The 352,771-nt window shown below is 66.0% G+C and carries 323 protein-coding genes (1 of these 323 running past the window's edge); 174 read left to right on the forward strand and 149 right to left on the reverse strand.

Annotation, left to right across the window (positions count from 1 at the left end; translation table 11 throughout):
• The 4 genes in view from ASE39_RS11855 to ASE39_RS11870 are tightly spaced (each overlapping or abutting the next) and all read left to right on the forward strand, a layout consistent with a single transcriptional unit that may run on beyond the window.
• Positions 1-1,026, forward strand: the 3' portion of a protein-coding gene (locus ASE39_RS11855) for an ABC transporter ATP-binding protein (protein ID WP_057271250.1). The gene continues 684 nt to the left of window position 1, outside the view; the window shows 1,026 of its 1,710 coding nt (coding positions 685-1,710); its start codon lies beyond the left edge, outside the window; the stop codon is at positions 1,024-1,026.
• On the forward strand, positions 968-2,071 hold the full coding sequence (locus tag ASE39_RS11860) for a putative FMN-dependent luciferase-like monooxygenase (RefSeq protein ID WP_057271251.1): 1,104 nt from the start codon (positions 968-970) through the stop codon (positions 2,069-2,071). The genes ASE39_RS11855 and ASE39_RS11860 overlap by 59 nt, the downstream gene beginning before the upstream one ends.
• On the forward strand, positions 2,068-2,751 hold the full coding sequence (locus ASE39_RS11865) for a CMD domain protein (RefSeq protein WP_057271252.1): 684 nt from the start codon (positions 2,068-2,070) through the stop codon (positions 2,749-2,751). The genes ASE39_RS11860 and ASE39_RS11865 overlap by 4 nt, the downstream gene beginning before the upstream one ends.
• Positions 2,748-3,359, forward strand: coding sequence for an alkylhydroperoxidase domain protein (locus tag ASE39_RS11870; protein WP_057271253.1), 612 nt, complete (start codon positions 2,748-2,750; stop codon positions 3,357-3,359). The genes ASE39_RS11865 and ASE39_RS11870 overlap by 4 nt, the downstream gene beginning before the upstream one ends.
• A 409-nt stretch (positions 3,360-3,768) precedes the next feature.
• Here the strand turns inward: ASE39_RS11870 and ASE39_RS25820 are convergent, their stop codons facing one another.
• From ASE39_RS25820 to ASE39_RS11880, 3 genes are all read right to left on the reverse strand, one after another.
• Positions 3,769-4,785: an acyltransferase gene (locus tag ASE39_RS25820; RefSeq protein ID WP_082615405.1), complete on the reverse strand. Its 1,017-nt coding sequence runs from the start codon at positions 4,783-4,785 to the stop codon at positions 3,769-3,771.
• Positions 4,786-5,165: 380 nt separating this feature from the next.
• Positions 5,166-5,933, reverse strand: a complete 768-nt coding sequence (locus ASE39_RS25825; RefSeq protein ID WP_082615406.1) for a hypothetical protein — start codon at positions 5,931-5,933, stop codon at positions 5,166-5,168.
• Positions 5,934-6,157: 224 nt separating this feature from the next.
• Positions 6,158-6,928, reverse strand: coding sequence for an SOS response-associated peptidase family protein (locus ASE39_RS11880; RefSeq protein ID WP_057271255.1), 771 nt, complete (start codon positions 6,926-6,928; stop codon positions 6,158-6,160).
• A 198-nt stretch (positions 6,929-7,126) separates the two neighbouring features.
• On the opposite strand from ASE39_RS11880, the gene ASE39_RS11885 reads away from it, so the two are divergent.
• Positions 7,127-8,419, forward strand: coding sequence for an acyl-CoA dehydrogenase family protein (locus ASE39_RS11885; protein WP_057271256.1), 1,293 nt, complete (start codon positions 7,127-7,129; stop codon positions 8,417-8,419).
• A 31-nt stretch (positions 8,420-8,450) separates the two neighbouring features.
• Here ASE39_RS11885 and ASE39_RS11890 read toward each other — a convergent pair whose 3' ends face one another.
• The 3 genes from ASE39_RS11890 to ASE39_RS11900 form a co-directional block, all read right to left on the reverse strand.
• Positions 8,451-9,596, reverse strand: a complete 1,146-nt coding sequence (locus ASE39_RS11890) for a diguanylate cyclase (RefSeq protein WP_057271257.1) — start codon at positions 9,594-9,596, stop codon at positions 8,451-8,453.
• Positions 9,597-9,778: 182 nt separating this feature from the next.
• The gene (locus ASE39_RS11895) at positions 9,779-10,510 is read right to left on the reverse strand and encodes a 16S rRNA (uracil(1498)-N(3))-methyltransferase (protein ID WP_057271258.1); all 732 of its coding nucleotides are present in this window, start codon (positions 10,508-10,510) and stop codon (positions 9,779-9,781) included.
• Positions 10,511-10,601: 91 nt separating this feature from the next.
• Positions 10,602-11,744: a phosphotransferase gene (locus ASE39_RS11900; RefSeq protein WP_057271259.1), complete on the reverse strand. Its 1,143-nt coding sequence runs from the start codon at positions 11,742-11,744 to the stop codon at positions 10,602-10,604.
• Positions 11,745-11,905: 161 nt separating this feature from the next.
• Here ASE39_RS11900 and ASE39_RS11905 point away from each other — a divergent pair, with 161 nt between their 5' ends.
• Genes ASE39_RS11905 through rsmA form a run of 3 tightly spaced genes read left to right on the forward strand, consistent with a single transcriptional unit; the run spans position 11,906 to position 16,509 of the window.
• A complete protein-coding gene (locus ASE39_RS11905; protein ID WP_057271463.1) occupies positions 11,906-14,275 on the forward strand; it encodes an LPS-assembly protein LptD in 2,370 nt (789 codons plus the stop codon).
• Between the two features lie 11 nt (positions 14,276-14,286).
• Positions 14,287-15,699: a peptidylprolyl isomerase gene (locus ASE39_RS11910; RefSeq protein ID WP_057271260.1), complete on the forward strand. Its 1,413-nt coding sequence runs from the start codon at positions 14,287-14,289 to the stop codon at positions 15,697-15,699.
• A 30-nt stretch (positions 15,700-15,729) separates the two neighbouring features.
• The gene (gene rsmA, locus ASE39_RS11915) at positions 15,730-16,509 is read left to right on the forward strand and encodes a 16S rRNA (adenine(1518)-N(6)/adenine(1519)-N(6))-dimethyltransferase RsmA (RefSeq protein WP_010464778.1); all 780 of its coding nucleotides are present in this window, start codon (positions 15,730-15,732) and stop codon (positions 16,507-16,509) included.
• Positions 16,510-16,690: 181 nt separating this feature from the next.
• Here rsmA and ASE39_RS26385 read toward each other — a convergent pair whose 3' ends face one another.
• The 4 genes from ASE39_RS26385 to ASE39_RS11925 all read right to left on the reverse strand — a co-directional run bounded on the left by ASE39_RS26385 (position 16,691) and on the right by ASE39_RS11925 (position 20,352).
• On the reverse strand, positions 16,691-16,900 hold the full coding sequence (locus tag ASE39_RS26385) for a hypothetical protein (RefSeq protein WP_140426755.1): 210 nt from the start codon (positions 16,898-16,900) through the stop codon (positions 16,691-16,693).
• On the reverse strand, positions 16,879-17,304 hold the full coding sequence (locus tag ASE39_RS11920) for a barstar family protein (protein WP_010464776.1): 426 nt from the start codon (positions 17,302-17,304) through the stop codon (positions 16,879-16,881). Before ASE39_RS11920 ends, ASE39_RS26385 begins: the two co-directional genes overlap by 22 nt.
• A 140-nt stretch (positions 17,305-17,444) precedes the next feature.
• Positions 17,445-17,852, reverse strand: a complete 408-nt coding sequence (locus ASE39_RS25830; protein ID WP_010464775.1) for a ribonuclease — start codon at positions 17,850-17,852, stop codon at positions 17,445-17,447.
• A 154-nt stretch (positions 17,853-18,006) separates the two neighbouring features.
• On the reverse strand, positions 18,007-20,352 hold the full coding sequence (locus ASE39_RS11925; RefSeq protein ID WP_057271261.1) for an NADP-dependent malic enzyme: 2,346 nt from the start codon (positions 20,350-20,352) through the stop codon (positions 18,007-18,009).
• Between the two features lie 228 nt (positions 20,353-20,580).
• On the opposite strand from ASE39_RS11925, the gene ASE39_RS11930 reads away from it, so the two are divergent.
• The gene (locus tag ASE39_RS11930) at positions 20,581-21,099 is read left to right on the forward strand and encodes an ureidoglycolate lyase (RefSeq protein ID WP_057271262.1); all 519 of its coding nucleotides are present in this window, start codon (positions 20,581-20,583) and stop codon (positions 21,097-21,099) included.
• Positions 21,100-21,119: 20 nt separating this feature from the next.
• Here ASE39_RS11930 and ASE39_RS11935 read toward each other — a convergent pair whose 3' ends face one another.
• The 8 genes from ASE39_RS11935 to ASE39_RS11970 all read right to left on the reverse strand — a co-directional run bounded on the left by ASE39_RS11935 (position 21,120) and on the right by ASE39_RS11970 (position 31,329).
• Positions 21,120-22,304, reverse strand: coding sequence for an amidase (locus ASE39_RS11935; protein ID WP_057271263.1), 1,185 nt, complete (start codon positions 22,302-22,304; stop codon positions 21,120-21,122).
• The gene (locus tag ASE39_RS11940; protein ID WP_057271464.1) at positions 22,301-23,308 is read right to left on the reverse strand and encodes an ABC transporter ATP-binding protein; all 1,008 of its coding nucleotides are present in this window, start codon (positions 23,306-23,308) and stop codon (positions 22,301-22,303) included. The genes ASE39_RS11935 and ASE39_RS11940 overlap by 4 nt, the downstream gene beginning before the upstream one ends.
• 55 nt (positions 23,309-23,363) lie before the next feature.
• A complete protein-coding gene (locus tag ASE39_RS11945; protein ID WP_057227662.1) occupies positions 23,364-24,404 on the reverse strand; it encodes an ABC transporter ATP-binding protein in 1,041 nt (346 codons plus the stop codon).
• A gap of 21 nt (positions 24,405-24,425) precedes the next feature.
• Positions 24,426-25,334 carry an ABC transporter permease gene (locus ASE39_RS11950; protein ID WP_057271264.1) on the reverse strand — a complete coding sequence of 303 codons (909 nt, stop codon included), beginning with the start codon at positions 25,332-25,334 and terminating at the stop codon, positions 24,426-24,428.
• A 24-nt stretch (positions 25,335-25,358) separates the two neighbouring features.
• Positions 25,359-26,312: an ABC transporter permease gene (locus ASE39_RS11955; RefSeq protein ID WP_057271265.1), complete on the reverse strand. Its 954-nt coding sequence runs from the start codon at positions 26,310-26,312 to the stop codon at positions 25,359-25,361.
• Between the two features lie 35 nt (positions 26,313-26,347).
• Positions 26,348-27,940: an ABC transporter substrate-binding protein gene (locus tag ASE39_RS11960; protein WP_242421429.1), complete on the reverse strand. Its 1,593-nt coding sequence runs from the start codon at positions 27,938-27,940 to the stop codon at positions 26,348-26,350.
• A gap of 319 nt (positions 27,941-28,259) precedes the next feature.
• A complete protein-coding gene (locus ASE39_RS11965) occupies positions 28,260-29,777 on the reverse strand; it encodes a CoA-acylating methylmalonate-semialdehyde dehydrogenase (RefSeq protein ID WP_010464761.1) in 1,518 nt (505 codons plus the stop codon).
• 190 nt (positions 29,778-29,967) lie between these two features.
• The gene (locus ASE39_RS11970) at positions 29,968-31,329 is read right to left on the reverse strand and encodes an aspartate aminotransferase family protein (protein ID WP_057227650.1); all 1,362 of its coding nucleotides are present in this window, start codon (positions 31,327-31,329) and stop codon (positions 29,968-29,970) included.
• Between the two features lie 130 nt (positions 31,330-31,459).
• Here ASE39_RS11970 and ASE39_RS11975 point away from each other — a divergent pair, with 130 nt between their 5' ends.
• Both ASE39_RS11975 and ASE39_RS11980 read left to right on the forward strand, forming a co-directional pair.
• Complete coding sequence (locus tag ASE39_RS11975; RefSeq protein ID WP_199864270.1) at positions 31,460-32,434, forward strand: LysR family transcriptional regulator; 975 nt, start codon at positions 31,460-31,462, stop codon at positions 32,432-32,434.
• 74 nt (positions 32,435-32,508) lie between these two features.
• Positions 32,509-32,814, forward strand: a complete 306-nt coding sequence (locus tag ASE39_RS11980) for a flagellar basal body protein (protein ID WP_057271267.1) — start codon at positions 32,509-32,511, stop codon at positions 32,812-32,814.
• A 210-nt stretch (positions 32,815-33,024) separates the two neighbouring features.
• Here ASE39_RS11980 and ASE39_RS11985 read toward each other — a convergent pair whose 3' ends face one another.
• A complete protein-coding gene (locus ASE39_RS11985; RefSeq protein ID WP_057271268.1) occupies positions 33,025-33,294 on the reverse strand; it encodes a DUF2061 domain-containing protein in 270 nt (89 codons plus the stop codon).
• Between the two features lie 283 nt (positions 33,295-33,577).
• On the opposite strand from ASE39_RS11985, the gene ASE39_RS11990 reads away from it, so the two are divergent.
• The 5 genes from ASE39_RS11990 to ASE39_RS12010 all read left to right on the forward strand — a co-directional run bounded on the left by ASE39_RS11990 (position 33,578) and on the right by ASE39_RS12010 (position 40,025).
• Positions 33,578-34,630 carry an SPFH domain-containing protein gene (locus tag ASE39_RS11990; RefSeq protein ID WP_010464747.1) on the forward strand — a complete coding sequence of 351 codons (1,053 nt, stop codon included), beginning with the start codon at positions 33,578-33,580 and terminating at the stop codon, positions 34,628-34,630.
• A gap of 104 nt (positions 34,631-34,734) precedes the next feature.
• Entirely contained in the window at positions 34,735-36,225 is a 1,491-nt protein-coding gene (locus tag ASE39_RS11995) for a DUF4178 domain-containing protein (RefSeq protein ID WP_057227646.1), read from the forward strand.
• 99 nt (positions 36,226-36,324) lie between these two features.
• Entirely contained in the window at positions 36,325-36,546 is a 222-nt protein-coding gene (locus ASE39_RS12000; RefSeq protein ID WP_010464743.1) for a DUF350 domain-containing protein, read from the forward strand.
• Positions 36,547-36,596: 50 nt separating this feature from the next.
• Positions 36,597-38,159, forward strand: coding sequence for a polyamine aminopropyltransferase (locus tag ASE39_RS12005; RefSeq protein WP_057227644.1), 1,563 nt, complete (start codon positions 36,597-36,599; stop codon positions 38,157-38,159).
• A 171-nt stretch (positions 38,160-38,330) separates the two neighbouring features.
• Positions 38,331-40,025, forward strand: a complete 1,695-nt coding sequence (locus tag ASE39_RS12010; protein ID WP_057271269.1) for an NAD(P)-binding protein — start codon at positions 38,331-38,333, stop codon at positions 40,023-40,025.
• 37 nt (positions 40,026-40,062) lie between these two features.
• Here ASE39_RS12010 and ASE39_RS12015 read toward each other — a convergent pair whose 3' ends face one another.
• Entirely contained in the window at positions 40,063-40,314 is a 252-nt protein-coding gene (locus tag ASE39_RS12015) for a hypothetical protein (RefSeq protein WP_057271270.1), read from the reverse strand.
• Between the two features lie 394 nt (positions 40,315-40,708).
• Between ASE39_RS12015 and ASE39_RS26890 the strand changes: the two genes are divergently transcribed.
• The 6 genes from ASE39_RS26890 to ASE39_RS12040 all read left to right on the forward strand — a co-directional run bounded on the left by ASE39_RS26890 (position 40,709) and on the right by ASE39_RS12040 (position 47,050).
• Complete coding sequence (locus ASE39_RS26890; RefSeq protein WP_199864271.1) at positions 40,709-41,398, forward strand: L,D-transpeptidase; 690 nt, start codon at positions 40,709-40,711, stop codon at positions 41,396-41,398.
• On the forward strand, positions 41,362-41,502 hold the full coding sequence (locus tag ASE39_RS25835) for a L,D-transpeptidase (RefSeq protein WP_082615407.1): 141 nt from the start codon (positions 41,362-41,364) through the stop codon (positions 41,500-41,502). The genes ASE39_RS26890 and ASE39_RS25835 overlap by 37 nt, the downstream gene beginning before the upstream one ends.
• Entirely contained in the window at positions 41,445-42,905 is a 1,461-nt protein-coding gene (locus ASE39_RS12025) for an MATE family efflux transporter (RefSeq protein ID WP_242421418.1), read from the forward strand. Before ASE39_RS25835 ends, ASE39_RS12025 begins: the two co-directional genes overlap by 58 nt.
• Before the next feature lie 252 nt (positions 42,906-43,157).
• Positions 43,158-44,609, forward strand: coding sequence for a diguanylate cyclase (locus ASE39_RS12030; RefSeq protein ID WP_057271271.1), 1,452 nt, complete (start codon positions 43,158-43,160; stop codon positions 44,607-44,609).
• Between the two features lie 128 nt (positions 44,610-44,737).
• The gene (locus tag ASE39_RS12035; RefSeq protein ID WP_057271272.1) at positions 44,738-46,093 is read left to right on the forward strand and encodes an esterase-like activity of phytase family protein; all 1,356 of its coding nucleotides are present in this window, start codon (positions 44,738-44,740) and stop codon (positions 46,091-46,093) included.
• Positions 46,094-46,348: 255 nt separating this feature from the next.
• Positions 46,349-47,050 carry a riboflavin synthase gene (locus tag ASE39_RS12040; protein WP_057271273.1) on the forward strand — a complete coding sequence of 234 codons (702 nt, stop codon included), beginning with the start codon at positions 46,349-46,351 and terminating at the stop codon, positions 47,048-47,050.
• A gap of 60 nt (positions 47,051-47,110) precedes the next feature.
• On the opposite strand, the gene ASE39_RS12045 is transcribed toward ASE39_RS12040, so the two are convergent.
• Entirely contained in the window at positions 47,111-47,524 is a 414-nt protein-coding gene (locus ASE39_RS12045) for a nuclear transport factor 2 family protein (RefSeq protein ID WP_140426756.1), read from the reverse strand.
• 152 nt (positions 47,525-47,676) lie between these two features.
• Here ASE39_RS12045 and ASE39_RS12050 point away from each other — a divergent pair, with 152 nt between their 5' ends.
• Positions 47,677-48,192, forward strand: a complete 516-nt coding sequence (locus ASE39_RS12050) for a GNAT family N-acetyltransferase (RefSeq protein WP_057271274.1) — start codon at positions 47,677-47,679, stop codon at positions 48,190-48,192.
• Here ASE39_RS12050 and gcvA read toward each other — a convergent pair.
• Positions 48,165-49,064, reverse strand: a complete 900-nt coding sequence (gcvA, locus tag ASE39_RS12055) for a transcriptional regulator GcvA (RefSeq protein WP_057271275.1) — start codon at positions 49,062-49,064, stop codon at positions 48,165-48,167. The two genes, ASE39_RS12050 and gcvA, sit on opposite strands and share 28 nt — an antisense overlap.
• Before the next feature lie 83 nt (positions 49,065-49,147).
• On the opposite strand from gcvA, the gene ASE39_RS12060 reads away from it, so the two are divergent.
• Positions 49,148-50,080: a DMT family transporter gene (locus ASE39_RS12060; RefSeq protein ID WP_057271276.1), complete on the forward strand. Its 933-nt coding sequence runs from the start codon at positions 49,148-49,150 to the stop codon at positions 50,078-50,080.
• Positions 50,081-50,154: 74 nt separating this feature from the next.
• The gene (locus ASE39_RS12065; protein WP_057271467.1) at positions 50,155-50,643 is read left to right on the forward strand and encodes an NUDIX hydrolase; all 489 of its coding nucleotides are present in this window, start codon (positions 50,155-50,157) and stop codon (positions 50,641-50,643) included.
• Positions 50,644-50,667: 24 nt separating this feature from the next.
• On the opposite strand, the gene ASE39_RS12070 is transcribed toward ASE39_RS12065, so the two are convergent.
• Both ASE39_RS12070 and ASE39_RS12075 read right to left on the reverse strand, forming a co-directional pair.
• Positions 50,668-51,666, reverse strand: coding sequence for a tripartite tricarboxylate transporter substrate binding protein (locus ASE39_RS12070; RefSeq protein WP_057271277.1), 999 nt, complete (start codon positions 51,664-51,666; stop codon positions 50,668-50,670).
• 21 nt (positions 51,667-51,687) lie between these two features.
• The gene (locus tag ASE39_RS12075; RefSeq protein ID WP_057271278.1) at positions 51,688-52,572 is read right to left on the reverse strand and encodes an N-formylglutamate amidohydrolase; all 885 of its coding nucleotides are present in this window, start codon (positions 52,570-52,572) and stop codon (positions 51,688-51,690) included.
• A gap of 106 nt (positions 52,573-52,678) precedes the next feature.
• Here ASE39_RS12075 and ASE39_RS12080 point away from each other — a divergent pair, with 106 nt between their 5' ends.
• The gene (locus ASE39_RS12080; RefSeq protein WP_057271279.1) at positions 52,679-53,623 is read left to right on the forward strand and encodes a LysR substrate-binding domain-containing protein; all 945 of its coding nucleotides are present in this window, start codon (positions 52,679-52,681) and stop codon (positions 53,621-53,623) included.
• 44 nt (positions 53,624-53,667) lie between these two features.
• Here the strand turns inward: ASE39_RS12080 and ASE39_RS12085 are convergent, their stop codons facing one another.
• The 8 genes from ASE39_RS12085 to ASE39_RS26400 form a co-directional block, all read right to left on the reverse strand.
• Positions 53,668-54,642 carry a tripartite tricarboxylate transporter substrate binding protein gene (locus ASE39_RS12085; protein WP_057271468.1) on the reverse strand — a complete coding sequence of 325 codons (975 nt, stop codon included), beginning with the start codon at positions 54,640-54,642 and terminating at the stop codon, positions 53,668-53,670.
• 55 nt (positions 54,643-54,697) lie between these two features.
• Positions 54,698-55,879 carry a tricarballylate utilization 4Fe-4S protein TcuB gene (gene tcuB, locus ASE39_RS12090; RefSeq protein ID WP_057271280.1) on the reverse strand — a complete coding sequence of 394 codons (1,182 nt, stop codon included), beginning with the start codon at positions 55,877-55,879 and terminating at the stop codon, positions 54,698-54,700.
• Positions 55,866-57,350, reverse strand: a complete 1,485-nt coding sequence (tcuA, locus tag ASE39_RS12095; RefSeq protein ID WP_082615410.1) for an FAD-dependent tricarballylate dehydrogenase TcuA — start codon at positions 57,348-57,350, stop codon at positions 55,866-55,868. The genes tcuB and tcuA overlap by 14 nt, the downstream gene beginning before the upstream one ends.
• 125 nt (positions 57,351-57,475) lie before the next feature.
• Positions 57,476-58,414, reverse strand: a complete 939-nt coding sequence (locus ASE39_RS12100; RefSeq protein WP_057271281.1) for a LysR substrate-binding domain-containing protein — start codon at positions 58,412-58,414, stop codon at positions 57,476-57,478.
• A gap of 76 nt (positions 58,415-58,490) precedes the next feature.
• Entirely contained in the window at positions 58,491-59,555 is a 1,065-nt protein-coding gene (locus tag ASE39_RS12105) for a porin (protein WP_057271282.1), read from the reverse strand.
• A gap of 55 nt (positions 59,556-59,610) precedes the next feature.
• Positions 59,611-60,531, reverse strand: coding sequence for a tripartite tricarboxylate transporter substrate binding protein (locus ASE39_RS27090; protein ID WP_140426767.1), 921 nt, complete (start codon positions 60,529-60,531; stop codon positions 59,611-59,613).
• Between the two features lie 114 nt (positions 60,532-60,645).
• Positions 60,646-61,737: a 4-oxalomesaconate tautomerase gene (locus ASE39_RS27095; RefSeq protein WP_057271284.1), complete on the reverse strand. Its 1,092-nt coding sequence runs from the start codon at positions 61,735-61,737 to the stop codon at positions 60,646-60,648.
• On the reverse strand, positions 61,734-61,919 hold the full coding sequence (locus tag ASE39_RS26400) for a hypothetical protein (protein WP_139019210.1): 186 nt from the start codon (positions 61,917-61,919) through the stop codon (positions 61,734-61,736). The genes ASE39_RS27095 and ASE39_RS26400 overlap by 4 nt, the downstream gene beginning before the upstream one ends.
• On the opposite strand from ASE39_RS26400, the gene ASE39_RS12120 reads away from it, so the two are divergent.
• From ASE39_RS12120 to ASE39_RS12155, 8 genes are all read left to right on the forward strand, one after another.
• Positions 61,918-62,859, forward strand: coding sequence for a LysR family transcriptional regulator (locus ASE39_RS12120; protein ID WP_057271285.1), 942 nt, complete (start codon positions 61,918-61,920; stop codon positions 62,857-62,859). The two genes, ASE39_RS26400 and ASE39_RS12120, sit on opposite strands and share 2 nt — an antisense overlap.
• Positions 62,856-63,986 carry a tRNA 2-thiouridine(34) synthase MnmA gene (gene mnmA / locus ASE39_RS12125; RefSeq protein ID WP_010464691.1) on the forward strand — a complete coding sequence of 377 codons (1,131 nt, stop codon included), beginning with the start codon at positions 62,856-62,858 and terminating at the stop codon, positions 63,984-63,986. The genes ASE39_RS12120 and mnmA overlap by 4 nt, the downstream gene beginning before the upstream one ends.
• Positions 63,987-64,335: 349 nt before the next feature.
• The gene (bcsD, locus tag ASE39_RS12130; protein WP_241777029.1) at positions 64,336-64,794 is read left to right on the forward strand and encodes a cellulose biosynthesis protein BcsD; all 459 of its coding nucleotides are present in this window, start codon (positions 64,336-64,338) and stop codon (positions 64,792-64,794) included.
• Positions 64,795-64,842: 48 nt separating this feature from the next.
• Positions 64,843-65,397 carry a cellulose biosynthesis protein BcsP gene (bcsP, locus tag ASE39_RS12135; RefSeq protein WP_057227607.1) on the forward strand — a complete coding sequence of 185 codons (555 nt, stop codon included), beginning with the start codon at positions 64,843-64,845 and terminating at the stop codon, positions 65,395-65,397.
• On the forward strand, positions 65,394-66,176 hold the full coding sequence (gene bcsQ, locus ASE39_RS12140) for a cellulose biosynthesis protein BcsQ (RefSeq protein WP_057271287.1): 783 nt from the start codon (positions 65,394-65,396) through the stop codon (positions 66,174-66,176). The genes bcsP and bcsQ overlap by 4 nt, the downstream gene beginning before the upstream one ends.
• Positions 66,173-68,359: a UDP-forming cellulose synthase catalytic subunit gene (gene bcsA, locus ASE39_RS12145; protein ID WP_010464684.1), complete on the forward strand. Its 2,187-nt coding sequence runs from the start codon at positions 66,173-66,175 to the stop codon at positions 68,357-68,359. The genes bcsQ and bcsA overlap by 4 nt, the downstream gene beginning before the upstream one ends.
• 29 nt (positions 68,360-68,388) lie before the next feature.
• Positions 68,389-70,710 (forward strand): cellulose biosynthesis cyclic di-GMP-binding regulatory protein BcsB, encoded by a 2,322-nt coding sequence (gene bcsB, locus ASE39_RS12150; protein ID WP_057271288.1) that lies wholly within the window; start codon positions 68,389-68,391, stop codon positions 70,708-70,710.
• Between the two features lie 90 nt (positions 70,711-70,800).
• Complete coding sequence (locus ASE39_RS12155; protein WP_242421419.1) at positions 70,801-75,117, forward strand: cellulose biosynthesis protein BcsC; 4,317 nt, start codon at positions 70,801-70,803, stop codon at positions 75,115-75,117.
• 237 nt (positions 75,118-75,354) lie between these two features.
• Here ASE39_RS12155 and ASE39_RS12160 read toward each other — a convergent pair whose 3' ends face one another.
• The 6 genes from ASE39_RS12160 to cysC form a co-directional block, all read right to left on the reverse strand.
• Entirely contained in the window at positions 75,355-76,995 is a 1,641-nt protein-coding gene (locus ASE39_RS12160; RefSeq protein ID WP_225584892.1) for a hypothetical protein, read from the reverse strand.
• A gap of 422 nt (positions 76,996-77,417) precedes the next feature.
• A complete protein-coding gene (locus ASE39_RS12165) occupies positions 77,418-78,131 on the reverse strand; it encodes a Bax inhibitor-1 family protein (RefSeq protein WP_010464675.1) in 714 nt (237 codons plus the stop codon).
• Between the two features lie 83 nt (positions 78,132-78,214).
• Entirely contained in the window at positions 78,215-78,790 is a 576-nt protein-coding gene (locus ASE39_RS12170) for a hypothetical protein (RefSeq protein ID WP_010464673.1), read from the reverse strand.
• A 302-nt stretch (positions 78,791-79,092) separates the two neighbouring features.
• Positions 79,093-79,656, reverse strand: a complete 564-nt coding sequence (ssb, locus tag ASE39_RS12175) for a single-stranded DNA-binding protein (RefSeq protein WP_010464671.1) — start codon at positions 79,654-79,656, stop codon at positions 79,093-79,095.
• A gap of 127 nt (positions 79,657-79,783) precedes the next feature.
• Positions 79,784-80,962 carry an MFS transporter gene (locus tag ASE39_RS12180; RefSeq protein WP_057271290.1) on the reverse strand — a complete coding sequence of 393 codons (1,179 nt, stop codon included), beginning with the start codon at positions 80,960-80,962 and terminating at the stop codon, positions 79,784-79,786.
• Between the two features lie 194 nt (positions 80,963-81,156).
• Positions 81,157-81,753 carry an adenylyl-sulfate kinase gene (gene cysC / locus ASE39_RS12185; RefSeq protein ID WP_057271291.1) on the reverse strand — a complete coding sequence of 199 codons (597 nt, stop codon included), beginning with the start codon at positions 81,751-81,753 and terminating at the stop codon, positions 81,157-81,159.
• A 134-nt stretch (positions 81,754-81,887) separates the two neighbouring features.
• Between cysC and uvrA the strand changes: the two genes are divergently transcribed.
• Positions 81,888-84,944: an excinuclease ABC subunit UvrA gene (uvrA, locus tag ASE39_RS12190; RefSeq protein ID WP_057271292.1), complete on the forward strand. Its 3,057-nt coding sequence runs from the start codon at positions 81,888-81,890 to the stop codon at positions 84,942-84,944.
• Positions 84,945-85,011: 67 nt separating this feature from the next.
• On the opposite strand, the gene ASE39_RS12195 is transcribed toward uvrA, so the two are convergent.
• Positions 85,012-85,983, reverse strand: coding sequence for an alpha/beta hydrolase (locus ASE39_RS12195; protein WP_010464664.1), 972 nt, complete (start codon positions 85,981-85,983; stop codon positions 85,012-85,014).
• A 53-nt stretch (positions 85,984-86,036) separates the two neighbouring features.
• On the reverse strand, positions 86,037-86,633 hold the full coding sequence (locus ASE39_RS12200) for a hypothetical protein (protein WP_010464662.1): 597 nt from the start codon (positions 86,631-86,633) through the stop codon (positions 86,037-86,039).
• A 227-nt stretch (positions 86,634-86,860) separates the two neighbouring features.
• Here ASE39_RS12200 and ASE39_RS12205 point away from each other — a divergent pair, with 227 nt between their 5' ends.
• Together ASE39_RS12205 and ASE39_RS12210 are read left to right on the forward strand one after the other, a co-directional pair.
• Positions 86,861-87,625: a response regulator gene (locus ASE39_RS12205; protein ID WP_057271293.1), complete on the forward strand. Its 765-nt coding sequence runs from the start codon at positions 86,861-86,863 to the stop codon at positions 87,623-87,625.
• On the forward strand, positions 87,622-89,022 hold the full coding sequence (locus tag ASE39_RS12210) for an ATP-binding protein (protein ID WP_010464658.1): 1,401 nt from the start codon (positions 87,622-87,624) through the stop codon (positions 89,020-89,022). The genes ASE39_RS12205 and ASE39_RS12210 overlap by 4 nt, the downstream gene beginning before the upstream one ends.
• A gap of 130 nt (positions 89,023-89,152) precedes the next feature.
• On the opposite strand, the gene ASE39_RS12215 is transcribed toward ASE39_RS12210, so the two are convergent.
• On the reverse strand, positions 89,153-91,135 hold the full coding sequence (locus ASE39_RS12215) for a methyl-accepting chemotaxis protein (protein WP_010464657.1): 1,983 nt from the start codon (positions 91,133-91,135) through the stop codon (positions 89,153-89,155).
• A 279-nt stretch (positions 91,136-91,414) separates the two neighbouring features.
• Between ASE39_RS12215 and ASE39_RS12220 the strand changes: the two genes are divergently transcribed.
• Positions 91,415-91,855 (forward strand): hotdog domain-containing protein, encoded by a 441-nt coding sequence (locus tag ASE39_RS12220; RefSeq protein ID WP_010464655.1) that lies wholly within the window; start codon positions 91,415-91,417, stop codon positions 91,853-91,855.
• Between the two features lie 103 nt (positions 91,856-91,958).
• Here ASE39_RS12220 and ASE39_RS12225 read toward each other — a convergent pair whose 3' ends face one another.
• The 5 genes from ASE39_RS12225 to ASE39_RS12245 all read right to left on the reverse strand — a co-directional run bounded on the left by ASE39_RS12225 (position 91,959) and on the right by ASE39_RS12245 (position 95,214).
• The gene (locus ASE39_RS12225) at positions 91,959-92,888 is read right to left on the reverse strand and encodes a DKNYY domain-containing protein (protein ID WP_057271294.1); all 930 of its coding nucleotides are present in this window, start codon (positions 92,886-92,888) and stop codon (positions 91,959-91,961) included.
• Between the two features lie 26 nt (positions 92,889-92,914).
• Complete coding sequence (locus ASE39_RS12230; RefSeq protein ID WP_081474681.1) at positions 92,915-93,280, reverse strand: hypothetical protein; 366 nt, start codon at positions 93,278-93,280, stop codon at positions 92,915-92,917.
• 25 nt (positions 93,281-93,305) lie between these two features.
• Positions 93,306-93,722 carry a globin domain-containing protein gene (locus ASE39_RS12235; RefSeq protein WP_010464648.1) on the reverse strand — a complete coding sequence of 139 codons (417 nt, stop codon included), beginning with the start codon at positions 93,720-93,722 and terminating at the stop codon, positions 93,306-93,308.
• Positions 93,723-93,819: 97 nt separating this feature from the next.
• Positions 93,820-94,488 (reverse strand): IPTL-CTERM sorting domain-containing protein, encoded by a 669-nt coding sequence (locus tag ASE39_RS12240; protein ID WP_010464646.1) that lies wholly within the window; start codon positions 94,486-94,488, stop codon positions 93,820-93,822.
• Positions 94,489-94,545: 57 nt separating this feature from the next.
• Positions 94,546-95,214 (reverse strand): hypothetical protein, encoded by a 669-nt coding sequence (locus ASE39_RS12245; RefSeq protein WP_139019209.1) that lies wholly within the window; start codon positions 95,212-95,214, stop codon positions 94,546-94,548.
• 319 nt (positions 95,215-95,533) lie between these two features.
• Here ASE39_RS12245 and ASE39_RS12250 point away from each other — a divergent pair, with 319 nt between their 5' ends.
• The gene (locus tag ASE39_RS12250; protein ID WP_081474668.1) at positions 95,534-98,140 is read left to right on the forward strand and encodes an FG-GAP-like repeat-containing protein; all 2,607 of its coding nucleotides are present in this window, start codon (positions 95,534-95,536) and stop codon (positions 98,138-98,140) included.
• Positions 98,141-98,386: 246 nt separating this feature from the next.
• Positions 98,387-99,505, forward strand: a complete 1,119-nt coding sequence (locus tag ASE39_RS12255) for a LuxR C-terminal-related transcriptional regulator (RefSeq protein WP_029414158.1) — start codon at positions 98,387-98,389, stop codon at positions 99,503-99,505.
• Positions 99,506-99,548: 43 nt separating this feature from the next.
• Here the strand turns inward: ASE39_RS12255 and ASE39_RS12260 are convergent, their stop codons facing one another.
• From ASE39_RS12260 to def, 12 genes are all read right to left on the reverse strand, one after another.
• Entirely contained in the window at positions 99,549-100,550 is a 1,002-nt protein-coding gene (locus ASE39_RS12260; RefSeq protein WP_199864272.1) for a succinylglutamate desuccinylase/aspartoacylase family protein, read from the reverse strand.
• Complete coding sequence (locus ASE39_RS12265) at positions 100,547-101,530, reverse strand: tripartite tricarboxylate transporter substrate-binding protein (RefSeq protein ID WP_057271296.1); 984 nt, start codon at positions 101,528-101,530, stop codon at positions 100,547-100,549. The genes ASE39_RS12260 and ASE39_RS12265 overlap by 4 nt, the downstream gene beginning before the upstream one ends.
• A gap of 123 nt (positions 101,531-101,653) precedes the next feature.
• Positions 101,654-102,550 carry a LysR family transcriptional regulator gene (locus ASE39_RS12270; protein ID WP_010464635.1) on the reverse strand — a complete coding sequence of 299 codons (897 nt, stop codon included), beginning with the start codon at positions 102,548-102,550 and terminating at the stop codon, positions 101,654-101,656.
• 53 nt (positions 102,551-102,603) lie between these two features.
• Positions 102,604-103,431 carry an orotidine-5'-phosphate decarboxylase gene (gene pyrF, locus ASE39_RS12275; RefSeq protein ID WP_010464634.1) on the reverse strand — a complete coding sequence of 276 codons (828 nt, stop codon included), beginning with the start codon at positions 103,429-103,431 and terminating at the stop codon, positions 102,604-102,606.
• Between the two features lie 178 nt (positions 103,432-103,609).
• The gene (locus ASE39_RS12280) at positions 103,610-104,167 is read right to left on the reverse strand and encodes a FlgO family outer membrane protein (protein WP_010464633.1); all 558 of its coding nucleotides are present in this window, start codon (positions 104,165-104,167) and stop codon (positions 103,610-103,612) included.
• The gene (locus tag ASE39_RS12285) at positions 104,164-104,850 is read right to left on the reverse strand and encodes a hypothetical protein (protein ID WP_010464632.1); all 687 of its coding nucleotides are present in this window, start codon (positions 104,848-104,850) and stop codon (positions 104,164-104,166) included. The genes ASE39_RS12280 and ASE39_RS12285 overlap by 4 nt, the downstream gene beginning before the upstream one ends.
• A 209-nt stretch (positions 104,851-105,059) precedes the next feature.
• Positions 105,060-106,259, reverse strand: a complete 1,200-nt coding sequence (locus ASE39_RS12290) for a phosphoglycerate kinase (RefSeq protein WP_010464631.1) — start codon at positions 106,257-106,259, stop codon at positions 105,060-105,062.
• A 173-nt stretch (positions 106,260-106,432) separates the two neighbouring features.
• Complete coding sequence (locus tag ASE39_RS12295; protein WP_010464630.1) at positions 106,433-106,771, reverse strand: AzlD domain-containing protein; 339 nt, start codon at positions 106,769-106,771, stop codon at positions 106,433-106,435.
• Positions 106,768-107,592: an AzlC family ABC transporter permease gene (locus tag ASE39_RS12300; RefSeq protein ID WP_010464629.1), complete on the reverse strand. Its 825-nt coding sequence runs from the start codon at positions 107,590-107,592 to the stop codon at positions 106,768-106,770. Before ASE39_RS12300 ends, ASE39_RS12295 begins: the two co-directional genes overlap by 4 nt.
• Complete coding sequence (fmt, locus tag ASE39_RS12305) at positions 107,589-108,578, reverse strand: methionyl-tRNA formyltransferase (protein WP_057271297.1); 990 nt, start codon at positions 108,576-108,578, stop codon at positions 107,589-107,591. Before fmt ends, ASE39_RS12300 begins: the two co-directional genes overlap by 4 nt.
• Positions 108,579-108,607: 29 nt before the next feature.
• A complete protein-coding gene (locus tag ASE39_RS12310) occupies positions 108,608-109,114 on the reverse strand; it encodes a hypothetical protein (RefSeq protein ID WP_057271298.1) in 507 nt (168 codons plus the stop codon).
• The gene (def, locus tag ASE39_RS12315) at positions 109,114-109,623 is read right to left on the reverse strand and encodes a peptide deformylase (protein WP_010464622.1); all 510 of its coding nucleotides are present in this window, start codon (positions 109,621-109,623) and stop codon (positions 109,114-109,116) included. The genes ASE39_RS12310 and def overlap by 1 nt, the downstream gene beginning before the upstream one ends.
• A 199-nt stretch (positions 109,624-109,822) precedes the next feature.
• Here def and ASE39_RS12320 point away from each other — a divergent pair, with 199 nt between their 5' ends.
• Positions 109,823-111,040 (forward strand): LysM peptidoglycan-binding domain-containing protein, encoded by a 1,218-nt coding sequence (locus ASE39_RS12320; protein ID WP_010464621.1) that lies wholly within the window; start codon positions 109,823-109,825, stop codon positions 111,038-111,040.
• 90 nt (positions 111,041-111,130) lie between these two features.
• Positions 111,131-112,315 carry a DNA-processing protein DprA gene (gene dprA, locus ASE39_RS12325; protein ID WP_057227563.1) on the forward strand — a complete coding sequence of 395 codons (1,185 nt, stop codon included), beginning with the start codon at positions 111,131-111,133 and terminating at the stop codon, positions 112,313-112,315.
• An 87-nt stretch (positions 112,316-112,402) separates the two neighbouring features.
• Here dprA and ASE39_RS12330 read toward each other — a convergent pair whose 3' ends face one another.
• The 5 genes from ASE39_RS12330 to ASE39_RS12355 all read right to left on the reverse strand — a co-directional run bounded on the left by ASE39_RS12330 (position 112,403) and on the right by ASE39_RS12355 (position 122,012).
• The gene (locus ASE39_RS12330) at positions 112,403-114,772 is read right to left on the reverse strand and encodes a DUF1631 domain-containing protein (RefSeq protein WP_057271299.1); all 2,370 of its coding nucleotides are present in this window, start codon (positions 114,770-114,772) and stop codon (positions 112,403-112,405) included.
• Positions 114,773-114,789: 17 nt separating this feature from the next.
• Positions 114,790-115,740, reverse strand: coding sequence for a protein translocase subunit SecF (gene secF / locus ASE39_RS12335; protein WP_010464615.1), 951 nt, complete (start codon positions 115,738-115,740; stop codon positions 114,790-114,792).
• 12 nt (positions 115,741-115,752) lie between these two features.
• Positions 115,753-117,636, reverse strand: coding sequence for a protein translocase subunit SecD (gene secD, locus ASE39_RS12340; protein ID WP_010464613.1), 1,884 nt, complete (start codon positions 117,634-117,636; stop codon positions 115,753-115,755).
• Positions 117,637-117,797: 161 nt separating this feature from the next.
• Positions 117,798-118,133 (reverse strand): preprotein translocase subunit YajC, encoded by a 336-nt coding sequence (yajC, locus tag ASE39_RS12350; RefSeq protein ID WP_010464611.1) that lies wholly within the window; start codon positions 118,131-118,133, stop codon positions 117,798-117,800.
• A gap of 303 nt (positions 118,134-118,436) precedes the next feature.
• Positions 118,437-122,012, reverse strand: a complete 3,576-nt coding sequence (locus tag ASE39_RS12355; RefSeq protein ID WP_057271301.1) for an indolepyruvate ferredoxin oxidoreductase family protein — start codon at positions 122,010-122,012, stop codon at positions 118,437-118,439.
• Positions 122,013-122,200: 188 nt separating this feature from the next.
• Here ASE39_RS12355 and ASE39_RS12360 point away from each other — a divergent pair, with 188 nt between their 5' ends.
• From ASE39_RS12360 to ASE39_RS12375, 4 genes are all read left to right on the forward strand, one after another.
• Entirely contained in the window at positions 122,201-122,683 is a 483-nt protein-coding gene (locus ASE39_RS12360) for an Lrp/AsnC family transcriptional regulator (RefSeq protein ID WP_010464607.1), read from the forward strand.
• Positions 122,684-123,074: 391 nt separating this feature from the next.
• Complete coding sequence (locus tag ASE39_RS12365; protein WP_057271302.1) at positions 123,075-126,113, forward strand: DUF2339 domain-containing protein; 3,039 nt, start codon at positions 123,075-123,077, stop codon at positions 126,111-126,113.
• On the forward strand, positions 126,110-127,642 hold the full coding sequence (locus ASE39_RS12370) for a DUF3999 domain-containing protein (RefSeq protein WP_057271303.1): 1,533 nt from the start codon (positions 126,110-126,112) through the stop codon (positions 127,640-127,642). Before ASE39_RS12365 ends, ASE39_RS12370 begins: the two co-directional genes overlap by 4 nt.
• Before the next feature lie 94 nt (positions 127,643-127,736).
• Positions 127,737-129,500 (forward strand): MFS transporter, encoded by a 1,764-nt coding sequence (locus ASE39_RS12375; RefSeq protein ID WP_057271304.1) that lies wholly within the window; start codon positions 127,737-127,739, stop codon positions 129,498-129,500.
• 148 nt (positions 129,501-129,648) lie between these two features.
• On the opposite strand, the gene ASE39_RS12380 is transcribed toward ASE39_RS12375, so the two are convergent.
• Positions 129,649-130,203: a hypothetical protein gene (locus ASE39_RS12380; RefSeq protein WP_140426757.1), complete on the reverse strand. Its 555-nt coding sequence runs from the start codon at positions 130,201-130,203 to the stop codon at positions 129,649-129,651.
• Positions 130,204-131,041: 838 nt separating this feature from the next.
• Here ASE39_RS12380 and ASE39_RS12385 point away from each other — a divergent pair.
• Entirely contained in the window at positions 131,042-131,287 is a 246-nt protein-coding gene (locus tag ASE39_RS12385; protein ID WP_140426758.1) for a hypothetical protein, read from the forward strand.
• 31 nt (positions 131,288-131,318) lie between these two features.
• Positions 131,319-131,738, forward strand: coding sequence for a hypothetical protein (locus tag ASE39_RS12390; RefSeq protein ID WP_242421421.1), 420 nt, complete (start codon positions 131,319-131,321; stop codon positions 131,736-131,738).
• A 115-nt stretch (positions 131,739-131,853) separates the two neighbouring features.
• Here ASE39_RS12390 and ASE39_RS12395 read toward each other — a convergent pair whose 3' ends face one another.
• Complete coding sequence (locus tag ASE39_RS12395) at positions 131,854-133,080, reverse strand: MltA domain-containing protein (protein ID WP_082615424.1); 1,227 nt, start codon at positions 133,078-133,080, stop codon at positions 131,854-131,856.
• Here ASE39_RS12395 and ASE39_RS26900 point away from each other — a divergent pair.
• Both ASE39_RS26900 and ASE39_RS12400 read left to right on the forward strand, forming a co-directional pair.
• Entirely contained in the window at positions 133,013-133,183 is a 171-nt protein-coding gene (locus ASE39_RS26900; protein ID WP_167539798.1) for a hypothetical protein, read from the forward strand. The genes ASE39_RS12395 and ASE39_RS26900 overlap by 68 nt on opposite strands.
• 204 nt (positions 133,184-133,387) lie before the next feature.
• A complete protein-coding gene (locus ASE39_RS12400; protein WP_010464596.1) occupies positions 133,388-134,035 on the forward strand; it encodes an OmpA family protein in 648 nt (215 codons plus the stop codon).
• 87 nt (positions 134,036-134,122) lie between these two features.
• Here the strand turns inward: ASE39_RS12400 and ASE39_RS12405 are convergent, their stop codons facing one another.
• The 4 genes from ASE39_RS12405 to ASE39_RS12420 all read right to left on the reverse strand — a co-directional run bounded on the left by ASE39_RS12405 (position 134,123) and on the right by ASE39_RS12420 (position 141,852).
• Positions 134,123-134,752 (reverse strand): response regulator, encoded by a 630-nt coding sequence (locus tag ASE39_RS12405; protein ID WP_010464595.1) that lies wholly within the window; start codon positions 134,750-134,752, stop codon positions 134,123-134,125.
• 6 nt (positions 134,753-134,758) lie between these two features.
• Entirely contained in the window at positions 134,759-136,813 is a 2,055-nt protein-coding gene (locus tag ASE39_RS12410; protein ID WP_082615411.1) for a PAS domain S-box protein, read from the reverse strand.
• Between the two features lie 72 nt (positions 136,814-136,885).
• Complete coding sequence (locus ASE39_RS12415) at positions 136,886-137,701, reverse strand: carbon-nitrogen hydrolase family protein (RefSeq protein ID WP_057271310.1); 816 nt, start codon at positions 137,699-137,701, stop codon at positions 136,886-136,888.
• A complete protein-coding gene (locus tag ASE39_RS12420) occupies positions 137,701-141,852 on the reverse strand; it encodes a YhdP family protein (protein WP_057271311.1) in 4,152 nt (1,383 codons plus the stop codon). The genes ASE39_RS12415 and ASE39_RS12420 overlap by 1 nt, the downstream gene beginning before the upstream one ends.
• Before the next feature lie 98 nt (positions 141,853-141,950).
• Here ASE39_RS12420 and glnE point away from each other — a divergent pair, with 98 nt between their 5' ends.
• From glnE to ASE39_RS12495, 15 genes are all read left to right on the forward strand, one after another.
• Positions 141,951-144,698, forward strand: coding sequence for a bifunctional [glutamate--ammonia ligase]-adenylyl-L-tyrosine phosphorylase/[glutamate--ammonia-ligase] adenylyltransferase (gene glnE, locus ASE39_RS12425; protein WP_057271472.1), 2,748 nt, complete (start codon positions 141,951-141,953; stop codon positions 144,696-144,698).
• Positions 144,699-144,803: 105 nt separating this feature from the next.
• Complete coding sequence (locus ASE39_RS12430) at positions 144,804-145,529, forward strand: CerR family C-terminal domain-containing protein (protein ID WP_057271312.1); 726 nt, start codon at positions 144,804-144,806, stop codon at positions 145,527-145,529.
• On the forward strand, positions 145,526-146,911 hold the full coding sequence (locus ASE39_RS12435; RefSeq protein WP_057271313.1) for an efflux transporter outer membrane subunit: 1,386 nt from the start codon (positions 145,526-145,528) through the stop codon (positions 146,909-146,911). The genes ASE39_RS12430 and ASE39_RS12435 overlap by 4 nt, the downstream gene beginning before the upstream one ends.
• A gap of 189 nt (positions 146,912-147,100) precedes the next feature.
• The gene (locus ASE39_RS12440; RefSeq protein ID WP_057271314.1) at positions 147,101-148,315 is read left to right on the forward strand and encodes an efflux RND transporter periplasmic adaptor subunit; all 1,215 of its coding nucleotides are present in this window, start codon (positions 147,101-147,103) and stop codon (positions 148,313-148,315) included.
• Positions 148,316-148,327: 12 nt separating this feature from the next.
• Entirely contained in the window at positions 148,328-151,438 is a 3,111-nt protein-coding gene (locus ASE39_RS12445; protein WP_057271315.1) for an efflux RND transporter permease subunit, read from the forward strand.
• 137 nt (positions 151,439-151,575) lie between these two features.
• Positions 151,576-152,781 (forward strand): hypothetical protein, encoded by a 1,206-nt coding sequence (locus ASE39_RS12450; protein ID WP_057271316.1) that lies wholly within the window; start codon positions 151,576-151,578, stop codon positions 152,779-152,781.
• Between the two features lie 299 nt (positions 152,782-153,080).
• Positions 153,081-153,668: a glutathione peroxidase gene (locus ASE39_RS12455; protein ID WP_057271317.1), complete on the forward strand. Its 588-nt coding sequence runs from the start codon at positions 153,081-153,083 to the stop codon at positions 153,666-153,668.
• A gap of 244 nt (positions 153,669-153,912) precedes the next feature.
• Positions 153,913-155,232 (forward strand): FAD-dependent oxidoreductase, encoded by a 1,320-nt coding sequence (locus ASE39_RS12460; RefSeq protein WP_057271318.1) that lies wholly within the window; start codon positions 153,913-153,915, stop codon positions 155,230-155,232.
• Entirely contained in the window at positions 155,229-156,017 is a 789-nt protein-coding gene (locus tag ASE39_RS12465; RefSeq protein WP_057271319.1) for a DUF1365 domain-containing protein, read from the forward strand. Before ASE39_RS12460 ends, ASE39_RS12465 begins: the two co-directional genes overlap by 4 nt.
• A 26-nt stretch (positions 156,018-156,043) precedes the next feature.
• Positions 156,044-157,267, forward strand: coding sequence for a cyclopropane-fatty-acyl-phospholipid synthase family protein (locus ASE39_RS12470; protein ID WP_057271473.1), 1,224 nt, complete (start codon positions 156,044-156,046; stop codon positions 157,265-157,267).
• Positions 157,268-157,356: 89 nt separating this feature from the next.
• Positions 157,357-157,854 carry a chalcone isomerase family protein gene (locus tag ASE39_RS12475; RefSeq protein WP_010464575.1) on the forward strand — a complete coding sequence of 166 codons (498 nt, stop codon included), beginning with the start codon at positions 157,357-157,359 and terminating at the stop codon, positions 157,852-157,854.
• Positions 157,851-159,140, forward strand: a complete 1,290-nt coding sequence (locus ASE39_RS12480) for an MFS transporter (protein ID WP_057271320.1) — start codon at positions 157,851-157,853, stop codon at positions 159,138-159,140. Before ASE39_RS12475 ends, ASE39_RS12480 begins: the two co-directional genes overlap by 4 nt.
• 25 nt (positions 159,141-159,165) lie before the next feature.
• Positions 159,166-159,708: a DUF3833 domain-containing protein gene (locus ASE39_RS12485; RefSeq protein ID WP_057271321.1), complete on the forward strand. Its 543-nt coding sequence runs from the start codon at positions 159,166-159,168 to the stop codon at positions 159,706-159,708.
• Positions 159,705-160,487: an SDR family NAD(P)-dependent oxidoreductase gene (locus ASE39_RS12490; protein ID WP_057271322.1), complete on the forward strand. Its 783-nt coding sequence runs from the start codon at positions 159,705-159,707 to the stop codon at positions 160,485-160,487. The genes ASE39_RS12485 and ASE39_RS12490 overlap by 4 nt, the downstream gene beginning before the upstream one ends.
• A gap of 6 nt (positions 160,488-160,493) precedes the next feature.
• A complete protein-coding gene (locus ASE39_RS12495) occupies positions 160,494-160,949 on the forward strand; it encodes a nuclear transport factor 2 family protein (RefSeq protein ID WP_057227522.1) in 456 nt (151 codons plus the stop codon).
• 22 nt (positions 160,950-160,971) lie between these two features.
• Here ASE39_RS12495 and ASE39_RS12500 read toward each other — a convergent pair whose 3' ends face one another.
• From ASE39_RS12500 to ASE39_RS12535, 8 genes are all read right to left on the reverse strand, one after another.
• Positions 160,972-161,877: a sugar phosphate isomerase/epimerase family protein gene (locus tag ASE39_RS12500; RefSeq protein WP_057271323.1), complete on the reverse strand. Its 906-nt coding sequence runs from the start codon at positions 161,875-161,877 to the stop codon at positions 160,972-160,974.
• 22 nt (positions 161,878-161,899) lie between these two features.
• Positions 161,900-162,799 carry a VOC family protein gene (locus ASE39_RS12505; protein WP_057271324.1) on the reverse strand — a complete coding sequence of 300 codons (900 nt, stop codon included), beginning with the start codon at positions 162,797-162,799 and terminating at the stop codon, positions 161,900-161,902.
• A 38-nt stretch (positions 162,800-162,837) separates the two neighbouring features.
• Positions 162,838-163,698: a shikimate dehydrogenase gene (locus ASE39_RS12510; RefSeq protein WP_057271325.1), complete on the reverse strand. Its 861-nt coding sequence runs from the start codon at positions 163,696-163,698 to the stop codon at positions 162,838-162,840.
• A 121-nt stretch (positions 163,699-163,819) separates the two neighbouring features.
• Positions 163,820-164,824, reverse strand: coding sequence for a TRAP transporter substrate-binding protein (locus ASE39_RS12515; RefSeq protein ID WP_057271326.1), 1,005 nt, complete (start codon positions 164,822-164,824; stop codon positions 163,820-163,822).
• A 68-nt stretch (positions 164,825-164,892) separates the two neighbouring features.
• Positions 164,893-166,173, reverse strand: a complete 1,281-nt coding sequence (locus ASE39_RS12520) for a TRAP transporter large permease subunit (protein ID WP_010464558.1) — start codon at positions 166,171-166,173, stop codon at positions 164,893-164,895.
• Positions 166,174-166,198: 25 nt separating this feature from the next.
• Positions 166,199-166,786, reverse strand: coding sequence for a TRAP transporter small permease (locus ASE39_RS12525; protein WP_010464556.1), 588 nt, complete (start codon positions 166,784-166,786; stop codon positions 166,199-166,201).
• Between the two features lie 192 nt (positions 166,787-166,978).
• On the reverse strand, positions 166,979-167,695 hold the full coding sequence (locus ASE39_RS12530; protein WP_010464554.1) for a TetR/AcrR family transcriptional regulator: 717 nt from the start codon (positions 167,693-167,695) through the stop codon (positions 166,979-166,981).
• 82 nt (positions 167,696-167,777) lie between these two features.
• On the reverse strand, positions 167,778-168,392 hold the full coding sequence (locus ASE39_RS12535; RefSeq protein ID WP_057271327.1) for a glutathione S-transferase N-terminal domain-containing protein: 615 nt from the start codon (positions 168,390-168,392) through the stop codon (positions 167,778-167,780).
• A 105-nt stretch (positions 168,393-168,497) separates the two neighbouring features.
• Here ASE39_RS12535 and purB point away from each other — a divergent pair, with 105 nt between their 5' ends.
• Together purB and ASE39_RS12545 are read left to right on the forward strand one after the other, a co-directional pair.
• A complete protein-coding gene (gene purB / locus ASE39_RS12540; protein ID WP_057271328.1) occupies positions 168,498-169,877 on the forward strand; it encodes an adenylosuccinate lyase in 1,380 nt (459 codons plus the stop codon).
• A gap of 79 nt (positions 169,878-169,956) precedes the next feature.
• Positions 169,957-170,517: a YaeQ family protein gene (locus ASE39_RS12545; RefSeq protein ID WP_010464548.1), complete on the forward strand. Its 561-nt coding sequence runs from the start codon at positions 169,957-169,959 to the stop codon at positions 170,515-170,517.
• Positions 170,518-170,592: 75 nt separating this feature from the next.
• Here ASE39_RS12545 and ASE39_RS12550 read toward each other — a convergent pair whose 3' ends face one another.
• Together ASE39_RS12550 and ASE39_RS12555 are read right to left on the reverse strand one after the other, a co-directional pair.
• A complete protein-coding gene (locus tag ASE39_RS12550) occupies positions 170,593-170,898 on the reverse strand; it encodes a DUF2007 domain-containing protein (protein WP_010464546.1) in 306 nt (101 codons plus the stop codon).
• Positions 170,899-170,989: 91 nt separating this feature from the next.
• Positions 170,990-171,433, reverse strand: coding sequence for a DUF3717 domain-containing protein (locus tag ASE39_RS12555; protein WP_010464543.1), 444 nt, complete (start codon positions 171,431-171,433; stop codon positions 170,990-170,992).
• 567 nt (positions 171,434-172,000) lie between these two features.
• On the opposite strand from ASE39_RS12555, the gene ASE39_RS12565 reads away from it, so the two are divergent.
• The 3 genes from ASE39_RS12565 (at position 172,001) to ASE39_RS12575 (ending at position 173,710) form a co-directional block, all read left to right on the forward strand.
• On the forward strand, positions 172,001-172,735 hold the full coding sequence (locus tag ASE39_RS12565) for a TerC family protein (RefSeq protein ID WP_010464541.1): 735 nt from the start codon (positions 172,001-172,003) through the stop codon (positions 172,733-172,735).
• Between the two features lie 77 nt (positions 172,736-172,812).
• Positions 172,813-173,268, forward strand: coding sequence for a hypothetical protein (locus ASE39_RS12570; protein WP_057271330.1), 456 nt, complete (start codon positions 172,813-172,815; stop codon positions 173,266-173,268).
• Positions 173,269-173,356: 88 nt separating this feature from the next.
• Positions 173,357-173,710 carry a phage holin family protein gene (locus tag ASE39_RS12575; protein ID WP_010464537.1) on the forward strand — a complete coding sequence of 118 codons (354 nt, stop codon included), beginning with the start codon at positions 173,357-173,359 and terminating at the stop codon, positions 173,708-173,710.
• Here ASE39_RS12575 and ASE39_RS12580 read toward each other — a convergent pair.
• Positions 173,678-175,144: a M48 family metalloprotease gene (locus ASE39_RS12580; protein ID WP_242421430.1), complete on the reverse strand. Its 1,467-nt coding sequence runs from the start codon at positions 175,142-175,144 to the stop codon at positions 173,678-173,680. The genes ASE39_RS12575 and ASE39_RS12580 overlap by 33 nt on opposite strands.
• A 180-nt stretch (positions 175,145-175,324) precedes the next feature.
• Between ASE39_RS12580 and moaC the strand changes: the two genes are divergently transcribed.
• Positions 175,325-175,852 carry a cyclic pyranopterin monophosphate synthase MoaC gene (moaC, locus tag ASE39_RS12585; protein ID WP_057271475.1) on the forward strand — a complete coding sequence of 176 codons (528 nt, stop codon included), beginning with the start codon at positions 175,325-175,327 and terminating at the stop codon, positions 175,850-175,852.
• A gap of 44 nt (positions 175,853-175,896) precedes the next feature.
• Here the strand turns inward: moaC and ASE39_RS25840 are convergent, their stop codons facing one another.
• The 10 genes from ASE39_RS25840 to sucC form a co-directional block, all read right to left on the reverse strand.
• Positions 175,897-176,427 carry a pilin gene (locus ASE39_RS25840; protein WP_082615425.1) on the reverse strand — a complete coding sequence of 177 codons (531 nt, stop codon included), beginning with the start codon at positions 176,425-176,427 and terminating at the stop codon, positions 175,897-175,899.
• A gap of 146 nt (positions 176,428-176,573) precedes the next feature.
• The gene (tfpZ, locus tag ASE39_RS25845; RefSeq protein ID WP_082615412.1) at positions 176,574-177,341 is read right to left on the reverse strand and encodes a TfpX/TfpZ family type IV pilin accessory protein; all 768 of its coding nucleotides are present in this window, start codon (positions 177,339-177,341) and stop codon (positions 176,574-176,576) included.
• A gap of 58 nt (positions 177,342-177,399) precedes the next feature.
• The gene (locus ASE39_RS25850) at positions 177,400-177,975 is read right to left on the reverse strand and encodes a prepilin-type N-terminal cleavage/methylation domain-containing protein (RefSeq protein WP_082615426.1); all 576 of its coding nucleotides are present in this window, start codon (positions 177,973-177,975) and stop codon (positions 177,400-177,402) included.
• A gap of 206 nt (positions 177,976-178,181) precedes the next feature.
• On the reverse strand, positions 178,182-178,973 hold the full coding sequence (locus tag ASE39_RS12590; RefSeq protein ID WP_057271331.1) for a 3',5'-cyclic-nucleotide phosphodiesterase: 792 nt from the start codon (positions 178,971-178,973) through the stop codon (positions 178,182-178,184).
• A gap of 12 nt (positions 178,974-178,985) precedes the next feature.
• Positions 178,986-181,247 carry an adenylate/guanylate cyclase domain-containing protein gene (locus ASE39_RS12595; RefSeq protein ID WP_057271332.1) on the reverse strand — a complete coding sequence of 754 codons (2,262 nt, stop codon included), beginning with the start codon at positions 181,245-181,247 and terminating at the stop codon, positions 178,986-178,988.
• 62 nt (positions 181,248-181,309) lie between these two features.
• Complete coding sequence (locus ASE39_RS12600; RefSeq protein ID WP_057271333.1) at positions 181,310-181,963, reverse strand: FHA domain-containing protein; 654 nt, start codon at positions 181,961-181,963, stop codon at positions 181,310-181,312.
• A gap of 44 nt (positions 181,964-182,007) precedes the next feature.
• Positions 182,008-182,796, reverse strand: a complete 789-nt coding sequence (locus ASE39_RS12605; RefSeq protein ID WP_082615413.1) for a Stp1/IreP family PP2C-type Ser/Thr phosphatase — start codon at positions 182,794-182,796, stop codon at positions 182,008-182,010.
• A 17-nt stretch (positions 182,797-182,813) separates the two neighbouring features.
• The gene (locus ASE39_RS12610) at positions 182,814-185,444 is read right to left on the reverse strand and encodes a serine/threonine-protein kinase (protein ID WP_057271335.1); all 2,631 of its coding nucleotides are present in this window, start codon (positions 185,442-185,444) and stop codon (positions 182,814-182,816) included.
• Between the two features lie 383 nt (positions 185,445-185,827).
• Positions 185,828-186,724, reverse strand: a complete 897-nt coding sequence (gene sucD / locus ASE39_RS12615) for a succinate--CoA ligase subunit alpha (RefSeq protein ID WP_010464520.1) — start codon at positions 186,722-186,724, stop codon at positions 185,828-185,830.
• Between the two features lie 15 nt (positions 186,725-186,739).
• Positions 186,740-187,900 (reverse strand): ADP-forming succinate--CoA ligase subunit beta, encoded by a 1,161-nt coding sequence (sucC, locus tag ASE39_RS12620; protein WP_057271336.1) that lies wholly within the window; start codon positions 187,898-187,900, stop codon positions 186,740-186,742.
• A 220-nt stretch (positions 187,901-188,120) separates the two neighbouring features.
• Between sucC and argC the strand changes: the two genes are divergently transcribed.
• Positions 188,121-189,053 carry an N-acetyl-gamma-glutamyl-phosphate reductase gene (gene argC, locus ASE39_RS12625; protein ID WP_057271337.1) on the forward strand — a complete coding sequence of 311 codons (933 nt, stop codon included), beginning with the start codon at positions 188,121-188,123 and terminating at the stop codon, positions 189,051-189,053.
• A gap of 167 nt (positions 189,054-189,220) precedes the next feature.
• Positions 189,221-191,941 (forward strand): chemotaxis protein CheW, encoded by a 2,721-nt coding sequence (locus ASE39_RS12630; RefSeq protein ID WP_057271338.1) that lies wholly within the window; start codon positions 189,221-189,223, stop codon positions 191,939-191,941.
• Between the two features lie 39 nt (positions 191,942-191,980).
• On the opposite strand, the gene recX is transcribed toward ASE39_RS12630, so the two are convergent.
• Positions 191,981-192,448 (reverse strand): recombination regulator RecX, encoded by a 468-nt coding sequence (recX, locus tag ASE39_RS12635; protein ID WP_010464513.1) that lies wholly within the window; start codon positions 192,446-192,448, stop codon positions 191,981-191,983.
• A gap of 82 nt (positions 192,449-192,530) precedes the next feature.
• Positions 192,531-193,607: a recombinase RecA gene (gene recA, locus ASE39_RS12640; protein WP_057271339.1), complete on the reverse strand. Its 1,077-nt coding sequence runs from the start codon at positions 193,605-193,607 to the stop codon at positions 192,531-192,533.
• Positions 193,608-193,749: 142 nt separating this feature from the next.
• Here recA and ASE39_RS12645 point away from each other — a divergent pair, with 142 nt between their 5' ends.
• The gene (locus tag ASE39_RS12645) at positions 193,750-194,262 is read left to right on the forward strand and encodes a MarR family winged helix-turn-helix transcriptional regulator (RefSeq protein WP_029414146.1); all 513 of its coding nucleotides are present in this window, start codon (positions 193,750-193,752) and stop codon (positions 194,260-194,262) included.
• Positions 194,263-194,269: 7 nt separating this feature from the next.
• On the opposite strand, the gene ASE39_RS12650 is transcribed toward ASE39_RS12645, so the two are convergent.
• The 3 genes from ASE39_RS12650 to ASE39_RS12660 form a co-directional block, all read right to left on the reverse strand.
• On the reverse strand, positions 194,270-194,785 hold the full coding sequence (locus ASE39_RS12650) for a Clp protease N-terminal domain-containing protein (protein ID WP_010464508.1): 516 nt from the start codon (positions 194,783-194,785) through the stop codon (positions 194,270-194,272).
• Between the two features lie 15 nt (positions 194,786-194,800).
• A complete protein-coding gene (locus tag ASE39_RS12655; RefSeq protein WP_010464506.1) occupies positions 194,801-195,031 on the reverse strand; it encodes a helix-turn-helix domain-containing protein in 231 nt (76 codons plus the stop codon).
• 67 nt (positions 195,032-195,098) lie between these two features.
• Positions 195,099-196,076 (reverse strand): LysR substrate-binding domain-containing protein, encoded by a 978-nt coding sequence (locus ASE39_RS12660; RefSeq protein ID WP_035197544.1) that lies wholly within the window; start codon positions 196,074-196,076, stop codon positions 195,099-195,101.
• A 108-nt stretch (positions 196,077-196,184) separates the two neighbouring features.
• Between ASE39_RS12660 and ASE39_RS12665 the strand changes: the two genes are divergently transcribed.
• Entirely contained in the window at positions 196,185-197,150 is a 966-nt protein-coding gene (locus ASE39_RS12665; RefSeq protein WP_029414145.1) for a tripartite tricarboxylate transporter substrate binding protein BugE, read from the forward strand.
• A 123-nt stretch (positions 197,151-197,273) separates the two neighbouring features.
• Positions 197,274-198,209, forward strand: a complete 936-nt coding sequence (locus tag ASE39_RS12670; RefSeq protein ID WP_057271340.1) for an N-formylglutamate amidohydrolase — start codon at positions 197,274-197,276, stop codon at positions 198,207-198,209.
• A 29-nt stretch (positions 198,210-198,238) separates the two neighbouring features.
• Here the strand turns inward: ASE39_RS12670 and ASE39_RS12675 are convergent, their stop codons facing one another.
• The 3 genes from ASE39_RS12675 to ASE39_RS12685 all read right to left on the reverse strand — a co-directional run bounded on the left by ASE39_RS12675 (position 198,239) and on the right by ASE39_RS12685 (position 201,563).
• Complete coding sequence (locus ASE39_RS12675; protein WP_057271341.1) at positions 198,239-199,432, reverse strand: serine hydrolase; 1,194 nt, start codon at positions 199,430-199,432, stop codon at positions 198,239-198,241.
• A gap of 62 nt (positions 199,433-199,494) precedes the next feature.
• Positions 199,495-200,910 carry a HAMP domain-containing sensor histidine kinase gene (locus ASE39_RS12680; protein ID WP_242421422.1) on the reverse strand — a complete coding sequence of 472 codons (1,416 nt, stop codon included), beginning with the start codon at positions 200,908-200,910 and terminating at the stop codon, positions 199,495-199,497.
• Positions 200,907-201,563 carry a response regulator gene (locus tag ASE39_RS12685; protein ID WP_057271343.1) on the reverse strand — a complete coding sequence of 219 codons (657 nt, stop codon included), beginning with the start codon at positions 201,561-201,563 and terminating at the stop codon, positions 200,907-200,909. Before ASE39_RS12685 ends, ASE39_RS12680 begins: the two co-directional genes overlap by 4 nt.
• Positions 201,564-201,692: 129 nt before the next feature.
• On the opposite strand from ASE39_RS12685, the gene ASE39_RS12690 reads away from it, so the two are divergent.
• The 3 genes from ASE39_RS12690 (at position 201,693) to ASE39_RS12700 (ending at position 205,095) form a co-directional block, all read left to right on the forward strand.
• Positions 201,693-202,367: a response regulator transcription factor gene (locus ASE39_RS12690; protein WP_010464491.1), complete on the forward strand. Its 675-nt coding sequence runs from the start codon at positions 201,693-201,695 to the stop codon at positions 202,365-202,367.
• 203 nt (positions 202,368-202,570) lie between these two features.
• Entirely contained in the window at positions 202,571-204,022 is a 1,452-nt protein-coding gene (locus ASE39_RS12695; RefSeq protein ID WP_057227473.1) for a sensor histidine kinase, read from the forward strand.
• Between the two features lie 71 nt (positions 204,023-204,093).
• Positions 204,094-205,095, forward strand: coding sequence for an MBL fold metallo-hydrolase (locus ASE39_RS12700; protein ID WP_057271344.1), 1,002 nt, complete (start codon positions 204,094-204,096; stop codon positions 205,093-205,095).
• Between the two features lie 58 nt (positions 205,096-205,153).
• Here ASE39_RS12700 and ASE39_RS12705 read toward each other — a convergent pair whose 3' ends face one another.
• The 4 genes from ASE39_RS12705 to ASE39_RS12720 all read right to left on the reverse strand — a co-directional run bounded on the left by ASE39_RS12705 (position 205,154) and on the right by ASE39_RS12720 (position 208,163).
• Positions 205,154-205,786, reverse strand: a complete 633-nt coding sequence (locus ASE39_RS12705) for a DUF6882 domain-containing protein (RefSeq protein ID WP_010464486.1) — start codon at positions 205,784-205,786, stop codon at positions 205,154-205,156.
• Between the two features lie 187 nt (positions 205,787-205,973).
• Entirely contained in the window at positions 205,974-206,690 is a 717-nt protein-coding gene (locus tag ASE39_RS12710; RefSeq protein ID WP_010464484.1) for an SPOR domain-containing protein, read from the reverse strand.
• Between the two features lie 28 nt (positions 206,691-206,718).
• Positions 206,719-207,585, reverse strand: a complete 867-nt coding sequence (locus ASE39_RS12715; RefSeq protein WP_057271345.1) for a biotin--[acetyl-CoA-carboxylase] ligase — start codon at positions 207,583-207,585, stop codon at positions 206,719-206,721.
• Complete coding sequence (locus tag ASE39_RS12720; RefSeq protein ID WP_057271346.1) at positions 207,582-208,163, reverse strand: SET domain-containing protein-lysine N-methyltransferase; 582 nt, start codon at positions 208,161-208,163, stop codon at positions 207,582-207,584. Before ASE39_RS12720 ends, ASE39_RS12715 begins: the two co-directional genes overlap by 4 nt.
• Positions 208,164-208,294: 131 nt before the next feature.
• Between ASE39_RS12720 and ASE39_RS12725 the strand changes: the two genes are divergently transcribed.
• The 6 genes from ASE39_RS12725 (at position 208,295) to ASE39_RS12750 (ending at position 213,959) form a co-directional block, all read left to right on the forward strand.
• Positions 208,295-211,222, forward strand: coding sequence for a DNA topoisomerase III (locus tag ASE39_RS12725; protein WP_057271476.1), 2,928 nt, complete (start codon positions 208,295-208,297; stop codon positions 211,220-211,222).
• Positions 211,219-211,440, forward strand: coding sequence for a hypothetical protein (locus ASE39_RS12730; protein ID WP_057271347.1), 222 nt, complete (start codon positions 211,219-211,221; stop codon positions 211,438-211,440). Before ASE39_RS12725 ends, ASE39_RS12730 begins: the two co-directional genes overlap by 4 nt.
• Before the next feature lie 113 nt (positions 211,441-211,553).
• Positions 211,554-212,330: a helix-turn-helix transcriptional regulator gene (locus ASE39_RS12735; RefSeq protein WP_242421423.1), complete on the forward strand. Its 777-nt coding sequence runs from the start codon at positions 211,554-211,556 to the stop codon at positions 212,328-212,330.
• 115 nt (positions 212,331-212,445) lie between these two features.
• Positions 212,446-213,048, forward strand: a complete 603-nt coding sequence (locus ASE39_RS12740) for a YbhB/YbcL family Raf kinase inhibitor-like protein (RefSeq protein WP_242421424.1) — start codon at positions 212,446-212,448, stop codon at positions 213,046-213,048.
• 73 nt (positions 213,049-213,121) lie between these two features.
• The gene (locus ASE39_RS12745; RefSeq protein WP_057271349.1) at positions 213,122-213,472 is read left to right on the forward strand and encodes a DUF4124 domain-containing protein; all 351 of its coding nucleotides are present in this window, start codon (positions 213,122-213,124) and stop codon (positions 213,470-213,472) included.
• Positions 213,473-213,620: 148 nt separating this feature from the next.
• Positions 213,621-213,959: a DUF2834 domain-containing protein gene (locus ASE39_RS12750; RefSeq protein ID WP_057271350.1), complete on the forward strand. Its 339-nt coding sequence runs from the start codon at positions 213,621-213,623 to the stop codon at positions 213,957-213,959.
• Here ASE39_RS12750 and ASE39_RS12755 read toward each other — a convergent pair.
• Complete coding sequence (locus ASE39_RS12755) at positions 213,920-214,819, reverse strand: helix-turn-helix domain-containing protein (RefSeq protein WP_057271351.1); 900 nt, start codon at positions 214,817-214,819, stop codon at positions 213,920-213,922. The two genes, ASE39_RS12750 and ASE39_RS12755, sit on opposite strands and share 40 nt — an antisense overlap.
• 72 nt (positions 214,820-214,891) lie before the next feature.
• On the opposite strand from ASE39_RS12755, the gene ASE39_RS12760 reads away from it, so the two are divergent.
• Complete coding sequence (locus ASE39_RS12760) at positions 214,892-215,650, forward strand: tyrosine-protein phosphatase (RefSeq protein WP_057271478.1); 759 nt, start codon at positions 214,892-214,894, stop codon at positions 215,648-215,650.
• 621 nt (positions 215,651-216,271) lie between these two features.
• Here the strand turns inward: ASE39_RS12760 and ASE39_RS12765 are convergent.
• The 3 genes from ASE39_RS12765 to ASE39_RS12775 all read right to left on the reverse strand — a co-directional run bounded on the left by ASE39_RS12765 (position 216,272) and on the right by ASE39_RS12775 (position 219,490).
• On the reverse strand, positions 216,272-217,633 hold the full coding sequence (locus ASE39_RS12765; RefSeq protein WP_057271479.1) for an MFS transporter: 1,362 nt from the start codon (positions 217,631-217,633) through the stop codon (positions 216,272-216,274).
• 317 nt (positions 217,634-217,950) lie between these two features.
• Positions 217,951-218,595, reverse strand: coding sequence for an NAD(P)-binding domain-containing protein (locus ASE39_RS12770; protein ID WP_057271352.1), 645 nt, complete (start codon positions 218,593-218,595; stop codon positions 217,951-217,953).
• Between the two features lie 58 nt (positions 218,596-218,653).
• Positions 218,654-219,490: a pirin family protein gene (locus ASE39_RS12775; protein ID WP_057271353.1), complete on the reverse strand. Its 837-nt coding sequence runs from the start codon at positions 219,488-219,490 to the stop codon at positions 218,654-218,656.
• Between the two features lie 128 nt (positions 219,491-219,618).
• On the opposite strand from ASE39_RS12775, the gene ASE39_RS12780 reads away from it, so the two are divergent.
• Positions 219,619-220,539 carry a LysR family transcriptional regulator gene (locus ASE39_RS12780; RefSeq protein WP_057271354.1) on the forward strand — a complete coding sequence of 307 codons (921 nt, stop codon included), beginning with the start codon at positions 219,619-219,621 and terminating at the stop codon, positions 220,537-220,539.
• 140 nt (positions 220,540-220,679) lie between these two features.
• Positions 220,680-222,089, forward strand: coding sequence for a DUF2130 domain-containing protein (locus ASE39_RS12785; RefSeq protein ID WP_057271480.1), 1,410 nt, complete (start codon positions 220,680-220,682; stop codon positions 222,087-222,089).
• 145 nt (positions 222,090-222,234) lie between these two features.
• Here the strand turns inward: ASE39_RS12785 and ASE39_RS12790 are convergent, their stop codons facing one another.
• Positions 222,235-222,822, reverse strand: coding sequence for a flavin reductase family protein (locus tag ASE39_RS12790; protein WP_057271355.1), 588 nt, complete (start codon positions 222,820-222,822; stop codon positions 222,235-222,237).
• Positions 222,823-223,185: 363 nt separating this feature from the next.
• Here ASE39_RS12790 and ASE39_RS12795 point away from each other — a divergent pair, with 363 nt between their 5' ends.
• Entirely contained in the window at positions 223,186-223,578 is a 393-nt protein-coding gene (locus ASE39_RS12795; protein WP_057271356.1) for a VOC family protein, read from the forward strand.
• Positions 223,579-223,713: 135 nt separating this feature from the next.
• On the opposite strand, the gene ASE39_RS12800 is transcribed toward ASE39_RS12795, so the two are convergent.
• Both ASE39_RS12800 and ASE39_RS12805 read right to left on the reverse strand, forming a co-directional pair.
• Positions 223,714-224,451, reverse strand: a complete 738-nt coding sequence (locus tag ASE39_RS12800) for a hypothetical protein (RefSeq protein ID WP_140426760.1) — start codon at positions 224,449-224,451, stop codon at positions 223,714-223,716.
• A gap of 65 nt (positions 224,452-224,516) precedes the next feature.
• Positions 224,517-225,761, reverse strand: a complete 1,245-nt coding sequence (locus ASE39_RS12805; protein WP_057271357.1) for a hypothetical protein — start codon at positions 225,759-225,761, stop codon at positions 224,517-224,519.
• A gap of 114 nt (positions 225,762-225,875) precedes the next feature.
• Between ASE39_RS12805 and ASE39_RS12810 the strand changes: the two genes are divergently transcribed.
• From ASE39_RS12810 to ASE39_RS12820, 3 genes are all read left to right on the forward strand, one after another.
• Positions 225,876-226,496: a class I SAM-dependent methyltransferase gene (locus tag ASE39_RS12810; RefSeq protein ID WP_199864273.1), complete on the forward strand. Its 621-nt coding sequence runs from the start codon at positions 225,876-225,878 to the stop codon at positions 226,494-226,496.
• The gene (locus tag ASE39_RS12815) at positions 226,493-227,290 is read left to right on the forward strand and encodes a tRNA-uridine aminocarboxypropyltransferase (RefSeq protein ID WP_057271359.1); all 798 of its coding nucleotides are present in this window, start codon (positions 226,493-226,495) and stop codon (positions 227,288-227,290) included. Before ASE39_RS12810 ends, ASE39_RS12815 begins: the two co-directional genes overlap by 4 nt.
• Positions 227,291-227,472: 182 nt before the next feature.
• Positions 227,473-227,889: a hypothetical protein gene (locus ASE39_RS12820; RefSeq protein WP_010464447.1), complete on the forward strand. Its 417-nt coding sequence runs from the start codon at positions 227,473-227,475 to the stop codon at positions 227,887-227,889.
• 129 nt (positions 227,890-228,018) lie between these two features.
• Here ASE39_RS12820 and ASE39_RS12825 read toward each other — a convergent pair whose 3' ends face one another.
• The gene (locus ASE39_RS12825; RefSeq protein ID WP_057271360.1) at positions 228,019-228,873 is read right to left on the reverse strand and encodes a hypothetical protein; all 855 of its coding nucleotides are present in this window, start codon (positions 228,871-228,873) and stop codon (positions 228,019-228,021) included.
• Between the two features lie 535 nt (positions 228,874-229,408).
• Between ASE39_RS12825 and ASE39_RS12830 the strand changes: the two genes are divergently transcribed.
• The 3 genes from ASE39_RS12830 to ASE39_RS12840 all read left to right on the forward strand — a co-directional run bounded on the left by ASE39_RS12830 (position 229,409) and on the right by ASE39_RS12840 (position 231,385).
• Positions 229,409-230,284 carry a PA4780 family RIO1-like protein kinase gene (locus tag ASE39_RS12830; protein ID WP_057227442.1) on the forward strand — a complete coding sequence of 292 codons (876 nt, stop codon included), beginning with the start codon at positions 229,409-229,411 and terminating at the stop codon, positions 230,282-230,284.
• 104 nt (positions 230,285-230,388) lie between these two features.
• Complete coding sequence (locus ASE39_RS12835; protein ID WP_057271361.1) at positions 230,389-230,874, forward strand: GNAT family N-acetyltransferase; 486 nt, start codon at positions 230,389-230,391, stop codon at positions 230,872-230,874.
• A gap of 259 nt (positions 230,875-231,133) precedes the next feature.
• Complete coding sequence (locus tag ASE39_RS12840) at positions 231,134-231,385, forward strand: hypothetical protein (RefSeq protein WP_010464440.1); 252 nt, start codon at positions 231,134-231,136, stop codon at positions 231,383-231,385.
• Positions 231,386-231,459: 74 nt separating this feature from the next.
• Here ASE39_RS12840 and ASE39_RS12845 read toward each other — a convergent pair whose 3' ends face one another.
• Together ASE39_RS12845 and ASE39_RS12850 are read right to left on the reverse strand one after the other, a co-directional pair.
• Positions 231,460-232,365: a DMT family transporter gene (locus ASE39_RS12845; RefSeq protein ID WP_057271362.1), complete on the reverse strand. Its 906-nt coding sequence runs from the start codon at positions 232,363-232,365 to the stop codon at positions 231,460-231,462.
• A gap of 70 nt (positions 232,366-232,435) precedes the next feature.
• Positions 232,436-233,326 (reverse strand): AraC family transcriptional regulator, encoded by an 891-nt coding sequence (locus ASE39_RS12850; RefSeq protein WP_057271363.1) that lies wholly within the window; start codon positions 233,324-233,326, stop codon positions 232,436-232,438.
• Positions 233,327-233,474: 148 nt separating this feature from the next.
• Between ASE39_RS12850 and ASE39_RS12855 the strand changes: the two genes are divergently transcribed.
• Positions 233,475-234,050, forward strand: coding sequence for a hypothetical protein (locus ASE39_RS12855; protein ID WP_057271364.1), 576 nt, complete (start codon positions 233,475-233,477; stop codon positions 234,048-234,050).
• Between the two features lie 106 nt (positions 234,051-234,156).
• Here ASE39_RS12855 and ASE39_RS12860 read toward each other — a convergent pair whose 3' ends face one another.
• Both ASE39_RS12860 and ASE39_RS12865 read right to left on the reverse strand, forming a co-directional pair.
• Positions 234,157-235,218 carry a serine hydrolase gene (locus tag ASE39_RS12860; protein WP_057271365.1) on the reverse strand — a complete coding sequence of 354 codons (1,062 nt, stop codon included), beginning with the start codon at positions 235,216-235,218 and terminating at the stop codon, positions 234,157-234,159.
• A gap of 124 nt (positions 235,219-235,342) precedes the next feature.
• Complete coding sequence (locus ASE39_RS12865) at positions 235,343-236,269, reverse strand: LysR family transcriptional regulator (protein ID WP_029414139.1); 927 nt, start codon at positions 236,267-236,269, stop codon at positions 235,343-235,345.
• 137 nt (positions 236,270-236,406) lie between these two features.
• Here ASE39_RS12865 and ASE39_RS12870 point away from each other — a divergent pair, with 137 nt between their 5' ends.
• Complete coding sequence (locus ASE39_RS12870; RefSeq protein ID WP_057271366.1) at positions 236,407-237,207, forward strand: SDR family oxidoreductase; 801 nt, start codon at positions 236,407-236,409, stop codon at positions 237,205-237,207.
• Between the two features lie 200 nt (positions 237,208-237,407).
• Positions 237,408-238,283, forward strand: a complete 876-nt coding sequence (locus ASE39_RS12875) for a hypothetical protein (RefSeq protein ID WP_057271367.1) — start codon at positions 237,408-237,410, stop codon at positions 238,281-238,283.
• A gap of 38 nt (positions 238,284-238,321) precedes the next feature.
• Here ASE39_RS12875 and ASE39_RS12880 read toward each other — a convergent pair whose 3' ends face one another.
• Positions 238,322-238,834 carry an SRPBCC family protein gene (locus ASE39_RS12880; protein ID WP_057227425.1) on the reverse strand — a complete coding sequence of 171 codons (513 nt, stop codon included), beginning with the start codon at positions 238,832-238,834 and terminating at the stop codon, positions 238,322-238,324.
• Positions 238,835-239,038: 204 nt separating this feature from the next.
• Positions 239,039-240,013, reverse strand: coding sequence for a LysR family transcriptional regulator (locus ASE39_RS12885; protein ID WP_057271368.1), 975 nt, complete (start codon positions 240,011-240,013; stop codon positions 239,039-239,041).
• 171 nt (positions 240,014-240,184) lie between these two features.
• Here ASE39_RS12885 and ASE39_RS12890 point away from each other — a divergent pair, with 171 nt between their 5' ends.
• Complete coding sequence (locus ASE39_RS12890; RefSeq protein ID WP_057271369.1) at positions 240,185-241,078, forward strand: oxidoreductase; 894 nt, start codon at positions 240,185-240,187, stop codon at positions 241,076-241,078.
• An 84-nt stretch (positions 241,079-241,162) separates the two neighbouring features.
• Here the strand turns inward: ASE39_RS12890 and ASE39_RS12895 are convergent, their stop codons facing one another.
• Positions 241,163-241,942, reverse strand: a complete 780-nt coding sequence (locus ASE39_RS12895) for an SDR family oxidoreductase (RefSeq protein WP_057271370.1) — start codon at positions 241,940-241,942, stop codon at positions 241,163-241,165.
• A 153-nt stretch (positions 241,943-242,095) separates the two neighbouring features.
• Here ASE39_RS12895 and ASE39_RS12900 point away from each other — a divergent pair, with 153 nt between their 5' ends.
• On the forward strand, positions 242,096-242,992 hold the full coding sequence (locus ASE39_RS12900; protein WP_010464416.1) for a LysR family transcriptional regulator: 897 nt from the start codon (positions 242,096-242,098) through the stop codon (positions 242,990-242,992).
• A gap of 25 nt (positions 242,993-243,017) precedes the next feature.
• On the opposite strand, the gene ASE39_RS12905 is transcribed toward ASE39_RS12900, so the two are convergent.
• Positions 243,018-243,593, reverse strand: a complete 576-nt coding sequence (locus tag ASE39_RS12905) for a hypothetical protein (RefSeq protein ID WP_242421425.1) — start codon at positions 243,591-243,593, stop codon at positions 243,018-243,020.
• On the reverse strand, positions 243,586-244,368 hold the full coding sequence (locus ASE39_RS12910) for an NIPSNAP family protein (protein WP_057271371.1): 783 nt from the start codon (positions 244,366-244,368) through the stop codon (positions 243,586-243,588). Before ASE39_RS12910 ends, ASE39_RS12905 begins: the two co-directional genes overlap by 8 nt.
• 145 nt (positions 244,369-244,513) lie before the next feature.
• Between ASE39_RS12910 and ASE39_RS12915 the strand changes: the two genes are divergently transcribed.
• From ASE39_RS12915 to ASE39_RS12925, 3 genes are all read left to right on the forward strand, one after another.
• Positions 244,514-245,503, forward strand: coding sequence for a WYL domain-containing protein (locus ASE39_RS12915; RefSeq protein ID WP_057271372.1), 990 nt, complete (start codon positions 244,514-244,516; stop codon positions 245,501-245,503).
• A 214-nt stretch (positions 245,504-245,717) separates the two neighbouring features.
• Positions 245,718-247,175, forward strand: a complete 1,458-nt coding sequence (locus ASE39_RS25855) for a metal-dependent hydrolase (protein WP_158004249.1) — start codon at positions 245,718-245,720, stop codon at positions 247,173-247,175.
• Positions 247,175-247,987, forward strand: a complete 813-nt coding sequence (locus ASE39_RS12925) for a cupin-like domain-containing protein (RefSeq protein ID WP_057271373.1) — start codon at positions 247,175-247,177, stop codon at positions 247,985-247,987. The genes ASE39_RS25855 and ASE39_RS12925 overlap by 1 nt, the downstream gene beginning before the upstream one ends.
• On the opposite strand, the gene ASE39_RS12930 is transcribed toward ASE39_RS12925, so the two are convergent.
• On the reverse strand, positions 247,984-248,631 hold the full coding sequence (locus tag ASE39_RS12930) for a TetR/AcrR family transcriptional regulator (RefSeq protein WP_057227412.1): 648 nt from the start codon (positions 248,629-248,631) through the stop codon (positions 247,984-247,986). The two genes, ASE39_RS12925 and ASE39_RS12930, sit on opposite strands and share 4 nt — an antisense overlap.
• A 147-nt stretch (positions 248,632-248,778) precedes the next feature.
• Between ASE39_RS12930 and ASE39_RS12935 the strand changes: the two genes are divergently transcribed.
• The 6 genes from ASE39_RS12935 to ASE39_RS12960 all read left to right on the forward strand — a co-directional run bounded on the left by ASE39_RS12935 (position 248,779) and on the right by ASE39_RS12960 (position 253,619).
• Positions 248,779-249,207, forward strand: coding sequence for a VOC family protein (locus tag ASE39_RS12935; RefSeq protein WP_010464407.1), 429 nt, complete (start codon positions 248,779-248,781; stop codon positions 249,205-249,207).
• Positions 249,204-249,560, forward strand: coding sequence for a GFA family protein (locus ASE39_RS12940; RefSeq protein WP_057271374.1), 357 nt, complete (start codon positions 249,204-249,206; stop codon positions 249,558-249,560). Before ASE39_RS12935 ends, ASE39_RS12940 begins: the two co-directional genes overlap by 4 nt.
• Before the next feature lie 54 nt (positions 249,561-249,614).
• Entirely contained in the window at positions 249,615-250,100 is a 486-nt protein-coding gene (locus ASE39_RS12945; RefSeq protein ID WP_010464403.1) for a DUF1579 domain-containing protein, read from the forward strand.
• A gap of 157 nt (positions 250,101-250,257) precedes the next feature.
• Positions 250,258-251,697, forward strand: a complete 1,440-nt coding sequence (locus tag ASE39_RS12950) for an MFS transporter (RefSeq protein WP_057271375.1) — start codon at positions 250,258-250,260, stop codon at positions 251,695-251,697.
• Positions 251,698-251,922: 225 nt separating this feature from the next.
• Positions 251,923-252,999, forward strand: a complete 1,077-nt coding sequence (locus ASE39_RS12955; protein ID WP_057271376.1) for a pirin family protein — start codon at positions 251,923-251,925, stop codon at positions 252,997-252,999.
• 146 nt (positions 253,000-253,145) lie between these two features.
• Complete coding sequence (locus ASE39_RS12960; protein ID WP_010464397.1) at positions 253,146-253,619, forward strand: peptidylprolyl isomerase; 474 nt, start codon at positions 253,146-253,148, stop codon at positions 253,617-253,619.
• A 190-nt stretch (positions 253,620-253,809) separates the two neighbouring features.
• Here the strand turns inward: ASE39_RS12960 and ASE39_RS12965 are convergent, their stop codons facing one another.
• Both ASE39_RS12965 and ASE39_RS12970 read right to left on the reverse strand, forming a co-directional pair.
• A complete protein-coding gene (locus ASE39_RS12965; RefSeq protein ID WP_057271377.1) occupies positions 253,810-254,139 on the reverse strand; it encodes a hypothetical protein in 330 nt (109 codons plus the stop codon).
• A gap of 85 nt (positions 254,140-254,224) precedes the next feature.
• Complete coding sequence (locus ASE39_RS12970) at positions 254,225-255,163, reverse strand: LysR family transcriptional regulator (RefSeq protein ID WP_057271378.1); 939 nt, start codon at positions 255,161-255,163, stop codon at positions 254,225-254,227.
• A gap of 108 nt (positions 255,164-255,271) precedes the next feature.
• Between ASE39_RS12970 and ASE39_RS12975 the strand changes: the two genes are divergently transcribed.
• Together ASE39_RS12975 and ASE39_RS12980 are read left to right on the forward strand one after the other, a co-directional pair.
• Positions 255,272-255,922 (forward strand): glutathione S-transferase family protein, encoded by a 651-nt coding sequence (locus ASE39_RS12975; RefSeq protein WP_057271379.1) that lies wholly within the window; start codon positions 255,272-255,274, stop codon positions 255,920-255,922.
• Positions 255,919-256,899, forward strand: coding sequence for a pyridoxamine 5'-phosphate oxidase family protein (locus ASE39_RS12980; protein ID WP_057271380.1), 981 nt, complete (start codon positions 255,919-255,921; stop codon positions 256,897-256,899). Before ASE39_RS12975 ends, ASE39_RS12980 begins: the two co-directional genes overlap by 4 nt.
• On the opposite strand, the gene ASE39_RS12985 is transcribed toward ASE39_RS12980, so the two are convergent.
• Together ASE39_RS12985 and ASE39_RS12990 are read right to left on the reverse strand one after the other, a co-directional pair.
• The gene (locus ASE39_RS12985) at positions 256,856-257,734 is read right to left on the reverse strand and encodes a TIGR03915 family putative DNA repair protein (protein WP_057271381.1); all 879 of its coding nucleotides are present in this window, start codon (positions 257,732-257,734) and stop codon (positions 256,856-256,858) included. The two genes, ASE39_RS12980 and ASE39_RS12985, sit on opposite strands and share 44 nt — an antisense overlap.
• A gap of 15 nt (positions 257,735-257,749) precedes the next feature.
• Positions 257,750-259,042: a putative DNA modification/repair radical SAM protein gene (locus ASE39_RS12990; RefSeq protein WP_057271382.1), complete on the reverse strand. Its 1,293-nt coding sequence runs from the start codon at positions 259,040-259,042 to the stop codon at positions 257,750-257,752.
• Positions 259,043-259,263: 221 nt separating this feature from the next.
• Here ASE39_RS12990 and ASE39_RS12995 point away from each other — a divergent pair, with 221 nt between their 5' ends.
• Together ASE39_RS12995 and ASE39_RS13000 are read left to right on the forward strand one after the other, a co-directional pair.
• Positions 259,264-260,133 (forward strand): helix-turn-helix domain-containing protein, encoded by an 870-nt coding sequence (locus ASE39_RS12995; protein WP_057271383.1) that lies wholly within the window; start codon positions 259,264-259,266, stop codon positions 260,131-260,133.
• Between the two features lie 103 nt (positions 260,134-260,236).
• A complete protein-coding gene (locus ASE39_RS13000; RefSeq protein WP_057227392.1) occupies positions 260,237-260,581 on the forward strand; it encodes a VOC family protein in 345 nt (114 codons plus the stop codon).
• Positions 260,582-260,606: 25 nt separating this feature from the next.
• On the opposite strand, the gene ASE39_RS13005 is transcribed toward ASE39_RS13000, so the two are convergent.
• Both ASE39_RS13005 and ASE39_RS13010 read right to left on the reverse strand, forming a co-directional pair.
• On the reverse strand, positions 260,607-261,452 hold the full coding sequence (locus ASE39_RS13005; RefSeq protein ID WP_057271384.1) for a class III extradiol dioxygenase family protein: 846 nt from the start codon (positions 261,450-261,452) through the stop codon (positions 260,607-260,609).
• A gap of 120 nt (positions 261,453-261,572) precedes the next feature.
• Positions 261,573-261,923, reverse strand: a complete 351-nt coding sequence (locus ASE39_RS13010; protein WP_057227388.1) for a protocatechuate 4,5-dioxygenase subunit alpha — start codon at positions 261,921-261,923, stop codon at positions 261,573-261,575.
• Between the two features lie 76 nt (positions 261,924-261,999).
• Between ASE39_RS13010 and ASE39_RS13015 the strand changes: the two genes are divergently transcribed.
• Positions 262,000-262,920 carry a LysR family transcriptional regulator gene (locus ASE39_RS13015; RefSeq protein ID WP_057271483.1) on the forward strand — a complete coding sequence of 307 codons (921 nt, stop codon included), beginning with the start codon at positions 262,000-262,002 and terminating at the stop codon, positions 262,918-262,920.
• Here the strand turns inward: ASE39_RS13015 and ASE39_RS13020 are convergent.
• Positions 262,917-263,789 carry a type 1 glutamine amidotransferase gene (locus ASE39_RS13020; RefSeq protein ID WP_010464372.1) on the reverse strand — a complete coding sequence of 291 codons (873 nt, stop codon included), beginning with the start codon at positions 263,787-263,789 and terminating at the stop codon, positions 262,917-262,919. The genes ASE39_RS13015 and ASE39_RS13020 overlap by 4 nt on opposite strands.
• Positions 263,790-264,082: 293 nt before the next feature.
• Between ASE39_RS13020 and ASE39_RS13025 the strand changes: the two genes are divergently transcribed.
• The 3 genes from ASE39_RS13025 to ASE39_RS13035 all read left to right on the forward strand — a co-directional run bounded on the left by ASE39_RS13025 (position 264,083) and on the right by ASE39_RS13035 (position 270,314).
• Entirely contained in the window at positions 264,083-267,652 is a 3,570-nt protein-coding gene (locus ASE39_RS13025) for a TonB-dependent receptor (RefSeq protein WP_057271385.1), read from the forward strand.
• Positions 267,624-269,633, forward strand: a complete 2,010-nt coding sequence (locus tag ASE39_RS13030) for an adenylate/guanylate cyclase domain-containing protein (RefSeq protein ID WP_057227385.1) — start codon at positions 267,624-267,626, stop codon at positions 269,631-269,633. Before ASE39_RS13025 ends, ASE39_RS13030 begins: the two co-directional genes overlap by 29 nt.
• Positions 269,634-269,963: 330 nt before the next feature.
• Positions 269,964-270,314 (forward strand): HPF/RaiA family ribosome-associated protein, encoded by a 351-nt coding sequence (locus ASE39_RS13035; protein ID WP_057271386.1) that lies wholly within the window; start codon positions 269,964-269,966, stop codon positions 270,312-270,314.
• Positions 270,315-270,595: 281 nt separating this feature from the next.
• On the opposite strand, the gene ASE39_RS13040 is transcribed toward ASE39_RS13035, so the two are convergent.
• Both ASE39_RS13040 and ASE39_RS13045 read right to left on the reverse strand, forming a co-directional pair.
• Entirely contained in the window at positions 270,596-271,561 is a 966-nt protein-coding gene (locus ASE39_RS13040; RefSeq protein WP_010464368.1) for a PDR/VanB family oxidoreductase, read from the reverse strand.
• The gene (locus ASE39_RS13045) at positions 271,558-272,613 is read right to left on the reverse strand and encodes an aromatic ring-hydroxylating dioxygenase subunit alpha (protein ID WP_010464367.1); all 1,056 of its coding nucleotides are present in this window, start codon (positions 272,611-272,613) and stop codon (positions 271,558-271,560) included. Before ASE39_RS13045 ends, ASE39_RS13040 begins: the two co-directional genes overlap by 4 nt.
• A gap of 291 nt (positions 272,614-272,904) precedes the next feature.
• Between ASE39_RS13045 and ASE39_RS13050 the strand changes: the two genes are divergently transcribed.
• From ASE39_RS13050 to ASE39_RS13085, 8 genes are all read left to right on the forward strand, one after another.
• Entirely contained in the window at positions 272,905-273,672 is a 768-nt protein-coding gene (locus ASE39_RS13050; RefSeq protein WP_057227382.1) for a GntR family transcriptional regulator, read from the forward strand.
• A 315-nt stretch (positions 273,673-273,987) separates the two neighbouring features.
• A complete protein-coding gene (locus ASE39_RS13055) occupies positions 273,988-275,175 on the forward strand; it encodes an ABC transporter substrate-binding protein (RefSeq protein WP_057227380.1) in 1,188 nt (395 codons plus the stop codon).
• A gap of 243 nt (positions 275,176-275,418) precedes the next feature.
• Positions 275,419-276,291, forward strand: a complete 873-nt coding sequence (locus tag ASE39_RS13060; RefSeq protein WP_010464364.1) for a branched-chain amino acid ABC transporter permease — start codon at positions 275,419-275,421, stop codon at positions 276,289-276,291.
• Complete coding sequence (locus ASE39_RS13065) at positions 276,291-277,253, forward strand: branched-chain amino acid ABC transporter permease (protein ID WP_057271484.1); 963 nt, start codon at positions 276,291-276,293, stop codon at positions 277,251-277,253. Before ASE39_RS13060 ends, ASE39_RS13065 begins: the two co-directional genes overlap by 1 nt.
• Positions 277,250-278,020, forward strand: a complete 771-nt coding sequence (locus ASE39_RS13070; RefSeq protein WP_057227378.1) for an ABC transporter ATP-binding protein — start codon at positions 277,250-277,252, stop codon at positions 278,018-278,020. The genes ASE39_RS13065 and ASE39_RS13070 overlap by 4 nt, the downstream gene beginning before the upstream one ends.
• Positions 278,013-278,738: an ABC transporter ATP-binding protein gene (locus tag ASE39_RS13075; protein ID WP_010464360.1), complete on the forward strand. Its 726-nt coding sequence runs from the start codon at positions 278,013-278,015 to the stop codon at positions 278,736-278,738. The genes ASE39_RS13070 and ASE39_RS13075 overlap by 8 nt, the downstream gene beginning before the upstream one ends.
• Before the next feature lie 8 nt (positions 278,739-278,746).
• A complete protein-coding gene (locus tag ASE39_RS13080; protein WP_010464358.1) occupies positions 278,747-279,733 on the forward strand; it encodes a tripartite tricarboxylate transporter substrate binding protein in 987 nt (328 codons plus the stop codon).
• A gap of 59 nt (positions 279,734-279,792) precedes the next feature.
• Positions 279,793-280,707, forward strand: coding sequence for a DUF1932 domain-containing protein (locus ASE39_RS13085; protein WP_057271387.1), 915 nt, complete (start codon positions 279,793-279,795; stop codon positions 280,705-280,707).
• 79 nt (positions 280,708-280,786) lie between these two features.
• Here the strand turns inward: ASE39_RS13085 and ASE39_RS13090 are convergent, their stop codons facing one another.
• Entirely contained in the window at positions 280,787-281,743 is a 957-nt protein-coding gene (locus tag ASE39_RS13090) for a LysR substrate-binding domain-containing protein (RefSeq protein WP_010464354.1), read from the reverse strand.
• A gap of 163 nt (positions 281,744-281,906) precedes the next feature.
• Here ASE39_RS13090 and ASE39_RS13095 point away from each other — a divergent pair, with 163 nt between their 5' ends.
• From ASE39_RS13095 to ASE39_RS13150, 12 genes are all read left to right on the forward strand, one after another.
• Positions 281,907-282,599 (forward strand): substrate-binding domain-containing protein, encoded by a 693-nt coding sequence (locus ASE39_RS13095; RefSeq protein ID WP_082615416.1) that lies wholly within the window; start codon positions 281,907-281,909, stop codon positions 282,597-282,599.
• Between the two features lie 35 nt (positions 282,600-282,634).
• On the forward strand, positions 282,635-283,669 hold the full coding sequence (locus tag ASE39_RS13100; RefSeq protein ID WP_057271389.1) for an amidohydrolase family protein: 1,035 nt from the start codon (positions 282,635-282,637) through the stop codon (positions 283,667-283,669).
• Between the two features lies 1 nt (position 283,670).
• Positions 283,671-284,354 (forward strand): 4-carboxy-4-hydroxy-2-oxoadipate aldolase/oxaloacetate decarboxylase, encoded by a 684-nt coding sequence (gene ligK, locus ASE39_RS13105; protein WP_010464349.1) that lies wholly within the window; start codon positions 283,671-283,673, stop codon positions 284,352-284,354.
• An 83-nt stretch (positions 284,355-284,437) separates the two neighbouring features.
• Entirely contained in the window at positions 284,438-285,367 is a 930-nt protein-coding gene (locus ASE39_RS13110) for an amidohydrolase family protein (RefSeq protein ID WP_057271390.1), read from the forward strand.
• A gap of 4 nt (positions 285,368-285,371) precedes the next feature.
• Positions 285,372-285,812, forward strand: coding sequence for a protocatechuate 4,5-dioxygenase subunit alpha (gene ligA, locus ASE39_RS13115; RefSeq protein WP_010464344.1), 441 nt, complete (start codon positions 285,372-285,374; stop codon positions 285,810-285,812).
• A gap of 2 nt (positions 285,813-285,814) precedes the next feature.
• Entirely contained in the window at positions 285,815-286,681 is an 867-nt protein-coding gene (locus tag ASE39_RS13120) for a class III extradiol dioxygenase subunit beta (protein ID WP_057271391.1), read from the forward strand.
• A gap of 13 nt (positions 286,682-286,694) precedes the next feature.
• Positions 286,695-287,648: a Gfo/Idh/MocA family oxidoreductase gene (locus tag ASE39_RS13125; RefSeq protein WP_057271392.1), complete on the forward strand. Its 954-nt coding sequence runs from the start codon at positions 286,695-286,697 to the stop codon at positions 287,646-287,648.
• 190 nt (positions 287,649-287,838) lie between these two features.
• Positions 287,839-288,204, forward strand: a complete 366-nt coding sequence (locus ASE39_RS13130) for a hypothetical protein (protein ID WP_242421426.1) — start codon at positions 287,839-287,841, stop codon at positions 288,202-288,204.
• Between the two features lie 160 nt (positions 288,205-288,364).
• Entirely contained in the window at positions 288,365-288,964 is a 600-nt protein-coding gene (locus ASE39_RS13135) for a YdeI/OmpD-associated family protein (protein WP_057271393.1), read from the forward strand.
• A 15-nt stretch (positions 288,965-288,979) separates the two neighbouring features.
• Positions 288,980-289,372, forward strand: coding sequence for a DUF1801 domain-containing protein (locus ASE39_RS13140; protein WP_082615417.1), 393 nt, complete (start codon positions 288,980-288,982; stop codon positions 289,370-289,372).
• A 45-nt stretch (positions 289,373-289,417) separates the two neighbouring features.
• Complete coding sequence (locus ASE39_RS13145; protein WP_057271395.1) at positions 289,418-290,437, forward strand: aldo/keto reductase; 1,020 nt, start codon at positions 289,418-289,420, stop codon at positions 290,435-290,437.
• 102 nt (positions 290,438-290,539) lie between these two features.
• The gene (locus ASE39_RS13150) at positions 290,540-291,310 is read left to right on the forward strand and encodes a hypothetical protein (protein ID WP_057271396.1); all 771 of its coding nucleotides are present in this window, start codon (positions 290,540-290,542) and stop codon (positions 291,308-291,310) included.
• 745 nt (positions 291,311-292,055) lie between these two features.
• Here ASE39_RS13150 and ASE39_RS13155 read toward each other — a convergent pair.
• Both ASE39_RS13155 and ASE39_RS13160 read right to left on the reverse strand, forming a co-directional pair.
• Positions 292,056-292,976: an OmpA family protein gene (locus ASE39_RS13155; protein WP_057227362.1), complete on the reverse strand. Its 921-nt coding sequence runs from the start codon at positions 292,974-292,976 to the stop codon at positions 292,056-292,058.
• A 97-nt stretch (positions 292,977-293,073) separates the two neighbouring features.
• On the reverse strand, positions 293,074-293,451 hold the full coding sequence (locus ASE39_RS13160) for a DUF4398 domain-containing protein (protein ID WP_057271397.1): 378 nt from the start codon (positions 293,449-293,451) through the stop codon (positions 293,074-293,076).
• 365 nt (positions 293,452-293,816) lie between these two features.
• Between ASE39_RS13160 and ASE39_RS13165 the strand changes: the two genes are divergently transcribed.
• Complete coding sequence (locus ASE39_RS13165; protein WP_057227360.1) at positions 293,817-294,959, forward strand: mechanosensitive ion channel family protein; 1,143 nt, start codon at positions 293,817-293,819, stop codon at positions 294,957-294,959.
• 211 nt (positions 294,960-295,170) lie between these two features.
• Here ASE39_RS13165 and gap read toward each other — a convergent pair whose 3' ends face one another.
• Positions 295,171-296,169: a type I glyceraldehyde-3-phosphate dehydrogenase gene (gene gap / locus ASE39_RS13170; RefSeq protein WP_057271398.1), complete on the reverse strand. Its 999-nt coding sequence runs from the start codon at positions 296,167-296,169 to the stop codon at positions 295,171-295,173.
• Between the two features lie 94 nt (positions 296,170-296,263).
• Positions 296,264-298,360 carry a transketolase gene (gene tkt / locus ASE39_RS13175; protein ID WP_057271399.1) on the reverse strand — a complete coding sequence of 699 codons (2,097 nt, stop codon included), beginning with the start codon at positions 298,358-298,360 and terminating at the stop codon, positions 296,264-296,266.
• A gap of 123 nt (positions 298,361-298,483) precedes the next feature.
• Here tkt and ASE39_RS13180 point away from each other — a divergent pair, with 123 nt between their 5' ends.
• The 5 genes from ASE39_RS13180 to pyk all read left to right on the forward strand — a co-directional run bounded on the left by ASE39_RS13180 (position 298,484) and on the right by pyk (position 303,399).
• Complete coding sequence (locus tag ASE39_RS13180; RefSeq protein WP_057271400.1) at positions 298,484-298,873, forward strand: S-adenosylmethionine decarboxylase; 390 nt, start codon at positions 298,484-298,486, stop codon at positions 298,871-298,873.
• Complete coding sequence (locus ASE39_RS13185) at positions 298,870-299,655, forward strand: nucleotidyltransferase family protein (RefSeq protein ID WP_057271401.1); 786 nt, start codon at positions 298,870-298,872, stop codon at positions 299,653-299,655. Before ASE39_RS13180 ends, ASE39_RS13185 begins: the two co-directional genes overlap by 4 nt.
• A complete protein-coding gene (locus ASE39_RS13190) occupies positions 299,652-301,049 on the forward strand; it encodes an aminopeptidase P N-terminal domain-containing protein (protein WP_057271402.1) in 1,398 nt (465 codons plus the stop codon). Before ASE39_RS13185 ends, ASE39_RS13190 begins: the two co-directional genes overlap by 4 nt.
• A gap of 14 nt (positions 301,050-301,063) precedes the next feature.
• A complete protein-coding gene (locus ASE39_RS13195; RefSeq protein WP_057271486.1) occupies positions 301,064-301,849 on the forward strand; it encodes a CPBP family intramembrane glutamic endopeptidase in 786 nt (261 codons plus the stop codon).
• A 113-nt stretch (positions 301,850-301,962) separates the two neighbouring features.
• Positions 301,963-303,399 carry a pyruvate kinase gene (gene pyk, locus ASE39_RS13200; protein ID WP_010464296.1) on the forward strand — a complete coding sequence of 479 codons (1,437 nt, stop codon included), beginning with the start codon at positions 301,963-301,965 and terminating at the stop codon, positions 303,397-303,399.
• 19 nt (positions 303,400-303,418) lie between these two features.
• On the opposite strand, the gene ASE39_RS13205 is transcribed toward pyk, so the two are convergent.
• Complete coding sequence (locus ASE39_RS13205; protein WP_057271403.1) at positions 303,419-304,171, reverse strand: phosphatase PAP2 family protein; 753 nt, start codon at positions 304,169-304,171, stop codon at positions 303,419-303,421.
• Positions 304,172-304,250: 79 nt separating this feature from the next.
• Here ASE39_RS13205 and ASE39_RS13210 point away from each other — a divergent pair, with 79 nt between their 5' ends.
• The 9 genes from ASE39_RS13210 (at position 304,251) to ASE39_RS13250 (ending at position 314,941) form a co-directional block, all read left to right on the forward strand.
• The gene (locus tag ASE39_RS13210) at positions 304,251-304,955 is read left to right on the forward strand and encodes a response regulator transcription factor (protein ID WP_029414129.1); all 705 of its coding nucleotides are present in this window, start codon (positions 304,251-304,253) and stop codon (positions 304,953-304,955) included.
• Positions 304,952-306,343 carry a two-component sensor histidine kinase gene (locus ASE39_RS13215; protein WP_010464289.1) on the forward strand — a complete coding sequence of 464 codons (1,392 nt, stop codon included), beginning with the start codon at positions 304,952-304,954 and terminating at the stop codon, positions 306,341-306,343. The genes ASE39_RS13210 and ASE39_RS13215 overlap by 4 nt, the downstream gene beginning before the upstream one ends.
• 79 nt (positions 306,344-306,422) lie before the next feature.
• Entirely contained in the window at positions 306,423-307,487 is a 1,065-nt protein-coding gene (gene fba, locus ASE39_RS13220) for a class II fructose-bisphosphate aldolase (RefSeq protein ID WP_057227339.1), read from the forward strand.
• Positions 307,488-307,804: 317 nt separating this feature from the next.
• A complete protein-coding gene (locus tag ASE39_RS13225; RefSeq protein WP_057271404.1) occupies positions 307,805-308,530 on the forward strand; it encodes a hypothetical protein in 726 nt (241 codons plus the stop codon).
• A gap of 62 nt (positions 308,531-308,592) precedes the next feature.
• Positions 308,593-309,132, forward strand: coding sequence for a hypothetical protein (locus ASE39_RS13230; RefSeq protein ID WP_057227335.1), 540 nt, complete (start codon positions 308,593-308,595; stop codon positions 309,130-309,132).
• Between the two features lie 54 nt (positions 309,133-309,186).
• Positions 309,187-310,788 (forward strand): Re/Si-specific NAD(P)(+) transhydrogenase subunit alpha, encoded by a 1,602-nt coding sequence (locus ASE39_RS13235; RefSeq protein ID WP_057227333.1) that lies wholly within the window; start codon positions 309,187-309,189, stop codon positions 310,786-310,788.
• Positions 310,789-310,822: 34 nt separating this feature from the next.
• Entirely contained in the window at positions 310,823-312,235 is a 1,413-nt protein-coding gene (gene pntB / locus ASE39_RS13240; protein ID WP_010464279.1) for a Re/Si-specific NAD(P)(+) transhydrogenase subunit beta, read from the forward strand.
• A 91-nt stretch (positions 312,236-312,326) separates the two neighbouring features.
• On the forward strand, positions 312,327-314,006 hold the full coding sequence (locus ASE39_RS13245; protein WP_057227331.1) for a long-chain-fatty-acid--CoA ligase: 1,680 nt from the start codon (positions 312,327-312,329) through the stop codon (positions 314,004-314,006).
• 167 nt (positions 314,007-314,173) lie between these two features.
• The gene (locus ASE39_RS13250) at positions 314,174-314,941 is read left to right on the forward strand and encodes a 5'-methylthioadenosine/adenosylhomocysteine nucleosidase (RefSeq protein WP_057271405.1); all 768 of its coding nucleotides are present in this window, start codon (positions 314,174-314,176) and stop codon (positions 314,939-314,941) included.
• Between the two features lie 198 nt (positions 314,942-315,139).
• Here ASE39_RS13250 and corA read toward each other — a convergent pair whose 3' ends face one another.
• The 5 genes from corA to ASE39_RS13275 form a co-directional block, all read right to left on the reverse strand.
• Positions 315,140-316,126 carry a magnesium/cobalt transporter CorA gene (corA, locus tag ASE39_RS13255; protein WP_010464274.1) on the reverse strand — a complete coding sequence of 329 codons (987 nt, stop codon included), beginning with the start codon at positions 316,124-316,126 and terminating at the stop codon, positions 315,140-315,142.
• 288 nt (positions 316,127-316,414) lie between these two features.
• Complete coding sequence (locus ASE39_RS13260; protein WP_057271406.1) at positions 316,415-317,191, reverse strand: uracil-DNA glycosylase family protein; 777 nt, start codon at positions 317,189-317,191, stop codon at positions 316,415-316,417.
• Positions 317,192-317,219: 28 nt separating this feature from the next.
• Positions 317,220-317,699 (reverse strand): ribosomal protein S18-alanine N-acetyltransferase, encoded by a 480-nt coding sequence (gene rimI / locus ASE39_RS13265; protein WP_057271407.1) that lies wholly within the window; start codon positions 317,697-317,699, stop codon positions 317,220-317,222.
• 19 nt (positions 317,700-317,718) lie between these two features.
• Positions 317,719-318,444: a tRNA (adenosine(37)-N6)-threonylcarbamoyltransferase complex dimerization subunit type 1 TsaB gene (tsaB, locus tag ASE39_RS13270; RefSeq protein WP_057271408.1), complete on the reverse strand. Its 726-nt coding sequence runs from the start codon at positions 318,442-318,444 to the stop codon at positions 317,719-317,721.
• A 30-nt stretch (positions 318,445-318,474) separates the two neighbouring features.
• A complete protein-coding gene (locus tag ASE39_RS13275) occupies positions 318,475-319,473 on the reverse strand; it encodes a DMT family transporter (RefSeq protein ID WP_057271409.1) in 999 nt (332 codons plus the stop codon).
• Positions 319,474-319,572: 99 nt separating this feature from the next.
• Between ASE39_RS13275 and dacB the strand changes: the two genes are divergently transcribed.
• The 3 genes from dacB (at position 319,573) to ASE39_RS13290 (ending at position 322,914) form a co-directional block, all read left to right on the forward strand.
• Positions 319,573-321,042 (forward strand): D-alanyl-D-alanine carboxypeptidase/D-alanyl-D-alanine-endopeptidase, encoded by a 1,470-nt coding sequence (gene dacB / locus ASE39_RS13280; protein ID WP_057271410.1) that lies wholly within the window; start codon positions 319,573-319,575, stop codon positions 321,040-321,042.
• 57 nt (positions 321,043-321,099) lie between these two features.
• Positions 321,100-321,369 (forward strand): SemiSWEET transporter, encoded by a 270-nt coding sequence (locus tag ASE39_RS13285; RefSeq protein ID WP_010464262.1) that lies wholly within the window; start codon positions 321,100-321,102, stop codon positions 321,367-321,369.
• Positions 321,370-321,615: 246 nt separating this feature from the next.
• A complete protein-coding gene (locus ASE39_RS13290; protein WP_010464261.1) occupies positions 321,616-322,914 on the forward strand; it encodes a lipase family protein in 1,299 nt (432 codons plus the stop codon).
• A gap of 118 nt (positions 322,915-323,032) precedes the next feature.
• Here the strand turns inward: ASE39_RS13290 and ASE39_RS13295 are convergent, their stop codons facing one another.
• The 4 genes from ASE39_RS13295 to purE all read right to left on the reverse strand — a co-directional run bounded on the left by ASE39_RS13295 (position 323,033) and on the right by purE (position 326,742).
• A complete protein-coding gene (locus tag ASE39_RS13295) occupies positions 323,033-323,986 on the reverse strand; it encodes an SGNH/GDSL hydrolase family protein (protein ID WP_057271411.1) in 954 nt (317 codons plus the stop codon).
• A 76-nt stretch (positions 323,987-324,062) separates the two neighbouring features.
• Positions 324,063-325,079, reverse strand: a complete 1,017-nt coding sequence (locus tag ASE39_RS13300) for an L-threonylcarbamoyladenylate synthase (RefSeq protein ID WP_057271412.1) — start codon at positions 325,077-325,079, stop codon at positions 324,063-324,065.
• 2 nt (positions 325,080-325,081) lie between these two features.
• Positions 325,082-326,251 (reverse strand): 5-(carboxyamino)imidazole ribonucleotide synthase, encoded by a 1,170-nt coding sequence (locus tag ASE39_RS13305; RefSeq protein WP_057271413.1) that lies wholly within the window; start codon positions 326,249-326,251, stop codon positions 325,082-325,084.
• The gene (gene purE / locus ASE39_RS13310; RefSeq protein ID WP_057227318.1) at positions 326,248-326,742 is read right to left on the reverse strand and encodes a 5-(carboxyamino)imidazole ribonucleotide mutase; all 495 of its coding nucleotides are present in this window, start codon (positions 326,740-326,742) and stop codon (positions 326,248-326,250) included. The genes ASE39_RS13305 and purE overlap by 4 nt, the downstream gene beginning before the upstream one ends.
• Positions 326,743-326,898: 156 nt before the next feature.
• Between purE and trxA the strand changes: the two genes are divergently transcribed.
• Positions 326,899-327,807 (forward strand): thioredoxin, encoded by a 909-nt coding sequence (gene trxA / locus ASE39_RS13315; protein ID WP_057271487.1) that lies wholly within the window; start codon positions 326,899-326,901, stop codon positions 327,805-327,807.
• Between the two features lie 73 nt (positions 327,808-327,880).
• On the opposite strand, the gene ASE39_RS13320 is transcribed toward trxA, so the two are convergent.
• Positions 327,881-328,801, reverse strand: a complete 921-nt coding sequence (locus ASE39_RS13320) for a phosphoribosylaminoimidazolesuccinocarboxamide synthase (RefSeq protein ID WP_010464249.1) — start codon at positions 328,799-328,801, stop codon at positions 327,881-327,883.
• Positions 328,802-329,047: 246 nt separating this feature from the next.
• Here ASE39_RS13320 and ASE39_RS13325 point away from each other — a divergent pair, with 246 nt between their 5' ends.
• The 4 genes from ASE39_RS13325 (at position 329,048) to hprK (ending at position 332,422) form a co-directional block, all read left to right on the forward strand.
• Positions 329,048-330,274 (forward strand): MFS transporter, encoded by a 1,227-nt coding sequence (locus tag ASE39_RS13325; protein ID WP_010464247.1) that lies wholly within the window; start codon positions 329,048-329,050, stop codon positions 330,272-330,274.
• 239 nt (positions 330,275-330,513) lie between these two features.
• Positions 330,514-330,849, forward strand: coding sequence for a ribosome-associated translation inhibitor RaiA (gene raiA / locus ASE39_RS13330; RefSeq protein WP_010464246.1), 336 nt, complete (start codon positions 330,514-330,516; stop codon positions 330,847-330,849).
• A 113-nt stretch (positions 330,850-330,962) separates the two neighbouring features.
• Entirely contained in the window at positions 330,963-331,430 is a 468-nt protein-coding gene (locus ASE39_RS13335) for a PTS sugar transporter subunit IIA (RefSeq protein ID WP_055395439.1), read from the forward strand.
• Between the two features lie 35 nt (positions 331,431-331,465).
• Positions 331,466-332,422: an HPr(Ser) kinase/phosphatase gene (gene hprK, locus ASE39_RS13340; RefSeq protein WP_010464242.1), complete on the forward strand. Its 957-nt coding sequence runs from the start codon at positions 331,466-331,468 to the stop codon at positions 332,420-332,422.
• 107 nt (positions 332,423-332,529) lie between these two features.
• Here the strand turns inward: hprK and fur are convergent, their stop codons facing one another.
• Positions 332,530-332,946, reverse strand: coding sequence for a ferric iron uptake transcriptional regulator (gene fur, locus ASE39_RS13345; protein WP_010464241.1), 417 nt, complete (start codon positions 332,944-332,946; stop codon positions 332,530-332,532).
• An 89-nt stretch (positions 332,947-333,035) separates the two neighbouring features.
• Between fur and ASE39_RS13350 the strand changes: the two genes are divergently transcribed.
• From ASE39_RS13350 to lptE, 6 genes are all read left to right on the forward strand, one after another.
• Positions 333,036-333,596 (forward strand): outer membrane protein assembly factor BamE, encoded by a 561-nt coding sequence (locus ASE39_RS13350; RefSeq protein ID WP_057271414.1) that lies wholly within the window; start codon positions 333,036-333,038, stop codon positions 333,594-333,596.
• A gap of 66 nt (positions 333,597-333,662) precedes the next feature.
• On the forward strand, positions 333,663-334,508 hold the full coding sequence (dapB, locus tag ASE39_RS13355; RefSeq protein WP_029414124.1) for a 4-hydroxy-tetrahydrodipicolinate reductase: 846 nt from the start codon (positions 333,663-333,665) through the stop codon (positions 334,506-334,508).
• Positions 334,509-334,522: 14 nt separating this feature from the next.
• A complete protein-coding gene (locus ASE39_RS13360) occupies positions 334,523-335,206 on the forward strand; it encodes a MotA/TolQ/ExbB proton channel family protein (protein ID WP_057271415.1) in 684 nt (227 codons plus the stop codon).
• 23 nt (positions 335,207-335,229) lie between these two features.
• Entirely contained in the window at positions 335,230-335,679 is a 450-nt protein-coding gene (locus tag ASE39_RS13365; RefSeq protein ID WP_010464232.1) for a biopolymer transporter ExbD, read from the forward strand.
• A gap of 135 nt (positions 335,680-335,814) precedes the next feature.
• Positions 335,815-338,526: a leucine--tRNA ligase gene (gene leuS / locus ASE39_RS13370; protein WP_057271416.1), complete on the forward strand. Its 2,712-nt coding sequence runs from the start codon at positions 335,815-335,817 to the stop codon at positions 338,524-338,526.
• A gap of 5 nt (positions 338,527-338,531) precedes the next feature.
• On the forward strand, positions 338,532-339,029 hold the full coding sequence (gene lptE, locus ASE39_RS13375) for an LPS assembly lipoprotein LptE (protein ID WP_010464229.1): 498 nt from the start codon (positions 338,532-338,534) through the stop codon (positions 339,027-339,029).
• Between the two features lie 187 nt (positions 339,030-339,216).
• On the opposite strand, the gene rocF is transcribed toward lptE, so the two are convergent.
• On the reverse strand, positions 339,217-340,167 hold the full coding sequence (gene rocF, locus ASE39_RS13380; RefSeq protein ID WP_057271417.1) for an arginase: 951 nt from the start codon (positions 340,165-340,167) through the stop codon (positions 339,217-339,219).
• Between the two features lie 198 nt (positions 340,168-340,365).
• On the opposite strand from rocF, the gene holA reads away from it, so the two are divergent.
• Complete coding sequence (gene holA / locus ASE39_RS13385) at positions 340,366-341,421, forward strand: DNA polymerase III subunit delta (RefSeq protein ID WP_057271418.1); 1,056 nt, start codon at positions 340,366-340,368, stop codon at positions 341,419-341,421.
• A 110-nt stretch (positions 341,422-341,531) separates the two neighbouring features.
• On the opposite strand, the gene ASE39_RS13390 is transcribed toward holA, so the two are convergent.
• Both ASE39_RS13390 and ASE39_RS13395 read right to left on the reverse strand, forming a co-directional pair.
• Positions 341,532-341,813, reverse strand: a complete 282-nt coding sequence (locus ASE39_RS13390; RefSeq protein ID WP_057227303.1) for a hypothetical protein — start codon at positions 341,811-341,813, stop codon at positions 341,532-341,534.
• A gap of 84 nt (positions 341,814-341,897) precedes the next feature.
• The gene (locus ASE39_RS13395; RefSeq protein ID WP_057227300.1) at positions 341,898-342,104 is read right to left on the reverse strand and encodes a dodecin family protein; all 207 of its coding nucleotides are present in this window, start codon (positions 342,102-342,104) and stop codon (positions 341,898-341,900) included.
• A 174-nt stretch (positions 342,105-342,278) separates the two neighbouring features.
• Here ASE39_RS13395 and ASE39_RS13400 point away from each other — a divergent pair, with 174 nt between their 5' ends.
• From ASE39_RS13400 to gshB, 7 genes are all read left to right on the forward strand, one after another.
• The gene (locus ASE39_RS13400) at positions 342,279-343,559 is read left to right on the forward strand and encodes a glutamate-5-semialdehyde dehydrogenase (protein WP_057271419.1); all 1,281 of its coding nucleotides are present in this window, start codon (positions 342,279-342,281) and stop codon (positions 343,557-343,559) included.
• 60 nt (positions 343,560-343,619) lie between these two features.
• Positions 343,620-345,083 carry a Trk system potassium transporter TrkA gene (trkA, locus tag ASE39_RS13405; RefSeq protein WP_057271420.1) on the forward strand — a complete coding sequence of 488 codons (1,464 nt, stop codon included), beginning with the start codon at positions 343,620-343,622 and terminating at the stop codon, positions 345,081-345,083.
• Positions 345,084-345,258: 175 nt separating this feature from the next.
• Entirely contained in the window at positions 345,259-346,725 is a 1,467-nt protein-coding gene (locus ASE39_RS13410) for a potassium transporter TrkG (protein ID WP_057271421.1), read from the forward strand.
• Between the two features lie 104 nt (positions 346,726-346,829).
• On the forward strand, positions 346,830-348,125 hold the full coding sequence (gshA, locus tag ASE39_RS13415; RefSeq protein ID WP_010464212.1) for a glutamate--cysteine ligase: 1,296 nt from the start codon (positions 346,830-346,832) through the stop codon (positions 348,123-348,125).
• Positions 348,126-348,408: 283 nt separating this feature from the next.
• On the forward strand, positions 348,409-350,277 hold the full coding sequence (locus ASE39_RS13420; protein WP_010464210.1) for a potassium transporter Kup: 1,869 nt from the start codon (positions 348,409-348,411) through the stop codon (positions 350,275-350,277).
• Positions 350,278-350,413: 136 nt separating this feature from the next.
• Positions 350,414-351,592, forward strand: coding sequence for a benzoate/H(+) symporter BenE family transporter (locus ASE39_RS13425; protein WP_057271422.1), 1,179 nt, complete (start codon positions 350,414-350,416; stop codon positions 351,590-351,592).
• A 98-nt stretch (positions 351,593-351,690) separates the two neighbouring features.
• Positions 351,691-352,647 carry a glutathione synthase gene (gene gshB / locus ASE39_RS13430; protein ID WP_057271423.1) on the forward strand — a complete coding sequence of 319 codons (957 nt, stop codon included), beginning with the start codon at positions 351,691-351,693 and terminating at the stop codon, positions 352,645-352,647.
• Positions 352,648-352,771: the final 124 nt, after the last annotated feature.

The following is a 352,771-nucleotide window of genomic DNA, read 5'->3' on the forward strand; positions in this document are numbered from 1 at the left end:
GACCGCGCCAACCGGCTGGTGGTGCTGCAGGGCGGGCGCATCCAGGAGCAGGGCGACACGGCCAGCGTGCTGCGCAACCCGCACAGCGCCTACACGCGCAAGCTGCTGGCCGATGCGCCGTCGCTTGCGCAGGGGGCGTTTCGCCCGGCCCGTGCCGCCGCCGCCAACGACACGCCCGAGCGGCCCGAGGACTTCGCCATCGTGGTGGATGGCCTGGTGCACGACTTCGACGTGGCCGGGCGCAAGGAGCCGTTCCGTGCGGTGGATGGCGTGTCGTTCCGCGTGCGGCGCGGCACCACGCACGCCATCGTGGGCGAGTCGGGTTCGGGCAAGACCACCACCATCCGCGACGTGGTGGGCTTTCGCCAGCCCACGGCGGGCCGCATCGTCATCGAGGGCACGGACCTCACCACCCTGCGCGGAGAGGCGCTGCGGCAGTTCCGCCGCACGGTGCAACTGGTCTACCAGAACCCGTTCAGCTCGCTGGACCCGCGCCAGACCATCTTCCAGATCATCGAAGAGCCCCTGCTCAATTTCGACCCGCTGCCCGCCGCCGAGCGCGCGCGCCGCGTGCACGACATCCTGGCGCGCGTGGGCCTGCCGCCCGCTGTGCTGGAGCGCCGCCCGCGCGCTCTGTCGGGCGGCCAGCGCCAGCGCGTGGCCATTGCGCGCGCCATGGTGCTGCAGCCGCGCGTGCTGGTGCTCGACGAGGCCGTATCGGCCCTGGACGTGACCGTGCAGGCGCAGATCCTGGCGCTGCTGGAGACGCTGCAGCGCGACCTGGGCCTGACCTACCTTTTTATCTCGCACGACCTCGCCGTGGTGCGCCAGATCGCAGACACCGTCTCGGTACTGCAGGCCGGCCGCCAGGTGGACGCGGGCCGCGTGGAAGACGTGTTCTTGCGCCCCGGCAGCGACTACACGCGTGAACTCATTGCAGCCATCCCCGGAAAGAAGAAACATCACCATGACCCTATCGACCCCTTCTCCCACCAAGCGCCTGGGCTTTTTCAGCAGGCTGCTTGACGACGTTCCAGCCGGTGAACGCTACCGGCTGGTGACCGAGCAGATCGCCCATGCCGAGGCCTTCGGCTTCGACTCTGCCTGGGTGGCGCAGCACCACTTTCACGAGCACGAAGGCGGCCTGCCCTCTCCCTTCGTCTTCCTGGCCCACGTGGCGGCGCGCACGCGGCGCATCCGCCTGGGCACCGGCATCGTGACCCTGCCCATGGAAAACGCAGTGCGCGTGGCCGAGGACGCCATCGTGCTCGACCTGCTTTCGGGCGGGCGCCTGGAGCTGGGCGTGGGCACGGGCGGCACGCCCGAGTCGTTCGCGGCCTTCGGCATCACCAGCGATGACCGCAGCGCGGTGTATGCGCGCCACCTGGCCCTGGTGCGTGAGGCCTGGGCTGGTCGTCCCCTGCCCGGTGGCGACCGGCTGTACCCGGCGGCCGAGCAGCTGCTGGGCCGCATTTGGCAGGCCACGTTCTCGGTGGCGGGCGGCGAGCGCGCGGGGCAGGCGGGCGACGGGCTCATGCTGTCGCGCACCCAGCCGCGCACGGTCGAGGCGCCCGGCGCCTCGCTGTCCGACCTGCAGCACCCCATCATCGATGCCTACCTGGCCGCACTGCCCGGCGGCGCCACGCCGCGCATCGTCGGCTCGCGCAGCCTGTTCGTGGCCGACGACCGCAAGGAAGCCTTGAGGCTGGCCGAGGTGGGCCTGCGTCGCTCTGTGGCACGTTTTGCGGCAGCTACGCAGCCTGGGCAGGCCAATCGCCCGGGGCCCGATGCGCCGCTGGAGACCCTGATCGCCGCCTACGACGTGCACGTGGGCACGCCTGACGACGTGATCGCCTCGCTGCAGGCCGACACGGCGCTGGCGCGCACCACCGACATCGTGTTCCAGGTGCACTCGGTGGACCCGCCACATGCGCACATCCTGCGCTCCATCGAACTCACGGCCACCCACGTCGCACCGGCGCTGGGCTGGGTGCGCAAACAGCCCGGCAACGCCACTGCCGCATCCGTGGCCCTTCCTTCTTCCGCAACCCGTACCGAGGCCTTTGCATGAGCCAAGCCAACCCATCCCCCCCGCCGAGCCACACATTGCCCGATGTGATCGACCTGCTCGTCGGCATTGAGCCCGGCGACCCCCTGGACACCATCCGCCGCCATCGCCTACAGGCGCGCACCCACGCGCAGGAGAGCTACCGCGCGTTGTTCGCGCCCACCGCTCCGGCGCCGGGCACCGTCACACTGGCCGAGCGCCTGGCGGTTGCGGCCTTTGTCGCGGGCCTGCACCAGCAGCCGGACGCAGCGGCGTTCTATGCCGCCGCGCTGGTCGCGCAGGACGCGGGTGCGGGGCAGGCCTCCGCCATCGCAGCCGAGGTCAGCCGGGGCGCAGCGCAGGGCCCGTACGGCCACTACCCCGCCGGCCCGCTGAGCCGCGAGAACACCGACGGCCCCGCCTACGCCGTGGGCGAGGCGCAGCGCGCCGTGCTGGGCGCGCGGCTGTCGGCGGGCCTGGCGCATGCGCACCTGCTGACCTTCCACCCGCGCGACGCGAGCCCCGAGGCCCTGCAGGTGCTGCTGGACACAGGCTGGTCGGCCACCGACATCGTGATCCTGTCGCAGCTGGTGGCGTTCCTGTCGTTCCAGATCCGCGTGGTGGTGGGCCTGCGCCTGCTCGCAGCGCATCCGGCACCTGCTGCGTCGTCGTCCACCCCCCACACCGCAGAGGCCCAGCCATGAGCGATACCGCCGTCATCACCCACCCCGGCAACCATGAGCCCACGGCCTTCACGCAGGCGCAGCTCGAATGGCTGCCCTGGCTGCCGCCGCTGCCCGAGGACGGGTTGACCGAGCGCCACTACGCCGGCCTGGTGGACGCGGCACGTGCCAAGTCGCCGTACTTTCGCCTGCTGGCGCGCGACCCGGACACGCTGGGCGCGCGCACCCGCACCGACAAGGACATCTTCTACAACCCCGACGCAGGGCTGCCCCGGGCGGAGCGCGAGCTGTCGGCCACGGCCACGTCGCGGGCCAACGGCTGCATCTACTGCGCGTCGGTCCATGCGCGTTTTGCCTCGCACTTCTCGCACCGCCAGGCCGATGTGCAGCGCCTGCTGGACGAGGGTGTCGGGGCGGATCTGGACCCGCGCTGGAACGCCATCGTCGGGGCGTCGGTGGCGCTCACCACCACACCCGCGGCGCTGGACGGCACGCACATCGACAACCTGCGCGCTGCAGGGCTGGATGACTTCGCGATCTCCGACGCACTGCACGGCGCGGCGTTCTTCAACTGGGCGAACCGTCTGATGCTGTCGCTGGGGGAGCCGCAGTTGCAGGTGGGCGGCTAGGCGGACTCATTGCGCAGGGCACTGTCTGCAATGAAGTCCTGGCGGTCGGATGCCAAGGGGCTTGCTGGGCCGGCCCCGCAAGCCCTCGGAACCTTGTCGTCCATTCTCGGAGGGCATAGAGGTTTGTCCGTGTCACCAGCTCCATGGCATCGAGATTGCAATAGTCACAGCTGTTGCCCTGCTTTGCGCCCTGCCGCCTTTCCCGATCCGCAGCGCGCACGGACTTCTCAGTTCGTGCAGAAGATCCCAAGGCCGTAGCAGCCAGTTCGCACGGTGCGGTCATTGGCTGGAGGCGTCTCTAGCCAATGACCAATGTTTGCTTTCCGAGGAGAGAAGCAATCCCTGGTCGTTAACGCTCGACCTTTACGTCAGGGACTGTGATGAAACGCCTGCTGCCGGGAAGGCTCTTTCAGGACTTGAGTCCGCTTCTCACCTTGGTTCGCAACGGCTCAATCATTCGGTCTGCAATTTCGGACAATGCATAAGAAATTGCAATGATTGGAAGTAGGGAAACTGTGAACAAGAGTAATCCTCGGTGCTGTCCATCCAGGAACACTTGGCCCACTACGAAGCCAACGACCCAATGTGTAAGGAATACCGGATACGCGAGATCGCCGAGCCGTTTATCCCATAGGCTGATTGGAGCATCGCTTGATGGTGGGCGAATATTGGTGCAGAGAAAAATGGCGAGCGAGCAGAGGTTGATATAGGAAAATAACTCAAAAAATCGACTGTTCAAGCCTCCCATGAAGCCACAGAGTACCAGATTGCCTAGCCAGATAGTGCATGAAAATCTGCTCAAATAGATTATTTGCTGTCGGCGTAGGATAATTATAGAATTCTGGGAAAAATAGATGATTGCCCCCACGGAAAATGGCAAAAGAGCAGCATAAAAAGGTGAATAGCGTTGTCCCCAGCCTGCCCCACTCAGAAAGCTTGCAAGATGGTACGTGAAAGCGACCAAAAATAATAAAATTGCCAGCGCTCTGCTTCTGGCCCCAATCGCCCAGAGTATAAAATAATTAATTAATTCGACCGCAACGGACCAAGTGGGAGGTACCAGGCGGAAAGATGAGTTATAGAATTCAAACGGGATGATCAGACTATTTCCGAGGATATCTATCCATCTCGTTTGAAGCTTCCATGCGGGGTGAAATTCGCTTGCGTTATTCGAGAAAGCAATGATGAACGCAGTGACTATCGCCACAATATAGTAGATGGGGAAGAGGCGTAAAAATCTGTTGAGAGCGAAGGCGGAGAGGTGGAAATGGTATGTCTCATTTAAAATCAAAGTAATGAGATAACCCGATATCATGTAAAAGCCAAAAACGGCGAAGCCACCCCAATGCGAGAAAAATGGCATGCCACCGGTTAAATGGGCTATGACAACAAACAGAGCAAGCAAAAAACGCAGCGATCCAAGCATGGGGGAATTTAGATGAAGTGACCTCGAGAGGTTTGGATCGGATCAGACCACGGGACAACCAGTGGGGACCTTGCCAAGTCAAGAAACTCTTGTGCAGCGCGAGAATGGAAGGATCAACATGCTCCACAAGCTTGACCACAGTTGCTGCGAGCATTCACAGTGCAGCGGGGCACCCCACGGTCTCAATGCGCACGGCGCGGTGATTCTGGATAGATGTCTCACCTACCCAGCTTTATGCGACCAATGTGCCTTGCCCGCAAACTGCGCACCGCGTTGATCAAGAAGAGGGCGCGGTTATAGCCATTTTTTGGCAAAAAGATTGAGCAGGGATTCCCCATCCGGAGTGAAGATGGGAAATGCCCTGGACAAACTCAACATTTTTAGAAATGCGGGATGCTTCCTGTGGGCGTGCCGTTCACCACATTGCCACTTACCATATTGTCACCAAAAGACAAAAGACTACCACCCATATTGTTATAGCCAGCGTTGTTGGCAACTATTGTGGAGCCGCGCAAGTAAGTCACGCCACCGCGGGTGGTGATACCATCTGTGTAGCCTCGAACAGATACATCGCTGATGGTGGCAATGGAGTTGGCGGCCCCAACGTGGATACCGGTGGTGCCAACGAGGGTGGTTCCGTTGGTCATTTGCACATTACGGATATCCATTCGGCCATTCACAACCGTAGTGAGCATGTTGATACCGTTGGTGAAGCCTGAAATCGAGCTGTCTTCTACAACGACATACCGGGCAGCCATGTATCTGACTGCGTTAAGAGCGCCTGATGTGCCCGTGAACGTAAGCCCACGCAATATAACCACATCGGTGGTGGCAGCATTAATTACAACACCATTCGTGCCAGCTACCAAGATACCCGCAATATGGCCTCCGCCATTGATGGTGATGGATTTTGTGATGGTGACTCCCCCAAACCCGCCGTCATCCAACACGTCGATTTCGCCGCCCGCCGCCGTTTTGCTGATGGCCCCGGCAAATGTCTTGCAGGGTGCGGTTCGGCTGCAGGGGTTGGCGTCGTCGCCGACGCCTGATACCCAGGTTCGTGTTGCTTGCGCGTACACCGAGGAACTCAATCCCATCAAGAGCGCGACCGACAGCAATGCTCCCCATCTTGAGAAAGACTTTTTCATGTTGATCTCTTTCGTTTAGTCTGAACATGAACCAACCGCTGATAGATCGTGCTGATTGACTGGCACCACGTTCCTGCGCGGGGGTTGGCAAACCCGCGCAGAAACGAGTGTATTGATTTGTATCCCTCAGTACAACGAAATATCAGAGGGCTCGGCCTCACAAGCCAATGGCCCAGTGGGTGCCTCGCGTCCTTGCGGCGGCGGCCTGCGCAACTTTGTTCAGCTCAGCCCAACAATGCTTTGGGCACCTTGTCCGACTTCTTTTCGACGGGGTTGGCCAGCAGCCAGTTGGCCGCGTACTGGCGCATGAACTCCTTGGCCTTTTCGGGGCGGGCTGTCAGCCACGCGTCGTAGGCGCCTTCGTTCAGGATGGCGGGCATGCTTTTCTCGCTGCCTGGCTGGCCGTAGCGGTGCAGCAGCGCGTGGTTGTTGGCGTTCACCGTGAGCAGGCAGTAGCTGATGATTACCTCGCCGTCGCTGCCTTGCCAGCGTGCCCACAGGCCCGCCACGCCCATGGGTTTGCCGTCCACGCGGGCGATGCGGGTGGGCACGGCCTTGCCGCTGCGCAGGTCGTCTTCATAGAACGCCGCCATGGGCACGATGCAGCGCTGGCCGCCCAGCCACGCGTCGCGGAACGCTGTGCCGGTGGAAGCGGTATCGGACTTGGCGTTGACGAGTTTGGGCGCACGGAGCTTGGCGTCCGACGCCGACTTGACCCAGTGCGGCACCAGGCCCCACTGGGCGGGTATGAGCACGCGCTCGGTGTTGGATTCGGGCGCTTCTGTGGGGGCATCTGCCAGGGCATGGGTTTCGACATCGGTTGTCGCCTTGGCCACTGTCGGCGGGGAGATGGCCGCAGCCGTGGTTGCGTGCACGATGAAAAAGCCCGGCTTTCGGGGCCACAGGTGGCGTTCACCCAGGGCCTCGGGGGGGTCGACCGCAAACGCCTCGCGGTAGGTCTCAGCGTGGGGCAGGGTTTCGTAGTGGGTGCTCATGGGGCGATGGTAGCGCTTGGTGCCCGGGTTTTTGGGATGAAATATGGCTCTGGCGCTTGTTTTATAAGCGCTATCAGCTATAAAAATAGAAGCAACTACAGGTCCATGCATTGCCCGCCCAGTGCGACCCATGACATGCATCAAGCCGGTTGTCGCCTGCGTTGTGACGCGCCTTGGCGGTGTTTTCACAATGCCCCCATGGACTTCGCACCCTCGCCCCTGGCCCGTGAAATGCACGAACGCCTCACCGCGTTCATCGACCGCTATCTGCTGCCGTACAACGCCGCCTGGCATGCGGCGGTGTTGGCGGGCGACTACCCGCCCCCGTTTCTGGAAGACCTCAAGGCCCTGGCCCGCGAGGAAGGCCTGTGGAACCTGTTCCTGCCCACGCTGCGGAGCGACGAGCCGGGCACGCGCCTGTCCAACCTCGACTACGCGCCGCTGGCCGAGGCCATGGGCCGCCTGCCCTGGGCGGCCGAGGTGTTCAACTGCCATGCGCCGGACACCGGCAACATCGAGCTGCTGCACCGCTTTGCCACACCCGCGCAGCGCGCACAGTGGCTGCAACCGCTGCTACTGGGGGGCATGCGCTCGGCCTTCGCGATGAGCGAGCCCGATGTGGCGTCGTCCGACCCCACCAACCTGCAGACCACGGTGCGGCGCGAAGGCGATGATCTGGTGCTCAGCGGCCGCAAGTGGTTTGTCACCGGCGCAGCACACCCGCACTGCAGGCTGCTCATCGTGCTGTGCCGCAATGCCGATGGTGATGCGGCGATCAGCAGCCACGCCCGCCACAGCATGGTGCTGGTGCCTGCCGACGCGCCGGGCGTGCAGATCGTGCGCAACATCAGCGTGTTGCACCACCATGCGCCCGAGGGGCATTGCGAGATCCTGCTGCAGGGCGTGCGCGTGCCGGCCGAGCACCTGCTGGGCGACTGGGGGGCGGGTTTTGCCATGGCGCAGGCGCGCCTGGGGCCGGGGCGGGTGCACCACTGCATGCGCACCATCGGCCAGTGCGAGCTGGCCTTGCGCCTGGCCGCTGAGCGTGCGCTGGAGCGCACGGCGTTTGGCAAGCCGCTGGCAGAGCAGGCCAATGTGCAGGAATGGCTGGCGGAATCGCGCATCGAGATCGACCAGGCACGGTTGCTGGTGCTGCACGCGGCCTGGTTGCTGGACCGGGGCAACGCCGTGGATGCCCGGCAGGTGCGTGCTCAGGTCGCTGCCATCAAAGTAGTGGCCGCGCGGCTGCAGCAGCGCGTGGTGGACCGGGCCATGCAGATCTTTGGCGCCATGGGCCTTTCGCCCGACACGCCGCTGGCGGCGTTCTGGACCTGGGGCCGCGCGCTGCGGCTGATGGACGGCCCGGACGAGGTGCACCTGCGCACCGTGGCGCGCCAGGAGCTGCGCCAGGCGCGCGGGCAGCTCGGTGACTTGGCGGCCTACTTCACCACCCCGGAGCAGATGTGCGCGCCGCCACGCCTGAGTGCTTGAGCGCCTGAACCGGCCTGGGCGCGAGAGGAGATCAGGCCGAGGCCCGGGCGGCGCGCGGGCCGGAGGGCGCCACCACCACGCGGTTGCGCCCCAGCGACTTGGCGGTGTACAGCGCCTGGTCGGCGCGCTCCAGCGTCAGCTCCACCGTATCGCCGGGCAGGTGCAGTGCCAGGCCGGCCGAGACGGTCATGCGCAGCACACCCGAGGCATGCGGAATCTCCATCGCCGCCACGGCCTGGCGCACGCGCTCCAGCAGTTCACGGGCATCGTCCACCTGGGTGTCGGACAGCAGCAGCACAAACTCCTCGCCGCCCCAGCGTGCCAGCACATCGGTGTCGCGCACGCTGGCCCGCACGACGCCTGCAAAGGCCTGCAGCGCGCGGTCCCCCGTGGCGTGGCCGTGGGTGTCGTTCACGCGCTTGAAGTGGTCGATGTCCAGTTCCGCCAGCAGCATGAGGCGGCCACTGCGCAGGCTGCGGCGGCGCTCCAGGTCCATCAGATCCTGCATGGCGCGGCGGTTGGGCAGGCCCGTGAGCTCGTCCCGGGTGGCCAGATCGCGGTTGACCGCGAGTGCCTGGGCCAGTGCCTCACGCTGTTCCTGCAGCCGTGCACGGATGCGCTGAATGCGCAGGTTGAGCGCGATGCTGCCGCCCAGCACGATGAGCACCATGAGCGCGTAGGCGGTATCCAGGTAGCCCAGCGGGCTGGCATTGAAGCGTGTGGTGGCCACCACGGCGCAGGCAAAGGCCAGCAGCGCATACACACCGATGCCGATCACCTCGGCCACGGTGAGGCCAAAAGTGCCGAAGAACAGGATCATGGCCAGCACGCTGGGCACCACGCCCCGCGCATCGCCCGCCAGCACATAGGCCACGGCGCCGCTGGTGATGGTCCAGACCATCTGGGGCACGGTGAGCGAGGGGTCGCTGAGCCGGGCGGTTTCGCCCGAGCGGATGAACGCGGTCATCACCACCAGCCCGCCGACCGAGATGGCTGCCCACCACTGCACGGCGACGGCGTTCACTGCGCTGCTCGCCGTCGCCACCATCAGCATGACGCCCGCGCTGCTGGCCATGAGCAACAGGGCGAGCAAGGCCATGCCCACAAGCGTGCGTCGCCGTCGGTCGGTGGAGAGGATCACATCCCGGATGCGTTGCCAGCGGGAAGGTGTGCGCAAGGTGGGGGCTCCTGCCAGGACGGTGGGGTCGAGTGGAACGGAGGGGGACGGCGGCGTGCGGTCGGGGGTACCCCGTGCGCCGTTTCATTCTAGGGGGGTGGCCGTCCTGCGTACAGCCCTGCCCAGGCTGGGTCTGGGGTTGACAAGGCCCATGCGCGGCCCCGCAGAGCGTAGGCGGCGATCTAAACGAGGGTGAGTGCCGCCAGGGCCGCGAGTGGCGCCGTCTCGGCGCGCAGCACGCGGGGCCCCAGCGTGATCGGGGTGAAGCCGTGTTGCAGCGCCAGGTCTTCCTCGGCACTGGAGAGGCCGCCCTCGGGGCCAGAGAGGAACACCACGGGCCCGGATGGGGCCGCCGCCGTGCGCAGCGGTGCCGTGCCCGCGCGCAGCGACAGCAGCAGGCGTTGTGAAGCCGCAGTCTGGGCGCGCACCCAGGCTGCCAGGTCCACGGCGCCGTGGACCACGGGCACGCGGTTGCGGCCGCATTGTTCGCAGGCGGCCACGGCCACGGCCTGCCAGTGGGCGATTTTTTTCTCGGCGCGCTCGCCCTTGAGCTTGAGGACGCTGCGCTCGGCCACCAGGGGTGTGATGCTGGCGACGCCCAGCTCGGTAGCTTTTTCGACAAGCCAGTCCATGCGTTCGTTGGCGGTGATGCCGGCCAGCAGGTGCACGGCGCGCGGGGCTTCGCGTTCGGTGGCATGGTGGGCACCCACCACCACGCGCACGTCGCTGCGGCCCATGCGCAGCACGGTGGCGTCAAACTCCCCGCCCGGATCGCCCTCGCCCTGGCCGCCATGGAACAGCGTGATGGCGTCGCCCGGCTGCAGGCGCAGCACCTGCACGTGGCGCGCAGCGCCGGGGGGCAAATCCAGCTCGGCGCCGGTGGCCAGAAGGGCCGGGCAATGGAAACGGGGCATTTGCTACTTAATTTATAGCTGTTTGCGCTTGATGGATAAGCGCTAGAGCCTGATTTGATTCAATTTTTACTGCGTGCGCCCAGTCGCGCCACTACATCCGGCCGTAGGCAAAGCCCGTGACCGGCTCGGTGCCTTCGATCTGGTCGAGCATCTTGAGCAGGGGCCCCAGCTGCCGGTAGCGGTTGGCCGTGGCGCGGATGTAGGCCATGAAGCGGGGCGCGTCGGCCAGGTACTTGGGCTTGCCGTCGCGCAAGGTCAGGCGTGCAAAGATGCCGGCGACCTTGAGGTGGCGCTGCAGGCCCATCCACTCGACGCTGCGGTAGAACTCGCCAAAGTCGTTGCCCCAGCCGCTGGCACTGGTGGCACCCAGCAGCCCTGCCTTGCGGGCCTTCTCCCAGTAACGCACGGTAATGTCGATGACAAATTCCTCTTCCCAGCTGATGAACGCGTCGCGCAGCAGGCTGGCAATGTCATAGGTGATGGGGCCATAGACTGCGTCCTGGAAGTCCAGGACCCCGAGCGACGCGCCGTCTTCGATGGGCGCCATCAGATTGCGTGTCATGAAGTCGCGGTGGACGTACACGCTGGGCGCGGCCAGGTTGTGCGCCACGATGGCGTCGAAGGCGCTGCCCAGGGTGGCCTGCTGCTGGTCGTCCAGCGTGACGCCCCGGTGCTGGCCCAGGTACCAGTCGGGATACAGGGCCAGTTCGCGGCGCAGCAGCGCTTCGTCATAGGCCGGCAGCACGCCGGGCTGGGAGGCCTTTTGCCAGTCCAGCAGCACGTCCGTGGCTTGCTGGTACCAGGCGTAGGCGGCCTGGGGCTTCTCGGGGTTCAGCAGCTCGATCAGCGTCTGGTGGCCCAGGTCGGACAACAGCATGAAGCCGCCAGCTTCATCCCAGGCCAGGATCTGCGGCACGTTCAGGCCCGCAGCGGCCATGAGGCCCTGCACCTGCACGAAGGGGCGGCAGTTTTCCTTGTCCGGCGGTGCGTCCATCACGATGCGGCTGCTGCCCGTGGCGCTGTCGATGCGCAGGTAGCGCCGAAAGCTTGCGTCGGCCGAGGCCGGACGCAGTGTGGCGGGCAACAACTGGTGGGACCCCACGAGCGGCGCAAGCCAGGCCTCGAAGGCCGCCTGGCGGGCCGCGTCGGGCCAGGCCACGGTGGAAGTTGCGGGGGTTGCCACGGCTGTGCCCGGGGGCGGGCAGGCGGGAGAAGGGGAAGATGGGTGGCTCATGGATAATCCGATTTTACAAACCCGCTCCCCCAGACTCTGAGGTGGGCGGGTTCCTCCTTTTTATCTGCCCCTGCCCACCGCCCCACGTGCCACGCTGCAAGCCCCCCACCGTGCAGACCTCCTCCCCCCGTTCCCGGTCCGTCAAGGCGAAGCCCGAGCGGTTGCGCGCCCCCGTGCCCCGGGCCCTGGCCTATGGCGTGGCGCTGGCCTGGTGCGGTCTGCCGCTCTCCGTGTGGGCGCAGGCGCCTGACGCCCCGCCTGCCAGCGCCTGGGATGCCCCCACTGCGTTGCGCAGCTCCCCGCTGCTGCAGGAAAAGATCCCGGATGCTGTGCGCCCCCAGCTGCCGGTGTTCGTGACCGGTGACCACATCAGCGGCCAGACCGACCTGAACGCCGTCATCGAAGGCAATGCCGAATTGCGCCGTGGCGATACCGTGATCCGTGCCGACCGGCTGGACTACAACGTGCCCGAAGACCTCGCCAAGGCCAATGGCAAGGTGCGCATCAACCGCGCGGGCAACGTGTACGAAGGCACGGCGCTGGAGCTGCGGGTGGATGCCTTCGAGGGCTTCTTCAGCGACGCGCGCTACAAGTTTCTGGCCACCCAGGCCCATGGCGATGCCACGCGCGTGGATTTCATCGACCGCGACCGGGCCGTGGTGCACAACGCCACGTACACCACCTGCGAGCGCGGCAATGAAGAAAGCTGGCGGCCCGACTGGGTGCTGCGCGCCGCCACCATCCGCATTGACAACGAGGAAGAGGTCGGCACGGCCGAAGATGCGGTGCTGGAGTTCAAGGGCGTGTCCCTGCTGCCCATTCCGTACATCACCTTCCCGCTGTCGGACAAGCGCAAGTCCGGCCTGCTGCCGCCCACCATCGGGCTGGACAGCCGCGACGGGGTGGCGTACATGCAGCCCTATTACTGGAACATTGCCCCCAACCGGGATGCCACGCTGCGTGCCGCCCTCATGACCAAGCGCGGCGCCAACCTGGGGGGCGAGTTCCGCTACCTGGAGCCCAGCTACGTTGGCCAGATCAGCGCCGATGTCATGCCCTCCGACCGCCTGCGCGACCGCATGCGCTGGAGCTTTTCAGGCCAGCACCAGGGCGCTTTTGATACGCCGATGGGCGGGCTGGGGCTCAACCTCAATGTCAACCGCGTCAGCGACGACAACTACTGGCGCGACTTTGGCCGAGCCTCGGACCTGCTGCGCCAGCGCCTGCTGCCCGGCGACGCCATGCTGTCGTGGGCCGGCACGGACATGTCGGCCCGGGTGCGCACCCTCAAGTGGCAGACGCTGCAGGATGTGACCTCGCCCATCGTGCCGCCTTACGACCGTCTGCCTCAGCTGCAATGGCGCTACGCACCGTCGCAGCTGGGCGGTGGGCTGGATGCCAGTGTGGAGCTGGACACCACGCGGTTCCAGGCGGCCCGCGACCTGACAGGCCAGCCCAATGCCAACCGCAGCTATGCGATGGCGCAGATCAGCCGGCCGTTCCTGTCGCCCGGGGGCTTCATCACCCCGCGCCTGCAGCTGCATGCCACGCAGTACCAGTTTGACTCGGCGCTGTCCAACGGGCAGCGCTCGGCCAATCGCACCCTGCCCACCTTCAGCCTGGACAGCGGCCTGGTGTTCGAACGCGATGCCGCCTACTTTGGGCGCGCCTTTTTGCAGACGCTGGAGCCGCGCGCGTTCTACACCTACACGCCCTACCGCGACCAGAGCATGCTGCCGGTGTACGACACGGCGGCCAACGATTTCAACTTCGCCACGATCTATACCGAGAACGCCTTCGGAGGCAACGACCGGCTGGCCGACAACAACCTGCTCACCCTGGGCGTGACGACGCGGCTGCTGGACCCGAACACGGGCGCCGAGGCCGCGCGCTTCGGCATTGCCCAGCGGCTGCGGTTCTCGGACCAGAAGGTCACCCTGCCGGGCGGCACCCCCGTGAGCGAGCGCCTGTCGGACTTGCTGCTGGGTGCGGGCGTCACCTGGACGCCGCAGTGGGGCTTTGACTCCACCGTGCAGTACAACCCCAAGACGGGCCGCTCCATCCGCTCGACCATTGGCGCGCGCTACAGCCCCGGCAACTACCGCACCGTGAGCGCGGCCTACCGCCTGCAGCGCGGCACGAGCGAGCAGATCGATATCGGCTGGCAATGGCCGCTCAACGACCTGTGGGGCGACAAGGGCAAGGACCTGGGTGCGGGCCGGGGCCAGGGCGGCGGGCGCTGGTACAGCGTGGGCCGCCTGAACTACAGCCTGCAGGATCGCAAGCTGGTGGATACCGTGGTGGGCCTTGAATACGACAGCTGCTGCTGGATCGGCCGCGTGGTGCTGGAGCGCCTGCAAAGCAGCGTGACTACGTCCAACACCCGCCTGTTGTTCCAGATCGAGTTCGTCGGCTTCTCGCGCCTGAGCCTGGGCTCCAGTCCGCTGGACACCTTCAAGCAAAATGTGCCGCGTTACCAGAACCTGCGCGAGCAGGTCACGACGCCCAGCCGCTTCAGCAACTATGACTAACGCTTAACGCCATGAATCACCGTGTCATCGCACTGGCCATTGCCACCCTGGCTTCCCTGATGTCTCAGGGTGCCCTGGCCCAGGGCCTGCGCCCTTCCGGCACGCCGGCGGGCAAGGGGCTGACGGCGCGCCCGGCGGCCGCACCGTCGATCACGCTGCCTCCCGAGACGAGCGGCAGCAGCAGCTCTGCGCCCCGGCAAGCGGACTTCATCGTCGCCGTGGTCAATTCCGAGCCAGTGACCAACAACGAAGTGCGTTCGCGGCTTGCACGTGCCGAGGTCCAGCTGGCCCAGCAGGGGGGGGCCATGCCGGCCCGCGATCTGTTGGCCCGCGAGGTGCTCGAGCGGATCATTCTGGAGCGCGCGCAGCTGCAGCAGGCGCGCGAATCCGGCATCAAGGTGGATGACTTCGCCGTGTCGCAGGCCGAACAAGGCGTGGCCCGCCAGAACAACATGTCGGTCGATGACCTCTACCGCCGCCTGGCCCGGGACGGCATGGGCAAGGAGCGCTTCCGCGAGGAGCTGCGCAACCAGCTGCTGCTGCAGCGCCTGCGAGAGCGGGAGGTGGAAGCGCGTGTGAAAGTCTCGGACCTGGACATCGACCAGTACCTGCGCGAACAGCAAAAGGGCAACGATGTCGCCGCGATGGAGATCAACCTGGGCCACGTGCTGGTCCTGGTGCCTGAGAACGCGAGCCCCGTGCAGGTGGCCGAGCGCCAGGCACGCGCCCAGCGCGCGGCCGACAAGGTGCGCGCGGGGGAAGACTTTGCGGCCGTGGCCCGGGAGTTTTCCGACGCACCCGAGGGGCAGCGCGCCAACGGCCAGCTGGGCCTGCGCCCGGCCGACCGTTATCCCGAGCTGTTTGTGAACTCCACGCTGGGCCTGCCCGTGGGCGGCATCGTCGGGCCCGTCCGCTCGCCAGCAGGTTTCCACGTGCTCAAGGTGATTGAGCGTGTCACGGCGGGCGTGCCCACCACGGTGGTGCAAAGCCACGCCCGCCACATCCTGCTGCGCACGGGGCCACAGCTTTCCGAGAGCGCAGCCGCCACGCGCCTGGCCGATTACCGCCGCCGCGTGCAGATGGGGCAGGCCGATTTTGCCGCGCTGGCCCGCGAACATTCGCAGGATGGCAGCTCCAAGGAAGGTGGCGATCTGGGCTGGGCCACCCCGGGCCGTTATGTGCCCGAGTTCGAGCAGGCCCTGAACGCCCTCAAGCCCGGTGACATCAGCGAACCCGTGGTGTCGCGTTTTGGCGTGCACCTGATTCAGCTGCTGGAGCGCCGCGAGGCCAAGCTCACCCAGCGCGAGCAGCGCGACATGGCGCGCGATACCGTGCGCGAGAAGAAGCTGGACGAGGCCTACGCCACCTGGGCGCAGGAACTGCGCGGGCGCGCGTACGTGGAATACCGCGACCCGCCGCAATGACCGACCGATGAACAGACAGGTAAGCACGCGTTGAAACACATCCCCCGCAAGCGCTTCGGGCAGCATTTTCTGTCCGACAAGGGCATCATCGAAGACATCGTGCAGGCCATTGCGCCCCAGCCGGGCCAGCCCATGGTCGAGATCGGGCCGGGGCTTGCAGCGCTGACGCAGCCCCTGGTGGAGCGCCTGGGGCGCCTCACGGTCATCGAGCTGGACCGCGACCTGGCCTTGCGCCTGCGGCTGCACGGCCAGCTGGAGGTGATCGAGTCCGATGTGCTCAAGGTGGATTTCACTGCGCTGGCGCTCGCGATGCGCGAAAAAGCCGAACAGCCTGACCTGCGGCTGCGCGTGGTGGGCAACCTGCCCTACAACATCTCCACGCCCATCCTGTTCCATTTGCTGGACCATGTGCAGGTCATCGAAGACCAGCACTTCATGCTGCAAAAAGAAGTGATCGACCGCATGGTGGCCAAGCCTGCCACCAGTGACTACGGGCGCCTGTCAGTCATGCTGCAATGGCGCTACGCGATGGAAAACGTGTTGTTCGTACCGCCCGAGAGCTTTGACCCGCCCCCGCGCGTGGACAGCGCCGTGGTGCGCATGGTGCCGCGCGCGGAGCCAGCGCCTTTGTCTGTGCCCTTGCTGGAAGAACTCGTGCAGGTCGCCTTCAGCCAGCGCCGTAAGCTGCTGCGCCACACGCTGGGCCGCTGGTTGGAGTCACGCCAGTTTGCCGGCCACTTCGACACCCAGCGCCGTGCCGAGGAGGTGCCGGTGAGCGAGTTTGTGGCTCTGGCGCAGGAGTGCTCTTAAAATAATAGCTGCTAGCGCTTTATAGATAAGCGCTAGCGCCTGATTTGACTAAAAACGCGCAGCAACTGACGCGGCCCCGACCAGCAACCGCCGCGCCCCGCTGCGCTGGTGGTGTCCCCCTTCCCGGCGAAGCCGAGAGAAGGGGGGAAGCGGCGCAGCCGCTCAGGGGGATTTGCCGAATTCAGGCGGCGCTGAGCCAGTAGCCCGCGTTGAAGGGGCTGCTCATGCGCAGCGCCATGGGTGAGACATCGACCAGCTTGTCGGTCGGCATTTTTTCGCCGGAGTCCGTGCCGATCTCAATGCCCTCGACACCTGGGGTGCCGGTAGCCTCGTTCGCCCGTTCTGCTTGGCTGGTGGATGCAGAACGGGCTACAGAAAAGAATAGAAACACCGGAACGGTATCTTGCGGTCGCCCCAGTAGTCGGCGGCGTCGCGGAAGATATCGAGCAGCTGTTCACGCGCTTCCTTGTCGAACTTGCCCGTGGCGGGGATCTGCTCCAGCACCACGATAAAGCCGGGCTGTGGGCCCGATTTGTGCAAGGGGTCCGTCATGCAGTCGTACAACGCATCAAAGTTCTTGCCGAAGTGCGACGGGAAGGTGAATTGCCCGGCAATCAGGTCCAGCACATCCTGCTTGGACTGCGCGTGGGCCAGGTTGGCGTACAAGAAATGGTGACCCATGGAAGTGGCCGCATCCTGCAAGTCCTGCACGCGGAAAGCGCGAATGGACTGCACGATGTTGGTGCGCACGCCACGCAGTGGCGTTTCCAGGTCCTTACGAAGTGGCGTCTGCATCTCCGCTACTCTTTCTTTTTAAAGTCCACAAACTTCTGGCATTTCGCAAGGCTGCGGGATGCAGCCTGCGGGTGGGGGATTCAAGGGGGCGCACTGACCGCCGCCAGCGTATCTCTGGCCTGCATGCAGCGCAACGGGGGTCACTCAACGATCTCGCGAAAACTGGCGTAGTGATCGCTGGTGTAGTAGCAGGCGTCCGGAACCCGGGGCTTGCCGCCACACACGATGCGCCGGGCTCCCCGGTTACGCGATCCTGGTGTTCTGACGGTGTACTCACGGTAGTAACCCCGCTGGTGGGCGGGCAACAGCCGCTCGCGATTACCAAAAACCGTTCCGTCCTTGTCATACGGAAAGGGCCCTCCTTCACGGATCAGCGCATACGTCGCCCGCCCTTGGGGCGGCAACTCGGCCAATGCGATAGGGGATATGGAGCCGTCGGTGGACGGGGAGTTCCGGGCATGCCCCGCAACCGGGGACAACACGAACGCAACACCCAAAACACACAAAAACCCTGCTTTGCGCGCCCGGGTGGCTACAGCCTTCAGCATCAACGAACCTTTCAGAAACTACGGGTTAACCCGAAATTTCGAGCCGCTAGTGTCGCTCAACGGCCCCCAAAAAGCAAGCGTCTGCACAAAGATTGGGCAGGCGCTGAAGGGAGAAGCAAGCGCTTTAAGTTAGCGCTTGCTATCAATTTTTGGCTTATCTTGACACGTTGGCATCGGCCACAGTCAAGGCGGTCATGTTCACGATGCGGCGCACGGTGGCGCTGGGCGTCAGGATGTGAACCGGCTTGGCAGCGCCCAGCAGCACCGGGCCGATGGCGATGCCGCCGCCTGCGGCGGTCTTGAGCAGGTTGTAGGCGATGTTGGCCGCGTCGATGTTGGGGAACACCAGCAGGTTGGCGTCACCCGTCAGCTCGCTGCTGGGCATGAGGGCTGCTCGGGCCTTGCCATCCAGTGCCACATCACCGTGCATTTCGCCGTCCACCTCCAGCCAGGGGGCCTGTTGGCGCAGCAGTTCCAGCGTTTGGCGCATCTTCACGGCGCTGGGGTGGTTGCTGGTGCCGAAATTGGAGTGCGACAGCAGCGCGGCCTTAGGCTTGATGCCGAAGCGCATCATTTCTTCGGCAGCGAGGGCGGTGATTTCCGCCAGTTCGGTCGGCGTGGGGTCGTAGTTGACGTGCGTGTCCACCAGGAACACCTGGCGCCCCGGCAACATTAGGCCGTTCATGCAGGCATACACCGGTACATCCTGCGCCGTGCTGTCGGCGCCGCCTGCGTGGTTGCCGATCACCTGGTCGATGTAGAGCAGGTGATTGGCGGTGGTGCCCCAGGTACCGCAGATCAGGCCGTCCACCTCGCCCTTGTGCAGCATCATGCAGCCGATGAGGGTCAGGCGCCGGCGCATCTCGATCTTGGCGACCTGCTGGGTGATGCCTTTGCGCTCGGTCATGCGGTGGTAGGTTTGCCAGAAGTCGCGGTAGCGGTGGTCAAAATCGGTGTTGACCACGTCGTAGTCCACGCCTTCCTTCAGGCGCAGGCCGAATTGCTCGATGCGCTGGGCGATGATGGCCGGGCGGCCAATCAGTGTGGGGCGGGCGACCTTCTCGTCCACCACGATCTGCGCGGCGCGCAGCACGCGTTCTTCTTCACCCTCGGCGTAGGCCACGCGCTTCTTGGCGGCGGTGCGCGCGGCGTCGAAGATGGGCTTCATCGTCGTGCCCGAGGCGTAGACAAAGGTCTGCAGCCGGTCGCGGTAGGCGTCCATATCGGCGATGGGGCGCTGCGCCACACCGCTGTCGGCCGCCGCCTGGGCCACGGCCGGGGCGATCTTCATCATCAGGCGCGGATCGAACGGTTTGGGGATCAGGTACTCGGGGCCGAAGGACAGCTTCTCGCCGACGTACGCTGCGGCCACCACCTCGCTCTGCTCGGCCTGGGCCAGTTCGGCAATGGCGTGCACGGCCGCGATTTCCATCTCATCGGTGATGGTGGTGGCGCCGCAGTCCAGTGCGCCGCGGAAGATGTAGGGGAAGCACAGGACGTTGTTGACCTGGTTCGGGTAGTCCGAGCGGCCCGTGGCCATGATGATGTCGCTGCGCACGCTGTGGGCCAGTTCGGGCAGGATCTCGGGGTTGGGGTTGGCCAGCGCGAAGATCACCGGGCGCTCGGCCATCGAGGCGACCATTTCGGGCTTGAGTACATTGCCTGCCGACAGGCCCAGGAACACATCCGCGCCCACCATCACCTCGGCCAGCTTGCGGGCATCGGTCTTCTGCATGAACTGGCGCTTGTCGTCGTCCATCAGCTCTTCGCGGCCTTCATAGACCACACCGGCCAGGTCGGTGACGAACACATTCTTGCGCTGCACGCCCACCTTGAGCAGCAGGTTCAGGCAAGCCAGCGCTGCTGCGCCTGCGCCGCTGGTCACGAGCTTCACGTCTTCGATCTTCTTGCCCGCCACCTTCAGCGCGTTCACGATCGCTGCGGCCACCGTGATGGCCGTGCCATGCTGGTCGTCGTGGAAAACCGGGATCTTCATGCGCTTGCGCAGCTCGCGCTCCACATAGAAGCAGTCGGGTGCCTTGATGTCTTCGAGGTTGATGGCGCCGAACGTCGGCTCCAGCGCGGCAATCACTTCCACCAGCTTTTGTGGGTCCTTCTCGTCGATCTCGATGTCGAACACGTCCACGCCGGCAAACTTCTTGAACAGTACGGCTTTGCCCTCCATCACGGGCTTGGAGGCCAGGGCGCCAATGTCACCCAGGCCCAGCACGGCGGTGCCGTTGGTGATGACGGCGACCAGGTTGCCCCGCGAGGTGTAGCGGAAGGCATTGGCCGGGTCCTTCACGATTTCTTCGCAAGGTGCTGCCACGCCAGGCGAGTAGGCCAGCGCCAGGTCATGCTGGTTCACCATCTGCTTGGTGGCGGCAATCGCGATCTTGCCGGGCTTGGGAAACTCGTGGTACTCGAGGGCGGCACGGCGCAATTGGGCGCGCTTGTCGGAATCGTTGTTGTTGTTCTGGGCCGTGGTGTTCTCGGGCATTCAGTGTCTCCAACTCAGTCAGGATGGGTGCAAAAAAACATGCCGCAGGGGCTCCGCAGCGGTTGTCAGCTTTGTAAGGGTCTGCGATTGTAGGGCGGAGACGGTAAAAACCCTAGTAAGCGAATCTGCTTATATGGGTGGGTCAATTGTGATCCCGATGCAGCCAATGATCCCTGGCGATCCCTACATCGCCGATGGTCGGGTTCAGTTCTTGCTGGGGTGGAAGGCATGAATGCTCCTGCATGCCTTGCCGACCTTGCAATACTGGTGCCGGTCCCCCTGACCCCCCAGGCGTTTCTCCCTTTTGGGGCGGTGCTGCAGGCGCCTGCGGGCCCGGGCCGCCCCATCAATGCGGGCAGCTCAGAACGATTTGATCTGGTAGACGACCTGCAATTGGGGGCAGAGGGTGGTCGGGCGCAACTGGCGCTTTTTCGCGCGCAGGCACGCCAATTTCCGCTGCAAGTGCACGAGATGGAATGCCATCGGTGGGGCAGCCAGACCTTTGTGCCCTGGGGCGTGGTGCGCTTTGTGGTGGTGGTGGCCCCGGCAGGCGAAATGCCCAGCGGCGGAGAGATCCGGGCCTTTGTCACCGACGGTCGGCAGGGCGTTGTGCTGGCACCGGGCACCTGGCACCACGCCTTGCTGGCAGTCGATGCGGGCGATTTTCTGGTGATAGAGCGCGCAGCCGCTGTGGTGGACTGCGAACTCCACCGGCTGGACCTGCCCCTGCGGCTGGAGCGGCGATAGCGCGCTGCAGGGGAGCCCGCTCACTCCTTCGTCGCAATGCGCTCGGCCAGCGCAGTCAATGAGCGGTCGCTGCCTGCTGGGCCCAGAAGCGACAGCCCCAAGGGCGCACCGTCGCGCCGCGCCAGCGGCATGGACAGTTGTGGAAACCCGGACAGCCCGGCGATACACAACATCTGGATGGCCCGGTTGCGGTAGTCCTCCAGGCTGCTTTCGGGGGCCGTGCGCAGCGGTGCGATGTCGGGCATCGTGGGCAGAAGCAGGACGCCATCCCGGCCCAGCAGCGCCGCCAGATGGGCGCGATAGCGATCCCGAAAGGCGCGTGCGCTGGCCACCTGCCCATCGGTCACGTCACGGGACCAGGCAAAACGTTCGGCCACACCCGGCCCAAGGGAGGGCGCGTAGCGCTCGATCAGTGGCCCGTCGGTCATCCAGGCTTCTCGCCCCTGCACGTACCGAAAGTTCCAGTACATCGTGTCGAAGGACTCCAGCACCGCGTTGGCGGGCTGCGAGGGGCCGAGCAAGTCCGTCACCTGCTGCGTGGCACCCTGCAGAGCGCCCACCACCATGGGGTCGAGCAGCGCCCACACATCCGTGGGGAGCAGCAGGCGCACCCGGAGTGGCAGCGGGGCCGCATCGTCGCCCAGCAATACGTCGGCGACCCGGGCAAAGGTCTGCACATCGCGCGCAAACCAGCCGCAGGTGTCCAGGCTCGGTGCCAGGTCCATCGCCCCTTCCAGGCTCACGCGTCCATGCGTGGGGCGCAGCCCGTACAGGCCGCAATGGTTGGCAGGCGCCCGTACCGACCCGCCGGTATCGGTGCCCAGCGCAAAGTCGCACAGCCCGGACGATACGGCCGCTGCGGAGCCTGACGATGAACCCCCCGTGATCCGTTCGGGCGCAGCCCCATTGAGGGGCGCGCCAAAGTGCGCGTTGTTCCCGTTCATCGAAAACGCCAGCTCATCGGTCACGGTCTTGCCCACAAACCGAGCTCCCGCGTCGAGCAGCTTCTGCACGGTGGGTGCGGTACGCGTCTTGGTGCCCGACAGGGCCAGCACCACGGGGTTGCCGCCTCCGGTGGGGTAGCCCGCCACATCAAACAGGTCCTTCGCTGCAAAACACAGCCCGCTCAGGGGGCCCGTGCTGGCGTTCACTACCGGTACGGGGGGATAGGGAACAAAGGCGTGGGCTGGGTTGTGCGCAGTCATGGAGTGGTGTCAACAACGGGAAGAAGCTCGGGGGCGATGGCTGCTGCGGCCTCAGTGCGCAGGCACAGCGCACGGTGGCCGGGCGCTATCTGAACGGCCGGAGGTTGTTGTGTGCGGCATGCTGGCGTTGCCAGCGTACAGCGCTCGGCAAAGGCGCAGCCGGGGGGCAGGTTTGACAGGTCTGGGGGGGCACCGGCAATGGTCTCCAGCGGCGTGCCGCGTGCCATGGCGCCATGCGCCCGGCTTTTGAGCAGCGCAATGGTGTACGGGTGTCGCGGGTTGCGAATGAGGTCCCGCGCGGTGCCCTCTTCCACAATGCGCCCTGCGTACATCACGGCAATGCGGTCGGCCACTTCGACGGCGGCGCCAATGTCGTGCGTGACAAAGATCACCGACAGGCCCAGGTCACGCTGCAGTTCGCGCAGCAGCAGCAGGATCTGGATCTGCACGGTCGCATCGAGCGCGGTGGTGGGTTCGTCGGCCAGCAGCAGTTGGGGGCGGCAGGCCAGCGCCAGGGCAATCATGGCGCGCTGGCGCATGCCGCCCGACATTTCGTGCGGATAGGCCTGAAGCCGCCGCTCCGGGCTGGGTATGCGCACGCGCTCGAACAAGGCCAGCGCACGTTCCTGGGCCTGTGCGGCGGTCACCTTCTCGTGGCGGCGGATCGACTCCACGATCTGTGCCCCCACCGTGTACACCGGGTCCAGCGCCAGCAAAGGCTCCTGAAAAATCATCGCCGCCACCTTGCCCCGGTAGTCCGCCAAGTCGCGGCCCGACAAGGTCAGCAGGTTCTGGCCGGCCACCCGTACCTTGCCTGCAATGCGGGTGCGCCGCTCGGGGTGCAGGCGCAGCAAGGTGCGCAGCGTCACGCTTTTGCCAGACCCGGATTCTCCAATCAGCGCAACCACCTCGCCACGCTGCACCTGCAGGCTCACACCGCTGACGGCTTGTACCGGCCTGCGGCCACCGGTAAAGGTGACGCTGAGGTCATGAAGCTCCACCATGGGTTCGGTGGCCCCCGACGAAGGAGGAAGGGTGTCCAGGGTCATGGTGTTGCTTTCAGGCCGCCTGGGCCATCGGCTGGGGCGCTTGGGGGTGGCCGCTGCCGGGTTCATGCACCAAGCAGGCTGCGACATGGTGCGGGCCGGTGGTGGTGCGCACGGGTACCCGTTGCGCGCACACCGCCGCAGCCATGCTGCAGCGCGGATGAAACCGGCAGCCCGACGGCGGGTTGATGGGGTTGGGCGGGTCGCCCGCCAGCGGCGCCTCCAGCGTGCGGTGGTCGGGGTCCATGGACGGCATGGACGACAGCAGGGCGCCGGTGTAGGGGTGCGCGGGCTTTTTGAACAGGGCATCGGACGGCCCGATCTCTGCCACCTGGCCCAGGTACATCACCATCACCCGGTCGCTCATGTAGTGCACCACGTTCAGGTCGTGGCTGATGAACACATAGGTCAGGCCGAATTCCGCCTTGAGGTCGGTCAGCAGGTTCAGCACCTGCGCTTCCACCGATTTGTCGAGCGCTGACACCGCCTCGTCCAGGATCACCATGCGGGGTTGCAATGCCAGTGCACGCGCAATGTTGACCCGCTGGCGTTGCCCGCCCGACAGCTCGTGCGGATAGCGCTCGGCAAACCGCGCCGGGGCCAGGCCCACACGGTCCAGCAGACTGCGTGCACGGGCGATGGCCTCGCGCTGCGGCACGCCGTGCACCTGTGGTCCGAAGGCGATGGAATCTTCGATGGTCAGGCGCGGGTTCAGGGACGCATAGCTGTCCTGGAACACCATCTGCACCTGGCGCCGGAACTCCTTGAGGGGCAGATCGCGGCTGCCCACGGTGCGGCCGTCAAACACGATCTCCCCGGCCGTGGGTGCGATGAGCTGCATCAGCAAGCGCGCCGTCGTCGACTTGCCGCAGCCCGATTCCCCGACCACCCCCAGCGTTTCCCCCTTGAGGACTTCGAAGTTCACGCCATCCACCGCATGCACCACGCCCCCGCCGCGCCCCAGCGCATCCTTCTTGAGCGGGAAGTGCTTGACCAGCCCCCTGATGGTGAGCAGAGGCTGCGCGGGTCCGCCGACATCGGTGATCGTGTGCATGGTCAGAAGACTTTCGGCCTCTCAGCCCTTGTTGTCCATGGCCGAGCGCAGGCCGTCGGAGAGGATGTTGAACGAGATCGAAGTGACGAAAATCATCAGTCCCGGCAGCGCCGCCACCCACGGTTGCACATAGATGGCCGTGCGCAGCGTGTTGAGCATCAGGCCCCACTCGGGCTCGGGCGGCTTGACCCCCAGGCCCAGGAACGACAGGCCCGAAGCCAGGATCATCGACACCGCGATCAGGCTGGTGGCGTAGACAAAGATGGGCCCCAGCACATTGCCCAGCACATGCACGCGCACGATGGTGAACGGGTTTGCGCCAGAAGCGCGCGCGGCCTCCACGTAGTCGCGGTTGCGCACCTGGGTGGTCACGCTTTCCGCCACCCGCGCAATCTGCGGAATGAACACGATGGTGAGCGAAATCAGCGAGTTGACGACGCCCGCGCCCAGCACGCCCGACAGCGCAATCGCCAGCAGCACCGACGGAAAGGCGTAGAACACGTCGATGGTGCGCATGATGGCCGTATTGGTGATGCCCCCGGCGTAGCCCGCCACGATGCCGATTACCGAGCCCAGCACAAAAGCGCACACCACGGGCGTGATGCCAATGAACAGCGACAGGCGCGCGCCCACGATGAGCCGCGACAGCATGTCGCGACCCAGCTCGTCGCTGCCCAGCGGCAGCCCTTCGGTGCCGATGGGCTTGAGCCGCTTGAGCATGGACGCTGCATACGGGTCTGCCGGCGCAATCCACGGGCCCAGCACCGCCAGACCGATGAGCAGCAACACCACCAGCGCCGCCCCCATGGCCACCGGGTCGCGGGTGAACCGCACCAGCGCGGCTGTCCAGTAGCCGCGCGAGCGCAGCGCGGGCGCAGGGCTGTCTGCAATGGCAGACGCCGAAGAGGAGGGTGCAGTCGTGGAGGCCATGGTGGGTGGTCTTGTTCTGCCGCTTCAGGCGCGGGCGATGCGCGGGTCCAGCAGCGTCTGCAGCACGTCCACGAGCAGATTGAGGAGCACAAAAAACAGGGCCAGCACCAGGATGGTTCCCTGCAGCAGCGGCAGGTCGCGCTGGAAGATCGCAGAGTTCAGCAGGAAGCCCGTGCCGGGCCAGGAAAACACCGTTTCGATCAGGATCGAGCCACCCAGCAGATAACCCAGCTGCAGGCCCATCACGGCCAGGGCCGTAGGGGCTGCGTTCTTCACCATGTGCCGGAACACTCCCCGGTGCGTAAGCCCCTTGGCGCGCAGGCCCAGGATGAACTCCTGGTCCAGGATGTCGGCCACCAGCGCGCGCACCGTGCGCGCGATGATGCCCATCGGGATCACCGACATGGTGACGGCAGGCAGCACCAGGAACTGCAGGTGTTCCCAGTCCCACGACCAGTCGCTGGAGCCGCCTGGCCCCGCGCCGGTGGCGGGCAGCAGCGCCCACTGCGAGCTGAACACGATCACCATCACCATGCCCAGCCAGTAGTGCGGCACGCTCACGCCCAGCACCGACAGCATGGACGCCAGCCGGTCCACCCACGAGTTGCGAAAGTACCCAGCGACAAAGCCAAACAGGCTGCCCAGCACAAAGCCGATGAAGGTGGCCACCACGGCCAGCCGCAGAGTGTTGCCCACGGCCGTCATCACCTCACCCGCCACGGCCCGGTTGCTGGCGATCGACACCCCCAGGTCGCCGTGCAGTGCGCGCCACACCCACATCACAAACTGCTCAGGCAGCGACCGGTTGAAGCCATACAGCTCGCGCAGCTGCGCCTGCAGCTCTGCCGAGGCGTCGGGCGGCAGGATGGACACCAGTGGGTCGCCGGGTGCCAGGTGCACCAGCAGGAAACACACCAGTGCCACACCCAGCATGATGGGCAGGGCATAGAGGAAGCGGCGCAGCAGGTAGGCAAGCATGGAAGAGGCGGTGTGCAGAGGTCGGCGGCGTGGGCTCAGTCCATCGTCATCGTGGCGATGTCGATGAACCAGCTGCGCGGCTGCACCACGTTCTTGACCTTGGCCGACATGGCGCGTGGGCCCACGTCGTGGGCAATCCAGACAAACGGCGCGTCTTCCACGATGTGGGCATGCAGCTTGGCCAGTGCCGCGTCGCGGGCCTTTTCGTCAAAGCTGGTGCGGGCATCGGCCACCAGCTTGTCCACCTCGGCATTGCCGTAGTAGCCCCAGTTGTTGGACACCGGCGGGAAAGCCTTGGTGCTCACAAAACGCACCATCGCAAAAAACGGGTCCATGGCGGCAAAGCTGATGTTCACCGCGTTGGCGCCGTTGGCCGATGCATCCTTGGCACCCTTGCGCCAGTTGGTGAACAGGGTGTTCCACTCGATCACGTCAAACTGCACGTCAAAGAAACACGCTTTGAGTGACTGCTGCGCAAACTCGTTCATCGGCAGCGGCTGCATCTGGCCCGAGCCCGAGGCCGAGATCTGCACCTTGACCTTGATGGGCTTGGCCGCCGAGTAGCCCGCCTGCGCCATCAGCGCCTGCGCGGCCTTCACGTCGTACTTGATGTCGAACTTGGGGTTGCCCCACCACGGGTGGCCTGGGGGCACCGTCCCCTTGGGCTCGGCCATCATGCCGCCCAGCAGCTGCTTCATGCCGCCACGGTCAATGCACAGGTTGGCGGCCTGGCGCACGCGCTTGTCCAGCCAGGGCGAGCCCTCGGCAAACGACAGCTGCCACGGCCACACATGGGGTTGGGCGTTGGAATAGATCTTGAACCCGCGCTGCGTGATCTGCGGCATGGCATCGGGTGCGGGTGCCTCGATCCAGTCCACCTGGCCGCCCAGCAGCGCGGCCGTGCGGGCATTGGCCTCGGGCATGGGCAGCATCACCACCTTGTCGATCTTGGGTGTGCGCTTGGCGTCCCAATAGGCCTTGTTGGCGGCCAGCTCCAGGCGTTCGCGCGCCACAAACCGCGTGACCTTGAAGGGGCCCGAGCCTGCGGGATCGGCCGCAAAGGCGGTCCATGCCGCCTTGGACTTGTCGGCGGGCGTGGCCCCTGCCGCCGCGTCAAATTTCTTTTGCCAGTGCGCGGGCGACGCCATGAACAGGTTGGTCAGGTTGATGGGCAGGAACGCGTCGGGCTCGCTGGTGGTCAGCTCCACCGTCATGTCGTCGATCTTGCGGGCCGAGCGCAGCGTGGGCATGCGCGAGGCCGTCACGCCCACCTGGCTGGGGTCGAAATGCACGGCATCCTTGTCCAGCACTTTGGCCACGTTCCACACCACCGCATCGGCGTTGAGCGCGGAGCCGTCATGGAACTTCACGCCAGGGCGCAACTTGAACACCCACTTCGTCTTGTCCTTGTCATCCACCGTCCACGACGTGGCCAGCGCAGGGATCAGCACACTGGCTGCATCGGCCTTGGACAGGTCCCACTGCGTGAGCGAGTCATAGATCGGAATGCCCGTGAAGCGGTTGCCTTCAAAGCCCTGGTCGGGCTGGCCCAGCGTGCGGGGGATGTCTGCCGCCGTCATCGCGATGCGCAGCACCTTCTCTTGCGCCAGCGCGGCAGAGCCACCCATCAACGAGAAAGCCATCGCCAGGGCCAGCGCCAGTGGCGCGGGGCGCTGGCGTGGAGGGGTACGGGTGTGCGACGGCGGCAGGGCATGGCTCATGGGATCACCTTCCAGAGAGGGGTTGAGGTCAACCTCTCAAAGCAAGTGACATGCCATCATTTCAGCGTTCACTAAACTTCCCCGTGCACCATGAACGAGGTGCTGCGGCGGGGTTTCCCCACCGTGGTGCGCCCTGTGCGTGCGCCACCCACAAGACGGCCCAAAGAAAACGGCCCGCGAGGGGCCGTTGGAATTTTGGGGAGGCGCCTGTCGCGCCCCTGATGGATCAGCGGCTGCTCGGAAAACTGAACACCGCGCCCTCGCGCACACCGGCCGACGGCCAGCGCTGCGTGATGGTCTTGCGCTTGGTATAGAAGCGCACGGCGTCGGGTCCGTAGGCGTGCAGGTCGCCGAACAGGCTGCGCTTCCAGCCGCCGAACGAGTGGTAGGCCACGGGCACCGGCAGGGGCACGTTCACGCCCACCATGCCGACCTGGATGTGGTCGGTGAAGTAGCGGGCGGCCTCGCCGTCGCGCGTGAAGATGCAGGTGCCGTTGCCGTATTCGTGGTCGTTGATGAGCTGCATGGCTTCCTGCAGCGTCTTCACGCGCACCACGCCGAGCACGGGGCCGAAGATCTCTTCCTGGTAGATCTTCATGCCGGGCTTGACGTTGTCGAACAGGCAGGCGCCCAGGAAGTAGCCTTCCGCATGGCCTGCCACCTGCACGCCCCGGCCATCCACCACCAGCGTGGCGCCTTCGGCCACGCCCTGGTCCACATAGCCCTTCACCTTCTCGAAGTGCTGCTTCGTGACCAGCGGGCCCATGTCGTTGCTGTTGTCGGTGCCCGGGCCGACCTTCATCTTGGCAATCTCGGTCTTGAGGCCCGCAATGACGGCGTCACCCACCGCGTCGCCCACGGCCACCAGCAGCGGGATGGCCATGCAGCGCTCGCCGCACGAGCCGTAGGCCGCGCCCATCAGGGCGCTCACGGCGTTGCCCACGTCCGCGTCGGGCATCAGCACGGCGTGGTTCTTGGCGCCGCCCAGGGCCTGCACGCGCTTGCCGTGCTTGCAGCCTTCGGCGTAGATGTACTCGGCAATCGGGGTGGAGCCGACAAAGCTCACGGCCTTGACGCGCGGGTCCTGCAGCAGCGTGTCCACGGCCGTCTTGTCCCCGTTGACGACATTGAGCACACCCGGCGGCAGGCCGGCTTCCAGGGCCAGCTGGGCGATGAACAACGTGGAAGAAGGATCACGCTCGGAGGGCTTGAGCACAAAGGTGTTACCGCAAGCGACGGCCATGGGCCACATCCACAGCGGTACCATGGCCGGGAAGTTGAAGGGGGTGATGCCAGCGGTGACGCCCAGCGCCTGGAACTCGCTCCACGAGTCGATGTTGGGGCCCACATTGCGGCTGTGCTCGCCCTTGAGCAGCTCGGGCGCGTAGCTCGCGTATTCCACGTTCTCGATGCCGCGCTGCAGCTCGCCGTGCGCATCGGCCAGCACCTTGCCGTGTTCGGCCGTGATCAGGGCGGCGATCTTGTCGGCGTTGTCTTCGAGCAGGACTTTCAGCTTGCTCATCACCCGTGCGCGCTTGAGCGGTGGCGTGTTGCGCCAGGCCGGGAAGGCGGCCTCGGCCGAGGCAATGGCAGCCTCGACGGTGGCCTTGCTCGCCAGCGCCACGCTGGTGGTCGATTGGCCGGTGGCGGGGTTGAACACCGGCTGCGTGCGCGCGGTGTCCGCAACGATCTTGCCGTCGATCAGGTGGCCGACGGTGGTGGTGACGTTCTTGTCGTGGTTCATGGCAAAAATATGAATAAAAAGTGCTGCTAGCGCTTATGTAGAAAGCGCGAGCAGCTATTGAATCAGGAGTGTTCCCGCAGGCGGATGAAACGGGCGCGCGCCAAGCCAGCGGCCGCCGCGCAAGGGCCGCCCCGCCGCGCTGGCGGCGTCCCCTTGGGGGAAGGCGGGTAGCGCCTCAGGGGGTGTGTCATCACGCCGTTTCAGCCAGGGCGTCGCCCAGCGCGTTGACCAACCGGTCGATCTCGGCGCGCTCGCTGATGAATGGTGGCGCCAGCTGGATGGTGTCGCCGCCGTAGCGCACGTAAAAACCCTTCTTCCAGCAGTTCATCGCGATCTCGTAGGGGCGCTTGGCGGGTTCGCCGGGCAGCGGCGCAATCGTCAGGCCTGCTGCCAGGCCGAAGTTGCGGATGTCCAGCACATGTTTGGCGCCCTTGAGGCTGTGCACCGCTTCTTCAAAATACGGCGCCAGCGCTTTCACGCGGCCGATCATGTCTTCGTTTTGCAGGATGTCGAGTGCCGCAATGCCCGCTGCGCAGGCCACCGGGTGGGCCGAGTAGGTGTAGCCGTGCGGGAACTCCAGCATGTACTCCGGTCCGCCTGCGGCCATGAAGGTGTCGTAGATTTCCTTGGTCGCCACCACACCGCCCAGCGGCTGCGCGCCGTTGGTGACCTGCTTGGCAAAGTTCAGGATGTCGGGCGTCACGCCAAAGGCCTCGGCCCCGGTCCAGGCGCCGCTGCGGCCAAAGCCGCTGATCACTTCGTCAAAAATCAGCAGGATGTTGTTCTGTGTGCAGATCTCGCGCAGGCGCTGCAGGTAGCCCACGGGGGGGATCACCACGCCGGCCGAGCCCGAGAAGGGTTCCACGATCACGGCGGCGATGTTCGATGCGTCGTGCAGCGCGATCACGTCCAGCAGCTTGTCGGCCAACTCTTTGCCCGTGGGCGGCATGCCCTTGTGGAACGAGCCCGCAGCTGGCTGGGTGTGGGGCAGGTGGTCGGCCTCCACGCCCTGGCCGAACAGCTTGCGGTTGGCCACGATGCCGCCCACCGAGATGCCGCCAAAATTCACGCCGTGGTAGCCCTTTTCGCGGCCAATCAGGCGCGTCTTGGTGCCCTGGCCCTTGGCGCGCCAGTAGGCGCGGGCCATCTTGAGGGAGGTGTCGGCGGACTCGGAGCCCGAACCGGTGAAGAACACATAGTCGAGCCCGGCGGGCGTGAGTTCCTTGACGCGGTTGGCCAGCTCAAAACCCAGCGGGTGGCCAAACTGGAAGGCCGGCGCGTAGTCCAGCTTCATCGCCTGCTTGCCGATGGCTTCGGCAATCTCGCGGCGACCGTGGCCCAGGCCCGCACACCACAGGCCCGAGAGCCCGTCAAAAATCTTGCGGCCGTCTGAGTCGGTGTAGTACGCGCCGCTGCCCTCCACGATCATGCGCGGGTTGGCCTTGAACTGGCGGTTGGCCGTGTAGGGCATCCAGTGCGCGTCCAGCCATTCGGCGTCCATGCGGGGGCCTTCGGCGCCAGCGGCGGGTTTTTCGATGTTGACGAAGCTCATGGGGGTTCTCCAGTGCAAAGGCGGCGACAAAAGGCGGGCAACCCCAGCGGCCTGGGGCTTGACGTAGGGCATTGTTGCGCCGCCTGTTAATCTCTCAAATAATCCAATATCAATGTTTACTTGACGATTTATGCAAGTAAAAGCACCTGCACCACTCCCTGCACCACTCCCTGCAACCCCATCGCCCACCAAACACCGCGCCGTGCTGGGCCAGCTCAGCGACATGGACCTGCGCCTGCTGCAGGTATTCAAGAGCGTGGTCGAGTGCGGCGGCATGTCGGCGGCCGAGCTGGAGCTGAACATCGGCACCAGCACCGTCAGCCGCCACATGAAGGACCTGGAAACCCGCCTGGGCCTCACACTGTGCCGGCGCGGGCGGGCGGGTTTTGCGCTCACGGCCGAAGGGCAACGGGTGTACGACGAAACTCTGCGCCTGCTGTCGGCCGTGGATGCCTTTCGCAGCAGCATTGACGACATCCACCGGCGCATGGGCGGGCGGCTGGAGGTGGCCGTGTTCGACAAGACGGCCAGCAACCCGGCCGCGCACATTGGCGACGCGATTGCGCTGTTTGCCAGCCAAGCGCCCGAAGTCAGCCTGCAGATGCATGTGGCGTCGATCCCGGCCATCGAGCGCGGGCTGATCGACGGCAGCTTCCATGTGGGCATCATCCCGGCGCACCGCACGTCGCAAAGCCTGGTCTATGCCGACCTGTTTGCCGAAACCATGCTGCTGTACTGCGGTGCTCGCCACCCGCTGTACGGCACCGACCATGCCGCGCTCACCTGGGAATCCCTGCGCGCCTACCAGTTCGCGGGCCTGGGCTACCACTCGCCCAACATGGAACTGAGCCACAGCACGCGCCTGCCGCGCAAAGCCACGGGGTTTGACCAGGAGTCGATCGCCACGCTGGTCCTGTCCGGCCGCTACCTGGGTTTTTTGCCCGACCACTACGCCGAAGGCTTCGAGCGCCAGGGGCTCATGCAGGCGGTGTCGCCCGCGCAGTTCCACTACCGCTGCCAGTTTGTGAGCGTGTTGCGCAAGTCGCCCCACCCGCCGCGCGCGGCCCAGGCGTTTGCGCAATGCCTGATCCAGGCGCATGGTTGATGGACCTGGGTTGCCCCAGGCGCGGCGCAGGCAGACAATGCCAGTTCTTTGGCGCTTTTTTACCGGGGCACACGATGGCAAGCATTTCTTCAATTGGCAGTTCTGGCCTGCAGGCCGCGCAGTTGCGGCTGGATGCCTCGGCCAACAACGTGGCCAACATGAACACCCCCAATTACCGCCGCCAGGTGGTGGCGCAGGAAGAAGCGGCTGACAGCGTTGGCGTGCGCGCCACGGTGCAGCGCCAGCAAGAGGCTGAAGGGGTGGCGCTGGAAAAAGAGGCGGTGGAGCAGATGTCGGCCACCTACGCGTTCAAGGCCAACCTGCAGACCATCAAGACACAAGACGAAATGATGGGTTCGCTGCTGGATGTGAAGGCCTGAGTCATTTCTCCCGCGCTCCCCACAATGCCCCGCCAGCCGGGGCATTGTTGTTTTCAGCGCCAGCGCCAGCGCTGGAGCCGCCTCGGTTGGTCTCAGCCGGCTGAAACCAGCCCCGCCAACCGGTGAACGAGCCAGCGCTGAAAGGCCAGTCCGGTGGCGGTGCGGCTGCGCAAGGGAATGCTGTACATGGCGGGCTCCTTGGGGTGGCGTTCAGGCGGATTGCAAGGCGGGGCTGGGCGATTGCGCCGGGGCACCATGGCTGGCGGTGCGCCGTGCCGCGCGGTCCCAGGCCTTTTCGTGGAAAAAGAAGGCCACGGCCTGCACGGTCGGCTCCAGCAGGCTCAGCGTGAGCGACGCCCACAGGTTGCCCGTGACGGCATAGGCCACCAAGGCGGCCACACAGATATGGATCAGGTAGTAGCTGCCCGTTTTCATCAGCATGGTTTGGTTCTGGCGGGCGGCACGGCGGATGCGGGACATGGCGAGCTCCTTCTCTCTCTTTTTTCAACAGGGCCTGCGGTGGTGGCAGGGATGTTGAAATGGTAGTTATTCGCAATAGTGCTGACCAATTGATCATCGCTAAGCTGGAGATAGCCACTATCAAGCGGTGGCTCATCTGCATGGGGTGGCCCCTACTCCAAGCAGACTGGTTCTGCGCGTGAACTAGTTCACACCATGGGGTTAAAAAAAGCCGGTGCGCGCCATGCCCCCGTTGCTATGATGGCCGCTCTTTTCAACCCCCTCTTTTGCTTTGGGAGCACACATGGCCCTCATGGACTTCATCAAGAAACAGTTCATTGACATCATTCAATGGACCGAAGAGGGGGACGGCACCCTGGCCTGGCGCTTCCCCATGCGCGACATGGAAATCCAGAACGGTGGCACGCTGGTGGTGCGCGAGTCGCAGATGGCCATCTTCGTGAACGAAGGCCAGGTGGCCGACGTGTTCACGCCCGGCACCTACAAGCTCACCACGCAGACGTTGCCGGTGCTGACCTACCTCAAGAACTGGGACAAGCTCTTCGAGTCCCCCTTCAAGAGTGACGTCTACTTCTTCAGCACGCGCCAGCAGATCGACCAGAAGTGGGGCACGCCCCAGCCCATCACGATCCGCGACAAGGACTTTGGCGCCGTGCGCCTGCGCGCGTTCGGCAACTACGCGTTCCGCATCGCCGACCCCAAGCTGTTCCACACCGAGATCTCGGGCACGCGGGAGATGTATCCCGTGGCCGACCTCGAAGGCCAGCTGCGTGGCCTGGTGCTGCAGAACATCAGCAACGCCATTGCGGGCAGCGGCCTGCCGTTCCTCGACCTGGCGGCCAACCAGGTCATGTTTGCCGATGCGCTGACCAAGGAACTGGCGCCCATCTTTGCCAAGCTGGGTATCCTGATCGAATCTCTCACGGTGCAGAACGTCTCGCTGCCCGAAGAGCTGCAAAAGATCCTCGACCAGAAAATCGGCATGGGCATGGTCGGCAACGACATGGGCAAGTTCATGCAGTACCAGACGGCGCAGGCCATCCCCAAGTTCGCCGAAGCCAGCGGCGGCGGTGGCGGCATTGCGGGCGATGCGATGGGCTTGGGCGCAGGTGTGGCACTGGGCCAAGTGCTGGCGCAGAACCTGCAGCAGGGCCTGCAGACCCCGGTGGCCCCTGCGGCGGCCGCAGCGGCACAGGCAGCTGCCGCACCTCTGGGCGTCAAGCCCGAGGACGTGATGGCCACGCTGGAGAAGCTGGGCGACCTCAAATCCAAGGGCATCCTGACCCAGGAAGAGTTCGACGCCAAGAAGGCCGAGCTGCTCAAGAAGCTGGTCTGAATCCGGTTGCTATCATAAAAATAGCTGTTTGCGCTGGAGGGATAAGCGCTAGGGGCCAAAAAGGCCTCAAAGCCGTGTAGCGCGGCGCAGGCAGCAGCCCCACGATGGCCACCGACCCCACACAGCGTTATTACCGCGCGCCCTGCCCGGGCTGCGGCGCGCCGGTTGAATTCCGCAGCGCGCAGTCCACGCACGCCGTCTGCGGCTACTGCCAGAGCACCGTCGTGCGCAGCGGCGATGTGCTCACGCGCCTGGGCAAGATGGCCGAGCTGTTCGACGACCACAGCCCGCTGCAGCTCATGGCCAGTGGGCGCATCCAGCTCGATGGCAAGGACGTGCCCTTCACCCTGGTGGGCCGCCTGCAATACAAGGGCGATGCGGGTGTCTGGACCGAATGGGCCGCCTTCCTCAACGACGGCACCCTGGCCACCCTGGGCGAGGACAACGGCGCCTACGTCTTCACGCGCACGATCGACCCCGGCCGCGAGATGCCCGAGGCCGCGCGTTTTCGCATCGGCAGCACCACGGCCATCAATGGCAAGCCGTACAGCGTGGCCTACACGGGCCAGGCATCGCTGATCTCGGCCCAGGGCGAGCTGCCCAAGCTGCCGCCCCTGGGCGAGCCCTTCGGCATGGTCGAGCTGCGCAGCGCCGACGGTGAAGTGGTCAGCATCGACTACGGCCACACGCCGCCCAACGTCGAGCGCGGCAAGTCTGTGCTGCTGGAAGATCTGCAGCTCCAGGGCCTCAAGGACGAATCCGCCAAGGACGAAAAAGGCCGCCAGTTCAACTGCCCGCACTGCGGCGCGCCGGTGCAGGTGCAGCTGGCGGGCACCAAGAGCATCACCTGCGGCTCGTGCGCCAGCATCATCAGCCTCGATAGCGGCGTGGGCGGTGAGCTGCGCTCGGCCGAGCAGGACGAGCCGGTGCAGCCGCTCATCCCGCTGGGCAGCAAGGGCCAGCTGCAGGGCGTGCATTGGCAGGTGGTGGGCTTTCAGCACCGCATGGGTGTGGAGCCCGGCGACGACGAGCACTTCGGCTGGAGCGAATACCTGCTCTACAACCAGAAGCGCGGCTTTGCCTTCCTGGTGGATTCGGAAGAGGGCTGGAGCATGGTGCGCCCCACCACGGGCGCGCCGCAGATGGCGGCCACCGGGCGCTCGGCCACCTACATGGGCACCAAGTACGAGCTCAAGTACACCTACGAGGCCGAAACCACCTACGTGCTGGGCGAGTTTTACTGGCAGGTCACGCGCGGCCAGAAGACCACCAACCGCGACTTTGCCAGTGCCAAAGGCCTGCTCTCGATGGAGCAAAGCCCGAACGAGATCACCTGGTCGGCCGGGGACAAGCTCGCCAGCGATACGGTGGCCAAGGCCTTCAAGCTCGAAGACAAGGCGGACGCGCTGCAGCGCGACGACCCCGGCCCCTTCGCGGCCAAGTCGGGCCTGGGCTGCGGCACCATCATCCTGATTGCGATCATCATCATCATCCTGCTGATCATCCTGAGCAATTGTTCAGGATCGTCGGGCAGCGGCTACCGCAGTTCAGGCGGATCGTTCGGTGGATACTCGTCCGGCGGAAGCCACAAGTAAGCGACTGGACGGACCCCGCCGCCCGCTTTCAGACCGATCCACGCCCCCTGGCCCGACCGACAACCCACCCACAAACACCCGTTTCAAGGAGATCCCATCATGATCGGCATCGAATGGCTCAAGCCCGCAGCGTTCCTCGGGTCCATCCTCTACGCCATCATCGGCGTGGTCATTTTCTGGCTGTGTTTTGTCATCGTGGACAAGATCACCCCCTACGACCTGTGGCGCGAAATCGTCGAAAAGCAGAACCAGGCCCTGGGGCTGGTGGTGGCGGCGATGTGCCTGGGCATCAGCATCATCGTGGCGGCAGCCATTCACTGACGCACCTTGCCTGAAGCGGCGCGCGCCCCTGCGGCGCGCCGGTACCTGCCTTGCAATCCGACCTGACTTCTCCTGCCTCGCCGTCCGAGGCCCCGGGCGCCCACTCCGGCCCCCGCCCCATCGAAATCGCCCTGCTCATCAGCGTGTTCGTCGTGGCCGCCTGCGGGCTGCTGTACGAGCTGGCTGCGGGTGCGCTCGCGTCCTATGTGCTGGGCGATTCGGTGCTGCAGTTCAGCACCATCATCGGCACCTACCTGTTCGCCATGGGCGTGGGCTCGTGGCTGTCGCGGTACTTCGAGCGGCAGCTGCCAGCGCACTTTTTGCGCATCGAATTGCTGGTGGCGCTGATTGGCGGCGCCTTGCCTGCCACGCTGTTCCTGGCCAACGCGTACGCGCCGGGCGCGTTTCGCTTTCTGCTGTACGGCATGGTGCTGATGGTGGGCACGCTGGTGGGGCTGGAGATCCCCTTGGTGATGCGCATCCTCAAGCGCAATGTGGCCCTCAAGGACCTGGTCTCCCAGGTGCTCACGTTCGACTACCTGGGCGCGCTGGCGGTGTCGCTGGCGTTCCCGCTGCTGCTGGTGCCGCACCTGGGGCTCATCCGCACGGGGCTGCTGTTCGGGGTGATGAACGCGGCCGTGGCGCTGTGGGCGGTGTGGCTGTTTAGGCACGAGCTGCGGCGCCTGAAGGCGCACCTGGTGGCCTGCGTGATGGTGCTGGGCATCCTGCTGGCCGCTCTGGCGGGGGCTGAGCACATCACCAGCGTGGCCGAAGACAAGTTCTACCAGGACCGCATCGTCTTCAGCACCGCGTCGCCTTACCAGCGTATCGTGGTCACGCAGGGGCGCGTGGGGCACCGGCTGTACCTCAACGGCAACCTGCAGTTTGCGCAGGCCGACGAGTACCGCTACCACGAAGCCCTGGTGCACCCCGCCATGTCGGCACACGGTGCGCCCAAACGAGTGGCGGTGCTGGGCGGTGGCGACGGCATGGCCGTGCGCGAGATCCTCAAGTACCCCTCGGTCGAGTCCGTGACGCTGGTCGAACTGGACCCGGCCATGACAAAAATCTTCAGCGAGAACCCCACGCTCGCACGCCTGAACGGCAACGCCTTGCAGAACCCCAAGGTGAAGATCGTCAACACAGATGCCTTTGGCTGGCTGCAGGAGGGGGCGGACACTTTTGACGTCATCGTGGTGGACTTTCCCGACCCCACCAACTTCTCGATCGGCAAGCTCTACACCAACAGCTTTTATGCGCTGCTGGACAAACGCCTGGCGGCCAGTGGCTACGCGGTGGTGCAGACCACGTCCCCGCTGGTGGCGCGCAAAAGTTACTGGACGGTGGTGCAGACCATCGAGTCCGTGGGCTTGCACACTGCGCCTTACCACGCGCACGTGCCCAGCTTTGGCGAATGGGGCTTCATCATCGCGAGCCGCAGGCCCTGGCGCCTGCCCGAGGCCTTGCCCGACGGCCTGCGTTTTCTGGGCACCGACTCGCTGCCCCTGCTGTTCGATTTTCCGCGCGACATGGCGCGGGTGCCTGCCGAAGTGAATCGGCTGTCGAACCAGGCGCTGGTGCACACGTACGAGCGCGAGTGGGGAAAACATTGAGAAGCCCCCCTGAGCCGCTTCGCGTCTTCCCCCCGCTCTCGCAGCGCTGCGCGCAGCGGGCAGGGGGACGCCCCCAGCGCGGCGGGGCGGCCCTTGCGCGGGGGCCGCTGGTCTGGGCCGCGCCGGTCGCAAGCGGCGCAGGCGTTGCGTACACCCGGAGACACTGACGCCATGCAACGTCGCCATTTCCTAGCCACCGCCGCCGCCTCGACTGCCGCCGCGGTGCTCCTGCCGGGTTGCGACAAGGCCCCTCGCGTCTTGGAAGGCGGCTTCACCGGCATCGACATGGCGCGGGGCCACCAGCTGCGCGATCGGCTCAAGGCCGGCACCTGGCCCGCACCGGCCGTGGTGCGGCGCGCGCAGGTCATCATCGCGGGCGGCGGTGTGGCGGGGCTGGCGGCGGCGCGGTCGCTGCGGCTGGCCGGGGTGGAGGACTTCGCGCTGCTGGAGCTGGAAGACAGTGCGGGCGGCAACAGCCGGGGCGGGGCCGTGCAGGGCATTGCCTGCCCGCTTGGCGCGCACTACCTGCCGGTGCCCGGCGACGATGCGCGCGAAGTGCAGGATCTGCTGGAAGAGCTGGGCTTGCGCCAGCGCGTGGCGGGCCGTTGGCGCTATGACGAACGCCACCTGTGCCACAGCCCGCAGGAGCGGCTTTTCTTTGAGGGCGAGTGGCAGGAAGGCCTACTGCCCGCGCACGGGGTGCCGGACACCACGCTGGCCCAGTACCGCCGCTTTGCGCAGGCGGTGGACGACGCAGCCAAAGCCGCGCGTTTCACCATGCCCGTGCTGCGGTCGCTGGGCCCGGGCAAGCCGCTGGCCAAGCCCCACCAGGCGCTGGATGCACTGACGTTTGCCGCCTGGCTGGCGCAAGAGGGCTTTGACGACGAGCACCTGCTCTGGTACCTGAACTACTGCTGCCGCGACGACTACGGCGCGGGCGCGGCGCGGGTTTCGGCCTGGGCGGGCATCCACTACTTTGCCAGCCGCCACGGTTTTCACGCCCCCGGCGAGGCGGCGGACGAGGCCCGTGAAAGCGTGCTGACCTGGCCCGAAGGCAATGGCTGGATCACCCAGCGCCTGGCCGAGCCCCTGCGCGCCGGAGGCCAGCTGCGCACCGCCACCAGCGTGCTGCGCATTACCGAAACCCGCCACGGCGTGGAGGTGGATGCCTTCAACCACGCCACCGACAGCGTGGAGCGGTGGCAGGCGCCGCGCTGCATCGTGGCGCTGCCGGTGTTCGTGGCGGCGCGTGTGGTGCAAAGCCCGCCCGCCTTCCTGACCGGCGCGGCGCAGCGCCTGCAGTCGGCCCCCTGGCTGGTGGCCAATATCCACATCGACAGCCCCCTCACCGACCGCCCCGGCGCCGCGCCCGCGTGGGACAACGTGCTCTACGCCGACCCCACCGCCGGCGGCCTGGGGTATGTGAACGCCGGGCACCAGCGGCTGGACACCCGCGCCGCTCTGGCCGGGCCCACGGTGCTCACCTACTACCAGGCGCTGGGCGACGTGCCCGACGGCCGCCAGCAACTGGCCACCCAGCCCTGGCAACCGTGGGCCGAGGCTGTGCTGGCCACCCTGGCCGTACCCCATCCCGACCTGCGACAGCGCGCCACGCGCGTGGACATCACCCGCTACGGCCACGCCATGGCCATCCCTACGCCGGGAATGCTCGGGTTTTTAAGCAAAATTGGCCTCCAGCGCTTATCTGGTAAGCGCAAACAGCTATCAAATGGGGAGCAAGTGCCCTGGATTCCCACCCCCGCCACGGCGCGGCTGTCGTTTGCGCACAGCGACTGGTCCGGCTACTCGGTGCTGGAAGAGGCCTTCACGCGCGGGCATGGGGCCGGGCTGGTGGCGGCGGGGTGAGTGGGTGAAGGGGGGCGACGACGGGCAAGGCGCACCGCTACGCGCGCTGCACATCCCACCACAGGCCCAGGCACAACGCCACGCCCACGGCATACAGCATCCACGTGAGCGAGATGGCGTAGGGGTAGAACATGAGCGCCACGCCCCACCAGCGCGTGCGCCGCTGCGGTGTTTTTTTGCCGTGCCAGTACGCGGCCATGCCGATAAGGCCGAACACGACGGCGCCCGCGATGTAGGCCGGGCTGGGCAGTTCCAGTCCGAGGGATTGCAATGTGGAAAGGGTGTCCATGCGGGTGGGTTCGGCGGTGGGGTGGCGGGGTGCGTGTGGGCAGCGGGACCGGTGTGATTCCCCGGCGCGGCAAAAGGTCCATGAAATCAAGCCGGTGGGGGACCGCCTGAGTATCGGCATCGAACGCAGTAACCCGGTGGCAGTGGACATCATGTCCTGTGGGCATGCCATGTCCATTCCGGTGTCGGGCAGGCAGCAATTTTCATGAAAAATTGGCCTGTAGCGCTTGACAGTAAAGCGCAAGTAGCTATCAAATGGTGAGCAAATGCTCTGGATACTGACACTTGCAACAAGCCTGTTTGTGCACCGCGATGGGGCCGGCGATTCGGTGTTGGCAGAGGCCTTCACGCGTGGCCATGGGGCCTGGCGGATGGCAGCGGGTTGAACGAACACGATGGCGGGCACCGAACTGCACATCCACGTGGCGCGGCAGCAGCTGGACGTGGTGGTGGACGGCGCCATCGAGCGCAGCTACCCGGTATCGACCGCCCTGAACGGCGTGGGCGAACGCAGCGGCAGCGGCTGCACCCCGCGCGGCGCACACCGCGTGCGGGCCAAGGTGGGCGCGGGCTGCGCGCCGGGCACGGTGTTTGTGGGGCGCCGCGCCACGGGCGAAATCTATTCACCCGCGCTGGCCGCCCAGCACCCGGGGCGCGACTGGATCCTGAGCCGCATTCTGTGGCTCACCGGCTGCACGCCCGGCGTCAACCGGGGCGGTGCGGTGGACACGCTGCGCCGTGAGAACCTGTTCAAGGTCTTTTCGGGGATCGCATTGGAGTGCAATCGGGATGAGTGGATGCTTCGGATGCGCCGCATGGGCTCGTGCCCATGCAAGCAGACGAGGCTTCCAATCGCCCGATTTCACTCCAACCCTTCGGGCAAGTGCCTTGCCGGGCGGTCTGCGGCGTTGCGGTGCTTGCCAATAGCACGGGCTATTGGCTGCGCCCCGCGCCTTGCATCCCATCCCGGCAAGGCACTTGTGCGACCCCGAAAAGACCTTGAACAGGTTCTTACATCTACCTCCACGGCTGTCCTGAAGGGCTCCCCATGGGCGTGCCCGCCTCGCACGGCTGCGTGCGCATGACCAATGCCGATGTGATCGACCTGTTTGACCGGGTCCCGGTGGGCACGTGGGTGCACATCGATGGAACACCGGCCACTTCGCCGCCAGCCGGTACAGCGCCATGACGGACAAGGCTCCTCCCCACAGCCCGGCGCCTGTACCGCCCGCGGTGGCCGCACCGCTTTCACTCGACCGCCGCTTCCTCGTTTTTCTCGGCCCCTTGGTGCTCACCAACATCCTGCAGGCGCTTACCGGCACGGTGAACCACATCTACGTGGGGCGGCTGCTGGGCGCGGGCTCGCTGGCGGCCGTGGCGTCGTTCATGCCGCTGTTCCTGCTGCTCAGCGCCTTCATCTTTGGCCTGGGCAATGGGGCATCCATCCTCGTTGGCCAGGCCTTTGGCGCGCGCAACCCTGCGCGGCTGCGCGCCGTGGCGGGGACCACGCTGTGCGCTGGCATGGTGCTGGGCCTCGTGCTGGGCACCGTGGGTATGGTGGTGGCGCGCCCCGTGATGGTGGCGCTGGGCACGCCCGCCGATGTGCTGCCCCAGGCGGTGGTGTATGCGCGGGCCATGATGGCGCTGTTTCCAGTGCTGTTCACCTCCATGCTCACGGCGGCGCTGCTGCGCGGCACGGGCGACACCGTGACACCGCTGCGCGCGCTGGTGGTGTCGCTGTCGGCCACGGTGGTGCTGGCGCCGCTGTTCATCCGGGGCGTGCCCGCCATCGGGTTGCCTGCGCTGGGCATTCTGGGCGGGGTGGCCGCGCTGTTGCTGGCCACGCTGGCGTCGCTGGGCTGGACGGCCTGGCACCTGCGGCGCCGCGCGCATGTGCTGGCCCCCACGCGGGCGCTGGCGGGGCAGATGCGGCTGGACGCGGCCTTGCTGCGCACCCTCCTTCGTCTGGGCGTGCCCACGGGGTTGTTTTTCATCACAGGTTCTCTGGCGGACCTGGGCCTGCTGAGTCTGGTCAACGCGCATGGCTCAGCGGCCACGGCGGCCTGGGGCGCGGCCAGCCAGGTCATGTCGTATGTGCTGTTCCCGGCGATGGCGGTGGCCATTGCGTCGTCGGTGTTCGCGGCGCAGGCCATTGGTGCGGGCCAGGGCCACGAGGTGGTGGCTGTCACGCGCACCGGCATGCGCATGAACCTGTTGCTCACGGGCGGCCTGGCGGTGCTGATGTTCGGCGCCGCGCCCTGGGTGGTGGGCCTGTTTGTGGCCGACGCCCGCGTGACCGACATCGCTGCACGTGTGCTGCATCTCACGGTGTGGGGCGCGGTGTTCTTTGGGTGGGCCAGCGTGTATTCCAGCGTGATGCGCGCCAGTGGCACCGTGCTGGCGCCCACGCTCATTTCGCTCGGTTGTCTGGCATGCCTGCTCGTGCCGCTGGGCTGGCTGCTGGGGCGCCAGTTTGGCCTGGTGGCCACCTGGGCGGCCTATCCGGCCACCTACCTGTGTGCCCTGGTGCTGCAGGGGCTGTACTTCCATGGCGTGTGGCGGCGCAAGGGCTTGCCGCATCGCCTGGTCTGATACTGAACTGAAATTTGATGAAAATGAGGCTGTGACGCTGATTGAATAAGCGCCAGCAGCTATCAAATGAAGAGCGTTCTGGAAAAAGGCGTGGCAGACGCCACCTTGCTGTTCGGGCCGTGCCCGGAGTGCTCGCGCCGGGTGCGCGCCCTCCGCAGAAAAATGAGGCGTTTGCGCGGTCTGACCCCCATGGCTATTCCTGGTACACCGGCGTAGACTGGCAGCGGAATTGCCCGTCAGTTGGAGTGGTCCATGCCAGCCAACTATGTCCCCGTGCAGCACCCCTGGTCGCCTTCGGCGTACCTCTCCAACGAGCCCGCAGGCTCCCGGGAGACGGGGTTCGCTTTTGCCACCATTTTTGTATCGGCGGCGCTGTTTGTGGTGGCAGTGGGGTTCGCCAGAATTCCACTGGGCCCGTTTCCTTCCTTCATCCCGATCTATGTCACCGCCCTGGTGATCTGCGATCTCATCACCGCCGTCCTGCTGTTCGGCCAGTACCGGGTGTTGCGGTCGGCGGCGCTGCTGGTGCTGGCGGGGGGCTACCTGTTCACGGCGACTTCCACCACCGCCTATGCCCTGATTTTCCCAGGCCTCTTTGCGCCGTCGGGGCTGCTCGGTTCTGGCCCGCAGACCTCGTCGGCCTTGTACATGTTGTGGCACACGGGGTTTCCGCTGGCCGTGATGGCGTATGCATCCGCCAGGAAGGGGCCGCTGCGGCTGCCCGCACTGGTGCGGGTGGCGCGGGCCAAGCCCTGGCAAGGCATTGCGGGCGTGGTGGCGCTGGTGGTGTTGGTGGTGGTGCTGTTCACCGCCTTTGCCACATCGGGGCATGCCTTTTTGCCCATGTTCATGGCGGGCGACCGCACCACGGTCGTGGGCAAGGTGTTCCTGGTGGGCATCTGGCTGTTGAGCCTGGCCGCCCTGGGGAGGCTGTGGCGCGGCAAGCCCCACACGGTGCTGGATGTATGGCTCCACGTCGTGATGAGCGTGTGGGTCTTCGACATCGCCTTGGCGGCCGTGCTCAATACCGGCCGCTACGACCTGGGCTGGTATGTGGGGCGCATCTATGGCTTGCTGGCGGCAGGCTTCCTGCTGATCGTGCTGCTCAGCGAAACGGCGCGCCAGCATGCGCGGCTGATGCAGGTCACCGCCGAGCTGCGGGTCGCCAACGACACCCTGTGGCAGATCTCGATGAAGGATGGGCTGACCCGGCTTGCCAACCGGCGTTCTTTTGACACGCACCTGGCAGAGCATCTGGCCGTTGCCGTGCGCCACCATCGGCACCTTGCGCTGGTCCTGGTGGATGTGGACCATTTCAAGGACTTCAACGACGCGTATGGACACCAGGCCGGAGACGAGTGCCTGAAATCGATTGCCCGCGCACTGGACACTTGCTGCCAGCGTCCGGCCGACCTGGCCGCGCGCTATGGGGGCGAAGAATTTGCGATGGTGTTGCCCGATACGGACCGCGAAGGCGCCGTGCACATTGCCCACGCCGCCCAGAAGGCGGTGGCCGCGCTGCAGATTGCGCACCAGCACAGCTCCACAGGCGTGTGGGTCAGCATCAGCAGCGGCGTGGCCAGCATCCGGCCTGGCGACGGGCTGAGCGCCCAGGCGCTGATTGGCGAGGCAGACAAGGCCCTGTACCGTGCCAAGAACAGCGGGCGCAACCAGGTGGCCGTGGGAGAGGCTTCGCAGGCATAGCCGCCGCGCGCCCCGCCGCGCTTGTGGTGGGCCGCGCCATGGGCGTCATGGGCACGTCACGGTGCGTTCACCACCACGTCACATCGGCGCGGCATGGTTGCGGGTTTCCTCTTCGCCCCACAGTGACCATGTTCCGACCCTCTTCCCTCGCCGTTTGTGCCGCGCTGCTGTGCGTTGCCTCCTCCACCGCGTTTGCCCAGCAGGCGTATCCGGCCACGCTGGCAGGCCACGCCGTGCTGCCTGCCTTCACCGTGATCGCCGCGCCCAAGGACGCGCCTCAGGACCTGCAGGTCAGTGGCAAGTTCACCACGCCGCGCCGCGTGGAGGCCGTGGGTTCGGTGCCCGGCCTGTCCGGCGGCCGCAACACAGGGGTTGCGCTGCCCTTTCAGGGCCAGCCGGTGCAGGGCCACTCGGGCATCAAGCGCATGGCCGATGGATCGTTCTGGATCCTCACCGACAACGGCGCGGGTGCCAAGGCCAACTCGCCCGATTTCATGCTGTATCTGAACCACTACACCGTGGATTTCAAGACAGGTCACTTCAACCGCAAGAACACGGTGTTCCTGCATGACCCCGACAAAAAGGTGCCGTTTCGCATCACCCACGAGGGCACCGACAAGCGCTACCTGACCGGCGCAGACTTCGACCCCGAAAGCTTCCAGTTCGCCGGTGGCGCACTGTGGATCGGCGAAGAGTTTGGCCCCTTCCTCATCAAGGCCGACCTGAACGGCAAGGTGCTGGCCGTGTTCGAGACGCAGGTGGATGGCAAGGTTGTGCGCTCGCCCGACGCGCCCGGCGTGCTGATGCCCGGTGCGCCCGATGCCAAGCCCACGCCGTTTGAAGTCAAGCGCTCCAAGGGTTACGAAGGCATGGCCTCGTCCAAGGACGGCAGCAAGCTCTATGCATTGCTCGAAGGCGCCCTGTGGAGCGACGAAGCCAAGGGCTATGAGAACGTGGGCGGCAAGCAGTACCTGCGTGTGCTGGAGTTTGACGTGAAGTCCGAGCAATGGACGGGCCGCCACTGGAAGTACGTGCTGGAGGCCAACCACCACGCCATTGGCGACTTCAACATGATCGACGGCACCACGGGCCTCATCATCGAGCGCGACAACGGCGAAGGCACGGCCGACAAGGCCTGCCCCGCAGACCAGAAGCGCACCGACTGCTTCCACGATCTCGCCAAGTTCAAGCGCGTCTACAAGGTCGAGATGAGCGACGCGAACGTGGGCGGCGAGATGCGCAAGATCGGCTACATCGACCTCATGAACATCCAGGACCCGCAGCGCCTGGCCAGGAAGCCCCTGAACAATGGCGTGTTGACCTTCCCGTTCTTCACCATCGAGAACGTGGACGTGGTGGACGCCACGCACATCGTGGTGGGCAACGACAACAACCTGCCCTTCAGCAGCAGCCGCGAGCCCAACAAGGCCGACGACAACGAGCTGGTGCTGCTGGAAGTGGGCGAGCTGCTGCGCGCAAGGTAAGGGGCACCCCCCCTGAGACGCTTCGCGTCTTCCCCCGCTCTCGCGCTGCGCGCGGGCAGGGGGACGCAGCCCTCGCTGCGGGGCGGCCCTTGCTCGGCTGCCCTGGCCTGGGTCGCGCCAGTTTTGAGCGCTGCAGACGGGTGCGATGCCCCGGAAAGACCGGTGTGTGGGGGCTCCAACCCTTGGGGCACCTTTGAATGCTGCGGGTGGCAAAATTCCCGGTTCCCGTTCCAACGCTCCACAAGCCGCGCCACCATGTTCACAGGCATCGTCCAAGCCACGGCAGGTATTGCCGCCATCCACGACCGCGCAGGGCTGCGCACCTTCACGCTCGATTTCCCCGAGGGCTTTTGCCAGGACCTGGCCATTGGCGCCAGTGTGGCCACCGACGGTGTGTGCCTCACGGTCACCGAAATCCTGTCGCCCACGCAGGCCAACTTCGATGTGATGCTGCAGAGCCTGAACATCACCACGCTGGGCAGCTACGGCCAAGGTGACCGCGTGAACGTGGAGCGCGCGGCCAAGGACGGCGCCGAGATCGGCGGCCACCCGCTGTCGGGCCATGTGGACTTCACCGGCACGCTCATCGAGCGCCGCGAGTTCGACAACAACCTGGTGTGGCGCGTGGCCGTGCCCGAGGCGTTTCGCCGCTATGTCTTCGCCAAGGGCTACATCGCCATCCACGGCGCCAGCCTCACGGTGGCCGAGGTGAACCGGCAGGAGGGCTGGTTCGAGATCTGGATGATTCCTGAAACACGCCGCGCGACGGTGTTTGAACACAAGCAGGTCGGCGACCGCCTGAACATCGAGATCGAGCGCAGCACCCAGGTGGTGGTGGACACCGTGCGCGAAGCCGTGCAGGAGAGCCTGGGCCGGCTGCAGCCGGTGCTGGAGGCCCTGCTCAAGGAAAAGGGCCTGTCGCTCGAAGACTTCGTGCAGCCGCCGGTGCTGAAGTGAGGGCTTGAAATCGTCAACGCGTTCTGTTGGCGCTTGCGTTGGCCGAAAAAACGGGCGCGTTCAGGCCCCGGCCACGTAGTCCAGAAAACCGGTCACCCGGCGCATACGGCCATGTGCGTCGATCTCCGCCACATCGGTGCCGCGCGCCACGGGTTCTGCACCCTCGGCCGCCAGCGCCCACGAAAAACGCACCACATCATGGTGCCCCTCGGGTGTGCCCAGCAGCGTGAAGCGGTGGCCGGCAAACCGCTGCTGGGCACCCGCAATCAGTGCGGTCAGGCCGTCGTGGCCCTGGCCTTCCATCATGGGGTCCTGGTACTGCACGTCGCTGCTGAAGGTGCTGCGCACCAGGTGGTCGCGCTGTGCTCCTTCGGTAGCGTTCCAGGCCGCGATGTAGCGCGCGGCCAGATCGGGTGCGGCCGTGGCGGCGGTGGGGGTGGTTGTGGGGTGCTCCAGGGTTTCGACGGTGTTCATGGCAAGCTCCTTGTAGGGGTGGGACGGGCCGTGCGCGGAGTGCCTGCGGCCTGGGGTCATTGTTCGAAGGAGCCTGAACGGCGTCGATAGCCCCGCAGGTCATGCGCGTCCCTATCATCCAGGTCCCGGCATTTTCTGAACACCGTGCCCCGATGCTTTCTTCCACACCTCTCGTCCGCCCCCTGGCAGTGCAGGACCTGCCAGGCCTGCTCGCCGTGCAACTGGCCTGCTATGGCGCGGGCTTCGTGGAGAGCCGCGAGGTTTTTGCAGCCCGCCTGGCCAGTCCGGCCAATTGTTCGCTGGTGCTCGAGCGCGCGGGCGTGGTCTGCGCGTACCTGGCGGCCTACCGGTCGTTGCGGGGCAAGGTGACGCCCCTGCATGGCGGCTTCGAGGCCGTACCGCAGCCCGATACGCTCTACCTGCACGACATGGCCGTGCTGCCCGGATGCGCGGGCCAGGGCCTGGCCCGCGCGCTGCTGCAGCCGATGTGGAAAGAGGCCAAGGCCCGGGGCCTGCGGCATACGGCGCTGGTGTCGGTGCAGGGCTCGCAGGCATACTGGGAGCGGCAAGGCTATGCCGTGCAAGCACTGGCCGATGCCGCGCAGCGCGAACGGCTGGCGAGCTATGGAGGCGGCGCGGTCTACATGGTGCGTGAACTCACCCCTTGATCAGCGCTTCCTTGCGCCATGATCCAGTCGCGGAAACGCCGCAGCGCGGGGTCGATCAAGGCTTCGGGACGGTACACCAGGTGGTAGGCCAACGGCGTGGCCAGGGGCTTGCAGTGCACGCAGACCAGCTCGCGCGCGGCCAGTTCCTGTTGCACCAGCGCGCGCCGCACCAGTGCAAAACCCCGGCCAGCCACGGCGGCCTCGATGGCGGCGTTGTGCGCGAAGACGATGCCGCCCTCGCAATCCAGGCCCGTGACGCCATGCGCCTCGCGCCACAGCCGCCAATCGCCTCGGTGCTCGTCGTGCAGCAGCCGGGCGCTGGTGATGTCGGCCACGCGCGCTGTCTTGCGCGGCGCCAGCAGGCGCGGGCTGCACACGGGCACCAGGTCGTCGGCCACCAGCACCTCGGACTGCAGGCCGGGATAGATGCCCTGCCCATGGCGCACGGCAAAGTGCACGCCCTCGGCCGCCAGGTCCACCGCGCGGTTGGTGCTGCCCACGTGCACGTCCACGTCCGGGTGCAGCTGCAAAAAACCGTGCAGGCGCGGCACCAGCCATTGCACCGCAAAGCCCGGCGTGCAGCTCACCAGCACCGCATGCCGGCGGTTCGTCGATGCAATGCGTGAGGTGGCATGCCCGATCACGGCCAGACCCTCGGCGCAGGCGGCCTGGTAGTCGCGCCCGGCAGCCGTGAGCGCCAGCCCACGCGGCTGGCGCTCGAACAGCGCGCAGCCCAGGAAGGCTTCGAGCTTGCGCACCTGCTGCGAGACGGCGCCGGGCGTGACGTGCAGCTCTTCGGCCGCACGCCGCACGCTCGCGTGGCGCGCCGTGGCCTCGAAGAAGCGGACAGCGATCAGGGGAGGCAGGCGCATGGTGGTGACTGGATAGTTTGGCTAAACAGGTGTAGAGAATAAATGGTTTGCTCTGGCTCTTCCCTGCGTCGAAGATCTACGGCATGGACCTCCCCAGCCTGCTCCGTTTTGTCGCCCTGGCCGCCCTGTGGGGCGGCAGCTTTTTGTTCATGCGCATCGCTGCCCCGGTGTGGGGCGCGGTGCCCACCGCCTTCGGCCGCGTGGTGCTCGGCGCCGCCGGGCTGCTGGCGTTGCTGGCCCTGGTGCGGCTGCGGCCTGCGTTCCAGGGCAAGCTCGGTGCCGCGCTGATGCTGGGCGTCTTCAATTCGGGCATACCTTTTCTGATGTTTGCACTGGCCGCACGCGTGCTGCCGGCGGGCTACAGCGCCATCCTCAACGCCACCACGCCGCTCATGGCCGTGGTGATCGGAGCGCTGGCCTTTGGTGAGCGCATTACCCTGGCCCGCGTGGGCGGGGTAGTGCTGGGCATGGGAGGGGTCGCGGTGCTCGCGCAGGCAGGGCCGGTCGTGCTCACCATGCCGGTGCTCGGCGGCATTGCTGCTTGCCTGGTAGCCACGGCCTGCTATGGCCTCTCCGGCTTCCTGACGCGGCGCTGGATCACCCAGCGCGGCGGACTGGACAGTCGCCTGGTGGCGCTGGGCAGCCAATGGGGTGCAGTGTTGGCGCTGGCTCCTTTCGCACTGTGGCAGACCGCGCAGCAGCCGGTGGCGACCTGGCTCTCGGCCGGCCCCGCCGTCTGGGGCGCCATGCTGGCGCTGGGCCTGCTGTGTACCTCATTCGCCTATGTGCTGTACTTCCGTCTTGTCGCGGATGTGGGCCCGGTCAAGGCGCTCACCGTGACTTTCCTGATCCCGCTGTTCGGGGTGGGCTGGGGCTGGCTGGTGCTGGGCGAAGCGGCTACCTTGGCCCATGCGGCGGGTGGCGTGCTGATCGCGGTGGCGCTGTGGCTGGTGCTTCGGCCCGCGCCGGCAGCCGCAGTGCCCGCGTCCACCCCTGCAGCCGCCGTGCGGCGCTGAGCAAGGGTTAGCGAGGGTTAGCGAGGGTAGGCCGTGGCAGCCACGCGTCATGGCGGCTGGTCATAATGCGCGCCATGCCCCACCGCTGGAAACCCAACGTCACCGTGGCCGCCCTCATTGAGCGCGATGGCCGTTTTTTGCTGGTCGAGGAAGAGACCACGGATGGCCTCAAGCTCAACAACCCTGCCGGCCACCTGGACCCGGGCGAGTCGCCCATCCAGGCCTGCGCGCGCGAGGTGCTGGAGGAGACGGCCCACGATTTTGTGCCCACGGCGTTGATCGGCGTGTACCTCAACCGCTTCACCAAAACCCGCACGGGCGACGACATCACCTACATGCGGTTTGCGTTTGCCGGCACACTCGGCACCCACCACGATTGGCGCGCGCTCGACACTGGCATCGTGCGCACCCTGTGGCTCACGGCGGACGAGATCCGTGCATGCCCCGAGCGCCACCGCAGCCCGCTGCTGCTGCGCGGCCTGGAGGACTATCTGGCGGGCCAGCGGTTTCCACTGACGCTGGTGCATACCGACATCTCGGTGACCGAACCTGCAGCCGAGTGACCGGCCCTGCCAGTGCGACAGTGGCTACTGGTCCACGGCGATCTTGTGGGTCTTCACGATGTTTTTGTAAAACTGGATGCGCTGCTGGATCTCCTTGCGGAAATCGACGGGCTTCACCGCTTCAGGGAGCATGGCGCCACGATCGTTCCACGCCTTGAGCGTTTGTGGGTCGCGAAGCACCGTGCGCATCGCTTCGTAGAGTTGCGCAACGATCGGTTCGGGCGTTTTTGCGGGCGCCGCCAGCCCCGTCCACGATGTGAGGTTCAACTCCGGCAACTTCAGCTCGTCGAAGGTCGGCACATCGGGCAGCTGGGGGGTGCGGATCGGTGACGCCACCGCCAGCGCGCGCAGGCGGCCGTTCTGAACCATGCTGAGGTTGGAGGACAGGTTGTTCCAGGTCATGTGTACTTGGCCCGCCTGCAGGTCGGTCAGCGCCGGGCCGGCGCCCCGGTATGGGATGTGGGTGATGGACAGCCCCAGCTTGGCCTTGAGCAGCTCCATGCTCAGATAGGCCAGCGAGCCGTTCCCAGACGAGGCGTAGTTCAGCTTGCCCGGGTTCTCCTTCACGTATTTCACGAACTCGGCGAAGTTCTTCACGGGCAGGCCGGGGGTGATCAAGAGCACATTGGCCAGGCGATCAATCAGCGTGATGGGGGTGAAGTCATTGACCGCGTCGTAGGGCAGGCTGGGCGACAGGGCGGGGTTGATCACATGCGTGGTCTGCGAGGTGACGATCAGCGTGTAGCCATCGGGCTGGGCCTTGGCCACCTGCGTGGTGCCGATGGTGCCGCCAGCGCCCCCTTTGTTTTCCACAATCACGGGCTGCCCCAGCACTCGGCCCAACCTGTCGGCTATCGCCCGGCCGGAGTTGTCTACGGCGCCTCCGGGCGGAAACGGCACCACCAGCGTGATCGGACGTGTGGGATAGCGGTCGGGCGCCTGGGCCAGGGCCGGCAGGGCAATGGCGCTCGTCACGGCGCTGGTCGATGCGATAAAGCGGCGGCGGTTCATGGGGGTGGGCATGGTGGGTCCTCTTGGTTGAAATCAGGCGTTGTCCAGGCAAGCGCTGCGGATATGGGCGGCCATCTCGTGCAGCAGGTCGGTGATGTCAGCGCGCACGTGGTTAGCGTGTGGCAGCGGCTCCCGCGTCTGCTCGTCCAGGTAGATGGCCCGGTTGATCTCGATCTGCAGGCTTTCATGACCCCGCGAAGGCGCCCCGAACCGGCGCAGCAGCTCCTGGCCTGCATAGGGGTCGTTGATGGCCACGCAGTAGCCGCGGCGGCGGAAAGCTTCGGCCACGCGCTGGGTGAATGCGCTGCTGCAGCTGCGACCGTTCAGGTCGCCCAGCACCACGTCGGCCAGCGGGCCGGGCGCCACGCGGCCCAGCCGCTCGTAGGCATTGCTGGGCATGGAATGCAAGTTCAAGTGCCAACGCGGGCCACGCTGGGCGGCGGCCTCCAGTGCCTGCGCCAGCGCATGCTGGTATGGGCGCCAGTAGTGGGTTATGCGGTGCGCCACCTCCTGGGCCGACAGGCGGCGCGCGTAGATGGGCTGGTGCGTGGGGGTGTGGCTGGGAACCAGCCCCATGCCCAGCTCCAGGGTGCGGGCGGTGGGGGCGGTGTTGCCGGGCCAGGCATCGGCCAGCATGGTGGGGTCGATGTCGTGCTCATGGCGGTTCGGGTCGATGTAGCTGCGCGCAAAGGTGGCGTGCACCAGCGTGCCGCCCACACGCGGCACGGCGTCCCACAGCCAGTGCACATGGGTGTCTTCGCACTTGCGCAGATCTGCGGTGGAGACGGCATAGCCAAAGTCGGGCGGATAGTCGGTGCCGCTGTGCGGAGAGTCGCAGACCAAAGGGATAGCGGCATCGGTGGCGGGCAGGAGCACCTGGACGGGCGCGGCGGGGAGAAGGGCTTCGGGTAGCTGCATGGTTCTCGGGAATCAAGGTGGGACAGATGGGCGAAGCGTAGGGAGCCAAGTGCCTGCGGGCAAACGACAATTTGATCTGCGCTGATAACCGGATGTAATCACCACCATGCAGTTCAAGTCCCCCTCGCTGCCCGAGTTGCACGCCTTTCTTGCGGTCTGCCAGCTTGGTAGTTTTCGACAGGCGGCGGGTGTGCTGTTCGTGACCCAGGCGGCTGTCAGCCGGGCAGTGCAACGGCTGGAGCAGCGGCTGGAATGCACGCTGCTGGACCGCTCCGGCCCCCGGGTGCTACCCACGGCGCGGGGCCGCGAATTCCAGCAATTGGTGGAGGCCCATGTGGCAGGCCTGGAGACCGCCGTGAGCCGGTTCGGGGTGCGCGCTTCAAAGCGTCGGCTGCGGGTCAGCGTAGTACCCACCCTGGCCACCCGCTGGCTTGTCCCACGGCTGGGCCAGTTCCACACGCTGCACCCGGACATCGAGATCGAGCTGCGGCCGTTCCACCACGATGAGAGTTTCACGCGCGACGACGTGGACCTGTGGGTCAATGTGAAGCGCCCCGGGCGCGCTTGGCCGCGCGGCATCCGTGCACGCTACCTGACGGGGCGAGAGATCGTGCCCGCTTGCACCCCGGCGCTGGCGGCCAAGCTGCGCCAACCGCGTGATCTGCTCAAGGCAACGCTGCTGTTGCACATCAACTTTCCCGGCAATTGGGCGCTGTGGCTGCAAAAGGCCGCAGGGATAGACGTAGCCCCCGTGCTGGGCCCGGGCTTTGATTTGGGCAACAACCTGATCGTTGCAGCCTGTGCTGGCATGGGGGTCACGGTGATCCAGCCCATGCTGATCGAAGCCGAACTGGCGTCGGGCCAGCTGGTGTTGCCCTTCAGCCCGGCCGTGAACACGGACCGGGGCTATTACCTGTGCAGCCGTGCAGCACTGGCCGAGAACGAAGCGGTCGCGCGGTTCACACGCTGGCTGCTGGGTGAGGCTCAGGCCAGCAGCGAACGGGCCGGCTTTTCAGCACGCGGCAGCGTGGCGCGCAAGAAGATGGCCTGACCTGCATGGTGCGGCGGGGGCACCGCTTTGCCGCCGAGGCCAGCTCAATCCGCCGTGAGCTTGCGCTCCTTGATGATCGCGGCCCACTGCGTGGATTCCTTCTGCATGAAGGCCGTGAGTTCAGCGCGGGTCGTGGGTTGGGGTGTCAGGCCATGCTTGTTCAACGCCTCCTTCACACCTGGGTCGTTCAGCACCTTGACGATCTCCTGGTTCCAGCGCTCCAGCAGCGGCACCGGTGTTTTGCCTGGGGCCACAAAGGCATACCAGTTCAGCGCCTCAAACCCCGGAAAGCCCGATTCCGCCACGGTGGGAATGTTGGGCAGATAGGCCGGACGCGTGAGGCCTGTGGTGGCCAGGGGGATCAGCTTGCCCGTCTCGATATGTGGCAAGGCCGTGGGTGGGGCTGCAAAGTAGGACGTGATGCGCTCGCCCAGCAGGTCCTGCAAGGCTGGCGCGCCGCCCTTGTAAGGCACGTGGGTCATGTCGATGCCCGCGCGCTGGTTGAACAGCTCACCCGCCAGGTGCGATGCGGAGCCCGCGCCCGTGGACGCAAAGTCCACGCTGCCAGGTTTCTTCTTGGAGAGCTGCACGAACTCTGTCAGCGTCTTTGCGCCCGCAGCCTTGTGCACCACCAGCACGTTCGGAAAGTTCACGCCCCCTGAAATTGCCGCCAGGTCCTTGAACGGGTCGTAGCTCAGCTTCATGAGGTGCGGCGCGATGGTCAGCGGTCCCACCGAGCCGAACAGCAGCACCGTGCCATCGGGCGCCGCATTGGCCACGAACTGGTGCGCGATGTTGCCACCCGCGCCGCCCTTGTTGTCCACCACCACCGACTGGCCGATGTTCTCGCCCAGCTTCTTGGCGATCAGGCGCGCGGCGGCATCGGCCGCACCCCCGGCCGCAAAGCCCACGACCAAGGTAACGGGCTTCTTGGGCGGAAAGTCCTGCGCGGCAGCGCCGAGGGCCAGTGGGAGGGCGGCCAGCGCCAGGGCGCAATGCAGCAAAGTGCGTTTTTTCATGGATGTCTCCTTCATCGTGGGTTGCTTGTGTGTGGGGTGGTGATGGCCTGGGCACTTAGTCGGCGCCCAGGCCAACCGGGTTGGGCTGGCGCTTTTCGACCGCATGGCGCAGCAGCGCAGCGGTGCGGAAGATGCCGTGCGCAAACTTGCCGTAGGGCAGCGTGGCGAATAGCGCCATCACGGCGCCCAGGTGCAGACACAGCAGCAGCGGCAATGCGGTTGTGCCGCGTGAGGCCCACAGCGCCAGGCCACTGGTGGCGGTGAGGAACAGCAGCGCGATGAAGGCGCGGTCCATGGGCTTTTGCGCGGCGTCGCCGTGCTCGGGGTGGCGGCGCAGGTTCAGCCGCCACAGGCCCGCAGTGCCGATGGCCAGGCTGATGCCGCCCACGCCGCCCAGCAGCTTGGGCAGGCTGGGCAGGTCGTAGGGCGCGGGCGCACCCAGCAGGTAGTGGTACAGCGTGGCCACGCTGGTGGCCGCAAAACACAGCAGGAAGCCGTAGAACGTGAGGTGGTGCATGCGCCTGCGCGACAGGGTGTAGGCGTCGTCCTCGTTGTGGCAGCCGTCGCCGTGGCCGCCGTCCAGGTATTTGAGGCGCAGTACGGCGTCGGTGGCCTCGGCAGCCGCTGGAGGCGACAGGCGCGCGCCGCTGGTGGCAGGTGTCACATCGCGCCAGAAGCGGCGCACGCCCAGCGCCAGCGCCAGCACGGCAAACAGGAACACCGGTGCGAACAGGCCCACCAGCAGGTTGTGCGGAAAGATGCCGTAGAAGCCGCCCACCGGCGCGTGCCACAGCGCAGCGAACCCTTGCCCGTTCAGCGCCACGGCCAGCAGCAGGAACAGCGTGAGTCCCGCCACCAGCGCCAGCGCCAGCGTGAGGCCGTTGCGCTGGTACAGCTGGCCCAGCGCCGGCGGCCAGGCGTAGTCGGCATAGGTCTGGCCGCGCACCTGGGCCATGGCCTGCGGAATGTTCACTGCAAATTCGTGCGGCGGCGCGTACTGGCAGGCGTGCAGGCAGGCGCCGCAGTTGTGGCACAGGTTGGCGATGAAGTGGATGTCGGCCTTGCCAAACTCCAGCCGCCGCGTCATGGCGGGGAAGACGGCGCAAAAACCTTCGCAGTAGCGGCAGGCGTTGCAGATCTGCAGCTGGCGAGCTACCTCGGCCTCGGGCGCCGACAGCACGATCTCGCCATGCGCCAGCGCCCGGGCGTCGCGCGTCAAGGCTTCAAGCGTGCGCATGATTTGCTCCTGATTTTGTAGCTAATTGCGCATGATGAATAAGCGCTGGAGCCTGTTTTGATGCCAAAGCGGCCCGCGCACCCGCGATGCGACCAAACGCGGTGCCAATCGACATGCCGACACCGGCCGTGTAGCCCTTGCCCAGCACATTGCCAGCCATCATTTCGCCGGCCACAAACAGGTTGGGGCTGGGCTGGTTGTTGAACCGCACGGCAGCGGTGTCGTCGGTGTGCAGGCCCAGGTAGGTGAAAGTGACGCCGGGCTTGAGTGCGTAGCCGTAGAACGGGCCTGTGTCGATGGGTCGGGCCCAGTGCGTCTTGGCGGGCGCGACGCCTTCGGTGTGGCAGTCGTCCAGTGCGGTGTGGTCGAAGGTGCCCACGCGGCAAGCGGCGTTGTAGCCGTTGAGCGTGCGCATGAAGGTGTCCACGGGGAGGCCGAGCTTTTCCGCCAGCTCGGGCAATGTGTTCGCCTTCGCGCCCGGGAACACGGGCGGCATGAAGCGGCCAATGGCCTTGCTGTCGATGACCGAATAGCCAATCTGCCCCGGCTGCTGCGCTACCAGGCGGCCCCAGATGGCATAGCGCTTGGGCCAGAAGTCCTCGCCCTCGTCGTAGAAGCGCTCGCCGTTGCGATTCACCACCACGCCCAGCGATACGCAGTCGATGCGTGTGCAGATGCCGCCGTCGTACAGCGGTGCGCGTGCGTCGATGGCCACCATGTGCGCCTGCGTGGGGTCGCCAATGCGGTCGGCTCCATGGGCGTCAAGCAAATGCTTGAGCAACACGCCCTTGTTGTAGGCCGTGCCGCGGATCAGGAAGTTGTCGGCTGGCCACTCGCCCCGTTCGTTCTGGCCCCAGGCCTCGCGCAGCCATTCGCGGTTCGATTCAAACCCGCCTGCGGCCAGCACGCAGCTTTTGGCGGCGATGCGCTCGCCATTCGCCAGGTGCGCGGCGATGAAGCGGCTGCCCTCCATCTCGATGCGCTCTACCGGCGCTTCGTAGCGGACCTGCACGCCCAGTTGTTCGGCGCTGCGGTAGTAGGCGTTGACCAACGCCTTGCCGCCGCCCATGAAAAACGCGTTGGTGCGCGCCACATGCAGCGTGCCTGCCAGCGCGGGCTGGAAGTGCACGCCATGGCGGCGCATCCAGGGCCGACAGGTACCCGATGCCCGGATCACCAGGCGCGCCAGGTGTTCGTTGGTCAGCCCGCCGGTCACCTTGAGCAGGTCCTGCCAGAACTCTTCTTCAGGGTAGGCATCGACCAGCACGTCCTGCGGCGCATCATGCATGCAGCGCAGGTTGCGCGTGTGGGCCGAGTTGCCGCCGCGCCAGGCGCGCGGGGCCGATTCGAGCAGCAGCACGCTGGCGCCCGCTTCGCGCGCCATGAGGGCGGCGCACAGGGCGGCGTTGCCGCCGCCGATGACGAGCACATCGACCGCAGTGGGTTCTGCGGAGTGGGGGGTATTTGGCACCGTGGTTTTCCATTCGTGGGGTGTAGCGCCACTGTAGAAATTTCGCCCCGGTGTGGGCAGGCCCGAAAGGGCAAGGGGCCATCACGTTTGGTGATGGCTTGATAACCTGGTGGTCGTTGGGGTGACTACGCCAGCGTGGCGCCCACCCAGGTGCCCGATTGCACCAGCGCCCGCGTACAGTCCGCCAGCACCACGCGCGTGGCCAGGGCGGCGGGCGAGAGTTCGTCGTCTGACAGGCTGCACAGCGCTGCGGGGCGGCTGGCCGGGGCGTCTGACAGCTCGGCCAGGCCAAAGCGTTCATTGGCGTCGGGGTAACGCCCCACGGCGGCCCAGGGTTGCAGGGTGCTGCCCAGGCCCGCGTTCACGGCGTCCATCAACATCGCCAGCGAGTCGATCTCCATAGCCACATGGGGTGTCACCTGCGCTGCGGCAAACGCAGCATCGATGCGGCTGCGCAGCCCGTGGGGGCCTGTGGGCAGGATCAGCGGCTCGGCCTTCAGTTGTGCCAGGCGCAGCCGCTTGGGCAGCCTGGCGGGCAAGGTGCTGGCGCCGCCGTGGGCGCTGCGGATGAGGAACAGCCGCTCGTCCAGCAGGGGCAGCACGCTCCAGCGGCGCGCGGGCTGGGTGTCAAACAGCACGGCCAGGTCCAGCTGGCGCGCGTTGAGCATGTTGGAGAGGTGGCCCGACAGGCTCTCGACCATGTGCAAGCGCACATCGGGGTAACGCTCGCGCATGGCTCGCATCAGCGGCACGCCCAGCACCGACGCCGTCGTGGGCGCCAAGCCCACGCTCACGGTGCCCGACAGGCGCGCCTGCTGCGCCACGCGCGCCGCCTGCTCGGCATGGCGCAGGGTGAGCTGCGCCTCACGAAAAAAAGCCAGCCCGGCTTCGGTGGGCACGGTGCCCTTGCTGGTGCGTTGCAGCAGCCGCGTGCTGAGCTCGCCCTCCAGCCGGCTGATCTGCTGGCTCAATGCCGACTGCACCATGTTCAGATCCAGCGCGGCGCGGCCCATGGAGCCGAGTTCGACGATGCGGACGAAGTAGCGAAGCTGGCGCAGTTCCATGGGGCGATGGTCGCACAGTCCCACCAGTGCCCGTGCGGCCGCCCACAGCCCTGTCGCCACGCCAGGACGCCGTGCGTCAGAACGAGTGCACCACCCCGGCCGATACGCCCGTGGCGTTCGCCTTGTTGGCCGCGCCCTGGAAGCCATTGCGCCAGCGGGTGTTGTCCAGCTCGGCGTAGAGCTTGGTGCGGCGCGAGAGCTTGTATTCGGCAAAAGCCACCAGGCGGCCATAGCCGTCGTCGGCGGCACCCGTGCGGGTGCGGTCCACCTTGTAGTAGGCCGCTGTCAGGTCGAAAAGGGGTGTCACGGACCAGGTGGCGCCTGCCGAGAGCACGCGCTGCACGGTGTGTTTGCCGGCCGCTGTTTCTGCCTCGCTGCGTGCGGCATTGGCGGCAAGGCGCACGGTGCCCCATTGGTAGGCAGCGCCCAGGGTGGTGCCATCCAGCGTGCGCTGGTTCGTGTCCTTCAAGTTTTGGTACGCGCCCGAGGCCACGAACCCGTCGGCGGCCCAGGCCAGGCCCACGCCGCGCGACGACAAGGCCGATTGCTGCGAGGCCACTTCGCCCAGGCCCCACATCGCACGGGCGGTGAAGCCACCGAAACGGCCGGTGTACTTGAGGGCATTGTCCAGCCGGTACGAGCCCGATGTGCTCCCAGCGCTGCCGAACTCGATGCCCAGGCCATGCTGGCTGAGCGCGGCCACGCCGATGCTGGGGTTGAAGCTGGCAAAGCGCATGCCCAACGGGTCCACGGGCGAGACGGCATCGGCCAGCGTGGTGGTCTGGCGCCCCAGGGCCAGTGTGCCCCAGCCCCCTTGCAGGCCCACCCAGGACGCGCGGTCAAAATATTTGCTGGCGTTGGCCGAGGTGCCGGTGTCGGCGTTCAGGCCACTCTCGAACTGGAACAGCGCCTTGGCACCATCCCCCAGGTCTTCGCTTCCGCGAAGGCCCCAGCGGCTGGTGGTGTGGATGCCGCTGCCCAGGCTGTGTGACGACCCGGGGACAGCTGCATGCGAGGCCGTGAGGCCGCTGCCATGGCGCAGGCCCAGGTCGATGGTGCCGTACAGCGTCACGCCGCTGGTTTGCGCTGCCACGCAGCTGCTGGCCAGCGCGGCGCAAAGCGCTCCTATTCCTTTTCTCATGGGTGTCTCCTGTTTTTGTGGAAATCTGAAAGGGGGCAAGGGCCTTTCCCGTGCCTCAATCGGGTGTGAGCTGCGCCTTCTGCACCACGCCCTTCCACTTGGCGATCTCCTGGCGCACGGTCAAAGCCAGCTGCTCGGGTGTGCTGGTGTCCACCACGGCACCCTGCTCTTCAATGCGCCGTGCCACGTCCTTGTCGGCCAGGGCGGTGTTCAGGGCCTTGTTGAGCTGATCAATCACGGGCCGGGGCGTTTTGCCGGGGGCAAACAGGGCGTACCACTGCGTGATCTCGACCCCCTTCACGCCCGCCTCTTCAAGCGTGGGCACATCGGGCAGCAGCGATGAACGCTTCGGGCCTGCCAGCGCCAGGGCGCGCAGCTTGCCGTTCTTGATGTGGGGGTAGGCCGAGAACAGGCTGGGGAACATGACCTGGGTTTGCCCGGCCATGGTGTCGTTCATTGCGGGTGCGGCGCCCCGGTAGGGCACATGGGCCATCTGCGCACCGCTTTCCAGCTTGAACATTTCTGCCGAAAAGTGGGGGGCTGTCCCGTTGCCTGCAGAGGCGTAGTTGAAGTCCTGGGGCTTGGCCTTGGTCAGCGCCACCAGTTCGCTCACGGTCTTGGCCGGTACCTTGGGGTGCACCACCATGAGCGTAGGCGAGTAGCTCACCATGCCGATGGGCTCGAACTGCGCAATGGGGTCGTAGCGCAGCTTTTGCAGCGCAGGGCTCATGCCGTGCGTGCCGATGTAGCCAAAAAGAATCGTGTGGCCGTCGGGAGCCGCCCGTGCCACAAACTCTGCCGCAATGGCACCGTTGGCGCCCGCCTTGTTTTCCACAATGACCTGCTGTCCCAGCAAGCTGGACAGCTTGAGCGCCACCACGCGCGCCATGCCGTCATTGCCACCGCCGGCTGCGGTCGGCACCACGAGTGTGATGGGCTTGTCGGGATAAGCCGCATACGCCAGGGTGGGGATCATTTGCACAGCGGTAGCGAGGGCCGCTGCGGTTAATAGGGTGCGGCGTGTGCGCGGTGGCGCACTGTGTTGGTCAATCATTTTTTGTCTCCTGTCATCCAAGGGTGGGGTTTGAAATCAATGGGTGAATGCGTTTTCTGAAACGAACAGCGTGCCCTCCAGAATCTTTCGCGCGGTGCGGACCAGCGCGGCCTGCACCAGCTTGAATTGGCCGTCCACGTCGGTGAGTTCCACGTCCACATGAATGCGGCCAGCGGGGTGCAGCACTTCCACACGGCGCGTACCTGCCGTGGCGTGTTGGAGGCTGTCGGTGATCACCGTGCCTGGCAGCACGTGGGCGGCAGCCACGCCAATGGCGCCGGTCACGGCGTGTGAGCGGTGGCAGCGGTGGGGTGTGAAATAGCGCGAGACGACGCTGCCCGGTTGATCGCCCGCAGACACGATCACGGGCTTGGGCAGCACGCTGTTCGACACATCGCCCATGCCCATGCGCAGGCCGGCTTCGCACCGCAGGGCTTCCAGCCTGCGCAGCAGGCCACTGTTGGCATCCAGCTCCGCGGGGCTCTCGTTGCCGCGCAGACCCAAGTCTGCAGCGCGCACCAGCACCATCACCTGTGCAGCATCGATGCAGGTGACCTGCAGGCCGTGGAGGGTGTCGATACGCTGGCCGGTGGGGAAGATCTGGCCCGTGACGGCGCCCCAGGCATCCAGGAAGTTCATCAGCACGGGTGCAGCAGTGCCCTGCACACCGTCGATGTGCACGTCGCCTTCGTAGTGCACCCGGCCTCCGGCGGTGCACACCTGCACATCAATGCGCGAACGGGTATTGACGTTGTAGACCCGCACCGTGGTGGTGTTTCCATGGCCGGATGCGGGCACCAGCCCCTGCTCGATGGCAAAGGGCCCCACGCCCGCCAGCATGTTGCCGCAGTTGGGCCGTGTGTCTACGCGGGCCTCTTCCACGCTGACCTGGGCGAAGAGGTAGTCCACATCGCAGTCGGCATGCGCCGACCGCGAAACGATCGCCACCTTGCTGGTCAGCGAATTGCCGCCGCCTAGGCCGTCAATCTGCAATTCATGCGGCGAGCCCAGCGCCGCGATCAGGGTGCGGTCACGCGCCGCAGGGTCTTGCGGCAGCCAGTCGGCAAGGAAGAACGGCCCCCGGGAGGTGCCGCCACGCATCAGAACGCAAGGAAGGTTGTAGCTCATGGGTCGGCATGGTGCGGCGCTTCGTCTGTTCTGTGAATTGCATTGTTGGCAATGATTAATGCATGTGGCGCAATAGGCAGATAGGCCTTGTACATGTTGAAATCACGTTCGTGAATTGCAATGTTTTGATCGTTTGATGCGTGCTGCGCAACAGCGAAACGTCTTGAAAGCCCGTGCGTCATGAACAACAAATTCGATCTTGCTGACATCCAGGCCTTCGCCGCCGTGGCCGAGTTGCACAGCTTTCGCGCGGCGGCCGAATCCATCCATCTTTCGCAGCCCGCCTTCAGCCGCCGCATCGATAAGCTGGAAGAGGCGCTGGGCGTGCGCCTGCTGGACCGCACCACGCGCCGTGTCACCCTCACAGCCGTGGGGCGTGACTTCGCACGAAAGACGCGCGCGTGGCTCGATGACCTGGACGGCATGCTCATGGGCCTGGGCGACGTGGCGGCGCGCCGCATGGGCGAGGTGACGATTGCCTGCGTGCCCTCGGCCGTGTACTACTTTCTGCCGCAAGTGGTCAAGCGCTACCACGAGCGTTTTCCGAAGATCCGCGTCAAGGTGCACGACGCCAGCGCCAACGAGGTGCTGGTGGCTGTGGCGCAGGGCGATGCCGACTTTGGTCTCAATTTCATCGGCAGCCAGGAGGCCGAGATCGAGTTCAAACCGGTGCTGGCCGAGCGCTTCGTGGCCGCCTGCCGCCGCGACCATGTGCTGGCGCGGCGCAAGAAGGTCACCTGGGCGGAGCTGGGCCAGCACGACTTTATGTCGGTGGGAAAAACCTCGGGCAACCGCCTGCTGATGGACCTGGCGCTGGCCAACGTGCCCGACCGCCCGCAGTGCCTGTACGAGGCCAAGCACGTGACCACGCTGCTCGGGCTGGTCGAGGCAGGCCTGGGCGTGGCGGCCGTGCCCAGCCTGGCCATGCCGGGCAAGGACCACCCTACGCTGGTGAGTATTCCGCTGGTGGAGCCTGTGGTGACGCGCCAGATGGGCCTCATCAAGCGCAGGGGAAAATCGTTGTCGCCCGCTGCGCAGCAGCTCTATGACCTGCTGGTGGCTACGCGTTCTGTGCGTCCACGCAGTGCTGCTACGGCGCAAAAAATACAATCGGGGCAATGACTGCCAATACCAAACAGCCCAAACAACGTGTTGTCGTGGGCCTCTCGGGCGGAGTGGACTCGGCCGTGACCGCCCACCTGCTCAAACAACAGGGCCATGAAGTGGTCGGCATCTTCATGAAGAATTGGGAAGATGACGACGACAGCGAATATTGCTCGTCCAACATCGACTTCGTGGATGCCGCCGCCGTGGCCGATGTGATCGGCATCGAGATCGAGCACGTCAACTTTGCGGCCGACTACAAGGACCGTGTGTTTGCCGAGTTCCTGCGCGAATACCAGGCGGGCCGCACGCCGAACCCGGACGTGTTGTGCAACGCAGAGATCAAGTTCAAGGCCTTCCTCGACCATGCCATGCGCCTGGGCGCGGAGAAGATCGCCACCGGGCACTACGCCCGCGTGCGCCAGAACGCGACCTCGGGCCTGTTCGAGTTGCTCAAAGGGCTGGACCCCTCCAAGGACCAGAGCTACTTCCTGCACCGCCTGAACCAGGCGCAGCTCTCCAAGACGCTGTTCCCGGTGGGCGAACTGCACAAGACCGAAGTGCGCCGCATCGCCGAGGAGATCGGCCTGCCCAATGCCAAGAAGAAGGACTCCACGGGCATCTGCTTCATTGGCGAGCGGCCGTTCCGCGAGTTCCTGAACCGCTATATCAGCCACGCCCCCGGCCCTATCCAGGACGACCGGGGACGCACCGTGGGCAAGCATGTGGGCCTGAGCTTCTACACGCTGGGCCAGCGCCAGGGGCTGGGTATCGGCGGCATCAAGGAGAAAGGCGCCCAGCGCGGCGGCGGCGAGCATGCGCCCTGGTTTGTGGCCCGCAAGGACCTGGCCAGGAACACGCTGCGCGTGGTGCAGGGGCACGACCATCCCTGGCTGTTGTCTTCGGCCCTGGAGGCGCAAGACGCCAGTTGGACCTCTGGCCGCCCCCCGGCGCCCGGGGACTATGCCGCCAAGACCCGCTACCGGCAGCAGGATGCTGCGTGCTCTGTCGTCAGCGCGGAGGGCGCTGGCTTTGCGCTGCGGTTCCCGCAGGCGCAGTGGGCGGTTACGCCCGGGCAAAGCGCCGTCTTGTACGACGGCGATGTCTGCCTCGGGGGCGGGGTCATTTTTGGTGCGACAGACTGAAACATGTGAGGCGCGCGTGCCAGTCGGCAGGTCACCAGCTGCAAGAAAAATCCGTCTTTCTAATTAAATAAGACTATGGATTTAGTAATTCAAATAGTAAATAATGAATTCTTGTGGCGCGACACCCACAAACTTCTACGTAGATACCGCCAGTTGAACTAAGTTGACCTTTGGTTCGCCACCAGAAGCGTCACTTGCGAGGGCTGGCCTTCTAGAATTCTCCAAAAAGCTGTTTGAAACCATATGTATCAATCGATGCACATGGTTAACCCTTAGTCCTTCCTGCTGGTGGCCGTCACAAGCGGGCCCGATGCTTGCTCTTGTGTGCACCATGTCTCAAATTGTTTCCATGCCCTCCAGCCCAGACGTCACCAACCATCTGGCCCTGCAGCGGTGTTCAATGCAGTGGCGGGGATTTTTCCAGGCCTTGGCGGCGGAATTCGCCGCGGCACTGCCACCGGAAGACCTGCGTGCGCTGATGTTCCGTGTGGGTGTACGGTTTGCCGCAGACCACCCTTTGCCAGCGTGTGCCACGGTGGAGGATCTGCAGCGCGGCATGACGGCCGTCTGGGAGCGCATCGACTGGGGCTGGGTTGATTTGACGCAGGAAGTTGGACAGTTGAACATCCACCACAGCCTGTCGCCCGTATCTGCTGCACTCGGGCCGGACCACGTGCAGTGGTCGGGTGGTTTCCTGGAAGGGGTCTACCAAAGCTGGTTCGAGCAGGCGGGTGCTGGTCCGCTCAAGGTGGCCCAGTGTGCGCCTGCGGATGCCTGGGGGTGTGTGCACCTTCAGCTAGCGCGCTGAGCCTCCGGGCTTCGGATTTTTGGATATGTTCCGGCATTGGCGGTGACCATGAAACACTCAGACGACATCGTGAACCTCTTTCAGCAGTTTGGGGCCAAGGCGGACCCTTACCATGAGCTGGCCCGCAAGCAGGAGCACAAGCTTTCCAACGAACGCTGGCCCCTCGTCTCGGCAGTTCGAGACGCCGTGGCCCATGACGTACCTTCGGTAGACCGCCGCGCCGGTGCCGCCATGGCGCCAGCCCCCCAGCAGGTACAGGCGCCGGTTGCGGTGCGGCCTGAACCCGCAGTGGAGCTGCCACGCGCCGCGCCCTTGGTCGCCGAGGCTCCCCGCCCGGTGGCTGCGCCCGTCACGGTATTGGCGGCGGCAGCAGACCGTCTGCCGCCCGTGGCCACCACGATGGCCTCCCGGTCCCCCTTGGCAGGTCTTGCTGGCCTGCGGGCCCCGGCTGCGCCGGCTTCTTTGGAGGAGCAGGCCGTGCCCCAGGAGTCCTTGCCCGTGGACCTTTCATCGGTTTTTGCGCGTCTGGCGGGTGCTCCCGTGGCAGGCAGCGCTGCACCGGCACCAGCACCGGCCTGGCAGCCTCGCAAGGGCCATGCATGAAAGTGATTGCTATTGTTTCTGCCAAAGGCGGCGTAGGCAAGACGACCCTGACTGCGAATCTGGCCACCGCCTTGCAGCGTGAGGGTGTTGGCACACTGCTGGTTGTGGACATGGACCCCCAGAATGCTCTGGGCTTGCACTTTGGTGCCGATCCCCGGTCGCTTGCAGGCGTATCCCGCGCCAGTCTGGCAGGCCAGGAGTGGGGCTCGGTCTGCGTGCAAAGTCCGTCAGGGGTGCATGTGCTGCCCTATGGGGTAGTGAACGAATCCGACCGCATGGCCTTCGAGCGGCATCTGGACGCGCATCCGAACTGGCTGACGCAGCAACTCCAGGGTCTGGAGCTGCCGCCGGACGCGGTGGTGGTGGTGGATACGCCGCCCGGCCCGTCTGTCTACATGCAGCAGGCGCTGTCGGCGGCCCAGGTGGTGGTGGTGGTCAGTCTGCCCGACGCGGCGTCCTATGCTTCGCTGGCCCTCATGCAGCGCCTGGTGCATACCTACTGCACGCCGCGCCCCGATTTTTCCGAAACGCTGTACGTGCTCAACCAGGCCGACGGTGCGCGCCAGTTGTCCAAGGACATCACGCGTGTGATGCAGGACAACCTTGGCGAGCGTCTGGTGGGTGTGATCCACGAAGACCAGGCGGTGCGCGAGGCGCTGGCCTATGACCAGAGTGTGCTGGAGTACGACCCCCAGGGTCAGGCGGCCGACGACCTGCTCAAATGCGCCCGTGTCCTTGCGCAGCGCCTGCGCCTGCCACGGGCTGGAGCCACGCGATGAGCATGGACCAACGCCCCAAGGCTGACGAGGTCGCCGACGCCGATTCCCACAGCCCCCAGGCGCACTGGCGCACCGTGGTGCATGCCATCACCGGGTGGGATCTGTGGCAACACCCCGTGGCGCGTGTTGCGGCGGTGGTGTTCAGCGCCTTGCTGATGGGGCTGGTCATCAGCGTGCCGCTGGATCTGCAGGGGCAAATTCTTTTTTCCTTGGGCTCGTTTGGTGCTGCACTCCTGCTGAGCAGAACCCCAGGGCGACTGTCCACGCTGGCGATGATCGTGCTGTCGATCTCGGCGTCATCGCGCTACATCTACTGGCGCTTTACCGACACCATCGGTTTTACCAACTGGCTGGACGCGGCATTCGGGTATGGCCTGGTGCTGGCAGAGCTGTATGCATTCGCGGTGCTGCTGATCGGCTACTTCCAGACGGCGTGGCCCCTGCAGCGCCGCCCGGTTCCCATGCCTGAGGACATCAGTACCTGGCCCAGCGTGGACGTGTTCATCCCCTCGTACAACGAACCGCTCGAAGTGGTGCGCCAGACCGTGTTCTCGGCCATGAGCCTGGACTGGCCGGCCGATCGCCTGCACGTGTATGTGCTCGACGACGGCCGTCGCCCCGAGTTCCGCGAATTCTGCGAAGAGCTGGGCGTGGGCTACCTGATCCGCGACAACAACCACCACGCCAAGGCGGGCAACATCAACGCGGCGCTCAAGGTCACGCACTCCGAATACATCGCCATCTTCGATTGCGACCACATTCCCACGCGTTCTTTCCTGCAGGTGTGCATGGGCTGGTTCTTCAAGGACACCAACCTGGTGATGCTGCAGACGCCCCACGTGTTCTTCTCGCCGGACCCGTTCGAACGCAACCTGGACACGTTCCACCGGATGCCCAACGAGGGCGAACTGTTCTACGGCATCGTGCAGGACGGCAATGACCTCTGGAACGCGTCGTTTTTCTGTGGTTCCTGCGCCATCATCCGCCGCAAGGAGCTGCTGGAAGTGGGCGGCATTGCGGTAGAAACCGTGACCGAGGACGCACACACCGCGCTCAAGCTCAGCCGTCTGGGCTACAACACGGCCTACCTCGAAGTGCCCCAGGCAGCAGGCCTGGCCACCGAAAGCCTGTCCGGCCACGTGGGCCAGCGCATCCGCTGGGCGCGGGGCATGGCGCAGATCGCGCGTACCGACAATCCGTTGTTCGGCAAGGGCCTCAAGTTCGGCCAGCGCCTGTGTTACCTGAACGCAATGCTGCACTTCTTCTATGGCCTGCCGCGCCTGGTTTTTCTGACTGCGCCGCTGGCGTACCTGTTCTTCGGTGCGCACGTGTTCCAGGCCACGGCGCTGATGATCACCGCCTATGCCTTGCCCCACCTGGCCCATGCCAGCGTGACCAACTCCCGCATCCAGGGGCGCTTTCGGCATTCGTTCTGGAACGAGGTGTACGAATCGGTGCTGGCCTGGTACATCATGCGCCCGGTGATCGTGGCCTTCATCAACCCCAAGCTGGGCAAGTTCAACGTGACGGCCAAGGGGGGAGTGATCGAGAAGGCCTATTTCGACTGGACCATCGCCCGGCCCTATGTGGTGCTGCTGTTGATCAATCTGGTGGGTTTCTCGGTCGGGATCTGGAAGCTGTTCTCTTCCGCAGGCGATGAAACCACCACTCTGGTCATCAACATGGTCTGGACGACCTACAACGTCATCCTGCTGGGCGCCAGCGTGGCGGTGGCCAGCGAGACGCGCCAGATCCGTGGCACGCCGCGCGTGGCGGCGGCCTTGCCTGCCGTCATCCGCTTTGACAACGGGCGCACTTTGGTGTGCAAGACCGAAGATTTCTCCCAGCACGGGCTGGGCTTGTCCGTACCGCCAGACAGCGATATTCCCATGGGAAGCCGTCTTTCCGTGTCGCTGTTCCGGTCGGACGAAGAAGGCGTTTTCCCGGCGGTTGTCACGTTCAGCGGCAAGGGGCGCCTGGGCGTGAAGTTCGACAACCTCAGCCTGCGACAGCAGGCCGAACTGGCATCGCTGACGTTTGCACGGGCCGATGCGTGGATTGCCACCTGGGGCACTGGCCAGCGCGACAAGCCACTGAGTTCGCTCCGCAGCGTGATCGTGATCGGGCTGCGTGGCGTGGGGCAATTGACCGTCTCCGCCGTCAAGTCCCTGAAGCCCCGTTAAGCCTTTCCCTGTTTCCAAAGATTCCAACCATGATTTCCAAAAGACATCCGACAGCGCGGCTGCCGCGCAAGCGCATGCTGCCTGCCATGCTGGCCTTGGTACTGGCAGGGACCGCCGTGCCTGTGTCCCAACTCTCTGCAGCCCCCGCACCCGCGGCTGCTGGAACGGAGATGGCGCCTGCGGCGCAGCCCTCGGAAAGTGGGGTGCGTGTGCACCGCACCAGTTTCAAGGACCTGGGAGCCCTGTTTCCGCTGCAGTTGCGTGGCGTCGATGGCACCAGCGGCGTGGCATTCAGCGTGCGCAACGACGAAGTGGTCACGGGCGCCCGACTGAAGCTGAACTATTCCTACTCCCCCGCCCTGCTCCCCAACCTGTCCCACATCAAGGTGCTGGTGAACGAGCAGGTAGCGGCCACCATCCCCGTCACCACACAGCAAGGGGGCGAAAACCTGCAGCGCGAGATCGTCATCCCGCCGCGCCTCATTACCGAGTTCAACCGGCTGAACCTGCAGCTCATCGGCCACTACACGATGGAGTGCGAAGACCCGCTGCACTCCAGCCTGTGGGCCAACGTCGGCAACGACAGCGTGCTGGAACTTACGGTGGCACCCGTGGCCCAGACGAACGATCTGGCGCTGCTGCCGCAGCCTTTCTTTGATCGCCGGGATGTACGGCCGTTGGAACTGCCCATGGTGTTCGGCGCAGCGCCCAATACGGGCACCTTGCAGGCCGCTGGCACGATGTCGTCGTGGTTTGGTGCGCTGGCAGGTTTCCGGGGCGCCAGGTTCCCATCGCTCGTGGGCGAGCTTCCGGCGCGTGGCAACGCCGTGGTGATGATTGCGGGCAAGGCGCAGGCCCCTGCCGGCTTGACCCTGCCAGACATCCAGGGCCCCACCGTGGCCGTGGTGAGCCACCCTGCAGACCGCAACGGCAAGCTGTTGCTGGTCATGGGGCGGGACGAGGCCGAGCTTGGCGTCGCTGCCAAGGCGCTGGCCATTGGCTCCTCGGCCCTGTCCGGTCCGCTTGCGCGGATCACCGAGGTCACGGAACTCAAGCCCCGCAAGCCCTACGACGCGCCCAACTGGCTGGCCAACGACCGGCCCGTGAAGTTTGGGGAGCTGGTAGAGGCCGAGGCGCTCAATGTGTCTGGATACTCGCCGGATCTGATCCGCCTGAACTTCTTCTTGCCGCCCGATCTTTTCGCATGGCGCCAGAAGGGCATTCCGGTGGACCTGCGCTATCGCTACACACCGCGTCCCAACGCCGACAAATCCACCCTCAACATCAATGTGAACCAGCAGTTCCTGCGTTCGCTGCCCTTGCACGCGGTGAACCATGAAGAGCCCGGTGCGCTGGACCGTCTGCTGACGACGGTGATGCCCAAGGGCGAGATGGCGCCGGAGCGCGAGACCTTCCACATCCCGCTGTTCAAGCTGCCAGCCCAGTCGCAGCTGCAGATGCATTACTACTACGACGTGGTCAAGCAGGGCGCCTGCAAGGACGTGCCGCTCGACAACGTCCGAGGTTCGGTGGAGGCCGATTCGACCATCGACATCTCCGGCTTCCCGCATTTCATTGCCATGCCGGACCTGGCGGCCTTTGGCAATGCCGGGTTCCCGTTCACCCGCATGGCGGACCTTTCAGAATCTGCCGTGGTGATGCCGGACAAGCCGGGCGCGCAGGAGTACGCGGCTTATCTGGGTTTGATGGGTGTCATGGGGCGCGTCACGGGTTACCCGGCCCTGGGCGTGACCGTCGCGCAGGCCCAGCAGGTGGATCGCCTCGCCGACAAGGACCTGCTGGTCATCGCCTCCGGTGGCAACCAGCCCCTGCTCAAGCAATGGGCCAGTTCCATTCCCGCCGCCTTGCAGGGCGATGCGAAGAGTTTCCAGATGTCGGATTTCGCCAACCGCCTGATGCGCTGGTGGGGTTTTGGCCAGGAATCTGGCGTGCATGCCCGGCGCAGCCAGGTCGCGTTCTCCAGCACCAGCACCGACGCGCTGGTGGCGGGTTTTGAATCGCCGTTGCGCAGTGGCCGCAGCGTGGTGCTCGTGGCCAGCAACCAGCCGGCGGGCCTTTCGCAGGTGATGGACGCACTGCTGGATGCCGAACTTCTCAAGCATGTGCAGGGCAGCACCACGGTGATCCGTGGCAAACAGGTCGACAGCCTGGTCGCCGAGAAAAACTACCATGTGGGTCAGTTGGGCCCCTTCCTCTACTCGCAATGGTTTCTTTCGCGCAACCCGTTGCTGCTGATTGTGCTGGGCGTGTCGGCGGCGGTGCTGATTGCGATCATCATGTACCTGTCGCTGAGAGCGCGCGCACGGGCCCGACTGAAGCAAAAAGGCTGAGGCAGTGCAGAGCACGCCCCGCCGTTTCTGAATCACGCAACACATTCCTGGCACTTTGGTGGCCGGGAGCCTCGCAGGGAGAAGGAAGGCATGTCCTCCAAACGTCGTCATCACACACTCGCCATGGGGCTGCTGGCCTCGCTGATGGCGCCTGCTGCCGCCTGGGCGCAGACCGGGGCCGAGCAGACCCTGTTGGACCAGGGGCAGTACTGGCAAGAGCGCGGTGACACCGAGCGCGCGGGAGAGGCATGGCAGAAGCTGCTGCGCATCAACCCCCAGAACGCCCAGGCCCTATACGGGATGGCGCTGGTGGAGCTCAATGCCCAGCGTCCCGAAGGCGCCCAGCGCTACCTGAACCAGTTGCAGGCGGCCCACCCGCGCAGTCCGCTGGTGAGTCGCCTGCAGGAATCCATCCGCACAGGCCGCAGCGCGCCCCAGATCGAAACCGCGCGCCAGCAGGCCCGCAGCGGGCAGGCCAACGAAGCCTTGAGTACCTACCAGGCCGCGCTGGGAGACCGCCCGCCCACTGGTCCGCTGGCGCTGGAGTATTACCAGACCCTGGGCGCCACGGCGGGCGGCTGGGACGAGGCCCGCCGGGGCCTGAGCCGCCTGGCGCAGGAATCCCCTGAAGACCCGCAAATCGCGCTGGCCCTGGCGCAGCACCTGACCTACCGCGACGCCACGCGCCGTGAGGGTGTAACCCAGCTGGCGCGGCTGGCGGGGCGCCCTGACGTGGGCAAGGCCGCGACGGAGAGCTGGCGCAAGGCGCTCGCCTGGACGGGAAATCGCTCGGCCGACATTCCGCTGTACCAGGAATTTCTGCGTGCCAACCCCGGGGACACGGCGGTGCAAACGCGCCTGGCGCAGGCCCAGAACCTGCAAAAGCAAACCCAGGCCGCCCCCGTCCGGACCGCCGACCCACTGCGCCAGCGGACCACGGCGGGTTTCCAGTCACTGGACGACGGCGAACTGGATGCCGCGGAGGCTGCATTTCTGAACGTGCTGGAGTCGCGCCCCGCCGATGGCGATGCACTGGGTGGTCTCGGCATCCTGCGGCTGCGCCAGGAGCGGTTTTCCGAAGCACGGGGGCTGCTGGAGCGTGCCTCGCGCGCGGGCTCGGCCAGTCGCTGGAAGCAGGCGCTGGACAGTGCCGCCTACTGGAGCCTGGTGGAGCAGGCCACCACCGAACGTGACCGTGGCGAGACAGCGGCGGCGCGGCGTTCGCTGGAGCAGGCCGTGCGGCTGAATCCGGCGGAAGTCACGGCCGAAACCGATCTGGCAGACCTGTTGGTCGAAGATGGCCAGTACGACGCGGCAGAGGCCGCCTACCGGCGCGTGCTGGCGCGCCAGGCCGACAACCCCGATGCAGTGCGGGGCCTGGTGGGTGTACTGGCGCAGAACAACAAGGCGGCCGAAGCCCTGGCGCTGGTCGAGAAGCTGTCGCCCTCGCAACAGGAAAAGGTGGGGGCCCTGGGGCGCCTGCGTGCCTCGCAGGCCCTGGGCCGGGCACGCGCCGCGACAGAGCGTGGCGACACCGCGGCCGCCCGTGCTGCGCTGGAAGATGCCCTGCTGAACGACCCGGCCAGCCCCTGGGTGCGGCTGGACCTCGCCCGCCTGTACCTGCGCATGGGGGCGGTGGCGGAGGCGCGGGGCGTGATGGACGGGCTGCTGCTGTCCAACCCCAACATGCCCGAAGCCCTGTATGCCAGCGCCTTGCTGGCCTCGGAGGCGGGTGACTGGCCTAGCGCACTGGCCTTGCTGGACCGCGTTCCAGAAAAGCACCGCACGCGTGACATCGCCGCGCTGCAAAAACGGGTGTGGGTGCATGTGCAGACTTCGGCGGCTTCGGCGCTGGCAGCGGAAGGCCGCCAGACGGAAGCCCTGGCCACCCTGGCCCAGGCCGAGTCCTTTGCCACGCAAGACCCCGAGCTGCTGGGCGCCCTGGCCCTGGCCTATGCGGATGCCGGCGATCCGCAGCGCGCGCTGGGCATGGTGCGCCAGGTGCTGGCCCGCACCCCCCGGCCCGATGTCGGCCTGCGCCTGCAGTACGCGGCCACCTTGCTCAAGACCCAGCAGGACGTGGAACTGGCGGGCATCCTGCGGCAGCTGCAGACGGCCCCCATGAATGATCGCGAGCGCAAGAGCTTCAGCGACATCCGCCGCGCCTACATCGTGCGCCAGGCCGACGGCCTGCGTGAGGCCGGTGATCTGGTCACGGCGTACGACACGCTCGTCCCCCTGCTGGCCGAACAGCCCGATGAGCCCTTGGCGATGGCGGCTCTGGCCCGCATGTATGCGGCCAACAATGACTACGCCCAGGCGCAGGCGCTGTATGCACGGCTGCTGGAAAAGTCTCCCAATGATGTGCCTCTGATCCTGCAGACCGCCGCCATGGCCACTGGCGCCAAGGACTACGGCTATGCGGAGTCGCTGTTGTCTGTGGCGCTCGCGCGCGCGCCCCGTGATCCCGAAGTGCTGACGGCCGCCGGGCGGCTGTACCGGGTGCAGGGCAAAAATTCGAAGGCCACTGAATTCTTCACGGCCGCCGTTGCCGCCGAGAACGCGCAGCGCGATGCCGTGCTGGCCGCCAGTGGTATGGCGGCGGGGCCTGCACGCATGGGCAATCCGTTTGCCCAGCGCGCAGCGCTGCAGCAGCGTACCGGTGGCGGCCTCTCGGTGCCGGGCGTCGCTGCAGTGGCACGTTCCCCGGTGGGCTACACCCCCCAGCAGTACGCGCCCCAGCCGGTGGCGCGCAGCAACGCACCTGCAGGCCTTTACATACCGGACCCGGCGGGAGCGAGCCGCTTTGGCACGGCACCGCAGGCCTATGCGCAGGCCGCTCCCATGACGCCCGCCAGCTACTACCCCGAGGCGTCCAGCCCGGTGGCTGCAGCCGACACGGCGGCTTCGGCCAATGCGGCACGGCGCAACGCAGCGGCGCTGCCCTCCTCCGCCCCACGGTCGGCGATGGCCCCTGCGGCGACATCGGCCATGGCGCCTGCCTATGTGCCGTCCGCACAGCCAATGCAACCGATGGGTGCGCAGCCAGCGGCTGCGGCGGGCTACTTCACCCCGGCCCAGGCTTACGGTGCTGGGTATGCGGGCGGTGCGCAGTCCTTGCCCCCACAGCGCGCAATGCCTGCCCCGGCAGCCCCTTCCGCCTGGGCCACGGCGGGCCTGGGCAACGTGCCCGACCCCACACGGCCTCGGACGGCCCGCGACGAACTGCGCGAAGTGCAGCAAAGCCAGATTTCTTCGTTCTCGGTGGGCGCGGTCGCGCGCGCTCGGCAGGGCGAGGCGGGCATGAGCCAGCTCTCGGAGATCGAAGCACCGGTGCAGTTGAAGATGAGCGTGGGTGATGGGCACCTGTTGCTGGGGGTCACCCCCACGGGCGCCAGCGCAGGTTCGCCCGGCTCGCCCTACGGCACCATCAGCCGTTTTGGCGGCGGCCCGGTCACAGCCCTCGCAATGCCCGAACGTGGCGCGGGCTCGCAGAGCGACAGCGGCATCGGGCTGAGCGTGGGCTATGAAAGCGGAGGCTTCCGGGCAGACATCGGTAGCACGCCGCTCGGCTTCGGACAGTCCGATGTGACGGCCGGTGTGAGATACCGCACCGCCATCACCGACGACCTGACTGTGGCCGTGGACCTCTCGCGCCGCCCGGTGACCGACAGCCTGCTGTCATTTGCCGGTGTCCGCGACGCCCGCACGGGCGACCGCTGGGGCGGTGTGTCTGCCTCTGGCGGACGTGCCGACCTGACCTGGGACGACGGCGAACTGGGGATCTATGGTTATGGTTCCCTGCATGGCCTGACCGGCACCCGCGTGCGCAGCAATGCGCGGGCCGAGCTGGGTGGCGGGATGTACTGGCACGTGCACCGCACATCGAACGCCGATCTCACGGCCGGCCTGAGTTTCACGGGGCTGTCGTACCAGCGCAACCTGCGCTACTTCACGGTGGGCCACGGCGGCTACTTCAGCCCGCAGCAGTTTGTGTCCTTTGGCATTCCTGTCGAATGGGCCCAGCGCAATGGCCGTTTGTCCTACCAGCTCAAGGGCTCGGTGGGCGTGCAGTATTTCAAGGAAGATGCGGCCCCGTATTTCCCCAACAGCCCTTCGCGGCAGGTGTCGGCCGTCCAGGCCGCCGCCGACGCGCTGGCCTTTGGCGAAACGGGCGCCACGGCCATCTACCCCGGCCAGTCCCGCACGGGCCTGGGCTACAACCTGGGCGCGGCCATGGAGTACCAGATGCATCCACAGGTGTTCGTGGGCGGGCACCTTGCGCTCAACAATGCGCGCAACTACCGCGAATTTGCGGGCGGCCTGTATGTGCGCTATGCCTTCCAGCCCTACAACGGCCTGCAGGCGTTCCCGGTGAACCCGTTGCGGTCACCGTATAGCTACTGAACTTTTCCAGGGCGTTCACCCGCTCTCTGCAAGTCACAAAAAGGCCCGTCGCACTTCCTGTGCGACGGGCCTTTTTTTGTTGGCAACCGCGTGTGGCGGAGGGCTGTCTGCATGCCTGACGGCACATGCGCGGGGCGAAGGCACTGAAAGCCAAGACCCGCGAGCCACTCACAGTGGTACCGCAGCAATTGCACCGGTTGGCACACCCCCGCATAGCGCGAGGGGTGCCCCCTGCAGTTACGGCGTGGTCTGCTTGGCGCCCACAAACACCGTGTGGGCACGCGTGCCCGCCACAGACAATCCGGCGGTCAGGATGCGCAGGCCGATCACCTTGCCATTCGCGTCAAATTGCGCCGATGCCGAGCCGGACTGCGGTGGGCCGGAGGACAGGCCGCAGGTGATGGGCGCGTTGGGGCTGTTGAGATAGCCAAACGCTTCGACGCGGTACAGGTTCAGGCCACTGCCCAGCTCGCCCAGGAGCTTGCCCGCCACTTCGCAGCCGCTGGTGGTCAGGCCGGTGATGGCGCCGTCGGCAAACACCGTCAGCGTCGTGGTGTCGCCCCCAAAACCCGTGCCTGCCATCTTGTAGGTGCCGATGATCAAGGCCGCGTTGGGCACCTTGCCCGAGGGCAGGGCGTACAGCGGGTCGGGCGTGACGCTGAAGCGGGTGGGGAAGCCGCCCGGTTGCGTGGGATAGCTGAAGCTGCCGCTGAACAGGCCAGCAGTGCTGGTGCCATTGCCGCTTTGCAGCGTGCCATCGATCAGCACGGACTCGTTGTACGCGCCCGTGTTGGCCAGCAGGCGGTTGAAGAACACCCCGTCGTTGGCTGTCACAAACCGGTTGTTCGTGGCGTTGTTCTCGTACCGGATGAGCCGGCCGTACAGCGCGTTGTGGTCCAGGCTGCTGTTGGTGTAGAAGAACAGGCCGCCGTCCGGCAGCACGCTGCCCCAGACGGTCGTATCGCCAATCACGCCTGCAGGCAGCGTGAACGAGCCCTGCCAGTTGCCTGCCACCGACAACGGCGTGGTGGAAGGCGGTACCGTGGTGCGGGGGTCGGCGATGCCGTTGAGGGTGAAGGTGTTGTTCGGGCCCGTCGCATTGCGCGTGAACACCCAGATGCCGTTCGGGACGCCCGCTGCGTCAAACCGCAGCACGGCGATGCCGGACTGCTGGGTGCCGCTGGCCTCGCAGGAGGTGGTATCGCCCGAGAGATTCAGTGTCATCGAGTACAGCGGGGAGTCTGCGGCGCGTGGTGTGGCCGAGCCGGTCACCAGGCAGCCACCGACGCGGCCCGAGAGCTGGCCCTGGGGGGTGACCGTGAGCACCCATCCGCCACCAAACAGGCCTGTGCCCCGGTACGTGCCCTCGACCAGGCTCGCGCGGGCTGGATGAAAATTGAGGCTGCTGTACGCGAGCTTGATCGGCACCACGGCGCCCGATGCGGCGGCTGTCTGCACCGGGTCGCTGTAGTTGCCGCTGATGCCGTCCGTGCGGCCGATCTTGCCGCTGTTCGATGCCGTGCCACGGAGGGTCAGGCCCGAGGCAAATTTGCCGTCCTGGACCGAGTAGTAGGTGACGCCGGTGGCCAGCACTGCGGTCACGTTGACATTCAGGCGTCCGTAAAACGCGTCAAAACCGGCCGCACCCGGGGCCTCGCGTGCCATGTAGAACTCGCCCCCGGTGCCCAGTGGGCCGGGATCGATGTAACCGACCACCTGCCGCTGCGCCACGCCGGTGCCCACCGTGCCCTCCCATACGCCGCCAGGGAATTGCTGCACGCCCGGGGCTGGGCCCACGTCTTCGCCGTCGGACGAGCCGCCGCCGCAACTGGCGAGCAGCGCCGCACAGGTCAAGGATAGCCAGAAGTATTTGCGCATGATGGACAGAAAGAGGAACAGTGGGTGATGGAGATTCTTCGAGAAGCCGCCGTGGCGCGCCAGGCGCTATCGATGGGCCAGCGAGCGCGCGCGGGCGCATGCTGGCTGTCTTGCTGTATCCAATTGTGCCAGCAGCGGGCGCCAGGGACGACAGGAAAATGGCATGCAAGTGTTGCGCTGCAGGCGGTGTGGCTGCAGCGCGCCCGCGCGAAATGCGGCCCCTGAGGGTGGCATGGCCGAGGCCACTCAGTGCACCAGGATGCATAAATCCTCATTTGCTATCAATTAAGTAGCATTTGCCGTATATCCATCAAGCGCTGGGGCCTATTTTTGATGAAATTTCAGCCCGTGGCACAGAAAAAGGGCCGGCCCCTTTGCAGGAACCGGCCCTTGTCACCGCGCTGGGCGTGGTGGACAGCGGCTCAGTCGTCGTTGGTCGCCAGGCTGATCAGGATGCGCAGCACGTACCAGAGCATCAGCGCGATCGAGGCAAACAGGTGCAGCGCAGCGCCCGCGGGACGGTCAGCGGGGTAGTCGTGGATGATGCGCGAGGTGTCGTACAGCACGCAGGCACCGGCAAACAGCACCATGATCCCCGAGAACCAGATGCCCAGCTTGAAGCCGAAGATGGCGCCGGCAATGATGGTGCCCAGGGCCACCAGGCCACCCACCTTCAGGATGCCGCCCAGGAACGAGAAGTCGGTCTTGGTGGTGAATGCCGTCCAGGTGAGCGCGCCCACGAGCAGCAGCGTGATGAAGGCCGCAGCGCCAATGGCACCAGGGGCCACGATCTGTGCGATGCCGAACATCGGCGCGAAGATCAGGCCTTCTGCCAGCACGTACAGGCCCAGGCCCATCAGCTGTGTTTGCGGGTTTTCAGAGTTGTCGGCCATGTACGAGGCCAGCCAGCCCACCAGCATGAACGCGCCCATGACGCCCAGCCAGATGAATTTGTTGCCGCTGCCCAGCAGCATCTTGGCGGTGGTGCCCGAGAATCCGGACACCATCAGGACAGCGGACAGCACCACAAAGGCCAGCATGGCCGCGCCAAGGTGCTTGTAGGTAGAGACGATGAAATCGCGCCGTTCAAACGGTGCGCCTTCCGGCGTCGAAGGGGTCAGGGCATTGGGGTTCATGGCACATTCCTCTATGGGTTCGTTGTGTAATCAGAGGAAAGGCGCGGCAGGCGCACTCCTCCCTCCCTCTCGGTGAAAAATCGTCAGGCGGCGCTGAGCTGCTGTTCCTGGTCCGCAGCGCGCAGCCTGCGGTTGGACCACACACCTGCAGCGCCGATGAGGGTCAGCAAGATCGCGAAGATCCAGGTGCCAGCTCCGCTGAAGGACTGGGCCGAGGACGCGGCCTCGGCCTGCAGGCGCTGCTTGGTCGCCTCATAGCTGATCACGGGCTTTCCATCGACCGCCACTTCGTACACCAGGTCGTTGTCGCTCTTGTCCACCAGCGCGGTGATTTTTTCGTCGATCAGGTTGCCCACCAGTTCCTGGGGCGTGCTGTAGTCGATGCGCAGCTTGCGCGCCTCGGCAACTGCGCCATCGGGCTTGACGCTGATTTCGTAGAACTTCTTGGTCGTGCGGCGCTTGCGCTTGACCGTGACCTCGGAGGCCTGGGTCACCGTGCCCGCCACGGTTTCCAGGCTTTCCCGCGCTGCATAGGCATGGTCGCCATCGGCCTTCCAGCCGCTGTATACCGACAGGGCGATTAGGCCCGGCCCGGCCAGCAGCAGCAGCCAAGCGTAACCGGTGACGAAAATCAGAATCTTGCGAACGAAGCCTGGCATGGCTATCCCTCTCTTGTGTTGTTGAATGTTGTTGGTACAGGCCAGAAATTGCCGGCTGCGCTGGGTGCCAGGCGCCGGCAAGGGCACGATGATCTTCGAGTTGGGCGCAACGGGTGTAAGAAAGTGTTGGCGCCGTTGCACCCGTGCCGCACTGGACAAACTGAGGGGGTGGCGGTGGCGCGGGTCGTTGTAAAAGCGCTGCGCGCGCGGTCGCCACGGCATCTTGAGGGCGCTGGCGGATAAAAAAAGGCCCGCAGCGTCTGCGCTGCGGGCCTTGTGTCTGAAGTGCAGTCGTTCGGTGTTTAGAACGGGATGTCGTCATCCATGTCGTCAAAACCCGAGGCTGCGCGGGGTGCCTGTGCCACGGGCGCGGGTGCTGGGCGCTGTGCAGGGGCCGCCATGGGGCGTGGCGGGGGCGCGGCGCGGCGGGGGGCCTGGTCGTAGCCGCCGCCCTGGTCACCACCACCGTAGCCGCCATCGTCATAACCGCCGCCTTGCTGGCCACCACCACCCTGGCCACCGCCCATGCCCTGGCGGCTGCCCAGCATCTGCATCTGGTCAGCGCGGATCTCGGTGCTGTACTTTTCCACGCCGCTCTGGTCGGTCCACTTGCGGGTGCGCAGGCTGCCTTCCACATACACCTGCGAGCCCTTGCGCAGGTACTGGCCTGCGATCTCGGCGAGGCGGCCGTTGAAGACCACGCGGTGCCACTCGGTGGCTTCCTTCATTTCGCCAGACTGCTTGTCTTTCCACTTGTCGGTGGTGGCAATCGTCACGTTGGCCACCTGGTCGCCACTGGGGAAAGTGCGCATTTCAGGGTCGCGGCCCAGGTTGCCGACGATGATGACTTTGTTTACGGATGCCATGGTGCTGTCTTTGCCTTAAAGGGGTAACGAAGCGCCGGATTTGGAGAGGGTTTCCGGGCGCCAAACGCGCCATTGTGCCGCAACCGGCCCGCAATGGAAGCCCTGGCGGCGTGGCGTGGTTCGCCGCTCAGTGCCCGCCGCGCCCCACGGGCCGCAGGGGCCAGGTCAGCACCAGCCACAGCGCCGTGAGGACCGTGGTGACGGCAAACAGGCTCGGAGCGCCGGCCCATTTCACCAGGGCGCCGCCCAGTGCGCCGCCCGCAAACAGGCCCAGCGACTGCAGCGTGTTGTAGCTCCCCAGCGCTGCGCCTCGCAGCTGTGGTGGCGCCATGCGCGACACCAGGCTGGGCTGGCTGGCCTCCAGGGCGTTGAATCCGCAGAAAAACACAAACAGCAAAGGCCCCAGCGCCCACAGTGTCGGCGTGTTGCCACCGGCCGCCAGCAGGCCCAGGCCCGCCTGCACCAGCAGCACCAGCGCGATGGCACCCAGCAGCGCGGCGCGCAGCCTGCCAGCGCGCTCCAGCGCAAAGAGCCCGCCCATGGCCACAAACGACAGCACCACCGCGGGCAGGTAGACCTGCCAGTGGTGGTCCTTGGCGAGGCCTGCCTGCACCAGCATGGCCGGCACGGCCACCCACATCGACAGTTGCACGGTATGCAGCACGAACACACCCAGGTTCAGGCGCAGCAGGTCGGGGTGGCCCCACACATCGGCCAGGCGGCCCCGGGGGGCGTTCTGGTGCTGCACGGGTTCTGCGGGCACCCACCAGACCACTACCGCCACGCCCGCCAGCGCCAGTGCGCAGGTCAGGCCAAACAGGCCCGCCAGGCCGATGTGGGCGGCCAGCACGGGGGCGGCCACCAGCGCCACGGCAAACATCAGGCCAATGCTGCCGCCCACCAGCGCCATGGCCTTGGTGCGCACGGCGTCGCGGGTCTGGTCGGCCAGCAGGGCGGTCACGGCGGCCGACACGGCACCGGCGCCCTGCATCGCGCGGCCCACCAGCAGCCCCGTGAGCGAATCGGCGAGTGCGGCCAGCAGGCTACCCGCTGCAAACACCAAAAGACCCAGCACGATCACGCGCTTGCGCCCAAACCGGTCGGAGGCCATGCCCAGCGGCAACTGCAGTACCGCCTGTGTCAGGCCGTAGATGCCCATGGCAAGACCGACCAGGGCGGGGTCATCCCCACCGGGGTACTTGCGGGCCTCCAGCGCAAACACGGGCAGAACCAGGAACAGGCCCAGCATGCGCAGCGCAAAGATCAGCGCCAGACTGAGGCTGGAGCGGCGCTCCAGCGGGGTCATGGCGTTGCCGGAAGGCGATGGCGACAGGGGCGGCGGGGCAGCGCCCGCAAGTGAAGAAGGAGATTCCGGCACGGTGGTGCCCTATGGGGCAGGTAAAGCAGGGATTTTCGCCCATTGCGCAAGCGCCGCGATCCGCGCGGGCATGCGCGGGGCCGTGCCACGCCCCGCAAGGCAGGGCTGACCGGCCCAAAGGCTCACAGCAAACCGCAGATCCGCTGCACGCATTCCTGGGGCGTGAGCTCGGCTGTGTGCAGCACCAGCTCGGCGGCCAGCGGTGGCTCGTAGGGCGAATCAATACCGGTGAACTGGCGCAGCTCGCCTGTGCGGGCCTTGCGGTACAGGCCCTTGGGGTCGCGCTCTTCGGCGAGTGCCAGGGGCACATCGACAAACACTTCCAGAAAATCCCCGGGGGCGAACAGTTCCCGGGCCGCCTGGCGCTCTGCGCGGAAGGGCGAAATGAAGGCCACCACCACGATCACGCCCGCATCCACAAAAAGGCGGGCCACCTGCGCGACGCGCCGGATGTTCTCTGCCCGGTCCGCGTCCGAAAAGCCCAGATCCCGGTTCAGCCCCTGGCGGATGTTGTCCCCGTCCAGGATGTAGGTGCGTTTGCCCTGGCGATTCAGTTCCCCCTCCAGCGCATTGGCAATGGTCGATTTGCCCGCACCCGACAGACCGGTGAGCCAGACCACCCGGCCGGCGTGGCCGCCCAGTTTCTCGCGTTCCACGCGGGTCACGGTGAGTGCCTGAGCATGAACATGGGGTGTGTGGGGTGTTGTGGAGTCTTTCACTTTGGCGCTAGCAAATGGATATGGCGTGCCATGGTAACGGCATGGCGGTACGCGCAGCACCGGGGATGGGTGCGGTGGGCAAGGTCACGGGGCTTGACCTATCATGATCGGTTTCCCTGCTGTTTCCCCACTCCGTGACCGACTCCCATTCCCCCACCGATGCCCAAGCTGCTGACAGCAGCGGCCTTTACCTCGCCCGCGCCCTGCGTGAGCAGCGCATCAGCATCCGGGGGGCGCGCACGCACAACCTCAAGAACATCGACCTCGACATCCCGCGCAACCAGCTGGTGGTGATCACGGGGCTGTCGGGGTCGGGCAAGTCGAGCCTGGCGTTCGACACACTCTATGCAGAAGGCCAGCGGCGCTATGTGGAGAGCCTGTCGGCCTATGCACGGCAGTTCCTCGGGCGGCTGGACAAGCCCGATGTCGACCTGATCGAGGGCCTGTCGCCCGCCATCAGCATCGAGCAGAAGGCCACCAGCCACAACCCGCGCTCCACCGTGGGCACGGTGACCGAGATCCACGACTACCTGCGGCTGCTGTATGCCCGCGCTGGCACGCCCTACTGCCCCGACCACGGCCTGCCGCTGGCTGCGCAGACCGTGAGCCAGATGGTGGATGCCGTGCTGGCCCTGCCGGAAGACACCAAGCTCATGCTGCTCGCACCCGTGGCGCGCGAGAAGAAAGGCGAGTTCACCGAGCTGTTCGCGCAGATGCAGGCGCTGGGCTATGTCCGCTTTCGGGTGGACGGCCAGATCTACGAGCACGAGAACCTGCCCGCGCTCAAAAAAACCGAGAAGCACAACATCGACGTGGTGATCGACCGCATCAAGGTGCGGGCCGACCTGCAGCAGCGCCTGGCCGAGAGCATCGAGTCGGTGCTGCGCGTGGGCGGGCACGAGGGCAACGGCCGCGTGCTGGCGCTGGAGATGGACACGGGGCAAGAGCATCTGTTCAGCAGCAAGTTCGCCTGCCCTGTCTGCAGCTATTCGCTGCCGGAGCTGGAGCCGCGCCTGTTCTCGTTCAACTCGCCCATGGGCGCGTGCCCGGCGTGCGACGGCATCGGTCAGCGCGACGTGTTCGACCCCGCGCGCGTGGTGGCCTTCCCCACGCTGAGCCTGGCCAGCGGCGCCATCAAGGGCTGGGACCGGCGCAACGGCTACTACTTTGCGATGCTCGAGAGCCTGGCCAAGCACTACGCCTTCAGCATCGAGGCGCCTTTCGAGTCGCTGCCTGCGCCGGTGCAGCACGCCATCCTGCACGGCTCGGGCGACGAAGAAATCGCCTTCAGCTACATCATGGACAGCGGTGCCTCCAAGGGCAAGGTGTATGCCAAGAAGCACCCGTTCGAAGGCATCATCCCCAACATGGCGCGGCGCTACCGCGAGACCGATTCGGTGGTGGTGCGCGAGGACCTGGCGCGCTTTCGCAGCACGCAGCCCTGCCCCGAATGCCACGGCACCCGCTTGCGCCGCGAAGCCCGCCACGTGAGGCTGGGCGAGGGCGAACAGGCCCGCGCCATCTTTGAAGTGAGCCACGCCACGCTGAACACCGCCCATGCCTGGTTCAACGACCTGAGGCTCACCGGCGCCAAGGCAGAGATCGCCGACAAGGTGGTGCGCGAGATCGCCACGCGCCTGCAGTTCCTGAACGACGTGGGGCTGAGCTACCTGAGCCTGGACCGCAGCGCCGAGACCCTCTCCGGCGGCGAGGCGCAGCGCATCCGCCTCGCGTCCCAGATCGGCTCGGGCCTCACGGGCGTGATGTACGTGCTGGACGAGCCCAGCATCGGCCTGCACCAGCGCGACAACGACCGCCTGATCGCCACGCTCAAACACCTGCGCGACATCGGCAACAGCGTGATCGTGGTCGAGCACGACGAAGACATGATGCGCGCCGCCGACCACGTGATCGACATGGGCCCGGGTGCGGGCGTGCACGGAGGCCGCGTGATGGCGCAGGGCACGTATGACGAAGTGCGTGGCAACACGCAGTCGCTCACCGGCCAGTACCTGTCGGGCGTGCGCTCGATTGCCGTGCCCCCGCGCCGCACGCCCTGGCTGCCGGTGCTTGAGCAGGCCGCACCTGTGGTGGCGGCCAAAGCCAAGTCGCGCTTTCCGCAGACCGAAGCCAGCAAACGCCGCGCCGAGCGCATGGCCGAGCACCACGCGCGCCAGGGAGCCCTGCAGGCGCTGCGGGTGGCAGGCGCCACGGGCAACAACTTGAAGAACGTGACGGTGGATTTTCCGGTAGGGCTGCTCACCTGCGTGACCGGCGTGTCGGGCTCCGGCAAGAGCACGCTGGTCAACGACACGCTGTACGCCGCCGTGGCCCGCCAGCTGTACCGCGCGCACGAAGAGCCCGCCGCGCACGACGAGATCGTGGGCATCGAGTACTTCGACAAGGTCATCAACGTCGACCAGAGCCCCATCGGCCGCACGCCGCGCAGCAACCCGGCCACCTACACCGGCCTGTTCACCCCCATCCGCGAGCTGATGGCCGAGGTCAACACCGCCAAGGAGCGTGGCTACGGCCCCGGGCGTTTCAGCTTCAACGTGGCCGGGGGCCGCTGCGAGGCCTGCCAGGGCGACGGCGTGGTGAAGGTGGAGATGCACTTTTTGCCCGACGTGTACGTGCCCTGCGACATCTGCCACGGCCAGCGCTACAACCGCGAGACGCTGGAAGTGCTGTGGAAGGGCAAGAACATCGCGCAGATCCTGGAGCTGACGGTGGAAGACGCCGCCGCCTTCTTCAAGGACGTGCCGACCATCGCGCGCAAGCTGCAGACGCTGCTGGATGTAGGCCTGTCATACATCCGCCTGGGCCAGGCGGCCACCACGCTGTCGGGCGGCGAGGCGCAGCGGGTGAAGCTGGCGCAGGAGCTCAGCAAACGCGACACCGGCCGCACGCTGTACATCCTGGACGAGCCCACCACCGGCCTGCATTTTGCGGACATCGACCTGCTGCTCAAGGTGCTGCACCAGCTGCGCGACGCGGGCAACACCATCGTCATCATCGAGCACAACCTGGACGTGATCAAAACGGCCGATTGGCTCATCGACATGGGCCCCGAGGGCGGCGCGGGTGGCGGCACCGTGGTGGGGGTGGGCACGCCCGAGGAGCTGGCGGCCAACCCGGCCAGCCATACGGGGCGGTATCTGGCGCCCTACCTGCGGGCGAAATCTGAATGAAAATGGCTGCTAGCGCTTATCTATAAAGCGCTAAAAGCTATTAATTCAGTAGCAATTTGCCGCTGCATCACTGCAGGCGACGGGCCACCTCCGCATCCAGCGATCCCATGAAGGCCTCCACCGCCCGGGTGTAGTCGCTCTCCAGGCCCAATTGGGCGTTGATTTCGCCGTGGTCCAGGTCCTGTGGCAGCACCTCGGCGCGGCCGCCCTGGTTGCGCACGTGGCGGGCCATGGCATCGGATTGCTGACAAGGGTCGTCAGCCCGCTGGGCCGAGCACACCATTTGCATGGGCGGGGCGCCCACCGTCCACTGGTGGAAGGGCGACATGGCCACCCAATAAGCCGGGTCAGTGCCAAATGCGTCGTCGTACAGCGGCAAGTGCGGGGCGCGCATGCGCGCCGGCACGTTCGTCATGGCGCTGTCCAGCGAGACGGTGCCCAGCCACGGCCAGGCGCCTTCGCGCAGCGCCTGCGGGGCGCGCGCATTGAGCAGGGCCACCAGGTGGGCACCGGCCGAGTGGCCCATGAGGATGAAGCGGCTCGGGTCCCCGCCCCAGGTGCCAGCGCGCTGCTGCGCGGCCATGAGGGCGGCCTGCACATCGCGCTCCTGCACGGCCACGGGGGCGTCGGGCAGCATGCGGTAATTGATGGAGATGAGGATGAAGCCCTTGGGCACCCAGCGGTTCACCTTCTCCTGCACCACGCGGCCCATGGCCTTGTCGCCATGCCGCCAGCCGCCGCCGTGCACCATGAAGATGACCGGCGCGCGCACCGCGCTGGCCACCAGGCTGTTGGTGCCCGTCGTGGGGCTGGTGGGTACATACACGTCCATGCGCTGTGCCGGGTCGGTGCCGTAGGGCACATCGGCGATGCGCTGCACGCCTGCAGACAGGGCTGCTGGTGCTGCGGCTGCCTGTTTTTGCGCGATGAGAGCGCGCAGGCGGCCACCGTTGTGCGCGGTGGTTTGGGCCTGCGCACTGGCAGTGGCCAGCGTGAGCGCGGCGAGGGTGGTGAAGGTGAGGGTGCGGCGCAGGGACATGGCAAAGCTCCTGAGTTCAGAGGGTGGCAATCGATGGCTGGGTCTAGACGGTGTTAAGGCCGCGTCGGACAAGCCATGGCCGTGCCGCTCGCGTCGTAGCAGGTGGCGCTGCGGCTCAAGCCGCTGTCCTTGCTGTAGCTGCTCTGCGTCTGCACGCTGTTGCCGGTGGCCGCACTGGTGGCGGTGGTGCTGCGGGCCTGCTCCACGCTGCCGTCGGCATTGCGGCTCGCCCCGCCGCTGCTGTGCAGGCTGCCCTGGGCATTCTGGGCGGACACCGTGCCGCTGTGGCTGGCGCTGCCGTCAACACTGCGGGTGGTGCTGCCCTGGCGTGCGGCTACCCCGCCCTGCGCGCCCACGGTGGCGCCGCGGCGGGTCACGCTGCCGTTGCCCTGCCCATCGGTGGTGGCGGTGCGGCCGCGCAGCATCGCGCCGTTCGGGCCGCTGCGGGCCACGCCGGTGTGGGTGGTGGTACTGCCATCGGCGTTGTGTTCCACGCTCCGGCGGGTGCGGGCCTGCGCTTCGGTGGGGGCAGCCAGCGCCAGCACGGCGCTCAGCCCCAGGGTGGCGAGGGCGGGTAACACAAGCACACCCGCTGCCAGCGCGGGGCGGTGCAGCAGGTCGTTGTCAGCGGGGTGGGGCAGCAAAGGCATGGTGGTCAACTCCTTGGGGTTTGCCTTGGGGTGTGGCATGGCTGTACTGTGGGTCCCGGGTGTGAGCCATTGATGGCAAAAATCCGCCGATGTATGACAAACCATGACAAACGACTGCGGCTCCGTCATGCCTTGTCATGGCTGGGGGTGCATGGCCCGCCGTACCGTCCAAGTAGCGCCTACCATTGCCACCACGCCGCCTTCACTTGCCACGTTGCTCCCTGCCCATGACCGACCCCCTGGCCAAAATCCTGGTCGCTGATGACGAGCCCGACCTGCGTGCCCTGCTGCAGCGCTACCTCAGCGACCAGGGCTACACCGTGCGCACGGTCGATGGCGCGGGCCCGCTCGATGTGCTGCTGCAGCGCGAGCGGTTTGATGTGCTGGTGCTCGACGTGATGATGCCGGGCGAGGACGGCCTGGCCATCTGCCGCCGCCTGCGGGCGCAGGGCGAGACCATTCCCCTCCTGATGCTCACCGCGCGCGGCGACCCGGTGGACCGCATCGTGGGCCTGGAGATGGGCGCTGACGACTACCTGCCCAAGCCCTTCAACCCGCGCGAGCTGCTGGCCCGCATCCAGGCCATGGTGCGGCGCCAGCGTGTGCTGGGCGCCCATACCGGGCCGCGCCAGACGGGTGGGCGCATTGCGTTTGGTGCCTTCACGCTGTGGCTGGACGAGCGCCGTCTGGAGCGCAACGATGGGAACGACGACCACGGTGCGCAGGACGTGCCCCTGACCACCGGCGAATTCGCGCTGCTGCAGGCGCTGGCGCAACAACCGCACCGGCCCCTGGGACGCGACCGGCTTATCGCGCTGGCCTATGGGCCCGACCACACCGCCACCGACCGCAGCATCGACGTGCAGGTGATGCGCCTGCGCAAGCTCATCGAGGCCGACCCGGCCCAGCCGCGCCACATCCGCACGGTGTGGGGCGTGGGCTATGTGTTCTTGCCCGATGGCTCTTCCCCCGGTGGGGGGCGCCAGCCATGACGGCCTCCGCAACCACCCGCCGCTGGGGGCTCTGGCCGCGCAGCCTGCTGGGGCGCAACCTGCTGCTGATGGCCGTGCTCATCGTGCTGGGGCAGCTGGTGGCGGCGGTGCTGGTGCGGCAGATGATCTTCAAGCCCCGCGTGGTGCAGGTGGCCGATGGCGTGGCGCGCAACGTGGCTGCGCTGCGGGCCGGGCTGCAGGCGCTGCCCCCGGCGCAGCGTGGGGCGTTTGTCGAGGCGTTCAACCGGCAGGCCGCGTTGGCCATACCGCCTGTGGCGCCGGAGAGCGCAGCGCGGCGTGCGCTGCTGTCGCCCATGGAGCGGCAATTTGTGTTGGCCGTGTCGCGCCGTCTTGGTGCGGACGGTGCGGCAACACAAAGCCCGCAGCCGCCGCAACCGTTATGGCGCCGCGACAGCACCGGCGTGTTGGCCCTGCGTGTGGTGCACCAGGGCGCGGATGGGCCGGAGAGTTATTGGCTGAACCTGCCCAGCGTGTTCCCCACGCGCGAGTTCACCGGCGCCTGGCTCATGGCCACGCTGGTCAGCATGCTGCTGGCGCTGCTCGGCGCATGGTGGCTGCAGCGGCACATCCACCGGCCGCTGGCCCAGGTGGTGGTGGCAGCGCGGCAGCTCGCGCGGGGCCAGACCCCCGCGGTGCTGCCCGAGGCTGGCCCCGAAGAAATCGCCACCGTGGGCCGCAGCTTCAACCAGATGGCACAGAGCCTGGCCGCCGCCGACCACGAGCGCGCGCTGATGCTGGCGGGCGTGTCGCACGACCTGCGGACGCCGCTGACCAAGCTGCGCCTGGGCGTGGAGATTGCCGGGGCGCAGGTCGATGCGCCGCTGGCGGCCAGCATGGCGCGCAGCATCGACGAGATGGACGGCATCGTGGGCCAGTTCCTGCAATTCGCACGCAGTGGTGAGGCAGAAGCGCCCATCGCTGCATCGCTCAACGACCTGGCCCAGACCGTGGTCGAAGCACAGGCCGACCATGGCCGTGCGCTGGTGCTGGAACTGGGTGCCTTGCCCGACGTGCCCGTACGCCCCCAGGCCCTGCGCCGCGCGCTGGACAACCTTGTGGAAAACGCCTGGCGACATGGCGCCGTCCCGGTGGTGCTGCGCACGGGCGGTGGTGCGCAGCAGGTGTGGATCGAAGTGGCCGACCACGGCATCGGCATGGACGCCAACGAGCTGGACCACATGCGCCAGCCTTTTGTGCGCGGCGGTGGTGCGGCGCGTGCGGGCGCCCCCGGGGCCGGGCTGGGGCTGGCGATTGCCGAGCGCGTGGCGCGTGCCCATGGGGGTGCGCTGGAGTTGCACAGCGCGCCCGGCCAGGGGCTGCGTGCGCGGCTGGTGTTGCCGCTGGCGGGGCCGGGCGGTGAGCCCGCGACGGCGTGAACGGATGCGCAACGGAGGAGCGAGCGGTTTGCCCGGCTCATCCGCCGCTCCGCGCGGCGCCGAGGCGCCACGGGGCGCGCAGAATTTGAATAAAAATGGCCGCTAGCGCTTGATGGGTAAGCGCCAATAGCTATTGAATTCGTAGCGAATTCGTGGGGCGTGGTGCCCTGTGCTGGCCCTGGCCTTCGTCCCCCAGCCGGAACACCGACACCACATGCACCAGGTCTTCGGCCTGGTTTTGCAGGCTGCTGGCGGCGGCGGCCATTTCCTCGACCAGGGCGGCGTTTTGCTGCGTGACCTGGTCCATCTGCGTCACGGCCTCGCCCACCTGGGCCACACCCAGCGATTGTTCGTGGCTGGCCGCGCTGATCTCGCCCACGATGTCGGTCACGCGGCGGATGGACGCCACCACCTCGGTCATGGTGCTGCCCGCGCGGTCCACCAGGGCCGTGCCTTGCTCCACGCGCTCCACGCTGGCGCTGATGAGGGCCTTGATCTCGCGCGCGGCCTCCGCACTGCGCCCGGCCAGGCTGCGCACCTCACTGGCCACCACGGCAAAACCCCGGCCTTGTTCGCCCGCGCGAGCGGCTTCCACGGCCGCGTTGAGCGCGAGGATGTTGGTCTGGAATGCGATGGAGTCGATCACGCCGATGATGTCCGAGATCTTCTGCGACGAGGCGTTGATGCCCTGCATGGTGTCCACCACCTGGGCCACCACCTCGCCGCCCTGCACGGCCACGGTGCTGGCGCTCGCGGCCAACTGGCTGGCCTGCTGGGCACTGTCGGCGTTCTGGCGCACGGTGGCGTTGAGCTGCTCCATCGAGGCGGCGGTTTCTTCGAGCGCGCTGGCCTGGCTTTCGGTGCGTGCCGACAGGTCGGTGTTGCCCTGGGCAATCTGCACGCTGGCCGTGGCCACATTTTCAGACCCGTTGCGCACCTGGCGCACCACCTGCGTGAGCTGGGTGCGCATCTGCATCAGGGCTTCCAGCAGCTGGCCAACTTCGTTGGTGCCGTGGGGCAGCACGCCGCCGCTCAGGTCACCCTGCGCCACGGCACGCGACAGCGCCACGGCCTGCGTCAGCGGCCCGGTCATCGAGCGCACAAACACCAGCGCCATGCCGCTGGTGGTCGACAGCGTGACCACCAGGGCCAGCGCCACCCACAGCAGCCCCCGCTGCAGGTCGGACACCCGGGCCTGCAGGGCCTGGTCCAGGCTGGCCATGGACAGGTTGTTGAGTGCGTTCAGCGCTTCGATGGTGCGGGTGAACGCGTCGAAATAGTCCTTGGAGGGCAGCTGGAGTTCGCTGGCGTTGATCACGTCGCGCTCGGCCATCTGCAGCGATTGCTGGATCTGGCCCTGCACCGCCCGTGCGCTGCTGCCCAGGGCGCGCTGCAGATCGGGGTTGCCCTGCAGGGCGCGGTCCAGCCCGCGGAAGGTGTCGGCCTGCAGCTCGGCCACACGCTGCTGCAGCACCAGCAGCTGGCCCTTGCCCTGGGGCGTCAGCTCGTGCTTGCCCAGTGCGCTGGCGCCTTGGGCGCGCAGCATGCCCAGCTTTTCGCCCAGCATGGGCGCCTGCACCAGCGAGGCCTGGATCAGCGCGTGGGTGTCGGCGTCAGGGTCGATCTGCAGGCCATAGGCATGCAGCAAGGATTCGTTGAGCTGCAGCAGCGACGCGATGAGCTGCGTGTGCTGCGCCGTGCTCTGGGCCTGCTCGATGCTGCGTGCGGCCACGGCCTGCTCCAGCGTGCGCCAGGTCTGCTGGGCCTGGGTCCAGGTGGCCATCTGGGGGGCGGGCACCTTGGCGGCCGCAAAGCGGGTGGTGACATCGTCCAGGGCCGTGTTGACGGCATCGCGCGCGGCGGGGCGGCGCGCTGCCAGGGTTTCGTCGCCACCGAGCATGCCCACCGACAGGCCCCGGTGCACCTGCATCTGCTGCACCAGCCGGGTCAGCGCCTGTGCGGGGACCACGCCCTGCGCCTCGTGGTGCGCGTGGCCAATGGCGTGCAGCGAATCGCGCACCGTCAGGTAGGTGGGCAGCGCGCTCATCATGAGCCCGAGGGTTCCCAGGATGAGGAATTTTTCGAGCAGGTTTAACCGGTGCAGAAGTGACATGGCAGTAGGCGCACGGTCAATGTGTGCGCAAAAAGATAGACCTCAGGGGCGGGGTGTCGGCACCCGCCGACTGGGATGCGGCCCTCCATCAGACCGCGCGGAATGTAACGCAATGTAGGGGTCTGTCTTCAGTAGGGTTTTGACTCAGGTCAATTTTTTGCAGCACCGCGTGTGTGCCCGCTGGGCGTCCCGCACCGCCCCTCGGTCGGCTCGGGCAGCGCCGCGGCAAATGGTGCGCTGGAGAATAATGAACCCATCCCGTCCTTTGGAGCACCCCGCATGCAATCGATCACCCTGCGTTTCCTGGCGTCTCAAAGCACCCTGCCGCAGGCTGGCCGCGTGCCCGGCGGCACCGTGCTGCGCTGGGTGGACGAAGCGGGCTTTGCCTGCGCGAGTGCCTGGGCCCAGGGGCCGTGTATCACCGAGTTTGTCGGTGGCGCGAATTTCACGCGCCCCATCCGGCCGGGGGACCTGGTGGAGGTGCATGCCCGCCTGGCCTTTACCACCGACACCTCGATGCACCTGGCGGTGGAGGTGCGCAGCGGCAGCGTCCACAGCGCACAGCAGCAAGAGGTGCTGCACTGCGTGGCGGTCTACACGGCGGTGGACGCCGACGAGCAGCCCCGCACCATTGACAAATGGAGCCCCGAAACCCCGGGTGACATGGCCCTGGCGCAGCGGGTGAAGGCGCATGTGGACGCCGCGCGGGCGGCGCAATGAGGGCGCGCAGGCGGAGTTAAAACACTGCGGTTGTCCCCAGGCCTTCACAACGCAGGGCAAGCCCCTGCCGCTGGAGAGCCGCTGGTGTGGGCACGGCAGTGCCTCACCTTGCGGCCGGGCCAGGGTCCTTGCCAGCCACGATACGCCCCCGCTGCCATGCCTGCGTGCGGTCGCGCGCATCCACGTCCACGTCCGCAGTCGCAGTCGCAGTCGCATTGGACAGCACGGTGAAACTGGCCGCATCCGCCCGCGCCAGCGGCTCGCCCTGGTACCAAACCCGCCGCGCATCGGCCGCGTAGCCACGCCCCAGGGCGCGCAGCGTGGCCAGGTCAGCGCCGCGCAGGAGACGCAACACGGGGTGCGGCCCCCGGTCGGGCTGATTGACCTCGATGTGGCCGTGCCAGGCGTGGGTGCGGTCGCGTGCGTAGCCGGGGTCGTCTTCGTCCATCAGCGCAAAGCTTGGGCCGTGGCTGGCGGGAATCTCGGCATGCTCGAAGTAGCCGCGCTGCGCATCGCGCGCAAAGCGGGGGCTGAGCGGCTCGAAGCTGGCCGCATCGCGCACGGCGAAAGGCTGGCCCCGGTCGTAGGCGCGATGCCGGTCGTGGGCATGGCCGTGGGCCAGCACGCGGTAGCTGGCCGCATCGGCGCCGGGGATGGTGGTGGTGCGCAGGTGCTGGTAGGCCCAATACTCCTGCGCCTTGCGGTAGGTTTTGCAGTAGTAGACCGCACGGCTGTCGCGTGCCTCGTGTTCCGACAGGGCTTCGAACGTGGCGCCCTCGCTGCCCTCCACTGCGCTGCCCCGGCAGTAGCCTTGCTGCGCGTCGCGCCCAAAGTGTGGCGAGAGCGGCTGGAACGTTGTGGGGTCGCCCGGGGTGAAGGCCGCGCCGCCGTAGGTCCAGCCCCCCGCCCAGCCTCGCTGGTAACCCGCGCCACCGTCGCAGCCGCACAGTGCGGCCAGCGCCCCGAGCGCCAGCGCACACACGCGGGCGAACCCGGTGGGGGCCTGCTGAAGCGTGCCATTCTCGTTCTGCATGGGAGGCGCAACGGCGCGCGGCGGGCTTACTGCACCGGAACGACCCGCACCGCTGCGGTGTACGGCTCCACGCGCAGGCTGTCGTGCGCCAGCACGCTGATCTTGGCGCGGGGCGCCATCTCCAGCGCGCCGTCGGCCCCTTTGCGCGGTGCGTATTGCCAGAGGGTGAGCGCGCCCTTGGCGGCCAGGGCCTGGCCGATGGCGGCGGCCTCGGGGCGCAGGGCACCGGCCTCGTCCGGCGGCACGGCGACGATGACCTCGTCGCGCACGGTGACGATCTTGAACAGCAAGGGGGTTGAGGCTTGGGCCATGGCAGTGACTGCAGAAGTGGCCAGTGCGACCGCCACCCAGGCGGCGGCGCTGGCGCGAAGACGGGGCGTTGTGCGGGGCATGGTGGTGCTCATGCGGTTCATTGTGCTAGTTCGGCGGCGTGGCACCCGCTTGCATGGTGCGTGCCACGTGGGAATACATCGCGGTCCAGGCTTCTCGGGTCGCGGGGGTGAAGGTACCGCCCAGCGCATCGGACAGCGTCTCCAGCAGGGCTGCGCCCACCGTGTCGTAGTGCGCGGCCTGCACGCCATAGCCCGTGTGGCGCTGGCCCAGCGAACGCAGCGCGGGGTCTAGCCGCTCGGGATGGTCGAGCAGCCGCACGGCGTTGCCGATCATGTCCAGCAGCTTGCGTGCCTGCATGTGCATGTCGGACGACTCGAACAACCCCTGGATGGCGGGGTCGCGTGCGAACAGCTTGGCATAGAACAGCACGCCTGCCTGCGCGGCGACGGGCGCAACCTGCGCAAAGCTCTGGCGCACCAGATGGATTTGTTCGGGGGACACGGGGAAACTCCTGAAGGAAAAAGAACGCGGGTTGTTGTCCTGCACGACACGGGACACAAGCCGTTGCCCGCAGCGACGAATGAATCAGAAAGAAAAATCAAGCCTCGCGGCGCTGGCGCAGGCCCAGTGCGGCCAATAGCCCGGCCAGCAGCACCAGGCCCCATTCGCCGAGCGTGGGCACTGCCGTGGGCGCCGCGGGCGGCGTGGCGGCAAGCGTCCAGACGCCGCCCGTGTTGGTGTCGTGCCAACTGGAGTACACGTCGCCCACATAGGTCGTGCCACACATGATGGCGCCTTGCGTTGTGGACACGGGCACGGTCTGGCACTCCGCGTTGTGGCTACCGCCAAGATGGATGTTCATCTGGTCGAGATGATCGCCCACTGCGTGAGGGGCAGATGCTTGCCAGCGCTGAACGATCACGCCGAACTCAAGGATTCCTCCGGTGGTGGTGGCCATGACGCTCACCAGCGTCACCTGCGGGTCGCTGCTGGAGTAGGTGGTCAATCCGTCGGAGAACGAGAACGAAGTGACCTGCGCTGTGATGTCGGTGAAATTGAGATTGCCTGGCAGAGGCGCCGCTGTGGTGAACGAGCCTGCCTGCGCCATGGCAGTGGTGTAGGTACCGCAGTTGCCAAAGCCTGGAATGCAGTTGGTGTAGTTGTGCAGATTGGTGGCGCTGTAGGGCGGGCCTGCATAGGTATAGGTGGCCGCCCAGGCGCTGGCCTGGACGAAAAGCGCGGCCAGCAGGAGAAGAGTTTTTTTCATTGTGTTGGAGTTTTTGTATAAAAAAGTCTTAAAGCAACGTGTACCAAGCGCGGGCAGCTATCTTTTGAGGAGTAACTCTCGCCGCCCGCGCAAGGCGATGCCGAGCAGGCCGGCGGCCGTCAGCAACAAGGCAAAAGGGTTGTCCACCGGCACGGCCTGTACAGCGCCCGCAGGCAACGCGCCTACGTTTGCCCAACTGGTGTTGCCGTCGATGCTGCCGAACCCCTCCCAGGCGGTGCATCGGTCTTCGACATCGACCGCCAGGCATATCACGTTGTGGTACGCGCCGGAGTTGGTGTTGACCGCGTCCAGCCGCATGTTGGCGCCGCCGTGCGGGCCGGGGGCCTGCCAGCGCATGACGATCATCGACAGCGCCGTCAATTGGCCTGTGGCATCGGTGGAGGCCCTTACCTGGTACCCCGTCACCTGCGGGTCACCCAGGGTATAGGTGGTAACCCCGTCGAACACCGTGTACGCAAGGATGTTGCCGCCCGGAAGAAGAACATCGCTATTGACCAAGTTGGGCGCCAGCGGCACGGCCGTGGTGAAGGTGGCCGTCGGGGCCATGGCAGCGGTGAAGTTGGCGCAGCTGCCTCCGCCGCAGGGCGCCGTGTAGTTGTGCAGGCTGGCGGGGGCGTAGCCGTTGTTGGTGTAGCTGTAGGTGGCGGCCCAGACACCTGCGTGGGCAAAGGTGGCCAGGGCCAGGAGGGCAAGGTGTTTTCGCATGGGGCGGTGAGTGGATGTGTTGGGAAAAATGGCAGAAAAACCGCCCCCGCGCTTGTCCATCAAGCACAAAAAGCTATGTTTTTAGGAGCAATTTAGCGTCTGCCGTCCAGTCTATGGATTCCCCCGGCGCGGCGCCCCACCCCTGAGGGTGGGATGGCGGGGGGCTGGTTTTGCGCGCTGGCGCAACTGTTCGCTGGCTTGCTACCTCGGGGGATGCTGAGTACAGGAAGATTTGTGGCTGCACCCATCCCTAGGGGTGGGGCGCTGGGGGACTGGGCTTCCTAAACTGATTCGAGTGAAACAGTCGGATTCAAGAGCCATGAAAACTCCCCAAATAGCCAGCAGATGGATGCAAAAGGCGAAACGTGCTGCCGCTGGCATCGCTGCAGCCGCCGCTTTCTGCGCAATAGCGTTGCCAGCGCAAGCGGCCAATATCTATGGCCCGCCCGATTTGCAGGCCAATAGCGCCAGCAATGCCCCCAACGTTTCGACTGCCGCAGTGAGCGCGGACTTCAACAACGATGGCTACCCCGACCTAGCGGTTCTCAACAGCGAAACCGACCAGCTTCTCATTTACCTAGGCACCCCCATTGGCGGCCTGGCGTTGAAGCATGATTTCAATAATCTGGTGTTCGGTCTGCAAAAAGCCAACGGTATCTCCGCTGGCGACATCGATGGAGATGGCAAGATTGATTTGGTGATTACCGACAATCTGGGCGTATCCGTATTGAAGGGCTCAGGCAACAGCAATGGGGACTTCAGCGCTTTTGTTCCGCAGCGGCCAGGGCTTGCGGATGCGAGTGATTATGGTGCTTCAAACCCCATGCTCGCCGACTTGAACCATGACGGAAGATTGGACATCGTTGTCGCTGTGTACGATCCCGGAAATTTCGGTGGAACCTCTTATTTTGAGGTTTTGCAGAATATCGGTTTCGGTAATTTCCTTCTGGTGGGGCAGCACGAGGTGACCTACAGCGGACTGTCCATGAATAAATCTGTGCGAGAAGCACAGGTGGCCGATATTGACGGGGATGGGGAGCCCGACCTGGTTTTTTCAGACGCCGTCAGCGGGGGAACGGTTTCATGGCTGAAAGGGGCGGGCAACGGATCGTTTGCGCCCCAAGCGCAGATTCTTGGCGCGGGAGGTAGTGTCGGCAATATTGGCGATATTGAAGTCGCTGATATCGATGGAGATGGCAAACTCGATTTGCTCATGCAGAACATTTACGGCCAGGGGGTGTGGCTGGCCAAAGGCGTTGGCAACGGCATATTCTTGCCTTCCACCAAGCTTTTCACCACGGGGGTTTCCAACGGTGGTGGCCGTGACATGGGGCGAGTCATCGTGGCCGATGTGAATGGTGACGGCCGGCTGGACGTAATCTCGGATGGTTATGTGGGGTTGCAGCAAGCCAACCACAGCTTTGTATTGAATGAGCATATTGGCTATTCGGTCACGCGCATGCTCGCTGCCATTGATCTCAACCGCGATGGCCGCGCCGATCTCGTGACCTCAGGCCCGGGGGCCGGGAAAATTGCTGTTTTCGAGACCATTGCCCTCGCTGCTTCGTCCATCGCGACGACCGGCACGCCGCAGAGCACGGTGTTCAACACCCCTTTTGCGCAACCCCTGTCGATCAAGGTGCTCGACAGCAATGGCGTGGGCGTGCCGGGCTTGGCGGTGAGTATTACCCCGGTGAACCCCGGCCCCAGCCTGCCCATCGCGTCCACTGGCTCGGGCACCACCAATGCGCAAGGTGTCTTTAGCTATACCCCGGTTGCCAATGGCGTGATGGGTTGTTATCAGATGAAGGGATTCATCACCAGCCTGGGCAATGTGCCACTCTTCAATTTGTGCAATACCAACACGGACAGTCTGGCGGTCACGGCAGGCAACAACCAGATCACCCTGGTCAACACGGCCTTTGGCACACCGCTGCAAGTGCGGGTGACCGATGCGTCGAACAATCCGAAGGCCGGTGTCACGGTAACGTTCGGCGGCCCCAGCGTACCGTCGCGCGTGGTGCTGTCGTCGTCCACCGCAGTGACGGATGCGAACGGGTTCGCGGCGGTCTCGGCCACCGCCACGGGCAAGTCTGGCGCCTACAGTGTCAGTGCCACGGCGCCTGGCACCACCGGCGTCTCGATCAAGCTGTCGAACTCCGCGCCGGCCGGCGCCGCCGCCGCCATTGCCTTTGACGTGTCCACGCCGCAATGGACGTACGTCACCAAGCCGTTCTCGGCACCTGTCACGGCGCACGTGCAGGACTTTTTTGGCAACCCGGTGCAAGGCGCAACGGTTGTTTTTGCCATCACGACCGATCCGGTATCGGGTGCCACGGCGAGCTTCTCCACACTGACGGCGGTGACCAATGCTGCGGGCAACGCACAGGTGAGCGGGACGGCCAACGGGTTTGTCGGCACCTACTCGGTGAAGGCCAGCGTGCAAGGCAGTTCGTTGGTCAGCCCCCAAAACCGCGTGCTGAGAAACGTGGCGGATCTGCCCAAGTTCATGACCACGGTGAGCGGTACCCCCCAAAGCACGCCGATCAATACCACCTTTGCCCAGAAACTGCGCGTGAAAGTCACTGGCTGGGACGGCAGCAGCACGCCGCAAGTGCGTGTCTATTTCACGACCGCTGGCGGGGTGGTGCTGTCTGCCGAAAGCGCGCTGGCCGATGCCAATGGTTTCGCGGAAGTCACGGCCACCGCTAGCGCCGCGGTGGGCTTGCACCAGGTCAGCGCCGTGGTGTACGACACCGTGCTGGAGCAACCTGTCACGCAGACGTTTGACTTGACGAACACCGCGGGAGCCATCCCGCCTGGCGGGGGCGGCGACCCTGTGTCGGTGCCCATGAACAGTCCGCTGGCACTGATGGGCCTGTCGTTGGCCATGCTGGCCTTCGTCCGGCGCCGCATGCGGCGATAACCCGTCCAGGGGGCCACCACTGAGGGCCGCAGGCGTCCACAGTGGTGTCCGCCTTGCTGTTCTTCAACGTGCGCAGGCGCTCGCGCCAGTGTGGGTGCCGGTGGCCAGGGCGAGGAGTGCGAGAAGTTTGTTCACGGCGTGTCTGGGCGGGTGCCTGCGATTCACACCGTTGAAATTTCCATCGTCCTTGCGTTACGCTGCTGCCAGGTGCTGCATGGATGCGCGCACCTGCCACGCCCTACCTCCATGTCTCTTTCTCGCACGCAGCAGCACGCCCTCGCCCGCCTGCAGCACATGGCCTGCCTGGATTTCACCGGCCCCCAGCTCATCGAGCTCGTGCTGCACGAACTGCACCAGCTGATCGGCTTCGATACGGGCGTGTACTTTCACCCCGATGCCGACGGAGTGCTGGATGCGTACATCGAGCCGTCGCCCGCGCGCGAGTGGATGCACCGCTATTTCGATCCCCAAATGATGGTGCAAGAGCTCAAGCTGGTGCGCTACAGCCTGCACGACTTCGCCGCCGCCGTGCGCCATGAGCATGGGGTGCTGGCGATGGAGCAGATCCTCCAAGTCTCCCGCCATGAATTCATTCGCAGCGATTTCTACAACGAGCTGGCGCGGCCTTCGGAGTGGCAGGATTTTCTGAGCCTGGTGCTGCGCACGCCGCAGGGTCGCGGCTTGGGCTCGCTCAAGCTGTGCCGCAAGCCCGGCGCGCCGCGCTTTGTGTCCGGGGAGATCGCCCTGCTGGAACAGCTCGCACCGTGGCTGGCGCGTGCGTTGCAGCCCGGTGAGATGGATGCGCAGGGCAGTGTGGTGCAAGACAGCGCCATGCTGGTCGCCACGGCGGAGGGCAGGCTACTGTGGACGTCGCCCCAGGCGGATCGGCTGATGGCGTTGGCCTTTGGCCTGCGCTGGTACCGCCGCAGTGAGCTGCCGCCTGCGCTGCGCTTTTTATTGGAACGCATGCGATCGGTGGGGGAGGGCAACACGGACTGGGGCCAGGCGCCCGAGCTGCCGCAACTGGACCTGAACAATGCCAGCGGTTGGTTTTCTCTGCGCGCCACGCAGATGGCCGCTGCGGCGGGATCCGGGGAAGGTGGCAGCCACAACGACCGGGTGGTGGGCATCCACATCACACAGCGTGTGGCGCGTGTAGCGCACCTTCTGCCCACGCTGCGCGCGCTGGGCTTGCCGCAGCGCCAGCATGAGCTGGCCTACTGGCTGGTGCGTGGCGTACCCGAGGACCAGATCGCCAAGCGCATGGGCATCAGCGCCAACACGGCCACCTACCACCGGCGACAGATCTATACGCGGCTGGGCGTGCAGAGCCGCAAGGAGCTGCAGGCGTATTTGCAGACGTAGCAGCGACAAAACCCCTCGTCATTTGGCAAGGGCTTGCCGCTTGCTACAGTGGCCGCCGCCGGGCAAAGCGCACTACCGTCACGCCCGCGCGGGCCTGCCGCACCGAGGGCATCACGAGCACGCAGTTGTCATAGGGCGTGGCCACGGGCACACCATCGTTGTCTCCGATCACCGTGCCGGCCTTCTCGAAGACCTCCAGCCCGGTGTATGGCGCCACGAAGCGGAAGGCGCTGCTGGTGGCGACCACGGGGCCGGTCACTTCCAGCGCCCACTGGCGGGGCGCATCGGGCAGGCACCAGTCGGGCAACTGCTGCGCCAAGGCCTCGGCGCTGAGCACGCCGGACTGCGCGAGGAAACGCACACACTGGTCCTGCGCCACCGCGCGGCTTGCGGGGTCACCGTGGAAGCCGCATTCGATGAGCAGGGAGCGGGTGTCCCCACCCTCGGCGTCCAGCCAACCGAAGCGGCCGTAGTCGCGCATGCGAACGCCGTCCTTGTGGCCTGCGTCCACCACGACGTGTTCGGGCGAGCGCATGGCACGCGCCAGCTCCAGGTTGCGCGGCTGAGTGCCGGTGAGCAGCAGCGGTGCCGAGGGCTCGTGCATGGAGTGGATGTCGAGCAGCCAGTCTGCGCGGGCCACAAAAGGGCGCAACGCGGCGGCCCGGCGGCGCTCAGCCGTGTCGGCCGCGTCGATGCGCTCGTCCAGCCACTGGCGGTTGAGGTCTTCGTCGGTGAAGCGCGAGGCGTCGTGGCTGCTGGCGTCGAAGCGGTCAAACGCTTCAAGGTTGCAGAACGCGAGGGTGAGCGTGCCCTGCTGCGGGCGCACGCCGGCCTCCAGCAGGCCTTTGAGCGCCCAGGCGCCGCACAGCTCGTTGCCGTGCACCAGCGCGCTGATCATCGCGTGGCGCCCGGGCAGGCCCGAGTCGAAGTGCCACACGCCTTCGGTGCCGGTGTTGCCGGCACGCCAGGCGCTGATGTCGGGCGCAGGCAGTTTGAAGGTGAGCGGTGGCACCATGCTGCGGTGAAGGTCGTCGTTGCGGTTCATTCTTCGATCTTGGCGAATTCGACGATCTTCTTGTACTTGGCCACTTCGGCAGCCAGGTACTGGTCGATGTTCACGTTGGTGGCCGCGACGGTGGAGCCGGTGGCTTCCATCTTCTTGCGGACGTCGGGCGACTGCAGGCTGTCGTTCAGGGCCTTCTTCACCTTGTCGAACACCGGCTTGGGCAGATTCGCAGGCGCCATGAGGGCAAACCACACGCCGATGTCCACGTTCTTGTACTGCGCGGTTTCGGCCAGGGCGGGGATGTCAGGGGTGGCGGCCGAGCGTTTGGCTTCGGTGGTGCCCAGGGCGATCACCTTGCCGCTCTTGATGTGCGGCAGGCCGCTGGAGAGCACGAACACGCCGTATTCCAGGTTGTTGCCCATGAGGTCGTTGGTCAGCGGCGCTATGCCGCGGTAGGGGATGTGGGTCATGAACAGCTTGCCCTGTTCCTTGACCATCTCGCCCGCGAGATGCAGCGAGGTGCCCACGCCCGAGCTGCCATAGCTGAACTTGCCGGGGTTCTTGGAGACCTTCTGCGTGAACTCGGCAAGGTTCTTCACGCCCGCGCCGGTGGACGCCACCAGCACCAGCGGCTGCGAGGCGATCAGGCCGATGGCGGTGAAGTCCTTCACGTCGTACTTCACCTTCTTGGTCACCAGCTTGTTGATGGCGATCTCGTTGCTGGCACCCACGAGCAGGGTGTAGCCGTCCGGCGCGCTGCTGGCCACCTTCTGCGCGCCGATGGCGCCACCGGCGCCGCCGATGTTCTCGATCACCACCGGTACGCCCAGTTTGTTGCCCAGCTCGGTCGCCACGGTGCGCGCGGTCAGGTCGGTGCTGCCGCCCGGGGGGTAGCCCACAACGATGGTGATGGGCTTGGAGGGATAGGCGGCATCTTGCGCCATGGCCGCAGGGGCAACCAGGGCGGCCAGACCGCACAACAGGGCGGCGCGGCGTGGCAAGGGGTGGGTGGTTCGCATGGGGGCTCCGGGTGGGGGTTCTTGTGGTGGAACCATTGTGAAAAGGCGGGCCGGTGTCTGTGGTGCTGAACTGGCACCAGTTTGTGCCAAAGTGGTTCGTCCCCTTCGGGCAAACCCGGGGTGTCAGCGCTGGGCCAGGGCTTTCCACAGTGCCTCGGCCAGCGGGCCCAGGCGGCGCTTGGGGCGGTACAGGCGTACGTCAAAACGCACTTCCATGCGCGCATCACCCGCCGGCGCGAGGCGCTTGGCCAGGCAGTCCGCATGCACCATGGACCAGGGCAACCAGGCCACGCCCAGGCCCTTTTGCACGTATTCGTAGTGTGCGTCTGCCGAATCGCACTCCACCACGCGCTGAAGCCGGGGCGCATTCGGGTTGTGTGCCAGATGGTCTTCCACCAGCCGCCCCAGAGCGAGCTGGGGCGCATAGGCCAGGTAAGGCACCGGCAGGTGGTCCTGCCCGAAGCGGTGCAGCGCCTGACCCTGTGCCGTCGCCCGCGAGATGGGCACCAGCCGGTCGGACGCCACGGTTACATGCATGAACTGGCGCGCATCCAGCCGCACCGCCAGTGCCGGGTGGTGGTAGACCAGCGAGAAGTCGGCCTCATTGCGTTCCAGCAGTGCGACGGTGTCGGCCAGTGCCCGGGTGCGGATGCACAGTTCGCCGCCCTGCAAAATGGGCTGCAGGCGCACCAGCCAGTCGGCCACCACGGTGCGTGCCAGCGTGCGGCCGGTGGCGAGCGTCACCGTGCGGGCCTGCCGGCCGGCCAGGCTTTGCAGCTCCTCGTGCGACTGCGCCAAATTGCGCGCCAGCTGTCCCGCCGTCTCCAGAAAGCTCAGTCCTGCGGGTGTGAGGGTGACCGGGCCACCGGCGCGTTCGACCAGCGGCGTGCCTGCCCAGGCTTCCAGCGCGCGGATGCGGCGGCCGAAGGCCGGGTGCGTGACATGCCGCAGTTCGGCGGCGCGGGTGAAGCTGCGCTCCTGCGCCAACACGATGAAATCTTCTAGCCACTTGAGCTGCATGGTGGCGATCCAGGTGCCGCAGCGTTGGGGGCTGAAGGTGCCGTCGGCGAGGGTCAGCGCACGCGGGCTGCTTCGAGCACGGCGCGGGTGCGCTGCGCCTCGGTGCGCGCTGCCGTAGCAAAGTCGTCGCCCTTCGAGGCGTAAAGGATGGAGCGCGAGGAGTTCACGATGATCGGACCGCCATCGCGCAGCCCGGCGCGCACGGTGGCTGCGGCGTCGCCGCCCTGAGCGCCCACACCCGGGATCAGCAGCGGCAGCGTGGGCGCAATGGCGCGCACGCGCTCGATTTCCTGCGGGTAGGTGGCGCCCACCACCAGGCCGAGCTGGCCGTTTTTGTTCCAGGGCCCTTGCGCCAGGCGTGCCACGTGTTCGTACATCAGCGGCTGGCCTTCGACGCTGGCCAGGCGCTGGGTCTGCAGGTCGTCGCCGCCCGGGTTGGAGGTGCGGCACAGCAGGAAGGCGCCCTTACCGTGGTAGGCCAGGTAGGGCTCGATGGAGTCGAAGCCCATGAACGGCGACAGCGTGACGGCATCGGCACCGTAGCGCTCGAAGGCCTCCTTGGCGTACTGCTCGGCCGTGGAGCCGATGTCGCCGCGCTTGGCGTCCAGGATCACCGGTACGTGTGGCGCATTGGCACGTATGTGCTGCATCAGGCGCTCGAGCTGGTCTTCGGCGCTGTGCGCGGCGAAGTAGGCGATCTGGGGCTTGAAGGCACACACCAGGTCGGCCGTGGCGTCCACGATGGCGGCGCAAAAGTCATAGATCTTGTGCGGGTCGCCCTGCATCCCGGCAGGAAACCGCGTCGGTTCCGGGTCCAGGCCCACGCACAGCAGGGAGTTGTTTTGCGCCGTGGCGTCGCGCAGCATGTCGGTGAAGGTCATGGGCGTGATTTTAGGTGGGGTGGCATGCACCGCCGCGTGGTTCTGCGGCTGTCGAGGCGGTTGAGAACGCGTGAGCGTACGTCCCCCGGCATTCCGCAGGCAACAAAAAAGGCCGTCGAAACGGCCTTTTTGGGGTTTTGCTCGGGGGTGGGCCAGCGTCCAGCCTATTCCCTCAGTCTCAGCGCGGTACCGCCAGCAGGCGTTGCACGTCACGGTCGTTGGGCAGTGCGTAGTCGTAGCCACGGATGATGCGGCTGTCTTCGGTGCGCACAAGCTTCAGGCTTACGTAGGTGTAGTTGGCTGCAGCCGAGTACGTGCCCACGAGCACCAGCGAGGCGTTGTGGCTGCGTGCAATGTCTTTGATTTCACGCGACAGCAACAACTCGCCAGCACCTTCGCGCACGAACACGTCGCCGCGCAGCTTGATTTCCTTGACGTTGAAGCCACCACTGGCCATGTGCGAGGCATATTGCTCGGACAGGGTGCGGCCCAGAGGGGCCGAGCGGCTCAGGTCGTTCACGTTGACCACCGTGGCAACCAGGACAGGGCCGCTGCCGATGGTGCTCATGTCGAAGCCAGCGGTCAGCTTGGCCACGGCATCCTGGCTGCTGGTCAGGAACTGGTTGCTGGCAGCTTCCTGGTACGTGGGTTCCGTGCGCACGGGCGCGCCGTTGTTGGCGCAGCCAGCCAGCAGGGCCGCTGCGGCCAGCGCGGTCAGAAGTGCTGTGGATTTCATTGCGAAACTACCTTCATGTTGACGTTCCTATAGGACGGACGCATGAACAGGGGCGTGTCCGCATTTTCCAGGTAGTACACGTCGGTCTTGCGCACCACGTACTGGCCGCCACGCGTCACGGTGGTGGTCAGGATCATTTCGGTGTTGGTCGGGCCGCCCGAGTTGATGCTGGCGCCGTAGTCGGCCAGCGAGGTCAGGCCCAGCGTGGCCAGCAGCTGCAGGTCCAGGTGTTCATGGCGCAGGCCATAGCCGGCCATCAGGCCCGCTGCAATCATGGTGAACTGGCCGGGAATGAAGTGGGGGCGTGGGCTGTTGTGGCGGACGATCTGCGTGTTGTAGGTCACGTTGAGCGTTTGGCCGGGGTCTTGCAGCACAGGGGCGCCGCTTTGGACCAGCTTGGTGATCAGGAAATCGCGGAACGCGAGGTCAAACGAGCTGGGGTTGGGTGGCAGCGCCACATGCAGCTGCGTACCTGGTGCCACACCGGACTTGTCGAGCGTGCTGAGGGTTTGCGCCACCACATCGTTCGAGACCAGCTCCCAGTGGCCCGCAGAGCGGACCTTGGGTTGTACGGTCAGCTCAAAGTTCTCCGCCAGGGGAATGGGCGAACGATAAGCACATCCCGCCAAAGTAGCCACAGCGCCAGCGAGTACCGCCAAGCTGACTGCCTTTGAAAATTTCATGATTCCCTCCTACGGACTTTGAGAGGCGGGGACATGAACAGATACATCCCACGCGATTGAAAAATAATTCTGGGCGCGATACTCAACAAAAACAAGAAAAAAATGAGGTAACTGCGCCCAGACACACGCAATTCGTTGTTTTTGGTCACAGATTGGCGTGCTTGCTTACGCGCGGCTGCATTTGCTTGTGTTCGCGTGTGTAACAGATTTCAAGCGATGGTAACGAAGCGTTTTTCGAGAATCTCGAACGCAGGAAGTGTTCTGCCTTCCAGCACTTCCAGAAACGCGCCGCCGCCCGTGGAGATGTAGCCCACCTGTTTCTCGATGCCATATTTGGCGATGGCCGCCAGGGTGTCGCCACCGCCCGCGATGCTGAAGGCGGGCGATTCGGCAATGGCTTTCGCAATTTCGCGGGTGCCGTTTTCGAAGGCCGCGAATTCAAATACGCCCACTGGGCCGTTCCAAACAATGGTGCCGGCGGATTTGAGTTGGGTGGCCAGGCGTGCGGCGGTTTCGGGGCCGATGTCGAGGATCAGGTCGTCCTCGGCCACTTCGGTGGCGGCCTTGACGGTGGCCGGGGCGTCGGCCGCAAAGGCCTTGGCGGTGACCACGTCGGTCGGGATCGGCACTTCGGCGCCGCGCGCCTTCATCGCGGCGATCACGGCACGCGCCTCGTCCAGCAGGTCGGGTTCGGCCAGGCTTTTGCCGATGGGCAGGCCCGCCGCCAGCATGAAGGTGTTGGCAATGCCGCCGCCCACGATGAGCTGGTCCACCTTGTCGGCCAGGCTCTTGAGGATGGTGAGCTTGGTCGAGACCTTGGAGCCCGCCACGATGGCTGCCAGTGGGCGCTGAGGATGGGCCAGGGCCTTGGTCAGGGCGTCGATCTCGGCCGACAGCAGCGGGCCGGCGCAGGCGATGGGGGCAAACTGCGCGATGCCATAGGTCGTGCCTTCGGCGCGGTGGGCGGTGCCAAAGGCATCGTTCACGAAGATGTCGCACAGCGCGGCCAGCTTGCGGGCCAGGTCTTCCTTGTTCTTCTTTTCGCCCACATTCAGGCGGCAGTTCTCCAGCAGCACGACCTGGCCGGGGGCGACGGTGACGCCATCCACCCAGTTCGAGACCAGCGGCACCTCGCGGCCCAGAAGCTCTGCCAGGCGCTTGGCCACGGGGGCCAGCGAGTCTTCGGGCTTGAATTCACCTTCGGTTGGGCGACCGAGGTGGCTGGTCACCATGACGGCAGCCCCTGCGTCCAGAGCCAGGCGGATGCAGGGAATCGATGCGCGGATGCGGGTGTCTTCGGTGATGCGGCCAGCATCGTCCTGGGGTACGTTCAGGTCGGCGCGGATGAAGACGCGCTGGCCTTGGGCCTTGCCTTGGGCGCACAGATCGGAAAAGCGGAGGATGTTCATGGAGTGGTTAGCTTGGTGAGGGCACGTGGATCAGCGCCGCCATTTTAGTGATCGAAGCCCATGCCGCTCCCGTGCCCATGCCAGTGCACCCGTGGAACTGGCTTTGCCAGGCCACCGGGTGCGTCCCCCTCCGGGGGGAAGGCGCCAAAGGCGACTCAGGGGGGCTTCACCGCCTACCAGCCCCAGCCGATGTGCAGTGGCAGGTACACCACCATGCCGACGACGATGGTGCCCAGGATGCCGCGCTGCCAGAAGTAGTAGGCGGCTGCGCACACCACCGCAGGGAGTCGGGCATCCATGAAGGTGTCAATCAGTTCGCCCTTCGTCATGAGCATCTCGGGCGCAATGACTGCAGCCAGTGCTGCCAGCGGTGCGTACTTGAGCCCACGCTTGAGCCAGTCGGGCAGCGGCAATTCGCGTTCGGGAATCATGAAGAACGAGCGCGACACCACGGTGATCACGGCCAGGCCGAAGATGGCGATGGCGGGTTCGATCCAGGACCAGTGGTTCATGGATGACGCTCCTCGCGCAGTGGCACGACATCGCCCGCCTCGACCTGCTCGCGCTCTTCGGGCGGCAGCACACTGTCCGCAGGCAGCAGGACCAGTTCGGGTTTGTGGCGGCGGCGGTCCACCGCCTCCATCAGCAGGCCGGCGGCGACAGCGGCGGCAATGGCCACCAGGATGTTGAGCTTGAGCGGCAATGCAAAGGCGGCAATCGCGGCCGTGGCGGCGACACCGGTGGCCAGCCAGGTGGCCCGGTCGAACAGCAGCGACAGCAGCACACCCAGCAGTGCCAGCACGCCCGCAAACCCCAGGCCCCACGACAGCGGCACGGCGTTGGCCAGCAGGATGCCTGCGATGGAAGGCACCTGCCAGGCCAGCCAGTTGGTGGTGGCCGCGCCCCAGAAATAGGGCACCTGCTCGGGCTGGGGACGTGGCTCGGGGAAGCGCTTCATGAAGGCCACGTAGATCACGTCGCCGCTGAAATAGCCCACGGCCAGGCGCTGGCGCAGCGGCAGATGCACGAAGTAGCTGCGCCACATGCTGCTGAAGATCACGAAGCGCAGGTTCACGCAGCTGGCCGTCAGCCAGACCACCCACAGCGGTGCACCCACGGCCATCAGGGGGATGACGGCCAGCTGCGCGCTGCCGGCATACACCACCAGCGACATGAAGATGGCGATGCCGACCGGCAGGCCACTTTTGACCATGACGACCCCGGTCACCAGGCCCCACGCCCCGATGCCCACGGCCGTGCCCGCCATGTCGATGGCGGCCACTCGAAAGGAAGGGTGGCGCAGCGTGCTGCCTATCGCGGCCCTGCGGCTCATGCCGGTGTCGCCGTCGTGGGGGGCGGGGCGCCCAGCACCATGCCGGGTCGGAGGTCGAAGCCCCGCAGGAAGTCCGCCGCCGCCAGCCGCTTGCCGCCCGCGCGCTGCAAGGTGGTCAGTCGCAACGCGCCCTCGCCGCAGGCGACCACTACTCCCTCGCTGTCTACAGATAAAATTTGGCCGTAGCGCTTATCTGTATTTGATTTATTGCTATCAATTTCGTAGTTCCATATCTTGATCGTTTCCCCGGCGCACTCGGTGCTGGCCCCGGGGAAGGGATCGAACGCCCGGATGCGCTGGCCGATCACCCTGGCGGGCAGCGACCAGTCGATGGTGCTCTCTGCCTTCTCGATCTTGTGGGCATAGGCGATGCCCTCGGTGGGCTGGGGTACAGCCTTCAGCCCTCCACAAGCCGCCAGCTCCAGCGCCTCCACGATCATGCGGCCCCCGAGGAGGGCCAGCCGGTCGTGCAGGGCGGCGGTCGTGTCTGTGGGGGCGATGGCCAGCCGTTCCATCAGCAGCATGGCGCCGGTGTCCAGGCCGGCGTCCATCTGCATGATGGTGACGCCGGTTTCGGCATCCCCGGACTCAATGGCACGGTGGATGGGGGCGGCGCCGCGCCAGCGCGGCAGCAGGCTGGCGTGGATGTTGAGACATCCCTGGGCCGGGAGATCCAGCACCCACTGCGGCAGGATGAGCCCATAGGCAGCCACCACCATCACATCGGCCTGCGCGGACCGCAGCGCATCGCGCGCGGCGGTTGCGTCATCGGGATACTTGCCATCCAGGCGCAGGCTGCGCGGCTGCGCGACGGGGATGCCGTGCTCCAGCGCGCATTGCTTGACGGGGGATGCCTGAAGCTTCATGCCGCGCCCGGCGGGGCGGTCGGGCTGGGTCAGAACCAGGGGCACCGTGAATCCTGCGGCCAGCAGCCGCTCCAGCGCCACACGGGCAAATTCAGGCGTACCGGCAAAAATGACTCTCATGAAACAGATGTTGGGAGGTAAGTGCGCATTCAGTCGCGCGTGTTGTCAAAGTTGGGAAGCTCGTCCGTGAACATCACCAGCCGCACCACCCCCTGGGGGTCCAGGTGAACGTGGGCAAGGCGCGGGTCGGAGTTCTGGCGGAAGCGGTAGGTCCAGATGTCGCCCTCAAAACGTGCCACGCGCTCCACGCGCAAGGGGGGGCCGAAGGTGCGTTGCACATCGGCGGCAGTCCATACACCCACGGGAATGTTCTCAAAGCGCGTCTGCGTCAGCACCTGCTCGTTGCGCACCAGCCTGCCGCTGGCGTCGAAATCGAGGGTGTAGGCCGCAAACCCTGCGGGGAGTTCGGAGTACAGCAGACGCTCGCCGCTTGACAGGGGGACGGTGGCGGTGGGCGGCCCCAGCCGGGCAACCACCTCGGCGCGCAGGGCGCCGGGCTCTTCGCGGGCAGGCAGCGCACAGCCCGCCAGTTGAACGACCAGCGCCAGAAGCGCCAGCACTCCGCCACCCCTCAGGGTGCAGAGCGCCGGGCGCATCACTCGCGGGCCCCCCGCTGCTGCTTGATCATCTTGGTCTTGATGCGGTTGCGCTTGAGCGGAGAGAGGTACTCCACAAACACCTTGCCCATCAGGTGGTCCATCTCGTGCTGAATGCACACCGCCAGCAGCCCATCGGCCTCGATGACGCGGGACTGGCCCTGCGCGTCCAATGCCCGCACGTGCACGGCATCGAAACGCTCGACACCGTCGTAGATGCCGGGCACTGAGAGGCAGCCTTCGTCATTGAGGTGCTTTTCGGCACTGGTCCAGACAAGTTCGGGATTGATCAGCACCAGCGGTTGGTCGCGCTCTTCAGAGACATCGATGACCACAAGCCGCTCGTGCACATCCACCTGGGTGGCAGCCAGGCCAATGCCATGGGCGTCGTACATGGTGGCCAGCATGTCGGAGACCAACGTCCGGATGCGGTCGTCCACTGCCTGGATGGGGTGTGCAACCTTATGAAGCCGGGGGTCCGGGTAACAGAGAATGGGGAGGATTGCCATGAAAGCTGCCAAGAGATGTCGCTATTTTCGCCACTTTTAAGGCCTGCTGCAGCGCTCCAGGCCAATAATCGTTGCCGAATCAAGGGCTTGAGCAGAGAATCTAAGAAGCTTTGTAACGTATTTGCCCGGCCGCGCGGTTGCTCCGTGCACCGAGGTGCCAGCGAGGGGGCGTTTCCCAATGCATGAGAAAAGGAACAACATGACAGCATTCACCAGCGTGCGGCGGACCGCCCTGGGCGCGCTCACCATCATCGCTGGCGCTTTGCTGGTCGCACCGGCTCAGGCCCAGAACCATTCCGTCTCCAGTGGCCAGCGCGCCACGGCGCAGCAGGTTTCTGAGCGCGGTATCCCCCTTTCAGAGCTGGCGCCCAATGCGCCCGACACCTACACGGTTCAGCGTGGCGACACGCTGTGGGGTATTGCGGGCCTGTACCTCAAGCGTCCCTGGCGCTGGCCTGAACTGTGGGGCATGAACCTCAAGGCCATTGCGAACCCCCACCTGATTTATCCCGGTCAGACGCTCTATCTGGACAAGGATGGCGGTTATGCCCGCCTGCGGACCACGCCACCCGGCGTTTCCGAGTCCGAGCCACAGACGGTGCGCGTGTCTCCCCGCACCCGCAGCGACAGCCTGGCCAGTACCGCGCTTCCCACGCTCAAGTCTCACCTGATCGAGCCCTTCCTTGTGGAGCCCCTGGTGGTGGATGCCCAAGTGCTCCAGCGGGCACCCCGCATCGTGGCCACTACCGAGGACCGCGTGCTGATGGCCAGTGGTGACCGCGCCTATGTGCGCGGTGACGCTTCGGCACCCGTCCGCGCCGAGCCAGGCGAACCACGCTTCTTCCGTGTCTTCCGCGATGCGGTAGCCATGAAGGATCCGGTGACGGGCGAAATCCTCGGGTACGAAGCGCAGTACCTGGGCAAGGCAGAGCTGGTGCGGGGCGAGTCTTTTGAAGACATTCCCAATGGCAAGGGCGGCTATGTTTCCGAATATGTGCCTGCCACCGTGGATCTGTCCGGCACCAAGGAGGAGATTCGCGCAGGGGACCGCATCCTGCCCGCGCCTGCCCGGGTCTTTACCAGCTACACCCCCCGTGCGCCCCATATCGATGTGGATGCGCGGGTCGTCTCCATCTATGGCAGCTTCTCGGCGGCTTATGCCGCACAGAACCAGGTGGTTGCGATCAACATGGGTGCGCAGGACGGCATCGAGCCAGGCCACGTCCTGTCGTTGCTGACCAAGGGTGACCGCATCAAGGATGTGACCGGCGATGCGAAGACCACGATCAAGCTGCCCAGCGAGAGCAACGGTACCGCCATGGTGTTCCGCACCTTCGACCGCGTCTCGTATGCACTGATTCTGGAAATCCGCAGTGGCGTGCGCGTGGGCGATCGCCTGATCAATCCTCAGGAATAACTGCGAGGGCCTGCCTTGGCCGCGCAGCCGCCTGCGGGCGGCTGGGTGGCTTGGCTGGCGCTGCCGCTGTTTCCTCCAAGAACCGCCACCATGGACCGCGAAGAGTTGGGTGCTTGGCTGCGCCTCACCCTTTCCCCGGGTGTGGGAAATGGCGCGGCGCGGCGTCTGCTGACACGCTTTGGCCTGCCCCAGGAAATTTTCCGGCAGCCCGAATCGGCCTTGCAGCACTGTGTGACATTGGCCCAAGCCAAGGCGCTGTGCACCGTGCCCAGCACCTGGGAAGCGTTGCTGGAGGCCACCTGGCAATGGCTGGAGGGTGCAGATTTGCAGGGGCCTGCCCGTGCGGTGGTCACTCTGGGTGATGCTCGGTATCCGCCGTCGCTTCTCGACACCGAAGACCCGCCGCTGCTCATGTACCTGATGGGGCCAGCCCAGTTGCTTGCGCAAAACCCGTTTCCCACGGACCGGTGCCTTGCGGTCGTCGGAAGCCGCAACCCGACCGCGCAAGGCGCGGAAAACGCGCGGCTCTTCTCCCGAACCTTGCGCGGGGCGGGCTTCACCATTGTCTCGGGGCTCGCACTGGGGGTGGATGCTGCCGCCCATGAGGGCGCGCTGGACGTGCCCACTGGCCCGACGGTGGAGGTTGCACCTGCCACCATTGCTGTGGTGGGCACAGGGCTGGACCGTGTCTACCCTCGCAAGAACCTGGACCTCGCCCACCGCATCGCTGCCCATGGGCTGCTGGTCAGCGAGTACCCCTTGGGCACACCACCGCTGGCGGCCAATTTTCCCAAGCGCAACCGCATCATCTCCGGCCTCTCTCAAGGCACCCTCGTGGTAGAGGCGGCATTGGCATCGGGGTCGCTGATCACCGCCCGAATGGCGGCTGAGCAGGGCCGTGAGGTCTTCGCCATCCCCGGCTCCATTCACGCGCCGCAATCGCGGGGTTGCCATGCGCTCATACGCCAGGGCGCCAAGCTGGTGGAATCCGCGCAGGATGTGCTGGAGGAATTGCGCATGCCTCCCGCTCCGATGGGCGACAGGCGCTCGGCAGATTCTGGGGCTGCCGCGCCTGTCGGCGAACCCATGGCCACCCGAGAGGCCGAAAGCCCCCTACTGCAGGCGTTGGGCTTTGACCCCATGGGTGTCGATGCGCTGGTGGCCCGCACGGGCCTGGACGCCGCGTCGCTGCAGGTGGAATTGCTGGAGCTGGAACTGGATGGCCAAGTGGCGCGTTTGCCCGGTGGCCTGTACCAGCGGCTGGGAAGCGCCTGACGCTTGCTCAGGATCTTGCGTCTGTGGCGTGCCTTGGTGTCACCGCGGGCGGTAGCACTGCGTTGACGCCCTCGCCTGAAAACAGCCTCAGTCCAGCAACCGCTCGGGGTTGGCGTCCAGCTTGGCCAATGCGTCGCGTGTGGCGCGCAAGGTCAGGCCTTCTTCGTCCTGCGCAACGAGCAAGCCGGCCTGCAGGTACGCAGCCAGCCTGCGCAGCTGGATCAGGTAGCTGCTGCCATCCACGGCCGCGAACAGGTGCAACTGTTTGCGCTGGCTCTGCCACGCGTACTGCACCTGGGCCGAGGCGCCGTTGTGGTCCAGCGTGTACCAGGTACCGGGTTGCAGTTCCTGGGCCCAGGCCACCATGGCGTCCTCCACCGGGGCGCCGTTGTCGGCAACCACATGGATCGAAGAGGCATCAATGCCCAGCATCATCTCGATGTTGTCCGCATTGAGTGGCATATCGCCCAGCGTTGCGTCGCTAATGAAGTCCTCCAGATTGGCAAGGCGTTTGGCCATGGCGTCGATGTGTGCCTGGGGAATGGAAGCCGTCTTGGACAGGAAGGCATCGGCCAGGGTGTCGGTCAGGACCTTGATCTGGGTGTCCTGTATCGCTCCGTTGATGCCCATGAGGGCCAATCCCTGGCGCAGGCGCTGCAGCAGGCCTGGAAGATTCTGGATGACCTGTGCGCGGTCGCTGCGGTTGGGCTTGGCGCTGGCGGCCCAGACGAGGTCGGCGGCGGTGCGCTTGAGCGAGATGGTGTCTGCGTGTTGGGGGCCGTCGCGCACAGCCGAGAGGGCCAGGACCTCGGCCCAGGTCTTGAAGAGAAACTCGCGGATCTCGTCGCGTACCGGCATGTCGCGCAGCATGGTGCGCAGCTCGATGGTGTACTGGATCGCCAGCGTTTCCTTCTGTTCGACCTGCTGGGCCACCGTCACCAGGCGCGAGGTGGCCTGCTTTTCGGTGAGGAACTTGGACAGGAACTTCTCGAACTCGTCGTAGACCAGCTGGAACACCCGGCGGCCGGTTTCGGGGTACTGCTCGATCACCTGAACCACGCGGCGGATCTCTGCCTCCAGCGCGCTGCCATTGATGCTGGTGGCGTCAAAGCCCATCACACAGGCGCCCATGCGGTCGATCAACTGGCGCGCGGGGTGATTGAGATTGCTGAAAAACTCCGGCTCCGCCAGGGCCACGCGCAGCACAGGCACCTGCAGCCGTGCAAACCAGACGCGCACGGCTGGCGGAATGCGGTCTTCGGCCAGGATGCTCTGGAACATGAGGGCCACCACTTCGATGATGGCTTTTTCCCCTGCCGTGGAGGCTTTTTTCTTGAGTTCGGTCGAGCGTTCGCGCACGGCCCCTGCCAACTGCACCACGGCCGCAGGGCTGTAGTCCTCCATCAGCGTGGCAACGCCGCTGTAGTAAGTGTCCGCGTGCACGCGGTGGGCGGTGAGGGCATGGGCCAGCGCCGCAGACGCCGGTGGGGCATTGACCATGTCAAACCCGGTGGCGGGCTGGGTCAGCAGCCTGCGCAATTGCCCCATCACGCCATGGGCGCGCTGGCGAGCGCGTGCCAGGGGAGTCATGCCTGTAGCAAACGCGGTGGGCATGCCGTGCTGTGGGTAGCCCGGTGGGGGCATGCGGGGCGGATGCTGCTGCGGGGTGCGGCCGCCCTGGGGGGGCATGCCTCCACGCGCTGCCGCCATGGCGTCCCGGGTCTGGGCCAGCGCCTGGGACGCCAGGCCTCCCGCGCCGGAGTCGTTGTTGGTACCGCCGCCGGTGACTGCGCCACCTGCCGTGCGCCGCACACGCGACTTCAGGTCGGTCTGGGGCGTCACACCCTGTTCCACATAGAACACGTTGACGGCCTGGTATTGCTTCTGGAGCAGGTTGGCCAGTTCGCGCTGCAGCGGGTCGACCACGGTCTGCAGATCAGTGCGTGGCAGGCCGGCCTCCACCCACTGTTCGACCAGCAGCAGGCACACGGCCTCAGGACGGAGGATGTCGCTGTTGTCGAGCTCCTGGCCTTCCAGCGACTGGGTGCGCTGGCGCAGCGTGTCGAATTGTTGGCTGACCTGCTCGCTGACCGTGAGGGCCATGCGCGAAGCCAGGATCTTGTTTTCCACCACGTCGTCGCTCAGCAGCTCAAACTGTGGGCCCGCGCCGTTGGTGGCCAGCGCGCCGCGGGTGGTGCTGCTGTGGGGTGCCAGTGCATCGCGCCATGCCTTGCCGGTGCGATCGGTCCAGACGGCATGCCGCTGCTGGTAGAGCATCCAGGCATCACGGTGCGACTGCATTTCGCGCGCCGTGCCTGTCTGGGTCATCAGCGTCGTCAGAAAATCCAGGACGGTCTTGTCCAGGTCGGGAAGTCCGGCGCAAAGCCCCTCGACCAACCGCTGGCGTGCCTGGCGGGCTAGCCGGCGCTGCGGAACGGAAGAGGGTGTGGGCTGCATGGGCCGATATTAGCGGGTCAGACGGTAGCTCCGGCATGGGGATCGTTCGGATCCCCATCTTTTCTGATGGGCTTGACAAGGTCCTCGCGCTTTACGCCAAGCCACATGGCAATGGCTGCGGCGACGAACACGGATGAGTAGATGCCGAACAAGATGCCGATCGTGAGCGCCAGTGCAAAGTAGTGCAGGCTGGGGCCGCCAAAGAAGAACATCGACAGCACCATGGCCTCGGTCGAGGCGTGGGTGATGATCGTGCGGCTCATCGTGCTCGTGATGGCGTGGTCGATCACCTCGTGGGTGGTCATCTTGCGGTACTTGCGGAAGGCCTCGCGAATCCGGTCGAAGATCACGACCGACTCGTTCACCGAATACCCCAGCACGGCCAGCACGGCGGCCAGCACCGACAGCGAGAACTCCCACTGGAAGAACGCGAAGAAGCCCAGGATGATCACCACATCGTGCAGATTGGCGATGATGGCCGCGACACCAAACTTCCACTCAAAGCGGAAGGCCAGGTAGATCACGATGCCCACGACCACCATGGCCAGCGCCATCAGGCCGCCATGCACCAGTTCCTCGCCCACCTGCGGGCCGACAAATTCGGTGCGGCGCAGCGTGACCTCTGGGTTGGCTGCCTTGAGCGCGCCCAAAACCTGCTCGCTTTGCTGTGCCGACGTCACACCCTTTTGTACGGGCAGCCGGATCATCACGTCGCGGGCGGTGCCGAAGTTCTGCACTTGCACGTCGGGGTAACCCAGGCCGGAGACGGTCTCCCGAACCTTGGCCAGTTCAGCGGGCTGGCTGTAGGCCACTTCCATGACCGTACCGCCGGTGAACTCCACCGACAGGTGCAGGCCACGGGTCAGCAGGAAGAACACCGCGAGCGCGAAGGTGATGAAGGAGATCGCGTTGAAGATCAACGCGTGCTTCATGAAGGGGATGTCTTTTTTGATGCGAAAGAATTCCATGGCCGCTGTCCTTTAGTTCGTCTTGGCCACAGCGGTGTCGGCTGCTGGCTTCCAGACCGTACCGATCGACACACTCTTGAGCTTCTTCTGGCGGCCGTACCACAGGTTCACCAGACCGCGCGAGAAGAACACGGCCGAGAACATGCTGGTCAGGATGCCGATGCAGTGCACCACGGCAAAGCCGCGCACGGGGCCAGAGCCGAAGGCCAGCAGGGCCAGGCCTGCGATCAGGGTCGTGACATTGGAGTCGAGAATCGTTGCCCAGGCACGTTCGTAGCCCGTGTGGATGGCAGCCTGCGGAGAGACGCCTTCGCGCAGTTCCTCGCGAATGCGTTCGTTGATCAGCACGTTCGAGTCGATGGCCACACCAATCGCCAGTGCCATGGCGGCAATGCCCGGCAAGGTCAAGGTGGCCTGCAGCATCGACAGCACCGCCACCAGCAGCAGCACGTTCACGCCCAGCGCGATGCTGGAGAACACGCCAAACAGCATGTAATAAGCGCACATGAAGACGGCAATGGCCGCCAAGCCCCAGACCACGCTGTGGATACCGCGTTCGATGTTGTCGGCGCCCAGGCTGGGGCCAATGGTGTATTCCTCGATGATTTCCATGGGCGCGGCCAGCGAGCCGGCGCGCAGCAGCAGCGCGGTGTCGTTGGCTTCGGCCGTGGTCATGCGGCCGGAGATCTGCACGCGGCCGCCACCGATTTCGCTGCGGATTACGGGGGCTGTGACCACTTCGCCCTTGCCCTTTTCAAACAGCACGATGGCCATGCGCTTGCCGATGCTTTCCGATGTGACCTGCTTGAAGATCTTCGCACCCTTCGCATCGAGGGACAGGTTGACGGTAGGCTCCTGCGTCTGTCCGTCAAAGCCAGGCTGGGCATCGGTCAGGTTCTCGCCGGTCAGAATGACCTGCTTCTTCACGATCACGGGCTGGCCGCTGCGTTCCAGATAGCGTTCCGAGCCAAACGGCACGGGGCCACGGCCGGTTTCGGCGGCCCGCGCTTCGGTGCCTTCGTCCACCATGCGTACCTCCAGGGTGGCGGTACGGCCCAGGATGTCCTTGGCCTTGGCCGTGTCCTGCACGCCGGGCAATTGCACCACGATGCGGTCCAGGCCCTGTTGCTGGATCACCGGCTCGGCCACGCCGAGTTCGTTGATCCGGTTGTGCAGCGTGACCATGTTCTGCTTGAGCGCCTGCTCCTGCACGCGGCGCGTGGCTTCCGGCTTGATGGAAGCGCGCAGCTTGAATTCGGTGCCCTCGGGCGTGCTGGCGACCTGCAGGTCCGTGAACTGGTCCGCAATCAGGTTGCGGGCGGCGGTCATCGTGGCTTCGTCGCGCACCTTGATGTCAATGTTCTGGCCTTCGCGGCTGATGCCGCCGTGGCGGATGCTCTTGTCGCGCAGTGCGGTGCGGATGTCACCTGCGTACGACTCGGCCTTCTTGGTCAGCGCAGCCTGCATGTCCACCTGCAGCATGAAGTGCACGCCACCGCGCAAGTCCAGGCCCAGGTACATGGGATTCGCGTGCAGGGCTTTGAGCCAGACGGGCGAACGGGACACCAGGTTGAGCGCCACGATGTACGACGGATCGCTGGCGTCAGGCACCAGGGCCTTCTGAATCGCGTCCTTGGCCTTGAGCTGCGTGTCGGACGCGTCAAAGCGCGCGCGCACCGAGTTGCCCTCCAGCGCCACAAAGTCGGGCGTCAGGCCTGCGGCCTTGAGGGCCTCTTCCACCCGCTGCTGCACGGCGGTGTCCACCTTGATGGTGGCCTTGGCCGACGAGACCTGCACGGCAGGTGCCTCGCCGAAGAAATTGGGCAGGGTGTACAAGGCCCCCACCAGCAGCACGATCACCAGGATCGCGTACTTCCAGACCGGATAACGGTTCATGATCGCGCTCTTATGTCAGTTGTGCAGGCGCAGCGCGCCAACCCCCTGCCAGGGACGCCGTGGATCGGGCTTGGCCAGTCCAGTGGCGTCGTCCCCCTTCCCGCGCTGGAGCAGCGAGAGGCGGGGGAAGCGGCGCAGCCGCTCAGGGGGGTATTCATTAATTACTTGACCGAGCCCTTGGGCAGCACCTGAACCACGGCACTGCGCTGCATTTGCACTTCCACGCCGTTGGCGATCTCGATGTGCAGGAAGCCTTCGGACAGGCGCGTGACCTTGCCGACGATGCCGCCGGAGGTGGCCACTTCATCGCCCTTTGCGATGGCCTCGATCATGGCGCGGTGTTCCTTCTGGCGCTTCATCTGGGGGCGGATCATGACGAAGTACAGCACCACAAACATCAGCACCAGGGGCAGCATGCCCGTGAGGGTGGACATCATGTCACCGCCGCCAGCGGCTGCGGCGGGTGCGGTTTGGGCAAAAGCGGAAGAAATAAACACGGACTGGACTCCACAACGGATGTTCAAAATTCACAAAACCCGCCAGGGGCAAGCGCCAAGGCGCCTGTCAGGGCGGAACAGGACATTGTATGCGGCGCCCCGTGCGCGCCCCAAGGGGGAAGACCCAAGGCGACGGCGGGTGTTTGCCGCTCCAGCCGCACGCAGGGAGCGGCATGCAGGACTTTTCAATAAAAAGTGCCGCCAGCGCTTATTGAGTATGGGTTTAAAGCTCACCAATTGATAGTAAAAAGCCCGCACCAGGCGCGGGCCCTTCCATCCTCAGTGGGCAGTACAGGTCCGGCGTCAGGCCGCCTGGCGTTCGGGCTGAACCACTTTGCCGCTGCGCCACTGGGCCATCAGGCCATCCCACTTGGGGCGCGCGGCCAACAGGTGTCGCTCCTTCACATGGCCGTAGCCCCGGATCTCTTCGGGGATGCGGGCGATCTCCACGGCCAGGGCCAGGTTGTCGGCGTTCAGGCGGGCCAGCAGTTCGTCGATACAGGCGCGGTATTCGACGATTAGCGCGCGCTCCATGCGGCGTTCCTCGGTCTTGCCGAACACATCCAGCGCCGTGCCGCGCAGGCCTTTCATCTTGGCCAACACACCGAAGGCACTGCGCATCCAGGGGCCAAACGGCTGCTTCACCAGCTCGCCCTTGTCATTCTTCTTGGCCGTCATCGGGGGGGCCAGGTGGTGCACCAGCTTGTAGTCGCCCTCGAACATGTTCGCGATCTTGTCCGTGAAGGCCTTGTCGGTGTGCAGGCGCGCCACCTCGTACTCGTCCTTGTAGGCCATCAGCTTGAACAGGTAGCGGGCCACGGCCTCGGACAGGCGGGTGCCGCTGCCCAGCTTGGCTTCTGCGGCCTTCACCTTTTCGACAAAGGCCTGGTAGTCGGAGGCATAGGCCGCGTTTTGGTAGCCGGTGAGGAATTCCACACGCTTGCCAACCATTTCGGCCAGCGAGGGCTTCTTGACGAACTGGATCACCTGCGCGGCGGCAAACAGCGCCTGCACCGACGCCAAGTCGTGCGCGCAGCGGCGGCCCCATTCGAAGGCGGCCTTGTTGTTGTCCACCTGCACGCCGTTGAGTTCCATGGCGCGCATCAGCGAGGCAAACGTCAGCGGCACACGGCCCTTCTGCCATGCGTAGCCCAGCATCAACGGGTTGGTATAGATGCTGTCGCCCAGCAGCTGGGTGGCCACCTGCTCGGCATCGAAGCTGCCCACGCCGCCCGCGCCCACGGCGGCAGCGATGGCGCTGTCGCAGTTGGCACCGGGGAACTGCCAGTTGGGATTGGTCACGAACGCCGCGGTGGGCGTGCCGTGGGTGTTGAGTGCCACGAAGGTGCGGCCGGGCTGCATCACGGCCAGCGTGTACTTGTGCGCCGCGACGATGGAATCGCAGCCGATCACCAGGTCGGCCTTGGCGGTGTCGACCTTGGTGGTGTAGATGGCCTCGGGGCGGTTGGCGATCTGGATGTGGCTCCAGGTGGCGCCACCCTTCTGGGCCAGGCCGCCGGCGTCCTGGGTGATGACGCCCTTGCCGTCCAGGTGCGCGGCCATGCCCAGCAGCGAGCCGATGGTGATCACGCCCGTGCCACCCACGCCGCCGACCACGATGCCCCAGGCCGTCTCGGCCACGGGCAGCACGGGATCGGGGATGGGCGGCAGGCTGGCCAGGTCGCCCTTCTTTTCCTTCTTGGGCTTCTTGAGCTTGCCGCCTTCCACGGTGACGAAGCTTGGGCAGAAGCCGTTCACGCAGGAGTAGTCCTTGTTGCAGGTGCTCTGGTTGATGCGGCGCTTGCGGCCGAATTCCGTCTCCACTGGCTCGACGCTCAGGCAGTTGGACTTGGTCGAGCAGTCGCCGCAGCCCTCGCACACCAGGTCGTTGATGACCACGGTCTTGTCGGGCGTGGCCAGGGTGCCGCGCTTGCGGCGGCGGCGCTTTTCGGTGGCGCAGGTCTGGTCGTAGATGATGACCGTGCAGCCCTTGATCTCGCGGAACTGGCGCTGCAACGTGTCGAGCTCGTCACGGTGGTGCACCGTCACGCCCTCGGCCAGCGCCACGCCGTCGTACTTCTGCGGCTCGTCCGTGACGATGATGAGCTTGACCACGCCTTCGGATTTGAGGCTGTTCATGATCTGCAGCACCGAATGGCCTTCGGGCCGCTCGCCCACCTGCTGGCCGCCGGTCATGGCAACGGCGTCGTTGTAGAGCACCTTGTAGGTGATGGTGGTGCCCGCCGCAATGCTCTGGCGAATGGCCAAGAGCCCGCTGTGAAAGTACGTGCCGTCGCCCAGGTTGGCAAACACATGCTGGTCGGTGGTGAACGGTGCCTGGCCCACCCAGGTCACGCCCTCGCCGCCCATCTGCGTGAAGGTGGACGTGTTGCGGTCGGGCATCCAGTTGGCCATGTAGTGGCAGCCAATGCCGGCCACGGCGCGCGAGCCCTCGGGCACGCGGGTGCTGGTGTTGTGCGGGCAGCCGCTGCAGAACCACGGGGCGCGCTCGCCCGTGTCCACCTTTAGCTCGGTCATCGCGCGCTCGCTGGCTTCGATGACGGCGATGCGCGAATCCATGCGCGCAATGATGTCACTCGACACGCCCAGCTTCTTCAGGCGCTTGGCGATCGCCTTGGCGATGATGGCGGGCGTCAGGTCGGCCTTGGCGCGCAGCAGCCAGTTCTGGCTGGGGTTGGGCATGCTCCATTCGCCGCCCGTGGCATCGCCCTCGGGCTCGTCGAACTTGCCCAGCACATTGGGGCGCACGTCGGCGCGCCAGTTGTACAACTCTTCTTTCAGTTGGTATTCGATGACCTGGCGCTTTTCCTCCACCACCAGAATCTCCTGCAGGCCCTGGGCGAAGTCACGCGTGATGGTGGCTTCGAGCGGCCACACCACGTTGACCTTGTGCACGCGGATGCCCAGCTGGTGGCAGGTGTCGTCGTCCAGGCCCAAGTCCACCAGGGCCTGGCGCGTGTCGTTGTAGGCCTTGCCACTGGCGATGATGCCGAAGCGGTCGTTCTTGCCTTCGATCACGTTGTAGTTGAGCTTGTTGGCGCGGACATAGGCCAGGGCCGCGTACCACTTGTAGTCCATCAGGCGCGCTTCCTGCTCCAGCGGCGCATCGGGCCAGCGGATGTGCAGGCCGCCAGGTGGCATCACGAAGTCCTCGGGCATCACGATCTTCACGCGGTCCGGGTCGATGTTGATGCTGCTCGACGACTCCACCACCTCCTGGATGGTCTTCATGCCCGACCACACGCCCGAAAAACGGCTCATGGCAAAGGCGTGCAGGCCCATGTCCAGGATTTCCTGCACGCTGCTCGGAAAGAACACCGGCGTGCCGCAGGCCTTGAAGATGTGATCGCTCTGGTGCGCGGCCGTGCTGCTCTTGCTGATGTGGTCGTCGCCCGCAATGGCGATCACGCCGCCATGCTTGGCGGTGCCGGCCATGTTGGCGTGCTTGAACACGTCAGAGCACCGGTCCACGCCCGGGCCCTTGCCGTACCAGATGCCGAAGACGCCGTCGAACTTCTTGCTTTGCGGGTACAGGTCCAGCTGCTGCGTGCCCCACACGGCCGTGGCGCCGAGTTCTTCGTTCACGCCGGGCTGGAAGACGATGTTGTTGGCCGCCAGGTGCTTCTTGGCCGCCCACAGGGACTGGTCGTAAGTACCGAGCGGCGAGCCACGGTAGCCGCTGATGAAGCCGGCCGTATTGAGACCCGCCATCGCATCACGCTGGCGCTGCAGCATGGGCAGCCGCACGAGGGCCTGGACCCCGCTCATGAACGCCCGGCCGTGGTCCAAAGAGTATTTGTCGTCGAGGGTGACGGTTTCGAGGGCCTTGCGGATGTGCTCGGGCAGCGGTGCATTCATGGCTATGTCTCCAATGGCTTTTTTTGGGGGCCGCGCCTTGTGGGCTCGGTGGGGCAGCACAACGCGGCCCGTTTAGGGCTGCGGCACTAGTGTGGGAGAAGTGTATGTCTGCATCGCTGATATGTCTTTGCGTTCTGTGCCGTCTTTAGGCTATTCTGAGAAAGGATCTTTCTCGGCACGGCTGTTTTGTGAATACTCTCGACAAATTCGATATCGCCATCCTCAATGAGCTGCAGGCTGACGCCCGGCTGACGAACGCCGAACTGGCCCAGCGCGTAGGCCTGTCGGCCGCGCCCTGCTGGCGGCGTGTGCGGGCGTTGGAGGAGCAAGGCTTCATCAAGGGCTACCGTGCCGAGATCGACCGGCACAAGATCGGCCTCGGGGTGCTGGCCTTTGTGCGGCTGGACGCCGACCGCAGCACCGGCAACCTCACCCGCGCCATGGAGGAAGCCATCCGCCAGATCCCCGAGGTGGTTTCCTGCCACTACATCAGCGGCACCGGCACCTTCGAGCTGCAAGTGGTGGCGCGTGACCTCGACAGCTTTTCGCAGTTTGCGCGCGACGTGCTACTGAACCTGCCCAATGTGAAGGACATGCACACGAGCTTCTCGCTGGGCGAGGTGAAGGCCAGTGGGGCGCTGCCGCTCACGCACTTGGTGCGTGCCAAGTGATAAATGCTATGTTTTTTATAGCCTTTTACGCTTTCTAGATAAGCGTTAGAGGTCGATCAAGACAGCCATTGGTGCGGCGGCCCATGCCCCCGCGCACGCGCTCAGCGCGCCGAGTCGTGCCATCGAACGTAACAAGGCGTTAGGGCGCCGATCCACGGCATGGTGTGCTGTATAAGCCTGCTGAACCACGGGCGGAGCTATCGAGGCTTCGCGCGCGCCGCATCCACCACCACGCCCCGCAGGCTGTCTGCCCCGTGCCCACGGCCGGGGCTCTCGGCCGTGGTGCACGTGATGCCGGCGGTTTTCTGGTGGGTCCATCAAATAACTACGGTCCCCTTCGAGCACAGGCAGCCAGCCTGTCCACAGGGGCTCCAACGAGGGAGCGGTCGGCATGATCTTCTGGGGCATTTTTTGGGGCGCGGTACTGGGCTCGTGGTTTGGCGGCTACGGCGATTTCGGGCCGTACGTCGGCGGCATCCTGGGCTTTTTTGCCGGGTTGTCTCTGCGCTGGGCCGTCCGCTCTGCGATCCGCAGCGAGTTGCAGGCGCAGGCCGCGAAACCCGTGGCCGGCGCTGCGCCGCCCGCCACAGCGCCGGCGGCGGCTGTGGCCGAGCTCGAGCGGGCGCCGGCGGCCACGGTGAAGGTGCCGGTCCCTGCGCCGGTTCCTGCGCCCATCCCCGTCCAGGTCGCGGCCGCGCCCACCGCGGACCACGAACTGCTGGATGTGGACGATGCGCCCCGCATGGGCGGGCTCACGCCGCAAGGCTTGCCCGCCAATCCGCCGCCTCTCGCGCAGCCTCCTTCCCCTTCACCTTCCTCCACCCGCCCCCGTCCTCCTGCGCCGCCCGCCCAGCCCAACCCGATCGAGCTGGCGGTGCTGGCCGCGAAGAACTGGTTCCTCGGCGGCAACACCATCGTGCGCGTCGGGCTGGTGATCCTGTTCATCGGCCTGTCCTTCCTGGCGCGGTACGCAGCCTCGGCGGGCCTGTTCCCGGTCGAATTCCGCCTGGCCGCGATTGCCGGCGTGGCCATCGCGCTGCTGGTGGTGGGTTTCCGCAAGCGCACCGACAAGCCCGCGTTCGCGCTGGCCTTGCAGGGTGGCGGCGTGGCGGTGATGTACCTCACGGTGTTCGCCGCGTTCCGGCTCTACGGGCTGCTGCCGCCCACGCTGGCATTCGCGCTGATGATCGCGGTCTGCGCCACCAGCTGCGCGCTGGCACTGCTGCAGGACTCGCGCTCGCTGGCGGTGGCTGCGTTCGCCGGTGGCTTTGCGGCGCCCATTTTGCTGTCCACGGGCCAAGGCAGCCACGTGGGCCTGTTCAGCTACTACACCCTGCTCAATCTGGCGATTCTGTTCATCGCCTACAAGCGCTCGTGGCGCGTGCTGAACGTGGTGGGCTTTGTGGCGACCTTCGGCGTGGCCTCGGCCTGGGGCGTGCTCAAGTACGTGCCCGACCAGTACGCCAGCACCCAGCCCTTCCTCGCGGTCTTCGTACTCATCTACCTCTTCGCGGCCATCCTGTATGCCCGCAACACGCCGACCAAGCTGGGCAACGCGGTCGACACCATGCTGGTGTTCGGCACGCCGCTGGTGGGCTTTGGCCTGCAGGCCGGGCTGGCACAGCCCTTCGAGCTGGGCGCCGCCTTCTCGGCGCTGGCCTTTGCCGCGCTGTACCTGATCACGGCGATGGTGCTGGTGCGCCGCGCGCAGAGCAGCTACCGCCTGCTGATCGAATGCTTCATCGCCATCGGCGTGGGCTTTGCCACGCTGGCCGTGCCGCTGGCGCTGGACGCGCAATGGACGTCGGCGGTGTGGGCGCTCGAGGGCGCCGGCGCCTTCTGGGTCGGCATGCGCCAGGCCCGCTGGATGCCGCGCGCCTTCGGCATTGTGCTGCAGGGTGTGGCGATGCTGGCCTTCATGGACGGCGTCTCCAGCATCTCGGCGCTGCCGCTGGTCAACCCGGCCTTCCTGGGCGCCTTGCTGATCGCGCTGCCGGCACTGCTGCTGGCCTGGTGGCTGCGCAAGCCGCTGCCGCACAGCGGCTCGACCTGGGCCAAGGGCTACGCGGGGGTGGAGGCGCGGCTGTCCAGCCCCGCGTATCTCTACGGCTTTGCCTTCTGGTGCCTGGCCTGGTTGCTCGAAATCACGCGGCGCGTGCCCGGCCTGGAGGCGGGCCAGTGGCCCGTGCCGGTGTTCTCCGAACGCGTCATCGAACTGCTGGCCATGCTGGCCATCGTGCTCAGCGCCGCGCTGTCGATGGTGCTGGGCCTGCGCACGCGCTGGGCCGTGGCCACCTGGCCGGCGCGCGGCACCATTGCCGTGCTGGCGCTGGGTTTTGTCGCGCAGGTGGGCGACGGCTACCGCGTACTGGCCACGCCCGCCTGGGCCGTGTGGCCGGTGGTGCTGGCTCTGCATGTGTGGATGCTGCGCCAGACAGACCGCCTGCAGGCGGCGGCTGCTGGGGACGGCAAGCCCGCTGCGCGCATGTCGGCCTTCGGCTGGTTCCATGCCGCCACCGCGTGGCTGGTGACCTTTCTGCTGGCCGACTGCCTGTGGTCCGGCATCGGCAAGGCCGACCTGTGGCGCACCTCGTGGGCCGGCGTGGTCATGCTGGTCAGCGCCATTGCGGTGCTGATGGCGCTGGCGCTGTGGGCCGGCCGCGGCAACCGGCCTGCGGCGCGCGCAGCGCTGCCCTGGCCGCTGAACCCGCATGCCGAGGCCTACTACTGGCTGGCGGCCCTGCCGCTGGCGGTGCTGGTGTTCTGGGGCTCGCTGCTGGCCGCGGTGCATTCGTCGGGCCACACCGCGCCGCTGCCCTACATTCCGCTGCTCAACCCCACCGACCTGACCCTGGCGCTGGCGCTGGGCGGGCTGGTGTTCTGGCGGCGGGTGCTGGTGTCGGCGCAGCCGCAGCCTGCCCACGCGGGCTGGGTGACCGGCCGGCATGCGCTGGTGGCGCTGGCCCTGCTGGTGTTCATCGCGATCAACACGGTGTGGCTGCGCGTGGCCCACCACTTCTTCGGCGTGCGCTGGGATGCCTCGGCGCTGTTCGACAGCTTCGTCGTGCAGACCGGCTACGCCATCCTGTGGACGCTGCTGGCGCTCAGCATGATGGTGCTGGCACACCGCCGCGTGCAGCGGCCGCTGTGGCTGGTGGGCGCAGGCCTGCTGGGCGTGGTGGTGGTCAAGCTGCTGCTGATCGATCTGTCCAACGCGGGTGGTGCCGAACGCATCATTGCGTTCATCGCAGTGGGTGTGCTGATGCTGGTGGTGGGCTACTTCGCGCCGCTGCCGCCCAAGGCCGCGCCCCGTGCGGCGCCGGACGATCCGCCGGTCGCGCCGGTTACCCCGGTCGCACCTGTGGCGCCCGTGGCAACTGTGGCGCCCGTGGCAACTGTGGCCCCGGCGCAAGAGGAATCACTGTCATGAAGTCTCCCCGTCACCACCTGCCGCGGCCCGTAGCCGCATGGCTGGCCGCTGCCGCACTGTCCCTGTCCGCGGGCGCGACCCAGGCGGCGGCCGATGCCAACAGCCCGGCCGCCTACGCCATCCGCATCCCTGTCACGCTGGCGGCCGATGCGCCGCTGCAGCGCGTCATGCTGCCCGCCGAGGTGCTGGTGCGCCTGCAGAACCCGGGCTATGCCGACGTGCGTCTCTTCAACAGCGCAGGCCAGCCGGTGCCCATGGCGCTGGCCGGCGTGGCGGCCGCCAGCGCGCCGGAGGAATCGGTGGTGTTGCCGGCCTATCCCATCCTGGGCGGGCCCGGCACGCCAGGGCAGGCCGGGCTGGAAGGCCTGTCGCTGCGCATCGAGGAGCAGCAGGGCCGACGCGTGGTGCAGATCGACGCGGCGGGAACGGCGGCCCCTGTCGGCGCGCAAACCGTGCGCGGCGCGCTGCTGGACGCGCGCAGCGTCCAACTGCCCGTGGCCCGCATGGCGCTGGACGCTGATCTGCCCGCTGGCCAACCGGTGACCTTCACGGTGCAGGCCAGCCGCGACCTGAAGAACTGGCGACCGCTGGCCGAGACGGTGCTGTACCGCGCTGACGCGGCGGGCACGCCCACGACCACGACAGCGCCCTCAGCGGCACCGGGCCGCCTGGGCAGCGAGCACATCGACCTGCAACGGACCGGCCTGCAGGACCACTACCTGCGCGTGACCTGGGGCGATGCCGCGGTGACATTTCGCGGTGCCACGCTGGTCACCTCGCGCGGCGCAGGCCCGCGCGAGCGCATCAGCGCCAGCATGGCGGTGCCGCCACTGGGCAACAACCCGCGGGAGCTGGTGTTCGCCCTGCCGTTCGCCACACCGGTCGCCGCGCTCAAGATCACGCCGCAAGGCAGCAACGTGCTGATTCCGGTGCGCGTGCTGGGCCGCAACGACCGCGAACGGCCCTGGTCACACCTGGCCAGCGCCACGGTGTACCGCATGTCCACGGGCGGCAAGGAGCAGACCAACGCACCGGTCGAGCTGGGCGGCGCCTCGGTGCGCGAGGTCAAGATCGAGGCCGACGCCAAATCGGCCGGCTTTGCCGCCGCGCCCGAGCTGGCACTGCAGTTCGAGCCGGCCCAGCTGGTGTTCCTGGCCAGCGGGCAGGGCCCCTTCACCCTGGCGGCCGGCTTGCCCGGCGCCAGTGCGGCAGCGAGCGCGTTCCTGCCCCTGGCGAGCCTGGTACCGGGCTACCAGCCCCAGCAGGAGAACACCCTGCCCCTGGCGATGGCCGATGTGGCCCGCGCCGACATCACCGGCGGCAAGCCCGCGGACGGCCCTTTGGTGGCGGCTGCCACAGCCAGCGACGGCCTGTCCACGCGCAGCTGGGTGCTCTGGGGTGTGCTGCTGGCCGGCGTCGGCGCGCTGGGGCTCATGGCCTGGCTGCTGATGCGGCAGACGAAACCGGCGAGCCAACCAGCGATTCAACCAGCGAGCAGTGCGCCGGATTCGCCGCACGATCCGGTGTGATGGTGCGATGTTGTGACCTTGTGGCGCACCGGCAAGGTGGCTATTCGGCGCGGTACGCACCATGGCCGCGCCAACCGTCGCACAATGCGAGGACATGCCACCTTTGCCGTCCCACGAAAGCACGCGCAGCGTTGCGCCCCCACCCGCTCCTGACCTGACCCCCGCTGCCGATGCCGCAGCGCGCGGGCCGACCGACGACGCGGCCGCCGCAGACCGCGCCGCGATGGCCCAGGGCACCGAAGAATCCGTTGCCGCGCAGCTCGACCAGAGCGCGGCGCAGTTGAAGCAGGCCGCATCCCTCTCACCGTTCGCGCCGCTGTCGGTGCCGGTGTTCCGCATGCTGTGGCTCACCTGGGTGGCGGCCAACACCTGCATGTGGATGAACGACGTGGCGGCCGCCTGGCTTATGACCACGCTCACCACCTCGCCCATCCTCGTGGCGCTGGTGCAGTCGGCCTCCACCCTGCCCGTGTTCCTGCTGGGCCTGCCCAGCGGCGCGCTGGCCGACATCCTGGACCGGCGGCGCTACTTCATCGCCACGCAGTTCTGGGTGGCGGCCGTGGCGCTGGTGCTGTGCGTGTTCGTCATGGCCGGCGGCATGACTGCGCCGCTGCTGCTGATGCTCACTTTTGCCAACGGCATCGGCCTGGCCATGCGCTGGCCGGTGTTCGCGGCCATCGTGCCCGAGCTGGTCAGCCGCCCGCAGCTGCCGGCCGCGCTGGCGCTCAACGGCGTGGCGATGAACGCATCGCGCATCATCGGGCCGCTCTTGGCCGGCGCCATCATTGCCAGTGCGGGTAGCGCCTGGGTGTTCGTGCTCAACGCCGTGCTGTCGGTCATCTCGGGCCTGGTCATCATGCGCTGGAAGCGCACCCACGTGCCCAGCCCGCTGGGCCGCGAAAGGCTGCCCAGTGCCATGCGGGTGGGGCTGCAGTTCGTGCGGCAGTCGCCGCGCATGCGCGCCGTGCTGTGGCGCATCTCCATCTTCTTCTTGCACGCGACCGCGCTGCTGGCCCTGCTGCCGCTGCTGGCGCGCGGCCTGGAGGGCGGCGGTGCGGGCACCTTCACGCTGCTGCTGGCCAGCATGGGCGCGGGGGCCATCACCGCCGCGATGTTCCTGCCGCGCCTGCGCCAGGCCATGGCGCGCGATGTGCTGGTGATGCGCGGCACCATGCTGCAGGCCGCGGCCACCGGCGTGATGGCCGTGGCGCCCAACGTGTACGTGGCCGTGCCCGCGATGTTCGTGGCCGGCATGGCGTGGATCACCACAGCCAACTCGCTGTCCGTGTCCGCGCAGCTTGCACTGCCCAACTGGGTGCGTGCACGCGGCATGTCGATCTACCAGATGGCCATCATGGGCGCCACCGCCCTCGGTGCCGCCGTGTGGGGCCAGGTGGCCACCATCAGCGACGTGCACGTGAGCCTGGGCATTGCCGCCGGCACGGGCGTGGTGGCCATGCTGCTGGTGCAGCGCCTGGTGGCCGACCGCAGCATGGAGGAGGACCTGAGCCCCTCCCGCGCCTTCAAGGCCCCGGTGGCCGATGCACCGCCGGGCACGGGGCACGTGGTGGTCACGATCGAATACTTCATCGACCCCACGCGTGCCACCGAATTCCGCGCCGTGATGCAGGAAAGCCGCCGCAGCCGCCTGCGCCAGGGCGCGCTGGCCTGGCAGCTGCTGCACGACATCAGCCAGCCCGCGCGGTATGTGGAGCGCATCGAGGACGAGTCGTGGACGGAGCACCTGCGGCGCTTCGACCGGGTGACGGCGTCCGACGTGGCGCTGCGCGACCGCAAGCTCGCGTTCCATGTGGGTGACGCACCGCCGCGGGTGACGCGGTGGGCGGTGGAGCAATAAGCGGCCGCCCCGGGAAGCTCGAACCGCCCCCGCTTGCCCCTTGCCATTGGTGCAGACCATGCGGCAGTCCAAAAAAAAGGGAACATACGGTGGCGTTCCCTTTCAATGGGGGCGTTCAGCGCCCCGAAGCCAATAAGCGACTGCTGGATCAGTAGGGCGAACCGGCCCAGATATCGGAACGCAAGCCCGTATCTGCACCCACGGTAGCAGACTTCGCGCTCGCCGCCCTTTCCGTAACGTCGGTCACGGAGACTGCCACCGGACGAAGCGCATCGCCGCCGGAAACTTCACGCGACGTCACACAAAACCATTCGCCAGGCATCGCCGCGACCACTGTGCCAGCATCGCTTTCACGCCCTGGATTGCGGCCCAGCCACCCTGCAGTATTCGTCCGGATGGGTTTGCCGCTAGCGTCGATAGATGTGGAATTCCAGTCGTCGTTACTCCCGGTGGAGTTGTCGCTGAATCGGATCACCAGCGTGGGGTTGGAATCCACAGCCTTGCCTTCAGCCAGGACGACGAACACTTTGCTGCCGTCCGGCAACGTCTTCCCACCTGCGCCCACAATCGTGCACGCCTCTGTTGGCGTGTTCTGCGATTGCACGGCGTTCGTGCTGATATTGAGCAGCTCAGCATGCACACCCGTGGCCATCGCCAAGCCCAGGCCCATTCCCAAAACACTCTTCAAAATAACTTGTCGCATGGTGCGATCCTCTTTATGTGAACAACAAACACGATCTGCGCCAGCGCACAGACCTTCCTCCCTGTCTTCGGCGCCGGAACAGAACATCTGCGCTCGCAATGACGCCACAATGGCACCGCAATGAAGCCCATGCCGACGCAGGCCCGGCAGGTTCGGCGCCCCTGCACTCCGCTGTCAAAAGCGGCGGCTTTGTGCCATCCGTGCGCTTCTTGGCCGGCTGAAGGGTTACGGCGGCGATCGGCTCTTGGTTGACCCACAGAGCCACTACCTGCCGAAGACGAGCGCAGATTCTCAAGGGCCAATCTGGCATTGGTGCAGTTGACTTTGTAGTCATCTGTAAATGCACTTGGCCCGCAGGGATGGCCGTTCACAGGAGGGTTTGCAACCTCCGCACGCGCGTCGATGCGGGGGCGGCGTTGCTTCGCTCCGAGAGTGCCTCTTACAACGCGTCACAAAAACCCCATCGGTTTCACCGTCCTCCTCCGGGGCACGGGGGGCTGGCCATTGCTGCATGCATCAGCCAGTCCGCGCGATTTGTGGAACGCATCCGGGGCGGAGCCTGGACGGAACACCTGCTGCGCTTTATCGGGTGATGGCTGTTTGATGTGGCGCAGCGGTGCCGTACGCTGGGGCTTTATGGGGGATGCGCCGCCGAGGGGGACAAGGTGGGCGTTGGCGCCGTGGGCTGGGTTTTCGTGCGGTTTGAGATGTTTTTGTTCGCTAGCGCTTGTGGAGTAAGTGCTCTAAGCTATAAAATTTGTAGCATCGTGGCTCGCCTCACCCCGCCCCTCGGGCTGAACGCTCCCGGCCAGTGCGACTCGGTTGAAAATCCCTGCCCATGACTTTTATTTTTCAGATGCTCTACCAAGTGCATCCGCTGTTTCCACTCGCGTATCTGATCGTGCTGGGGAACGGGGTTCTTGCCCCCGCTATCTATTGCGCCGTGCGCGGTATCCCGTATGACATCACGAAAATTTGGTCGTTGGCCAAGCGCGGCCAGATCGGCGCGAGATATGTCGTGATTTCGTGGGCCGCATTTGCCGCAGCGTCGGTTTTGGTTCTCGTTCTTGGTGCGGCGAGGTGAACCCATGAAGTGCCTCGCACATTCCCTCTTGTTGCTTTCTTTCCTCTGGGTCGCCCCCTGTGTCCACGCCGCCACCCCCGACCCTGCCCTGCTCGGCTGCTGGCGCGCCGCCAAGATCGTGCTGACCACCCCGGATGGCGAAAAGGCCGAAGACACCTCGGGCCGCTGCACCCTGCAGTTCAAGGAGGACCAGTTCGAATCGACCTGCAAGACCACCAGCGGAGCGGCCACCACCACGTACCGGTACCAGGTCGTCCGCCCCCAGGTGTATGCGGCCACCATGGCGGGCAGCACCTTCAGGACGGAGATGGTGGGCACCACGCGCGAGTACGAGTACCGCATCGAAGGCGATCAATTGCGCACCGTGACCGTGCCCCCGGCGATGGCTTTCGCCGCAGCGGCTGCGGCCCAGCGGGTGGAGACCGAAGCGATGAGGGTGCCGTGCCCGTGAACGTGGAAGCCAGCCGCTGAACGCCGGTGCGTGGGGGCTGTTGGAGAGTTTGCTCTTTATTTAATAGCTGCTAGCGCTTGTCCAATAAGCGCTAGCAGCCAAAATCTCTTAAAAATCACCGGGGCCACAGCGCCCACAGCCGCAGGTTCTGCTTCAGGCGCCCGGCAATGTCCCCCGCCTCCGGGCCCCAGCCCGTGAAGAAGTCGGCCCGCACCGCGCCCAGGATGGCGCTGCCGGTGTCCTGCGCCAGCACCATGCGGGCGAGTTGCACCTGCGGGCCGCTCGATGCCAGCCACACCGGTGTGCCGTACGGGATGCTCTGGCGGTCCACGGCGATGGAGCGGCCGGGCGTGAGCGGCACGCCCTGCGCGCCGCGTGGGCCGAAGCCGGCGTCCAGCGGGTTCAAAGGCTCCTCGCGAAAGAACACATACCGTGGGTTGGTCCACATCAGCTCGTTGGTGCGCTGCGGGTTGGCCGCCAGCCAGGCGCGGATGCCGGGCCAGGTCGCGTCGCGCGTGTAGCCCTGGTCCAGCAGCCAGCGGCCGATGCTCTGGTAAGGCTGGTCGTTGGTGCCCGCGTAGGCCACGCGCACCAGCGACACCGACCCGTCGGCCTCGGTGATGCGCAGGCGGCCCGAGCCCTGGATGTGCAGCACCATCGATTCGACCGGGTCGCGCAGCCAGGCGATGGCCCGGCCGGCCAGCGCGGCCTGCGCCTCGGGCATCGACTCGATCTGCTGGCGCGTGTACCAGGGCTTGCGGGCGCCCAGCCCGGCGGGCGTGCGGTAGATGGGGACGTTGAAGCCGTTGCCCGGCTGGCGCGCGCCGTCCATCATCGGCTCGTAGTAGGCCGTGAGCAGGCCGTCGGGGTTGCCGTCGGTCGCCTCCACGCGGTAGGGCTGCAGCCGCGCGATGAGCCAGGCGCGCTGCTCTTCGGCGGTGGCGATGCTCAACTGGCGCACTTCGCTGCACAGCGCGGTGAAGGGCGGCGCGGGCCGTTCGCAGCTTTTGATCCAGGCGTTCCAGGCCTCGTGCAGCGCATCGTCGGCAAAGCCCGGCAGCTCGGCCCAGCGCACGGGCACCCAGCGGCTTTTGGGCTGGGACATGGGCGGTGGCAGCGGGCCGGTGTCGCCGGGCAACACCACCGCCGCACCGGGTGGCAGCGGCGCAGGGAAGGCCGGGGGGCGGGAGGGACTTGCGGGCGGCGGGCTGGAGCAGGCGACCAGCGTTCCTACAATCAGCGCCGTCGATACAAGGCGCAGGAGTGTCAATGTCATGGGGCTGATTTTGCTTGAAGCGCTGCTCGCGCTGGTGCTGCTGGTGGCGATTGTCTGGTGGACGATGTTTTCCGGTCGCAAGGGTGGTGAACTGCAACCGCCCCCGAAAGATTCCCCGTCGGCGGCGTCGCCCCCCGTTCCTCCTCCTCCACCGCCCCCGGCGCAATGACTAGGCGCGCGTGTGGGGCGTGGGCCCCAGGCGGCTTCGTCCTACAGCCAGGGTGCCGCTGTGCCGATGGTGCCCCAGCCTGGCTGCGGCCACGATCGCGTTGAGCTGGGCGCACCCGAGGCCGGGGCCAAGGACAGGCCACACGGCACGCGAACGGAACTCCCGAAGCGCCCAGCTCCATTGAATCTTTCAAGGAGCACCACCATGCGCAAACACATTCTTCTCGGCGCGACCGCCGTCCTCGTTCTGGCCACCGGCTGTGCCAACATGGACGACACCCAGCGCCGCACTGCCACAGGGGCCGGCGTGGGCGCGCTGGCTGGCGCCGTGATCGGCTCGGCCACCGGCGGCAATGCCGGTACCGGCGCCGTGGTGGGCGCGGGCGTGGGGGCCCTGGGCACCTACATCTGGTCGCAGAACATGGAGCGGCAAAAGCGCGAGATGGAGCGTGCGACCCAGGGCACCGGCATTGCCGTGACCCAGACCGCCGACAACCAGCTCATGCTCAACATCCCGAGCGACATCTCGTTCGCCGTGGGCCGCTCGGACATCCAGCCCAACTTCGCGCCCGTGCTTGATCAGTTTGCCGCCGGGCTGCGCAACAACCCCAACACGGACGTGCGCATCGTGGGCCACACGGACAACACCGGCAGCGACGCCATCAACAACCCGCTGTCGGTGGACCGCGCCGCCAGCACGCGCAGCTACCTGGCTGCGCGGGGCGTGGATGGCCGCCGCATCGCCATCGATGGCATGGGCGAGCGTTACCCCATCGCCGCCAACGAGTCGGCTGATGGCCGGGCGCGCAATCGGCGTGTAGAAATCTTCGTCGGAGAACGTCCGAGGGGGTAAGCCTGGCGCCTGGAACGCGAAAGAGCGGTGAAACAGGCGGGGCGCAAGCCAGCGGAAAACGCGTAGGGGCTCCGGGGGTTGTCTACTTCATTGTCCGGTGCGCAGCAGGTTGGCCAGCTCCACGGCCGACTTGACCTGCATCTTGTCGAACACGCGTGATCGGTGAACCTCCACCGTGCGCACGCTGATATCGAGCTGGTCCGCGATCAGCTTGTTGGGCAGGCCCGCCACCACCAGGTCCATCACATCGCGTTCTCGGTCCGTCAGGTCGCGCAGGCGCACCTGCAGGTCGCTGCGTTCGCGCAGTTGCGCCAGGCGCTCCGCCGATTGGGCCAGCGCTTGCTCGACACGGTCCACCAGGGCATTGTCGGAAAACGGCTTCTCGCAGAAATCGAACGCTCCCCGCTTGACCGTGTCCACGGCGGTGGGCACGTCCGCATGCCCGGTCAGGAAGATCACCGGCATGGTGGCCAGGTCGCCGCGCACCGCCAGCAGGTCAAACAGCGCCAGGCCACTCATGCCGGGCATGCGCACGTCCAGCAGCAGGCAGCAAGGCTGGCGCTGGGCAGGGCGGCCAGACAGCATGGCGTCAAAGGCCTCGGCACTCTCGAAGGATTCGCTGAGCAGCCTGCGCGAGCGCAGCAACCACGCCAGCGCTTCGCGCACGCTGGCGTCGTCGTCCACGATGTACACGGTGGCGTTGGATACGGGTTCCATCAGGGATCAGGTTTCAGGCGAAGGTTGGGAAACGGGCAGCGTGAAGGTAAATACCGTACCACGCGGCCCATGGGGCGCAAATCCGAGGAAACCACCGTGCTGCTCGATCACCGTGCGGCACATGCTCAGGCCCAGGCCCATGCCTTCCGGACGGGTGGTGAAGAACGGTGTGAAGAGCTTCGCGGCCACTTCGGGCGCAATGCCGGTCCCCAGGTCGGTCACGGCAAACTCGATCCAGCCGCTGTGCTGGTTCGACGCTGCACGCCGCACCCGGATGTCGAGCACACGGGTGGGGATGGCGGGGTCGTCCATCGCCTGCATGGCATTGCGCGCCAGGTTGAGCAGCACCTGTTCGACCATGGTGCGGTCGCACAACACGGGGGGCAACTGGGGTTCCACCGTGGTGTTCACGCGCACCCCCAGCTTGCGTGCCTGCAGGCTCACCAGCGGCAGGATGGCGTCAAGCAACTGCTGTGCGTACACGGCCTCGCGTGCCTGGTCGCGGCGGCGCACAAAGTCGTGCACGCTCTTGATCACCTTGCCAGCGCGTTCGGCTTGCCGCGCAATGTGTTGCATGGCCATGCGCACATCCTGCAACTGCTCGGCATGGGCGGCGGCGCCCGCGCCTTGGTCCTGTGGTGGGGGCGCCTCCAGCAGGTTGATGGAGCCCGTGGCGTAGCTGGAAATGGCGGCCAGGGGCTGATTGAGCTCGTGGCTCAGCAGCGAGGCCATTTCGCCCACGGTGGCCAGCCGGGCGGTGGCTTGCAGCCGCTCTTGCGACGCGCGCGACAGCTCTTCCACCCGCCGCTGCTCGCTGATGTCGAGGAACGCGCTCATCCATCCCGTGTGCAGGCCCTGGGCGTTGATGAGCGGGGCCTCAATGATCAGCACCGGAAAACGGGTGCCGTCCTTGCGCATGAATTCGGACTCGAAACCCTCGCGCGGCGGCATGGTGCCCGCGAAGCGGATGGCCTGGCGCTGGCGGTACTCCTCTACCCGTTCGGGTGGCCAGTAGGGCGCGGTGACGCTCTGGCCGAGCAACTCCTGCGCGCTGAACCCCACCATGGCGCAGAACGCCGGGTTGACATAGGTGATGCGACCTTCCAGATCGCGTGCGCGCAGGCCCGTGACCAGCGAGTCTTCCATGGCCTTGCGGAACGCCAGCGCGTCCGCCAGGTCGCGCTCGGCGCGCAGGCGCCTGCGGTTGTCGCGCACCAGCACCACCATCACGGTGACCAGCGCAATTGACATGGCGGTGACCAGCGCGGTCAATACATTGGGGAACAGGCTGGGCGCGCTGTGCCAGGTGTCCATGCGCAGCACCAGCGTGCTGCCGGGCAGATCCAGCAGGTGCGTGGCCGTGAACATGCGCGAGCCTCGGCGTGCGGCGCCCAGCACGGCCAGCCGGGTGCCATCGGCCTCGGTGAAGGAGGCTTCCTGGCTGCGCGTGAGGTTGTGCGCCACCAGGTTGATCAGCACGTCCTGCAGCGAATACGTGACCACCAGGAAACCCGTGCTGCGCCCCCCCGAGGTGAGGGGCAGGCACAGCTCCATCATTTCCGAGCCCAGCCCGTCGCCATGGGGTTGGAAGTAGCTGCTCGAATAGGCCGGGCTGCTCAGGCGGCGCGCATTGGCACAGGCGATGGCGGCATCAGACTGATTGCCCTCGCGCAGCCGGGCGTCCCACGCCACGGGGCGGTAGGGCGACTGGGCGTGGGTGCGCACCCGCAGGTTGGCATCGCGCCACTCGATGCGCACCAGTTCGCGCCGGCTGCGCAGCAATTCGGCGGCATCGACCTCCCACGCCAGCTGGCCTGGGTCGCCCGCGTGCAGTGCCTGCAGGCTTTGCAGGTTGCGCGTGAGCGCCACGCGGATGTCGGACACCGCGTCGGCCGTGTCACGCTCGAGCCGCGACTGCACCTGGCTGGCCTCATAGCGCCCCGCAAGCCACACCATGGTGGCGAGCATGGAGATCACCAGGGCTACCAGCAGGGTCCACAGCGACCAGCGCCGCCAGGCGCCCCGCCAGCGCCTGGCAAGGATGTTCAGACTGACCTTCATCCCTTCCATCCCCCGCGTGCTGTGCGAGAGAAGTGGGAAGCGGCGCAGCCGCTCAGGGGGTTGTGCTTCATTTCACAGGACGCGGTGCGACAAGGCAGGCAATTGCAGGCGCAGGTCGCGCAGGCGCTGCGGGTCCACCACACCCGACACCACGCCCGCGAGCTGGTCCTGCTGCGCGAGCACGGTGCCCCAGGGGTCCACCAGCATGCTGTGGCCCCAGGTGTGCCGACCATTCTCGTGCACGCCGCCCTGGGCTGGCGCCAGCACGTAGGCCAGGTTCTCCACGGCACGGGCGCGCAACAGCACCTCCCAGTGCGCCTGGCCGGTGGTGTGGGTGAACGCGCTGGGTACGAGCAGCAGGTCTGCACCGGCACTGGCGTGGGCGCGGTACAGCTCGGGAAAACGCAGGTCGTAGCACACCGAGAGGCCCACGCGCCAGCGGTGGCCATCGCGCGATGGCAGCTCGAACTGCACAGGGGTGTTGCCCGCTTCGATGACCCGGCCTTCGTGGAACTGCTCGCGCCCGTTGTCGAAGTAGAAGAGGTGGATCTTGTCGTAGCGTGCCACGCAGTCACCGCTAGGGTTGAACACCAGGGTGGTGTTGCGCACGCGCTCGGGTGTGGTGGCCAACAGGGGCAAGGTGCCACCCACTATCCACATCTGCAGCTCGCGCGCTGCACTGGCCAGAAAGTGCTGAATGCGACCTTCGCCCGGGGCTTCGCGCAGGGCGAGCTTGTCGGTGTCCTTGTGGCCCATCACGCAGAAGTATTCGGGCAGAACCGCCAGCTCGGCCCCTTCGCTGGCCGCCTGCTCCAGCAGGGCGCGTGCGGCGCGCAGGTTGTCGTCAAGCCGGGTGCACGACACCATCTGGATCGCGGCAACTTTCATCATGAGGGTTCTCCGGTTCGGGGCGTGCTGGGGCGTGCTGGGGTGCCGGTGGCGGGGGTTGACTCGCGGTTGCGGCGCGCCACGCGCACCACGCGCGGGTCTGCCCAGGTGCCATCGACGCGGAATTCCTGCGTGGCCGCCTCGATCAGCGGGCCGCGCAGGAACACCTGGGCCAGGAAGCTGCCCAGTCCAATGACCGGGTTGATGGCCGTGGCCACCAGGGACGCGGTCATCGCGTTGATCTCGGGCACCACCACCACGCGCAGGTCCTGGGTTTCGTGGTCGATGTTGGCGCTGCCCTCCATCAGCACAGCGGCATTGACGCCCTTCATCTGCAGGTTGTTCGTGGTGGCCACGCCCTGCTCGATGCGCACGTCGCCGCGCACAAAGTCGAACGCGAACCCCTCGCTGAACACGTCGCGGAAGTCGAGCGTCAGGCGGCGCGGCAGCGATTGCAGGCTCAGCACGCCCAGCAGCTTGGCCAGGCCTGGGTCGGCCTTGAGAAACTGGCCCGACTCGATGTTCAGGTTGATCTGACCGGTCATGGTCCGGTAGTCGGGGCTGAACGGAGCACCGATCCAGGCCACCTGCCCTTCCATGCGGCCCTTGCCACGCCGGACCACATTGGCCATGCCCATGCGGCCCAGCAGATCGCCCGAGTCGCGGATGTCCAGCTTGAAGTTGAGCACGGTACGCCGGTCGGGTGTGCGGGGACCCACCCCCGCGGTGTTCAGCACTGCCCAGTTGCCGTTGGCCGTGAAGTTCGCTTCGGGCGCCGTGATGTTGAACTTGGAGAGGCGCCATTCGCGCTGTGCGCCTTCGCCACCCCGGTTCTGGGCCTCCATCTCCACACGCCCGAGGCGCTTGCCGCGCAATTCAAAGTCGTCCACGACGATGTCCAGCGCGGGCAGGGCGCCGGGCTGTTCGTCCAGCAGCGCCTCGACCTGATTCACATCGCTCTGGGGCATGTTCACGCGCGAGAGCCTTGCAAACAGGCGCCCGTTGGGGTGGTCGGCGCCACCTGGCTGGCGGTATTCCAGGTAGCCATTGAGTTCCGTGGCGTCGAGGTTGGCGCGCCAGGTGGCGCCTTCACGCAGCGCGCCAGCCACGATGTTGTGCAGGGTGCGGCCCTGCAGGGTGAGTTCGCGGGCGCGCAAGGCCAGCGTGGTCGGCAGGTAATCCTGTGCCACGCTGTGGGTTCCCGGCGATGCCGGCGCCGTGGCGGGACGTGCTGCGGGCTCGCTGCCCGTCGCTTGCGTCAGCACATCTTCCCAGGCATCCACATCCAGCTTGCCTTGGCTGATGTTGGCTGCCACCCCCTGTGCAGGCACCGGGGCCGATTCACCACCCGAGAGACCGATGCCAATGGCGCCGCGCAGCACGCGGGCCTGGGGCCCGCTCAGGTCCCGCAGGTAGGTGGCTGAGCCCAGCGCTCCCAGGTCCAGCGTGATCTGATCGCGCAGTGGCGGGGCTTCCCCGCCGTTTCCTGTGTGTGTGAGGCCGACCAGCGATTCGCGGGCCACCTGGGTTTCAAAACGCAGGGGCAGGCTGCTCTCGGCCGTCTTGCCCAGCGGGGCCGGCAGCGCCAGCGCCAGCCCCTGCAGGCTGGTGGTGACTTGTATTTCTGGCACCCCACGGCGAAAAGCGAGCGCCATGGAATACGCGGTGCTGCCCGTGGCGCGGCGCGCCAGCTGCGAGAGCATGCCCAGCTGCGTTGCCTGCTGCAGCCCCTCGGCCGTGGCGGTGCCCTGTGCACGAAGCTGCACGGCCGATTCGGTGGCCGGAGCATTGGCTGGCAGCGCGCGCATCCCGCCCTCCAGCCGCACCGGCCCTCCCAACGCCTGGGCCTGCATGGCGTTGAGTGAAAAACCGGCTTCGGTGAACTGCACCACACCCCGCACCCGGCTCAGCGTAGGGGTGTCGGGCGTGATGCGCAGTTCGTTGCCTGCCAGCGTGACACTGCCCTGGACCTTGGACTTGTTGATATCGCTGATGGGCAGGGCCAGGCGCAGCTGAAAATCCGCGTTGCCGTTGCCGGTGGCCTGCTCCAGCGCGTTGCCTGTCATCCGGCCCAGTGGCGATGTGTTCATGAGCGTGAGCAGTTCGGTCAGCGGCCCCCGGGCATCGGCACTGACACCCACCACGGTGTGGGCGAGGTCCGGAATCTTGGCATCTACCTTTGACAGGCGCAGGCCTGGGCGTCCCGCAAAGCCGCCGCTGGCACCCCGGACCTGCATGGAGGAGCGCTCGAAGATCAGCTCGCCCGCAAGCTCGGTCAGCGCTGGCCACGGCAATGTGTTGGCCGGCTGCAACTGCGTGGGCACATAGGCGTAGGTGACATCCTTCACGCGGGCTGCAATGCGGAATTCACCCAGCTTCGGGTCGTTGAACGGCAGGTGGTGCAGATCCCCTTTGACCCGGAACTGGACGTTGCTCGCGCTGCCCGCCACCACGGCGTCGCGCACGTAATGGCGCGACTCGGCAGGGATGGACAGGGGCAGGTAGCGGTGCACGCGCGTCCCGTCCGCCCGGTTCAGCGTGCCCGTGAGGTCCAGCACCCCCGGAAAGCGCGAGCGGTGCGCCACCTTGCCCGCATCGCTGGTATGCCAGGTGGCCCGGGCTTCGCCCTGGGCATCGGCATTGGCGAACTGCACGTCGTTGGCCTGCACGGCGATGCGGTCGCCATCGAGTTGCCAGCGCACGTCGGCGCTGAGCCGGTCCAGCGGCAGCACAGGATCTTCGAACACGCCGGGCAGCACCAGGGCGCCGGAGGCAATGGTCAGTGCCGCCTTGCCACCCGCCTGCGTCATGTCGATGTCCACCGTGGCACCGCGCAGGCCCAGTTGGGTGGAGGCGCTGCCCGGCGCGTCCCCCGCCAGGGCCAAGCCCCGGATGCGTCCGCGCACCTGGTACTGCTGCAGGTTTTCGAGCGGCCCTCTCCAGGTCGCCTGGATCTCGTCCACGAGCCCGTGGGGTGAATAGGTGCGCACGGCTTCGTGTGCCGTCGCACCCAGGGGCAGGCGGCTGGCGACCTGAGCCAGGGCGGCCAGGTCCAGGCGGTCGGCGCGGAATTCGCCTTGGGCGGGGGCCTTGCCGGCCGCCGCCGTGTGCACAAGCCGTACGTTGCCGCCGGGCCAGGTGATCCCGTCGTCGGTCTTGAATTGCAGCGCCTGGGTCGAGAACTCGAACCCCCCGTTCAGCCGGCGCCCACCCAGCCGCCCCTGGATGGACGGCAGCACCAGCGCCTGCAGATCCGCGCCCAGCGTGGCATTGACATCGGCGAGCGCCAGGTCGGCCGTGCCGCCCACGATCTGTCCGCGCTGCACATCGGCCCAGGCGCGCAATGCGCCCCGGCCCTGGGCGATCTCCATGCCCACATCGGCGTGGTGGCGAAGCCGGGAGACGTCCACCCGGGAAAAGTCGGCGAAGACCTGCCCGTTCCAGTGCTTCCAGTTGCCATCGCGTGCGCGCAGCAGGGGCGCGCGGAACAGCCCGACCACCGTGAAGCGGTCTCCCCAAGCCGCAGGCGGCGTGGCATCCAGGCGCATGTGGTGGTGCCAGTTGCCGTTGCGCAGCAGAAGGTCCACCTTCTCCAGCGCAAGCTCCGGGGCGCCCCGCTGCTCGTCGGTCCAGCGCACCGTGCCGCCCCGGATGAAGACCTCGCCCTGGGAAAACAGCCAGTCGGCTGCGGCGTTGTCTTCGCCCTGCTGTTGGGAAAAATCCAGTCCCGCCACCTGGATGCGGCCGTCTGCAGTGCGGCGTACATCCAGCTCAGGCTCTTCGATGTAGAGCTGTTCGAAACCGCCCTTGAGCAGTGAGCGCGGCGACAACGCCACCACCACCCGAGGAAGGCGCAGCGCAGAGCGGCCAGCAGCGTCCAGCAGGGTGACATCGGAGAGTTCGATGGAAGGGATCAGGCCTTCGGTGTGCGCCGCGATGGCGCCAATCTGGACCGGAACCCCCAGGGCCCGTGCGGCATGCGCCTCAAGCTGTGGGCGGAAATCACCGATTCGCGGCACAATCCAGCCATGAAGGGCCCCCCACGCGATGGACAGCAGCAGCCAGAATGCCAGCAGCAAACCCAGCGACCACCGCGCGAGACCTGCCACAATTTTCAGCAGGCGGGTGGGGTGCGTGGTGGGATCGATCATGTTGGGATTGAATGTGGCAGGAATTATGACCCGCAGGCTTAGCGCGGGTTCACTACAAACCAGTGTCCTTATGTATGTGGCCCCTTGCCATGTCTGCCATGTCTTCGTCCCCCGCTGATCCCCGTTGTCACCAGCCCCGGCCCGAGGGCCCGCTGGCGGAGCATTCGCGTTTCTACCAGCGTCTGCACCGCCGCTATGCCGGCGATCTGGCCCTGTTGCCGCCCGGGGCTCCCGTGATGGCCACGATGGAGCAGGCCTATGACGCGCTGCGCTCGCGCGGTTGCGACACGGGTACGGCCTTGCGTGTGCTGCGCCAGCTTGTCATGGAACGGCTCATCCAGATGGACTGCGACGCGCAGGCGCCGCTCGCCGACATCACCCGCGCCGTCACCGAACTGGCCGAGCTGGCGCTGGACCGCGCCAGCCGCCAGGCGCGGCAGGAGCTGGACGAACGCCACGGCGCGGCGCGCGGGCCCGATGGCCAGCCCGTGCAGCTGTGGATCATTGGCATGGGCAAGCTGGGCGCGCGTGAGCTCAATGTCTCCAGCGACATCGATTTGATTTACGTGTATGAACACGATGGCGAGACTGTCGGCACAGCCGATGGCCGCGGTCGCATTTCCAACCACGAATACTTCGCGCGGGCGGTCAAATCCATTTACAGCCTGGTGGGGGACACCACCGAGCACGGATTTGTGTTCCGTGTGGACCTGGCGCTGCGCCCCAATGGCAACTCTGGCCCGCCTTCCGTCTCGTTGTCGGCGCTGGAGGAATACCTGCAGCTGCATGGCCGCGAGTGGGAACGTTTTGCCTGGCTCAAGAGCCGGGTGGTGGCACCGCGTGATTGCATTGCCAGCCCCGAGGTGCAGGCACTGCGGGGCGTCGTGCTGCCCTTTGTGTTCCGCCGCTATCTGGACTACAGCGTGTTTGATGCGCTGCGTTCCCTGCACCGCCAGATCCGGGACCATGCCGCCAAGCGCAGCGCGGGCCACCCCGAGCGCGCCAACGACGTCAAGCTATCGCGCGGCGGCATTCGCGAGATCGAATTCACGGTGCAGCTGCTGCAGGTGGTGCGGGGCGGTCAGTTCCCCGAGCTGCGTCGCCGGCCCACGCTGGACGCGCTCACGCGCCTGGCCCAGGCAGGCCTCATGCCGCAGGAAACGGCAGATGCCCTTGCGCGCGCCTATGTCTTTTTGCGCCGGGTGGAGCACCGCATCCAGTACCTGGACGACCAGCAGACCCACGTGCTGCCCACGCGCGACGACGACCTCGCCTGGATCGCCTACACCCTGGGCTATCCCGACTGCTGCGCCTTTCTGCACGAGCTGGACGCGCACCGCGAATTGGTAGCCCAGGAGTTCGACACGCTGCTGGGCGGAGCTGGCAAAAAGCAGTGCAATGGCGGAGGCTGTGGCGGCCCGCGCGCTGTGGCTGCCGCGCCCCCGGAATTCGACACCCTGCTGGAGCTTTTGCCGCCCGGATTCCGCGAACGCGTGGCCGAATGGCGCAACCACCCGCGCGTGGCGGGGCTGCGCGACGAAGCCCGCGCCCGCCTGTTCCGGTTGGTGCAACGCACCGCGCAGTGGCTCAAGGAAGGCCGTGTCACCGAAGAGGCTGCCCTGCGCCTGGCCAACTGGCTGGAGCCGCTGCTGCGCCGCGAGAGCTATCTGGCACTGCTGCTGGAGCGCCCCTCTGTGCACGAGCAATTGCTGCACCTGCTGGGTGCGGCCAAATGGCCCGCCCGCTACCTGCTGCAGCACCCCGGTGTCATCGATGAACTGGTGGGAGATTCGCTGCTCGCCGAGCGCTTTGTGGTGGCGGACTTTGAGCGCGAATTGGCCGTGCGGCTCGCGTCGCTGCAGTCCACGGGCGAGGACGATGACGAAACCTTGCTCAACCTGCTGCGCCGCGCCCAGCACGCGGAAACCTTCCGCACCCTCGCGCGCGACGTGGAGCGGCGCATCACCGTCGAGCAGGTGGCGGATGACCTGTCCGCCCTGGCCGACAGCGTGCTGCGCATCACGGCCCAGTGGTGCTGGAGCCGGCTCAAGACGCGCCACCGCGAGAGTCCACAGTTCGCCATCATTGGCTACGGCAAGCTGGGCGGCAAGGAGCTGGGCTACGGCAGCGACCTGGACATCGTCTTTGTGTTCGACGACGACGATGAGCGCGCCCCCGAGGTCTACGCGGCTTTTGTGCGCAAGCTCATCAACTGGCTCACCGTGAAGACGGGCGAGGGCGACCTGTACGAGATCGACACTGCGCTGCGGCCCAATGGCAGTTCGGGCCTGCTGGTCACGAGCTTTGAGGCCTATGCCAACTACCAGCAACGCCGGGGCAGCAACACGGCCTGGACCTGGGAACACCAGGCCATGACACGCGCGCGTTTCGTGATGGGCAGCGAAGCCTTGCAGGCGCGCTTTGATGCCGTGCGCGAGGCCGTGATCACCTCCGAGCGCGATCCGGCCGCCCTGCGCGAGGAGATCGTGGCCATGCGTGAGCGTGTGCGCGCAGCGCACCCTACGCGCGCCGGGCAGTTCGATGTGAAACACAGCCCGGGCGGCATGGTGGATGCGGAGTTTGCCGTGCAATACCTGGTGCTCTCGGAGTCAGCGAACCACCCGGAGCTGGTGGGCAATGTGGGCAACATCGCGCTGCTGCAGCGCGCCGAGCAGGTGGGGCTGTTGCCACAGGGTGTGGGCGTAGCCGCTGCGGATGCCTACCGCGAGCTGCGGCGCGTGCAGCACGTGGCGCGCCTGGACGAGGCGCCCACCCAGGTCACGCCCCCGGCCCTGCAGGCCGAGCGCGATGCGGTGCTGGCCTTGTGGAGGTCGGTGTTCGTTTGATCTGCATCCGGGCGTGACGTTTCGTTGCATTTTTGCGGGCTGATTTTTCGGCATTGCTTTGCTAATTCAAACAACTGTTTGAATTCTGGTGTTTAATCCGGTGCCATGAGTTTTGGCGCCCCTTTCATTCCCGCAGCCCAGCGCACCGCCCGCAGTGATGGCGAGGATACGCGTGTGCGTTTGCTGCACGCCGCACTGCAGCTGTTTTCCGAGCGGGGCTTTGCGCAGACCTCGGTGCGTGCCATTGCGGAAGCGGCAGGCACCAACGTGGCGGCGATCGCCTACCACTTTGGCGACAAGGCACGCCTCTACACGGCCACGTTCTACGAGCCTTTTGGCAGCGGCAGCGATCTCATCCCGGTGTTTGCTGACCCTGCGCTGACCCTGCAGCAGGCGCTGGCCTCCTACTTCGGTGGGTTTCTGGAGCCGCTCAAGCACGATGACCTCGTGACCCAGTCGCTGCGCCTGCATGTGCGCGAGCTGCTGGACCCGACCCATGTGTGGCCCGAGCTCATTGAGCGCGAGTGCCGGGCCCCCCATCTGGCGCTGGTCCAGGTGCTGTGCCGCCACATGGGCGTGGCCGCAGCGGACGACGACATGCACCGCCTCGCCTTCTCACTGGCCGGGCTGGTCATGCAGATGTGGACCCAGCGCGACCCGCTGCAAGTTATTGCACCGCAGCTGGCGGGGTCTGGGGCTGTGGATGCGTGGGTGGACCGACTGACGGGTTACGCCCTGAGCATGGTGCAGGGTGAGATCGCCCGGCGGCAGGCTGCACAACAGCCCTCGCGCCGCACTTCACGGAATTCGCACAAGGAATCCAACGCATGACTTTGAGCAAGACCCGATTCTTCTGGGCCGCCTGCCTGCCCCTGGCCCTGGGCGCCTGTGCCGTCACGGCGCCCCCCGCCCAGGTGCCCACAACGCCGCCTGTGGCGTGGCAGGCGCCCTTGCCGCACCAGGGTTCGCTGGGGGATCTGACCCGGTGGTGGATGCAGCTGGGCGATCCGCTGCTCGTCGAGCTCATCGATGCCGCGCAAGCCATCAGCCCCGGCGTGGCGCAGGCCCAGTCCCGCATTGCGCAGGCGCGTGCCACGCAAGTGGCCAGCCGTGCCGCGCTGCTGCCGTCGCTCGATGCACAGGCCAGCGCCAGCCGGGGTTTCAACGAGCAGCTCGCGGGCATCGCCACCACCGCGCAGGCCGGGCTGCAGGCGAGCTGGGAGATCGACCTCTTCGGCGCCAACCGGGCCACCAAGACGGCGGCCGACCAGCGCCTGGCGGGCGCCCAGGCGCTGTGGCATGAGGCCCGCGTGAGTGTGGCCGCCGAGGTGGCGCAGCAGACGAGCAGCCTGCGCACCTGTCTGGAGCAGCTGCGTGTGGCCGAGCGCGATGCGCAGTCGCGCGGAGAAACCTCGCGGCTGTCCGACCTCAGCGAACGTGTCGGTTTCACGGCGCCCGCCACCGCCGCCCTGGCGCGCGCCAGCGCCGCCGAAGCGCAGGCGCGCGCATCGCAGCAGCGCATGCAATGCGATGTCGAAGTCAAGACCATGGTGGCGCTGACCGGGTGGGAAGAGCCTGCGTTGCGCGCACGCCTGTCCACACCGGCATCCGCCGCGCCCGACACCCTGTTCACCATTGCCGCCCTGCCCGCCCAAGTGCTGGCCCAGCGCCCCGATGTGTATAACGCCGAGCGCGAAGTCGCCGCTGCCAGCGCCGAAGTGGGCAGTGCACAGGCCCAGCGTTACCCACGCCTGTCGCTCAGCGGCTCGGTGGGCACGGCCTGGGTGCGCAGTGGTGGCGTGACGACCGACCTGAACACCTGGACCATCGGTCCGCTGGCGTTGAGTGTGCCGCTGTTCGACGGCGGCCGCCGCGGCGCCCAGGTGGATGCGGCGCAGGCACGCTACGACGAGGCCGCTGCGCTCTACCGCGCCAAGGTGCGCCAGGCCGTGAGCGAGGTCGAGCAGGCGCTGGTGCGGCTGCAGAGCACGGCCGAGCGCAATACCAGTGCGCGGGTGGCGGCGGCAGGCTACCGCACCTCGTTCGATGCCACAGAGGCGCGCTGGCGCGGCGGGCTGGCGAGCCTGGTGGAGCTGGAAGACGCCCGGCGCACGTCCTTGGCGGCCGAGAACGCGCTGATCGCGCTGCAGCACGAACGCCAGGCCGCCTGGGTTTCGCTGTACCGCGCTGCAGGCGGTGGCTGGAAAGAATGAAACACCCCCTGAGTCGCTTCGCGCCTTCCCCCTCTCTCGACCCGCTGCGCGAGTCGGGAGGGGGACGCCCCCGGTGCGGCGGGGCGGCCCTTGCACGGGGGCACGGGCCTGGGCCGCGCCAGTTTCATCCCGTGCGGGTGGCGCGTAGCGCTGTGGAAAGCTGATATGAATTCTTCAGGACGAAAGTAAATGCAAAATTTCTCTTCCTTCAAGTTCTCTCCCACGGCCTTCGCCGTGATCGCCGCCTGTGTGCTGGCCGCGGGAGGTGCCCTGGTTTTCTCGGGCGCGTCGCGCGCGGCCGATGAACCCAAGGCGAACCAATCGCGCCCCGCACTCACGGTAAGCACGGCCCAGCCGCAGCGCACCTCCGTGCCCCTGCGCCTGGCGGCCAACGGCAACGTCGCTGCCTGGCAGGAAGCCAGCATCGGCGCCGAAAGCAATGGACTGCGCCTGACCGATGTGCGGGTGAATGTGGGTGACGTGGTCAAGGCCGGCCAGGTGCTCGCCACCTTCTCGGCCGAAACGGTGCAGGCCGACGTGGCGCAGATGCGCGCCAGCCTGCTCGAAGCCCAGGCCAATGCGGCCGAAGCCGCCGCCAATGCCGACCGGGCCCGCTCGCTGCAGGCCACGGGCGCCTTGAGCCAGCAGCAGATCCAGCAGTACACCACGGCCGAGAAGACCGCACAGGCCCGGGTGGAGGCCGCCAAGGCCACGCTGAACGCACAGCAGTTGCGCCTGAAGTACACGCAGGTGCTGGCGCCCGACAGCGGCGTGATCTCGGCCCGCACGGCCACCGTGGGCGCGGTGGTGGGTGCAGGCACCGAGCTCTTCCGCATGGTGCGCAAAGGGCGCCTCGAATGGCGCGCCGAAGTCACGTCCACCGAGCTGCGCCGCATTGCGCCGGGCGCCAAGGTCAGCGTGACGGCGGCCAGCGGCGCCACGGCCGAAGGCACGGTGCGCATGGTGGCACCCACGGTGGACCCGCAGACGCGCAATGTGCTGGTGTATGTCGATCTGCCACTCAACGGTGATTTCCGTGCGGGCATGTTCGCGCGGGGTGACTTTGCGTTGGGTGCCAGCGAGGCGCTTACCGTGCCGCAAGAGGCGCTGGTGGTGCGCGATGGTTTCTCGTACGTGTTTGTGGTGGGCGCCGAGCAGCGCGTGCAGCAGCGCAAGGTGCAGACCGGCCGGCGCGTGGCCGACCGGGTCGAGGTGTTGTCGGGCCTGGACGCCAACGCTTCGGTAGCGGTTCGTGGCGCGGGCTTCTTGAACGACGGCGATCTGGTGCGTGTGGCGAACACGCCGGCGCCAGTTCCAGCGCCCAGCAGCACGTCCGAGGCGCCAGGTTTCAAGCAAAAAATGGCTCTAGCGCTTGTTGATAAATCTTTTGCAGCTATCAATTGAGGAGCATTCCACATGAATGTATCCACCTGGTCTATCAAGAACCCGATACCGGCCTTGATGCTGTTTGTGCTGCTGACCTTCGGCGGCCTGCTGTCCTTCAACGCCATGAAGGTGCAGAACTTCCCGGACATCGACCTGCCCACGATCTCCGTGACCGTGGCGCTGCCGGGCGCCTCGCCCGCGCAGCTTGAAAACGATGTGGCGCGCAAGATCGAGAACAGCATCGCCACGCTGCAGGACTTGAAGCACATCTACACCAAGGTGCAGGACGGCGGCGCCACCATCACGGCCGAGTTCCGGCTCGAAAAACCCACACAGGAGGCGCTGGATGACGTGCGCTCCGCCGTGGCACGCGTGCGCGGCGATCTGCCGGGCGACGTGCGCGACCCCATCGTGACCAAGATGGACCTGGCTGCGCAGCCTGTGCTGGCCTTCACGATCGCCTCGACCCGCATGGACAACGAGGCGTTGTCCTGGTTTGTGGACGACGCCGTGGCCAAGAAGTTACTCACGGTGCGGGGTGTGGGCGCGGTCAACCGCGTGGGCGGCGTGGACCGGCAGGTGCATGTGTCGCTGGACCCGGTCAAACTGCAGGCCCTCAACGCCTCGGCGGCCGATGTGTCGCGCCAGCTGCGCCTGGTGCAGACCGAGAGCGCGGGCGGTCGCACCGACCTGGGCGGGAGCGAACAGCCCGTGCGCACGCTGGCCACGGTGCAGTCGGCGCAGGAGCTGGCCAGCCTCACGCTGTCGCTGTCGGACGGCCGCCATGTGCGGCTCGATCAAGTGGCCACGGTGTCGGACACGATTGCCGAGCCGCGCGCGCTGGCCCTGCTCAACGGCAAGCCCGTGGTGGGCTTCGAGGTGGCGCGCAGCAAGGGTGCGAGCGAGATCGAGGTGGGCGGTGCCGTGCAGGCGGCGCTCAAGGAGATGCGTGCGCAGCATCCGGACCTGGAAATCACCGAGGCCTTCAATTTCGTGCAGCCGGTGCAGGAGGAATACGACGGCTCCATGCACCTGCTGTATGAAGGCGCCCTGCTGGCCGTGCTGGTGGTGTGGCTCTTTTTGCGCGACTGGCGTGCCACGTTCGTGTCGGCCGTGGCGCTGCCCCTGTCGGTGATCCCGGCGTTCATCGGCATGCACCTGCTGGGCTTTTCCATCAACGTGATCACGCTGCTGGCGATGTCGCTGGTGGTGGGCATCCTGGTGGACGATGCCATCGTGGAGGTCGAGAACATCGTGCGCCACCTGCGCATGGGGAAGACGCCTTACCAGGCGGCCATGGAAGCGGCCGACGAAATTGGCCTGGCCGTGGTGGCCACCACGTTCACGCTGATCGCGGTGTTTTTGCCCACGGCCTTCATGAGCGGCATCGCCGGCAAGTTCTTCAAGCAGTTCGGCTGGACGGCGTCGCTCGCGGTGTTTGCCAGCCTGGTGGTGGCGCGCGTGCTCACGCCCATGATGGCTGCTTACATCCTCAAACCCATCGTGGACGATCACAAAGACCCGCGATGGATGACGGTTTACCTGCGCTGGGCGGCATGGTGCGTCAAGCACCGCTGGATCACCTTCATCGCCACCGGCGCGTTCTTCATCGGCTCGCTGGCGCTGATCCCTCTGCTGCCCACGGGCTTCATCCCGCCGGATGACAACTCGCAGACCCAGGTGTACCTGGAGCTGCCGCCCGGCGCCACGCTGGCGCAGACCCGCGCCGTGTCCGAAGACGCGCGCGCGCGCATCGCCAAGGTCGAGCATGTGAAGAGCGTGTACACCACCATCGGCGGCGGTTCGGCGGGGGCCGACCCCTTCATGGGCGGCGCCGGGGCCGAGACGCGCAAGGCCACGCTCACTATCTTGCTGGCCGAGCGCGGCGACAGGCCGCGCAAGCAGGGCATCGAGAACCACATCCGCGCCGCGCTGGAGACCCTGCCGGGCGTGCGCAGCAAGGTGGGCCTGGGCGGCTCGGGCGAGAAGTACGTGCTGGTGCTCTCGGGCGACGACCCGCAGGCGCTGACCACGGCGGCCCTCGCGGTCGAAAAAGACCTGCGCACCATCCCCGGCCTGGGCAGCATCTCGTCCACCGCCAGCCTGGTGCGTTCCGAGATTGCGGTGCGACCGGACTTCGCGCGTGCTGCCGACCTGGGCGTGACCAGCAGCGCCATCGCCGAGACCCTGCGCATCGCCACCGTGGGCGACTACGACGTGTCGCTGCCCAAGCTCAACCTGGCCTCGCGCCAGGTGCCCATCGTGGTCAAGCTGCGGGACGACGCGCGCCAGGACCTGTCGCTGCTCGAGCGCCTGGCCGTGCCCGGCAGCAAGGGCCCGGTGATGCTCGGCCAGGTGGCCACGCTGGAGTTCAGCGGCGGCCCGGCCGTGGTCGACCGCTACGACCGCGCGCGCAACGTGAACTTCGAGATCGAGCTGTCGGGCCAGCCACTGGGCGACGTGACCAAGGCCGTGGAGGCGCTGCCCTCCATCAAGAACCTGCCGCCCGGCGTGCGCCAGATCACCATCGGCGACGCCGAGATGATGGGCGAGCTGTTCGCCAGCTTTGGCCTGGCCATGCTCACCGGCGTGCTGTGCATCTACATCGTGCTGGTGCTGCTGTTCAAGGACTTCCTGCACCCGGTGACCATCCTGGCGGCGCTGCCGCTGTCGCTGGGCGGCGCGTTCGTGGGCCTCTTGATCGCGCAAAAGAGCTTCTCGATGCCCTCGCTCATCGGGCTGATCATGCTCATGGGCATCGCCACCAAGAACTCCATCCTGCTGGTCGAGTACGCCATCCTGGCGCGGCGCGAGCACGGCATGACGCGCTTCGAGGCGCTGATCGACGCGTGCCACAAGCGCGCGCGGCCCATCATCATGACCACGCTGGCCATGGGTGCGGGCATGCTGCCCATTGCGTTGGGCATCGGCGCGGCCGACGCTAGCTTCCGTTCGCCGATGGCGGTGGCAGTGATCGGTGGCCTGATCACCTCGACACTGCTGAGCCTGCTGGTCATTCCGGCCGTGTTCACCGGGGTGGACGACTTGGGGCAGTGGTTCGGCCGGACCCTCCGGCGGCTGCGTGGGGCGCACCATGCTCCGGCAGCCGAGTTGCCTGCGACACCGCCGCCAGCGGGATGACGTGGACGGGGCGCCGGCGTGGCAGAAAGCGGCATCCGCTTCGCCCGGGCTCCCCTATTCGTCTGAAAAAGCGGGCAATCCCCAGGGTTGCCCCGGCTTAGCCGGGCGTGTGGCCGTTAGATAATGTAACGAGCACCATGAACCTCGTCAGCCTGAACATCGAATCCATCCAGCTCGGCCATCCCCTGCCTTTTGTGCTGCGGGGTGCCGATGGCGTGTTGCTGGCGCAAAAGGGGTATGTCATCCGCACCCGGGAAGAGCTGGCCACGATGGTGGGCCGAGGCCGGCAACTGTGCGTGGATACCGATGAGTCCGGCGACAGCCACCGGGCCTACCTGGCGCAGTTGCAGCGCATGCTGATCGCAGACACCAATCTGGGTGAAATTGCGGCGATGAAGATGACGGCGGCCGACGACGCGGGTGGGCGGGGACGCGGTGGCAAGACCCTGCCTGACTGGCCCGAGCTGCAGCTGCGTGCCACACAATTGCTGCGCGCGCCCTCGCCCCATGATTTTGGCGGGCGCTTCCAGATGCTGCATGACGAGCTGGTCCGCCACTGCGAGCAAACTCCCGACGCCACGCTGCTGGCCCTGATCTACCTGTCGGTGCAGGAAACCCGCATGTACAGCGCCACGCATTCGATGCTGGTGTGCTGCGTGTGCATGGTGGTGGCGCGCGAAATGCTGCGCTGGCCCGAGGCCCGCGTGCAGCAGTTGGGCCACGCGGCGCTCTCCATGAACATTGCCATGACCGAGCTGCAGGACCAACTGGCCCAGCAGACCCATCCGCTCACGGCTGTGCAGATTGCCGCGGTGGAGAGCCATGCAGAGCGTTCCGAGGCGTTGCTGCGCACGCTCGGCGTGGCCGACCCTGTGTGGCTGGAGGCGGTGCGCTGCCACCACCACCGCACCCCTGGCCCGCTGGCCAAGAAGACGGAACCCCAGCAAATGGCCCGCCTTTTGCAGCGCGCCGACATATTTGGTGCGCGGATGGCACCCCGCGCGGCCCGCTGGCCCATGCCGGTCACGGCGGCCATGCAGGCGAGCTACTACGATGAAGAGCACCAGGTGGACGAGGCCGGTGCCGCGCTCGTCAAGACGCTTGGCGTGTATCCGCCAGGGGCCTTTGTGCGGTTGGCCAGCCAGGAGGTGGGTGTCGTCATCCGCCGGGGTACGACGGCCACCACGCCCAAGGTGGCGGTGGTGACCAACCGCGACGGCATGCCGACAGGGGAGCCCATTCCCCGCGACACCGGCATGCCCCCCTGGAAAGTCACGGGTGTGGTAGCTTTCAAGGACGTGCGGGTCAAGCTCTCGCTGGACCGTTTGCTCAACCTGGGCTGAACAGCCTCTGAGCCGCAGGCGCGGCATTCCGCCTGCAACGGGTGGACGGGCTTGACGCCCGGCGCCATCCACGAGCAGCTTCTGCCCGTCTTTCTTTCCCCCATCCCCTGCCGCGACGGTAGCACCTGTGCGGCCCGTGCCGCCCTGCCTTCGCCTGCGCCGGCAATAACCATTGAAGCCGCAGAGCTTTGAATCCATTGGGTGCGGGCATTCGTATACCAATCAGTCCAAATAAAAACTCATGTGGACAAAAAATGATGGAATGGTTAAATTGCCCATACCACTGCGCCCCAAGCCCTATGAACACCTCTTTCAGACGCCTTCTTTCGGTCGCCAGCCTTTTCCTCCTGGCAACGGTCGGCCATGTGCCCTTGGCCCACGCGGCGGATGCCGAAAGCTGTCCGGCCACGCTGCAGCACACGTTTGCCAGGCTGCAGGATGAAAAACCCCAGTCGCTGTGCCAGTACGCTGGCCGGGTGGTGCTGGTGGTCAATACCGCGAGTTTTTGTGGCTTCACCGGCCAGTACAAAGGGCTGGAAGAGCTGTATGCCCGCTACAAGGACAAGGGGCTGGTCGTGCTGGGCTTTCCGTCCAACGACTTTTCGCAGGAGACCGGCAGCAACCAGCAGATCGCAGATTTCTGCGAAAACACTTTTGGCGTGAAATTTCCCATGTTTGCAAAGAGCAGCGTCAAAGGGGCAGAAGCCTCGCCGCTGTTTCGCCAGCTGGCACAACTGTCCGGCACGGCGCCGCGCTGGAACTTCCACAAATACCTGCTGGGCCGCGACGGCAAGCTGGTGGACAACTACTCCAGCCTCACTGCCCCTGACAACAAGGGCCTCGTGCGCGCCATCGAACAGCAACTTGCTGTTGCCGCTACGAGGTAATTGCAATGCTTTCTTTACGTTTCTTTAAAAAAAACCAGGGCATGCTCTGGAACTTCGCCAGCGCAACCCCACTCTATCTATTGCGCAAGACGATTGCGCGACGTACAGTTTTAGTGTTGCGAAGCCTTTCGGGCCCCCGGGTTCCGACTGACCTCCTGGAGCGCTTCTCCTCCCTCCCTCTCTTATTCGTTTCGGGAAGCTTCGCAACCTTTTTATTCCAGGTACCGGCCAGAGGGAGCCGGCCATGAAAATCGCCATCATCGGTTCCGGCATCTCCGGGCTGGCGGTCGCGCACCAGCTGCGCGGCCAGGCGGACATCACGCTGTTTGAAGCCAGCGACTACTTTGGCGGCCACACCCATACGGTGGACGTGACGTTGCCCGACGCGTCGGGCACGCCCGTCACGCATGGCGTGGACACCGGCTTCCTGGTGTTCAACGAGCGCACCTACCCCCACCTGATCCGTCTGCTGGCCGAACTGGGCGTAGAAACCGCCAAGTCCGACATGTCGTTCTCGGTGCAGGTGCCGAGTGCCCTGGGTGGCCCTGGCGGTGGCCGCGCGCTGGAATGGAGCGGCACCAACCTCAGCACGGTGTTTGCCCAGCGTTCCAACCTGGTCAATCCGCGCTTCCTGGGCATGCTGCGCGACCTGCTGCGCTTCAACAAGCTGTGCACGCGCATCGCCGAAAAGCAGGCCGAGGCCGCGCTGATGCAGCCGCTGGGCGATTTCTTGCGCGAGCACCGCTTTGGCGACGCGTTCCGCGACTGGTATTTCTTGCCCATGCTGGGCTGCATCTGGAGCTGCCCCACCGACCAGATGCTCAAGTTCCCCGTGGCCACCATGATCCGGTTCTGTCACAACCATGGCCTGATCCAGGTGAGCAACCGCCCACAGTGGTGGACGGTGTCCGGTGGTGCGCGCCACTACGTGGACAAGATCGTGGCGGGCATTGTCGACAAGCGCCTGAACACCCCCGTGCGTCGCATCGAGCGCGATGCAGCTGGTGTGCGCGTGGTGACTGCTGGCCACACAGAACACTTCGACAAGGTGGTGCTGGCCACGCATTCGGACCAGTCGCTTGCGCTGCTGGCCCAGCCGACGACGCAGGAGCGCGCCGTGCTCGGCGCCATCCGCTACCAGGCCAACCGCGCCGTGCTTCACACCGATACGTCCGTGCTGCCCGCGCGCCGCGCCGCCTGGGCTGCGTGGAACTACGAGCGCGCCCCGCAGCGCAGTCGCGAGTCGGCCAGCGTGTGCCTGCACTACCTCATCAACCAGTTGCAGCCCGTGCCCTTTGCCCAGCCCGTGGTGGTGTCGCTCAACCCGGTGCGCGACATTGCACCCGAACACGTGATCGGCAGCTACGAGTACGCGCACCCGGTGTTCGACATGGCCGCCATCCGCGCGCAGCAGCAGGTGGGCAAGCTCCAGGGACAGCAGCACACCTGGTTCTGCGGCGCCTGGACGGGCTATGGATTCCACGAAGACGGCCTCAAGTCGGGCCTGGCCGTGGCCGAGCAATTGCTGGCCGCCCTGCCAGCCCCCCTGGCGGAGGCTGCGTGAGCCTCCAACCCGCGCCCGCAGCGCCCCTCATCGGCTTCGGCCAGGTGCGCCACACGCGGCTGCGGCCTCGGCGGCACGCGTTTGCCTACCCCACGTTTTTCCTCATGCTGCCGATGCGCAGCCTGCCGGGCCTGCGCAGCGAACTGGCCGTGAACCGGCGCGGCGCCATCAGCTTTCATGATGTGGACCACGGCGACGGCCGCAGCGCCGCGCAAGGCGGGGCGCTGGCGTGGTTGGACGAGCTGCTGCGCACCGAAGGCGTCATCGACGCCACGGGCGAGGTTTGGCTGCACTGTTACCCGCGGGTGCTGGGCTACACCTTCAAGCCCGTGAGCTTCTGGTACTGCCACCGTGCCGACGGCAGCCTGCGCGCCATCGTGGTGGAGGTGAACAACACCTTTGGCGAGCGCCACTGTTACCTGCTGGATGCCCCGCGGTACGGCGTGGAGCAGCAGGCGCGCAAGGTGTTCCATGTGTCGCCGTTCTGCGAGGTGGGCGGCGGCTACCGCTTTCGCTTCATGCGCACCGAGGCCGGGGTACAGGACGCGGGCCGCACCGTGGTGCGCATCGACCACGACGACGACACCGGCCCGCTCATCCAGACCAGCGTGAGCGGCACCCTGCAGGCCGTCACACCCCAGACCTTGCGCCAGGCGCTCTGGGGCTACCCCGCCATGACGCTGGCCATCATTGCCCGCATCCACTGGCATGCGCTGCGGCTGTGGCTCAAGCGTGTGCGTTTCCACCGCAAGCCCGAGGCGCCTGCCTCCATCGTGACCCGCTGAATTCCATGACGAACGAGAACGCCGCCATGAACTCCACCACCGCCCCCCGCTCTGCCCCGACGCTGCCTGTTGGCACCCCTGCTGCGGCACGCACCGCGCTCAAGCTGCTGCAGCGGCTGCAGCACGGCCACCTCACGGTGCAGTTGCCCGATGGCACGCTGCAGCACTTCGGACAGGGCAACGGCCCCTCGGCCGCCATCACACTCAAGAACTGGAACGTGTGCAGCGCCGCGCTCCGGTCGGGCGACATCGGTTTTGCCGAGAGCTATATCGCGGGCGACTGGACCACGCCGCACCTGACCGACCTGCTCAAGCTCTTTGTCGCCAACCGCCAGCAGGTCGAAGGCGTGATCTACGGCACCTGGGTCGGGCGTCTGCTGTACCGCATCAAGCACCTGCTCAACCGCAACACGCGCAGCAACAGCCAGAAGAACATCCACGCCCATTACGACCTGGGCAACGCGTTCTACGAGCTGTGGCTGGACGACACGATGAACTACTCGTCCGCCTGGTTCGAGGGCGATGCGGGCGGCGACATGCGCACCGCGCAACATGCCAAGGTGCGCCGTGCGCTGCGCATGGCGGGTGTGCAGGCCGGTGACCGGGTGCTGGAGATTGGCTGCGGCTGGGGCGCCTTGGCCGAGATGGCGACCACTGAATTCGGCGCATCCCTCACCGGCGTCACGCTGTCCACCGAGCAGCTGGCGTTTGCGCAAAAGCGCATGGCGGCGCATGGGGTGCAAGCCAAGGCCGACCTGCGCTTGCAGGACTACCGTGACATCCACGACGGCCCCTACGACGCGATCTGCTCCATCGAAATGGTCGAGGCCGTGGGCCGCGAATACTGGCCCACCTATTTCCAGTCGGTGAACCGCCTGCTCAAGCCCGGCGGCAAGGCGTGCGTCCAGAGCATCGTCATCGACGACAGCCTGTTCGACCGCTACATCAGCTCCACGGATTTCATCCAGCAGTACATCTTCCCCGGCGGTTGCCTGCCTTGCCCCCGGGAGTTCCGCCGCGAGGCCGAGGCCGCAGGGCTGCGTGTGGTGGACGAGTTTGCGTTTGGCCAGGACTACGCCGAGACCCTCAAACGCTGGCGCGAGCGCTTCCTGGCCCAGCGCGCACAGATTCTGCAGCTGGGCTTCGATCAGCGCTTCATGCACATCTGGGAGTTCTACCTCGCCTACTGCGAAGCGGCGTTTGCGATGAGCAACATCGACCTGGTGCAGTACACGCTGGTGAAAGACTGATTGCTATGAAAAACATAGCTATTACCGCTTTTTGGATAAGCGCTGGGGCCTATTTTTATTCAAATTCTGCTCTCGCACAGGCCGTGCCGATGGCCCAGGCGGCAGAGCCAGCCACCGCCATGCCCCTGTCGGGCGTGCGCCTCTCGGGCCAGGGGGTGCTCCGGTTCCTGGGTTTCGAGATCTACCGCGCCCGCCTGTGGGTGCCGCCCGGCTTTGATGCCGACAACTACGGCGCACTACCTTTGGCACTGGAGCTGACCTACCACCGCGACTTCACGGCGGAGGCCATCGCCAGGCGCTCCCTGGAGGAGATGCGCCGCATCGGCAGCTTCACGCCCCAACAGGCCACGCGTTGGCAGCAGGCGTTGCAGGCCGCGTTGCCTGACGTGAAATCGGGCGACCGCCTGCTGGGCATTCACCAGCCCGGCGTGGGTGCGGTGTTCAAGATGGCCGGGCGTGTGGTGGGGGAGGTGCCTGACGCCGAGTTCTCACGCCTCTTCTTTGGCATCTGGCTCTCGTCCCAAACCTCCGAACCCGGTCTGCGCCAAGAGCTGCTGGCCGCCACCCGCACTGCGGGCCAACCATGAGCAATGGGCAGCCCATCCGCGCCAGCGCAGGCCTGGCCTATGGGCTGCTGGGCCTGCCCCTGGCGTTTGTGGCGCTGCCGCTGTATGTGCTGCTGCCCAACCACTACGCGCGCGAATTTGGCATGCCGCTGGCCACGCTGGGCGCTGTGCTGCCGGCCGCGCGGCTGTTCGATGCGTTCACTGACCCGCTGCTGGGCCGCCTGGCCGACCACCTGTTTGGCCGCTCGGTGCGCGCCGTGCTGGCGGTGGGCGCGGTGTCTGCGGCGGTGCTGGCACTGGGGCTGATCAGCCTGTTCTTTCCGCTGGTCCGCGGTGCCGATGCGCTCGTGGCCTGGGCGCTGGTGGCGCTGCTCATCACCTACGTCGCCTACAGCCAGCTCAGCATTGCGCACCAGTCCTGGGGTGCGCGCCTGGGTGGCGACGAGCTGCAGCGCGGCCGCATCGTGGCCTGGCGCGAAGGTGCCGCACTGGTGGGCGTGGTGCTGGCCTCGGTGCTGCCTGCGCTGCTGGGCCTGCCGGTGATGCTCAGTGTGTTTGCTGTCGCCCTGCTGCTGGGCTGGTGGTGCTGGGCGTTGGCCCCGCGCCCGGTGCTGCAGGAAGCCGGTGTGTACCGGCCGCCGCAACGCACCAGCCTGTGGCGGCCCTGGGGGCGCCCGGCCTTTCGCCGCCTGTTGGCCGTGTTCATGCTCAACGGCATTGCCAGTGCCATCCCGGCCACGCTGGTGCTGTTTTTCATCCAGGACCGCCTGCAGGCGCCGCCCGCACAGGAGCCGATGTTCCTGGCGGCGTATTTCGTCTGCGCTGCGCTCTCGATCCCGCTGTGGCTGCGGGCCGTGGCGCGATGGGGCCTGGTGCGCACCTGGCTGGCAGGCATGCTGCTGGCGATCGCCGTTTTTGTGTGGACTGCGTTTCTGGGCGCGGGTGATGTGATGCCGTTCATGGTGGTCTGCGCGCTTTCGGGCGTGGCACTGGGCACCGACCTGGCATTGCCCAGCGCCCTGCTGGCCGGCGTGATTGCGGCCGAGGGCGACAGCGGGCAGCACGAAGGCGCGTACTTTGGCTGGTGGAACTTTGCCACCAAGCTCAACCTGGCGCTGGCCGCAGGCCTGGCGCTGCCCCTGCTGGGCTGGCTGGGCTACACCCCCGGCACGCGCAGCGAAGACGGCTTGCAGACCCTGGGCCTGGCCTATGCGGTGCTGCCCTGCGTGCTCAAGCTGGCGGCAGCGGCAACGCTGTACGCCCTTTTTCTGCGGCACCCACGCGGCGCAGCGACGGCTGGAACCTGACCCCAATACACCCAAGGCACAACCCATGATGCAACGACGCCTCTTCCTTTCGGCCGCAGTGGCTGCGCCCGTGGTGCTGTCCGGCTGCGCCAATCAGAGCATTGACGGTTACGCCAGCGAAAAACCGGTGCTGGACCTGGCCCAGTATTTCAACGGCAAGATCGACGCCCACGGCATGTTTCAGGACCGCAGCGGCCAGATCGTCAAGCGCTTCACCGTGGTCATGGACTGCTCATGGAAAGGCAATGAGGGCGTGCTCGACGAAGCCTTCACCTATTCGGACGGTACCACCCAGCGCCGCATCTGGCGCCTGACCAAACACGCCGACGGCCGCTACATCGGCACCGCCGACGATGTGGTGGGCACGGCCAATGGCCAGACACGCGGCAACGCCTTCCGCTGGAACTACACGCTGGCCCTGCCCGTGGACGGCAAGGTCTACAACGTGGACCTGGACGACTGGATGTACCTCATCGACGACCGCGTGATGCTCAACCGCGCCACCATGAGCAAGTTCGGCGTGCGCCTGGGCGAGATCACTTTGTCCTTCACCAAACGCGCACCATGAGCCTCAATCCTCCCCTGCGCGACTGGCATGGCCGCCGGGCCTGGCTCATTGGGGCCAGCAGCGGTATTGGCCGGGCCACGGCGGCGGCGCTGCATGCGCGCGGTGCGCAGGTGATCGTCTCGGCGCGCAATGGCGATGCGCTGGATGCGTTTGTGGCCCAGCACCCAGGCAGCGTGGCCTTGGCCGTCGATACGGCAGAGCCCGAACAGGTGCAGGTTGCCGCCGCACAGGTGCTGGCGGGCGGTGCACCCGACATGGTGTGCTACTGCGCAGGCTACTACCGCGACATGCGCGCCACCGACTTCGACCTGGCAGAAATGCTGCGCCACGAGCAGATCAATTACAACGGCGTGCTGCAGGTGCTGGCCGGCGTATTGCCTGCGATGCTGGCGGCGGCGCAGTCTGGGCGTCCCGGGCATGTGAGCTTGATCAGCAGCGTGGCGGGTTTCAGGGGCCTGCCCAAGAGCCTGGCCTACGGGCCCACCAAGGCCGCGCTTATCAACCTGGCCGAGGCGCTGTACCTGGATCTGCACGATCTGGGCATGGGCGTGAGCGTGATCAACCCCGGCTTTGTGGCAACGCCGCTCACAGCCGGCAACGACTTCGCGATGCCCGCTCTGATCTCGCCCGAGGCGGCGGCTGCGGCCATCGTGCGGGGCTGGGAACTGGGGCATTTCGACATCCACTTCCCCAAGCGCTTCACGCGCGTGATGAAACTGCTGCGCGTGTTGCCGTATCGGTGGTACTTTCCGGCGGTTCGTCGTTTCACAGGCCTCTGATCTGTCATGCATTCACCCCGCGCGCCCCTTACTGCCGAAGACGCTGTCACCCGCGTGGTGGCGTTTTTCGAGCACCTGTCACCGGCCGATGTAGCGACCATCGGCGAGTTCTATGCGCCACAGGCGCGCTTCAAGGATCCGTTCAACGAGGTGCAGGGCGTGCCCGCCATCCAGGCCATCTTTGCCCACATGTTCGAGGCACTGGAGCAGCCGCGTTTTGTGGTCACCGGCCGCGTGGTGCAGGGCACGCAGTGTTTCCTGACCTGGGATTTTCTGTTCGCCTTCAAGGGCTTTGACAAGGGCGTGACGCAGACGGTGCGCGGCGCGTCGCACCTGGTGCTGGACGAACAAGGCCTGGTGACGCTACACCGCGACTACTGGGACGCCGCCGAAGAACTGTACGAAAAGCTGCCGGTGGTGGGCGCGCTGATGCGCTGGCTCAAGAAGCGCGCCAACAGCTGATTATTGGCCGTTGACGCATTGATCACGCCAGCGTTTTGATGCGTGGGTGCCCGGGCAGCGGCACTGCGCGCTGCAGCACGCCCTCGGCCAGCCACAGTGCACTGTTCCATGCGCGTTGCGCCACATAAGGCAGCGGCAGCTGCTGGTAGTCGTCGTTGAAGACCTCAAAGCTGTAGTCGCCCTGGTAGCCCATGCCATCGAGCGTGCGCACCAGCTCAGCCAGGGCCTGGCTGTGCACGCCTTCGCCAGGGAAAACGCGAAAGTGCCGCGCCGTGTCGATGCGCTCCTGCACGGTGCGGGTCTCCTGCCACATGAAGTCCGAAAGCTGCACCAGATAGATCTTCTCGGGGTCCACATCCGTAAGCGCCGAGAGCGGGGTGCTGGTGGCGAACTGGTGGTAAGAGTCGATGGCCAGGCCGAGGTTGGGGCAATCGGCCTGCTCGACCGCTGCCCACGCCTGGTGCACCTCGTTGATGTGCCGTCCCCACGAGAGTCCTTCAAACGCCACGCGGATGCCGTGCGGCAGCGCCAGCAGGGCCAGCTTGCGCAGGTCGCGCGCGATGGCATCGGCATCGGCGGTGGCGTGCGATGACGTGGAGCTGCAGGCCAGCAGCACGGGCGCCCCCAGGTCGCGCGCCATCAGGATCATCTGCTTGGCAATGTCCACCTTGTAGCTGTGCAGGTGGCCCGACAGGCCTTCAAAGTCGCGCAGCACCTGAAAGCCCGTCACGCGCAGGCCGCTGCTGCGCACGGCGTGCACGGCCGCCTCGATGCCTTGCGGATGGCCCACGATGTCGCGGGCGGCCAGCATGATCTGGCCAAATCCTGCGGCCTTGATGGCGGCGAGCTTGGCCTCCAGTGGGCCGGCCAGGCTGATGGTGTCCATGCCGAAGTCGGCGACGTTGCGTTGCATGGTGGATGTGCGCATGGCGGGCTCCGTGGGCGGGGGGTCAGCGGGCGTCCAGCACCAGCTCGAAGCTGGATGAGCCAGCGTCGGCGCGCGTGAGGGCGCCGCGCGTGCCGGTGTGCACGCCCGTGGGCGATTCGACAAACTCCACGCCCCGCGCGCGCAGTGCGTTCACGGCGGCCAGCACATCGGGCGTGCCAAAGGCCACGCGCTGCAGCAGTTCCTCGGGGTCGGCATCGAGTGCGTCGACCAACGGCTCAATCAGCTGCCAGTGCAGCGTGCCGCAGGGGCTGGCCAGTATGCGGCCATGCGTGAGCACGCCAAACGATTGCTCGGGGGACAGCTCGGCAAACCCAAACAGTTCGCCATAAAAATGGGTCCAGTCCTGCGCGCGGCCCAGCCCGATGTATTGCACCACGCCAAACAGGTGCAGGCCTTGCAGCGCGGGTGGGCGCGGGTTGACGGTGGGGATGGGCACAAAGTCCACGTCGTAGATCGAGAACTCCTTGTACCGGTCCACAAAGTAGATGCGGCTGGACCCTACGCCGTGGATGGCGGGGATGTTGAGTTCCATCACCTCGACCTCGGTGTGCACGGCCCAGGCGCCCAGCTCCAGCACGCGGCGGTACGCGGCGGCCGCGTTGTTCACGCGGAAGGCGATAGCGGCCAGCACCGGCGTTTCCGTGAGTGCGGGGGGGGCATGCACGCCGGTGCGTTCGTTGTCCTGGTGGGCGTTGACGATGATGTTCATGTCGCCCTGGCGGTACAGCAGCACCTCGCGCGAGCGGTGCCGCGCCACCGGCTGAAAGCCCATGCGCTCCAGCGCCTGGCCCAGCGCCTGCGGGCGGCTGGTGGCGTATTCAATGAACTCCACCCCTTGCAGGCCCAGGGGGTTGGGCAGTTCGCCCAGCGCTTCGCGGGCGGCCATCATCGGGGTGCTCATGGATTCGACTCCTTGTGATTTGCTGCAGGTGGTAGGGTTCAGCGGGCGCTGACCAGGCGGCGGAAATGCGCGTCCATGCGGGCTGCATCAGGGGCTTCGCCGGTGAACAGCTCGAAAGCGCCCACAGCCTGGCCTACGGCCATGCCACCGCCGTCCGATACCTTGCAGCCCAATGCCCGTGCGGTCTGGACCAGGGCAGTTTCGAGTGGGAAATACACCACCTCGGACACCCACATCGCTTGCCGCAGCAGCGCCGCGTCGAGGGGGAGCCCGGGCAGTTTGTCCATGCCCGTGGGTGTAGCGTGGATCAGCCCGGTGGCGTGGGCCATGGCCGCGCGGATCTCGCCGGCCTCGGCGCGCGCGCCATAGAGCGCATTCACGTCGGCGGCCAGTTGTGCGGCGCGTTCGGGTTGGGCATCGACGATGGTCAGGTGCTGCGCCCCCAGCCGCAGCACGGCATGCGCAATGGCGGCGCCCGCACCGCCCGCGCCCAGCAGCACCACGCGGCTGAGGTCGGCGCCAGGCAGTGCACGGGTAAAGCCCCAGGCCCAGCCCGATCCGTCCGTGTTGTGCCCCACCAGCTGGCCATCGCGGATGACGACCGTGTTCACGGCGCCCATGGCGCGCGCCTCTTCCGACAGGCTGTCAAGGTAGGGGATCACGGCCTGCTTGCAGGGGTAGGTCACGTTGCAGCCCGCGTAGCCCATGATGCGCGCTGCCGACAGCAGCGTGGGCAGGTGCTCCGCTGAGGAAGCCGAGCGGTCCAGGTCAATCAGCTGGTAGTGCAGGCGCATGCCGTGGTGGCGCGCCTCTTCTTCGTGCAGGGCCGGCGACAGCGACTTCTGGATGCCGGCACCGATCAGCCCGATGAGCACCTTGCGGGGGCTTGTGGAAGACATGGTGGATGCGGTGGATAACACCGGAGGATCAAGGAGCGATGTGCTCATGGGAGGAATGCGGGTGGGCGCGCTGCCGGGGTGTGGGTCACAGCGCAGCAGCGCGAGGGTTGCTGCGTTCGGGTTACTTGCCGCTGCGCAGCTTGGCCAGTGTGGCGTAGACCTCTTGCACGGTCTCGGCGCCCACCTTGTCGCTGTGCTTTTCGACCACGGGCTTGACCTTGGCGCGCAGCTTGTCCACTTCGGCCGGCGAGAACTCGTTGATCTGCATCCCCGCCTTCTTGAGGTCGTCCATGGCCACGTTGGCTTGCACACGCGACACAGCGCGCTGGAAGGTGGTGGCCTCGGCCATCGCATCGGTCACGGCCTTCTGGTCGGCGGGGTTCAGGCTGTCCCAGAACTTCTTGCTCACGATCACGGCCTGCGGGTTGTACATGTGGCGTGTGACCGTCAGGTACTTTTGCACTTCGGCGAACTTGGACGAGAGGATGGTCGAAAACGGATTTTCCTGGCCGTCCACAGCCTTTTGCTCCAGCGCCGTGTACAACTCGGGGAAAGGCATGGGCACCGCGTTGGCGCCCAGTGCGTTGAACATGTCGATGTAGATGGGCGACTGGATCACGCGGATCTTCAGGCCCGCGATGTCTTCGGCCTTGGTGATGGGCCGCTTGCTGTTGGTGAGATTGCGAAAGCCCAGTTCCCAATAGCCGAGGCCCACCAGGTTCTTTGCCTGCAGCTTGTCGAGAAGCTTTTTGCCGAAGGGGCCGTCGGTCACGGCATCGGCCTCCTGCGGCGAGGCGAACAGGAACGGGAAGTCGTAGATGCCGAATTCCTTGGCCTGGGCGGACAGGATGCCGGCGTTGAGCACCGTCATTTCCACCGTGCCGCCTTGCAGGGCTGACACGGTCTGCAGGTCACCGCCCAGCGTGCCGCCCGGGAAGAGCTTGACCGCGATGCGGCCATTGGTCTTGGCGGCCACGAGGTCGGCGAACTTCTGCGCGCCCTGGGCCTGCGGGTGGTCCTTCTGGTTCTGGAAGGCGAACTTGATGGTCCGCTCCTGGGCATGCGCCGTGGGTATCAGCGACGCTGCGATCAGGGCGGTGGCGAGCAGGGTTTTGAGCAGTTTCATGGAAATGTCTCCTTGGGTTTTAGGCGGGGCAGAAAAGCGGGAAGCGAGGGCGGGTGCACGGGGCCGTGTCAGCCGCCCAGCCAGCGCAGGGGCACGGTGACGAGCGAGGGGAACACGACCAGCAGGAACATCACCACGAACTGCGCCAGCATGAAGGGCATCACGCCGCGTGTGACCTGCCCCATCGAGATGCGCCCCACGCCTGCCACGACATTCAGTACGGTGCCCACGGGCGGCGTGATGAGGCCGATGGAGTTGTTGATGATGAACAGCACGCCGAAGTACACCGGGTCGATGCCGGCGGCCTTGACCACCGGCATCAGCACGGGCGTCATGATGAGAATGGTGGGCGTCATGTCCATGGCCGTGCCGACCACCATGACCAGCAGCATGATGGCGACCAGCAGCAGCGTGGGGTTGCCCATGAAGGGCTCCAGCATGCCGATGACCTTGGACGGCAGATCGGCCACGGTGATGAGCCAGGCCGACACCATGGCGGCAGCCACCAGGAACATGATCACGGCGCTGGTGCGCGCGGCCGCCTGGAAGATACCGACCAGCTGGCGCCAGGAGAGTTCGCGGTACACCGCCATGGAGACGATCAGCGCGTACATCGCGGCCACCACGGCAGCTTCGGTGGGTGTGAAGACCCCCATGCGAAGTCCCACGAGGATGATGATAGGCAGTCCCAGCGCCCAGGCGGCTTCGCGCAAGGCCAGCTTCAGCTCGGCGCGGGTGGCGCGTGGTGGGGGGGTGACGTTCTCTCGGCGGCCGAGCCACCACCAGGTGACTGCCAGCGAGACTGCCAGCAGCAGTCCCGGGAAGATCCCTGCGAGAAACAGCTTGCTGATGGACACATTGGCCGCCACGCCAAAGATCACGAAGCCGATGGAGGGCGGGATGATGGGGCCGATGACGCCTGCCGAGGCGATGAGGCCCGCCGAGCGCTCCTTGCTATGGCCCGCGACGATCATCATGGGCAGCAGCAGTGAGGTCAGCGCGGCAGCGTCCGCCACCGCAGAGCCCGACACCGCCGACAGGATCACCGCCGCCATGATCACCACGTAGCCGAGGCCACCCGGGATATGGCCCACCAGCGCCAGCGCGAGCTTGACGATGCGCCGGGACAGGCCGCCGACGTTCATGATCTCGCCCGCCAGCATGAAGAACGGCACGGCGAGCAGCGGGAAGCTGTCGGCACCGTTGATCACGTTCTGCGCCAGGATCTGGGCATCGAACAGGTCGAGGTGCCACATCAGTGCCACGCCGCTGAGCAACAGTGCATAGGCGATGGGAATGCCGATGGCCATGGCCAGCAGCAGGGAGCCGAGGAAGATCGCGACGGTCATGGGAGTGGTTCCGGGCTGGTTGTCGTCAGGGCTTGTTCGTGCCCGGGGTGTCGGATGCCGCTTGCGCGTCCCGCTGGATCTGCTCCAGCGCGGCAGCTTCTTCGCTCTCCTGCACCATGATCAGTTCGTGGTCGGCCAGCGGGACGAATAGCGTGCGCAGCAGGTCGCGCAGCAGGATGGCGATGGCGGAGGCGCCCATGAGCACGCCGCTGGCATAGAAGATGCCGACCGAAGCGCCGGTCACGGGGGCTTCGGTCTCCCAGTTGATGACCGTCTGCGACCAGCTGCCTGAGAGCAGCAGCCAGGACACGTAGAGCATGGCGACCTGTGCCACCACGAGGCAAATCTTCTTGCCCAACGTGGGCAGGCGGGAGACCAGGGCATCCACCCCCAGATGGCCGTGTTCGCGCAAGGCCACCACGGCGCCCATGAAGGTCAGCCACACGAACAGCCAGCGCGACAGTTCCTCGGAGATGGTGATGCCGGAATTGAACGTGTAGCGCAGCACCACATTGCCAAAAACGAGCACCACCATGATCGCCAGGCACAGGCCTGCCAGTGCATCCAGCACGCGGGTGTATCCCCGCAGTACGCGGTCGGCCAGTGCGAACATGGTGTCTCCAGTCGTTGTGGTTGAAAGCCTGGAATAATTTTGTACGAACTGGTTAGTATTTGATCTAGGTGCAAACCCTGTTCTTCGTTTGGGGGTAGCGGCTGGAGGCGCGGGCGGTCGCGGTGCTGCCGTGGATGCGGCGCAGCGGGGGTTTTTTGCGACCATCTGGCGGCACGCGCCAGGGCCGTTGGGTCAGGGCCGCAGGAAGCGCACGATCATTTCGATGATCGATTCACGGCGTTGCGCCGTGGCGGCAGGCGTGTCGAGCGAACGCTTGAAGATGGCGCCAAAGGTGTGGCGGTTGGCCACATTGAAGAAGCACAGCGCCGAGATCGACATGTGCAGGTCCACCGGGTCCACGTCGGGGCGGAAGACGCCGGCAGCCACGCCGCGCTGGTACACGTTGTGCACCGCGTGAATGACAGGAATGTTCAGCTCCTGGATGGTCGTGGAGCGGCTGATGAACTCGCCCCGGTGCATGTTTTCATTCATGACCAGGCGAATGAAATCGGGGTTGGCGAGCTGGTAGTCCACGGTGAAGCCCACCAGCGTGCGCAGCGCCTGTTCGGGGGCCAGGTCTTCGAGGTGCAGCTCCGACTCGATGCGCCGGATGCGCCGGTAGGCCTCCTCCAGCACCGCCACGTACAGACCTTCCTTGCTACCGAAATAGTAGTAAATCATGCGTTTGCTGGTGCTGGTCAGGGCCGCGATTTCGTCGATGCGTGCGCCCGCCAGGCCCTTGTCGGCAAACTCCGCCGTGGCCACCTGAAGGATGTTGGCCATGGTGCGGTCGGGATCGTTCACGCGGACCCGGTCTGCCCCGGGCGTGGTGGCCGCCTCGCGCGCAGCGCGCTGCCGGGTGGCCCGTGCTTCGCCAGCCTTCGAGGGTTTTTGAACCATTTCGTTCATAAGCTCCGTAGCATACGGCACACGAGAACCCGCCCTGCCAATGAAAGGGGCTGTAGGTGCCGCCCTGGCACCGCTGCTGGGTTCAGGACGGCGTGGTGTCCGCGAAGCTCGGGCGCAGCATCAGCTTGTCGAGCAGCTTGCCCAGGTTGGGGTATTCGCTGCGCCAGGCAATATCCGGAAAGCGGAATTCCAGCCAGCCCAAAGCGCAGCCCACGGCGATGTCGGACAGGCTCAGGTGGATGCCGCTGCAAAACGGCTTGTCACCCAGGCCTTGGCTCATCGACTTGAGGCCGTCATTCACCTTGAGCAACTGGCGGTCGATCCAGGCCTGGCTGCGTTCGCTGTCCTTGCGGTGCGCCCAGGTGGCTTCCAGCCGCGCGAGGATGGCGGCGTCCATCACGCCATCGGCCAGGGCCTCCCAGGTCTTGACCTCGGCGCGCTCGCGGCCTTGGGACGGGATCAGCTTGCCAACAGGGGAGAGGGTGTCCAGGTACTCCACGATCACGCGGGAGTCGAAGACGGCTTCGCCGCCTTCCATCACCAGGCAGGGCACTTTGCCCAATGGGTTGGAGGTGGCAATGTGGGTATCGTCTGCCCAGACGTTTTCTTGCACGAACTGGTAGTCGAGCTTTTTCTCGGCCATCACGATACGTACCTTGCGGACGTAGGGGCTGGCGGTGGCTCCGATCAATTTCATGGTGTGTCTTCCAGTGCGCGGGATAGGCTGAGCGATTCGAGTTTGATTCTATCGGCAGCTGCCCGCACGAAGCTGACGGATGCGCGGCGCCTACAATTGCGCGCCATGAGCCTGTCCACCATTACCGCCCTGTCGCCGCTTGACGGCCGTTACGCCAGCAAACTTGCCGCCCTGCGCCCGATCATGAGCGAACATGGCTACATGCACCGCCGTGTCCAGGTGGAAGTGGCCTGGTTCATCGCGCTGTCCGACGCTGGTTTTGCCGAATTCAAGCCCCTGACCACCGGCGCGCGCGCCTACCTGCTGGGCCTCATCAAGAACTTCTCCGAGGCTGACGCCGCCGCCATCAAAGAGATCGAAAAAACAACAAACCACGACGTGAAGGCCGTGGAGTACTGGATCAAGAGCAAGTTCGAAGCGCGCCCCGAGCTGGAAAAAGCCTCCGAATTTGTGCACTTTGCCTGCACCAGCGAAGACATCAACAACACCAGCCACGCGCTGCAGCTGCGCTCGGGCCGCGATCAGGTCGTGCTGCCGGGCCTGGACCGCATCGTGCTCAAGCTGCGCGAAATGGCGCACGCCTATGCCGATGTGCCCATGTTGAGCCGCACCCACGGCCAGACCGCCAGCCCGACCACCGTGGGCAAGGAAATGGCCAACGTGGTCATGCGCCTGCAGACGGCCTGCGAGCGTGTGGCCGCCGTCAAGATCATGGGCAAGATGAATGGCGCTGTGGGCAACTACAACGCCCACCTGTCCGCCTGGCCCGATTTCGACTGGGAAGCCTTCAGCAAGAAGGTCATCGAAACCCCCGAGCCGCTGGGCCTGGGCCTGACCTTTCAGCCGTATTCCATCCAGATCGAGCCACACGACTACATGGCCGAGCTGTTCGATGCCGTGGCCCGCGCCAACACCATCCTCATCGACCTGTCGCGCGACATCTGGGGTTATGTGAGCCTGGGCTACTTCAAGCAGCGCCTGAAGGCCGGGGAGATTGGTTCCAGCACCATGCCGCACAAGGTCAACCCGATCGACTTCGAGAACGCCGAAGGCAACCTGGGGCTGGCCAACGCGCTGCTCAAGCACCTGTCTGAAAAGCTGCCGATCAGCCGCTGGCAGCGTGACCTGACCGACAGCACCGTGCTGCGCAACATGGGCGTGGCGCTGGGGTACGCGGCGCTGGCCTATGCCTCGCTGTTGACTGGCCTGAACAAGCTGGAGTTGAATGAAGAAGCGCTGGCCGAAGACCTGGACGCTTCGTGGGAAGTTCTGGCCGAGCCCATCCAGACGGTGATGCGCCGCTTTGGTGTGCAGGGTGCTTACGAAAAGCTCAAGGAAGTGACGCGCGGCAAGACCGTGACGGCCGAGGCCCTGCACGGCCTGATCCACTCGCTGGAAATCCCCCAGGCCGAAAAGGACCGGCTGCTGGCGATGACACCGGGCAGCTACGTTGGCAAGGCGGCCGAGTTGGCGCGCCGGGTCTGACCGCAGATTTTCCAGCCTTTTTGGCCTCCAGCGCTTGTCTATCAAGCGCTGGCAGCTATCTATTTAGTAGTGAGGCTGCATGGCCATCAAATCCACCATTTTCAAGGCGAACCTCCAGATCGCCGACATCGACCATGGCTACTACGCCGACCATGCGCTCACGCTGGCGCGCCATCCGAGCGAGACGGACGAGCGCATGATGGTCCGGCTGGCCGCTTTGGCCATTGCCGCGCACCAGCTCAACGACCTGTGCAATGGCGACGCCACGCTGGCGTTTGGCGCCGGCCTGTCGGACCCCGATGACCCGGATGCCTCGCTGACCGACTTCACGGGCCGCAAGCGCGTCTGGATCGAGGTGGGCCAGCCGGAAGACAAGCCCCTCACCAAGGCCTGCAGCAAGGCCGATTCCGTGATCGTCTACTGCTTCAACCACGCCGCCGAAATCTGGTGGAAGGGCATCGAGACCAAGCTCTCGCGGCTGGAAAAGCTGCAGGTGTGGCGCATTCCCACCGAAGCATCCCAGGCGCTGGCGCAGTTGGCCGAGCGCAGCATGCAGCTGCAGGCCACTGTGCAGGAGGGGGCGATCACCCTGAGCAGCACGCAGGGCAGCGTGCATGTGGAGCCCGTGCGCTGGAAGTGACTGAAATACTGGTAAAAATAGCCTCTGGCGCTTGATAGGTAAGCGCTAGCAGCTATTAATTTAGTAGTCGCTGATTCAATCCCGTGGCATGAGCGTGCCACATTGCCAGCACTGCTCGAATCCGCCTTCGACCGTCTCCCCACACTGGCATGCCCAGCGGCGCTGAGGCAAATCCTGGAGCTCCTGCAGCAAAGTACGCGCACGGGCAGCGTGTTCGTCATAGTCCAGCCAGATTTCGGGCAGGCACTGGTCAGGCGGCAGGTGCCCCGCTGCAGCGCCCAGATACTGGCGCTGCACGGAGGCCGCCATGCCCGCTTCGCACAACAGGTCCGCCCACAGCGTGGCGATGGCGATGTTCGGGGCTTGGGTGAGGCGCAGCATGGGCCCACCATAGCGGTTTGAACGCCCGGCGTACAGCCCTTGCGCGCTCGCAGGTGGGTGTGTGGTACAGGAGGTGAGCGAAAGAAACCGGCTATGCCGCGTCGGCTGGCACCGGCGCCGCCTTCGAGACCCCTTCGGCCGCCCTTTCCGCATACCGATTGAACCGCCACGCGGAGTGCTCCAGGGTGATGCGCCGCCACACCGTGCGCTTCTCGACCGGGCTCATCGCGGGCCAGAACTGGACTTCGCCAAACGTGCGCCCACACCCCTTGCACAGGTCGTCACCCTGGCTGGTGGAGCAGATGGCGATACAGGGCGTGTCGGGCGTGGTGCCATACCAGCCCTGCCAAGCGGCCATGGCCTCGGGGGGCAGGCGGTCCTCGTCCACCTCGTCTTCACGCCGGTACACCATGTGCGCATAGACCTCTCCCAGCGCACGGATCTCTGGCGCCAGGGAAATTCCGTCGGGCGAAGGCGCCCGGCTGCGCCAGTGGTTGATGGCGGCTTCGATGTCGGTGATGTGGATGGCGGCCATGGGCGATTGCGTGGAGAACCTGTTCAAAATCTCTCAAACTCTTCGGGCAAGGTACTTGCGCGACCCGGGGAGGATCTTGAACCGGTTCTCAGGGGGCTGGATCATAGCCGCGCGGGCAAGGGCACCCTGGCAAAGGTGTTATGCGATAGCAGCGTTGCCGTCCTTCGTGCCCGCCAGCGCCCTTGTGTAAGCAATAACCACAATCGCACCGCACTTGCGCGACCGTGCTGGCGATGTTCCAATCAACGCTTCGAAGGGGAGTAGCTCCCGACTTGCATTCCGGCATTGCCAGGCTCTGGCGCGCGGGGGCGCGAGGCATCGGAACCGTCGTCAATACGAAGCGAAGCATCGCTTCCGGCGGTCCGGGTTCAGCGCATACCGCAAGGGGCGCCGGGCTGAGCAAGACCTTTGATGGGCCCGCTGGGGCTGATCAAGGCTGTCCTTTCGCATTCATGCCCGCCAGGGCAGTCCTTGATCATCCGGCCGCAGGTCCTCTATCCCTTGGGCGGAGTCGGCGCTACAGTGGCGGCGAGCTCCCCCTTCGCGCGTATTGATACTGAGGAATTTATGGAATTTTTGGCTTCGCCCGAATTTTGGCTCGCACTCGGCCAGATCATCATCATTGACATCTTGCTGGGCGGCGACAACGCGGTGGTCATCGCGCTGGCCTGCCGCAAGCTGCCCCCCGCCCAGCGGACCAAGGGCATTATCTGGGGTACCGCAGGGGCCATCGTTCTGCGTGTGATCCTCATCGCCTTTGCCATGACCCTGCTGGCGCTGCCGTTCCTCAAGTTCGTGGGGGCGCTGCTGCTGGTGTGGATTGGCGTCAAGTTGCTGGCTCCCGACGAAGACGGCCATGGCGACGTGCAGGGCAGCGACAAGCTGCTGGCGGCCATCAAGACCATCATCGTGGCCGACCTGGTGATGAGCGTGGACAACGTGATTGCCATTGCAGGCGCTGCGCAGAATGCGGGCGAACATTCCTTCCTGCTGGTCGTGCTGGGCCTGCTGATCTCCATCCCGATCATCGTCTGGGGCAGCCAGCTGGTCATCAAGCTCATGGAACGTTTCCCGATGATCATCACGCTCGGCGGCATGCTGCTGGGCTGGATTGCTGGCGGCATGCTGGTGACGGACCCCGCTTTCTCCAACCCCGACAAGTGGCAGTGGATGCTCAAGCTGCCACAGACCGATGTAGTCAAGTACGGCGCCAGCGTGGCGGGCGCCCTGCTGGTTCTGCTGGCTGGCAAGTTCATTGTTGCGCGGCGTGCGGCGGCAGCGCCTGCCGAGCAGCAAGGCTAAAGGGCGGGCAATCTGAATCGACTTGGAAAAGGGGGCCTTCAGCCCCCTTTTTTCCTTGGTCTTCAACAGGAGGCAGTATGGATAGAGTCATCGTGTATGTAGACGACGCGGCTTATGCGCAGCAGGTGCTCGCCCCTTTGTTCGCGCGCGGCGCAGCTGCTGGAACACAATGGGTGCTGGTCGCCTGCGCGCCCCGGATGACCCACCGCATCAGCAAATGGGTGAGCCACAGCGCGCGTGAGAACTGGCGCGCCAAGTGGGCGGACAAGCTGTTTGCCCAGATGCTTCCCGGGCTGCGGGTGCCGACGGACAGAGTGACCACCGTGCTGGCCAAGGGGCCGCTGGCGGAACTGACGGACCAGTTGCAAGCGGCGGGAACCTCCGCAGCCCAAGTGGTAGATGCGCGGCGGCCGAAGATGGATACGGCAGAAGAGTCGACACGTCAGGACAAGCGGTGGTCGCCCCCGCCCGGAACGCTGCTGGGCAGCCTGCTTACCGGTTTTGGTGCGCTGTGGGTGCTGGCTCTCGAATAGATCACCCTCGGCTGGGGCCGGATTCTGGAGATTCAAAACCAGCCTCGCGAATTTCCTTGCTCCACCGAGCCAGTGCTATTCTCAGCCCATGAAACTCATCCTGAAATGGTTGCTCAGCGCCGCATCGCTGCTGTTTGTGGCCTATGTCTACAGCGGTGTCGAAGTACAAAGCTTTACCTCCGCGCTGATCGCTGCCTTTGTCATTGGCCTGTTCAATGTGGTGCTGCGGCCAGTGTTGGTGGTGCTGACGCTGCCGGTCACCATCGTCACCGTCGGTCTTTTTCTCTTCGTCATCAACGCGCTGATGTTCTGGGCCGCCGCCAGCGTGCTGGAGGGGTTCCACGTCAATGGCTTTGGTGCGGCGCTGCTCGGATCTCTGATCTATTCGCTGCTGGGTGTGCTGATTGAATCAGCGCTCGGCGGCCTGTTCGCGAAGAAGTGACTCCACTGCGCGCAGCCGGGTATCGATGATGGATGCCTCGATGTGGTCCACCTGGGTACCTCCTCGCCGCGCCAGATCCTGGCCTGCCTTGAAGCGGTCTACAGCGGCTGCATAGTCGTAGCGGGCTGCGTGTGCCTCCGCTTCAGCACGCACCGCGCGCAGTGCTTGGCCTTGGGCCTGCCAGGTGGACGCCAAAAGCTGCCACACCGTGGCGTCCCGAGGGTGTGTGGCGACCCAGGTCTGCAGGGCACCGGTGCCCTCAGCGGCATGTCCAGCGCGCAGCAGGGCCTGTGAGCGTAAAACCAGTTCAGGGCGTCGATGGGTGCTGCTGCTCGTATCCGTCGCCAGGATGCTCACAGCGGCAGCGGCGTCGCCTGCGGCCAGTTCAATCTCCGTTGCCAGCAACTTTGCCAACCGTTGGGCTGGGGCATCATTGCGAACCAGCTCCTCCAGTTTCTTCGCGGCGGTGCGCGCGCCCGCAGCATCCCGCAGCTGATTGCTGCCCAGCGCCGCCGCGTACAGCACCGCCGCACGCCTGGGGGCGGGTTGGGCCGCAAAGCCGGAGCTTTGCGGCTCGGCAATCCACTGGCGCAGGGTATCCACCCCAGGATTGGCCAATACCCTGGCACGTGCTGCGACCATGGCATGTTCTAACGTCGATGGCATAGCTGAAGCGGGTAGCTCCCCGGGAGGAATGCGCGAGTGCATGTCTGCCATGCGCTCGGTGGTCAACGGATGGCTGCGCAGATACGGCCACGAGCCGTTGTCGTTGAGCCGGTTGGCCTGCTGGAGCTTGTCGAACATGCTCACAAAGCCATGCGGAGCGAACCCGGCGGGGGCCATCAGGCCATAACCAATGCGGTCCGCCTCACGTTCCATGTCGCGCGAGAAATTGAGCTGATTCTGCATGGCGAGAGCCTGCCCCCCCACCACCAACGCCTGCGTGGCACCTGGGTTCTTGCTGGCCGCCAGGGCACCCAGAATCATCGCTCCCAGCAGTAAGGGCGTTTGCTTGCTCTGCTGCGTGATCAGGCGCGAGATGTGGCGCTGCGTGACGTGGCTGAGTTCATGGGCCAGCACCGAGGCGAGTTCGTCACGGGTGGTGACAACCCCGATCAGGCCCAGATGCACGCCCAGATATCCGCCAGGCAATGCGAACGCATTTACCGTTCGGTCGCGACCAAGGAGAATCTCCCAGGCGAAGCGTTCGTCCAACTCCGGGGATAATTCTCCGCGTGCTTTTGCAGCCGCCAACAGCGGACGCCAGATGCCTTGCACATAGTCTGCGATGACGGGATCATCGATATAGTCAGGGTCTCTGTAGAGTTCACGGATGATGCGGTCGCCCAGGCGGCGCTCGGCGCTGGTGGTGAGGTCGCTGGGGTCGCCGAGGGTGGGGAGGGCGGTCTGGGCAATTGCCACCGGCGCGTACAACGCCACATTTGCTGCAAAAAATATAGCTGCTACCGCTTTGTGGATAAGCGCTGAAGGCCATTTTGGCTGAAATATTCGCACGAAGGTCCTTTGTCCACCCTTAGAGCTATGCACATGCGTTGCCCTGTACTGCTAACGCCGTATGATGCCTTCGCCCCAGAAATGTTTCGCCCATTGTCCATGTCCAACCCCACCTCACCTCTCACCCACTTCGATGCCCAAGGCCAAGCCCACATGGTGGACGTTGGCGCCAAGCCCGCCACCCACCGCGTGGCCGTCGCCACCGGTCGCATCGAGATGCAGCCGGAAACCTTGGCATTGATCGAATCTGGGACTGCCAAAAAAGGCGACGTGCTGGGAATTGCGCGCATTGCAGGGATCATGGCTGCCAAAAAGACGAGTGATTTGATCCCGCTATGTCATCCACTGGCGTTGACTAGGGTTGCGCTGGAGTTTGAATTGTTGCCAGACCGACGGTCTGTTGAATGCACGGCCACTATAGAGACTGTGGGGCCGACTGGGGTGGAAATGGAAGCACTGACTGCTGTACAAATGGCATTACTCACCATTTATGACATGTGCAAAGCTGTGGATCGGGGTATGTTGATTCAGGATGTACATCTCAAAGAGAAGCGTGGAGGCAAGTCGGGAACCTATATTGCAGCTTCGCCAAGCCTGAAGCCATCTGAATTCCACTCGCAGCAATAGTGCTATCGTTCGACAGGAACTCTTGCCAATAAGCGCAAGTGCCTTCAACGGCATTCTGCTGGAGCATATTTTGCTGGCAATGTACCTAGCGTACGGTTTGCCAAGCCCCTGGCGGTCGCAGTTGTAGAGGTATCGCTAGCACACGCCCAATCTACCGCTCCTTGCGCGGAATCAATTGGCGTGGTGCCCTGAACGTTTGGTGAAAAAACTATAGTACGCCCGTTCAAAACTGTAGGAATACCGTTGCCGTTGGTCGCAGCAATCATCACAACTACAGGCCAAGGTGATGCAGCTCCTGTGATTTGAATGTCACTAACATATTTGGTGGATTTCTGAGCCACTGGTGTGGCGTTGTATGCGACTGAGGCTGCATTCATTCCACTGATGCCATTGGATTGGAAAGCTTCACTCAAGATTTCTTTTCCAGTGGTCGCGGCCACAATACCCTCGGCAATTTTTGCTCTTACTGTGAAGTCTTGGTATGCTGGTAAGGCAATTGCCGCCAAAACCCCAATGATTGCCACAACAATCATTAACTCGATCAAGGTGAATCCTCGGATTTTACTGTGACTCATGACACTCTCCAATTGTGAGCGATGCAATACAAATCTCAAGAAATCAATTTAATCAAATGCACAAATCAAAAATGATATATATATTATTAAGATGATTTAATTCGCTTGCGGTTTGGCCTTCGGTTGTGAAAAAAATTTTGTTATTTCTAAAAACCGTCGCCTTTCATAAACCCAACGATGTTAGATTTACTATCAAGTATGGCTATCCAGTCTTGTCTTCCAGTGATTGGGAGATACACCAAGTTTTCTTGCGAATCTCCGTTTTTTAGAGCAATTTCTTCAGCGCGTGCGGAGTGCTGCGGATATTTTTGAAGAAAACGATCTAATTTGTAGGCGCGATGATGTGCTTGCAACGCGGCTTCGTCAGCGTAGGGCACGTAGAAATCCGGTCTCTCTGCATAATCGCGACCTCCACTCAGAGCGCTAAATAATACACTGTTTTTCTCTTGGATGTCTCGAGGTTTTCTGATGGCAACCATTTTGGGCCCCTCCCAGAGGCTAGGGCGAAGTGATGGTTCTAAAGATTTTAGATCTGCATCTTCTAAGGCGGGTGCATTAATCACTTTGAATCGATCGACCTCAAACACCAGAAACAATGGACGTGCCTCCTGAACCGTCCAAAGCCCGTAACCTAGAGCACTCAGTTGAATCAGTGCCACTATTCCCAAGTCTCGCACAAGCTCTGCACGAGGCTTTGTGGGGGTGAACAAAACGGCGGTTAGCAGCGGGCCGCAAACAACATCGACCACTACTACTAACAAAAAAAGCTCGCGCCCACCAGACAAGTCTCTATAAGGGAATGGATACCAAAGCCCAAAAACAAGCCCTGCCGCCAATGCAGCAATCAGCAAGCTGCAGGCCAAATGAAGTGCTGATGCACGCAAGGCTGTTTGGACGCGTTTGCGAAAAGTCATTTCTATCAATTTGGAGATAAAAAAAGAGCGCCGAAGCGCTCCTTTTTACCGCGAATAATCAGCGGCACTCGGAGGGAGCGTATTTGGAAGGCAGCGTCCCTGCAACTCGGTTGTTCAGACCACGGGCTTGTGCCGCCGCCGTCGTCAGGCTGCCGCATGCCCAGTCGATCGCGCCGACCGAGGCTGCTGTAGGCGTGTTTGTTTGAACGTTTGGTGACAGCGTAATAGTATTAAGATCAAGCGCCGTAGGGATACCATTACCTGCGGTTGCTGCAATAGCTACGGAAATCACCCAGTTGGTCCCACCAGCGGTAAATGCGGGGCAGTCAGCACGCCCAGGGGCACTAACCGTCGCGCCGACGCAGTAGTTAACGACATACTTCGACGCTTTCTGAGCAAACGGTGTTACGTTAAGGGCAATAGAGGCCGTGTCCAAGCCCGTAACACCATCGGACTGAAATGCCTCACTCAGCACACCCTTAGCCGCAGAGCCAGCAATCACACCTTCGCTGATTTTGGCTCGAACCGTGTAGTCTTGGTAAGCAGGCAGCGCGACAGCCGCCAGAATACCAATAATCGCCACCACGATCATCAGTTCGATCAGGGTAAAACCTTTTTGCAGAGTACGCTTCATGAAATTCTCCTCAGGGACAGTTTGCAAGTGAACACCTGTCGAACAACTCTTCAGGTTAAGCAACAACCAGCACATTGCGTGCCAACTTGACTCGGGCTTCGTCGCCAGAAGCCGTGTCTTTCCGGGCGGGGTCTTTGCTGGATAGTTGTCGCATATGTCGCTTTTTGTGACATTTTTGTTCGACCGTCCTTGTCACCAAGGATCCGTTACAGATCAAACACTTGGCCTGCTTCCAGCCACCGGATGTCGTGGACTTGGAGACCTCCCGACAATGGGTTGGCATCAAAGCGCCGGATCTCATCCATGATGAGCGCCGTTTCTGACGGTTTTGTGTGGGTGATGTAGATGGGAAAGGTGCGGTCCGTGTGGAGTTGTGCGAGTTCTCGAGCGAGCGAGTCCGGAGAAAGGTGGAGGCTCCTGATGGCCAGTTCACGCTCTCGATTACTAAACGCCGTTTCCACAACCAACTGACAGACTGGCATGGCGTTGACCCAGGCCCAGAAGGCCGAGTTTCTCTCGGTGTCCCCACTGAAAACCCACCAGCCGGTATCTCCGCGCAAGGCGTACCCCACGGCAGGCACTGTGTGTACGGCTGGTAGTACCTCCAGGGTGCGATTGCCAATCGCTATTTGTTGACCTACCAAGATGGGGGTGTACTGAAGAAAGGGTTTCTCTGTCGTGGGTATCGCGCTGAAGTCCGGCCAGATGATGTTGTTAAACACATGGGTTTGCAGCGCTGCAATGGTTTCTGGCAATGCGCAGATCATCACAGGTGCAATGCGTAGCGACGACACTGCATCCAGCATCAGCGGCAACGCAGCAATATGGTCCAGGTGCGAATGCGTGAGAAAAACATGGTCGATCTTGCGCATTTCGTCCAGCGTCAGGTCGCCCACACCTGTGCCCGCATCGACCAGAATGTTGTCGTCGATGAGGAACGAGGTGGTCCGGCAATCTTTGGCGATGGCTCCGGAGCAACCCAGCACACGAACCTTCATGGGCCAGCCTATCTATTTGGTGTCGAAATTGGTGGCGCCGTCCCATTCGGGGTCGAAGGCCTGGCCCTGCAGGGCTTGTACGCGGGTGGCGTAAAGATCGTAGAGCGCAGAGGGGGCGGCGGTTTGCTTCAAGTTCATCAGCAGTTTGCCGCATTGTGCCCAGTCCTGGGCACGATAGGCTCCCAAGAAGTGTTGCCAGATGGATATTTCTTCGGCTTTTTGCGGTGCGATGGCGTTCAGTTCTGCCAGCGGCGAATAGATGGCCACCGCCTGTGCCTTGCCTTTGACACGCACGCGGTCCAGCTCCTGCCAAGTGAACTGCGGCGCCTGAGCCTGGGTGGTTTCACTCACCACGGTGCGCACGCCGTAGTGCTTGGACAAGCCTTCCAGGCGCGAGCCGAGGTTCACGGCATCACCAATCACGGTGTAACTGCGCCGAATGTCCGAGCCCATGTCGCCCACACACATGGTGCCGGTGTTGAGCCCTATGCCAACACCGATTTCCGGAAGCCCGCGCTCCCGGTGCAACAGGTTGATCTGCTCTACCGCGCGCTCCATGCCCAGCGCTGCTTGCACTGCGAGTTGCGCGTGTTCTGCGGTGGGCACCGGTGCCCCCCAAAATGCCATGACACAGTCCCCCATGTACTTGTCGATGGTGCCCCTGTGGCTGCGAATGATGTGGGTCAGCTGGCTGAACACGTCGTTGAGCAGGGCTTGCAGCTGAAGGGGTTCCATTTGCTCCGACATGGCAGTGAAGCCCCGCATGTCGCAGAACATCACGGTCAGTTCGCGGTTCGCTGCCTGCATGCTGTAGTTCTCAGGCTGCTTGACCATCTCGTCCACGAGCTCTGGTGGCACGTACGTACCGAACAGCGCGGCCAACTCCCGCTTCGATCGACTTTCTACAAAGTAGCCGTAGACCATGTTGAGCGCGAATGCGAGCACTGCCATCACGATCACCGTGGCCAGGGGCATCGCCAAGCCCTGGGTGAGGTAGAGCCACAGGTTCATCCCTGCAAGCGCTGCAACAACTCCCAGACTGAGGAGTACAGCCGAAGTGGCGGAAAGCGCGGGCAGGGCCAGGGCCAGCAGGACACCCGCGCAGAGCAGCTGGGCGGCGTCAAAGCCCACGGCATAGTCTGGTCGCACGATGCTTTTCCCATCGAGAAAGGCGGACAGCATATTGGCATGGGTTTCCACGCCGGGGTAGGTCCGGCCGACAGGGGTCACGCGTAGGTCGAGCAGACCGGGGGTTGTCGAGCCCACCAGCACCAATAGGCCCTGAAGACTGTGGGGTGGCAGCTTGCCGTCCAGAACATCCGACGCGGAAATGTAGCGAAATGAGCCGCCATTGACATCGCCAGCGCCGCGGAAAGGGATCAGTGTCGCTAGCTTGTTGTCCACAGGCAGGGCAAGCTCACGGCCGTCCTGGCGCAGCACGATGCTGTGCAATGTGTCGTGGGTGCCTTGAGGTGTGGTGCTGACAAAGCTGGGGTAAATCTCGGGCAAATCGAGCAAGGTGCGAAACATCGCCAGAGCCAAGGATTCATAGTAAATCCCTTGGTACTCCGCGAGCAAGGGAAGGGATCTGACGACACCATCGTCATCGGTCACGGAGTTGAAGAAGCCCGCAGCGGGCACGGACTGTGCCAGTTCCGCAATATTGCTGCCGTATCCTCCCCAGGAGGTTGCTCGCAATGGCAGGCCACGGAGTCTTTCAGTGGGCAACGCGGGCGCGGGCAAAACACCTTTCGTTCTTCCGTCCCGGTCACTGGTGAAGTAGTAGCCCAGAACTGCTGGTCGGCCTTGGAGAGCACGGGCAAAGCGCGCGTCATAGTCGAGTGTGGGAGTCAGGCGTGCTAGCTGTTCCTTGAATCCCGGTTGGGCCTGTAAAGCCCCCTGTGCCAAGCGCTCCAGGCTTCCGAGGCCGGAGCTTCCATCCGTTTCCGCGAAAAGGACGTCAAATCCCACCACGGAGGCTTGCTGACGTTCAAACAGCTCTCGCGTGAAGGCGGCGAGCTTGTCCCGTCCCCAAGGCCAGTGTCCCACCCTGTCCAGGCTCTTTTCGTCAATGTCGATGATGACAATGCGCTCGTCCAGCGTGCGCGGCATGGTCGCACGCAGCCGGGTGTCATAGATGATGTTTTCGAGCCGCTCCAGGACCTGGAGATGGAGAACGCCAGAAATGTGCAACAACGCAAACGCCAGCGGAATCAAGGTGACCGCTGTGCGCCTGGCGTGGCGCCGGAACAGATGCAAGAGTCGCTGTCGCATAGGTTCCGGCGGCAATGGAGACGGATGAATTGCCTGATTGGGCCGCGGCCCGGTCGCGGCTGTCAGCTCTGTTCGAACTGCATCTCCGTGCCGGCCAGTTCCAGGCGGTCACCGTTTTTGAGAGGCACGGGCGATGCACCGATGGATGCGCCATTGAGCAGAGGCATATCGGGGCCCTCGACATGGGCCAGCACAAAGCCCTGATGCCGCTTGGTGATGGAGGCCACGGCAACGCCAGGTTTGCCGATGGTGGTAACCACCTTTTGCAGCGACACTTCCCGTCCCGCAGCGGCACCGGACATCACACGGATGACCCCGGAGATGGGCGGGGCAGTGGCAGCAGCCAGCGGGGCGGGCCGGGAGGCCGTGCCCAACGGAGGCACCATTCCCGGTTTGAAGATCATGGTCTTCTCGAAGTTCTGCCCCTCCGCCTCGTGAAGGAAGCGGATCTTGTACTTGCCCACCTCAACGGTATCGCCATTGCGCAGTTCTTGGCGCTTGACCGCCTTGGCGTTGACGTAGGTCCCGTTGGTGCTCCCCAGGTCTTCAATTTCCACATCCTGGCCTGCCATATGGATCACGGCATGCTCGCCGCTCACGGCGAGGTTATCGATCACGATGTCGTTGTAGGGGCGGCGGCCAAGCGTAGTGCGCTCTTTGGTCAGTTGCACTTCCTTGATGACAACCCCGTCGATTGAAACGATCATTCTGGGCATGATCCACTCCTGATGTGATGAGTAATTGTTGTAGTCGGAGCCACTTACGCAGCCCCTAGCAATCGGGACATAAGGCCGCGCTTCTTGCCTCCCGCAGCCGCTTGCACCAGCAGTACGCTGACGTTATCACGACCACCGTTCGCATTGGCGGTGTCGATGAGCAATGTGGCTTTTTCCTCCAATGGCAGCGGTGCTCGCACCAACTCCGCCAGGTCTGCGTCCGCGACCATGTCTGTGAGGCCGTCTGAACACATCAGGAACAAGTCATTGGGGGCCACCTGAAACTCGTTGACTTCCATCATGACATTGGGCTCTACGCCCAGCGCACGGGTAACGAGATTCCGGTTGGACGACAGCGCGGCTTGCTGCGCTGTAAGCAGGCCGGCATCCACCTGTTCCTGGAGCCAGGAGTGGTCACGTGTGATCTGCTGCAGGGTCCCATCTCTCAGTCGATAGCAGCGAGAGTCGCCGATATGTCCCAGGATGAGGCGGCTGCCGTGGAAGACCCCGACCACCAGGGTGGTGCCCATTCCCGCATATTGTGGATTGGACAGTGAGGCTCCCAGAATGGCGTGATTGGCGTTTTCGACGCAGATCTCCAGAGCTCGGCGCACGTCAGTGGATTGGGGTGTGGTACCGGTCTGCCCCAGCCAGCGGGCCATCTCGGTGCGGATGAATGTGGTGGCCATGCCGCTTGCCACTTCACCGGCGTTGTACCCGCCCATGCCATCGGCGAGGATGGCGACCTGCGCATCCCGGTCGACTGCCACCGCATCTTCGTTGTTGGTGCGCACGCGGCCTTTGTCGGTTCGCGCGAAAAATTCATAGGTCATGGATGTTGGGGCGAGCGTCATCGGGCGCCTGAAATCGGCGGAGATGCTGCACCCCGCCCAGCGGGTGGCTCCATCACGGTTTTCTCAAAATCCGCCATTTCATGCCCTGTTGCATCGCGGACCGCATCATAGACGACTGCTCCCGGCTCCGGCGATCCCGCCTGTCCGGCTGTCAAGCCCGCCTGCCGCAGGTCGGAGGCGAATTGGCGGCCGGTCTGGTACCGGGCCTCGGGGCGTTTCTTGAGTGCCAGGGCTACCACGCTCGCCACGGCGGGGGAGAGATCGGGACGAAGCTGGCGAATGTCGGGCGCGTCCACGCTTGCAATCTTGTGCATGAGCTCGGTCATCGACTCGCCTCGCAATGGCAAGTGTCCGGTGAGCAGCTGGAACAAAGTGACGCCCAGTGAGTACAGGTCTGATCGGCCATCCACCTTCTTGCCCGCGAGTTGCTCCGGTGACATGAAGCTGGGGGTCCCCAGAACCAATCCGGTGCGTGTCTTGCTGGAGTCCGTGATGCGCGCGATCCCAAAATCCGTCACTTTCACAGCGTCTGTTGCGCTGTCGAACATGATGTTGGCAGGCTTGATGTCGCGGTGCACCACGTTGTGCGCGTGGGCGTAGTCCAGTGCCTCGGCAACGCGCGCGGCGATGGAAATCACCGTGGCCACCGGCAGGAGCTGCCCGGCCCGGCAGGCCTGTGCCAGATCCGCGCCCTTGAGGAACTCCATGGCGATGTAGGCCAGGTCATGTTCTTCGCCAGCATCGAAAATCGTCACGATGCAGGGATGCTGGAGGCGCCCTGCTGTCTCTGCCTCGCGGAAGAAGCGGGCTCTCGCATCGATCAGCGCGTCGCCCTCAAATTCTTCTCCGAGCGCCAGGGTCTTGATGGCAACCACACGTCCAATCTTTGGGTCTTTTCCCAAATAGACGACACCCATCGCGCCTTTGCCAATTTCCTTGTCTATCTGATAGCGCCCCAGCATGGGTATGCCGGTCGCCGCATCACCTGGCAGGTGTGGGGCGGAGGTCGGGGGGATCGATGCGGGCGTGCTGGAGGGGGCGCCTGTTTCCTTTTGCAGATGAGCCCGCACGCGCTTGTACCGCGCGTGTGCATCCTTGTACTCCTTGTTGTGCTGCAGGAGGTGTTTGTAAACCGATTTGGCCTTGGCAAAGTTGCGCTTGCGTTCAAAGTCCTGCGCCAGGTGGTACAGGTTGTCCATCAGGGCATCGCTGGGCGGCACCCTGCGCAGGCGCTCAAATGCCATGTCCAACTGGCCCTGCCCTTGCAGGGCGAGGCCCATCATGCGATCGGTTTCTGCGGTCTCCGCAGAGGGGGCCTGACCTCTTTTGCCAAACGCGCGCAGTGCGGTAAATGCAGCGAGACCCCCCAACAAGGCCAGCACACCAGGTCCCATAGGAATCCACAGCCCTGCATAACGCAGCAAGCTCCACTCGGTCGCAGCGAGTGTGAGCAACAGCGAAGTGCTCAGAGTCCATCCGGCTGGGCGGGAAAGTCGGGGAAGGGCCAGTGCGATAAAAAGCAGTGCAACCAATGCAGCACCCCAAGTCGCGGCCGGTGCCCACGCCGGCCGTTGCACACCGAGACTTTGCCTGATCGCGGAGAGGGTGTGTGCGAGCACCTCGACGGGGTACATGGCCCGCGTATTGGACTGGACCCATGGGGCAACCAGTGCGTTGCTGGTTTCTCCCACCAGTACGACTTTGTCCTTGAAGGCCTGGGGCAGAAATTTGCCGCCGTATACCTGGGCAAAGGACACCACAGGGAATGCGGAGGCACCGTCCGGTGCTGCGTGAAAACGCGGGAACATCACCGCGGAGGCATCGGTGGCTACCTGCAGCCCGCCCATCCGGAAACCGTGGGGCTCTGTCTGGATTCGGAGCTCTCCCTGGCCCAGATGCAGGCTGTGCCTGGCCGCTAACAGTGCCAACGAGGGCACGCCGACGTTGTCGTATCCCAATAGAAGTGGAATGCGGCGCAAGCGGCCGTCTTCATCCAGGACCACAGACAAGTGGCCGACGCCCGCAGCCACTGAACCCAGCCCCGGGATTGGGTGCTGCGCCGACGTCGCAGGGATTGCAAAGCTCCCAGGGGCCGGAAAAACGCTGCGGTGTACATAGGCAGGCAGCGGTGTGTGGGCCCCTCCTGCCAGTGCGTAGCGTGAGGCCAGGAATACATTCCCGGCGCGCTGGATGCTGGCGGCCAGGCGCGCGTCGGTATCCAGCACCTTCTCCGCCTCGTCGGCGGCACGGTTCAGCTCTGATGCCAGCAAGGACGTGTCCCCCGCGCGCGCAATGGTGTCCCGCATTCTGCGGATGTAGGTTAAGCCGCGATCGGACTGCGGCTCGGCAAAAGATGGGGTCAAGACGATGGCCTTGGCGCCTGCCGCCGAAAGCTGATCAATCAGCTTGGCATACACATCGCGAGACCAGGGCCAGTTTCCCAGAGCTGCCAGGCTGGCATCGTCAATGCCAATGATGGCAATTTCAGACAAAGGAGGTGGGGTGGTGACGCTCGTTGCGGCGTCATATATGCGGTACTCCAGCCATTGAAAGCCGCCGGTGGCCGCGCACAATGCCACGACCACCGCCGCCGCCAGTGCGCCCCGCAAACCATCGGTACGCCACATGCCAAGCCACCGTCCCGAGGTTGTTCGTCCCACTTGCTATTGTTCCACTCTCTGTATTGAATGGTACTGAAAGCAATATTTAAGCCGGGGCTAGGGGGTGCCTCGTCAGGCGTCCTACTGCGCGAAACCTGTGTTTCCCTGTGAATTCGATGACCGATCCTGTCGCGCAAGGCCGGTTGTGCCAATCGCAATGCCATTTTTGTCACACCCAGGGGTGTGTTGGACGTGATGTCCCGGGAGCCACTTCAGCAGCACGCTTTCTGAAAACGAAAAAAGCGCCCGGAACCTTGGTACCGGGCGCTTTTTTGGAGATTCGCCTCGACTCGCCTCTCAAGCCGCGCGGCCCGAGGCGTCTGTTGTTGCGCGAATGGTCGCGGCGAGATTTACTTCAGCTGGGCCTTGAGCAGCTTGCCCAGTTCCGACGGATTGCGGGTGATGATGAAACCCGACTCTTCCATGATGGCGAGCTTGGCATCGGCCGTGTCGGCGCCGCCGGAGATCAGCGCGCCGGCGTGGCCCATGCGCTTGCCGGGAGGGGCGGTCACGCCAGCGATGAAGCCCACGATAGGCTTCTTCATGTTGGCCTTGCACCACTGGGCGGCTTCAGCTTCATCAGGACCGCCGATTTCGCCGATCATGATCACGGCATCGGTGTCCGGGTCGTCGTTGAAGGCCTTCATCACGTCGATGTGCTTGAGGCCATTGATGGGGTCGCCACCAATGCCCACGGCGCTCGACTGGCCCAGGCCCACTTCGGTCAGCATGGCCACGGCTTCGTACGTCAGCGTGCCGGAGCGGCTCACGACGCCGATGCGGCCCTTGCGGTGGATGTGACCGGGCATGATGCCGATCTTGATCTCGTCGGGCGTGATCAGGCCGGGGCAGTTGGGGCCCAGCAGCAGCGTGCGCTTGCCGCCAGCGGCTTCCTTGGCCTTCATCTTGTTGCGCACTTCCAGCATGTCGCGCACGGGGATGCCTTCGGTGATGCAGATCGCCAGGTCCAGGTCGGCCTCGACGGCTTCCCAGATGGCTGCAGCAGCGCCTGCGGGCGGCACGTAGATCACCGACACGGTGGCGCCGGTCTGCGATGCGGCTTCCTTGACGGAGGCGTAGATTGGGATGTTGAAGATCGACTCGCCGGCCTTCTTGGGGTTTACGCCGGCCACGAAGGCATTCTTGCCGTTCGCGTATTCCTGGCACTTTTCAGTGTGGAACTGGCCCGTCTTGCCCGTGATGCCCTGGGTGATGACTTTGGTGTCTTTGTTGATGTAGATCGACATGTGTGTTCTCCGGGCTTACTTGACGGCAGCAACGATCTTGGTCGCAGCTTCGGCCATGGTGTCTGCAGCGATGATGGGCAGGCCGGACTCGGCCAGCATCTTCTTGCCCAGCTCTTCGTTCGTGCCCTTCATGCGCACGACCAGCGGCACGTTCAGGTTCACGGCCTTGCAGGCGGTGATCACGCCGGTGGCGATGGTGTCGCACTTCATGATGCCGCCGAAGATGTTGACCAGGATGCCTTCGACCTTGGGGTTCTTGAGCATGATCTTGAAGGCTTCGGTGACCTTCTCGGGGGTGGCACCGCCGCCCACGTCCAGGAAGTTGGCCGGCTCGCCGCCGAACAGCTTGATGGTGTCCATGGTAGCCATGGCCAGGCCGGCGCCGTTCACCAGGCAGCCGATGTTGCCATCCAGGCTGATGTAGGCCAGGTCGAACTTCGAGGCTTCCACTTCGGCCGGATCTTCCTCGTCCAGATCGCGGAAGGCCACGATTTCGGGGTGGCGGAACAGTGCGTTGGCGTCGAAGTTGAACTTCGCGTCCAGGGCCATCAGGTTGCCCTTGGAGTCGCAGTTCAGCGGGTTGATTTCCACCAGCGACGCGTCGGTTTCCATGTAGCACTTGTAGATCTTGGCGAAGATGTCTACGGCCTGGTCGACGGAAGCACCGGTCAGGCCGATGGCGGCTGCGACCTTCTTGCTTTGCTCGGTGGAGATGCCGACGATGGGGTCGATCATCTCGGTGATGATCTTCTCGGGGGTGGAGTGGGCCACTTCCTCGATGTCCATGCCGCCTTCGCTCGACGCGATCAGGGCGACCTTCTGCGTGCCGCGGTCGGTGACCAGGGACACATACAGTTCGTTCTTGATGTCGGCGCCGTCTTCGATGTACAGGCGGCGGACCTTCTGGCCTTCGGGGCCCGTCTGGTGCGTCTTGAGCTGCATGCCCAGGATTTCGCCCGAGATGCGCTTGACGTCTTCAATGGTCTTGGCAACCTTCACGCCGCCGCCCTTGCCACGGCCACCGGCGTGGATCTGGGCCTTCACGACCCACACAGGGCCGCCGAGCTTCTGGGCTGCTTCGACGGCTTCTTGCACCGTGAATGCGGGAATGCCGCGCGGAACGGGCACACCAAAATTGCGCAAGATTTCCTTGCCTTGGTATTCGTGAATCTTCATGAGGTCTCTCTCAGGGAAGGATGGTGGTTACCCGTTTACCATGAACAACAAAATGTCTGGCCGCGGGCTGGGAACATGGCAACCAGCAACTGTATCATGTTGCAATGCACCATTCTTGTGCGTAGCTGACGGCCCCCTGTCCCCGCCGGGTGGCTGGTTTTTGTCTCTTTTGTGGTTCGTTTTGGCAGACGCTGCCGCCTTTTTTTGCAGGAGCACCCCCATGTCCAAAGTCTTTATCGATGGCGAAGCCGGTACCACGGGCCTGCAGATCCGCGAGCGTCTGCAGGCCATGCCGCAGATCGAGTTGGTCAGTATCGCGCCCGAGTTGCGCAAGGACCCCGCAGCCAAACGCGATCTGATCGCCGGGGTCGATCTGGTGATCCTGTGCCTGCACGACGACGCCGCGCGCGACACCGTGGCCATGGTGGATGAGATTGCCCAGAGCACGGGCCGCAAGGTCAAGGTGATTGATGCCAGCACGGCCCACCGCACGGCACCGGGCTGGGTGTTTGGTTTTCCCGAGCTGGCCCCGGGCCAGCGCGAAGCCGTGGCCCAGGCGGACCGTGTGGCCAACCCCGGCTGTTACGCCACAGGCGCCATTGCGCTGCTGCGCCCCCTGGTGGATGCAGGCTTGGTGCCCAAGGACTTCCCCCTGGCACTGCCTTCGGTCAGCGGCTACTCCGGTGGAGGCCGCACCATGATCGAAGCCTACGAGGCTGGCACTGCGCCGCTGTTTGAGGCCTACGCTCTGACCCTGCAGCACAAGCACCTGCCCGAAATCATGCGCTACTCCGGCATCACGCGGCGTCCGATTTTCGTGCCTTCGGTGGGCAACTTCCGGCAGGGTATGCTAGTGCAACTGCCCCTGCATCTCGATCTGCTGCCTGGCGCCCCCAAGGCGGCTGACCTGCATGATGCACTGGCCTCGCACTATGCCAAGAGCAACACTCCCGAGCAATGGGTCAGCGTGCTGCCCGCCACGGCCGACGGCAAGCTCGATGCCACGGCGCTCAACGACACCAACAAGCTGGAGCTGCGCGTGTTTGCCAACGAAGAACACCGCCACGCCGTGCTGATTGCGCGCCTGGACAACCTGGGCAAAGGAGCCAGCGGAGCCGCCGTGCAGAACCTGCAGCTCATGCTGGGCCTTTGAACCGCGGCGGGTTTCCGATCCTCCTGCTTTCCCGGTAGATTCTCAAGCGCGCCAGATCTGGCGCGCTTTTTCTTTGGGCGCCTCCATCGGAATCGTTTAAGCTGATTCCAGACCGCTGACCGTGCCAGGCCCGCTGGCGCACGCCGTGAGTTTTTTGGGGGGGGCTGATGGGTTTTCCACTGTCTTACGACATCGTGGCGCCGCAAATGCGGTCGCTGCAAAAGCTCGAAGCTGCGTTGCAGCGCCTGGACCTTCGCTGGGAGGTCATCGACACCACCGCGCGCATCGTGTGCCCTGGCGAGGCGGCGGGTTTCCTGCACACCCTGGACCAGACGCGCACGGCGTTTGCCACGCTCGCGCAGGAAATGGTGGAGCACATTGCCACCACCCACCTGGGCAATCGCCTGGGCGACCTGGCCTCGCGGGCCCAGGTGGCCATCGACATCCTGGTGCGCAATCTTTTCGAGCGCACGGCCGATGTGGGCTTCATCGCTACCGATGGACCGCTGGTGGCCTTTGTGGAGGCGGCGGGAGACAGCGGCGATCCTGATACCGCCACGCTGCTGCGCCGCCGGCTGCAAGAGTACCGCGCCAAATACACCGTCTACGACGACATCCTGCTGCTGGATGCCTACGCCCATCCGTTGCTAGGCCTGGAAGACCAGCAGGTGAGCGAGGCCCTGATTGCGCAGGAGCCCGCCTGGTGGCGTGGCGCGATGGACCGCCCCGGCTATGGCGAGCACTATGGTGCCTCGGCCTGGTATCCCGGCGAAGGCGATCTGTTGCTGTACGTGCACCGGGTCGCGTCGGCCCAGGGGCGCGCCTGTGGTGTCGTGGTGCTGCGCTTCGGGCTCCATTCCGAGCTGGAGTCGATCTTTGCCGACCTGCGCGACCCCGAGGACCGTGTGGCGCTGCTGCTGGTGGATGGCAGTGACCGTGTCATTGCGTCCAGCAAGCCGGCTGAATTTTCGGTGGGCGAGTTCCTGGCCACCGGCTCTCTGCAGTCACTCGATGCCCGCCCCTGCACGCACCGTGGCCATGACTATCTGGCGCAGGCCCGCACCACCCGGGGCTACCAGGGCTACCAAGGCCTGCCTTGGCGGGCGGTGGCGCTGGTGCGCCTGGATGCGGCGTTCAAGGGCGAGCAAGGTACGCCGGACTCTGCAGCGGGCGCTGCCCAGCACATTGGCGCTGGGGCCGGTGGCGCGCAGGCACCGGTGGAGACTGCAGGCATGGAAGTGGACGATCCCATGCTGCGCGCCATTGTGGAACGCGCCCGCGCCATCGAAGAAGGGCTTACCCGCGTGATCTGGAATGGCAAGGTGGCCGAATCGGCGGTGAGCGCAGGTTCGTCGATCCATGCCGTGTTTGACCAGATCGGGCGCACGGGCAAGGACACCATTGCCGTCTTCGACGGTGCCATCCAGGAACTGCGCGGACTGCTGCTGGCAGGGCGCCGCGCCGAGATGAAGGCCCATGCCGGCCTGGCGGTCCGCATCATGGACCGCAATCTCTACGAACGCGCCAACGACTGCCGCTGGTGGGCCCTGTCTGAAGAACTGGCCCATGCGCTGACAGACATACAGGCCCGGGGCGCGCCGGAGCAATCGGCAGCTGCAGCACAGCGCGCGGCGCAGATCCTCGCGCACCTCAACAGCCTCTATACGGTGTACCGGCGCGTGGCGCTGTTTGACCGCCAGGGGCGTGTGGTGGCCGTGTCTTGCGATGCCAACACGCTGCCCGCCGACCTGCAGCTGGATGCCGACCTGGTGCGGCGCACCCTGGCCTTGCAGGGTGCGCAGGCTTATGCCGTGTCGCCCATGCTGCCCCAGGCGCTGGCCGACGGCTTGCCCGCCTATGTGTACTGCGCTGCGCTGCGCACCGCGCCGGGTGGCCCGGTGGTGGGTGGCATTGCCCTGGCCTTCAACTGCGCCACCGAGCTGAAGGCCATGCTGCGCGATGCGTTGCCGCAGGGACAGGCCGTGCGCGGCTTCTTCACTGATGCGCAGGGGCGCGTGCTGGCCAGCGCCGACGAGGATGGCCCGGATGCCGCCGAGGGCGGCGTGCCACCTGTGCTGCCTTTTGTGGCCGATATGGCGCGGGCTGCGGTGCCGACAGGTGCTGCAGGGCGGCAGCCCGGGCCCGCCGGAAAAACTCCCTCTGTGGCCACGGCGTCCGCCATGCCCGCCACCGCGCAGCGCGTGCGCTGGCAAGGGCAGGACTATCTGGCGGGTGTTGCGGCCAGCACCGGATACAGGGAATTCAAGCGCGATGACGGGTACCGGGAACCCGTGTATTCCGTATTGCTGATGCCCGTGCAGCCCGCCGTGGCCAGCAGCAGTGCGCTGGCCCTGCCGCAGTCATCCGTGAACGGGGCCGGTGGCAACGTGCGCCGCTATGGCGTGGTGGCCTGTGGCGCCTTGTTGTTGGCCATCGACAGCGTGCATGTGCAGCAGGCCATGTCGGCCGCGCGCCTGGTGCAGGTGCCTGGCCCGGCGCAGTTGGCTGGCATGCTCGAGATTGCCCACGAAGGCAGTACCCGCATGGCACCAGCCTATGACGCCTGCCGCATTGCGGGCCTGTCTGCGTTGGCCGACCCGCGACGGGCCGTGGCGGTGGTGGTGACGAGCCAGGGCCGCCCGGTGGTGCTGTTGGTGGAGCGCCTGGTGGGGGTGGTGTCGCAGGACAGCGTGCACCCTGTGCCGGGCAGCGTGTCCGCACACGCCCCGTGGATCACGGGCATCCTGAGCGACCGGGGCTCGGGCCAGGCCATCGTGTATGTGGTGGATCCCAATGGCCTGGATGCCCGGTGGGCACCCTTGCCGCCCGAGGTGCTTGCGGCACCATCAGCCAGTGGCACCGCCGCAGAGTTGCCAATGCAGCGCTGACCGGGCCTGGTCAGAGGACACGTTGGCTGCCGGCCTGGGTCAGGCAGCGCCAGGGTCTTCGTCCTCCGTGTCGCCCCCAATGGCTTTCTGGATGGCATACAGGGTGAAGCCGCGTGCCATCAGGAAGCGGACTTGGCGCGAGCGTTCTTTCATGTCCAGAGGCACCTGGCCAAACTTGCGCTGCCATACCTCGCGCGCGCGCTGCACCTCGGTGGCCAGCAGCGGAGCCGTGGCTTCGCGCGCCAGCTCATCGGCCACGCCCCGGGTGCGCAGTTCCCGGACCAGGCGGGCGGCACCCAGGCGGGGGCCCCGGCGATGCACCAGGGATTGGGCCGCGCGCTGGTCGCTCAGCCAGTCCTGCTCCACCAGCAGGTCCAGCAGGGCGGCCAGCTCCTCGGGACTCTCCGCGTGGGGCGCCAGCTTGGTGGCCAGCTCGCTGCGGGAATGCTCCCGCTGGCTTAGCAGGCGCAGGGCCCGGCCCTTGAGCGAGAGCGTGGTGAACCCCATGAATCTATTTGCTTCAAATTTGATAGCTTCTAGCGCTTGCCAATCAAGCGCTAGAAGCCAATTTTGCTTGAAATTTCGGAGTTCACTCGTCCGCAGTGGCGGCAGGGGCCTGCAGTGCGCCAGGCAGCAGCGCAATGCCCAGGCCTTCGCGCACCTTGTTCTCGATCTCGCGGGCGAGGTCGGGGTTCTCGCGCAGGAACTCACGCGCGTTGTCGCGGCCCTGGCCGATTTTTTCGCCGTTGTAGGCGTACCAGGCACCGCTCTTTTCCACGATCTTGGCGGTCACGCCCATGTCGATGATTTCGCCCTCGCGGCTGATGCCCTCGCCGAACAGGATGTCGAACTCGGCCGTCTTGAAGGGTGGGCTCACCTTGTTCTTGACCACCTTGACCTTGGTTTCGTTGCCGATGGCTTCGTCGCCCTTCTTGATGGTGCCGGTGCGGCGGATATCCAGGCGCACGGAGGCATAGAACTTGAGCGCGTTACCGCCGGTGGTGGTTTCGGGCGAGCCGAACATCACGCCGATCTTCATGCGGATCTGGTTGATGAAGATGACCATGCAGTTGGTCTTCTTGATGGTGGCGGTCAGCTTGCGCAGCGCCTGGCTCATCAGGCGGGCCTGCAGGCCGGGCAGGGCGTCGCCCATTTCGCCTTCGATTTCGGCCTTGGGCGTGAGGGCTGCGACCGAGTCGATGACGATCAGGTCCACAGCACCCGAGCGCACCAGGCTGTCCACGATCTCCAGCGCCTGCTCGCCGGTATCGGGCTGGCTGATCAGCAGGTCGGACAGCTGCACCCCGAGCTTCTGGGCGTATTGCACATCCAGGGCATGTTCCGCATCCACGAACGCGCAGGTGCCGCCCTGTTTTTGCATCTCGGCAATCACCTGCAGCGTGAGCGTGGTCTTGCCCGAGGATTCCGGGCCGTAGATTTCGACCACCCGGCCGCGCGGCAGGCCACCTACGCCCAGGGCAATGTCCAGGCCCAGCGAGCCGGTGGAGACCACCTGAATGTCCTCGATCACCTCGCCTTCACCCAGGCGCATGATCGTGCCCTTGCCGAATTGTTTCTCGATCTGGGCGAGCGCGGCGGCCAGGGCCTTGGCCTTTTCGGTGTTCACGGGCAATGCGGGGTTGGTGCCTTTGACTGCGACGTCCATGAGAAAACTCCTTGAAAAACAACAGGTTGGATGTTTGCATTGCTCTGCAATTAATCACAGGCTGGATGCTTGAACAGTAGTTTATGCGAGCTATTGGAAGGCATTCAAGGATAATTTAGTCAGTTTGCCTGACAATTCGGTGATGCCTGATTTGTCCCTTCCATCCCCTGCCGAAGACGGCTGGCGCCAGACCCACCTGGGCCGCCTGTTCGGCCACGCCATGCGCCGTTTCGACGCGCGCGTGCTGCAGCTCATGGCGCACAACGTGGAAGTGCCGCTGGCGCTGTCCAACCTGGCCGCGCGCGACCAGGTGAGTGCAGCCCATGTGCACATCACGCGCCACCTGGCGCTGCCGGGCGACCGGCTGACTGACCTGGCCCAGCGTGCGGGCATGACCAAGCAGGCCATGGCCAACCTGGTGGACCAGTGCGAGGCCTGGGGTCTGGTCACGCGCGAGGCCGACCCGCTCGACGCGCGCGCGCGCCGCGTGTGTTTCACGACCACGGGCCTGGCGTGGCTGCAGGCGTTCCGGGATGCCGTGGCACAGGCAGAAGCCGAGTTCCGGACCGAAGTAGGCCACGACGTGGCCACCGTGGTGGCCATTGGACTGGAGGCCTATGCGGGCGGCGATGGGGCCGGTACGTTGATGCGCTGAACCCGGGTCAGGCGGCTGCGCCCGTTGCCAATGGCACCTGGGACTGTGCTGCAGCCGCCAGCTGGCCTGCGTCGATGCCCATGGCACGCAGTGTGCGCGCCGCCACGCCTTGCGGCATGGTGGCCACCACTGCCACTACGTGGGCCCCCAGAAGGGGGCCGCCCTGGTCCTTGCGGGAGCGCGCGAGCGTCTGCATGACCTCCTGGCCCGAGGGCTGGGCCCGGTAGAGGCCTGGAACCGGTGGCGCGAGGGCCGGCGCCTGCGGCAGGGTCGCATTCAGTCCCATGTCCTGGAGCGCATCGCGGTACTGCTGCTCGATCGCATCCCGCACGGCGGCGGGGTCGGCCCCCACGCTCTCCAGCGCACGCCGGGCCGACCCCTCGGGAAGATCGATGGCGGCCAGCAGAAAATGCTCGGCCCCCGGTGCGGCCTGGCCGCTTGCGCGGGCATGGGCCTCGGCGCTGGTGCACAGGCAGCTCAGCGTGCGCATGCTCTGGAAGCGGTGTTGCAATTGGCGAAACATGGCGAGAACTCCTTCTCAAGAACGGAACGTCTGTGGGGCCTGGGGCATGTGGGGTGACAGGCGCTTGTGCGCTGCCTGCTTGCTCACGCCCAGGGCCTGGGCGATCTGCGTCCACGACCAGCCCTGCTCCAGCGCCGCGGCCACGGCAGCGGTTTCCAGCCGGTCGGCCATCAGGCGCAGGGCGACTACGGCAGCCAGCGCGGCCTCGGGGTTGTCGGGCGGGGGGAGTGCGGTTGGGGGCTGCATTCGTCAACTGTAGTTGACGAATGGTCGACCGTCAACAAACATTGACGAGGGGGTTTTTGAGCCGAAGTCAGACGGTGGCGAACGTATTCGCTCCCATGTCCGATGCGGGCAGGGGTTGTGGTGTTTCGCCGGCGGGCGAAGCGCAGGCCAACAGCCATTGTTGAAAACACTGCAACGCATGCAGTTGGGTGCGGCCTTCGGGATAACAAAACCAGTAGCCCATGTCGCTCCGGTAGCCACCGCGCAGCGGCGCGTCGGCCAGGGGCTCGCGCACCAGCCCGGCGGTGATCTCGTCCTGCACCAGGCAGCGCGGCACCAGTGCCAGGCCCATTCCAGCCATGACCGCGCGGATCATGGTCTGGAACTGGTCGAATTGCGGGCCCGCCAGGGGATCGATAAGGCCGGGCACCCCGTGTGTCTCGCTCCAGCGCAGCCAGGCCTCGGGCACTGTCACGTGGCGCATCAGCGTGTGGTGCGCCACGTCGCCCGGCGTGTGGACGGCCCAGTCGGCCACGCGGGTGCGCGGGGCGATCAACGCCACCTCGTTGCCGGTGATGTAGTGCGCGTGCGCGCCGGGCCAGTGGCCTTCGCCGAACAGGATGGAGCAGTCCAGCTCGGGCCGCTCGAAGTCGTAGCTGTGCACGTAGGGCACAAAGTGCAATGTGACCTGCGGGTGCTGCTGCTGGAACTGCGGCAGGCGCGGGATCAGCCACTTGGCTGCAAACGTGGGCAGGCTGGACAGGTGCAGTGCGCCACCACCGTCGTCGCTGGTGATCAGCTCCAGGGTCGCCGCCTCCAGCTGCGCCAGTACCGCGCGCACGGCCTTTTCGTAGCGTTCGCCCGCCGGTGTCAGCGCCAGGCGCTTGCGGCTGCGCTCAAACAGCGCCACGCCCACCCACCCCTCCAGCTCCTTGACCTGTTTGCTCACTGCGCTTTGCGTCAGGTGCAAGGCCTCGGCCGCGCGGGAGACGCTGCCAAACCGCGTGACCATGGAAAACGCGCGCAACAGGTGCAAAGGGGGCGAAAGCCGACGAAGAGAGGACATGGTTGCAGGGTTGGATCATTCCTTTTTGGAATGTTATCAGGCGTATCCGTTGCTTGGAAATTGTCTGTGCCTCACTTAACCTTAAAGCACCCCATAGGAGAAAAACCCATGCAACGCCGTCACATGCTCTCTGCGCTGGCCTCTGTATCTTTCGTTCCTGGAATGTCACTGGCGCAAGAGGGCAAGCCTCTGCGCATCATCGTGCCCTTCCCCCCAGGCGGCGCGACCGACATCACGGCCCGCAGCCTGCAGGAGCCGCTGGCCCGCATCCTCAAGCAGCCCGTGGTGCTGGAAAACCGTGGCGGCGCGGGTGGCTCCATCGGCATGGCCGAAGTGGCCCGGGCCCCTGCGGACGGTTTGACGTTGGGGGTGGCCACGCTGTCCACCCATGGTGTGAACCCCGCCGTCTACAGCAAGCTGCCCTATGACCCCACCAAGGACTTTGTGGGCGTGACCGAGATCGTGAAGGCGCCCGGCGTGGTGGTGGTCAACCCGGCCGTCCTGCCCGTCAAGGACCTTGCGGATCTGGTGAGGCACCTCAAGGCCAACCCCGGCAAGGTGTCCTACGCCACCCCGGGCAACGGCACCATCGGCCACATGTGGGGCGAGCTGTTCAAGCGCAGCGCAGGCACCGCCATGGTTCATATCCCCTACCGGGGTGCAGGCCCGGCCATCAACGATGTGCTGGCTGGTCAGGTGGGGGTGTACTTTGACCAGGTGGCCTCCTCGCTGCCCTACATCAAGGCTGGAAAACTCAAGGCGTTGGCCGTTTCCTGGCCAGTACGGTTGGATGTGCTGCCCGATGTGCCCACCTATGCCGCGCTGGGCTACAAACAGGCCAACGAGCCCTCCTGGTTCGGTCTGGTGGCCCCGGCAGGGACGCCCCCGGCGGCGATAGACCGCATCCAGCAGGCCGTGGCACAGGCCCTCAAGGAGCCTGCCGTGCGCGAGCGCCTGGCGGGGCAGGGGCTGTATCCCTCGGGCACGACCTCCAAGGAATTCACCGCACAGATTGCCCATGAGATCGACAAAATGAAGGGTATTGCCACCTACGCCAAGGTGGCGCTGGATTGAACCCACACCGGGCCTGCGGGCCCGGCGGCCATAGCCGGGGAAGACCCTTGCAGGGATATAACCATGGTCTTCACCCGGTCTGGACGGCCAGGCCAGCCGCCCCACTTTGCGCACACTCTGCCTATGCATTCAGCCTTGAAACTGATCCACCACCGCTTCCAGCACGCCCAGCCGGGCGCCACCGGGTCACCCGGACAGGCCACCCACCCCCCCGCTTCCCGCAGGGTGACGGTCATGCCCGGCAACACCCCGCTGGTGCTCGACTCGCCCCACAGCGGCACGCAGTACCCCGCCGACTTCGGCTCGGCCTGCGACCTGCCCACGCTGCGCCGTGCCGAAGACACCCATGTCGAAAAAATCTACGCCTTTGCCCCTGCGCTGGGTGCCGCCTGGGTCGAGGCCCATTTCCCGCGCATCTATCTGGATGCCAACCGCGACACCACCGAGCTCGACACCAGCTTGCTCGATGGCGAGTGGACCGACCCCATCTCCACCGACCCCCAGGTGCTCAGCAAGGTGCGCCTGGGCAAAGGCCTGATCTGGAAGTTCACCGACGAAGGCGAGCCCATCTACAACCGCCAGCTCACCGTGGCCGAGGTGCGCGCGCGCATCGACCAGTGCTGGCGCCCGTACCACGCGGCGGTGGCCCAGGCCATCGATGCCGCCCACGCGCGCCACGGCTACAGCATTCACCTCAACTGCCACTCGATGCCCGCCGTGGCGGGGCGGTTTGCCACCGACTTTCCGGGCCTGGAGCACGCCGACTTCGTGGTGGGCGACCGCGATGGCACCACGGCCAGCCCGGCGCTGTCCGCTCTGATCTGTGAGCATCTGCGCGGCTGTGGCTACAGCGTGGAATACAACCACCCCTACAAAGGCGTGGAGCTGGTGCGCCGCTACGGCAACCCCGCAGAGCACCGCCACAGCATCCAGGTTGAGATCAACCGCAAGCTCTATATGGACGAGCGCACGCTGGCGCAGGTGCCCGAGGGCATGGCGCGGCTGCAGGCAGACCTGCAGGTGCTGGTGCGCAGGCTGCTCGTGCACGATCCGCGCTGACGGGCGCGCACCGCTTTCAGAGCCGCTTCTCAGGCCAGCAGCGCCGAAACGCTTTCGTACAGCAGCGCGATGCTGTCCTCGGTGGCGATGTTGCTGTGCGCAAAGGCGGCGCGCGACCCGTCCATGGCCACGAGCGACAACGCCTGAAACCCGCCGGTTTCGCCCGTGTGCAACAGCCAGCCTGCGCCTTGCATGGCGTGCGAGATCCATCCCAGCGCATAGCGGTTGGCGGGAGCGCGTGTCAGGTCTTGCAGCCCCTGCACGTAGCTGCGGGGCAGGGGCGTGGCATCGCCGCGCAGGGCGCGCAGGTGCCATTGCAGCCACAGGGCGTCGTCCCGCGCGGCCAGGCTCACGGCGCCGGCAGGGCTCAGGATTTCCAGCCATACCCGCTCGGGCGCCCCGGGCAGGCCTTGGGGCTGCAATTGCCCGCCTTCCAGGGCATGGCCTGCGGGCTGGTCGCTGCCCTTTCGCAAAGGCTCGCCAACGAACAGGGAGATGCCCAGCGGCTGGGCCACACGTTGGCGCAGCAGGTCTTCCCAGTCTTGGCCCGTGGCGGCGCGCAGCATGCGGGCTGCCAGCGCATAGCCAGCGTTGGAGTAGGCAAAATCCGGGTCGGCCCCCGTGCCCCGGACAGGGGCCTGGCGCAGCAGCCACTGCAGGAAGAAGTCCTCCACTTCGGCGCGCTCTTGCAGTCGGGTGAGCACGTCGGTGCCCACTTCGCCGAGGAATATCGCCACATCCTCCGGTTTGTTGAATGCCATCACGCCCGCGCGGTGGTCCAGCAGCTGCCGCAGCGTGACGCCCTGGTACGCGGGCAGGGCCTCGCGGGCCAGGCCGGGCAGGGTCTGCGCCAGGGTGCTGTCCCAGCGCAGCAAGCCTTGGTCCACCACGCTGGCCGCCACGCACGCGGTCATGGCCTTGGTGTTGGAGCCAATCGCCATGACATCGCCGCGTTCCAGCGCAGCGGTGCCGCCCAACCGGCGCAGCCCGGCCACCGCCCCACGGGCGCGCGTGGAATCCGCCCAGCCCGTCGCAGCACCTACAACGCCTTGGGACACCAGCTTGCGGGCCTGGGACTGCAGGCGCTCCAGCAAGGCGTCGACGCCATCGTCGCTGCTGCCGCCGCCACAGGCGGTCACCAGGGTGCCCAGGCCCGCTGCGGCCAGCCAGCGGCGCCGAGAGAGGATGGCGCCGCGCGCCGCAATGGAGTTCAGGAAGTTCATGGCATCTCGCAAAGAAAAGATGCCGGATTGTTGGAATGCGAACCTTGGGCCTACCCAAAGGCCTATCCCGATGCCCGGGCAGGCCAGCGCAGCGTGAAGCCCACGCCCCGGCCCTGCAGGCCCCCGCCCACGCTCACCCGCCCGCCGAGGTGCCCCATGGCCTGCTGCGCGATGGTGAGCCCCAGGCCGGAGCCGCTGCTGCGCGCGCGCGGCGAACGCCAGAACCGCTCGAAGACCCGTGCCTGCTCGCCGGCCTCGATGCCTGGGCCGTCATCGGCAATCCAGACCACCACATCGCCTGCCTCCTGGCCCACGCGCAACTGCACCGCGCGTCCGGCCCCCGGCCCGCAGCCATGCTTGAGGGCGTTGTCCAGCACATTGCCCAGCGCCGACCACAGCAGCTGGCGGTCAAAGGCCAGCACCCAGGTGTCGGGCCCCTCGAGCGACAGCTCCACACCCATCTCGTCCGCCCAGCGCATGCGCTGGGCCAGGCAGTCCTGCAACAAGGCCATCAGGTCCTGCCGCTCGGCGTTGGGGGTGGGGGCTTCCTCCAGTGCGGCCAGGGTGAGCAACTGCTCGCTCAGGTGCGCTGCGCGCTCAACGGCGCGCATCAGCGCCTCGGACGCCCGCGCCCGCGCGGGGCCTTCAGGGGCCTGGAGGAGTACGTGGGCCTGGGTGGCGATGACCGCCATGGGCGTGCGCAGCTCGTGGGCCGCGTCGTGCACCAGCGCCTTCTCGCGCGCCAGATGGGCGCGCAGGCGGGTGAGCAAATGGTCGAATGCCTGGGCCAGCCCGCGCAGTTCGCGTTCGGGCGGCAGGTCCTGCAGGGGGCGCAGGTCGTGGGCAGAGCGCGCCGCGATCTGGGCGCCAAGCCGCGCCAGGGGGCGCAGGCCCGTGCGCACGGCCAGCCACAGCGGCAGGCCCACCAGGGGCAGCGCCAGCAACACCGAAGCCGCGAGGTCCTCGCCCATGAAGCTGAGCAGCCGCGCGTCGGACAACAGGGGCTCGGCCACCAGCACGCGCCACGCGCCCGAGGTTTCCCACGCGGCCCAGTGCGGGCGCCCCGCAATCACCACCTTGGCGTGGCCGGACGGGCCGGCCAGGGCCACGGCGGGGAGGTCGGCGGCGCTGCTGTGAAACAGCTGCCCGCGTGTGTCCTGCAACTGCAGCAGGACCTTTTCACCCTGCAGCAGCTCCACATCCTGGCGCATGGCGTTGAAGGTTTGCGCCATGCCATGCACCAGCGCGCGGGCTTCCACCGGGTCGGGCATGGAGGCCAGCGGCCGTGCCAGCCCCTGCGCCAGCTGGCGCACGCCCGGGTTGGTGCCCATGGTCTCGTAGTGGGTGTAGGCCATCTGCGCCAGCAGGACCAGCCACACCAGCCCCATGGCTGCAAGCAGCGCCAGCAGGGTGCGCCGCATGAGGCTGGGGCCCCACCAGCCGTTCCCTGCGCCGTGTGCCCGGGCAAGCCATGTCATGGCTGCAGCCGGTAGCCCACGCCGCGCACCGTGACCACACGCTGGGCACCGATCTTCTTGCGCAGGTTGGAGACATGCACCTCCAGCGTGGCGGCGTCCAGCGCGTCGCCCAGCGGTTCGAGCCGCTGGGCAAGCACGTTCTTGGCGACCACGGTTCCGGGCTCGCGGGCCAGTTCCACCAGCAGGCGGAACTCACGCGGCGACAGGGCCAGCGGGGCGTCGCCCTGCCAGGCCTCATGCCGCCGGGGCGCAATCCGCAGTGTGCCCAGCGTCCATTCCTCGCAGGCCTGGCGGGCGCTGCGCCGCAGCACCGCATGCAGGCGCGACAGCAGCTCGGGCACGTGAAAGGGCTTGAGGATATAGTCGTCCGCGCCGCCGTCCAGGCCATCCAGCCGGTCCTGCAGCGCGGTGCGGGCGGTGATGACGATCACGGGCACCACAATGCCCGCGCGCCGCCAGCGGCGCAGCAGTGCCATGCCCTGGCCGTCGGGCAGGGTCAGGTCCAGCAGCACGGCGGCGACCTCGTTGGCGTCGGGCACGGGCGGCGTGGCGGCCACGCTGCGCAGCCATTGCACGGTGAACCCGTCCAGCTGCAGGGCCTGCAGCAGCGCTTGTCCCAGGTCCAGATCGTCTTCGATGAGCAGGATGTGCATGGCGGCGATTGTCTCTGCCCCAGCTTGCGCGAAACCAAAGACCAGACCGGGTAGCACGCGCCTAAAATCGTCGCATAGCCAGACAACAGGCCCGCCCCCCTGGGGCGTACCGCCCAAGGAGACACCCGCATGCGCATCCTCATTGCCGAAGACGACCAGGTGCTGGCCGATGGACTGCTGCGCACCCTGCGCGCCTCGGGCGCCGTGGTGGACCATGTGGCCAGCGGCACCGAGGCCGATGCGGCCCTCATGACCAACAACGAGTTCGACCTGCTCATCCTGGACCTGGGCCTGCCCAAGATGCACGGGCTGGAGGTGCTGAAAAAGCTGCGCGGCCGGGGCTCGGCCCTGCCCGTGCTCATCCTCACTGCCGCCGACAGCGTGGAAGAACGTGTGAAGGGCCTGGACTTCGGGGCCGACGACTACATGGCCAAGCCTTTTTCGCTGCAAGAGCTGGAGGCGCGCGTGCGGGCCCTCACGCGCCGGGGCATGGGCGGCACCAGCAGCGCCATCAAACACGGTCCGCTGGTGTACGACCAGGCCGGCCGCGTGGCCACCATCGACGGCAAGATGATCGAGCTGTCGGCGCGCGAGCTGGGTTTGCTCGAAGTGCTGCTGCAGCGCGCCGGCCGCCTGGTGAGCAAGGAACAGCTGGTGGAGCGCCTGTGCGAGTGGGGCGAAGAGGTCAGCAACAACGCCATCGAGGTCTACATCCACCGCCTGCGCAAGAAGATCGAGGGCGGGCCCATCCGCATCGCCACGGTGCGCGGCCTGGGCTACTGCCTTGAAAAGATTGCGAGCTAGGAGGCCCCCCTGAGTCGCTTCGCGCCTTCCCCCAAGGGGGACGCACCCGGTGGCCTGGCGGAGCCAGTTCCACGGGTGCACTGGCTTGGAGCGGCGCCAGTTTTGTCCGCTGCGAGCCAGTGCACCATGTGGACCGATGATATAAAAATGTTAGCTACTAACGCTTACTGGATAAGCGCTAGAGGCCAAAAAGGCTTAAAACCTTGAAAATCTTCCAGCGAGAGCAGCGCTCCCTGTTTGGCGAAATCCTCGACTGGATGCTCACGCCGCTGCTGCTGCTGTGGCCCGTCAGCCTGGCGCTGACCTGGCTCGTGGCCCAGGGCTTGGCCAACAAGCCGTTCGACCGCGCGCTCGAATACAACGCCCACGCTCTGGCCCAGCTGGTGAGCGTGGCAGGCGGCAAGGTGCAGTTCAACCTGCCCCAGCCCGCCAGCGAGATCCTGCGGGCCGATGAGTCCGACATCGTCTACTACCAGGTGGTGGGCCCGGGTGGCGAGTTCCTCTCGGGCGAACGCGAGCTGCCCGAGCCGCCGGCCGACGAGGTGCCCATGTCTGGCGAGGTGCGCCTGCGCGACGGTGAAATGCGTGGCATCGACATCCGGGTGGCCTACATCTGGGTGCGGCTGCCGTTGCCCGACACGCCCGTGGCCCTGGTGCAGGTGGCCGAGACGCGCGAAAAGCGCAGCGTGCTGGCCACCGAAATCATCAAGGGCGTGATGCTGCCGCAGTTCGTCATCCTGCCGCTGGCGGTGCTGCTGGTGTGGCTGGCGCTGGCGCGGGGCATCCAGCCGCTCAATCAGCTCGAGCAGCGCATCCGCGCGCGCAACCCCGACGACCTCTCGCCCTTGGACGACCGCACGGTGCCGCTGGAAGTGGCGCCGCTGGTGTCGTCCGTCAACGACCTGCTCACGCGCCTGAACGATTCGCTGGCCACGCAAAAGCGCTTTCTGGCCGACGCCGCCCACCAGCTCAAGACACCGCTGGCGGGCCTGCGCATGCAGGCCGACCTGGCCCAGCGCGAAGGCACCAGCACCGAAGAACTCAAACGCTCGCTGCAGCAGATCGGCCGCTCCAGCATCCGCGCCACCCACACCGTCAACCAGCTGCTGGCGCTGGCGCGGGCCGAGGGCAGCGGCGTGGGTTTTGCGCGCCAGCCGTGTGACCTCGCCCGCCTGGTCATCGAGGTCGTGCGCGACTCGGTGCCCCGCGCGCTCGACAAAAAGATCGACCTGGGCTACGACGGTGCCGAGCCCGGCTCGCCCGGTGTGCTGATCGACGGCAACCCCACGCTGCTCAAGGAACTGGTGCGCAACCTGGTGGACAACGCCATCAACTACACGCCCTCCACGCCCGACAAGCCCGGCGTGGTCACTGCCCGCGTGCTGGCCGACACCTTTGGCCATGTGCTGCTGCTGCAGGTCGAAGACTCCGGCCCCGGCGTGCCCGAGGCCGAGCGCGAGCTGGTCTTTCAGCCGTTCTACCGGGCGCTGGGCAGCGAGGCCGACGGCTCCGGCCTGGGTCTGCCTATCGTGCTGGAGATCGCGCGCAAGCACGGCGCCGAGGTCACGCTCGAAGAAGCGCGTCCCGGCCACCATCCGCCCGGCGCATGTTTCAGCGTGCGCTTTGCGGCACGGGATGTGGTGGCGGGCAGCTGACGGGAGCCATTGAGCGGCGGAGTGCCGGTGTCTGCGGCATCATGTGCATTCCCCCAGCCTGATGCCCCACCATGTCCCCACCACCCCGCCGTTTTGCCAACACCCACCCCGGCGTCGTCATTGGCAATTTCCCCTGGTACGAAATGGTCTGGCGCTCGCTGCGCGGTGACTTCAAACCCCGCTCGGAGCCCACAGGGGGCTATGCGGCCTTCGCCCAGCAGTGGAGCGTGCCCGTGGACCACGCGCGCCTGGCGCAACGCCAACAGGCGCCGGTGGTCACCTGGCTGGGCCATGTGTCCATCCTCCTGCAGGTGGCCGGCTTGAACGTGCTCATGGACCCGACGCTGTGCGGCTTTGCCGGACCACTGGGCCGCTTTGGCGCGCCGCGCCGCGTGCCTGCACCCCTGGCGCCCGAGCAGCTGCCGCCCATCGATGTGGTGCTGATCTCGCACAACCACTACGACCACCTCTGCTACGGCACCTTGCGCCGCTTGCGGGACGCAGGCCAGTCACCGCGTTTTGTGGTGCCGCAAGGGTTGGGCCACTGGTTTACCCAACGCGGCATGGGCCCCGTGACCGAGCTGAACTGGTGGGAACACACCGACATCGCCCCCGGTGTGCGGGTGCACTTCACCCCCGCCCAGCACTGGAGCCGCCGCACCCCGTGGGACACCAATGCCTCGCTGTGGGGCGGCTACCTGCTTGAATGGGCGCGCCCGGAGGCGGCAGGCCCCTGGCGTTTTCTGTTCCCGGGCGACACGGGCTACAGCGATGATTTCAAGGCCATCCGCCAGCGCCTTGGCGCAGTCGATTTCCTGGCCCTGCCCATCGGCGCCTACCTGCCGCGCGACTTCATGAAGCCCATGCACGTGAACCCCGAAGACGCCGTGCAGTTGATGCTGGATGTGGAGGCCAAGCAGTCCATGGGCGTGCACTGGGGCACGTTCATGCTGACGCAGGAGGCGTTTGACCACCCGCCGCGCGACCTGGCGGCCGCACTGGCGCAGCGTGGCATTGCGGCGGAGCGCGTATGGCTCATGCGGCACGGGGAGACGCGGGCCATCGCGGTGTGACCACCGGGTGGCCGTGTTGCGTGTCTGGCGTGCAGCACGCGTCGGCAGCGGGGGCCCGTCAGCCCACCGTTTGCACGGACATCAGTGCCATGTAGAGAAAACCGTGGGCCGTGGGCGCTCGGTACACCCCTTGCGCCCCCAGCACGTCGGCGGCCACGCCCGATACTTCCCAGCCATCCGTGGCGTCGCCTTTCCACAGGGGCACGGTCAGGTGCCGAAAACCTTTGTCTTCACCAAATTCCCACACGTCCGGAATGCGGGAGATCACTTTGGCTTGGTTGTGGAAATTGGCCCAGGCCCACAGCCAGGTGTGGGTGGTTTCAGAGACGGAGCCGATGAACTCGATGTCTGCGACCACACGCGCCACGCCGTTGTCGGAGAAGGTCAGCGTTCCTGTGGGCTGGTCATAGTCCCACCGCGAGAAGCGAGAGATGCCGTAGTCCGACTCCAGCACCCGCTGCTTTTCGTACAGTGCCTGGTGGGCGGTTGCCACGGTGTCGATCCAGGCCTTCTTCACGGGGCCGTCCAGGGCATCGACGCTGGCAGCCATGGAAGCCTGGTAGCAGTGGTGGCAAATGATCTGGAGGTCCAGGCAGGCCTCGTTGCGCTCATTCCACTCGCCTTCTTTCAGGAGTTCGGCATGGCAGCTGGCGCACCAGGCATCCGGGTACCGGCAATCGGTCGACGGCATATCGCAAAACCACCTTTGCGCTGAATTCCTGCACAGATGCCCACACACGTAGGTTGCCACCGCCTCGCCGTGGGTATCGCAGTGGACAGGCGGGTTTTCTTCAGTCATGGAGAAATCAGTGGGGGAAAGGAAGGGGGACGGGCGCGGTGGCTGCCATCCGGCTGCTGAGCCCTGTGCCGCACTGCGGCTACGCGCAGTTGCGCAGCGTCTTGCCCGCCATGGCGGTGCGCAGGGCATCGAACTGCGGGCGCAGTGCGTCGGTCACTGCAGGCAGGCGCAGCGTGAAGCCGGCCGTGTCCGGCCGCTCCTGAATCACGCGGGCTGTGCGCACGCCCTTGTTGCCCAGGTTGGCCAGTTCGCGCTCGGCCGCATCTTTGGTGGCAAAGCGGCCCAGCGAGAGGCCGAATTCGAGTGTTCCGCCCGCACGGTCGTGGTCCACCTTGCGGGCACGCAGCTCGGCGCGTTTCCTGTCCAGGGTTTCCACGTCTTCAAAGCGGCCCATGTAGACCATCCAGCGGCCCGGGACAGGCGTGGGCTCCAGCAGCCAGCTGCCTGGCGGCAGGTTGGCGGCGGCTGTGCGCAGGGCGTCGGCCTGGCGCTCGTCAAACACGCCCGCCTGCAGGCATTCGGCGGTATCGGCAGGGGGAGGGGGGGATGCGGCGGAAGACGCGCCGTCGGCCGAAGCGGTGGCCGTGCCGGGAGGGGGGGAGAACGAAGAAGAGGAAGAGGTCTTGCTGGGGTTCACCCGCAGGATCTGCAGCGTTTCAGGCCGGATCTGGTGGTTCATTCGCTGCGGCTCGGCCTGTTCCTCGGGGGCAAACCCCCAGTCCTTGAGCAGCCCCTGCGACCACGCGTAGTAGCCCGCGTTGGCCAGCAGCAGTGCGATCACGGCAAGACGGAGCATGGAGCGTGGCCTTTCAAGGGAAACTTTGTCACACCGGAGGCACCGCAGTCGGCCGGACACTGATTTCGGAACTCGTGATGGCCTGCATGCCGCCGGCCGTGTGCACCAGCAGCGCACCATCGTCGCCCACGCCGTGCGCGGTGCCGGTGTGGCCATCGCTCAGCGTCACGGCGCGGCCTTGCAGCACGTCGCGGGCCGCAAAACGGGGCTGCATGGGGCCAAACCCGTAGCCTTCGAACGAGCGCAGCATGGCCACCAGCGGGGGCACGATGCGCAGCAAGGCGGTGGGGGCGTCCAGCCCGGGTTCCACGTCCTGCAGGCAACCGGGGGGCATGCTCATGCCTTCGGCGCTGCGTGGCAGCACGTTGATGCCGATGCCCACCACCACATAACGTGCAGTGCCGGCGCTGGTGCCCTGTGGCACTGCCTGCGCATCTTGTAGCGCGACAAAACTGGCGGTCTCCACCAGGATGCCGCCCAGCTTGCGGTCACCCGCTGCGCCGCCCAGCCACAGGTCGTTGGGCCACTTGAGGCCCACGCGCGCTGGCTGGCCTGGGCCGAGCGGAGGCAGCACGGGCTGCAGGCTTTCGGCCACGCTCACTCCCACGGCCAGCGACAGGCCGGACCAGTCCTGGGGCGCCAGCGGCAGGCCCAGCGACATCATCAACGACGCACCGGCATCGCTTTGCCACACCCGCCCCAGCCGCCCGCGCCCGGCGGTCTGCTGCTCGGCCACCAGCAGCGTGGGCTCACACTGGCCGGTGCGCGCGCGGCGCATGAGTTCGGTGTTGGTCGAGTCGATGCTGGGCAGCACTTCGACGGTAAAACCCGGTAACAGCGGTGACACTGCTTCCCAGATGGCCTCGGCCGGCCAGCGGATCGGGGTGGTGGTCACTGGGTGCGGCCCCGTGGTTGGGCCTTTTGGGGCGTCTTGCTGCTTTTGGAGACAGACGGCTTGGACGGCGGCAGCGGCACGGGCGGTGCCCAGCCGCGCTTGGGCGCCAGCAGCGTGCCCCGGCAGTTGGTGCTGCCACACCAGCAGGGGTATTCGGCCTTGAGCTTGGGCGTGTAACGCTCTTCAATGATCAGGCCATAGTCGTAGTTCAACTCTTCGCCTGCCTGGATATTGCGCAGCGCAGTGATGAAAATGCGGCCGTCCCGTTCGTCGGCGTAGCAATTGGGGTTGCAGCTGTGGTTGATCCAGCGCGAGGAGTTGCCGCCGAACTTTGCGTCGATCACGTGGTCTTCATCCACGTGAAAGTAAAACGTGTGGTTGGGTTGCTGGGGGTCGTGGGGGTGCCTGTCCTGCGCTTCCTGCCAGCCAATCACTTCACCCGTGTACTCCACAAGGACTTCGCCTTCCGCAATATCCTGCACGGCAAACACGCCCTTGCCGTGGACGCCCGAGCGCCGGGTCTGGATGCGGCGGCCCGGTGCAAGGGTGGGGGCGGCAGGCGATGCGGAGCGGGGCATGGCAAAAACTCTGTTAACTTGATAGTGCACACATGTGTGCGTGCGCGTGTATGCGTGTGCATGCGCGTGAGACCCGAATTGTAGAAGCGCCCGGAACCCGGGCAACCAGAATGACTGGCGAGAGCCCCAAAATGACCAAGACCCTGGTAATTGCAGAAAAACCTTCCGTCGCGCAAGACATCGTGCGCGCACTGACCCCCGTGGCCGGCAAGTTCGAAAAACACGAAGAACACTTCGAGAACGACCGCTATGTAGTCACCAGCGCCGTGGGCCACCTGGTGGAGATCCAGGCGCCCGAAGAGTTTGACGTGAAGCGCGGCAAGTGGAGCTTTGCCCACCTGCCCGTGATCCCGCCGTACTTCGACCTCAAGCCCGTGGATAAGACCAAGACGCGCCTGAACGCGGTGGTCAAGCAGGCCAAGCGCAAGGACGTGACGCAACTCATCAACGCCTGTGACGCGGGCCGCGAAGGGGAGCTGATCTTTCGCCTGATCGAGCAGTACGCCGGCGGCGCCAAGCCCCTGGGCAAGCCCGTCAAGCGTCTGTGGCTGCAGTCCATGACGCCCCAGGCCATCCGCGACGGCTTCGACGCCCTGCGCACCGAGCAGCAGATGGCGGGCCTGGCCCACGCCGCCCGCAGCCGGTCTGAGGCCGACTGGCTGGTGGGCATCAACGGCACCCGCGCCATGACGGCGTTCAACTCGCGCGATGGCGGGTTCTTCCTGACCACCGTGGGCCGGGTGCAGACGCCCACCCTGTCGCTGGTGGTGGAACGCGAAGAAAAGATCCGCAAGTTCATCAGCCGCGACTACTGGGAAATCCACGCCACCTTTGGTGCAGAAGCCGGTGAATACCCCGCCAAGTGGTTCGACCCCAAGTGGAAGAAAGGCGAGGATGTGGAAATGCGTGCGGACCGCGTCTGGTCTGCCGCCGAGGCACAGTCAATAGCCAACGCAGTGCGCGGCAAGCAAGCCACGGTGACTGAAGAGAGCAAGCCCACCACACAAGCCTCGCCCCTGCTGTTCGACCTGACCAGCCTGCAGCGCGAGGCCAACGGCAAGTTCGGCTTCTCGGCCAAGACCACGCTGGCGCTGGCGCAAAGCCTGTACGAGCGCCACAAGGCCCTGACCTACCCGCGGACCGACTCGCGCGCGCTGCCCGAGGACTATCTGCCGGTGGCCAAGCAGACCTTCGAGATGCTGGCCGACAGCGGCATGCGGCACCTGGCGCCACACGCCGCCACGGCGCTGGCTGGCAACTACATCCGTCCATCCAAGCGCATCTTCGACAACAGCAAGGTGAGTGATCACTTTGCGATCATCCCCACGCTGCAGGCGCCCTCTGGGCTGAGCGAAGCCGAGCAGAAGCTGTACGACCTGGTCGTGCGCCGCTTCATGGCGGTGTTCTTTCCCAGCGCTGAATACACAGTCACCACCCGCATTTCGACCGTGGCGCCCCACAGCTTCAAGACCGAGGGCAAGGTGCTGGTCAAGCCCGGTTGGCTGGCCATCTACGGCAAGGAAGCCGCCGAAGAAGTCGAAGGCGGCAAGGACGGCGACAAGGGCCAGAACCTGGTGCCCGTGAAACCCGGCGAAAGCGTCAACACCGTCGGCGTGGACCCCAAGGGCCTCAAGACCAAGCCGCCCGCGCGTTATTCCGAAGCCACGCTGCTCGGCGCCATGGAAAGCGCCGGCAAGCAGATCGACGACGAAGAGCTGCGCGAAGCCATGCAGGAAAAAGGCCTGGGCACGCCTGCCACGCGCGCGGCCACCATCGAAGGCTTGCTGACCGAAAAGTACATGCTGCGCGAAGGCCGCGAGATCATTCCCACGGCCAAGGCCTTCCAGCTGATGACGCTGCTGCGCGGGCTGGAGGTCGAAGAGCTCTGCCGTGCCGACCTGACCGGTGAATGGGAGTTCAAGCTCTCGCAAATGGAAAAGGGCCTGCTCAGCCGCGAAGACTTCATGGCCGGCATTGCCACCATGACCGAGCGCATGGTCAAGAAGGCCAAGGAATACGACCGCGACACCATCCCCGGCGACTACGCCACGCTCGAATCGCCGTGCCCCAACTGTGGCGGCGTGGTGAAGGAAAACTACCGCCGCTTCGCCTGCGTGGGCAAGCCCGGTGCAGAAGGCTGCGGCTTCAGCTTTGGCAAGTCACCCGCAGGCCGCACGTTCGAGACGGCCGAGGCCAACGCGCTCCTGCGCGACAAGAAGATCGGCCCGCTGGAGGGTTTCCGCTCCAAGGCGGGCTGGCCCTTCACGTCCGAAATCATCATCAAGTACGACGACGAGGCGCACAACTACAAGCTCGAATTCGACTTTGGCGACGACAAGAAGGGCGAGGAGTCGGGCGAGCTGGTGGAGTTTGAAGACGCCGCGCTCGGCCCCTGCCCCATCTGCGGATCGGAAGTGCACGAGCACGGCAGCAACTACGTGTGCAGCAAGGCCGTGCCCACTGCCGCGCAGCCCACGCCCAGCTGCACCTTCAAGAGCGGCAAGATCATCCTGCAGCAGCCTGTGGAGCGCGAGCAGATGCACAAGCTGCTGGAGACCGGCAAGACCGACCTGCTCGACAAGTTCGTGAGCATGCGCACCCGCCGCGCCTTCAAGGCCCACCTGGCGTGGGACAAGGAGGCGGGCAAGGTCAACTTCGAGTTTGCGCCCAGCAAGTTCCCGCCGCGCCCAGGTGTTGCTGCAAAATCAATAGCAGCCAAGGCAGGAAAGACAAGCGCTGCGGCCAAAAAAGCCGCCAAACCTGCCGCTGCCAAGAAAGCCCCGGCCACCAAGACCGCTGCCGCCAAGGCACCGCGCAAGGCCGCCGCAGGCAAGGCCCCCAGCGCCGCCCTGGCCGCCGTGATCGGCACCGAGCCCGTGGCCCGGCCCGAGGCCGTCAAGAAGATGTGGGAATACATCAAGGCCCACAACCTGCAAGACCCCAAGGACAAGCGCACCATCGTCGCCGACGACAAGCTGCGTGCGGTGTTTGGCAAAGACAGCGCGGGCATGTTCGAGCTGGCGGGCATTCTGGGCAACCACCTGGGTGGCGAAGGATGACGCAACACGCTGATCAATCTGCCGCGTCGCCTGTGCGGGGCTTCTGGCGCTCCGCGCTGGTGGCTCTCGCAGTTGCTGGTGCGCTGGGCGGTTGCACCAGCACGCCAGGTTCTGCGCGCTCCAGCGACCCCGCCAGCCCGCAGCCATCGCAGGGTGCCAGCGGCGTTACCGTGTTTGGCGATATCGATGTGGGCGTATCGCGGGAGCGCACGCGCTGACGTGGGGTGTGCTGCCTTACAGGCCATCTCCATGGAACCTGCCGTACCTGCGCGGAGCCAGCCTTCCAGCCCCAACGATTGATGATGGACCCTGAGCCGCAGGGGAAAGAATGATGGGCGAACCCGCACTGTCTTTGCAGATAGCCACCACGGTGCACCACCGCATCCACACTGTCACGGTGCGCATGGATTCGGTGGGCTGGGTGGTCTCGGGCACCAAGCACCTGGTCACGCCCGGCGGTGGGCACCGCTACCCCAGCGGGCGGGTGTTCGTGCTGCCGCGCGGCGCGCAGTGGGAGGTGGTCAACGACCCGGCACCCCAAGGCCGCTATGTGGCGCGGCTGCTGTGTTTTGCGCCCGAGCTGGTGGAGCAGTTCCACCGGCAGTTCGGCCAGTTCGCAGCCGTTGCACCGGTGCAAGGCTGCGCGGGCCTCGCGGCCGACGGCGCGTTTGAAGACAGCTACGTGCGTGCCGTGGCCGCGCTGGAGAGCGATGCCAGCTCCCAGGCGCTGCGCGAACACCGCGCGCTCGAAGTGCTGCTGATGCTGGCCGAGGCGGGCATCGTCTTCGCCCCGCCCGGTGAGCTGGGCTGGGCCGAACGCGTGCGCCGCCTTGTGGGCCCCAGCCCGCAGGCCGACTGGACGGTGGAGCGCATCGCCAGCGCCTTTGCCACCAGTGCCAGCACCCTGCAGCGCCGCCTGGCGCAAGAGGGCGAAACCGTGAGCCAGTGCCTGCGCGACGTGCGGCTGGAGACGGCGCTGGTGCTGCTGCAAAGCTCCGCGCTGCAGGTGTCTGAGATCGCTGCGCGCTGCGGCTACGAGTCGCACAGCCGCTTCAGCGCGGCCTTCCGCGAACGCTTTGGCTTTCCGCCCTCGCAGCTGCGGCCCTGATTCCTGCGGCTGACGCACAGCGCACAGCCATTGACGCCGCCGGGCCAATGCGACGGCGTGGCACACCGCACCATCAAGTCCTTGTTTCACACCGCTACTGCAAGGAGCTTTTTGGATGAGCCACCCACTTTCACGCCCCCGTCGCGCTTTTACCTCCATCGCCGCACTTGCCACCATCGGCCTGGCATTTGCTGCCCATGCCCAGGCGTTCACGCTCAGCAGCCCCGACTTTGCGGCTGATGGCACCTTGCCCCAGCGTTTCGAGTTCAAGGGCTTTGGCTGCGCGGGCGACAACCAGTCGCCGGCCCTGCGCTGGAGCGGCGCGCCTGCGGGCACACAGAGTTTTGCCGTCACCGTGTACGACCCTGACGCACCCACGGGCTCGGGCTGGTGGCACTGGTCGGTGGTGAACATCCCCGCCGGCGCCACCGAGCTGCGCGCGGATGCGGGCGCGGTGGGCGGTGCGCAACTGCCCGCAGGTGCCAGCCACGTGCGCATCGACTACGGCGTGGCCGCCTGGGGCGGCGCCTGCCCACCAGAAGGTGATGCACCGCACCGCTACATCTTTACCGTGCATGCCCTCAAGGTGCCGCGCCTGGACTTGCCCACCGACGCCACCGCGGCGCTGGCCGGCTACATGGTCAACGCCAACAGCCTGGGCAAGGCCACGCTCACGGCGCGCTATGGGCGCCCTGCGGCCAAGGGCGCGCAGCGGTGATACCCCGTGGGCGGTGGGCGCCCTGATGTTTTAAGCTTGGTGGGTCACACCCACCACACCCCAGGCCCACCCCATGCGCAGCGCCCGCGAACGAGCCCTTTGGTCCATCCTGGCGGCACTGCTGCTGGCCGCCGCAGCTGCCGCATGGTGGACTGCCGACCAGTGGCTGCCCCACGCCGGGCCGTGGACCGAGCAGGCCTGGAAGAAGATCACCCGCCCCGGCCCCGACACCTTGCCGCCCGGCAAGCAGCAGCCCGCCGCACAAGCCCGCGCTGCGAGTGGTGGCGCGTCCGAGCCCGTGGCCCCGCAGCCGCGCAAGTGCGTGAAGGACGGCCGCACCACCTACACCGACCAGCCCTGCCCGAAGGGCACGCAGGAGCTGCCGGTGGATGGCGCCGTGACCTCGCTGCCGCGCGCGCAGTAAGTTCATGAAGATGGCGTGCAGCGGCAGGCCCGCCGGTGTGAGTCATGTCGTTTTTTTCCTAGCCCGCCAGGGGCTGCGCGGATTCAATCGGTGCGTTGATTCACTACCCAAGGCCTCTCTCTTTCTCTTTGGAGGGCCGCATGCACCGATGCAAAACCACACCCACCTGCGCGCTTTTCTTCTTCTGCTGGCTCTCGTGGGCCTGGCTGTCCCTTGGTACTTCAACACCGTGTACTTTTTGGCGGGTGGCAGCGTGATGCCCGACGTTTTTTGGCGCGATGCCTTTGCCAATGCATTGACCACCGGCATCACCTGCGACGTGTACCTGGCCGCCGTGGCGTTCTCGGCCTGGGTGGCGGTAGACCGCAGCCTGGGCGCATGGCGCTGGGCTTACATCGCAGCCTGCTTTGGCATTGGCCTCGCGTTTGTGATGCCGCTGTACCTGGCTCAGCGCTTGCGCGTGGGCTCCAAGGGTGGGGCAGGCTGATTCGGCAGGGTCTGCGCGCCGATCTGCAAGGGCCAGTGCGCGGTCAGCGGGCTGCGCGTGCCTTGCACCAGGGCCTGCAGCGGGTGGCCCGCCAGCCTGCGCACATCGCGCGCCATGTGCGACTGGTCGTAGTAGCCCTGGTCGGCGGCCAGGTCCACCACCGGGCCGCCGGGCGCGGCGAGGGCGTTGCCCAGCGTGCTGTTCAGCCGCGCAATCACCTGAAACTGCTTGGGCGCCATGCCCCAGTGCGCCACAAAGCGCCGTTCAAACTGCCGCTGGCTCAGGCCCAGACGCTGGTCCGCGTCTGTTGCATCGTCGCTGGCCGCATGCAGCAAGGCCAGCGCCTGCTGCCGCCGGGCTTCACACGGTGACGGCGGCGCGACCAGCTGCCGGACGAACTGGCACAGCACCGCGATCCGCGCGCCATCATCCGGCGCCGCATGCACGCCGTGCTCCACCTCGGTCCACCCAGGCCCCACCAGTTCCGCCAACGGCCGCAGTGTGTTCACCAGCCCGCGCGCGCTGGCAAACAGTGCCGCCGCGGCTTCAGGCTGCAGCACCAGCCCCACGGCCCGCACCGGCCCGCCGTGTTCGTACACCGTGGCCGTGGTGCTGGCGCTGATCCAGGCCGCTGGCGGCACCAGCGCTCCTTGGCAACACACCTGCCCCGCCAGCCGCACCACCAGCATGCTCGACACCATGGCCGGGAATTGCGACTGCACCAGCTCCGCAGGGGCATCGACCACCACCCCCGCCATCAACCAGGGCTGCAAATCAGAGGGCACGGGCACAAAACGCTGCATGCCCGGATTCTGCACACGGTCGCGCCCCACGCATTGCACCAGCCACCCGTGCGACATGCGCCAGCCGCACCACCCGACTATCCTTGTTGCTTCAGCATCCCTATCCACCGCACACCTGTGCCACGCACCATGCAGCAAGAGCAAGCACCTACCCGATCTCTCCCCCTCGCAGGCGCCACCAACTTTCGAGACCTGGGCGGCTACACCGGCCAGGGCGGGCGGCCCGTGAAGTGGCGGCGCATCTTTCGCTCTGACCATCTGGCGGCCCTGACCCCCGAGGACCAGGCCCTGCTGGCCGAACTGGGCGTGGCCCGCGCGGTGGACTTTCGCGGCAAGGCCGAAAGCGCTGTCTATGCCTACGCGCTGCCCGGCATCAGCTACCACCCGCTGGCCATCGAGCCCACCGTGGTGCAGCGCGCGCTAGAGCTGCAGCGCACCGGCCGCCAGCTCACCGCGCAAGACGCCGTGGGGCTCATGCAAGACACTTACCGGGGCTTTGTGCACGACAACGCCCCGCGCTTTGCCGAACTGTTCAAGCTGCTGCTGGCCAGCGACACCCCCACCGTCTTCCACTGCACCGCTGGCAAAGACCGCACCGGCTTTGCCGCCGCCCTCATCCTGCTCACCCTCGGCGTGCCGCGCGACGTGGTCATGCACGACTACCTGCTCACCAACACCCTCTACCGCCGCCCCGAAGGCATGGGCAGCCACGCGCCCGAGGAAGTGCTGGCCGTGCTGTGGCGCGTGCAAGAAGAATTTCTGGACGCCGCCCTGCACAAGGTAGACACCGAGTTCGGCGGCCTGCAGCCGTATCTGGTGGACGTGCTGGGGGTGGATGCCGCTGCGCAGAAAGAGCTTGCCAAGCGGTATCTGCAGGCGGTGGTGTAGCCAATCCGCACAAAGACCCCGAAGAAACGCGCAGCGCATTGCGCGCGGGCTTGCGCCGTGTAAATGCCATTTGCTATCAAAACGGGAGCTATTGGCGCAATACAGCAAAGCGGCGGATCAATTTTTAGCTGTTTCTTCTTGCCGTATCCACGCCCCACACAACCAGCCGTACCTACCAACTTTCGCAGGTTGCGCCGTGCCCCCTCACCCCCTACAGTGAAGTTGAAGTAACAAATGCATACAAGGTCGGGAACAGGGAGGAGAGGCTGACAGCAAAGGCGACGTAGTTGCTACTAGCGCGGGGCGCATGCCTTCTGGATGAAGGCATGCGCCCGGTGAGAAGCGCCTTGCTGAGCTGCCCGAACACGGGGTCGAAGGCAACGACGACCTGCTCAGGGACCGCAGCTGCTACTGCGTTCCCGTGGGGCCCCGGCAGGTGCAGGCCGATCCAAAAATCGGGTTGCACCTGCCGGGGCCTGTTGAGCGAATGCTGTGGCGCTCAATTGCTCACAAATAAATAGCTTCTAACGCTTGTCCATTAAGCGCTAGAGGCTCATTTGAGCCAAATTTCAGCGGCATGGTGGCGCTGCATGATCAGCAAGCCGCCAGCGCTTGCCGCACTCACCCCGCACTGGGTTGCACCCGCCCTACCACGGCACCCTGGCGCCGCACCCGCCAGTACAGCCAGCCCATGATCGACAGGTTCAGCAGATTCCACCCCATGCCGTTGATGAACGCCGCGTGGTAGCTGCTCGTCACGTCAAAAATCCAGCCCGACATCCAGCCCCCCAGCGCCATGCCAATCAGCGTGGCCATGATCACCGCGCCCACCCGGGCGCCCGCCTCTTGCGGCGCGAAATACTCGCGGATGATGATGGCGTACGCAGGCACGATGCCGCCCTGGAACAGCCCGAACATCGCCGAGATCACATACAGCGGCACCAGCCCGTCAAACGGCAGAAAAAGCGCCAGCCCCACCCCCTGCAACGCCGACCCCAGCAGCAGCGTGCGCACACCGCCAATGCGGTCGCAGATCACGCCCGATACCAGGCGGCTCACAATGCCGCACGCCAGCATCAGTGACAGCATTTCGGCCCCCCGCGCGGCGCCAAAACCCAGGTCGGTGCAATAGGCCACGATGTGCACCTGCGGCATCGCCATGGCCACGCAGCACGCCACGCCCGCCACACACAGCAGCAGCTGCGCGTGCACCGGGCGCAAGCCAAACGGGCGGCTGCGGTCTACGGCTGAAGGAACCAAAGGAGCGGGTGCCGCAGTCGCCGTAGAAGAAACAGCAGCGCCCGCCGCAGCGCCCCCTGCCAAAGGTGACGATGCAGGCACCGCAGCCGCAGCCACATCCATCAACACCATCGGCGCCCGCTGCCGCATGCGCAGCGCCAACAGCAGCATGCCCGCGCCACACACCAGCCCCATCAGCACATAGGTGTGGCGCCAGCCAATGGCTTCGATGCCGTGCTGCACGATGGGCGGCCACAGCGCACCGGCAATGTAGTTGCCGCTGGCGCAAATAGCCACCGCAATGCCCCGCCGCTTGTTCCACCACAGCGCCGTGTCGGCCATCAACGGCGCAAACGTGGCCGAGCTGCCAATCAGCCCCATCAACCCATGCGCCAGCCCAAAGATCCAGATGCTGCCCGACAGCCCCGCCCACACAAAGCCGCCACACACCGCCACCGCCCCCACGCACAGCACCGGCATCAGCCCATGCCGGTCCGCCATCCGCCCCGTCCACAGCCCGCCCAGCCCCAGGCACACCATCATCAGCGTGTAGGGCAGCGATGCATCCGCGCGGCCTACGCCGAACTCGGCTTGCACGGCAGGCAGCACCACCGACACCACATACATGCTGCTGTTGCCCAGCACCACCAGCCCCAGGGTGGTCAGCAAGCGCCACGCGGCTTGGGGGGAGTCGATGAGGGAGGCCGGGGCGGCGACGTGTGCAGAAGCGGGAGTGGTACGCATGCTGTGCAATTTAACCCTGATCTGCGCCTGAATCCGCTCCTTCAACACATCCACATGGCCAATGATCCCGATCATCGTCCCGCTGGTATTCAGTGTCCATCGCGGTCAGTGCCACCTCCAGTGTGTTGTCATCCAGCGATCCAACACCCAAGCCTCACGGCGCCACACCCACGGGCTGAGGGAGCCTGCCCCGGGCACCTCTTCCATGGATACCAATTCAGCGGTGACCAGCGCTTGCAATAAATACATAGGCCCCAGGCACATTGAGCTAAACAAGGTGCACCTGGGGCCCTGAAAGTGCCTGGGCAGGCACCCTCTCAAATCTTGATGAACTGCGTGCTCGACAACGCACCAAACGGCAGCTCCGACAAACGCCCGCCCACCGCCAGCGTGCCCAGGTCCACCGGGAAGTAGCCAATGGCGTCCAGCATCTTGCGCACTTCGGCCTTGGCGGCGGCGTCGTCGCCCGCATAGAACATGGCGCGCTGGCCGCCCGAGACTTGGGGCTGGGCCAGCACGTTCACATCCAGGTGGTTGAACGCCTTGACCACGCGGGCGCCGGGTACGAATTCGCTGAACACTTCGCTGGACGAGCGCCCGCCTAGGTCGATGGCCTTGATGCCGTAGGCCGCCAGCGGGTTGGTGGGGTCTTGGGCGTCGGGCGAGTTGGGGTCCAGAAACGCCACGGGGTTGGTGCCGTCGATGACGATGCGCCCGTTCCACGCAGGCAGGCTGCCCAGCGCCTGGCCCAGGTCTTCCCAGCGCACGGCGATGAGCACGATGTCTGCGGCTGCAGCTTCTGCCACGGTGCCCGCCTTGATGGTGGGGCCCAGTTCGGCCACCAGAGCGGCCAATGATTCCGGACCGCGCCGGGTAGAGAGGGTGGCCGACAGTCCCTTGTTGGCCAATGCGCGGGCCACGTTGGAGCCGAGACCGCCAGAACCGATGATGCCGATGTTCATGATGTTTTCCTTGGATGAGTGAAGTGGGTTGAAAGAACGTGATGGGAAGTGAGTAGCGCTATGCCAGCCGCCCGGCCTGGCGCAGTTGTGTGGCAATGCGCCGGATTTCTGTGGCGCCCTGTGCCAGTGCGGCCGGGCTGGTGTGCACCGAGTAGCGGCCCATGACCAGGTCGTGGGGGTGCGGCACGGCAGACCCCAGCACAAAGCTGGTGGCCTGGGTGGCCACAAAGTCGATGCTCTGGCTGCTGGGCTCGAAGGCCACCAGATCGCCTGCAGCAATGGTTTCGCCTACAGTGAGTGCGCCGGTAGCTACCGCCGCCCACGCCACCGTGTGGCCCTGGGGCGGGGTGTAGGTCCAGCGTTCGCCCTGGGCCAGGCGCACCGACAGGTAGGTCATGCCGTCGGGCGCAGCCACGGGGCTGTGCGCTGGGCCGTAGGCGCCCATCAGCACGCGCACCGGGCCGACCTGGGGCACCAGCTCGGGGGCGAGGTACTGGCTGTGGGCGGGGGCGTTCTCCAGCGCGGCGGGCAGGGCCACCCACAGCTGAAAGCCGCGGCCCGGCGTGTCGCCCACGGGGGCGCCGGTGTGCCACACGCCGTTGCCAGCACGCATCCATTCCACGCCGCCCGCAGGCAGCAGGCCGGCTTGGCCGGTGCTGTCTTCGTAGCGCACATCGCCTTCCGACAAGAAAGTGACCGTGGCGATGCCCGAGTGGGGGTGCATGCCAAAGCCCTGCTGCGCTGCGCCAGGCTGAAAGTGCACCAGGTCCAAAAAGATGAAGGGCTTGAGCACCTGGCCCAGGTCCCCAGGGCTCATGAGGCGGGTGATGGGGCCGTGTGTGGTGCCACGGGTGCGGTGGGCGATGGCGCGGGGGGCGGTGGCGGGTGCAGACATACAGAGAACCTTGGAGGTGTTGAACTGATGCCTGTAGCTTAAAAATTCGTCGATTGATTGACTAGACAGCGCAATATGATTGCACTCGTCCATTAATCGAATGAATCAGTGAGTGAGGGCGCGCAACCATGCTGGATCTGAACGACGTGGCCATCTTTGTGCAGGTGGTGCGCTGCGGCAGCTTTGCAGAGGCCTCGCGCCGCCTGGGCGTGCCGCCCAACACCCTGAGCCGCCGGGTGCAGCAGCTTGAAGCGCAGTTGGGCACCCGGCTGATGCAGCGCTCGACCCGCCATCTCACGCTCACCGGCGCGGGCCAGGTGTTTCTGGAGCGCTGCAGCGGCGCAGTAGAGGGGCTGATGGACGCGGGCGAGGAGCTGCTGGCGGTGAACCAGGAGCCCAGTGGCCTGGTGCGGGTGGCGGCCCCGGCGGATTTTTTTGATTTCTTTGCGATGGAGTGGCTGACCGAGTTCCTGGTCACGCACCCCAAAGTGCGGGTGGACTTTGTGCTGAGTGATGGGCGCGCCGACCTGATTGCAGACCGGATTGATGTGGCCCTTCGGGGCGGCATCCTGGAGGACTCGGGCCTGTTTGCGCGCAAGGTGCTGGATGCGGGCAACGACGGCCTGGTGGCCAGTCCGGCCTACATCGCCCGCCAGGGTGTTCCGGCCACGCTGCAAGACCTGGCGGACCATGATTGCCTGGCGTTCAGCCACCCCAGCGGCAAGGCCACCTGGCGCGTGACGGGGCCGGAGGGCGCGCCGGCCGAGGTGCAGGTGGCTGGCCGCTTCAGCGGCAACACGGCGCAGGCCCTGCGCAAGGCCGCGCTGGCGGGTTTGGGGATTGCGTTGCTGCCCTCCACGCTGACGCACCGCGATCTGCGCGCGGGCCTGCTGGTGCCCGTGCTCCCGCAGTACCACCGGCAGGGGCACGGCGTGCACATGGTCTACCCCAGCCGGCGCTACCTGCCCCTGGCGGTGTCTGCGTTCATTGACCTCGTGATCCGCAAGATGGGCGCGATACAAGAACTGCCGCCGCAGGCCTGCGGCTGAGGCGGCATGAATTCACTTGAACCGTTCTCGCTGAGCCTGCTGAAGCGCTGCGCGAGGCTGCGACAGGCTCCGTCCGCGCACGCTCCTGCCCGCTATGCTCCCCTACCCACTAAACACGAACAAGACACACGGTGACCGCCATGCACGACATCATCTGCCCCCACTGCAACAAGGCGTTCAAGGTCGACGAAACCGGGTATGCCGACATCCTCAAGCAGGTGCGCGACGCGGATTTCAGCGCGCAGTTGCACGAGCGGCTGGAGCTGGCCGAGCAGGACAAGCGCAATGCGGTGGCGCTGGCGCAGGCCCAGGTGGCCAATGAGCTGCAGAAGTCGGCGGCCGCCAAGGACACCGAGATTCAAGCCCTGAAGGCCCAGCTGGGTGCGGGCGCGGTGGAGCGCGATCTGGCGGTGGCACAGGCCCTGAGCGCGGTGGAAAAGCAGCGCGATGCCATGGCGAATGAGCTGGAGCGCGCGCGGCAAGCGCAGCAAACAGCGGCCCAGCTGGCAGAAGCCCGGCTGGCGCAGGAGCTGCAAGGCGTGGCCGCCAGAAAGGACGCCGAGATCCAGCAGCTCAAGTCGCAACTGGAGGCGGGCGAGGTAGTGCGCAGGCTGGCAGTGTCCGAGGCGGTCACGGTGGTGGCCCGGGAGCGCGATGAATTCAAGAACGATCTGAACTTGGTGGTGATGAAACAGCAGCTGGAGGAGAACGCCATCAAGGAGCGGTACGCCTTGCAGTTGCGTGACCGCGACGGCGAGATTGCGCGGCTGCGGGACATGAAGGCGCGCCTGTCGACCAAGATGGTGGGCGAGACACTGGAGCAGCACTGCGAGACGGAGTTCAACCGCATCCGCGCCACGGCGTTTCCGCGCGCGTACTTTGAGAAGGACAACGACGCGCGCAGCGGCAGCAAGGGCGACTACATCTTTCGCGACCTGGATGAGTCGGGCAACGAGATCGTCTCGATCATGTTCGAGATGAAGAACGAGAACGACGAGACCGCCACCAAGAAGCGCAACGAAGACTTCTTGAAAGAGCTGGACAAGGACCGCAACGAAAAAGGCTGCGAATACGCGGTGCTGGTGTCGCTGCTGGAGCCCGAGAGCGAGCTGTACAACACCGGCATCGTGGACATGTTCTACCGCTACCCCAAGATGTACGTGGTGCGGCCACAGTTCTTCATCCCCATCATCACGCTGCTGCGCAACGCGTCGATGAAGTCGCTGCAGTACAAGTCAGAGCTGGCGCTGGTGAAAGCGCAGAACCTGGACATCACCAAGTTCGAGTCGCAGCTGGAGGAGTTCAAGGGCGCGTTTGGGCGCAACTGGCGCCTGGCGTCGGACGGGTTCGAGGAGGCCATCAAGCGCATTGACGAGGCGATCAAGGACCTGGAGAAAACCAAGGAAGCGCTGCACAAGTCGGCCAACAACCTGCGCCTGGCCAACGACAAGGCCGAAGATCTCACGATCAAGAAGCTCACACGCGGCAACCCGACGATGGCGGCCAAATTTGCGGACCTCAAGCAGCTGGGGATTTCGGATGGGGAATGAGGGGGAGGGCCGTGCGGTGCGCTAGAGGCAACTTTGTCTTGATAAGGCGCAGCTTGTTGCGGAGTCAGTCTCAACGGTACCCGCTGCCCCATGACTGCAGCCGCTGCTGCATCGCCACTGCTCCCCCCGGCTTCGGAACGGGTCCCTACACCCGCACCGAAGCCCCTGTCGCATAAAACTGCCCGCCGGCCACATAGTGCAGCGTGCGCAGGTCATCCGGCGCGGTGTCGAACTCCCAGTGTCCGTTGCGGAACACACGCTCGTCGGCCCAGGCGGCCACCACTTCGCCGATGAACAGGTCGTAGGTCTGCTGGTTGTGGGGCTCGGGGATCACGCGGCACAGCAGCCAGGCGGCGCAGCCTTGCACCAGCGGGGTGTCGGCGTGGCCGGGCGCGTGGAACAGCTGCACGCCATGTTGCTGCAGTTTGTCGGGGTGGGTCTTGGCGCTGTCGGTGCCAATCGCCACGGTCATCGCGGCCATGGCCACGGTGGGCAGCTGCAGCGCAAATTCGCCGCTGGCTTCCACCAGCTCGCGCGTGCGGGTGGCCTTGTCGAGCACCACCGTCACCTTGGGCGGTGAAAAGTCCAGCGCACAGGCCCAGGCGGCGGCCATCACGTTGTGCTGGCCTGCGTGCGCAGCCGACACCAGCACCGTGGGGCCGTGGTTGAGCAGGCGGTAGGCCTTGTCGAGCGGGACGGGGGTGAAATATGCGGGGGGTGTGGGCAGCGGCATGGCGGGCGGTGTGGGTAGCGGAGCAGTCGGCAGTAGATGCTCTGCATTTAATAGCTGATAGCGATGGATGGATAAGCGCTGGAGGCCAATTTTGCTTGAATTTTTGATGGCACGCCTGCTGGCTCCGACAGGCCGTTCGCCCCTGGATTCGCCAAAGGGCTGAAGGGCTGTTCGCAAGAAGCGCCCTGACTTCGACCGGCTCAGCCCAAACGGATAGCGACCTATGGGGCACGCGGCAGCGCAGTGTGGCGCGGCGAGGTGCGGAGGCCAAACGACCAAGGCCCGGCCCGGGCTACCTACCAGCAAGTAACATTCTTCCCGCCCACAACCCGCCCCACCGGGGCTTCAACGGAGACAAGAAATATGTTCAGTCATGTGATGGTCGGTGTGAACGACCTGGAGGTGTCGAAGAAGTTTTACGACGCGCTGCTTGGCACCATCGGTGTACCCCCGGGCGTTGCCAACAAGAACCGCTACTTCTACCGGGGCCCCACTGGCACGTTCTGCATCAGCACGCCCATCAATGGCGAGGCGGCCACTTTTGCCAATGGCGGCACCATCGGTTTTGCCATGCAGTCGCCCGAGCAGGCCGATGCGTTTCACGTGGCGGGCGTGGCCCACGGCGGCACCACCTGCGAAGACCCGCCGGGCTACCGTGAAGGCCCGTCGGGTCTGCTGTACCTGGCGTATCTGCGCGACCCGGATGGCAACAAGATTTGCGCGCTGCACCGCCCGCCCAAGCCCGCTGTGGCGTAGAGCGACTCACAAAACTCTTCTGGCGTCGTTGCTGCGTCTTGTCGTACTGGCCGTACTGCCTGCGACGCAGCGCCTAGCCAGAACCGCTTCGCTGAGTTTTGTGAGCCGCTCTTGGGCTCCGCCTCGTTCCCTTCTTTAAGCCGCCGTGTGGGCCTGTGGCCGACGCACGGCGCGCACCTTGCCGCTGCCGCCACCACCGCAGTAGAACAGCCCGGCCCCATCCGATTCGAGCCCGCTCACACCCACGCCTTGCGGCATATCGAGCTGCTGCAGCACGGCGCCGCTCGTGGGGTCGATGTGGCGCAGGGTGCTTTCGTCGCCTTCCCAGGTGCCGTGCCACAGCTCACCGTCCACCCAGGTCACGCCCGTGACGAAGCGGTTGGATTCGATGGTGCGGCGGATGGCACCCGTGGCGGGGTCGATCTGGTGGATCTTGCGGTCGCGGTACTGGCCCACCCACAGGCTGCCTTCGGCCCAGGTCAGACCTGAATCGTTGCCGCCGCCCGGCGCGGGAATCGTGGCCACCACCTGGCCCGTGGCGGGGTCGATCTTGTCGATGCGCGACTCGGCAATCTGGTAGAGGTGGGTTCCGTCAAACGCCGTGCCCGCGTCGCAGGTCACGTCCAGCGTGCGGGTGGTGGCGCCGCTGGTGGGGTCGAAACCCACCAGCTGTTCGCCCGTGGCAGCCCACACGCGCTGGCCGTCGTGGGTCACGCCGTGGATGGCGCTGGCGCCCGCAAAGGGGCCGTATTCGCGCACGACCTCGGCGGGTTGGCGCGAGGCAATCGGCACGTGTGTGCGAGACGGCGGGGTGTCGGCGATGTCGCTGCTGCAGGCAGTGTCGCGGGCGGGGGCGTTGGTGGCGGTGGTCATCTGTGGCTCCTGGTGGGGTGCCCGGTGCACGGCGGAGGGGGTGTGCGTTGGGCGGTGAAGTCACTTTATTGAATCGGCTGCACGGTGGGGAGTAACAAGATCGTCGTGAATCCCACCAGCGGCGCGGCCAGCCAGCGGCGGGCTCGCGCCTGGCCGATGGCGCGTACGCGGCCGCTGCCTTCCAGATCGACCAGCGCGCGCTGCACGGTGCGCTGGCTGTCGCCCAGGGCCAGCGCCAGGGCCGATGTGGACCAGGCCGCTCCGTCAGACAGCAAGGCCATGAGTGCGCCCTGCTCACCATCCACGGGCGGGGCCAGCACGGCCACATCGCGCCCGCCGTGGGGCTGCAGCACAAAGCCGCGTGGTGTGGCCTCCACCCCGGCCAGCGGTGCGATCAGGGCGCGCAGGCGGCCGATTTCCACCCGCAGCCGGGCGCGGTGGGTTTCATCGGGGTGGCGGGTGCGGAACACGTCGGCAATCAAGGCTTCGCGGTCCACGCTGCCCGGCCAGGCTGTGGCCAGCGCACGCACCAGTGCAAACAGCACGGGGCGGCGCGCCAGTGGGTGCCACACGTCGCCCGCGCGCACGCCATGGCGGCAGGCGTCCACCACCAGCGTGGGGGATGCCAGCAGCGCCGCCACGTCCTCCAGCTGCAGCATCTGCTCGGCGCCTTGGGCCAGGCGGCGGGCTGCTGGCTGGTGGAGCAGCCTGTGGGCGTGGGCCACCTCCGCCCCCAGGGCGGGCACGCCCGATTGGCCCGCCGCCTCGTGTGCGCGCTGCAGGGCCGCGCGTGCCGCGCCGATGTGCAGCGAACGCAGGGCCAGCTCTGCGGCGGCAAGTTCGGCCACTGCGGCCAGGGATGCGGGCAGGCGGGCTGCCGAGCCGGTGGCGCGGGCACTTGGCAGCGCGCTCTCCAGCGCAGCCGATGCTTCGTCCAGCCTGCCCAGCAAGATCAGCTTGCGCGCCGCCACCAGCCGCGCCTGCAGTGCGTTGGCCATATCACCGTGGGCCTGCAGGATGGCGGCGGCAGTCATCAGCGCGTGTGTTTGTCCGCCCAGGTCGCGCAGGGCCAGGGCCACCTCGGCCTCGGCCACGACACAACGCGCGCGGGCCACGGGCTCGTGCGCACCAAAGCCGCGTGCAGCGCGGCGCAGCAGTTCGCGGGCGCGTGGGTGCTCGCCCAGCTGGGCCATGGCAATGCCACGCAGGGCCAGGGCCGGTGGGTCGTCGCGCAGGGCCACCCGCTGCAGGGCGGCCAGGGCATCGCCTGCAGCCAGCGCGCGGGCTGCGGCGGAGATCAGCGAATCCATGGCCACAGACTACACCGACATCGGCCAGGGCCACCGGGTGGGCGATACTCCCCGCCATGAACAGGTGCCCGGCGCCCGCCCCTGCAGGGTGGCCCGTGGCGGAAGGACCCAGCAGTGAAACCAGTGAGCGGCAGCGCGGACGCAGCCATCTTTGACGAGGCGTACTACCAGCGCTTTTACTTCGACAAGAAGACCAGCGTGGTGGACCCGGCGCACACCGAGCGGCTGGGTGCGTTTGTGTGCAGCTACCTGCAGTACCTGCGCGTGCCCGTGCGGCGTGTGCTGGATGTGGGTTGCGGCATTGGCCTGTGGCGCGATGTGATCGCGCGGCAATTTCCGCAGGCGCAGTTCCACGGCGTGGAGTTCAGCGAATACCTGTGTGAGCGTTTTGGGTGGGAGCGTGGCTCGGTGGTGGACTACAAGGCCCGCACGCCGTATGACCTGGTGATCTGCCAGGGCGTGCTGCCCTACCTGAGCGAGGCCGACGTGCAAAAGGCCATGCGCAACCTGGCGCGCCTGAGCCGGGGCGCGCTGTACGTGGAGGCCGTGGCGCGAGAGGACTGGGAGCAGGACGTGGTGGACGAGCAGGTGACCGACCCACGCATGTTCCGCCACCCCGCGCAGCTGTACCGCCGCACGCTTGGCGAGGGCTTTACCGAGCTGGGGGGCGGCGTGTGGCTGAGCCCGCAGGCCGAACTGCCGCTGTTTGCGCTGGAACGTGCGGGCGGCCGGTGACGCAGCCCGTGGACCCCTCGGCGACTGGGGTGGCCACCCCCGCCACACCGCACGCTGTTTCGCGCCTGCGCACTGAGCGCCTGGCCCGCAGCGCCAAGCCCTTTCTGGCCCGGGGCGGTCCCAAGGGCGAGCGCTGCGCGGGCTGCCGCCTGGTGCCCAGCCACTGCATCTGCGCGCTGCGCCCCGTGCTGCCCACGCGCGCGGGCATCTGCCTGCTGATGGCCGACATCGAGCCGCTCAAGCCCAGCAACACCGGCTGGCTGATCGCCGACGTGGTGGCCGACACCCATGCCTTCGGCTGGGCGCGCACCGAGGTCCACCCCGGCCTGCTGGCGCTGCTGGCCGACCCGCAGTGGCAGCCGTATGTGGTGTTCCCCGGCGAGTTCGTGGCGCCCGAGCGGGTGGTCACACAGGTGGCGGTGCCCCGAGCCGGGGTCGAACCAGAACGATCGAAGCGCCCGCTGTTTGTGCTGCTCGACGCCACCTGGCCCGAGGCGCGCAAGATGTTCCGCAAAAGCCCTTACCTGGACCGCTTTCCGGTTCTGAGTCTGCAGCCGGAGCAGCTCTCGCGCTACCACCTGCGCCGCTCCACACGCACGGACCACTTCTGCACCTCCGAGGTGGGCGCGCTGTGCCTTGCGCTGGCGGGCGAGCTGCAGGCCGCGCAGACGCTGGAGGCGTATCTGGACGTGTTCACCCACCACTACCTGCAGGCGAAGCACCAGCTGCCGCCCGACTGGGCCGGCGAGGCACACCAGGCGCTGCGCAACGCATCCATAGGCGGGGCCGGGTAAGGCGCCCGCAGGGCTTGCATGACCTGTTGCGAAAAATGCATCGCGCCGTTAGCGCATGGTTACAGCTGCGGGGCCCGGCACGCTGCACAATCCGCGGCGCTCCAGCCGCCCATGGCGGCGCGGGCCACTTGCGAGGGAGGAGCAAGGGCCCGCATTTCTGGAGCCCATCTCTTTAAGGAACTATGAAAAAACACACGCTGGTGATCGCATCCCTGAGCCTTGTCGCCGCATCTTTGGCCCACGCGGGCAAGGCCGAGCGCGACTTTTTTGCCGCCGAGGTGACCCCGGCCCTGAAGGCTGCCGCCGGCACCCTCAAGCAGTCGTGCGGCTGCGATGTGAAGATGGATGTGAAGCAGGACAGCTTTCAGACCGTGGACCACCTGCGCCAGGTGCGCTACGCGGCCGGCACCATCGTCGACAACGCGCCGCGCTACTGCAACGATGCCCCTTCCAAGGCCGCAGTGTGCAAACTCAAGACGCTGGAATTTGCCCGCACGGGCACCACCGCTTTCAAGTTTGCCGCAGGCAAGGGTGCGATCACCCTGGACGAAAGCTCCTACCCCAGCTGGGACATGCTGGCCGCCGAGCTGGACAAATAAGAAGCCCCGTTCGGTCACCATGGCCCAGCCAACGCCCCGGCACCACTTCGCGTGGTGCGGGGCGTTCGTGCGTGTGGGCACCGCCAGGCGGCTGAACCGGCATGCGGCAGCCGCGAACGGATCGCCGTTCTAGCGTGGAGTGGCGCCCGCTGCCGCGCGGCTTTGCACGGCCTTGGCGATGCCGTCCGGCTCCAGATACGGGCTGCAGGACTGGTACAGCGCAAACTTCCTCTCTGCCGACGTCCCGACCAGCTCGGCCGACACCTCGGGTGCCGACTTCTTGAGCGCGTCCAGGTGGAAGTCGCCCTCGCCCGGGTGCAGCTCCACCGCTGCTTCCATCACCGCGGCCGCAGCGGCGCGCATGCCTTCCTGCCGTGGCTTTGCCACGCTGAGCGAAAGGCCGTTGAACACGTTGGCGCAGCGGATGAGGTCGGTGGCCACCGCCTTGCGTGCCTCGCTCTGCGCGGGCGTCCCCCTGCCGTACGTGCCGTCCAGGTAGGCCCACACGTCCAGGGGCGGGGTGCCGGGCGCGCAGGCGCCCTGGTAGGTGCCAGAAAAAGCATTCTTCATCACCTGCTGTCCCGCAGAGGTCTTCATGCCGCTGTCGATGATGAGCTGCTCGCCGTCGGCATGCACGGTGAACTGGTACAGGTGCGCTGCGGTGGCACCCGCGCTCGCGCCCGGGGCCTTGGCGATGCAACTGGCTTTCCAGGTCTCGTGGCCGGGCAAGGGGCGGGTGGACTCGCTGACCATGCAGTCCATCCCGCGTTGCTGCATGGACTGTTTCCAGGCGGTGGCTGTCAGGCTGGCCATGTGCTGCGAGGTCACACACACCGCCGCCGTGCCGCCGAGCGAGTCTGCATAGGCACCCTGGCGGAACCCGGCAGCCGCCGCAGGCTGCGCAGCCAGGGCGCACGAGACCAGCAGGCCCGCCAACGAAGCAGCGCGCAGGGCAGGGGCTGGGTGCGCAGTGGGAAAGGGCATGGGGGAAGTCTCCTGGGTTTTCGCGGCGCGAAGGCGGGCGATGGGTGTTTGGGGGGACGCAGCAGCGGTCCGTGAAGTGCGGCGGTCTGTACGGCAGGCGGATGGCCGTGTGAAAGGGGCCGGGCCCAGGTGCAACAGGCATCCACGGGCCGTGTCGGATTGTCGTTCAGAGCCTCGGCGGCCTTGGTCTCGCTGGCGGCCGCCGAAAGCCCCGCAACGGCCTCAGAGCTTGTTCAAAGTCTTTTTGGAGTCGCACAAGTACCTTGCCGGGATGGGATGCAAGGCGCGGGGTGCAGTGGATAGCCCCGCTATCCACAAGCGCCGCAACGCCGCAGACAGCCCGGCAAGGCACTTGCCCGCAGGGTTGGAGTGAAATCGGGCGATTGGAAGCCTCGGCTGCTTGCATGGGCACGAGCCCATGCGGCACATCCGAAGCTTCCACTCATCCCGATTGCACTCCAATGCGATCTCCAAAAAGACTTTGAACAGGCTCTTACAGCGACAATGGACGGTTCCCCTCTACCGCACAGCCCCGATGAAAGCACCCCCCCGCCTGCAGTCCCTCATTGAGGAAGGCCTGATCGACACCGTGGTCCGGCAACTCATGAGTGGCAAGGAGGCCATGGTCTACGTGGTGCGCTGTGGTGATGAAACGCGCTGCGCCAAGATCTACAAAGAGGCCAACAACCGCAGCTTTCGGCAGGCCGTGGATTACACCGAGAACCGCAAGGTCAAGAACTCGCGCTCGGCCCGCGCCATGGCCAAGGGCAGCAAGTTTGGCCGGCAAGAACAAGAGGCCGCCTGGCAAAGCGCCGAGGTCGATGCGCTCTACCGCCTGGCCGCTGCGGGCGTGCGCGTGCCGCAGCCCTACAACTTTCACGACGGCGTGCTGCTCATGGAGCTGGTGACCGACGCCCACGGCGATGCCGCCCCGCGCCTGAACGATGTGAGCTTCACGCCCGAAGATGCCCGAGCCCACCACGCCACGCTGGTGGCCGAGGTGGTGCGCATGCTGTGCGCGGGGGTGGTGCATGGTGACTTGTCGGAATTCAACATCTTGCTGGCGCACTTGCCCGGCGCCGAGGGTGAACCCGGCGCCGACGGCCCCGTCATCATCGACCTGCCCCAGGCCGTGGACGCTGCGGGCAACAACCACGCCCAGCGCATGCTGCTGCGCGACGTGGCCAACCTGCGCGATTTCTTCGGCCAGTTCGCGCCCGAGCTGCGCACTACCCAATATGGCCCCGAAATCTGGAGCCTGTACCAGAGCGGGCTGCTGAGCAACGAGACCCCGTTGACCGGCCGCTATGCGCCGCAGCATGTCGATGTGGACATGCAGGCCGTGCTGCGCGAGATCGACGACGCGCGCGACGAAGACGCGGCGCGCAGGCTGCGCATGGCGGCGGGCTGACGCCTCTCGTCCAGCCCGCCGCGTGCGGGAGATGCGCAGGTGGCAGGGTGGCGCCAAGGCCTTGCGGCACAATCGCGCCCCTTTTTCTCTGCAGCTTGCTTGCCATGCCGTCCATCCACATCCGCAACTTTCGCCCTGGCGACGAACCCGCCTTGCGCGCTGTTTTCCACGCCTCGGTGCATGGCCTGGCCTGCAAGGATTACACCGCCGAACAACTCGCTGCCTGGGCGCCGCCGCACCATGACGCCGCGCAGTGGGCCGGGCGCATGCAGGCCAACCAGCCCTTCGTCGCGCAGGCGCAGGGCGGTGGCGCCATTGCCGGGTTTGCCGATTTGCAGGCCAGCGGCACCATCGACATGTTTTTTGTGGGCCCGGCGTTTGCAGGCCAGGGCGTGGCCCGTGCACTGATGGCACACATCCACACGCAGGCGGCGCAGCGCGGCATCACCCACTTGCACGCCCACGTGAGCCTGACCGCCGAGCCTTTTTTTGCCGCGCAGGGCTTTGTGGTGGAAGAGCGCCAGCAGGTGCAGCGCGCGGGCGTGGTGCTGCGCAATGCGCGCATGGCCAAGGCGCTGGTGGTGGGCTGAGAGCCTGTTCAAAATCTTTTCGGGGATTTCACTCCAACCCTTCGGGCAAGGTACTTGTGCCACCCCGAAAAGATCTTGAACAGGTTCTAAGGGATAACTCCTGATTTAATAGCTGCTTGCGCTTGTCCATCAAGCGCTGGAGGCCAATTTGGCTTCAAATTCAGCCGCCGTGCTGTGTCTTTGCCCCCGCAGGTGCCTTACAGTAGCCGCCCCGCAGCAGACAAACCCACCCACACCGGCCCACGACGGCTGACACCCCATGACCAAAGACCTGGCCCGACAGAACGAACTCAAACCCATGGCGCTGTGCGAGCCCTGCCAGGGCATTCAGCGCAACTGGCGCAAGGCGCCGGGCCACGCCGAGCTGGTGCAGCGCGGCAACCGCAAGGAAGACCGCGAGACGGGCTCCGTCACCATCACCCGCTATGTGTGCGACCGCTGCGGCACGGCGTGGGAATATGAAAATGACAAGGACAACCAGAAAGCAGGCTGGTCGGTGGTGGGGCGGTAGCCTCTTTTCTTTCTCTAAGGGCGCGGCGGATCAACAGCCTCTGGCGGGCCCGCACAGGGCGTTGTGGCCTCCCGTCATGGCCGCTCTCGGGGGGCGGTGGCCGCCAGCACCATCCCCACCAGCACGCAGCCCAGCCCGGCCCACTGCCAGGGGCGGATGGCTTCGCCCAGCACGCCGGCCGACAGCGCCAGCGCCGACACCGGCAGCCACACGGTGGCCAGCGATGCGCGCACGCCGCTGGTGCGCGCGCTGCCCGCGTACCACAGCAGAAATCCGCCCACCGTGGGCACCCACGCGTAGTAGAGCACCCCCGCCATTGCCGGGGCGGTGAAGGCCGAGGCAGAACCCGAGCCCTCGCGCGCCAGCCACGCGGCGGGCAGGGCCGACAGCAAGAGCCCGCCCGCCGACATGAGGGTGGACATCGCCAGCGCGGGCAGGGGCCGCGACAGGCGCTTGTTGGCCAGGATGAACACCGCCTCGCACGCCACGGCGGCCAGCACCAGCGCGATGCCTGCCAGCCGCGTGGGGTTGCTGCTGCCACCAGCCGCGTCGGGGGAAAAGGCCACGGCCATCACGCCTGCCGTGGCCAGGCCGACGGCCAGCACCAGGCGCAAGCCGGGCCGCTCGCCCAGCAGCAGGGCCGAGAACAGCGCGGCCGCCGCCGGCAGCGTGCCCGCCATGATGCCCGCGTCAGACGCACTGGCCAGGGTGACGCCCAGGATCAGCAACACCGAGTACCCCACGCTCCCCGCTGCCGCCTGCACCGTGAGCAGCACCGCGTCGCGCCGGCCCACGCGCGGCAGCCGCTGGCCGCGCCAGCGCATCAGCGCAAAGAACACGGGCAGCGCCAGCGCGTGCCGCAGCACCGTGGCGAGAAAGGGTTCGATGTCCTGGCCGATGACCTTGCTGGCCACCACTGTGCTGCCCACGAGCACCATCCCCAGGCTGCACAGCAGCTGGCCTTTGAGCGAATCTGACATGAGCGGAAACCTTGCCGAAGTGATGAATCAGCCGGCAGTCTCCAAGGCTGTGCGCGCTGCGTCTTGAACGTTATTGCGCCCCGGGGCGGCGGTGCGCCTTTTGCCATGCACCGGGCGTGAAGCCAAATTGCCGCGCAAATATGCGTGTCATGTGGCTCTGGTCCGCAAAGCCGCTGGCCGCCGCGGCATCGGCCAGGCTGGCACCGCGCTGGATGAGGTGGCGGCTGCGCTCGGCCCGCTGCTGAAGCAGCCAGGCGTGCGGCGGCAACCCATAGGCCTCGGCAAAGCGCCGCAGCAGCTGGTAGCGGCTGAGCCCGGCAAGGGCTGCCATCTGTGCGAGGGAGGGCGGAGCCAGTGGCGCATCGGCCAGCCAGTCGCGCACCTGTTGCACAACCTCGGCGGCAGCGGTGGCACGCGAAGTGGGCGGTGCCTCCGTGCTGGCGTGGCGCTCCAGGAGCAGCGCAGAGGTCAGGGCCAGCGATTCCTCGCAGGCCAGGCGGTCCACGGCATCGGCCGACGACGGGGCGTGCACCAGCTGTTCTTGCAGGGCGTTCCACTGGAACACGCGCGTGATGAGCGTGTGCAGGGCGCGGGCCAGGGCAGGGTCCTGGATGACGGGGCGGGTGAGCGCGATGTCGGCCCCCGCCCCAGGGACCTCGTTGTCCGCCAGGGCCTGCAGCGCCGCCGGTTCCAGGTACACCATGCGCCAGCGGCGCGAGGCACTGCCCAGCGGCTGGCCATCGTGCACCTCGCCCGGATTGGTGGTGATGAGGTCGCCCGCATAGGCATCCACCGGGCCGCGCCCGCTGGCGGAGCTTTGCGCGCCATCGTCCAGCAGGCCCAGCCCGTAGACTGCATGCCAGTGCCTGCCGTAGTGGCGGGAACTTTCTGCGTGTGTGCAGTACACACCTTGCCAGGGAGATGCAAAAACCTGGCATCGATGGATGGGCGGTGGCGTCATCGCGCCGATTATTGCGCCGGCCTGCCCGGAGCATGTTCTGGCCCATCCGCCCCGCATACTGCCCGGCCGCCGCATCCGCGACACCGCAACCACGACAACGATGGCAACCATTGCATCGACTGCCACAACAGCCCCAAGGAGCGCACGCATGCTGCATCGCCGACGATTTCTGACCACCGCCTCCAGCGGCCTGGCCCTGGGCGGGGCCACGTTGTTGCTGGCGGGGCGTGGCGCGCTGGCCCAGCCCAGCTACACCGTGCCGCTCGCGCAGCTGCAGGAGATGGTGGCCACGAAGTTCCCGCGCAGCGTGCCGGTGCAGGGCCTATTCGACCTTACCCTGCAGGCGCCCAACCTGCGCCTGTTGCCCGAGGTCAATCGCTTGGGCGCGGCCATGGTGGTGGACGCGGCGGGTGCCGCATTGCGCCGCAGCCATGCCGGGAGTTTTGATGTGGAGTTTGGGCTGCGCTACGAAGCCAGCGACCGCACGCTGCGCGCCCACCAGATCCGGCTGGTGCGGCTGGATTTCCCGTCCCTCAAGCCGGCCGTCACCGAACTGCTCAACGCCTACGCGCCCGTGCTCGCCGAACAGTCGTTGCGCGAAGTCACCTTGCACCAGCTGCGCCCGCAGGACACCGCCGTGTTCGATGGCCTGGGCCTGCAGCCGGGGCCCATCACCGTGACGGCCAAGGGGCTGTCGGTCGCGTTTGTGGGCAAACAGCCCTGAGCACGTTTGTTATCGGGTGCTTCAAAAAGCATAGCTTCCTCCGCTGGATGGATAAGCGCTGAAGGGCAAAAAGACTCGAATTCTTTGGTGCAGTCCGGGCCGAAGGCTATTTCGGCTCGCCCGCCACGCGGCGCTGGGCCGCCGCAAAGAGCGGGCTGCGGATCAGCTGCAATGCATGGCCCCGTTGCTGGCTGTCGGATGACACGGCGGACGTGGTGGCCACGACGAGGTCCAGGGGCGGATAGACCCAGATGAACTGCCCGCCATACCCACTGGCCATGAAGGTGGGGCGCGGCGCCTTGCCGGGCACCACCCACCACAGGTAGCCATAGTGCAACCCCACCGGCGGGCCTCCTGCGTTCTGCGCCTGCACCGAGGCGTCCGCAAACGCTTCGGGCACCAGCGGCTTGCCGTTCCACTGGCCGCGTTGCAGGTACAACTGGCCAAGCTTGGCCATGTCCAGCGTGCGCAGGTGCACGATGCTGTCCCGGTAGCTTGGCTCGGCCAAGCCCATCGGGCCCACCAGTTGCTGGCGCGCGTAGTCGGCCAGGGGCATGCCGGTGGCTTTTTCCAGCACGGTGACCAGCAGTGGCGTGACAGAGTTGTCATAGGAAAAAACCTGGCCCGGGTCTGCCGCCAGCGGCCGCGCCCAGGCCTCGCGCACGGGCAACGGCGCAGCGGTGCCAGCGCGGGTGCGCGGGCCGCTGTCCTGCGCAAATCCCGCCGTCAGTGTCAGCAGGTGCCGCAGCGTGACGGTGGCGGCGCGCGGGTCGGTGTTGAGGGGCGCCCACTCAGGCACCAGCTCCACCACACGCTGGTCCACGCTGGTGATCCGGCCCTGCGCGATGGCCGCACCCAGCAAGGCCGACAGCGCGCTCTTGGAGGCCGACTGCGTGTCGCGCAGCCTGTCAGGCTCCCCATCGCGGTAGAACCGGTACACCACCCGGCCGCGCAGCACCACCACGGCGCTTTGCACATCGGTGAACTGGGTGGCCAGCGCGGCGTCCACGCCCTGAAAGGCCGTGGCGTCCAGCGCTTGTTCGGCGGGTGCCGAGGTTTCGCGCCAGGGCGCATCGGCGGGCTGGGCGTGCACGGCACCGGTGGCCAGGCAGGCCAGCAGGCCGAAGGTGATCCAGGTGGTCGAACGGGTGGGCCAGCGGGGGTGCATGCGGGTTCCTTCCAGCGATCAGCAAGCGGTCAACGGGTGCGCGCAGTGTAGGAGCGGCAAGCTTTGCGCACGCCAAAGGCGCCGCCCGGCCCGGGCTGGCCGCTTGGAGACCCCCAGCAGGCAGTCACCCATCTCCACGCACCCGTTGCGCAAACCCGCGCTGCCTGAACTGCTCCACCACAAAATCCACAAACACCCGCGTGCGCGCTGGCAGCAGCTTCTTGCTGGGGTAATAAATCGAGCCCGGCCCCGTGTCCACCCACCAGCCGGGCAGCACCCGCACCAGGTCGCCGCGCGCCAGCCAGGGCTGCGCAAATGGCATGGGCAGCACGGCCAGGCCCAGGCCCATCAGCGCGGCCTGGCACATGGCCTCGGGGTCGTCGAACACGATGCGGGGGCGGAAATCCGCCGGCGCCGCCTCGCCAGCCTTGTTGCGCAAGGTGATGACAGGGACACGCCCCGTGCGGATGGCGCGGCGCGCAATGCCATCCCACTGCGCCAGGTCTGCCGGGTGGCGGGGGGCCTTGCGGCCCTTGAGCAGCGCGGGGGCGGCCACCACCACCAGGTGGATGGGCCCCAGCGTGCGCGCCACCATGTCGGGGTGCAGGTTCAGGCCGCCGCCAATGCCGGCGTCAAAACCCTCGCCGATCAGGTCGACCTGGCGATTCTCAAAGCGCCAGTCGGGCTGGATGGCCGGGTAGCGCTGCAAAAACTCGGTGAGCAGCGGCACGATGTAGGCGCGGCCAAAGGCCTGGCCCATGCTCACCTTGAGCGTGCCCGCAGGCTGCTGCTCGGCCTCGGCCGCGTGGTCCACCGCATCGGCCAGCGCGGTCAGCGGCGGGCTGATCTGCGCCAGCAGGCGCTGCCCGCCTTCGGTGAGCGTGAGGCGCCGCGTGCTGCGCTGGAACAGCCGCACGCCCAGGCTGGCCTCCAGCCGCGCCACGTTCTTGCTCACGGCGGCGGGCGTGAGGCCCATGAGCCGCGCAGCGGCCGAGAAGCTGCCGGACTCGGCGGATTTGACGAACGATTCGAGGTGGCTCAGGGGTTGCATGGCTTGCATTTTCAACTGATGGTTGAAATAGATCCAGCCTATTCATGGCTACCGATAAGGCAATGGTTTGCCGACACTGCAGGCATTCCGGGTTCTGTGACGAACCTTTTCAATCACCTGTTTTTTGGAGAAACACCATGTCTTCTGTGCTTGACGCATCCCCCTCGGCGGCGGTGCCCGCAGCCTCTTCACCTGTGCTGGCTGGCAAGGTTGCCTTTGTCACCGGCGGCGCGCGTGGCATTGGCGCCGCCATCGTCCAGCGCCTGGCGCGCGACGGTGCGGCGGTGGCCTTCACCTACAGCAGCTCCGAAGCCCCCGCGCAGGCGCTGGTGGCTGCCATTGAAGCGGGCGGTGGCAAGGCGCTGGCGCTGCGCGCCGACAGTGCCGATGCCGCCGCCCTCACGCAAGCCATCGACGGCGCGGCGCGCACGCTGGGCCGCCTCGACATCCTCGTCAACAACGCGGGCGTGGCGGTGGCCGGCGAGATCGACAACTTCGCGCTGGCCGATTTCGACCACACGATCAACGTGAACGTGCGCGCGGTGTTCGTGGCCACGCAGGCCGCCGTGCGCCACATGGGCCAGGGCGGCGCCTATGGCCGCGTCATCACCATCGGCAGCACCAACTCCGACCGTGTGCCATGGGCAGGCTTCAGCGTGTATGGCATGAGCAAGGCCGCCATCGTGGGCCTCACCAAGGGGCTGGCGCGCGACCTGGGGCCGCGTGGCATCACGGTGAACAACGTGCAGCCCGGCCCGGTCAACACCGACATGAACCCCGCCGACGGCCCCCTGGCCAGCAACATGCACGGCATGATGGCGCTCAACCGCCACGCCCACCCCGACGAAATCGCGGGTATGGTGGCCTATCTGGCGGGGCCGGAGTCGGGCATGGTGACGGGGGCCAGCCTGCTCATCGATGGCGGGTTTGCGGCCTGATCCAGAGCGCCCCTGGACGCGTTGGCCCCCTGCGGCAGGCTGATCCACCGCGTCGGTTACGTCGGTTACGTCGCATCGGCGCGGGCAGCCGTCGTCGGTGGAAGTGTGTGGTGCGATGTCTTTGCCGCCCAGGGGGATCAGCGCGGATGGTTGCGCCCGCAGCGATATAGTGGCCCACCCTTCCACCTGGGACCACGTTTGTGAACCACACTCCTCGCCTCTTGCGCAGCGCCTGCGCCACTGCCGCAGCATTGGCCGCACTGACGGCCAGCTTCACCCTGCACGCCGCCACCACCGCCGAGTCCGGCTATGTGGGCGAATACCGGGGCGGCTCTGTGGACACCATCGCGCAACTGGCGCTGCTGGCCGACAACACCTTTTGTTTTGCCTTGACCGGCGGGGCGCTGGATATGGTGATGGCGGGCCGCTGGAAGTCGGAAGGCAGCGGAGTGCGGCTGCAACAGGTGCGGCAGGACCAGACCTTGTTCCCTGCCTATGCCCGCAAGGTGGCCGCATTGGGTGCCATGGTGGAGTTCGACTTTCATGGCCACACGCTGTCCAGTGCCCGCGCGCCGGTGTTTGCGGTGTCGGCGGACGACAAGGCCCCGGCCGCGCTGCGCCCGCTGTTTGGCCAGGGCAACAGCAACTGGTCTGAAAACTACCCGCTGCCCCCTTTGCCTGCGGAGTCGGTGCGCTACTTCTACCTGGGCGAGGTGGTGGAGGAGGCACCGGGCAAGCCCGCGGTGGTGAAGGTGGTGCAATACCGGCTGGACGGTGCCAATTCGGTGCGGGTGGGGTTCGATCCGCTGCAGGCCATGCCCCTCATGAACCAGCGGGCCGAGCTGCAAGGGGACATGTTGTTTCTGTCGGGCAGCCGCCTGGGCAAACGCCGGGCGCTGGACCCTGAAGTGGTGCAAACCGTGCGAACGGGTTGCATAGCGCCCGCGCTGAATCCTGGCGCCCCGCGCCCTGCGCTGAAACAAGGCGAGACCCAGCCCCTGCAGCCGCTCAGAACTTTTACCGTCAGCCCGTCGGCCATCCAGGGCACGCCGTTCTTCGAAGCCAAAAGCAACTGAGCTGTGGTGGGCGGTCGTCGGGCCGGATGGGGGCCGGCTCAGGCTGAAATCGCCGGGCCTGCGGGCGCACGCAGTGGGGTCTCGATCTGCATCTTGGCCAGCCGCAGCGCCTTGCGCATGTAGCCACGCCACAGCAGGTTGGCCAGCAGCCAGAGCACCGGTGCGGCCCACTTCGAGCGGGGGTGGAAGGCATGGCGCCAGCGCACGGTGGTCTGCGTGCCGCCCGCCTGGGGGTCAAACCACCAGGCCCCGTTGGCGCCGGTGGCCAGCCAGCGCATCGCACCCGTGAAGCCGCTGACGGTGTAGCTGAAGTACTGCGCCGGGTGGTAGTGCTTGAGCCTTTCTTCGACCAGGCTGCCATCGGACAGCGCCACGGTGCGTGTCTGCCCCGGCGTGTCCCAGGCGCCCGTCTGGTCGCGCGTGCCGGTCACTGCGGGCAAAGGCCCGTAGCCGGTGAACAGGGCGCGCGGGTCGATGGGCGCGATGTGCTGGAACGCGAGTGCCGGGGAGGCCTTGATGTGCGTCTGGACCGTGGCAGAGAAGGTGGTCATGGGTGAATCCGGTGCGTTGGTTCCGCCCTCTCGGGCAGTCCAGCCAATGTAGGGCGCGCGGCGAAAGCGATAAATACCCTTTTCCACAACGGACTGTTTGCCGAATGGCCAGCAATCGCCCCTTTCCCAGGCGAAGACGCTGTGCGCCAACACGGCTTGGGGGGCGCACGGTTGCATGTGGCGGCGCAAGCTACATGTGCCCGTTCAGGTCGCCGATGGCTTGCGCCGCCGGGGCCTTGGGGCCGTGCCCTGCAGCTCCTGCGCGCTCAGGCCGAACGCCGGGTTGTCTGCCAGCATCTCCACCGCCAGATCGATGAAGGCGCGTGCGCGGGCCGGCTGCGCCGCCCGGCTGCCGTAGTACACGTACAGGCCCAGGTGCTGGGGCACGAATTCGGTCAGCACGGGCACCAGTTGCCCGCTGCGCACCAGTGGCGCCGCCGTCACGCCGACAAGCTGGCCGATGGCGTGGCCGCCCAGCACGGCGCGGGCTTCCAGCTCGATGTCGTTGACGCAGAACGCCGGCGGTATGGCGTGGGCCACGATGTCGTCGCCCACCTGAAACTCCCAGGGCATGGGCTTGCCGGTGGTGGGGTGCCGAAACCCGCTGCAGCGGTGCTGCGCGAGGTCTTCGATGCGGGTGGGCGTGCCATGGCGGGCCAGGTAGTCTGGCGTGGCGCACGCCACCAGCTGCAGCGCCATCAGGCGCCGCGCAATCACCCCGCCCTCGGGGGGGTAGCCCGAGCGGAAACCCACGTCCACCCGGTCCTCCACCCAGTTGCCGATGCGGTCGTCCAGCTGCACATCGGGCTCCACGAGCGGGTAGCGGCGGCAGAACGCGTCGAGCACGGGCCAGACTACCTCCAGCATGACGGAGCGCGGCGCCACGATGCGCAGCGGCCCCGCAATCTCCTCGCGCCCGCGCCGTGCGCCGTGCACCGCCCGCTGCAGGGTCGAGAGGCCCGGTTGCGCAGCCTCCAGAAACTGGCGCCCCTCCTCGGTCAGGCTCAGGCTGCGCGTGGTGCGGTGGAACAGCCGCACACCCAGGTGCGATTCGAGCTGCCCCAGCGCCAGGCTGGCGGCCTGCGGGGTGATGCCCTGGGCCGAGGCGGCCTGCCGCAGGCTGCCCAGTTCGGCGGCTTTGGCAAACGTGGCAATGGCACGCAGTTCATTGATGGCCATGGTGTCCGTTTCGAGAGATTGGCAAGTTTTGCTTGTAAATAAAGTCAGCAATTATGGGCTAGTGCGATGGCAATGGTCTGCCTAAAGTTCACCTCCATGGCCGCGCCTCAGCATCTCTGTGTGTTGCGTTTGCCAGATCCCCGTTCCCAATCCCTTTCAAGGACTTCCGCCATGACTGCTTCGACTGCTATCCCTTCCTCCTCCTTCCCCCGTGTCTGGATGATCACCGGCGCCTCGCGCGGCATTGGTGCCCGCATTGCCGAGGCCGCGCTCGCACAGGGCGACGCTGTGGTCGCCACGGCCCGCGATGCCGCGTCGATTGAAAAGCGCCTGGGCCCCAGCGACGCACTGTTGCCTGTGGCGCTCGACGTGACCGACGAAGCCCAGGCGCGCCATGCTGTGGGCGCCGCGCTGGAACACTTTGGCCGCATCGACGTGCTGGTCAACAACGCGGGCTACGGGCTGCTGGGCGCGGTGGAGGAATCCACGGCCGACGAAGTGCAGCGCCTGTTCGACACCAACGTGTTCGGCCTGCTGCATGTGACCCGGGCCGTGCTGCCCGCCATGCGCGCGCGCCGCGCAGGGCACGTGATCAACATCTCGTCGCTGGGTGGGGTGCGTTCCAGCGCAGGTTTTGGCGTGTACTGCGCCACCAAGTTCGCGGTGGAAGGCCTGACCGAGGCGCTGCATGCCGAGCTGGCCCCGCTGGGCATCCATGCCACGGCAGTGCAGCCCGGGTATTTCCGCACCGAGTTCCTCGACGGCGCCTCGCTGGCCGTGGCGCCGTGCGTGCTGGACGACTACGCCGCCAGCGCGGGTGCCGTGCGCGAAGCGGCGCGCCGCATCAACCTGAACCAGCCTGGCGACCCCGTGCGCCTGGCCCAGGCCGTGATGAAGCTGGTGGCCAGCCCCACGCCGCCGCTGCGCCTGCCGCTGGGCACGGACACGCTGCAGACCATTGCCGACACACACGCCTTCGTGGCGCAAGAAACCGCGCAGTGGCGGGCCGTGGCTGCGTCCACGGACTTCCCGGCGCACGAGGCCGCGCAGGCAGTGACTGTGTAGGTGTCGGTAGTTGCTTCTCTTTTGATAGCTTCTACCGCAATGGGATCAAGCGGTAGTGGCTATTTTTGAGGAAAAAGCAGACGCTTAAACCATCCCGCCATTGGCCCGCAGCGTTTGCCCATGGATCCACCCGCCATCCGGCCCGGCCAGGAAGGCCACCGCGTTGGCGATGTCCTCGGGCGTGCCCAGGCGCTCCATCGGGTTGGCCTGGGCCAGGCGCTCGATCAGCTCGGGCGTCTTGCCGTCCAGGAACAGCGCGGTGGCTGTGGGGCCGGGCGCGATGGCGTTCACCGTGATGTTCCGGCCGCGCAGTTCCTTGGCGAGCACGCTGGTCAGGGTCTCCACCGCGCTCTTGGTGGCGGCGTACACGGCATAGCCTGGCAGGGCCGTGCCGACCAGGCTGCTCGAGAAGTTGACGATGCGCCCCCCGGGCTGCAGCCGGTGCGTGGCCTCGCGCAGGGTGTGGAACGTGCCCTTGAGGTTGATGGCGACCAGGCGGTCGAAGGTGGCATCGTCCGTCTGCGCCAGGTGCGGCAGGGTGGATGGCATCACGCCCGCGTTGTTGACCAGCACGTCCACGCGGCCAAAGGCCTGCTCGGTGGCATCGAACAACTGGCGCACGGCGCCGCTGTCGCCCACGTCGGCCTGCACCGCGATGGCCTCTCCGCCCGCCGCCGTGATCGCCTGCACCACCATCTGTGCGTCTGCGGCCCGGCCCGCGTAGTTGACCACCACACGAAAGCCGTCGCGCGCGAGCCGGTGGGCAATGGCGGCGCCGATGCCACGCGATGCACCGGTGACGAGGGCGACGCGCGGGCCCGCGGGGGTCGACGCCTGAAAAGGGGTGGTGGTGATCGGGTTCATGGCAAGGCTCCTGGTGCGGTGATTAGGGCGCCGGGTGGGCGGCGCCAGGGATGGAGGCATTGTTCTGTTGTTGTCAGAATTGATAAATACCTAAAATTGCCATCACTGTTCAGCTGAACACAACAATCGCCCACAGCCAGAAGCCCTTTCGTGATGGACCGTTTTCAATCCATGCAGCTTTTCACGCGCATCGTCGAGCTGGGCAGCTTCACGCGCGCGGCCGAAGACCTGCAGCTGCCGCGCGCGAGCGTGACCCTGGCCGTGCAGGACCTGGAAAAGCGCCTGGGCACACGGCTGCTGCAGCGCACCACGCGCCACGTCAGCACCACGCCCGACGGGCAGGCGTACTACGAACGCTGCCAGCGCCTGCTGGCCGACCTGGAAGAAACCGAAACCGCGTTCGGCAACGCCGTGAGCACGCCGCGCGGCAAGCTGCGCGTGGATTTGCAGGGCACGCTGGCGCGGCACTTCGTGCTGCCGCGCATCGGCGAGTTCTGCATGCGCTACCCCGATGTGGAACTGGAGATCGGCATGGGTGACCGGCTGGTGGATCTGGTGCGCGAAGGCGTGGACTGTGTCCTGCGCGGCGGCGAGCTGCGCGACTCGACCATGGTGGCGCGGCGTGTGGCGCTGTTGCCGCAGGTGACCTGCGCGAGCCGCGAGTATCTGGCGCGCCATGGCACGCCCACCACGGTGGATGCGCTGCGCGGGCACCGCGCCGTCAACTTCCTCTCGCAGCGCACGGGCAAGCCGCTGCCTTTTGACTTCATTGTGGATGGCGTGGCCAGGAGCGTGCAGCTCAAGGGCCCCGTGGCCGTGAGCGATGCCGATGCGTACCACGCCTGCTGCGCCGCGGGCCTGGGGCTGATCCAGGTGCCGCGCTACCACATCGCGCCCCGGCTGGCCGATGGCAGCCTGTGCGAGGTGCTGGCGCCGTTTCGCCCCGCGCCCATGCCGGTGTCCGTGCTGTATCCGCACAGCCGCCAGCTTTCGCCACGCGTGCGGGTGTTCGTGGACTGGCTGGCCGAGGTGATGTCGGCCGCGCACTGAACGACCTGATTGCGTGCTGCGAGGCTTACGCCGGGCGCGAAAACTCCATCACCCAGTTCACCTCCCAGGTGGTGCCTCCGTCGTCCGAAAACGCTTGTTGCCAGCGCGGCGCGCCGCTGTGCTTTTGCGACCATTCGAAGCGCACGCGCACCGGGCGGCCTTCGAACACTTCTTCGCCTTCAAAGAGGCCTGCGCCGTCCTGGAAGCCGCCCACCACGGGTGGCTGGAGCAGGCCGGTGGCAGGGTCCAGGCCGCCCGTGGCGTTGTCGAGCCAGTAGATGCTCCAGCGCTTCGATACCGGGTTGAACACGCGCAGCGTCATGCCGACGAAGCCGGGCTTCCAGGCCAGGGGCGTGAAGTCGTCGCAGTTGCCGATGCCGCCAGGCAGGGCGTGGGCGGTGCCGGTGGCATCGAACACTTCCCAGTCGTTGCAGCCTTGAAGCCGGTGCACCAGGCGCGTGTTGCGGATGCGCCAGGGGCCCAGGAGGAAGTCGAAGTCGCGTGCGGCGCTGGGGGCTGCGGCAGGCGAGGGAATGGTGATGAGGTTCGGCGTGGTCATGGCGGGTTCTTTCATCGGCAAGGCGAGGGGGACGTCAGGCATGCAGCGCAGAGCGGGCGGTGGGCTGCAGGCGGTGGATTTCGGGCGCGCGGGCCAACCAGGGTGCAAGGCCCGGCGCCACACCGCGCGCCCATGCGGCGCTGTCGGTGAAAGCCTCCAGCGCGGCCTCGCGGCCGAACAGCGCCAGCCCCAGCAGCACGTGTTCGCCCTCGCGCACGGGCAGGCGGGGAAAGGTGTTGGCGCTGGTCTCGGTGCAGTACCAGGCCACGTGGCGCGCGCCACCGCGTTGCAGCGTGGGGGCCATGCGGTGGCGGCAGAAGTCCAGCAGCGCGGGTGTGGCGGCCTCGTGCAGGTGGAACACCGTGGCGGCCAGAACGCCCGGGGCCGAGCCACTGGCACCGGCCGCGGGGCGCGCGTGCTGCGGCAGCGCGCCTGCCGCCCCAGGCCATGCGGGGCGCAGCAGCAACACGTTGTCGGAGTCGACCATGGTGGCGTTGGCGGTGTTGCGGTGCGCGGCCCAGGTGGGGCCGCTGTAGAAGGCTTCGAGCGCCTGGCGGCGCGCCTCCATGCTGCCAAAGCCGCGCAGCCAGACAAACTGATCAGGCCGGTCCAGGTCGCGGAACTGGCCCAGCACGCGCAGGCCCTGCGCCTCCTGGGTCTCCACGAACTCGCGGTCGAACAGGTCGATCAGCACATCGCGCTGCCCCGCGTGCAGCGTGTACTGGCGCAGTTCGACGATGGGGCAGTCGTCGGCAACGACGGCGGCGGCAGTGATGGGGACGGGTGTGTGGCGCGTGGCCATGGCGGTGTCGGACATGCGGGCTCCTGGTGGGGTGGTTTCAACATTCAGGCTGCAGTCTGCGCCGCAATACCTGCCAACCTATGGCAGGTATTTGCGCTATCTTTCGCCATTGCCTCAAGCGACTAAAAATTCTTAGCCGCACCACACAAACTGACTCCCCATGCGCGCCAGCCGCCTGCTTTCCCTTCAGATGCTGCTCGAAACCCAGGGCCGCATGAGCGCACAGGCGTTGTCCCAGGCGCTGGAGGTTTCGGTGCGCACGCTGTACCGCGATGTGGACCAGCTCAGCGCGGCCGGTGTGCCGATCTACGCCGAGCGCGGGCGCCATGGCGGTTTTGCGCTGCTGCCGGGCTGGAAGACCACGCTCACGGGGCTCACACCGTCGGAGGCGCAGGCCGTCTTTTTGAGTGGCCTGCCCGGCCCCGCGCAGGAACTCGGCCTGGGCGGCGATGTGGAGGGGGCGCGGCTCAAGCTGTTGTCGTCGCTGCCCGCGTCGTGGCGCGAGGACGCGCAGCGCGTGAGCACCCGCCTGCACCTCGACCCGGTGGACTGGTACCGCGAGAGCGATCCCACGCCGCACCTGCCCACCGTGGCCGCCGCCGTGTGGAGCGGGCACCAGGTTGCGATGCGCTACGAAAGCTGGGCCGACACGGTGGAGCGCACGGTGAACCCGCTGGGCCTGGTGCTCAAGGCAGGGGTCTGGTACCTGGTGGCTGTGCCTGCGGGCGCGGCCGCTTCTGCGGAGGGCGGGCCACGCACCTACCGCGTGTCGAACATCCGGGCGGCCACGGCGCTGGCCACGCCGGTGCGCCGCCCTGCGCGGTTTGACTTGGCCGGCTATTGGGCGCAGTCGATCCAGCGCTTTGAAGCGGGGCTCTACACCGGCGAGGCCGCCCTGCTGGCCACGCCATCAGGGCTCAAAGGGCTGCGCGCGCTCAGCCGTGCCGTGGCACGCGCGGTGGCGGCCGCCCCGCCGTCCCGCCGCAATGACGGTCGCGTGGCCGTGACCATTCCCATCGAATCGGTGGAGCATGCCTGCGGGCAACTCCTGCGGCTGTCCCCGCAGGTGGAGGTGCTGCGGCCTGCTGCGTTGCGCCGCGCGCTGGTGGCACGGGTGAGGGCCACAGCGCAGCTTTATGGGTTGCCGTGACTGGGGCTGGATGGAAAATGCTATCTAACTTGTAGCTGTCTACGCTTTGTAGATAAGCGGCAGAGGTATAAAAGCGTCAAAAAAAACGAGCAGGCACGTCAACGCAGACCGTGCCCCGCCGCTGCAGCCGCCGTACCGATATTTGTGGATGGTGTCACATGGGCGACATGCACCTTCAATACCTTCGGCAGGCTTTAACCAATGGTCTGCGGTGATGCAAACAGTGATGGTGGTGCCAGGGGAGTCCGAGCGGTTCTGGAACCAGACCCCTTTTCGTTCGTATTTGTTCAATGCGTTTTCGTTGCTGCTGCCCTCGGGGGAGCAGTTTGTGATCCGGGCGATGGAAGATGCTGCCACGCACCTGCCCGAAGGCGCACCGTTGCAGGACGAGGTGGCGCAGTTCGTGCGCGAAGAGCGTGCCCACCAGCGGGCGCACCGCTTGTACAACGCGCAGTTGGCGGCCCAGGGCTACAACGCCATAGCCCTGGAGGCGCGCATTGAGCGCGCCGTGCAGGGCCTGGAGCATGCGCTGTCCTGGAGGGAGCGACTGGCCCTGGCGGCGGCACTTGAATACCTGACAGCGCTGGTCTCACGCCATGCGCTGCGCGGCGAGGGCTGGCTGGTTCACAACGCGTCCCGCCAGTCCAGCCTGTGGCGCTGGCATTGCGAAGAAGAGGTGGCACACCATGGTGTGGCGTTGCGCATGCTCTGTGAGGTGGGTCGGGTGGGCTACGGGCGCCGCATGGCGCTGTATGTGCTGGCGTCCCTGATCCTGTTGGGGGATGTGGCGCGCCACACCTGGGACTTTTTTCAGACCGACCGCGCGCAAGGCCGGCTGGGCTGGCTCGGTGGTGCCCGGTCTGTGGCGGGTTTTGTGCTGCGACAGGCCGTGGGTCTGGCCCGCATGGCGGTGGGGTGGCTGGGCTACGGGCTGCCGATGCACCGCCTGGCGCCAGCCTCGCAGGTGGGCCGAAACGCAGAAAAGGCACGCATCGAAGTGCGCCCGCTGCAGGCCTGCGACATCCCCCGCTTGCTGGTGCTGGAGCACAAGAAGTGGAGCGACGGCCAGGCTGCCGATGCAGACGCCATGGCGCAGCGCATCGCGGCCCACCCGCAGTTGTGCATGGGGGCGTTCTGCCCGCGCACGGGCGAGGCACTGGCCTCGCTGTTCCTCAAGCCCATTTCAGCGGTGCAGTTGCAAAGTGCCCGCACCTGGGCAGATTGCGCGAAGATTTGCAGCCATGACGGGGGGCAAACCAGCCGTGACCTGTTCGGCATCAGTCTGAGCAGCATCAGCCCGCAAGGCGTGGAGGCGATCTTTGCGTTCTTCTGGCCGCGTGCGCTGAAGGCCGGCTGGCGCCAGATCTACCTGGGCTCGCCCGTGCCGGGCCTCGCCCGCTGGCGCAGGGGGGAGCCCGATGCCCCGGTCGAGTCGTACGTCTACGCCATGCGCCGGGGTGGGCCGCAAGACCCGCAGCTGCGTTACTACTGGCAAAAGGGCTTCAAGACCATCGTCGCCTGCAAGGCGGGCTACTTTCCGCACGCAGCGTCGCTGGACTACGGGGTGGTGGTGCGGGGGCGCATCCCGCTGTCCTTCCTGGCTCCGCTGTGGCGACATGTGCCGTTGTCCTGGCTGCGCGGGATGGAACGCTGCCTGGCCAGGGGGCTGTGATGGCGGGCCATGAAGGCGCGTGGGAGCCATTGGCCGTGCAGGCAGGTTCCGTGGCCGAGGCCATCGGCCGCCGCGAGCCCTGTGTGCTTCGCCAGCGCGCAGCCCATTGGCCAGCCGTGGCGCAATGGACCTGGGAGCGGTTGGGCGCGCTGGCCCCCGACCTGCCCGTGCGGCTGGTACAGGGCAACCGCGAGCTGGGCGCCACGGTGTTCCAGTCTTCCACCCTGGGCGCCTATCTCCAGTCCTTGCAAGGCCCCGCTGCCACCGGCAAGGTGCCGATGTACCTCAAGGAATTTGACCTGCTGGGCACCTTCGCACCGCTGCGCGCCGATGTGCGCCCGCAAGAGCTGTTTCCGCCCGGGGCGCTGCACGACGCCCAGACTTGGATCGGCCCTGCAGGGGCGCGCACCGGTTTGCACCATGACTACCTCGACAACCTTGCCGTGCAGCTGGTGGGACGCAAGCGCTTTTATCTGCTGCGCCCGGGGGTGGTGGAGCGGCTGGGTGCCGTTGCCGCCAAGCATGACCGCTGGGCGGCCCTGGCTTCACTGAATGCTGATGCCGTGGTGGACCGAGGTGTTGTTGCAGGCGACGCCTGGGCGGTGGACCTGGAGCCCGGGGACGTGATCTATGTGCCCGCGCGCTGGTGGCATGAAGTGGTGAACCACACCCCCAGCGTGTTGCTGAGCGGTTTTTTTGGCGCGCGCGCTACCGTTTACGCGCAATGGGTGTGGCGCCAGGCTGTGCATGGGGCGCACCTTGCGGGCCTGTGGCGGCGTGGGCACTGCACCTGCCATCCGGCGCGGGTTTAAATCCCCCGCTCCACCATATCGAGCAGCCGCTGTCCCAGGCCATCCAGCATCTGCTGCGGCGTGCCCCGCAATGGTCCGTCGATGGAAAGCAATGCCATGCCGTGCACGGTGGACCAGGCCAGGTATTCGGCGCCGGGGCGGCGCGCGGGCGGCAGGGCGCCTGCGGTCACCAGGTCATCGAGCGCTGCGCTCAGGTGCTGGAACGGGTTGAGCCCGGTGGCGCCACCCATGGCTGGGTCGGGGTCGTGCTGCACGGTGAAGCGGCCACCGAAGGCGGTGCGGAACAGCCCGGTCTCGGCGTGCGCAAAACGCAGGTAGCCCGCGCCCACGGCGCGCACCTTGGCGTGGGCCTGCGCGGTGGGTGTGCCGGTGGTGGGCACCTGGGCCAGTTCGGCTTCCATGGCCTCGGCCACGGCCGCCAGGGCCGCCGTGCGGACGGCGGCCAGCAGGTCGTCCCGGTTGGCGAAATGGCGGTAGGCCGCATTCGGCGCCACGCCCGCGCGGCGTGTGGCCTCGCGCAGCACCACGGCATCGGGGCCGCCCTGGCGCGCCAGATCGATGCCGGCCTCCAGCAGGGCGCGGCGCAGGTCGCCATGGCGGTAGGTGCTGCGGAGGGTCGGCGTGTTGCGGTTGGTTACGGTCATGGACGATGGAAACGTGGACACCGTCCATTCTCTTTGTTATGGTTTGTGGACGGTGTTCACAATTGTGCATCGAAATCACGTTGCTGAAACTTTGGCAGGCATTTGGCCCCGGCGGGGCGCCTGCTTTTACCCCCAAGGAGACGCCCCATGAAAGTCGAGCCCTATCTGATGTTTGAAGGCCGCTGCGAAGAGGCCCTGGATTTCTACCGACGCGCCCTGGGTGCCGAGGTCACCATGCTCATGCGCTACAAGGACAACCCCGAGCCCGCCGCCGGCCAAGGTTGCGCAGAAGGCGGCGGCCCCGGCCCCACGCCCGAGATGGTGATGCACGCTGCGTTCAACGTGGGCGAGACGCAGGTGATGGCGTCGGACGGCATGGGATCGGGCAGCACGAACTTCCAGGGCATCTCGCTGGCGCTGAGCCCCGCGAACGAAGCCGAGGCCAAGCGCCTGTTCGATGCATTGGCCGAGGGCGGCCAGGTGCAAATGCCCCTGGGCAAGACTTTTTTTTCACCCGCCTTCGGCATGGTGGCGGACCGCTTCGGCGTGGCGTGGATGGTGGTGGCACCACAATGAGCGCGACCCGATACCAAGGCAGCTGCCATTGCGGCAAGGTGGCGTTTGAGGTGGAAGGCACCATCGACAGCGGCCTGGCCTGCAACTGCAGCATGTGCGGCCGACGCGGGTCGCTGCTGTGGTTTGTGCCGCGCGACGCGCTGCGGCTGACCACCCCCGAGGCGGACGCCGCCACCTACACCTTTCACAAGCATGTGATCCAGCACCGCTTTTGCCCCACCTGCGGCATCCACCCGTTTGGCGAAGGCGTGGACCCGAAAGGCAACCGCGTGGCGGCGGTCAACCTGCGTTGCCTGGACGGCGTGGACCTGGATGCGGTGCCGGTGCACCACTACGACGGCAAAGCGGTGTAGCCCCTCGGGTCGGCGCGTGCTCTTGCCAACCTCTTCAACACCAAGGAGACCGACATGATGAATCCCGAACCCCATGCCATGCACCGCTGGCTGCAGCAACTGCTGGGCGACTGGACCAGCACCTCCAACTGCGACGCGGACCCCGGCCAGCCGTCCGAGCAGTCGCACGGCACTGAACACGGGCGCGCGCTTGGCGACCTGTGGGTGATCCTCGAAGGCACCGGCACCATGCCCGGTGGCGGCGAGGCCCGCATGCAGATGACGCTGGGCTACGACCCCGAGAAGAAAGAGTTTCTGGGCACCTGGGTGGGCTCGATGATGGCCCACATGTGGGTCTACCGTGGCACGCTGGATGCCGACCAGAAGGTGCTGACGCTGGAGACTGAAGGCCCGAGCTTCAAGGACGACGGAAAAACCGCCCGCTACCGCGACGTGATCACCATCGTCAGCGCCAACGAGCGCACGCTCACCTCGTTTGGCCAGCAGCCCGACGGGAGCTGGAACCAGTTCATGCAAGCAAAGTATGTAAGGACCCCCTGAGCCGCTGCGCGGCTTCCCCCTGAAGGGGGACGCACCCGGTGGACTGGCGGAGCCAGATCCACGGGTGCACTGGCCTTGCGCCGCGCCAGTTGCCGCCGCCGCGCGTGACAAACTGTGGGGCGCGTCTTCTGCGCTTTCCACATTCCCATTGACCTCCATGACCCTCTCCATCGAAGGCCGCGCACGCTGGCCCGCGCTCATCCTGCTGTGCCTGGGCGAGCTGATGATCGTGCTCGACACCACCATCGTGAACGTGGCGCTGCCCAGCATCAAGGCCGATCTGGGCTTTACCGAGACATCGCTGGTGTGGGTGGTCAATGCTTACATGCTGACCTTTGGCGGCTGCCTGCTGCTGGGCGGGAGGCTGGGCGATCTGTATGGGCACCGGCGGCTGTTCCTGGCAGGAATCACGCTGTTCACCGTCGCGTCGCTGGCCTGCGGGCTGGCCCACACGCAGGGGCTGCTGGTGGCGGCGCGTGCGGTGCAGGGCGTGGGTGGGGCCGTGGTGTCGGCCGTGGCGCTGTCGCTCATCATGAATCTGTTCACCGAGCCCGGCGAGCGCGCGCGGGCCATGGGGGTCTATGGTTTTGTCTGCGCGGGGGGCGGCAGCATTGGTGTGCTGCTGGGCGGTGTGCTTACCAGCGCATTGAGCTGGCACTGGATCTTTCTCGTCAACATCCCCGTGGGCGTGGCGATCTACGCGGCCTGCCTGGTGCTGCTGCCGGGCGGCAAGGGGCAGGCCCACGGGCAGCGGCTGGACGTGGCGGGCGCGGTCACCATCACCGCGTCGCTGATGCTGGCGGTGTACGCCATCGTCAACGGCAACGAGGCGGGCTGGACTTCGCTGCAGTCGCAGGGCCTGCTGGGTGCATCGGCCGCGCTGCTGCTGGTGTTTCTGTACGTTGAATCCCACGTGGCCGCGCCGCTGGTGCCGCTGGCCTTGCTGCGGCTGCGCAATCTGGCCATCTCCAACGTGGTGGGCGTGCTGTGGGCGGCAGGCATGTTTGCGTGGTTCTTCCTGTCGGCGCTGTACATGCAGCTGGTGCTGGGCTACGACGCGATGCAGGTGGGCCTGGCGTTCCTTCCGTCCAACCTCATCATGGCGGGCTGCTCGCTGGGGCTGTCGGCCTGGGTGGTGATGCGCTACGGCATCCGCAGCACGCTGGGCTGGGGCCTGCTGCTGGCCACCGTGGGCCTGGTGCTGTTTGCACTGGCGCCCGTGGACGGCCAGTTTGCGCTGCACGTGCTGCCCGGCATGCTGCTGCTGGGCGTGGGGGCGGGCATTGCGCTCAACCCGCTGCTGCTGGCCGCCATGGGCGACGTGAAGCCCGAGGATTCGGGCCTGGCATCCGGCGTGGTCAACACTGCCTTCATGATGGGTGGCGCGCTGGGCCTGGCCGTACTGGCCAGTTTGGCCGATGCACGCACGGGCGCGCTGCGCGAGGCGGGCGCATCGGTGCAGATGGCCTTGAACGGTGGCTACCAGCTGGCCTTCTGGGTGGCGGCCGGGGGCTCGCTCGTGGCGGCGTTGCTGGGCGGCCTGGTGCTGCGGCCTGCGCAGCCGTCTGGTGCAGGGGCACCGGTGGCGGTTCATTAAAAGGTGCAGAGCTATTAAAATAATAGCTAACAGCGCAATACTGATAAGCGCCAGGGCCTGATTTGATTCAAATTTGAGCGGAATGCGTCTGCCAGGATCGTCCCACTGTCCTGCCCGGTGCACCGCACTGTTCCACCGGGCGCACTTCTGCTCAGGCACCATTGGCTCCATATTCCACTGGCATACCGCCCGATCGTGGTGGTGCACAACACGAGGAGCCTTCGTATGTCGTCGTCCACACCTGCTGCAACCACCGCCCTGGTGCCCATCGTGCGCGCCCAGTTGCTGGGTCCGCAGTGGCCCACGCTCGACCCGTTTCTTTTCTGCGCCCACCACGACGATGCCTACCCCGCGGGCAACGCCGCGTTCGGCCCGGCCGTGCCCATCGAAGACCGCCAGATCGGCAGCGACTTCAGCGGCAAGGACGGCTGGAGCATGTACCACGGCGACACCGTGCCCGGCTTTCCGGGCCACCCGCACCGCGGCTTCGAGACCGTGACACTGGTGCGCAAGGGCCTGATCGACCATTCCGACTCGCTGGGCGCGGCCGCACGTTTTGGCGGCGGTGATGTGCAGTGGGTCACGGCCGGCAAGGGCATCGTGCATTCCGAGATGTTCCCGCTGCTCAATGCCACCGAACCCAACCCGCTGGAGCTGTTCCAGATCTGGCTGAACCTGCCCGCCAGGAACAAGATGGTGGACCCGCACTTCACCATGCTGTGGGACGAGCGGATTCCGCGCCTGGTGCGCCACGACGCCGCAGGCCGCGCGACCACCGTCACCGTGGTGGCCGGTGCGCTGCCCGGCGCGCCCGAGCCTCTGGCACCGCCGCCCGAATCCTGGGCTTCGCAGCCTGAAGGCGATGTCGCCATCTGGACGCTGCGCATGGACCCGGGCGCCGAGTGGACGCTGCCTGCCGCGCAGGGCGAAGGCACGCAGCGCATGCTGTACTTCTTTGTCGGCGACAGCGTGCGCGTGGGCCCGCAGGACGTGGACCGCCACGCGGCGCTGCAGGTGCGTGCCACCGAGGACTGGCGGCTGACCAACACCGGCGCCACCACCGTGGAATGCCTGGTGCTGCAAGGCCGGCCGATTGGCGAGCCCGTGGCGCAGTACGGTCCGTTTGTGATGAACACGCAGGCCGAGATCATGCAGGCCATGAACGACTACCGCCGCACCCAGTTCGGCGGCTGGCCTTGGCCGGACCAGGACCCGGTGCATGGCACCGAGGCACGGCGCTTTGCGCGCTATCCGGGTCAGACCGACGAAGAGCGCCCTGCCGAAGTGGTGGCGGGCGCATAGGCCCAGGCGCAAAGCCCGCCCACGAGGCGCCCGGCAAACACCCCACGCCTCGTGGACAATTCAGGGTTTCGATTGGCGCAGCGGCTGGCGGCAATAGCCCGCCAGCCCGCGCCGTTCTTTCACCGTCTGAAAGCGCAAGCACCACCATGGCCACCATCACCAAAGACTCCGCCGTCACCATCACTTACAAGGTCACCACGCCCGAAGGCAAGCCGCTCGACGCCGGCAGCCTGTCGTATCTGCACGGTGGCTATGAAAACATCTTCCCCAAGGTCGAAGCCGCGCTGGAAGGCCAGGCCGTCGGCTTTACCACCGCGCTGGACCTTGCCGTTGAAGACGCCTTCGGAGCCCGCGACGAAAGCCTGGTGCGCACGATCCCCAAGGCTGAGTTCCCCCCAGGCGTGAAGGTCGGCGGCCAGCTGCAGGGCGTGGGCAGCGACGGTCAACCCGCCGTGTTCAATGTGGTGAAGATCAAGGGCCCTGAAGTGCACCTGGACGGCAACCACCCGCTGGCAGGCCAGGCGCTGAAGTTCAGCTGCAAGGTCACCGAAGTGCGCGCTGCGAGCGCCGAAGAAGTGGCGCACCGCCACGTGCATGGGGCGCACGGGCACCAACACTGAAGTAGGGGGGCGGGCCGCAGCACAGCGGAAAACGCCTGCAGGTGGGGGCTGACCCGGTCTGCCTTACCGGCGTCATGGTGCGCTACACCCTCTGGCCTTCATGCTGCCCTTGGGTGTGAGTGCACACAGAACAATCGGCGATTAAAAAAGCCCGCACTGCGGGCTTTTTTGCGGAAGAAGGCTTCGCGAATTACTTTGCCGCTTCAGGCTTGGCGGCGTCTGCCTTTTTCTCTGCCGTGGCCTTGGTTTTCTTGGCCTTTGCCTTTTTCTCCACCTTCTTGTCTGCGGGTGCAGACGCCGCGGCGGCTGGCGCTGCTACGGCGGGTTTGACTTCAGCTTTTGTAGCTGGTGTGGCAGGCGTGGCCGGGGTTGCTGGCGTCGCGGGCATTGCCGATGTTGCTGGGGCTGCGGGCGTTGCAGCCTTTGCGGGTGTGGCTGGCGTTGCAGGGGCAGCAGGTGCCTGGGCAAACGATGCGGACACAAAGAAACCGGCGAGCAGGGCAGCGATGAGCTTGTTCATGAGAAATCCTTTCAGATCGGATGACCGCCCGACAAAGCGTCGGACTTGTGTATGCAACGGCGCGGGGACGGGCGGCGATGACAGGTCACGAAGTGATTGGCAACAAGGCGTTACCGCGTCCCAGGCCACGACCGTTCAGAACCGGTTCCTTGGCGAGGCGTTCGCGGGCCCACTCCACAAAGGACCGTACCTTCGCGGGGGCCCGCCGCCCTGCGGGGTACACGATGTGCACAGGCACCGGCGGCAGCTCGTGCTCGGCCAGCACGATGCGCAGCCGGCCTGTTCGCAAGCTGGCGGCGGCCTGGTAGGCCAGGCAACGGGTCAGGCCCAGGCCAGCCTCTGCGGCGGCAATGTCCACCTCGTTGCTGTTGCTGATCCATGCGAACTGAGGGTGGCCCGTTGCGCCGTCGCGGAACTTCCAGGGCGCTGGAGCCCGTGCGTCAAATGAAAATCCGATGGCCCGATGGGTACTTAGATCAGCGGGGTGGCGCGGTCTGCCGTGCTGCGCCAGATAAGCGGGTGACGCCACCACCAGGCGGCGCAAGGCACCCACCTGCACGGCGGTCAGCCCTGAATCGGGCAGGTGGGCGATGCGGATGGCCACGTCCATGCCCTCGTCCAGCAAATGCACGATGCGGTTGACGAACAGCGTGCGCACCTGCACGCGCGGCTGTGCCTGCAGAAAACCTTGCACGATAGGCGCCACATGCTGAATGCCGAACATCTGTGGCGCGGTGATGGACAGCAGGCCCTGCGCTTCGGCCTGTGCGCCACTGGCCGCCTGCTCGGCCTCGTGCAGGTCGTTCAAGAGGGGGCGGCAGTCCTGCAAAAAGCGCTCGCCCGCTTCGGTGAGCCGCACCATGCGCGTGCTGCGCTGAAACAGCAGCACACCGAGCCGGGCCTCCAGCGCTGCAATGGCGCGCGTGACGGCGGCGGCCGAGCAGCCCAGTTGCCGCCCCGCGACCGCAAAGCCGCCAACATCGGCCACGGCCACAAAACAACGCAGGGTGTCGAGGTGGTCCATTGTTTCAGTTCACGCAATTTTGAAAGCTGCACTATGGCTATTAACACCGTGCCGTGCAATAGATAAGGTCGGGGCTTCTTTGTTTACCCTTTTCACAAGGACCTCTCCATGGCGCCCACCACACCCCTTCGTCTCTATCGCATGCCCGTGTCGGGCCACTGCCACCGGGTGGAGCTGATGCTGTCGCTGCTGGGCCTGCCGCACGAACTGGTCAACGTGGACCTGCGGCGCGGAGAGCATCGCAGCACGCAGCACCTGGCGCTCAACCCCCTGGGCCAGGTGCCGGTGCTGGTGGACGCAGGCACGGCCCTCAGCGACAGCAACGGCATCCTGGTCTACCTGGCGCAGCGCTATGCACCGGGCAGCACCTGGATACCGCAGGATGCTTTGGGCCAGGCGCAACTGCAGCGCTGGTTCAGCCTGGCAGCAGGCATGCTGGTGCCGGGCGTTGCCACACCCCGCTACGCAGCGCTGTCAGGCCGACCGCCGGGTGCTGACCGCGAAGCTGCGCTCGCCACCGGCAAGCGCCTGCTGGACTACATGGAGGGTGAGTTGCAGGGCCGTGTGTGGCTGTTGGGCGGCGAGCAGCCCAGCCTCGCGGACATCGCCATGGTCAGCTACACCTCGCAGGCGCACATCGCGGGGCTCCCGCTGGCGGCCTACCCGCGCATTGCGGGCTGGGTGGCGCGCTTGCAGGCGCTGCCCGGCTATGTGCCGCTGGCCGACACCCTGGCCCCGTCCGCGCGGGAGGCAGCGTGACCACCACATCCGACGCCTTCCACGCGGGCGAGCAGGCGCTGCAGCAGCGGGTGGGCCTGCGCGATCGCATGGCCGCCATCGGCCCCTTGGTGCTGCGCGACCACATGCCCGACCAGCACCGGGAGCTTTTCGAGAAACTGCCCACCTTGCTGGTAGGTGCGCTGGATGAACAAGGTCAGCCCTGGGCGACCCTGCTGGCAGGCCCACCCGGTTTTGTGCAGACGCCGGATGCGCGGCAGATGGACATCGCCATCGCGCCCAACGCCGCCGACCCCGTGTTGAACCGGTTGTCGCCAGGTTCCCCGGTGGGCGTGCTGGGGCTGGAGCCCCACACTCGCCGCCGCAACCGCATGAACGGCGAGGTGGCCGCCTTCAGTGAGGCAGGTTTGTCGATTGCCGTGGTGCAGAGCTTTGGCAATTGCCCCAAATACATCCAGGCCCGTGAACCGGGCCTGCGTGCCACGGTCACCCCGCCGGGGCCTGTGCAGGTGCTGGGCCCGGCGCTCGATGCCGAGGCTCTGGCCCGCGTGCAGCAGGCCGACACGTTGTTCATCGCCAGCGCCTCGGCCGCGCAGCCGGGCAGTGCGCGCAACGAAGGTGTGGACGTGTCGCACCGGGGCGGCGAGCCCGGCTTTGTGCACGCCGAGCACACCGCGCACGGCGTGGTGCTGCGCCTGCCCGACTACCCGGGCAACCAGTTCTTCAACACGCTGGGCAACCTGGCGCAACACCCGCTGGCGGGCCTGCTGGTGGTGGACTATGACGGCGGTGGCTTGCTGCACATCGCCGCGCGTGCGGAGCTGCTGTGGGACGATGCGGCGCGTGCGCCCTGGCCTGGTGCACAGCGGGTGCTGCAGCTCACGGTGCAAAACGCGCTGTGGCGACCTGGGGTGTTGCCGTGGCGGTGGACGCCACCGGTGGCGGCTGCGCAGTTCAACGCGCTGCGCCGTCCCGGGGCCGCTGTGCCACCGGGTTGATGCGCCGACGCGGCACGGTGGCCTCGGCCTCCACCATCTTCGCGCTGCGCTCGTGCGCCGTCTGTGCCAGTTCGGTGATGAGCGCCGCCTCGGGCAGGTTGTGCCAGTAGCGCGTGGGCATTTCCTTTTTCATCATGCCCAGCTTGAGCCGCGCGGGGTTGAAGATGTGGCGGTAGTAGGTGAGCCACAGCGCCTCGCCTGCGTCGGGTGGCGGCGCATCGCTGCGTTGTGCGCCCGGGCCGGTGTGCAGCTGCTGGCCGTCCCAGCGCACGCTGGCGTCGGGGGTGAGGATGGCCCAGCGCATTTGCGTGAAGCGGCGGATGAAGAAGCCCGCGTTGGCCTCGGTGATGTAGTGGTCGGGCTCGAACCAGGCCATGTGCAGGGTCTGGCCATCGGGTTCCACCACGGGTCGAAAGCGCACAAAGGCGTGCATCTTGTGTTTGTCGCGCGCCACGGCGCGGGCCATGTGGTGGGCCACCATGCGGTCCGCGTCCAGCGGGTCGTGCCGCGCGGCTTCGGCCTCCGTTCCGCCTTGCGCCATGCGCCACAGCAGGCGGTACATCAGCGGGAAGCGGTCCGGGTCGCGGTGCAGAATGAGCTGCTCACACAGGTGCACAAAGTCGGGCGGTACGCGCAGCGCGGGCGCATCGGGGCTTGGTGGTGGCAGGACGTTGTGGCTGTGACGCTCGGGCGCAAACAGGTCGCTTTCCGCATCGGCTTGGCAGCGCCAGTCCACGGCCTGTGGGGGTACGTTGGCTTGCACCAGGGCGCGTGCCGCTTGGCGAAAGCCGGGCCAGTCGGTGGCGTGGTCCAGCGTGATGGTGTGGCGCAGCATGCGAGTCTCTCCAGCTCAGAACAGGCTGCGCTGCATCGGCGGCGGCGCCAGTTGCGTCGCCAGGTCCGCTGCGTCCAGCGCACGCCCGGGGCGGTAGTCGGCCGCCTCCACAAAGGGCAGCACTTTTTTCAGTGGCACATGCAGCCGCGCCAGGTCCGCATGCCGCAGGCTGCGCGCGCGGCGGGCGGCCAGCAGGCGGTCCACCGTCTGCACACCAAAACCCGGCACGCGCAGCAGCAGCTCGCGCGGGGCGGTGTTGAGGTTGACCGGAAAGCGCTCGCGGTGCGCCAGCGCCCAGGCCAGCTTGGGGTCCATGTCCAGCGCCAGCATGCCCACCTGACCTCCTGGGGCGCCTTGGCTAGGCGGCACGATCTCGTCGTGGGTGAAACCGTAAAAGCGCATCAGCCAGTCGGCCTGGTAGAGCCGGTGCTCGCGCACCGTGGGTGGCGCGGCCAGCGGCAGGGCGCGGGCCGCGTCGGGGATGGGGCTGAAAGCCGAGTAGTACACGCGCCGCAGCCGGTGCACGCCGTACAGCCGCGCGCTGGTGGCGAGGATGGTGCGGTCGCTGGTGGCATCGGCCCCCACGATCATCTGCGTGCTTTGCCCGCCGGGCGCAAAGTGCGGCACGCTGGCCCGGCGCGTGTTGCGCGATTGCGGCATCGACACGATGGTTTGCGCGGCCTGCTCCTTGCGCGCGGCGCGCGCCTGCCCAATGTGCACCGCCATGCGGGCCATGGAGCGGTCGATGGCGGCGCTGTCTTTTTCTGGCGCCAGGGCCGTGAGGCCTTCGGCCGTGGGCAGCTCGATGTTGATGGACAGGCGGTCCGCATAGCGGCCTGCGCGCTCCATCAGCTCCGGCGCTGCATCGGGGATGGTCTTCAAGTGGATGTAGCCGCGAAAGTCGTGCTCCTCGCGCAGCACGCGGGCCACCTCCACCACCTGCTCCATGGTGTAGTCGGGGCTCTGGATGATGCCGCTGGACAGGAACAGCCCCTCGATGCAATTGCGGCGGTAAAAGTCGAGCGTGAGCTGCACCACCTCGTCGACCGTGAAGCGCGCCCGGGGCACGTTGCTGGTCACCCGGTTCACGCAGTACAGGCAGTCGTACTGGCAGAAGTTGGTGAGCAGAATCTTGAGCAGCGAGATGCAGCGCCCGTCCGGCGCGTAGCTGTGGCAGATGCCCATGCCCTCGGTGGACCCCATGCCGCGCCCGCCCACGGAGTCGCGCGGCGCAGCACCGCTGGATGCGCACGAGGCGTCGTACTTGGCGGCGTCGGCCAGGATGGCGAGTTTGGACTGTAAATTCACTGGATGAATTTACAGTATTTCTCCATCTTCAGCCAGCCCAAGGGATTTTCGTGCTATCAAAAAAGTAGCTTCTGGCGTAGATGGGTAAAGCGCTAGAGGCCAAAAAAGCAAAAAACCTGTTGGCTGCGCCGCTTCCTGTGTCTGTACCGCCGTGGCGAGCACGCCGCCGAGCGGTGTAAGGTCGGCCGTCGGCACCATCCACGGACCGACAGGAGGAACCCATGCCACCGCCCATTGCCTCGAGCCGGGCCATACCGGGCCCCGGCCTGCCGGGGCAGCCCGCCACCGCCTGTGCGATGTGGGGCTTTGAAGAATACCTGCCTTACCCCCTGCGCCGCCTGGAGGTCGCGCATGCGGGCATCAAGCTGATCATCGGCTGGCATGCGGCGTATGGAGTCAGGCTGCCCGCTGGCACCCTGCAGCCCTACCAATCCCTGGTGGTGGGGCTCGGTGGCGGGCCGGTGGTGACCGAGCATCGGGGCGCGCAGTCTTGCGTGGAGGTCGCGCTGGCGCCCTGGCTGGGCTTTCAGCTGTTCCACGGCAGCCCGGACGTGCTCTCGTGTTCGGTGGTTGCACTGGCCGATGTGTGGGGCAGCGCGGCCACGCAGCTGTCCGAGCAGCTGCACCATGCGCCGGATTGGCCCGCGCGCTTTGCCTTGGTACAGCAGTGCCTGCAAGGGATGCTGGCCCGGTCGCGCCACACGGTGCAGGCGCCGGTGCGGCAGGCCTGGGAGATGCTGAGCGCGCAACGCGGCAACCTGCCCGTGTCGGCCCTGTGCCGCGCCGTGGGCTGGAGCGAGCGGCACCTGGCGCTGCAGTCCTGCCACCAGTTGGGGGATACGCCCAAACGCCTGGCGCGGCGATTGCGGTTTGGGGCTGCCCACCAGGCCCTGGAGGGGGTCACTGGCCCCGCAGGGCAAACCGACCTGGCGGACTTGGCCGCCCGCTGCGGATTTGCCGACCAGAGCCACCTGAGCCGGGAGTTCCGGCACTTTGCGGGTTGCTCGCCAGCGGCCTACCAGCGCGCGGGTTTTGCCGATGTGCCGGGCAAGCCCGCCAGTTTGGTGGAGACGGCTGAGTCAAGGGGCTGACGATCTGCGAGCCACCCGGCACCAGGTCATTTTTCTTCAAGACGTGCGGGCACAAGGCGCCCAGACTGGCGCACTTGCCATGTTTTCCTCAAGGGAGCTTTCGATGCACGCCAACGTCTCATTCCTCGAAATCGGGGCCGACAACGCCCAGGTTTCGCAGCAGTTCTTCAGCCAGTTCTTTCAATGGACTTTTGAGCCCACGGAGAAGGAGGGTGAGGGCTGGTTTGTGAATGGGGGCATGAAAGTCGGCCTGCACGGCGCAGACCCTGCGCAGTCCATCACCCCGTTCTTTGAAGTGGCCGATGCGGCGCAGGCGGCCCAGCGTGTCCGGGCGCTGGGCGGGACCGTGCAGCCACCGGGCCCGGAGGAGCCCGGTTTTGGCGTGTTGCTGATGTGCGCCGACCCCGGTGGAGTCCGCTTTGGGCTGCACCAGCCCGCACGGCGCTGACGGGCAACGGACGCAGCGCTCTGCGCTACACCGCCTCCAGCGCCATCACCGCCGTGGCGGTGTTGGAGATCGGGATGTGGTAGTTGCCGTGCACCCGGCGCACGCCCGCGCTCGCAGTGGCCAGGGCGCCCCGCATGGCCACCCACATCAGCAATTCCACGCCCTGCGTGCCGGTCTTTTCCACCAGCTCGTGCACGCTGAACTGCGTGGCCCATTCGGGGTTGCTGGTCAGGCTTTCGATGAACTGCAGGTCAAACGCCTTGTTGATAAAGCCCGCGCGCGCGCCGTCGAGCTGGTGGCTGAGGCCGCCCGAGGCTATCACCGCCACCTTCTTGTCGCTGTCCCAGCTCTGGATCGCCTGGCCCACGGCCTTGCCCAACGCGTAGCAGCGCTTGGCCGAGGGCAGCGGAAACTGCACGGTGTTGATGCACACCGGCACCACCGTCACGGGGCAATCGCCTTCGGGCCAGAAGAGCTTGAGCGGCAGCGTGCAGGCGTGGTCCACCAGCATCTCCTGGCAGGTGGTCACGTCAAACTCCTGCTCAACCAGCGTGTTGATGAGGTGCCACGACAGGTCCACCTCGCCCGGGAAGGGCGGCAACGTGGGGATGCCCCAGCCTTCGTCGGCGTTGTTGTATTGCGCCGCTGCGCCCACGGCAAAGGTGGGCATCTTGTCGAGAAAGAAGTTCAGGCCGTGGTCGTTGTAGAACATCACCACCACGTCGGGCTGCTTCTCGCCCAGCCACTGGCGGATGGGCGGAAAGCCGTCGAAGAAGGGCTTCCAGTAAGGATCGTTCTGCAGGCCCTTGTGGATGGCGTTGCCAATGGCCGGGATGTGCGAGGTGCCGAGGCCGCCGATGAGTTGTGCCATGTTATTTTCCTGATGAAGGTTGTTGTGGCGTGCGTTGCTTCAGGCGGCGCCGTGCCGCCCCAAGCCGCCTGCGGCCCCCTTTGGGGGCAGCGAACCACACGCAGTGGGGTGCGTGGGGGCTTAGTCTTTGCCCGCTGCGACCAGCATGGCTTTGAATTCGTCTTTGGTCATGCCCGTCTGCTGCGCGCCGATGTCCTGCATGTCCAGCTTGAAGATGCCTGCAAACTTGGCCAGGTAGTAGGCGTTGCCGCCTGCGGCAATCAGCTGCAGCACGTTCTTGGCGCGGATGGCGGCAGCCTGCTGCTCGTTCAGGCCGTACTGCTTCATGTACGCCTCTTCGTCGGCCACAAAGGCCTTGCGGTTGGCCTCGTTGTTGAACGAAAAGCACATCTTGTTCAGCGCATAGCCCTTGCGGGCCTGGTCGCCATCGAACGGCGTGGTGCCGGGGATCGGGGGGTTGCGGGAAGGCATGGAAGTCTCCGGGGCTTGATGTAAGTCAGCCCGCAGTGTCGCGACGGCATTGCCAAAGATGAAGGGGCCCAAGATCATCGAATGCATGAGCAAATTCGATGGATCACAGCTGGACGGGCACCTGCTGAAGCTGCTGCTGGCGGTGCTGGAGACGGGCAGCATCACGGCGGCTGCCGAGCGCCTGGGCGTCACCCAGTCGGCGGTGAGCCATTTGCTCGACAAGCTGCGCGCCATCACCGACGACCCGCTGTTTGTGAAGCGCGGGCGCGGCATTGTGCCCACCGCACGCGCCGAGGCGCTGGCCCAGCCCGCGCGCGACATGCTGCACCAGATGCAGTTGTTTGCCCAAGGGGCCGACTTTGACCCGCGCGCCTGGCAGACCGAGCTGACCATCGCCGCCAACGACTTTCAGCGCGACCTGCTTTTGCCCGCGCTGGCCGTGCGCCTGCGCAGCGCTGCACCGGGCGTCACGCTGCGCATCGTGCCCAGCGGCGCGCCCAGCGCCGAGCTGCTGCGGTCCGGCGCGTGCCAGCTCGTCATCAGCCCTCGCCCACCCGAGGGCACCGACATCGTGCAAAAGCGCTTGTTTGAAGACCAGTACCGCGTGTTCTACGACCCTGCGGTGCGCAACGCCCCGACTTCAGAGGCGGACTACCTGGCGGCCGACCACGCCACTGTGGCCTATGAGGCGCGCCGGGGGCTGGACCTGGACCGTCAGCTCGACGCGCGCGGTGTGCACCGCCGGGTGGTGGTGCGTGTGCCGGGCTTTGCTGCACTGCCCGCGTTTGTGCGGGGCACTTTGCTGCTCACCACGGCGCCGTCATTGATGGGGCGCACCGCATTGGCCGCGCTGGCAGGTGTGCCCGTACCGGTGGCCTGCCCCAGCCTTCCCATGTACCTGATCTGGCACATGCGCTACCAGCAAGACGCGGCACACCGCTGGCTGCGCGGGCAGATACAGGCGGTAGTCGGGCCTGCCATGGGGAAGGGGGGCTAGGCCCGCTTTGCCAGCGCCCGCCGCAGCAGCCGTGACGCCCGTTCACGCAGGGGCGGCGAGGGATGGGCTACCGTCCGTGGGCTGGCCTTGGCCAGTTCGCAGGCAGACAGAAAATCCTCCAGGATGGCGGTGTCGTCCAGCGTGTCCGAGCCGACCTTGTGAAACTCGGGGTGCCACTGCGTGGCGGCGATGTAGCCACGGCCCGGTGCCGGTTGCAGGCGGATCGCTTCAGGCACGCCGTCGGGCTCACTCAGCGCTTCGACGACAAAGTCCGGCGCTACCCGCTTGATGCCCTGGTGGTGGATGCTGTTGACGCGTGCACGTGGTGTGTCTGGGTACAACTTGGCCAGGTGCGAGTCGGGCACGATGTGGATGTCGTGAAAGTGCTGGTCGTACGTGCTGGCGTTGCGGTGTTGCTGCGCGCCGGGGTGCTGGGTCTCGATGTCCTGGTACAGCGCGCCGCCAAAGGCCACGTTGATGAGCTGCAGGCCCCGGCACACGCCGAAGATGGGCTTGCCGACCTGGGCAAACGCCTTGACGACCGCCAGGTCGTACAGGTCGCGCACGCGGTCGCCCACCCACTCTTCGCGCAGGGGCTCCTCGCCATAGTTGCCCGGCCACACATCGGCGCCGCCGTGCATGACGATGCCGTCCAGCCACTCGGCATAGTGGTCGAGCGTCACGTCGCCGCGTGCCGTCTCGCCAGTGGGGCAGGGCACCATGACCACCATGGCCCCGGCCGACATGAGCCAGTGGGCAATGGACTGTTCGACGTACTGCAGGGTTTTGCCCTTGAACAGCGGGCGGGCGGGGTCGGCGTGTTGAAAGCAGGCAGACAGACCAATCTTGAGGCGGCGGGCGGCGGGCATGTTTGGAGGCTCCAGGCAACACGCGCGGGGCGTGTGATCAATGCAATCTTGGGTTACCAATTTGTAGCACCGCACCCGCGCCGCGTCTGTAGGAAGGGGCCGTGCGGGGCTGCGCTGGCGCTGTCGCCGGTGACGCAATGCTACGAAATGTGGCTTTCTTCATGAAAATGCAACTGCGCGGCGCGGGGCAAGAAGCTGTTTTGGGGGGTGGGCTCGCGATAATTTCTGCTCGCCGGGCGCCAGGGAGGTTGCGCCGGGTGGTGCCATTCCAGCCTTCTCCGAAAGCCCATGACATGTCCCACAAGAAGCATTGCCTACCCGCGCTCACGGCGCTGGCCACGTTGACCGCTCTGGCCTTGCCGCTGTTGGCCCAGGCCGCCGTGCCCGCAGGTGCTGCCGCAGAGATCGTCAGTCTGCAGGGCACGGGCGACCAGCGCACCGCCGCTGCGGCCGACTGGCAGCCGGCGCGCCAGGCCCAATCCCTGGCGACGGGTGACTTCGTGCGCACCCGGCAGGCTGCCAGGATGGCCCTGCTGTTTGCCGACGACACCCAGCTGCGCCTGCACCAGAACACAGTGCTGCAGGTCAAGGGCGTGGCCACACCGGCCCAGCCGGTGACCACGCTACTGCTCAACGCTGGCCGGGCCTGGACGCAGACACGCCGCGCCGACGGCTCCCGGCTGAACCTGGAGACCCCGGCTGCCACGGCGGCGATCCGGGGCACCGACTGGGACATCAGCGTGGAAGACGATGGCCGCACCTTGTTGACTGTGCTGTCGGGCACGGTGGAGTTTTCCAATGCGCAGGGGCAGGTGTCGGTGGGGGCTAACGAAGCCGCCTATGCCGAGGTGGGCAAGGCCCCGGTCAAGCTGGTGCTGAGCCAGCCGCGCGACCGCATCCAGTGGGTCAATGCCCTGCGTGCCGACCCGCTGCCGCACCTGGCTGCCGAGCCCGTGCCTGAAGCGCTGGCCCCAGTGCGTGCCGCGCTGGTGGCCCGCGATGTACCCGCAGCGCGCGCGGCGCTGGCGCAGGCACAAACATCTGGCAGCGCACCAGCACCCTGGGTGGCCGTGATGGAAACCGCCATCGCACTGCAGGCCGGCGACGTCCTCGCCGCGCGCGAACAATTGGCCCGCCAGGCAGCCACACCGGCGGCCCCGCTGCCGGTCTGGCTCATGCAGTCGGATGTGCAGCTCATGGACGGCGAAGCGCCCGCCGCGGTGGCCACATTGCGCACCGCCCTGCAGCGCTGGCCCGCGCACCCGGCCCTGGTGGCGCAGCTGGCCCGGGTACAACTGCTGAGCGACCGCGTGGACGAGGCCACCGCCACGCTGGCCCCTGCACAGGGCGCGGCGCACGCGGAGCTTGCGATGGTGCGCGCCGAGCTGGCCCGGCGCCGTGGCGATGCACCCGGCACGCTGGGTGCGTACACCGAGGCCACGCAGCTGGCGCCGCAAGACGCCCGGGGTTGGCAGGGCCTGGGCAGCGCCCACACCGAACGCGAAGATGCGCGCCCCGCCCGTGCCAACCTGCAGCAGGCGCTGGCCCTCTCGCCACAAAGCCCCGGCGCCTGGGGCGAACTGGGCACGCTGGAAACCTTCGCCAACCAGTTCACCGAGGCGGGCCAGGCCTTTGCCACCGCGCTGGGCGATAACCCGGTGGACTACGTGGCGCTCACGGGCCAGGGGCTGCTGCACCTCAAGCAGGGCCACCCGCAGGCGGCGCTGGATGCGTTCTTGCGCGCGGGCGTGATGGAGCCCCGCTACGCGCGCGCCAAGACCTGGACGGCCGTGGCGTACTACCAGCTGGGTCGCCACCGGGACGCACTGGCCACGCTGCACCAGGCGAGCAGCCTGGACGACAAGGACCCCGTGCCCTACATGCTGCTCGCACAGATCCACACCGACCTGTTCCAGCCCGGCGAAGCGGTGGAGGCGGCCCGCGCCGCCGTGGCGCGCATGCCGTACCTGAAGTCGCTCAACCAGGTCGCCAACGACCAGAAAGGCAGTGCCAACCTGGGCGCATCCATGGCCTTCTTTGGCATGGAAGACTGGGCGCTGGAGCTGGCGCAGCAGAGTTTTTATCCCTACTGGGGCGGTAGCCACCTGTTTCTGGCGGACCGGTATGCGGGCGAGTTCAACAAGAACTCCGCGCTGTTCCAGGGTTTTCTCACCGACCCCATGGCGTTTGGTGCGAGTCAACGCTATTCGTCACTGTTGCAGCAACCTGGGGCCCATGGGGCGGTGGGGGTGACGCTGGACCGCGACCAGTACCGCATGCGTGCCCCCGCGGTCACGCTCAACGGCATGGACAACAGCCGTGTGCCCGTGTCGTGGTTCTTCAAGGCGCAGTCGGCCAATGCCAGCGAGTTCCCGTTTGACCTCCAGGTCAACGATGCGCCAGCCGTGCGCGGTGGCTATGGCGACGTGCGCGCTCGGGCAGTCACGGTGGGGGCTGGCATGCAGCCCAACGAGCGCATCAACCTGTTTGCCTATGTGAACCAGTTCGACATGCGCCTGCGCAGCCAGAACCTGTTCGAGACGTCGATGGACAACACCAACACCCAGGGCGCCGTGGGCATGTCCTACCGCTGGGGGCCGACCGAACAGACCTGGGTCAAGCTGGGCCGCAGCGTGGAAAACATCCTGTTGCTGCGCTATCCCACCGTGTACCTGGATCCGCCGTTTGTGAGCCTGATGGGCGTGAGCAGCGAGCCCAAGAAGCAGATCAATGACCTGCAGCTGCGCCACACCGTGGACACCACGCCCGGGAGCCGATGGAGCGTGGCGCTGGAGCATGTGCGCGAGCGCCAGAACAACCTGATCGGTGGCGAGGCCGTGGTGGGCGCCGACATTCCCGGCGAGGGGCCCTATCGTGATTACCTGCTGGTAGGCGGCTACAACCACGTGGATCGGCGCTACACGGGCCTTACCCTGGCGACGTCGCAGCGGCTGGACCCGGCGCTGAACCTGGACGCCGCGTTGGGGTTGCAGCAGATACGCCACCGCGTGGATGGCCTGACGCAAAGCTACCTGGTCGGGCTGGACCGATTTAGTGAGGTGGAGGCGCGTCGCGCCGAAATGGAGCGCGTCGTCACCCCCCGCGTAGGCATGGTGTGGCAACCCGCCGCAGGCACCACCGTGCGCATGGCCTACCAGGACTGGCTGCGGCCGCTCAGTGTTTCGACACTCACCAGTGTGGAGACAGCGGGCATTCCCGTTGAGGACCGGCTGGTCGAAGCCGGTGGCCGCCACAAGCGTACCGTGGCGCAATTGGGCATGGAGCTGGGGGCCAGCACCTTCCTCAGCCTGCGCGCAGACCACCTGCGCGTGCGCAACCCCGGCACGGTGGGCGTCGACCTGCGGACCCCGAGCCTGCCGTTCCTCGAAGAAATGCGCAACGTCCAGCTGGTCAACCTCTCCACCACCGACCTGCTGGAAGACACGCCTAGCTTCGACGCTGGCACCCTCAAGACCTTGGGCGCAGGCGTCAACCACATGTTCAGCCGGCGCTGGTCGGGCTATGCCAAATACCTCTACCAGGGCAGCGAAAGCCGCAGTTACGACACGGATGGGCTGGTGGGCCGGATTCCCTACATCCCGCGCCATACGGCCGTGCTGGGTGCGACCTGGGTCAGTCCGCAGCGGTTTTACGTCAGTGGCCGTGCGGTGTACCGGTCGGAGCGTTTTGAAGACAAGGAAAACCTCACGCGCATGGCGCCGGGCTGGGGCGTGGACCTGATGGGCTTCTGGGAATCGCAGGACAAACACTGGGTGGTGGGCGTGGCCGCATTGAACCTGTGGGCGCCAAAGTCAGACCGCAGAAAGACCCGGTATGTCCTGGACGCGCGCTACCGTTTCTGACTCCGCATCGCCAGCGGTCCGGCGCCAGCAACAGTTCTATGCGCTGGCAGCTTGCGCGCTGGCGTTGCTGCTGCTGGGGGCGGCCACGTTCAGCCGTACCTGGCACGCGCTGGAGTTCAAGACCTTCGACGTGCTCACGGCCTGGACTGCGCCACAGCGCACGGCACTGCCCGTGGTGATCCTGGCGATTGACGAACCCACGTTTCAGGAGCTGCAGCACACCTGGCCCTTCCCGCGCAGCGTGCATGCAGCGCTCTTGCAGCGTTTGCACGACGAGGGCGCCGCGGCCATAGGCCTGGACATCGTGTTCGCCGACCCGTCTACCGAGGCCGAAGATGCATCGCTCGCGCAGGCCATCGCAGAGACCGGCCCCGTGGTGCTGGCCGCCACGCGCGAAAAGATCGACAGCAGCAACGCTGCGCTGTGGCTGGACGTGATGCCACTGCAGCGGTTCCTGGACGCCGGGGCCGATGCGGGCGATGCGGGGGTGGAGCCCGACGACGACTTCGTGGTGCGCCGCGTCCCCGTGGCACGCGAGAGTTTTGCCCTGCGGCTGGCGCAGCGCGCGGCCGAGGCGCGCGGCAAGATGCCGGTGCTGCGCCACTTCGACTGGATCGGCTACCGGGGCCCGCGCGGCACGTTTGACACGCGCTCGTACTACCAGGCGCTGGAGCCGGGCCTGCTGCCCGCAGGCTTTTTCAAGAACAAGATCGTGCTGGTGGGGCGGTCTGCACGCACCGCGACCGAGTTGTCGCGGTCGCAGGCCGACCTGTTCAATTCGCCGTTTGGCACCGCAGGGGGCGAGCGCCTGTTTCCTGGGGTGGAGCTCCAGGCCACGCTGGTGGACAACTACCTCACCGGCGGTGGGCTGCGCAGCGTTTCGGACGCCTGGACGCTGGCGCTCGTGCTGCTGCTGGTGCCCTTGCTGCTGTGGGGCAACCGCAGACTGCACCCAGCGGGCGCCGCGGCGCTGGCAGCAGCGCTGGTGGCGGCAATAGCGGGGGCCTCGTGGTGGCTGTTTGGACGTTTTCAGCTGTGGTGGCCTCCATTGCTGCCTGCAGCGGCAGCGATGGCGGTCTACGGCGCAGCGGCGCTGGCGGGCTACGCCTTTGTGCGCCGGCGCGCGCGCCAGACGCGGGCGATGTTTGCGCAGTACGTGCCGCCCGCCGTGGTCTCGCGCCTCATTGCGCAGCCTGATCTGATGCGCCTGGGCGGCGAGGCGCGCGAGGTCACGCTCATGTTCACCGACCTGGCCAACTTCACCACCCTGTCGGAGCAGCTGAGCGCCGAGCAGACGGTGGAAGTGCTCACTGCGTACTTCAACGCCATGACACCCATCGTGCACGCCACGGGCGGTACGGTGGACAAGTTCATCGGCGACGCCGTGATGGCCTTCTGGGGGGCGCCACTGGACGATCCGCAGCACGCCGAACACGCCGTGGCCGCCGCCGTCGCCATGCAGCAGGCCATGGCGGTACTGGTGGCCGACCTGCGTGCGCGGGGCCTGCCGCCCATCCACATGCGCATTGGCCTGCACACGGGGCGTGTGGTGGTGGGCAACGTGGGTTCGGAGCAGCGCTTTTCGTACACCGCGATTGGTGATGCCGTGAACCTGGCCGCCCGGCTGGAGGGGGCCAACAAGGCGTTTGGCACCGGCATCTTGTTGTCGGCCGCCACCGCAGCCCAACTGCCGCCCACGGTGTCACTGCGTGCGCTGGACGACGTGATCGTCAAGGGCAAGACCGAGCCGGTGCGCGTGTTCACGCCATGCGACGATGCCGCGGTGCGCGATGCCAGCCTGGCTGCGCTGGACGCCTTCCAAGCGCGCGACTGGGAGCGCGCCAAGGGCTATCTTGCGCAGGTGCTGGCGCGCGTGCCCGATGATGCGGCGGCGCTGCGCCTGCAGGAACGCGTGGAAGTGGCGCGCGCCTTGCCCGCTGGCAGTGACTGGTCGCCCGCCGTGGCGCTGGACAAGTTGTAAGAGCCTGTTCAAGATCTTTTCGGGGTCGCACAAGTGCCTTGCCGGGATGGCAAGCGCCGCAACGTCGCAGACCGCCCGGCAAGGCACTTGCCCGAAGGGTTGGAGTGAAATCGGGCCAACGACCTCGGAGCTTTGGCGCCCCGGCTGCCTGCATGGGCATGAGCCCATGCGGCGCATCCGAAGCATCCACGTCCATCACGATGGCACTCCAATGTGATCCCCGAAAAGACCTTGAGCAGGTTCTTAGGATGTTTTGACATGTGTTTACCGGGGGCAAGGCCTGCGGTGCCATCATGGACCCCTGAGCAACGTCATCTGAAAGGAATCCTGATGCAAGTACAAGTCAACACCGACGACCACATCCACGGCGGCGAGTCGCTCGCGCAATGGATCACCGACGAGTCCAGGAGCCGGCTGTCGCGCTTTCAGGACCACGTCACGCGGCTGGAGGTGTTTCTGTCGGATCTGGACGCGGGCAAGTCCGGCGCCAACGACAAGCGCTGCCGCATTGAAGCCCGCGTGACCGGCCGCCAGCCCGTTACCGTGACCGACGAAGCCGACAAGATGGCCAACGCCTTTATCGGCGCCGCCGACAAGCTGGCCCGCGCCCTCGATACCGACCTGGGCCGCGCCAAGGACCGCCACGGCCGCGACACCATCCGGACTGCAGTGGAAGAGTAAAATTTGAATGAAATTGGCTGCTGGCGCTTGATGGATATGCGCTAGCAGCTATAAATTCAGGAGTAATTCGGCCCAGCTCGAGCGCGCCACCGCGTGAACTTGGCGCGCCCAGCGCGAAGGACGCCGAGCAAGGGCTGCCCCGCAGCGTGGGCGTCGTCCCCCCTTCAGGGGCTGAGGGCTGCGGCTCCGGGCCTGCCTGTGCAGGTCTGGACGAGCCCGAAGAGCCGCCGACTCTGGCGGCGGCACCGAGGTGCCGCAGGCGACTCAGGGGGTGTTCAATTTCACAGATCCAGCACCAGCAGCTTGCTGCGCGCGCGCGAGCAGCAGGGCATGAACTGTTCGTTGGCGGCTTTTTCTTCGTCCGTCAGGTACATATCGCGGTGGTCCACCTCGCCCTCCAGCACCCGGGTAAGGCAGGTGCCACACACGCCCTGCTCGCAAGAGGTCAGGATGTCGATGCCTTCACCGCGCAGGGCTTCCACCACCGACACATCGGGCGCGATGGCGTAGACCTTGCCGGTGCTGGCAATACGCACTTCAAAGCCCTGGTCGCCCGAGGTGTCCTGTGCCGGCGCGCCAAAGTACTCCAGGTGAATGTGGTCCTGCGCCCAGCCCATGGCCTTGGCGGTGTTCACCACATGGTCGATGAAACCCGCCGGGCCACACACATACAGGCGCTTGTCCGGGCCGGGCGCGGCCAGCACGGCGGCCAGGTCCAGCTTCTGCTCGGGTGTTCCTGCATCGAAATGGAAGTGCACACGCGGCGCCATGGGTGATGCGGCGATTTCGCCCGCGAATGCCGTGCGTTCGGCAGAGCGCGTGCAGTAGTGCAGGGCATAGTCCGCACCGGTGCGGGCCAGCCGGTCGGCCATGCACAGCAGGGGTGTCACGCCGATGCCGCCCGCCAGCAGCACCGTGTGCTGCGCCGGGTGCAGCGCAAAGTGGTTGCGGGGCGTGCTGATGGTGATCACGTCGCCCTCGTGCACGCTGTCGTGCATGGCGACCGAGCCACCGCGCGACGCCGGGTCGCGCAGCACGGCAATGCGGTAGCGGTGTGATTCGTGCGAGGCGTTGCACAGCGAATACTGCCGCGTCAGACCACCAGGCAGATGCACATCGATGTGCGAGCCTGCGCTGAACGGCGGCAGCGCGGCGCCGTCCACGCGCGCCAGCTCAAAGCTGGCGATGCCATCGGCCTCGGCCTGCTTCCTGACGACGCGGACCTGGAGTGTTTCCTGCGCGGTCATGCGGCCACCACCTGTTGCGGCTCAGGTGCGCGCTCGGCGGCGATGACGCGGTCGAGCACCTTTCGCGACTGCACGCCACCGGCGTCGATGTTGAGCATGAGCAGCTTGCGTTCGGGGTAGCGCAGCAGGTTCTGCTGCTGCATCTCCAGCATTTCCTGGTCCTCGGCAAAAATCTTGCCCTGGCCTTCGCGGATTTGGGTCGTCAGTGAAGGGTCTTGGGGTTTGAAGTTGCGCGCCATGCCCCAGAAGTAGTGGATGGAGGTCTCGGTCTCGGGCGTGATGAAGTCCACCACGATGCTCGATGCCTTCTTGTCGGCCGGCGCGTCGTAGCCGCCGTGGCCGGCCAGCGCCACGCCCACCTCGATCAGCACATGGCTGGGCGGCGTGAAGTGGCAGATCTGCCAGCGGTCCACCAGCTGGTCGTCGGGCAGGCCGTTCATGCGCAGCGCCATCTTCCAGAAGGGAGGGGCTTCGATGCCTTCCATGAAGCGGCTGGTGATGACCTCATCCCCCTCCACACGGGTCTTGCAGGGCACCTCGTCGATCTCTTTTTGGCCGATGCTGGTGGAGTGCACGTAGGTCTCGTGCGTGAGGTCCATCAGGTTGTCGACCATCAGGCGGTAGTCGCAGGCAATGTGGTACAGCCCGCCGCCATAAGCCCACTCGGGGTTGTCGGCCCAGTGCAGGTGGTGGATCTTGGTGGGGTCGGCCTGTGCGGCATCACCGGGCCACACCCAGATGAAGCCGTAGCGCTCGACCGCCGGAAAGCTGCGCGTCTTGGGAAAGCCCTGCACACGCTGTCCAGGCATGGACACGGACTTGCCGGTGCATTCCACGCGCAGGCCGTGGTAGCCGCATTGCAAGTGGCCGTCACACACGCTGCCCAGCGACAGCGGAGCACCCCGGTGAGGGCAGAAGTCATCCAGCGCGGCGACCTGGTCGGGCGCAGGGCGGTAGAACACCATTTTTTCGCCGCAAATCGTGCGGCCCAGGGGCTTGTCGGCGATCTCGTCGGGTGTGCAGGCTACGTACCAGGTGTTTTTAGGAAACATGGTTGTCTCTCTCCGTGGGGTGGATGTGGTCGTCGCAGGCTTGGTATACAGCCAGCCGGCAGATCGCGTGTTTCGTGGGCTGATTGTGCGAAAAAGTGGAATTTATGTATACATAGAAAAGGCATAAAACAGTTATTTCACTCTGGTATATCTCGTAAGTTGTTGTTTTGTATGATGGCCATGGACTTTGAGATGGATGCGCAGTGGATTTGTGTATACATTGCTGCCAGGCGTGCCGCGCACCCGCCTTGTTTCTGCTCCGCACCGTTCCCCCTGCCCACGCCACCCACCATGAACCCTCCCGAACCCCTGGTCGCAGCCTCTTTGGGCGAGGCGGCCGAAGCCGGTACGTCCCAGGCCGTCAAGGCGCAGTTGCGGCTGCGCGAGATGATCCTGGCGGGCGAGCTGCCTGGCGGCGCGCGCATTGCAGAGCTGACCCTGGTCGAAAAGCTGGGCGTTTCGCGCACGCCCATCCGCGCGGCGCTGATGCGGCTGGAGCAGGAGGGCCTGCTGCACCGGCTGCCCGGCGGGGGCTATGCCGTGCGCACGTTTTCCGAGACCGATGTGGCCGATGCCATCGAACTGCGCGGCACCATGGAGGGGCTGGCCGCGCGCCTGGCGGCAGAGCGCGGTGTGGAGCCGGCGGTGCTGGCCGAGGCCCATGCCTGCCTGGACGCGATTGACGCCACGCTGAGCCCGCCCACGTTGAATGACGAGGGCTTTTCGCGCTATGTGGAGCTCAACGCACTTTTCCACCGGCTGCTCAGCCGCATGGTGGGCAGCGACGTGGTGGCCCGCGAGCTGGACCGGGTCAAGGGCCTGCCGTTTGCATCGCCATCGGCCTTTGTGGTGGTGCAGACCCATTCACCGCAAGCGCGCGACATGCTGGTGGTGGCGCAGGACCAGCACCGCCAGGCGCTTGACGCCATCGAGCGGCGCGAAGGCGCGCGGGCCGAGGCCATCATGCGCGAACATTCGCGCATCACCCGGCGCAACCTGCTGGCCGCCGTCCAGGCGTCCCAGGGGCAGGGTCTGCCCGGGGTGCAACTGATCCGCTAGGGCGCCTCTGTACGAATCGAGCGTGGGTGTGGGCTGCGGATCAGGATGGGCCGCAGGGCGAAAGCCACGGCGATCGGATCGCCTGAGCCATTGCGAGGCATTGGCAATGCCGCAGGTCGCCTGGGACCGCAGATCCGCACGCCCGTGGGATGCGCGCAGAGGCTTCCTGGTGCGCATAACCCCGCGCCTGGCGGGGTGTGGCTATGCCGTTTTGGGATACCTGAATGCTCGAATTCTCGCTTGTGAAATAACGCGGGCCACGCCAAACTCCCTCCAGCATTTTTCTGTATACAACGACATCCACAGGAGACAACGATGCAAAAACGCCGCCTTCTTCGCGCCTCGGCCGCCGCCGCCGTGGCCCTTTCCGCGGGCCTCCTGGCCGCAGTGCCCGCATCGGCGCAGGACAACGTCTTCAAGATCGGCCTGATCCTGCCCATGACGGGCCAGCAAGCCACCACTGGCCGCCAGATCGAGGCCGCTGCCCGCCTCTACATGGCGCAAAACGGTGACACCGTGGCGGGCAAGAAGGTGCAGCTCATCATCAAGGACGACACCAGCCTGCCCGACGTGACGCGCCGCTTGGCCCAGGAACTGGTGGTGAACGAAAAGGTCAACGTGCTCGCCGGCATGGGTATCACGCCCTCGGCCATGGCCACCGCGCCCTTGGCCACGCAGTCCAAGACCCCGCTGGTGGTGATGGCCGCCGCCACGTCCAGCATCACCGAGGCATCGCCGTATGTGGTGCGCACCAGCTTTACGCTGCCCCAGGTGTCCGTGGCCTTGGCCGACTGGGCGCCCAAGAACGGCATCAAGAAGGTGGTGACCCTGGTCAGCGACTACGGCCCGGGTATCGATGCCGAGAAGTATTTCAACCAGCGCCTGACCTTCAACGGCGGCCAGGTCACCGAAGCCCTGCGCGTGCCGCTGCGCAACCCCGACTTCGCCCCTTTTCTGCAAAAAGTGCGCGACGCCAAGCCCGACGCACTGTTCGTCTTTGTGCCTTCGGGCGCGGGTGCCGCGGTGATGAAGCAGTTCCTGGAGCGCGGCATGGACAAGGCCGGCATCAAGCTCATCGCCACCGGCGATGTGACCGATGACGATCAACTGAACGACATGGGTGATGGCGCCTTGGGCGTGGTCACGTCGCACCACTACTCGGCCGCACACCCCTCGCCGCTGAACAAGAAGTTTGTCGAGGCTTTCGAGAAGGCCAACAAGGGCCTGCGCCCCAACTTCATGGCCGTGGGCGGCTACGACGGCATGCGCGTCATCTATGAAGCGCTCAAGGCCACCAAGGGTGCGGGCGGCGGTGATGCACTGCTGACCGCCATGAAGGGTCAGATCTTCGAGAGCCCCCGCGGCCCCGTGTTCATCGATGCACAGACCCGTGACATCGTGCAGAACGTGTACCTGCGCAAGGTGGAGCGTGTGAACGGCCAGCTGTACAACGTGGAATTCGATGTCATCAAGGACGTGAAGGACCCCGGAAAAACGAAGTAACCCCCTGAGGCGCTGCGCGCCTTCCCCCTACAGGGGGACGCCGCCAGTGCGGCGGGGCGGCCCTTGCACGGCGACCCTCGCCTGGGGCGCGCCGGTTGCGAGGGGCGGTGGCCTTCCTCCATCCGTTCGGGCTGAGCCTGTCGAAGCCGGGGCGTGCAGGTTGAGCGCTCAGCCTTGGTGATTCGCCCCAATTCCACAGCCCTGGGCACTGTGGGCCTTTTTTGTCTTCAATGAAGTGATTTCATGCTGACCATTCTTTTTGACGGCGTTGCCTACGGCATGCTGCTGTTCATCCTGGCGGTGGGGTTGGCCGTGACCATGGGGCTGATGAATTTCATCAACCTTGCGCACGGCGCCTTTGCCATGGCGGGGGGCTACATCACCGTGTTGCTCATGCAGCGCCTGGACGTGCCCTTCCTGGTCTGCCTGCCGCTGGCCTTTTTGGGCTCGGCGTTGCTGGGTGGCGTGCTGGAGCGCACGTTGTACCGGCCGCTCTACCACAAGGCCCACCTGGACCAGGTGCTGTTTTCCATCGGCCTGGTGTTCATGGCGGTGGCCAGCGTGGACTACTTTGTGGGCTCCACGCAGCAGATCATGCAGCTGCCCGAATGGCTCAAGGGCCGCACCGAGATTGGCGAGGGCGCGCTGATGCTGGGCATGGGCCACTATCGGTTGTTCATCATCGCAGTGTGTGCGGCGCTCACCATCGCACTGCAGTACGTGTTGACAAAAACCCGCTTCGGCAGCCGTCTGCGCGCCAGCGTGGATGACCAGCGCGTGGCCGCTGGCATGGGCATCAACGTGAACATCGTGTTCCTGTCCACCTTTGCGTTCGGCTCGGGCCTCGCTGGCCTGGGGGGTGCGCTGGGCGCCGAGGTGCTGGGGCTCGACCCGAGCTTTCCGCTCAAGTTCATGATCTATTTTCTGATCGTGGTGGCGGTGGGCGGCACCTCGTCCATCACCGGCCCGCTGCTGGCCGCACTGCTGCTGGGCATTGCCGATGTGGCGGGCAAGTACTACATCCCCAAGCTGGGCGCTTTCATTGTGTACAGCCTCATGATCCTGATCCTCATCTGGCGCCCCCAAGGCCTCTTTGTGCGCAAGGGAGGCAAATGATGGCGAACCCGCAAAACACCTTGTTGCAAGCGCGCCGCTTCCACTGGTGGGAGCTCGTGCTCTGGCTGCTGGCCTTCGTGGCGCCGCTGGCACTGCCCAGCCATGCGCTCATCATCAACGAGATCGCCATCGTCGCGCTGTTTGCCCTGTCGCTGGACCTGATCCTGGGCTACACCGGCATCGTCTCGCTGGGCCATGCGGCCTTCTTCGGGCTGGGCGGCTATGCAGCGGCGCTGTTTGCCAAGCATGTGATGCCCGATCCGCTGGTCGGCCTGGCCGTGGGCATTGCTGCGGCCACGGTGCTGGGCGCCGTGGCGTCGCTCACCATCATGCGCGGCACCGATCTCACCCGCCTCATGGTCACGCTGGGCGTGGGCCTGGTGATGCTGGAGCTGGCCAACAAGCTCGACTGGCTGACCGGCGGCGCCGATGGCCTGCAGGGAGTGGTCATGGGCCCCGTGCTCGGAAAATTTGATTTCGACCTCTACGGCCGCACTGCTGCCTGGTATTCGCTTACCGTGCTGCTGGTGTTCTTTTTGATCGCTCGGCGTATCGTGCAATCGCCGTTTGGTGCCACGCTCAAGGCCATCCGCGACAACCGGCTGCGCGCCATGGCCATCGGCATCCCGGTCACGGCCAAACTTGCTCAGGTGTATACGCTGGCCGCCGCGCTGGCCGGGGCTGCGGGCGCCTTGCTTACGCAGACCACAGGTTTTGCATCGCTTGATCTGTTTGAGTTCCACCGCTCGGCCGACGTGATGCTGATCCTCGTGATCGGCGGCGTGGGCTGGCTCTATGGCGGCATCCTGGGCGCTATTGGCTTCAAGCTGCTGCAGGACGTGATCTCGTCGGTCACGCCCCAGTACTGGACGTTCTGGATCGGCCTGTTCCTCGTGGTGCTGGTGCTGGTGGGGCGCGAACGGCTATTTCGTCCCTGGACGTGGTTCGGGAGAAACGCATGAACACCGATAACACCACCGTGCTCTCCGCGCAGGGGCTCGTCATGCGCTTTGGCGGCATCACCGCCACCAACAACGTCACGCTGAATCTGAAAAAGGGCGCACGCCATGCGCTCATCGGCCCCAACGGTGCGGGCAAGACCACGCTCATCAACCTGCTGACCGGCGTGCTGGAGCCCACCGAAGGCTCGATCACGTTGGAAGGCCAGGACATCACCCGCCTTGCGCCGCACCAACGGGTGCAGCGCGGCATGGTGCGCACGTTCCAGATCAACCAGCTGTTCGACACCCTCACGCCGCTGGAGACGCTGGCGCTCACCGTGTCGCAACAGCAAGGCCTGGGCGGCAAATGGTGGCAACCGCTGGGTGCGCGCAAGGCCGTCACCGAGCGCTGCGAGCAACTGCTGGAGCAGTTCCACCTCACCTCGGTGATGGCCGAGGAAACACGCGTGCTGGCCTACGGCAAGCGCCGCCTGCTCGAAATTGCGATTGCCCTAGCCTGTGAGCCGCGCGTGCTGCTGCTGGATGAGCCCGTGGCCGGCGTGCCTGCGGGGGAGCGTGAGGAACTGCTGCAGACCGTGGCAGCCCTGCCCGCCGATGTCTCGGTGCTTTTGATCGAACACGATATGGACCTGGTTTTCAGCTTCGCCAACCGCATGACGGTGCTGGTCAACGGCACCGTGCTTACCGAGGGCGACCCGGACACCATTGCGAACGACCCGCAGGTGAAGGCCGTGTATCTGGGACACGGGGAGGACGCCCATGTCTGAACTCTTGCGCATCGAGGGCCTGAGTGCGGGCTATGGCGAGGCCGTGGTGCTGCAAGGCATTTCACTGGCCCTGCCCGAGGGCGACACACTGGCCCTGCTGGGCCGCAATGGCACGGGCAAGACCACGCTCATCAACACGCTGGCCGGGGCCACGCGCCAGCATGCGGGCAGCGTGAGCCTAGGCGGCGTGGCGCTGCACAAGCTGCCGTCGCACGAGCGCGCAGCCGCCGGTATTGGCTGGGTGCCGCAAGAGCGCAATATCTTCAAGTCGCTCACGGTGCACGAGAACCTCACGGCCGTGGCGCGCCCCGGCCGCAAGGGCTCCAGCGCCCGGCCCTGGACGCCTGAGCGCGTGTACGAAATGTTCCCGCGCCTGGCCGAGCGCAAGACCAACCTGGGCACACAGCTGTCGGGGGGCGAGCAGCAGATGCTGGCCGTGGGCCGCGCGTTGGTGCTCAACCCACGCCTGCTGCTGCTGGATGAGCCGCTCGAAGGCCTCGCGCCCATCATCGTGGAAGAGCTGCTGCGCGCCATCCGCCGCATCACGCGCGAAGAGGGTCTCTCGGCCATCATCGTGGAGCAGCATCCGCAGGCCATACTGGCCATCTCAGACCGCGCCGCCGTGCTGGACCGGGGCACGGTGGTGCACACCGGAACGGCCGCCGAGCTGAGTGCGCAGCCCGAGTTGCTCGACCGCCTGCTGGGCGTGGCAAGGTAGTGGTCACCATGCAAGCACTGCACCGCAGAACCCTTCTGAGCTGGCTGGCGGCGTCGTCTTGCGGTGCGGCTGCACCTGCCGTGGCGCAATCGGCCTTTCCTTCACGCCCCCTGCGCATCGTGGTGCCCAACGCCGCTGGTGGCGCGGCCGACATCACGGCACGCACCGTGGGCCAGAAGATTGCTGGCCCGTTGGGGCAAAGCGTGGTCATCGAGAACAAGCCCAGCGCGGGTGGCGTGGTGGCGGGTGACTTGGTGGCGCGTGCCGAGCCCGATGGCCACACGCTGCTGTTGGTCAGCAGCGGCACGGCCGTCAGTGCCGCGCTTTTCAAAGCCTTGCCGTTCGACACCCTCAAGGACTTTGCCCCCGTCTCGCTGCTGGCCACGTTCGACCTGGCCGTAGTGGTCAAGGAAGGCGGGCGCTTTACCACCCTGGCCGAGCTGCTGGCCTACGCCCGCGCCCACCCTGGCAAGCTCAACATTGGCACCCCGCAGATCGGCACCACGCAGAACCTGGCCGCCGAGCTGTTCAAGGTGACGGCGGGCATCGACGCGCAGGTGGTGCCCTTTAACGGGACGCCTCCCGTCATCACCGCGGTGCGCGGTGGCGAGATCGACGTGATGATCGACATCCTGGGCGGCCTCATGCCGCAAATCGGCGCCAAGGCCTTGCGGCCATTGGCTGTGATGGGCGCCCAGCGTGCCGCTCAGCTGCCCGATGTGCCCACGGTGCGCGAAAGCGGCGGGCCGTTGGCCAGCTTCAACGTCACGTCGTGGAACGGCCTGGCCGTGCCCGCCAAAACACCCGCTGCCGTGGTGGAGCGTCTCTCGCGCGAGGTGCAGGCCGCGCTGGCCCAGCCCGATGTGAAAAAGCGCCTGCTGGAACTGAACTTGAATGCCCAGGGCAGCACCCCCGCGCAGCTGGGCGAACACCTGGCTGCTGATGTGCGCCGCTGGAGCGACGTGATCGCACGGGCCAAGATCGCGCGGCAGTGAGTACCACCGCTGCACGCCTGCGGTGCCAGCGGTGGTGCGGAGGCTGAAAGGGACATTGAATGAACATCACACACATCGGCCTCGTGGGCTATGGCGAGGTGGGCAAGATCTTCAGCGCGGGCTTGCGCGTTCAGCCCGGCGTGGCCTCCGTCGCCGCCTGGGACCTGAAGCTGGCCGACGCTGCGCACCGCGACGCATTGCAGCAGCACGCCGCGCAGGGCGGTGTCGTGGCGGTGGATTCGATGCAGGCACTTTGCACACGCTGCGACTGCGTCATCTCGGCCGTCACCGCGTCGAACACACTCGCTGTGGCGCTGGAGGCGGCGCAGCACATCCGCCCCGGCACTGTGTTTCTGGACCTCAACTCGGCATCGCCCGGCACCAAGCAGCAAGCCGCTGCGCTCATCGAGGCGCGGGGTGCGCACTATGTCGAGGCGGGCGTGATGACCTCGGTGCCCCCCTACGGCATCCGCGTGCCTATGCTGCTCGGTGGACCCCAGGCCGAAGTACTGGCCTCCGTGCTGGTGGGTTGGGGTATGGACGCCAAGCCGGTGAGTGAGCAGCTGGGCGTGGCCAGCGCCATCAAGATGTGCCGCAGCATCATGATCAAGGGGCTGGAGGCGCTGGTGATCGAGAGCTACGCCACGGCCCGCCACTACGGCGTGGAAGACCATGTGCTGCCCACCCTGGCCGAGACCTTCCCGTCCATCGACTGGCACGAACAGGGGCGCTACTTCTTCAGCCGCGTGGTGCAACACGGCCAGCGCCGCGCCGAAGAGATGCGTGAGTCCGCACACACCGTGCAGGAGGCAGGCATGCAGCCGCTGATGGCGTCGGCCATTGCGGCCAAGCAGCAGTGGGTGGCTGATCTCGCGCGCGAAGGCGTCTTTCAAGGCCTGCCCAAGGAGGCGCGCTGGCAGGACTATGCGGATCGTCTCTTGGAGAGTTTGCCCAAAGCCCCTGACAGACTCTGATCCTGATAGCTCCCCCAGCCTGTGAAACTGGCGCTGCCTCAAAGCGAGGGGCGCCAAGCAAGTGTCGCCCCGCAGCGTCTCAGGGGGGAGACCTGTACAACGCTTGCAACGTGGAGCGGATCAGCTCCGCCATGGCCTGCTGCGTCAGTGTGGCTGGGCGTTGCGAACTCACCGCCATAAAGAGCTTGCTGCGCAGGCGGGTGTTGTCTTCTCCATCGGCATCGCTGCCCGCGCCGTGGATGGGCCGGGTGCTGAACACCTCGGGCTTGCCCGACGTGGTGACCGCATTCATGGGCAGCACGGCACAGCCAGCACCGTCGGCCACCAGGTCCAGAATGGCGGCCACGCCGTCGATCTCCAGGCTGATCTGCGGGCGCTTGCCCCGTGCCGCCAGTTCGGATTCCACCAGCATGCGGATCGAGTTGGGGCGCGTGGGGATCACCAGCGGAAAGCGGGGCAGCTCGTCCAGCGGCAGTGGCACGCGGGCCAAGGCGTCTGTCTCTGCCTCGCTTTGGCCCCCGGTGCGGCGTTGAACCAGAAACAGATCCTCCTCCAGGAGCGCCGTGGTCTCGATGCCGGGCGCGGGCGTGGTGTTGTAGAGCAGCGCAATGTCGAGCAAGCCCGTGGTCAGCGACTCGCGCATGGCTACCGACAGCCCCTCGCTGATGGCCAGCGCGGCGTCGGGCATCTTCACGCGGAAGGCGCGGGTCAGCGGCACGGTCAGCACCTTGGCAATGCTGGGCGGCAGGCCAATGGCCACGCGCCCGGCCAGCGCGCCGCGCACGCGGCCCAGCTCCTCGCGGGCGCGCTCCACCTGGTGCAGGATGCCGCGCCCGTGCTCCAGCAGCAGCTTGCCCGCCTCGGTGGGCGTGGCGCCCCGGCCGTTGCGCACCAGCAGGTTCTGGCGCAGCTCCACCTCCAGCAGGCGCACCTGGCGGCTCAGTGCGGGCTGGGCAATGTCCAGCACCACCGACGCGCGGGTAAAGCTGCCCAGCTCGGCCACCCGCACAAAGTATTCGATCTGCTTGAGGTCCATGGGCAAGGCTCTCTGATATAGCTGTGGGTCAACGATCACGGAATGATATATCTGGTAGTGCCGGTGTCGCCTTCATGTTTAGGCCGCCGCTGCCCACAATCGGCGGCATGTATACAACTGCACGCACCGCCTGGGCCACCCGCAACCCGGCAGGAGACACCGCATGACCCCGCCCGTGATTCGCGGCATTTCCTCCATGGCCACGCGCCAGGTGCTGGCCGACCTGGTGGCCGGTTTTGCACAGCAGTCGGGCACGCAGGCCGCCATCGAATCGGTGGGTGGTGTGGACGCGGCCAAGCGTGTGGCGGCTGGTGAAACCTTCGACGTGGTCATCCTCGCCTCCGACGCCATCGACAAGCTCCTCGCTGGGGGCCACCTGCTGCCCGGCAGCAAGGTGGATTGGGTGCACTCTGGCGTGGCCGTGGCCGTGCCACAGGGCGCACCGCTGCCCGACATCAGCACCGAAGACGCCGTGCGACAGGCCGTGCTGGCCGCGCGCAGCATCAGCCTGTCCACCGGCCCCAGCGGCGTGGCGCTGGCCAAGCTGTTCGAGCGCTGGGGCATTGCCGACCAGATCGCCCCCCGCATGGTGCAGGCGCCCCCCGGCGTGCCCGTGGGCTCGCTGGTTGCGAAGGGCGAGGTGGCGCTGGGCTTTCAGCAACTGAGCGAGCTGCTGCATGTGCAGGGCATCCAGATCGTGGGCCCGCTGCCGCCCGCTATCCAGATCACCACCACGTTTTCAGCGGGCATCGGCGCGCAGTCGCAACAGGTCGATGCCGCGCGTGCGCTGCTGGCCTACCTGGCGTCGCCCGCCGCCGCAGAGGCAAAACGCCAGCAGGGCATGACCCCTGCCTGACCGATCACAAGAACACATTCCAGGAGCACCCAAAAATGAGCCTCATCATCGACTGCCACGGCCACTACACCACGGCCCCCAAGGCGCTGGAGAACTGGCGCAATGCGCAGATCGCCGGCATCAAGGACCCTGCCCAGATGCCCAAGGTGGCAGACCTGCAGATCAGCGACGACGAGCTGCGCGATTCCATCGAGACCAACCAGCTCAAGCTGATGAAGGAGCGCGGCAGCGACATCACGCTGTTCAGCCCACGCGCCAGCTTCATGGCGCACCACATCGGCGACTTCAATGTGTCCAGCACCTGGGCCGCCATCTGCAACGAGCTGTGCTATCGGGTCTCCACGCTGTTCCCCGAGCACTTCGTGCCCGTGGCCATGCTGCCGCAAAGCCCCGGTGTTGACCCCGCCACCTGCATCCCCGAGCTGGAAAAGTGCGTGCACGAATACGGCGCCGTGGGCATCAACCTGAACCCCGACCCCTCGGGCGGCCACTGGACCAGCCCCCCGCTGACCGACAAGCACTGGTACCCCATCTACGAAAAGATGGTGGAGTACGACCTGCCCGCAATGATCCACGTGAGCACCAGCTGCAATGCGTGTTTTCACACCACCGGCGCGCACTACCTGAACGCCGACACCACGGCCTTCATGCAGCTGATCCAGGGCGATCTGTTCAAGGACTTCCCCACGCTCAAGTTCCTGATCCCGCACGGCGGCGGCGCGGTGCCCTACCACTGGGGCCGTTTCCGCGGCCTGGCGCAAGAGATGAAGAAGCCGCTGCTGGATGATCACCTGATGAACAACGTGTTCTTCGACACCTGCGTGTACCACCAGCCCGGCATCGACCTGCTCAACACCGTGATCCCGGTGAAGAACGTGCTGTTCGCCAGCGAAATGATTGGCGCAGTGCGCGGTATCGATCCCACCACCGGCAACTACTACGACGACACCAAGCGCTACATCGAAGCGTCCAAGATCCTGAGTGGCGACGACAGGCACCAGATCTACGAAGGCAATGTGCGCCGCGTGTTCTCCCGACTCGATTCACGCCTGAAGGCGAAGGGGCTCTGACATGTTTGAACTTGGCGTTGTCTACCGCAATATCACCCGCGCCGATCGCGCAGCCGCCGACGGACTGGCCGCCCTGGGCTCAGCCACCGTGCACGAGGCCATGGGCCGCGTGGGCCTGCTCAAGCCCTATATGCGCCCCATCTACGGCGGCCAGCAGGTCAGCGGCACGGCCGTCACCGTGCTGCTGCAGCCCGGCGACAACTGGATGATGCACGTGGCGGCCGAGCAGATCCAGCCCGGCGACATCGTGGTGGCCGCAGTCACTTCCGAATGCACCGACGGCTACTTCGGCGACCTGCTGGCCACCAGCTTCCAGGCCCGCGGTGCGCGTGCGCTCATCATCGATGCCGGCGTGCGCGACGTGAAGACGCTGCAGGAGATGAACTTCCCCGTGTGGAGCCGCGCCATCAGCAGCAAGGGCACCATCAAGGCGACGCTGGGCTCGGTGAACATTCCCGTGGTGTGCGCCGGTGCGCTCGTCACACCTGGCGACGTGATCGTGGCTGACGACGACGGCGTGGTGTGTGTGCCCGCCGCCCGCGCCGCAGAAACGCTCGCCGCCGCCCAGAAGCGCGAAAGCTTTGAAGGCGAGAAACGGGCCAAGCTGGCCAGCGGCGTGCTGGGCCTGGACATGTACAACATGCGCCCCGGCCTGGAGAAGGCGGGCCTCAGGTACATCGATTGAACGATAAATTCAAGTGTTTTTGGCCTCTGGCGCTTATCTATCAAGCGCTGGTAGCTATATTTAACATAGCAAAGTAGTCGCCCATGTCTGAATTCACCAAAACCCCCGGCTGGCTGGACTGGTACGCCGGCCCCAGCAAGCCCCGCTTTCAGGTGCCTGCAGGCGCCGTGGATGCGCACTGCCACGTGTTCGGCCCCGGGGCCGAGTTCCCCTACGCACCCGAGCGCAAGTACACGCCCTGCGATGCCAGCAAGAACCAGCTGTACGCGCTGCGCGACCACCTGGGTTTTGCGCGCAACGTGGTGGTGCAGGCCACCTGCCACGGTGCGGACAACCGCGCCATGGTCGATGCGCTGGTGCACTCCGGCGGCAAGGCGCGCGGCGTGGCCACCGTCAAGCGCTCGGTCACTGACGAAGAACTGCAGGCCATGCACGACGCGGGTGTGCGCGGCGTGCGTTTCAACTTCGTCAAGCGCCTGGTGGACTTCACGCCCAAGGACGAGCTGATGGAAATTGCCGCGCGCATCCACCAACTCGGCTGGCACGTGGTGATCTACTTCGAGGCGGTGGACCTGCCCGAGCTGTGGGACTTCTTCACCGCGTTGCCCACCACCGTGGTGGTGGACCACATGGGCCGCCCCGATGTGAACAAGCCCGTGGATGGGCCGGAGTTCGAACTGTTCCTGAAGTTCATGCACCAGCACCCCAATGTGTGGAGCAAGGTGAGCTGCCCCGAGCGCCTCTCTGTGACCGGCCCCAAGGCCCTGAACGGCGAGCAGAACGCCTACACCGACGTGATCCCGTTCGCCCGCCGCGTGGTGGAAGAGTTCCCCGACCGTGTGCTCTGGGGCACCGACTGGCCCCACCCCAACCTCAAGGACCACATGCCCGATGATGGCCTGCTGGTGGACTTCATCCCGCACATCGCAACGACACCGGAGTTGCAAAAGAAGCTGCTGGTGGACAACCCCATGCGCCTGTACTGGCCCGAAGAAGTCACCGTGGAGGACTGACACCATGTCTCTCGATAAACCCTACCTCGACGTGCCCGGCACGACCATCTTCGACGCGGAGCAAAGCCGCAAAGGCTACTGGCTCAACCAGTTCTGCATGAGCCTCATGAAGGCCGAGAACCGCGTCCGCTTCAAGGCCAACGAGCGTGCCTACCTGGACGAGTGGGCCATGACCGAAGAGCAAAAACAGGCCGTGCTGGCGCGCGACCTCAACTGGTGCATTCGTCTGGGCGGCAACATCTACTTTCTGGCCAAGATCGGCTCCACCGACGGCAAGAGCTTTCAGCAGATGGCGGGCAGCATGACCGGTATGACCGAAGAGGAATACCGCAACATGATGATCAACGGCGGCCGCTCGGCCAACGGCAACCGCGTGATCGGCGAAGACGGCGACGCCCAGGCGCACCGCCAGCCGCAGGGCAGCGCGGGCAAGAAAGGAATTTGACAATGGCCAGAATCACCGCCTCCGTCTTCACATCGCACGTGCCTGCCATCGGCGCAGCCATGGACCTCGGCAAGACCCACGAAGACTACTGGAAGCCCGTGTTCGCGGGCTACGACTTCGGCAAGCAGTGGATCAAAGACCACAAGCCCGACGTGATCTTCCTGGTCTACAACGACCATGCCACGGCCTTCAGCCTGGACCTCATCCCCACGTTCGCTATCGGCACCGCCGCCGACTACGAAGTGGCCGACGAGGGTTTTGGCCCGCGCCCCGTGCCCAAGGTCATGGGCCATCCCGACCTGGCAGCCCACATTGCCCAGTCGGTCATCCAGCAGGACTTTGACCTCACCATCGTCAACAAGATGGCGGTGGACCACGGCCTCACCGTGCCCCTGTCGCTGATGTTTGGCGAGCAAGACCCGGTCAAGGGTGCCTGGCCCTGCCCGGTGATTCCGTTTGCGGTCAATGTGGTGCAGTACCCCGTGCCCAGCGGCCGCCGCTGCTACAACCTGGGCCAGGCCATCCGCAAGGCCGTGGAGAGCTACGACGAAGATATCAACGTGCACATCTGGGGCACGGGTGGCATGAGCCACCAGCTGCAGGGCCCGCGTGCCGGGCTCATCAACAAAGAGTTTGACAACGCCTTCCTCGACAAGCTCATCAATGACCCCGAGGCCGCCGCGAGCATCCCGCACATCGACTACGTGCGCGAAGCGGGCAGCGAGGGCATTGAGCTGGTGATGTGGCTCATCGCGCGCGGTGCCATGGCCGACGTGGCCGGAGGCAAGCCCCCGAAGCTGGCGCACCGCTTCTACCATGTGCCCGCGTCCAACACCGCCGTGGGCCATTTGATTCTTGAGAACACGTAAAAAGGACACATCCATGACCATCAAAGTCGCACTCGCGGGCGCTGGCGCCTTCGGCATCAAACACCTGGACGGCATCAAGAACATCGACGGCGTGGAAGTCGTCTCGCTGATCAGCCGCGATCTGGAGAAAACGAAGGAAGTGGCCGCCAAGTACGGCATCGGCCACGTGACCACCGAGCTGGCCGACGCGCTGGCATTGCCCGAGGTGGATGCCGTCATCCTGTGCACCCCCACGCAGATGCACGCCGAGCAGACCATCGCCTGCCTGAAGGCGGGCAAACATGTGCAGGTCGAGATCCCGCTGGCCGACAGCCTCAAGGGCGCTGAAGAGGTTGTAGCCCTGCAAAAGCAAACCGGCCTGGTAGCGATGTGCGGCCACACCCGCCGCTTCAATCCCAGCCACCAGTACGTGCACCACCAGATCCAGAAGGGCGAGTTCAACCTCCAGCAGATGGATGTGCAGACCTACTTCTTTCGCCGCACCAATACCAACGCGCTGGGCCAGGCCCGCAGCTGGACGGACCACCTGCTGTGGCACCACGCCGCCCACACCGTGGACCTGTTCGCCTACCAGGCGGGCAGCCCCATCGTGCAGGCCAACGCCATCCAGGGCCCCATCCATCCCACGCTGGGCATTGCGATGGACATGAGCATCCAGCTCAAGGCCGCCAACGGCGCCATCTGCACGCTCTCCTTGAGCTTCAACAACGATGGTCCGCTGGGCACGTACTTCCGCTACATCGGCGACACTGCCACGTACCTCGCCCGTTATGACGACCTGTTCAACGGCAAGGACGAGAAGATCGATGTGAGCAAGGTGGACGTGTCGATGAACGGCATCGAGCTGCAAGACCGCGAGTTCTTCGCCGCCATCCAGGAAGGCCGTGAGCCGAATGCCAGCGTGGGCCGGGTGTTGGCTTGCTACCAGGTGCTGCACCAGTTGGAGCAGCAGCTGAATGCGGGCTGATTTCTAAGGAAATAGGGCTCTAGCGCTTTGCTATCAAGCGCTGGTAGCTATCAAATCAGTAGTTCTGGTTTGCCGGAGAGTCCTTTGCCGGGATTGGCGATGCGTGCGTGGAGAGGGTGTTTGCCTGCTCCAGCGGTCCCCGCCGCAAGCTGCGGCCTTGGCAAGCTCTATCGGATGGGTGGGGCATAAAATGCGCCTCAACGCCGTGGTGCTGCCCGCTCTTTCGGGCCACAAAACGTGCCCCTGCATTCAGGGCGCATGGCTGCCTGACGTTGCCCAGCAGTTCGCTCAACCCTCCAAGCCTTTTCATATGCCCGCAACCGAAATTACAGTGACCTCCGCTGGCAAAGTGGCAGGCATGGACATGCTGATTCCCACGGGGCAAGAAGGTGCGCACTTCGCGCATATCCAGGACTGGCTCACTGCCAAACTCCAGACCAAGAAGGCCGTGCGGGACGTGAGCACGCAGGTGCTGGTCAAAGGTATCAAGCAGTGGGCGGCCTTCGAGGAAAAGTCGGGTTCCAAAAAGATCCTGACTGTTTTCAAAATCACCTAGTTTTCATCCAGATTCAATCGGTTCAGCCCGTCTCCCTGTGGACGACCTTGGCTGCCGTTTTCAACGGTCCCACGGTCGTTGCGCCGAAGGATCTAGAGGTGGTGAATGCCATGCGAACAGGGGCAGGCCTCGCCACAGACATTGGTCACAATGCTCCCGCATGACCTCCGCCACTTTCTTCGCTACCCCCGAAGCCTTCCGCCATTGGCTGCAAGAGCACGCGGCGAATGGCCGTGAACTGCTCGTAGGCTTCCACAAAGTCGGCTCCGGCCAGCCGTGCATGACATGGTCCGAGTCGGTGGACGAAGCCCTGTGTTTTGGCTGGATCGACGGTGTGCGGCGGCGCATTGATGAGCACACGTATTCGATCCGCTTCACGCCGCGCAAGCCGTCGTCCATCTGGAGCGCGGTGAACATTGCCAAGATGGAGCAACTGCAGGCCGCTGGCCGCATGACCCCTGCGGGGCTGCAGGCTTTTGCGCACCGCAAGGCCGGCAAGTCTGCGATTTATTCGCACGAGCAGGCGGCGCCCGCCGAGCTGCCTGCCGCGCAGCTGCGGGAGTTCCGGCGGCACAAGAAGGCGTGGCAGTTTTTTGAGGCCACGCCGCCGGGCTACAAAAAGACCCTGCTGCACTGGGTGACCTCCGCCAAGCGGCCTGAAACGCGGGATTCCCGATTCGCCCAGCTGCTGGCGGCCTGTATGGCGGGTGAGCGGGTGGATCTGTGGGCCAAGCGTTCGGTTGCAGTGCAGTCGTCATAGAGCGTCATCACCGCCATGCCAACAACACCTTCACCAGTACTGTGCCCCGCCACCATTGCCGAGTACATCGCAGCGGCCCCAGCGGCGGGCCAGCCGCTGCTGCGCGCGCTTTACGGGGTCTTGAAGCGCGCTGCGCCGCAGGCCCAGGAGGTCATCAAGTGGAACACGCCGTTTTTCATCGAGCCGCGTTTTGTCTATGCCTTCTCCGCGCACAAGGCACACGCCAGTTTTGCGCCGCCTGTTGCAGCGCTGGCGCATTTTCGAGAGGCGCTGCAGGCGCTCAAAACCACCAAGGGCACCATCGTGCTGCCGTATGACCACCCCTTGCCCGAGGGCCTGATTCGGCAGATAGCGGAATACAGCGTGCAGCGCGTGCGGGAGCGCCGCAGCGATGGGTTCTGGGAGTAGCCAACCCGGCTGCGCGGGCAGTCGGTGTTGACGTAAGCTCGCGCCATGCAACAAAGAAACCTTGGACCCTTCAACGTCTCGGCCATCGGGCTGGGCTGCATGAACCTCTCGCACGCCTATGGCGCGCCGGTGTCTGCCGAGCAGGGCGAGCGTGTGCTGCTGGCCGCGCTGGATGCGGGCGTGACGCTGTTCGACACGGCGACGCTGTACGGCTTTGGCGCCAACGAAACGCTGGTGGGCCGCGTGATGAAAAGCCACCGCAGCCGCTTCACGCTGGCCAGCAAATGTGGCATGCAGGGCGTGGATGTGAAGGGTGATGGCAAGCTGGTGCGCGTGATCGATGGGCGGCCCGATACGCTGCGCAAGACCTGCGAAGACAGCCTGCGCCGACTGCAGACCGATGTGATCGACCTGTACTACCTGCACCGCTGGGACAAGAGCGTGCCGGTTGAGGAAAGCGTCGGCGCGTTGGGCGAGCTGGTGCGGCGCGGGCACATTCGCACAGTGGGGCTGAGCGAGGTGTCCGCTGCCACGCTGCGCCGCGCGCATGCCGAGTTCCCGATCACGGCGGTGCAGACCGAATATTCGCTGTGGACGCGCAACCCAGAGATCGCCGTGCTGGACGCCTGCCGCGCGCTGGGGGTGGCCTTTGTGGCCTTCAGCCCGGTGGCACGCGGTTTCTTGTGTGGTGGCTTGACCGATGTGTCCACGCTTGATGCCAAGGACATCCGCCGCGCCATGCCGCGTTTTGCGCCCGAGGCCTATGCGGCCAACCTGAGGCTGCTCGATGGCTACCAGGCGATTGCGCGCGAGGTGGGCTGCACGCCTGCCCAGCTGGCGCTGGCGTGGTTGCTGCATCGGGGTGAGCACATCATCCCCATCCCCGGCACCACGAGCGTGGAGCATCTGCTGGATGACATGGGCGCGGCCGATGTGCCGCTCGATGCTGTGGTGATCGCGCGGCTTGATGCGCTGATCAATGAGCGCACGGTGGTGGGTGAGCGCTACAACGCGCAGAGCGCGAGTGAGGTGGATACCGAGACGTTCGAAAGCCGTCCGGCGTAACGCCGCTGGCGACCACCAGCCTGCCCGCAGCCCCCACCAGCCCAGTCGGCGCAACAGCCCACATTCGGCCGCCCCTGGGCCATCCAGCCGCACAAGAAAAAAATGTCTCTGCGCTCCATCCTCTCGACATTCGGACGCAAGCCTTCTTCGGTGCGGCCGAGCACGCCGTCGGTTCACGTTACCTCCCGCTGCAAGCTGCACGGCCATCCCGATTTTCAGATTCGCGTCTCGAGCAGCGCCGTGCCGCCTGAAGACATTTCCTTCCTGCTGCAGTTCTTTGAGCAACGGGTCGCTCAAGGCGAGAAGTTCCGCAGCGGCGAGAGCCTGCAGGTCGGCTGGATGTTCACGATGCTGGAAGAGGGGCCTGCTGGATTTCTGCGAGTGCTGGAGCCCGACATGAAGGTGGTGCCCGTGAAGTTTGTCGATTCGGTCGACAGCACGCTGATGCAGCTGCGCAATCAGAAAGATGTTGTCGGGAGCCTCTACCCACCCGTCGAGCCGGACTTTCCGTCGCTCCGGCAAAGCGTTGTCGTGAACGTGAACTACAAAGAGGCCAGCCGCATCCTGCTCACCCGAAACGAGGCCGTCAACGCTGTGGATTCCGGCTGGTGGCTCTCGGACCTTGACGACGAAGCGAGCCTTGAAGATCCGACGCGCTTTATCAAGACCTCCCTCTACCAGCTGGGCGTCCACCGCCCAGACCTGATCCAGTTCTTTGCTGTGCCCGTGGGATTGCAAGTTGCCGTGGATGGCGCACGGATCAGCGTGCTAGGGCCCGTAGAGGAGGTAAGGCAGATTCCGGGGTCGTACCTCAGCGAGCTGAACAAGGTTCGGCAACGCGCAATCTCAGCAGGTCAGGCTTCTGAGGGCTAATGTCAGGCCTGGGCGCAAAGAGCCTGCGCCCGTATCAAGAAGCGGACTGCCACATTCGGCGATCACAAAATACTTCGAAGTGAGAAAAGCAGATGGTCCGCATCTCCACATCGGTTCGACGACGCTTGGAGCGTGGCATGCGTCGGCAAGAAAATATTCTTCACAATCCTTCCTATGGAGGAAGGCCCCGTTTTTATCGCTTTGATGCGTCACTGCGGATTGTCGGCGTCGGTGCGCATCACGACGCCATTTCGTTGAGGACGGGACTCCTGCCCGCACGTTCTATTCGAAAGGGTGAGCGGCGAGTGGGGCAAAGACTTTGGACGCAGGATGTGTGGTTGTTGGATTCGCCCTTGGGGGAGATGCTTCCTTGGATGAGCACCTTGAATGGCTTTGGAACGCCATTGCTCCGCACAGAGATTACTTTCGAGAGATCATTTCCCAGTCACCAAGTGCTGACATCGTGCTTGGGTGCTTTTCCGAAAGTCCATATCCTTACTTGACGGTGAAGAACGATTCGTTGCACCTCCTGATGGAGTTGGATTTTGGTGTCTCGTTTAACTTCACCTGCGTGTAGGCAGGGAGGCTGGCACTGGAGCCAACCGTTCAACAACAGCAATGCATGAAAAGACAAAGCCCTGGAACATCACTGCTCCAGGGCTTTCCTGTTCGGTACGCTGGCGGAATCTCGCGATTCCGCCACGCCACGCCTCAGCTATTGGGCGAGGGGCGAGTGCTGAATGGCTCAACGACCGCGCAAATTCCCCTTGTCATCGGCAATCACGATCTCCACGCGGCGGTTCATCGCGCGGCCTTCGGGTGAGGCATTGTCGGCCACGGGGTGGGCTTTGCCATAGCCGCGTGCGGTGATGCGGCTGCTGTCCACGCCGCGTTGCACCAGCGCGTCGCGCACGGCCTGGGCGCGGCGGTCTGACAGGTCCTGGTTGTAGCTGTCGCCACCGACGCTGTCGGTGTAGCCCTCGATCAGCAATTTGCGATCGGGAAACTGTTTGAGGAAGTTGGCCAGCTTATCCAGGCGCGGACCTGCCTGGGACGACAGCTCGGCCTTGTTGAACGCAAACAGCACATCGCCCAGGGTGACCAGCAGGCCGCGTTCGGTTTGCTGGGCTTCCAGTTCGCGCAGTTGCGCTTCGAGGGCACGCACGCGGTCTTGTGCGGCGTTGGCCTGGGCCATGGCGGCTGTGGCCTGGGCTTGCTGCTGGGCGGCGCGCTGCTCGGCGCTCATTGCCTGCTGCTGGGCTTGCTGGGCGCGCAAGCGGGCGGCATCCGCCTCCTGGGTGCGGGCTTGCAGGCGGATGCGGTCGGCTTCGCTGCCTGCTTGCTGGATGCTGGCATCAAGCTGGCGGGCGCGGGCCGCGTTGGTGGCGATCTCGGCGCGTTGGCGGGCCAAGTAGGCCAGATGGTTGGTCTCGGAGGTATCGCGGTCATCGGCCCACACGCGGTCGGCCTTGGCGAGCGCGTCGGTGGCTTGCTTGAGTTCGAGCTGCGCGTACTGATTGACGGCCGGGTCCCCGGCGGCGGTGCTTACTGCGGTGCGGGCCTCTTCCAGCGCGGGTGATGGGGTGGTGCTTGCGCATGCGGCCAGCAGGCCAACGGCAATCAGGCTGGTGCACAGGGCGGTAGTGCGGTGAAAAAAGGGATGCATGGTCAGGTGTTCCTTGAAATGGGGGGAGGGCAATCGCAGGGCCCCAACGGCGTTTTGGCGTGGGGCGAAGCCAGGCCGGGCGCAAGGGCCCAAATCCTTAGCGGGGCGATCGGCGGTTGATTTCTTCCTGCAGCGCGCGGATGCCGTCGTGCACCTGCGCCAGGTTGGCGGCATTGCTGGCGGCGTCGGCGCGGGTCTCGGCCACGCGAGCGTCCACTTCTGCTTCGGCAGCCAAGCGGCGCGCGGCGACATAGTCCTTCTCTGCCATGGCTTTCTCTGCCTGGATAAGCTTTTCGCGCGCTTGTTGCAACTGAACCGGTGCGCTGGTGGCAACGGCAGGTGCTGCGCCCACACGGTTGACGGTGGTGCGGGTGACAGCCATCTGCTCAGTGGGCGCAGGAGTGGAGGAACAGGCGGCGAGGGCGCCCAGTGCGAGGACCGCGGCGGCGGTACGGATCAGTGCGGATGAATGCATGGTGTTGTGGACTCCTCTGGAGGTTGTGGGATGTGCCGCACCGACGTATCGGGCGGGCAACCAGGGGTGTTCTGGTGTCGGTGCATTGTTGGGGTCCGCACGGCACAGGGGCGTAGGCCCGGCCTCTGTATTGCTGTGGGGTATGTCTTACGAACACTTGCAAATGACGTTCAAACCATTGGCGCAGCCGGCCCTGCCCGCCTGCCTGCGGGAACTCTGACTTTCCCAGGGCCTCGATCCATGACAGCGCGCGTCCGTTGCGCTTCGGGGCAGGTGTTTCGTCACCCTGTGCCTCCGTGGCCGACCCTGTGTCGGCCCCATGTCCACTGATCCCGTTCCGGCACCACGAAGAGGAGAGCCCCCACATGCAGCCAACCACCTTTCTCACATGGGTCCAGGAGACCACCTTTGCCGGCGTGCCCTTGTGGAGCCTGCTCATCGCCTTGGCGGCGACAGCGGCCACCTATGCCGCCATCCTGGTGCTTTTGCACCTGCTCACCCGCCGCGCCAAGGTGTGGGCCACGCAGTCGCACAGCGGCATGGCCCTGACGGTGGTGGATGTGCTGGAGGGCACCAGCCGCACGCTGATGCTGGTAGTGGCTCTGCTGGTGGGCGCCAGCCTGCTGGACCTGCCTGGCCGCTGGGAGAGCCGCCTGAGCCAGCTGTGGTTTGTGGCCGTGGCTTTGCAGATGGGCCTGTGGGGCATGCGCGCGATTGGCATTGGCGTGCGCCGCTATGTGGAGCGGCACTCGTCCAGTGGCATGACGCAGGTCAGTGCATCGGCCACGCTGATGTCCTGGGGGCTGCGCACGCTGCTGTGGAGCGTGGTCCTGCTGGCCATTCTGTCCAACGTGGGCGTGAACATCACAGCCTTCATCGCCAGCCTGGGCGTGGGCGGCATTGCGGTGGCGCTGGCGGTGCAGAACATCCTGGGCGACCTGTTTGCGTCACTTGCCATCGCGGTGGACAAGCCGTTCGAGGTGGGCGACTTCATCGTGGTGGGTGGCGTTTCGGGCACGGTGCAGGTGATTGGTCTCAAGACCACGCGCATCCGCAGCCTGCAGGGTGAGCAGATCGTGATGTCCAACACCGACCTGCTCAAGCAGACCATCAGCAACTTTCGCATGCTGGAGAGGCGGCGCATTGTGTTCACGTTTGGCGTGGCCTATGACACCACACCGGAGCAGGCCGAGGCCATTCCGGGCGTTGTGCGCAAGCTCATCGATGCGCAGCCGCAGCTGCGTTTTGACCGCGCGCATTTCAAGGCGTTTGGCGCCAGCTCGCTCGACTACGAAGTCGTCTACACCGTGGAAGACCCGGCCTTCAACCTCTACATGGACCTGCAGCAGGCCATCAACCTGGGGCTGCTGCGCGAGTTCAAGGCCATGGGGGTGGCGTTTGCAGTTCCCACGAGCACGGTGCACATTGCCAGTGCACCCGGGCAAGCGCAGGGGCCTGCGCCACTGGTGGCGGCATCCGCAGCGGCGGCTGTTGGTGGTGCCCGTTGAACGCCAGGCGTTCCCTACCCTCCAGGCGCGGACGGCGGGCAAAAAAAAGCCGGTGGCCTTTGCAGGCGACCGGCTTGAACAGGGTAGTTGCTACTAGCGCTTCTTCATCTTCAAAGGAAATACTGACCAAGACCCGCACAAACAGGGATGAATCCGCCGTTGCGTTCTGAGGACAAGCATGGCGCCTGATCCCCTTTTGCGCAAGTCGTACTTACTTGGATACCACGCGCACCATTTCCAGGCACTTGTTCGAGTAGCCCCATTCGTTGTCGTACCAGCTCACGACCTTCACGAAGGTGCCGTCCAGGGCAATGCCGGCGTCGGCATCAAAGATCGACGTGCGGGTGTCACCACGGAAGTCGGTGGCCACCACCTTGTCTTCGGTGTAGCCCAGCACGCCCTTCAGGGCGCCTTCGGACTGGGCCTTCATCTCGGCCTTGATTTCTTCGTAGGTGGCAGCCTTTTCCAGCTCCACCGTCAAGTCCACCACCGACACGTCAGAGGTGGGCACGCGGAAGGACATGCCGGTCAGCTTCTTGTTCAGCGCAGGGATCACCACGCCCACGGCCTTGGCAGCGCCGGTGCTCGAAGGGATGATGTTCTCCAGGATGCCGCGGCCGCCGCGCCAGTCCTTGTTGGACGGGCCGTCCACGGTCTTTTGTGTGGCAGTCGCTGCATGCACGGTGGTCATCAGGCCACGCTTGATGCCCCACTTGTCGTTGAGCACCTTGGCCACGGGGGCCAGGCAGTTGGTGGTGCACGAGGCGTTGGACACGATGGCCTGGCCAGCGTACGTGTTGTGGTTCACGCCAAACACGAACATGGGGGTGTCGTCCTTGGAAGGGGCCGACAGGATGACCTTCTTGGCGCCCGCATCGATGTGCTTTTGCGCGCTGACCTTGTCCAGGAACAGGCCGGTGGATTCGATCACCACGTCGGCGCCGACTTCGTTCCACTTCAGGTTGGCAGGGTCGCGCTCTTGCGTCAGGCGGATCTTCTTGCCGTTGACGACCAGGGTGTTGCCCTCCACCGAGACTTCGCCCTTGAAGCGGCCGTGCACCGAGTCGTACTGCAGCATGTACGCGAGGTACTCCGGCTCCAGCAGGTCGTTGATGCCCACAACTTCGATGTCGCTGAAGTTCTGGATGGCCGAGCGCAGCACGTTGCGGCCGATGCGGCCGAAACCGTTGATACCAATCTTGATCGTCATAGCTTGTAGTCTCTCCAAGGTTGCAAAGTCGAAATCAGGAATCTGCCAGTGCGCGCCCGCTGCAGCAGTGGGCGCGCAGCGGGCGGGAGGAGTCTCAGTGGGCCTTGGCCTTGCTGGCCTTCTTGGCGGGCTTCAGGCGTGCGGCGCCGATGGCGACCAGCACCGCGTCGGCCACGTTTTCTTCGGTGAAGCCGAAGTGCTTGAACAGCACGGGTGCAGGGGCCGACTCGCCGTAGGTGTCGATGCCCACCACAGCAGCGCAGCCGTATTTCCACCAGCCGTCCGTCACGCCCATTTCCACAGCCACGCGGGGCACGCCAGCGGGCAGCACGCTGCTCTTGTACTTGGCGTCTTCGCGGTCGAAGGTGGTGGTGCTGGGCATGGAGACCACACGCACGGCGATCTTCTTGTCGGCCAGCAGGCGCTGGGCCTTCAGGGCCAGCTGCACTTCGGAACCCGTGGCGATGATCACTGCCACGGCCTTCTTCTTGATGCCCACGTCAGCGGGGTCGGAGAGCACGTAGGCGCCGCGCGAGATGTCGCCCAGGTCGCGCTTGGGCGCGTAGGGCAGGTTCTGGCGCGACAGCAGCAGGGCGGTGGGCTTGTTGCGGTTGGACAGGGCCACGCTCCAGGCCACGGCGGTTTCGGCCGTGTCACCGGGGCGCCACACATCCAGGTTGGGGATCAGGCGCAGGCTGGCGGCGTGCTCGATGGACTGGTGGGTGGGGCCGTCTTCGCCCAGGCCGATGGAGTCGTGCGTGAACACGTGGATCACGCGTTGCTTCATCAGCGCGGCCATGCGGATGGCATTGCGGCTGTAGTCGCTGAAGGTCAGGAAAGTGCCGCCGTAGGGGATGAAACCGCCGTGCAGCGCGATGCCGTTCATGATGGCGGCCATGCCGAATTCGCGCACGCCGTAGTTGATGTGACGGCCACCGATCTTCTTGCCACCTTCGACCTCGGTCTGCACCACGTGGCCTTGCATGTCAAAGCGCAGGTTGGGCGTGCTCTTGGTGTTGGTGAGGTTGGAGCCCGTCAGGTCGGCGCTGCCGCCCAGCAGTTCGGGCAGCGCGGCGGTGAAGGCTTCCAGCGCCAGCTGGCTGGCCTTGCGGCTGGCCACGGTTTCGCCCTTGGTGTGGGCTGCGACCACGGTGTCCACGGCCACTTGCGCGAAGTTGGCGGGCAGGTTGCCCTCCATGCGGCGCGTGAGTTCAGCGGCCAGTTCAGGGAAGGCCTTGCTGTAGGCCGCAAAACGCTCGTTCCAGGCGGCTTCTGCACTCTGGCCCTTGGCCTTGGCGTCCCAGCCGGCGTACACGTCTTCGGGGATCACAAAAGGCTCGCTGGCCCAGCCCAGGGCTTCGCGGGTGAGCTTGATTTCCTCGGCGCCCAGCGGCTCGCCGTGGGCCTTGGCCGTGTTCACGCGGTTCGGGCTGCCCTTGCCGATGTGCGTCTTGCACACGATGAGGGTGGGGCGCTCGGTCTGCTTCTTGGCCTCGATGATGGCCTCGGCCACCTTGTCGGCGTCATGGCCGTCGATGGGGCCAATCACGTTCCAGCCGCTGGCCACAAAACGCAGGGGGGTGTTGTCGGCAAACCAGGGGGCGACCTGGCCGTCGATGCTGATGCCGTTGTCGTCGTACAGGGCGATCAGCTTGTTGAGCTTCCAGGCGCCGGCCAGCGACACGGCTTCGTGGCTGATGCCTTCCATCAGGCAGCCGTCGCCCAGGAATGCGTAGGTGTGGTGGTCCACCACGGCATGGCCTTCGCGGTTGAACTCCGAGGCCAGCAGCTTTTCAGCCAGTGCAAAGCCCACGGCGTTGGTGATGCCCTGCCCCAGCGGGCCGGTGGTGGTTTCCACGCCCGCGGTGTAGCCCACTTCGGGGTGTCCTGGCGTCTTGCTGTGCAGCTGGCGGAAGTTCTTGAGTTCGCCGATCGGCAGGTCGTAACCCGTGAGGTGCAGCAGTGCATACAGCAGCATGGAGCCATGGCCGTTGGAGAGCACAAACCGGTCGCGGTCAAACCACTGGGGGTTGGTGGGGTTGTGCTTGAGGTGGCGGCTCCACAGCGCCACGGCCATGTCGGCCATGCCCATGGGGGCGCCGGGGTGGCCGGAGTTGGCTTGTTGAACGGCGTCCATGGCCAATGCGCGGATCGCATTTGCCATCTGTTGGGATTGCTGGGTGTTGGCCATGGGGGGAGGGTTCAGGGTGGGTGATTCGGGGGAAACCCGGCATTTTACCGGGGCGGCTTTCGCCCACCTGAATTCGCAGGCTGCAAGCCGGAAGTCCGGTGGCAATGCACTACAGTGCGGGCCATGCAAGGACTGCACCTCACCGCCGATCTCCATGGCTGCCGCTGTGCCCCTGCCTGGCTGCTGGACGCCGCCGCCCTGGGCCGCGCCTGTACCGATGCGGTGCACGCCGCCGGGCTGCAGCCCGTGGGGCAGTTGTTTCATGAATTTCCGGCCACGGCGCATGGCCCTGGCGGGGTGACTGCTACTGTTTTGCTAGCAGAATCCCACCTGTGCGTGCACACTTGGCCCGAGCAGCGCGCGGTGACGCTGGATGTATATGTGTGCAACTTTGGTGCCGACCATTCGGGCAAGGCACGGGCGCTGATGGACGCGCTGCTGGCCCTGTTCGACCCCACCACGGTGGAGCGCCACGCGCTGCAACGGGGTGCTGTGAACGAGGTGGCAGCATGAGTTCTAGTGCCGCCTCCCATCACCAGGTACCCGCATTGCTCCTGGCCGCAGGCCGTGGCGAGCGCATGCGCCCGCTGACCGACACCACCCCCAAGCCCCTGCTGCAGGTGCAGGGCCAGCCGCTGCTGCAGTGGCACCTGGCGGCGCTGCAGGAGGCGGGTGTGGAGCAGGTGGTGATCAACACCGCGTGGCTGGGGGCGCAGATCAGCGATCAATTTTCAGGTGTTTTTGGCCTTCGGCGCTTGATGGATAAGCGCAGGCAGCTATCAATTTCATACTCACACGAAGGTGTGGACTTTGGCGGCGCACTGGAAACCGCCGGCGGCATCGCCCGCGCGTTGCCCCAGCTTGGCCCCGTGTTCTGGCTGGCGGCGGGCGATGTGTTTGCGCCCGACTTCGTGTTCGACAGCGCCGCCGTGTCGGCCTTTGAAGCCAGCCACCACCTGGCCCACCTGTGGCTGGTGCCCAACCCGGCCCACAACCCGCGCGGTGACTTTGGCCTGTCGGCCGACGGGCTGGCGCTGAACCTACCCGCCGACGACCCCGCGCCCCGCTACACCTACAGCACCATCGCCCTGCTGCGCGCCGAGCTGTTCGCGGCGCCCTGGTGCGACATTCCGCCGGGCAACCCAGGGGGCATCAAAGCCCCGCTGGCACCGCTGCTTCGCCGTGCGATGGACAATGGTCGCGTCAGCGCGCAGCTCTACACCGGCCGCTGGACCGATGTGGGCACGCCAGAGCGGCTGGCCGAACTCAATTCCTATTCTCACGACGCGCCATGAACACCACCGTGCCTGCCTCCGTCTATGCCCAGCGCCGCGCGCACCTGGCTGCCCAGCTGGGCCCTGGGGGCATCGCCATCATCCCCACGGCGTTGGAGCGCCCGCGCAACCGGGATAGCGACTTTTTGTTTCGCCACGACAGCTACTTCTATTACCTGACCGGTTTCACCGAGCCGGGTGCCTGTCTGGTGCTGGCCCACGATGGCCGCAGCACGCTGTTTTGCCAGCCCAAGGACCTGGAGCGCGAAATCTGGGATGGCTACCGCCTCGGCCCGGCCGCTGCGCCCGCCGCGTTGGGCGTGGACGCCGCGCATTCGATGGCCGAACTGGACAGCAAGCTGCCGCGCCTGCTCGAAAACACGGGCTGCGTCTGGTACCCGTTCGCCACGCACAGCGGTCTGGCCGCCCGCGTGGAGGGCTGGCTCAATGTGGTGCGGGGGCGCGTGCGCTACGGCGCCATCTGTCCCGCCGAGCAGAACGATTTGTGCACTTTGCTTGATGAGATGCGCCTGTTCAAGGACGCGCACGAGCAGGACATCATGCGCCGCGCCAGCGCCATCAGCGCGCAGGCCCACATCCGCGCCATGCAGCGCTCGGCCCGCATGCTGCGCGCCGGGGAGGATGTGCGCGAATACCACCTCGATGCCGAGCTGCTGCATGCGTTCCGCGACGCGGGCTCGCAGTACCCGGCCTACAGCTCCATCGTGGCGGCGGGCGCGAATGCCTGCGTGCTGCACTATCGGGCCGATACCGCACCGGTGCGTGATGGCGAGCTGGTGCTGATCGACGCGGGTTGCGAGCTGGACAGCTACGCCAGCGACATCACGCGCACCTTCCCCGCCAACGGAAAATTCACGGGCCCACAGCGTGCGCTGTACGACCTGGTGCTGGCCAGCCAGGACGCGGCCGTGGCTGCCACCAAGGCGGGTGCCCGCTTCAACGACCCGCACGACGCCACGGTGGCCGTGCTGGCGCAGGGCATGCTGGACCTGGGCCTGCTCGACAAGAACAAGGTGGGGTCGGCGCAGGACGTGATCGACAAGCGTGCCTACTTCCAGTTCTACATGCACCGCACCAGTCACTGGCTGGGCATGGACGTGCATGACTGCGGCAGCTATGTGGAGCCCGGCGAAGTCGGCCAGGTGAGCGAGCGCAAGGACCCGCTCTCGGGCGAGACCATCACCAACCGCCCCAGCCGTGTGCTGCGCCCGGGCATGGTTCTGACCATCGAGCCCGGCATCTATGTGCGCCCCGCCGATGGCGTGCCTGAGCAGTTCCACAACATCGGCATCCGCATTGAAGACGATGCCATCGTCACGGACACGGGCTGCGAGCTGATCACGCGTGGCGTGCCCGTGAAGGCCGACGAGATCGAAGCGCTGATGCGCGCCTGAGCGTGGGCAAACCCATGGCCTTGGACAACGCTGTGTTGGCGGAATCGGCGGGTGCCCAGGGGCAACCCGCGAAGTGGCGACTGGGCGGTGCGCTGTGGTTGTTGGGCATGCCTGGCGTAGTCGCGGTGGTGTGGGCGCTGCTCCCGCCCTTGAGGGCCAACGAGGCCCTGCTGCCGTTGCCGCTCTGGGCTGTGGTGCTACTCAGCGGGCTGCAAACGGCCGTGCTGCTGGCGCTGGCCGTGGCATTAGGTGCGTGGCTGGCGCCCCGCGTGGGCCTGCAGACGCCCGCTGTGTCTTCCTGGCTGGCCGGCAGGCCCATCGGCCCCGCGCTGCGTGCCCAGTCCCTGCCCGGCGTGTTGGGCGGTGTGGCGGGTGCTGCGTGGCTGTGGGCGCTGTCCCAGGTGGCGCCCGCCGCGTTGCAACCGTCGGACCCCGCCAGTGCCATGCCGCTGCTGGTCAAGCTGCTGTATGGCGGCATCACCGAAGAATTGTTGGTGCGCTGGGGCGTGATGACCCTGCTGTTGTGGCTGGGCTGGCGGGTGTGGCAGCGCGGGCAGGGCCAGCCGGGCAGGGTGCTTGTGGCTGTGGCGGTGCTGCTCAGTGCCCTGCTGTTTGCACTGGGGCATCTGCCTGCTGCCCAGGCGCTGGCCGGGGTGTTGACCTGGCCCGTCGTGGTGTTCGTGCTGGTGGGCAATACGGCCTTTGGCCTGGTGGCGGGCTGGCTCTATGCGCGCCACGGGTTGGAGGCGGCGATCCTCGCGCATGTGCTGGCGCACCTGTTGTCGTATCCATTGCTCTGACGACAACTCTGAGCCTGCGGTCGGATGCATGGGGTAACTCGCATGTAACCGCTTCGTGTGAGAATTGAAACTCGATTACATCCACCAGACAAACGAGAGAAAGAGACAAACCCATGCCTACCCGCCGCGCCACCAAGATTGTTGCCACCCTGGGCCCCGCATCCAGCGACCCGGCACTGCTGGAGGCCATGATCCGAGCGGGGGTGAATGTGGTGCGGCTGAACTTCAGCCACGGCAAGGCGCAGGACCATATCGACCGCGCTGCCACCGTGCGTGCCGCCGCGCAGCGCGCAGGCCGCGAAGTGGCCATCATGGCCGACCTGCAGGGCCCGAAGATCCGCGTGGGCAAGTTTGCCGAAGGCAAGGTGCAGCTGGAGTCGGGCGCCAAGTTTGTGCTCGATGCATCGCGTACCGAGCTGGGTGACATCGAAGGCGTGGGCCTGGACTACAAGGAGCTGCCGCGCGACGTGAAGGCGGGCGACCTGCTGCTGCTCAATGACGGGCTGATCGTGCTCACCGTCGATGCGGTGCGGGGCGAAGAGGTGCACACCACGGTCAAGGTGGGCGGCGAGCTGTCCAACAACAAGGGCATCAACAAGAAGGGCGGGGGCCTCACGGCACCGGCCCTCACGGCCAAGGACATGGAAGACATCCGCACGGCGATGAGCTTCCAGGCCGACTATGTGGCGGTGAGCTTTCCCAAGAACGCGACCGACATGGAAATGGCGCGCCAGCTGTGCAATGTGGCCGCGTCCGAGTACCGTCACAAGCCGGGCCTGATCGCCAAGATCGAGCGGGCCGAGGCCATCCCGCACCTGGAAGCCATCCTGCGCGTGAGCGACGGCATCATGGTGGCGCGCGGCGACCTGGCCGTGGAAGTGGGCAACGCGGCCGTGCCTGCGCTGCAAAAGAAGATGATCCGCATGGCGCGCGAGCTGGACAAGGTCGTCATCACCGCCACGCAGATGATGGAAAGCATGATCACCAACCCCGTGCCCACGCGCGCTGAGGTGAGTGATGTGGCCAATGCCGTGCTGGATGGCACCGATGCCGTGATGCTGAGCGCCGAGACGGCCGCGGGCCGCTACCCGCTCGAAACCGTGGAAGAAATGGCCACCATCTGCGCTGCGGCCGAGGCGGCGGAGGACCATCAGTTGGACGCCGACTTCACCGGCCAGACCTTTGGCCGGATCGACCAGTCCATCGCCATGGGCGCGCTGTTCACGGCCCACCACCTGGGTGCCAAGGCCATCGTGGCCATGACCGACAGCGGTGCCACGGCCCTGTGGATGAGCCGACACAGCATCCGCATCCCTATCTACGCACTCACCCCCAAGGTGGCCACGCAGCGCAAGATGGCCATGTACCGCAACGTGCGTCCCCTGCTCATGGACACCAGTGCAGACCGCGATACGGCCCTGGAGCAGGCCGAGCGCCATCTCAAGAACCGCAATATCGTGCAAAAGGGCGACGTCTACGCCATCACCTGTGGCGAGCCCATGGGGGCGCCGGGCGGGACCAATATGCTGAAGATCTGCGTGGCGAGCTGAAAAGCCAGGCGCTGAGCAATCAGCTGGCGGCCCGGGGTGGATCGTCGGCCGCTGTGGCGGCTGTGGAGAGGGCGGCCAGGCGTGGGCGCAGGGCCGAAGCGCCCAGGTCGCACAGCCAACCCACCGTCCAGCACAGCCACCCTGTCCACAGGGTGTGGCTCATGAAGTGTGCGCCCCGCGCCTGCTGGGCACCGCCCAGAACCAAGCCTGCCAGCAGTGCGCCTGCCAGCCACCATCGCGCGGCAGCAGGTGCTTTGTGGCGCAGCGCGAAGTAGCCCCCCACAAAAGCAAAGCCCGCTGAGGCATGGCCCGCCGGGAAGCACCGCCCGCCGCCGCCGTCGATCACCCCCAGCGCCCAATGGGAGGCATAGCGCGCCACGCCACCGAACTCCGCCAGGTCCCAGGGGCAGCTGGTGGTGCTCAGGTTCTTGACCACGCTCACCGCCGCAAGTGCCAGCAGGGCACTGAGGGCCATCTGCAGCCGCTCGCCCGCATCCAGGCGCCGCAGCACGCCCCGGGGCCACCACACCCCCAGCGTGAGCAGCAGCACCAGCAGCCACCCCAGTCGGCGGCCGCCTTCATGGAGCACCTGCACGAAGAACCATTGTTCCCGCAGCGGGAACCCCGTGGCAGAGCCAAACGCCTGGGCCAGGGGGATGTCCTGTCCCCCGGCGTCCCAGGCCACCACGGCGGCCAGGATACCCAGCGTCCAAAGGAGCAAAGTACGGTGGTGGGCGGCAAAACGACGGGGCTGGGAAGGCGGGGACAACATCCCACGGACCATAGGGTGCCCCACTTAACACTGTCTTAATGACCCTCCGCAGGGTGCACCGCGCGGCGACAATGGCTGCATGCGAATACTCGTGGTCGAAGACGATGCCGGCATTGCCGCAGGCCTGCGTACCAACCTCCAGCAGCGTGGCTATGCGGTGGATGTGTGCGATGGCGTAGCCAGTGCCTGGGGTGCGCTGCGCGTGGAGCGTTTTGATGCCGTGTTGCTGGACCTGGGGCTGGCCGATGGCGACGGCGGCGAGCTGCTCAGGCGGTTGCGCCTCAGCCCGGCGCCTGGGGCCGGGGCTCCGCAGATGTTGCCCGATCCCTCCACTCCCGTGCTGATCGTCACCGCCCGTGACCAGGTGCATCAACGCATTGCGGGGCTGGACCAGGGGGCGGATGACTATCTGGCCAAGCCCTTCGACATCGATGAACTGGATGCACGCTTGCGCGCCCTGTTGCGCCGGGCCGCCGGCCGGGCGTCTCCCACCCTCCGCTACACAGACATCGAGATGGACCCTGCGGCGCGAACCGTCCACCAGGGCGGCAAGCTGGTAGAGATGTCGCCCCGGGAGTTTTCGGTGCTGCTGGTGCTGCTGGAGGCCCGGGGGCGTGTGCTCTCGCGCCAGCAGATCGAAGAGCGCCTGTACAGCTGGGATGCCGCCATTGAGAGCAACGCGGTGGAGGTCCATATCCACCACCTGCGCCGCAAACTGGGCAGTGCGTGCATCCAGACCATGCGGGGCGTGGGCTATTTCATGCCCCAGGAGCCTTCGGCATGAGCGCCTCTGCAGCGACTCCTGTCGCGCGCGCCCGCCGGCCGTCGCTGACGCGCCAGCTGCTGTTGTGGTGCCTCGGGGCGCTGGCACTGGTGTGGGGAAGTTTCGTGTTCATTGGCTACCAGACAGGGGTGCACGAGGCGGATGAACTGACCGACGGGCACCTGGCCAGTGTGGCTGCCCTGCTGCTGAACCTGCGCGCGACCGAGGCCACCGAAGGGCCGCAGGTCACGCAGCGCGCGGCCACACCCTGGCTCAAGTCGCACGACTACCAGCAGTCCCTCAGCGTGGTCCAGTGGGACGCGCAGGGTCGCATGCTCCATCACAGCGGTACGGCGCCGGCACCTGCCTTCGGTGATGTCGAGGGATTCGCCAACATGGCGCTGGGGCCGGACGAGGCGGTATGGCGCAGCTTTTCGCAGTGGGATGCCGCGCGGGCGCGCAAGATCATGGTGCTGCTGGAGTTGCGCGAGCGCGACGAGCTTGCCCAGGACATTGCCGAGCAGATGATCGAGCCTGGCCTCTGGTTGCTTCCCGTCGTGTCGCTCGCCCTGGGCCTGGCCCTGTGGCGGGGCTTGCGGCCGCTGTATGCCTTGTCGGCAGACGTCGCGGCACTCGACCCTGCCAGCGCGCCACGCCTGGCCTCGCGCCATGCCTGGAGCGAGTTCGAGTCGGTGGTCGCGTCCATCAACACCCTGCTGGACCGTCAGCAGGCCGCGCTGGTGCGCGAACGCAGGTTGGCCAACGAAGTCGCGCACGAATTGCGCACGCCCCTGTCATCCATTGCCCTGCAGGCCAGTGCCTTGGGCGGAGAGCTGGATTCCGCCGCACGGGCGCAGGCCATTGCCCGCATTGGCCAGGACGCCCTGCGGGCCGGCCATGTGCTCAACCAGCTGCTGGCCCTGGCGCGCGCCAGCCGGGCGGAACTGCACGAGGCCAAGGCGCCGGTGGACCTCTGTGCCGTGGCCCGCCAAGTGTGTGTTGACTATGCGCAGGCTGCCTGGCAGCGGGGGGATGACATCGCCCTGTCGGCGCCACCGGAGCTTTGGGTGTCTGGGCACGTGTTGCTGCTGGACATCGCGGCGCGCAATTTGGTGGAAAACGCGCTCAAGCACACGCCGGAGGGCACGCACATCGCGGTGCAGGTGGGGGCTACTGAGGGAGCGGGTGTATGGCTGCAGGTGTGTGATGACGGTGCCAGGCGCCATGGCGACCTGCCCGCCACTGCGGGTGCGAGAAGTCCCACTGACAGCCTGCACCTGGGCCACGAAATCCTGCGGCGGGTGGCAGACATCCATGGCGGTAATTTCGGTCCAGCACCTGCCGCCCAGCCCTTTACCACCTGTTTTCGGTTGGATTTGCCCCCTTCGGCGGTCACGCCCCCCGGTTAAAATCGCGAGTTACCAAGCGGTTACCACCGCAATGACCGGCTTACAGCGCCTTCTCCAACCCTCAACGGACCCTACGACCATGCCCCTCGTTTCGATGCGCGAACTGCTCGACCATGCCGCAGCCAACAGCTATGGCATCCCTGCCTTCAACGTCAACAACCTGGAGCAGGTCCAGGCCGTGATGGCCGCCGCCGACGAAGTGGGCGCCCCGGTCATCCTGCAGGCCAGCGCCGGAGCACGCAAGTACGCTGGCGAGCCTTTCATCAAGCACCTGATCCAGGCCGCCGTCGAAGCCTTCCCGCACATCCCGCTGGTGATGCACCAGGACCACGGAACCTCGCCCAAGATTTGCCAGGGCGCCATCGACCTGGGCTTTGGCTCGGTGATGATGGATGGCTCGCTGATGGAAGACGGCAAGACGCCCTCGTCGTTCGACTACAACGTCGAAGTGACCCGCAAGGTGGTCGACATGGCACACAAGGTGGGGGTTACCGTTGAAGGCGAACTCGGCTGCCTGGGGAACCTCGAAACCGGTGAAGCCGGCGAGGAAGACGGTATTGGCGCCGATGTGAAGCTCGACCACAGCCAGATGCTCACCGACCCCGAAGAGGCCGCCGTGTTCGTGAAGGCCACGCAACTGGACGCCCTGGCGATTGCCATTGGCACCAGCCACGGCGCCTACAAGTTCAGCCGCAAGCCCACGGGCGACATCCTGGCCATCAGCCGCGTCAAGGAAATCCACCAGCGCATTCCCAACACCCACCTGGTGATGCATGGTTCGTCGTCGGTGCCTGCCGAGCTGCTGGCCATCATCAACCAGTACGGCGGCAAGATGAAGGAAACCTACGGCGTGCCGGTCGAGGAGATCCAGGAAGCCATCAAGCACGGCGTGCGCAAGATCAACATCGACACCGACATCCGCCTGGCCATGACCGGCGCGGTGCGCAAGTTCCTGTTTGAAAACCCCGACAAGTTCGACGCGCGCGAGTGGCTCAAGCCTGCACGCGAAGCCGCCAAGCAGGTCTGCAAGCAGCGTTACCTGGAATTCGGCTGCGAAGGCCAGGGCAGCAAGATCAAGGGGCTGAGCCTTCAGGCTGTGGCGGCCCAGTACGCGGCGGGTACGCTGGCCCAAGTGGTGAACTGACCGTTGGCACAAGGCCCTGCAGGGCCGCCCGATCGGCCTGGCTGCGTTGCGCAGCCAGGCTTTTTTTTGCCCCGATACGAGATGGACTGGGGAGTTCCCCCTACATCAGACAAAGGCGACAGCGGCAAGATTTTCTTCATGTAAGCTCGCGGTCAGCTTGCCCACCGGCAGCGCCGTAAGAAGTGTCCGATACCAGGGCGCTTTCAACACATTTCTCACCAGTTACACCGAGCTGGTTGTTGCATGGCAGAAGCCGTCGATGGACGGACTCGGGTGCCGTGGGATGATTGAAGGCGAATTCGTATGAACCTTTCTCTATGACTCTGACTATTTCGAAGTTTCGGCGCTTGTTGCCTGTATTTGCCGTGGCGGTGCTGACGGTGGCGTGTGCGCCCCTGACCGTTCCTCCAAAGGCCGAATATCCAGTCGGGCGCGCCCGTCTGGTGTTGCCGCCAGGGGCGTGGCAAGACCTGGGTACCTCCGATGAAGCCATTGCGGGCCCCGGAGGCCGTACCTCGCTGCAAACCCGTGACGTGGGGCTGCGTGGTGCGAAAGGTGAATGGCTGGCTGCGCTGCGTGTGCAGACCAACCGCACGGGCGACTTGCGGGGGTCTCCGCAAGGGGGGGGGTACTGTCCGGCGCAACAGGACGTCATCGTGAAGGATCCCGCCGATGGCAGCCCTGTGCGGGCCGATTGCCTGCGCTTCAAGCTTTGGGCGAGCAGCCCCAAGTGGCTCGAAAAGAACCGGCCCGATCTTGTCCAATGGATGGCCAGCCGCCAGATCGCGCTGAACGCCCCCTATGCGCATGTGGGCTACCGCTACGTCACCGAAGCGGGTGTCTGGGTGGTGGTGGATGCCCTGGTGGACCAGCGGCTGATCAGCGTCCGGCCGCGCAACAACGAAGAGTTCCTGGTCGCAGGCCTGCCCTTCCAGCAATGGGCCCATGACCTGGCCCAGGCTGTGCGCCTGAGCGCCGGCATGGTGGACGGCCACCTGGCCATTCCGCCTTTCCCGTTTGCCGAAGCCGCATCCCGGAAATGAGCGGTGCAAACAGATAACAAAACAACAAAACTACAAGACAACACAAGAGAGGGAGATTCACCATGGGCGTGATCCTGCAAATCCTGGGGCTCATCATCACTTTCACGATGGCGATGGAAGCTCTGCGCCGTTTTGGCATTGACGTAGGCTGGCTCAATCCGCTGGCCTTTTTCCGCCGCCGTGCCTGGTCCAGGAAGGTCACAACGCCGCCGCTCTACACGCTGGAGCACCCTGTGGATGTGGTGGCTGTGATGGCGTTGGCCATGGTGCAGGCGACTGGCGCCGTGACCGTGGAGCAGAAAGAGGGCGTTCTGGCCCTGCTTCGCCAACATCTGGGTCTGGGCGATTCCGATGCGAACAACCTCTGGGTTGCCAGTTCCCACATGCTGCGCAACCGCCCGTTGGCACCCAGCGAAGTGCCTGCTGTGCTGGAGCGCAGCTTAGAAAAATTCACCGATTACCACGTGCTGACCCTGCGTTCCGTGATGCAGGGCGCAGCGCTGATCGTGCCTCCAGCCAGCGCAGAGCAGCAGCAGCTCCTGGATGCCGTGGAGGCCTGCTTTGCCAAGAAGCAGGCCGCCGCACGCCCCTGGGCGGGCTGACGCAGCGGCAGACACGCCGGCCCCAACGATTCCACAACTTCGAGGAGACCTCCCATGCAGACCAGCCCCGTCCCGCAGCCGCAGCGTATCGGCGTGCCCAGGGAAATCTTCCCCGGCGAAAAGCGTGTGGCCACCGTGCCCGATGTGGTGGAGAAGCTGATCAAGCTGGGTTTTGCGGTCACTGTGGAGTCGGGGGCTGGGGACGCCGCCAACTTCAGCGATGACGCCTACCGCGCCGCCGGGGCCCAGATCGTGGGCGGCGCTGCCGCGCTGTGGGCAGCATCAGACATCGTCTTCAAGGTGCGCCCGCCCAGCAGCGACGAAGTGGTGCTGATGCGTGAGGGCACGACGCTCATTGATTTCATCTGGCCCGCCCAGAACCCCGAGCTGATGCAGCAGCTCGCGGCCCGCAAGGCCACGGTGCTGGCCATCGACTGCCTGCCGCGCACGCTCTCGCGCGCCCAGAAGATGGACGCGCTGACCTCCACGGCTGGCGTCTCCGGCTACCGCGCCGTCATCGAGGCGGCCAATGCCTTCGGCCGCTTTTTCAACGGCCAGATCACCGCCGCGGGCAAGGTGCCGCCGGCCAAGGTGTTCATCGCAGGCGCGGGCGTGGCGGGGCTTGCCGCCATCGGCACGGCTGCCAACCTGGGCGCCATCGTGCGCGCCAACGACACGCGTGCCGAAGTGGCTGACCAGGTCAAGTCGCTGGGCGGTGAGTTCGTCAAGGTGGATTACGAGGAAGAAGGCTCGGGCGGCGGCGGCTACGCCAAGGTCATGAGCGAGGGTTTCCAGGCCGCGCAGCGCAAGATGTACGCGGAGCAAGCCAAGGATGCCGACATCATCATCACCACCGCGCTGATTCCGGGCAAACCCGCGCCCAAGCTCATCACGGCCGAGATGGTGCAGAGCATGAAGCCCGGCAGCGTGATCGTGGACATGGCCGCCGAGCAGGGTGGTAACTGCGAGCTGACCGTGCCTGGCCAGGCTGTGGTGCGCCACGGCGTGACCATCGTCGGCTACACCGATCTGGCCTCGCGCCTGGCCAAGCAGTCGTCCACGCTGTATGCCACCAACCTGCTGCGCTTGGCTGAAGAGCTGTGCAAGGCCAAGGACGGCGTGGCCGTGGTCAACATGGAGGACGACGCGATCCGCGGCCTCACTGTGGTCAAGGATGGCGCGATCACCTGGCCCGCCCCACCGCTCAAGCAGGCCCCTGTGCCGGCACCCAAGGCCGCGGCAGCTCCTGTGGCTGCCAAAAAATCCAGCCATGGTCCGGGCGCACCGATGTCTGCCAAGACGCTGACCATCGTTTTTGCCGTGCTGGCCGTGCTGTTCTGGGCCATCGGTGCCTATGCGCCCGTGGCCTTCCTGGGCCACTTCACGGTGTTCGTGCTGGCTTGCTTCATCGGCTACATGGTGGTGTGGAATGTCACGCCCGCGCTGCACACGCCGTTGATGAGCGTGACCAACGCGATCTCCAGCATCATCGCCATCGGTGCGCTGGTGCAGATTGCACCGCCCGATGCGGGCATCAACGGGCGCCCGGATGGGCTCATCCTCTGGCTGGCCTTTGCCGCGCTGGTACTCACGGCTGTCAACATGTTCGGTGGCTTTGCTGTCACGCGCCGCATGCTGGCCATGTTCCGCAAGTAACTCCATCACAACAAGAACACAAGGAGCACAGAACATGTCCCAAAGTCTCGCCACCGTTGCCTACCTGGGTGCGGCCATTTTGTTCATCCTGAGCCTGGGCGGGCTCTCCAACCCCGAAACCTCGCGCCGGGGCAACCTGTTCGGCATGGTCGGCATGGCGCTGGCCGTGCTGGCCACGGTGTTCGGCCCCCGTGTCAGTCCTGCGGGCGTGGCCTGGATCGTCGGCGCGCTGGTCATCGGCGGTGGCATTGGCCTGTATGCGGCCAAGGTCGTCAAGATGACCCAGATGCCCGAGCTGGTCGCCCTCATGCACAGCCTGGTGGGCCTTGCGGCCTGCCTGGTGGGTTTTGCGAGTTACGTCGATACCTCGATCCAGCTGCAGGGCGCCGAGAAGATCATTCATGAGGTGGAGATCTATGTCGGCATCCTGATCGGCGCGGTCACGTTCAGCGGATCGCTGATCGCCTTCGGCAAGCTCAACGGCAAGATCGGTGGCAAGCCGCTGTTGCTGCCTGGCCGCCACTGGATGAATCTGGCTGCGCTGCTGATCGTGATCTGGTTTGGCCGCGAGTTCCTGCGCGCCGAGACCATTGAACAAGGCATGGTGCCGCTGATGGTGATGACGGCGATCGCGCTGCTGTTCGGCATCCACATGGTGATGGCCATCGGCGGTGCTGACATGCCGGTGGTGGTGTCCATGCTCAACAGCTACTCGGGCTGGGCAGCGGCGGCCACGGGTTTCATGCTGTCCAACGACCTGCTCATCGTCACGGGCGCGCTGGTGGGCTCTTCTGGTGCCATCCTGTCGTACATCATGTGCAACGCGATGAACCGCAACTTCATCAGCGTGATCGCGGGCGGCTTCGGGTCGGGCGCTGGCACACCAGCCAAAAAGGGCGAGGCAACCGAGCCGCAAGGCGAGGCCGTGCCCGTCAGCTCCGCCGAGACGGCCGAGCTGCTGCGCGATGCCAAAAGCGTCATCATCGTGCCCGGCTACGGCATGGCCGTGGCCCAGGCCCAGCACACGGTGTACGAGATCACCAAGACCCTGCGCGAGAAGGGCGTGGATGTGCGCTTTGCCATCCACCCGGTGGCGGGTCGCATGCCCGGCCACATGAACGTGCTGCTGGCCGAGGCCAAGGTGCCCTACGACATCGTGATGGAGATGGACGAGATCAACGAGGACTTCCCCAATGCTGACGTGGCCATGGTCATCGGCGCCAACGACATCGTGAATCCCAGCGCTCTGGATGATCCGACCAGCCCCATCGCAGGCATGCCCGTGCTCGAAGTGTGGAAGGCCAAGACCTCGATCGTGATGAAGCGCTCCATGGCGTCGGGCTACGCGGGGGTGGACAACCCCCTGTTCTACAAGGACAACAACCGCATGCTGTTTGGCGACGCCAAGAAAATGCTCGACGAAGTTCTTTCCGCGCTCAAGGGGTGACGGGCATAATTTCACCGCGAAAAAGCACGATCGTGCTGGAAATCCCAGGGCGGTCTTCACGGCATCAATAAAACTTATCAGGAGACAAAAAATGACGAATCGCCCCTGGCTGGCTGCCTATCCGCAAGGCGTCCCTGCAGACATCGACACCACGCAATACCCATCGCTCGTGGCCCTCATGGACGAGGCGTTTACCAAGTACGCGGGCCGCGTGGCCTACAGCTTCATGGGCAAGGAAGTGACCTATGCCCAGACAGACTCGCTCTCCAGCGCGTTTGCGGCCTATCTGCAGGGCCTGGGCCTGGTCAAGGGCGACCGCGTGGCCATCATGATGCCCAACGTGCCGCAGTACCCCGTGACGGTGGCGGCCATCCTGCGTGCGGGCTTCGTGGTGGTCAACGTGAACCCGCTGTACACCCCGCGCGAGCTGGAGCACCAGCTCAAGGATTCGGGCGCCAAGGCCATCGTCATCATCGAAAACTTCGCCACCACGCTGCAAAGCTGCATTGCAAACACGCCCGTCAAGCACGTGGTGCTGTGCGCCATGGGCGACCAGCTGGGCCTGCTCAAGGGAGCATTGGTCAACTACGTGGTGCGCAACGTCAAGAAGATGGTGCCCACCTACAACCTGCCGGGCGCCGTGCGTTTCAATGACGCGGTGGCCCAGGGCACGCGCGGCACGCTCAAGAAGCCCGACATCAAGCCCGACGACATCGCGCTGCTGCAATACACCGGCGGCACCACGGGTGTGAGCAAGGGCGCGGTGCTGCTGCACCGCAACGTGATCGCCAACGTGCTGCAGTCCGAGGCGTGGAACGACCCCGTGATGAAGAAGGTGCCGGCGGGCGAGCAGCCCACCAGCATCTGTGCGCTGCCGCTGTACCACATCTTCGCGTTCACCGTGAACATGATGCTGAGCATGCGCACCGGCGGCAAGACCATCCTGATCCCCAACCCGCGTGACCTGCCTGCCGTGCTCAAGGAGCTGTCCAAGCACACCTTCCACAGCTTCCCGGCCGTGAACACGCTGTTCAACGGCCTGGCCAACCACCCCGACTTCAACACCGTCAACTGGAAGAACCTCAAGGTCTCGGTGGGCGGCGGCATGGCCGTGCAGGGCGCCGTGGCCAAGCTCTGGCTGGAGAAGACTGGCTGCCCCATCTGCGAGGGCTATGGCCTGTCGGAGACCAGCCCCTCGGTCAGCTGCAACCCCGTGACCGCCAAGGAGTTCACGGGCACCATTGGCGTGCCGCTCCCCGGCACCCTGATGAAGCTGATCGACGACGACGGCCGCGACGTGACCGCCCTCGGCCAGCCCGGTGAAATCGCGATCAAGGGCCCGCAGGTGATGGCGGGCTACTGGCAGCGCCCCGATGAAACCGCCAAGGTCATGACCGACGACGGCTTCTTCAAGTCCGGCGACATCGGCGTCATGGATGAGCGCGGCTTCTTCAAGATCGTGGACCGCAAGAAGGACATGGTGCTGGTCAGCGGCTTCAATGTCTATCCCAACGAGGTCGAAGAAGTCGTAGCCAACTGCCCCGGCGTGCTCGAATGCGCCGTGGTGGGCGTCCCGGACGAGAAGACCGGTGAAGCCGTCAAGCTCGTGATCGTCAAGAAAGACCCCGCGCTTACCGAAGCGCAGGTCAAGGAGTTCTGCCGCGCAGAACTCACGGGCTACAAGCAGCCCAAGGTCATCGAGTTCCGCACCGAGTTGCCCAAGACCCCCGTAGGCAAGATCCTGCGCCGCGAGCTGCGCGATAAGAAGTGAGCATCCCCCCGAGCGGCTTCGCCGCTCCCCCTTCTCTCGCCGCGCTGCGCGCAGCGGGAAGGGGGGCGACGCCAGCGCACGCAAGCGAAGCACCGCCCAAGCGGCTTGGCGGCCCTTGCGCGGCGTCCGCTGGTCTGGAGCGCGCCGGTTTTAACCCTTAGTTGCCCATGACCACCGCCATCCTCAGCGCCTTGCCCGAAGAGCAAAGCTCGCTGGTCCAGCACCTGTTGCACCCCCAGCGCCTGATGCATGCGGGCCGCGCCTTTTGGCTGGGCGAGCTGCACGGCCGCGCCGTGGTGCTGGCGCTGTCGGGCATCGGCAAGGTGGCGGCTGCCACCACGGCCACGGCGCTCATCGAGCGTTTCGGCGTGGCGCGCATCGTCTTCACCGGGGTGGCGGGCGGCGTGGGCGATGGCGTGAACGTGGGCGACGTGGTGGTGGCGCAGGACTACCTCCAGCACGACATGGACGCCTCGCCCCTGTTCCCGCGCTGGGAAGTGCCCGGCTACGCGCGCAGCCGCCTGGCCTGTGACGGCGTGCTGTCTGCTCTGCTTTTGGAAGCTGCTTACGCTTGTGTATCAGGCGCCAGCGGCCAATTTGGCTTGAGAACTGGTGCAACAGATGCGTTGGAAGGCGTCTTGCACCGCACCCACCACGGCCTGGTGGCCAGCGGGGACCGATTTGTCTCTGCCGCCGATGAGTCCCACCGCCTGCGCAACACCTTGCGCGACGCCGGCCACGACGTGCTGGCCGTTGAGATGGAAGGCGCCGCCGTGGCCCAGGTGTGCTATGACTACAGCATCCCATTCGCCGCCGTGCGCACCATCTCCGACCGCGCCGATGACACCGCCCACGTGGACTTTCCCCTCTTCGTGCAGATCGTGGCCAGCCGCTACGCCGAGCACATCATGCTGGCGTTTCTTCAAAAACTATAAAATTGATAGCTACTCGCGCTTGTTGAATAAGCGCTAGGGGCTATTTTTATTGGATGTTTTCATGCGTGGCCGTAGATCATCGGTCGCCGCGCCGTGAAACTGGCGCTCCCCCATGCCAGCGCCACCGTGGATCCGGCTTTGCCGGTCCACCGGTGGCGTCCCCCCTCGGGGGGGAAGGCGCGCAGCGCTACAGGGGGGCTACTTCAACCAGCCGCGCTTGCGGAAGTACCACATGGGCCCCACCGCGCTGGCGATCATCAGCAGGATACCGTAGGCATACCCGTAGCTCCACTCCAGCTCGGGCATGAACTTGAAGTTCATGCCGTACACGCTGGCGATCAGCGTGGGGGGCAGCAGCGCCACGCTGGCCACCGAGAAGATCTTGATGATCTTGTTCTGGTTGATGTTGATGAAACCGACCGTGGCGTCCATCAGGAAGTTGATCTTGTCGAACAAAAACGCCGTGTGGTTGTCCAGCGATTCGATATCGCGCAGGATCTGGCGGGCTTCCTCGAACTGCTCGGAGTTGAGCATCTTGCTGCGCATCATGAAGCTCACCGCACGGCGGGTGTCCATCACGTTGCGGCGGATGCGTCCGTTCAAGTCTTCCTGGCGGGCAATGGCGCCCAGCACCTCGCCAGCAAGGGCATCGGTCACGTCGCCGGCCAGCACCTGCTTGCTCACCTTTTCCAGCTCGTCGTAGATGTTCTCGAGCGTGTCGGCCGAATACTCGGCGTCGGCGTCGAACAGCTTGAGCAGCACTTCCTTGGCGTCTTCGATGAGGCCTGGTGCGCGGCGTGCGCGCATGCGCAGCAGGCGGAACACCGGCACGTCTTCGTCGTGGATGGAGAACAGCACGCCCCGGCTCTTGAGGTTGGCGTTGTGCTGGTTCAGGATGAAAGCCACCCGCACCGAGCGCGGGTCTTCATCGTCGTCGATCAAAAAGTCGCTGCGAATGTGCAGCTCGCCGTTGTCTTCTTCGTAGAAGCGGGCGGATTCCTCGATGTCTTCGTCCATCGCATCCTCGGGGATGGACAGGCCGTAGTGCTGCTTGATCCAGCGTTTTTCTTCGAGGGTGGGGGCTTCCAGGTCCACCCAGATTGGCTGGAAGCGGGTCAGTTCTTCCAGGGATTCGATTTCTTCCTGGAACAGCCGGCCATTGGCGAGCGTGAAGATGTTGAGCATGGGCTCACTCCCTTGTTGTGTGGCATCTGCGGTGTGGGGGATCGGGTGCTTTCAACCCCACAGCAGGCAGGCCGGGGAGCTGAAAGCTACCAACTCGGGTAGGTTTCCAAGGAGCTTTCTCCGTAAAAAATGGACAGGCGGCGGATTATGGCACTGCAGCTGCAGCGGGTCCTAAGAGGCCGTCGGACTTGGAAATCGCCGGCTGCAAATCGACCGCAGCGGTCCGATTTTCGCTGATCGGCGCTCCAAGTCCGACAGCCTCCTAGCAAAAGCCCGCGCCCGCGGTGGTCAGCGGGATGTGGCCTGGCGCACGATGGCCAGGGCCCGGCACAGGTCGGCCCAGGCAGCGGCCTTGACGTCTTGCGAGCGCAAAAGAAACGCCGGGTCGTAGGTCACCACGGCCGGGCAACCCGCCAGCTGGTGCGGGCCTGCGCGCAGGCGGCCCAGCGGCTCGGTGCGACCCAGCGCCGCCCGCGCTGCCACATGGCCCAGCACCAGGACCAGGGCGGGTTGCAGCGCCGCCACGGCGTCGGCCAGCGCTGCGGGGATGTTGTGGTCACCACCGGGTTCCGCGCCGGAGGCCGTGCGCTCCAGTGCCGCCAGGAACACGCGCGGGTGCTTGTTCAGCTGCATGGCGCGCAGCATGTTGTCCAGCAATCGGCCCGCATCGCCACCCAGCGGCTCGCCCAGTGTAAGGCTTTCGGTCACGATCAGCCAGCCCGCACCCAGCCCGGTCGGGGTCTGCGCCGGGTCTGCGGTGGGGTACAGCGCCTGGGGCGCATGCAGCCGCAAGGTTGGGGTAGCCAGGGCTGCGCCTGTGCTCTCTGCCGCAGGTGCGGACACTCGCGGGGGCGTTGGCTGGGGCGCGCGTGCAGCCGGTAGGCTTGCCGCGGCGGGTGGCGGGGTGGGGGTGGACACCACGCGGGTTGCTGGGGCGGGTGCGGCCATGGCGGGGGCGGGCGCCGGGGCTGCCGTGCGGGCTGCTGGTGCCTCCTGTGGCCCCCACACGGTGACCCCCATTTCTTGCAGCATGGCGCGCTGCCGCGCATCGAGGTGAAGACTCATGGGAAAAGGGGCCCGTTGAAGGTGTTGCTCACAATGCCAGGCTCATGACCACGGCATCTTCGCGCTGGCCCAGTTCGGCGGGGTAGTAGCGCTTGCGTTCGCCCACGCGGCGAAACCCGTGGGTCTGGTAGATGTGCTGGGCGCGCAGGTTGCTCATGCGCACTTCCAGCCACAGCCATTGGGCGCCGCGCCCGCGCGACCACAGGGCCAATGCGTCCAGCAGCACCCGCGCCCAGCCTTGGCGCTGGAATTCGGGGGTGACGGTGATGTTGAGCAGGTGCACTTCATCCACCCCCAGCATGGCCACAAAGTAGCCCAGCAGGTGCTCTCCGGCCATCAGCACCTGCGCCTGGTAGCCCGAGGCCATGGCATCGGTGAAGTTGCCGCGTGTCCAGGGGTGCGAATAGGCGCGTTGCTCCACCGCCAGCACGGCATCCAGCCGCGAGAGCGCGAGGGCTTCAAAGCGCGCCTCGGGCGCGCCGGCAGACGGGGTGGGCAAGGCGCTCATGGGGTCTGACAGGGATGATTCACTGGGGAGCGTCCACCGCGCGTTCTTGCTGGGCGGCGCGCAGCGCAGCCCGCTCGGCGGTGGTTTTCGCCACTTTATCGCGGATGTAGCGCGGCAGCGCATCGCTGGCGGGCACGCCTTCGCCCGCCGCCAGCAGGGCCGGGGCCAAGCGCAGCAGAGCGCTGGCCGTGGGCAGTGTGGCCACATGGGTGGCTGTGGGCGCCAGCCGTTCGCCGTAAGGTGCGCGCGCGTTGCCCGCCACCGTCCATCCTGCGGGCACGAGCACGGATTCCGGCGCTCCCAAGCCAAAGTCGGCATCGGTGTGCCAGCGGCCTTGGGCGCCGATCCACTCGCAGCGCGCGTGGTAGACCTCGTCCATGCGCGCGTCCAGCACCGCAACCACCTGCGTGCAGCCGTGCGCCTGGCGCGCTTCCTCGGCCACGGCCAGCAGGGTGTCCACGGGCAGCACCGGTATGCCGTGGCCCCCGTGCGCGCCAAACGCCAGTCCCTGGGCCACGGCGCAGGCGGTGCGCAACCCGGTGAAGGAGCCCGGGCCACGGCCAAACACAATGACCTCCAGCGTGTCGAACGACAGGTTGGCCTGCGCCATCAGGCTGCGCACTGTCGGAATCAGCGTGGCCGAAGCCTGCGCGCCCCCGGGGCCCGTGTGCTGCCACACGGCATCGCCGTGCTGGACGGCGATGGAAAGGGTGTCGGTGCTGGTGTCGAAAGCGAGCAGATTCATGGGGCCAGAGGGTTTGCGCGGCAAAAGGGGTCAGGGGGCGGTGCGGCCAGAGGCGGGCGTGGGCGGGACGACCACGCCCGCCTGACTTTTGCGCAGCACGCCCAGCAGGATACCGGCAGTCACCAGCAGCAGGCCGGCGACGAGGTTCCAGTACATTGGCTCGTCCAGAAAAATCACTGCACCGATGGCCGAGAGGCCTGGCACCAGGGCCGTGATCATGGTGGATCGCACGGGCCCATAGTGCTGGATCATGCGCGTGAAGCCGATGCCCGAGATCACCACCGAGCCGCCGCCCTGGAACACCATGTGGAAGACGATCTCGCTCCAAGGCGCCAGCGCCAAGCGGCTGGTGACGGCGCCCAGCGTGGTCAGCAAGGCATAGCCCGGCACATAGACCAGGCATGCAAACGCGGTGATCGCGATGGTGGCCTGCACGGCATCCACTGCATGGCGCCGGGCCAGCACGCTGTAGGTGGCCCAGCACGCGGCGGCCAGCATGAACAGCACATCGCCCTTCCACACATCCCCGCCCGAAAACGCCGCCAGCAGGCTGCGCCCGCCGACCAACAGGTCGCCTGCCACGATCAGGGCCAGGCCCGCCGCACGCAGCGGCGTGATGTGGTCGCGCAGCAGCACGGCAGCCAGCAGCGCCGTCCACAGCGGCAGGCTGCCCGGCATCAGCACCGCCGCATGGGTGGCCGGTGCATGGAAGAATCCCGCGTAGGCCAGCATGGCGTAAAGCAGCCCGCCGAAGGTGCCCAGCAGGGCCGTGGTGCGCAGCGGCAGGGGCGAGATGCCCGCCAGGCTGGAGGGCGGGGCGGCCGAGCCCAGCGCTGCGGTGCGCCGCCGCACCAGCCACCAGCCCCAGGGCAGCAAGACCAGGCTGGCACCGGTGATGCGCAGCAGGGCAATGTCGAACGGTGTGAGCGTGCGCTGGGCCGAGGCGCGGGCAATGACGATGAAACCCGTCCAGATGGTGACCGTCACGACCGCCGCCAGCAGGCCGATGGCACGAGGAGAAAAACGCATCGGGGGATTATCGGTGCGTGGGCGTGGCGGCGCTGGCATCCAGGTTCCTGGTCTCGCGCGGCCTGCGGGCGGCGCGCTGCCGGGCGATAGACTCGCGCCATGTTCTTGTTTCCTGATTCTTGGCGCCACTTCGCGCTGCGTGGTGCCCTGGGCGGTGTGGCGGTGTGGTTCGTTCTGGCGGGGGCTGCTGGCACGGCCCAGGCCCAGGCGGCGGCTCCCGCCCCGCTGCCACCGGAGGTCGAAGCCGCCCTGGGTCGTGCCAAGTTGCCGCGCGAGGCCCTGTCGGTGATGGTGGTGGATGTCCAGGGGGGCAAATCATCGCCTGCACGCCTGGCGCACCGGGCCCAGATGTCGGTGAATCCGGCGTCGGTGATGAAGCTTGTGACCACTTATGCAGCGCTGGAGCAACTGGGGCCCGCCTATGTGTGGAACACCCCGGTCTACGTGCAGGGCTTGGTGCAGGACGGCAGTCTGCGTGGCAATGTCTACATCCAGGGTCAGGGAGATCCCAAGCTGGTCATGGAACGCCTGTGGCTGCTGATGCGGCGCCTGCAGGGCCAGGGCATCCAGGTCATCGTCGGCGACATCGTGCTCGACCGCACGGCCTTTGACGTGCCCGACCACGACCCGGCACGTTTTGATGGCGAGCCACTGCGCCCCTACAACGCCGCGCCCGATGCGCTGCTGCTCAACTACAAATCGTCGGTGATGACCTTTGTGCCGGATTCCGCCGCAGGCCTGGCGCGTATCCAATACGACCCACCCCTGGCGGGTGTGGTGCGCCAGGCCACCGTCGCGCTGGCCGCGCCGGGCACCGAGTGTGGCGACTGGCGTGGCGCCTTGCGGGCGGAGCTGGCCGACCCCGCCAAGGTGAGCTTCCAGGGGGTGTACCCGGCCACCTGCGGCGAGCGCGTGTGGCCCGTGGCGGCGGTGGACCCACGCGGCTTTGCGGGGCGTGCAGTGGAAGGCATGTGGCGCGAGCTGGGGGGCAAGCTCACGGGCAGCGTGCGCGAGGGCAAGGTGCCGCCCGGCTTGAAACCCGCCTTCGTGGCCACCTCGCCCGCGCTGTCCGAAGTAGTGCGTGACGTGAACAAGTACAGCAACAACGTGATGGCGCAGCAGGTGTTCCTGACGCTGGCACTGCAGAAGAACGGTGTGGCCACCTTCGACGGTGCCCGCGAGGCCTTGCGCCAGTGGTGGCTGTCGCGCATCGGTGATGCCGAACTGCCCCTGGCCGACAACGGTGCAGGCCTGAGCCGCGATGCCCGCCTGACGGCGCAGGCGCTGGCTCGCATGCTGCAGGTGGCCTGGGTGTCCCCGGTGATGCCGGAGCTGGTGGCGTCGCTGCCCATCTCCGGGGTGGATGGCACGCTGCGCCGCAGCCAGAGCCGCGTGGGCACGGCCCATCTCAAGACCGGCAGCCTGCGCGACGTGATGGCCGTGGCGGGCTATGTGCACGCGGCCAGCGGGCGGCGCTATGTGCTGGTGGCTGTCGTCAACCATGCCAATGCCGGCGCTGCGCGGCCTGTGCTGGACAGCCTGGTCGACTGGACCGCGCGCGACCAGTGAATAATGAGGCGTTGCCCTGCCACACGCGCCAGAGCCTTCAGAACTTTCCCCCGTCCCATGCCCACCACCGAGCTCATCGGCTACCTCGCCGCCATCCTGACCACCTGCAGCTTTGTACCCCAGGCACTTCATACCTTTCGTACGCGGGATGTTCGGGGCATTTCGCTGGGCATGTACAGCGTGTTCACGGCCGGTGTGGCGCTGTGGCTGGTGTATGGGCTGACCCTGGCGGCCTGGCCCATCGTGGTGGCGAACGCCATCACGCTCGCGCTGGCGGGGACGATCCTGGGCATGAAGGTGGTCTACGGAGCGCGTGGCCAGCGCTAAGCGCGACTCGCAAAACGCTTCTGGTTTCGTTGCCGCAACTTGCCGTGCCGCGCGTACTGCTTGCGACTCAGCGCCTGGCCAGAACCGCTTCGCTGGGTTCTGTGCGTCGCTCCAAATGCTCGCCTGGGGCGGGCCGCTGTCACCTAGGCGTCTGCCCACTGGTTTGGTCCGCGTTATCCCCTATGGATGGTGCAGTGCAGGTGCGCGCACGATGCGTCGTTGTTTCTTGACCTGAGGTATCCATTCATGAAGTATTTCCGCCTTACCTGTGTTGCCGCCGCTGCGGTGCTGCTTGTCGCCTGCGGTGGCTCCGACGATCCAGACCGTGGCGCGTTGATTGACCCCCCTGCCGTCATGATGACGCTGACGGCCGCGCAGATCGATGCAGGCACCTCCAGCAGCGGCCTGCAGGCCATCAGCGGCAAGGCGAAATGCGATGTGAAGGTGGTGGCTCTCAATTACGCCACCGCAGGCGCCAAGAGTGGAGAGCACACCAACGCTTCGGGCGTGATGCTGGTGCCCGCAGGCAGCTGCAACACAGCCGCACCGCTGATCGCCTATGCCAAGGGCACCGATGTGCAAAAGCCCCGCACGCTGGCCAACCCGCAGGACAACGAAACCTTCCTGCTCGCCGCCATGTATGCCGCCCAGGGCTATGCCGTGGTGGCCACCGACTACCTGGGCTTTGCCAAGTCGGGCTACAGCTACCACCCCTACCTGCATGCCGACTCGGAAGCCACCTCGGTCATCGACTCGGTGCGGGCCGCACGCAATGCAGCGGGCACCGTAGGGGCCAATCTGTCGGGCAAAGTGATGTTCACGGGCTACTCGCAGGGCGGGCACTCGTCGATGGCAGCACACCGCTCTGCGGAACGCGACTACGGCACTGAATTCAATGTGGTCGCAGGTGCCCATCTGGCCGGCCCTTACAACCTGTCGGGCTCGCTGCGTATCCCGGACGCCATTGCGGGTGTGCAGTTCTTCGTACCTTATCTGGTGACGGCCTGGCAGAAAGTCTATGGAGACGTCTACACGGACGTGAAGCAGGTCTTCAAGGCCCCGTATTCGGGCTACATCGAGACCTTGCTGCCCAACCCTACGATGACCTACACCACGCTGCTCACCTCGGGCACCCTGCCCGCCGGTACGCCCAACCAGGCGCGGGATGCGCTGTTCCAGTCCGCGTTCATCACGGGCTCGCAGACCAGCACCACCCACCCTCTGTACCTGGCGGCCAAAAAGAATGACCTGCTGGGCTGGAGCCCCAAGGCCCGCGTGCTGCTGTGTGGCGGCGCAGGCGATCCCACCGTGCCGCCTGCGATCCACCAGCGCGTGATGAAGGCCGACTTCGACAGCCGGGGCCTGACCAACGTGGCATCGGTGGACGTCGATGCGGCCATTCAGGCCACCTTTGGCCCGGGTGGCCAGGCACCCACCGATCCGACATCGGCCGCATTTGCCACCTACTACGGCGCCTACCATGGCACCTACGAACCGCCGTTCTGCCATGCCCAGGCGCGAGCAGTGTTCGACATGGTCAAATAAGGCAGCCAGCAAGCGGCGGCGTGCCGCACAACAAAAAGCCGACCCTTGGGTCGGCTTTTTTGATGGCTGTGGTGCCTGCATAGAAGCTGCAGCGTGGCCACAGCTGCCAGTGGCCAAATTACCAGCGGGCGCGCAGGCGGTCGTAGGCGTAGGTGCCGAACTGGCGCTGCGCCGAGGGCGTGAGGTACACCGGGTCGGCAAACACGTAGGAGGTCTGGCTGGCGCCCGACAGCAGCGTGGACGGGGTGCACAGGGCCGAATTGACCTTTCCGGCGCCAATGCCGATGCCGTTGGTGGCGTCCACCGAGGTGCACACGGCGGTGGTGGCATTGTTGAAGCCGTAGTTGGCGGGCACGCCGGTATACAGGTTCACGTAGTAGGCCAGGTCCACATACAGCACGTTGGCACCCAGGTCCACGATGCCCACGAGCAGGCCGTCGTTGAAGCGGCTGCTGGCATCGGTCAGCAGTGCCTCGCGGCCGATGGCCTTGGCCCATGGGGTCTTGCTCAGGTCGTAGGTGCCGGTCACCACCACGTACTTGGCACCGGCGGTCACCAGGCGGCGCACCTGGGCGGCCATGTCTTCACCCGCCTGGCGGGCTGCGGCCACCATGGCGGCTTCGGTCTGGGTGCCTGCCTGCACGGCGGCCATGCCGGCGATCACGTCGCTGATGCCGCCGCTGAGGATCACCACATCGTTGGCCGCGAAGCTGCCGCTGGCCAAAAAGGTGTCGATCTGCTCGGTGATGGTGGGCGTGCTGGCGTTGCCAGCGGCATCGGGCTTGGCCTTGACGCGGGCATTGCCCACGGCATAGCTCTTGCCTCCCGCAGAGACGGCCGAGAGTGGCTTGCCATAGTTGGCGGCCACCTGCAGGGTCCAGTTGTTCACGCTGCCGTCGTTGACGGTATAGCGAGAGCCTTTTTGCCCCACATCGCTGTTGGCATCACCAAACGCGATGAAGCGCTCGGGCGTGATGGCCGATTCGGTGGTGCTGGAACCGCAGGCCGCGAGCAACGCGGCCGACGCACATGCGGCGACCAGTACGGTGCGGCGCATCCAATTTGCTGCCATGTATTTCTCCAGAAAAGTGGGGGGTAGTTTAGCGGTGCAACGTCAACGCATGTAAAGCCGCCTTGTGCGGCTGGAATCATGCGGCAGATGCACGTTGCAGGCGGTCGTGCACACCTTCCCACTCGGGCTCGGCGGGCGGGGTCTCGATCCAGATCAGTTTCACGCCATCGTCGTCAAAGCCGCGCAGCACCGCAAACAGTTGCTGGGCCGTGGCGGCCGCGTCGTCGGGCATGCGGCGCATCACGAGCTTGGAGGATTGGGTGCGCAGTGCGGCGCGGGCATAGACCGCGATGTGGGCGGCGTCGGCGCCCAGCAGGTCCAGGCCGGTCTGCAGGGCCTTGGCGTCCATCAGGCGCACCTTGGCGGCGGGCGCGTAGTGCGCTTCGAGCGTGCCCGAGGCGCGGGGCGTGAGCGCGGGCATGTCGTCCTTGGACAGCGGTGCAATGCCGCAGGCGGCCTCAATCTGCTCGCGCGTGATGGCGCCCGGGCGCAGCAGCACCGGCACACCGCGCGTGCAGTCCACGATGGTGCTTTCGATACCCACTTCGCACGGGCCGCCGTCGAGCACCAGCAGCCCGGCGCCCAGCTCGTCCTGCACATGCTGGGCGGTGGTGGGGCTCACGCGGCCAAAGCGGTTGGCGCTGGGAGCTGCCACGCCCCACACCGGCGGGCCACCTTGGGCCTCGCTGTCGCCCGGTGCGGCGCAGGCCAGCAGCAGGGCATGGGCCACGGGGTGGGCCGGGCAGCGCAGTCCCACGCTGTCCTGGCCGCCGGTGGCGGCGCCAGCCACGCCGGGCAGGCGCGGCAGGATGAGTGTGAGCGGGCCGGGCCAGAAGGCATCGACGAGCTTCTGTGCAAAACCCGGTACCTCGCTGGCGAAGTGGGCAATGCCCTCGGCATTGGCTACATGCACGATCAGCGGGTGGTCGCTGGGGCGTCCCTTGGCCGCAAAAATCTGCGCCACGGCGGCATCGCTGCTGGCGTCTGCTGCCAGGCCGTACACGGTTTCGGTGGGCAGGCCGAGCAGTGCGCCGCTGCGCACGGCCCGTGCAGCGGCGGCGATGGATGCGGGCTGGGTGCCGTCAAGAATCATGGTCAGAACGGTGCAATACCCAGCAGCGCAGCGGCCTGCAGGGCCGTGGCGCGCGCCGCCCCGGGGGTGGCGGCGGTGATGTTGAGGTGCCCCATCTTGCGGCCGCGCTTGGCCTCGCGCTTGCCATACAGGTGCAGGTGCGTGCCGGGCAGGGCCAGCACCTCGTCCCAAGGGGGCGTCTGCTCGGTGTCGCCATGGGCAAACCACAGATCACCCAGCAGGTTGAGCATCACGGCGGGGCTGTGCTGGCGCGGCTGCGTGAGCGGCAGGCGGGCCATGGTGCGCACCTGCAGCTCGAACTGCGACACGTCGCAGGCGTTCTGGCTGTAGTGGCCGCTGTTGTGGGGGCGGGGGGCGATTTCGTTCACCACCAGGCTGCCGTCCTGCAGCACAAAAAATTCCACGCAGAGCACGCCGACGTACTGCAGACCGTTTGCTATCGAAATTGCAGCTGCTACCGCTTGCTGAATAAGCGCTGGATGCAGATTTTGTTCAAAAACCTCCGTCACGGCCAGGATGCCGTCGCGGTGCAGGTTGCGCTGCACGGGCAAGTGCACGGTGGCGCCGTCGGCGCCGCGCGCCACGATCACCGAACATTCCAGCGCCAGGGGCAGCATCTTCTCCAGCACGCAGGGCACCTTGCCGACCGAGTCCCACGCAGCGGCGAGTTCGGCAGCGGTTTTCACGCGCACCTGGCCTTTGCCGTCGTAGCCCATGCGGGCGGTTTTCAGGATGCCGGGCAGTAGATCAGATGAAACTGCGGCCAGTTGCTCAGCCGTTTCGATCACCGTATACGGCGCGCAAGGCACACCGCAGGCGACGAAATGGGCCTTCTCCCGCGCACGGTCCTGCGCCACCGACACGGCGCTGGCGGCGGGCGACACGGGGCGCTGCGCGGCCAGCGCAGCCAGCGCCGCAGCGGGCACGTTCTCGAACTCGGTGGTCACCGCATCCGACAGGCGGGCCAGCTCGGCCAGGCCCTGCGGGTCTTCATAGCCGGTCTGGATGTGGTGGTGGCTCACCAGCCCGGCGGGGCTGGTCGGGTCGGCATCGAGCACGGCGGTGAAGTAGCCCATGGCCTGCGCCTGGTGCACAAACATGCGGCCGAGCTGGCCGCCGCCTAGCACGCCCAGTGTGGATCCCGGCAGGAGGGGCTGTGTCGCGTCGGTCATGCGGCGGGCGGCAGGGTCATGTTGCGCGCCACCTCGGTCTGCTCGGCGCGGAAGGCTTCGAGCCGCTGGCGCAGTTCGGGGCTTTCGTTGGCCAGCAGGGCCACGGCAAACAGGGCAGCGTTGGCGGCGCCTGCCGTGCCAATGGCAAACGTGGCCACGGGGATGCCCTTGGGCATCTGCACGATGGAATGCAGTGAATCCACGCCTTGCAGGTGGCGGCTGGCCACCGGCACACCCAGCACGGGCACCGTGGTCTTGGCGGCGATCATGCCCGGCAGGTGGGCAGCGCCCCCGGCCCCCGCAATGATGGCTTTGAGGCCCCGGCCCGCAGCGGCCTCGGCGTAGGCAAACATGTCGTCGGGCATGCGGTGGGCCGAGACCACGCGGGCCTCGTGCGGGATGCCGAACTGTTCAAGAATCTGCACTGCATGCTGCATGGTGTCCCAGTCGCTGCTGGAACCCATGACCACGCCGATCTGGATGGGTTTCATGGTGTGGAGGGTGCTGGTGGGCAGGTTGCGCCTGCCCCACCGCTGTAGGTGGAACCCGCGATTTTACTTTTTGCGCCCCCTGGCTGGTGTGGGGCTGTTTCGATGGGCCAAAATAGCGGGCAAACTGCTCCACAGGCCCCTGGCCCCCACACCATCATGATTGACGTCACCGTAGAGAACTTTGAAGCCGAGGTGGTTGCCGCCTCGATGAACGTGCCCGTGCTGGTGGACTTCTGGGCACCTTGGTGTGGGCCCTGCAAGTCGCTGGGACCGGTGCTCGAAAAGTTGGAGACCGACTATGACGGCCGCTTCAAGCTCGTCAAGATCGACTCGGACCAGGAGCAGCAGCTGGCGGGCATGTTCGGCATCCGCAGCATTCCCACCTGTGTGTTGCTCATGAACGGCCAGCCCGTGGACGGCTTCATGGGCGCCCTGCCCGAAGGCCAGGTGCGGGCTTTCCTCGACAAGCATGTGCCCACCGCCGAAGAACTGGTGGCGGAAATTGAGGAAGAAGAAGCCCAGGACGCCCTGGCCGAAGGCGACACCGGCACCGCGCTGGAAAAGCTGCAGCATGCCGTGGTGACCGATCCTTCCAACGACGACGCACGTTTTGACTACGTCAAGCTGCTGCTGCAGCTGCACCGCGAGGACGATGCCAAGGTGGCCTTTGCCCCCGTCATCGCCAAGGCCGCAGGCTCGCGCAAGCTGGGTGCGCTAAAGGCCTGGATGGATGCTATTGATTTCGTAGCTTCTGGCGCTTATGGAGAAAGCGCTGGGGCTGAATTTGATGCAAAAATTGCCACCAACAAGCGCGACTTTGACACCCGCTACGCCCGTGCCCGCTGGCTCATGGCGGGCCAGCGCTGGACGGACGCCATGGACGAGCTGCTCGAAATCCTCATGCGCGACAAGGCCTGGGGTGAGGAGGTCGCCCGCAAGACCTATGTGGCCATCCTCGAAATCATCGAACCCCCGAAGGTGAAGGTGGCCGACGGCCAGATCCCGCCCGATGATCCGGTGGTGGCGACCTACCGGCGTCGCTTGTCGAGCGTGGTGCTCAGCTGAGCGGGGTTCGCCCCACCAAAAAAGAAAGGCCCGGGAAGGGCCTTTTCTTTTTTGCGGTGGGCTGACGGACAGGTCAGGCCGTCAGCCGTTCCAGCGCTTCCCGGTACTTGGCGGCGGTTTTTTCGATGACTTCGCGCGGCAGGCGGGGGGCGGGCGCGGTCTTGTCCCAGGGCTTGCCGTTCACCTGCGCCTGTTCGAGCCAGTCGCGCACGAATTGTTTGTCGTAGCTCGGTGGGTTCTGGCCGGCGGCGAGAGCTGCTTCATAGCCTTCGACCGGCCAGTAGCGCGAGCTGTCGGGCGTGAGCACTTCATCCATCAGCACCAGCGTGCCATCGGGCGCCAGGCCAAACTCGAACTTGGTGTCGGCAATGATCATGCCTTTGGTGAGTGCGATCTCGGCTGCGGCTTTGTAGATCGCAATGCTCAGGTCGCGGATGCGGGTGGCCAGGTCGAGGCCAATCATTTCGACCGTGCGCTCGAACGTGATGTTTTCGTCGTGTTCACCCATCGCGGCTTTGGCGGCGGGGGTGTAAATGGGCTCGGGCAGCTTCGCGGCATTGGTCAGCCCTTCGGGCAGCGGCACGCCGCAGACCGAGCGCGATTCCTGGTATTCCTTCCAGCCGCTGCCGGCCAGGTAGCCGCGCACCACGGCTTCGACCGGGATGGGCTGCAGCCGCTGCACGAGCATGGACCGGCCACGGATCTGTGCCGCTTCTTCCGGGGATACCGCGCTTTCCGGTGCGTCGCCCGTCAGGTGATTGGGGCAGATATACCCGAGCTTGTCGAACCAGAACAGCGCCATCTGCGTGAGCAGCTCGCCCTTGCCTGGAATGGGCTCGCCCATGATCACGTCGAAGGCCGAAAGGCGGTCGCTGGCCACCATCAGGATGCGGTCGTCGCCCACGGCGTAGTTGTCACGCACCTTGCCGCGTGCCAGCAGGGGCAGCGACGTGAGGGCGGAGGTGTGCAGGGCGTTGGAGCTGGGCTGGGTCATGGTGTCGGTGTGGGCGATCGATGTGCGCTGCAGACAGGCCGAAAAACGGGGAGTGAGGCGCGGGAGCGGGTGAAGTTGTCACTGCGTTCGCGCAGCTTGCGGATTTTACGCGCGAGCCCGAAGCGTGCCTGCGGCGGGGGGCCGAACGGCGCCTGCGTGGAGGGCGGGCGATGCCCTGCGCGCGGGCCGCCCTTGCGGCACACTGTGTGGCCCTGAAGCTGACCGGGCCACCTTTGGCCACTCCCTGTGCCCTCACCCCCTGTACTCACCCCGCGCCGCGAACTGTGGCTGCTGCTCACCCTCGCGGGCATCCAGTTCACCCACATCCTGGACTTCATGATCATGATGCCGCTGGGTCCCCGGTTCACGCAGCTGTTTTCCATCAGCGACGCGCAGTTCGGGCTGCTCGTGTCGGCCTATACGCTCTCGGCCGGGGTGTCGGGTTTGCTGGCCTCCACCTACATCGACCGGTTTGGGCGCAAGCGCCTGATGCTGGTGTTGTATGTGCTGTTCGGGCTGGCCACGCTGGCCTGCGGCGTGGCACCTACTTACGGCACGCTGATGGTGGCGCGCATTCTGGCGGGGGCGTTCGGGGGCGTGTTGTCGGCCTTGTCGCAAACCATCGTGGCCGATGTGGTCCCGTTCGAGCGGCGCGGCCGGGCGATGGGCATCGTGATGACCTCTTTCTCCGTGTCCACCGTGGCGGGTGTTCCGCTGGGGCTGATCCTTGCCGAGCATGGGGGCTGGAACATGCCGTTCATTGCGATTGCCGCGATGGTGGGGGTGCTGGCCGTGCTGGCGGCGCGCACCATGCCCGCGATGACGGCCCATGTGCAGGCGGCCAGCGGCAGAACGGCGCTGGGTGGCATCGGCCAAGTGCTCGCAGATCCGAACCACCGCTGGGCGTTCCTGTTCTCTGCGTTGCTCATGTTTACAGGTTTTACGGTGATTCCCTACATCACCATCTACATGCAGACCAATGCAGGCGTGCGGGCCGATCAGATTCCATGGGCCTACCTGTGCGGGGGTGTCGCGACCCTGTTCACCGCCCGCCTGTTTGGCGGGTTGACGGACCGGCTCGGCAAGGTGCGAACGTTTCGCGGGCTGGCCCTGGCTGCGGCGCCCTGCCTGCTGGGCATCACGCTGGTGCAGGGCTTGCCGCTGTGGGGGGTGCTGGCGGTGTCCACCCTGATGTTTGCCTTCGTGAGCGGCCGGATGATTCCCGGCATGGCCATCGTTGCCTCCGCGGCGCAGGCGCCGTTGCGTGGCACCTTCATGACCCTGAACGCATCGGTGCAGTCCGCCGCCATGGGCGCGGCGTCTTTGGTGGGCGGGATGCTGATCAGCCGCGATGCGCAAGGGCTGGTGCAGAACTACTGGGTGGCTGCGCTGGTGGGCATTACAGCGAGCCTGTTGTCGATGCTGGTGGTGGGGCGGTTGACGCTGCATGGTGCGGCGCCTTCAGGGCGCTGAGCCAAGGCCCGCTGTCTTGGGGCGTGTGCTGCCTGTCAACTCAGCCATTGTGCGCGCTTTCCGGGCGCTTGGCACCTTGGCGGGCATAACCCAGCGGGCGGGGGCGGAATGGGATTGCTTTTCAGGAAGGGCAGGGGCATAGTGACTTCACGTCAACGGGATGCATCCAAGTTCGCCGGGCCGCTCCTCTGATCCAGGGCGGCGTTTCTTCCACAGAGAGTGTTACAGGAGACTTATTTATGAACCTGACGATCAGCGGTCACCACCTCGAAGTTACCCCAGCCTTGCGCAACTACGTCACCACCAAGCTGGACCGGATCACCCGCCATTTTGACCAAGTTGTCGACGTCAAGGTACTGCTGACGGTAGAGAAGCAAAAGGAGAAGGAAAAGAGGCAGCGAGCGGAATGCAATATCCACGTCAAGGGCAACGACCTGTTTGCCGAGAGTTCCCACGCAGACCTGTATGCCGCCGTGGATGAGCTGGTGGACAAGATGGACCGCCAGGTCGTGCGCCACAAGGACCGACTGCAGGACCACCACCACGAAGCCGCCAAGCGCGAACTGCACGCTTGATGCGCCAGCCCTGAGCCTGGCACAGCAGCCGCCCCTTTTGGGCGGTTTTTTTGTTGCCCACAGCGCCGCGCTCAGGGTTTTCGCCAATATGTGCATAATTGTTACCCTTGACCATGAATCGACTCGCCTCCATCCTGCCTTCCGCTCAAGTGCTTGTGAGCGTGGACGCCACCAGCAAGAAGCGTGCTTTTGAAGAAGCGGGTCTGCTGTTCGAGAGCCAACACGGCCTCTCGCGTGCGTTGATCACCGACAGCCTTTTTGCGCGTGAGCGCCTGGGCTCCACCGGTCTGGGCCATGGCGTGGCCATTCCCCACGGGCGCATCAAGGGGCTGAAAGCTCCCATGGCGGCGGTGTTCCAACTGCTGAATCCGATTGGGTTCGATGCCCCGGACGAGTTGCCTGTGGGCCTGCTCATTTTTCTGCTGGTGCCCGAAGCGGCCACCCAGAAGCACCTTGAAATCCTGTCCGAGATTGCCGAACTGCTCAGCGATTCGGCCCTGCGTGAAAGGCTCAAGGCCTGCACCGATGCCGCCGAACTGCACGGCATGATTGCGGGCTGGCAGTCCACGCAAACGGCCTGAGCCCGTCGGGCGCTGCGCACTTTCGCTGATTCGCCGTGAAACCCAATGTTGTCAGTGCCGATGTTCTTTTTGAGGAATTTCGCGGCCCCCTGAAGTGGGAGTGGGTGGCCGGGCTGGGGGCTTCCGAGCGACGCTTTGACGAAGTGGCCGTGCGGTCCGCGCGCTCCGGGGCCGATCTGGTCGGCTACCTCAATTACATCCATCCCTACCGCGTCCAGATCCTGGGCGAGCGCGAGATTGCCTATCTCGGCAGCGCTTCGCCCGACGATTGCAAGCGCCGCATCGCACGCATCGTGACGCTGGAGCCGCCGGTGCTGGTGCTGGCCGACAACCAGACCGCACCTGACGCGCTGGTGTCGATGTGTGAGCGCGCGCAGATCCCGATGTTCTCGACGCACGAGTCGTCGGCCTTCGTGATCGACGTGTTGCGGGCCTACTTGTCCAAGCACTTCGCCGACCGCACCACCATGCACGGTGTGTTCATGGACATCCTGGGCCTGGGCGTGATGATCACCGGCGAATCGGGCCTGGGCAAGAGCGAGCTCGGCCTGGAGCTGATCTCGCGCGGTAACGGTCTGGTGGCCGACGATGCGGTGGATTTGTTCCGCATCAACCAGACCACCATCGAAGGCAAGTGCCCCGAGCTGCTGCAGAACCTGCTGGAAGTGCGCGGCATCGGCCTGCTGGACATCCGCGCCATCTTTGGCGAGACGGCCGTGCGCCGCAAGATGCGCCTGAAGCTCATCGTGCACCTGGTGCGCAAGGAAACGCTGGAGCGCGACTACGAGCGCCTGCCCTACGAGCCGCTCACCCAGGACGTGCTGGGCGTGCCCGTGCTCAAGGTGGTGATCCAGGTGGTGGCCGGCCGCAACATCGCCGTGCTGGTGGAAGCTGCAGTGCGCAACACCATCCTGCAATTGCGCGGCATTGATACCTACCAGGAATTTGTGGAGCGGCACCGCCGCGCCATGGAGCGCGACACCGGCGTCTGACGCAGGCGTCTGCACGCCGACTGGCGCTGCATGTGCCAGCGCCCCCGCGCAAGGGCCGCCCCGCCGCTGCCCTCGCAGAGAAGGCGCGAAGCGCTTCAGGGGAAAACTTATTTACTTGCGCAGTTTGCGCATTGGCCATACAGGGCCATGGTGTGGTCTTGTACCAGCCACCCCTTGGCCTTGGCCACGGCCTGCTGGCGCTTTTCAATTTCAGGGTCGTAAAACTCTTCGACCTTGCCGCAGGATGTGCAGATGAAGTGGTCGTGGTGCTGCCCTTCATTGAGCTCGTACACCGCCTTGCCACTCTCGAAATTGCTGCGGATCAGGATGCTTGCCTGCTCGAACTGCGTGAGCACACGGTAGACCGTGGCCAGCCCGATGTCCGAGCGCTCTTCCAGCAGCACCCGGAACACATCTTCCGCCGTCATGTGGCGCTGTCCGCCCTTCTGGAAAATCTCCAGAATCTTCAGGCGGGGCAGGGTGGCCTTGAGTCCCGTGCTTTTGAGTTCGTCGATGTTGGTCATGGCATGGTCTTTCGGGATGCGGGCCTTCGCCTCAAGGTTGGAAGGCCTGCCGCTACAATGGGGCGATCATATCCTCAGCCCTTTTACCCATGCCCGTCAAAGCCCGTTGCAGCGCCCGCCTGGGCCTGGTCCTTTTGATCAGTGCCAGCGTGGCCGCCCTGGCCGGTTGCAGCAGCCTGGATGGCGCCAGTACCCGCATTGCCAGCATTGTCACCCCCTACAAAATCGACGTGGTGCAGGGCAACTTTGTGTCGCGCGAGCAGGTCGAGGCCCTGCAGCCCGGCATGAGTCGCCAGCAGGTGCGCGAGATCCTGGGCACGCCGCTGGTCACCAGCCTGTTCCATGCGGACCGCTGGGAATACGTGTTCACGCTCAAGCGCCCGGGTCAAGAGGTCCAGACCCGCAAGCTGACCGTGTACTTCAAGGGGGATGGGCTGGACCGCTCCGAAGGCGACCCGATGCCCACCGAGACCGAATTCGTGGCCACGCTGGGCTCGCGTGGCTCCAAGGGCAAGGTGCCCGTGCTGGAGGCCACACCGGAGCAACTGGCCCGCTACCCTGCGTCCCAGCGGCCATCTGCCTCCCCGACGGCGGCGCCGCTGGAGCCCGCATCCGTCAGCTATCCACCGCTTGAAGCGCCTGCCCGCTGATTCTTGCGGTCTGGCAACGGGTAGATGGATGTCTGCCGCACTTCAACGTCAACGTACAGGACACTCATGACAGGGACCCCTTCGCCTGCCCCCACATCCACGCCCTCGCGCGCCCTCCGTGTCGCCGTCGCCGGTGCATCCGGCCGCATGGGCCGCATGTTGATCGAGGCCCTTCGCGCCAGTGACGACTGTGTGCTGGCGGGCGCGCTGGACGTGCCGTCCAGCCCAGGCATTGGGTCGGATGCCACCGCCTTTCTCGGCCATGCCAGCGGCGTCACCATCACGGCCGACATTGCTGCGGGCCTGAAAAATACCGACGTCCTGATCGATTTCACGCGCCCCGAAGGCACTCTGGCCCACCTGGCCGTGTGCAGCGAACTCGGGGTGAGGGCCGTGGTTGGCACCACGGGCTTCACCGACGCGCAGAAGGCTGAGATTGCCGTCTTTGCCCAGCGCACCGCCATCGTCATGGCACCCAACATGAGCGTGGGCGTGAACGTTACGCTCAAGCTGCTGCAGATGGCGGCGAAGGCCATGGCCACGGGTTACGACATTGAGATCATCGAAGCCCACCACCGCCACAAGGTGGATGCGCCCTCGGGCACTGCGCTCAAGATGGGCGAGGTGATTGCCGACGCCATGGGGCGCGACCTCAAGGAGTGTGGTGTGTACGCCCGCGAAGGCGTCACGGGCGAGCGCGACCCGTCCAGCATCGGTTTTGCCACCATCCGCGGCGGCGATATCGTGGGCGACCACACCGTGCTGTTTGCCGGCATCGGCGAGCGCATCGAGATCACGCACAAGTCCTCCAGCCGCTCCACCTATGCGCAGGGCAGTCTGCGTGCAGTGCGGTTCCTCGCCGGGCACAAGACGGGCATGTTCGACATGTTCGATGTGCTGGGCTTGAACTAGGCCGCTGGCTTTCCATGGACGCCCTTCATTGGTGGCGCCAGGGCGATGCGGTGACCCAGGGCGCGGCCCTGGTGCTCTTGGCCATGTCGGTGGCCAGTTGGGTGGTCATTGTCTGGAAGCTGCGGCTCATGCGCCAGGCCAGTGCCGATGTGGCCCGCTGCACGGCGGCGTTCTGGCAGGCACCATCCATGGAGGTTGCAGCGCAACGTTTGCAGTCTTTTGACCGTGCTGCGCTTGTCCTGCCGCTGGTTGTTGCTGCAAATTCAATAGCAAATTATTCCAACCCCACTGGGCAGGCCACCCTGGCTGCCGCAGGCAGCCTGTCGCAGCGGCTCACCCGCGTGCTGCGCGACGCCTTGCACGACGTGCTCGGGCGCCTGCAGTTCGGCCAGGTGCTGCTGGCCACGGTGGGCTCCACCGCACCGTTCGTGGGGCTGCTGGGCACCGTGTGGGGCATTTACCATGCGCTGACCGCCATGGCAGGCGCGGGCCAAATCACCATCGACCGCGTCTCCGGCCCCGTGGGCGAAGCGCTGGTGATGACGGCGGCCGGGCTGGCCGTGGCGATCCCCGCCGTGTTGGCCTACAACGTGTTTGGTCGCCTGATTGGCCGCATCGAGGCGGACCTGGAAGGCTTTGCGCGCGATCTGCGCGAACTGCTGATCGACACGGCGCCGCCCGCCGATTCGCGGTCCTGAATCCCTGGAGGTCTGCTTCAGCCATGGCCTTCGGAAGACTCGAACGCACCACGGGGCCCCAGCCCATGAGCGACATCAACATGACGCCGCTGGTGGATGTGATGCTGGTGCTGGTGGTCATTTTTATTCTCACGGCACCACTCATGGCCAGTTCCATCCGGCTTGAGCTGCCACGCGCCGAGGGTGCCACTCCTGGAGCGGCGCCACAGTTCGTCACGCTGGTGGTCGATGCGTCGGGCCAGGCCTTTCTGCAGGATGAGCCCCTGTCGCAGCCCGCGCTGGCTGAGCGCCTGCGCCGCATCGGCGCCGAACGGCCCGACACCGAAATCCAGCTGCGTGCCGATGCGGCCGTGCCCTATGGGCGTGTGGTCGAGGTCATGGGCGCGGCGCACCTGGCTGGGCTGCAGCGCATCGGTTTTGTTGCCGAGCCACAGTCCGCAGGGGGGCCGCCAGCCCCTGCCAAAGCCCCCTGAAACCGCCGTGCGCCGTCGAGCCAACCGGTCTGCGCAGGCCACTGGCGGCGGTGGGCGCGAAATGCGGTGCCTGACAGCCTAAAATCTGCGCAGCGCGGCCCTGCGGCCACACCCCCCTCTCACCCCCGAGCCCCCATGCAAGACAAATACTCCCCCCAAGACGTCGAGCGCGCCGCGCACGACCACTGGACCGCCACCGACGCCTACCGCGTGACGGAAGACAACAACAAGAAGAAGTTCTACGCCTGCTCGATGCTGCCCTACCCCAGCGGCAAGCTGCACATGGGCCATGTGCGCAACTACACCATCAACGACATGCTCACGCGCTACCTGCGCATGAACGGCCACAACGTGCTCATGCCCATGGGCTGGGACGCGTTCGGCCTGCCGGCCGAGAACGCAGCGCTGAAAAACGGCGTGCCCCCCGCCAAGTGGACGTACGAGAACATCGCGTACATGAAGCAGCAGATGCAGGCCATGGGCCTGGCCATCGACTGGAGCCGCGAAGTCGCCACCTGCGACCCTACGTACTACAAGTGGAACCAGTGGCTGTTCCTGAAGATGCTGGAAAAGGGCATTGCCTACCGCAAGACCCAGGTCGTGAATTGGGACCCGGTGGACCAGACCGTGCTGGCCAACGAGCAGGTGATCGACGGCAAGGGCTGGCGCACTGGTGCCACGGTGGAAAAGCGCGAGATCCCCGGCTACTACCTCAAGATCACCGACTACGCCGACGAGCTGCTTGATTTCGTGACCGGCGACAAGCTGCCTGGCTGGCCCGAGCGCGTGAAGCTGATGCAGGAGAACTGGATCGGCAAGAGTGAAGGCGTGCGTTTTGCCTTCACGCACGACATTCGCGGTGACGACGGCACGCTGATCGGCGACGGCAAGATGTACGTGTTCACCACGCGCGCCGACACCATCATGGGCGTGACCTTCTGCGCCGTGGCGCCCGAGCACCCGCTGGCCACCCATGCCGCCAAGACCAACCCTGCATTGAAAGCTTTCATCGAAGAGTGCAAGAGCGGCGGCACGACCGAGGCCGAACTGGCCACGCAGGAAAAGAAGGGCCAACCCACGGGCCTGTTTGTCACGCACCCCCTGACCGAAGAACAGGTCGAGGTCTGGGTGGGCAATTACGTGCTGATGGGCTACGGCGATGGCGCCGTGATGGGCGTGCCCGCGCACGATGAGCGCGATTTTGCTTTCGCCCTCAAGTACGACCTGGAGATCAAGCAGGTGGTGCTGGTCGATGGCGAGCACTTCGACTACCACCAGTGGAACGACTGGTACGGCGACAAACAGCGCGGTGTCACCATCAACTCCGACAGCTTCAGCGGTCTGCACTACAAGGAGGCCGTGGCGGCCGTGGCCCACGCTCTGCAGGCCAAGGGCCTGGGCGAGACCAAGACCACCTGGCGCCTGCGCGATTGGGGCGTGAGCCGCCAGCGCTATTGGGGCACGCCCATCCCCATCATCCATTGCGATGAACACGGTGCCGTGCCCGTGCCCGAGAAGGATCTGCCGGTGGTGCTGCCCACCGACTGCGTGCCCGATGGCTCGGGCAATCCGCTGCACAAGCACGAGGGTTTCCACGCCGGTGTGACCTGCCCCGTGTGCGGCAAGGCCGCACGCCGCGAAACCGACACCATGGACACCTTCGTGGACAGTTCCTGGTACTTCATGCGGTATTGCGATCCCAAAAACGACGATGCGATGGTGGCTGACGGCACGGCCTACTGGATGCGCGATCCGCAGGCGGCCAAGGGCGGCAGCGGGATGGATCAGTACATCGGCGGTATTGAGCATGCCATCCTGCACTTGCTGTACGCCCGCTTCTGGACCAAGGTCATGCGCGACCTGGGCCTGGTGACGGTGGACGAGCCTTTCACGAAGCTGCTCACGCAGGGCATGGTGCTCAACCACATCTACTTCTGGCGCGATGAAAAGGGTGGCAAGAACTACTTCCCGCCGGAAGCCGTCACGCAGGTGCTGGATGCGCAGGGGCGGATCGTGGGCGGCCGGCTGACCGAGGCCGAAGGCCAGTATCCCCAAGGCCTGCAGCTGGAATACGGCGGTGTGGGCAAGATGGGCAAGACCGAGCGCAATGGTGTCGATCCGCAGGACCTGATCGCCAAGTACGGCGCCGACACGGCCCGCCTGTACACCATGTTCACCGCCCCGCCCGAAGCCACGCTGGAGTGGAACGACGCGGCCGTGGAGGGCAGCTACCGATTCCTGCGCCGCGTATGGAACTTCGGGCTCAAGCTGTCTGCTATGGATATGGAAGCGGCTACCGCAAGCGTGGCAAGCGCCAGCAGCCTGAAAGAGGTCGAATTTGGCAAAGAAGCCAAGGCCCTGCGCCTGGAGATCCACACCGTGCTCAAGCAGGTGGACTACGACTACCAGCGCATGCAGTACAACACCGTGGTCTCGGGCGCGATGAAGATGATCAACGCGCTCGAAGACTTCAAGGCCACCGACTCGGCCGGCGCCCAGGTGGCGCTGATCGAAGGTTTTGGCATCCTGCTGCGTTGCCTGTACCCGGCCACCCCCCACGTCGCCCACAGCCTCTGGAGCGGCCTGGGCTATGCGGCCGAGCTGGGCGACCTGCTGGACGCGCCCTGGCCCAAGGTGGACGCGCATGCGCTGGTGCAGGACGAGATCGAGCTCATGCTGCAGGTCAACGGCAAGCTGCGTGGCTCCATCCATGTGCCTGCGCAGGCCGACAAGGCCGAGATCGAACGGATTGCCCTGGCCAGCGAGGCGTTTGTGGCCCAGGCTGCAGGCGCGGTGCCCAAGCGCGTCATCGTGGTGCCCGGTCGCCTCGTGAACGTGGTCGTGTAACCGTCATGAACAAGCGCACACTGCTCTCCCTCGCGCCCGTGGCCCTGCTGTCCGCCTGCGGCTTTCGGCTGCGGGGCGTGCCCGAGTTCGGGTTTGACTCGCTCTACATCGCGGCGCCTGCGGGCTCGCCCCTCGCGCGGGAGCTGCAGCGCACGCTGGAGGGTTCGGGCGGCAAGTTGCAGCTGCTGCGCGACCCGGCGTCCATGCCCACCGCCCAGGCCATCCTGGACCTGCTGCAGGAGCAGCAGGAGCGCGCCGTGGTGGGGCTCAACGCGTCCGGCCAGGTGCGCGAACTGCAGCTGCGCCTGCGCATCAGGTTCCGGCTGCGCACCCCGGCAGGTGCCGAACTGATTCCCGAGACCGAACTGCTGCAGCAGCGCGACATCAGCTACAACGAAACCATCGCCCTGGCCAAGGAGGCCGAAGAGGCGCTGCTGTACCGCGACATGCGGACCGACCTGGTGCAGCAGCTCATGCGCCGCCTGGCTGCCGCAAAGCGCTGAGCCCAGGGCGTGAGGCTGTGGCCTCCTGTCGGTAGTGCACTGCGGTGCAGCTTGCAGCGATAGCGCCGTGCCGGGCGCCGGCGACGGGCGAGGCACAGGCGAGGACATCGCCTCCCTTCCCGCATCGCGCAGCGATACGAGAGAAGAGCTGCTGCTGGCGGCCAGCACTGGGCGGCGGCGCAGCCGCTCAGGGGGATGTCCGCATCAGCGTGCTCTTGCCAAACAGCGACTCCACCAAGTCCACCGCCAGCACGGCCGTGCGGTTGCGCACATCGAGCGCGGGGTTGAGTTCCACAATGTCCAGCGACGCCAGGCGCCCACTGTCGGCAATCATCTCCATGCACAGCTGCGCCTCGCGGTAGGTAGGGCCGCCAGGCACCGTGGTGCCCACGCCGGGCGCGATGTCGGGGTCCAGAAAATCCACATCAAAGCTCACATGCAGATGGGTCTGGGCGTCCAGACCGGCCAGCGCCTGCTGCATGGTCTGGCGCATGCCCACCTCGTCGATGTAGCGCATGTCGAAAACTTCCAGACCCTGCTCGTGCACGAAGCGTTTTTCGCCCGCATCGACGCTGCGGATGCCGATCTGGCGGATCTGGTCGGAGCGCAATGCGGCGCCACCCCCCGGCATCTGGGCCAGCCCGGTCAGCGCCTCGGGGCCAAAACCACACAGGCAGGCCACGGGCATGCCGTGCACATTGCCGCTGGGGGTCAGCGCGCTGGTGTTGAAGTCGGCATGGGCATCGAGCCACAGCACGCGCAGTTTTTTGCCCGCCTCCGCGCAGTAGCGCGCCACGGCACCGATGCTGCCCAGGCCCAGGCAGTGGTCGCCGCCCAGCAGGATGGGCAGGTGGCCCAGCTGCAACTCGGCATACACCGCATCGAACACGCGCTGGTTCCATTCCACCACCTCAGGCAGGTGGCGGTAGCCATCCACGGGCGGTTGCCAGGGGTTGGCTGGGCCACTCAAGTTGCCCCGGTCGAATACCTGCAGCCCGTGCGATTCCAGCGCCGCCTGCAGTCCCGCCACACGCAGGGCCTCGGGCCCCATCGAGGCGCCGCGCGCTCCGGCGCCGATGTCGGTGGGGGCGCCGATCAGGCTGGTGGGCTGGGCGCTGCGCAGGGCTGTGGGGGGCATGGTGCAAGGGCTTTCGGAGAGGGCTAGGGGGATCGATGTGGGCGGTGCGGGCGCGGGCGCCCGGGAGAATTCTCGGGGCTTTGGGCGCCAATGAACAGTAAAAGAGCTGATCAGTCCGTGGCCTCCATCGCGCACTGTGTGGGGAGAGCCTGGCAGTTTGTGCAAGGGGCCGCGTGGCAAGGCGATAAACTTTGCCGCATGCAAGTCGCCCTGGCCCAACTCTCACCGCATCTTCAACGGGGCCTGTCGCCGCTTTACGTGCTGCACGGCGACGAACCCTTGCTGCAGCAGGAGGCGGCCGACACCATCCGCGCCACGGCCCGTGCCCACGGTTATACCGAACGGACTTCGTACACGGTAGCAGGTGCTCACTTTGACTGGAGCGCCGTGCTGGCTGCAGGCGGCAGTTTGAGTTTGTTTGCCGACAAGCAGATCGTCGAGATCCGCATCCCCTCGGGCAAGCCCGGCAAGGATGGCAGCGTGGCGCTGCAGCAGATTGCTGAATCCGCCAAGGGCAACGACAGCACGCTCACGCTGGTGATGCTGCCGCGCCTGGACAAGGCCACACGCACCGGGGCCTGGTTTGCGGCGCTGGAGTCCAGCGGCACCTCGATCCAGATCGACCCCATCGAGCGCGGCATGTTGCCGCAGTGGATTGCCCAGCGCCTGGCCGCCCAGGGCCAGCGTGTGGTGGCGGGCGAGGAGGGCCAGCGCACGCTGCAGTTCTTTGCCGACCGCGTGGAGGGCAACCTGCTGGCCGCGCACCAGGAGATCCAAAAACTGGCCCTGTTGCATCCGGCGGGTGAACTGACGCAGGCCCAGGTTGAAGCCGCCGTGCTCAACGTGGCCCGCTACGATGTGTTCAAGCTCTCCGAATCGGTGCTCGCCGGGCAGACGGGCCGCGTGCAGCGCATGCTCGACGGCCTGCAGGCCGAGGGCGAGGCCGAAGTGCTGGTGCACTGGGCGCTGGCCGAAGACATCCGCGCCCTGAAACGCGTGAAAGACGCCATGAACGCCGGCCGTCCCCTGCCCATGGCCCTGCGCGAAAACCGCATCTGGGGACCCAAGGAGCGGCTGTTCGAGCGCATCCTGCCCAAGGCCAGCGATGCGGCGCTGGCACGCCTGCTGCAGTCGGCCCACACGGTCGATGGCATTGTCAAAGGCCTCAAGCAGCCCGATTGGCCGACCGATGGCTGGCAGGCGCTGCAGCGGCTGGCGTTTCAGCTGTGCAGGCTGACGCAGGCGGCACGCTAAGCCCCACCGCTGGGCGTCAGGGCTTTGGTATTTTTTGGCCCCTGGCGCTTATCTGGTAAGCGCTGGTAGCTATCAAATAAGTAGTGTTTGACCGCATCCAGGTGTGTGGCTCAAGGCTGCTCCAGCACCCCCCGCGCCTTGTCCACCCACATCCGCAAACTGTCGAGCAAGTCTTTCTGGCTGAACGAGCAGCTTTCTTCGGAGAAGAGAGCACTGGATTCGAGTCGGTCCAGCAGGTCATGCAGCACGGTTGCATAACGGGGCGGTAGCGCTGCAAGGAGCGCAGTCTGCGCACGGGCTTCGGCGCTGAAGGTGGCAGGACGGACGTCACCGCGCTGCAGGGCCACCAGGGAGGTGTCCAGCGCGTGCAATTGAAGGGCGGCATTCGACATGCGCCGAATTATCTCCGCCGGGTGGCGAAAAAGCCGGTCCGCCGGATCGCGGGCCTGGTGCCCGCTGACCCAGCAATTCGTTGATTATTTGTCGGCGAGTACGAAAGTGACCTGCATGTTCACCCGGTAGCTCGTGATGCGGCCGCCTTCGATGGAGACCTGCTGTTCCTTGATCCATGCGCCGCGCACGTTGTCAATGGTGTCGCACGCCCGTGCAATGCCTTGGTTCATGGCGTCCTCAAAACTGGTTTCGCTGGTGGCGCTGATTTCAATAACTTTGGCGACGCTCATGGGAGTTCCTAAAAGTGGGCAGAAGCCGCCATGCTAGGAATCCTGCGTTCGGCAGGCTGTGGGACAAGGGCGCCTTGCGGCGTCAGCGTGGGCAATGGGGGCGCCCCGCTGGCGAAGGGCCGCCCATAAAAGGCGAATGCAGCCCGCGATGGGCATCTGCGGCAAAATCGCCCAATGAACGCCCTTAACGTTGCTGAATACACGCACACCCTCGGATTCCAGGCAAAAACGGCCTCAGCGCTGATGGCCAAAGCGCCAGCAGCTATCAAAAACAAAGCATTGAAGGCCCTGGCCCGCCTGCTGCGCGAGAACGTGGATGCGCTGCAGGTGGACAACGCCCGCGATCTGGAGCGCGCCCGCGCCGCAGGCTTGGCCGAGCCGATGGTCGACCGCCTGAAACTCAGCCCCAAGGTGCTGGAAACCTGCGCCGAAGGCTGTGAGCAGCTGGCCGCCATGCCCGACATCATTGGCGAGATCCTGGGCATGAAACAGCAGCCCAGCGGCATCCGCGTGGGCCAGATGCGCGTGCCGATCGGCGTGTTCGGCATGATCTACGAGAGCCGGCCCAACGTGACCATCGAGGCCGCGTCGCTGTCCATCAAGAGCGGCAATGCTTGCATCCTGCGGGGCGGCTCGGAGGCCATCGACTCCAACAAGGCGCTGGCCAAGCTGGTGCAGCAGGCGCTGGCCGAGGCGGGCCTTCCGCAGGACGCGGTGCAACTGGTGCAGACCACCGACCGCGAGGCCGTGGGCCAGCTCATCACCATGCCGCAGTTCGTGGACGTGATCATTCCGCGCGGCGGCAAGGGGCTGATCGAGCGCATAAGCCGCGATGCCAAGGTGCCCGTGATCAAGCACCTGGACGGCAACTGCCACACGTACGTGGACGACCCCTGCGACATCGCCATGGCGGTGAAGGTGGCCGACAACGCGAAGACGAACAAGTACAGCCCCTGCAACGCGAGCGAAGGCCTGTTGGTGGCGCGTGGTGTGGCGGCGGAATTTCTGCCGAAGATTGGCGCCGTCTATGCCGCCAAGGGCGTGGAGATGCGCGGCTGCCCCGAGTCGCTGGCGATCCTGCAGTCGGTGCCCAGCGCCCAACTGGTGCCTGCCACCGAGCAGGACTGGAGCGAGGAATACCTGGCCCCGATCATCAGCGTGAAGATCGTGGCCGGTGTGGACGAAGCCATCGTCCACATCAACCACTACTCCAGCCACCACACCGACGCCATCCTCACCACCAACCACGTGCACGCCCAGCGGTTCCTGCGCGAGGTGGATTCGGCCAGCGTGATGGTGAACGCGAGCACGCGGTTCGCCGATGGCTTCGAGTACGGGCTGGGCGCCGAGATCGGCATCAGCACCGACAAGTTTCATGCGCGCGGCCCCGTGGGACTGGAAGGCCTGACCTCGCTGAAGTACGTGGTGCTGGGCGACGGTGAAGTGCGGGCTTGATTTGCTCCTAATTCAATAGCTTCTGGCGTCTATCAATAAAGCGCTAGCAGCCAATTTGGCATGAAAATCATCATCCTCGGAGCGGGTCGCGTCGGTCAGAGCGTGGCGGACAGCTTGGTGTCCGAACGCAACGACATCACCGTGATCGACACCGACGCCGCGCGGCTGCGCGACCTGGAGTCGCGCTTCGACTTGCGGGGCGTGGTGGGCAACGGCATCGAGCCAGCCGTGCTGGCCGAAGCGGGCGCACAGGACACGGATCTCCTGATCGCCTGCGCCGCCCAGGACGAGACCAACCTGGTGTGCTGCAAGATCGCGCAGCTGCTGTTCAACATTCCCAAGCGCATCGCGCGGGTGCGCTCCACCGGTTTCGAGTGCGAGGAGCGGTTGCTGGGCCCCGACGGTTTTGGCGTGGACCGCATCATCTGCCCCGAGGAGTCGCTGACCCGCTACATCCGCAAGCTCATCGAGTACCCCGAGGCCATGCAGGTGCGTGAATTTGCCGGCGGCCGCGCCAGCCTGGCATCCGTGCGGGCGCGCGCGGGGGCGCCCATGGTCGGTCACACCATCGGGGCGCTGCGCGAGAGCGCCCCCGACATGGCCATGCGCATGGTGGCCATCTACCGGCGGTTTCCCGATGAGCCCGACCGCTTCATCGCCTGCGACGGCAGCACCCGCATCGAGCCAGGGGATGAGGTGTTTGTTCTGGCCGCCCATGAGCACATCGCCAATGTGCTGGCGGCCTTGCACCGCCCCGCCGCGCAGCAGCCCCAGCCCGTACGCCGCATCATGATTGCGGGCGGCGGCCGCGTGGGCCTGCGGCTGGCGCGCCAGCTCAGCCAGACGGGTGGGCGCTTTCACATCAAGATCATCGAAGACCACGCGGACCGCTGCGTGGAGCTGGCGTCGGCCTTGCCGTCCGACGTGCTGGTGCTGCAGGGCGACACCACCGACGAGGACCTGCTGGGTGACGAGGGCATCGAGGAGGTGGACCTGTTCCTTGCGCTCACCGACGACGACGAAGACAACATCATGTCCTGCCTGCTGGCCAAGCGCATGGGTGCGAGTCGGGTGCTCGCCCTCATCAACCGCCGCAGCTATGCCGACCTGATGCACGGCACGCAGATCGACATTGCGCTGTCGCCCGCGCAGGCCATGCTGGGTGAGCTGCTGGCCTATGTGCGCCAGGGCGACGTGCAGGCGGTGCACAGCCTGCGCCGGGGCGTGGCCGAGGCGCTGGAGATCGTGGCGCGCGGCGACCGCAAAAGCTCGCGCGTGGTGGGCCGCAAGGTGAGTGATCTGCAGTTGCCGCGCGATGTGCACATCGGCCTGATCGTGCGCGGGCTGCCGGACGCATTGGACGCCACAGGCGCCGCCACCGCCGGCCTGCGCGAGCCCGAGGTCATCATCCCGCGCAGCGCGACGGTGATCGAGAGCAATGACCACGTGGTGTTCTTCCTGCCCAACAAGCGGCTGGTGCGTGACGTGGAAAAACTCTTCCGCGTGAGCGCGACTTTCTTTTGATGCACCCCCCTGAGTCGCTTCGCGCCTTCCCCCCGCTCTCGCGGCGCTGCGCGCTGCGGGCAGGGGGACGCCGCCAGCGCGGCGGGGCGGCCCTTGCGCGGCGGCCCTCCCCTGGGCTGCGCCAGTATCGACGGCTGTATGCGATGTCGGCTGCCATGGACCAAGGGGGCCCGTCATGACGGACATGTTTCCCGTTCTGCGCGTGCTGGGCATTCTGGTGATGATCTTTTCCTTGTCCATGGGGCTGCCGCTGGCGGTGTCGCTGTGGACGCGCGACGGCGTCTGGCATGTGTACCCGCTGGCCATGGGCGCCACGCTGCTGGCGGGCGCATGGCTGTGGTGGCGGCTGCGGCTGTTTCGGCAAGAGCTGCAACCGCGCCATGGCGTGATGCTGGTCTCGCTGGTGTGGATGCTGCTGCCCCTGTCGGCCGCGTTGCCGCTGATGCTGGCGGGGCACCACACCGGGCATCCGCTGTCGTTCACGCACGCCTATTTCGAGGCGGTGTCGGGGCTCACCACCACCGGCTCCACCGTGCTCGCGGGCCTGGATGCCATGCCGGTTTCGGTGAATGTGTGGCGCACTTTCCTCCAGTGGATGGGCGGCATGGGCATCCTGATCCTGGCCGTGGCCGTGCTGCCCTTGCTGGGCGTGGGCGGCAGCCAGCTGTTCAAGGCCGAGGCGGCGGGGCCCTTGAAAGACACCAAGCTCACGCCGCGCATGACCGGCACGGCCAAGGGGCTGTGGGGGGTGTATGCGCTGTTTTCGGTGCTGTGTGGCCTGGCCTACTGGGCCGGGGGCATGGCGCCGCTGGATGCGCTGATGCACATGTTCACCACCGTGAGCCTGGGCGGGCTGTCGTCGCACGACCTGAGCTTTGGCTACTTCCAGTCGCCGCTGCTGGAGGCGATCTGCATCTTTTTCATGCTGGTGGCCAGCTGCAACTTTGCGCTGTACTTTGTGGCGTTTCGCAAGGGCCATTGGGGCGGTTTCTGGCGTGACCCGGAACTGCGCGCCACGCAGTTTGCGCTCATCGGCGGCGGGCTGGTGGTGGCGCTGCTGTTGTGGGCCAAGGGTGTGTATGCGCCGCTGGAGGCATTGCGCCACGGCATGTTCAACCTGGTGTCGCTGGCCACCACCACCGGCTATGCCACGGTGGACTACCTGGCCTGGCCGGTGTTCGCGCCCGTGTTCATGCTGCTGCTGTCGGGCGTGGCCACCAGTGCCGGGTCGACGGGCGGGGGGATCAAGATGGTGCGCATGCTCATCCTCGTCAAGCAGGCGCGCCGCGAGATGAATCGACTGGTGCACCCGCGTGCCGTGCAGCCCGTGCGGCTGGGCGACGCCGTGGTGGACAACCGCGTGATCTTTTCGGTGCTGGCCTTCATGCTGGTCTATGGCGGCACGGTCTTCGGGCTCAGCATGGTGATGCTGCTGACCGACTTGGACCCGGTGACGGCATTTTCGGTGGTGCTGGCTAGCGTGAACTGCGCGGGGCCGGGCCTGGGCAGCGTGGGGCCCGCGTCCAACTATGCGGTGCTGACCGATTTTCAGATCTGGGTGTGCACCTTGGGCATGCTGCTCGGGCGGCTGGAAATCCTGAGCTTCATGGCCCTGCTCACCCCGGCGTTCTGGCGGCGCTGAGCCCGGAGCCTCCGAAAAAGCGGGCGGTCGGACTTGCGAAGGCCCTGTCACGCCCCAACCCTACAATGGATTGCAATCGTTCCCGTCTCCTCTGAAGGCTCCCCATGGTTCCGCATCTCATCACGGCTCTGACCGGGCCGATCAACGAACTCGAACAGCGCGTTCTCGACTCGATGCCCGCCATCGAACGCTGGTTCCGGCTGGAGTGGATGGAGCACACGCCGCCGTTCTACACCTCCGTGGATATCCGCAATGCAGGTTTCAAGCTTGCGCCCGTGGACACCAACCTGTTCCCCGGCGGCTGGAACAACCTCACCAAGGAGATGCTGCCCCTGGCCGTGCAGGCTGCCATGGCCGCCATCGAGAAGATCTGCCCCGAGGCGCGCAACCTGCTGATCATTCCGGAAAACCACACGCGCAACACCTTCTACCTGGCCAATGTGGTGCAGCTGCAGCGCATCTTCAACATGGCGGGCCTGAACGTGCGCGTGGGCTCCATCAGTCCCGAGATCAAGAAGCCCACGCTGATCGAGCTGCCCAACGGCGACACCGTGACGCTGGAGCCCGTGGTGCGCACCAAGCGCCGCCTGGGCCTGAAGGACTTCGACCCCTGCACCATCCTGCTGAACAATGATCTGTCGGCCGGGCCGCCAGGCATCCTGGAAGACATCCACGAGCAGTACCTGCTGCCCCCGCTGCATGCGGGCTGGAGCGTGCGCCGAAAGAGCACCCACTTCAAGAACTACGAAGAGGTGGCCAAGCGCTTCGGCAAGATGCTGGGCATCGACCCCTGGCTCGTCAACCCCATGTACAGCCAGTGCGACGGCGTGGACTTTGCCGAGGACAAAGGCATGGACAAGCTGCAGACCACGGTGGATGCGCTGCTGACCAAGGTGCGCCGAAAGTACAAGGAATACGGCATCAACGAGAAGCCCTTCGTCATCGTCAAGGCCAACAACGGCACCTACGGCATGGGCATCATGACCGTGCGCGACGCCAAGGAACTGGACGCGGTCAACCGCAAGACCAAGAACAAGATGGCGGTCATCAAGGACGGCCAGCCGGTCACCGACCTCATCATCCAGGAAGGCGTGCTGACGCAGGAACGGGTGCACGAGGCCGTGGCCGAACCCGTGGTCTACATGATGGACCGCTACGTGGTGGGCGGCTTCTATCGCATGCACGCCGAGCGCGGCGTGGATGAGAACCTGAACGCCCCGGGCGCAAGTTTTGTGCCCCTTGCCTTCGAGCACAGCACCCATATGCCCCAGCCCGGCATGCGCCCCGGGGTGAGCGCGCCCAACCGCTTCTATATGTATGGCGTGGTGGCGCGCCTTGCGATGCTGGCGGCCAGCTACGAGCTGGAGGCCACCAACCCGGACGCTGAGGTGTACGACTGAATGGGAGTCCTCCGCTGAAGGGACAACACTCTTGCAGCGGGGTGGTTCTTGCTTGGCGTCTCTTTGTCTGATCGCACCAATTACATAGGCAAGGTGCGGCGTTTTGGGTGCCCAGAAATGTGCGACGCCGGGTAGGCCTGCCATGTCTATGCCCGGCTGCCAAGGGCAAGTTGTTGCGTTGCAACATGGAGAGATGCCCCCAGGCACTTGATCTGGCTCAGGCGCACAATAGCGTTCCCAAAAGTAACGGAACCCCGTCTGGCCCTGCGCCCGGGGGCGGTCAGTGCAAAGCTCCAAGTCATCGCTCGCAGCGCTCACGCTGGGCGCCATCGGTGTTGTGTATGGCGATATCGGCACCAGCGTGCTGTATGCCATCAAGGAGGTCTTCGGGTCCGGCCATGTGCCGTTCACTCCAGCCAATATCTACGGCATCCTCTCGATTTTCTTCTGGACGCTCACGGTCATTGTTTCGCTGAAGTACGTGGTGCTGGTGCTGCGCGCCGACAACCACGGCGAGGGCGGCCTCATCGCCATGCTGGCGCTGGCGTCGCAGGCGGTCAAAGACAAGCCCCGGCTGCGGGGCGTATTGCTGGCGGTGGGGATCTTCGGGACCTCCCTTTTTTATGGTGACGGCGTCATCACGCCCGCCATTTCGGTGCTGTCGGCGGTGGAAGGGCTGGAAGTGGTCTCTCCCCACTTCAAGCAGTATGTGATTCCCATCACCCTTGTCGTGCTGTTTTGCCTCTTTGCGGTCCAAAAGCGCGGGACGAGTGGCATTGGCAAGTTCTTCGGACCCATCACCCTGGTGTGGTTCGCCACGATTGCCTTGCTGGGGGTCTCCCACATCGTCGGCCACCCCGAGATCCTCTGGGCGCTGAGTCCACACCATGCGCTCGGTTTCATGTGGGCCCATCCGGGCACCAGCTTCATCATCCTGGGCGCGGTGGTGCTGTGCGTGACCGGAGCCGAAGCCCTCTATGCCGATCTGGGCCACTTTGGAAAGCGCCCCATCCGCCTGGCCTGGTTTGGCGTGGCAATGCCGGCGCTCACGCTGAACTACTTTGGCCAGGGGGCGCTGCTGCTGGCCGAGCCCGAGGCGGTCAAGAACCCGTTCTACATGATGGCACCCGACTGGGCGCTGGTCCCGCTGGTCATCATGGCGACCATGGCCACGGTGATCGCATCGCAGGCCCTCATCACCGGCGCGTTCAGCGTGACCAAGCAGGTCATCCAATTGGGCTATTTGCCGCGCCTGAACATCCAGCACACCAGCGTGCGAGATACGGGGCAGATTTACATACCGCTGGTCAATTGGGGGCTGTTTGCCGCCATCGTGCTGGCCGTGGTGATGTTCCGCTCGTCCAGCAATCTGGCCGCGGCCTATGGCATCGCCGTGACGCTGGACATGCTGATCACCACCACGCTGACGTTTTTCGTGATCCGTTATGGCTGGGGCTACCCGCTGGCGCTGTGCATCGCGGCCACGGGGTGTTTCTTCGTGGTGGACCTGGCGTTCTTCGCGTCCAACCTGCTCAAGCTGTTCCAGGGCGGCTGGTTCCCGCTGCTGATCGGCGGCATCGTGTTCTCTTTGATGATGACCTGGAAGGAAGGGCGCAGGCTGCTCAATGACAAGCTGCGTGCGGATGCCATCGACCTCAAGGACTTTCTGGAGTCGGTGTTCATCAGCCCCCCGACCCGGGTGGACGGAACGGCCGTTTTCCTCACCGCCGACGTGGGCGCCGTGCCCAATGCGCTGCTGCACAACCTCAAGCACAACAAGGTGCTCCACCAGCAGAACCTGTTCGTGACGGTCCACAACCATGAAACTCCCTGGATCGGGATGGACAAACGGCTGCAGGTCGAGCCGCTGGGCCACGATTGCTGGCAGGTCGTCATCCACTACGGCTTCAAGAACGACCCCGACGTGCCGCGTGCGCTGGAGTTGTTGCGGGGGCGGGGCTGCGAACTGGAGCCCATGACCACCAGCTATTTCCTCTCGCGCGATACGGTCATCCCCACCATGGGTGGTGGTATGGCCCCTTGGCGCGAGAAGCTGTTCGCCCAGATGCACCACAACGCGAGCGGCGCTGCGGACTTCCTGCACCTGCCCAACAACGCCGTGGTCGAACTCGGGTCCAAGATCGAGATCTGAGAGAGTTAGTGGCTTTTTGAGGCCTGGCGCTTGTATATAAAGCGTTGTTTGCTATTAAATATGTAGCAATTCGGATGTTTGCCTCGCGAGGCATGCACTGGGTGGCCTGCGGTGGCACGGTGCCAGAATCCCGCCCATGCAATTTTTCAAAGACTTGAGCCTGTCGGCGTTCACTGCGGGGTTCGTGGCAGTGCTGGTGGGCTTCACGAGCTCGGTGGCCATCGTGTTCCAGGCCGCACAGGCGTTTGGCGCCACCCCGGCTCAGGTCACATCCTGGATGTGGGCGCTGGGTCTGGGCATGGGCCTGTGCTCCTTGGTGCCTTCGCTCGTTCTGCGCCAGCCCGTCATGGTGGCCTGGTCCACGCCCGGTGCGGCCTTGCTGGCCACCGCCGGCCTGGCGGGTGGCTTCCACATGGGCGAAGCGGTGGGGGCTTTCATGGTCAGTGCTGCACTCATCATCCTGGTGGGCGTGACACGCTGGTTCGAGCGCGCGATGGGCCGCATCCCCATGGAGATCGCTGCCGCCTTGCTGGCCGGTGTGCTGGCGCGCTTTGGCCTGCAGGCATTTGCCGCTGCCCAGACGGCATTGCCGCTCGTGTTGACCATGTTGGTCGTGTACCTGTTCTCGCGCAAGTTCGCCGCACGCTATGCCGTGGTCATCACGCTGGCGGTGGCCGTGGTGTTCGTGGCCCTGCAAGGACAGATGGCATGGTCCGCCGTGCGCCTGGAGCTGGCCATGCCGGTATTCACGGCCCCTCAGTTCAGTCTTGCCGCCACCATCAGCCTGGCCATCCCCCTTTTTGTGGTCACGATGGCGTCGCAGAACCTGCCCGGGGTGGCTGTGATCCGCGCCTCGGGCTACGACCTTCCTGTCTCCCGCCTGATTACGCTGACGGGACTCGCCACCCTGGTCCTGGCGCCGTTTGGCGCCTTCGCGCTGAATTTCAGCGCTATCACCGCCGCGATGTGCATGGGCCCCGAGGCACATGAGGACCGCCGTCGGCGTTATGTGGCAGCTGTGTGCTGTGGTGCCTTGTATATAGCGATTGGGCTGTTCGGCGCGGTGATCACAGGTTTGCTGACGGCGTTTCCCAGGGAACTGGTGGTGGCGATCGCGGGGCTTGCCTTGCTGGGCACGATTGGCAATGGCCTAGCGGTGGCTCTGCGCGACGAGTCGCACCGTGAGGCGGCATTGGTTACGTTTCTGGTGACCCTCAGCGGGGTCGTGATCGCCGGAGTCGGATCGGCCTTCTGGGGCGTGGTCGCCGGCAGCTTTGCGCTATTTGTGCAACAGTACAGGCGTTCACCAGTGTGAGGCTCGTGGCGCCTTGCATGCGCCGCACCCAAATCTCTTTCTCTGTCCGCAAGTGATCTGCCATAGGCAGCGCCTGCGCACCTTTCTGACCCGACACCATGAAACTGCTCTTCATTGCCGATCCCCTGCAAAGCTTCAAGATCTACAAGGACACGACCTTCGCCATGATGCGCGAGGCCCAGCGGCGCGGACATACCCTGTCGGTGTGCGAGCCGCAACACATCACCTGGCAGCGTGGCAGCAAGGTGACGGCCCGCGTGTGCGACATCCAACTGACGGGAGACCCGGTGCAGTGGTACACCGCGCAGCCCGTGCACAGTGCGCCCCTGGCGGGGTTCGATGCGGTGCTGATGCGCAAGGACCCGCCTTTTGACAGCGAGTATTTCTATGCGACACATCTGCTGGAGCAGGCCGAGCGCGACGGCGCCCGTGTGTTCAACAAGCCCGGGGCGCTTCGCGATCATCCGGAAAAACTGGCGATCATGGAGTTCCCGGAATTCATCGGCCCTACCCTGGTGACACGGGATGCCGCAGACATCCAGCGTTTTCATGCGGAGCACGGGGACATCATTCTCAAGCCGCTCGACGGCATGGGCGGCATGGGAATCTTCCGCGTGGGCCCGGATGGGCTCAACTTGGGAAGCATCACCGAAACCCTGAACCGCCACGGCGCGCAGAGCGTCATGGTTCAAAAGTTCTTGCCTGAGATCACCCAAGGGGACAAGCGCGTTCTCATCATTGGCGGAAAACCGGTGTCCTTTTGCCTGGCGCGCATCCCACAAGGCAGTGAGGTGCGGGGCAATCTGGCTGCAGGGGGCAAGGGCGTGGCGAAACCGCTTTCGGCGCGGGACTGGGAGATCGGCAACGCACTGGGGCCAGTGCTGCAGGCGCGGGGCCTGCTGTTGGCAGGAGTGGATGTGATCGGCGACTGCGTCACCGAGATCAATGTCACCAGCCCAACCTGCTTTCAGGAGATCTTTGACCAGACGGGGTGCGATGTCGCTTCCTTGTTCATCGATGCCCTGGAGGCTGCAATGACAGCCTCTGCCCCATAGCCTTCTGGATTCTTGCAGCCAGATCTTTCTAACCCCTTAAAATTAGTGCTATAGTCGAGGGCTTCGCTACTGAGGCGGTTCTGCAGAAATGCAGGGAGCTGGTGGTTCGGGTGGTGATGAGGCT

The sequence above is a fragment of the Acidovorax sp. Root267 genome (assembly GCF_001429215.1).
GTDB lineage: Bacteria > Pseudomonadota > Gammaproteobacteria > Burkholderiales > Burkholderiaceae_C > Acidovorax > Acidovorax radicis.

Coding starts and splice junctions, on each gene's coding strand:
- ASE39_RS11860 (WP_057271251.1), top strand. CDS start 968: ATGACCCTATCGACCCCTTCTCCCACCAAGCGCCTGGGCTTTTTCAGC.
- ASE39_RS11865 (WP_057271252.1), top strand. CDS start 2,068: ATGAGCCAAGCCAACCCATCCCCCCCGCCGAGCCACACATTGCCCGAT.
- ASE39_RS11870 (WP_057271253.1), top strand. CDS start 2,748: ATGAGCGATACCGCCGTCATCACCCACCCCGGCAACCATGAGCCCACG.
- ASE39_RS25820 (WP_082615405.1), bottom strand. CDS start 4,785: ATGCTTGGATCGCTGCGTTTTTTGCTTGCTCTGTTTGTTGTCATAGCC.
- ASE39_RS25825 (WP_082615406.1), bottom strand. CDS start 5,933: ATGAAAAAGTCTTTCTCAAGATGGGGAGCATTGCTGTCGGTCGCGCTC.
- ASE39_RS11880 (WP_057271255.1), bottom strand. CDS start 6,928: ATGAGCACCCACTACGAAACCCTGCCCCACGCTGAGACCTACCGCGAG.
- ASE39_RS11885 (WP_057271256.1), top strand. CDS start 7,127: ATGGACTTCGCACCCTCGCCCCTGGCCCGTGAAATGCACGAACGCCTC.
- ASE39_RS11895 (WP_057271258.1), bottom strand. CDS start 10,510: ATGCCCCGTTTCCATTGCCCGGCCCTTCTGGCCACCGGCGCCGAGCTG.
- ASE39_RS11900 (WP_057271259.1), bottom strand. CDS start 11,744: ATGAGCCACCCATCTTCCCCTTCTCCCGCCTGCCCGCCCCCGGGCACA.
- ASE39_RS11910 (WP_057271260.1), top strand. CDS start 14,287: ATGAATCACCGTGTCATCGCACTGGCCATTGCCACCCTGGCTTCCCTG.
- ASE39_RS11920 (WP_010464776.1), bottom strand. CDS start 17,304: ATGCAGACGCCACTTCGTAAGGACCTGGAAACGCCACTGCGTGGCGTG.
- ASE39_RS25830 (WP_010464775.1), bottom strand. CDS start 17,852: ATGCTGAAGGCTGTAGCCACCCGGGCGCGCAAAGCAGGGTTTTTGTGT.
- ASE39_RS11925 (WP_057271261.1), bottom strand. CDS start 20,352: ATGCCCGAGAACACCACGGCCCAGAACAACAACAACGATTCCGACAAG.
- ASE39_RS11930 (WP_057271262.1), top strand. CDS start 20,581: ATGAATGCTCCTGCATGCCTTGCCGACCTTGCAATACTGGTGCCGGTC.
- ASE39_RS11935 (WP_057271263.1), bottom strand. CDS start 22,304: ATGACTGCGCACAACCCAGCCCACGCCTTTGTTCCCTATCCCCCCGTA.
- ASE39_RS11940 (WP_057271464.1), bottom strand. CDS start 23,308: ATGGTGGAGCTTCATGACCTCAGCGTCACCTTTACCGGTGGCCGCAGG.
- ASE39_RS11945 (WP_057227662.1), bottom strand. CDS start 24,404: ATGCACACGATCACCGATGTCGGCGGACCCGCGCAGCCTCTGCTCACC.
- ASE39_RS11950 (WP_057271264.1), bottom strand. CDS start 25,334: ATGGCCTCCACGACTGCACCCTCCTCTTCGGCGTCTGCCATTGCAGAC.
- ASE39_RS11955 (WP_057271265.1), bottom strand. CDS start 26,312: ATGCTTGCCTACCTGCTGCGCCGCTTCCTCTATGCCCTGCCCATCATG.
- ASE39_RS11960 (WP_242421429.1), bottom strand. CDS start 27,940: ATGGGTGGCTCTGCCGCGCTGGCGCAAGAGAAGGTGCTGCGCATCGCG.
- ASE39_RS11965 (WP_010464761.1), bottom strand. CDS start 29,777: ATGAACCACGACAAGAACGTCACCACCACCGTCGGCCACCTGATCGAC.
- ASE39_RS11970 (WP_057227650.1), bottom strand. CDS start 31,329: ATGAGCTTCGTCAACATCGAAAAACCCGCCGCTGGCGCCGAAGGCCCC.
- ASE39_RS11975 (WP_199864270.1), top strand. CDS start 31,460: ATGCAAGTAAAAGCACCTGCACCACTCCCTGCACCACTCCCTGCAACC.
- ASE39_RS11980 (WP_057271267.1), top strand. CDS start 32,509: ATGGCAAGCATTTCTTCAATTGGCAGTTCTGGCCTGCAGGCCGCGCAG.
- ASE39_RS11985 (WP_057271268.1), bottom strand. CDS start 33,294: ATGTCCCGCATCCGCCGTGCCGCCCGCCAGAACCAAACCATGCTGATG.
- ASE39_RS11990 (WP_010464747.1), top strand. CDS start 33,578: ATGGCCCTCATGGACTTCATCAAGAAACAGTTCATTGACATCATTCAA.
- ASE39_RS11995 (WP_057227646.1), top strand. CDS start 34,735: ATGGCCACCGACCCCACACAGCGTTATTACCGCGCGCCCTGCCCGGGC.
- ASE39_RS12000 (WP_010464743.1), top strand. CDS start 36,325: ATGATCGGCATCGAATGGCTCAAGCCCGCAGCGTTCCTCGGGTCCATC.
- ASE39_RS12010 (WP_057271269.1), top strand. CDS start 38,331: ATGCAACGTCGCCATTTCCTAGCCACCGCCGCCGCCTCGACTGCCGCC.
- ASE39_RS12015 (WP_057271270.1), bottom strand. CDS start 40,314: ATGGACACCCTTTCCACATTGCAATCCCTCGGACTGGAACTGCCCAGC.
- ASE39_RS26890 (WP_199864271.1), top strand. CDS start 40,709: ATGGCGGGCACCGAACTGCACATCCACGTGGCGCGGCAGCAGCTGGAC.
- ASE39_RS25835 (WP_082615407.1), top strand. CDS start 41,362: ATGGGCGTGCCCGCCTCGCACGGCTGCGTGCGCATGACCAATGCCGAT.
- ASE39_RS12030 (WP_057271271.1), top strand. CDS start 43,158: ATGCCAGCCAACTATGTCCCCGTGCAGCACCCCTGGTCGCCTTCGGCG.
- ASE39_RS12035 (WP_057271272.1), top strand. CDS start 44,738: ATGTTCCGACCCTCTTCCCTCGCCGTTTGTGCCGCGCTGCTGTGCGTT.
- ASE39_RS12040 (WP_057271273.1), top strand. CDS start 46,349: ATGTTCACAGGCATCGTCCAAGCCACGGCAGGTATTGCCGCCATCCAC.
- ASE39_RS12045 (WP_140426756.1), bottom strand. CDS start 47,524: ATGAACACCGTCGAAACCCTGGAGCACCCCACAACCACCCCCACCGCC.
- ASE39_RS12050 (WP_057271274.1), top strand. CDS start 47,677: ATGCTTTCTTCCACACCTCTCGTCCGCCCCCTGGCAGTGCAGGACCTG.
- gcvA (WP_057271275.1), bottom strand. CDS start 49,064: ATGCGCCTGCCTCCCCTGATCGCTGTCCGCTTCTTCGAGGCCACGGCG.
- ASE39_RS12060 (WP_057271276.1), top strand. CDS start 49,148: ATGGACCTCCCCAGCCTGCTCCGTTTTGTCGCCCTGGCCGCCCTGTGG.
- ASE39_RS12065 (WP_057271467.1), top strand. CDS start 50,155: ATGCCCCACCGCTGGAAACCCAACGTCACCGTGGCCGCCCTCATTGAG.
- ASE39_RS12070 (WP_057271277.1), bottom strand. CDS start 51,666: ATGCCCACCCCCATGAACCGCCGCCGCTTTATCGCATCGACCAGCGCC.
- ASE39_RS12075 (WP_057271278.1), bottom strand. CDS start 52,572: ATGCAGCTACCCGAAGCCCTTCTCCCCGCCGCGCCCGTCCAGGTGCTC.
- ASE39_RS12080 (WP_057271279.1), top strand. CDS start 52,679: ATGCAGTTCAAGTCCCCCTCGCTGCCCGAGTTGCACGCCTTTCTTGCG.
- ASE39_RS12085 (WP_057271468.1), bottom strand. CDS start 54,642: ATGAAAAAACGCACTTTGCTGCATTGCGCCCTGGCGCTGGCCGCCCTC.
- tcuB (WP_057271280.1), bottom strand. CDS start 55,879: ATGCGCACGCTTGAAGCCTTGACGCGCGACGCCCGGGCGCTGGCGCAT.
- ASE39_RS12100 (WP_057271281.1), bottom strand. CDS start 58,414: ATGGAACTGCGCCAGCTTCGCTACTTCGTCCGCATCGTCGAACTCGGC.
- ASE39_RS12105 (WP_057271282.1), bottom strand. CDS start 59,555: ATGAGAAAAGGAATAGGAGCGCTTTGCGCCGCGCTGGCCAGCAGCTGC.
- ASE39_RS27090 (WP_140426767.1), bottom strand. CDS start 60,531: ATGATCCCCACCCTGGCGTATGCGGCTTATCCCGACAAGCCCATCACA.
- ASE39_RS27095 (WP_057271284.1), bottom strand. CDS start 61,737: ATGAGCTACAACCTTCCTTGCGTTCTGATGCGTGGCGGCACCTCCCGG.
- ASE39_RS12120 (WP_057271285.1), top strand. CDS start 61,918: ATGAACAACAAATTCGATCTTGCTGACATCCAGGCCTTCGCCGCCGTG.
- ASE39_RS26400 (WP_139019210.1), bottom strand. CDS start 61,919: ATGACGCACGGGCTTTCAAGACGTTTCGCTGTTGCGCAGCACGCATCA.
- mnmA (WP_010464691.1), top strand. CDS start 62,856: ATGACTGCCAATACCAAACAGCCCAAACAACGTGTTGTCGTGGGCCTC.
- bcsD (WP_241777029.1), top strand. CDS start 64,336: ATGCCCTCCAGCCCAGACGTCACCAACCATCTGGCCCTGCAGCGGTGT.
- bcsP (WP_057227607.1), top strand. CDS start 64,843: ATGAAACACTCAGACGACATCGTGAACCTCTTTCAGCAGTTTGGGGCC.
- bcsQ (WP_057271287.1), top strand. CDS start 65,394: ATGAAAGTGATTGCTATTGTTTCTGCCAAAGGCGGCGTAGGCAAGACG.
- bcsA (WP_010464684.1), top strand. CDS start 66,173: ATGAGCATGGACCAACGCCCCAAGGCTGACGAGGTCGCCGACGCCGAT.
- bcsB (WP_057271288.1), top strand. CDS start 68,389: ATGATTTCCAAAAGACATCCGACAGCGCGGCTGCCGCGCAAGCGCATG.
- ASE39_RS12155 (WP_242421419.1), top strand. CDS start 70,801: ATGTCCTCCAAACGTCGTCATCACACACTCGCCATGGGGCTGCTGGCC.
- ASE39_RS12160 (WP_225584892.1), bottom strand. CDS start 76,995: ATGCGCAAATACTTCTGGCTATCCTTGACCTGTGCGGCGCTGCTCGCC.
- ASE39_RS12165 (WP_010464675.1), bottom strand. CDS start 78,131: ATGAACCCCAATGCCCTGACCCCTTCGACGCCGGAAGGCGCACCGTTT.
- ASE39_RS12170 (WP_010464673.1), bottom strand. CDS start 78,790: ATGCCAGGCTTCGTTCGCAAGATTCTGATTTTCGTCACCGGTTACGCT.
- ssb (WP_010464671.1), bottom strand. CDS start 79,656: ATGGCATCCGTAAACAAAGTCATCATCGTCGGCAACCTGGGCCGCGAC.
- ASE39_RS12180 (WP_057271290.1), bottom strand. CDS start 80,962: ATGACCCCGCTGGAGCGCCGCTCCAGCCTCAGTCTGGCGCTGATCTTT.
- ASE39_RS12195 (WP_010464664.1), bottom strand. CDS start 85,983: ATGTCCCTGCGCCGCACCCTCACCTTCACCACCCTCGCCGCGCTCACG.
- ASE39_RS12200 (WP_010464662.1), bottom strand. CDS start 86,633: ATGCCTTTGCTGCCCCACCCCGCTGACAACGACCTGCTGCACCGCCCC.
- ASE39_RS12205 (WP_057271293.1), top strand. CDS start 86,861: ATGACCGACCCCCTGGCCAAAATCCTGGTCGCTGATGACGAGCCCGAC.
- ASE39_RS12210 (WP_010464658.1), top strand. CDS start 87,622: ATGACGGCCTCCGCAACCACCCGCCGCTGGGGGCTCTGGCCGCGCAGC.
- ASE39_RS12215 (WP_010464657.1), bottom strand. CDS start 91,135: ATGTCACTTCTGCACCGGTTAAACCTGCTCGAAAAATTCCTCATCCTG.
- ASE39_RS12220 (WP_010464655.1), top strand. CDS start 91,415: ATGCAATCGATCACCCTGCGTTTCCTGGCGTCTCAAAGCACCCTGCCG.
- ASE39_RS12225 (WP_057271294.1), bottom strand. CDS start 92,888: ATGCAGAACGAGAATGGCACGCTTCAGCAGGCCCCCACCGGGTTCGCC.
- ASE39_RS12230 (WP_081474681.1), bottom strand. CDS start 93,280: ATGCCCCGCACAACGCCCCGTCTTCGCGCCAGCGCCGCCGCCTGGGTG.
- ASE39_RS12240 (WP_010464646.1), bottom strand. CDS start 94,488: ATGAAAAAAACTCTTCTCCTGCTGGCCGCGCTTTTCGTCCAGGCCAGC.
- ASE39_RS12245 (WP_139019209.1), bottom strand. CDS start 95,214: ATGCGAAAACACCTTGCCCTCCTGGCCCTGGCCACCTTTGCCCACGCA.
- ASE39_RS12250 (WP_081474668.1), top strand. CDS start 95,534: ATGAAAACTCCCCAAATAGCCAGCAGATGGATGCAAAAGGCGAAACGT.
- ASE39_RS12255 (WP_029414158.1), top strand. CDS start 98,387: ATGTCTCTTTCTCGCACGCAGCAGCACGCCCTCGCCCGCCTGCAGCAC.
- ASE39_RS12260 (WP_199864272.1), bottom strand. CDS start 100,550: ATGAACCGCAACGACGACCTTCACCGCAGCATGGTGCCACCGCTCACC.
- ASE39_RS12265 (WP_057271296.1), bottom strand. CDS start 101,530: ATGCGAACCACCCACCCCTTGCCACGCCGCGCCGCCCTGTTGTGCGGT.
- ASE39_RS12270 (WP_010464635.1), bottom strand. CDS start 102,550: ATGCAGCTCAAGTGGCTAGAAGATTTCATCGTGTTGGCGCAGGAGCGC.
- pyrF (WP_010464634.1), bottom strand. CDS start 103,431: ATGACCTTCACCGACATGCTGCGCGACGCCACGGCGCAAAACAACTCC.
- ASE39_RS12280 (WP_010464633.1), bottom strand. CDS start 104,167: ATGAAATCCACAGCACTTCTGACCGCGCTGGCCGCAGCGGCCCTGCTG.
- ASE39_RS12285 (WP_010464632.1), bottom strand. CDS start 104,850: ATGAAATTTTCAAAGGCAGTCAGCTTGGCGGTACTCGCTGGCGCTGTG.
- ASE39_RS12290 (WP_010464631.1), bottom strand. CDS start 106,259: ATGAACATCCTCCGCTTTTCCGATCTGTGCGCCCAAGGCAAGGCCCAA.
- ASE39_RS12295 (WP_010464630.1), bottom strand. CDS start 106,771: ATGAACCACTGGTCCTGGATCGAACCCGCCATCGCCATCTTCGGCCTG.
- ASE39_RS12300 (WP_010464629.1), bottom strand. CDS start 107,592: ATGAGCCGCAGGGCCGCGATAGGCAGCACGCTGCGCCACCCTTCCTTT.
- fmt (WP_057271297.1), bottom strand. CDS start 108,578: ATGAGAGTCATTTTTGCCGGTACGCCTGAATTTGCCCGTGTGGCGCTG.
- ASE39_RS12310 (WP_057271298.1), bottom strand. CDS start 109,114: ATGCGCCCGGCGCTCTGCACCCTGAGGGGTGGCGGAGTGCTGGCGCTT.
- def (WP_010464622.1), bottom strand. CDS start 109,623: ATGGCAATCCTCCCCATTCTCTGTTACCCGGACCCCCGGCTTCATAAG.
- ASE39_RS12320 (WP_010464621.1), top strand. CDS start 109,823: ATGACAGCATTCACCAGCGTGCGGCGGACCGCCCTGGGCGCGCTCACC.
- dprA (WP_057227563.1), top strand. CDS start 111,131: ATGGACCGCGAAGAGTTGGGTGCTTGGCTGCGCCTCACCCTTTCCCCG.
- ASE39_RS12330 (WP_057271299.1), bottom strand. CDS start 114,772: ATGCAGCCCACACCCTCTTCCGTTCCGCAGCGCCGGCTAGCCCGCCAG.
- secF (WP_010464615.1), bottom strand. CDS start 115,740: ATGGAATTCTTTCGCATCAAAAAAGACATCCCCTTCATGAAGCACGCG.
- secD (WP_010464613.1), bottom strand. CDS start 117,636: ATGAACCGTTATCCGGTCTGGAAGTACGCGATCCTGGTGATCGTGCTG.
- ASE39_RS12355 (WP_057271301.1), bottom strand. CDS start 122,012: ATGAATGCACCGCTGCCCGAGCACATCCGCAAGGCCCTCGAAACCGTC.
- ASE39_RS12365 (WP_057271302.1), top strand. CDS start 123,075: ATGATCTTCTGGGGCATTTTTTGGGGCGCGGTACTGGGCTCGTGGTTT.
- ASE39_RS12370 (WP_057271303.1), top strand. CDS start 126,110: ATGAAGTCTCCCCGTCACCACCTGCCGCGGCCCGTAGCCGCATGGCTG.
- ASE39_RS12375 (WP_057271304.1), top strand. CDS start 127,737: ATGCCACCTTTGCCGTCCCACGAAAGCACGCGCAGCGTTGCGCCCCCA.
- ASE39_RS12380 (WP_140426757.1), bottom strand. CDS start 130,203: ATGCGACAAGTTATTTTGAAGAGTGTTTTGGGAATGGGCCTGGGCTTG.
- ASE39_RS12385 (WP_140426758.1), top strand. CDS start 131,042: ATGACTTTTATTTTTCAGATGCTCTACCAAGTGCATCCGCTGTTTCCA.
- ASE39_RS26900 (WP_167539798.1), top strand. CDS start 133,013: ATGGGGCTGATTTTGCTTGAAGCGCTGCTCGCGCTGGTGCTGCTGGTG.
- ASE39_RS12400 (WP_010464596.1), top strand. CDS start 133,388: ATGCGCAAACACATTCTTCTCGGCGCGACCGCCGTCCTCGTTCTGGCC.
- ASE39_RS12405 (WP_010464595.1), bottom strand. CDS start 134,752: ATGGAACCCGTATCCAACGCCACCGTGTACATCGTGGACGACGACGCC.
- ASE39_RS12410 (WP_082615411.1), bottom strand. CDS start 136,813: ATGAAGGTCAGTCTGAACATCCTTGCCAGGCGCTGGCGGGGCGCCTGG.
- ASE39_RS12415 (WP_057271310.1), bottom strand. CDS start 137,701: ATGAAAGTTGCCGCGATCCAGATGGTGTCGTGCACCCGGCTTGACGAC.
- ASE39_RS12420 (WP_057271311.1), bottom strand. CDS start 141,852: ATGATCGATCCCACCACGCACCCCACCCGCCTGCTGAAAATTGTGGCA.
- glnE (WP_057271472.1), top strand. CDS start 141,951: ATGTCTTCGTCCCCCGCTGATCCCCGTTGTCACCAGCCCCGGCCCGAG.
- ASE39_RS12430 (WP_057271312.1), top strand. CDS start 144,804: ATGAGTTTTGGCGCCCCTTTCATTCCCGCAGCCCAGCGCACCGCCCGC.
- ASE39_RS12435 (WP_057271313.1), top strand. CDS start 145,526: ATGACTTTGAGCAAGACCCGATTCTTCTGGGCCGCCTGCCTGCCCCTG.
- ASE39_RS12440 (WP_057271314.1), top strand. CDS start 147,101: ATGCAAAATTTCTCTTCCTTCAAGTTCTCTCCCACGGCCTTCGCCGTG.
- ASE39_RS12445 (WP_057271315.1), top strand. CDS start 148,328: ATGAATGTATCCACCTGGTCTATCAAGAACCCGATACCGGCCTTGATG.
- ASE39_RS12450 (WP_057271316.1), top strand. CDS start 151,576: ATGAACCTCGTCAGCCTGAACATCGAATCCATCCAGCTCGGCCATCCC.
- ASE39_RS12455 (WP_057271317.1), top strand. CDS start 153,081: ATGAACACCTCTTTCAGACGCCTTCTTTCGGTCGCCAGCCTTTTCCTC.
- ASE39_RS12460 (WP_057271318.1), top strand. CDS start 153,913: ATGAAAATCGCCATCATCGGTTCCGGCATCTCCGGGCTGGCGGTCGCG.
- ASE39_RS12470 (WP_057271473.1), top strand. CDS start 156,044: ATGAACTCCACCACCGCCCCCCGCTCTGCCCCGACGCTGCCTGTTGGC.
- ASE39_RS12475 (WP_010464575.1), top strand. CDS start 157,357: ATGGCCCAGGCGGCAGAGCCAGCCACCGCCATGCCCCTGTCGGGCGTG.
- ASE39_RS12480 (WP_057271320.1), top strand. CDS start 157,851: ATGAGCAATGGGCAGCCCATCCGCGCCAGCGCAGGCCTGGCCTATGGG.
- ASE39_RS12485 (WP_057271321.1), top strand. CDS start 159,166: ATGATGCAACGACGCCTCTTCCTTTCGGCCGCAGTGGCTGCGCCCGTG.
- ASE39_RS12490 (WP_057271322.1), top strand. CDS start 159,705: ATGAGCCTCAATCCTCCCCTGCGCGACTGGCATGGCCGCCGGGCCTGG.
- ASE39_RS12495 (WP_057227522.1), top strand. CDS start 160,494: ATGCATTCACCCCGCGCGCCCCTTACTGCCGAAGACGCTGTCACCCGC.
- ASE39_RS12500 (WP_057271323.1), bottom strand. CDS start 161,877: ATGCGCACATCCACCATGCAACGCAACGTCGCCGACTTCGGCATGGAC.
- ASE39_RS12505 (WP_057271324.1), bottom strand. CDS start 162,799: ATGAGCACCCCGATGATGGCCGCCCGCGAAGCGCTGGGCGAACTGCCC.
- ASE39_RS12510 (WP_057271325.1), bottom strand. CDS start 163,698: ATGTCTTCCACAAGCCCCCGCAAGGTGCTCATCGGGCTGATCGGTGCC.
- ASE39_RS12515 (WP_057271326.1), bottom strand. CDS start 164,824: ATGAAACTGCTCAAAACCCTGCTCGCCACCGCCCTGATCGCAGCGTCG.
- ASE39_RS12520 (WP_010464558.1), bottom strand. CDS start 166,173: ATGACCGTCGCGATCTTCCTCGGCTCCCTGCTGCTGGCCATGGCCATC.
- ASE39_RS12525 (WP_010464556.1), bottom strand. CDS start 166,786: ATGTTCGCACTGGCCGACCGCGTACTGCGGGGATACACCCGCGTGCTG.
- ASE39_RS12530 (WP_010464554.1), bottom strand. CDS start 167,695: ATGAACGAAATGGTTCAAAAACCCTCGAAGGCTGGCGAAGCACGGGCC.
- ASE39_RS12535 (WP_057271327.1), bottom strand. CDS start 168,392: ATGAAATTGATCGGAGCCACCGCCAGCCCCTACGTCCGCAAGGTACGT.
- purB (WP_057271328.1), top strand. CDS start 168,498: ATGAGCCTGTCCACCATTACCGCCCTGTCGCCGCTTGACGGCCGTTAC.
- ASE39_RS12545 (WP_010464548.1), top strand. CDS start 169,957: ATGGCCATCAAATCCACCATTTTCAAGGCGAACCTCCAGATCGCCGAC.
- ASE39_RS12550 (WP_010464546.1), bottom strand. CDS start 170,898: ATGCTGCGCCTCACCCAAGCCCCGAACATCGCCATCGCCACGCTGTGG.
- ASE39_RS12555 (WP_010464543.1), bottom strand. CDS start 171,433: ATGGCCGCCATCCACATCACCGACATCGAAGCCGCCATCAACCACTGG.
- ASE39_RS12565 (WP_010464541.1), top strand. CDS start 172,001: ATGGAATTTTTGGCTTCGCCCGAATTTTGGCTCGCACTCGGCCAGATC.
- ASE39_RS12570 (WP_057271330.1), top strand. CDS start 172,813: ATGGATAGAGTCATCGTGTATGTAGACGACGCGGCTTATGCGCAGCAG.
- ASE39_RS12575 (WP_010464537.1), top strand. CDS start 173,357: ATGAAACTCATCCTGAAATGGTTGCTCAGCGCCGCATCGCTGCTGTTT.
- moaC (WP_057271475.1), top strand. CDS start 175,325: ATGTCCAACCCCACCTCACCTCTCACCCACTTCGATGCCCAAGGCCAA.
- ASE39_RS25840 (WP_082615425.1), bottom strand. CDS start 176,427: ATGAGTCACAGTAAAATCCGAGGATTCACCTTGATCGAGTTAATGATT.
- tfpZ (WP_082615412.1), bottom strand. CDS start 177,341: ATGACTTTTCGCAAACGCGTCCAAACAGCCTTGCGTGCATCAGCACTT.
- ASE39_RS25850 (WP_082615426.1), bottom strand. CDS start 177,975: ATGAAGCGTACTCTGCAAAAAGGTTTTACCCTGATCGAACTGATGATC.
- ASE39_RS12590 (WP_057271331.1), bottom strand. CDS start 178,973: ATGAAGGTTCGTGTGCTGGGTTGCTCCGGAGCCATCGCCAAAGATTGC.
- ASE39_RS12595 (WP_057271332.1), bottom strand. CDS start 181,247: ATGCGACAGCGACTCTTGCATCTGTTCCGGCGCCACGCCAGGCGCACA.
- ASE39_RS12600 (WP_057271333.1), bottom strand. CDS start 181,963: ATGCCCAGAATGATCGTTTCAATCGACGGGGTTGTCATCAAGGAAGTG.
- ASE39_RS12605 (WP_082615413.1), bottom strand. CDS start 182,796: ATGACCTATGAATTTTTCGCGCGAACCGACAAAGGCCGCGTGCGCACC.
- ASE39_RS12610 (WP_057271335.1), bottom strand. CDS start 185,444: ATGTGGCGTACCGATGGTTTGCGGGGCGCACTGGCGGCGGCGGTGGTC.
- sucD (WP_010464520.1), bottom strand. CDS start 186,724: ATGTCGATCTACATCAACAAAGACACCAAAGTCATCACCCAGGGCATC.
- sucC (WP_057271336.1), bottom strand. CDS start 187,900: ATGAAGATTCACGAATACCAAGGCAAGGAAATCTTGCGCAATTTTGGT.
- argC (WP_057271337.1), top strand. CDS start 188,121: ATGTCCAAAGTCTTTATCGATGGCGAAGCCGGTACCACGGGCCTGCAG.
- ASE39_RS12630 (WP_057271338.1), top strand. CDS start 189,221: ATGGGTTTTCCACTGTCTTACGACATCGTGGCGCCGCAAATGCGGTCG.
- recX (WP_010464513.1), bottom strand. CDS start 192,448: ATGGGGTTCACCACGCTCTCGCTCAAGGGCCGGGCCCTGCGCCTGCTA.
- recA (WP_057271339.1), bottom strand. CDS start 193,607: ATGGACGTCGCAGTCAAAGGCACCAACCCCGCATTGCCCGTGAACACC.
- ASE39_RS12645 (WP_029414146.1), top strand. CDS start 193,750: ATGCCTGATTTGTCCCTTCCATCCCCTGCCGAAGACGGCTGGCGCCAG.
- ASE39_RS12650 (WP_010464508.1), bottom strand. CDS start 194,785: ATGTTTCGCCAATTGCAACACCGCTTCCAGAGCATGCGCACGCTGAGC.
- ASE39_RS12655 (WP_010464506.1), bottom strand. CDS start 195,031: ATGCAGCCCCCAACCGCACTCCCCCCGCCCGACAACCCCGAGGCCGCG.
- ASE39_RS12660 (WP_035197544.1), bottom strand. CDS start 196,076: ATGTCCTCTCTTCGTCGGCTTTCGCCCCCTTTGCACCTGTTGCGCGCG.
- ASE39_RS12665 (WP_029414145.1), top strand. CDS start 196,185: ATGCAACGCCGTCACATGCTCTCTGCGCTGGCCTCTGTATCTTTCGTT.
- ASE39_RS12670 (WP_057271340.1), top strand. CDS start 197,274: ATGCATTCAGCCTTGAAACTGATCCACCACCGCTTCCAGCACGCCCAG.
- ASE39_RS12675 (WP_057271341.1), bottom strand. CDS start 199,432: ATGAACTTCCTGAACTCCATTGCGGCGCGCGGCGCCATCCTCTCTCGG.
- ASE39_RS12680 (WP_242421422.1), bottom strand. CDS start 200,910: ATGACATGGCTTGCCCGGGCACACGGCGCAGGGAACGGCTGGTGGGGC.
- ASE39_RS12685 (WP_057271343.1), bottom strand. CDS start 201,563: ATGCACATCCTGCTCATCGAAGACGATCTGGACCTGGGACAAGCGCTG.
- ASE39_RS12690 (WP_010464491.1), top strand. CDS start 201,693: ATGCGCATCCTCATTGCCGAAGACGACCAGGTGCTGGCCGATGGACTG.
- ASE39_RS12700 (WP_057271344.1), top strand. CDS start 204,094: ATGTCCCCACCACCCCGCCGTTTTGCCAACACCCACCCCGGCGTCGTC.
- ASE39_RS12705 (WP_010464486.1), bottom strand. CDS start 205,786: ATGCCGTCGACCGATTGCCGGTACCCGGATGCCTGGTGCGCCAGCTGC.
- ASE39_RS12710 (WP_010464484.1), bottom strand. CDS start 206,690: ATGCTCCGTCTTGCCGTGATCGCACTGCTGCTGGCCAACGCGGGCTAC.
- ASE39_RS12720 (WP_057271346.1), bottom strand. CDS start 208,163: ATGCCCCGCTCCGCATCGCCTGCCGCCCCCACCCTTGCACCGGGCCGC.
- ASE39_RS12725 (WP_057271476.1), top strand. CDS start 208,295: ATGACCAAGACCCTGGTAATTGCAGAAAAACCTTCCGTCGCGCAAGAC.
- ASE39_RS12730 (WP_057271347.1), top strand. CDS start 211,219: ATGACGCAACACGCTGATCAATCTGCCGCGTCGCCTGTGCGGGGCTTC.
- ASE39_RS12735 (WP_242421423.1), top strand. CDS start 211,554: ATGGGCGAACCCGCACTGTCTTTGCAGATAGCCACCACGGTGCACCAC.
- ASE39_RS12740 (WP_242421424.1), top strand. CDS start 212,446: ATGAGCCACCCACTTTCACGCCCCCGTCGCGCTTTTACCTCCATCGCC.
- ASE39_RS12745 (WP_057271349.1), top strand. CDS start 213,122: ATGCGCAGCGCCCGCGAACGAGCCCTTTGGTCCATCCTGGCGGCACTG.
- ASE39_RS12750 (WP_057271350.1), top strand. CDS start 213,621: ATGCAAAACCACACCCACCTGCGCGCTTTTCTTCTTCTGCTGGCTCTC.
- ASE39_RS12755 (WP_057271351.1), bottom strand. CDS start 214,819: ATGTCGCACGGGTGGCTGGTGCAATGCGTGGGGCGCGACCGTGTGCAG.
- ASE39_RS12760 (WP_057271478.1), top strand. CDS start 214,892: ATGCAGCAAGAGCAAGCACCTACCCGATCTCTCCCCCTCGCAGGCGCC.
- ASE39_RS12765 (WP_057271479.1), bottom strand. CDS start 217,633: ATGCGTACCACTCCCGCTTCTGCACACGTCGCCGCCCCGGCCTCCCTC.
- ASE39_RS12770 (WP_057271352.1), bottom strand. CDS start 218,595: ATGAACATCGGCATCATCGGTTCTGGCGGTCTCGGCTCCAACGTGGCC.
- ASE39_RS12775 (WP_057271353.1), bottom strand. CDS start 219,490: ATGTCTGCACCCGCCACCGCCCCCCGCGCCATCGCCCACCGCACCCGT.
- ASE39_RS12780 (WP_057271354.1), top strand. CDS start 219,619: ATGCTGGATCTGAACGACGTGGCCATCTTTGTGCAGGTGGTGCGCTGC.
- ASE39_RS12785 (WP_057271480.1), top strand. CDS start 220,680: ATGCACGACATCATCTGCCCCCACTGCAACAAGGCGTTCAAGGTCGAC.
- ASE39_RS12790 (WP_057271355.1), bottom strand. CDS start 222,822: ATGCCGCTGCCCACACCCCCCGCATATTTCACCCCCGTCCCGCTCGAC.
- ASE39_RS12795 (WP_057271356.1), top strand. CDS start 223,186: ATGTTCAGTCATGTGATGGTCGGTGTGAACGACCTGGAGGTGTCGAAG.
- ASE39_RS12800 (WP_140426760.1), bottom strand. CDS start 224,451: ATGACCACCGCCACCAACGCCCCCGCCCGCGACACTGCCTGCAGCAGC.
- ASE39_RS12805 (WP_057271357.1), bottom strand. CDS start 225,761: ATGGATTCGCTGATCTCCGCCGCAGCCCGCGCGCTGGCTGCAGGCGAT.
- ASE39_RS12820 (WP_010464447.1), top strand. CDS start 227,473: ATGAAAAAACACACGCTGGTGATCGCATCCCTGAGCCTTGTCGCCGCA.
- ASE39_RS12825 (WP_057271360.1), bottom strand. CDS start 228,873: ATGCCCTTTCCCACTGCGCACCCAGCCCCTGCCCTGCGCGCTGCTTCG.
- ASE39_RS12830 (WP_057227442.1), top strand. CDS start 229,409: ATGAAAGCACCCCCCCGCCTGCAGTCCCTCATTGAGGAAGGCCTGATC.
- ASE39_RS12835 (WP_057271361.1), top strand. CDS start 230,389: ATGCCGTCCATCCACATCCGCAACTTTCGCCCTGGCGACGAACCCGCC.
- ASE39_RS12840 (WP_010464440.1), top strand. CDS start 231,134: ATGACCAAAGACCTGGCCCGACAGAACGAACTCAAACCCATGGCGCTG.
- ASE39_RS12845 (WP_057271362.1), bottom strand. CDS start 232,365: ATGTCAGATTCGCTCAAAGGCCAGCTGCTGTGCAGCCTGGGGATGGTG.
- ASE39_RS12850 (WP_057271363.1), bottom strand. CDS start 233,326: ATGACGCCACCGCCCATCCATCGATGCCAGGTTTTTGCATCTCCCTGG.
- ASE39_RS12855 (WP_057271364.1), top strand. CDS start 233,475: ATGCTGCATCGCCGACGATTTCTGACCACCGCCTCCAGCGGCCTGGCC.
- ASE39_RS12860 (WP_057271365.1), bottom strand. CDS start 235,218: ATGCACCCCCGCTGGCCCACCCGTTCGACCACCTGGATCACCTTCGGC.
- ASE39_RS12865 (WP_029414139.1), bottom strand. CDS start 236,269: ATGCAACCCCTGAGCCACCTCGAATCGTTCGTCAAATCCGCCGAGTCC.
- ASE39_RS12870 (WP_057271366.1), top strand. CDS start 236,407: ATGTCTTCTGTGCTTGACGCATCCCCCTCGGCGGCGGTGCCCGCAGCC.
- ASE39_RS12880 (WP_057227425.1), bottom strand. CDS start 238,834: ATGACCACCTTCTCTGCCACGGTCCAGACGCACATCAAGGCCTCCCCG.
- ASE39_RS12885 (WP_057271368.1), bottom strand. CDS start 240,013: ATGGCCATCAATGAACTGCGTGCCATTGCCACGTTTGCCAAAGCCGCC.
- ASE39_RS12890 (WP_057271369.1), top strand. CDS start 240,185: ATGACTGCTTCGACTGCTATCCCTTCCTCCTCCTTCCCCCGTGTCTGG.
- ASE39_RS12895 (WP_057271370.1), bottom strand. CDS start 241,942: ATGAACCCGATCACCACCACCCCTTTTCAGGCGTCGACCCCCGCGGGC.
- ASE39_RS12900 (WP_010464416.1), top strand. CDS start 242,096: ATGGACCGTTTTCAATCCATGCAGCTTTTCACGCGCATCGTCGAGCTG.
- ASE39_RS12905 (WP_242421425.1), bottom strand. CDS start 243,593: ATGCCTGACGTCCCCCTCGCCTTGCCGATGAAAGAACCCGCCATGACC.
- ASE39_RS12910 (WP_057271371.1), bottom strand. CDS start 244,368: ATGTCCGACACCGCCATGGCCACGCGCCACACACCCGTCCCCATCACT.
- ASE39_RS12915 (WP_057271372.1), top strand. CDS start 244,514: ATGCGCGCCAGCCGCCTGCTTTCCCTTCAGATGCTGCTCGAAACCCAG.
- ASE39_RS25855 (WP_158004249.1), top strand. CDS start 245,718: ATGCAAACAGTGATGGTGGTGCCAGGGGAGTCCGAGCGGTTCTGGAAC.
- ASE39_RS12925 (WP_057271373.1), top strand. CDS start 247,175: ATGGCGGGCCATGAAGGCGCGTGGGAGCCATTGGCCGTGCAGGCAGGT.
- ASE39_RS12930 (WP_057227412.1), bottom strand. CDS start 248,631: ATGACCGTAACCAACCGCAACACGCCGACCCTCCGCAGCACCTACCGC.
- ASE39_RS12935 (WP_010464407.1), top strand. CDS start 248,779: ATGAAAGTCGAGCCCTATCTGATGTTTGAAGGCCGCTGCGAAGAGGCC.
- ASE39_RS12940 (WP_057271374.1), top strand. CDS start 249,204: ATGAGCGCGACCCGATACCAAGGCAGCTGCCATTGCGGCAAGGTGGCG.
- ASE39_RS12945 (WP_010464403.1), top strand. CDS start 249,615: ATGATGAATCCCGAACCCCATGCCATGCACCGCTGGCTGCAGCAACTG.
- ASE39_RS12950 (WP_057271375.1), top strand. CDS start 250,258: ATGACCCTCTCCATCGAAGGCCGCGCACGCTGGCCCGCGCTCATCCTG.
- ASE39_RS12955 (WP_057271376.1), top strand. CDS start 251,923: ATGTCGTCGTCCACACCTGCTGCAACCACCGCCCTGGTGCCCATCGTG.
- ASE39_RS12960 (WP_010464397.1), top strand. CDS start 253,146: ATGGCCACCATCACCAAAGACTCCGCCGTCACCATCACTTACAAGGTC.
- ASE39_RS12965 (WP_057271377.1), bottom strand. CDS start 254,139: ATGAACAAGCTCATCGCTGCCCTGCTCGCCGGTTTCTTTGTGTCCGCA.
- ASE39_RS12970 (WP_057271378.1), bottom strand. CDS start 255,163: ATGGACCACCTCGACACCCTGCGTTGTTTTGTGGCCGTGGCCGATGTT.
- ASE39_RS12975 (WP_057271379.1), top strand. CDS start 255,272: ATGGCGCCCACCACACCCCTTCGTCTCTATCGCATGCCCGTGTCGGGC.
- ASE39_RS12985 (WP_057271381.1), bottom strand. CDS start 257,734: ATGCTGCGCCACACCATCACGCTGGACCACGCCACCGACTGGCCCGGC.
- ASE39_RS12995 (WP_057271383.1), top strand. CDS start 259,264: ATGCCACCGCCCATTGCCTCGAGCCGGGCCATACCGGGCCCCGGCCTG.
- ASE39_RS13000 (WP_057227392.1), top strand. CDS start 260,237: ATGCACGCCAACGTCTCATTCCTCGAAATCGGGGCCGACAACGCCCAG.
- ASE39_RS13005 (WP_057271384.1), bottom strand. CDS start 261,452: ATGGCACAACTCATCGGCGGCCTCGGCACCTCGCACATCCCGGCCATT.
- ASE39_RS13010 (WP_057227388.1), bottom strand. CDS start 261,923: ATGCCTTCCCGCAACCCCCCGATCCCCGGCACCACGCCGTTCGATGGC.
- ASE39_RS13020 (WP_010464372.1), bottom strand. CDS start 263,789: ATGCCCGCCGCCCGCCGCCTCAAGATTGGTCTGTCTGCCTGCTTTCAA.
- ASE39_RS13025 (WP_057271385.1), top strand. CDS start 264,083: ATGTCCCACAAGAAGCATTGCCTACCCGCGCTCACGGCGCTGGCCACG.
- ASE39_RS13030 (WP_057227385.1), top strand. CDS start 267,624: ATGTCCTGGACGCGCGCTACCGTTTCTGACTCCGCATCGCCAGCGGTC.
- ASE39_RS13035 (WP_057271386.1), top strand. CDS start 269,964: ATGCAAGTACAAGTCAACACCGACGACCACATCCACGGCGGCGAGTCG.
- ASE39_RS13040 (WP_010464368.1), bottom strand. CDS start 271,561: ATGACCGCGCAGGAAACACTCCAGGTCCGCGTCGTCAGGAAGCAGGCC.
- ASE39_RS13045 (WP_010464367.1), bottom strand. CDS start 272,613: ATGTTTCCTAAAAACACCTGGTACGTAGCCTGCACACCCGACGAGATC.
- ASE39_RS13050 (WP_057227382.1), top strand. CDS start 272,905: ATGAACCCTCCCGAACCCCTGGTCGCAGCCTCTTTGGGCGAGGCGGCC.
- ASE39_RS13055 (WP_057227380.1), top strand. CDS start 273,988: ATGCAAAAACGCCGCCTTCTTCGCGCCTCGGCCGCCGCCGCCGTGGCC.
- ASE39_RS13060 (WP_010464364.1), top strand. CDS start 275,419: ATGCTGACCATTCTTTTTGACGGCGTTGCCTACGGCATGCTGCTGTTC.
- ASE39_RS13065 (WP_057271484.1), top strand. CDS start 276,291: ATGGCGAACCCGCAAAACACCTTGTTGCAAGCGCGCCGCTTCCACTGG.
- ASE39_RS13070 (WP_057227378.1), top strand. CDS start 277,250: ATGAACACCGATAACACCACCGTGCTCTCCGCGCAGGGGCTCGTCATG.
- ASE39_RS13075 (WP_010464360.1), top strand. CDS start 278,013: ATGTCTGAACTCTTGCGCATCGAGGGCCTGAGTGCGGGCTATGGCGAG.
- ASE39_RS13080 (WP_010464358.1), top strand. CDS start 278,747: ATGCAAGCACTGCACCGCAGAACCCTTCTGAGCTGGCTGGCGGCGTCG.
- ASE39_RS13085 (WP_057271387.1), top strand. CDS start 279,793: ATGAACATCACACACATCGGCCTCGTGGGCTATGGCGAGGTGGGCAAG.
- ASE39_RS13090 (WP_010464354.1), bottom strand. CDS start 281,743: ATGGACCTCAAGCAGATCGAATACTTTGTGCGGGTGGCCGAGCTGGGC.
- ASE39_RS13095 (WP_082615416.1), top strand. CDS start 281,907: ATGACCCCGCCCGTGATTCGCGGCATTTCCTCCATGGCCACGCGCCAG.
- ASE39_RS13100 (WP_057271389.1), top strand. CDS start 282,635: ATGAGCCTCATCATCGACTGCCACGGCCACTACACCACGGCCCCCAAG.
- ligK (WP_010464349.1), top strand. CDS start 283,671: ATGTTTGAACTTGGCGTTGTCTACCGCAATATCACCCGCGCCGATCGC.
- ASE39_RS13110 (WP_057271390.1), top strand. CDS start 284,438: ATGTCTGAATTCACCAAAACCCCCGGCTGGCTGGACTGGTACGCCGGC.
- ligA (WP_010464344.1), top strand. CDS start 285,372: ATGTCTCTCGATAAACCCTACCTCGACGTGCCCGGCACGACCATCTTC.
- ASE39_RS13120 (WP_057271391.1), top strand. CDS start 285,815: ATGGCCAGAATCACCGCCTCCGTCTTCACATCGCACGTGCCTGCCATC.
- ASE39_RS13125 (WP_057271392.1), top strand. CDS start 286,695: ATGACCATCAAAGTCGCACTCGCGGGCGCTGGCGCCTTCGGCATCAAA.
- ASE39_RS13130 (WP_242421426.1), top strand. CDS start 287,839: ATGCGCCTCAACGCCGTGGTGCTGCCCGCTCTTTCGGGCCACAAAACG.
- ASE39_RS13135 (WP_057271393.1), top strand. CDS start 288,365: ATGACCTCCGCCACTTTCTTCGCTACCCCCGAAGCCTTCCGCCATTGG.
- ASE39_RS13140 (WP_082615417.1), top strand. CDS start 288,980: ATGCCAACAACACCTTCACCAGTACTGTGCCCCGCCACCATTGCCGAG.
- ASE39_RS13145 (WP_057271395.1), top strand. CDS start 289,418: ATGCAACAAAGAAACCTTGGACCCTTCAACGTCTCGGCCATCGGGCTG.
- ASE39_RS13150 (WP_057271396.1), top strand. CDS start 290,540: ATGTCTCTGCGCTCCATCCTCTCGACATTCGGACGCAAGCCTTCTTCG.
- ASE39_RS13155 (WP_057227362.1), bottom strand. CDS start 292,976: ATGCATCCCTTTTTTCACCGCACTACCGCCCTGTGCACCAGCCTGATT.
- ASE39_RS13160 (WP_057271397.1), bottom strand. CDS start 293,451: ATGCATTCATCCGCACTGATCCGTACCGCCGCCGCGGTCCTCGCACTG.
- ASE39_RS13165 (WP_057227360.1), top strand. CDS start 293,817: ATGCAGCCAACCACCTTTCTCACATGGGTCCAGGAGACCACCTTTGCC.
- gap (WP_057271398.1), bottom strand. CDS start 296,169: ATGACGATCAAGATTGGTATCAACGGTTTCGGCCGCATCGGCCGCAAC.
- tkt (WP_057271399.1), bottom strand. CDS start 298,360: ATGGCCAACACCCAGCAATCCCAACAGATGGCAAATGCGATCCGCGCA.
- ASE39_RS13180 (WP_057271400.1), top strand. CDS start 298,484: ATGCAAGGACTGCACCTCACCGCCGATCTCCATGGCTGCCGCTGTGCC.
- ASE39_RS13185 (WP_057271401.1), top strand. CDS start 298,870: ATGAGTTCTAGTGCCGCCTCCCATCACCAGGTACCCGCATTGCTCCTG.
- ASE39_RS13190 (WP_057271402.1), top strand. CDS start 299,652: ATGAACACCACCGTGCCTGCCTCCGTCTATGCCCAGCGCCGCGCGCAC.
- ASE39_RS13195 (WP_057271486.1), top strand. CDS start 301,064: ATGGCCTTGGACAACGCTGTGTTGGCGGAATCGGCGGGTGCCCAGGGG.
- pyk (WP_010464296.1), top strand. CDS start 301,963: ATGCCTACCCGCCGCGCCACCAAGATTGTTGCCACCCTGGGCCCCGCA.
- ASE39_RS13205 (WP_057271403.1), bottom strand. CDS start 304,171: ATGTTGTCCCCGCCTTCCCAGCCCCGTCGTTTTGCCGCCCACCACCGT.
- ASE39_RS13210 (WP_029414129.1), top strand. CDS start 304,251: ATGCGAATACTCGTGGTCGAAGACGATGCCGGCATTGCCGCAGGCCTG.
- ASE39_RS13215 (WP_010464289.1), top strand. CDS start 304,952: ATGAGCGCCTCTGCAGCGACTCCTGTCGCGCGCGCCCGCCGGCCGTCG.
- fba (WP_057227339.1), top strand. CDS start 306,423: ATGCCCCTCGTTTCGATGCGCGAACTGCTCGACCATGCCGCAGCCAAC.
- ASE39_RS13225 (WP_057271404.1), top strand. CDS start 307,805: ATGACTCTGACTATTTCGAAGTTTCGGCGCTTGTTGCCTGTATTTGCC.
- ASE39_RS13230 (WP_057227335.1), top strand. CDS start 308,593: ATGGGCGTGATCCTGCAAATCCTGGGGCTCATCATCACTTTCACGATG.
- ASE39_RS13235 (WP_057227333.1), top strand. CDS start 309,187: ATGCAGACCAGCCCCGTCCCGCAGCCGCAGCGTATCGGCGTGCCCAGG.
- pntB (WP_010464279.1), top strand. CDS start 310,823: ATGTCCCAAAGTCTCGCCACCGTTGCCTACCTGGGTGCGGCCATTTTG.
- ASE39_RS13245 (WP_057227331.1), top strand. CDS start 312,327: ATGACGAATCGCCCCTGGCTGGCTGCCTATCCGCAAGGCGTCCCTGCA.
- ASE39_RS13250 (WP_057271405.1), top strand. CDS start 314,174: ATGACCACCGCCATCCTCAGCGCCTTGCCCGAAGAGCAAAGCTCGCTG.
- corA (WP_010464274.1), bottom strand. CDS start 316,126: ATGCTCAACATCTTCACGCTCGCCAATGGCCGGCTGTTCCAGGAAGAA.
- ASE39_RS13260 (WP_057271406.1), bottom strand. CDS start 317,191: ATGAGTCTTCACCTCGATGCGCGGCAGCGCGCCATGCTGCAAGAAATG.
- rimI (WP_057271407.1), bottom strand. CDS start 317,699: ATGAGCGCCTTGCCCACCCCGTCTGCCGGCGCGCCCGAGGCGCGCTTT.
- tsaB (WP_057271408.1), bottom strand. CDS start 318,444: ATGAATCTGCTCGCTTTCGACACCAGCACCGACACCCTTTCCATCGCC.
- ASE39_RS13275 (WP_057271409.1), bottom strand. CDS start 319,473: ATGCGTTTTTCTCCTCGTGCCATCGGCCTGCTGGCGGCGGTCGTGACG.
- dacB (WP_057271410.1), top strand. CDS start 319,573: ATGTTCTTGTTTCCTGATTCTTGGCGCCACTTCGCGCTGCGTGGTGCC.
- ASE39_RS13285 (WP_010464262.1), top strand. CDS start 321,100: ATGCCCACCACCGAGCTCATCGGCTACCTCGCCGCCATCCTGACCACC.
- ASE39_RS13290 (WP_010464261.1), top strand. CDS start 321,616: ATGAAGTATTTCCGCCTTACCTGTGTTGCCGCCGCTGCGGTGCTGCTT.
- ASE39_RS13295 (WP_057271411.1), bottom strand. CDS start 323,986: ATGGCAGCAAATTGGATGCGCCGCACCGTACTGGTCGCCGCATGTGCG.
- ASE39_RS13300 (WP_057271412.1), bottom strand. CDS start 325,079: ATGATTCTTGACGGCACCCAGCCCGCATCCATCGCCGCCGCTGCACGG.
- ASE39_RS13305 (WP_057271413.1), bottom strand. CDS start 326,251: ATGACCGACGCGACACAGCCCCTCCTGCCGGGATCCACACTGGGCGTG.
- purE (WP_057227318.1), bottom strand. CDS start 326,742: ATGAAACCCATCCAGATCGGCGTGGTCATGGGTTCCAGCAGCGACTGG.
- trxA (WP_057271487.1), top strand. CDS start 326,899: ATGATTGACGTCACCGTAGAGAACTTTGAAGCCGAGGTGGTTGCCGCC.
- ASE39_RS13320 (WP_010464249.1), bottom strand. CDS start 328,801: ATGACCCAGCCCAGCTCCAACGCCCTGCACACCTCCGCCCTCACGTCG.
- raiA (WP_010464246.1), top strand. CDS start 330,514: ATGAACCTGACGATCAGCGGTCACCACCTCGAAGTTACCCCAGCCTTG.
- ASE39_RS13335 (WP_055395439.1), top strand. CDS start 330,963: ATGAATCGACTCGCCTCCATCCTGCCTTCCGCTCAAGTGCTTGTGAGC.
- fur (WP_010464241.1), bottom strand. CDS start 332,946: ATGACCAACATCGACGAACTCAAAAGCACGGGACTCAAGGCCACCCTG.
- ASE39_RS13350 (WP_057271414.1), top strand. CDS start 333,036: ATGCCCGTCAAAGCCCGTTGCAGCGCCCGCCTGGGCCTGGTCCTTTTG.
- dapB (WP_029414124.1), top strand. CDS start 333,663: ATGACAGGGACCCCTTCGCCTGCCCCCACATCCACGCCCTCGCGCGCC.
- ASE39_RS13360 (WP_057271415.1), top strand. CDS start 334,523: ATGGACGCCCTTCATTGGTGGCGCCAGGGCGATGCGGTGACCCAGGGC.
- ASE39_RS13365 (WP_010464232.1), top strand. CDS start 335,230: ATGGCCTTCGGAAGACTCGAACGCACCACGGGGCCCCAGCCCATGAGC.
- leuS (WP_057271416.1), top strand. CDS start 335,815: ATGCAAGACAAATACTCCCCCCAAGACGTCGAGCGCGCCGCGCACGAC.
- lptE (WP_010464229.1), top strand. CDS start 338,532: ATGAACAAGCGCACACTGCTCTCCCTCGCGCCCGTGGCCCTGCTGTCC.
- rocF (WP_057271417.1), bottom strand. CDS start 340,167: ATGCCCCCCACAGCCCTGCGCAGCGCCCAGCCCACCAGCCTGATCGGC.
- holA (WP_057271418.1), top strand. CDS start 340,366: ATGCAAGTCGCCCTGGCCCAACTCTCACCGCATCTTCAACGGGGCCTG.
- ASE39_RS13390 (WP_057227303.1), bottom strand. CDS start 341,813: ATGTCGAATGCCGCCCTTCAATTGCACGCGCTGGACACCTCCCTGGTG.
- ASE39_RS13395 (WP_057227300.1), bottom strand. CDS start 342,104: ATGAGCGTCGCCAAAGTTATTGAAATCAGCGCCACCAGCGAAACCAGT.
- ASE39_RS13400 (WP_057271419.1), top strand. CDS start 342,279: ATGAACGCCCTTAACGTTGCTGAATACACGCACACCCTCGGATTCCAG.
- trkA (WP_057271420.1), top strand. CDS start 343,620: ATGAAAATCATCATCCTCGGAGCGGGTCGCGTCGGTCAGAGCGTGGCG.
- ASE39_RS13410 (WP_057271421.1), top strand. CDS start 345,259: ATGACGGACATGTTTCCCGTTCTGCGCGTGCTGGGCATTCTGGTGATG.
- gshA (WP_010464212.1), top strand. CDS start 346,830: ATGGTTCCGCATCTCATCACGGCTCTGACCGGGCCGATCAACGAACTC.
- ASE39_RS13425 (WP_057271422.1), top strand. CDS start 350,414: ATGCAATTTTTCAAAGACTTGAGCCTGTCGGCGTTCACTGCGGGGTTC.
- gshB (WP_057271423.1), top strand. CDS start 351,691: ATGAAACTGCTCTTCATTGCCGATCCCCTGCAAAGCTTCAAGATCTAC.